Below are 461,373 nucleotides of genomic sequence, written 5' to 3'. Positions count from 1 at the left end.
CCACATACCAGTAATATATGGTAGCGATATGTTGCGCGAGCTCGCCCATTGTCCATGAAATGGTAGAAGGTTTGTAATTAATATCTCTTTCCGGTACAGCTTGTAATAGTTTTCTAGTACTGTTTACTTCGTATTCAAATTCAGCAATTAGGGATTCTAGTATCATAATCGGTTGTTTTCACAAACTTAACTAAATTGCATTTTTTTTACAAGTCTTATTCTGGATGACAAGGCACTTTAAAGTTAGAGAGGCGCGTGAAGGAGACGTCGCTCAATTGGCAGAGGGTTTTTACGCATTTGAGGTTCGGTCCGTTTTTATTGAACCCTTTGACGGATCTGATCTCATAGAAAGTACGCTTGCTGTTCCGTACGAAAAAATATATGATTTTGATGCAACCTCTTTAAAAGAGCATATCGGTAATGCCGAGGCTGCCTTATTTGTTGTTGATGATCTCGATTTTAGACCAAGAGGCTACATTGCTGTTTCCCACTTTTGGAATGGCTATGCTTCCATCGATGATCTCGCGGTTGATCAGGGTCTGCGTCGTTTAGGCGCGGCAAAATTGTTGATGAATGCCGCGGCTAATTGGGCACAACAAGAAGGGTTGGCAGGACTACGTTTGGAGACGCAAAATAATAATGTTGCCGCTTGTAAATTCTACAAGCAGTACGGGTTTATCCTCGGAGGCTATGATCAGTACCTGTATAGCGGTATCCAAACAGAAAAGGCAGAAACTGCACTCTTTTGGTATCTCCGTTTTCTATGAGGGCTAAGCCATTAACGCCATAAAAGACAGAATCCTAATTCGGTTCACGACAAGAAAGATTGTTTACCCCCTTAAAACTGGTTGAACACCGTATCAGCTCGATACTTGAGCCGTCCAGACAAGTAAATTGAGCCGTAAGAGAAAGCAATCTCGGCGCAAAAAAACGGACCTTTATACCGTTAATCATAAAATAGCAGCAATGGCAACAATAACAAAGATAACCTTAGGTAAAAATGGACCACTTGTGTCCAAGCTCGGACTAGGATGTATGCGCATGTCGCCCGTTTGGGGAGGACAGGTGAACGATGAAAAGGAAAGCATCGCTACCATTCAAATGGCCTTAGACAATGGTATTAATTTTTTGAACACAGGCGACTTTTACGGTAGTGGTCACAACGAATTATTAGTAGGTAAAGCCATTAAGAATAGACGCGATGAGGCTTTCATAAGCGTCAAGTTTGGTGCGATCTTTTATGGAGGCCAATGGATTGGGCTCGACTTACGCCCCATAGCCATCAAAAATTTCATAAATTATTCTTTAGTTAGGTTGGGAATAGATACCATCGATCTTTATCAACCCTGTAGAATGGATAACAGTGTTCCGGTAGAAGATATTATAGGAACTATTGCAGACCTGATTAAAGAAGGAAAGGTACGTCACCTCGGTGTCTCAGAAATAACGGCCGAACAACTACGAAAAGCGAATAGTGTTTACCCGGTGTCGGCATTGGAAATAGGTTATTCATTGGCTGACCGTCAAATCGAGCATGATCTGCTTCCCACTGCTAAAGAGCTAGGTATAGGTGTAGTAGCCTTTGCCAATACGGCCGAAGGTTTACTCACCGGTGAAATGAAAGCGCCGCTTCCGGCCGATAGCTACCAAAATCACTTCGCGCGTTTTCAAGGAGAGAATCTGATTAGGAATCTGGAAAAAGTGGAATTTTTAAAGCAAATGGCGAAAGAAAAAGAATGCACGCCAACGCAGCTAGCCATTGCTTGGGTAAATAAACAAGGTGATCATGTAATGCCATTGGTAAGCATGAGCAGGAGATCCCGGCTACCGGAGAATATGCAAGCGATGGAAATAAACTTCACGGCAGAGGAGATGAACGCCCTCAATACACATTTTTCACCCAATGCAATACTCGGTGGTACTTATTTACAGCGCTAATCGGACTACGCATAAATTCTGTCTGTTTTATATCTTTACATCATGACGAGTCCAACCGAAATAGTCCCTGGAGTAATTTTTTTTTCCTATCTTTCAAGTAAGAGGAAGGAAAAAGGAGCATTCTTGGGGCACAACATCTTGGTGTTGCTAGTTTCAGGCTATTTCACGTTGGAAACTGCGGATCAAAAAATTTCAATGAGTCGCGGCCAGATGTTATTAATGCGAAAAAATCAGCTGGGAGAGATTACTAAAACGCCCTTGGAGAATGAGGACTATCAGACGATTGTTATAAGCCTGCAAGAAGATTTGTTACGGCAGATTGCGCTTGAAGAGCAAATTGAGATAGGACAAAAATATGCCGGACCTTCCAATATTCTCATCCCTGAAAACGATTTTTTAGCGGCCTTTTTTCAATCCATTATTCCCTATATTCGTCATCCTGAGGAAAAAATAATCAATACGTTAGGCTTGTTAAAAGTAAAAGAGGTCGTATATCTGTTGCTTAATACCATGCCTCAGCTCAAAGAATTTTTGTTCGATTTTTCTGAGCCCTATAAGATCGATTTGGAAAAATTTATGTTGAATAATTTTCATTATAACATTCCTATTGAAAAATTTGCCGGGCTTACAGGAAGAAGCCTGGCTAGTTTCAAGCGTGATTTCCATAAGATATTCGGCATGGCACCTCGCCATTGGCTGCAAGAAAGAAGACTGGCCGAAGCCCGACATCTTATAGAAAGAAAGAACAAGAAGCCCTCTGCCATCTACCTTGATCTCGGATTTGAAAGTCTTTCACATTTTTCACACGCTTTTAAGAAGAAATTCGGCAAAGCACCCACTGAGTGGGTGCTCTAAAAGTTTTCGAGAGTTCGACTATTTTGTGCCTTTTTCCAGTAGCGCAGCTGCACACCAAAGGTAAGGTGCTTGCCCATGAAGATCTCCAGCATTTCGCGGACGGTCGTGATAATACTGTTTGTCATTCTTTTTGCCGGTACCGATGCAAACCTCGGTTACATTATTACGCTGGTCAATGTAAGGAACCATCGCCAGCCACGCTTTGCGTGCAGCCGGAGCGTAGGATGCCGCATCCAACCACCCTTCCTTCACACCAACAATAAAAGCGTAAGCGAACATCCCTGTTCCTGAGGTTTCCGGCCAGAAATCAGGTTCATCAATAAGCTGGTTCCACATACCACTTTCCCCCTGATAATTTTTCAAACTCTTCATCATTGTCAAATAACCTTCCATAATACGTGATCGATCTGGATGGTCTAAAGGTAATAACCTTAACAGATTTGGCATTCCTACTGCCATCCATCCGGCGCCTCTCGCCCAATAATAGGGGACGTCAGGAGCGTGGTAGAAAAGGCCATTGGGACGCTGTAACTCATTTAAGTAAAGTACCATTTCCTTTGCCGCTCGATCCAGGTATTTACGATCACCCGTCACTTTATATGCTTCACTTTGTACAACCGTAATCATATACATATCGTCAATCCAAAGACGTGTCTGCCAGGAGTACCCCTTATCTGCCCAGGCTTTTTCCTCTGCTTTAGCATTTGTTGGCACATTCCATTGCGAATCAGCATAGGCCAGTCCTAAAGTTTTATAGCGCTCTTCTTTTGTTATCTGATAAAGCTTGAGTGCGAGACTTCCAAACATATTATAATCCACATGGTTCATGGGAGGCAATAATACCCTTTCTGTTGTAAAAAAAGGTTCAAATTTTTCCTGCAGGAGTTTAATAAGCTTCTGGTCATTAGTTTTTACAGCATAGTCCAAAGCGCCATTCCAGGTGCATACCTCTGCATAATGGATAAACCGTCCGGCATATAGCTCATGCCTCCCATCTATAAAATGATAAGCCAATCGTTTACCAACTTCCGTCGGCGTTGATCCTTTCGGAAAGTTGGTCAACACATTTTGCGCCAATAAGATTTGAAACGAACATACTGTTAGTAATAACAAAAATGGTTTTTTTAAATACTTCATTGAATGGTTTTTTAATTATGAGAAAATTTAAGTTTTTTTGAAAGCATGATTAATCGTTTTGCTATCTGAGATCCTTTTCAAGTATAGGACCGGATCGGTTTATGGTATCAGCTTCGTTCCGTTCACCTGGCTTCTCTCTTTTCTTCCACGCTCCCGGAAGTCGATTTCCTTCCACATCGTCCCGATCCGGTGTAGGGTTTTGAGGCTTCGAATCACCGGTCTCTACGATCCATTCATCAAGAACCTTTCGCAGATAAGCTAGTATCTTCTGATTACTGCCCACCTCTGCCACATTGGTAAACTGAAAGGTATCTCCGGATAGGTTATAGAGTTCTTCTGGCTTTCGCGGCTTCAGGAAAACATCTTCCTGCGCTGCGTTGGTCAAGCCTCTCTCATAAGCTTCCCAAAGTTCTTTGCCTGCCGGGAACATCTTCGTTGATTCACCGGCAAGGTTCTGCCTTTCAGGGAAGCCATTTCGGATATATACCCAATCCTTATAGCGAACCATGCGTTCGTAACCTTGAAACACGTGCCAGTTATGTTCAGCAAAAACAAAATCACGTATCATCTGTTCGCGGCCTTGTAGCACCCCGAAAAAGCTTTTTCCCTGTATTCGCTTATCTGTTGTAGCGATTCCTGCTATGTCCAGCATGGTAGGGGCGATATCAATGGCGCTAAATAAGGAGCTATTCTCGGCGATATTTATGCCAGGGCCGATCATAATAAAAGGGCTTTTTATACCGCTATCATATAATCTCACTTTGTTGCGCGGAAAAGGGCTCCCGTTATCACTCATAAAAATGATATAGGTGTTTTCAAGAATGCCTTGATGTTTAAGTTCTTCCACCACCTTTCCAACATAGTAGTCGAGACGGGAAATCTCATGGTAATAGGCCGCCAAATCTTTGCGCGTTTCAGGACCGTCGTATAACATGGGCGGCACCTTTAACTTTTCCGGATCGTGTGTTATACCCCGTTCATCGAACTGCCAGTCGCGGTGCGCATCGTGCGAAGCAAACCACATAAAAAAGGGTTTGTTCTCAGGTCGGTTTTGAAGGATAGACACCCAGTCTTCCTCCGCACCGGGGCCCTTACCTGACGAAATCATATCAAATGCTTTTTTTACAGCGGGGCCCATATGGTTTTTGCCCGAAAGTGCTGTATAATATCCTGCTTTTCTGAGTATCTCCGGAAACATGATTTGCCTTGCCGGGAGCGGATCATGTAGTTCCGGCGCCCCCGTGTTATGTGGGTACCGGCCGGTAATGATGCTGCTTCTACTGGGGCTACAACTGCTGGTTGTAAGATACATGTTCTTAAATACTAACCCGGCAGAACCTAAGGCGTCAATATTAGGCGTTCTTACATCCTTGTTGCCATAGCAGCCAATATCGCCCCAACCAATATCATCGGCAATGATGAGGACGATATTAGGCTGACTGGCAGTCTCACGCTGGGCAAATAATAATTGAAAAGAAAATATTGCCAACATGAAAAGAAATCGTTTCTTGCACATCATATTTTTGATTTTTATTGATTTATTAATCCATTACATAATTCAATAGACCTATGTAATGCTTAATTCGTAGTATCTTCATCAGCTACGGCATCCTGCCAGTTAGTCCACATTTCAACTCCTGCGTCATAGCCGCTGTAACCGGGATTTTGATGTAATTTGGCATACAGGTTAGAATTAATTGCATCCTGAGGAATGGGCCAATAAATATTATGAGGCGCTATGGTATAGCTTCTATTCCTAACAGTTACCTTGTTTTTGTTATAATAATCGTTGTAATGTTGAATACGCTGGTACCAATAATTGTTGTCTGATAAGTTATTTAGTTGATACGTATTACCCCATTCGTCTGCTTTATTGCTCAATGCCAAACTATAGGATATGCGGCTTAATTCCATGTGTCTCCATTCTTCCATATATAGTTCACGAGCGCGCTCATTAACGATATCACCAATGGTAACGCTTGCATAGAACTGGCTACAATGTGCTCTTTTTCTTACGGTATTGACATCTGCTGTCGCCATTCCAATATTTCCTTTATAAAATTGTGCCTCTGCCCTTAGTAGATAGGTTTCTGCCAAACGGTAGCAGTACCAGTCGGCAGCTCCACCATCATTTCTGTTCGAAGTAGGCGTTGCTAGGAATACAGGGTCATCGATGTATATCTTATAGTGAGGCCAATTAAACCAGCTGCGGATTGTATCGGTGCATAAGAGCGTGGTACCTTCGTACAGGCGCAAGTTTTGTCCATAATAGGCATCTGTAGGATCATTATATTTAAGCATCTCCATGCGGGCCCAGTTGCCGACGGTGCTGTTGTGCCGCAAATCAGTCGTATCTTCAATTCCGTTAACAGACCAAAGACCGTATTGAGCAAAATGAGTAGGTCTTATCAATCCGATCCCTCTGCCTACCGAACCATTAATGTCATATTCAGCTCTATATTTAGAATCGGTTTTGGCGGCAGCCAACAGAACCTTTCCACTGGGTGATTTCAATGCCGCCTGGTTCCACATAGGACCCCAGTTGCGCATCGATTTATACCGAATGGTAGCATCTGTGCCCTCGCGATTAGGCATTACCAGGATCGCTTCTTTATTTGCTACGATAGCTTTATTTATAGGGCGATGCAAGTCCCATATCACATTGCGGGTAACAGGCCATGCAATAGGAGAGGGATTATCAAATGTACCAAAGTTTTCCGTCATCAATGCATATCCCGAACGATCAATCAGTATATTGGCCTGTTCAATTGCCTTATCCCACTGGCCCGTGGCTAGGTAGCATTTGATTAAAAGCTGACGGCAAGCGGCCTTATTGATCATGCCAACATAGGCCATTTGCGATTGTTCCGGCACCCATTCCACCGCTTTCTCCATATCCGCGGTAATCATTTCCAAAATAGCTGCGCGACTGGAAGTTTTATAGTTTTGTTTGGGTGCTGTTAATATTTTCGTCACCAGTGGTACATCTCCAAATTGGAAACAAAGTGCCAAATACCGAAAAGACCGATGAAAGTAGGCTCTACCTAGGTATTCGCGCTTGGTAGCGTCATCCAAATCCGGCACATTATCAATGAAACTCGTAATTGTATTGGCATATTTGATACCCATATAGGTCTGATCCCAGAAAAAAGAAATCGTGTTTATTTGATTGTCGTGCATTCCGTCCGTCGGCGTAAGGCGCGTTGCCACATCAGCAAAAATGTTACCGTCGTCTGTTTTACCGGAAACCGCTACGTCCGACAGCATATACTCGGTACTAATCGGGACAGATACATCCCTTGTTTCCAAATGGCTCCAATAGGTACGCAAATGCCTGTCTGCCATCGCCACGGTCGCGTCTAAACCAGAACGTGTTGAAAAGGTAAGTTCAGGTTCGTAAAACGAAAGTGGATCTGGCTTTAAATAATCCTTTGTGCAGCTGGCCAATAAAGTAACTGATAATATACTGATAACCGATATATAATAAGTCTTCGTTTTCATAATTAATGTTTTTAAAAAGTTAGGTTTACCCCCAAAGTGAATATTCTTGGTGCCATCGCCCCAGTTTCGATATCCCAATACCGCCAATTCTTATCTTTGTACCATACGGCCGCATTCCGAACCGAACCAAAAACTCTTATATTTTCGATGTGGTAGCGCGAGATTAATTTACTAGGTAATGCATAGCCCAAACTTATATTGTCCAACCTGATGAAAGATCGGTCGAATACTCTTTGGGGAGCGTTAAGACCCGCAGGTCCTTTCGATTCTAATCGCGCCCAAAAATCACTTGGGTTTTCCGGTGTCCAATAAGGTTTCTCATAAGTATTTGCCAAGCCCTGGCTAATCGTTGAGGTTCCGTTGTCCTGATTCAGATAAGCCCCGTTCGTGCTCTTATGCCCCCAGTATGAATAGATATTAAAAGAAAAGTTAAAATTTTTATAAGTGAAATTGTTCCGTAGCGACCACATAATAGGCGCCTGCGTTTGCCCCAAAAACTCTTTATCATTATCGTTGTAGACAGGACGCATGCTCCCGTCTGCATTTTGGATATCATCGGCGGTGTAGTTATTGGCTACTTTAGGATCGCCGGGACGTTGTCCGTACCGGGCGGCTTCGTCTATTTCATCAACCTGCCAAATTCCCGTTACTTTATAATTCCAGATAGCGCTGATAGGCTGGCCAATAAACCATCCATTTCCAATGTCGTCTACTTCTTTGCTGGCCACCACATTACCATTCGCATCCAGCACATCCTGATATTGGTAATACAGGTGCTTAATGGTGTTTTTATATTTTGAAAAACCAAAAGAAGTGCTCCAACTAAAGTCCTTTTTCATGATGTTCTGTGTATTGATGGCTATTTCGAATCCATTGTTTTGCACTTCACCCAAATTGGTAGTAATGCTGGTAAAACCCGAAAAATTCGGTAAAGACTGGTTCATGATCATGTCGGTAGTGGACATTTGAAAATAATCCAAGGTCGTTGCTATACGATTATCCAGAAAGCCGAAGTCCAAACCGATATTGAACGAAGCGGTTTTCTCCCACTGCAGATCCTTGTTGGCTAAGCGGTCTATCCGTAAGTACTGATACTGTATATAGTCGCCATTTGCGTTGATATAGCCCTGCGTGCCCACACCATTGGCTAAGTTGGCCAATGCAATATAAGGGTTTGCAAGCGAACGATTGCCATTTTGTCCGTAAGACAGGCGCAGTTTCCCATTACTCATGGCATTCCAATTAAAGAAATTTTCTTTGGTAAACGTCCAGGCTAATCCGGCAGACAAAAAAGTAGCCCGTGGATTGGAGGTACCAAATGCCGAGTAGCCATCCCTGCGTACCGAACCCGTAAACATATACTTATCGTCATACGAATAGAAAAGGCGGGCCAACATACCGTCTGCCGTTTGCCGACTGTCTTCGGTATCAAATTCACTTCGCAACCTGTCTCCACCACTCGTTTCATGAAAGCCCAACGCATCGGTAGGTGTTATATTCCGGGCCCTGATAACATCCCACCAGTATCGCCGCTCTTCCGCTTCCTGCACCAGGGTTATATTTACTCGGTGCTTTTCGGCAAAGGTTTGCTCCCAGTTAATCGTGTTATTGATCGACCAGTCAAAGCGTTTACTGTTTTCGCGATCTACCCCCGCATTATTAGAAAGCGGGTTCCAATCCGGGTGTGTTGATGAAGCAAAATAGCGTTTGTAGAACCACTGATACCTGGGCGAACCATTAAATGAATAGGTAATGTTAAAAGGCAGTTTTATTTTAGCTGTGAAAATGGAATTTAACACGGTATAGCCACTTTCCAGATCTTGGAATTGTCTGTCAAAATCATAATTATAGCCTCTAATAAGCCCCGTAAGACCGGAACCCTGCGGGTGTACTTCGAGGTTCCCGTTCTCATCTCGATAAGACCCAAAAGGGCTATTTAACGTGATAGCTCTACCCCAATCCGTGGCGATGTTTCCGTCCGTACGATCCTGAAAATTTATATTCGCACCAATATTTAACCAGTCTGTCACCTTACCATCTACTTTGAGGTTCGACCGTACAGCCCGGTAATTGTCGCCTACGATAACACCCTGATTAGACAAATATCCGGCGGACATATAATAATTTATCTTATCGCTGGCACCGGAAATACTCACATTATGATCTTGATTAAAACCGTTACGGAAACTATGATCGTACCAATCGAAGGTCTTTCCGGCAAGATAATTCGTTAATACATTATGATCGAGACCGATCCGTCTGGCAAATATTTCTTCATTGGAAGCATCGGCTCCGTTAACGGAATAAGCTAGCCAATCGGCCTCCGTTATTCCATATTTAGCCAGCATTTCGGGGGTCAGTTTTTCATAATAACCAGGCTTACCTTTAGCAGATAGAGCGTCGGTACTACCGGACATATAAGGCTCGTAATTACCTGTAGTCGGATTGATGTCATACGTACCGGCGATGTACCAGTCTTGCCTGTATTGTAAATACCCCTCGGGGCCCCAAACCGGTCGGTTGGCACCCATCGTTGAAAGTCCTAGGTTTGAGGTAAAATTAATTTTGGGCTTTCCCTGCTTTCCTTTTTTTGTGGTAATGATGAGTACCCCGTTAGCAGACTGCGCACCATAGACAGCCGCTGCCGATGCATCTTTCAATACATCGATCTGTTCAATATCGTCCGGATTAATTTCGGATAGCTCGCCATAGAAAATCACCCCATCCAAAATCAACAAAGGAGAGTTATGGTTCGCTTCCGTATATACTGAACGCTGGCCACGTATGTTGATACTACCACCGTTTTTTGCTGATGCATCCAGTCCAATCGTTAAACCGGGTGTACCCCTTAAAATATCTTGAACGGTACGCGGATTTTCATCGGCAATTTCATCCGGTTTCAGCTGTGTAATCGCCCCGGTTAGGTCACTCTTTCTGGCAGTACCGTATCCCACCACCACTACTTCATCGAGGTCACTCAATGTTTCCTTCAAGGTAACATTTATCGTTGTGTTGCTATTAAATGGCACTTCTACCGGGGCATAACCCATTAGGCTGAAAACGAAGATACCGTTGGCTAGGGAAGTTTTGATTTCAAAAACACCATTTTCATTGGTTTTTGTACCTGCGGTTGTGCCTTTAATGCTCACGGTTGCCCCCGGTAATGGGGTGTTGTGTTCATCGGTCACCCGTCCGGAAAAACTCCGTAGCTGTAAGGGGCTTATCTGTGTTGCAGTCACCTGAGGTGTTTTCCTGATGGTAATAATCCCATCTTCCAATGACCAGGCAAATCCATTTTCATCTAATATAACACGCATCGCGTCAACAAAATCCACCTGATTCAATTGAGCGGTAATGCGTCGATCCGCTATATTATCTCCACGAAACAAAAATGAATACCCATGTTGTTTTTGAATTTCAAGTAATACCTCGCGAAGCGTTTTATTACGGGCATTTAGCGTAACAGTTTGTGCCTTGGTTTCGGCCATAACTTGTATGGTAAAGGCGACCGTTAAGAGAAGCGCTAATTTCATAGTAAGTAATAATCGGTATCTATAGGGGCAATAAAACACCCTTATACGTGATGTAAAAATCATATATTTGTTTAGTTTGGCTTTTAAAAATTGGTTTTTCGGCAGCTTCAGGAAGAATGTGCCGAATATCAAAATCCAGACAGAATGAGCGGGTGATGTCGTTACCATCATCCGCTTTTTTGCGGATATGTTTGATCAGTTTGGTTTTATGTTTCTATCATGGTTACTCCTCTTTTTTGGGTTTTCTATCTAATGAATTGGTTAATTTTATCGTTGTTCTCCGAAAACAATCAGTTGTTTTCTTTGCCCTTTTTGGACGACCTTAAATTTCAACTCGCTCTTTTCAAGCGCTTTTAAAACAGCACTTAATGGTTTGTTGCGGTCGATATAAGCAAATAGGTTGGCCTCTGGTCGCGTTCCTTCATAAATTACATCCAAGTCGTACCATCGTGCCAACTGCGTAATGGCTACGGCTGTGGGCGTTCTATTAAAATAGAAAAAGCCATCCTTCCAGGCAGTATACGCTGCAATATCTACCTTGGATTTTGTGATTCGCCCGTTACTCAGCCTTCCCTGTTCACCGGGTATCAATATTACCGTTTTATCCAGGGAAGCAGTGCCTTCGGATTTTGCGGACCAGGACAAGCGTATCTTACCATCCACCAAGGTGGTCTTGGTTTCATTTTCATCTGGATAGGCAGTGATATTAAATTCTGTACCTAAAACTTCAATCTCTTGGTTTTTGCTAAGCACCTTGAAGGGTCTTTGACGGTCATTTTTGATGTCAAAATAAGCCTCACCACTGATCTCCACAATACGCTCTTTGCCAATAAAATTACTTGGATACTTAATAGTAGAAGCAGCATTGAGCCAGACTTTAGAACCGTCGGGTAAGGTCATCCGATAGGTTCCGCCTCTTGGTGTAGAAAGTTCCAGTGTAGAAATCGTTTGCACTGTTCTACCTACGTCGGGTAGCACTGCGAGCGATGAACCATCTTCATAGGTGATTTGGCCATTTTCAATAATAATTCCCGATTGCCCGGTGCTCAAATCTATTTTCCGACCGTCTGTTAAGGTAAGGAATGCATTATTGCCGCCGGTTGATATATCTTCAGCTGCGATTTCGTGCACTTGGTGTACCTCTTGATTATAGGTATACCAGATGCCAGCAAATGAGATAATCAATATGGCCGCTGCATAGGGAAGTATGCGCCTTATTCGCTGACGGAAATGCAGGTTCCTGATGGACGCCTCCTGCTGCGCAATGGCAGCTTCCAAACGAGCATCGTCTGCTACCGATCGCCTGGGAATCGCATACCAATCCCGAACATGAGTTTCGAGGCTTTCCTCGTCAATCACTTTGTTTAAGAGTTCCCAATTGGCAGGATCTGCAGCAGCCCAAGCCATGAGTTCAGCATGCTCAGCCTGCGTGAGAATGCCTTTTAGGTGCTTGTAAAGTAATTGACTGATCCGTTCCATTTTTTCTGTCTATTTGTTGGTTAGGGGTACAGATAATATAGATACGGATGCAGAGGATAAACCTTACCAAAAAAAATTCATTTTTTTATTAGGTCGTTGATAATGCATAGGGAAGATGCGATCATCCAAACCAAATAATAACGTTGATGATTATGGTAGCTTGGCGAGCCACAAGAGAAATAAAAGATTTCCCTTCAATAATTTGCGGAGGGTACTTACTGCCTTTGATTTCTGGGTGAATATCGATGACTCCGTCATGCCTGTTTCGCTTACAATTTCATCGGTAGTCTTGCCTTCAAGGAAACTCTTTCGGAAGACGTTTTGCTGACTAGGAGGTAGTTTGTCCACCGCTTCCTCAATTTGTTGCAATAGTTCAGCGTATAAGATACGATTATAAACTTCGGGAGCTTGTATTGCAAGGTCATCTATATTTTCCGGTAAGTACTGCATAGGGCGTGTGCGGCTGCTGCGCAAATTATCAATACAAGCATTGCGTGTAGCGATGTAGAGAAAAGCTTTAATTTGCTGCTCCGTACGAATCTGCTGGCGGTTATTCCACAGCTTGAGCATGCTATCGCTTGCAATCTCTTCCGCCAATGCGTGGTTATGCACATACGAAAAGGCAAAATGCTGTAGCGGACGCGAGTAATAACGGTAAACTCCGTCAAACGTTTTCCGTTCTCCAGCATTAAACGCATTGATATCCACTACAAAAGAGGGCATAGGTCAAATTGATTCTGATAGCTAAATCTCAAATGTCGAAAAAAAAAGTGAAACCGAAAAATTTGACAAAAGCAGCTCCTTTTAGTTCTAAATCGATTTATTAATTCCGCCGTAATCGGCTTACGCAGAAATATTCTAGTCGATTTAACACTTGTCTATTTAGGGTCTAAGTGACGTTTATCAAGTAAATTTTGTGTCAAATGTCCTTGTCATGACTTGTAAAAGTATCTGACCTTTGATTCATAAAAAGTAAAATATGAAATTAAAGGATAAAGTAACTGTAGTTACCGGAGGTAACAGCGGTATAGGTTTCGGAATTGCAGAGGCGTTGAAAAACGAAGGTGCTGTGGGCGTTATCACCGGGAGGAACCGAGAAACGCTCGACCAATCTGTTAAACACTTAGGGAACAGTTTTATCGGACTCCAAGGTGATGTGACGAAGTTGGATGATTTGGAACGTATATTTAAGACTACATTCGATCATTTCGGCAAAATTGAGGTGCTTGTCGTCAATGCAGGGGGCGTTGCTGACGGTGCCAAAATGGGTGCTATTACCGAAGTTGAAGAAAAGGATTACGACCATTATATGGATCTGAACTTAAAAAGTCTCTACTTTACCGTTCAAAGAGCACTTCCTTTTATGAAAGATGGCGCTTCAATCGTGCTTATCGGCTCAAGTGCTGCACACCGTGCGGCCCCTGGAATGGCGATATACAGCGCCGCTAAAGCAGCTGTTATATCCCTAGCCAAAGGGATATCGTTGGACTTAATAGCGAGAAAAATTAGAGTAAACGTACTTTCTCCGGGAACAATCGATACCCCCGTATTTAGTAAACTGGTATCGCAGGAAGAGGTTGATCATGTTAAACGACTTTGGGTAAATCTTATACCTGCCGGGAGGATTGGTCAGCCCTCGGATATCGGAAAAGCTGCGGTATTTCTAGCATCTGATGATTCATCCTTCATCCTTGGTTCTGAGATTTTGGCGGATGGAGGCATGACAAATATCAGCTTGATGAAATAACCAACCAACAAACGTGCGCGTATAATCTCTCCGGATTTTAATATGCGTACGTTTGTGTCAATATATATAATGTAAAAAAAATAAGGCATTTCATAATATCGTTCAGGCCTTGATTTTTTTATCTGATTTTAAATAGCTTTGTAAAAAGCTGTTAAAAATGTTAGAATCTTTAGCTGCCTATCTGGCTGAAAGGGGTGACCTAAATAATGAAGAAATAAAGCGAGTTGAGGGCGTTGTGGTCCCGAAAAAACTTCGCAAGCGTCAATACTTATTACAAGAGGGAGATATCAGCTTTTATAATTCCTTTATTGCCAAGGGATGTCTAAGGCTTTATCAAGTAGGGAGGGACGGTTCCGAGCATATTTTAAGATTCGCGATCGAAAACTGGTGGATCAGCGATTATGAAAGCTATAATTCAGGCCTTCCTTCCAAGTATAATATTGAAGCGCTTGAGGACAGTCTATTGTTAATGATTCACAGAGATAAGTTTGAAGAGCTCGTCGAAACAATCCCTGCTTTTAAAAAACTGAGAGAAACACTTGATGCCAAAAATTTTGAAGTAAACCAAAAAAGAATCCTTAGCAATATTAGCGAAACTGCTGAAGAAAAATACGATAACTTCATCCAATCTTGCCCGCAGATTTATAGTCGAGTCCCTTTGCACATGATCGCGTCTTTTCTGGGCGTTTCGCGAGAAACACTTAGCCGCGTGCGACAGCAATATGCCAAAAACTCCACCAATAAATAATTAGATGATAGCCTGCTATTCATTCTTTAAGCGTGGAAAAATGAATAGCAAGCTATTATTCTATATGAGCAAACTATGCATCTGGAATTTCAGGTTCAACTAACTTAATCAACTTATCTAAAGATTCCTGCCAGCCCAAATAGCACATTTCTGCCGGTATTACAGCAGGTATTCCTTCCTGTAATACTTTTAATTCCGTACCTACGGACGTTTTGTTAAGCCACACGGAGGTTGTCATGACGCCCGGCAAATTGGGATCGTCAAATTTATCAGAATACTTTAAAAACTCATTGGTTTTCAATTCTAAATACTCTCCGCCAAAAGAGTGACTATTGCCCGTGCTAAAATTTTGAAACGACATTTTAAAGGAACCGCCTACGCGGACGTCCATATCATGTACGGTACAAAGAAAACCATAGGGGGGTAACCAAGAAGCGATTGCCAAAGCTTCTGTGAAAGCGCGATAAATTTTTTCCGGGGATGCTTTAATAACTCGGTGCAATGATACCTTATTTTCTGACATAACCTTATTTTTTACGTTATTCCTACTCGTTTGGCTTTTCGGATCGCCCGTTTTTTAGGTGGTTGCTGCTCCACCTTGGCGTAACTAATTGATCAATTTTGCCTTTAACAAATGTCATAACAAAATTCCATCTTAAAGAGGGGGTGATGCGACAGTTTAGTGGGCGGTTTATGCCGTTAGGGTAAGGATTGCCAAATGATGGATTACTATAATTGATCGATGGCTGCTTGGACACAAGTTAGCTTCCGAATGCACATAAAGCTATCGGCTTTTAATATCGAGACGATTATTGCGGATATCATCATTTAGTAAAACACGCTGCTTTAGTACAAAGTCGTTAAAGTTGCGAGCGGCTTTATGCCTCTTGTATGGAACGTAATAAGGACCTATAGACGAATAAATGCTTAGCGAATTCGCTAAACGTATATTATTTTGCTTTTGAAAAAGCCATTTTTATAGCCAAACCGGTAAGTACACTCGCCATAAACCACTTTTGAATTTTCAACCAAGTAGGTTTTCCGGAAAAAAAAGCGGCTACCTTTGCAGCGGATAGAACAATAATAAAATTAATACCAAAACTTACTATAATCTGTGTAAATCCTAGCTGCAGGCTTTGTGCGAGGACAGAGCCGTATACAGGTTTTATAAACTGTGGAAAAAACGATAAATAGAATACTGCCACTTTAGGATTAAGTACATTCGTTAGAAAGCCAACCGCAAATAATTTCCCGGGTTTATCTAAAGGGAGGTGCGAACTTGTTTCAAATATATTCTTGCTATTTGGCTTAATCGCTTGAAACGCTAGATATAAAAGATATATAACGCCTAATGTCTTTAAGATTGTATAAGCAAACGGCACGGCAAAAAGGATTGCTGTCAGCCCATATGAAACCATTATAATGTGAAACAGAAAACCGCAAATTACACCTACAAGAGATATTAATCCAGCTTTTCGTCCTTGTGTTAGCGTTCTTGAAATTAAGTAAATCATGTTTGGCCCTGGACTAACGACCAATATGAGCGCGGCTAATGCAAAAAATAAAATTTCGTTAAAAGGTATCATCACATTTTAGGTTAAAGATCTATATTTTTTGCTTTTAAAAAAAGAAAAAATTGCTGAGAAGCTGTTTATCCCGTACAAAGTAATCTCGTTTTCCGATAAAAATTTGCATTTAAAAGTATTCGCTCTATATTTGCGCATATTTTTAATCAGTCTAAATAATATATTATTTCAACTGATTTATCTTGCCAAATTGATATGAAGAAAACTTTATTCGTTTTAGTCGGCCTGTTCATTACTGCGACCACTCTTTGCGCTCAGCAAACATTTTCTGTTGAAGGATCGGTATTTTCACCAGATAATCTCCCTATTCCAGGTGCTTCTATTACTATTTTGGAAGGCAAAACAGTCAAGGGAAAAACACCCTCCAATAGCGAGGGTACATTTGTATTCAATGCCGTTAAAACCGGACATTATAGAATAGAGATCTCTGCATTAGGTTTACAAAAAACCACATTGGATATTAAAGTTGAGCATCAAAATTTGGTTTTGCAACCAACTATTTTGCAATCTAATGAAATAGCAATTGATGAAGTTGCTGTATACGGGAAATACTATCAAAATTATAAGTTAGATAGCCTATCGGGTTCTTTACGATTAAAGACTTCTATTTTAGAATTACCACAAAATATCCAGGTTATTTCATCCGATATTATGGCTGATCAGCAGGTATTTGATATCGTAGATGGCATCACCCGCAATATTAGTGGTGCAACACGTCAGGGACATTGGGATAATCAATACGCGAATATACGTATGAGAGGGTCAAAGATCCCAGCCTTTCGAAATGGAATGAACATTGAAGCATCTTGGGGGCCTACGGCAGAAGACGCATCCATGATAGAGCGCATAGAGTTTGTCAAAGGACCGGCAGGTTTTATGCTCGCTAGCGGCGAACCCGGTGGGTTTTATAATGTGGTAACCAAAAAACCTTCGGGCCGGCAAAAAGGGTCAGCAACGTTTAGCATGGGAAGTTTTAGCACCTATCGCGGTGCCTTGGATTTTGATGGCAAGTTAAGCCAAAACGGAAAATTACTCTATAGGTTAAATGTAGCCGCTCAACAAAAAGATTACTTTACAAAATACAATTATAATAATAGAGTTGTGGTAGCCCCTGTCTTAACCTACAAAGTAGACACCGCTACTTCCATCACCATTGAATATACTTATCAAGGATCAAAATATCTGACGAACGGAAACTATACTTTTTCTCCTAAGCAATTTGCAGACCCTGACATCGATAACGACTTTTTTTATGGCGACCCTTCCTTTGAACCAGGCAAATTAAGAGACCATAGCGCCTATCTCTATTTAGATCATAGTTTAAACTCCAAATGGAAGCTGCATGCACAATTAGCATATTTCAATTTTAATATGACTGCTAACAGCACTTGGCTAACTTATATGAAAGAAAATGGAGATATGCCTCGTAACTGGAGTATCGCTGATGAAACGGGAGAAAACAGATTTGCACAATTTTCTTTTAATGGGGAAGAAAGAACGGGAGGCATCAGGCATCGGATATTAGTCGGAGGTGATTTTGGCAACAAAAAATTCTGGGGTGATTTCAGAGAAATCTTAAAATCGCTACCCATAGAACTCAATGTGTACAACCCCCAGTATGGCATTTTGGGATCGGCATTTCCGGTGATCGACCGATCACAAAGTACCAAAGTGAGAGCCGGTGGTAGCAATTATGTTTCATCGGTTTCGTATATGTCCTTCTATGCACATGACGAATTGGCTTTCTTAGAAGATCAGCTTCGTCTTTCGCTAGGCTTAAGATTTACGAACGCCGAAACGGTTGGCAGAACAGGAGCGGCGGATATTAAGGACAACGTCTTGAGTCCACGGGTGGGGTTAAGTTATTCCATCGATAGAGCAACAAGCGTTTATTCTTTATTTGATCAATCTTTTGTTCCCGTTTCGGGAACAGATTGGGAAGGTAATGCCTTCAAACCGATTCGTGGTAACAACATCGAATTAGGGCTAAAAAGAGAATGGTTTGGCGGTAGATGGATTTCTACCCTCAGTGCATATACCATTAAAAGACAAAACCAACTTGTCACCGACTACGACCATCCTATGCCCGGTGGTAGCGCGCAATTCTTCCAAAAACAAGAAGGAGAAGCAAAAACACAAGGAATAGAGATGGATATTTCCGGCGAAGTGGTCCGTGGTTTAAATGTTAATGTGAATTATGCATTGACAGATTCAAAGATCACTAAATCAACCGACGAATCCGTCATCGGAAATATAACACCTAATACTGCTAAACATACAGCAAATGCGTGGCTCAGCTACCGTATACAAAAAGGCGTGCTAAAAGGATTTGGTTTAATGGGAAGTGTACAGACTATGTATGACCGCGCAATTGGAACTACAAAGGAAGCTAACTTCAAAAATTATGTGAGAACGGACGGAGGATTATCCTATCAAAAGAAAAGATATATGATCTCTTTCCTCATCAATAATTTATTGGACAACAGATCTTTGTTAACAGCAGGGTCCTTTAACAAAGCAAATGCAGAGGCTCAGGCTCAAGGAGGTGTAGATTATTACTCTTATATCGTGGAAGCGAGACGAAATATGCGTTTAGGAATTATGTATAAATTTTAAAAACCTTGGCACCGAAGGAGGCACCGCAATTTGCGGCGCCTCCTTCGGTGCCAAGTGCTTACTCACTCCTTAAACTTTTCGCTAACATAAATACCTTACCGGCTTACTGTAACGAATCCCTCGTTTTGAAATAAATAAGCAGTTATGAGACAAATCAGCTAAATCTTGAAACGACTTTGCTAAATCGGGTTAGCATTATGTAGTAATTTTACAGGCATCATACAATTAAAACGCTCAATACCCGATAATCGAGATGAACAAATTAAAAAAATTGAAGGCTTGGAGCTTATTGGCTTGTTTAATTACCATAGGCCTTACCATAGGCCAGGTCCAGGCACAACATAGAAAAGCCCCTGCTTATCCGCTGATTACGCACAATCCTAATTTTAGTATCTGGTCAACTACCGATCAGTTGAACGCATCTACCACCAAGCATTGGACAGATGCTGATCATTCGCTTTTAGGATTGATCGACGTGGACGGCAATATTTATCGTTTTATGGGGAAAGAAGAACCCAATTATAAAACGGTACTCAATACCTCTGACGAAGAAGCCTATACCGTGCAGTATACAGAAAAGGAGCCGACAGGAGCGTGGACAACTTCCGACTATGCTGCAAGCGACTGGAATTCGGGCGCTGCTCCTATTGGTGATGACGAAAAAAGTGTAAAAACCCTATGGAAATCTCGCGATATCTGGGTTAGACGTACGTTCAATGTAAGCAAGCCCGAAACTATTGACGAGCTCTTATTGAAATTGAACCACGATGACAATATTGAGGTATATCTGAACGGTAAAAAGGTATATGAAAAAACCGGATGGACCAATAACTTCCACTATTTACCGATCAGTAAAGCCGATCTAAAAACCGGAGAAAACCTCCTAGCTATCCACTTGACAAATACTGCAGGCGGTCGATTCTTAGATTTCGGACTAGTAGATAAGCGGAAGGAAACCACTAAGATTCAAACGGCCATACAAAAAGATGTGGAAGTTACCGCAACGCAAACCATATATACGTTTGAAGCAGGGAAGGTAAATCTGAACCTGACCTTTACCTCACCACTACTCATGAATGACCTGAGTTTGTTATCGCGCCCTGTATCTTACATCACTTATGGTGTAAGCGCCAACGATGGGAAAAAACACGCGGTAAGGCTTTTTCTTGGTGCATCGTCCAATATTGCGGTATATCGATCGTCGCAGGAAGTAGTTGCTGAAAAGTATACAGCTGATCAATTATCAGTGCTCAAGACAGGGACCGTTGAGCAAGCCGTTCTGCAAAAAGCGGCGGACGATATGCGTATTGATTGGGGATATTTCTACGTTGCGACGCCGAAAGCGAAAGGCGTAGCGCAATTTATAACGCCTGCGACAGCTGCCGTAGATGCCTTCAAAAAAGGTTCTGTAGGGTCTACCGCGTCAAAAGGGAAATTGCTATCACTAAATACAGTAATATCTTTTGGTACGGTAGGTAAAGCGGAAGTACAGCGATTTATAGAAGTAGGCTATGATGAGATTTATGCTATTCAGTATTTTCAAAATAACCTTCGGCCATGGTGGAACAACAGCGGGAAAGAAAGCATCGAAAAGCAGTTGAATAATGCGGCGAACGATTACCAATCTGTGATGAAAAAATGTGCGGCATTTGACCAACAGGTTTATGCCGACGCGCTGAAGGCGGGAGGTAAAGATTATGCGCATCTTTGTGTGCTTGCCTACCGTCAAAGTATTGCCGCACATACACTGGTCAAGAGCCCTCAGGGCGAGCTATTATGGCTGTCTAAAGAGAACAACAGCGGCGGTTTCATTAACACCGTCGATGTGACCTATCCCTCAGCACCGCTATATTTGATTTATAATCCCGAGTTATTACAAGGAATGTTAAGTGGTATTTTTTATTTCAGCGAAAGTGGTAAATATCCGCATCCCTGGGCCGCGCATGATTTAGGGACCTATCCATTGGCCAACGGCCAAACTTATGGAGAACCCATGCCGGTAGAAGAGTCGGGAAACATGATTATTTTAACAGCGGCAATTACCAAAGTGCAAAACAATGGCAATTACGCCAAGAAGCATTGGAAAAGCCTTACGACCTGGGTTGATTACCTGGTAAAAGAAGGCCTCGATCCTAAAACCCAGTTATGTACCGATGATTTTGCCGGTCATTTAGCACGTAATGCTAATTTGTCGGTCAAAGCCATAGTGGGTATTGCCTGCTACGCACAAATAGCAGAAGCATTGGGTGAAACAGCAACCGCTAAAAAATATCGAGCCATTGCGGAATCTATGGTGCCTAAATGGATTGAGATGGCTGATGCCGGCGATCATTACGCACTGACTTTCGACAATAAAGCTACGTGGAGCCAGAAATATAACTTGGTTTGGGATAAGGTGTTAGATTTGAACCTATTTCCGCAGAAAGTATACGATACTGAAATCAGATATTACCTCACCAAGCAAAACAAATTCGGTATACCCTTAGACAGTAGAAAGGCCTATACTAAAAACGACTGGATTTTATGGACTGCAACCTTTGCGCCTACTCGGGAAGCATTTGAAGCGCTAGTAAAACCCGTTTACACCCATGCAATCGAGACCGAATCGCGTGTTCCATTGAACGATTTTTATGATACAAATACCGGTATCCGCGAAAATTTCAAAGCCCGGAGTGTGGTAGGCGGTTTTTATATGAAACTTCTAGCCGATAAATTGAGAGTAGATTCGTCTCTACAAGGGGCAGAGAAACGATAATACAAAAGGGTGAAAGTACGCTAAAGGCCATTTCTTTCGAAAGAAATGGCCTTTTTTTTAAGCAATGAAATCTTTAGAATCATTATTTACAGCACATCTAAAGTGGCTGTAAATGAGATAAATTGATGAAATTTTGAAGCAAATTAAGAAACATATTAATTAATTACGCTTGTAGATTTGAGTCAATTATTTAATAACCACATAAAAACCATATTATGATGAAGTCTTACTTGTCAAAAGTGGCATTGCTGATTTTTGTATTCGCTTCCTGTGGAAAATCAGATATGTTAAAAGAGCGTCCGAATGTTATTGCTAACGGAATAACTGCTCAGGAATCGGCGCTAAACCAAGCTGCAACGATACGATACTTACCCGCCCAGAATGGTCCGGATGAAACAGGCGCTTTACAGGCGCTGATCGATCAATCTGTCGCCGGAGATATCATTATTATTCGTGCGGGAAACCATTATTTCAGCGGCACCGTGCATATTAATAAGAGCGGGTTAACCATTCGCGGAGAACATAATGGAACCGATCCTACAAATTATATGCGTAAGGCGGCTACGGCGTCAGGGCAGGGCGTTTCGGTACTTGATGTAGATGTTAATATTGTCAATACGGTTATCGATTGGATTTATGTCGATGGTGGTATGCTTCCCGAGCCTAACATACGCGTTTTCGGAAATGACACGAAAATTTATAACAGTCACTTCCGCAACAGCGGGCATTCAGGTATTTTGATCCACAATGCCAATCGAATCTGGATCGAAGGGGTGAAAACTTACTATAACTATGTAGTAGGCATTTCCCAGTGGGGCAGTTCAGATAACCGTATTAAAAATTGTCAAACTTACGAAAATGGGGGAGAGGGTATCACGATCGATGGCGGATCTCATAATTGTTTTGTGGAAAATGTTTGGATTTACAAAAACAATACGCATAAACGGGGTGTCGGAGCTATCGGTATTGATGCAGCTAACGGTGCTAATATTTTCAACTGTACAATCGACCAAACCAATGGACACGCAGTACGGTTTCAGAATAACTTAAATCAACCGGACGACGGCTGTCAAGTATATAATAATATCATTACTAACAACCAAGGTTGCGCCATTAGTATGCGCCATCCACAACTGGTTACCAATTTTGGGCAATGGGGAAATACCATGACTAATAATACGGGCGGATCTATTTGTAGTGAACCCTGAAGCTTAAAAACTATAATCAAACCCGAGTGCAATATAGCGGGGTAGCAGGCGGTATTCGATTAAAGAACGATAGGTGTCCGTAACGGTTGCACTTCGAAAGTGCCGGTTATTGAGCAGATTCTTGGCGTTTATACTAAATCTGGCTTTGATTTTTTTTGCATCATAAGCAAAGGAAAAATCAGAAAAGTAGTAGGTGCCAGGGACTTCCGAAAGAAAACTGCCAAAGCGATAAGCTTCGTTTTTTAAACTAGCTTGGATGTTTTCGGAAACTTTGAAAAAGGCGTTCAGGAAGCTGTATGTATTTACGAGCCGGTTTGTGCTTTCGCTACTGAATGAAGATAGCTGCATGCGGCTTCCTGTATGAATGTTCAACCAATATTTCCAGACACTTCGGTACGACAAGCCGTATTCGTGTGAGCCAGAGCGTATTTTGCGGTTCCCTATTCCGGATATGCTTGTCTCATAAGCAGCGAAATTTGCCCCTATATCCAATCGCAAATTCCCATTCAGCGGTTTTACGTAATAGTTAAACTGTGCCTTATAAAAGGTCGTTTTTTTATTTTTCAACACGAGCTGCTCATTTAGATTGAAATTGGTGTTCAGCACACTCCGAGTACTGATATAATCAAATAGTATGTTGTATCCCATGGATAAATTCGCAAAAAACTTATCCAACATATTTCCGTGTGTATATGTCAGTACAGTACCCGAATTATTTAATTTCACTATGTCATTCAATCCTTTCATAAAATTCCGAATACCGGTGGTATAATAATTAGGAACTACCTCCATTAAGTCAGCACTACTTTGTTGAAACGACAACGTTGCCTCCAGCTTCCCTTTGCGGTGTGGTGTCCATTTTGCCAGCACACGTGGCGAAAAGAATAGATTGTTTCTGCTTTGTACGCTTCCATACGAGCGCAGCCGCGTATGGATAAAAGCGGTATGTAATTGTGGAGTCCATTCCCATTTTCTCCGTTTGATCGTATATTTGGTCATAATATGCGCGTTATTGCTGCCGAAATCCAGCCGATTAGAGAATCCTGACGGCCGTATATCGGTTCCATCAGTTCCATGCAATACTAAATCCGTCGCCAGCTCTTGCATTTTGTACTCATTGGAAAAGGCTAGCTCCATAAAGTCACTGTTTTTTTGTTTTCGCACGTAATGCGAAGTAATTCCGAGGTACTGCAGGTTATTTTCGGCACGCTGATATACATCCGAAATACTTCCAACCTGAAACAAATCTTCATAATAATATTGATCAATGCGGTAATCCAATGGCGACTGCTGCGCAATCAAACGTGCCGAACTTACAATGGCTTCCCGGTCAGAAAGCTTATAACTATAGGTAAAGTTATGATTGGTCAGATAACCCTGCATTTCGGTCGTCTCCACTGTATTGTTTCCGTTGAACAAGAGGTCGCCCGTATCGTGTCTGCTGAGCGATCCTAAATTTCCGGTATAGGTAAGACTCGATTGTCGATTGATATCATACTGCAACTCTACCTTCGTAAAGTACGTGTTGATACGCTTGTTAAGTTCGTAGTCCTCCGTATTGGTAAATTGGATGCTCTTAATATTGTAATCCTGCACCGTATTTCGATAGAATGATTTCTTCGTTGGATTCACAAAACCCAACCACTTAATCTTGAGTTTTTTTGTCGGATTAAGAATCGTATTGAACGACAGTAATTGGTCACGGTTGAAATTCGTTCGCCTATAGTCAAAATCGGGTAAATCTGGCATAAAGTCAATTAAAGTAGGTGTTTTTGCGCCTATGCCCACCTGCCCGGGTTCATCAGTTTGAGCTGAGTACAGACGATGGTTGATGCTGCTTACCGCGTCAACACCATTATTGTTAGCCGTGCCTAAAAGATAATATTTGTTTTTTTTTTCAATCCTCATCAAGTTCAGACTTGCTTGGTAAAGCAAGGGTTCGGTCATGGTGCCCATAGCAGATACCGATCCCAACCACTGGTGTTTGCTGTCTTCTTTCAATTGTAGATTCAAAGCAACTTTATCCGAGTTTTCAATTCCTTTTAGGTGCTTATTGTTTGAATAACGCTGTAATACCTGTATCCTGTCTATCGGTTGAACAGACATGTTTTGGGTGAGAAGTCGGTAACCCTTTTCAAAAAAGTCATCACCTTCTATCATCACTTTTTCCACTTCTTTCTGCCCGATTTTGATACTTCCGTCGGTCCCAACATTCAAGCCCGGTATTTTCTTTAATAAGTCTTCTACTGTGCGCTCGTCTCCCTGTAAAAAAGATTGAGCCTTAAGTTCGATCGTATCTCTCCCAAGGCGATAAGGACGCTTTGCGTTTATCACTACTTCCTGCAGTTGTTCCAAACCACCTGCTATAAGTCCAACATCTACTATCGTATCTTTTTGGCCAAGCTCGATTTCTTTGGCAAGCGACTCATAGCTCAACGCTTTAAAATGTAAGGCCAGTTTGCCGGCATGGTTCGTTGTTAATCGATATTTTCCTTCTCCGTCCGTAAATGTATAAACTAGAAAACGGGAAGCTTCACCTTGCCGAAGATCAACTCGTACACCGCCGATCGGTACTCCAGCAGAAGTTACTCGTCCGCTGATTGACACCTGCGCCCAAGCTGAAAAATAAGCTGGCCCGAGACAAAAAAGCAAAAACCAACTTAAGCAAAGGTGGTTAATCATACATAGCTTCTTGTTCTCACTTATCGACTTGTTCCCATTCATAAACCTGTTCCACCGTACCGCGCACTTTTTGCCTTTCAGTTGTTACGCCTCCCACGGCAGGCATTTTACTTTCCATAATACGCATCTGCTCTTCTGCCCACGCCTCATCTTTCTTAACATATTCCTCCAGCGATAATTTGGGTAAAGACAAGATATAATTTTCATTCACCGGGATGTGCTCTTTGTAAGGATAGGAGACTTCTTTAAGTGTCCAATAGTTCGGGCTAGCGCTTTCGTTATATAGGAGTACAATCAATCCCGGAAGTCCCCCAAATTTGTATGGACCTGCAGATACCGGAATGTCGTTGGTATAGTAGGCTATTAACGTAGTTCCGCGATAAGTCGCCGTTGCTTTATGGCAAATATATTTACCCAAGGTATCCGTATCGGTATAGTTGGTATTCCATATGAGTTCTGGAAAGTTATCGGTTACCAAATAATTCGTTTCCTTGAGCGAACGGGTTTCAATCAGTTCTTTTTCATTATTCTTCTGAACGACAATACGTCTATAGTTAATACCTGTATTGAGCACCATTGAAAAGCTGGAAGACACTTCATTATCTATATTTCCACCCTTCTCTGTATGAGCGTTTACTGGAACCGAATCAAGGATCGCGGTTTTTACACCCCCCTCAAAATAGACATGCTCATGAAAAGTAGCTACGGCAGAAGGAATATATTCGTACACAGCGTGTAAGTTCTGTGCTTGTGCTTCCCATGTGCAACGCAGCAATAGGCAAAATAATAAAAACTGTTTCATCATTATAAAAGCGATAAAAGTGAACCATTCGGTTCACTTTTTATGTAAATAGTAATCTATGGGAACAATAATCTTAGAAGGCGCCTTTGGTGATGGAAAAACCTTGCGCTCTATGCCCATTGTCTATAAATTGAAAGAACTCGGCACAGCTTCCAAATACATCGCCCGATCCGCCTACATTGGTAGAATAGGTAACACTATTGTAGCGGATACCTCCACCGTTATAATAGTTAACTGTGTAATGACAGGCTTGGAGACGCTTGTAACCTTTTTTAATTGCTTTGATCTCACGGCTAACTTCAATAAAGCCCTCACCTGTAATGGCTTTGTGCATTGTTGTCCGCTTAGCGGTGTTGTTTTCCATTGCCTTTGCACCTGAATGAGCAAAAGCAGCCGTAGACATGGCCGCTACAGCAACCAAACTCATTAATAATTTTTTCATTGCTTTGATTTTTTTGTTAAACAATTGCATACAACAAGTGCATGCTTTAATAATAAACATAAAAATAAAAGCCTGTGTACTTAAAGGGCTAAAGCATTTATGATTTGCAGTCTATATTTACAATTCGCATAATGTCATTTTTATAAGTGCCACGAGAAAAATAAGACAAGATGGTAATTAAGAAGCTCGTCATCGAAATTATCCATAAACGACAGGAATACGTAAGCTGATCAGCGTGCCCCCTCCTTCGATGGAAGTGGTGGTAATGTTTGCTTTTTTGCCGAGTAGGTGGATGCGTTCCCGGTTGATGGTTCCGGATAGCGAACGATGTGTCCCATCAGTAGGTGAGGCTTCAATTTTGCCGCTGTCCGTAATCGTTACCTGTAAAACATCCCCTTCCAATTGAAAGCGAACAGCAATAGTTCCCGCTCCCTTGATGAGGTCAATGCCATGTAGGATGGCGTTTTCCACGTAAGGTTGGATCAGCATGGGCGGCAGCATGACAGCACTTAAATCCTCATCCTGTAGTTGTTCGATATGGTATATAAACGCATGATCAAAGCGCATCTGCTGCAGACTAAGATAGTTCTCCAGCGTTTCGATTTCCTCACTCAATGGAACTAAAGCCTCTCGGCTTAGTGCTAAACTACTACGCAGCAAACGGCCAAAGCGGTTGAGGTATTTAATGGCATTATCTTTCTGATCGAAACGAATAAAACTCTGTACGGCGGATAAGGTGTTGAAAATAAAATGAGGCTCCATCTGTGTACGCAATAATTGTTGCTGCAATAGCACCTTTTCTTTTTCCTGGCGGGTTCGCCGTTGGCGAAAACTGTAATATAAGAATAAGACTGTCGCACTCAGCGATACAACACCCAAAATAGAAACGGCAAGCCACAAGCGGTTTTGCTGCAATTGCAGTTGATTGATCTTCATACTTTCATTCAACGTACGGATGGAACGATCTTTAGCCTGCAATTGGTAAAGTGTATTCATTTCGGCAATAGCCTGTATGTTTTCTCTTTGATAAATGCTCCTTTCTAATGCCGATGTTTTGAGTAATAAATCAATGGCCGCATCTTTTTTCCCTTGAAGCTTGTATAAAGCTGCTAGATCTTTTTGATAGAGAACTTCATTCTGTGTAGAAATTACTCCCTTATGCTTTTCATTCAACTGCTTAGCCTTGGTCAAAAATTCATTCGTGCGTGAAGGCTTCTCCAACAGGATATAAGTAGCCGCTACATTGCAGTAATCAACAAACAGATTATTGATATCCGTTGCATTTGCTAATCCGGCATGATAATCGGATTCATCTAAATCACTTTTCATTAACTGATAGTGCAACAAAGAATCTGTTTCTGCGCTCTGTTCAAAATAATTGACTTTCGATTCGTAGAGAAAACCAATATTGTACCTGTCCGGATACAACCGATGAAGCGCCTCCAATTTTTGAAGATAGGAAGCAATACTATCAGCTGGTTCTTTCTGATCGTTCAGCACATTTATCATCTGTACTAATACCCGTTGATGATTGATGTGCCCTTTCGGTAATGAATCACAAAGGGGTATTGCAGCGCGATTCATTTTCTCCGCCAAATCTAATTGGAAAGCCATCTGGTTGCTCTGTGCAGCGGAAAGCAGTATGGCGGATTTTGCTTCGGGTGAAAGATTTACGGTACTGTCGGAGATTACGATGGCAGCGGCTTTATTGTAGTAATAACTCTCTTCATGCGTTCTGGATTCCAGTCCACGGATATTGCCGATGCCATTATAAACAAGTGCTTTTTCTTTGAGATTTCCGGTGGTCGGTTCAATTAATTCCAATGCCCGCTCTATATATATTTTGGCAGAATCCTGCCCTTGCATCCCATATAACCGAGCCAACTGATAATAAACCTTCGTAGCAAGCAGGGTATCTCGCTGTACGATTGGATTTTTAAGTAATCTAGTCCATACGCCCTTTAACGAATCACTATCTTGGTTATTAACTTTTATAGCAGCAATTTGCGTTATCCGTTCAGTAAGTGCGTTCTGGTTGTTGGGTAGCATTGATGTCTGCTCACGGCAGCCAAGGCATAGCAACATCGTTATAAAACACCCCGTGTATTGTAAAAATAAGTTCATTTTGTAGGAAAAAGTTGATCTAGAATAGCATTTTTCCGGCGCAATGAGATGGGAATTTCTTCCTTGTTTTTAAGTACAATATAATCTGAACGGTTTACATCGGAAACATACCTACGGTTGACCAGATAAGATTGGTGCGTACGTAAGAAATGCGGAGAGGGTAATAATCCTTCGTAAAACTTAAGCGGTTTTGATATCAGTTCTTTTGTTCCATTGTTCAGAAAGAAAAAAGTATACGGACCATCGCCTTTGCAGTATACAATATCCTGAACAGGCACGATACGGATATTATTAACGGAATTCAGTGCAATACTCTCGGGTAAATTATTTTCGGTCATTGATGCCTGAGCCAGCGACAATTGTTGCATCCATTGCGGGTTGTTTTCACATCGGCGACGATAGCGCTCCAAAGCTTCTTTCAATTCGGTATGATCAACAGGTTTCAATAGATAATCCAATGCCCCGTATTTAATCGCTTTGATGGCAAAATGGTTATAGGCTGTAATAAAAATAATGTTTTGTGGAATGAGATTTAGTTTTTGCAACAGGTCAAAAGCCGTTCCATCGCGAAGCTGAATATCCATCAATATCAGGTCAGGACGTTCTCTTTCTATTACTTTGACGGCAGCAGGCACGTTGTCGCTCCACCCAACAAGTTTAGTGTCGGTCTCCTGCTGTATTAGGTGGCTAATTTCTCTGCGTACTGCAGGTTCGTCTTCTATAATCACAACAGATATCATCATCATTTTTGTGTCTGGTAAAAATAATAATTGTAAGTGAAGGAAATTTACCTTTTCGTAAAAAAAGCTAGTCAGAAGCAATCCTTGTTTAGCGGTTCTAGGTTTAATGTATTAAGCCAGCACATTTTCTTTTTGACTATTGAATGCCTTGTTTTCGTTTTCTGGATGCATACCTGATAATATCCTGTGATCATTTGCTAAAATAGGCGTAACGAAACAGTGCGAACCTTCATAATTTTACGAAAAACTATCAAACTATAAATTATCTATTTTCAATATATTGGTCTTTAAATCTTTTTGTAGGGATTTAGACGGATGCATTCCAATATAGTACTAGAAAAACGCTACTTCTGAAAGTGGAATTTTGTAAGAGCAAAAAAGATTTTAAACAATTTATGGCAACGAAAATGTACAAAGTAATCTTGCGTGTTATCCTATTTTTGATTGTTTTAGCCGAAGGCGTTAACATCGCTCGAGCACAAAATGGAGACCAAATACTCGACGGTATCGGTGAAACCGGAATGATTGCGCGTTACGTATTTGATGGAGATACCAAAGACTGGTCTAGAAATAATTTGCACGGGAAATTTCAAGGCCCTGAAATCAAGTTTACTAATGATGAGCGGTTCGGGAAGGTTTTGTCGCTCTCCGGAGCAGCTAATGATTTTGTGATGCTCCAAGGAGATGCTTTAACAGATTTAGAGTCGCTCAGTATATCGGGATGGATATACTTGCGTTCAGATAAACGGGGTCAACATTTTTTTGATTTCGGACAAGATGCCACCAGGCATTTTTTTGTAGCTCCCGTAGGGACAAATACCCAAGAAGGTTGCCAGGCATTGATAACAACAAAAGGTGATCATCAGAAGGGTGCGGTTTCTCCAGCTATACCATTGAATAAATGGGTACACCTTGCTATCGTGATCGATATTCCTTCAAAAGCAATGATAACCTATGTTGATAGCCGACCAGTAGGAGAAACAAAAGATATACCGTCGGAGTTAACAGCGGTCTTCGGTGAACAGGGGGCAAAAAGGCAACTATATATCGGTAAATCGCTATTGCCTGAGAACCCCTCGTTGAATGCCCTGATACATGATTTTCGTATTTATCGCGTTCCCCTAACGAGAAGACAAGTTACTGGCATTTACTACAATGCCCTGAGAGGTGGTCAGGAAGCTGCGGTTAATGTCGGGAAGCCAGAAGATAATCTTCACCAGTTTTCTCCAAGCGAGTCGAAGCTTTATAATGCCTACTTAATAAAGGTACCCGATGTAGAAGTGAAAACAAGCATAGGAAATTTGCCGCGTTTACCAAGTCATATAGAGGGAACTTATCGGCAAGGGATAAATGGGCCAAAAGTGCGGGTTCTTTGGCCTGCTCCAACCGACAATACTGCCGTTCTTCAAGCGGGACGTTATACCATTACCGGGCGCGTTCCAGGTACAGATCTACAACCCAAGGCTTTCGTCACCGTAATAGATGCTAAATCGGGCGCTACCCCTAGTTCAAAACTCGCAACCTTTAATTTGGACCAGGTTTCTTTGGAGGCCGACGCGCGTGGCCACAAAACTAAATTTATTGAAAATCGGGATAAGTTTATCAATACATTAGCTGCAACCGATCCTAATTCTTTTCTTTATATGTTTCGCCATGCTTTTGGTCAGAAGCAGCCGGAAGGAGCGCGACCTTTAGGTGTGTGGGACAGCCAGGAAACGAAATTACGGGGGCATGCAACGGGTCATTACCTTACCGCAATTGCACAAGCCTATGCCGGCACCGGATATGATAAAGCACTTCAGGCCAAATTTGCGGAGAAAATGGAATATATGGTTAATACCCTTTATGAACTATCGCAATTATCCGGAAAGCCTAAAGAAGCTGGCGGTATCCATGTATCTGATCCGACGGCTGTGCCTTATGGCCCCGGGAAAACGGAGTATGACTCAGATTTTAGTGATGAGGGTATCCGTACCGATTACTGGAACTGGGGGGAGGGCTTCATCAGCGCCTATCCACCGGATCAATTTATCATGTTAGAACGTGGTGCTAAGTATGGCGGACAGAAGAATCAGGTTTGGGCACCTTATTATACGCTACATAAAATCTTAGCAGGGCTAATGGATGTATATGAAGTGAGTGGTAATAAAAAAGCGCTTGAAATAGCAACCGGTATGGGTGATTGGGTGTATGCGCGTTTGAGCAAATTGCCTACCGAGACACTTATAAAAATGTGGAATACCTATATTGCGGGTGAATTCGGTGGTATGAATGAGGTGATGGCCCGTCTGTATCGGATCACGAATAAACCGAATTACCTTAAAACTGCACAGTTGTTCGATAACATCAAAATGTTCTACGGTGATGCTAGCCATTCGCATGGTTTAGCTAAAAACGTAGATACTTTCCGTGGTTTACATGCCAATCAGCATATACCTCAAATTGTGGGTAGCATCGAAATGTACCGTGTTTCCAACAATCCGGTATATTACAGTATCGCCGACAACTTTTGGTACAAAGTTGTGAACGATTATATGTATAGCATTGGAGGCGTTGCCGGAGCACGTAATCCGGCCAATGCAGAATGTTTTATCAGTCAGCCCGCGACGTTATATGAAAACGGCTTTTCTGCAGGGGGTCAAAACGAAACCTGTGCCACCTACAATATGCTTAAATTGACCAGCGATTTGTTCTTATTCGATCAAAGGCCTGAACTAATGGACTATTACGAACGCGGCCTCTATAATCATATTTTGGCGTCAGTAGCCGAAGACAGTCCGGCAAACACTTATCATGTACCGCTCAGGCCCGGTTCTATTAAGCAATTTGGTAATCCGCATATGACAGGCTTTACCTGTTGCAACGGTACCGCTATAGAAAGTAGTACCAAACTACAAAACTCTATTTATTTTAAAAGTAAGGACAACGATGCACTTTATGTCAATCTATTTATACCTTCTACCTTGGAATGGGCGGAACGTAAGATAACCGTGCAACAAACAACGGATTTTCCTAATGAAGATCACACCCGTTTAACGATTAAAGGAGGTGGAAAGTTTGATATGCATGTCCGCGTGCCGGGTTGGGCTACCAAAGGTTTTTTTGTAAGGGTGAATGGTAAAGATCAAAAACTAGAGGCAAAGCCGGGTTCTTATCTAAAAATAAGTCGCAATTGGAAAGATGGCGATGTTGTTGATTTACAAATGCCCTTTCAGTTTCACCTCGATCCCGTTATGGATCAGCAGAATATAGCCAGTCTATTTTATGGTCCTATTTTACTAGCAGCCCAAGAACCTGAAGCAAGGAAAGACTGGCGTACAGTAAGCCTGGATGCTGAAGATATAAGCAAATCTATTAAAGGCGATCCAAAACAGTTAGAGTTCACCATTGACGACGTAATTTTTAAACCATTTTATAATACATACGGGCGTCACTCCGTATACTTGGACGTCCGATTAAAATAGGATTCGCCATTCTGAGAGCACATTTTGTGCTCTCAGAATGGCGAATCTGTTAAAAAGTACTTAGTTGCCGAAATCGGTCGAAAGACCCAAACTCTCATATGTAGTCATTTCGTTTTCGATCGTTGCCATTTTATCCCTGGCCATTTTATACGAGTCGCTACCCAAGAATAGATGCAAGGGTTTTGTTTCCATTTCCGCGACTTCGATAAACACCGCGGCAGCCTTTTCCGGATCGCCTGGCTGATTGCCTATTACCTGTTCTTCGTGTATAACCTCTAAATCCCGAGCTTCTTTATATTCCGCAATCGGATTTTGGGCGAGACGCATAGAACCTTTTAACAAGAAATTCGTTTTGAAATAACCGGGATACACTACCACTGCTGATACCCCTAACGATTTGGCCTCCGCCGATAAGGCCTCGGTAAAGCCGGCAACCGCAAATTTTGTCGCATTATAAATGCCCCAACCGGGAAAAGTTCCTAGAAAACCTGCAATAGAAGAAATGTTGAAGATCGTACCCGCATGCTGTTTACGGAAGTAAGGCATCACATGGCGGATGACATTTAGCGAACCAAATACATTTATGTCAAAGTTTTGACGAGCTTCTTTGTCGCTCAATTCTTCGAGTGTTCCTATCTGACCGTACCCTGCATTATTTACTACGACATCTATCATTCCGAACGTATCAACGATCCTGTTTATCGATTTGGCGACACTTTGTTCATCCACCACGTCCATTTGGAGTGGAAGGAATTCAGAGCCTGAGTGGCTTACTTCCGAACGTAACGCATTTATATCTCTTGAAGTAGCCGCTACTTTATAACCGGCGTCCAGTAATTTTTTTACCAATGTTAATCCTAAACCTTTTGAAGCTCCGGTTACTAACCATACTTTTTTTGTTTCCATAATATTTGTTTTAATGTTATGGTACAAAGTAAGTTATAGTAACGCGGTTAGGGTTTGTTCAAAACATACCGATATTTACGAGTTTCAAATATTTGGTTGCAATAAGCCGCTTTTTCTATAGATAGAAGGAGAAACACGTTCTTTTTTCTGAAAAAACGAAGAAAAAGAAGCAGGACCGGAAAAACCCAGCGCATAGCCAATGGTACTTATCGTCCAATCCGTTTGAAAAAGTAAAGATTTAGCTTCGTAAATTAAGCGTTCTTGAATGTGCTCACGGAGTGTTTTTCCTGTCCGCTCTTTAACTACCCTATTTAAATAATTGGGATGCACGTTCAACTGGTCTGCAAACTCGCTTGCGGTTTTAATTTGAAGAACCGAATTCGGATCCCGGACTTGAAAAGAAGACTCCAATAAGTTCAAAAAACTATAGAGATAATTATATCCTTCAGAAACATTCACATTAGGAAGAACCTTTTCCACTCTTTGCGCTTCCAACAATAGCATTTGTAAATGTAATAGGATCGCTTGCTTTTTATCTTCATTATCCCCTTCATTTTCCTGTAGCATTAACTCGAAATAGTGATTTATTTTTGAAGATTGGCTTTCATTTAATTGTATCACCGCTTTGTTTGCCTTAAAATAAGGGAACTGTTTAAATAATTGAAGAACATGGCCGGCATCAAGTTCAAAGTATTTTGGATTAATCAAACAAAAATGTCCACCTGTCTCTTTGGAAGTAGTTTGCCAGGACATGATTTCGTCCGGATGTAGAAAACCGATATCGCCGGCCGACATATGATATTGATGCAATCCCACTGTAAGAATCCCCGTGCCCGACGTCATGTGAAAAATTTTATAGAATTGTCGCCGGTTAGGGGAGATATAATCATTTACCGGATAATCGTCTCGATTTTTTATGACGAAGTGATCTCCGTCAATAGGATAATGCTGGACATTTAAAAAAGGCACCTGATAGCTGTTTTGAGCGAATGCCGATAATTCTAAACGAGGTATTTCTGATTTTTCCATAGTGAAAATTACAAAAATGAGATTTACATCTATCCGTTTAACCCTTTTTACATTTAATCAGAAAAAACGGATAGTTTTCCGTAACTTTTGTAACCTCGAATAAGCCGAAGTTGCCAAATTCTGCTTCAATTGATTCGGAGTCATAAAAAAACAGATTAACACCACCAAACATTTCATAACGATCTTTACCAATCCGTTTGCCTTGTCCGTAAGTGGGTGCTTCTTTTGAAATGGCGGAAAAAACCATATAGCCACCCTCCGCGAGCTGGTTGTAGCAGTCGCGAATCAGTTTCTCTCGTTCATCACTGCTCAATAAATGGATTAAAGCATAACAGAATATCCCGTCAAATTGTGCATTATCAAAAGGCATATCGGTAACCGAGCCATGATAAATGGTCATATCTTTTCCATAGTGCTTTCTAGCTATTTCTATGGCCGTTTTAGATATTTCAATGCCGGTTACCCGCATTCCGTTTTCCACAAACAATTGCGCATTTCGGCCATATCCGATTCCGGGGATAAGGATGTTGCTGATTGAATTCTTCAGAAAGAAATCTTTTGTTAAAATTGCAGAATTAGCAGGTTCAAAACCCCACATTTCCTGTTTTTCGATAAAGCTTTTTTCCCAGAACTCGGGTCCTTCGTTCTCTATTGACATAACATGTGTATTGTCATGCCAAGTTACCTATTTGATAGGACATTATAAACAACGAATTATCTCGAAGACCAAGTTCCGTACCTATCACATTTTCTAATGTAGGAGCGGTGGATAGGCCGCCCCGCATCTTAACCTATGCTCGTTATAGCATTTCGGCCAGTTGAATATTGTTTCCGCAAGTGTCATCCAATACAGCTATCATGGTTGGTCCAACTTCTTTAGGTTCCATAATAAATTGGACACCGAGCGCTTTCAACCTTTCATATTCTTTCTTTAGATCATCTACCATAAAGGATGTCCACGGAATACCCGCCTCTTTTAATGCCTTCTGATATTCTCTTGCTGGCGTAAATGCCATAGGTTCGAGGAGGAGTTCCACCCCGTTCTGTTCATTTGGCGAAACTAAGGTCAGCCATCTATATTCACCGACGGGTACATCCGTTTTTTTGATAAACCCTAATTTTTCTGTGTAGAACTGAAATGCTTTTTCCTGATCTTGTACAGGTACGCTTGTTACATATATTTTAATCATTGCCGAAGTGTTTTGTTAGTACAAAGATCAGCAGTTTTCGTTCAATATATTTATTCCCGATTGCTAATATTCAGGTCTTGATAGGCTTTGGGAGAATAGCCCGTGCCTCTCTTGAAGACCTTCGAGAAGGTGGGTAAACTTTCATATCCCACATTGAAACAAACTGAGGTGACGGAATGGCCTTTCTTGAGTAGCTCTTTAGCTCTTGCGATGCGTAAATCTCTGAGGTATTGTCGGGGGGTCAATCCATAAACTTGTTGAAATACCCTGATATAGTGAAAACGAGACATAAACGCGGCGGATGCGATCTTGTCTAATTCAATTTTGTCGCCATAATGACGCTCCATGAAGGCTTTAGATTGCCTTACGTATGCATAATAATGTTGTGGCAGGCCATGCTCTCTGCTTATTCGTTCTACTTCTTGTTCGTAAAAAGTCTTCTTAGGTGTATTCATCCTTAACTATTTCTTAAACGATGGTCTATTGAAGCGTATCATATAATACGAATATCAGATACAAGCCTAATAATCACAAGCCATGGTTGAAAAATGTAAATTTTTTACACCATCCATTTTAATGAAGTAAAAAAATCCAACCAATATCATACTTAATTGTTTCAGTGTAAGATAGTTGTTTGTTGGGAAGGCAACCGGCTATTGACTGCATCGGCCCCCTTAAACAAACGACGGAATAAATGGTTAACAAAAAAAAACAATTATGAAAACCGCTAAGTACATTGTGCTTAAATTTATTGAAAGCCTCAATAGAGAAGATTTTGATGCCGCTCATGAATTGTTGGCTAAAGATATGACCTTCGAAGGCGTATTAGGCAGTCGCAATGGCTCCGATAGCTATATCGACGACATGAAGAAAATGAAGCTTAAATACAATATTAAGGAGGTGATGACCAATGGAAATCATGTCGCTGTATTTTACTGTATTAACATGGGTGGAAAAGAAATCTTCAGTGCAGGATGGTACCACATAGAAAACGAATGTATCTCCAAATTTAAGGTGGTCTTTGATCCCCGACCCTTACTGGAAGCCGTTGAAGCCAAGAAATAAGCCGACAGTAATTGTCGCTGCTATTTTCAGATTGGGATATCCATGACTAATAGTAACGCTAATTACGCTGCGTTTATTGAAATGAACTAATAAAAATTCAACATTCCAGCCTATTTAATAGGCTGTTTGTACGCCGTCTTTTTGCTCCAATTCCTTCTCTTGACGCACACTTTCAGCGTGCACATCTTCGTAAAGCCGCTTTATGAAATCAGCTGATAGTCCTACCTTTTCACCTTCTGCAATGGCTTGCTGTAACACCTTCTTAAATCGGTCCGGTTGAACCACGGCTAAGTTATGCTTCATTTTGTAGGCGCCAATAATTCTAGCAGCTTGCATTCGGTCACCTAACAAGTGAATAATCTCTTTGTCTAATTCATCTATTCTTTTCCTATAAGTGGCCATCGTGTCTTGTGTAGACACAAGGTGGCTTTGAGCCTTTCCTGTCACAAAGCCTATAATACATATTCCTGTGATGGTGATGATTTTACGCATGATTTTTTAGTTTCACAACAAATCGGCGGCGGCTTTATTTCTACTCAATAATAACAACAAGCTCCGCTATTTGCTGTCTGTTCAGTTTACATTATCCAAAATTATCATTTCAACGGAAAGTATAAAAATATAATAAGCTCATAAACCCTCACTTTCAAACACGTACTGCGCACTTCCGTCCAAAAGGCGTTTGCTAAGGAACAGTCTTATCAGATCGATGAATAAAAACTGCTAAAATGAGAATTATTTCAAAAACGCTTGACGCGATATACCCCTCGCAATGTCTTATTCACCCATTTTGGCTGTGAAAAAGGACCCCTATTTTTATGCAATAAAAGTAGTTGTAGCAATTAGACGAACACTTGATGTTGCAGTGAAACACAGACACAACCCTAGTTTCTGCTAGTATGTCCGGTCATTGCGAATGTTAATAAAAATTGAAAAATGAGCTCAAAAAAGGTAGATGAATTTTTGGAAAAATTGGAACATCCGTTAAAGGAAGAAATGATGGCACTGCGTAATGCAATTATGAAAGTGTATCCTGAAATTACAGAAGACGTTAAATGGGGTGGCCCAAGCTTTTATTACAAAGGTGATATCGCCACTTTTAGTCTACGTGTGAAGGATACCCTAACGCTGGTCTTCCATCAAGCGGAAGGGTTGACCCCCGGCAGCGTGCTAGAACCGGCATCTAAAGGTAAAGCCTATGCGAAGTTCAAAAGCCTTGATGAAGTAGAAGCCAAAAGTAAAGAACTGCAAGCAGTCATAAAGCAGTGGATTCAACTCAGGGATAAATCATAAGGGCGCCGTAAACTTATACATGCTTTTAAGCAAGCAGAAGCCCGTAGACTTATGCGGCTATAGGTGCGTAGTAATAAGGTAAAATGATCTTATTACTATGTGCCAATTCGTTAACATTCAAGGTGAAATACGTTTTTTTCGTTTATATTAAAATGATTTAGTAGATTCGTAACGGCGAACCGATAAACTACTCAATCCAATTAGTGTCACCTAGCGTATGTCATCCTATAAGTTATATACGGATAACGAATTAATTCATTTGTTAGCAGCGAATGACACGGCTGCTTTTTCCGAAATTTACCTGCGCTATGGTGAGCGCTTATATAAGCAAGCTTATCATGTATTGAGGAACCGCGAAGATGCAAAAGACATCGTGCAGGATATTTTTACCTCCCTTTGGAATAAAAGAACGGGGTTACAGATTAATAACCTTGCTGCTTACCTGTACATTGCCAATCGTAATCAAACAATCAAATTGATAGCCCATAAGAAGATTACTTCTGTTTACTTCGACTGGCTTCAGGCACTGGCCAAAGAAGTGTCAGATAACGCCCATCATACGCTTCTTGAGAAACAACTTAACCAACTAGTGGAAGATGAAGTCAGCAAGCTGCCCTCCAAAATGCAAGCGGTGTTTAACCTCAGTAGAAAAGCACATCTTTCTCACAAAGAAATTGCAGCCAAATTGCATCTGTCTGAAGCAACAGTTAAAACACAAGTCAAGAATGCTTTGCGGATCTTAAGAAGCAAATTAGAAGCTTTTTTATACGCCATCCTTTTCCTTCTTTATTGGCTGTTCTGAGTTAAAATTTTTTTTTTCTACCCCCAAGCAACTCCTCGTCGTACTTTACTTTTAATGATCCTTATTATCCGAGCGTATGGAGAAAGAAAGAATTAAAGAATTACTTCATAAATATAAAAAAGGTCTTTGCACTGACGCTGAAAAAGCTTGGATAGAATCCTTGTATGAGGCCCTGGCTAACCCTCCTTCTTCGGATTTAACCGATGAAATGATACAAGCAGATTTAGCAGAGGTCTATCAGCGCATACCTGCTTTATCGAAAAATAAAAGCTTTACCCTTTGGCCCCGGATCGTTGCTGCGGCGATATTTCTACTTTTCGTTTCCATTGGCTTTTATTTTTTCAAAGAAAAAGACCCAAGCCAACCACTTGTTCAAATTGTTGATAAATCGAAGATCAATCCGAACGATTTTGCACCTGGTACCAATAAGGCCTTGTTAACATTAGCAGACGGATCACAAATAGCATTGGATAATGCGCCGGACCAGAAAATACTTGACAAAGGAGGAATAAAAATTACTAAGAATGAAGATGGTTTAATTACCTACCAAATTAATCCGGGTGTCCGAGAGTCGAAATCAAATACATTGAGTACACCAAAAGGTGGGCAATACCAGGTCATTTTATCAGATGGCACGAAGGTTTGGTTAAATGCTGCTTCGTCCCTCCGCTATCCTACCGTATTTACAGGAAATGAGCGGAAGGTTATATTAAATGGCGAGGCCTACTTCGAGGTAGCCAAAAATGAAAAACAACCATTTAAAGTGGTGACAGATCGGCAAGAACTGTTGGTATTAGGAACCCATTTCAATATCAATAGCTATGAGGACGAACCTGATGTTAAAACAACCTTGTTAGAAGGAAGTGTTAAAGTCTCGGCATTTCAAACTAAACAAACCATCCTCCTTAAACCGGGAGAACAAGCCGCCTTAAAACGAAGTGGAAAATTAAAGGTAGCTCAGATCAATGCTGAAAATGCGATTGCATGGAAGAGTGGGCTTTTTCAATTTCAAGGCTCCGGTATTCAAGAAGCGTTACGGCAAATGGCGCGATGGTATGATATAACAATTGAATTTGAAGGGGCCGTACCTGATATTCAACTTTGGGGAGAAGTGCACCGGAAAGCCAATGCGCTAGAAGCTTTGGAAATTTTAAGTTATTTCGATTTAAAATATAAAATTTTAGCAACAGGAAATACCAAGAAAATCATCGTTATCCAATAAACTTTAATCAATAAATTATGACAAAATCAAAAACGAAAATCACGTAAGTAAGCATAGCGTTAACAAAAAACCGTTTCCTAACGCCATTAGGAAACGGAATACTTAGAGTTAACTCTTTCCGGATAAATCCGGAACGCCAATTTGTTAAAACCTTTATTAACTCAAGCTTTACAAAAATAATGAAAATTAGACCTAAGACAATGGCCTGGGGTAGGCCATTATCCAAAAATTTTTTTGGAAACCCAAGTCCAGTTCAATACCAAGCCACTGATATTAAAAGGAAAATTATAATGCAATTAAATCTTACATTTTTCTTTTTGCTCATAGCCTTGATGCAGCTACACGCAGCAACATACGCGCAAAAAATCTTTGTTAATAAACAAAATGCAACCTTAGAAGAAATTTTTCGGTCCATTAAACAGCAGAGCGATTATGTGTTCGTTTATAACAGCAAAGAAATCAGCAGTTTAAAGGTGAGCGTAAACACGCAGCGTTCTACAATAGAAGAGATTATGGATCAAGTTCTTCAAAATCAGCCTTTCACCTATAAAATTAGCGGACATAACGTATTGATCAAAAAGAAGAACGATTCCTCTGAAGCTCTTCCGCCGTTGCAACAGCGCGAAGTGAAAGGAAAAATAATTGACGCGCAGGGTTTGCCCATACCAGGTGTAAGTGTCAAAATAAAAGGGATCTCGGCAGGTACCACCAGCAATGCAGAAGGTTTATATACCTTGCAAGTGCCAGGAGCAGAGGCAACCTTAGTATTTAGCATTTTAGGTTACGCACTACAGGAAATCAATGTAGGAACGAACACCTTGATCAATGTAACCCTAACCGAAGAATCCTCTGCGCTGGATGAAGTTGTGGTTATTGGCTACGGAACCCAAAGACGTGCTGACGTCACGACAGCCGTCGCTTCCGTATCAGCAGAGAATATCCAAAATCGCCCGGTTCAAAACTTTGGGGAGGCCATAGCAGGTCAAATGGCAGGCGTTCAAGTACAGCAGACTAATGGTGCCCCCGGAGGGGAAGGTTTGGCCATTCGGGTAAGGGGTACCGGCTCTATCACCCAATCAAATGATCCGCTATACGTAGTAGACGGGTATCCCATGGAAGGAAATGCATTTCGTCTTATCAACCCTTCCGATATTGAAAGCATACAAGTACTCAAAGACGCCTCATCAACCGCTATTTATGGTTCGAGAGGGGCAAATGGTGTAGTGGTGATCTCGACAAAAAAAGGCAAAAAGGGGCCCCCTGTTATCAATGTCAATTCATTTGTAGGTTTCCAACAACGCGGAACAGAAATCAAAATGATGAACCGCGATCAATATGTCGATTGGTTTGTCGATGGTCGCAATCAAGCTTGGTTGGATGCTGCAGTTATTCCAAATGATCCCAATCAGTCGCCGCACAGCATCAATGATCCTAACTCACGGCGAAGCCTTTATCCCGGAGCAACCGGTCAGTACATGATTCCCGACGGCACAGGAGGCTACCTCTATAACTTTTTAGATCCCGCATCGGTTGCTACCATGCCCGACAATAATTGGCAGGATTTATTGTATCGGAATGCCTTAACGCAGCAAAATGAACTTTCCGTCAATGGCGGCTCTGAAAATACCCAATATAACTTTTCAGGAAGTTACATGAAACAAGACGGGATTGTGATCAACACCAATTATGACCGCTTCAATTTCCGCTCGAGCGTTAATTCCAAGATCAGCAAAACCATCAATTTAGGTGCTAATCTAATGGCTTATTCCGCACGCGGTCGCGAGCAAGATCAGGGTAAGTATTCGGCCGTTATGTATGCCTTGCAACTACCACCCATTTATCCTGTACAAAATGCCGACGGTACCTACGGGTCAATGGTCCGGAATCCTGAAATTCTGGTTGGTGATGTAGCCAGTCCAATCGGTGTGGCCGAGCTAGTCAATATTAATAGACGACGTTATGGTTGGTTGGGAACAATTTCGGGCGATTGGCAGATATTTGAAGACTTGCAATACCGCTTAAGCATCAACGGTGGGATTGAGGACGATCATTTGAAGCGATTTGAACCTTCAACAGTAGATTTAGATGCCTCAAAGGCTCCTCGCCCAGCCAGAGGGGTGGATACGCGCTACACGGATTATGATTGGGTGATTGAGAATACATTGAATTACACCAAAACCTTTGCGGAGAAGCATCGTTTTTCGGCTTTAATTGGGTACACCACCCAAAAGCACACCGAAAACTACATGAACGGTGAAGCGAGAGGTTTTGCGAACGATGATATCGAAACGTTAAACGCCGGCAATATGTACGCGCTATCGAGTACTGAATCCGCTTACTCCCTGATCTCCTATTTAAGTAGAGTCAACTATTCATATGATGACCGCTATCTTTTTACAGCCACTTTCCGTAGCGATGGTTCGTCGCGCTTTGGCCAGAACCGGAAATGGGGTACCTTTCCTTCCGTTTCGATAGGATGGAGAGTTTCCGAAGAGGGCTTTATGAAAAATGTCGATCAAATCAGCGACTTGAAGATCAGAGCCGGATTTGGTATTTCCGGAAATAACCGGATAGGCGACTATGCATCCATTGGCTTATTGAATCCCGGTTATTACCCAACAGGAGGAACCTTGCAAAACACCGTGGATGTGGATGCAGAGTCGATGGCAAATGCAAATCTGGGTTGGGAAAAAACCCGACAATATAATCTCGGTTTTGAATTTGGCTTGGCCAATGATCGGGTACGAGTAGAGGGCGATTTTTACGATAGTCAGTCGCTTGATTTATTGCTGGATGTACCGGTGCCAACCATTACCGGTTATGTGTCTCAATTTCAGAATATCGGTAAAGTACAGAACCGCGGAATGGAGTTTTCGGTCACTACCAGAAACTTTATCAATACCTTCCAATGGAGTACCAATTTTAATATTTCCTTCAATAAAAACAAAGTGTTGGAAGTAGGGCCTGATCAACGACCTATCTATGGAAGTGCGCCAAATGCAAATAATGCCTTTATTACTACCATTGGTTTGCCTATTGCAAGCTTTTACGGTTATAAACAGGAAGGCGTTTTCATGTCGCAGGAAGAACTGGACCGCTACCCTCATTTAGCCGCTGATAAAATAGGTGATGGTCGTTATGCCGATATCAATGGGGACGGTAAGTTGGACCAAAACGATAAAACTATTTTAGGAAACAATATGCCTGATTTTACCGGTGGGATTACCAATAACTTCTCGTACAAGAACTTTTCCTTGAGTGTGCAGTTTACCGGGTCTTATGGTGCAGAAGTATTTAGCTTTTTCAAACGCATGGTAGGGATTTACCATGGCGACCGGAATGGTATGATCGAACAGATTAATCGCTGGCGGTCGCCGGAAGAACCGGGCGATGGCATTCACTTCCGTGCTACCCGCAACCCTACCGGTTGGCAACGGGACCCTTCGTCGGCATGGGTACAAAATGCCTCTTACCTTCGTTTACGTAACGTAAACTTCTCTTATAACTTCGGGCAGTCCGTATTGGATAAGCTAAAAATTAAAGGATTGCGCGTATATGTAACCGGTAGTAATTTATTTACTATTACCGATTATACAGGTTATGATCCGGAAACCAGCAGCGAAAGTGGTCTTCAAAAAGGAGGCGATTATTTAGGTTATCCAACAGCCAGATCTTTCATTTTCGGTGCTAATCTAACTTTTTAACTCCTAATTTATGCGATATATAACAGCTATGAAAAAGATTCTTTTATTAAGTATGACGGCTTTAATACTGTCATCTTGCAGTAAGGATTTTATTGAACTTACGCCACCTTCTAATTTAAATAGTAGTGATTTTTATAAAACCCAACAAGATATTAATCAGGCTACTTTATCTGCTTATGCCAGTCTGCGTGAACTCTATAATGGGACCTATTATCGCTTGGGCGAAATTCGTTCTGATAATACCACTTACTCTTGGTTAGCCGGTAATCCGGCAAATGAAAAGGGAATAGACGAGTTTGCCTCCCCGTTGCTGCCCGAGAATAATTTTTTGATGGATTGCTGGGATGATAGTTATCATACCATTTTGCGATGTAATCTCGTCCTAGGGCGAAGCGATGGTGCTACTTTTACCGATGAAAAGCTTCGGAACCAATATAAAGCAGAGGCTAGCTTCATACGCGCATCTACTTATTTTTGGTTAAATAGGGTATTTGGCGGTTATGCACTGAACGGGGAGCTCTTAGGTGTCATTAAAGCGGATAAAGAACTGACACCTGATGAGGCCTATCAATTGCGTCGGGTACCCTTGGAGGAAATTTATGAATTAATTATTAGCGATCTTCAATTTGCGGAAGCTAACCTTCCGGAAAATTATGGCGGAAGCGATAAAGGGCGCGTCGCCAAAGCAGCGGCTAGCGCTTTATTAGGAAAGGTTTATATGTTCATGGCAGGATATCCTTTGAATAAAGGGAATGAGTTTTATACCAAAGCCATTGAAAAATTCCGAGAAGTGATTAATAACGGACAGTATGCATTGGTGGCAAGCTATGCCGATCTATTCGATGTAAATAAGAAAAATAGTGTGGAATCGCTTTTTGAAATTCAATACATGAAAGGTTCACCGAATGGGGTTACGGGAAGTCCGTGGAATAATAATTTTGCTCCCCGTTTTTCGGATAAAGAAGTAGTGCTGGTGGGAGATAAAAGCGGTCAGAACGCCCCGACTCAGGATATGTCGAATGCTTATGAAACCGGAGACCCTCGAAAATATGTATCCATGCGCGATGGTTGGGTAAACGCCAAAACCGGTGCCTTTGAAACCGATAAATATATTCGCAAATATTACGATGTAGCGACCAGTGGTTCCGATAACGGAAATAACTGGATCGAACTTCGGCTGGCCGATATTTATTTACTCTATGCTGAAGCGCTGGTGCGCACCGGTACAGATCAAGCGACCGCCTTGGTCTATCTAAATAAAATACGGGAGCGGGCTAGAAATACACCCGGAGATCCAAATGCCCCAGCTCCTGCTAATCTGCTAAGCGATTATCAATTAGCAGACTTTGCCAATGATCAGGCTTTCCTGCTAGCGATCGAAAAGGAGCGTCGTGTAGAGCTTGCTTTTGAGAATCATCGCTGGTTCGATCTCGTTAGAACCAGTAGAGCGAAGGATGTCATGATTGCGGAACAAAAAGCCGATGGTTTTAATAATTTCACCTGGAGTGATGACGCGCTGGCCTATCCCATTCCGATGACTGTCATGCAAGCCAATCCGCAACAGATTATCCAGAATAAAGGTTATACACAATTATAAATGCTAGATCATGACAATTCAAGTAAATCTCTTTTTTTTGCTGATATTCCTTGCGCTCTTCGGGTTAAGTAATCAAGGCGCGTATGCACAGGATAATGCCTTAACACCACAAGAGAAGGTAGCAGGCTGGCAATTGCTTTTTAACGGAAAAGATTTAACCGGTTGGACTTCTACAAAAGGCACCTCACCGAATGCAAGTTGGAAAGTTGAAAACGGCCAACTTTCTTTAAAGGAAACCGGAGGGCAACGACATCTCGATATCATTAGCGCAGAAGAGTATAGCGATTTTGACCTGCGTGTCGATTTTAAGTTAACAAAAGGTGCCAACAGCGGTATTAAGTACTTCTTTACACAGTATAGCGAGGGTGGATGGCTCGGCATGGAATACCAGCTTATTGATAATGATTACCATCCGGACGCCAAGCTCGGCCGCGATGGCAATCGCCAACTGAGCGCCTTGTATGATATGCTGGCCGTTGAGAAAAAAGTACCGGTTAAGGTAGGCGAATGGAATCATGCCCGCGTAGTTTCAAAAGATAGTCAAATAGTCCATTATCTCAATGGCCAGGAAGTACTTCGCTATGATCGCAAGAGCGCGGCATTTGAGAAAGCACGACAGCTGAGCAAATTTAAAGAGGCGAAACCCGCTTTCGGTTCAGTTAGTAAAGGGCACATCTTGCTACAAGACCATGGAGACATCGTCTATTTTAAGAACGTGAAAATAAAAGCATTATAAAAATTTAAAAAAGACATCATGAATGCTAAATCAAGAAGAGATTTTATAAAAAAGTTGGGAATAGGCACAGCCGCTTTAACAGTTGGTGCCGACATAATAGACCATCACCCTGCGTTGGCCTTTAGTGCCAAAAGCTACCGCAATATTATCGGAGCTAATGAGCGTATTCAGCTTGCCACCATCGGAGTAAATAGCCGCGGAAGCAGCATGAGCGGTACTTTTGCCAAGCAAAAAAATGCAACCGTAGCCTGCATTTGTGATGTAGATGAGCGAGCCATTCCAAAAGCAATGAAACGTGTTGCAGAGGCAGGGCAAAGCAATACACCCCGCGCTGAGAAAGACTTACGGAAAGTATTGGAAGACAAAAGTATTGACGCTATCTATACGGCGACACCCGACCATTGGCATGCACCATTAACCATCATGGCTTGCCAGGCAGGCAAGCATGTATATGTTGAGAAGCCAATGGCACATAATCCGGCAGAAGGAGAGATGGCGGTAGCAGCTGCCCGAAAATATAACCGTGTTGTACAAATGGGAGCACAGCGTCGTTCGGCGCCCACACTTACCAAAGGCATTGAGCTCTTGCATCAAGGCATCATTGGCAAGGTGTATATGGCCAAAACGTGGTATACCAACACCCGCAAAGAAACTTTTCTGAAACTCGGTACCGTTCCTTCCTGGCTCGATTATGATCTGTGGCAAGGCCCAGCACCGCGGGTACCCTATAAGGACGGCTTAATCCACTACGATTGGCATTGGTTCTGGCATTGGGGAACAGGTGAAGCTTTGAACAATGGTACCCACGAGGTAGATGTTGCCCGTTGGGGTTTAGGTGTAGATTTCCCAACACGGGTAAGCTCAATCGGAGGGCGTTATCAATTTCAGGACGATTGGGAAACACCCGACACGCAGGTTGTAACCCTGGAATATCCTACTGCAACCCTCATTTGGGAAAACAGAAGCTGCAACGGACGCCAAGTAGAAGGTTTGGAACGAGGTGTTATTTTCTACGGCGACAAGGGAAGTTTGGACACCGGTGAAGATGCTTATAAGATCTATGATTTACAAGGTAAGCTCATCAAAGAAGAAAAATCGACATCGGCTAACGAAGGTTTGGCCGGTAGAAATACAGCAAGTCCAAGCTTGGGGATGGACAGCTTACATGCTGCCGATTTTCTGAATGCGATTAAAAATAATAGGCAACCAAACTGCGATATCGAACTTGGCTATAAGAGTACAGTGGCTATGTTGTTAGGGAATATATCTTGGCGAGTAGGCCGTGATTTAAGGATTGATCCTAAAAACGGGCATATTGTAGGTGACGCCGAAGCGGAAAAATTGTGGAGCCGGAGCTATGAGCCGGGATGGGAACCTAAAATTTAAAGAAAAAGGGGCTGCGGGAGAGTCTAAGATTTAGATCGATGAACGGACCTGCAGCTTCTATACCGTTGTCTATGGATTTCTAATAAATCAACACAAATGAATAGGCTAAAAATGATGGTCTTACTTTTTGTACTACTCATGTATAAAGTACAGGCACAAACGGAAAATGAGTTAACTGCCCAAGAGAAAGCAAACGGATGGCAGCTCGTTTTTGATGGAAAAAGCTTTGCAGGTTTACAAAAACTAGCTGATGGCGGTTGGGTGGTGAAAGATGGCTTATTGATGGCAACCCCCATTCCGCATGGAAAACAAATGGATATTATCACCACGGCTTCCTTTGATAATTTTGAACTGACCTTTGAATTTAGAGCGGCAAAAAACACCAATAGCGGCGTTAAATATTTAGTCACCAATACCTTTCCAGAGAAAAAGGGCACTTATTTAGGGCTGGAATATCAAATTCTGGATGATCTGCATTACCAATATCCAGAGCGAGGCGAATTGCGGTCTGTCGCCTCACTTTACGATCTCATTCCTGCCGATCCAAAAAAGGAAGTAAAAGCACTTGGCGAATGGAATACCGCCAAGATTATTGTAAACGGGCGTCATATCAGCCATTGGCTTAATGGCAAAAAAGTGGTCGCATATGATCGGAGTACACCTGCATTTGCACAACTGATTCAAGCAAGTAAATACAAAGACCTTCAAAATTTTGGAAAAGCCGAAAAAGGACATCTCCTTTTTCAGAATGAGGGCACACCAGTTGATTTCCGAAACATCAAAATCAGGCCTTTGACGAATGTAAAATAAAAATAGTTGACTTAATTAGCCATCTCATAAAAACAAGAGATGGCTTTTTTTTAACAGCCGTCCATTCTTCGTCAATTGCTATGCATTTATTTACCCTAGGTAACCATTTTTTTGAACTCATTTCATAAATTGCGCGGCAAGAAAAAGAAAGTTTTGGATAACACCTCGCCGTATGGTCATTTGGTATTGAAATAACCATTCAATTTATACATTTTTATGCACAAAATCGCTTCTGCTGCTTTTGCAGACACTAAACCCCACTACATTCTTCTTGACGGCTTAAGAGGCGTTGCGGCTCTTATGGTTATTTGGTACCACATATTCGAAGCATTTGCAACAAGTCCTGTCGACCAACACTTCAATCACGGATATTTGGCCGTTGATTTTTTCTTTATACTGTCCGGCTTCGTTATCGGCTATGCTTATGACGATCGTTGGAAAACAATGAAAACAAAAGATTTTATCAAACGTCGATTAATCCGTTTACATCCCATGGTTATTATGGGCGCTATTTTAGGCGCGATTACTTTCTATATACAAGGCAGCGTGAAATGGGATGGTTCGAAGGTATCTTTATCCATGTTAATGCTAGCTTTACTCATGAATCTCTTCTTAATCCCTGCTGCTCCAGGCTCGTGCCCCGAAGTACGTGGAAATGGAGAGATGTATCCGCTCAATGGCCCTAGTTGGTCCTTATTCTTTGAGTATATCGGCAATATCCTGTATGCATTGTTCATCCGTAGGTTATCGGCAAAAGCACTTGGGGTACTCGTCCTGTTGGCCGGAATCGGATTGGCCTCCTTTGCTATATTTAATTTTTCCGGTTATGGTCATTTAGGTGTAGGATGGACGATGGCAGGCCATAACCTGATCGGTGGATTTCTACGTTTGTTGTTTTCATTCTCCGCCGGTGTATTGATGTCGCGCAAGTTTAAACCTGTAGAAGTAAAAGGCGCATTTTGGATCTGCAGTTTGGCGATTATTATTTTACTTTCCATACCCCATATTGGGGAAGCAGAAGCTCTTTGGATGAACGGGATCTATGATGCGCTATGTACACTTGTTATTTTTCCCATATTGGTCTATTTGGGTGCCTCCGGAACTACAACCGGCAAAAGCTCTATTAAAATCTGTAAATTCTTAGGTGATATATCGTATCCACTATATATGGTACATTATCCTTTCATGTACCTGTTTTATGCATGGGTATGGCAAGAAAATCTTACCTTCACCCAAATATGGCCGATAACGTTGCTTCTCTTTTTGGGTACTATATTAGTAGCTTATCTCTTCTTAAAGCTTTATGATGAACCCTTTAGAAAATGGTTGAGCAAGAAATTGCTGATGAAAAGTTAATCGACTATTTGAGATATAAGATAACCTATCCTCATTATGACTACAAATATCCGCACTTAGCACACAAGTAAAAAATGTGCATAAACTACTTTTGTTGTGAACAAAAACGATAAACAATCATGACACAACAAAAAGATAAAGTTTGGTTCATTACCGGCACATCGCGTGGTTTTGGTCGTGTATGGGCGGAGGCCGCCTTAGCACGAGGCGATAAAGTAGCAGCAACGGCACGTAAGTTGGAAAGCATTGCCGATCTGAAAGATAAGTATGGCGAGCAAGTATTGACGGTAGCACTTGACGTAACGAAACCCGATCAGGTGAAAGAAGCAGTCACAGCCGCACATGCGCATTTTGGTAGGTTGGATATCGTGCTCAATAATGCCGGCTACTCCTTGGTAGGAACTATCGAAGAAGCAAGCCCGGCGGATATCCGAGCACTTTACGAGACCAATATTTTAGGGCCGGTTGCCGTGATACAAGCCGCCTTGCCCTTGCTTCGGGAGCAGGGGTATGGCCATATCCTCGGTACTTCCAGCAACCTTGGCCATGTTACCATGCCGGTAATAGGCTATTACTGTTCTTCTAAATGGGCATTTGAGGCTATTCATGAAAGCTTAGCGGCGGAGGTAGCCCCTTTCGGTATTCAGGTAACGATTATTGAACCCGGGGCCTATGCTACCGAATTTGGTAGTCAGGAATCCTTAAAGTTTGCGCAGGGTATGGAGGTATATACTGATTTCAAAGCTAAATTTGTAGACAGTTTAAAAACCATGGAAAGAGGCGATCCGGCAGCAACGCCACAGGCCTTGTTTAAAATGATAGACGCGGAACAGCCACCCCTGCGTTTCAACTTGGGTAGCCATAACCTATCAGGTACCCGAGCGGCTTACGCGCAACGATTGGCTATTTGGGAGGCTTGGGATGAGGTATCCCGCGCCGCTCAAGGTGAACTGAAATAAAAAACAACCATAACCGGTTATCATAACTAGCCGGTTATGACTATATTAGCTGTTGGCATGAAAAAGGAAGAAAAAAGCTTACATAAATTTGAATCGCTTTCAGATGCACATCGGGTTTTTGGTTTGCCTCAGCCCCGGCATCCGCTTATTAGCCTTATCAATGGAGCACACACTCAGATCGAACTTTTTAAAATTCCGCAACGTCACGTTTTGGGATTTTACAAAATCTCGTACAAGCCAAAGCTGAGCGGAAAGCTGAAGTATGGCCAAGGTTACTATGATTTTGATGAGGGAGGCCTGTTATTCGCTTCCCCTGGTCAGATTATAGGCGGTAATGATAATGAGGGCGCTGTATGTTCAGAATACACCCTGTTGATTCATCCCGATTTCTTTTTAGGATATCCCTTGACAAAAAAGATTAGGCAGTATGGTTTTTTCTCTTATGCCGCCAACGAAACACTCCATTTGTCAGAAGAAGAGAAATCAATCATCATGTCCATTTTCCGTAATATCGAAACAGAACTCAATAACCGGATTGACGACTTCAGTCAGGACGTAATGATCTCCCAGATCGAGTTGTTGCTTAATTATGCCAATCGCTTTTACAAGCGACAATTCATTACGCGTAAGGTCGTTAGCAATGAGCTGTTGCAGAGACTAGAAGAGTTGTTAAACCAATATTTTGATCAAGAAATGCCGTCAAGCCAGGGCACGCCAACTGTGAGCTACCTTGCTGAAAAGCTACATCTTTCGCCCAGCTATCTGAGTGATATGTTGCGTTCTCTAACAGGGCAGAACGCGCAACAGCATATTCATACAAAAGTAATTGAAAAGGCTAAAGAGAAGCTTTCTACCACCAACTTATCCGTGAGTGAAGTAGCTTATGCACTAGGTTTTGAACATTCACAGTCATTCAGCAAGCTTTTTAAAATCAAAACGAAGCTATCACCGCAAGCGTTCCGGAACTCCTTTAATTAAATATAAATTAGCTAATTCATCATTTTTAACCGCCGTTAGGGTGTTGTCGCCAATTCATTTAAATTGTCTAGCGTAAAAAAATTAAGGGTATTGCACATAATCAGTTACCTTTACATTGAATTATGGCTAACCCTTACATCTCCCTATTACGCACCGCCTGGACTTATGCCCGAGGTGAGAAGAAACGCTATGTTTTCATATATGGGCTGTTTATTCTTGCCAGTGCAGCCTTTGCCACTTATCCGCTACTGTATGGCTGGTTCATCAACGGTATACAGCAGGAAGGAGCTGCGTACCTACATTATGCTTGGCTCTATGTAGGGGCGTATATGCTTCTCAAGTTGGTGGAATGGAGTTTCCATGGACCGGCGAGAATACTTGAACAGAAGTTGGCATTCGCCCTTAGCCGAAATTTTTTGCAAGATCGTTATCATCAAACCTTACATCTTCCGGTGAAGTGGCATCAGGATAATCACTCCGGAATTACCATCAATAGAATCCGGAAAGCCTATACAGCCTTGAAATCCTTTTTTGAAAACGGATTTATGTATACCTATGCATTGATGAAGTTTGTGTTCTCTCTCATTGCTATGATTGCTTTTTCGCCGTTGTTTGGGCTGATCGGTGTAGGTATCGGCATGCTGACGGTTTACGTCATTTTCAGGTTTGATAAGCCCTATATCAAGGCACTGGACGAAACAAACGAAAAAGATCATATCGTATCCGGAACACTGTTTGACAGCCTTTCTAATATCATCACCGTGATTACTTTGCGGCTACAGAATAGAATGGAAAAGAGTTTAATGGGGAAAGTAGCTGATGTTTATCCTCCTTATAAAACGTCCGTACATGTAAATGAATTCAAATGGTTCATCGCCGATATGCTTGTAGCGCTTATTTATGTAGTTACCGTACTGGGATATATTTATCAGCACGGGCAGCCCGGTCAACTCTTTTTAATCGGTAATCTAGTTGCCCTGCTGGGATTTGTCAACCAGTTCACGAGCGTTTTTCATGACGTAGCTTGGCAATATACGCAGATCGTTCAATTTAATACCGATGTGGAAACCTCCCGTCATATTAGCGATGCTTATCAACAACAGCATCAGGCCGAGGCTACGGTAGCACTACCAAATGAATGGCAGCAGGTTGAGGTACAGGGTTTGAATTTCTCGCATACCGAAACCTATTCTTCCGGTCAAAATGCGCACAGCCTGCATGATATTCATCTTACCATTCAAAGGGGGCAGAAGATTGCGTTGATTGGAGAAAGCGGCAGTGGTAAAAGCACGCTTATGGCCATACTAAGGGGCTTATATACCTATCAGTCCGATACACGTATTAGATTAGATGGAAGTAAGCAAATTGATGCTGCTAGCTTGGCCGATGCTGTCACCCTCTTCCCGCAAGAGCCGGAAATATTTGAAAACACGATCAAGCACAATATCACCCTAGGGCTTCCCTTTTCTGATGAGGAAGTGATAGAAGTCTGTCGAATTGCTCATTTTGCAGAAGTCGTACAAACCCTTCCCAAAGGTTTGGAGTCGCACATTCAAGAAAAGGGTGTAAATCTTAGCGGAGGACAAAAACAACGACTGGCCCTTGCGCGAGGTATACTAGCGGCGCGATCAAGCAGTATTGTCTTGCTAGACGAACCCACCAGCAGCATAGACCCTAAAACAGAGGTTAAAATCTATCAACATCTTTTTGAAGAATTTAAAGAAAAAGCACTTATCTCCAGTTTGCATCGCTTATACTTACTTCCATATTTCGATTATATTTACATTCTGCAAAATGGAAGAATAGTTGATGAAGGTAATTTTGTCGATTTGAAGGCACGTAGTGTGTTATTTGAGGAGCTATGGAAACATCAACGGGAAAACAGCCCGACCGGTAATTAGGCGATTGAAATTTAATCAACATATCAGGTATTGGTAAGCTCAGACAGCGATTCACGCTAAAATACATACTGTACGCTTTCGCACAAGAAGTGTTCGCTAACGAACAGTGCGCTCCGTTACACGTCCCTCCGGTAGTTATTTAGGTCGTTTTTTCATGATGGCAATGCATTTGTGTGCTTTACCGAGTCTGGTTATGCTGTAATTATTCGCTTAGTACAGCACAACCCGTATAGAATGATCAACGGGTAAAAGCCTACTAAAATGTTAAAGAATTATTTTAAAATCGCTTGGCGTAATATAAGCAAACATCGGCCTTTTGCACTTATCAACGTCTTTGGTCTTTCACTAGGAATCTCATGTGCCTTACTTATTTTTGCTTTGGTAAATTACCATCTAAGCTTTGACACGTTCCACATCAATAAGGATCGTATTTACCGAATAACAACCGAGTGGCATGATGACCTCATCAGCCGGTCGCCGGGAGCCCCACGTCCACTGGCCAAAGCTTTTGAAAACGATTTTGATCTTGCTGAAAAAGTTGCCCGATTCGTCAGTTATGGTAATACGCTCGTTTCTTTACCGGGATCGCCCGATAATAAAAAATTTCAGGAAGAAGACGGGATCGCATATGTAGAACCTGCATTCCTTTCGATCTTTGATTATCCTTTACTCCAAGGTAACCCTAAAACCGTCCTTCAACAAGCAAACGAAGCCCTCATAACCGAGCGTATTGCAAAAAAATATTTCAGAAACGAAAATCCGATTGGGAAAGTATTAAAAATAAATAATGAAGCAGACTATGTGGTGAAAGGAATCCTTCGCAACCTCCCTGCCAATACCGATATCAAACAGGAGATTTTCCTGTCTTTCCATTCACTTAATGGTACCGACGAAGACAAAAATTGGTATGGGGTCTATCGCGGTTCAAAATGTTACGTGCTATTGAATAAGCATGTAAGCTATCAGCAAGCTGTGGCTGCTTTAACGGCCTTACCAAAAAAGTATTATGAAGGAGGGCAAGAGAAGGTCTGGAAATTTAACTTGCAACCTTTAACCGACATACACTTCAACACGGCATTTGATGGCTATATCAATCGCAGTTATTTATGGGCTTTGTCCTTTATCGGCCTTCTGTTATTGCTAACCGCTTGTATTAATTTCACTAACCTGGCAACTGCTCAAGCCATGAACCGAGCCAAGGAGGTCGGTATCCGCAAAGTATTAGGTAGTAAGCGCAAGCAGCTGTTTTGGCAATTTATCGCTGAAACTACGGTTATTACTTTATTTGCCGCGATTGTTGCTTACGGCATTGCGCTGACCACATTGCCAATTATTAACCGATTACTGCAATCAGAAATTCACGTAACGCTTTTCACCAGTTGGCAGATGCCTCTGTTTATTGGTGTCGTCATTTTATCGGTTATCTTTCTTGCAGGTTCTTATCCCGGACTGGTACTTGCGGGTTTCAAGCCCATTCGTGCCTTACAAAGCAAAATCAGTCAAAAGGAAATCGGTGGCCTGTCTCTGCGGCGTATTTTAGTAATCGGACAGTTTACAATTTCGCAGGTTCTCATTATTGGAATTATTATTATAGCAAGCCAAATGCGCTACGCGCAGGAAGCTGATCTAGGTTTCGACAAAGAGGCGATTGTGAATGTACCTATTCCACTACCGGGCGATGCAACCAAAATGAAAACGCTGAAAAATCGATTGGAGCAGATAAATGGTATTCGGCACGTTACACTTAATTTTCGTCCGCCGGCTACTTCATCGAATAGTACTACCGGTGTAAAATATGATAATCGACCGGAAACGGAGACTTGGAAAATCAATATGAAATTCGGTGATGAAAACTACCTTTCTACTTTCGATATCCCATTGGTAGCCGGCCGTAATGTGCTGCCTTCCGATACCATAAGGGAATTTTTGGTGAACGAAACCTTTGTAAAAAAGCTCAACCTGAGCAACGCGGCAGACGTTGTCGGGAAGAAGATTGCTGTAAATGGCGATGGATACAAAGGAGTTATAGTTGGTGTCATGAAGGATTTCTATAATCAATCATTCCACGCCGAAAAAGAAGCTATTTGTTTGATGACTTGGACCGCCTATTATTTCAATTGCTCGATAAAATTGGACGGAAAACAAATGTCGCAGGTGATGTCATCCGTCGAGCAGATATGGAGCGATACCTATCCCGAATATGTCTATTCCTATGATTTCTTTGATGATGCCATTGCTGAATTTTATGAAGTAGATCACATTATTCTTCGATTGGTACAAGGATTTGGATTCATTGCAATACTGATTGGTTGCCTAGGGCTTTACGGTCTGATTTCTTTCATGGCCTTACATAAAACAAAAGAAATTGGCGTAAGAAAAGTATTGGGAGCAAGTATTCCGCACATTTTATGGATCTTCGGAAAAGAATTTACCAAGCTTTTATTAATTGCATTCATTATAGCTGCTCCAATGGCCTGGTGGGGTATGGGAAGATACTTACAGGACTTTTCTTATCGAATTCCAATTAGCTGGGAAATCTTCATTAGTGCAATTGGCATAACGTTCATCGTTGCAAGCAGCACGGTAGCTTATCGATCGTATAAAGCAGCTATTGCAAAACCCATCAAGAGTTTAAGAACGGAGTGATTCAAGTATTGTTTTGCCCTTCTTTCAGTTTGTCCATTGATTGATATTAAAAACCAATTAAAAGTTACTTTATGAAACGCCTTGTATATCTTTTGACTTTAATCTATTTACTTTCTGCCACCGTTTCCTGTCAACAAAAACCGAGCGTCCCATATACCTTAGCAGTACCTAAAGGATGGACAGTTGAAACTTTCCCCATTCCAATTGATTTCGCACCGAACATTCCCTATAAAGGAACGGAAGAGGTACGCTTCACCCCTGGCTGGGGTGCTCCGGGCGCGCAACATTGGTCTTATTCATTTTTATGGTGGCTGGAGGGTAGGCCTCTCATTAATGAAGCGAGCTTACAACGTGATCTCGAAGCATACTATGGTGGTCTCGTAGGCCGTAATATTACCAAACGAAATATCCCGGCCGATAAGGTCGTACCTACTAAAGTTATGATTAAAAAAATAGAAACGGCACCTCAGGACGAAGCCACTTTTTCTGGTACCATTAATATGCTAGATTATATGCCGGTAGTACCCATCGAGCTAAACTGTGTTATCCACTTGTTCAGGTGTAAGGAAGATAATCGTACAGGCATCTATTTCGCGGTGTCGCCTAAAAAACTGAATGATCCATTATGGCAAGAATTTGAAAAGTTGCTGACAGTAAATTGCCGCCAATAGCTACTCCAGAAGATTATATCGTTTTTAGTTACGGCACTTGTGCTGATAGAGAGCCTTTTTATAATAAATAAGACCCGCCAGCTGTTCAACTGAAGCTTGGCAGGTACAACAAGACAAGTATAGTAACATGCTAGATAACAGCAAAAGATGCTGTAATTTGTGTGTTTAACTATGATGCAAAGCTATATGCTTCCCATTCCCTATCCTTACGGGAAACCGGAAAAAATCCTATATTTCGAGCGGGATGAGATCCATTGCGATGATGCCCAATTTTAAAGACTACTCGGCAGTGGCAATTGCGGCATCGAATATGTCTCGCGGAGGTTTTTTGCAAATAAAAATAAGCACTATTTGGATAGCCCAATCAGTGCGTCAACATACTGCTGAAGCGACGTTTCTCCACGTATTGGCGATTTGGGTTTTTCAAAATCTTGTTTTAAGGTTAATCTGATCATGTTAACCATTGACTCAGCCGATTCTTCAGAAAATCCGGCTTTCATTAAAAAGTCTAGCCATTCATCCGGTTTAATTTCAACTGTTTGTACAGGTGTATCCAATGCCTCAGCAAATGCACATGATACATCCTTGGGTGAGTAATCTTGCGGCCCTTCTACGTAGTGCGGGCCAGCCGTGTCAACTTCATTTGTTAAGAACCTTGCCGCGAGTCTTGCTATATCGACAGGAGCTACCATCGGAATCCGAAAATCTGGTGGAAAAAGGGAGTAAATCTTCCCTTCAGTCTTGGCCGTTTCGATGGCCATATTCCAGTTGCTCATGTAATAAGCTCCACGGATAATGATGGTGGCAGGCCGTAACCGGGCCAAAGATTGTTCCATATGGTGAAGAACCCCCAAATCCCCAATGTTGTTACCTACTTGTGCCCCATAAGTTGATTCTGCCACTACCTTTTCCAGATTTGAATTTTCAATGGCCTTAATAATCGAATCCACTGTTTTAAATTCCTGCTCCGATGCATTTTTTGAGATATCGCCCGGTGGGTTTAGTAAGAACAACCGCTGTCCTTTATTAAAAATCTGTGTCAATTTTTCCGTATCGCGTACATCAACAACTGCTGGTCTTGCTCCTAGGTGTTCAATTTGCTGAATGCGGTCCTTATTGTGTGTAATGCCGATCACTTTTTTTTCTTTTTGCGCTAACAATTTCGTCAATTCCGAACCGATATTGCCTGTTGCCCCTAATACGATATACATACATATTAATTTTTGATCTCTATGAAGAATACAACAAGCTGCTTATTACATTGTTTATCGACAATCTCGCCAACAGAAACCTGCAATCAAATGACAACATCACAATAAGCTACCGGTATTGTTGGGTTTTTGTTGAACTGCTAATAGAAAAGCAGCTGCACTACCCACCCATACCGAATAATCGAGTGGTGCTTTTATTCCCAAAGAAACCGTCATTGAAAGAGCAAATACCAACAGTAGAGTTCCGGTAGCAATAGCGGTCCATTTTAATTTAAAGCCCAAAATCAGCAATAGCGACAACACAATTTCCAAAAAAGTGGCTGCATAAGCGGAAAATCTGCTTAAAGTTGGAGGAAGAAAAAATGTGAGCGTTGCCGTATATTCTTCAAAACGCTGCCAGTTTCCCCAGGCTGAATTATCTCCCCAAAAACCTAGTCTGTCTGCAACTGCTGAGAGCATCGTCATAGCAAGAGCAAACCTTAAAAACAGTTGCGGAAATTGTACTAATTTCATGGCCATAGCTAAATTTTTAAATTAACAGTACAAAATTACTAACAGAAAAGCACATGAAACTTAAGTTGGTTTAAGAAATGCTTACCACCATACTTAAGGTTTTATTCCGTTATACTAGAAATATGATGTTAGTGCATCCACTTTAAAAACAGAAGCTTGTAAAAATTCTCATTGGTAATAACAAGGAGATGATAATTATAGGCAAAACGATAGCGGATATAAAAATACCTGACAGCCTAATTGCAAGGCAGGCTCAAACACAGCGTTTGTATAATGCTAGAAGTTAATTGGCGAGAACAATTGCAATATGAAAACCGTTATTTCTAAATAATTGCGTTAGTTCCTTTAGATGGAATGTGCAATATTTTTTAGCAAATTTAAACGGAATGTCCAGACAAATCTTCAATAGAACCATAAAAGTTGATGGAATTGATCTTTTCTACCGGGAGGCCGGCGATAAAAAAAATCCATCGCTACTGCTCTTACATGGATTCCCGACTTCATCGATAGCTTTCAAAAATTTAATGATTGCGATGTCTGATCAGTATCATCTTGTCGCTCCGGATTATCCCGGATTTGGCTTCAGTGAATTTCCCGTACCGGATACTTTTGACTATACGTTCGGGAATCTATCTGTTTTGATAAACAAACTGACTGAGGCGATAGATTTAAACAAATACTTTATTTATCTCCATGACTATGGTGCACCGATTGGACTTCAACTATGCATCAATCACCCGGAGAAGATTGCAGGTATTATTGTTCAGAGCGGTAATGCGCACCGAGAAGGCATGGGACCTGAATGGGACGAGTATATCGACTACTGGTACAACCCAACGGCTGAAAAGAAAAAAAAGCTCATTAAGTTTTTAAGCGTAGAAGGTATAAAAAACCAATACTTCGGTGGGCTTCCCAAAGAAGCATTATCGAGGGTCAGTCCGGAATTTTGGATGCTTGACTGGGAGTTTTTGAAGAGGCCGGGTAATATCGAAAAGCAGTTTGAGTTAAACTGTGATTTCAAAACCCACCTAGAAATGTTTCCTGTTTACCAGGCCTATTTTCGCGAACACCAGCCACCGGCTCTTGTCATTTGGGGAAAATATGAAATTTTCTTTTCAGTGGAAGAAGCCCCTTGTTACAAACGTGATCTGCCCGAAGCCCAAATCCATATTTTAGACGGTGGGCACGATGTGTTGGATACGCACTTTGATGAGGTGTTGACGCTAATAAGAAATTTTATAAACGAACAAGCGTTTTGATCGCCGAGAAGCGTATGCCGTTTATGTAAAGATAACCGCCAACCATTCAGCGCCAAGTATCACTTTTTCAAGTAATGAAGCGCCACATATCCCGATTTTAAAAATTTTTTATCAATCAGCTTCAAATTAAGGTTTTCCTGAAGACTGCCGGCAGCTAGCAATGGCCGTCCTCTCCCAACGATGATTGGATGGACAACTAAATTAAATTCATCAATAAGACCTGCACGTATTAATTCAGGGAGCAGGCTGACAGAATCAATTAAAATTTTTTTACCCGGTTGTTGTTTCAGCTTCCGGAGTTCTTCCGCAGGATTGCTACGAACAATCCGCGTATTGTTCTCGGCGCTTGCTAATGATCGGGAAATAACAACTTTGTCAATAGCAGTAAGCCTTTCTGCAAATTTATTTTCGTCTGCGGTGCCCGATTGGTTTTTGGCAACATCCGCCCAATAGGGAAACATAAGCTGATACATGACACGACCGAAAAAGAGCAGGTCTACGTCATCCATTATTGCCGTGAAATAATCATGAAGCTCTTCATCGGGATTAAAAATCGTGTGATCACAATATCCATCGATGCTTATATTCATACTAAATGTTACGGTTCTCATGCCAATTTTTTTGATGTTAAAAGATAAATCAAAAATAAGAGACTAGCTGAAATATGAGAAGGGTTATCCGCGACAAAAAAAGGGTCAATGGGTCAAATCAGTACTCGTTCCGGGATGTCGCTTCTTTCGTCAGACTGACTGCAGAAAACAAGATTCAGAACCACATTCTTGTCATAATTGTTTTTGTTTTCAAATTGAAAACTTGTTACCTTGTAGATATGAATATAATCGTATGACGACTGGCATTATATATCTTGCAAGGAATAACAGTATCAACACTTAACGTAATACAAATACTTTCATATGACGCCACAAGAAGTCCTCAGGCAACATATCCATAAAACTGTTCAGTTGAGCGATGAACAGTTTGACTATTTCTTTTCCCTCTTTAAGCCAATTTCTTTCAAAAAAGGGCAACAACTTATTCATGTGGGAGACGAGGTTGATTGCGAGTATTTCGTGTTAAGTGGCTGCTTGAAGACGTTTTTCGTAAATGACGAACAAAAAATGCACATTTTGCAATTTGCCATGCGAACTTGGTGGGCATCCGATTATAAAGCTTTGTACAATAATGAAAGAGCTACTGTAAACGTTGACTGCGTTGCGGATGCAGAAACGCTTTGTCTCCACAGTGAAGAGAGGGAAAAGGCTTGTAAAGAAATTCGCGAAATTGAAACTTTTCTAAGATGGCGTTCCAATAAAGGTTATATCAGTTTGCAAAAAAGAATTTTATCGCTATTAAATAACGATGCCCGTAGTCGGTACGAGGAACTAATGCACCAATATCCTGAATTGTACAATCTTGTTCCGAAACATTTGATCGCAGCATATTTGGGAGTTTCAAGAGAAACGCTCAGCAGACTTTACCATAGTAAATGATGTGACCTAGCTCACTAAAAATAGCGGCTTTCTAAAATGTGATCTATATCACCTAATGATGCTGTTTTTTATCCGCTACTTTGTACTATCATTTTATGACAATAAAAATTAAAAGAAATGGATAAAGTAATTTTTAAAGTACTAATTGTACTTACCTCTCACGATCAACTGGGAGATACCGGTGAAAAAACAGGTTTTTGGGTGGAAGAGTTTGCCGCTCCTTATTACGTTTTGGCCGATGCAGGCGTAGAGGTCACGATCGCATCACCCGAAGGCGGACAACCTCCGATAGATCCTAAAAGTGCACTTCCTGATTTCCAAACGGAAGCCACTAAACGTTTTGATGCAGACAAGGCCCTGCAGGAAAAATTGGCACATAGCATTCCATTAAGTGATGTGAATGAAAAAGATTACGATGCGGTATTCTATCCGGGAGGCCACGGACCGCTTTGGGATTTAACCAACGATGCGCGTTCCATTAAACTGATCGAAGCGTTTTGGAAAGAAGGTAAGCCGGTTGCTGCCGTTTGTCATGCGCCTGGCGTATTACGGTTTGTGAAAGATGCAGAGGGAAATCCCCTGGTAAAAGGAAAAAAAGTTACCGGTTTTTCCAACACTGAAGAAGAAGCGGTTCAATTAACAGATGTTGTTCCTTATTTGGTGGAAGATGAGTTAAAAAAACTTGGTGGAAACTATAGTAAAACGGAGGACTGGAAGAGCTACTCTGTGCAGGATGGGAATCTAATTACCGGACAAAACCCGGCGTCTTCAGAAGAAGCAGCTAAAAAGCTGCTTGATTTACTAAGAAAAAGCTAGCGGATTAATCCCATAACTTTAAGGGTCAGGAGGAAAGTTCTGACCCCTAAAAGCCATCACATGGCTACTAATGGATTTTACCTCCTTTAATAGCATTTTCTTATCCTATGTTATTTTGTGCTTTCGTTAATGTCCTTAACTTTACGTCTCACTAGTTGTAATGTCATATGCTTGATATCATTATAGAATCCAGACAGGCCGAAATTGCTCCCGGTTTTGCCGTTAAACGTATTCTTCCCTATCAACTTCGCAGAATGGTTGGGCCGTTTATTTTTATGGATCATGGCGGACCGGTAAATATTCCGGCAGCGACGGTCAATAAACTGGATGTGTTGCCGCATCCGCATATTGGTCTATCTACGGTAAGTTATTTGTTCAGCGGCAATGTAACCCACCGAGATAGTCTTGGCGTAGAACAAGTGATAAAACCGGGCGAAGTAAATTGGATGACTGCCGGAAAAGGCATTGCCCATAGCGAACGTTTCGAAGATCCCGCAATGCTGAACGGAGGCGAACTGGAAATGATACAGACATGGGTAGCACTTCCCGAGAAGGATGAAGAAAGCAATCCTACCTTTGACAACTATAAGCCCGAACAATTGCCCGTATTTACTGATACAGGTATTTGGATGCGTTTGATTGCAGGCGATGCATACGGATTGAAAAGTAATGTCAAAACGCACTCACCCTTGTTCTATGTGCACGTTATACTGGATCAGGGCGTCCGTTTTGGCCTGCCTACCGGGCATAGCGAAAGAGGCGCTTACATTGTTAGGGGCAGTGTCGAAGTAAATGGAGTAATCTATACCGCCGGAAAACTCATGGTATTTACTAAGGGTGTTGATCCGGTGATTATTGCCAAAGAACATACTACGTTGATGATGCTTGGCGGTGAACACTTAGGTGATCGGTATATCTGGTGGAATTTTGTTTCCAGTAGAAAAGAAAGGATTGAACAGGCCAAAGAAGACTGGAAACAAGGGCGTATCGATTTGCCACCCATGGATAATGAAGAGTATGTGCCCCTACCTGAAAGTAAAGGTAAACCCGCAGGAGGCCCTCCACCCAATGCACTTTCCTAATTCTGATGATTATTAATAGTTGAAAGGAGGTTAAAATTCACATTTTATTGCAAATTTAATTGTTCCAGCAATTTCTCAGCTGTGGCCTGAATTGCGGGCACGGCAACTGAGTTTCCGAATTGCCTATAAGCCTGCACATCGGATACGCAGATTCTGTACGTGTCCGGAAAACCCTGCAAACGAGCCCACTCGCGAGGAGTCATTTTCCGGATTCCCTCTCGGTTCACTTCTCCTTTTATTTTTGTAACCGGTGTGAAATTCGTTAGTCTATTATCGATTATTAAATTTCGTTCCCTTCCCATGCCTCCACAAACAACCGCATTGGCAATGCCATCATTTGGTATGATTTCAAATCCGAAGCCATTACCCTTACTTTCATGCCTGGCTTTATGTTCTTTTAACGTCTTTAAGTATTGCGTTGACAAGTAATATTTCACGGAGACTTCCTCTTCTTCAAAAATATCCTCGATGGCTACCGGTTCATCCAAGGGTTCAGGATATTCAAAGCGATCTATCCCCAAATCTTTGCGGTAACCCACAATAAAAATGCGTTCCCTGTTCTGTGGCACTCCGAAATTTTTGGCATTGACGATCTCCGGATCCGGAACAAAATAGTTTAGGTCATTCCGCAACACGTTCAATATCGTAGTTAAAGTGCGCCCCTTATCGTGATTTCTAAGCCCTTTTACATTTTCCAAAAAGAAGGCCTTCGGCTGATGTCGCTTGATAATCTCCGCAACATCAAAAAAAAGCGTTCCACGAGTATCTTCAAAACCACCTCTTTTTCCGGCAATGGAGAAAGCCTGGCAAGGAAATCCTGCACATAAAACATCAAATTGCTTTGGAATAAAGGCTTTTGTTGATTCTTTGGTGATATCTCCAAAAGGCACTTCCGCAAAGTTAGCTTCATAGGTTCTTTTGGCGCTCTCGTTCCACTCGCTGGTGAACACGCATTTTCCTCCGAGATTTTGACAAGCCAATCGAAATCCTCCAATCCCCGCAAAAAGATCTATAAATGTGAATTTTGGCCTGTCAGGAGAGGGGAAAGGAATATCCCACTTGATCGACTTAAGGTGCTGCATGGATATATCTCCGAATTCGGGGACATTCCGTTGAAGTTCTTCGTAAAAACTGTGCGCATATTGCTCATATGTCGCGCTCGATTCTAGATCCTGATTTTGCAAATAGTGGGTTAGGGTGGCAACATTGTCTGCGGAGCCATTTAATCTGTTAACACGCAAATGTTTCCTTATATCAGAATAGCGTAGTTTCATAAAATTTACGTGAGCACAAGTTTACAAATTTCTTTGTTGAAAGACCTCTCCTTGTGGAAAAGATATGTAAGAGAATGTATCGTGCGGCAATGATTCCGAATGTAACAAACTATCGATAAGCGTATTTGAAACGCTGTTCGTACATGGACGGTTACATCAAGTGGATAAGTAAAGAAGATTTTTCTTCAATCTCAGCTTTTATTCTCGCAACACTTTGTTCGATGGATAGATCTGTTGTATCAATGACATTTGATTCATAGTGCTCTAAGTTGTTAAATTGCTCCCACATCTTTTCCACCAACTCCGTGTTCGTCTCCTCGTCTAATTTGGAACGATTGATTGCCCGTTTCATCGTTTCTTCTTTTGTCGCTCTTAGAATAATGTAATGTACTTCATAATTATCCTGTACCGCTTGTAACCACGGGCCTAAGAACCACGGGCCAACAATCCCATCAATAACTACATCAAATCCACCACGTGCAAAACGTTTTGCAGCTTCCAAAAAGGCTTCAATAACAATTAAGTTCTGTTCCTGTGATTCCGGTAGAAATGGCGGTATTGCCCCCTTGCAGATATAGTGATAGAAGTCATCGGTATGCAGGTGTACCGACTTTGATAAAGTAGATGCCTTAGCCACTATGGATGCCGTTGTACTTTTACCTGTTCCCGGCGAACCGGTAATTATGATCATTCTACCTTGTTTCATCGCTATTCTCCCGAATTAAAATGTAAGCTTCTTTCTGCGATCAAATATATTGATATCTTGATGATTTTACCTATTTACAAGCTCCCTTCTCCGGCTAGAAATCTTTCATCAAACCTTATACAAGGTCTGGCTTTCACCGTTGCCTTTCAGTCAACTGACCGTTCTTTGGATTGGTACCCCTACACCCTTGTCGTCAACGTTAGTTAATTGATTAATCCCTCAAAAATGTCGGCCAATTCGTTTGGAGCGGTAATCATCGCGTCATGGCCGGTGCGAAGTTCAATATGTTGCCAACTCAGGTTTTTGTCTGCCTGAACCTTATCACTCATTTCTTTCATTATAGGCAGTTGTGGGCGGGTACATGCGATATAGACTAGCGGTAGGCCATTCCCATATTTATGCTTTAGTTTCAGTGGTTGAGCAAACGTATTAAAAGGTTGAGGCGTCAATCTTTTCTTAACCGAAGTAGCCACAACAGCATCGGTAACACCAAATAAGGCCACATCAAAAGGTTCGAAGTTCTCCTTCCTCTTGATGTTTTTTAATTGTAGTTGCTGCACACCGTCGGGCTGTAGAGAAATAGCGCTTTGTCCATTTTCAACAATCATCGCATCAAGAAAAATCAATTTCGATAATCGTTCCGGAATACGGTCGGCAACGCCCGCAATAACAGCACCGGCATAACTATGTCCAACCAGGTAAACATCGTGCAAATCTTCCATTTCTATCAGATGGACAATATCGTCAATATGCGTATCCAGGTTTACCTTTTCGCTAACCAAATGTTTACGTTCACCAAGTCCGGTAAGTGTTGGTGTAAAAACTTCGTAGCCCTTGTCGATAAGGTTTTGCTTTACGTCCGACCAACACCATCCGCCATGCCAAGCGCCATGAACGAGTACAAATACCGGGTTATTTTTGGGAGCTTTTGCCGTCGCAAAGATATGGACGCTTACCAATAATAGTAGTAATACTACGCTTTTAAACTGTTTCATTCTAAAATATTTTGTTTCTTAACTGCCTTATGAAACCTCCTTTTTTTTTACCTTTTGTGTTAGCGGTACTACCGCGGAGGTTTCATTTTTAATAAATTTGTATGATTAAACGAAGACTACAAAAGTATGGTGAGGTGTTAGGCAACACAATAACTCATCCCAAAGTGAGTAAAAATTATCAAGATTACACTATGGCAACCCCCCGGAAAGAACTATCGACCAACAGCGAAAATCGGCAGACATTAGCAGAAGCCTGCGACGTAAATGACGTACTGGCCAGTATTTCACTGCGATGGAAAATGCAATTATTATATTGTATCAATGAAGGTATCGCTCAGTTCACCGCGTTGAAAAAAAACTTCCCCACGCTTTCCGATCAGATCTTAGGCAAAAGGCTTAAAGAATTAAAAGAAGAATCACTCATCACTGCTAGCGATATTCCGGATACCACACCGCCACAGATTCGCTACACAACGACTGAAAAGGGGAGAGAACTCTTAGCCATCATTTTGGATTTACATCATTGGGGATTGAAATGGAAAACCGTGGGCAATAATTATTGTACAGCTAATGGCTAACAATTTGTCGTTGCCAACACAAAGATAACTTCGAGAAAATCAATAAACTGCGTGGCATTAGGTTTATGAAATAAAAAAAGCTTCAACTAAACGATGCATTTGATTGTTCCAGTAGAAAACAACTAGATATAGTAGATGTCAAGAACATCAAGAATGCAAGGGATAGGAACAACATAGAAGAATATGAGTAAGTTTAGTGAAAAGTTTGAAGCGGCGGCAAATAAAATTACCCAGTGGACGGGATCTTCCTGGGCATTCGGGATCGCTTTAGGATTTATTGTTGGGTGGGCTGCGTCGGGTCCTGTTTTTGGATTTTCAGATACCTGGCAGTTAGTCATAAACACCAGCACCACCATCATTACTTTTTTAATGGTTTTTCTTATACAGAAAACCCAGAATAAAGATTCAAAAGCTACTCAATTAAAACTGAACGAGCTGGTAGCGGCTAGTCGCAAAGCAAGTAACCGGCTTGTAGATATTGAGGATCTGAGCGAGGAAGAACTTGATACATTGCATAAGTATTACCAGATCATTTCCGATAGAGCCGAAAATGAAAAAGATATCCATAAGTCCCATTCAATCGAATCTGCGCAACGGCTGCACCAGTATAAGATGACAAAAAAGAATACAGAACCCGAAAACGGTGAATAAAAAATTGCAACAGATATCGCTGCTTTATTTTCCACTCCGGCTTTACTCGTAATGTGATTGAACCTGACCGTTTAGCCTATACGATCTTCAATTAGCTTTCCAATGGTGTCTTGATTCAGCATAGTTTCTGTAGTCGTCGCGCCTTCTGAAGTTTTCATGAACCAATTACCGTCAGTATCTTTGTTTATTACATATGACCTATCGCCAATGTCTTCCGTTAAGATGAACGTATTCTCTTCGCCGGACGGCTTAACATTAAAGTCGCCTAAACCCGGTATTGTTAAAGTGAATGTTTTCATAATCGATGTTTTCTGAATAAACAATTCAGATAACCGCTTGTGTGGTAAAGGGCAATAAAATGTATGGAATAAATATACGCTATAAGGCAACTGAAATTTCATTTCATTCGTGTTGGATGTAAAGTTGCGGTGGTGAGAAACTCAAGGTGGTCAAACTGGTAGTCAAATTAATGTATTAGCCGATAGACAAAGAGAAGTTAGCTTAATAAAGTTAAAAAGATCAAAATTACTATTTCTAAAAATTCTAGAAGGCATATAGCAGTTGCTGTTTAAAAGATGAACCCGAACTGAAAAGCGGCAGTCACGGAGGCGGTATGTTCATTGCCGAAACGGATCGGGACCGGAACTGCCAGAAATAGATTTCCCGAATGCCCCTTGGTGATGACCTTGCTCAGAACCGGTGTGAAGCCGAACCTGCCCGAAGTTTCAAAGGCGGCCCTTCCGATAAAGGTAAAGCCCTTGCCCAGCGGAAAAAGCGCGCCGGGATGAAACAGGAAATTACTCATCCTGCTCTTTCCGTGCTGTACGCTGATATAAGGCACCATCTCCAAGGAAAAGCCTAGATGCCCATCCCTGCGGATGTTTATGCCGGTTGGCATGCCTACTACATATCGATCTTTAAAATTTGGTGTGAAATCGCCCGATGCATAAGTGACAATCGGATGCACAACGCCGACATAGGCAGTCACCTTTACCCGTGCATCAATCTCCTGTGATGCTGCGCCGACTGAATATGCCAGAAGCAGTGTAACCGATACAGTGGTCTTATAGAAGAGGGTATAAGATTTTTCTTTTAGGTACTTCATCGATCTTGCTAACATTTATGCAAGAATAATGAACAGGGCCATCGAAAAATAGAACATTATCTACCCTTTTGTATATCCTTTACCTTTGATTATTTTTTTTCGATACACCGAGGGATTGGAGCCCATGTGTTTATTAAAAATCCGGGTAAAATGGCTCTGGTCCGAAAAGCCGGTCAAGTAAGCAATCTCCGTAAGATTAAGTGACGGATCGGCCATCAATTCGATTGCTTTCTCGATACGCTTTTTACGGATATATTCACCGAAATTAACGTTATCAAAATATTTTGAAAACTCTCTGGAGAGGTAAGTAGGGCTGAGCTCAAGTTCATCGGAAAGCTGATGAAGGGTCAGGTTCATGTTGGTGTCCACCTGATCCTGGATCAGCTCCCTGAGAGTAACCACCCATTCCGGCATCTGCTCCTTGCGTCGTTGTTTCAGGTACCGTTGGTAGATTTGCAGAAGTAGTTGTTCCACCGGACTATCACCTCCATGCCGTTGCCTGAAAAGATGCTGTGCCCAGCTGTAAAGACCGTCGTAGATAATCATTCCCAGCTCTAACAGTTCACGGTCGTCCTTTATATTATAAACCAATCCGGCAAAAATCGCTTCCAGGCCTGCAGCCTGTGGCGCAAAATCATGCCGGTCAGTATCTGCACCACGGACTATTTTGGCGATCCTGTCGAGCGCAGGATTTTTCAGCTCATATTTTTTGATGAAATAATCGAAAGTGCATTTATCCTCATAATGGCTATATTCAACACCAGGTATATCAAAGGGTGTGGCACCTATCTGTTCCGCCACCCGGATCACATCTTCGGCCGGGACAAAAACAATCTCCGCACCGGGGTCGATAAACCGCTTTATCAGCCAGGGGCAGGCTATTCTATCGATCTTGGGCCGTTCTCTTGTAATCCATTTCATTGAATGATTTGTAGGCTAAGTATGGCTAATATCCATAAAATTCGTTACACTAACAATTTCGATCCGAAAGCCGTTGAAAAGTTTGCAATCAATTAATAACCATTAAATAGATGACAATAATAAAAAAATTACCTTTTTAATTTCAGATAGGGTTGCTTAGGTTATTACTTAACTTTACTTTTGCTGCGTGAAAAGGTTTTTTCTCTATATAATGCTTATACTATTGATAAGCGAGGCAACCTCACTCTATCAACTGGCAAAGCTGCCAAGTTTATACAGGCATTTTATAGAACATAAAACGCTTTCACCAACGGTTAGTTTTACCGAGTACCTTTCAATGCACTATTGGGGGCAAGACCTTAACGACGATGATGACGAAAAGGATATGCAACTGCCGTTTAAAAAGTTCGATATCCATACTCCCGTTTTCCTTTTCGTAGCATTCGATAAATCATTTGCTATCAAGCCCGAATACTGGCCGATTAATCTCGACTTTGCACGGGATCGGCTTGTTGTATACTTCAGCCCAGAACAGAACTCGCTCTTTCGCCCTCCCAGAGTGTAAATACATTTAATCATGACATGCAGGGAATGTTCCCTGCAAAAGCGCTGTCCGCCGTAAGGGGGCCGGTATGTGTTTTCATGTATTTACTTCAAATTCCATGTTAAATAAAATCATTCAGTTTTCAGTTAAAAATAAACTGGCAATTGGTATATTCATGTTGCTGTGGGTAGTTTATGGCGGCTACCAGATCACCCAACTACCCATCGATGCCGTTCCGGATATAACCAACAACCAGGTCCAGATTATTACCACAGCCCCGTCCCTTGGTGCAGAGGACGTAGAACGATTAATTACATTTCCGATAGAACTAGCAATCAGTAACGTTCCGGGCATACAGGAGAGCAGGAGTATGTCCCGATTCGGACTTTCCCTTATCACGATTGTGTTTGACGAAGGTACCGATGTTTACTGGGCGCGCCAGCAGGTTACTGAAAGGCTTTCGCAGGTAGAAATCAACGAAAATGCCAATGTTCCGTCCCTTGCGCCGGTAACTACCGGTTTGGGCGAAATATATCAGTATGTGTTAAAACCCAAAAAAGGGTATGAAGATAAATTCACCTTGGCTGACCTCCGCTCTACACAGGATTGGCTCGTAAGAAGGCAGCTATTGGGTACACCCGGCGTAGCTGATGTCTCTACCTTCGGAGGTGAACTTAAGCAATATGAAGTTTCGGTAAACCCGGCAAGGCTCAAGGCACTCAACCTAACTATAAGCGATATCTTTACCGCTCTGAGCAGAAATAACCAAAATACCGGGGGTGCCTATATTGAAAAGGGCCCCTCCGTTCTATATATTCGAAGCATTGGCCTTACCAAATCAATTGAAGACATCAATAAAATCGTAGTAAAGAGTAATGGCGGGCAGCCCATACTCATCAGCCATGTAGCCGAAGTCCGTTTGGGTTCAGCTATACGTTATGGAGCATTAACCATGGCTGGTTTAGGGGAAGTAACCGGCGGCATTGTGATGATGCTCAAAGGCGGAAACTCTTCCGAAATTATCAACAACGTTAAGCAACGGATCGCTGAGATACAGAAGACCCTTCCTGAGGGATTAGCGATCGAACCTTTCCTTGACCGCACCAAGATGGTTAACAACGCTATCGGCACCGTAGAGCACAACTTGCTTGAGGGTGCATTGATCGTCGTGCTCGTGCTGGTACTCTTTTTAGGGAATCTACGGGCGGGATTAATTGTAGCTTCTGTTATTCCCTTATCCATGCTCTTTGCCATAACCATGATGAATACCTTCGGTGTAAGTGGCAATTTGATGAGCTTGGGGGCCTTGGATTTTGGACTCATTGTAGACGGTGCCGTCATTATCGTTGAGGCAATTCTGCACCATCTTCATTTTTCTAAAAAATATAACGATGTCACTAGTATTTCGCAGGAGGAGATGAACTGCGAAGTAACCAAGTCCGCATCACGCATGATGAATGCGGCCGTCTTCGGTCAGATCATTATCCTGATTGTATATTTACCAATTCTTTCCCTTACGGGGATAGAGGGAAAAATGTTCAAGCCAATGGCTCAGACCGTGGCATTTGCCATTCTGGGAGCCTTTATCCTTTCGCTCACCTACGTGCCGATGGTAAGTTCGCTGTTCATCAGTAAAAAGATAACGCATAAGCCGAATCTGTCCGACCGTATCATGACACGGATAGAAAATGGGTACCGGCAAATGTTGGAGAAGGCTTTATCGATCCGTCGGTCGCTGGTCATGTTCGCGTTTATATTGTTCGGTGTGTCTGTGTTTATGTTCATGCGCATGGGCGGCGAGTTTATACCCCAACTTGAAGAGGGCGATTTTGCCGTCGAAACCAGATTATTGGTGGGCACCAACCTTAGTACCACCATTAATGCCATTGACCGTATCGCCGAAACGTTGCAAGCGCAATATCCCGAAGTTGAGAAAGTGGTGTCGAGAATCGGCAGCGCCGAAATCCCGACCGATCCTATGCCTATTGAGGGGGGAGACATGATTGTTGTGCTGAAGCCGAAATCAGAATGGACCAGCGCGGAAACTTTTCCGGAGCTTGCCGGTAAAATGGCTGCGACTGCACAGGAAGTTATGCCTGGTGTAACCACCGGCTTCCAGTATCCCGTTCAGATGCGGTTCAATGAGCTCATGACCGGCGCAAAACAAGACGTTGTTTGTAAAATCTTCGGTGAGGACCTCGAGAAACTAGCGATCTATGCCGATCAGCTGGGCGCCATTGCAAGAACGGTGGATGGAACAGCCGATCTTTATGTTGAAAAAGTGACCGGTATGCCTCAGATCGTCATTGATTTCAACCGTAGTGAGATCGCTAAATACGGCATGGATATCGAAAGCCTAAACCGTACCATCAACGCAGCCTTTGCCGGTGCCGAGGCTGGAAAGGTTTACGAAGGTGAAAAAAGCTTTGATCTGGTGGTAAGAGTTAGCAGCGAGGGGAGAAAAAGCATAGAAGATGTCCGTAACCTGCCCGTATCTACCCCTATGGGGGTTCAGGTACCGCTCTATCAGGTGGCCGATATACAGGAGATCGAAGGGCCAAATCAGATACAACGCGAAAATGCGCGCAGGCGGATTATTGTGGGCTTCAATGTACGGGGACGTGACGTACAAACCATTGTTGAAGAACTCCAGCAGAAGATTGGCGCTAAAATGAAGTTAGATGCAGGTTATAGTATAACCTACGGGGGGGCTTTTGAAAATTTGCAACAGGCTAAGAGCAGGTTGAGCATCGCTGTCCCGGTTGCGCTTTTACTCATTTTTGTAATGCTATATTTTGCGTTTTCGTCCTTTAAAGAGGGCGCACTGATCTATACTGCCATACCATTGTCAGCCATCGGCGGAGTATTTGCCCTAACCTTAAGAGGCATGCCCTTCAGCATTTCTGCCGGTGTCGGATTTATTGCCCTCTTCGGCGTAGCGGTGCTGAATGGGATCGTGCTGATTTCCGAATTTAACCGAATAAAAAAAGAAGGCGTAATAAGCGATCCGAAGCAGCTCGTGATGACCGGAACCCGTAACAGGTTACGTCCGGTACTGATGACAGCGGCGGTAGCTTCGCTCGGTTTTCTACCCATGGCACTCAGCAATGGCGCCGGGGCGGAAGTACAGCGGCCTTTGGCCACGGTGGTGATCGGAGGGCTTATAACAGCCACCCTGTTAACATTATTTGTCCTGCCTTCACTGTACCTGCTCTTTAACAGAACCGCTAAGCTCAACATGAATAAAAGTTTAAGTGCGATCATTGTATTTATGTTCCTTGCTTATCCGGCTACCGCACAGGAGCAGCCGGTAAAAATAAGCCTTGACAGCGCGTTGAAGATGGCAATACGGAATAATAGGCAATTGCAGAGTACACGCATGGAACAACAAGCCGTTGAAGAACTGCAGCACAGCGGGTTCGATCTGCCTAAGACGCAATTGTCCGGCGATTACGGGAAATTTAACAGCATATACAATGACAATAGGATCGGCGTGAGCCAATCTTTCAACTTTCCCACCGTATATACTAATCAGAAAAAGATGCTGCAGGCAAACTTCGAAGCCTCACGTGCACAGACTAGGTTGAGCGAGCAGGAGCTTAAAGCCAGTGTCAGGTTTGCATTTTTCGATTACGCTGTAATGAATAAGCGGAAACAGCTGCTGCTCTATGCAGATAGTATCTACCGATTATTCGAGGCCAAATCACTGAAGCGTTTTGAGAGCGGCGAGGCCAATATCCTGGAAAAAACGGCATCGCAATCCCACAGGCAGCAAATTACCAATCAGCTGAATATGCTTGAAAAAGACCTTGCTATTGTGAACAAACAGTTTAATCTGTATTTACAGGATAGTATGATGTACGTTCCCGATCTCGCGCAGTCGAAAGTTGCTGTTGCTCAATCATTAATAGATGATTCCGTTGTGACCGGTGAGCTTCCGGCGGCCGCGCTGGCCAGACATGCGGAAGAAGCTGCCCGCAGCCGGTGGCGGGTAGAGCGTGCCCGCCTTCTTCCAGATCTCACAATAGGTTACAACAACCAGAGTCTGCAAGGAGTTCAGAATGTGAACGGGCAGGATGTTCTTTTCAGCGGTAGGGATCGCTTCAATTATTTCAGCGCGGGAGTAAGCATTCCATTGTTCTTCAAAGCGCAATCGTCTAAAGTAGCGGCAGCGAAGCTGCAATGGCAGAGTCAAATAAAAAAAGCTGATCAAGTTCAATTACAATTACATGCTGAAATTACGAACGCCCGCGCTCAGGTGCAGAAATTTGAGGAGAGTCTCGCATATTACGAAAATCAAGGACTTAACAATGCAGATTTGATCATTGCTACGGCAGACCAACAGTTTCAGGGTGGAGAAATCGATTATCTACAGTGGGTTATCTTGGTAGATCAGGCCATCACCATCAGAAACGAATACATCAATATGCTCGGCAGTTATAACCAGGCCGTTATCCAATTACAAAAATTAAACGATCAATAATTTAAAATGAAAGCATTTATATACAGTTGCATCTGCCTTTGGTTTCTGGCGGCATGCAGCAATCAAAATAAGCAAGAGACGGAATCGACTAGCCAAAAAGACAGTACGATCAGTCCTATTACTGAAACTGTACGACTCACTTCGCAGCAGCTAAAAAGCGTCGGCATCGAAGTCGGCAACCCTGAGTCGGGCAGCGTAAGTGGCAAGCTTACACTGCAAGGAGCAGTAGAGGTGCCGCCCCAGAATATTATTAGCCTGAGCTTTCCTATGGGAGGGTATCTGAAATCCACAGCGATGTTACCCGGAACACATGTGAGCAAGGGACAAGTGTTGGCCATCATGGAAGATATGCAGTTTATTCAATTACAGCAAGATTACCTAACGGCGAAGACCGACTTTGAGTTGGCAGAAAAGGAGTTTATTCGTCAACGTGAACTTAATAGCAGTAAAGCAAGCAGCGATAAAGTCTTCCAGCAGGCAAATGCCCAAATGGAGCGCCAAAGAATTTTAATGAATGCGTTGGGTGAAAAACTAAAGCTGATCGGTATCAATATCAATAACCTGAACGCATCCAATATATCTAAAAGTGTAGCGGTATTATCGCCCATCAATGGTTTTGTGTCCAAAGTAAACGTAACGGTCGGCAAATATACTGCTCCAACCGATGTACTATTTGAGCTGGTAGATCCGCGTGATATCCATTTGGTATTAAACGTATTTGAGAAAGATTTGGCGAGCGTGGCTGTTGGCGAGCAAGTAGCCGCCTATTCCAATAGTGAACCGGATCGAAGATTTGATGCCGAAGTCATCCTGATCAATAAAACACTTGATGCCAATCGCATGGCAGAGGTACACTGCCATTTCAAAAAATATGACACCTCGCTTGTGCCCGGCATGTTCATGAATGCCGAAGTTTCAATCAAGGATATGCCGGCACTTACCGTACCGGAGGATGCGGTTGTCAGGTGGGAGAACAAACATTATGTATTTGTGGCCCAAAACACCGGAGAATTCCGGATGGTGGAGGTAAAGCCAGGAATGCTGAATGATAAACACCGGCAAATAGAGAGTAATGAGATTACGTCGGCATCTAAGGTGGTGCTCAAAAACGCATATACATTACTTATGAAAATCAAGAATACAGAAGAAGAAGAAGGTTGATATTCACAGGTATTGCCGTGTTTAAGCGGCTGGGAATTAGCGAGAAACCGGTTTTAATCCGATAAGGTGGTACTGAGCTTGCAGTTCAACTCATCTCCGCGAAAAAGGCTAAAAAATTAATAAATTAGATGACTGATAATCATGGATATTTTTACAGAAAATTTTTTATACCCCGAGGAGAACAAGCCATTGTTGCAGCATTTCTCCTCCTATTTTGATGCGGTCTATATCGGTTTAATACCTTTCTTTAAGCTGAATAATGCGGAGGTGTCCAGCCGTAGTAAAGCATCTAAAAAGGTTCTTTCTTTAGAAGAAGCACAACAGCAAAATCCAATTCTAAATCGCCTTCGTCCAAGCAAAACACGCGTCATTTATGCCAATGACGAAAGTTATCCATCCGACAAAGAAATATGCCATGGAGGCAAGCCCGTGACATGGAAACAAATCTTGAATAAAACAAGCCTAGCTGACTATAAAGAGCTTAATCGAGCATTGATGACTTCGGTTGGTGCCTTGAGGCAAGAGTTTCAAACACCAAAGGCACTTCAAATACTGAAAGACTATACTGAAGGTGAAGGGATCTTTCATCCTACCGAAGGGGCGTTTGATGTATTTACGAAGCAGCAAATTTATAAGCTTTTAAAAAAGTATGATTGCTCCCAAATTGTGGTGACAGACGAATTTTATGATGAAACCAAAGAGCTGGACATAGTTGCTTTGGATGAAACATCCTTTATCAATCAAATCGGGTTTAAACACTATTATCTTTATCCGCAAAACAAAACGATTCTATTCACCATCAGTTGGGATTATTTTTTCTTTTTTATAGCGATCGATAGCTGCAAGATAAATCCAAATGAAATTGAAGCCAACTTTGAAGGATTTTGGGCAGCGGCAGAAGATTCGCATTTATGGTACCGGAAGTAATGTGTTATTCATGCATTCAGCGGTTTAGTGTAATAAACCGCTGAATGCATGACCGATTCTACTCCTCAACTGAAAGATAAATATCAATCTCAGCACTTTACCAGTATGGCTTCTTTCACCATAGACCTCGAAATCAAAACAGAATTTCCGATTAAGATCTAACTTCCAATCTTTTTCTAAACATGCTAATACGGTATATTTCCTTTCATTAATCTAAGTATTACCTGTTGAATCTGTGGAAACAATAAGAGGATCACAATAATGCATACTACACCCAGCAGCATCAAATCATAATAATCCCGGGTAGCACGAGCCAATATTTGTTGTCCTACAAATTGATTAAAATATCCGCCCGAAACGCCTTTTGCGATATACCCGTCATTCCCCGCATTCATATATTGGTTTTGAATATCCAGTAAAGTAACAGGTAATTGAGGATTCGTTTCAGTCAATGTTTCCCGAATCTTTTCCCTAACGGCCGATTTGGCAAACAATTGAAGTTCATTATTGAGCGCCAAGCTCATTGTAAACCCGGTGAATCTCGCCAATATTCCTACAAGTGATGCATTGATCGCAATCTTTGGCGGTGCTGTAGATGCAGTAAATGAAACAATTGGGACAAATAAAACGCCTGTGGCTACACCATAAATAAACATAGGCAGCATTAAATCCATTGTTTCACCCTGTACAGAAACAAAAAGAAGCATATACGCATAATACAAGGCCATAAAACCAAAACCTACGATGATGATTCTTATCAGGTTAAACCCCATTAGTATAAACCGGGAGGTGATAAACATACTCAGTACAGTTCCTGAAATGACGGCTATCCAAATAGGGATCGTATTGAGCGGATCATTGCCTAAAATAACTTCAAGATAACCATAAGCAAGCCCGGTACTTCCTTTGAAAATATAAAACGCAAAAAGCAACAGTAACCCAATTACAAAATTCTTGGCCTTAAAAATTTGCAGGTCGATCAATGGACGTTTAAGCTTTGATTCTCTGACGATAAACAGCGTAAGAATGGCTAAATTACCCAGACTAAGCAGAACAATTAAGCAGCTATCATACCAGCCCAATTGCCGACCGTAAACAAGGATATAGCCAAGTATTAAAATAAACGAAACATAAAATAGATAACCGACCCAATCCACCTGATAAAGTGGTATCTTTTTGGTAAACCGCGCTTTGCTATCCATGGTCAACAATACAAGCAGCGTGAGTACGATGAGTATGATAATGAGACCATAAAATAGCCAGTTGAAATTATAAAAATGAAGCACTATACTGGAATAGATGGAATAAAACGGGATAGCGATCTGTATACTTCCGTAGAGCAGACTATAGGCAATTACCCGTGCACGTGTCGACTGCAATCTTGGAAAGGTGAGCTGTAGGACGATTCCGGACATCAATGCGCAGGTAATACCTTGTACAAACTGACAGATCACAAACAGTGTCCAGTCTTTGGAATGAAAACAGATGACGGAACAGAGGGCATTGATAGCAAGCGCTATTAACAAGTATTTCCTCGGCGCAAAATACTTCACAATGCGAAAATCCAACGCCAAAAAGGCTACGGTTGAACCATAGAGAAGCACCATGGCATATTGGACATCTGTAGCTTGTACACCATAAAAACCCATTGCCGAAACGGGACTGCTATAGTAGGCGAAACTGAACAGGCAGGTCATTAAAATGGCAAATATTACGGATCTTGCCATCCATTCAGAAACCCAAGGTTTGAAAATCGGAATTTTATGTGCTTGCATACTTAATCTTTTAAAACGTAAACATTGGCATTCATTCCGGCAGAGAGTTTTGCTAATTTTTCAGCTGTATCGGTAAGTTTGATACGTACCGGGATGCGTTGAATGATTTTGACAAAATTGCCGGTGGCATTGTCCGGTGGCAGTAATGAATAACGCGAACCAGTGGTAGGCGAAAGTGATTCGATAAGACCACTGAACTTATCATTCGGAAAAGCATCCACTTCTACCGTTACGGTTTGTCCCACCTTGAAGCTGCCCACTTGCGTTTCCTTGAAATTAGCGATCACCCATTTTTCTTCTGCGCCGTTGACCAAGAATGCCAGTGTTTGACCAGGTTGTATCAGTTGCCCTTCCTGAATGGTCTTTTTACCGATTTGTCCGTCAAAAGGGGCCGTGATTACCGTATATCTAATGTCCAGTTCCTGTCTTTCAAGTAGCGCTTCCTTGATTTTTATCTCTGCCTCTATCGCTTTACGCTGCGCGCCGAGATCGTCTAACTTGGATTCGGCTACCTGCAAGGACGCCTTTGTCTGCTTATAATCAGCTTGTGTGATCGCCAAAGAGGCGCTGACATTATCGAATTTTTGTTGTGTGGTAGATTCATCCGCCAGTAGATTTTTATAACGGTCAAATTCTCTTTGCTGCTGGTTCAGCCTCGCTTTTGCTCCTGCCAATTGTGCCCTTATAACCTCAATGCTTTTGATTTGTGTTTCTTCATTCGCCGTCAAAATAGGTAATTTGGCATGCGAACTCATTAGTTCGGCCAATGCGGCATCTCTTTTTAGGCCATATTCATCAAGTTCAATAACCACAAGTGTATCTCCTTTTTGAACCTGCTGATTGTCTTTATAATAAATCTTGCTGATATAGCCACCTACTTTTGCATTAATGGGTGACAGATACGCATCCACCTGTGCATCATTCGTCTGTTCGTAGCGGTATCCCTTAAAGAAATAGACGGCTCCCCAAATGACGATCGCGATGAATAAGACGATGCCAAACCATTTCGTTAGGTGGACGATCAGTTTATCGGTTTTATTTTTGTTCATGATATTTATATTAAAGAATCCCTACGATTGCCTGTAGTCGGATGCGGCTAAGTTTTACGTTTGTTTGTGCGGTTGTTAAACTAAATTTTGCTTCCAGTAAGGTGTTTTCAGCCTCTAAAAGATCGGTCAGGAGTGATTCCTGATGGAGATAACTGTTCCGTATGACCCGAACCGTTTCGGTTGTTTCGATGATGTTTTTCGCTGCGGTTTCTACGCTCTCCAAAGCCTGTTGCCGTTGCAGATAAGCTTCTTTTACTTGAAGGGAAATTTCATCTTTTTTAATCTTGGCTTTTTCTTTTGCCTTATTATTTACAATCCCGGCACGAGCAACGGAATGTTTGCTTTTATATAAATTATCGATGGAAAATTGCACTTTGATCCCTGTTTGGCCAAATCCCCATAGATCATTCGAGTAAGGGTAAAAAGAAATCTGCGGATAGGTATAATTGTAATAAGAATACAAGGAAACTTTTGGCAAGAGGGTAGCTTTTACCTGTTTGATATTTAACTCGCTCTGGTTGATGTCGCTTTTGACAATTCGGTAGTCCGGCGATTGGTTGAGTGCAATGTCAATATAAGCCCCGAAACCGAAATCTGTGATGCTATCCATTTCAGCATTGTTTTGATAGGAGATTTGCAATTCCTCTTCGTTATCACGTCCCATAAAAATGTTCAGACGTTGTTTTGCGATATCGATCTTCTTTTCAATATCCGATAGATTTAATTCAAGTTGCGACAATTTTACCGAGGTTCTCAGCACATCACTCTTTAGCACAATGCCGTTTTTGTGCAAGCTTTCGATCAGTGATAATTGTTTTTGCTCCGCAATAATTTCAGCAGCCATAAAATCCCGAAAGTGTAACAATTTATACAGATCGAAATAGGCCACGGCAACATTGTATTTTACGTTGTACTTTTGCAAGTCAACTTCATATTGCCGACGCGCCTCTTCTTCTTGCTTTATCTTGATATTTCTTCTGTCTTTACCACCATTAAAGATGTTAACGTTCAAATTATAACCCACTCCGTAGCCATAGCCTTTTACAGGCACATCCCTCGGGGAGGAGAAAAATCCACCATCATAAATAAGGAATTTGGAATTGAGTTTTACATCTCCCCCTACCGAAAGCTCCGGTAGCAGGTGGTCTTTGGCCTCAAGTTCTTCCAATTTGCTTTGCTGAAGATTTAAGGCTGATAGTTTAAGTTGTCGGTTATTTGTTTCAGAAAGCTTCCATATTTCTTCCAAACTCATTACTTGAGTAGTTACTGCATCTTGGGCACGGAGCGATGATGCCGACAGCCCTAGTACGACTCCCAGTATCGCGATCGACCTATATGTTTTCATGAATTTTATTTTTGTAACTGTTTTTATGTTCTCTTTTCTTTACGAGCCAATGCTTTACCATTTTTCTTATTTCATCATAGATAATGGTTAAATCGATCATAGGCACAAAAGGATAAGAATAAGCCAGCCAGTAGCGATAAAGCGCGTCCATTTCTTCTGCCGAATGAGATTCTATATTATCAGCGATTTTATCTTGTGCCGCAAGCTCAATGTTTTGATCAGGACTTTTGATTTTTTGTTTCATAATGATGCTGCTTTATTTACTAGGCAAAACTATTCATGCCGGCAAAGTATCGTTTTATATAATTAGCCTAATATTTGTTATATTTGGCCATATGGAGGTTCTGAACCAACTGATAAATGCTGTTGACCAAAATCCTGAGTCTATTCTGGTGATGCGACAGCAAACCGAACAGCGTTTGCCTTCACATCAACATGATAAGGCTCAGTTGTTATTGGTTTATGGGGGAATTGCTTACTTGCAAACAAACGAAAGGGACTTCTATATTCCGTCCAATCATTACATCTGGATACCGAAAAATTATCCCCACAACCTGATGTTTAATACACAGGATCTATATATTATCAATATCTATTTTCCTGATGGAAGATCCAGTGGTTTTTACGATGAGTTGGGCATCTATCCGGTGAGTAAGCTACTATCAGAAATGCTTGCTTTCAGCGAAACATGGCAGGGCGATTATTATCAAGGTTCTTGGGAGTTTGAATTTATGACAACATTAAAGAAGCTGCTGTCCAAAGAGAATCTTAAAAAATTTTCAATTCAGCTTCCCACTACTGACGATCAGCGGCTCAATGCAATTATTGATAATTTGAGAAATCGGTTAAATGAAAACCTTAGTTTAGAAGAGACGGCAAAGCTATCGGGGATGAGCGTGAGAAGTTTGACAAGATTATTTCAGACAAAACTCCGCACTACCTTTGTTCAGCATGTGAAAATGTTGCGGATTATTCGAGCTATGGAATTGATCAAAGACTCCGACCTGAATATGACGGAGATTGCTTATGAAGTTGGGTATTCAAATATAGCCGCATTCAGCAATAATTTTCGGCAATTGACCAATATGAGGCCTACCCAATTTAAAGCGCAACGTATATTTCAAAAGAGTGCTTTAATACCATTCCAAAAAGATTGAGGATGAGTTACAGCAAAGTATATTATTTTCAATACTCCTGGCGCAAGTTCCAAGGCTGGAATAAATAAAATAACAAGTAAATAAGAAATCGCTTTTTGATTCTCAGAACGCATGGGTTTTATGTTTGATACAGTTTTCCAGACCGGCGTTAGTTGATTTTTATAATAAAACAATAAAAGGCCGATATAACACAAATAGCCAGTTAATCGGAAGGCAAATGCAAGTTTGAGACCGTAAGGCATAATCGTCAGATCAATAATCAAAATGTTCAGAACAATAGGGGCGAGCATCAGTGCCCCTATGATCATCGTTCTGTTATACAATAACATCAGAGAGGCTATAATTTGAGAGACGCCTATAAATATTTTGAAAGGCTGATGATCAAACAAGTACCAGGCAATTTTAAACAGGCTCAGATCCTTGATAGGTGTAGCCAGTTCTTTTTCGGTCAAATTACCGAACTGTCCGCCAGACAATTTTCCCGTTCCGTATGAAATAAAAATAAGCGCTAGTAAAATACGGATTGATAAGATAATGAGATCCGATATTCGTCTTTTTTGAATCATAAGTATTAGGGTTATAAGTCATTTTGGAGTATTTCCTTAAAGATGCAATTTTTAGTCAAATTTCATAATTGGAGTACTAAATTTCTTGTTTTATGATGTTCGAGGCCTACTCCTTTTATTTAAATAAATTTAAGGATTAACACTTCAAAAATTCACTATTCAGCTTTCCAAAAGATGTCCTGCCATTTTTGGATAGACATCTTTTTAAGTTCATCATCCGGAAATTCAGCTTCTATCATAGCGAACCAGTCATTGCTTTCCTGCATCAGCATCAGTATCGTGGTATTCTTGCCAGCGAACTGATAAAGCCGACGATTTTTACCTCCCTTTTCTTCCTGTTTGATGAGCATCAATCGGCTATCCGGATTATAATTCTTAAGGTTTTTCTCAATGCCATCAGCTACGCCGTTCATGTTCATTAATTTACTGCTCGTTTGGGTAATGATGATTTCGAAGGGGTTGGAGTTGTCTTTGGTGTCTACGGCATCGTAATAAGTTATTAAAAAACCTTCCTCATCTTCTTTCCTGATATGGAACTGATAGACGTCTGAAAGGGTGGTGTCTAACTGAAGAGATTGGGTATAAGCACTAGAAAGATTGATAAACATTAGCGAAAGCAAGATGATAAATTTATAAAAGGACATTTCAGTTCCCATAGTTATTTTCAATAATCTCCATTGCTATTCTCCCGGATTTTGAAGAATGATGGCGCTTGAAGTACAAAAATAGTTTCATCAGCACAAAGATCATATAGCAGATTTCAGGGATATCGCCTCTTTATGGTGTATCCAGCCAATGAAGGATGTTTAAAAGAAACCGAGCGTTCTGCATTGCATCAGGGTGATTCATACCTCGTTTTTCACTTTTGATCCCTCTTAAGATTGCGTAAAACGGACCGGCATCGGCAATTAGACATACCCGCCCACGCCCACATTGTAGAATAGCACTGTTTACTAAACCTTTACCTGATATTTTGGACCCATCAGACGCAAGCGATACTTCGTAGTCTTCGCCCAACGACGAAACAATAATGGCGTCCGGTGGCGGAACAAATCCCGTTCCTACCCAAAAGCGGATGCTGTCTATTGCAAAACCGGCTGCATCGGTGACCGGATTGCCCGTGAGATTGCCTCTGTTACGAGAGAAGATTTCAGGCTGGCCATCCTTACGCTGTGCAAAACCATTGATGAGGGCAAAGCCAAAGCGGGCAGCCAGCTTACCGGCGGACCCGGCAGCAGGCATCTGGTCGGTGATAAGGAAAAGCGAGCCGCCGCGCTGCACCCAATCGTATAAAGTTTCCACTTCTTCGTCGGTATAAGCGCTACCTGTCTGGGCACCCCAATTGTCCAGGTCGTGCAATGCATTGACAGTCACAAACACACGGGCATCCGTCAAGGTTTCTGCAGTAATGGCTTGTCGGTTGGTCTCCAATTGGTAACCATCCGCTTCCAGTACCTTGGCAAATGCAGCATACTGCCCCTTCAGCGTGAAAGGGTTATTGTGCCCCTCATCATAGCGAACAAGGGGGCCTTTCCCATTTTTATATCGAGCGTGCTCCGTTTCAAACCGAAAATTCGGGTCAGCAACACTTTGGGCAAACAGGTAGGTAACTGGCATGAGCAGCCAAATCAAGAGCATCGATTTAAACATCCGCTTATTCATGATCTATCCTTTCCCAACGATCTGATTCAAAACAGATAAGTTCTTTAACAGTACCATTTGCGAGGATGAATGTCAGTGGAAAGGACAGCTCCTCATTAAGGAAATCCGTAGGGGAGAAAGCTTCAAACACGATGGTTTTGTTATCCCATAGTTGCTCTACAGCAAGTTTATTGCCCTGCCTTGTTACATTGATTTCCATATTGTTGTCAGTCTGAAGTCGATATCGCCCCAAGAGCGGCATAAGTTGGTCCGCGGTAAGCGAAACATATTGCGTAGGGTTGAAGAAAACTTTTTCCAGCATTACCCGGTTAAGAATCTTGGCCTTATCAATTTTTCCGTCAGTGCCTCCGATAAATGCAACTTGGTACGCTTCATCACGTGACTGGAAGGTGAGTGATCCCGTACGCTGTAAGGGATAAGTCCGTCCATCCCATGCCTGCTGCGCTATAAATTGGCCGTCCTGATCAAAAAACCGGATATACGCAACTCGGTTTGGAAAGCGGAAATAACCGGATAAGTCATCTAAGGATACGCTATCGGTTTGAAGTGGCCTTATTTCATGGAATACATTTCCTTTTTGCGGATTCACGGTGTAGCTGCTAAGCATAACTAACCCCACGGCTACAAGTGTGCAGGCCTTTAGCGATCGATACTTTACTGTTTTTACATTCATATCATTTTTTTGTTTTAATGATGCAATAATCAGTATAAGATTGGTAAAGGTCGTTCGGCTGGATACAGATGAACAAATTCACGGTGATAACTAGGAAGCGTTTGATTTAAACTTTTGTCAATAAAAAATTCAGGCTTACACCACTTTATTTATGCTCTTTTGCTTCCTGAATTGCAAAACAGAACCGATCACAAACAGCACAAAAAGGATGAGCAGGGTTCTTCCGATTAATGGGTCTTGCGGTCCATTGGCCAACGGATGACCTATCGGGATACGGTTAAAAGTTTCATTAACCGTTGGAATCAGGGACAGGAAAAAGCTGAACGTAAGAAAAAAATTCTCAATAAAACGCGATCGATTGTTTCCCGATCTTTTTGCGTAAAGATAGTACGCCACCGAAATCAATATAACAATTAACAGTGCAAGAATATGCCCCGGATTGACGCCTTTAACACTGGATAGTCCTAAAGCTGTTAACGATGTAACTAAGGTGAAATAAAAATAGATCTTGCCACTCAATTGGCTGAGATCTATTTTACCTCTTCTTATTAAAGATACAATGGCGGCAATAATAGCTGCTACACCTATAACCGTATGAAAAATACCTAAATGTGATAGTCCCATGAGTTTAATTTTAAAATTTAACAATTATTAATAGTGCAAAATTAAACCGTCCGAAACCGGATGAATTTGTAGATTAGGCCAATTATTTGACAATTTGGTTCAAAAATCGAGGTAAGCTTCGTTTGCCACGCATTTTGCGCAAAGGCATTGATAGAAAACCGCATAATAAAAAATGCTGAAATGGGATGTTAAGGCCCATACCCTTTCTCAGCCTTCTTTTATTTTTAGGCGGAAATTTGAGGGGGAAACGTTATATCTGTCGTGAAAACTTTTCGTGAAATTTGCCAAGTCATTGAATCCACAATCAAACGCAATGTCTGTAATCCGTTCATTAGAAACCGAAAGCAATTCGGCAGCCCTTTCCAATCGTTTCGTTCGGATATAATTGGCAGGCGAATCGTCGTATAATTTTTTAAATTCCCTTTTAAACGAAGAAACGCTCAAATTGGCTTTTTGCGCCAGATCCTCTACACCGACTTGTTCAAATAGATTGGCTTCTATAATCTGCTTGAAGGTATAGGTTGCAGGCGAGAAAAGTTGCGATAGGATGACTTGTATCGTTTCCGCATCTTGCGTTTGCGATAATAAAAGTATGATTTCCTTTAGCTTCAAAACCAAAATTTCATCATTGACCAACGATGGATTTTCAAAATAAAAGAGCAATCCTTCAATATATTTATGAATCAAAAAGTCGTTGTTGATTGCCTTTCTGGACTGATTAGTTACCCGATTAGCTGGCTTAAAGATTAGTGGGATTTCTTTATCGTAAACTTTTTTCAGTATATCCGGATGGAAAGTGACAATAACGATCTCACCTTCGCTATCCGAACCGGTATCATGTATCTGTTTGCCCGAGTTGATGCAGTTAAGCAACAAGGAGTGATGGGTAGGTATCTTCAACTGATCGTCTGCTGATTGGTATTCCATCTCACCTTTCAGCATATATAAGAAGCAAGCCTGCTCGGCCACGGGGAAGGCAAACTCAAAAGGTGGTTTTAAGTCCACTTTTTGGATAAATGTCTTCCCGAATAAGTCGAATTTTTTGTAATCAGTAACCACTCTTAGATAATCCTTTAAATATCAGGTAACTTAACTAATATGACTTCGATAGCCTATGAGATTAAACAAAGCATGCCCATTCAACACCAAATCAAAGATAGATAAAAATGTTGAACGGGACATTGCTTGCTAGTATGTAAAAACCTATTGGTTTTACCCGATTACTATGAAACCAGTAGTGCTTCTGAAGTTATAGGTACTATCAAAACTTTTGAAATTAAGCAGTTTTGTTCCGCTTCTGGTATCCCGTGCGATTCAGACCAAAATCGCACATTATGGGATGCGTAAGCGCTCAAAAAAATTCCATAGCAAATCGTTTGCATCTATCGCAGCGGATGGCGGTGCAGCACCGGGCCGTACCTGCTCGCCTCCCGGCCATGAGTGGCCGCCGTCCGCGGTGACATAGTGCATGATAAGCGGCGAGCCGGTTTCATCCACCCACTGCATCTGTGTGTATCGGTCGTTATCAACAACCACCTGGGCGTTCGGCAGGCAACCGTTCCGTTTCGCCCATACGTTCAGTACCGAATCAACCGGTGCGAAATGGTACCCCAGCGAGTTTGTGCCGCCTTCATAGGGGACAATCTCATCCAGCACGGAGTGCAGGTGGATGATAGGCAGCGGACGCGATTGTTCGGCCGGAGGGTCGAACACCATCGTGCAGCTCACGGGCGCTATGGCGGCAATCTTTTCAGGAATCTCCGCAGCCAGCCGGTAGGCGAGCATTCCGCCGTTGGACATGCCGGTCACATAGATGCGTTTGGCATCGATGCGGTATGTCTCGATCAATCTGTCGATGAGCTCGCTGATGAACTCCACGTCGTCCACATGCTCGCGCATCGCAAAATCGCAGCACGATCCGGCATTCCACGTACGTATGCCGAGACGGCCATCGCTCCTGACGCCGTTGGGATAAACGGCTACGAATCCCGCTTCGTCGGCTTTCTCAGAGAGATGGTAGTGACGGTCAAACTGTACTGCACTGCCTCCCGTGCCATGCAGCCCGATGACCAGTGGAAACAGGGTATCGCCTTCTTCATATTGGGGCGGCAGGTGCACATTGAACGTGCGTGCACGGCCGCCTACTGTCAGGGTATCCCAGTCGACAAGGCGCTCCCAATCCATCCAATCTCCCCATGGGTAACGGGGAGCTGGATCGGGCGCTTCGTCAGCACATCCACCAAACAAAAAAAATGGCAGCACTATCAGTAGCGCTAAACGGATATATCTCTTCGCGTTCATGATTTTTTGCGACTTTTTAATTCACTCCTCATCTCTTTCTGCATCGCCTTGTAGCGTTTGTACTGATTCCCGTCGAGCACCTGCTTCATTTGCTCATCGCGCGTTTCGCTAAGCGTTCGATACATTTTGAACTTCGACAATTTGGAACCGTTCGATGCCTTGAGCCCGGCCAGTCCTTCGAAGTATGTGGCATTGATTGATTTCACTTGCTCCTGCTGTTGGTCCGATAGATTCAATTCGGCCCGGTATTGCTCCATCTTAGCCAACAGTTCTTCCTTCTGCTCATTGGTGAGCTTCGATTGTGCGAATGCACCGGTGGTAAGGCCACTGACGACCAATATTAACACCCATTTTAAGACGTTCTTTTTCATATGATATTACTATTTATTGATGCAAAGCTCGAAGGAATCGAAACATGTTTAATATAAAATGATGATGAAACGGACAGATTGCCCAATGAGAGGGAACTGTGTCCGTAGCAAATCACCGGCCGCTTCTATCCTGTAAGATGACTCTTGCATGCTATGATTAAGGTTTGTAAATGACAGTCTTCCTTCGGACGACCGTTGTTGACGACAGCGGCTGAACAGGGAAGGGAGCTACTATTACCGGCTTTGGCGTTATAATCACCGGAGCCGGCGCTACCACTACCGGCCTTGGGGTTACGATCACACGGGGCAACGGCCTTACCACGGTCATTCTTGCCGGCGGAAGCGGAGCTACAACCACCCGGCGCACCGGCCGTCTTACTACAACAACCTGTGCATTTACTTCGGAGACGATGGTACCCAGTACCAGTGTCAAGGGGATAATTAGTTTCTTCATGATATTCATATTTCTGTTATGGTTGTTTCGACATTGCGGACCCGAGGAAGTAGACCACTTTGGTATGAAACGGCCACATATCGAGATGAACAGGTCATTACCGAACATAGGATTAGCCTCACAGCTTTCCGTTCATCGGCCTTTTTGTCCGTTTGATTATCACGGGTAAACCTTCCTGTCTGCCAAAACAGTACCTTTGTACCATGAAGCGACTATACCCCCTCACCGGGTCTATTATTTCTTTGTTTATTGCACTCCTAGGCTACGTGCTGCGCAGCTACCGGGAAGAAACAGCTTCCTCATTGCTCACTTTTGCCGGTTCTTTTGTTAACGTATTCCTGAGTTGGCTAGTGATACAAAGTGTCATACAGCTAGATAAGCCACGGTGGCACGGGTGGAAAGCCGCTATTGCCATTGCAGCATGCATGTGTATTTCGTTAGTTGTTTTTTATAGCATTCAGGATATCGGTGAAATCCGCGGACGGGTAGCAGCACTACCACGAGGCATGCGCGTCGTATATTTTTTACTCCTGATGCGGGGGATGGTATTAGGCGGGTTCCTGTATTATATCGTCTACTTGTTACGAATGGCGGAAGTGACCCAACGGTCTAGGTTAGAAAACGAACGGCTGAAAAAAGAAAACCTGCAGGCGCGGCTCAGTCTCTTGCAGGAACAGGTGAGTCCACATTTCCTGTTCAACTCGTTGGGCACACTTCAAAGTATGATCAATGAACGCGCACCGCGCCAATTTATCCAACGCCTCGCTGACGTATACCGCTACCTGCTGAATAACCGCATGGCCGATCTTGTATACCTCCGTGCAGAGCTTGATTTCGCCCGGTCCTACCTATATATCCTTCAGGAACGGTTTGAGCACGCTTTGTTCGTAGATATCGACATCACTGAGCAATTCCTCGACATGAAACTACCGCCCATGACCTTGCAAGTGCTCATCGAAAACGCTGTCAAGCACAATGTCGCCGATGTCGAAGTACCCCTGCACCTGCAAATCAACGCCACGGATACCAACCGGCTTACCGTCAGCAACTCCCTGCAACCGAAACCTACACAGGGAGACAGCCTGGGCACCGGATTGGACAACATCCGCGAGCGCTACCGCCTGCTAGCTGGTCAAGAAATCGAGGTGTTGAAAACCGCTCACGCATTCACCGTATCCGTTCCTCTGTTAAATGACCCGCTATGAACATCCTGATCATCGAAGACGAAACTAAAACGGCCAAGGCCTTGAAAGCAATGATAGAGCGACTCGGTGACGATTTGCATGTCACAGGCATCGTCCCATCCGTAAAAGCTGCTATCCAATGGCTGGGTAATCAGTCCACACCGGAACTCATCCTTTCGGATATCCAACTTTCCGATGGATTGAGCTTCGAGATCTTCCGCACCGTCCAGCCTCCCTGTCCGGTTATTTTCTGTACCGCCTACGATCAATACGCCATACAGGCCTTCGAGGCCAATGGTATCGACTATTTGCTAAAGCCCATCGATGAAGATAAACTAGCCAGGGGCCTACGCAAATATGAGCAGATGCGGCAGTTGATGGGGGGCCGAGTGCAGACTATCCCGCCCGGATTGGAAACCCTCCTTAAACAACTGGTGCATCCTGCCTACAAGTCTAGTCTACTGGTCTTCAAAAACGAGAAAATCATTCCCATATCCACCAAAGACATCGCATTTGTCTACTCGGTTGGAGGCATTGTACATGCCTATACCCAAAGAGGCGAAACGTACCTGATCCAAGAAGTGTTGGACGAGCTGGAGTCTATACTGGACCCGTCTCTGTTTTTTCGTGCCAATCGGCAATTTATCATCAACCGTGCCGCCGTCCAGATGGCCGAGCACTTCTTTAATCGAAGGCTCATCGTCAAGTTGAGTGTCGAAACTCCTGAACGGATAGTTGTAAGCAAGGTAAAAGCCTCAGATCTACTCGCTTGGCTGGCCTCGTAGTTAAATTGCAGTATCCAAGCAGACCTAGTCATTATTGACAAGGTAAAATTGCATTACAAAAAAGAGATGCATTTTGCGAAACAACCCAATTATTTGGTGATTCGGTTCAAAGCACAAAGCATTATTGTTGAGTGATCCGGTTAAGGATCTGAAGTAATTCAGTTGGTTTGGAGAATTATGAAATCAACCGATGTCCTTCAATCAGAGGGACACCGGGGGATCAGGGCGGCATAAAGCCTGAGGAGGGTAAGACGTTTAAGCTAAAAGCTCCCTAAGACCATAGGCTTCCATGGTCTTATTAAATTCGATCTGCGTGCCTTCATTGATGGCACTGATGAACTGTCCTGTGGTTGGGTCGACCACTGTCCTTACCGGTCGTTCACCTTTCGGCATGCCGATCAGTTTAACTACGGCGTCGGCGATGTACTGCGGATCCGGCTTATGCGTCTCAAAAAGCTGGCCGATAGCTGCGAAGATCTTTCCTGGATATTCTTCAAGCGCTCTATACCCTTCGGCGACAGCGGTATCGGCACCTGTCTGCACTTTTGAACCCATTTCAGTGGGAAAGCCACCCGGTTCAAGAATGACCGCATCAACGCCTAACGGCCTGAGCTCATAATAAAGACCCTCGCACAGCCCTTCCAGACCGAACTTCGAGGCGCAGTACATGGTGAAGAACGGGAAGCTGACCCGGCCAAAACCGCTAGTCACGTTGATGATCAGACCCTCTGAACGCTCACGCATTCCGGGCAGAGCGAGCTTCATCAGTCGCCATGGACCGATAACGTTAATGTCCAGCATACGCTGTAGATCGGCAGCTGTGGAGGTTTCACCCACGCCGAACATGCTTGCACCTGCATTGTTCACCAGAACATCAACCTTTCCTTCTATGGCAATGATGCTGTCGAAAGCTTTTTTGACACTCGCTTCATCGGTTACCTCTAGGTCTACCACGGTAATGTTCTCCACCTGGGACAGGGCCTGTGCCTGTGCTGCATTTTTGCTTGCTGTATCTCTCATGGTGGCATAGACCTTATGCCCCAGAGCTGCGACACTTTGAGCGGTCAGCCAGCCGAACCCGCTGTTGGTCCCTGTGATCAGTACGACTTTTTTACTCATTTTTATTAACGCTTAGATATCGATACAAATATTGGGATCTGGCGTTCAAAACTGTTTATCATATGGTAAAAAATGAGCTAACGCAGATTTTTTCTGATCCTGCTAAGCGATTGCTGCGTGACGCCGACATAAGAAGCAACGTAGGCCAGCGGTATGCGGGTGACCAGAGCGGGAAAGCTTTCCAGGAATGACAGATAACGCTCCGTAGCGTCGTTGGAGACCATCGGACTGCGTCTCGACAACGATTCGTTCAGGCATTTTTTGACCATTTTGGTCTCTATGTTGCTCCAGGTTATGATCGTCGCCAGCAGATAATCCCAGTCCTCCTTCGTGAACACGAGCAGTTTGCAATCGGTGACGGTCTGTATATATTCAGCCGAAATGATCTGCGCCTCGAACCTCGGAAAATCGGTAATGAACTGGCCCTCGCCGACAAAATAGTGGGTGACCTCCTGACCTTTGTTATCGTAGTAGCAGAACCGCAGAACGCCTTCCAAAATGTAGCCAATCTGCTTCGGCACTTTACCGGCTTCGGAAAAGTAGGTCTCTTTGGGAAATTCGACGAGTTTGGCTTTGCTTGTGACCATTTCCGCCTGCTGTTCATTCAGGGTATCGAATTGCTGTAAATAATCAAGGAGTTCTTTCATGTACTAAAGATCATAATAATTTCACAGGAAGTATTTACCATATGGTAAAAAAATGACGACGCTAAGGGGCTCAGGCGAGTATTACCTTGCCTGGCCAGCCGGATAATCCGTCGTTCATTCTGCAGGAACTGGAACCTTCACTGGCAGAACCATTCAGACACCCAATAGGGATACACAAAACAGCGATCTGGTTATTCCGTTCCAAATACGACGCATTTAAATTTGCGTGGTACGGGGCAGAATATACCAGACATTATTATTAAACATCAAAATTAAATAAGATCATGAAAAACACGCCTGCTAAGGAAAAACCGGGAAACAGAAAAGAATTTATCAAAGTGGCGCCAAATGTGCGTCTCCACGTGACAGACCTCGGCGAAGGGAAACCGCTGGTGTTGATATGCCGTCACGCAGTCGCCCATCACCCTAAAAGACCCGCAGCATTGACCAGAACCAAAAACGGAGCATAGCGGTTTGATGAGCGCAGCCCGGCTGACAGAATCGGTGAAACGTCGACATAAATCTACGACTTTTAAAGGCCTATGTCATCTTTTCACGCTAGCCGAAACAAGTAGATTTGTGGCAACGACCGGAAAAGCGACATACGTGAAAACGAACAAATTTACTGTCCGGCAGCGGACCATCGCCCGTAGTTCACTGACTGGCCATTACAGGCCGGAAACACCCAGGTCTATGCAATCTATGAGAATAGCTATTGATAAATAACCATATATACTATCAGATCATGTCAAACATTCAAAAAAAGGGCCTTGACGCCCTGTTACGGCCGGAAGACAGTATCCTTGTACTGATCGATCACCAGCCTTTCCAGTTCACCAACCTGAACAGCCACGACCCTGCGGTCATCATCAACAATGTGACCGGTCTTTCCAAAGCGGCTAAAGTGTTCAAGGTACCTACCATCCTGACCACCGTGATCGAGGAGCGCGGCGGACTGATCATCAAACAGCTGCAGGAGCTTTTTCCTGATCAGAAACCGATCAACCGGACCTTCATCAATACCTGGCAGGATCCCGCTGTTACCGATATCGTTGCCGCAAGCGGCCGTAAACAGCTGATCATCGCAGGTCTTTGGACGGAGGTCTGCGTGGCGATGCCGGCGATCCAGGCGGTGGCCGAAGGCTATGATGTTTTCGTCGTTACCGATGCCTGCGGCGCTGTTTCAAAGGAAGCGCATGATATGGCGATACGCCGTATGGTGCAGCATGGCATCACGCCAATTAACTGGATGGCGGTCGCTTCAGAATGGCAACGTGACTGGGCACGTACAGAGACCGCAGGACAACTGGCCAGTGTGCTGTTCGAGAATGGCGGTGCCAGCGGAGTGGCATTAGCGTGGGAGCTGCAGTTACTGGCTACACTGGTGCCGGCAGAGAAATAGCCGCCGTGCAGCGGCATGCCGGACCGAACGGCATGCCGCTTGCTTCTAATTCGTTTAACCTTCAACACTTACTGATCATGCGCTATGAACTATCCCGGATCATGGAAGAAAACCTCGATCAGGTCTGGAACGAAAAGGACCCGGCAGCCAGATTGAAAGCCATTGAAAAGATATACAGCGAGTCAGCGATACTACATCACGTAGAGGACCAGGTGACCGGCTTTGACGCCATCAATGAAAGCGTTTCCACAACACAAAAGGTACTGCCTTCCAATTTCGTGTTCACTAAACAGAGCCCCGTTATCATCAATAACGGGATCGGCAGGCTGGTTTGGGGCGTGGGCCCGGCGGGGCAGCAGCCCGTCGCCACGGGGATGGACATTGTTCAATTCCATGATGGCAAGATCGTGGCACTGTTCAATTCCATGATAGCAAGATCGCGGCACTTTACGTGTTGCTGGACAGCGGTCCGAAATAAAATAGCATTGGACAGCCATCGCAGACAGTAACATTAATCAATAGAACGGAGAACCTTATCTCGTCCGCCACGGCGAGAAGCAACAGTTGTATTTTAAGGAAGATCAGATCAGAATCTGGGATAACCATGTTTGACCTTATCGAAGGCCATATCGTCTACATCAAAGTCCTTTCATCCAGGTGATTTCTTGAAGTAGTTAAATGGACAGGAATTTTCAGATCGCCAATTTTGTGTCAGACCCGGCGTCGATCGGAAGATATGGAGGATCGATCGTCTATGGCGCTCAAAGCTACCGGAGCATCGCGCCCGCAGCCTTGCCGGTCATACCGGAATGGTCGCCCTTCATCAATGATATCATCGATGCACACCGGGACGGTTTTTTTATGAGTTATCAGGCACAATTCAAGTTTTAAGAAATATGAAAAATATGAAGAACGATCTGGCCGGGCCGGCTTTCTTTAACAATGCAAACAGCGGAAAAACCGCAGCGATCACAGAACTGAACAAATATTTATTAACCATTTAATTATTCATACCATGAGCAGTATTACACCCATCCGCGATCCGAAGAACGATCATCTGATTACACCTGAAAATTCAGCATTGATCCTGATCGACTACCAGCCCCTTCAGGTCAATTCCGTAAGGTCGATGGACCATGAACAATTGGTCAAAAACATCGTCACCGTGACGAAACTTGCAAAAGGATTCAATCTGCCGATTATCCTGACCACAGTTAATGTGGAAAGCGGCATTAACAAACCGACGGTGAAGCACCTTAAAGAGATCTTACCCGACGTGCAGGAGATCGACCGCACGACGGTCAATTCCTGGGAGGACAAGGAATTTCAGGAAGCTGTAAAATCCCTCGGCAAAAAGAAGCTCGTCATTTGCGCATTATGGACGGAGGTTTGTCTGTGCTTTCCGGCGCTGGATCTTCTTAAAGAAGGTTATGAGGTGTATACCATTGTCGATGCGATAGGCGGAACCTCGACTATTGCGCACGAGGTTGCCCTGCGCCGGATGGAGCAGGCGGGCGTTCAATTATCTTCCGTTACCCAGTTTGGCTGTGAACTGCAAAGAGACTGGAACCGCCTAGAGACCAAGCAGGTATTTTTCGATAATTTAATGGAGAACGGCTCCTTTTTTGTGGAAACACTTCGCTGGTAGAACCTGCGACCAAAACCTTTCAGACCAGGTCCGCGGGCCTGGTCTGCTTTTGATATACACGTCTGATCAGACGACAAATGATAGGGGGGTCTAAATGAAAATCATCAGTACCATATCCGACAAACATCGTCTGCTGTCCTTACCTGATCCGCTTCACCCTTTGATCAGCGTCGTTCGGATAGCGGATGTCCGTGCGGCGGCCGATTCAGTCTTGGAACGTTTTTCCTTGAATTTTTACTGCATCGCTTTGAAAAGGAATGTTAAAAGTAAAATGCAGTATGGTCAGCAGCAATACGATCACGATAAAGGGATACTGACCTTCCTGGCGCCCAAAAAAATCCTTTCGCTGGACGGTCCGCCGGTTTACGAGGTTGGTGAAGATGTCGGTTACGCGCTATTTTTTCACCAGGATTTCCTATATAGCTTCCCGTTGGCTACCAAGATCAAAAACTACGGATTCTTCTCCTACGTATCCAGTGAAGCGCTTCACCTTTCGGAAAAGGAAGAGAAGTACATCGCAGAGATTTTTTTAAAGATCGAAGAGGAGTATCAGCATCTGGATGAACACTCACAGGAGGTCATCATCGCACAAATAGAATTGCTGCTGAGTTACAGCAACCGGTTTTATGAGCGACAGTTCGTCACACGTAAAACGGTCAATCATGCCGTGATCACTAAGTTAGACCTAATCATGAATAATTACTTCGACAAAAAGCTCGCCTTAAAATCCGGTATACCCACAGTCGAGTATATAGCTGCCTGCCTTAACCTTTCGCCGCATTATTTCAGCGATCTGCTCCGGTCGATAACCGGTCAGGGGGCACAGTATCATATTCAGGAGAAGCTGATTGACAGAGCCAAAGAGTATCTGTCCGTCACGGATCTGACGGTCTCGGAGATCGCTTACCAGCTAGGGTTCAAACACCCGCAGTCGCTCAATAAGTTATTCAAGAGGAAAACCAGCACATCACCATTAGAATTCCGAAGGAACTTAAATTTAACACCGAATTTGTTTTTGCACGGGCAAACGTGAAGGACCTTGATCAGCTACCTGTCCTGGAAGAGCGACCGGCCATATTAACTGCCTCTATCCTGCAACGGCAGTGTTTCCCGAAAAAAAAGCCGGTCAATTTCATTTTTTACCATATGGTAAGCAGATTAAAATAATAGTTTACAAGATTTGTAAGGCCATTCCCAATTTCTGAACAATGGGTAAAAATTGTAAGACTTAACATATTCAATCCGATCGCGATGTTCGAAAATATACTTCTTAATGTCAGCAGGTACATCACATTGACGGATGATGAAAAAGAAACCTTCACCAGCTTATTAGAGCGAAAAATGGTTCCGCGCAAGACCGTTCTGTTGCGAGCCGGCGATATATGTCAATTCGAGGGTTACATCGTTAAAGGATGTGCAAGAATCTACCACGTAGATTTTAATGGCTGTGAAATCATTCTCTCTTTTGCGGTTGAGGATTGGTGGATAAGTGACATCGCTTCGTTTCATGAGCGAAAGCCGTCAACGTTTTTCATCGAAGCGCTTGAAAAGACAGAGCTTCTGATGCTTAGTCGCCGGAGCAAGGAAAGGCTCCTTCATGAGATACCGAAATTTGAGCATGTTTTCCGAATGCTTGTTCAGCGAAATCTATGTACGATCCAGAACAGGCTGGTAAGTGCAATCGGTAAGTCAGCGATGGAACGATATGTTGAATTCGTTACCCTGCATCCAACTGTTCCGTCGCGAGTTCCGCAATATCACATTGCATCCTACATAGGTGTCTCGCCTGAGTTTATCAGTATCATCAGAAGACGGCTGGCATCTAAAACAGACCCGACCCCTTAAGCCGGATACTGTTGTATCATCCTTAGCTATGAACGTTCTTTCCGGATTTTTAAAGGACTTGCCCATTGATCAATTATTAACATACAGTAATGACACGCATTCAACTAAGCTATTTGTCGATCATACTATCGATAACATATTTCGGGACACGGGCGAGCGCGCAGGTCTTTGAAAAAACACCCGTGCTGCATGGCGACTCGGTCGTTTTTCCCATCACGCTTATAAACGGCTACCCGTTCATCTCAGGAGCGGTAAACGGTGTAAGTGGCAAGTTTATGTTCGATACAGGCTACAGAACGTCCATATCGTTAAATGATAACCTTATCGATCTCCCCAACAAAAAAACGAAGAGCACCGGTATCACCGGCAGCGGGCATGATTTCAAGATCAATACGAACGACACCGTTAGGGAAATCAGATTCACGAACGGTGTTATCTATCGAAATCTTGAGAATATCAGCAGCGGAAACTATGATTTCCTACAGAACTATATCACACCTGATTGCCTGGGCTACATAGGCCATGATTTCTTTACCGGCTATCTGTTTAAGCTAGACTATATCCACAGAAAGGTCACCTTCTATAAAAGCTCTGCTGAACGTAACCAACGCAAGGATTTTCTGAAGGAAGAACAAGTATTGGCTGTTATCAATTTTGAGAACAGAAAGTTGCCGAATCACCCGATGGTCAGACTATCGATAGACGGGATCAGCGTTTTAGGGGCATTTGACACAGGCCAGAACGGCTTGTTGCAATTGGATGAACCATCCGGTAAGATATTGAAAGGCCGCGGTTCCGTTCAAATTTCCGGTACTGACAGTGGCGGCGATACATTATTGACCATAAAGAATCTGATCATCGACGGAAAATATAAATTCACATTAAAAGGTGTAGAACTCTCTTCTCTGAAAGGCACGCAGGTTATCAGAAGAGAGCTGGCAATAACCGAACCGAACCTGATGAATTTAGGGTATCGCTTCTTATCGCAATTTAAAACAGTATGGGATTACGCCAATTCCAAGATTTACTTACTGGAATACTGAAATAGACCAGTCGACCTATCGTAAGTAGTTGAGAAAAGATAGAGCACAAATTGGAATATTAAAGAACGGAATTGATACGACAGTTTTCAATTAAACGATTGCCTGAAGGCTAATGGCGAAAGCTTTGTTTTTATTTTAAACAATTTGCTGAACGATTGCGAATGTTCAAACCCTAATTCATAAGCAATTTCTGAAACCGATAAATTGGTTGTACATAACTTTTCTTTGGCTTTTTCTATGATAAAGTTCTGAATATATTGTTGCGTGTTCAACCCTGAAAGTGAACGCAACATATCGCTTAGATAACGTTGTGATAATTTTAATTGTGTACTGATATATTTAACAGATGGTAATCCATTTTTCAAACTGTTTTCTTTTTCAAAATAGCTGTTTAACAGTTTATCCAAAGAAGTTATGATATCATGATTGATTGCTTTTCTTGTGATAAATTGCCTAGCGTAAAACCGATGGCTATAATTCAATAACAGATCTATTTGCGATACCAACACATCTTGGCTAAAATGATCAATATTGTTGTCTAATTCATTGGCTATTGCAGCAAATAAATTGGCTATAATTTCTTTCTCTTTTGCCGACAAACACAGGGCTTCTGAAACATCGTAAGAAAAAAAACCGTATTGATTTATGGTGCTTCCCAATGGATAATGCCGTAAAAGGTCAGGATGAAAATACAAAGCAAAACCGTGGTAACTTTCTTTATCTTCCGGCGAATAAACTATTTGTTTGGGTTTCAAAAATGCCAATCCGCCTTCTTCAAAATCGTAATACCCTTGTCCGTATTTTGTTTGTCCCTTGAATGCGTGCTTAAAAGAGATTTTATAAAAATCAAGAACTAATTTTTGCCCTTTAGGAAGCATTTCAACCGAAACTTTATCGTAGTCAACCAAGGTGATCAACGGATGCAATGGTACAGGAAGCCCCAATGCCCGCGTTAATTGCGAGATGCTCTTCATATGATTTATGTTAGATTGCCCTTGCATTTTGTAGCTCTAATATAATCAATTTTGACGTGCCGGACGAATGACAATGTCGCCAACTTCAACATCTTTAGGCTGACTAATGGCGTAGATTACGGCATCAGCGATAGCTTCGGGACTTATCGCCAGTTCTTCAACAGTTTTAGAAATCGCTGTTTTCATTTCTGCCGTTTTTACGCTTTTTGCCGCGAAATCTGTTTTTATATATCCGGGCGATATTCCTGTAATTCGGATGCTTCCGTCCGACTCTTGCCGAAACGCTTCTGCGATAGTGCGGACCGCGTTTTTTGTTCCTGCATATACGCCTTGCATGGGCACTATATTTATACCCGAAGTCGAAATGATATTGACGATATGCCCCGATTGCTGTCTCTTAAAAACGGGAATTGCCGCTGCCATTCCGTATAAAACACCTTTTATGTTACTATCAATCATATTATCCCAACCGTCAGTGTCTAATTCGTCTATGCGACTGAGACGGGCCACACCCGCATTGTTCACTATAACATCCAATTTGCCATATCGTGTAACGGCTACATTTACCAACTGAACCAAATCTGCTTTATTACGTACATCTGTTTTTGTACATACAGCTTCACCTCCGTTCCTTTTAATTTTTTCAACAACCTTTTCCAAAGGCTCGGTATTCCTTGCACCTAAGACAACCTTTACACCATGCTCTGCCAATTTTATTGCTATGGCTTTACCAATTCCTACGCTTGCACCTGTAATGGCAACTACTTTGTCTTTAATATTTTGCATATTCGTTCTGATTTAATTCAGCTGTAAAATTCTTAATTGTCATCGCACGAAATGTAGCCCAATTGGTATTTGTTGTAGTTGAAAAGCGATAATTTCAAACAATCTCCGATTCCTTACCACATTTAAAATAATCAACTACAGAATATTCACGTTAAGAGAGAGGATTCGTATTTCAGGACGGAAAAATGGGTGGACAGTCAGGTGTTTTCCCTGCAGGTGCTTTGGTAACATTGTTGACCGAACAGTAGCACTAAAAGTTTAACTTTGTAGGATATTAATCCATTAAAAAGAATTGATGATTACCATAAACCCCAAATATGCTTTTCCTGTTGAGGATGTACTGTTTACGTTTGCACTGGCATCTGAAGCAGCCGATGTGTTTACGGATTACAAGCACCTAATATGCGGAATTGGCAAAGTAAATGCGGCTTATAACCTGATGAAAGCCATACAGCAGGAAAAACCGAAATTGATTGTCAATTTAGGTTCTGCCGGAAGCAACCATTACAAAAAAGGCGACATCGTCTGCTGCACCAAATTCATACAACGGGATATGGACGTTAGAGGATTGGGATATGAGCAGTACGAAACGCCCTTGTCGGGATTGCCTCCAATCCTTGAATATGGTTTGCAGATGGACGGACTACCCGAAGCCGTTTGCGGAACGGGAGATAATTTTGAAATGGCACATTCCACTACTATTTACAATGTGGTGGATATGGAAGCCTACGCGTTGGCTCTTGTGGCAATGAAAGAAAATGTCCCTTTCCTCAGCCTCAAATACATATCGGACGGAGCAGACGGCAATGCGGCAGAAGACTGGACAGTACAGGTACACAAAGCCGCACTGGCATTTGGCAAAATACTAAAGCTGGGCAAACAGGATTTCCGGTAACATATAATGAGCAATATGGAAGAATTACATAAAAAACAGCATTGGGAAACGATTTATGAAACCAAAAGCCCCGAACAGGTAAGCTGGACACAGGAAGTACCGAAAACTTCACTGGATTTTATTCGTTCGTTCGGCGTAGATAAAACGGCTCGCATTATTGATATTGGCGGTGGCGACAGCAAATTGGTGGATCACCTGCTGAACAACGGTTATGAAAATATAACCGTTTTAGATATTTCAGCCAAAGCATTGGACAGAGCCAAAGCCCGCTTAGGCAACAAAGCCGAAAAAGTAAATTGGGTAATCAGCGACATTACCGAGTTTGAGCCCGAAATGGCTTTTGATATTTGGCACGACAGGGCAACATTTCATTTTCTGACAACCAAAGAACAGGTAGCAAAGTACCTCGATATTGCAAGGCAGAGCGTAAACGGTTATATGACCATTGGTACGTTTTCAACAAACGGACCAACAAAGTGTAGTGGACTGGATATACAGCAGTACGACGAGCAAACTTTGACAGCAGAACTCGAAAATGGTTTTGATAAATTAAAGTGCATTACGGAAGACCATACTACGCCATTCAATACCAAGCAGAATTTTTTGTTCTGCAGCTTTAAACGACAAGTGAATTAAATCAGAACTATTCGATGTACTATCTTGCAAAAGTTCGATCTGCTCATCTACAGTTTTAACCATCATAACGATACACACCGTTTAATGTGCCGAACCAAATACTTCCATCGTTCGCTTCCAGAATGCCAAAAATCATCCCGTCATTTGCTCTTATTATTTCGGGTAAGGTTGTATGGTCAGCTAATGACTCTACATTATAACGGGAAAGCGTCCAACCTTTTTGATTGTTAATACTTTGTAAGCCGGGTTTGGAACTTTGCGCTTTATCGCTTGCTGAACTCGTCCATATATTGCCTTTTCTATCTTCATACACATAGCCAACAAATTGCTTTGCGAAGTTGATAAATGTACTGCCGTTATAACGCCAAAGGCCATCCATTCCACCTAGCCAAATATTGCCCTTTTTATCTTCAATAATCGAACGGACATTTTTAAAAGGTTTGCCCCTGTGGGTCAAAACAGTAAATGTTTTTCCATCATAAATGAAGGTATTGCCTCTCGTAGCAAACCAGAACCTTCCCGCTTTGTCTTCAATAATCGAGCTAACTTCATTTTGGCGGCGTTCAAAAACCGTAACATTTTTTCCGGTTCCGTCTTCACGCATAACATCTCCGATTATCCTGTAATTTCGAAATGATTTTCCGTCATAACGGCTTGCTCCTCCATTAACACCAAACCAGATGTTACCTTTTTTATCTTCGTAGATAGTTCCAACTTCATTATTAAGAAGTCCATCCTTGGTTGTAAAATTATGAAAGGATTTTCCATCATATCGATAAACACCCGATCCAACAGAACCGAACCACAGGGTGCCTTTGTTATCTTCTAAAACAGAAAAGAAACGTGCCGAACTTACTTTACTGGTGATATTAGTAAACGATTTTCCGTCATATCGAAAAATACCATCAAATGCAGCAATCCAAATGTTTCCCTTTCTATCTTGTATGATATTACGCGTGATGTGGTTGGGGCCGCGGGAAGTGATAACATTTTCGGCCTCCAATCTGGAATTACCCGCTGGCTGCTCAATTCGGTTTTGTCCCGTACAGGAAGTGTAAAGAACAAACATTAAAAATGGTGCATATACCTGTATGTGTTTCATCATTTTATTTAATATCATATCCTACCTAATTGATTTACCGAAAATACCCTGACAGCTTTCACCCAAAGGAATCAATATTGTAAATAAAAATGTAAACTCTGTAAATTAAAACAAAGAAAAGTGGACAAGTTTTCTGCGCCATAAAGCAATAAACTTTAACTTTGTGACGAACCACCAAAATTCAATAATGACCAAAACCGAACTAATAAAAAAGCTAACTGATATCGAATGGGAAGACTTTGAAGTCAAAGAATCAAAAAGTGAATTACCTAAAAATATATGGGAAACCGTCAGTGCGTTTTCTAACACGGCCGGCGGGTGGATTGTTTTGGGCGTAAAGCAAAAAGGGAAGACCTATGAGATTGTTGGCGTTGGCAGTCCCGATAAGATAGAACAGGATTTCACCAACACCCTTCGCGGAGAAAAGTTTAATGCCAAGCTATTACCTCTTTGCAAAAAGTATCAGTTCGATGAAAAAGTGGTTTTAGCATTTTTTATTCCCGTTTCCAGCAAAAAACCAATTTATTATAATAACCCTGCCAACACATTTTTACGGACAGCCAGTGGTGATCAACGTGCGAGTAAAGAAGAGATAGATGCGATGTATCGCGATCAAGCTTTCGGAACCAGATCATCTGAAAGCGCAAAGGAATTTACTCTCGCTGATTTAGATATGACATCGGTTAAAGAGTTCAGGTCCTACTTAAGTAGAATTGACCCCACCCATCCATATAATAAATTGAGTGATGATATTTTCCTGCAGAAAGTGAGGATTACAGATAACGGAAATCTTACCTATTCGGGATTATTCTTTTTAGGGAGTAATGATGCTATACAAAAAGCCGTTCCAGATTTTCGGATCGATTACTTGGAAATTCCCGGTACCAGTTATAGTGATTCATCGGTGCGATATTCCTATAGATTAGATGAGCAAGAGAACTTGTGGCAATATTTTTTTGTTATTATGCGGCGTTTGCACAACGCTATTGATCTGCCATTTCAGATGGATAGTGAAGGGTTTGGTAGAGAAGATCAGCCACAGTTAAGTGCCTTAAGAGAGGCGTTGGTTAATATGCTGATGCACGCCGATTATTTCAGTCCGATGAAATCCAGAATTAGGGTTTTCAAGAACCGTATAGAATTTCTTAACGCAGGGGCATTACCTCAAGACTTGGAGATGATCCGTAGTGGAGATATGTCATTGCCAAGAAACCCTATTTTGGCGAAACTGTTTCGAGTAGTCAATCTAGCTGAGAATGCCGGATACGGATTTGATAAAATGGAAGAAGGCTGGAAACATTATACCGATACCGCTCCAATTTTTGAACAAGGTACCAATTTTACAAAAGTGGAATTTTGGTTGTCTGCAAAAGAGATTCAAGGTGGTCAGAAAGGTGGTCAGAAAGGTGGTCAGAAAGGTGGTCAGAAAGGTGGTCAAACAGAACCATTAACAAGTAGGCAAGAAGAGGTCTTTTCGATGCTTAAAAAACGCAATACTATTGGAAGGAAAGAGATTGCAGAACAACTTCATATCAATGAATCGGCTGTACAGAAGCTTTTAGATGCTCTTAAAGATAAGGGGTATATTCAAAGGGAAGGGATGAAAGGCGGCTATTGGAAGATATTGAAGGAATAGAAGACAAATACCCGTCAACATCATTGTCCTCTTTCATCGTGCATTAATATCAGTGTCGTGTTATCCTGCGCTATTAAGCGTAAACTACGGTCCTTCGTCCGCTCAATTTTATAGGTAACGGTTTTGGTTATATTCTCCATCTGAGATGTTGGTTTAAGCGTAACAGTAAGCTCCGTATCCTTTCCTATGAGATACTTTGTTGGGATGGTTACGCGGCTATATCCAATAAAGTCAATAACGAAATAAAAATTTTGCGGATTTTCATAAACAATGGCATACGCGAAACCTTGTTTGTCTGCCATCATCAATGATAGTGGTTTTAATTCTGCGTTATATAACCCAATGTTCGCCTGAATGGGGTTCTTGGTTTCATCAGTAACCGTAACGGAAATTTGAGCTACTTTCTGGACCTTACGTTCCTTGCTGCTTGAGACGTAGGTGGATGTATCATATCGCTCGATACCATCATAAGTCAATACAAGTTGTCGTTTTAGTTTCTTGAATGTTCCCCAGCCAATTGTTTTCACAACGTCTCCCGCCTTTAAAGTGTCAACAAAAAGATTCTTATCGAAGTTCAATACGTATGAACAGTTTTTGTCACTTTTACTGGCTCGATAAGTTCCGGAGAATTCTTGCGCATACACGTTACCGCTTAAAAAGGCGCTCAATAGTATATATTTAATCAAGTTTTTAGCGATCTCCATTTTAGCTTCCAATTGTTTTGTTTGATACCGTTTGATCTTTTCCGATCGAAAAGAATGCTTTTCTTCCATCTATCCGATACGAAACAACTCCAAATAGTCGGAACCTCCTAATATCCTACAAAATAAGCGTCTCCCTCTTGGCTTTCTCCTTTAATTATGTACAAATCAAACGCCTTTATCTTTTGTCCTTCTACCCACATATACATTAAGTTATCTGTTCTAAACGCTACAGCGTATATATGATGCCTAACGCTTTTGTCAAACGGAACCCGGTGCAGTAAGTCAAGCTCATTATAAGGAATAATTTGTGTGCTGTCAGCGTCATACAATTTACTGTATTTTTTATTAATCAATTTGAGATGCTTTTTAAATAACCGCTTTCTCTCTTTCTGTGATTTTTCAGTATTTACACTATCGCGAAATAATCGGAAAGACATGTACTTATCCGCAATTTCATTTGCTTTATATGACTTGTTCACGAGCACTTCTTGTAAAAACGACCTAATGGTTGCTTTCTCTACCGTCTCTTGTCCGAAAGTTACATTGCACGACAGCGCAATAATCATAAAGAGAAGTAAAGGCTTCACTATTTTCATGTATTCATGGTTTATTATAAAAGATAAAGATCATTTGCCGCTTTTAAAAAATCAACTCAAAAATAAGAATCAACGTGTTGTTAATGAAGTGTTAAAGGCTTTGTTTTATTTCGGGTAAAATGGCGGAATGTATATTTTTATAAAAGAAGACCTAAATCAAATATGAAAAGGTTGAAGCTTTTGATCAGTATTTTATTTGTGGTTTTAACCCTGTATGGCAATAAGGGGATATCAGCAAACCCTTCAAACATAAATCCTATAAGCGATTCAATAGGTAATACAAAAGTAAATCATATCCCCGTCTTTGATCCGGATGCGGTAAAGGGAGTGGGTAACACTTCCGATTTTCTAGATTCGGTTACCTTTGTCATGCTTGAGACCACTCCGGAATCGAAGTTTTCCGAGATAACTCAACTCGAAATCACACCTAAATACTATATCATTTGGGATAAAGCAAATAATACTATATTGTATTTTGACAAAGGAGGACATTATTTGAAAAAAATAGCGAATACCGATCCAGACTTAGCTGTCCCTTTCAAAAAGATTGATCATTTTTCGATAAATACCAAAAGAAATGAACTGATTTTTAACGACGCCCATTCTTCTTATATGTATGTCTACACGCTGGATGGCACATATAAAAAGCATGTAAAAAAGCCTGCCTACCTCGGCATGAGTTATTATCAGCTGCACAATATAAGGCTGTATTTCCTGGGCTACAATGGAAATGGGTTCAGTGCGGCTGGGGTACCTGCAATGAATCTATTTGTGTTCAATGGAGATAAGAAGCCAAACACCTTTTTCCCCTTTGACAGCACCTTGGTGGATTATACCGATGTATATACCATTTCAACTAATTTCTATAACAATCAGGATGGTACAGTGAATTTTATAAAAGCATATGATTACAATGTGTATTCGATAGATACAACAGGCAAACTTAGTAAGACCTATCGGATCGATCTGCTGCCTGGTAAGGCTATTCCGGCAGATTTCATGTCGAACGTTGCTTATCGCGGAAAAAGGATGGCCTATACAAACACAAATAGTAAAGTGATATATTCAGTTGCCGATTTCTTTAAATCGGGGAAAACGGTTGTTTTTCGATTGATAAGCCATTTAGACAGACCATTGTTTGTTTACTATGGCACCTCGAAAAGGCTATTCTCTTTGTCGGATTACACTTCAGATAATGCTACTCACCTGCTCCCGGTTATCGAACAGGGAATCCATGCTGTTGATTCAGAGGGTCGATTTATATCTTCCATAAACGCTAAAACCCTATTTCAAATAAAGTCATATATGGATAATGAACCAAGTTGGTATCAATCCCTTCCTAGTTCTTTAAAGGCGTTTTACAACATCAATGATCATTCACAAAATCCGGTGTTGACACTACTTTCCATGCAAGAAAAAAACAATTGGAAAATCAATAGCTCGCTTTGACCTTGTTTTCCGGATCATAAGTCACTGTTAGAAAAGAAACTAATTAATCGCCAATACAATTATCTATGCAAGTATTTCCGTTAGCAAAATATCTACTCCTTATCGTTAGTTTGCTGAGTAGTTTATATTCACAGGCACAGCAGCATACGTTGCTAGATCGTATTATACGGCAAACCCAAGAAGGCTCGGTATATCGCAAACGACTATTATGGGATACCCTGAAACCTCAGATATATGCTGCCTATAATACGGCCGGAACGGATACATTAGTTGCGTTACGCGCTGCAGTAGGTTTAATGCTCGATAAACTTGATGATAATCATTCCTTTATACTTTATAAAGGAAAGTATATTGGACGGACGGGACGACGCAACACAATGGATCAGCTTAACCAGCAAACCAAAAACGCACTGAAAAAGCAGCTGGGCAGCCCGGTGCATACAGCAAAACTAGCCAACGGTATCGCATATATTAGTGTCCCCGGTATGCCTGCCGGTGCGAAGGACGGTCCCGACAAAGCGCACATCTTAGGGCAAAAGCTGCGCGATTCGCTTTGTTCCTTGGATCTCTCGTATTTAAAGGGTATCATTGTTGATTTACGTCTTAATACCGGCGGAAATATGTACCCGATGATAGGTGGCTTGGGGCCCCTATTAGGGGATGGAAATGCAGGATCCTTTATACGTGATGGGAAAATTTTAAGTACCTGGAGTATTAAGCGGAGTAACGTTTACTTAGGACGGAGAGCTTTCACTACGATAAATAACAATTGCAAGTCAAATAGGAAGTTGAAGATCGCTGTTTTGATAGGACCCGTTACAAGCAGCGCCGGTGAAGCAACCGCTATTTCATTCATCGGAAAGAAGAATGTAAAGTCGTTTGGAGAGCCAACTTCCGGCTTGATTACCGCCAATCAAATGATGGCCTTAGCGGCAGATGTTTATTACTACCTATCTGTTTCAACCGAGGCCGATCGGAATGGAAAAGAATATACAAAACCAATTCAGCCCGACGAGCTTATTATGGATGGTGACAATTTTGAAAATTTACATGCAGATCAAAAAGTTATTGCAGCATTAAAGTGGCTGGAAAATTAACGAAGAAATATGTTATTCATGCATTCAGCTGTTTAGCGTAAACAGCCTTAATTCCATGACCGATTCTACTCCTTTACTGAAAGATAAATATCAATCTCAGCATTTTCCCAGTTATGGCTTCTTTCATCGTAAACCTCAAAATCAAAGCCGAATTTCCGGTTGATATCTGAATTCCAAATCTTTTTCCAAGCCTCGGTAATGCAGCCTGTCATTTGGCCTTTGGCCATTTCCTTGTGATAGGTCTGTTCTGGAATGATCAATTCATCCAGATTTTCCGGAACTTGAGTGTCATTTGCTACTTTGCAGCCTATAAAATAGGAAAACAGTCCTTTTTCATCACTTTCATAGTCAAAGTAAACTGCATAAACAGCATCTGAAACTTTGCCAGGAATCTGATCTGCAATTTTTTTAACTTCAAATTTCTGCCATAGCTCGCCGCAATCTTTTCCCGATTGTTCGTTTTCATTTTTAGTCTTTCCTGGTAATCGGAGCCCTACGAGTTTAAATGATTTCATTTAATAATTCTTTGTGATTCGATAGACAAATATAATCAATGCTACTTTTATGGGCCCCATTCCCCCCCTCCATTTGTGGAAAAGCGTCGTTTAGTTTTTTATCAATTCATTTCGGTTACCGTATATCACAAAAGCTACGAAATCGGGAATCCGATCGAAGTACAGGTATGGCCAGATAAAATCGAAATATTAAGTTTTCCGGGGCCAATTCCACCCGTGGATGTTCAAATACTAAATCACCAAAGGCGGATAGTTGCCCGGGATTACCGAAATCGCCGTATCGGTGATTTTTTAAAAGAATTGGACCTTACTGAAGGACGAGGTACGGGTTTTCCGACCATATACCGCACTATGAATAAAAATGGTTCTCCTGATCCTATTTTTGAAACCGACGGCCAGAGCACCCATTTCCTGACTATTCTACCAGCTCGTCAAGAAAAAAATGACCAAGCTAGTAACCAAGCTGGTGTCGGAGTTAAAGATTTGGTATTTAAAGAATTAGGTGATGTTGTAGCTTTTTTCAAATTACCGAGTAACCAAGCTAGTAACCAAGCTAGTAACCAAGTTCAAGAGATAATCAATAGAACGGTACATGATAAAGTTGTCCCTATTTTAGGAACTGCTATGCAGTGGATTTCTAGCAGAGATTTGCTTACTCAAATAGGTCTTAGTGTACAATCCAAGAATAAAAACCGTTACCTAACTCCACTGCTTAAAATAGGCTGGCTTCAACTGGAATATCCTGAAAATCAAGCCCACCCTAATCAGCGGTATAAGATTACTGACGCTGGAAATAGGTATTTGGAGTTTGTGAAGTCGATAGGTTAGCTAATAAAGCCAACAATGAGGTATAAAGTTCGCTGATCTATATATTTTGATGGCCGAAAAGAAACCGAAACGGAATTTCTGCTGCTGTGACTTTAATAACTTCGGATTGATGAGCAATCGAAATATGAAAGATATCCGGTTCGCTCAAAATATCAGACTGATTAGGATATAAGAGAAGTACGCTGTTAAAGTCTACCTACGGTTTTAATAGCTTTGATTCCTTTTAGAAAAAGAAAGTACTGGCTTAAGTTTAGGCAAATACTACCTCTATCTATCGGCTGTATAAGCGCTTTGCTGATTATCATCAGTTTTTTCTCAAATAAACTTGGACAACCGAGACGTGCGAAAGTGGTTCATAAAGTTGTTCTGTTAACTATCTTTTGAGCTCACGGTTTGTGATCTCCATCCACATTAATTTTCTTGAATTGCCCCGGCGGCCTGAACTCCCAGTGATTGTGTTTATCGGCAACGATATAAACATGTTCATATGATGAAATTACATTTAATGGATGTGCACGATCGAAATAGAAACTTTTGACATCAGCCTCGTTAAAATAGTGATTAAAGTAATATACCTTATTGCGATCTCTCGCAAAAAAGAAATATTCAGGACCATCTATCACGTTGAACGTTTTGCTGTATTTGTTGTCGTGAAAGGTTATTCGCGACAAATTTATGTCGCAAAAATTGATTTTGCGACATAAAACAATTATTATTGTCGTAAAACTGTGGCGAATACTTGATGAATGCAACGGAACAATTAGACATAATCGTACAATCATTAGATGAAAATGGGCTATCCATCGATCAATTAATGGACAGGCTCCCTTTTCAAATTGAAAGGCGGACATTGCAACGACGATTAAAAAAGTTAGCGGACGATCATTTGATAATGATCACTGGGGGCTCGAGATCAACCAAGTATTTTCCCACCATTACCGAGGTACAAATACACAATGAAGACCGTTCCTCAAAACCAAAAGATGATATTCCGTTATCTATTGAAGGAAAAGATGTTTTAGCCCTAGTTACACGATCTGAGACAAAAAGAAAGCCAGTTGGGTATCAAACGGAATTTTTAGCCAACTACCGTCCTAATTTGGATAGTTACCTGACAAATGCAGAAAAAGAACATTTGGCACTGATCGGAAAAACACAGGGAGCTGCACAAGCAGCGGGAACTTATGCAAAGCAGATACTTGGTAGACTATTAATCGATCTATCGTGGAATTCCAGTCGTTTAGAGGGCAATACCTATTCTCTGCTGGATACCGAGATATTGATCCATGGTGGCAGACCTGCCGAGAATAAGTCTGCTAAAGAAACCCAAATGATATTGAATCACAAAGATGCGATTGAGTTTTTAGTTGAGGGAGCAGATGATGTGAGTTTCAATCGCTATACCATTTTAAATCTTCATGCTCTGCTCTCCAACAACCTGCTGTCCAATCCCGCGGCTTCAGGTAGATTAAGGGAGTTTGGTGTTGGTATAACAAATTCGGTGTTTACCCCCTTGGAAATACCCCAACTCATTTCTGAATTTTTTGATTTAATTTTAGAAAAAGCAAGGCAGATAAAAAATCCGTTTGAACAGTCATTATTTGTCTTAATACATTTGCCTTACCTTCAACCGTTTGATGACGTAAATAAGCGGGTTTCGCGTTTAGCTGCAAACATCCCATTAAACAGCAACAACCTTGCGCCACTATCCTTTGTCGATGTACCGGAAGAATATTATGTTCGAGGAATGCTAGGCATCTATGAATTGAATAGAATTGAATTATTCAAAGATGTTTTCATTTGGGCGTATGAGCGATCCGCAATGCGCTATGCTGCCATTAAACAGTCGCTTGGAGAACCTGACCCATTTCGCTTAAAATATCGAGAAGAGATGAGAGTTATTATCTCCAACATCGTTCGTAATGGAATAGGAAAAGAAGGGGCAGCGCTTTTCGTAAAAAAGGAGGCGGAAAAAATCCCAGAAAATGATCGCAACAAATTCATCGAAGCAATTGAAACGGAGATTTTAGCTTTGCATGAAGGTAATTTTGCACGTTTTCGGATATCGCCTTCAGAATTTAAATATTGGAAAAGTAATTGGAATTGATACTTAATCACCCTCGTAAGGATTAGGCGAGCACAAGAGCACTCGACAACCAAGTTTAAAATTCCGAAAAGAAAAGGATTTTCTAGAAGCAGGGGACATTGGAAAATCAACAATTTTAAACAATCTCCGATCCCTTTACCTATTTAAAATAATCAACCACGGGATATTCACGATAGGAGCGACGATCCGTATTTGTCCAGAATACCGATTTTTTTCCAAAAGCCTTTAGTAGTAATTCCTTAACCTTAATGGCTTGTTTACGTCCATCTTTTCCGGGACATGCTTTTTCCAGCACTTCGGGGGCGTAATACCGTAAGCGTTTGGTGCCATTTTTTGTTAACAGATCGAAGAAATAGGTGTGTAAATCATGCTGGCCTAATCGCTCTTCTGTTACCGTATTTCCCTTTTCGTCTGTTGTTACCTTCTTTATAGGTGGGCAGCCAGAACCATAGGAATTATCATCAGCCATTTTCCACGGATTAAGCTCCATTAACTGTCTCCAGATCTTTAGTCCATCCTTAACGGGTATTTCATGTACGGAAAAAAAAGGCCCGAATTTAGAGACGTTTTGGGGAAATTGTTTCTCACGGATAAAGTCACCAAGCGAATCAGGTAGGGCTTCATATCTAGGAAGATCATTGTGATCGTAATGATAAGTGAAAAAGCTTACCGTATCCCCCTTTTTGCTTACAATAAATACATTTTTTGGCTCTGCTGAAAAGGGAACGGATCCGCTGAAGATCAAGGTGCTATCCGCGTAACGAGTAAATACTTCTTCAAACTCATCTACGCGATGTTTAGTGGCCAACGTTGTTAATGGTAACGAAAGGGTTAATATCAGTATATGTAAAATTTGCATGGTTTTTTAACTAATGATGAATTACTAAACATTTTTCCATAATGTCAAGTGCTGCGAGAAGCGGGAAAATAAAACGGCCACCTAATTACATAAGGGCGTTCCGCTGTTTGGTTTGTCCTTACCTCCCATATAGTTTGACGATTTTTCTTCCATGCCCCGTCTGAAATGGTATATTTTAAGAATGGCGGAAATAGGAATATAAGTATTCGGGTCTAATTCTCGGTTACCCATAACAGGTGTGTGAATTGTCAGGAACGCTGGATATCGTGATCAAAAAATTCAGATTGGCTATTTTCATTGATGGCGAGTTCTGGCACGGTTACAACAGGGAGAAAAATAAACATCCGACGAAAAGCAATAAAGCTCTCTGAATAACCAAGATAGATCACAATATGTAGCTAAACCATATTAAAAAAGAACGACTACATGCCATGGGTTACACGGAATGAAGGAGTTGAAAAAGAACTTATCGAAGTTGGTCAATCAGGTAATGTTGTATGCAAAGAAGCAAAAAGAAACCGAATACCTTTTACAATTGATTCCCCTTTTAAGTGAACCTTACTTGAAGATTAATCTTATAATACAGTTTATTTTGCTCCTCATAAAGCCAACCATAGTAATATTTCTTTCCATTGCTTTTTGGAAATCCGGGATTTAATTCATCTTCTCCGGTAGAGGCCTGTTCAAACATTGTGTTGTTAAGAAGATAATTACTAAAAAGATTGAAGTCGTAAACATGGAAACAAACTATGTCGCCATCATTTTTTGCAATTATGACACCGCCAAATGAATCATATTCGCCTATCCAGGGAGTTTCTGCCGTCATACCCATAGCAGATTCGATTAAGAATCGTTTTATTTTACTTTCGTAAAATTTTTGGCCTGAGGTTTCACCTCCATAAAATTCCATGGGATCGTTGGCCTCTAAGAGTTCTGTGACTTTTTTTATCGATGGTTCCCTAAAAAACCATCGATAGTACAAGGCCCAAGCCATTACTTCTGGAAGATCTCCATCAACTATTTTTAGATTTTTCCAAAGTTTACGGGACTGAATATCTTTGAATTTTAAACGACATCCCATTCTATGGAGCTCATTAAGCCGATAAGTCAACCTAGATGTTTTGTTTGGTGATTTATAGGTGTTTTTGTTAAAATCAGTAAGGTCGCAATTTGATCTGTTTTCAACCTCATATATGAAATTATTACCTAATCCTGTATTGAACAACGTGGAATCATTTCCGAGCAGAGATTTTATACTAAATCCAAGGTCAGTTTCTTTAGCAAGACGGTGATCATAAATTCTTAATTTTATATCAGCTTTGGTGGATGAATCTGCTTTAAGTTTGGTGATCAGAAGATCTCTTTCTAATGATTCACCGATTGGATTTATAGGAAAGGTTTTCCCTTTTCCAGTTTTTATGCCTTTTAATATCTCTTTCGAAATAGTTGTAAACTCGTCTATTGATATAGTGGCAACATGCTCGGTGGCTGAATTGATTACTTTATAAATCGTAATGTCATCGGCCCTACGGAAATCGAGGCGATAATTCCGTTCGTCTTTATACGCAGTGACTATTTCATAGACATTGTCAGGATCTTTGTTAAGGGAAAAATCGGATTGAAAAAGCTTTCCATCAGCAATAACCTTTATCAATACATACAATTCGCTCCATTCTCCTTTATTTCCAACTAATGGCATAAGTACACTTTTAATTAGGTTGTTGCAGATTCAACTTTGCTAACAATTTTTCGGCCGTAGCTTGAATAGCTGGTACGGCAACCGAGTTTCCGAATTGTTTATAGGCTTGGACGTCCGATACACAAATCCTGTACGTGTCTGGAAAACCTTGCAGACGGGCCCACTCACGGGGAGTCATTTTCCTTATTCCTTCACGGTTTACTTCCCCTTTTATTTTGGTAACAGGGGTAAAGTTGCTAAGCCGTTCATCAATTATCAGATTTCGCTCTCTGCCCATACCGCCACATACAACGGCATTAGCAATACTATCATTTGGTATTATCTCAAATCCGAATCCATTGCCTTTGCTTTCGTGTCTCGCTTTATGCTCTTTTAAGGTTTTTAGGTATTGAGTTGATAAGTAGTATTTTACTGAGACCTCCTCCTTTTCAAGGATGTCTTCTATAGCGACCGGTTGATCCAACGGTTCAGGATATTCAAACTGATCAATTCCCAAATCTTTATGATAGCCAATAATGAAAATACGTTCTCTATTCTGAGGCACTCCGAAATCTTTTGCGTTGATAATCTGTGGATCTGGTACAAAATAGTTTAGATCGTCTCTCAATACGTTTAATATCGTATTTAACGTTCTTCCTTTGTCATGGTTTCTAAGTCCCTTTACATTTTCCAAGAAAAAGGCTTTAGGCTGATGACGCCTAATAATTTCAGCGACATCAAAAAAAAGTGTTCCACGTGTATCTTCAAATCCACCTCTTTTTCCGGCAATGGAAAATGCCTGACAAGGGAACCCGGCACAAAGAACATCGAAACGTTTTGGGATGAAGCCTTTGGTTGACTCTTTCGTGATATCACCAAAAGGCACTTCTCCAAAATTAAATTCATAAGTCCTTTTTGCGCTTTCGTCCCACTCGCTAGTAAAGACGCATTTACCCCCCAGATTTTGAAATGCCAACCGAAACCCACCAATACCTGCGAAGAGGTCTATAAAGGTAAATTTCGGTTTGTCAGGGGCAGGGAAAGGTATGTCCCATTTTATCGGAACTAATTTCTTTAACGGTACAGCTTGGATCTTTTCGTTTCCCTGTTGGATTTCCTGATAGTATGAAATGGCCCGTTCCGCATAATCGATTGTATCTTCCAACGCGAAGTTCTGCAAATAATGGGTTAGGATAGCTACATTTTCCGCAGATCCGTTCATCTTTTCGATATTAAGATGTTTCCTAAAGTCCGAATAATTGACTTTCATAAGTATTTCGATGATAACCGTTCAAATAGGTGAAAATATTAAAAGTACAAATATGCTAAAAAAATTAGTTTATTTGAAAAGAAAACGCTTTTCCTCAGGATAAAAGTAAAAAGATTCTCTCTGTGATAGGATCTTTGTGGAAACATTGGAACAATGTTGAAAAAATAGTTGGAAAATCAATATTCCGTGCAAAGAGCAGGCTTAATCAATTTACCCCGGGATATCAGGCACGTTTGGATCAAAATGGAACAATAGTTTATGCGTAAGCAGATTGTCTGTTTCCACGAGCCTACTTTTTATCAACGACTTGGTGCGTCTATGGTGATCCCCCCGATCTCTTTAATTTGCCTTACCGCATCTTACATTAAGTCTTGTTGACCAAATGACACATTGAAGTAGTTCACCGTATACCACGCGTTTGCAATCATGCTAGCCAAGAGCTGGTGCTTGTTCAACTCGGCAGTAGGTTTTTACAATAGAAGGGGCTAGAAAATTGAGACATAACAACTTTAAGTATATTTTCTGTTTATACTTGGTCGCCATAACTTTAATAGTCTTTATCAAATGGCGGTTCGAACCAAAGAACAACATCTGGTGTATATTTTAGAGAGAATGTGACTTCTACGTTCCTTTCAAAAATATTTTTACCTTCTTTTGTATAGCATTAAGTTTTGCCTTATACCGTTTTGCTGACGGGTTCTTAGCTTTTAATTGTTTCAACGTATTTTTGGTTACGAATATGGTGTCATATCTTATTTGATTCCGCCAAGGTAAACTTGCTCCTCTTTCCTTCTTAAATCCATTTGTTGCAACATTGGTTAGGGTGCCGCTGTCAATTAGAAGAATTTCTTTTATTTCTTTATTGTTGAAAACCGAGTTGAAATCTGTAAAAGCAGTTCCTTGCCTAATTTTTAAAGAGTCTAATGCGTTTTTATCCTTGTAGCCAATAAAATCTTTATCTACGATCCAAAAATAAGGGGCGCATGAGGCAACGGTTATGCTCGCGAATAGCGCTAATAGTAACCTGCACGAGCCAGCATGTTTGAATTTTTTATTTTTCATTCTTCTTGTAAAGTATCCTAAAATACAAATTATGGCATATTATCTCTCCCTTTTTCCATATAAACTGAAAAGAGACTAATGGGGGTGGCCATCATTTTGCTGGCATCAGCAAAATGAAGCACCCTGCATTACATGATAAAGTTTTCCTGGCAAACCAAATAACATCCGAAGCTGAATATTAAACCAAGCCAAAAGAAACGGCAAAGCGGATCAGTTCGGCCAAGCTCTTTATGTTCAGTTTGCGAATAATGTTCTTCCGGTGGTTGTTTACCGTGTGGATAGATATGAAAAGCAAATCCGAGATATAGTAACTGCTTTTTCCCTCCGCAATGAGGGCGATGATCTCCTTCTCGCGTTTACTTAGGGCATTGAACAGGTGAAAATGCTTCATGCAATAAGTACTCTGATCTGCCAAATAGTGGCAGCGGTTAGAAGCCTGTATCAAGCCGTCTGCAGGTAAAGACAAATGGAGCAACAGCCCTGCTTCTGCATTGAGGGTGCGTGTTGTGGTAAGATACCATTCATAGCGGCCTTTTGTTCCTGTTTTTACCCGTTGGTAAAAAGAAAATAAGCTTTTCGGATCTCCGAGTTGCAGGTAATTTACCAGCTGTTTGCGTAAAATCGAAATCTCTTCGTGCGGAAAAAATTGCTTAAAATATTCCGGCCCCATCAGTTTAAGCTCTTCCGATGAGTGGCGCAGCCTGTCGGCTCCGTATCGGTTCATATAAATATTTGTTAGGCTCTTGATGTTCTGTAACATTACACTGCCCGGCAAGTAATCACCAACCTCTTCCAACTTCAGTTTTCCTGCTTGCACTTCATTTACTAGCGCATACAACGGGGCTTGTATATGTTGCCCAATGTAGCGTGCGGGGATAGACTTTAGCGTGGCCATAGTGCGCGGTTTTAGATTGTTAACTTGTTGATTGTTAGCTATAAATATAAGTGTATAAATAAAAAGAAACAATACACAATTTTATAAAAATATAGCTTTTATTAGCATCTATGCGTTGGGGGTAACAATATTTGTACTTTACAAATGAACGAAGTGATAAACAATAAATGGCTACCAATAGCTATTTGAGAACATTAAATAAAGCAGGAGCTTTAATCAAGATTCAACCACTTATAAGTAAATACAACTAATCAGTATCAAAAGCAAAAACAACCGTCAAAAATGAATTTAGACGATTATCTCAACGAAAACCTCGGCGCAACGAACACTCCATCCAATTTATGGAGTACCCCTAAATTCAATGCAGTTACCGATATATTCGGAGGTATCGAAAATGTAGGCCCTATCATGGCAACTACCACTTGGCAAACCTTATTAGAATCACCCGATCTTAATCGCCGGCTTTATCCCAACGCCCTGAAACATGCTTCCTATCAGCCAGCGCTAAATCACCAACTGGAAAAATACTTGCTTTGTTTAGGTAATGGACAATATTGCCTTCTGGTGTTCGACCCTACAATGACTACGGATGACCCTATATACATTGATGCCTCTAAAGGCAATACCAAACAATCTATCCGATCAGGCTATGGTATCTGGAAATCAAAAATCGCGAGTACCGTAAATCATATGTATCTCCGCAATATGAATAACTTATATGGTTTCGGTAATCACAATCAGTCACTGGATAAATTCTCATATCCGTTTCAATCCATTTATAACCAAAACACGCTTGATTTGCTGGAATCCGATCTATTTGAATACAGCATCGATCAGATCGAATGGCCAATCATCGTATGCAAGCCACCCGAAAGGATTCTTTCCTGTTATCATCCGGATGAATCGCATGGTGTTGCGGTAAACAGCGATGGTTCATACAATTCATTGGCAGGCATTTACACACAGGATGTAAGTGGCGATTACGGTGCAACCGTTTGCTTGCATTGCTTCCCCAATTCGTATGTCGAAATAGGGAAAACCCAAGTTATCATACACGGCTTGCAAGGCATTGTGAAATCGGTCAACAATATTACAGACAGTTGTTTTGTGAAATTAGATTTAAATGAAAGCCAGATCACCCAGTACAAACCTTACAAGGGTCCCTTATTGGGTGTAACACCGCGCGAATTCGAAAGTTGCTTCTTTTATAACCGAGATGGCAAAAAGATAAAAAGCGAAGTGATCGGCTGGTCGCCAGACATCTTGAATTATGAACCCTACAATCAAGTCAAGGTACTTACCTCCCCACATACAAATCCAGGGGATTCAGGGACCGCGCTGATCGATAATAACGGAAACGTTTTAGGTTTCGCTTTTTATCGTACTGGCCTAGATGCTCTTAAACAGTTTTCTGCATGGATTTGGGCTGCGTCCGTATTCAAATCGCACAATTTAATCTCTTAATAACAAATATATGGGATGGTTTAATGACATATTCAGCAAAGACGCCGAAAACTGGCTCTTCAGAAAACTAGCTGCTACGCAAACACCTGAAATGCGGCAGCATACCATTATAGAAGCAGACGGAGGGTACCTCAGTATACGATTGAAATCCATGCGCATTGTGAAGACCAGAAGCGGCTTCAATAAATTTTACCCTACCGTTCACAGTCACCTTGAACTGAGTTATATTGGCAGCGGCACTGCTAAATTTAATGTCGTCACAACACCGACCAATTTGGTAGAGCTAGACGGAAAAAATGTCGATAAGGTTATCAACGTAAATCGTACCTTGCTAGATTCGGTACCCTACCGTGGCGGGAATGTGAAGCTGGAAATAGGTCTGTTCTCAATACAGGAAGATAATCTGGCATCGCCATTCATTACGTTGCTTACCAAGATGTCAAAGCTAGGAGGGGTTTCATTTATAAGTGCAGCTTTACCCTATGTAGAACCCTTGGAAGAAGGGATTAAACTGTTAACCGGGAGCGATGTGAAACAAAAATTAGAAATAGGAGTCTGTACGGAACTTAACGAGATCAGCACGGGCTTATTTGTAGTAATGCGAGCTAACGATAATGATGTCGACGTATCCAAGCTAAGTATCAAGGGTGATGAGTTTGCACTTATAGACCGTTCTGGAAAACCCGTAAAAGACTATCCTTATATGGTTTTTGAAATCGCTGCGAGCGATAAACGGGCCGATTTCTTTAAAATACCTGATATAGCCAGCGCTTACAATGATTTACGAAAAGCTGTGCAAACGAACGACTTTGAAAAAGTAAAAGAAGCAAAGAACTTCTTCCGGGTTATTTTATTAACAAGCCCTGATCTCTTGACTAAAGACGCCCAAAACATCTTTAACCAGGTTGATAAAGAAGTCAACGAAATTATGAATACCACGCAAGTTAACCTCGCGCCAAGAGAATTAATGCCACTAGATCACGTGAAGTTATAGTGGTAAGTGTTGCATTGAATTTTCCGCTGCAGATGATCAATCAAGAATAAAGCGAAACAATTATTGAGTTCGAGTTAGCTGCTGAAATAGCGAAGCGAAAACGTTCTGTCAGATTTTGAAGATCTTAGAAAATAGAGGATATGACAAGCGCCTTAGTATAGTCGCTTTTACGGGTAGGTGAAATATAGATTGTTATTTAATAATAGCGCTCATTTGTGCCTTTAATAAAATTGATAATGAAAGTGATTTTTATAACCTGTGTTGTCTTCTTGATGGCAGCAGCCTTTCAAACTAGGCCGAGAATATGCTCTGCCCGTGTGACGCCGATTGCAGAAAGATATCAATTATTTGGCAGTTCAGGCAACGCTATAATAGACCAAGTCACAAATCAAGAGCTATTGTTGTTACAAAGCAGCTTTTTGGTATACCCAATCTTCTATTTTTATGACGATAGTGAGGGTCGGAATGCAAAGGCTACGGATGAAGTTACCAATCAACGAGGACCAGACGGAACCGTAATTTTTGGGCGTAGGTTGTTTAATAGGGAATTTGTTCGGAGTTCTGGAGGTACAACTATTCCAATTATTATTGCACATGAGTATGCTCACATAGTTGATTTTAAGTATGGTGTGCTAGAACATGCATCGCAAAAAAAGAAGGAAATTTTCTCAGATGTGTTTGCCGGTATGTATATGTATGTTCGAGGGATGAAAGGCTGGGCTACCGATTTGTCCGCAGTTCAACAGTGCTTTGAAGAGATGGGAGATACCGACTTTGGGAACGAAGAACACCATGGCACACCTGAAGAACGAACGCGGGCGGTTTTTTATGGTTATAACTTGATGTTACAAAATCACAGCCAAGGTGTATTTGTTGATTTAAATATGGCGATAAAATTTGCGAGCAGTTATGTAGAACAACTTGATGAAGACGATGATTTAACAAGGTATGAATAAACCTCGGTAAAATTATGCAAAAAAATATCTTTAAGGCCACTATTATAATTAACGCTCTACTTTCAAGTAAAAGTTTTGCTAAAAATGAAGATTCGTCTGTTGTCAAGTCTGTTTCAGAAGGAGGTCGAGGAAAGGTCTCGGTACGTTATAGGGAACCGCTTGAGTCGTCTGCCACTTCAGCTGCAGATTATATTCTTTCGCACAAAGAAGTATACTTAGCTCTCGCGGTATTGTTGAGTTTAATAATCTTAGTTCTTCTTGAAGTCAAAATAATTAAAGAGCGTAACATTGGAGAAGAGGCTACAATCAGATTGCTAATCGTCACATTGGTAATCGTTGGCTCTTTATTCGTGATTATGGCTGGTTATACGGACACTCAAATAGCACCAATATTTGCATTATTTGGAACTATTTGCGGCTATTTATTTGGTAAGCGAGATGGTACTAAAAATGACAATCAATCTTCATAATAATGAAAAAAGCAATTTTTACAGCACTAAGCCTGTTTCTTCCTTTATTATCACTATGTCAATACATTGAAGATATTGAAGAGCAAGAGCCCGGCAGGGTTTTGAATGCTTTGCCCTCTGGCACAATACAAATTACAAATTTAGCGACTGATGTTTGCTATATTAAGTTATCAACTGATGAAAATGAGTGGAAGAATAAGAGCATTAGACCAAGACGTGGAATTTTGGCTACTATAAGAATAAGTGAACCTTACTTATACGTTGATTTATGTGAAAAGGAGAACGGGCAACTACTTTGCGATAGATATAGACTTAAGCCAAAAAGGAGGTATTTCGTTGAGTACTCTGACAATGAAGGGAGAGTCGTTTTGAGAAAAAGCAGATAGCCATACTTCCCAATTGCAAAGGTTTTATGCCAGCCCGTTTGCCATGTATCGGTTCATATATAAGTTTGTCCAGCTCTTGATATTTTGTAACATCAATTTGCCTGGCAAATAGTAGCCAGCCCCTTCCAACTTTATTTTCTCAGTTGCGGCTGGCTAAAAAGCGTGGATAACGAAGCTTGTTTATGTTGTCCTATTATCTATTCTATGATTGTACCTATTTAAGGCTTTTCTAGTTTTATTAACTACCAGTAAACGAAGCTCAGTCCTGATTCGGCGATCGGCAACATTTAGCAATATAGCTACCGATAGCTATTCTTTTTTTACATATGGAATTTAACTTTGTATATATTAAGGTTATGTTATTATAAAAAATATTAACGGTCATTATTGTGTTTGTTGGAATTCTCTGTTTCCATTTTTTACTTATCAATTGCAAAATAACTTTATACACATAAATTAACAACTAAAGGTTCCAATTATGCAAAAGAAAGAATGTACACAAGACAGAAGCGGCGATCGTCACGCGGACAAATGTAATGTCACTAGCAATGCTGTAGGCGATATATGGGCTGGAGGGGCTTCCAATGCCCGCAAAATTTATCTAAATAAACCTGCGGGTGACAACGGAGAGGAACGTATTAAGATTTGGCAATCGGATACAATTGTCATCGACCGTATTGTCGAGCCAGGTTTTAATGAACATTTACTGAAATCTGAATCAGGTCGAAGTGTGAAAATTGAAGTTACAACCACTAAAGTCGGTTCAAACGGAACTAGTTCATACTACATACATTTAGAATGGTTTAGTTAGTTCTTTTTTCATTTACATTCCAGTACAGGTTCGGTAAAAAAAAGCGAACGTTTACTGGCGGAAATTAACTATGTTGCTTGAACCAGAAGAGGCGATCGTTTGCATTAACAATGAAAATTGTGTAAATCGTTAGAGTAGAGCTGTTGGTCTCATTTTGGGAGCAAAGAAAAAACTAATAGTGCAAAATCTTGCGGTCTTTAGTACCCAGTGCTGAGATCAAGAACAAAATTCCCATTAAACCCAAGACTTTTTGCACTTCTGATGTGTGTTTTAATCTCCGTTTTATTTTGGTGCAAAAACCTTCGTATGATAAGCTTGATATCTGCTCCTTGTCTATATCTAATGCACGAAAATAATTTTCAATTGGTGTTAATGAGTTTATTTTCATCCTTTTTATTCAGGGATGCCACTTGTAATGATGGATTGCCGTTATCGGTATTCTTGCTTGTCAGTGTAAATTTTGTTTTATTTGTCTTATTATATTGGTTAAAACTTAGGCAGATTAGAACACCGCATCAGGATTGCTTTTCCAGTTGCCATTGATATCCATATAGAAGGTATGATGAACACCGTTGTCTGAATGTACATAACAACCCGGATAAAAAAAGCGAAGTGCGAACACCAAACAAGGGGCGTAAGATCACGAAGCAAGAAAGAACCAAGCGATCTTCCTACGAAGCCTTAACTGTGTATTTCAACCAGGCCGTAGCCGATCATATCACCTTGAGCACTGACGAAATAGAAGCCATCATTGGCCGCGCATTACCACCCTGGGCTTTTGATCATGCCGCTACTTTCTGGGCAAACTCAGGGCAACAGTATCACTCCCATAAGAAAGCCTGGTTACGAAACGGATATCTTGTTAGTCAATCAAGAATAGATGCGAAGAATAAAATAGGGGAGGTTGTTTTCAGTAAGAAAAGTCTTAAATATAATCAACAATAAACTAAAATATGGACTATAAAGCATTTACACATCAAATTTCAAAAGTAACTCATGCGGTAAGTATTATTGGTGAAGCAAGTTATACGGCACAGATACATGAATAAGCAACAATCACTGGAAAGGTTCTTAAAAGAAGCGCAATTTCCTAAGCCTGTTCGACGGAAGCGAACATTTTTCGATATTTCCGGAACTTCTCATTACGAACTTGCCATATCTAACTGGTATGCCTATTTTTTCGATCAAGAAGAAGATCATGGTTTAGGTAACCTCTTTATAGAATGTTTGTTTGAGTTGGTTAAGCGTAAAACCGGTAAAGAGATTTCATTGCGTTTTTTTAAGGTTGAAAAGGAGGTGACTACAAAAGGAGGAAAACGCATTGATATTTTAGTCTCCGGCATCGAACAGGATGAACGAAAATACATCATTATAGAAAACAAGATTAATCACTGGCTAAATAATGATTTGGATGCCTACTGGCAGCACTGTGTTGGGGCAGAGGATTCAAAAGTAGGCGTGGTTCTTAGTTTAAACCGCGAAACCATTCCGTTAACTGTTCAACATAAATTCGTCAACGTTCAACACGGTGAGATCATTAACTTGGTAAAGGAAAAGCTGTCTACATATAAGCAGGAGGCCTCCTATTATCTTAACGAATTTATTACCACAATCGAAAACCTATACACAGATTTAACAATGAATGAAGAAGTAAAATTCTATTATCAAAACCTCGAAAACTGCAATCGTATATACGATATCGTGGATCTGGCCTATAAGTATGTAATAGATCAATTAGCAGCTGCGTCAGAAATCTTAGGATTACAAGCGAGCGGAAAAAGTGATTACCACCGATATATCTATGATCCAAGACACGAAGGTATTAGTTATACCATCCATTTTGACAAGCTTTTTGAGCAGAAAAAGGAAATAACAATAAACATTGAGCTTTATGGCAACGCTTTATTGATTGAAGATATGATTGATGAGCGAGTAGGAAGTGATGCGGTTGTTTCAGGTGGGTTAGCATATAAGACTAATAGAGCAAATGGTTGGCTTTACTACGCAAGTAAAACCTATGAAGTGAAGGAAGACGATCTGGAAGAGTTGGCAAACTTCGTCGCTGAGAAAATGCGAGATGATTTTGAAGTGATCTATGATAAGATTGAGGAGGGAATTTCTAACCGATAGAGCAGTATAATTGTAGCATTATTTTTTACCTGGATATTACTGTGTATGTTATTATTCTCGGAATGGATCGGTTTTTTAATTAAGGAGTACGATTTACCGAGACATCTTTGAACAAATTTTTGGTACATCTGGAATTAATGCTTCTTATTCATAGCCATCTTGTCTAATTTTGCTCCTATGAGCTTTTTGAGTAAACTTAAACCAGATTGGAGGGATGTTTCATCAGGATTAATTGTAAGCTTATTAGGTATACTTTTGACTTCTATCTACACCTTTTTCATAAGCGAATTCGCAGGAGTAAATTTTAGGAGTAGGATAAGTACGATCTGGAATTACAAGACTGGCTTCTGGATACTTCTGATTGCTCTATTAATAATTTTAGTAGTAACGTGTAAGAAAAGATTAAAGAACCGTAGCACGTTCACCTACCAGAAAGACATACTCAATGTAGACAGAAACTTTTTCAACAGACTACGATATGAATATATAACGCAACAAATAGCGATGGTTCTATATTCGTTGCTCTCATAAGAGATGTGAGGAAATTCTGATATTTGCAATTCTCCAGCAATCGAATTTATCCATTCCAAAACTTTGATTAGTTGGTCATTTGATTTGGCTTTCCATATTTTGTCTTCTTGCTTATAGGTCTTTAAAAATTTTCTCTTTGATTAGTATTCCCGTCTAAGTAAGCATTTCTCAACTGGCACAATAAACACCAAACCATAGCTTGATTTCTTGGCGAGAATGTTTTCGATAGTAAGTCGTCCCATTCTGATGCCTCTGCTAAAACTCCTAATGGGTCATCTCCTCTTCCGGTCTGAAATAGTGACCTCGCCAAGTTTTCATATTTTAATGCTTCCATAATTTAGATTCTTATCTATATACACCTTCAAATTTGTTTTAAATATAGGCAAAAACCCTTATATTAGCCAATAATTGTCAAGTCAAATTTCAAACAATAAAATCATGATTGGAGAAAAGATCCGGGAACTACGTGAAGCGAACAATATCTTGATCCGACAGCTTGCTGCTCAGCTGGATATCGATACAGCTTTGTTGAGCAAGATGGAACGGGGCGACCGCTTTTTTAGGAAAGAGGACCTCACAAAAATTGCGAACATCTTCCGGGTTTCGGAGCGGGAGCTGTTGATCTTGTGGCTGGCGGATCGGATTCTTAAAACGGTGGAAGCAGAATACCATCAAAAAGAAGCATTGGAACTAGCGTTAAAGACGATTAAATAACCTAAATAGAATAGCGAAATGAGTGTAGACAAATTGGATATGCAATCACCGGATTTGGTGAACCAAAACATAGAAAAGCTAGCTGAATTGTTTCCGAACTGTGTGACGGAGAGTGATGCAGGTAAGGCTATAGACTTTGATTTACTAAGACAAGAGTTAAGTCATGCCGTAGTCGAAGGAAACAAAGAGCGCTACCGACTGGAATGGCCAGGCAAGAAAGAGGCCATTGTGACCGCAAACTTGCCCACAACCAAGACACTTCGCCCTGTTCATGAAGATTCCGTGGATTTTGACAATACGGAAAATATCTACATTGAGGGAGATAATCTGGAAGTGCTTAAGCTATTACAGGAAAGCTACCTCGGTAAGATCAAAATGATTTACATAGACCCTCCGTATAATACCGGAAAGGATTTTGTGTATAAAGACACCTTTGCGAAAGATACGCAGGAAGAGCTCCTGGAAAGTGGACAAAAGGATGAGTACAATCAGCGCTTGGTCGTTAATCCGGAAACAGCGGGTCGGTACCATTCTGACTGGCTAAGTATGATGTACCCGAGACTGAAATTGGCTCGAAATCTTTTGAAAGAGGATGGAGTGATTTTTATTTCGATTGATGATAATGAGGTACATAACCTAAGGAAGGTCTGTGATGAGATTTTTGGGGAGAGAAACTTTGTAGCCGATGCGATATGGAGGTCAAAAGATAATAGTAATAATGATGCAAAAAAGTTTTCAATTGATCACAATCATACTTTAGTATATGCTAGAAATGAGGAATGGCAGCCTGCGAAAGTAAAAGATGAAAATAAGCAAAAACATTTTAAAAACCCAGATAACGACCCTAATGGGCCTTATTTTGACGGCAACCCTCTAAACTCTCCTAATTATAGAGAAAATTTGGTCTATGACTTGATTTCACCAAATGGGACAATTATAAATGCCCCAAAAAATGGATGGAGGTGGTCCGAGAAAGTTATGAAAGAGAAAATTCAATCAGGAGAGATTCGTTTCACCGAAGGTCAAAAAAACATCAGGAGAAGAACATATTTGAAAGATATGGGAGGTCTACCTCCATCCACTTTGATGATCGATCTTGAAAAGACGGGCCATAATCGACAAGCTAAGTATGAACTATTAAAACTTTTACCCGAAGACGTGTTCGACACACCTAAACCAATTAAGTTAGTTAGCTATTTAACAACAATAGCCAATTGTGATGAAGATGATATCCTACTTGACTTCTTCTCCGGATCAGCAGCTTCTGCACATGCCATTATGCATTTAAATGCAAAAAAAGGAGCGGGAAAACTCAAATACATCATGGTTCAGCTTCCGGAAATCACTTATGAAGGTGTAAAAGAAGAATATGTAAATAGTTCAGGCAATAAAAAATGGCGATACGTTATTGACAGACAAACAGGGTTACCTAAACTTGAAAACCATAGTGAAGCTTCAAAAGCAGGCTATATGACAATTGCTCAGATAGGCAAAGAACGTATCCGTCGTGCAGCGAAGAAAATCAAGGAAGAAACTGGGGCAGATATCGATTACGGTTTCCGAGTATACCGTTTGGACGACAGCAATATGCAGGACGTGTACTATAAACCCCAGGAATATACTCAAGCGAATCTGGATCTGTTTGCAGACAATGTCAAATCCGACCGAACAGCAGATGACCTTTTAGCACAGGTCATGCTCGACTGGGGACTTCCATTAAGTTTGAAGATCGAACGATTGGAAATTGCGGGCAAAGAGGTTTTCCGCGTTGCTGAAAATTCACTGTACGCGTGTTTCGATAAAGGCCTTGATGAGATATTTGCCAAAGAAATCGCTAAAGATAAACCTTTACGTGTGGTCTTGAGAGATAATGGATTTAAGGATGACACGGCGAAGGTCAACGTTAAGCAATTGCTGAAACAATTGAGTCCAGAAACTGAAATGAAGGTGATATAATAAATAAAAAATGTTGATAAACTTGTTCACTAATAAAAAGTTCCTTACCTTTGCAGTAATAATACCCGCCACGCTTCCCGTAAGATTAGCGCACCTGGGCGGGTTTTCGCTTTTTATAACGTCTTTTTTAACCTAACCGCCCTCAATTCATGAATTATACTAAACCAGCTGTTTCTGTTGCAGATCAAATCATTACATTAAAGAATAGAGGATTAGTCATTTCAGATGAAGCCAAAGCGGCTTCTTATCTATCGAATATTAGCTATTACAGACTTCGAGCATATACTTTTCCATTTCAGGATAATACCGATCCGAACCATCCTTTTATCGAAAAAGTTTGTTTTGAAGATATTATCAATCTGTATGTTTTTGATCGGCAGTTTAGACTTTTTGTTTTAGATGCCATCGAGAAAATTGAAATCTCCATGCGTACACAAATTATTTATCAGTGGGCCATGAGCCATGGAAGTCATTGGCATTTGGATGGTTCTCTTTTTAGATACTCTGTGCAGTTTGCCAAGGATTTTACTCGATTGCAGCAAGAGGTAGATCGTAGTGTTGAGACTTTTATTGAACACTATAAAAATAAATATTCCAACCCACCGGAGCCGCCATGTTGGATGAGTTTAGAAGTAAGCAGCTTTGGATTATTGTCCTTAATGTTTCGAAATTTGAAGTTCGGCAGCGAAAAGAAGGCTATCACTAAATATTATGGTTTGCCGGATGTAGCCATTTTGGAAAGTTGGATGCACTCTTTCAGTAATATACGCAATATTTGTGCACACCACGGTCGGTTATGGAACCGACGATTGACAGCACATATCAAATTACCAAATCGCCCATTAAATCCATTTATAAACAATCAGCATGTTTTACCCTATAAAATTTATGCTACTTTATGCTGCATGAAGTATATATTGGATATCATTAGTCCAAGTAATACGTTTAAGGAAAAACTCAAAAGTCTAATGGCCACTTGTCCATTGGCACAGGAAAAGGAAATGGGCTTTCCTAAAGATTGGAAAAATGAAAACTTTTGGCAGTAATGAAATTACAATTTAAAGAACAGGATTTTCAGATTCAGGCGGTCAAAGCGGTGGTCGATTGTTTTCAAGGGCAACCGTTGAAAACAAATCGATTCACCCTAGAGCGGAGTCGCGAACTTATCCGAAAAGCAAAGCAGGCTGCCAGTGGTGCTATACAAACCTCGGCTTTTGATCATGAGGTACTCGAAGACATTGGTTATCGAAATAGTGGCATTCAGCTAGTAGACAGCCAGATTCTCGAAAATATACAAGAGGTTCAGCGGGAACAGGGATTGAGCGAAAGTCAAACCGTAAAGCGTCCAAAAGGTGTTAAATTAGGCTATAACCTGACTATCGAAATGGAAACAGGTACGGGTAAGACTTATACGTATATCCGTACCATGTATGAGCTACATAAACATTACGGTTGGAGTAAGTTTATTGTAATTGTACCTAGCATTGCTATACGTGAAGGCGTTTACAAATCATTTCAAGTGACACAAGACCACTTCCAGGAACTGTACGGACATAAAATCAATCCGTTTATCTATAATTCTGGTAGACCACAAGATATAGAAAGTTTTGCATCCGATAATCGCATATCGGTTATGATTATCAATACACAGGCCTTTTCTTCTCCACAGTACGATGCTCATGGCAATCTAAAAGAAAATGTTGGTAATAGAATTTATAGAGAGTTAGATCAATTCGGCACTAGGCGGCCCATAGAAATTCTTGCGCAAACCAATCCGATCTTGATCATCGACGAGCCTCAATCAGTAGATGGTGAGAAAACACTGAAAAGTATGCAGGATTTTAATCCGTTGTTTACCTTGCGCTATTCGGCTACGCACAAAGTTGAATACAATAAGGTATTTCGTCTGGATGCCTTGGATGCTTACCATCAAAAACTGGTCAAAAAAATCCAGGTGAAAGGAATTAACCTCAAAGGATCGACCGGAACGACGGGCTACCTCTATCTCGAGCAAATTAGCCTGAGTACATCGAAGCCTCCGTTTGCAGTGGTAGAGTTTGAAAAGCGTGTCGGCGAAGGTGTCAAGAAAGTACGGCAAAAATTGGCTGAGGGGGCCAACCTTTATGAGCTCTCTGGCAACCTTCCTGTATATAAGAACCACACGATTACAGAGATAAATGGCTACCTCAATAAAATAGTCGTTAACGGCGAGGACATTTATCCGGGAGATATCGTGAACGACAAAGACGAATTGGCCTTTCGTCGGGTGCAGATCCGCGAAACAATCCTTTCTCACCTCCAGAAAGAAAAGCAACTATTCGACAAGGGAATTAAAGTATTGAGCTTATTCTTTATCGATTCGGTAGAAAAATATCGCGTATACGATGAATCTGGTGAAAAAGCACTCGGTGAGTACGCGAAGCTATTCGAAGAAGAGTACAATAAAGTCCGTAATGATTTTTTAGATTTATTTCAGCAGGATTATAACGACTACCTAAAAGATACCGATCCGAGTCAGGTACACAAAGGCTATATGCCCACCAGCTATTTTGATTATCTACAGCGTGATGATGCAGGGAAGATACATGAGGGCTATTTTTCGATAGACAAAAAAGGGAAATCAGTAGACCCTTCGTTGAAACGAGGCAAGGAAGATTCTGACGACATTTCAGCTTACGATCTGATCATGAAGGACAAAGAACGTTTACTGAGTTTTGAGGAACCTACACGTTTTATCTTTTCGCACTCCGCATTGAAGGAAGGTTGGGACAATCCCAATGTATTCCAGATATGCGCGCTGAAGAGTGCAGAAACTGGAAGTCAAACCAGACGTAGACAAGAAGTCGGGCGTGGTATGCGTTTGTGTGTGGATAAACGTGGAGTTCGCCAAGACTTTGAACTCATTGGTGAGCAGGTACATGAGGTCAACAAACTGACCGTCATTGCTTCGGAAAGCTATGAAGCCTTTGCTAAAGGATTACAAACGGAGATAGCAGCCACGCTGGCTGATCGGCCACAAAAAGCTGAAATAGCATATTTCGTTGGTAAACTGGTATCCAATGAACAAGGTGAATCCCGGCGATTGACAGAAGATGACGGTAAAAAGCTCAATAAGCTACTTTATAAGCACGATGTGATTGATGAGGATGATAAGATTACAGCTGAAGGACGGGAACTGATTGAACAGCATAAGGTACCGTTGCCAGAGCAACTGGAGTCTTATCGAGCATCGATTACCCAATTGCTCCAGTCTATCTATACCGGAGAACCGTTCAAACCTGAAGACGAACGACAAACGATCGTATTGCAGACCAACCCGAATTTCAAGAAGAAGGAGTTTCAAGCACTTTGGGATAAAATTAATCTCAAAACTGTCTATGAAGTTCGCTTCGATACGGAGAAATTAGTTTACGAAAGTAAAACGCTGATCAATGCCAACCTGCACATCAGTACCCGCATGTACGAAGTGAAAACCGGAGAATTGGAAGATGGCACAAAAGAACAAATGCAGCAAGGGGCATTAATCCGTGAATCACAGCGGCAATATATGAAGCTGGATAATGACCTTTACACGAACACACTGTATGATATCGTTGGCGAGATCGAGCAAAAAACAAATCTAACCCGGCGGACCATCGTGGATATCCTAAAATCTATCCACGAGGAAAAGTTTCTGATGTTACGCCGAAACCCGGAAGAATTCATTGCGAAATGCAGTAAATTGATCAATGAGGCAAAAGCCAAACTCATTATTAATAATATTGTGTACCACAAACTGGAAGATAGGCACGATGCCAAGACGGTATTTACCAATGATAAATCTGCATTGCGTAATTCGGAGTTGCTTAAAAAACACATCTATGATTACCTAACTTCCGATTCTAAGATAGAAGCTGATTTTGCAGAGGCCTTGGAGAATAGTGTAGAAGTAGTAGTATACGCTAAATTGCCGAAGAGTTTTTATATCTCGACGCCAATAGCCAATTATAGTCCGGACTGGGCTATCGTGTTTGACAAAGACAAAGTACGCCATATCTATTTTGTCGCCGAAACAAAAGGATCTGATTCGGAGATGGATCTCCGTGAAATCGAAAAACTAAAAATCCACTGTGCACAGGAACACTTCAAAGAGATCAGTGGCGGTGTGGTGAAATTCGATACGGTTAGTAATTATGGTAAATTGTTGGATATTGTTCAGGTAATGTAGGCTATGCAACTCATCGATAACATCAATAAACGCCTTGGCGATGATCTAAGGCAACATATTCAACGAGGAAGCAAGTTGAGCATAGCCGCCTCTTCTTTTTCGATTTATGCCTTTGAAGCGCTGCGCAAGGAATTAGGTCAAATCGATGAGCTTCGCTTTATATTTAGTTCGCCGACGTTTGTAGAGGAAAACCTGAAGAAGGAGGTTCCAAAGTTCTTTATCCCTCACCTATACAAGGAGGCTGATTTATGTGGTGGTGAGTTTGAACTGCGATTAAAAAATCAGTTGAATCAACGTGCTATTGCGCGAGAGTGTTCAAAATGGGTAAAAGACAAAGTTCGTTTTAAATCGAATCGGCATTTTCATCAACCCTTACATGGAATGATACATGTAAAGAACAGTGCAGATGATTCCGTCAATTATGCGCATATTGGAAGCTTTACGACCGCCGATTTAGGCTTTACACACAAGAAAGGATTCCCTACACTGATTCAAAAAACCAACTATCCAGATAGCGAGGCTTATCTGGAATGGTTTGATCAGGTGTGGAAAAATGAAGACGACCTCAAGGAAGTAACCGAGCAGGTGCAAAGCTATTTTGAAACTGCTTACAAAGAAAATAGCCCGGAGTTTATCTACTTTATTACGCTATACAATATTTTCAATGATTTTCTCGAAGACCTTTCCTTAGATACTTTGCCGAACGACCAAATTGGCTTCAAAGATACCTTGGTCTGGAGCAAGCTCTACAATTTTCAACGTGATGCCGTCATAGGTGCTATTAACAAGCTTGAAAAATATAGCGGCTGCATTTTAGCGGATAGTGTGGGCTTGGGTAAAACCTTCTCTGCTTTAGGGGTGATCAAATACTACGAGATGAGGAATAAGGATGTTCTGGTATTGTGTCCGAAAAAATTAGAAGCAAACTGGAACGCTTACCGTCATAATGACAAGAACAATTTTTTGGCAGCGGACCGCTTTCGGTATGATGTATTATTTCATACAGATCTCAGTCGCGACCGAGGTATGAGCAACGGTCGAAGTTTGGAAAATGTCAATTGGGGGAATTATGGTCTCGTGGTCATTGACGAATCTCATAATTTCAGAAATAACAATCCATATTCAGATCGGGAAAACAGGTATCAGAAGCTATTGCGTAAAGTGATCAAGGAAGGTATCGAAACAAAAGTCTTGATGTTGTCTGCGACGCCAGTCAACAACCGCTTTGCGGATTTACGGAATCAATTGGCATTGGCCTATGAGGGGGAAGCCGCCATTATAGACCAAAAGCTGGATACCAAAAGCTCCATAGAGCAGGTTTTCAGAAAAGCACAACAAGCTTTCAATACCTGGAGTAAATACGATACGGGATATCGGACTACCGAACGCTTATTGGAGATGCTTGACTTTGATTTTTTCGAGATATTAGATTCGTTAACCATCGCACGATCAAGAAAGCATATCACCACGTACTACGATACCAGTGCTATTGGTAAGTTCCCGAAGCGGAATGAACCGCTCTCTATCCAAAGCCCGTTAACGGAGGATGGGCATGTCACCTACGTGCAAATAGCAGAAGGTCTTACCTTATTAAATCTTTCGGTCTATACGCCATTAAATTACATCCTTGACAGCAAATTAGAACATTATCGATCGCTGTACGAGAAAGATGTACGAGCCGGAGCGGGCAGGCTATCACAAATCGACCGTGACAATAGTCTCCGTATACTCATGCGTATTAATCTTTTGAAGCGCTTGGAAAGTTCCGTGGACTCTTTTCGTATAACGCTAGAAGGTATTATCGGCTTAATTGAGAAAACACTACAGACCATTAGAGATGGGGTAAAATCAGATTACGAAGGTATACAGGCACGAATTGAAGACGAAAATTTTGACTGGGAGTCCGACTGGGGCGATGAGGAAAACTTTATCGGTAAAAAGATCAAAGTACATGTCGCAGACATGGATGTTTACCGTTGGCAAGAGGATTTGCAGGACGATCTAAAATTACTGCGTGGCATCTGGGATAGCATTGAGCACGTTCGTGGAAATAACGATTATAAGCTTCGTCAGCTCCATGAATTGTTGGAAGGAAAGATAAAACATCCTTTTAATGGTCAGAACAAGAAAGCGATTGTCTTTACCGCTTTTGCAGATACTGCAAACTATCTGTACGCGCATATTCACAGTCACTTTAAGAATAAGTATGGTATCAACACAGCGCTTATTACCGGATCCAGAAAAATAAGTTCAGCGAAAAATATACCTTCGGATTTGAACCCATTACTTACTTGTTTTTCTCCGCTGTCAAAAGGAAAATCTCAGCTATATCCGCAGATAAATGAGGAGATTGATATTCTGATTGCAACAGATTGTATTTCGGAAGGACAAAATCTTCAGGATTGTGATTACTTGGTCAATTATGACATTCACTGGAATCCGGTGCGTATCATTCAGCGATTTGGTCGTATCGATCGTATAGGATCTAAGAATGATACGATAACGCTCGTCAATTTTTGGCCAGATGTGACGCTGGATGCTTACATCAATCTGAAGCAGAAAGTAGAGAGCCGTATGTTGATTTCGAATATGGCCAGTACGGGAGATGACAATATCTTGAATGCTAGAGAGCAAGATCTGGAGTACAGAAAGATACAGCTCCAAAAGCTGAAGGATGAAGTGATTGATCTGGAAGATCTTCGAGAGGGCGTGGACATTACAGATCTTGGATTAAATGATTTTCGAGTCGATCTTTCCAATTATTTTAAACTGTATGGAACATTGGATCATATTCCTGAAGGACTACATGCTGTTGTTCCTGCTGATGATATATTGCCTGCAGGTACTATATTTGTCCTGAAAAATATAAATTCGTTCCTCAACATCAATAAAACTAATCGTTTACATCCATACTATCTGGTATATATCAGTTCGAGTGGACTTCTTCACCTGAAACACGTAGAATCTAAAAAGATACTCGATGCCATGCGCAAGCTATGCAAAGGTAAAACGGAACCGCTAACCGATCTTTGTAAAGCATTGAGTAAAGAGACAGATGAATACCACCGCATGGATAACTATTCCCGGCTATTAAAGGATAGTATCAGCTCCATTATCCAAACAGAAGAGGAAAAAGAAATACATAGTCTGTTCCGATCAGGTGGCACCACTGCTTTAACGGATAAAATTAAGGGATTGGAAGATTTTCAATTAATCACTTTTCTAATCGTGCGCTAATGGTTGATCTTTTTAATTTACCGATCAGTACAGTGTATGGTCAAACTATCCCAAAAAAGATGTTTGACGCTCATCTATCCAACAAACAAAAAAAGATTCTCACTGATAAAATCAGTAAAATGACTTGGACGCATAAATTGGCGCCGGCAACAATAAACCTGTCCGGAAAGTATTTTGCGGAAATCCAGATCATCCATATTGAACTAAAACGGGACGACCGAATATCAGAATTGCTCGCTATTATCGGTAAAAGCGTCCCCTACGGCGTCATATTTGTCATGCAATTTGGTGACCGATTTTATATATCTGCCTCCGCTAAACATCCTCATCCGACACTTGCTGATACCTCTGTTATAGATTGGGAATTTGCTTCAGACTGGTTCACGGCAGCAGATAACACATTCCAGCTGAATTTGAGGGAAAGCCTAGATGCTGTTTTTTTTGATTTTTGTAAACAGCTATCTGGTTTTAAACCGAAAGAAGTGGATTCTATGGCTGAACTTATCGAAAAGAGTGCGAAACTTTTTCAACTTCAAAAAGACATCAACAAACTACGGTCGGCCATATCAACCTGCAAGCAGTTTAATAAGAAGGTAGAATTGAACTTGCGATTAAAAAAGATCGAAAAGTGTATTGAGAACTTACTTAACTCGTGATAAGATGAGTCTGGTCACGAAGTTTCATATTTTATCAGTGTACAGTATCAATTCAATATGTATATTTACAGTTGAAATAATTCTAAAGTGATCACTTTAATGAGTAAAGTTAACCAGGACGTAAAAGGCAACCCAGATCTATTCAAAGAGCTTCTGAGCGATAAAAAATATGTTTTAACTAATACCATCCAACTACACCATAAAATCAATAATGCAGTTTGGTTGATAGGGAAGAGTAAAGTTCAACACAAAAATATCGGTGATGAAATTTCATTGATAATTGAACAAAGCAAAAGAGAATCGAAATATGGTATAAAATTACGATGTACATCTTTTACTCAAGAACCATTTTTTAGATTCGATTCAGATGGACCTGCTCATCGAAATAGCTTTCCTGACATACCATTAGAAAAACAATCAGTGTCAACACCGCATTTTAATACATTTAATGATAAAGGGATGCCTTTCGCGTATAAAAATGAGACTCTAAAAAAGGAGGAGGAGGCAAAAGAAATTGTAGAGGATATAAATTTTGGTGTGTCTCTTTTTTGCATGGAAACTAATACAAGCCTGAGTGATGGTAATTTTCCAAATATCGTAGAAAAAGTTCCTGAGATAAAGTTTGAAGATACAAAACTAATTAACTTCGATCAGATAAATTTCGAGTAAAATGGATAACGCGCAAATTATAGAGCAAATTAAATCATCATTTTGTAATTTAACTAGTTTCAAAGTAAGACAAAATGCTCTAGAAATTATTACTGCTTACTCTACTATAAACAACAAATTTGTGTCTGTGTTCGTAACTTACACAAATCAAAAAATTGTGATTACAGATAGTGGATGGATAGATCAAAACTATTATGAAACACCTGTAAATGACGAGTCTGAAGATATAATTGGAAGAATAATAGGTTTGTTTAAAGCATCTTACAGTGTTAAATCGACACTAGATAAATCAGGGAGGGAATTCTATTATAAAACGTGTGAAAATATTGAACAAATTCCTAGTTGTGTTTTCGATTTGGCAAACTTTATAGTTGGTGTTGTAAATGGGTTTTGCATGCGATACAAAGATGAGAAGGAAGAAAGGGAAAGGGAGACGTTCAAAACGGATGCAAATGACTTTTTAAAATTGAACTATGACAACATGGTCAAATTACGCGCACCACTCGATGACTTTAAAGGCATAAAATTTAATGCTATAATAAACAAAGGACCCAATTTGTTTATTATAACTTATGTTACCGGGTCCTCGTCAACGTACTTTGAAAACGATTTGCGCAAAGCAATTGTGAATTTTGAAATTGCCCAAAAATCAAAATATAAAGATCTCATAAAAGAAAAAATTACAATCATTAATGACTTATCAGAAGGATATTCTATGAAAAGATCTGCAAACATTTTTGAATTGTTAAAAGAGAAAACAACCCGTAAACCTATAAAATGGACTGAAAAAGAACGAATATTAGAAATCATATAAAATCAGCGCTATTTAGCTGGAAGTGTTATTTTCGTTGTTCGACGATACAAATATGAAGAGCGCTTTTAGTGTTTCTTTGGTAGGGAGCTCGATTATTTTCTAATTGATGCCATGGATAATGGAGTGCCGGGTTTTTAAAGCTATCCCTTGATAGAGAGTGGTATGCCGTTCAGAGTCAGCTAGGTCTTCCACTGCTAAATTTTTCAGCATATCGTATTTTATTATGAGTTGCTTCATCTTAGAAAAACACAGGCCATTATAAAACAATAGAAACAGTTCTGCCGATGACAATTGAGATTGCAAGGTGCCTGTATAGAATTTATATTTCTGTTCAATGTTATCTTTATCAGTTTGTGCTAGCGCGACATCCTGTTCGAAATGATTGTCGACATGTTTTAGAATATAGTAAATATTTCTAAAGTAGTGCCCAAGGTAAGGGTGATAAGTGTCAAAAAACTTCTTATATTTACTCTTAATTCTCTCGATTGGTTGGTTAATCGTGTGATTTGTTGACGGGTTAGGAAGGACGTGTTCTAATACGTTGTCCTGCCGAATACTAATTGGGGGCATTATCTGACCTTCTGGTTGGTATAGTCTATAGAAGTCCCATTTTGCAAATTCAAAAAACTCGATGCCAGATATCGTTCTATACGGTTCAACCTCTTCTTCAGTCCACCATGTTAATCGTTCTTTTGTGTTGAACAGAATAGACTGTTTAAGACTGGTATGAGAAGATATCAACTGAAAGAATGTCGTTTGAAATTGCTGATCTTTTTGAGCTATTTCATTTTTCTCTAGGTATTTAGTTTGAGTCCTCGAAAAAGTTCTTTGATCAATAAATGTATTATAAAGTAGGATTACACTTACACCAGTTATTGTTGTACCCACCACACCGCCAATAAAGTCGCCAACTTGCCCAGTAGTGTCCATTTTTAGTTCGCCCTCGCCGGTGTAAATTGTATAGACTTCACCGATAATGATAAAAAAGGCGATAACAACAGCTAAGCTTAAAGCAGTAGCAATTACTGTCCAAGGAGAATCAAATTCTTTATGCTTTTTCAAACAAAATCGGTAAATTGAAAAGAATAGGAGTAATATGAAGAGGAGAAACAATTTAATAAACATATTCACCTTCCTTTCTAAGCTTTTTCTTTTTCAACCTATGATTCTCAGAGAACTTATCAATATTTCTAACTTGTTTAAGCACTTTTGTCTCTACTCCGTACAAATCCGCTAAATCCCTGTCCAGCATCACTTTTTGATCGCGGATATAATAGATCTGATTCATCACTACTTCTTCAGGGATGATTAAGCTTTCTTTTGATGATTGGGTTTTGGTCATAGATTAGGTTTTGTTGTTTAGCTATAACGTTTCATTAATCGGAGATCGAAAATTGTGACTGTAAAACTTCTATATTTCCAGGTATCACAATCTGTGATGCCATTTTTATGTATAATCATTAAATTCCTCCCTGCCAATTCGATACCAATTGCACTTAATTCCATTTAGAAAGAACACCTCTTCGTGAGTCATACCTATTTTGGTTAATATTTTATTTGATCCTGTATTGTTGCAATCTGCGATCGCAAATATCTCTGGTAAATTGAGTTTGTCAAAACCGTATGAGAGTGTTGCTTTTGCGGCTTCTGTTGCATAACCCCGTCCCCAGAATTTTTTTATTAGCCTATAACCTAGATCATAGTAATCAATATGATTATTGATCGTCTCTTTAATCAGCTTTAAACCTGCCCATCCTATAAATTGATTTGAGCTTCGCTCCACTACTGCCCAACGGCCAATCTTATTTTCGATATACTGCTGCCGTATGAAATCAATGTTTTTCCTTGCTTCCTCTTTGTTCTTTACAGGATTGTTTCCTAAGTATTTATGTACCTCATGATCGGAATCCAGTTCGAACATTCCATCAACATCTTCTGGGACGATTTCTCTTAGTATCAGCCTGTCTGTTTCTAAATAGGTTTTCATGCTAATAAGACAACATTGGTCCCTGAAAATTACCCATAAACCTCCCCAAAAAACGCATCTACCTTATGTTGGTCCTCTGGGAAGTTGTAAACCTCTACGATTTTACCATTGTCTATTTTCCATAGGAGGCATGACATATTGTCTAAATTGGTGCTGCCTTCTAAATTGCTCCAGTTGCGGTGGCAGTCGATCACATACTGATCGCTTACGCCCATTACAATAGGAGAGGCCTGGAATGCGGCTTTGCTTAGCTGTCCAAGGTATTCTACTACGGCTGGTATACCGACTTTGGTTCCTGCTAGCGGATGCTTGCCGGGAATATGCCATTTGATGTCTTCTGCTAGTACATTACTTAACCGCTCAGTTTCATTGTTTGCATAGATCCGGAAGAATTCGTGTATCAGTGCTACGTTCGGATGATTCGTATTCATATATTAGGTTTATGTGTTAGGCTGTTTTTATTAATCGTTCTGTGTGCCTTTGTTTACCTGTGTGGAGAATAGAAAGATTCCTATTTCTTTGCCGCACCATTATTTTTATTAGTCTTATTCGCTAAAAGATACCCAATACATCCAAACAGCGGCACGGAGAGAATAATAATAAGCCAGACAATGCGTTGTGTGGTTGTAATGTGCGGATTAGTTATGCACTGGTATAGGGCATAAATGCCGATCGCCATCACTGGAGCTACAAACAAGAGCATTACCATTTCTGAAGAGCCGATGTTTAGGAAACAAAGTGTCATATCTCTTTAGTTACGGATTTATATACATTATTTTTCCGGTCAGCTTTCCTTTTAATTAGAATGCCTTCTTCCTTTTTACACCAGTTCAAAAGAACACCGGAAATTTCAGCGCTGAGAGTTTTGGAATCTTGAACTTCCCCTTTTTCAAGTAATCTGTCCTTTACTTCTTTCACTCCTTTTTCATCTATAAAGAATTTTTCTTTAACTAATAAAACTCGCAGTTTTCTCGTCAAAAACACGCGATCCTGTTTTTCTTTCGACAAACTGTTCTTTGCGCCAAGTTCTATCTCGATTTCAAAAAGAGATCGTAATTCATACTCTAATGTCTTCGCGTATTCGATGTAATAGTCAATATTAGTTGTCTTGCCCTTTTCAATGCTCAAACAAGTATTCACTGGGATACCGCTCATTTCTTCCATATCACTGAGAGAATACCCTAAGTCCAATCGCTTTGTTTTCAGTTTATTACCTAAAATTTGCCGATATATAGGTGATCTTATGATCTCATTCCTTGTTACTTTTTTATCTTCTGACCCCACTTTTGATTAAAATCTTACATTATTTGATTTATAATTTGCATCAAAAAGAATCTTTACCTATCTTTGCTTAAAGATTAGAAGTAACGATGCTCTTTTTGAGCGTTAAACGTAAATACAATTGAAGGCTTTGCCTTCAAACGAGTCTCCAATCTTTTCGATTTGACACCCCGAAAAGGAGACGACAAGCTGTTATCGCCTGCAAATTTCTATATTTGCAGGAATGGCCTTGTCGTGAAACTGCTATCGGGGTGTCAACGAAGAGACGTAGTGGATCGGCAAGGCCATTCTTGGTTTCTATCCATGACTCGTTGCAACCTGAAAATTATGAAGACGAGCTATTCACACAGCCAACAAAACCAACCAACTAAAAATCCCGCAAGCTATTCTTGCCAAGCACCTCGCGCGCTTGCAAAGTCACTTCAAAATCCAATAATTCTAATTATTACTGCCCCGACCTAAGCGCGTAAACTCCTTTCTTATTTTCGACTTGATGGACTATTTATATAGCCCAAAAGGGTGGATTATATCTGAAATTTTTTAACAAAAACACCTAAATCTAATTTAAAAAATGACGGTTTACGTTCATAAGGGCTGCCTATGTCTCAAAGATAGGCTTTATAGGCATACGTGCCAAATGATTTTGCTCACATTTGCACGTTTTATTAAAAATTCAACGGTTTTTAAATTATGTAGAAATTGTTTGATTAAAACAGAGCCTATTGAAAATTCCAAATCTGATCGGCGACTTGCAGAAAAAGAGCCGCAGATTACAAGAAAACTACCTCAACTGGTAGGAAAATGGGTGCGACCTGCATCTGTTACAGCGCCAAATGCAGTAAAAATGACCCGAACGGTAGGAAAACTGGCGCGAACGACGTTTTTGGGCAGGCGCTCGCTAAGGCGTTTGTTAGTGATGAATATTACTTGTACCTTTTTTCCGCAAAAAGGTACCCAAAAACTCCTGGCTGCAAAATTTCTGTGTAAGTTACTGCAGCTACTTAGCTTGTGCTATCCGAAATTTTGGAGGTCAGTTATTAGCTGTCTAGCAGATATTCCTTCGAGACCTTTCCGTAGCATCTTCGGGAAAAGCTTCAATTTGACGCTGGGACAAACTGCAATATTCAGGGACGAACAACCTATTTGTAGTACTGTTTTGGGACGAACAACTGTTAACAGGGACAAACAACAAGGTGATAGCTCTGTAATAGAAAGTTTTAACTACCCAAATAACAAAGGACGAACCCTAGGGTTTTTCTCACGAAGGGAGTTAATTTTCCTGCGAACCTTTGGAAAGCCAGTCTTCCTAAAACCGGGACGAAATACAATATGTAGGGACAAACAACCTATTTGCAGTACTGTTCTGGGACGAACAACCGTTAACAGGGACGAACTACGTTTTTGGGCTAGCGCATCAAATGATAAGCGACTTGCAGAAAAAGCGCCGCGGAATGCAAGAAAACTACCGCAACTGGTAGGAAAAGGGGGGCGACCTGCATCCGACGAAAGGCGAGATGCAGCGAATGCTATGCCAAAAGCAGTCAATAGGGGGCGAAATGCAGGCACGGAGGGGCAAAATACAATTTGGCGGGGTCAAAATGCATCTTTATGCTTTTCGCTTTCAACCACTTTGTTCTGTGCTTTTCAGTATTTGTTGGGACGAACTGCAATATTAAGGGACGAACGACGCGATTTGGCTGGCGCGCGAGAGCAGTCCCTAATGATGAATGATGAATTATTAGTGATGAATATTACTTGTACCTTTCCCCGCGAAAGGTACCCAAAGCTCCTGGCTGCAAAATTTCTGTGTAAGTTACTGCGACTACTTAGCCTGAGCTATCCGACCATTCCGGTTTATCGGAATAGCTTTATCTCCATTGAAAATAAACACAACGATAAAAACTTTTGGAGGCCAGTTATTAGCCGTCGAACAGTTTTTCCCTTGAGACCTTGCCATGAAGGGTTCGGCAAAGCGAGGTGGTATGTGACGTACGTTACGCGAAATGCAGGTAAATTATGGCGAAATACAAAGAAGTTTAGGCGAAATGCACTTGCTCAATGGCGAGATGCAACGAAAGGTGTGCCAAATTCAGTCAATAGAGGGCGAAATACAATTTGGCGGGGGCGAAATGCATTTAACGGTGAGCGAAATGCAAAAAAAATATGGCGAAATGCAAAGAAATTTAGGCGAAATGCATCTGCTTTAACGCGAGGTGCTATACCTTCGAGAGATAGGTTTTTTGGCTTGTTGTGTAAGTGGGCCTTGCGCACCCTTAAACCCTACACCATATACCTTACAGCCTTAAACGTCTTGTTCTGTGTTTGTTTGGCACACGCCCGGCAGTCCTCCTCCCCGGAGGCTGCCCACGGCGTGGCTTTGCAAAGTGATTACTTTGTAACGGGAAGGGTTATGGCTATAGGTACAGATGAGACACTTACGGGTGCAACCGTGCGAATTAAAGGGAGCACTATTTCTGTACGCACTGATGCAAATGGTTTATTTAGAATAAGTGCTAAAGAGGGGATGGGTGTACTTGTCATTAGCTTTCTCGGTTATAAAACACAAGAGGTGGACTTTCAAAGGGGCGAAGCGGAAGGCTTGACGATCCATTTGGAACCTAACGATAATCAGCTGGATGAGGTAGAGGTGAGCACGGGCTATCAGACCTTGCCCAAGGAACGGGCTACGGGCAGTTTTGTACAGGTCGATAAGGAACTGTTTAATCGGAGTGTAAGTACCGATGTTATCAGCCGATTGAAAGGTGTAACGCCATCATTGACCTTTGATGAAAGGGCAGGAGGAGAACCTAAGCTTAGTATACGGGGCAGGAGCACTATTTTCGCAAATGATCAGCCTTTAATCGTCGTGGATAATTTTCCTTACGAGGGTGATATCAATAACCTTAATCCAAATGATATTGAAAGCATCAGTATCCTGCGAGATGCAGCGGCTGCCTCTATATGGGGTGTCCGTGCAGGGAATGGTGTCATTGTAGTTACAACCAAACGAGGCAGAGAAAATCAACCCATTTCAATTGAATTTAATGCAAATACGACCTTAAGCGAGCAGCCCGATTTACACTATGAAAGGAGGTTGGGTGCAGCAGATTTCATCGGGATGGAGCGCTTTCTGTACGATAAAGGTTTTTTCAACAATGTTTTTAATAATAATATAAATCCATCTGCGCTAAGTCCCGTTGTCGAGTTGCTGAAGGCCAGCGATATGGGTTTGATCTCCGATGATGCTTTAAGAACGCAACTTAGCAGATTTGAACAATATGATGTGCTCAACGATCTCGGCGATTATTTTTATAGGCGCCAATTAAATCAACAATATGCGCTCAGCATTTCGGGCGGAGGTAACAAACATGATTTCCGTGTATCGGCCGGTTACGATCACAATGCCTTAACCTTGGAGGGTAATAATCGGCAACGCTATAATATCGGAGCACAGCATAACATTACGCCTTTCAAGAATTTCAGTATTACTACATCGCTGAATTATTCCGTACAACATCGCGAAAGCGATGATACCTACCAAGACATTCGCATCGGTTCTCGTACCATATATCCTTATGCTAGGCTTACAGATCATGAAGGCAATGCACTTGCTATACCCCGTCTTTATAGGGAGTCTTTTATAGAAAGTGAAAAGGAAAAGGGAGTTGATTGGAGTTTTTTTCCGCTAAATGAGATGGGCTATAGGGATAATCGCTCGAAACTTGCTAATGTACGATTCAACACTGGCCTTCACTATCAACTGATTGCCAGGCTAAATATAAGTTTAAAATATCAGCTAGAACAGCAAACCGATAATCTTCATGTTTTATGGAATGAAGAATCATATGCCATGCGCAGCCTCTACAATCAATATATTTTTAAAGATGTTAATGGAAATATAGAGAGTTATATTCCAAAAGGTGGGCTGTTGATAAAAGGCCAAAATTCCTTAAATGCGCAGAATATAAGAGGGCAGATTGCTTTTGAAAAGCTGATGGGAAACCACAATATCAACTTGCTTGCAGGTGCTGAAATTCGAGAGAATAAGCGGCAGGGGAACAACGTAAGGTATTATGGATATGATGTGCTGACTGGTACTTCGCTTCCCGTAAATCTCAATACACTGTACCCGCAGTATCCTTCGGGCGGTAATCGGGTAATACCTTCCGGAAATACCTACTTTGAAACAACTGATCGATTTAGATCATTTTTCTTCAACGGTGCTTATAGCTACAAGGAACGCTATACATTGTCATTAAGCGGAAGAGTGGATCAGTCAAATCTATTTGGGGTAAGAACCAATCAAAAGCGGGTTCCATTATGGTCTGTAGGTGGTAAATGGAATTTGCTGGAAGAGGAATTTTTTAATGTAAACGCTTTTTCAAAATTGAACCTGAGAACTACCTATGGCGTTAGTGGTAACCTTGATAATTCACTTACGGCTTTTACGACGGCTAGTTTGGCAACTGATAATTATACCGGACAACAGGCTGCTACGATAACAAATCCGGCCAATCCGTCACTCCGATGGGAGAAAATAAGCACCTTAAATTTCGCCGTGGATTATGGTCTGTTGAAAGATCGGATAAATGGTAGTGTAGAATATTATAAGAGACGCGGAACGGATCTGATCGGGAATGGCCCATTGGACCCCACCAATGGATGGGTAAATTATAGAGGCAATGTGGCCGACATGGTAGGTGAGGGCTGGGACATCGAGATAAATGCGCTTTTGATTAAGAAATCGTGGCAATGGAGCAGTGCGTTGATCTTCAGTTATGTGAAAGATAAGGTGACAAAGTATAACCTGAATCCCACTAGAAGTTATTTTTTTATCGATGCAAGTTTAACGGGTAATCCTTTCCAAATAAACCCTATTGTAGGAAAGCCGGTTTACGGTGTTTACAGTTATGCCTGGGCGGGCCTTGATCCGGAAACCGGTGCTCCAAGGGGATATCTGAACGGTGAGGTGTCGCAAAACTACAGTGCCATGTTAACTGCTGCCGATGAGCAAAGTCTTATTTACAATGGTCGCGCACAACCGGCATATTTTGGTGCATTCCGTAATACCTTTTCGTATAAAAGTTGGAATTTATCAGCAAACATCATGTACAAGCTGGGTTATGTCTTCAGACGGCAGTCCATCAACTATAACATGGCTTTCCAATCTTATGTGACGCATGTAGATTATACCAAAAGATGGCAGCGTCCGGGAGATGAGTTTTACACTGATGTTCCTGCTATGATTTATCCGGCCAATACCTTACGGGATAATTTCTACGCCAATTCGGAGGTTTTGATAGAGAAAGGTGATCATATACGGTTACAGGATATTCAGCTCAGTTATGATCTGAACACGAAACTGAAGGGAATCAGAAAGCTTCAACTTTACCTATATGCCAATAACCTGGGGATTATTTGGCGGGCGAATAAACAGGGGCTCGATCCGGATATTAGTGCAGTACCGCTCAGCGGTACGCCACTTATCTATCCAAACCCGCGGAGTTATTCCTTGGGATGCAAAATCATTTTTTAACAGATCAGATTATGAAAAAAAATACTATAACACACGGCTTTGCACTATTGCTGATTGCCCTGATAGGACTATCTGCTTGTTCGAAAGATTGGTTGGAGGTGAAACGCGAGTTAAGCATCGTTGTACCCACCACCTTAAAGGACATGCGGTGGCTCTTAAATAATAATAGTGTGTTCGGTGTGGATCATATCGGTGCCATGATAGGAAGTGAAGATACTTATTACTTAACGCAACAGGATTATAATAATGCTGCCCTTGTTGTAAGGGATGTCTATACTTGGGAACGAGATGTTTTTAGGGGCATAGTTGACCCAGAGGAATGGAACGGGTCTTATAAACAGATTTTCTATGCCAACACCATTTTAGAAGGCCTGGAACGTATAGCCGTGAATGAGCGAAACGAGATGGAATGGCGCGATATCAAAGGCAGTGCGTTGTTTTTTCGTGCAAAAGCCTTTTTTAATTTGGCGCAGCTATTTGCTGTACCGTATGCTGAATTGAATGATGAAACGCCCGGGATTCCTTTAAAGTTTTCATCGAACGTTGATGATGTAACAATAAGGGCATCCCTTGTGCAGACCTACGAGCAGATTATTTCAGATTTTAAACAAAGTGCTTCTCTTTTAAAGGGGCAGCCGATAAGGAAGACGGACGCTTCTAAAGCTGCGGCATATGGTTTGTTGGCACGGTGTTACGCAGCGATGGATAATTATACAAATGCACTGTTATATGCTGATTCCTGTCTGGCTTATAATACCACGCAAATGGTATATGAAAGGCTTGATGTTACACAACGCTATCCATTTGCAGCCATGAACGATGAAGTGATCTTTCAGTCAAAGGCTTCTCCACAATATGTTGGAAATACGGCCTTGCGAATTGATACTTTGCTTTATGGTCAATATGATGATGAAGATCGTCGTAAAGAACTGTTTTTCCAGCGAAATAATGATGGATCACTGGGTTTCAGGGGAAGTTATTATGGTGATTTTAATCTGTTTTCGGGCATCGCAGTAGATGAAATGCTTCTTACTAAAGCAGAATGTTTGGTTCGAACAGATCGGATAGAAGAGGCCCAAGCTGTTTTAAACACATTTCTGGAAAATAAATATCGGAACGGAACATTCGTGCCCATCGTGATGAATGATAGGGATTCTGCTTTACTGTTTGTACTAGCTGAACGGCAAAAACAGTTGTTGTTACGGGGGCTCAGGTGGCAGGATTTACGGAGGCTGAATAAAGATGTGAAAACCCAATCTACCCTCAGAAGAGTGGTCGGCGATCAGCAATACACACTACCCCCTAATGATGCCCGATACACTTTTCCCATTCCCACTAAAATAATTGAATTAACAGGTATTGAACAAAATAAACGATAATATGAATTTGCCGAATAGGGTAATACGATTGATAACTTGTGTTTTAATCTTAGAGACGAGTGTTTCAATAGGACAGGAATTTACGCCGATAGCGGAAACCAAAACCAACGATACGTTTTTTAGTGAGGGCGATACACTGTCAAGAGAACTTAGGGAAGAACTTAAGCCCTACCTTGGAAAACCGATTATATTGGATTTTTGGGCAACTTATTGCGGTGCTTGCATAAATGCCTTTCCGCACTTAGATGAACTCCAAAAGCAGTTTAACGATAGAGCCCAAATAATACTGGTTACTAACCAAAGCAGAGAAACTATCGAAAACTTTGCGAAACGAAATAAAAAGTATCGAACTCTGTCACTGCCGACTGTGGTATCACAAAAGTTATGGAACAGCTTTTCTTTTCGAACCATTCCTTTACATGTATGGATAACAGCAGATGGAAGGGTTGAGCATGTCACTGGCGGCTGGAATCTGAATGCCGAGCGACTAGAGGATTTCATAAATGGAAAAAAATTAAATCTAACAACACTTGTGCAAAACCGCGACTTTGATAAGACAGCGGACTTGTGGCTCGAAGGCAATGGTCGACAAAATAAATACATGCAATATTATTCTTTCTTTATGGGATACGTGCCGGACGCGGGAGGTAGAACAAGCGTGGTAAAAGATAAAAACACTGGCATTTTACAGAAGATTAAAATTTGGAATGGCACCCTCATTAATATGTTTGCAATTGCTTATGGGGAAACGACCATCAATAATCCATTTAAACGTTATAACCGGGTAATCATAGAAGCTCAAAATAAGAATCGGTTTATGATGCCTTCTGATAAGACTGAATACGATCAATGGCTTTCCAATAATGCCTTTTGTTATGAGCTATACGTGCCAAAAGAAAAGTCCGCTGAAATTTTCGATTTTATGCGAATGGATCTTGAACGCTATTTTGATCTAACGGCATCAATAGAACAGCGGGAGGAACCTTGTTTTGTCTTAATGAATTTATTAAATAATATGGAAAAGATACGTACAAAAGGAGGGAAGCCCAGTGCCTATTTCAGAAAAGAGAATACTATAAATATACAGAATAGGTTAATGTATGTGTTTATGGAAGAATTACAAGATGAACTCGCCACATTTTCATCGTTGCCCTTAATAAACGAAACGGGATTTGATGGCCTGTTAGATATTGACTTTACCCGGCGTCCGAAAGATCTAAAGACGATAAATAAGGAGTTGGAAAAATATGGACTACAGCTGAAAGAGACGGTAAGAAAGATAGAAATGCTGGTGATCAGAGACAAAGATAAAAATCCATCCGAAGTGTGAAAACACGACGGATGGATAAATGGAAGAGACCTCTATTGGTTACGTTGTCCTTGCATTTCTGCGCCTGTTGGGCTAGAGAAGTCCGGTTGCCCAGATGCATCTGTGTGATACTCTAACGCACAGATTTCTTCCGGATTGAGCTGACAGTCCGGGTTGGACGTCGTATCATTACTTCCGTCTTGGTAAACCCAAATGGTCTCCTGTTGTACAGCTTTCGAGGCAGCTGTTGCGCCTAAGGTGAGTAAGAAAGCAGCTACTGCCGTCTTACTCCATCTGCTATTACGCATAATTTAGTATTTAGTAAAGGCCTTAATGGATGACGGGCTTAAGGCTTATCCCGAGTTGTTGCAACAAATATTTTTCTACGTATACGGTTACGTTTTCCTCGTGCCTGTGTGCCTGCTTTTTGCGGTTTACGGACAGTTCGATTTAGGTAGAAATAGATCGCCGAAAGAACCAAAAGAAAGATGTTGATATATAATTGTTGATGCCACGTGAACCGATCTGATAAACCTATACAGGAGCAGGGCACAAAGGGGGCGATGGTTAAAACCGCAATGATATAAATTGTAAAGGCAGCTATTACCAAAGTCGGGAATACCATGTCGGAAGGGTTGATAAGGAGTAGCATTATAGATAATATTAATAAGACTACTACGCTCTTTGATATGGCAATATCCATTCCCGGAAACATAAATGGAGAAAGCCCCAGTTGGGTTACAAATTTAGAATGGTCCCATATCTTATCTATTGCAGCGTAAACGAATACGATTACAAATACGATGCAAATGGATTTTTTTACTACTTCTTTCATTTTTTATTTCTCCTTTCTTTTTAACCAGCGGGCTGCCGATCCCCGCACTAACCTTACTGATCGGCAGCCGGCCGGTAATGGAACTGATGCCTACGGTCTGGCTCCGCTACTCCTCGTTTCCATCAAAAGCAAATTTAGTAAGGCGCGAAAGCGAAAAACTGTGCTGCTGGAACAGAAATAATTCAAAAAAAATTGTAGGGAATACATGACTGGATTGCAAAATGCTATGCCTTCAACCTTTAAGATGTCTTTTCAAACCCTGGTAATACCACCTATGGTTAATATCGAGCAAGTCACAGCATTCATCAACCTTCAAAATCGTTGCCCAACTATTTAGATCTTCTAAAGCCTTATACATCCGTTCAGCAGGAGGAAGCTTTAAGATTTTTACAAGGGCTTGAAAGTGTTTTAACTTTTGTTCTTTCATCACGTGAAGAAACTCGGCAAACGCTGGGTATCTATGCTGCGCCATGCGCAGTGCCGAGTATGGAAATTCTAATAGCTCACTGGACTGCAGAAATTTAAGCTGTAGGCCATGGGGCTGATAGCTAAAGGCATGTTTGCTTCCGGTGAAATATTGGTTCTTGACGCTTAACCACTGTAAAAATTCACCGCCTTCGCTGTCAATTTTGAAAGCGGCTAATGAGCCATCTAACATGAAACACCAATTGGTTTTGTATTCACCGGCAAGTAAGTAATAATCATGCCTGCCATAACTTCGTAACCGACAATTGGCGATTATAAATTGCTTCTCTTGTTCAGCTAGCATGCAATACTGTTCTGCATAAGTAAAAAATCTTTCCATAATAAAGTGCTTGGTTCCTGCGCGAGTTAGCTATTTGCTTGGTGGGATACAAATCGATGGGACGAACACCCCTGTTTACGTGACAAAGGCAGGGTTTTTCGAAACAAAACCTGTTTTTCTCAGAAATGCTCGTTTTGTCTCGTTTTTACTCGACTTAGTCACATGGTTTTGTGATACAAATGCCCATTTGAGAGTATTGCATCGTGATGATCACGTTTCCCCTTGGCCAAGGGTACAGGCGTAGGCCCGGCCTGCATAAACCGGGCGATTGATTAACCATTAAAAATTAAATTCATGGAAACGATGCAATTAAATCAAGAACGCAAATTGTGGAATCGCGACACGCACGCTAAACGAGGCGTCGCGCATTTATTGGGATTTATAGACAAGGATGAACCGGATGGTGATCGTAAATGTGATTTTGTAATCCTGTAGTCATGCAGAGCGGGGTGCCTCCCCGCTCTTCCATACCTAAATTAATTATCTACAACGAATGAATACTATATGTAATGAAAAGCTATTCACAATTACCCTATCTCGACGCGTTTGCTAAATTACGCGAGGAGGTTGGAAAACTCGATATCTTTGGCCGTAAGGACGTGTTGCGGCGTTTTATCAGCTTCAGTACTAATCTACAGTTTTTTTTACCAGCTATACCTTACGAAAGCCATGAGCAGTTGTTTAAAAAACTCTGTCTTCAGCAACACCTAAGCCATTTAGACCAAAATCATCCGCAGGCCTTACGGTATGTGGCTCCCGGCACCTTGGATGTATTACATGCTGAAGTGTTAAAGCCAACAGCAGGAATTATCTGTACCTATCATACGGGTTCTTACCGCTTGATCAATAAAATGTTGATGCAACAGGGCGTGCCTTTTTCTTTGCTGGTTGCGGGTGACGTGCTGGCGGAAGAGCAGGCAGACTATCTCCGTATTTTCCGGGAAACTGCAGCTGAACAAAACGGGGGTTGTTTTCACTTAATTAACGCGCAGCATCCGAAAGCTTTATTGCAATTATTAGGAGATTTAAAAAGGGGGCGAAAATTGGTGGTTTACCTGGATGGAAATTCGGGTACAGGCAACACCTTAACGGTTAAGAATGCTTGTGCCGTTCATTTTTTCGACAAATGCTTGCGCGTGCGGAAAGGAGTGGCTACGCTTGCATACTTAGCCAAATGTCCGATTTTTCCGTTGATCTGTAAACGTACCAACAATGCACAAATTGATTTTGATGTCCATCCGACGATTCATCCGCAGCTTGCTGCTAGCCGTGCGGAATTTGAGCAACAAACGGTACAGCGATTATATAAGTATTTGCAGGTGTACACGCGGGTAAGCCCGGGCGACTGGGAGGGCTGGTTGCATATACATCGCTACCTTGTTGAAGGTAATTCGATCGGTCGAGGGAACGACATAAGCCATCTTAAAATCTGGTAAATGCGTTTTTTTTCTTGCCTGCTCCACCTAGAATGGGTAAATTCAGCTTTTCTCAATTCAAAAACCTAGGCGTATGATGCTAAGATTACTAGACCAAACGGGCTATAAACGCTTTTTGCTTTATTTTATTCCCATTTTTTTGTATTGCTTTGCCTCTTACTGGCTGAATCGATTGATGATGCCCACCATCACCTTATGGTCGGTTTTGGGCTTTGAAATTGTTTTTATTGCCATTTGCGCGGGCTTCGCTTTTATTGTTAATCTGGCGCTGTCGCCCCGATGGTGGTACGTAGGGTGCTTGCTTTTGGTTTTATTCTCTTTTGTGGCCAGTGTTATGGCGTACCACTACATCTATGGCGTGATGCCTTTTTTGGGCATGTCGATTACCAAAGCAGAGGTGGACTTTAACCAGCGGGAGTTTGTACAGAATTGTATTCTAGGTTTGTTCAGAGCTTTTACCTATGGTGTACTTTATGTGGTGCTGCGAAGATTGAAGGAGGAATCAAAACAACGAATTGAAGAGCTTAAACAACGCTTGGAGGCAGAGCAGCTAGCGCGGAGATTGGAACAGGAACGGAATGATCACCTAATGAGTTTGCTTACTGCTGAAATGTACCCGCATTTTATTAAGAATGCACTGAATATGCTGGCGGGTATGGCACTCAGACATCATGATGACCGCATGCTTGAATCGGTGCTTGATCTCGAATCGCTATTGGATTACTCCAATGAGCGGATCAGGGATCTTAATCAATTGGTGAATGTAAACAAGGAGCTAAAGCGAGTACAGCGATTGATACGCTTGATTCGCCGACAGCTTGGTAAGGATGCGGCAGTGCTTTATGTTCGCAAAGGGATGGAGATGGCTTATCTGATTCCGCCCTTTGTGTTAATTACCATCGTGGAGAATGCCATGAAGTATGGGGAGATTTCGGAAACTAGTCCCTTGCGGATTAACGTAGCCTATTTGGAAGGCTCTTTTTTGTTTACTTGCTATAACCGGAAAAAGAAGGGAAGCCGAACGGTGTCCTCCTCCAAGATAGGGTTAAACAATATTACGCGTAGGCTGAATATGCTTTTGCGGGATCGCTTTGAACTGCACATACAGGACGAAGCCGACGACTATACTGTTTCACTCAAGTTGACCTAAATGACAGGCTTAAGGAAGATCCGTGTAGTGCTTGTTGACGATGCGCCGCAGGCGATTAACATGCTGCTCTTTTATCTGAAAAGGTTTGAGAATTTAGAGGTGGTGGAGACGTTCACCAGCGCGTTGGCTGCTTTGGAATGGCTGTTGGAGCATCAGGTTGACTTAATCTTCGCGGATATTGATATGCCGGAGCTTACCGGGATCGATTTAATGAAGGGGCTAATAAATCCGCCACGGGTGATTTACTGCACATCGCATCGAGAATTTGCTGTTGAAAGTTTTGAGACGCATCCGATAGATTATCTGATGAAACCCATTGCTTATGATCGTTTGCAGCAGGCCGTTACGTGGGCTATGGAATCGATTTTAGGGTTGAAGTTGGAACAGGTACAGGTGAAGGAGCCGTATCTCTTTGTGAAGGAGGTTGAATCAATGGCGGCAGTGCGTATAGACATCGATGATATTGTATACGTGCAGGCGGAAAAGAATATATGCCTTTTCAAGTTGTTGAATAGGGAAGTGAGAACCCGCAAAACGTTGAAGGAAATACGTGAACGCCTGGGAGATGAAAACTTTATGATGGCCGAGCGCTCTTTTCTGATTAATAAGCAACTGATTGTGAGAATTCAGGATAGCAAGATCATACTTCGTGGTTTGCAACATGGGATTCCAATCGGCCCGGATTATGCACCTGCAATCCGCGAGTTTGTGGACGCACGGCTTTGGTAAGCGGGCTAGCTGCTTAGGTTGAGTAAATAGAGAATCCGATGTTGTTGTAGGTATGCGTAAAACTCCTCACGATCGGCTTCGTCAAAAGAAGAAATGCGCAGCATACCTTGCGTGCCTAAAGTTAGGAGGTCTTTCAATGTCGAGATGTGTTGTTGCCGGCATTTCTGTAGAAATGGCTCGCTAAAACGGTGTTCTTCAAGTGGCTGTGAGATGAAATCTTCGGTTGATAATATCTTAGGCATGGTTAAAAAAATAGCGCGGGTTAAGCTTCATCTGGTATTCCCCGGCTTCTCACGGCCGACTGTACAAGAATCAGCTGGCCCCCACGCATACCGCGGGCGACCAGCATATTTGTCTTGTACAGTTTCAATAGTGTGAGAATTTGGGAAACCAAACCAAATAGCTGTCGCTAAATATTATATGTTAAAAAATCGTTCTATATCATTCTTTTTCTATTAATTTCCTTGTTTCAAAGGTAGCTATATTTCGTCTCGGAGGCAAGGGACTTTTTCAAACCTTTATTGTTACAACCTATTATGATTGCTAAAAAACTGGACTTACTGATTGACATATTAAGCCAACTGTTATCATTGGCGCAAAAGCTGGTGTCTTATGATAACGGCGGCCACAATGGAAAAATTCCAGACTCCATGCTCATGACGAAACAGGAGGTACTTGCTTATCTTAATATCAGTGATAGTACCTATAAAAGGCGCGTGAGGGAAGGCTTGTTAAAACCTATGCGTTTGGGTGGTGGGGATGTGTTCTATAAAGAGGATTTACAACAAGCACTCTGGGAGAGTAAAAGAAAGGGCAAGATTTAATCTTGCCCTTTCTTTTAAACGTGGCTGTTCCTATAATTGGCAGAAACTGCCATCAATATAATTTAGCGTTGCTTAAGGAGTTGCCACATAAGCAACGGGGCCGTTCCCGGTAAAGATCAAGCTTTTTAGATGTGTGACCTTTACTTACAGGCACTGACCGAAATCTGTTGGCATATAAGCCAAATAAGCGCACCGTTGTTGTCTTTATTTTCCATCGTACCTGCAAAGGTAATAACCCACTTCTTCCATTTGGCCATGCTAGTGTCGTTTTTCGTCCCTTTTTTCTTTGATGACTTTAGTATTGCCTTAGTTTTTGATTACCCTTCGCTTACCTTTTGTTTACCTTATAGTTACCCAAACTATACCCTTCCTTTACCTTGCGCTTACCCTTTGTTTACCCGGGAGGTAGCGTGGGGGGCTGCTTAAGGATAAGAGATGGTAACTAATCACTTTAACCGGCATAAAAGAACAATAGATCTGGGTCAAATAGGGTCAATGGAAATCAATGAGGGGCAAGATGGTTCAAAAATCGTTGCATTGCTCAGTGTGCTTTTATGTTTGAACCGTGGATGAAAAAATACCGGTATTGAAGCTCATCCTTAACAGAATGTTTCATTTTAATTTTTTCAATCATGGGAAGATATGTTAAAGGCGCCAATGGCGCATTCTCCGGAAAGGTAGGAAGTGTGGTAGGAAGCAGCTGGCGTAGCATCAATTACTTGCGTAGTTTGCCTAAGATCACTAAAAAGGGTGCTTCCGAAGCGCAAATTGCGCATCGCACGAAGTTTGCTATCAGCTCGCAATACCTGCGGCCTCTGAAGGACATCTTGAATATTGGTTTCAGCGATCAGCAACAGGCGAAAAGTTCGGGCTATAACATGGCAGTGCGTGCTTTCTTCAACAACGTTATTATAGGGGAGTACCCCGATTACGAGGTTGATTTTTCGAAGATGGAATTGAGTCGCGGTTCCATCAATCCGCTTCCAGGGTTAGGTTATGTAGAGGCTAATCCGGGTGAACTTTCCTTCACGTGGCAAACGGATACGAATAAGTATAATGCCTTTGCTGATGATGCGGTTTTGCTGGTGATTTACAATCAATCAAAACGGATGTACATGATCTATGATGAAGCGTCCAGAGCGGATGGCACTTTCAGTGTAGCGATTTCCATCAACTATTCGGGTGATGTGCTGCACGCTTGGGGCTTTGCTTTGCATCGCGATGGTAAGCTGGCTTCGACTAGTCAATACCTCGGAACGCTAACCGTTTCCTAGGGTGAAAATCGGGTAGGGCGGCTATTGCCGCCTTGCTTTTAACCCAATAACGAGTAACGAACAACCAATAACGAACAACGAGTAACGATTATGGAAAATTTTATCATCATTTATAGAAAATATCTTTTAACAACTCTTTTAATAGCCAGTATCTTGGCTTACATCGCTTATCAACCACTCATTCGTTTAGTGGATGTTACCGCAGCGCCTATTGACTATGGGGTGTTAAGTGCGATTTTAGTAGCTGCGGTAGCTGTATTAAGTTTTGTGCAGCTCTGCTTATGGGTGCTTCACAGGCATTGGCCTTTTTTAGGTGAATATGCCGCCGAGCATTTTGAACGCAACTTTAAATCGTTGCTCTCTTGGCAGAAGGTTGGTGTTTACTTGGGTTTCTTTTTGGCTTTGCTGTATGCTTTTGTAATAGCATTGGGAACGGTGCTGTAAAGTGAGTGTTGAATGAGGAGTGATGAATGATGAGTGTTGAGTGATGAGTGGCTTCCGATTGCTTCGTCCGTAAGCCTAGTCCTTATTTACTTTTTTTTCATTTGTGTTAATTCTTAAAGGTATTCAAGCTTTCTCTTTGCAAGAGAAGGTTCCATCAGCTGAAAAAAGTAACAAAAAAAGCCGCGGCTGTAAATTTTCCTTCGAACGTTGGTGCTATTACTTAGCCTGTGATAACCGGAATATTTAAGGCCGATATAAGCTTATTATGGGTTCTTTGCTCAGATTGTATACTTCGGAATGGTAGTATAACGGGGTTTGTGAGCGTACGGCAAACACGACCTCATGAGATGAAGCTTTAATTTCGTCTACTTTTTTTCATTTGTGTTAATTCTTAAAGGTCAAGCTTTCTCTTTGCAAGAGAAGGTTCCTTCAGCTGAAAAAGTAGCAAGACTTAGCGAAGCGACTTCATGAGCACCACTAATAACAAACAATAGCGAATAAACGCCTAGGCCATTTAGTATTTATCAACGTTGGTGCAACGGGGCTCTGGCGGGTAGGGCAGGACGGCCTCACGGAGTGAGCGTTAAGAAGATTTAGGATAGCCTAGGCTAAAAAATCATGTGAAGAAGCGAAGCATTGGCATGTGGTGTGGCGCGGCTCCACAGGATTGAGGGTGAGACCTAAATCTTTAGCGAAATACGTGCAGCCTTGATGTTTATTCACTTGGGTTTATTTTCTCAAAGGCGTTCATGAGCTCGAAGCCTCGTTTCTCGGTTTGCCCCTTTTGCATCTAAGGTAAAAGGGGAATAAGTTTTTATCAAGAAAAAGTTGAAAACAATTTTAACGTTTTAAAAATGAAAAAGAAAGTAAACCCTTTAATAATTATACTAAGTGTTTTAATTATAAAAACAATGATCTTTCTTTTAGTTCCGACTAGGAAAGATTCTTATAAGAATTCATCTACTTCGATTTCGTACAAGAAAAAGGAGGTGTTTTTGGGAAAAAGTTCATTTCGTCCAACAGATTCGTTGGTTTTGGAAAAGAATCGTATAGAAACTACTCGTTTAAGGGTCAAGAAAGTTTACGATAGCCAACTCGGGGTACGGGAGGCTACGGGGCGTAACGATGGGCCGCAGGTAGAAGCTTACTTAGCTTATACGGGCCTTGGCAAAGCCTATGCCTGGTGTGCGGCTTTTGTCTGTTGGGTGCTGGGGCAAGCGGAGGTGGATAACCCTAAAACTGCTTGGGCCGCCAGCCTCTTCCCTCATGATAAATTGGTGTTGCCACGAGAGAAGGTGCCCACAAGGGGATCACAAACAACTAACGACGAACAACCCATAACGAAAACAGCCTGTGTGTTTGGCCTCTACTACCCCTCGCTCAAACGCATTGCGCATTGTGGTTTTATTGATGAATGGGGCGAAAAGGAAGTGATTACAGTCGAAGGGAATACCAATGATACGGGTAGCAGGGAAGGTGATGGCGTATATCGGAAAAGAAGACCGATCAAAAGCCTCTATGCGGTGGCTGATTGGATAGGGAAGGAGGCGAAATGAAAATATACCTAATGATCGGTGCAGGACTGTTGTTGTCTTGCACCGCCTCTAAACTCAAAACAAAGTATTCAACAAAAGAGAGGGTCTCAATTGCAAATGATTCATCCCTGAGCGAAAGTAGTTGGCGTGGTTATATAGCCGAAGATCAGTCGGAATATGATGCTTTATGGTGGTTAAAGGGGAATGCGCGTTGGCATCCGGATAGTGGTTTGACCGCGGACGAGCTTTGGTTCCGCTACCGTGGTCGTGATGAACGCAAACTGCGTTTGTTGGATAGCCAAGGACGGCTATTGGAGGGAAAGAAAGTGATGCAGCAAGAAGTATCTTCGCAGTTTCATGAAAAACAGAAAGAAAAATCAGGCTTGTTTCGCTTACCTTGGTGGGTTTATGTGATTTTGTTAGTAGGTGTCTACTTCTTTATGCAGGTAAAAGGGAAGAAGAGGTAGTGTCGATTATTAAGTTAAATTTTGTCTACTTTCTTTCCCCGCGAAAGAAAGATAGCAAAGAAAGCTCTGGCTGGCTTACTCCCTTGCAATTCGTTGCCGCTTGTCCGTTCGCAAAAGGAGACACGCCCGGCAATGGCTATCCCTTCGTTCGTCTTTTGCTTTATGACGTTAGCTTCGCGTGAAAATATGTTTAGGGACAAGTCAGGCTGCCGATTGCTGCGTCCGTAAGCCTAGGCCCTTATTTACTTTTTTTTCATTTGTGTTAATTCTTAAAGGTATTCAAGCTTTCTCTTTGCAAGAGAAGGTTCCATCAGCTGAAAAAAGTAACAAAAAAAGCCGCGGCTGTAAATCTTCCTTCGAACGTTGGTGCTATTACTTAGCCTGTGGTGCCCGGAACATTTAAGGCCGATATAAGCTTCTTATGGGTTCTTTGCTCAGATTTTGTACTTCGGAATGGTAGTATAACGGGGTTTGTGGGCGTATGGCAAATACGATCTCATGAGATGAAGCTTTAATTTCGTTTACTTTTTTTCATTTTTCCTGTAATAGCTCTAAATCTTTGGTTGATCGCTTTTTGAGTAGTTTTAGGTCTTTTAGAAATTTGGTTGAGGTAACGATTTTAAACATTAGGTTAAATCATATGCTATCAAATAATTCATCTACATTATTGAATTTTTTTCCTTTGCCTGCTTTTAATTCGTTCATCGCAGCAACAGTTTCAGCATTGGGTTCCTTGCTTACCTTTTTTACTTTGACGATCACCCCAAGTTCTTTTAAATATGCTTTTACTAAAGCTGTTTTGTTGTCAGGGACTTTTATTTCAAGCGTTTCCATACATACAAAAATACGAGAATAGCTCTTTTTTTGCAAATGCAACGAGCTGAATTCTAAAGATTAAAACAAACACGACCTCATGAGATGAAGCTTTAATTTCGTCTACTTTCTTTCCCCGCGAAAGAAAGATAGCAAAGAAAGCTCTGGCTGGCTTACTCCCTTGCAATTCGTGGCCGCTTGTCCGTTCGCAAAAGGAGACACGCCCGGCAATGGCTATCCCTTCGTTTGTCTTTTGCTTTATGACGTTAGCTTCGCGTGAAAATATGTTTAGGGACAAGCCAGGCTGCCGATTGCTTCGTCCGCAAGCCTAGGCCATTTAGTATTTATCAACGTCGGTGCAAACGGGGCTCTGACGGGTGGGGCAAGATGACCTCATAAGATGAAGCTTTAATTTCGTCTACTTTCTTTCCCCGCGAAAGAAAGATAGCAAAGAAAGCTCTGGCTGGCTCACTCCCTTGCAATTCGTTGCCGCTTGTCCGTTCGCAAAAGGAGACACGCCCGGCAATGGATATCCCTTCGTTCGTCTTTTGCTTTATGACGTTAGCTTCGCGTGAAAATATGTTTGGGGACAAGCTAGGCTGCCGATTGCTGCGTCCGCAAGCCTAGGCCATTTGGTATTTATCAACGTTGGTGCAAACAAGGGACAAGCAGCCTTGATGTTTATTCACTAAATGTCTGTTGTAATCGCGTATTTGATATGTTTGGAAATCCCCTCTATAATCGTATCCCAATCTTGAACATGCAATTCATGCCCGGTGCCCTCAAGTGTAATAAGCTTTGAATTGCCGATTTTATTCAGCAGTATCTTCGTGTTGTTAAAATGCCAAATTAAATCATCTGTGCCATGGATTACTAAGGTTGGCTGTTGTATTTCATCTAATCTGTTATAGTATTGTTCTCCACCGCCCAAGGTAGCATGGTTAAACATACTGATGTAGTTTTTCGCACGCGCATATTCCGATCGGATCAGGTTTTCTGCCTTGGCCTTGTCGAATGGTTTTCTACCGGTCATAAGTTTTGCCCCCTCGAGCATGTAGTGGACTACATTTTCTTCTTGGCTCCAGTTTACATCTGCCGCTTTTGCATGAAAATCTAAGATTCGCTTATCCATTTCCGGAATGTCTGGGTCCATTATACCCCACGGCCCTGTGGCTATCAACGTGAGGGATGCTACCCTGTCTGAATGTCGTATCGCTGCAATTTGTGAGATTAAACCGCCTAGAGATATACCAACAAAATGTGCTTTGCCGACTTTATATCCATCCAGAATAGCAATAGCGTCTTCTTCAAGGTCAATGATATTGTAGGTAGCTGATCCCGGTTCATAGTTCGTTGACCTACCAACATCCCTGTTATCATAACGAATAACATGGAAACCCTTATCTGCTAATATCCTACAGAACTCCTCGTCCCAATATAGCATAGATACGGTTGCTCCTGCCAACAATAAAATTGTCGGATTTTCAGGAACTCCGAAACGTTCCGTACAGATTTCAATTTCTCCTCTGGTAATTATTTTTTCTTTCATATCCGATTTGCAATTAATAGTAGATGCAAGTATTGAAACGATACATCCAGTCTTTCTTTATGACGCAAAATTACCGTTGTGTACCGCGATATAATTGTACGAATTCGACTTTTTTTTAGCTTCTTTATTTAAAATGACGAATTCGTACAATTTTAAGAGAACATCGCTTCATACTTTTGCTCATGTTGCAGATAACCCGAGATAGGCAAATCGAGTTATGGGCTTAAATTGTAATTGCCTGCTTAATTGTCGAGATGCTTTTTTGGACGATTATGTTGGAAACAAGCTGCTCAGTTACTATCTTTAAATGGAATCGGTACGGTAATCGTATGCACATAGTTGTTCAGGAAAATGCATTATAGAAGAATATATCCATCCGCAGACCTCAGAAATCTCGTTTGTTTCTTTTGGGAATTCGAAGGGATGTATACCGGGGGTGAGTCTTATCAGCATGGATTGACAGCGTCGATCAACCCAAAACTCGCATTCCAGTATAGCGGCTTGATGCATATTGAGCAAGATAATGTTCGATTACCTCTGTTTAAAAGTGGTTTTCAGTGTCAAACACGTGCTCATTTATAAATTTCAGCTACCGGTAAAGTGGGGGTGTTTGGGACATACTTCCAACCTTTTGCAATTCCTCTCTTATTTGGTATTCCCGCCCATGTGTTAACGAATTTCAATATTGAAATATCAGATTTGTTGGGTAGTGAGGGAACCGCATTGGAGGATAGAATAATGGCTTGCAGGAACACTGAGGAACGGGTTGGCACGATGACTTCTTTTTTAGCTAAAAAGCTAAAAGATGATGTGAAGTTTAATAAAGACATGATAGCCACAGTTAATTTCATAACTCACCACAATGGCAATGTGGATATGCTTGGATTGGCGAACCAAAATTTTCTATCTCAACGGCAATTTGAGCGTAAGTTTAAGTCGTTAATTGGCTTTAGTCCCAAAATGTTCAGTAGAATCGTCCGGTTCGAAGCGTGCTTATCCAACACTGTGTCCAAAAGTCAGTCACTCGTCCAACTTTCATTGGACTCAGGCTACTATGACCAACCGCACATGATTCGGGACTTCAAAGAGTTTTCGGGTAAACATCCCCGACGCTACCTTATTGAAAATCATTCTTCGGTCTTTGAATAAAAGAGCATATGTATTGCTATAAATGATGCTTTTTACAAAAAAGTAAGTAATCATATTGGCGGTTTGCGTTAAATATTGATCGGCGCCTATCATTTCAAGTATTTACAAGAGCCTCTGCTGTCTCCAGTTCTAATCCGGCAATGAGAGGTCGGGAGATGGCCGCCACAGTTTGGACAAACGTCGTATAAAATATTTGAGACGCAGTCTATGCAAATCAAATGTCAGTAGAAAGGAAATACCAAGGATACAAGCGGTAGGAAGGCGATGGTGGTATGTCGGAAAAAAGACCGATCAAAAGCCTCTATGCGGTGGCCGACTGGCAGGGAAGTAGGGGAAGTGAGGCAATAGGGATGGCATAACCAGAACCTTGGTTAGTTATCAGGTTTGTAAATAGGGTATTTCGATCGAAATCGAGATACCCTTGCGTTAATTGGTGCTTTTTTTGGCGTAGGTGTTTAGCATGATAGGCAATAATGCCGCCTACCGTTTGATATTGTCTTCTAATAAGGTTAAAGGGTTATTTCATGCTACGGGCTGCATCTTCTATGAGCTGGCTGACTTCTGCCGGACGTGAGGTGTAAATGGCATGGCTTCCGCCGTCGATTTCGATGGTTTTGATCGCCCGAGCGCGTTGGGCATAAAATCGCTCAAGATCGGGATTGATAATGCGGTCGGCGGTAGCTACCATATAATAAACGGGTTTGTGTTTCCAGGCCGGACTTGTAATGGTTGCCTGTAAGCAGGCTTCTGCGGTGGGAACTTGTGAGGCGGCCATAAAAGCTGCTTTTGCTGGCGGTAAATCGGCCGCAAAATCGGCCGGAAATTTTGCCTGATCAATATAATCATAACCGTCTTCGCCTTTGATTAATGAGGTGTATGCAGATGGATATTTTTTGATAAGGGCGGCACGTGGCTCGTTTGCGTCAGGTGCATGGGCTGCGATATAAACCAGGGCGCTTACCTTCGGGTCATTTCCGGCCTCTGAAATGACCACCCCACCGTAACTATGGCCTACTAATACCACGGGGCCGTCTTGTTGATCGATGATGTTGCGTACGGCGGCTACATCAGCACTTAAACTTTCTAATTTGTGTTGTACGATGCTGACATGATAGCCCTTCTCTACCAGACGTTGATATACACCCTCCCATCCGGAACCGTCGAGAAAGGCGCCGTGCACTAATACAATGTTTTTGATCTTTCCACTTGGTTGGTTAGCAACTTGGGCTTGTGAGCCGAAACTCAGCATGAGGGCCAGAATGCCTAAGATGATTTTGCCCGGCAATGTTTGTGTTTTCATTTTCCTATATTTTATGTTTATTAACCTTGGCAAAGGTAGGAGGGCCTGTTGCAGGAAGGAAACAGGTGGCTGCGAATGGGGCTTTTTTTTGCTTAAAGGGGATTTTTAAAGCGCGAAGGGGAATGCGAATTGGCGTTTAACGGTCTAGCCAACGCTTAAAGTCAGCAATTTTGTGTTTGCTAATGATAATTGCTTCGGGTGCCACAGGAGTGGTTTGTATGCGTAGCTGATTGCGGCCATACATCAGAATGGAATCAATGGCGCGGATATTCAGGATGAATTGCCGGTTGGCGCGATAGAAGCTGTCGGCGTCTAACTGGCTCATCAACTCGTCTAAACTATTGTTAATGGGATATGCCTCGGAATGAAAGGTGGTGACGGACACCGTGCCTTCGGCAAGGTAAATAAAGGCGACATCCTGCACGGCGATGGAGATAATCTGATCTTTATGATAGGTCATGAGCCGTTTTCGAGATTCGGCATGCTGAGCCTCATTTAGTGTCACTGTTGTTGCCGTGGTTTCTTGTTTTTCTTTGGATGCGAGTAAATGCTTGTTTAATGCTGAGACTTCAATGACTTCTGCGTTCAAGCCGTCTAGTTTCCGCTGTAATCGGGTTTCGTATTTTTGGTAAATGAGTCGGATAAGGATGAAACAGCCAATGGATATGCCTAATACCAGGCTTACTGCAGCGAGTATGCATTGACGATATAGGGTAGCGATTTCGTTTTGCCACACAGCTGTATTGGCATGGCTAGCCAACATCCAATTGGTGTTTGTTACGGGGTAGACACTCACAACTTCGGATATCCGTTGCTTTGCTTGAGGAAATTGCCGGATGCCGGATGCGCTTTGCCCGCGTTTTAATACTTCGTGAAAGTCTTCGGCCTGTGTTGAATTTACTAGCCGGGAATTGCCCGGGTTAATCTTAAGGCCAATCATTGCGGGATTGGGATGGCATAACTCAATACCGGAGGTATTGTACATGCAAACAAATTCGCTCTGCTCATCCATATTGGTTATACTTTCCTGCAGCCGACGGATAACTTCTTCGGGCGATGTGCCGCCTTTTAGTTGGAAGGCTAGCAGCGAGGCGATTTCGCGCAGTTCTCTTCTGCCTGATTCTGCCTTACTGGTTAATAGGGCTTCTTTGGCCTGTTCGTAGAAGTAACGAAAGGACATCCAGGCTACCAGCGTGGCAATAGCGAAAAGAGCTGCCAAAGTACGAAAGGGTAGAGTTGATTGCTGCATACCCAAAGGTACGTACTCCGATTGAATCTTCGATGCGCAATTTTGGAGCGACGGCTTAAACGGGCAAAAATAAATTCTGCCCCTGTCTTTTAAATCAGCTCAGGCCTGTTAACGGCTGAACCTGTCGGAAATGAAACACATGAATACTTTGGTACGGTTACGTACGTATTGATCGGCTCCTGATAATCAGGCCTTCGTGGATGGATAACCTTTACAGGTGCCCGCTGAAATTTGCTGACAAAGAAACCAAATAAGTGCTGAGTTGTTGTCTTTATTTTTCATCGTGGCTGCAAAGATACTATGCTATTTCTTTGATTTGGCCATAATAATGTCGTATTTTGTTTACTATTTATCAACGTTGGTGCAAACGGGGCTCTGGTGGGTGGGGCAAGGTGGCTTTATATGATGAGACGTTAATAAATAAGTTGAGAAGATGTGAAAATGTTCCGTATGTTGTTGTTTAAATAAATCAGAATGAGTACCTGTACGGACCAATTCTAATAGACTAATTCTAAAGATTAAGTTTGTAACTACTTTAATCGAGATACCCTTTGGGATAGGTCTTTTGACCAAATTGCTTGTCAATCCGTGCCATCAGTTCCCGACGTTCGTCTGTAAGTTCCGGAATGGGGGCAAATTCACCGCTACCTACCGGAACACCGACTAGTTCGAAAACTTTTTCCAAACCGGCGGGCATGACGGTACAAAGTAGCTTGGCCACAGTGCTGGAGGTATTCGTAAAACAATGAATAGCTCCTCCAAATGGGATGGTTATAAAGCCTCCGGCACCCACTATGGATTTCTCCTGTTCCGTCTGAAATTCAACTTCTCCTTCCAATACATAAAAGGTTTCGTGTGTATCGGGATGCGAATGGGGCGGAGGTCCGCCTCCGGGTGGGACAATCATCTCAATGACTGCATATTTATTGTCCGTTTTATCTCCGGGTACAATGATGCGGTAATTACCACCTGCTACTCCTAAGATTTGTCCCTTGTCTTTTTCGATAATTTCGATCCCTGATTTCATATAGTGCTAATTTAAATGCTCATGCCACTATCAGCCTAAACGCTTATACCCGACTTTTCTGCAAGATACTAACCTGTTACTGTCCCGAAGAATTTATTTCCCGTAATTTTCCTGCAGGGTTCTTTTTTTCGTAACTTAACTTTTTAAAAAGATACAAAAAGAAACCGAAATTAGGGGTAAATGTTTTAGGGTGGATTGATTGAAAATGGACCGGCTATAAACTCGGAACCGTAATGGAAAAATTTGTAACTTCCGTGCAGTTGACATCAACATAAAGGAAGTGATATGAAAAGACAGAACCATAATCCGTTCCTTCTTGCCCTGAAAGCCCGCAACCTATCGGTTGAAATTCATCATCATGCCGCGTATCAAATCGTTTTATCGGATGATACGCCGTTTAATTCAACGATCGGCGGAGTACATTATGAACAAATTCGCGGTTTTTTGATAAAACCTCATGTTTCGCATCTCTGCGTTGCAGAAAAGGGAACATTGAGTGTATTAAATATTGAGGCCTACTCAAACATTGGTTTAGAACTGGCACGTAGGTTGAAGGAAGGCAAGGATTATATTGTTTTCGACTCACTAGCGGAAACAAATCTGTTCTTTCAAACACCTAAAGAAGGTTTGGACGTTAATAAAGTGGTAGATGCCTTGCTCGCTACCTTACCTAATGCCAAATATGATGAAAGGGTCATAAAAATCATAGAATATATCAAGGTTAATTATTTTGAGCAGAACATAACACCACAGATATTTTCCGATATGGTCTTCCTTTCCCCCTCGCGTTTGGCATCGTTATTCAAAGCACAAACCGGTAGCAGCTTATCCAAATATTTGTTATGGACACGGCTACGCGAAGCGATTTATCTTATTCTTTCTGATAAAGCAAGAAGTCTTACGGATATTGCATATGACACCGGCTTTTATGACCTCCCACAATTTAATAAGTATATGTACGAAATGTTCGGAATGCCACCTAAAGCGCTGAAGCATAATAGCGATCTGATTGCAATTTTCTGATTTTACTGCATCGCTCTTTGTCTCCCTTCCTGCGCTGCTTCCTACCGTTAAAAACATTATCGCCTTGGTCAAAACAGTGATCTGATACAAGTTTGGCGATGCACTTGTTCGCAACTTTGTGATATCATTTTTAAACAATAAAAATAATATCATGAAAGCAATCGTGTATAAAAAATTCGGAACTACAGACGTTCTGCAAACTGTTGAACGACCCAGACCTACTATTAATGCGGATCAGGTATTGGTGAAAGTGAAAGCTTTTTCTATCAATCCTATGGATTGGAAAATTAGAAAAGGAGAGATGACTTTGATGTCCGGCTCGAAATTTCCAAAGTACGCAGGTGCTGATTTTGCCGGTATTGTTGAAGAGATTGGATCTTCTGTTGTCGGCATAAAAAAAGGGGATGAAGTTTTTGGGGTGGTTAAAAACATGATGAAAGAAGGTGTGTCAGTTGAATACGTTGCCGTTACCTCTTCGTTAGTCTGGAAAAAGCCTGCTGATATTGACTTTCAGCAAGCGGCTTCTATTCCCGTGGTTGGGACTGCCGCTGCTACCGCAATTGAAAAAATGGGTAACATCCATGCTCAGACAACGATTTTGGTAAACGGCGCTACCGGTGGCTTCGGCATGTTTTTACTTCAATTATTAAAACAACACAGTGCCAACGTAACAGCCGTTACCGGCACACAAGGTGTAGCGTTCGCAAAAAGCTGGGGAGCGAATTCGGTGATAGATTACACGAAGGAAGATATCTTTTCTCATAAAGCAGCTTTTGACATCGTTATTGATTTATCAGGCAAAATGGGATACAAAAAGGCCAAAGAAATAATGAAAGCTAAAGCCCTTTTTCTTAACCCTACACCAAAGGCAATTGAAATTCCGGCCTCGATTTTCAAAAACCTGTTTACGACCAAAAAGCATCTGGTAATACTCTCAAGGCCGTCCACAAAATACACGGGTGTGCTGCTAAATGCATTACGGAACGGGCTTAAGATTGAGGTCAGTAAAGTGTTTCCATTTGCCCATTATAAAGAGGCTTATCAGTACGCTGAACAAGGCGGTTATATTGGAAAGGTTGCCATAGAAATAGACTAAAAAGCGGCAATCTATAACGGATAGCGATAAATCTATTTGTCAACGGAAAACAGCGATCTGATACATCTGTGCACTTGTATCGTTAATACGTCATTCCAAGTTGCCAAAGCGGAATGGTGTTTAAAAATCCGGATTCGATATCGTCTTTTACAACATAACCGTTTTTAACACCTTGTAGCTGTTTTTGACTTTTTGTTTTTCCTCCGATTTCGAAGACCATATCACCGATCTGAAAGTCACCCACGGTTGAAGCTATGACTTCATGTTTGACCCGTAGTTGATTAAAAAAAAACGTTTCCCGAATATTCCCAATGTTCGGGGAGCTTTCAGCTAAACTATAAATGAGATTGGTATTATCCAGGTATATTTTATCAACCTTACCTAAGCCTCTTATCCCCCCGGTGTCGTCCCGCAATTGGGCAATCATTCCTGCTTCTTCTATATATAGGCAATAATCAGCGATATTGTTTCTGCTTGCAGAGAGCATAGTTGCAATGTTGGAAAAATTGGGTTTGAAAGGAACGCTCTTGGCGATGATGGCTAAAAGCTGTTTCATTTTCCGTCCGGTTGCCACGTTCATATCAGCAAACAAAGGAATATCAGATTCTAACGTTTGATTGATTATCTGTTGCAACCGTATGTCAAAATCGCCTTCTAATGCAAATGGGTAATATCCTCTTCTTAAGTACTGAGCAAAGAATTTGAGCGGATGCTTCAAGTTCGGTATTTTTACCTGATGCGCCAGAATATCATCCAAAGAGTATACATCCGAGGATATTTGATGAAAGAGTTGTAAATATTCCCTAAATGATAGCCCCTGCATATGGTGCATAACAGCTCTACGACTTAAATCGGAAGCACCCTTGTTAATGTCCAATACGGAAGATCCGGTGAAGATAACTTGCAATTCGGCATAATAGTCATAAATTAACTTGAGCTCTTTTGACCAGTTTTTATATTTATGAATTTCGTCTATAAAAAGGTGTTTTCCTCCCTGTTTGATGAAGACGTCGGCTAAGTCTATTAACTTGTGATCGGCAAAATAAAAGTCCTCAGCGGTAACATAAAGTGCTTCTGCCGGATTCAAATTTTTCTTGATGTATTGTAGGATGAGCGTAGTCTTACCGACGCCTCGCGGTCCGGTAAGGCCGATCATTCGGCTTTCCCAATTTATTTCTGCATAGGTATAGCGAAGAAAGCTTGTATCAATAGCCTGTAAAAGCTTATGAAAATATTCCAATAATTTCTCCATAGCAGTTAATTTTCACAAAGATAGCTATTTTGCACTGTAATAGTGCAAATTTCAGTAAAAAATGCACTGTGAGAGTGCAAAATAGCACGCTTATGGATTTTTATCCTGCCGGTTGAATGGGTTTAGGGATTTCCCGTACTTCTACCGTTCCGCCATATAACAAAACCGGGACGGATTTGGCGAGCTCCAGGGCTTGCTCTATACTTGCAGCACGTAGTACAACCTGGCTTACAACACGAAGATTGCCGGAAAGCACGCTTTCTTTTTTTACGGTTTCCCCTCCGGTACCTGATACAGTGTAGCTTTCTCCGGGAAAAGCAAAGCTGAGCACATATATGCCTGCTGCTTTCCATTGCTCAATCAAATTGTTCCATTGCACACCTGCCGATTTAACCTGCGCTTCACTATAGGTTTCGGGTACACGTACTAATAAACTGAATTGTTTCATTTCCTGGTGTTTTGCGGTTAACGTCAATGCTTGGGCTGACTGATTGAAGGTTCTGTAACTTATCAATGCCAGGCCTGCAAAGACGGCTAATAGACCTAGTTTCATATACTTTTTTTATGCAAAGATGGCGCGTTGGAAAAAGCAATCCTTGTAAAAAATCATTGATTACCAAAAAGAAGGTGATTTGAAAAAATCAGTGGGTGTTTGCCCGGTAAATAGCTTGAAATCCCGGTTGAAATGGGGTTGATCGTAATAACCGTTTTCAAAGACCAGGTCAAGAAGCGATGCCGGATTAGGTTGATGAACAATAGCGTTCATTTTTATAATCTGCGAAAATTGTTTAGGAGAAGCTCCTGTTACTTTTCTAAACCGCTTTTCGAAGGCGTCTTGGCTGATGCATAAAGCCGCAGCAAGCTCCTTTATTCGGATATTTCCCCTTGTTGAATGGATTTTATGGATCGCTTCTGTTACCAATAGATCGGGAGTACGGTTAATCAGTATGGAGATTAAAAATTCCTCCATGCAGGCGATTCTCAATTGGTTGTTGCTCATTTCGGCTAGGCGCTCTTCCACAAGTGCTAGCGTGGCGGGTGGTATATAATGGTCTAAGGGAACGGTCTGCTCAAATAAGTTGTAAAGCGGTTGTCTGAAAAAGGCAGACAGGCCCTGTTCACTGAATGAGACAATAAGGGTGCCTGAGTTTTTCTTATAATGGATAAACCGAACGGACTTTCGCAATCCTGACAAGGCGATGTTTGGTAAATCGACGGAGCGGTCGTTGTTTATATACGATATTTGGCCGCTAAGACGAAAAGCTAAAGCAAATGAGGCATTAGGTACCACTTGGTTGGTTGTATCATACTGGCTTTCAATGATTTTATAATCTTTGATAAATGGCGTTAATTGAGCCGTAGGTATGTACGTTGTAATTTTCATTATAGGGGTAGCCTGCGTCCGTTTTCGTATTCTATGATAAATATAGTGAATAGAAAGGGAATTTACTCATTTCGTAAACTCCTCACCGGATTGGCGGTTGCTGCTTTAATGGCTTGAAAGCCAACAGTGAGCAGGGTGATCACCAGCGCCAGTACAGCCGCTACGAGAAAAACAAGCCAGCTGATGTGAACACGGTAATCATAATTGTTAAGCCACTGGCTAAGGTAATACCACGCGACGGGCACGGCGATGATGCAGGAAGTGCTTACCAACAGGATGAACTCTTTGGAAAGCAATTGCAGTAAGTTAGCGACGCTGGCGCCTAATACTTTGCGGATGCCGATTTCTTTCGTCCGTTGCTCGGCCACAAAACTGGCCATGCCGAAAAGTCCCAGACAGGAGATGAAGATGGCCAGTACGGCAAAGTAAGAAGAAAGCTTCCCGATGCGTTCTTCTACCTTGAATTTGTCTCCGAATGCTTCGTCCACAAAGGAGTAATTAAAGGGTACGTCTTCCACGTATTTTTTCCAAACACCTTCAATGGCGCTAATGGATCGTCCCGCGTTCTGTTTGGGGTTTAGTTTCAGTACGATATTCACCATAGCATCATACGAATCGAGATGATAGAGCGTGGGGCGTACCGGAAAGAAAGGTGATTCCTGCAGGATATCGTTCACGACACCTATAATGGTGAAACGCTCACCGCCTTGTCGGATTGTTTTCCCGACAGGATCTTTAAATCCCATAAACCTGGCGGCGGATTCATTGATGATAAAAGCCATGGAATCGGTAGCGAATGCTTTTGAAAAATCTCTCCCCGCCTTTATTTGCCATTGCACGGTTTTACCAAAATCAACGGATACCGAGTTGTTCGGAAAGTCGGTCGCCAAATCGGGGTCTTTGCCTTCCCAATCAAAACCGCCGTTGCTATTCCATACCCCGGTAAGGAGCTGACAACCGGCCATTTCTTCAATGGCACCGGCGTTTTTCAGGTCTGTTCTGAAGGCTTCAAAATGTTGTCTCAGTTCACCTTCGAGGGGCAGGTTTATCAATCCCTTTTTGGTATAACCGACCGGTCGGCTTTTGGCATGCTGAATTTGCTGATAGACGATAATGGTACCGATGATCAGCATAATGGAAACCGTAAACTGTACAACCACGAGTACTTGGCGCGGCACCGAAGCAAATCGGCCAACTTTGAATGTCCCTTTCAGTACTTTCAAGGGTTGGAACGATGATAAATAGAACGCCGGATAGCTACCGGCCAATAAGCCGGTGATGACTATAAAGGCCAGGCTGGTGCACCAGAATAGGGGGTTGAGCCAAGGGATTTCGATTTTTTTGTCGGCCACCTCATTAAAAGAAGGTAGGAATAAGATGACTAATAGCAAGGAGAGTACAAAAGCGATCAGCACGGTGATATACGATTCTGCAAAGAACCTGCCGATAAGTTGCAGGCGATGCGAGCCGACGGTTTTACGGATGCCCACTTCCTTGGCGCGCTTTTCACTTCGTGCGGTCGTCAGGTTCATGAAATTAATGCAGGCCAATAGCAACACAAAGCCGCCGATGAGGCTAAACAATCGTACGTACTGGATACTCCCCCCGGTATTGATACCATTGCGGAATTCATTATACAAATTCCATTTACGCATGGGGTGCAAGAAAACCACCCAGTTAGTTTTCGCTTCGTCTTTCCCTACCTTATCTGACTTTACATGTTTGATTTTACGGGAAATATTCTCCATATCGCCCTGTTCGGTAAGCTGCACAAAGGTTTGGCTGAAGTTGCTGCCCCATGGTTTTTCCATTTTGTTGACCCAGGGGTTTTGAATGATCCATAAAGACCAGGGCAGGATAACTTTTACCTTATTGAAAGAGCTGTTGTTGGGTAGGTCTTCATAAACACCGGTTACCTTCACCTCTTGGCTGCGGTCTACCCTCAAGGTTTTTCCCATGGGATCTTCCTCGCCAAATAGGGCTTGGGCCGCAGAGGCGGATAGTAAAATGGAATGCGGATCATGTAAGCCGGCACGTGTTCCCTTCAGCATTTGCAAACTGAGCATTTCAGGGGCGTCTTCTTCGAAATAGATGCCTTCTTGGCTGATATGTTTGTCGCCCACAGAGAGCAAAGGGTTGTAATACCAGGATGCCTGTACCACATATTTGAAATCATTTCCGTATTTAGCCCGTAATTCCGGGCCCATCAATGCAGGGTTGGCGCTCTGTGTACCTATTTTACCGTTAAAATTGGCATGTTGCATCACTTGTGCGATGCGATCATAGTTTTTGTGGTAGCTATTGTACGTGAGTTCGTCATATACCCATAAACCGATCAGCATGACGACGGCCATCCCCACGGCAAGTCCCCCGATATTGATAGCGCTATACCCTTTGCTTTTAACCAGGTTGCGCCAGGTGGTTTTCAAATAGTTTTTGATCATAGCGTTTATATTCCGCGACCGATTTCCGGTGTTTAGCAGAAGGCTATCATCAACTAAGCCAAAAATGTAAATGACTGATTTTGTGTTGTATAAGCTATTGATTGGTGGTGTAACTGTTCGATATTGAACACTCGCTGTTCATTTGTGGACGGATAGGTTTGATTGCATGATCTCATTCGATATCGGCAAACCGAGAACGGCCTCTTTATAAAAGGGTACATTGCACTATGATAGTGCAAAATGTTATAAAAAATGCACTGTCATAGTGCAAAATGAAGATAAAATTAATTTATAGAAAACTTAGCTACGGGCGAAAAGGCGAGCGAAATGATTATCAAGATGCTTTCGCATGGCATTCCGGAATACCTCGGGATTACCAACTTTTAAAATGTCAACCAAACCCCGATGCGAAATGAATGTTTTCGATTGAGAGGCTTTGGTTAATAAGCCGCTCGTATGTACATATTGAAACACCGGTAAAAGCATATGCTGGAAATCTTTCAGCATTTGATTGCCTGATATTTCATAGAGCTTCCCGTGAAAAGCGATTTCATCTATAATATTAAATAGGGTCGCGTCCGGATTCAAGGGCTCATTGGCAACAATTTTGTCCAATTCTTCCAGGTCGGTATCCGTAATACGTTCAAATAGTAAGTCCGCCATACCAACCTCCAGCACCAAGCGCATTTCAAATAAATCCCGTAAGGTTTTCTCAGCTAATATGCTCGGATGGAGCGATTTTTTTAAAGGTGAGAGCAAGTCCGGATTGGTGAGCACAGCACCACGATGCTTTTTCGAATCGATCAGTCCTACCATGCGTAGCCGCAACATCGCTTCGCGGATAACCGTGCGGCTCACGCCCAAAATTTCAGCGAGCTCCACTTCTTTTGGAAGCGCATCCCCAACTTTCAAGCCCTTATTAATAAATAAGTCGATAATCTTCATTTCTACTCGATCGACCAGACTGGAAGTGTCTAATGTGCCAAATTGCTCTGAGATTGTGCTTTTACTGCTCATAGGGTGTTATGCTAAACTTGCAACAAAGATAATGAATTGCAATCGTTATTATGTTATACATATACTTGTTTTTTTCTTGCATATTATTTTTTAATCTCTATATTTGTGCATTATGTAATACTTAATACTTTTATACCTGAACTAGTAATTATGAGAGTAAACTTAAAAATCCACCTTGTAGCGATACTATGTACGCTGATAGTGGGCTATGAGCAAGCGTATGCACAGACGAAACGGATTGTCGGTCAGGTTGTTGATGCAACAACGAACGAAGTCTTGCCGGGCGTTACCATTACGCGCAAATCAACGGGAACAGCGGTACAGAGCGATCTGGAGGGGAAGTTTAGTTTAGATGCGGAACCGCAGGATGTGCTGATGGTAACCTATACGGGCTACACGCCAAAGGAAATTATTGTGGGGAAAGAAACCCGGCTCCGCATTAGCCTTGAAGTGAATGTGCAAACAATGGATGAAGTGGTGGTGGTAGGTTATGGAACACAGAGCCGATCGAACATCACCGGTTCCATTGCTAAATTGGATAAAAAAGTACTTGAAAATGTACCGCGCGCAAACGTAGCTTCGGCCTTGCAGGGTGCTGTGCCGGGTTTACAAGTAGTTAATAAAACCGGGCAACCGGGTGCTGCTCCGATGTTGCGTCTACGAGGTGGCGCCTCCATCAATAATCCGGGAGGGCCCTTGGTTGTGGTTGATGGGGTTATACGCGATTTAAATGATATTGCTTCAGAGAATATCGAGTCGATGGAGTTATTGAAAGATGCTTCGGCCACCGCGATTTATGGCGCCAGGGCAAATAATGGGGTTTTATTGGTGACTACGAAAACGGGTAAGGCCGGTACGGCGCAGATCACGTATAAGTTTACCGGTGGATTTAATCAACGGAGAAACGGTTATCGATATATGAATGCCGGTGACTATATCTACTACACGCGTTTGGGTTATTTGAATGCGAACAGAACGGAGGCACAAGTGAATAGCTCCCGTGGGCTTGGACTGCTGACTGATCCGGCTAATTTAGCGACTTTTGATATTCGGCGGTATACACCGGAGCTTAACTATCTTGTAAACGAGGGCTGGGCTGTGCTGGATGACCCATACGGCGGCCAAATTATTTATAAAGATCACGGTGGTGAGGTGGAGGATATTTTATTCAGAAACACCACAACGCAGGATCATTATGTCAATGTTACGGGCGGGAATGACCGGGGTAAGTATTTTGCCTCCTTTGATGCCTATAATGAAAAAGGGGTGATTGTGGGTTCGGATTATAAACGCTACTCGGCAGACGTAAATGGCTCGTACAAAATAAAACCTAATTTGGAGGTGTCTACGGGTGTTACGCTATCTACTTCCTCTCAGTATGGTGTTGCGGGGTCAGAAGTAAATGCGCTATATCGGACGCTGGCCATTTGGCCAACGTTCAATCCCTGGCTCGATGAAGCGAAGACTTTACCGAACCCCGGGAATGGGGTTAATGACGGGAACCCCTTGTATTGGTTATCACGTATCTCCCGAAAAAATGAAACCAATCGCGTCATTGTAAATGGCTCGTTGAAATGGGACATTCTTCCCGGCTTCTATTTTAAAGCTACTGCCAATGCTTATATGCTCGAGCAGTTTAATGAGTCCTTTCAGAAGTCTACACAAACCTATGCTAACATCTTTTCGGATCCACCATCTATCGGTAGTACTTCCAGAGATGCTTACCGAAACTTGAATCGGGATTTTCAGACGCAGTTCAATGGCCTGTTCAATTATACCAAAACCTTTAACGATAAGCATAATTTCAATGCCATGGTTGGGGCGGAATACTACAATGTAAAAACGGATTACATGCAGGTGTACGGAAAAAATGCACCAACCGATGATATACCTACGGTAAATGCCTCGACGGTTTTTGTACCGGGAGATAACACCAGCACGCAGTCGGAATACCGCATTATATCTTCTTTGGGCCGCCTGGCCTATGACTTTGACGGTAAGTATTTAATTAATGCGGTCTATCGCTTGGATGCGGCGTCCAGCTTAGCGGCCGGAAATCGTACCGGATTCTTTCCGGGGATTTCAGCGGGTTGGAATATGCATCAGGAACACTTTTTTGCAGCATCGGCCCTATCGAAATATATCTCGACCTTCAAACCTAGGGTGAGTTATGGTGAGAACGGGAATATTTCGGGGCTGGGCAGGTACGAAGTGCAGGGAACCTATGGCCTGCAGACCAACTATAACGGTGTGGCGGGTTACTTAAACACCGAACCGGTTAATAGCAACTTGGCCTGGGAGAAGAGTAAAACGACAGGGCTAGGATTGGATCTGGGGCTATTCGATAATAGAATAACGCTGTTGTTCGATTATTACGATCGCCGGACGAGTAACTTGTTGACCGATTTGTCTCTTCCAAGTTATATCGGGTTTTCTTCGATTACCACCAACCTGGGTACCTTACAAAATAAAGGATATGAGTTTGCTTTGAATGCGCAGCTACTGCGTAAGCCGGAAGGTATTAACCTGAATGTGGGTATCAATGCGGCTTTTGTTAAGAACAAAATTTTAGAATTACCCTATAATGGCAACGAGCATAATCGCCAGGGCGGCTTACAGGTCTATGATCCGAAATCAGGTCAGGTCGTTTGGGTCGGTGGTTATCAGGAGGGGCAATCGATGGGCGACATTTATGCCTATAAACAGGTTTCTATTTTTAAGGATGAACAAGAGGTGCAACAGTTGGCCGGTAATCGAACCGATGCTATTGCCGGGATTACCGGACCTAATTTGCCGGCCGGGCCGAATGGACGCATCACACCGGGCGACGTAAACTGGCTGGATGTAGATGGCAATAATATCATCGATTCGCGCGATCAGGTCTATATCGGTAATATTAATCCGAAATGGACGGGGGGATTTACAACCAATTTAAGCTATAAAGCCCTGAGCTTATTTACGAACTGGGAGTTTGCGTTGGGACATACCATCTATAACGATTTGGTAGCGCGGACCTTGGGAAATTATCAGGGAACTTTCAATTACATCGAGCTGCAGAAACAGGCTTGGTCTCCAACAAATACGGTAACGGATATTCCAAAAGTATATTTTGCCGATCAGGTGGCGGGTTCGAAACAGAATTATACGCGCGGAAATAACGCAAACCCGGTGTTGAACAGTAATAATTCCAGGTTCTATGAAAAAGGGGATTACCTGGCTTTGCGTGAAATCACCTTGTCGTACGATCTGCCCAAAAGCCTATTATCAAAAACGCATTTGCTTTCGCAGGCTAGAGCATATGTAAGTGCTAACAATTTGTTTTACATCACCGGGTTTTCGGGCCCGACGCCTGAGCCGCCGGTGAACGCGAGTAACCTCGCGACGGGAATATACAGTGGTACGTATCCAACGCCACGCTCTTTTGTCATAGGTGTTCAGGTTTCATTTTAAGGCGATAAATCGGTGAGATCATCCTTTATCAAATGAACGAATGTAAAAAATAGTATAGCAACTTCATTGCCATTGAAAAAAAATTATTTAAATGAAAACTACAATGATCATATCGCTTATAGCGATCAGCATAGGTGCCACGGGCCTTACTTCGTGCAATAAAAAGCTGGATTTGGTACCGGTGAGTACCATCAGCGATGCCAGCTATTGGAAAACGCCGGATCAATTTGACGCCTTTGTTACAGGTTTGCATACCCGTTTCCGAGACCATGCGCAAGGTTTTATGTATCTGGGCGAACTGAGAGGCGATATTTTTGGAAATGATGCCGGTACCTCAGCCTCCTTTACCGGTGAAGCCTCGCAGGGCCTGGAACGGATGTGGTTACATAACCTTGACCTGGATAACCCCGGTGTAAGTAATTATGGAGATTTCTATAGTAACATCAATCAATTGAATTTATTGATCAGCAAATTGAATAGCACAAATGTTGTAACCGAAGCAACCAAGCAATATTATTTGGGCATTGCCCATGGTATGCGGGCCTTTTACTATTTTCAATTGTATCGTTCTTGGGGGAAGGCTATTCTGCAAACGGAGGCAATAGCGGATATTGATGTTGCTAATTTAGCAAAGGAAGCGAGCCCCGCTAATGAAGTATTGGACTTGGTGAAGCAGGATATTGAGACGTCGATAAGCCATTTTGGCTCGGATTATAGTATCCGAAGCAACAAAGCGTTCTGGTCAAAGTCTGCTTCGCTGATGCTGAAAGCGGAAGTTTTTTTATGGACCGCACACCGCGAGGGAGGGGCAGCAGACGCGGAGGTCGCTAAACAAGCGCTGCTTGAGGTACAAAGCAACTTGTCTTTGAACCTACTAACAAGCTATAGGGAAGTATTTGATGCCGCCAACAAAGGAAATGCGGAAATGATCTTTGTAATCAGGCATCAACTGAATGAAGCTACATTAGGGTTTATCGGCAATTTTGTTCCGCAAACGGGTTTGATTGCGAATTTCTATGATTCGCTTGAAAACAGGCAATTCAGTGTAACGGCCGATAATTATGGCGGTATACTGCGCGCCCCCACTAAAATACAGACCTATAGAAAATTTGAGGAGGACGATACGCGAAAAAATACCAGTATCCAGGCGGCCTATGAAAAGGATAACGAGGGAAAATACCGTATGGCGGGTTGTTTCCTGAGAAAATTTCAGGGCGAACAGAATGCAGGAATGAGGGCCTATACCAATGATTATCCGATTTATCGATACGCTGATTTACTTCTGTTGCTGGCGGAAGCAAAAGCGATCTTGGGCGAGAATCCGGCCGACGAAATAAATCAGGTCCGTCAAAGAGCCTATGGAAGTAATTATCAAGCTGCCGTACACGGCTATCCCAATCAACTTGTGGACACTAATCCTGCGGAGGCCATCTTGCAAGAACGCTTTTTTGAGTTTGTGGGAGAGGGGAAGCGCTGGTATGATTTGCGTCGTTTTGGTGATGCTTTTGTTTATAAGTACACCGGGCTTCCTGCTTCCGATGCGTATAAGTTATACTGGCCGATTGATCGGAATACCTTAACAAATAACCGATCGCTCGCGCAGACTGATGGCTATTCGCAATTTTAGATTGAGTGTACGAAATTAAATGATAACAAACATGAATAAACACTTAGCGGGTTTAATTGCTGCTCCTTTTACACCGATGCATGCCTCGGGAGCACTTAATTTAACGGGTATTGCCGATTATTATCGATTTTTGAAAGCCAATGGCGTTGCCGGTGCTTTTATTTGCGGTTCTACAGGGGAAGGGGCCTCGATGACCTTTGCCGAAAAGGTTGCTGTTATGGAGGCTTGGGCGGTGACCACCGCGGAAGACAATGACTTTAACGTAATGGCATTGCTAGGGGGTACCTGCCTGAGCGACTGCAAGGAATTGGCAAAGGAGGCTTATCGGCTCGGGCTCTATGGGGTTTCTTTCACGGCACCGTATTATTTTAAGCCGCCGCATGTAGCGGCGCTTGCGGATTGCTGTGCAGCGGTGGCTGCTGCGGTTCCGGACATGCCTTTCTATTATTATCATATTCCGGTGCTGACCGGCGTTGGTTTTCAAATGGCCGATCTTTTAGCGGCCGTTGATGGCAACATACCCAATTTTGCGGGCATTAAATACACGCATGAAGATTTCATGGATTTTTTAACCTGCTTACATTTTGCAGCGGGTAAATATGATATGCTCTGGGGGCGTGATGAAAATATGTTATCGGCTTTAGTGCTCGGGGCGAAGGGTGCGGTGGGTAGCACCTTCAATTATGCCGCTCCGCTTTACCACAAGCTTATCGCTGCTTTTGAATCGGCTAAGCTTGGGGACGCACAAAAGTTGCAGCAACAGTCGATCGATATGATTAGATTGCTCGGTAAGTATGGGGGCATCGCAACAGGCAAGGCCTACATGAAATTGGTGGGCATCGATTGCGGTGGTTTTCGTTTGCCGGTACAGAATATGGGTGAAGAGGAAACCGAGCGCTTTAGAAAAGATGTTCTGGCCCTGGGTTTTGACCAATTCCGGTCGGTTTTGCCTTGAGCACCAATTTTTTGTAATGAACACAGGTTTTTATCGTATTATTTCTCTTATATTCATGACAATAGCCATATCGGTGAAGGGCCGGCATGAACAAAGGCAGCTTGATTGGTCGGTAGCCTTTTCAATACCTGGCGCAGCTAAGGGGACGGTACATCCAGGTTTGGCCGGCCCCATTGTGGGGGTGTGCGATTCGTTGCTTTTAATTGGAGGAGGTGCAAATTTTCCGGACAAACTGCCTTGGGAGGGGGGTGTAAAGGCCTATCACCGGCAGGTTTATGTTTATAAAAAGACAAAGAACGCGGAAGAGTTGATGGATCAGGTTGAACTGCCGGTTGATCTCGCTTATGGTGCGAGTTGGAGCACGGCGGATGGGATGGTAATTGCCGGAGGAGAAAATCGGGAAGGATTGAGCGATCAAACGCTCTTGCTGCAATACCGGAAGAAGGGCAAACACCTTCAAGTAAAAAACCTGCTACCGCTGCCGTTTCGGTTAAGCAATGCAGCGATGACGTCTGTGGGCGATATCCTTTATTTGGCCGGTGGCGAGCTGGAGAAGGGCGTTTCTGATCAGTTGCTTGCCTTGGATATGCGGCAACCGGAGAAAGGATGGATAAGGCAAGTGAATCTGCCCTACCCTGTTTCCCACGCTTATTTGTTTAGTCTGGGTGATGCTATCTATTTAATTGGGGGCAGAAAAAGGAATGAAGGGACACTGAGTGATTTTTATCAGGGTGTTTGGCAATATCAAATCAAATCAAAAAAATGGATTGCTAAAGCGTCTTTACCAGAAGCTTTATCGGCAGGTACAGGGCTCGCAATGGGCGAAGATGAAATTTGGATATTCAGCGGCGATCAGGGCGCTACGTTTAAAAAGGTGGAAAGATTGCTGAGCGAAATTGCAGTGGAAGAAGATAGTGAAAAGAAGCGGGCATTGATCGACGAAAAGAATAACATACAGATCGCACATCCGGGTTTCGGGCGGAAAGTTTGGGCATACAATAGCTTAACTGATACTTGGCGGGTTAAAGAGGATCTTCCGATAAATGCACCGGTTACAACCACCGCAGTATGGTGGGGAGGGCAGGTATATATACCGAGCGGGGAGGTGAAAGCCGGCATTCGAACGCCGCTGGTGTTAAAGGGAAAGTTAAAATGATAAACGATCAATGGATAGACAAAACCAATGATAAACACCGCGCAATGAACCGAAAAAAATATTATCCTTGGTTAGTAGTAGCCTTGCTGTGGGTAGTGGCTTTATTGAATTACCTCGATCGGCAAATGCTGGCCACGATGAAACCCGCCATGCAGGTTGACATCACGGAACTGAAACTGGCTACGAATTTTGGCCATCTCATGGCGGTCTTTTTATGGATTTATGGTATGATGAGTCCCCTTGCGGGTATGATAGCCGACAAAACGAATCGTAAATGGTTGATCGTTGGTAGCTTGTTTGTTTGGTCGGGTGTCACATTTGGTATGGGCTATGCAAGCACTTATCATCAGCTTTATGTTTTAAGGGCTATTATGGGGGTTAGTGAAGCTTTGTATATTCCTGCCGGTCTTTCGCTTATCGCCGATTATCATCAAAAGCGGACCCGCTCTTTGGCCGTAGGCTTACATATGACAGGGCTTTATTTCGGGCAGGCACTGGGAGGTTTCGGGGCTACAATTGCCAGCAATACCTCCTGGCAGGCTACTTTTCATACCTTTGGTTACATCGGTATGGCTTATGCGCTGGTGCTGGTATGGCTATTGAAAGAATATAGACCCACGGCAACGACGCCACCTAGCGTTACAAGAACACCTTTCAGTGGGCTGTCGGTTTTGTTGCGGAACGGCTCCTTCTGGATGATCTTACTGTATTTTGCCATTCCCAGTTTGCCGGGTTGGGCTACGAAGAATTGGCTTCCTACCTTGTTTTCGAATAATCTGAATATCCCAATGGCAGCGGCCGGGCCTTTATCGACGATTACAATTGCCGGGTCGTCTTTTGTGGGGGTCATTTTTGGTGGGATGCTATCGGATGCCTGGGTGAATAAGCATATAAAAGGACGGATTTATTGCAGTGCGATCGGACTGGGTTTAACGGTACCTGCGCTGCTACTTTTGGGCTTCGGAAACAGCTTGCTGTTTGTGCTATTGGCAGCGCTGGGTTTTGGCCTGGGCTTCGGTATGTTCGATGCAAACAATATGCCGATCCTTTGTCAGTTCGTCGACACCAAACATCGGGCAACGGCTTACGGCTTAATGAATATGGTGGGGGTATTTTCCGGGGCGTTTATTACGGATCTTCTGGGAAGATTTGTTGATTCAGGCCATCTGGGGCGTGCTTTCGCAGTGCTGGCTTTTATTGTTTTAGCTGTTGTACTCCTGCAATTATCACTACTAAAACCGACCACAAATGATTTTCAAGAAGAATAAGATAAAGCAAGGTGTTTGCTTTTTTATGATCTGCTGCTTGTATGTGTTTAAAAGCGGCGCTACCGAGGTGATGAAGGTAGCTTGTATGGGTAATTCGGTTACTTATGGATATGGTTTGCAGGACCCTTCTGTACAATCGTATCCGGCACAATTACAGCAGTTACTGGGATCGAAATATCAGGTCGGTAATTTTGGCCATAGTGGGGCAACCTTATTAAAAAACGGACATAATCCTTATTTCAAGACGCAGGAATTTTTGGATGCATTGGCTTTTAAGCCGGATGTCGCCATCGTCCATCTCGGCTTGAATGATACGGATCCGCGTAATTGGCCCCATTACCGGGATCAGTTTGAGCGGGATTATCATTGGCTGCTTGATACCTTACAGGAGGTAAATCCAAAGGTAAAGCTTTATGTGTGCGTGTTAACGCCCATTTTTAGCGGTCATCCCCGCTTTAAATCGGGTACTTTTGAGTGGTATAAGCAAATTCAGAAACTGCTGCCCCTTATTGCCAAAACACATCAGGCTCAATTGATCAACCTAAAGGAACCTTTGCATAGCCGACCCGATTTGTTTCCGGATAACCTGCATCCGAATGAAGAGGGTGCTGAAATTATTGCCAAAACGGTCTTTAAAAAAATAACGGGAAATTACGGTGGTTTACAACTGCCAAGGGTATTTGCCGATCATATGGTGCTGCAGCGCGAAAGGCCTATTCATATTTATGGAATAGCGAATGCCGGGCAGCGCGTGGAAGTCCGTTTGGGCGAGGAGCAAGGCATGGCAGAAGCCGACGAGAACGGGTGTTGGACCGTATCATTGCGCGCAAGGGAAGCGGGAGGGCCTTATCAGCTGCTTGTGCGGAGTGAAAATCGAAATATCGTGCTAAGGGACATTTTAGTGGGTGATGTATGGTTGTGTAGCGGGCAATCGAATATGGCTTTTCCGCTGCGGGCTGCCCAAGGGGGAGCGATGCTTGCACAGCAGGCAGACAGCAGCATGAATTTACGCTTGTATCAGCTTCAAGGGGCCACGCCCACGAGTGATAAGGCCTGGTCTAAAGAAGATCTCAGGAAGACGAACGCATTGCAGTATTTTAACGGCATATGGAAGCGGGTGAACGCGGTAGATGCCGCGAGCTTCTCGGCCATTGGCTATGTCTTCGGTAACAGATTGCAACAGGAAACGGGCGTACCGATTGGCTTGATACAGCTTGCGGTAGGTGGCTCGGGGATCGAGTCGTGGATAGATCGCTGCAGCCTGGAGAATGATCCGCTGCTGGTGGATATGCTCAATAACTGGCGGAAATCTGATTTTATTATGGACTGGAATCGCGGGAGGGCTGATGTGAATTTAAAGTTTGCAACAAATCCCGGGCAAAGGCACCCTTACGAACCGGCCTATAATTTTGAAGCAGGTGTGGCGCTATTAAAGGATTTTACGATCAAAGGGGTTATTTGGTACCAGGGTGAAAGCAATGTGCATAATCCGGAGCTTTATACGAAACTTTTCAAGACCTTCATTCAGGGTTGGCGTCGGCTTTTTAATCAGGATAGCCTGCCTTTTTATTATGTGCAACTTACTAGTATAGGTCGGCCGGCATGGCCATATTTTAGGGATGTACAAAGGCGTCTTCAGCAGGAGATTCCGAATACGTGGATGGCTATCAGTGCTGATGTTGGTGATTCATTGAATGTACATCCGACCAACAAGATTCCGGTTGGCGAACGTTTGGCCAATTTGGCATTGGCGCATAGTTATGGTCGGGATATCTTGGCGGATGCACCTGAAGTAAAGGAAATGAACCGAGGAGGAGCGGTTTTGAATCTATATTTTACCACCGACTTGAAAACGGCTGACGGTAAGCCGGTAAAGGGCTTTGAATGGATTGACACGAAAGGAAATGTGCTACCCACAGCGGTGGAGATACAGCATAATATAATACGGATCGAAGTACCTAAAGGTGTTTTTCCAAAGGCACTCCGTTATGCCTGGCAGCCTTTCACACGCGCGAATCTGGTTAGCGAGCAGGGGGTGCCGGTATCGACATTTAGCATGGATATAACTGAATAACATGATGTACACGATAGAAGAGCTAAAGGCATTGAAACAGTTTTATAAGAACCAACTGTTGCATGATACCGTTCCATTTTGGTTTCCGCGGTCTTATGATGAAGAAAATGGTGGTTTTCTGTTGATGCGCGATCAGGACGGTAGTTTAATTGATGATGACAAGGCGGTTTGGATTCAGGGACGGGCTACGTGGTTACTGGCGACACTTTACAATACAATAGAAAAGCGAGAAGAATGGTTGAAAGGCGCAAAGCTTGGATATGACTTCTTGATGAAGCATTGCTTTGATCAGGATGGACGGATGTTCTTCCATGTGACCCGATCGGGCGAACCGATTCGGAAACGCCGTTATTTTTTCTCGGAAACTTTTGCGGTGATTGCTTTAGCCGCTTACGCCAAAGCAAGCGGGAGTAAGGAGGCTGCTGATTACGCCCGCACGCTGTTCGGTAGCTGTTTGCGCTATGCTTCCGGTGAGCTTCAATTGCCGGCCAAGTTTATGAATACGCGACCTTCGAAGGGTATCGGCGTACCGATGATTATGATGAATACGGCGCAGCAGTTACGGGGAATTATCGGTGATGAACGTTGCGACCAAGCGATCAGTAATTGGATCAGTGAAATTGAATCGGATTTTGTGAAAGATGATATCCGATGTGTGATGGAGCAGGTGACACCTGATGGTCGTATCATTGATCATATAGATGGCCGGACCTTAAATCCGGGGCACGCAATTGAAGGAGCCTGGTTTATATTGCATGAGGCGAAACACCGGAATAATGATCCGGCATTGATTCAGCTGGGATGTAGGATGCTTGATTATATGTGGGAAAGGGGATGGGATAAAGAACAGGGTGGTATTTTATATTTCAGCGATGTATATGGTAAACCGGTACAGGAGTATTGGCAGGATATGAAATTCTGGTGGCCACAAAATGAGGCCATCATTGCTACTTTGCTTGCTTACTTGATGACGGGGAACGAAAAGTATGCGCAATGGCACCGCATGATCCATGAATATGCGTATGGACATTTTCATGATCGGGTGCATGGCGAATGGTTTGGTTATCTTCATCGGGATGGCCGCCTTGCGCAGACGGCCAAAGGAAATTTGTTTAAGGGGCCCTTTCATCTACCTCGGCAAGAGTGGTACTGCTATTTACTGCTGGATGAATATTTACGTAAAACAAGATAAAATAAGAGAATATGATCAAGAAATCGATGGTGGTAGCCTGGTGTATGCTGTTATTGCAGCAGATGAGCTTTGCAAAGGAAAAGATTGAGGGATTGCGGGAAGATACTACTGCTGAAAAGGCAGTTTTTGTTTCTGGAAGGGAAGGATATCAAAGCTATCGGATTCCCGCCATTATTAAACTTAAAAATGGCGATTTACTCGCGTTTTGCGAGGGTAGGGTGGCTCATGCGGGTGACTTTGGGGATATCGACATTGTGATGAAACGGAGTGCCGATAACGGAAAAACCTGGAACACCTTGCAAAAGGTGGTCGATTACGGCGATTTACAAGCGGGCAATCCGGCGCCAGTAGTGGATTTAACGGATCCTGCTTATCCGCAAGGCCGTATTTTTTTGTTTTATAATACGGGTAATAATCATGAGGGTGAGGTGCGCCGGGGAAAAGGGGTACGTGAGGTATGGTATGTTACTTCCACGGATCACGGACAAACATGGTCTGAACCTGTGAATATTACACTGCAGACGCATCGACCCAATCAACCCGCTTTTAATCCTGCTTACCGTTTTAAGGAGGATTGGCGCAGTTATGCGAATACGCCCGGACATGCGGTGCAGCTCGAGGCCGGGAAGTTTAAGGGAAGGATCTTTATTGCGGCCAACCATTCTGCCGGCATGCCACAAGATGCGTTCAAAGACTACCGGGCACATGGTTATTATACGGATGATCATGGGAAGACGTTTAAACTGGGCGAGAGCGTTTCGTTTGAAGGGGGGAATGAGTCGATGGCGGCTGAGTTGACTGGAGGCAGGCTCTTGATGAACACCCGTAACCAGCAGGGACAGGTGCGAAATAGAATCGTGAGTATCAGTAAGGATGGGGGGGCGACTTGGGACACTACCTTTTATGATAAGCAATTGCCGGATCCGGTTAATCAGGGAAGTGTGCTTTCCTTTTTAGATAAGAGAAATCGGATACTGGCTTTCTGTAATGCGGCAGCTACGCAGAACCGCGACAGCCTGACCTTACGTTTGAGCAAAGATGATGGTCAACATTGGTTTTATAATAAGCGGGTTGCCACGGCCCCTCTTGCTTATAAAGGTGGTTATGCAGCTTATTCTGATCTTGTTCGACTTGGGAAGAGAACCGTTGGTATATTATACGAGAAAGACAACTATAAGTCGATTGTTTTTATTCCGGTTAAATGGAAATAAAGCGGCGCCAAATGAAGATGAACCGATTTAAAAAGTTAAGAGTACAGCTTTCCGATATCTCTCCAGCTTAACACCTTATATTTTGTGCGCTCTTGGTTTTCATTACCACCATAAATTAAGGTTTTATTCACGGGTTGTGGACTTGCTAGCTCAGCGAAATAGTCCATATTGGCGAAAAGCTTTGGTGTAACGGTTTGTGTGGCTTTTACTTCGAAGATCTCAAAACCATTGGCTTTTTTAAGAAGGAAATCAATTTCGTGTTGATTGCTGTCTTGCCAAAAATAGGATTCCTGATGAAGATATTGATGTGCATTCTGCTTGATGAACTCCGCAATAACCATATTTTCAAAGATGTTACCTTTTAAGCGGTTCTCGAGCACTTCTTCTTGATGGCGAATACCCAATAGATGACATAATAAACCGCTGTCATAAAAATATAGCTTGGGACTTTTGATTAGCCGTTTGTTAAAATTTTCGTGATAAGGATTGAGTAAGAAGATGATATAGCTGCTTTCCAGAATAGAAAGCCAAGCTTTAGCTGTGGGTTGGCTAATGTCGCAAGCGTTAGCCAATGCGCTGATATTAAGTAATTGGCCGGCGCGGCTGGCGCAAAGACCAAGAAAAGTGCGGAAGGTTTTTAAATCACGAATATTGATTAAGGTTGTTACATCCTTTTCAATATAGGTTTGGATGTAATTTGCATAAAATATATTCGGGTCGATTTCACGATCGAATATTGCCGGGTAAAAACCCTTGAAACAGGCATCGGTATAGGTCTTGGACAATAACCGTGCGTTTTCCATTTCCTGTATATCAAAAGGTAATAATTTGAACAGCGCTACCCTTCCGGATAGGGTTTGCGTAATACTGTTCAGCAGGTGAAAATTTTGGGAGCCTGATAGGATAAATTGCCCCATTTTACCGGTTTCATCCACCTTTGATTGGATGTAAGAAAAAAGTTCAGGTGTTCGTTGTGCTTCATCTAAAATAACTTTCCCGTCATATTGTTGCAAAAAGCCGTTGGGATCTTCATTTGCAAAAGAACGGATGTCAGGATTTTCTAACGTTATATATTTATAATCTTTGAATAGATGCTTCAATAAAGTTGTTTTTCCTGATTGCCTAGGACCGGTAATTGCTAATACTGGGAACTTTTCCTTTTGGGCCATCAGGATACTTGAAACAGAGCGGTTTATGAATTTTTCCATCTTCTTATTTTTTCAAAAATACGTAGTAATTTTGAAAATACATAAGATTAATTTTGAATTTACATGAACTAAACTTTGAAATTACATAGAATAAATTTTGAATTTGCATAGAAATCAACTATTGTAGTTCTTGCAAAAGTGAAATGTGAAAAATATACTTGCATATAAATCGTCTACTCATTTCGTAAGCTCCTCACCGGATTGGCGGTTGCTGCTTTAATTGCTTGGAAACCCACTGTGAAAAGCGTGATAATGAGTGCCAGTACGGCAGCGGCGATAAACACGAGCCAGCTGATCTCTACCCGATAGTCATAATTGCTAAGCCATTGGCCAAGATAGTACCAAGCCACGGGCACCGCGATGATGCAGGAAATGGTAACCAACAGTACAAACTCTTTTGAAAGCAGGCGCAGTAAATTTGCGACGCTGGCACCTAATACTTTTCGGATGCCGATCTCTTTGGTCCGTTGCTCTGCCACAAAGCTGGCCATGCCGAACAGTCCGAGGCAGGAAATGAAGATGGCAAGTACAGCGAAATAAGAAGATAACTTGCCGATGCGTTCTTCTGTTTTGAATTTGTCGCCAAAAGCTTCATCGACAAATGAATACTCAAAGGGAACATCATCCACGTATTTCTTCCAAATATTTTCAATGGTGCTGATGGATTGACTGGGGTTCTGTTTTGGATTTAACCTTAAGACAATGTTTACCATTGCGTCGTACGTGTCGAGGTGATAAAAGGTTGGCCGCACGGGGAAGAAAGGCGATTCTTGCAAGATGTCCTCAACTACGCCTATAACGGTAAAGCGATCGTCGCCCCGCCGAATCGTTTTTCCTACGGGATCTTCAAGGCCCATAAATCGGGCGGCCGATTCGTTGATGATAAAGGCCGATGAATCGGTAGCCATATCTCGTGAAAAATCCCTCCCCGCTTTTATCTTCCATTGTATGGTTTTGCCAAAGTCGTATGATACGGAGTTATTCGGGAAGTCGGTAGCTAGATCGGGGTCTTTGCCTTCCCACTCAAAGCCGCCATTGCTGTTCCATACACCCGTAACAGGAACGGCTCCGGCCATCTCTTCAATGGCACCGGAATTCTTTAATTCGGTCCGGAATGCCTCGAAATGTTTCCGCAGCTCGTTTTGGAAGGGCAAGTTTACTAAGCCGTTTTTGGTGTAACCAACGGGCCGGGCTTTGGCATGCTGAATTTGTTGGTAGACGATTATGGTGCCAATAATGAGCATGACGGATACCGTGAATTGGATAACGACCAACACCCTGCGGGGAACCGATGCAAAACGGCCGACTTTGAAGGTTCCTTTCAACACTTTCAGCGGCTGGAAGGAGGATAGGTAGAAAGCCGGATAGCTGCCGGCCAGTAGGCCGGTAATAAAAACAAAAACCAAGCTTGCCGTCCAGAATATGGGATTGAGCCAGGGGAGGCCGATTTTCTTGCCCGCGACTTCATTGAAGGCCGGTAAAAATAACACGACCAACAGCAGCGATAAAACAAAAGCAATCAGCACGGTGATATACGACTCGGCGAAGAACCTTCCAATGAGCTGCCAACGATGGGAACCAACAGTTTTGCGGATGCCTACTTCCTTCGCCTGTTTTTCGCTCCGCGCAGTAGCGAGGTTCATAAAATTAATGCAAGCTAATATCAATACAAAGCCGCCAATAAGGCCAAACAGTCGTACATAACGGATACCTCCACCGGTATTTACTCCGTTACGGAACTCATTATATAAATTCCATTTGGACATAGGCTGCAGGAAAACTACCCACTCGGCTTTTTGATCCTCGTCCCTTACATTATCCATTTTCACGTTTTTGATTTTCGAAGAGATGCTTTCCATATCTCCTTTCTCGGTAATCTGCACGAAAGTTTGACTGAAGTTGCTGCTCCAGGGCTGTTCCATTTGGCTGGCCCAGGGGTTTTGGATCAGCCATAAAGACCAGGGTAGGATAACTTTCACATTGGCAAAGGAGCTGTTGCTGGGGAGATCGTCGTATACGCCGGTTACTTTTACTTGTTGGCTGCGATCTAAGGTTATCGTTTTACCCATAGGCTCTTCATCGCCAAATAGGGCTTCTGCAGCCGAGGCTGAGAGCAGAATGGAATGCGGATCGTGCAGGCCCGCCCGGCTTCCTTTCAGCATGTGGAGGCTCAGCATGTCGGGGGCATCTTTTTCGAAGTAGATACCTTCTTGGTTGATACGCTTATCACCGATGGAGAGCAGCGGATTGAAATTCCAGGACGCCTGTACTACATATTTAAAATCACTTCCGTATTTAGCCCGTAATTCCAGGCCCATCAAAGCAGGATTGGCAGTTTGGGTACCTATTTTGCCGTTAAAGTTGGCGTGCTGCATCACCTGCGCGATGCGATCATAATTCTTATGATAGGTATTGAATGTCAGTTCATCATATACCCATAACCCAATCAACATCACGACGGCCATACCCACTGCGAGGCCACCGATGTTAATGGCGCTGTATCCTTTGCTTTTTGCTAAGTTGCGCCAAGCGGTTTTGAGATAATTTTTGATCATCGCGTTTATATTTTGAAACAGCGTATTGGTTTTTTGCCAGTATGCTGCTCAAAATACATCAGCAACTACGCCAAAAGTATAACTTATTGATTATGTTGTTGTTAATTGAAAGTATGCTTGAGTAAGTGTTCGATTTTGAACAGGTGCTGTTCGTATCCGGACGAATCGCTAATGTTGTTAGGTTAGTTGAAAGTATTTGATGAAAATAACGATTATTTTGAGCCCAATATGGATAGAAGCCTATAGGAGGGCGGATAGTGGCGGATTTTTTGTTTCGGTATAAAGATTAAAAGGATTTTTTATACTTTTAAAACAAACAAAATTATGAAAAAGGCCATTTATATGTTCGCCGCATGGGTGGTGCTAAGTAGTATGCAGATGCAAGCACAAGAGCGAACGAGCAAAATTCCAAAACTCATCTTCGATACGGATATGGGGCCGGATTACGATGATGTGGGCGCTATTGCAATCTTACATCATTTGGCGGCGAAGGGCGAGTGCGAAATATTGGCGACCGTTGCCAGTGATAGCCATGCATCGATAGCACCGACTATTGAATTGTTTAATCGGTATTTTAAAAGGCCGAATATCCCGGTTGGGACGGCCATTGCAGGTGCACCGGCAATTGAAGCGGGTAATCACTGGAACGATTCGCTGATCAAGCGCTTTGATCCTTCTTTGCAAGGAAAGCGTTATCCTTCGGCTATTGAAGTATACAGGAAAGTATTGGCCGGTCAGCAGGATCATAGTGTAACGATTGTTACCGTCGGCTTTCTGTCGAACCTGAAAGCGCTGTTGCAATCGAAACCTGATCAGTTTTCGCCACTTAACGGCGCGGAGCTGGTGAAACAAAAGGTAAAAAAGCTGGTTGCCATGGCCGGTGGCTTCCCGCAGGGTGCTGAGTTTAATGTAATGAAAGATGCATCAGCTTCTTATGAGGTTTTTAGACACTGGCCAAGTCCGATATTGTTCAGCGGCTTTGAAATCGGTAAAGAGCTCTTTACCGGCGGTCGTGTAGCGCAGGAAAGCACCGAGGAGAATCCGGTGGCCTGGGCCTATGCTTATAATCTCCGGACCTACACCAAGGAAGGCGAAAAAAGCAGACCCTCTTGGGATCAAACAGCGGTGTTGTGTGCGATACGGAATCCGGAAGACTACTTCTATGTAAATGGTCCGGGGCAGTTTGTGGTTGACGAAAAAGGTAATAATGTTTGGAACCCCAACGGAAAGGCCGAGCATTATTTCCTTTCGCATAAATATCCCTATAATGAAATGGCGAAAAAGATTGAAGATTTGATGATGCCGTAGCTAATAAGGCGCGTAGATACCGGTAACCACAGATAACAGTTTACCTTCTTCAAAATAGAGATGAACACGCTTTTGTTTGCCGTCGGCTTCGCTATGGGCAAAATACCATTGGGGTGATCGAGCCATAGCCGGGTCAAAATCTTTGTTGGTATTTTTGGAGAATAGGGAAATGCGCTGGAATTTACGCGCGTACTGGTTGATACTGCTAAGTGCTAATAATTGCGGATAGACGCGGCTAACTTCCATACCCACGTTAACACGCATGGGCGAAAAATTGTTGTTGGGCCAGCTGTTAAGCTGCTTGCCATCATTAGTATAAATGGACTTGATGCGGTCGTCTTCAAAATAAAGCTGAACGCCGGTGCCGGTGCCCTTTTCTTCATCAAAGAGTAAGGCATTGTATAAGCCGATTTTTCCGGCTATGTCTTCCATTTTATGATAGATGTTGGATACTACTTGCACGTTGGGGGTATGGCTTTGCAAGCGTTGCTGTACGACCTGATAGGCCTCGGTAGCATTGGCGCCAATGGTAAAGCCTTCTACGAGGCCGCTGCTAATGCTGTCTTTAGCGATTTCTCTCCATTGTTGGGGCTCTACAATGATGGGGTTTTCAGTTTCTTCTTTCTCGCAACCGATAACGAATAAGATACCGAGAAACAGGGCGCAGGCTAGGTGTATTTTTTTCATGACCTTGATTTAGGGGTTTATAAAGAAAACGGGAAGAAGATGGAAAGCGCTACAAGTAAGCCGGCGCGAATTGACCTAGGATATCAAACGGAAAGTAATTGAATACTTTCCGGAAGCGTAGGTAGATGGAGTAAAAAGGGTTTATGAAGACTACAACCTTGCCATGGCACTTATTTCAATGTGTGCGTTTCTGGCAAGTTCTTGTACGGCTATACAAGTCCGCACCGGGTAGGGTGCTTTGAAATGAGCAGTATATAGCCGATTGAAGGTGTTGAAGTGAGTCATGCTGCTCAAATAAACCGTTACGCTGAAAATCTTTTCTTTACTGCTGTTGGCCGTGCTTAGCACCTGATCTAAATTGCCAAATAGCTGGAGCACTTCTTGTTCGAATGTTGGCGGGATGCGGCCTGCCGCGTCTAAGCCTAATAGGCCGGATGTATAGACGACTCCTTGCTGCACCACGTAATCGCTATAGGGCTTTAGCACTTCGTCTGTTTTTGTTTGTGCACTTAGTTGCAAGCATATGACGCTGTAACATAGCGCTAAACAGGTTGTTAAGATGTTAGTTTTCATGGAGATAAATCATTTTATTGTTTTTTACAAACCGTACTCGCTTATCAGGAAGGCCATCACGGTCATGGCCACCGCTCCTAAGGTCACTTCCCTGTAATTGAGCTTATCAAGGGTGTCTAATTCGCTATGGTGAATGTCAAACAGCCGATGCGATTCACAATCTAAACTCAGTAATACCCTGGATAAATCTTTCATGGCGACAATGTCTACGCCTCTATGCTTCGGAAGGATACGTCCCATGCCATATTGGGATAAAAGCGAACTATAAGCCGTGATCTGATCCACGGCTTGTGGGTCGCCATCAATACGAAATCCAACCGGTTGAAAGCCGCCGGCGTCAGACTCGATGGATGCAAGGTGTTTCTCCTCATTTTCTCTTGCCGCAGACGCATATTTACTGCCGCCATGGGCACCGGATTCCTCGTTCATATAGAAGATAAAGCGAATGCTTCGTTTGGGTTTGGACGCTAAGGTTTTAAATAAGCGCAGCGCCTCGATGGTCTGTACAATACCCGTGGCATCGTCGCTGGCACCTTCGCCTACATCCCACGAATCAATATGTGCACCGATGGTGATGAATTCATCCGGGAATTCGGCCCCGGTTATTTCGGCAATGACATTGTTCGAAACAATCTCGGGCAAGGTGCTGCAGTGCATCTCTAAAGAGAATCGGAGCGCGGGACGGTCTTTAAGCTTTTGGCTCAGTAGGTCGGCGCTGCGTGTGCCGAGTGCGGCAGCCGGGATTTTGCTGATTCCATTCGCATACTGCATGGCGCCGGTATGTGGATAATCATCCTTGGCAAGTGTTAGTGAACGCACTAAGGCGCCTACAGCCCCTTTTTTGGCAGCTTCAATGGCGCCTATGGAGCGCTGATCAACAGCTTCTAGGTAGGCTTCAAATGGATCTATTTTAGTGGGATCCATAGCGCGGTTGTAGAAAACAAATTTGCCTTTTACTTTATCGGCCGGTAAGGCCGACAATTCCGCCCATGATTTTACCTCCACAACTTCGGCACGCAAGGTGCCCTTGGTGGCCACCGATCCACCAAGGGCGAGTACCTGCATTTGTTGCAAGCTATGACCGGCCGTTTGGATGAAAGCCTTCTCTTTTGGGCCTCTTTTCCATACCGGAATGTTAACGGCTTGTAAATAGACGCTGTCGGGCCTTAATGCTTCCAGCTGCATCTTGATCCAGTGCACGGCTGCTTCTGCCTGTGGTGAGCCGGAAATCCGGTGGCCGATCTGTTTGGTTAAATCGTGCAGATGGGCCGGTATAGGCGCATTTGTTAGCGACTCATTGAAAAAATGTGCAATCGTTGCTTTTTTGTCTTCGTGCGTCGTTTGGGCTGAAAGATTCCTGAAAAGAAGAAAAACAGCGGCAACGCAAATCCAATACTTCATGTGTCTCATTTTTTTGTTTTACTGTCCCTTGCCTGTTGGGTCGATTGTATAGTTGATGGGATACCAGCGATAACCATTTCCTTCCTTTTTGATATGGCCAATACCTGGATAGGAGAGGTGATCTGCCGCAATCCAGTATTTATGTTGAGCGGCATCGGCGAAAGCCTTTTTACGTGTCATTGCAGCCTGCTCTGGATTGATGTCGTAAACAATTCTTACTTCAGGATTGGGGAATTGTACGGCGGCAGAATGCAATAGATCACCCCAGAACATGATTTTTTCATTTTTGCTGATTAGCTGATAAAAGGTATGCCCTGGCGTATGTCCTTGAGCAGCTACAGGCGTCAGACCTGGAAATAATTCTTTCCCAAACGCAAAGGTTTTGACCTTTCCCGCGTTCAAATAGGGCAGGATTCTTTCCCGCGCTTGCTCGAAATATACTTTCTTATCGGCCGGAGCGTTTTTATAACTTTCCTCGCCTAACCAAAAGTCCAGTTCGGGTTTGCTGACATATACCGTAGCATTGGGGAAAACCATTTTGTCGCCATCCATCAGTCCACCGGTATGATCGGTATGAATATGCGTCACCAGAATCACATCAATTTGCTTCGGATCATAACCTGCTTTCAAAAGGTTGCGGGGTAGAAAGCCTAAAGACGGTCCGTATAAATCTGCCGTTCCGGCATCTACCATCATCAGTTTGTTATCTAATTTAAATAAATAGGCGTTTACAGACGCTTCGTTTTCGTCGGTTTGAAAGTTCTCAGCAGTAAGGTGGTCAATTTCTTCATCGGTAGTGTTTATCAACAGGTCTTTAAGAACTTGATTGACACTGCCATCTGAGAGTGCGGTGATTTTAACGTCGCCCAATACCATTTCGTAGCTACTGGGCTGCTTTAAGTAAGGGGATCTTTGTTGTGCGGGCAGCTCGGCATGAATGCCTACAAAGAGGCTGAATAAGGTGCCGAATAGGAGTTTTGAACGTTTAATCTTCATTGTTAATGCTGTTTAAATTAAAAAGTTGAATTCTGCGCGCAAGAATTAGAATGCAAATCTAGGGTCGTAGGATCTGATAAACAAGTACGTACTTGATTGTAGCATAGGTACAAAAAAGTACCTATGGCTATAAAATAACAAATTGTTTTACCTTTGTATATAAATACCAGCAGGCTATGTACGAACGTAAGATTCCAAAAAATATAGATTGTGGCGTGGCAGCAACCATGGATATTATAGGTGGGAAGTGGAAGCCCTGCCTTATTTTTAACATCATGAACGGAAACAGGCGGCCCAGCCAATTGCAACGACTCAATCCGCTGGCCACCAGAAAAGTGCTCAACCAGCAATTAAAAGAGCTGGAAGAGCGTGGTGTTATCAGACGGGTAGTATATCCTGAATTGCCGCCGAAGGTGGAATATTTTCTAACGGATTTTGGAGAATCATTGATTCCGGTAATAAAGGTGATAGACCAATGGGGCACTGAATTATTACAAAACCAACCGGTTGAAGCACTTTGATGCTTTTTCTAGTTACCTGTGCCCGCTAAAGAAAGCTAACATTTTTTCCAATGCATGCTCGGAATGCATCGTCTCACCATTTTCGAGCGACTCCCGAGCGGCTTTTGAGGCTCGTTTGCGCATATTCGCTTCGTAAAACGAGAGGGCTGCTTGCAGGGTGCTGAATTTGCCGGATGTTAAGCATTCGCTCAGCTCCAGGGCATCACGCATGGCCATGTTAACCCCTTCACCGGCAAATGGCGGCATCACGTGTGCGGCATCGCCCAGCATGGTAAGGTTGGTTTTGGTTTCCCAGTGCTGGTTTAAAGGCATGCAATAGATAGGCCGCGGAATGAAAGGGGGCACAACATTTTCGAAGAGTTCATTCCAAATAGCACTCCATCCGGGATATTCCTTTTTAAACCAATCCAGCATCCGGCTCGTATCGTTATAATCCAAACCACAATTTTGCGGCCATAGCTCATCGGCTTTGAAGCTGGCGTAAAAACCCAGGTCGCCATTGCCTTTTTGACCGCCCAATATACACTTACCGTTGCCGAAAGCCATTACTTTGCCGCCATTGAATAAGGCTGCCATAGCAGGTGTTGTTTCTTTTGCCTTGTGTATATTGCCTTCTAGCATGACAATGCCTGAATAGAAAGGTTTGATCTCGGTGATGTAAGGGCGAATTTTTGAATTGGCGCCGTCGGCAGCAATCACAATATCGGCATAAACGGAGATCCCATTTTTGAAATGTAGCCGCCAGCCTTCGCCTTCCGTCTCCATGGAAATAAAATGGCTATTCCACACAACCGTTTCGGGTTTTAACGATGTGAGCAATAGATTTCTTAGCGGGCCGCGGTCTATCTCCGGACGGAAATAATCCGCACCGAAATTCTCTTCGGGTTTGGCGTCGTGATCGCTAAAGAGGATTTCGGCATGGGCATTGGTGATGACCTTTTTATCTGCCCCGCGAAGGAAATTCTTTTTAAACGCATCCAATAACTCTGCTTTACGCAAAGCCGCCAATCCGGCGTCTTCATGCAAGTCGAGCGGTGCGCCCTGTACGCGGGCATTTTTGTCGAAATCTCTTTCATATACGTTTACATTGGCGCCTTTTAGCTGTAGTAGCCGAGCTAAAGTGAGCCCGCCGGGGCCACCGCCAACAATAGCAATTTGCTTGTTATTCAGTTCCATACCATTGTATTTAATGGCACAAAATTATTGCTGTTTTAAAACGGATAATAGTACAAATCGGTCGTTTTGGTTTTTGGACAGTTCTTTGGGAACTACGCCGGCGAATTTTTTAATCTCTTTGATAAAATGGTTTTGGTCTGTAAAGTTGAGCTCGGGAAATAGCTTGCCCTGTGCAATATGTGCTAGGGAGGTCCTGAAACGAAGGATGTTGCAATAGGCTTTTAGCGGAAGGCCGAATTGATGTTGGAAATACCGATTGATTTGCCGACTGCTCCAGCCTACGTTCTCTGAAAGTTCTTTAACGCTCATTTCTCCCTTGGTGGCGTAGATTAGCTCGAAGAGCTTTTGTTTTCTTGCGTCAATTTTCTCGGGAAGAAATGCTCGAAGGGTTTGAGATGCTTTTTTATAAAAGGTGTCAAAATCTTTGAAGTCACCTGCATTAAAATGCCAAAAATCAGGGGGTAGATCTTGGGCACTGTTCAAAAAATCGGCGATGGGCTTCTGTAAGATATATTCAACGGCTAAGGGTTTAAAGCTGATAACGAACGTGCGCATTTGGGGCGGAACGCTTCTTTGTTCAGGAAAGGTTTCCAAACCCATCAACATTACCCGAAAAGGGGCGGATGCCGTTTGTGTGAAAAATAAATCGACCCGTCCGTCGGGTAATACAACCACTTCTTTTGGCTGCCGGGCCGGATTATGAAAGAAGCCAATACTTTCTACGAAATCGGCAAGGGCCTCTTCCGGATCCACAAATTTGTAATGAAAGTGCTGATCCACTGTTCCGTTTTGATTGCTAGTGCTCCACGCCGGTAGAATTTGCAATATAACGTGGCAGGTACGCCTATGTTTAAAAAATAGAAAGAAGCTGGTTTAAACAGCTTCTTTGCTATACTATTTTATTTTTATCGGAACCTTTACTTTCTCCCATATCAGGGCGATTCCGTCACTGTTGACTTCATACGTCAGGGCCTCCGTCATGGTATTGCTTACCGGTTTAACATTAATGGTTAATACATCATTGGCACGATCTAAGTTGGCCTCGCCACCCTTTTTGGTGCCGGGTTGCCCAGTCTGTGAGTTGAAAATGATCGTCCATGATGATTTGCCCGGGATGGCAAATAAGCTGTAGCTTCCGGCGGGTAGTTTTTTGCCTTCTACTTTTAGGTCCTTATCGGTTGTAAAAACCGTAGCGGCATTAGCCCCTGCTCGCCAGATTTTGTCATAGGGCACCAGTTCTCCCCATATGGTTCTCCCCTTAACACTTGGGCTGCTGTACTGTATGGATACGGTTGCACCGCCGATTTTACCTTCCGCGCTTTTTTTAGGACTTTGAGCGCAGGCAATTAAGCTGACATTAGTCAGAATGAAAAGGATAGCGAATATTCGCTGAACACCTGAATGGATACTAGATTTCATGAAAATATTTTTTATGTATGATACTAATATAGGATTAATTTTTATTTAAGCTAATGGTGGTGTCTAATCATTATATAAAGGGCTTGCTAGGATGAGCTTTGTCCAAATGTTAGCAGATTATTATCGGGATCCAGCAATGAAAATTCTTTCTGTCCCCAGGGCTTGGTTTGCAAGGGTGCTAGGGGATGTATACTTACTTTATTGGCCAGAAGAGATTCATATAATTCTTCAATATTGTCTGTTCGGATATAAATCTGTCCGTAATTCGTTTTAGGATCCAGTTCTTCAAACAAAAAGAAATGAATTTGTATATGATCCTTCTCAATCATTAAATAATCAGGATAGTCGGCACTGCCGAATTCCTCGAAACCGAGTTCCTTAAGGTAATAATCTTTTGTCGCGGCTTTGTTCCGCATCGGCAACTTGGGGTTTATATCCGTTAGCATAATGGTAGTTTTTTGCGTCCGTTGATACATCGGGTTTATACCTGCAAGATACGATAACTTGCCTCGATAAACAAAGTAAAAGCGTACAACTTAAAGCTTATAACTTATAACCTATCTCAGATACTATTCACTCCTCAAGCTTTTTACCGGATTGGCAACGGCCGCTTTGATTGCCTGAAAGCTGATGGTTACAAGGGCTATAACTACGGCCGTCAATCCGCCAATGGCAAACAGCCACCAACTAACATGGATTCGATAGGCATAATCCTGCAGCCATTGGTGCATATAGTACCAGGCGATAGGAGTGGCTATAGCAAAGGCGATAGCAATCAGTACGATAAATTCCTTTGAAAACAAATAAACAATGTTACCTGTACTGGCTCCCAGTACTTTACGGATACCTACTTCCTTGATTCGCTGCACGGCCATAAAGGAGGCTAAACCATATAGGCCTAAACAGCTCAGGAAGATGGCAATAGCGGCAAAAATTTTATATAGGACAGCTAATTGATTTTCCTGTTTGTAAAAGTCTCCAATTTTTTCGTCGAGAAACTTATATTCATAAACGTAATCCGGAAATGCCTGCTCCCATATTTTTTTGATCGCTTGCATGGTGGATGAAATATTGGAAGTTGTTAGCTTTATTCCTGCCTGACGGTACATGGTGCTGTTTGTTGCCATAAGTAAAGGCGCAAGATGGTGGTGAAAAGACCGATCGTTAAAATCTTTCACTACACCAACAACAGGGCATTTTATGACGTCGCCAAACATGCTTATTTCTTTACCCAATATTTCTTCGGGACTTTTTAATCCCAAACTTTTTACCAGCGCTTCGTTCACCAGGAATTCCCTTGTCATGCCGGAGGCTTGCAAGTTTCTTCCCGCTATCAGCTGTAATTGATAAGCGGGCACATATTCATTATCGACGAACTTGGTTATGGCCTGGAAGCCTGCCTCTTTGATTGCATGGTCAAATTTTAGTTCGGTCCATAAATCATTATCATTTTCAGCCGGTGTATGGGAGCTGAAACTTACCGCCTGCACACCATTTACAGACAATAATTGCTGCCTTAAATAATCCGTTAATTTGGTGCCGGTGCTATCGGGGCGGAACGGAATGTTTACAATAGCTTCTTTATCGAAACCCAAAGGCTGATTCATGAAAAAATTCATCTGCTTCACAATGACCAATGTGCCGATGATCAGTGCCTGTGCAATGATAAATTGAAACACAACGAGCGCTCGTCTCAGTGAAATGCCCTTTGTGGTACTTGCCGTAAGTTTGCTCTTTAAGGCATTAACCGGATTAAAGCGGGACAATACCAGCGAAGGATAAAATCCTGCCAGCGCAGTTACCACTAGGGTTACCGTTAGGAGAAATAAGATAACAGAAGGGCTGCCGAGTATATTAAATGGCAGGGAAAGTTCAAGCAATTGGTTGATAGATGACAGGGCCAGTACGCTGATAAGGCTTGCAAGTACGACAGCGAAGCTAACGATCAAAAAGGTTTCAACGATGAATTGGATTTGCAACTGCGATTTACTGCTACCTAAAACCTTTCTTACGCCGACTTCTTTGGCACGGTTTACCGCTTGGGCAGTAGAAAGATTGATAAAATTGACGCAGGCAATTAACAGAATAAATGCAGAGATTAACCACAATACATTGATCAGTTCGCGACTGATGGTTTTGTTGCTGTAATTGCCTGTTTGTGTATCATAATGCACGGCATCCAATGGTTGTATAAGGTAGCTGTCCTTATGATCGGGCGCTTGCACCTTTTGCGCGTAATCACTTAATTGCTGATTAAAATTGTCGACGGCTATATGAGGAGGCAATAGAACGTAGCAACCAAATTCAGGTGCTGTGGCCTTCCAATCAGGAATCTGCAATCCGTATTGTTCATCGCCGGTAAAATCCGTTCCGAAGGCAATGACGAGCTTTAGCTGGAAATCTGTATTAGCGGGTATATTGGCGAGGATGCCGGAAACTTTCAGTGCGACCGGTGGGGATTGAAACAAGCCTGCGCCGACGCGATACGATACGATTATTTTGAGACTTTTGCCGATGGCTGTCTTCCAATCGCCGAAGTATTTTTCTGCAATCTCTTTGGTAAGTAATACATGGTTCGGATCTTTCAGGGACGCATAAGAACCGGCAAGTAGCGGAAAATCAAAGATGTTGAAGAACGAGGGGGTTGTATAAAACACACCACTCTGCTCTTTAAAACTCTTCACCGGATTTCCGTTTACGTCTAATACCTGTAACTGATCATTATGGCTTGCATAGATCGGTGCCACCTGTTCTAATTCGGGGAAGGTTGTCCGTAATCCTTTGGGCAGCGGGAAGGGAACGCCTTTTCCATACGATACACTGGCTGCATCTGTTTGGGGATATTCAGTTAATACACGATAGATACGATCTTTTTTGGTATGAAAATTATCGAAGCTCGTCTGAAATTGTATAATGATAAAAATCAGCATGCAAACGGCAATACCCACAGCCAAGCCAATAATATTGATGGCTGCGTAGCCCTTATTGCGAAGGAGGTTGCGACCGGCTATCTTAAAATAATTCTTAAACATATTAATACAATTTAAACAAGTGATTTCCACACTTCAATCTTTGTTCCAAACAGTTATATTGTTTATTATTAGTGTATTATAGCGATTTTGAGATGCGGTAATTGTAACGATAGCGAACAGGAAAGTGTTCGTTATTGTTACAACTTGCGTTGATCATAAAAACAGCTTCTGTGCGTCATGAAGGTTAAACTCCTACATAAAAATGTGCTGTACAACAAAAAGTCGTACGTGTTTTTGTAAAGCAGCAAGAGGTAACACATCGCAGGTTGATAAAAGAAAACTATAATTTAAAAAAGATACGTTTCTGATAAAGCCAATAGCATAAATACCATTCGCAAAACAGGGTAGCAATAGCAACAAGGATAGCCGTTGGATCAGCCGGTAAACCGAGGAGGTGAAGCCCTCCGCCGACAAATAGATGCACGATGCCATTGAACCATTGCTTGCCAACGGTTTCAAAAAATAGATAGATGAAAATGGGGTTCATACCAACCACCACAAAAATCCAGGCACCTGATTGGTATCCTTTAACATCAATCAACCACCGGAAGAAGGCAAGTATGGCCAATATATAACCACCGGAAACGAATACAAAACCGGGCGTGCTGATGCGTTTGATGATAGGGCTGAGCAACGTCCAATCTAGCATATAACCTATGAGCAGACAGCTTAGGGAAGCAAGGATTAATTGCTTGCTTTTTGCCACATCGTTGGAGACGCTTGATAGGACTTTTCCTGCAAGGACACCCCAAATGGTATGGGCGGCGGTTGGGATGAAGTTGATGGTTACCCAACCACCATCATTATCTTTGCCCATTACGAGCATATCGATGTAAGTGCCGAAGTTTTTCCCCAATACGAAAGGCTGATCATATCCTGGTATGGTGGTAAAACGATAAAGGATATCGGTAAGCAGCAGCAAAAAAAGACTGAATAGCAATTGCTGAAGAAAGGACCAACGGATGATCAGATAAGCGATGATGGTTGTAAAAGCCAATTGGGTTAGTACGTTCCAGAGTTCCCAAACGAGTTTGCCACTGTACACGCAATGCAAGGCAACGCCACAAAGGAAAAGCTTTGCCGAACGCCAAGCAACGCTTTTAAAGTGCGCCGACCAACTGACACCAGCGGCTTGTTTACGTTGAAAGGACAGATACAGTGAGGTACCGGCAATGAACATAAAGGCGGGCTGCACCAGATCCCAAAAATAGAGCCCATGCCACTCGTGATGAAAAAAATGATGTATGATACCCTGTGGCCATCCGCTTGAATAGGTTGAGGATAAGGCCGTATAGAGCTCGCAACTTTCCGCGGCCAATAAGATCATAATGAGCCCGCGCATGACATCGAGCGATAGAATCCGTGTTTGAACTTTTTTTTCTTCCATCTGATTTTGGCTTCTTTTCTGCAAAACATGAAGATTGCGAGTACCTGATATACTACCTTGTTACAGTAGCGTTTGTAATTGGCTTTTGGTATTAATACTTACAATGCTAAAAAAAGTATTTAATGTAAACAACTATTTTGGGAACGCAACCGTTTGTCTAATTTGAATGATTAGGGGATTGCACAAAAGGCCTGCTTTATATAAGTTTGTATCAGTTATGGAGAAGCCGGTAAATGCAGATGAGTTTGTAGAACGATTTATGGTGGGTAACATGGATCACCTGCGTTACCAGCATTCGCCGGTAAAGGTGTTCCGCCTCAGCGAAATTGCGCCGTATATCAAGATCCCGGTACCACCCATCCTTTTTGGTTATAATTTGCTGGTGCATATCACCGCGGGTTCTTTTGCACATCAGGTTGGATCTAAGGTATATACAGTGAAAGCCCCGGCGATCCTTATCAGTACTTATGGCAACATCGCCGCTATCAAATCAGTCGATCCATCGGCAAAGGGCCATTGTGTCTTGATAAACGATAGTGCGATGACCTCCATCTTTCGGGAACAGGAGATTCTGAACATCTTTACCATTTCACCGCTTGTGAATTTAACGGATGAGGAAAGTACGAGGCTCCATCAACTTTTCCAACTGCTTTACGAAGAGCTACATACGCGTGAACCTTATAAAGAGCTGGCCGAAAGCTTGTTGAAATCCCTGCTGCTGAAAACTATTAAACTTTCCGCATCAAACCATAGCCTCAGCCGAATCCAAGAGATTGCTACGCTGTTTAAGCAACTGGTGCATAAGCATTGCCGGAAACAGAAACAGATTGGTTTTTATACCGACAAGCTTGCTATATCGGCCAACTATTTAAATCGATGTGTCTCCATGGTGTACAATAAGTCATCGAAACAGCTTATTCTGGAAGTGTTGGTAATGCACGCACAGCTTTTGTTACTGGAATCGAGCAAAAGCGTGTCGGATATCTGTTATGAACTGGATTTTCAGGATCCGTCTTACTTCTCGCGGGTGTTCAAAAAATTGGTAGGTATGTCACCTACCGAATACCGCCAGTCCATAAAAAAATAATATGCACGATTTGTCCTAATCCTTGCACGGAATCAAACAGGCTTTTGGGTTTCTGATCGGTAGCTTTGTGTGAGTTCATTGTAATAAAACATATACCTATGATCAATACCGCAGAGATTACCCGTGAAGTGCAAAATTTTAACATCTTTATAAATTCGTTCAGGAAGCGTTTAGCCAGCTTGTTTAACACTGAACATGACTATAATGCCCTCAGTTTGAAAAGGGGACTGCCACCTGGTTTTTTAAGTGAAATTATGGATATGCAACCGCTTGCCGTGGCTATTCCCGAAAACTATGGTGGCCGTGGCATGAAGGTGAAGGAGTGTTTGAGCGTATTGTCTGCAGCGTCTTATGAGTCCTTATCGCTCTCGCTTATTTTTGGGATTAATATTGCCCTGTTTTTGGAGCCTTTTGCAAAATATGGCCATGTGGCTGCACAGGAACGGGTTTTTAGGCGATTTTTGGAAAACAAGGCGATGGGAGGTTTGATGATTACGGAACCGGATTATGGTAGTGATGCACTTAATATGCAAACTTTTTATCAGGAAGAAGCAAACGGTTATCGAATTAAGGGCGAAAAACATTGGCAGGGTTTAACGGGCGCAGCTGACTTTTGGTTGGTAGCGGCACGGAAAAAAAATGAACAGGGCGAGTTGGTTCGGGATATCGACTTTTTCTTCACCGATAATGCGCTTGCTGAACAGCAGATCGACGTGAAAGAGCGTTATAACAGCTTAGGCCTATATGCTATTCCTTATGGCTTGAACCTTATTGATGTGGAAGTGCCGGCTACGCAGCGTCTGCTTCCGGAAAGTACAGGGCTTAAGTTGATGCTGGATACCTTGCATCGCAGTCGATTGCAGTTTCCGGGCATGGGTATGGGCTTTATTAAACGATTGCTGGATGAATCGTTGCTGCACTGCAAAACGAGGGTAGTTGCAGGCCAGCGTTTGTACGAATTGGATGCGGTGCAATTTCAGCTATCGCGTATTCAGGCCGCCTACACGATCTGTTCGGCCATGTGCTCATACAGTTCTAAAGTTAGCTCGATTGAACAGGATGTTTCGGGCAACGGCGTGGATGCGAACAGTGTGAAGGCATTGGTGACCGACTTAATGCAGGAGTCGGCACAGATAGCACTGCAACTGGCCGGGGCCAATGGTTACCGCTTGGATCATATAGCGGGTAGAGCAGTAGTGGATAGCCGACCTTTCCAGATTTTTGAAGGTTCGAATGAAATGCTCTATACACAAGTGGCTGAATCGGTTGCCAAACTGATGCGGAAAAATAAAGAGTCGAATCTGCTACGCTATTTGAAGGGCTATGAACTGACGGCACAGGCTGCCCCTTATTTTGCCGGATGTTTAGATTTTAGCTTTCCCGAGCAACCTAAAAAGCGAGATTTGGTAACGCTTGGCCGGATCATTGCGCGGGTAATCTGTTTCCAGATGGTGGTGGTGTTGCAGGATGCCGGATTTAACCGTGAATTGGTAGATATTACGCAAAAGCATATGGGGATGGATTTGAATATGTTGATCGGACAACTGACCGCTAATAATGATGCCGTACCGGTGATTGATTATGAAGAGGATGCGGCTTGGGCCGATTTCGTTTAAGGCTGGTCCGGTTCGAAATCAAGGCAGAGAGAATTCATGCAATATCGTCATTTTCATCTTCGTCATTTTTTTTAAGTACAGGTGCCTCTGGAAAATCAAGCGGCACTTGCATCGTTTTTGCCATGAAGTTGCTCATATAACTTTCTCCTATGGTTTCTAGGACATCTAATAGATGCTCTTTCGTATAGCCCGCATCGAAGAAGGCATTTAGTTCATTGGTGATATTTTTACCTTTGCGTACTGCCATACTTTTTACCAAACGGGCGAGCGTAGCAAGTTTGGTGTCGAAATTTGCTTTTCCGTCACGTAATTGCATAATTTCCTCCTCACTAAATCCATTCAGTTTGGCAATCATGGTATGGGCGCTGAGGCAATAAAGCGAATTGTTCAGCTGGGCCATGACGAGGCTAATGGCTTCACGTTCTTTTAAAGAAAGACTGGTTTTCCGACCATGAAAGCGATAGAAGTTTCGAAAGGCATGATTCGAATGCATCATGGATAGATAGAGGTTTGGCACGTGCCCGAGTTTTTCATCAAAATATCGAATATAATTTCTATTTTCCTCACTGATCGCCTGTATGAGGGGCATCTCAATAGTTATCATAGCTTGGCTCTTTTAATCACGCTCTTCGGTTGTTCTGAATTCGGAAATATTATGCCCGGTATGTTGTTTGAAATATTTGCTAAAATGGGCGGGGCTTTCGAAACCGAGCTCATAGGCAATTTCTTTGGCCGACCGATCGGTATAATGGAGGTAGCGTTTGGCTTCCAGGATGATTCTGTTACGTATAAGAACTGAGGGGGCCGACTGTTTTAACAAGGCAAATACATTACTTAAGGTTTTGGGTGATTTATTCAGCAGGGCAGCATAAAACTTTACCTCGTGTTCGGTTTTGAAATTTGCTTCCAAGAGAAGGGAAAATTTCCGCACGATATCCATCTTTTCGTCCGGATTCAGCTGATAGCTTTCATGCTGTTGCTTGGCAATACGGGTCACCTTAATGATGACGCGTTTGAGCAGCGTCCGTAGCATTTCGCCCTGAAAATTATCCCGGACCTTTAATTCACGGGAAAAGACATCCGCTAGATGCTCCATTTCGCTCACCTCTTCCGGCTCCAATCGAATAAACATGGGATGCTGAATGCCGTAGAAGAGAAAGCCGACGCAACCTACTTCTGCGTCATGATCTACGATGCAATAAAACTCGCGATTGAATTGCCAAGCAACTAGATTTTCCGGATGTTCAAACCGAAAGTGTTGATTGGCTACCAAGGGTAGGATACAGGTTTGGGGCATAATGTATTCAATTTCATCGATGATAACGCGCTGGGATTCTCCGCGATTATAAACGAATGTATTGATAGGGACGGGGTTCCCTTCCCGTATACCCTTCCCTGCGAGCAGTCGGTTGTTGCTATGCATGACAAACCGACCCAATGTTCTGTTTTCGATGTATTCACTGATCATTGTCTACCGCTCAATTTTTATCAAATCTATGGATTATCATGCCAAAATTTCTTTCCTAGCTTTTTGTTTTTGCTTGTTTTCCGAAGTCAACGAGTTTATCACCGGTAACAAAGCCCACTTGCCGCATAAGCAACTTACCTTCGGGGCTGAAGAAGAGCAAAGTAGGATAGGCGCTTACCTGCCACTTTTCGGCTAATTTCGGTCCTTCTCCTTTTTCCATGTCAATACGGTAGTTAATGTAATTGGTATTGTAATAACTTGCCGCATGGGCCTCTTTGAAGGTTTTTGATTTCAACAGTTTACAAGGTGCGCACCATGAGGTATAAGCGTCAACGAAGATATATTGACCACTCTTTTTGGCTCTTGCCATTACATCTTTCCATTTACCTCCTGTAAACCGGATTTCGCTTTCCGTTGTCATCGCTTTTTCTTTCATTTGAGCATCGAGCTTGGCTGGCAATAGCAAGCAAAAAGGGATGATCAGGATGCTGCTTAAACAGATTTTTATGTTCTTCATGTTATAGTTCTTTATAGAGGGTTTGTGTTACAGCTTTTAATAGTTCTGTACTGAGCCTTTGCTTGAAATCGGGATTAATGTACTCATAGTGTATTTTGCCACTTTTATCGAGGATAAAGACGGAAGGTACGGGTAATAGGAGCTCTTGATCCATACCACCGGTGGTTTTGGGCAACATTTCCCAATACGCTTTCGGAGCCTTAAAAGCTAATCCGAATTGCTTGGATGCATTTAAATCGGCATCGGAAAGTAGGGTATAACCCAGAAGCTTTTCTGTTGCAGAGGCCTGTAATCCTTCCGGGCTGTCCGTGCTAATTGCAATTAACTGATAACCCATTTTTTCCAACTCGGGCATTAATTCTTGCAACGCGGCGAGTTGTTTGCTGCAGTACGGGCACCAGCCACCTCGATAGAAAACAAGTATGGTGGGTTTAGTCGCTACCGCCTGATGGAGTTCGAAGTCTTTACCGGAAACATCTTTCAGTGTGATCATCGGGATTGTTTCGCCTGTCAGTAACGGACTGATATCTTCGGGTGACTCAGGAGCCTTATACATCAAATCGCTCCCCTCCTTTTTCATCATTTTCTCATCGCCCTGCATCGAATTTTGACCGAAGGTATGCGTTGCTATGATTGCACTCATCATCGACAAAAGAGTCACTTTATAGATCAAACGGAAAGACTTTCCTGTTGTATTCTTCTTTTTCATTTGTAAGTTAAATAGCGTTCTACTTTATTTATACGAGTTCTTTGGCCAAGGGAAAGTCGACAGGCACCTCGGTTACGGCATGTAGTAAATTGCTGATTGTTCTATCACCAATTAACATAATTAAATCAACGAGGTTTTCTTTGGTATAACCTGCTTCAAAAAAGGCGGTCAACAGCTTACGGTCAATCTGCCCCTTTTTTTCAGTGATCTCTTTGGCGAGCTTTACCAGGGCATCTAATTTCGGATCGGAAGGAATAGTTCCACCCCTAATGGCCAGGGCCGCATTTTCTCCAATGCCTGTTGACCGTGCAATGAGGGTGTGGGCGCTGAGGCAGTAAATGCAATTATTCACCTGACTTACTACCAGATTGACAGCCTCTACTTCTTGAGGGCTAAGAGAGGTGGAACTATCTTCCAAGGTGAGATAAGCTTCTAATGCGTGTTCAGAATAAGCCATTACATTGTAGAGATTGGGGATTTTACCGAAGGATTTTTCCATCTTCTCGAAGAGCTTTTTATTTTTTTCGGAGACTTCTTCTTTTGTTAAAATATGGAATGCATTTTTCATTTTTATTATTTTTAATGATGGGCGAGATGCATTGCTACAAGTTCGCCCATCGCACTAAGCATTGATTTATTGGAGCGTTACTTTGATAATATGATTGATTGCGGGTAATGTGGTAAATGCATTGGGATTGGGCACTTCTTGAATAGGCTCGCTTTCTTCCAGCGGGGTACCTGCCAAATTAAACTGCGTGATACCGGCTCCGGGGAATTGATTGACGGCCGTCCCGTTATCGAATAAGCCTATTGTGGTAGAGATATCTCCTTTTTGAGTAGCATCTACACCATTATCTTTACTGGCGAAGAACCAATCGTTTGATAGTCCGTACATCGTGGCAATTGCCAGCCGATCTCCTTCGGCGATACTCAATTGTTGCGAGACACTGCTTCCTACCTGTTCTCCTACTTTTGGTAACAACACCGTTGAATTGGCAGCCGGTAAAACGTAAACGGCTTTTACACCCTCAACTGTTTTGAGATGATCGGCCAATATGCTGGCATCTCCTTGTTGGGCAAGCTCTTTTAAACCTTGTCCGCGATCGTTTTCGCCGACTTTGTAAATGGGATTGTCTATATCCTTGTATACGACGACCAATATTGGCGATAAGGGGGTGAAAATGCCGGTTTGACTTTGGATATATTCGCCGAGCACGCTGTTGTCGCCCATCTCTGCAATGTTTGTTAAACCATTCGCGCTTGGTTTACCGGATTCATACAAGGGTGTCGGACTTAAAAGATCGCCTCCGGCAATGTAGGAAATTGCCCATACACCTGGACTGAAGGGGGTTGGGTTGTTGGTGTTTCCGGAGGTATTGTTGATGGTGAGCGTAAAGGTTGAATTACCTTCATAATGCAGACTGACATTCATCAGAGCCGAGGCGGCAGCATAAGTGTTACCCTGTGCATCGGTGCCCGCAACTTCGGTGATATTTTGAGTAGCTGTTTCTGCGGTACCGGGATGACTTACGGAAGCACCGGGTACCTGATTGATACGGGTACCGTTATCCCATAGCTTGATCTGGTCAGATACATCGCCTTCAATCGGGGTGCCGTCTTCTTTGTAAAGGGTAATGCCCGGATTTTCGGGTGCAAAGAATAAATCATTGGACCAGCCATACATGGTGGCAAAGGTGAGCGCTTGCCCTTTTGCTGCTGAGAATTGGAAGGATAGGGATTCTCCCGGCATAATCACCGGCGCAGAACCTTCATTTTGAAATGTTCCAGATTCAACCAAGGGGCGAGAATCTAATACGTTTTCTACCGTGATGGTAGAGGGTACTCCCATTTGTGACCCCTTGTCGTCATCTTTGTCGCAAGCCGCAAACAGGATCGGCAAAGCTACTAGTGATAACCATACTAATTTTTTGTGTTCCATAATCAATGTCTTTAATGTTAACAAAACAAAGGTAGATTGGAGCAAGGCCCTGAGTGATACCTGTATTTCCCGTAGATATGTCGGTATTTCCCGAATGCTGTGGTTCACTGGAGGAAATTGTTAAGTATAAGCTGCTTAATTATCCCTTCAAAAAACGATAACCATTTTGCTTTCCTTATCGATGGTAGTGATTGCCGGTATGATTGGCATGAACATCAGAATCTTGTTAAGGCTTGGTTTAGTGAAGAATAGTTTTGGCAATGGGCTTCTCTTTTGAGCGCGAGTTCCATTCACCAATCACTTTCCTATTTGTGAGCTGCCCCACATACGCAAGGGGTTATCTGCCGTGATCATTAATCGATCAGCCTCTGCTTTTGGGGATTTATTGTCTGCAATTACCTGAAGAACTCGCTGATTATGTTGCATTCTCGCATTCGTACTTTCAGAAGAACAGTTGTACAGTACGATGGCGTAGATGAATATGAAACCTAATGCAAGTTTACGAGCGATTTTCATAGTTGCTTGTTAATTTCTTACCTACGCGGAGTCGGTTTTGGTTTGTCATGTGATCGAAGTTTTGTGTTAGAGCGTGGGTTTAAGCTGCTCAACCTCATGACAAAATTTGGTGTTTTTTGACAACCGACAGAAGAAAATCAACAAGACCGGGCTTTTTTTGCTACCGTTTACCGTTATTTTTCAATGCTTCATCTATTGAAAAAACTGCAGTAAGCATTGAAAATGATTGGAAATCAGGCATCAACTTGATACTTTTGGGGCCATGATAAAGGTGTTTAGCAAAGACGTGCCTGTTAATCAACTTCAGTTAGTGATTTGGCTTTTTATAACCGCTATTACAAGTTTTTCCTATTTCATGTATGCCGAACCGATAAGGTCTCTCGTTTTTGGCTTTATGAATATATTTTCTTATTTCATTATCGTCAATGTAAATGTATACTACCTCATTCCACGTTTCTATAAGCGTAATCGTAAGCTGCTTTATCTTACATCGGTTTTACTACTGCTTTTGACTGTTTGTTGGGCCCGTGTTGCGTTCAGGTCTTATTTTTATGCTAGGTTTTATCCACAAGAGCAAGACACAAGCACGAGCATGGAAGTTTTCGTCGCTTTATTAATCCCTTCTATATTGGTTTATATAATAAGCTGCATACTTCGGGTGGCATTGGACTATTTTGTTTTGCATCGTGAGCAGGAACGATTGAAACAGCACTCAGCTGAAATGGAGTTAAAGCTGCTTAAAGCGCAAGTGCAACCTCATTTTCTATTTAATACGTTGAATAATATTTATTACGTAGCCCAACAGCAGTCGCCGGAAACAGCAGCACTATTAAGTAAGCTCTCTAATATCATGCGCTACTTTGTAGATACAGGGCAACAACAATTTATTCAGCTAAACGAGGAGTTGAACTTTATTTATGATTATATTGATCTGGAGAAAATGCGTATGCGCTACCCGCTACAGACAACAATCAGGGAAAAAGGGATAATCAATGGTATACAAGTACCTCCAATGCTGATTATTCCACTCGTTGAAAATGTATTTAAGCATGGTATCGATAAGCGTAGTAAGACCAATGAACAAACAATGGGGGTAGGTCTGCAAAATCTTCGTTCGCGATTGCAGTTGCTTTACAAAGACCAATTTCGATTGGATATTGTTGAAAAGGATAATTATTACTTTGCCACATTAAATATACCGCTATACACATGATCAATTGCTTAATTGTGGACGACGAACCCAATGCTGTGAGTTTATTGGAAGACTATATCCTGAAAGTGGATTTTCTGAACTTAAGACAGAAATGCTACGATGCTTTTGAAGTAGTGACTTTTCTCAGAAATAATAAAGTCGACTTAATTTTTTTGGACATCAATATGCCTAATATATCCGGGTTGGAGCTGGCTTCTATGCTGCCGAAAGACCAGTGTATTATTTTTACGACAGCCTATTCGTCACACGCCATGGAAGGTTATGAATACAATGCCATTGATTACCTGTTAAAGCCTATAACTTTTAAGCGATTTATGCAAGCGATTCGTAAAACGGAAGGATATTTCGCTCTCCGGCGCCCGGCCGAACTTAAGGAGCTCACGTTGTCAGATGATACGATCTTCATAAAATCCGGAAAGCAGATAATGAAAATGAGATCCAGGGATATACTTTATTGCAAAGCAAACAAGGAGTACGTCAATATCGTATGCATCAACGAAAGCGTCCTTATTTATAGGCGCATGAAACAACTGGAAGAGCAGTTACCGCCAAACTTCATACGTATACATAATTCCTATATCATTAACTTGGATCACTTGGAGAAGATTGTGGATAATCAAGTCTTGATCCGACAAACAAAGTTGCCGATTAGTACGGGGTATAGAGAACAACTGCTCGCTTTGATCTCAAAAAAATTGTTTTAGATGCAGCGAATTTCTTGGGAGCTAAAAGGAACGGTTTTAAAATATTGCTGTTTAATCATTTCTCCTTTTAACGGACAAATGACTAACTTCGATATCGCATTATGAGAAAAAACTTCGAGTCTAAATCGCTGTTAGAGCTATATCAATACCTTCATCTGCCGGTTGACTTGCTTGATGTTACAGAAGGCTTTACCATTTTTAATCTAAAGGATGTTGGCTTTACGCTACCCTATCAGTCAGCCTCCTATCGTCCCAACTTTTTCTCTTTCTTATTTGTAAAAGAAGGTTCCGGGAAATATACGATCGATGAGCTTACTTTTGAAGTAAAGCCGCATTCGGTCTATTTTACCAATCCGAGTAACTACCGCACGTTTAGTTGGACTCATATTGAGGATATCTGTCTAATCACCTTTGATGAGGCATTTCTTAAAAACTATATCAGTAAAGAAATTTATGATAACTTCCCTTTTCTATTAACGGAAACCGTTAAGCCTCAAGTGGTATCAGACGCTTTTTTTCAGTCGGTGGAAGGCATTTATAAGCAAATTCAACAGGAATACTTGGGTAAGGCAGAGGCGAAATACCCTATCATCGGGCATTTGCTTGCTATCCTTTTGTATAGGATAAAGGAACATATTTGGCAAGATTATAATCCGATTTACGAAGGTAACCGGAGTTCGCAGATTGTTATTTCTTTCAAAAGGTTATTGGAAAAACATTACCGCGATCTAAATAACGGCAATGTAGAGGTCGTATTTAAGGTACAGGACTACGCCGACGCGCAACATTTACATCCCAACTATTTAAGCAATGTAATAAAATCCAAAACCGGCAAACCCATCGTAACCTGGATTGCTGAAAAGACCTTGGTTGAAGCGAAAACACTCTTGCAGCGTTCTACCATATCGATCAAAGAGATTACGTATAAGTTAGGTTTCTCTGAAACCGCTCATTTCAGTAACTTCTTTAAAAAACATACCGGTACCTCGCCGGTGCAGTATCGGAAGGCGCATCTTCTTTAAAATTTGCAACACTTGCTGTAATATACGTAAAGCCACCGGTTATTGCGCATACTAACTTTGTTCTATCAAAATTTAAAAGATAGACAAATGAATAATCTAGCAGAAAAAGTAATCCTAGTGACCGGTGCTTCTAAAGGTATCGGTGCTGAAGTAGCCAAAAAACTGGCAGCAGCTCATGCAAAAGTTGTGGTAAACTATGCCGGCAGTAAAAGCGATGCCGACGCGGTTGTATCTTTCATAAAAGAGCAAGGAGGTGAGGCGATCGCCGTACAGGCTGATGTGAGTAAAGTCGCCGATGTAAAGTCGTTGTTCGATCAATCTATTGCTCATTTTGGTCGGATTGACGTATTGGTCAATAATGCGGGTATTATGATCAATAAACTTATTAAAGACACAACCGACGAGGATTTTGACCGGATCTTCGATATTAATGTGAAGGGCGTTTTTAATACGTTGCGTGAAGCCGCGACTCGCTTGGCGGATAATGGAAGTATTATCAATTTTTCTACCAGTGTAAACCGTTTGATGTTGCCTACTTATGGTACTTATGTTGCTACCAAATCTGCCGTTGAACAATTGACGCGTGTATTTGCCAGGGAAATAGGCAGTAGAGGTATTAACGTCAACTCCCTCTCACCGGGCCCTACTGCTACCGCTTTATTCCTCGAAGGCAAATCGCAGGAAACGATTGATCGTTTAGCCGCTTTGAATCCCTTCAATCGGATTGCAAATACGGATGATATTGCGGAGGTGGTGGTGTTTCTGGCCAGTGATGAAGCAAAATGGATCAATGCACAGAATATCGGCGCCAATGGAGGAATGGCTTAATTAATTTTCAGGTGGTATAAAATTAAGATAAAAGAAATGAACAGTTTACATCATAAAACAGCCCTCATAACGGGTTCTGCAAGAGGCCTTGGTAAAGCAATTGCTGAGCGCTATGCCGCTTTGGGTGCTAATATCGTTATTAATTATTCGAGGGATATATCCTCGGCTGACGAGGTGGTTTCGAACATTAAGGCAATGGGAGCGAACGTAATAGCTATACGGGCAGATGTTAGTAAAGTAGCGGATATTGAACGCCTATTCAAGGAGGCAAAGGCCGCGTTTGGGAAGATTGATATTGTAGTGGCCAATGCCGGTATCGAAATGGTAGAAACACCGGTTACAGCTTTCACGGAAGAGCAGTTTGACAGGCTATTTGCCATCAATACCAAAGGGGCTTATTTTACAATGCAACAAGCCGCCAAAACGGTAGAAGATAATGGGCGTATTATTTACATTGCCTCAAGTACAACGGCCTTTCCCGTAGCCGGAATGGCGGTGTATGGTGGAAGCAAAATTACACCACGCTATCTGGTGGATGTGCTATCGAAAGAAATTGGACACCGAGGCGTAACGGTCAATTCCATCATACCCTTTGCTGTTGATCATTCCGGAATTTTTGCCGAAGAAGGCAGTTATCCCGAACTCCGAAAATCACTCATCGATAGCTGTCCGATGAGACGACTGGCCGAGGTGGAAGATGTAGCGAATATTGCCGAGTTTTTTGCCAGCGGTTTGTCGTCATTTGTTAACGGGCAGCACTTGTTGGTTAATGGTGGAGCTACCCAATAGCTTACTTGTTTTTGGTTCCCAACTTGACTTTCAAATTAAACGGTAGCTGGTATTGATAATCGTCGTTATATCGCCTACCGTTTTTCCTGCGTCGGTTTTTGCAAGTGCACGTAGTTTGAAATAGGCGCTGCTTCGGGCCTCCAGTCGAACTTCTAAAGATACGATATCACCCGCCAAGGCTAAGTTGTCAGCTAGTAACGTACATTCGTCTGCAATAAGTCCATTTTGCATACTGCGGGTTGCATGTTGAACAAAGGCGATACATAGATCGTGAAGGGCGCCCATAAGCACCGCCACCGGTAAGGCCGGATAATTGGGGAAATGGCCACTGCAATCTTGTTCTTTTATTTCACCCAAAGAGGCTGTGGCACCGGTATCGTACAATTTTAAATCATATAGTGTGTTTTTACGCGAATAGGGACTTGTTAAGGCGGGTAAATAATCTCGATAAGCATGGGCGAATAGCCTATTGAACATCGCTTGGGGGATTACATGAAAGCTGACATCGATACCGCAGATCAGCTTGTTCTCTGCGTCAATGAGACAAGCTTTGGCCTTAGCAAGTCGCTTATCGAATGATACACACTCAGCCAAAACGGTGAGGGGTTTGCCGATCGCAAACTTTTCGTTTGAAACTCGTTTGTAGGTTCCTTTATGGGCTAAGTAGTAGTGCTTTGACTGATTAGGGTTGACGGTAGCGCAAGCAACTGAACCGAGAATGGCAAGATGTCGACAGGCTTCGGCCATTGTAATGGGTGATTGCTCAAATCCAAGGGGTGATTCGGCAATTACTTTTGCGGCTACGATATTGTCTTTTAACACATGAACATCTTGAAGCGCGTAATAAGGTGTATGCACGTCAATAAGTTGAAATAACTCCTCCCGCGATCGGGGCCCGAGATTGTTTTGGCTAAGGGAAGGGTCCAGGATTTTGGAATGGATAAGGGCTAATGATTCGGGTGTAATCGTTGCGAGAGCTTCCATATAATGTGTTTTAGTAATGAGCAATTAATAGATTCAGTGTTATTGTAATAAAGAAAGTAACTATTTAGGCTTTTACAAAAAAGATTACACGGAATGCTTGTTTGCTTACACTAAAGCGTTGCGTGAGGAAACTGAGGTTAAAAAGGTGTAAAGTTTAAATGAAGTCGTGTTAATTCGGCTTGCTTAGCTGAGCTCGGAATTCATGAAGCATTATTGGCGAAGCAGGGGATTTATCAAAGCATGTGGGATATATAGCAAAAATCAACTAGATAGAAGCTTCGGTAATTTGTTTTTTTTCTTTTTAGGCCTGAGCCAGATTATAAAACCCGTGATAGGAAGAGAAGCACAGATTAAACAGATGCAAAAGCCCAATATTTTACCGGGAAAACCTGCAAAAGAACCGACATGGAGGTCGAAGTTTAGTGCACGGACTTTTTCTGCGAGCTGAAGATCTGCCGTGCCGTAGCTTGAAAGGAGATGTCCGGTAGTTGTGTTATAAAATAGCCAGTTAAAATGGTAAGTCCGACCCGGTTGAAGCCGAACCTGAAAATCATAGGGTGCTCCTGGCTGACGACTAAATCGTGTGGATATCATATCAGCCTTAGGATATTTGTTCAGCACATCGGACAGGGCACGATCGAGAGCAATAGTCGTCCCTGATGTCTGTATTGGACTTGGTCGACGCTCTGTTTTTTGCTTCCCTCCGCTGAAGATGGCGTAAATGGAGGCATCCATCCATTTAAAGGAATACACGGTACCGGTAAGGGCAATGATGAGCGCGGGAACCAAAACATAGAAGCCAAGTGTATTATGTAGATCGTAATTGATACGCTTGAATTTTGCCTTCCATTTAATGGTAAAGGCTTGTTTCAAAGCCTTCTTTTTGCCTTTTTTGGGCCACCAAAGGACCAGCCCGCTCAGTAGCAGAACAATAAAAATGAGCACGCAGATTCCTACAAGGGGCTGACCGATGCGATGCCCAAGTAACATGTCGGTATGCAGACTAAGCACAAGCTGAAAAAACTCATTGCGCGTGTCTTCAACCTGAATAACCGAGCCGGTATAAGGATTCATATATACACGGTAATAATATTCATAATAATTCCAGTGACCGATGGCGTCGGGATTTGTTTTGATTGCACGGAAAATCCAACTGCGGTCGGCCGAAGGATAAATATCGCAACGACTAATGTCGATTTCTTTACCAAGGGCTTTGCGGGCATTGGCCATCAGGACGGAGAGTGGCTGAGTTGTTTGATGAGTCGTTTGTACGAAAAGACGATCGCGATAGAAAACGGCCTTCAACTCATCTACAAAGACATAAATACATCCCGTTAAGCTGATAATAATAACAACTAAACCGGTGATAATGCCTAGCCAACGATGTACCCAGCTTATTCCTTTTTTGATCATATAGCAAGGCTTATAGGTAAGGAGCAAACGAATAGCTTTAAGGGCACTTCACATGCCTCTGTGTGTTCCCTGGAAAGTAGCGATATCGTGCTGGCGATAGACATAATTGTGCAAAATTAGATTTATTTAGAATAACTCAAAATAAAACAACCTGCTAATGTGTTCGTTGTGGCAGTCATCGCTCAATTTGCATGAGGAAGAAGGTTGCACTTAAGTGTATCGTGCCAATAAAACCATGAAGGAATTTTTGCGAAAAACGTAAATTTGGATTTTTCAGCATATATGATGACAAACGAATTTACTTTACGAGCGGCAACAAAAGAAGATAAAGACAGAATTTGGGAGATCTTACAACAAGCCATTGAATTAAGGAAACAGCAGGGAAGTGAGCAATGGCAAGATGGCTATCCGAATCCGGAGGCGGTAAAACAGGATATTGATAAGGGATACGGCTATGTGCTTATATCGAAAAACGATATTCTGGCTTATATGGCCGTTATTTTTGATGGTGAACCGGCTTACGAAGCGCTTGAGGGAGAATGGCTAAGCAATGAAAAATATGTAGTGGTTCATCGGGTAGCAGTAGCACAGGATATTAAAACCAAAGGAGCGGCGACGCATCTAATGAAGGAACTGGAAAAATTGGCTATGAAGCGGGATGTTTATAGTGTGAAAGTGGATACCAATTTTGATAACAAAGCGATGCTACGTATACTGGAAAAGTTGAACTACCAATATTGTGGAAAGGTTTATTTTCGCGGCGGCGCACGGATGGCTTTTGAGAAGCTGTTAGATAAAGACTAATGCTGAGGAAACGATATTCCGTTTCCTCAGCATATGAATCTATTTTTTCATCAGATCCAAATAATATCGCTTAATAGCATAAGGTATATTGACAACTTCTTCGATACCTGCATCAAACGGAATACTTTGCCCGTTAGCAAAACGAACGACTTTTGCTGCCGGATCAAATATGGCCGGTTGCACTTTACCACTTCCGTCGTAATCACCGGGAATAGGTAGATCACCCGTCTTACCCAGCTTAATGGCTTTCTCAGCGCCGTATACGAGCCATTCGCCGGTGCTCGGTCGCCATACTGCTATATCTGCTTTCCCGTCGCCATTGTAATCTGCCGGTAGGGGTATGTCGCCCGTTTCGCCAAAAGGTACATTCCCAACCGTGGCAATATACCAGGTTTTGTTGCTGGGACGCCAAATGGCCATTTCCGCCGCACCATCTCCATCATAATCGGCCGGTACGGGCACAGAGGCTTTCCATCCATGCTTAACGGGGTCTTTTCCTGCCGCTAGCCATTCGGCTGTTTCCGGATTCCAAACGGCTAGATCAGTAATGCCATCGCCATCATAATCTGCAGGAACGGGAATGTCTCCCGGTTTTCCTAGTGGAACAGCTCGCCAATCGGCCACATAAAATGATGCGCCGGCAGCATTATAGACCGCTGGGTTGGTCTTGCCATAACCCGTATAAGGTGCCGGAACAGGAATATCACCTTTGCGACCTAATGAGCTTTTGATACTTTTAGCATCGTACCAATTTCCGTCTTTGAAACGATATAGATCGGCCTTGCCGTCTAAGTCAAAGTCATAGATCCTGCTGGCCGAAGCTTCGCGGAAAAGCGGTAAGGTAAAGAAACTGTCTTCGTCTTTTTCTTCTAGCTGATGATAGGGGGATAGCGTACGGACTCGTAATTGATCTTTTTCAAGATCAAAGGTCAATAAACGCATGAGTCCATTGCCGCCCATGGGTCGACTTTGATAGTCGGATAACATGGTTTTGATGGTATGGCCGGCATAAGTATCCTGGCGATAGCCCTCGCCATTGTCGCCTACGTGACCGCAAAGCATCAGGAATACATTGGACTGGGTTTTTACGCGATCGTACAGACGTTGCCCTTGCTTGCCAAAGGACGCCTGCCCCGCCATATTGCTACCCGCTACGGGATTATAGCCAAGAATGTAGTGGCTGACGATAATGGCTTTTCGGTCTTTATACTGCTTCAATAAATTTACCGCCCAATCGTTCATGGCCTCTTGCTGCTCGTCGAAAGCATCAAATTCGAGGTAAATAATGATGAGATCTATCCCACCTGCTGAAATAAGGTCGTAATGACTATCGTTGTCTTTGCCAAAATAACCGCCATAATAGTTGCGACCTTTAAAGTGGTCAATACCAAAATATTGGTTATAATATTTCGTGGTACCGCTTACAGCAAATTGACTGGGGTATTGGTCGTGATTCCCTACAGCTAACCCATAGGGTAACCCATTCGGAAGTCCCGGTAGGGGTTTTTCCAATGGGTACATCGCCTTTGCAGCATTAGCCCATTGCTCGGGCTTACTGTCGCCCTTGTCGGTAATATCGCCTAAATGCGCTACGTAAACGATATTTTCTGCTTCCCGATTGGCCAGTATCCATTCGATCTGTGTTTCGAAGAGCTTGTTGGTGCCACCTTGGCTCTCCTCGGTGTTATACTGCGTATCCGGTATCACGGCAATAGAGAACGTATTTTTGGCTTTCGGCGGGGTATTGCCTTTTTGTGCCTGTGTACTGAAAGGCAGTAACAGGGCGATCAAGAAACTGAGTCTTAAAAATTTATTATACATACTTTTTCGTTAATAGCCGGGGTTCTGGATTAATTCGGGATTGACACCTACTTCCGCAAACGGAAGCGGATATAAAAGCTTGTTCTCATCTACCTGATAGGAGGATGGTACTAAATAGCTATGTGTTTTCTTAAGTTCGGCCCCATAGGCATTCATGGTTTCGATCGCCTTGCCCGAACGGAGTAGATCAAACCAACGATGGTTTTCAAAGGCGAGTTCCACGCGTCGCTCATGTAGAATGAGCTTACGGGCATCTTCCTGCGAAGTGGCTGTTAAAGGTGCTGCTTGCGGGATTGCCCGGCTCCGTACACGATTGACATGTACCATGGCTTCTTGGGTTTTGCCTTGCTCGTTCTGTACTTCTGCTAATAGCAATAAAGCATCGGCAAAACGATATACCGGCCAGTTATCATTGGTATTGTTCTTATCGGTATGTGGATTGAGGTACTTTTTGATGAAAGGAACCCCTACCTTTCCTGCTGGAGCCTGATAGTTTACAATACTTTTTTGAGCGGTTAGGGTAAAGTAATAACTGCCATCGTACGTACCTTCAGCAACGCCAATGGAAGCTTCTAAGCGTGTGTCACCCGTTTCATACGCCCGAATGATATCTTGGGTCGGGGTGTTCCAACCGCCGCCGCCATCTGTGGCGGTATTTTGGGTGGCTACGCCGTAGGTAATAATAGCGGTATTATAACATTTAGGTAAGAAGATATAAATGAAGTTGCTTTGCATGCCGGTTTCCAGCCCTTGCATGAACTGTACTTCGAAGATGGATTCGCGACTGTTTTTATTGGCTGTGGAGAAGACATCCGCATAGTTTGGCAGTAGGCTATACCCCATCGCTTCTAGGCTCAAGAGCAAGTTTTCTGCTTGTGCGTATTCTTTTCGGGTGGCATAAATATCCGCCAGTAGCATCGTAGCCGAGCCTTTGCTAGCATACCCCGATTGTGGAAACTTACTTGGCACCGGTAACAGTGCAATAGCCTCCGAGGCATCATTGATAATCTGGGTATAAACTTCTTCTATCGAGGCACGGGGAAGGAAGGCATCCGCTTCATTATTTACTTCTTTTAAGTACAGTGGGACACCACCGAAATAGCGGACAAGCTTGAAATAATAGAAGGCACGAAGAAATAGGGCTTGCCCTTTAAAGTTATTTTTTGCTTCGTCGTTGAAACTGGCCTGATCAATTCTCGCTAACACGACGTTGGCGCGGGAGATGCCTTTGTAACTGTCGTAATAAATCTGATTGGAATAGTTATTACTGGCATCGTTGGTGAAATCGGCAATATCGGCTTTCATTTCAACAGCGGTACCTTGGATAGCAGGGTTATGTTCGTAATGGGTGTTATCAGAACGCATCTCGGCCGTATAATAATCCGGGCCTACCGTACGTAAGGGATTGTAGGCAGCATTGATCGCCTGTGTAAAGTCGGCCTCGGTTTTAAAGAAATTGGTTTCGGAAACCTGATCTTCGGGCGACAGCTCCAAGACATTTTTGCATCCCTGTACGAGGAAAACAAGCAGAACCGATAAGATGGAAATATATTTTTTCATGTTTTGTCTATTTTTTATATGCACGTTATTGGAAAAGGACATTTAAACCAAATGAGATGGTGCGTGGTACCGGATAGGCATTTTCGTCGATCCCGATGCTGGCGCCGTCTAGCCCGTCTAAGCTGATTTCGGGATTCATGCCGGAATAACTCGTCAGTATAAAGACATTTTGGATAGAGGTGTAGAAACGGATTTGCTTAATGGGGCCGAGACCTTTAACGGGATGTCGGTAGCCCAGTGTGATGTTCTTCATTGCCAGATAAGAGCCATCTTCTACCCATTGCGAATTGACTTGCCGTCCGATACCGGTTGAACCGGTTTTAGTACGCGGAAATTGGCCGGAGCCGGGCTCTTCAGGTGAACGCCAGCGGTCGGCCGCCTCGGCTAAGAGGTTACGCGCGCCGTCCATATTGGTTAAATAGGCCCATTTGGCTGGTAGAATAATGTCACCGCCAATAGCTCCCGCCATGGAAATACCTAAATCGAATCGTCTGTAGGTGAAGTTGTTGGTAAACCCGAAGAGGAAGTCAGGGTTCGGATCACCAATAAAAGTACGGTCGTTCTCGTTGATAATACCATCACCGTTCATATCGCGCATTTTAATGGTACCGACGTCCGAATTCGTTTCTTTGGCTGAGTTGGCTAAATCTTCTGCATCTTTATAAAGGCCTTCGAAGATGTATCCGAAGAACATGCCCAGTGGATACCCTTCCTGATTGCGGTAGTAATCAGCACTGGTGGTGTTGTTCCTGCGGAAATAGCCAGGGCTCACCAGTGATTCAATGCGGTTTCTGTTTAAGGATAGATTGAACGCCGTATTCCAGCTGAGTTCGCCAAAGTCGAACTGACCTCCCAAGCTGAATTCGTGTCCCCAGAATTTGATTTCGCCTACATTGGAAGTGATGCTGCTAAAACCGGATGCTTGTGGAATAGGGCGCGCTTGTATCAAGCCGTCCGACAGCTTGTGGTAGTAATCATAGGTAAAGAAAAGTTTATCGCCAAAAAAGGAGGCATCTAAACCGATATCGAATTGCTTACTGCGTTCCCATGCCAAGTTGGTATTGCCTAAGGTGGTAATAGTAGTGCCGGGCGCTAAACTTCCGTTAGCTACATAGTTGGCAGTGCCTAACTGCGCAATATGGGTATAGTTACCTATATTGTTATTTCCGGTGATACCGTAGCTGCTGCGGATTTTGAGCAGGCTTAATGTTTGACTCCAGCGCTGCATAAAGGATTCATCGCTCAAGATCCAACCCAACGAAAAGGAAGGAAAGGAACCGTATTTTTGATCACGGCCGAAGCGACTGGAACCATCACGGCGCATGGAGGCGCTGATGAGATAACGATTTTTGAAGCTATAATTGATTCGACCCAGATAGGAAATCAAACCATAAGCCGTGGCATTACTGGAGCCGCCGGTGATGTTGGCAGCTACGTTAAGATAAGGGACTTCATCGCTGGCGTAGTTGCGTCCGGTAACGGTATTGCTTTCCTGATCGAAAGATTGATAGGAATAACCTGCCAAGACGTCGATGGAATGTGCCTTCCAATGTTTAGTATAATTTAGATTGGCTTCTGCCGTATAGCTATAGTTTGTTACGGAACTACTGGTGCCTGTAGAGATGTCATCACCGTTAATAAGGGCAGGCGAAAAGAATTGCCGTGATTCATCACCTTTATCGATACCGAACAAACCTTTCAGGCTGAGGCCGTCCCATATTTGATAGTTAAGATGAGCATTACCTAAAATACGGGTGGTTTTATAGTCGTCTTTCACCATTAGATAGCGAGCCAGTGGATTGATGTAGTTAACCATACCGGGAGAGCTGGCGTATTTAACGAGGTTACCGTTTTCATCATAGGGATTGATTAAGGGGCTCGCCTCGGAAGTTTTTTGGACAATGCCTTGAATACCGTCGTCTAAGCGGTTGTTGTGATCTAAACGATAGCTCGGAGCGAGGTTAAAACCAACCTTTAGCTTGTCGTCAAAGAGATTATAATCTTGATTGATACGAAGGGAGTAAAGTTGGGTACCGCTATTGATAACAACTCCTTGTTGATTCTGGTAGCCTGCCACAACCGACGATGCGGAGTGTTTACCTGCGCTGGTGAAACTTATATCGTATTGCTGAATGGGGGAGGTACGGGTTAACAAATCAAACCAATCGGTACCTTCACCATATTGCTCGGGATTTTGATAAACCTCCGGGATGGTGCCTTTATAGCCTTCATAGCGAATCATGTCCTGATAGCGTTCGTTCATGAACGTCGCATACTGGCGGGCATTCATCATGACGGGTACACCGCGACTTGGAATGGTTTGGATACCATAGTTACTGTTTAGTTCCACTTTGGTTTGATCGCCGGGTTTCGCATGTTTGGTGGTGATAAGGATCACACCGTTTGAGGCCCTTGACCCATACAAAGCGGTAGCTGATGCGTCTTTCAATACGGTGAAAGATTCGATTTCTGCGGGATTGATGTTATTGATGCTGCCAGTGATTGGCATACCGTCGATAACAAAAAGGGGGGAATTGCCGGAGGAGAGGGACGCTGCGTTACGAATACGCCAGGACATCCCCCTGCCAGGTTGTCCTGATGTTTGATAAATTTGGACACCGGCCAGTTTACCCTGTAGTTGTTGTGCAAATTGGTTGACAGGCATATCCTGTAAATTTTCGGCACTGATTTCTTCCAGTGCACCCGTGATTTCGCGTCTACGTTGGGTACCGTAGCTCACAACCACTTCTTGCAGTTGCCCCGTTCCGCGTAAGCTCACCTGTAGCGATGTTTCTTTATTCTCCAGAACGTTGACACCTTTTTGCTCGTATGTTTCATAACCAATATAGCTCACACGGAGTGTATAGGTACCGGGGTAGGCCTGAAGGGCAAAGCTGCCATCTTCTTTGGTCATAGTGCCGTTATTGGTTCCTAATAAACTGACGCTCGCACCGATAAGTGGATTGCCTTCCGTGTCTTTGATAAAGCCGGCGAGCCTTCCGGGTTGTTGTTTGCGGTTGATGTAAATATTTCCTTTGTTTACTTCGGGAACTAAGGCGGCAGTTTCGGCCAAATACTGCAGAAGCACGTCTAATGTAGTACGCTTTTGAGGTAGTTCTACTACGATCTGCCCATTAATCTGGCTTGGGCTATAGATCAGGTTGAAGTCTGATTGCGCCTGAATGGTTTGCAGCACCTCTTCTAAGGCGATGTTCTTCGACTTAAATTGAATGACTGTGCTGCTGGTTTGCTGTGCCTCGCTTTTATGTGCTAACAGGGTGCCGGCCATGGATAGCAAGGTGAGGAGGGTGATGCATGATAACTTCATAAATGCAATGAAATAAGTGACCAGTATTCGTTTTTTTGGCATATCTTTATTTGTTTTTGATTTGTTTGTGGAAGAACGATTGAAAACAGATGGAACCGGAACTGCTGTCAACAGTTTCGGTTTATTGTTTAACGGGTTTTAGTTGTGTATATGAACCTCCTTTTTCTTGATGGTATATTGAAATGGATTGATTTTTTGTAAGGCTTTTAGCACGGCCTCCAGCGTTGGATCTTCAAATCGGGCAGTGAAGGTTTCATGTTGCCCCCTGCGTAGGTTTAAATGAATGCTTACGCCATACCATGTTTGTAGCTGAGCAACAACTTCTTTCCAAGAGGCGCTTTGAAATACCAGCTCATTATAAATCCAAGCGTGCTCGCTTCCGGGTTGGATGGCCTTGATTTGGTGCCTGCCATTGATATAATCGTAGGTGAACTGCTGCCCGGCGGTAAGCACAGTATGCTGTATTTTACCTTGGTTATGGCTAACGCTCACCTTGCCGGTATTGATACTTAAGCTGTATTGATTGCGATGATTCTGTACTTGTAAATTAAAGGAAGTACCAAGTACGCGCGTTTGCAGCTTAGTTGTGTATACGATAAAGGGTTTATGCTGATTGGGATATACTTCAAAAAAAGCTTCTCCCTGGTCAAGATAAATAGCGCGATTGGGACCGGCAAAGTGTTGATCATACCGTATCGCGGTATTGCCGTTTAACCAGATTGTGCTACTGTCCGGTAGTCGCAATTTAGCCCGCTGCCCTGGTTCAGTGTGAAAGGTAAAAAGTTTAGGTACAGGCTGTTTACCTTCGCTGCCGCTTTGGCTCCTTTTACTAAAAAGAATAAATACACCGATCAGCAATGCGATAGAAGCTGCGATACTACTTGTGAACCATAGCCTGTGAGTATCATTCCGGTTTCGATGCTTTAGGGGTAAATGTTCTTGAATACGTGATAGTATCGCTTCTTCTAATTCCTGAACCTTTCCGGTAGCTAAGGGCTGTTCGAATCGCTGATCAGCTTCGAACCAGCGATCGATCAGTTCTCTTTCTTCTTGGCTACAAGTGCCCCTGAGATACTTCTCTAATAAATTACGTATCTTATCTTGATCCATGTTGGTGCGTTTATTCTATAGGAGTAAAAATGCCGACATGGGTACCAATGGGATTAGGTTATCAAATTGTTAATAAATTATGTGGTTTATGTTGTGGGCTAAAAAAAGAATATAACGGAGAGCATGTGATCTTTAATAGCCAGTCGTATTTTACGCTTCGCGTGTCCTAATTGATTTTTGACAGTTTGCTCGGCCAATCCGAGTTCTTGTGCAATCTCTTCAGTGCTCAGATTGTCTTCTTGATGTAAGCGGTAGATATGCTGTTGCTTGGTAGGGAGTGCATCCACTTCTTTTTTCAGTTGTGCCTCCAATTCTTCTGCAAATAATTGCTGGTCATCGGCATGGGTTAAGGTATCGATAAGTTGACGGTAATCGAATCGATGCGCTTCGTCCTTTAGCGAGCGCTGCATACGTCTGACCAACTCATATTTGGTCATGCTATATAGATAAGCTTCTACCGAACCTTGAATATGAATGTTTTCCTTCTTTTGCCATAATTGGATGTAAATATCTTGTACAATGTCCTTTGCTTCTTCCTCATCTTGCGTTTTACGGAATGCCAATTGATAAAGCTTTTGCCAAGTATACCTATACAATGATGTGAAAGCGACAGAATCACCGGCTTTGCTGTGTTCGAAGAGTTCGTCTAAGATAGAACCAGACATAAGGTTAGACACGTTCGGCCTCAAAGCTAGTTTGCTAAATTTAACTTCTTGTTAAGCAGTTGTTATTTTGGTGTTATGCTTTACTGTTTGTGCCTCGATATCCGCGAAGGATTTATTTTATATATCCTATCCCGTTTGTAAAGCTGATTTGAAGGGTATCCATAATACGTGCGATATAAACTTATCGGTTAGATAAAAAAGAATAAAGGATGAGAAATAAGGTTTGTTCCACGATAGATTTGCGTAATATAGCGTAAGATTTTTTCAATTGATTTTTAACCGTATGAATGGAAAGATTATAACGATCTGCAATTTCTTCATTACTCAGACCCTCATCGCGTTTTAAGATAAAAATCTGTTGACATTTTTCGGGCATTTGTGCTACGGCTTCATCTACCAAGCTAAAAATATCCCCCTTTTCTTCTGATTCAATTTCTCCACCAATCGACCAATCACGATCCTTTGCATAATATTCTTCACGGGCAGCTCTGGCCGTTAATTCTTTTAATAAATTGATCGCTTTATTTTTTCCCAAGGTGTACATCCAGGCCCCTATCGAGTCAATTTTGCCTAAATGCTCTCGACCTTCCCAGATCTTCACAAACACGTCTTGCGTAATTTCTTCTGCAAGTTCCCTGGAATTTACCAAACGAAGAATAAATTGGAACACCCGTTCTTCGTAACGCATCATCAAGCTTTCCAATGCATAGGCATTACCTTGCTTGATCTCCAACAGCAATGCTTTTTCTTGCTGTCGAGACATGACCGGTTGATTCATAAGATACCTCTTTCAGATTACAGCGGCAAAAGTAATAATGCTATATTATCTTAATGTTACGTTCAGTGATTGTATAAAAGGAACCTTTTTTTAAATCAATTTGTTGTCACTCTGGCTTAATCCAAATTTTTTCGTTCTTTATGTTTCATTAATTTTTTCTCACTTTACCTTTGATGCAAAGTGAGGCAAACATCAAGGCTGCACATCCTTTCGCTAAAGATTTAGGCCACAAGCGCAATCCTGTGGAGCCGCTCCGCCACGCTTGTCAACCCTTCGCTTCTTCACATGATTTTTTCCCAGGGTTATCCTAAATCTTCTTAACGCTCATGCTGTGAGGCCGTTTTCCCTTCACACAGGGCTATAGTACCAGGCTAAAGAATAATACGTTCGGTTAAAAGTAAAAGCCCTCCGTTCCGCTAAATGTCGCCTCCAAAATTTACATTTCGTATTGGGAGGCACTACCGTTCCTGTAAATTTTGCCTGCCTGCGGTAGGCAGGAAGCGACGAGTTTATTCACATATTGTTTATTTCATTAGGCGTTCATGAGCTCGCCTTGCTCGGTTTTGCGTCACTTTTTGCGGAAACCACGAAGTAGCATGAGTGCCTTTTAAAACAAACAATAACGAATAAAAGTGACTAAAGAAAAGGTTCCTTTAATATAAACACCCAGACTGTTATATGAAAAGTGAAGCTGAGTTTACAGATACTTAGTTTACTTTTTCTTAACAAATCTTTAAACGAAGCTTAATCTCCGAGCGTAGCTCTTTTCAATAGGTCGTTCTGTCATCTTATTAGATGAATGAGACGTTATTACAAACCCTATTTAAAAAGTATAGAAGTCAAACCCTAAGTGAAGAGGAAAGGGAACTTTTTTTCAGCTTGCTGGGGAATCCCGAATATAAAGAACGAGTAGAGGAATTAATACGCGAACTATGGAAGGACACGGAGCACTTTGCAAATGCCCCGCTAACATCGGCGGGGAAGAAGCGGATAGCCTCGGTAATGGCACGCATCGAAAGCCCTGAAAGAAGAGTAAAGAGGAGATTCCCAGCCTTCTGGGCAGCGGCAGCCAGTATTGCCTTGGGGTTTGGGTTGGCAATACTTTATTACGCCCAACAGGTAAAAACACCAGGTCCGGAAGCACCTCATGTGACGGAAATAAAAACCGACTATGGCGAGAAAAAGAAAATCACCTTACCAGACGGAAGCTTAATTTACCTGAATGCGGGAAGTGTATTGCGCTATGCCAATACTTATAATAAACAGAATCGGGAAATTGAATTGATCGGCGAAGCCTTTTTTGAGGTGGCACCGGATAAAGCACGGCCATTTGTTGTACGTAGTCAAGAGCTGCGGACTTACGTTTTAGGAACGTCGTTCAACGTGCGGGCTTTTGGTGACGACGATTATCTTTTTGTGGCGCTGATAACGGGATCGGTACGTGTTGACCATGACTCATCGTCCTCTGTATTAAAACCAGGCGAAAAAATCAACTATAATAAATTAACCAAGGAAAGTAGCGTGTTGCCCATCAATGATAAGGATTATTGGGGGCTTTGGCGTAAGGAGGTCTTGGCTTTTAACGGGCAACGTTTTGCCGAAGTAGCGTCCTTAATGGAAAAATGGTATGGTGTAAAAATCCATGTTAATAACCGGTCTTTGTTAAATCGGCGTTTCACCGGTGAATTTAAAGATTTACCCATTAACAAAGTGCTGGATATGCTAAGTAAGAGCAGCTCTTTCTCTTATAGAATTGAAAAGAATCAGGTCTATATTAAATAAGTTAAAATTTGCAAAATCAAAATCAGGGATGAACAATCGAATACCTAACTATCTAAACTTTATGCTGAAAGCGTTCAGCACTGGTTGCTTTGCTCTGTCGGTGGTGCTGTGGAGTTATAGCCTTGTTTGCGCCAATACGGTGAAGGCTCAAGAGCTATCGAAGACACTGGTGAAGCTCCATTTACGTAACAAGTCGCTCAAAGAAGTCTTGCAACAGTTGGAACGGGAAAGTGATTTCCGATTTGTGTACAGCGATGGGGCGATTCCGAAAAACAAGTCGCTTTCGCTCGAAATGGAAGGCACAATGGCCGAAGCGCTAAATAAGATTTCGGCGCAAACGCATACGCGTTATGAGCAACAGGGAAACAACCTGGTAGTAACCTATAATCCTCCTAGGCAGATGATGCCACTTTCCGGAAAGATTGTGGACGACCAAGGAATGGCCTTGCCCGGTGCAAGTTTACGTATCCGTGAACTGAACAGGAGCACGGCGGCTAACGAAGAAGGGAACTACCTGATTTCTGTTCCGGCAGGCACTTATACCTTGGAGGTATCCTATGTGTCTTTTGAAACACAGGTGCGAAATGGGGTAGTGGTGGAGGAAGGTAAACCTACGACTGCCGACTTTCAGTTGAAAGCGAAAGGCGGCGAGTTAAATGAGGTAGTGGTTGTAGGATATGGCACGCAAAAGAAAGTAAACTTGACCGGTGCGGTAGATCAGGTGGGCAGTGAAGTATTTGAAGGGCGCGTGGCCGCTAATGCAACGCAAATGCTGGCCGGTGCTGTACCGAACTTAAACATCAATTTACAGGACGGGAAACCGACTCGTTCGCCGAGCTATAATGTGCGAGGTACCACCTCTATTGGTCAGGGTGGAAGCGCCTTGATATTGATTGATGGTGTTGAAGGTGATCCTTCGACCTTGAACCCGAATGATATTGAGTCGGTATCGGTACTGAAAGACGCTTCCTCAGCAGCGGTATACGGTTCGCGCGGTACCTTCGGTGTCGTGTTGATTACAACCAAAAAAGCAGCTTTAGGAAAGACCTCTTTTACTTACAGCGGGAACACGTCCATGCAACAACTAGCGACGCAACCGGATTTTGTGACCGATGGCTACACCTACGCTTCGCACTTTTTTGAAGCTTATAATGCATGGAACAACTATTCGTCGGTGCCGAGTAAGTTAAATAAGACACAAATCTTTACGCTCGATTGGCTGGAAGAGTTTAAAAGGAGGAAAGAGCAGGGCATTACCGAAGAGATAACCGTAAATGATAATGGTGAATATGTATATTATGGTAATGCGGATTACTTTGGCACCTTGTTGAAAGATAGAACGTGGGCGCAGGACCATAATCTATCTGTATCGGGTACAACGGAAAAATCAGATTTTTATTTATCGGGGCGTCTGTATGACTATAACGGTATTTATCGCTATAATACAGATGATTACAATAGCTATAACCTACGCGCAAAGGGCGGCTTACAGGTAACTGATTGGCTACGGATCAGTAATAATATGGATTTTAATTTATCTAAATATCATGATCCGCAAACGGCCGGTGAAGGAGGGAATATATGGCGCAATATTGACGATGAAGGGCACCCCACGTCGCCCATCTTCAATCCTGACGGTACTTTATCCTATTCTGCGGCTTACACGGTGGGCGACTTTATCTATGGCAAGAACGGTGTGGATAGCAAAAACGATAATTTACGGAATACGACTTCTTTTGAAACGAAGTTCTTTAATAACAGTTTCCATATCCGTGGGGATCTTACTTTCCGTAATCGCGATTTTACGTCTACGCGGATTAGGGTGCCCGTACCTTATAGCGTGAAGGAAGGAGAAACTCTGCTGTTACGTACTTCTTTCAACGATAACATTTATCAGCTTACCGAGAAGTGGCGCTACTTGTTTACGAATCTATACGCGGATTATGAAAAAACTTGGGGCGATCATTATTTTAAAGGTTTGGTAGGTTATAACTATGAGCAGCGGGTCTACGATGCCAATTATATTACCAAGAATGGTTTGTTAACAGAAAATACCGAAAATATTAACTTGGCTTTAGGCGAATCCGTAACAGCTACAGCGGGGTATAATAAGTATCGGATTGCGGGTGTCTTTTTCCGTGCGAATTATATTTTTAAGGATAAATACCTCTTTGAAGTGAACGGTCGTTACGATGGGTCTTCGAAGTTTCCGACCGATGAGCAATGGGCCTTCTTCCCTTCGGCTTCGGTTGGCTGGCGCCTTTCGCAGGAGTCTTTCTGGAATGTTAATCCGAAGGCCATTTCGGATGTGAAGTTACGGGCATCCTACGGTTCTCTTGGAAATGGAAACATCGATCCTTATACCTTCTTAAATACGTATAACATTACAACACAGGGTATTATTTTGAATGGGGCTAAAAATCCTGTAACCTCAAGGCCAACCATACGGCCTGATAACTTGACCTGGGAGACGGCTCGTACAGCTAACTTTGGTTTGGATTTGGTAGCACTAAATAGCAAGCTGACTTTTACCGGTGATATTTATACGCGCAAAACCTTGAATATGTATACGGTTGGTCCTACTTTACCGGATATTTTCGGAGCAGAATCACCAAAGGGTAACTACGCCGACTTAACCACGAATGGATATGAGATATCGATCGGTTATAATGACCAATTTAATATAGCCAACAAACCGTTCCGCTTCAGTGTAAAAGCCGGTTTGGCGGATTACCGTTCGACGATCGACAGGTATAATAATACCACGGGAGCTATTACCGACTATTATGCCGGGCAACGTGTAGGGGATGTTTGGGGCTATGTAACCCAAGGTCTCTTCCAATCGCAGGAAGAAATTGACGCAGCACCTAAACAAACTTTGATTAAATCTTCAAACTCGGGTGTGGTATATCCGGGAGATGTACGCTTTGCGGATTTAGATGGTAATGGCGTTATTGATTATGGTTCGAATACACTGAGCGATCATGGCGACAAGACTATTATTGGTAATACTGAACCGCGTTATATCTATAACTTCAACCTGAATTTAAATTATAGTAACTTTTATGTATCGGCGTTCTTTCAGGGTGTAGGTAAACAGGATTGGTATCCAAGTAACGAGTCGATTTTCTGGGGGCAGTTCAACCGGCCTTATAATAACTTGCCAACGTGGCACCTGAACAATTACTGGACGGAGGATAATCGGGACGCTTACTTACCCCGTTACGCCGGTTATAATACTTCCATACAAAATACGGCGCAAACTCGTTACCTGCAAAGCGTTGCTTATCTACGCTTGCGTAACCTGCAGGTAGGATACAATTTGCCTAAAGCCTTTGTACAAAAAGCCGGTCTGCAAGCGGTACGGGTAGGTTTATCCGGTGAGAATCTTTTTACTTGGTCGCCTTTATACAAGCACACCAAGGATATCGATGTAGCGAATATTGGTAAGTCTGATGAAGATGTCAGCAACTCCAATTCCGGAGATGGCTTTAATTATCCAACGATGCGCAGTGTAAGTTTTAATCTGTTAATCAACTTTTAAGATAAACAATCATGTTGAAAGAAATATATAGCGATAGCGGGTCGCAAAACAAGAAATCGAAACGCAATTGTACATTTAAAGTGATGAAAAGAAAGTGGATTCTATTGGCCATGGCAGCATTGGCGTTTTCATCTTGCGAATTGAATGAAACGCCTAAGGCTACCGCAACGGAAGAAGATGTTTTTGGGAGCGAAAATGGCTTAGCGGCTTATAGCCGCTCTTTCTATGGCATGCTGCCTGATGCAAGCAATGCTTATAATAGGGATGCAATGGCGGATTATGGCGCAGTAAATAACCTCAACAGCTTTATCCGCGAAGGCGGTTACTCTCCGGAGACAAGTGATGGTTGGAGCTGGGGTGATCTTAGGAATATCAATTATTTCATCGAACATTGCACTGATCCCAATGTGAGTGAAGCTGTACGCAATAATTACATAGGAATTGCCCGTTTCTTCCGTGCCTATTTTTATCTTGATAAGGTTATGCGATTTGGAGATGTGCCTTGGGTAGATCATGCTTTGGGTATTGACGAAACGGACATTTTATATGGGACAAGGGATTCGCGCGCCGTGGTAATGGAGCATGTGATGGAAGATTTGGATTTTGCTTCGCAAAATATTTCATCTACCAGCTCGGACGGATCACTGATAACGAAATGGACCGCTTTAGGCCTGAAAACAAGGGCAGCGCTATTTGAAGCTTCCTATCGGAAATATCACCCGGAGTTGAATTTCCAGGAAAGTGCCAATACTTTTTATCAATATGTAGTAGATGCCGCTACGGAATTAATGGAGAATGGCCCTTATTCTTTGTACACAGGTGCCGGTGTGGAAGGTTCGCAGCGGGCATTATTTATCAGTGACGCACCGCTTACGCAGGAAGTAATGTGGGCGGTAACAATGAGCGAGGATCTGGCGGTAATGAGCAGCGCCAACTGGTGGTGGACATCAGCAACCTACGGTCCGCGTTATAGCTTAGTACGTCCTTTTATTAATACCATTTTGAATCTTGATGGAACGCCTTATACCAGCCGGACAGATTTTCAAACGGAGGAATTTTATGACGAGTGCCAGAATCGTGACTACCGTTTAGCGCAGCTGATCCGCACCCCTGGATATTCTCGTAAGGGAGTGGCAGCACCGCCTAATTTTAGCAGCCATACCTATACAGGTTATCAGCCCATCAAATATATCTTGGACGACCCTCACTATGATAATGGAGCGTACAATACGAACGCGATCCCTTTAATGCGCTATGCGGAAATACTGCTGAATTTTGCGGAGGCGAAGGCTGAGCTAGGTACGTTAACGGATGCAGACTGGGCAAAATCGATCGGAGCATTGCGCGCACGCGCGGGTATTACCGGTGGTTTGACCACCTTGCCAACAACGGTGGACACTTATTTACAGCAAACCTTTTTTCCGGACATAAGTAACCCGATTATCTTGGAAGTTCGTCGCGAGCGACAAGTGGAATTGGCGCTGGAAGGTTTTCGTTTTAACGATTTGAAACGTTGGAAGCATGGCGAGCTCATGGCTAATTTGCAATGGTCGGGAATTTATGTGCCGGCACTGAATGTACTGATGGATCTTGACCATAATGGTAGCTATGATGTGGTATTCTATGATGGCAATACCGAAGGCCCAACAATCGCGGTACCGAGTGGTTGTGCGAAGGTAGCAATTGGCGGGAAAAGTACAAATTACCAGACATTAACGGCAAATAGGCATTTGGAATGGTTTAAAGCACAGCCTAGAAAATGGTATGAGGATGGCCGGCAGTACCTGTATCCTATTCCATCGACGGCCATTGTTAAAAATAACAACTTAAGCCAAAACCCGGGATGGTAAAGTTTTTTTAATTTTAAATAAATAAAATGATCCTTAAAAGAGTTAAGATGAAAAGAAAGATAATAGGCGTATTGTGTCTCCTTATTATAGGTATATCAACATTACAGGCGCAACAATTAAGAGTGGCTACCTTTAATGTACGCTACGCTAATCCGGGTGATACCGGTAACTTATGGGAGGACAGAGCGCCTGTAGTGGCTGCTTTGATCGACTTTCATGATTTTGACATCTTTGGTACCCAAGAAGCACTGAAGAGGCAATTGGACGATATCAGTGCCGCTTTGCCTGAATACCAACGGTATGGTCTAGGCAGAGATGACGGACAGGAAGGGGGCGAGCATTCGGCTATCTATTTTAAAAAAGATCGATTCTTTTTATTAAAGAAAGGCGATTTCTGGTTGTCAGAAACACCGGATAAGCCGAGCTTTGGTTGGGATGCAAAATCGCATAAGCGCATATGCTCGTGGGTGCAGCTGCGCGATAAGAAAAGCAAGCGGGAGTTTTTTGTGTTTAATGCGCATTACGATCATCAAGGTGTACAGGCCCGTAAGGAAAGCAGTAAGTTGATCTTAAATAAGATCAAGGAAATTGCCCAAGGCGCTCCGACAATCTTTACGGGAGATATGAACGGCTCTGAAGAAACGGAATGGTATCAAGCTTTAGCACAGTCGGCTTTGCTGAAGGATACGCAAAAGCTGGTAGCGAAACCGTATAAGCCCAATGCTTCGTTCAATGGTTTTGGCAACGAAAAGTCTCTACAGGCAACGGCAATCATTGATCATATTTTTGTTACCAAAGATTTTAAGGCCCTTAAATGGGGTGTGCTGACGGATACTTACCACGGTAAGTTTCCGTCAGACCACTTTCCGGTGATGGTGGATCTGGAAATCAAATAATGTTTGTAATATTCCGAAAAAACCCTCCGCAATGGAGGGTTTTTTTTCAAATTGAATCTCCTGTTATATGCGTTCCTTACCACGGCTATATTCGTGGTTATCAGTAAAAAGCAATTTCGCTGAATGATATGCCAAAATATCTGAATAGCTTTTCCTTGAAATAGCTTACCTATGCATCTTAACCAAGATGAAGCCACTATGCCTCAGGAGCCTAAAATTAGGTATTTGCAAAGCAAGCCTCATTATGATCTACTGGATGGTTTACGGGGAACGGCGGCTATTACAATTGTCGTTTTTCATTTTCTGGAATTTGTATACCCTGACTATAGTCAAAATTTTTTAGGACACGGCTTTTTAGCAGTTGATTTTTTCTTCTGCTTATCGGGTTTTGTCATTGGTTATGCTTATGATGAACGAATAACTAAAATTGGTCCCTGGCAATTTTTTAAGGCAAGGCTTATTCGTTTGCATCCGCTCGTTTTATTGGGGTCTGTATTGGGATTACTTGGCGTTTGGATTGACCCTTTTTCCGACATAGGTTATGATGCAGGGCAGCTCTCGCTCATTTTTATTTTTTCGGTGTTGTTGGTTCCTTATCCCGTTATGCCCGATCGCGGTTATGGTCTGTTTGGACTGAATACACCTTCGTGGTCGTTATTTTTTGAGTATGTAGCGAATATTGTTTACGCTCTTTGGCTCTATAAAATAAGTCGCCAAACCTTATTCCTGCTCTGGTTAGCGGCAATGATTTGGCTTGGTTGGGTGAGTTATGAAGCAGGTACTTTGATCGGTGGTTGGGATGGAAAAAGCGCTTGGGATGGTGCTGCGCGTATTGCCTATTCTTTTTTAGCTGGTCTGCTTGTATATCGTTCGAACTGGTTGGTTAAAAATAAAATGGGCTTTGTTGGGCTTTCCATTTTGCTATTGCTTGCTTTTATAGTTCCATATTTTAAATGGAACTGGTTGGTAGAAGTCGGTATTGTTGTGTTTTATTTCCCTTTGCTACTAACCTTGGGCGTGGGAACAAAGCTTTCGGAAGGCATGAGGTCACTTTGTGTATTTTTCGGCAAAATATCTTATCCTTTATATATGACTCATATTCCCATGATATGGATATTCGGCAATTATTACAATAGTCATCAGGTAGACACGCTTCGGCTGACTTTCATTATAATTCTTGGAACTGCCTTTTCTTTAGGTTTAGCCTATGTTATTATGAGATTGTTTGATACACCCGTTAGGAAATGGTTGCAGTTGAAACAACGACGTGCAGTAATGAGCTCCTCGAACATAGATAAGAAGTAGACCGGCGAATATGCTGTAAGGCGGTTAATCATCTCATTAATATTAAGCGTATGTCTTCGTTTTTAAGATTGCATTTGCGGCATTAAACATGACGGTTACTATTCCGGAATTCCCCGAAATCAGGGATTTACGCAATAGTTTATGCTGCTTACTTTTGATTCATGAATAAACGCTATTTGTTGCTTCTATATTTCATGGTTCATCTGTCAGTTTTTGGGCAGACACCTGCAGTAGTGGATGCTATTGATTTTTCGTCGTATGAAACCTTTCCGGAAGTACAGTTGGATGGCAAGAGATATCTGTATTTACCGGAGGCGAACTTGCTAATTGATAAAGTAGAAAACAGCACCGGAAATATGTTAAGTGTGATAAAGGATGGCATGTACGGCGCTGTGGATAAAAATGGGAAAATCCTTGCGGCTATCGAATACGACGGTATTGAGTTGAAAGACGAGTATAAAGGACAATGGTATGAAGGAATAAGTTACGATTATGAGTTTATTATAACCGAAAAAGAGGGCAAATATGGCGTTATAAATGTCAAGGGTCGTGAGATTAGCCCACCTCAATATGACGGGATAGAGATTATTAATAAGGATTTAATAGGAGTTAAACAACACGGCAAATGGGGGTGGACTGCTGCAGAGGATGGTCATGTCATCCAACAGCCTATTTATGACGAAGTGCGTAAATGCTACTTGAATGATAAGTGTGTGGCGATTTATCTAGGAGATAAGCAAGGAATGGCAAAGGCGGATGGAACCGTTATTATTCCACCTAAATACGTTTTTCTTTCGAATCTTTATACACATTCGGCATCCTACATTGCTTGTTCTGAAAACGGATTATATGGTGTTTTGGATCAAGGGGGAAAGGCGCTTACGTCTACTCAATTTGAGGCGGTATCCTCTTTAGGTGACATTGATTTAATAAAGGTGAAACAAGGAGGTAAATTTGGGGCTATTAACACGCAAGGCAATTGGATTATTCCTGCTGAATACGACCAAATCGACGACTTTGTTAAGCGTTTGGCGATTGTTGCAAAGGATGGGAAACAAGCGGTTGTGGATAGCAGCGGAAAATTGCTCGTCCCTTTTGGCTATGATGAGATTGAATTTCAGGATGCGGAAGGACAACCCGTATTTCCTGCTGCAGCGGCGGTAATGGCGCCCATATCTTATGGGGCTGAGTTGTCGGAGGTAGCTTTAAAGGAGCAAGCAAAAAGGAAAGCAATAGCTGCATTACCCTATACCATTTATGTACAACGGGGCGATCAAAGTAATCGGCTCGACTGGTCCGGTAAACCTATATTTCCGCCCAATCAATTGTTGACGACTGATCCCTTTATCCAAGGAGGAAAATCTTACTATCGCGTTTTCACAAAAGATTTATATGGTGTATATGATGCAGAGGGGGAAGAGATTTTACCGACGAAGTATCACTTACCGCAGGATCAATATGCAATGACGACGGACTATAACCTAGGCGGAATCGATTTGTCCGATTCATCGTTCGTCCCTATATATGATGGTGAAAAGCTGGGCCTATTTAATTTAGTGCAAAAGTCCTTTATAGTTCCTGTGGCTGATCAAAAAATCAGCTGGATTAGCCGACATTATTTGGTTGTGACCCGTAAACTACAGGATAGGGACTACGCCTATGAGGCAGCGCTTTACAACAGCGAGGGGCAATGTGTCAGGGGTTTTGATGCCAATGTTTACGATTATCATCCTGTTAGTGAAAATTTCTTCCTGCTGGAGCGGGAAGACCAAAGTTTACAACTGATAAATGGCGATGGAAAGGTCGTCTATGAAAATCCAAGTTGGAAGGGCAGTTTGCGAAAGCAGGGCTTCGGCTTACCTATTAATGAAAATCAGGATGCAGTTCCGTTTGAAAGCGGCCTGCTAAAAATAAGCGGTGATCAGCACAACCTTTTCATCGATTTGCAGGCTAGAGAAAGGCGCTTTGCAGGATACACGGCGGTGGGAAATTTTTATAAGGGGCTAGCCTTCGTCGTGAAAAAAGCGGAGGATGGAAAGGATCGCTACGGGGTAATCAATAAAGATGGGAAAGAGCTAATTCCGGCAAAACTGGAACAAATCAATACCGTATACGACCACCCCAATTTATTGCTGGTACGCCAAGATAATCAATACGGGCTGTGGAGTCGAGAAGGGAAATTCTTATTAAACCTAGAATACGATGATATAGAAATCAATAGTTCGCAACGCTATGTGCGAATTGTGAAAAACGGTAAAATTGGTTTGGCAACTAAAGACGGGGAAATAGTGCTTGCCCCAAAATATGATGAGTTATTTGTTAACTATGAGGGTGATGAGCACACTTGGCCCGTCTTGGTAAAAGAGAGGGAGTGGTATCACATCGTAGCCAAGGACGGAACGATTTATCCAATAAAGACGCAGAAAAAAGGAGCTTATTAATATGGGAAGATACTTTTATATCGTTGTTTGGCTTTTGCTTCCCATACTTGGCGCAGGGCAAGGGAAGGAAAATGACAGTCAAGGATCGATAGCTGGCCAAGTTGAACAGCTGACCAGTTTGGCTTCTTTTTATCATGGTTATGCACGCGTTAAGAAAGGAGAAAAAGAATACTATATAAACAAACAGGGCGGGAAGGCTTTTGATACAGTAGTTCCGAACGCAAATGTCATGTTAGGGAATAAAGACGATATCGCCGCCTATGATGAGTCTGTTAAAAGTGAACTACTACCAACTAAGGTAATCCCCTTTATAAAGGACGGGAAATGGGGAGTGATGAACCCACGGGGTGAAGTTTTATTGAAGGCAGCGTATGACAGTGTGGGAGTTGATAATCCCTATTACTGGAAATTGAAGAAGGCTAACGAAATTTCCTTCTACCTTAAAGGGGGAAAGATGTTGCCGTTTTTTGAGGATGCCGGCTATTTAGATGGTAATTACTTTGATGTAAAACAACAAGGAAAGTGGGGTATTTACAGCTTCAAAGAGCAAAAGTTGGTAATACCGGCCATCTTTGATGCCTTTGATTACTGCGGTGGTTGTGGAAGAAAACCTTCTTATGTATATGCAAGTCATAATGGTAAGTGGGGTATTCTGGATTGGAACGGAAAAGAACTACTTCCCTTTGTTTATGAACATGGTCACTATGGCATGCGGAGCGATAATTGGGTAGAATCTTTTACGAAGAATGGGAAGCGCTTAATTGTACATATTCCCACTAGAAAAGAATTCCTGGCAGATGAACAGGACGATTATCCTAAAATCGTTGCAGGTCTTTTGCTGGTTAAAGAAATTATAAACGTAGCGCATCGGCAAACTGTTAAAACAGGAAATAATGGTTCTATGGCGCGATATGGTATTGGTATCTACGGGCAGGATGGAGAAATGGTTTCACCGCCACAGTATGAATGGATCGACGAACCGAATGCTAATTCTTACCTAGGGTATTATGGACCTTATCTTCTCGCAAAAGCCGATGGTAAGATGGGTGTTGTTAACCACTCGGGGAAATGGGTACTGCCGGCTCAATATGATGATGTAAAGGTTTATGATGATTATTTTGTAGCTAGAAAGGATAACCTGGCCATCTTATTTGACAAGAATCAAAAAGAACTATTGCAGGTCAATAATGCAGAAATTACGCATGCCAACGAGTATTTCTACTCCAATGGTAGTGATGGTTTAGCCGTTTTTAAAGTTAAGCAGCGTGCTTACTACGGTCTTTATTTCGTGGACAACGTAAGGTATTACCCGCCGGAGTTTTATGACGTGGATATCAAAGCTAAATTTGATGGTGAAAATCGAAACTTGATTGTGGGGGAAAAGCAAGGGCTTTTTACGGTATTCGATGCTCATGGAAATTTGTTGATACCGGGACAGTATAATGGCTTCTCTTTTTTGGAAAGCTTACCGGATTCGTTAGCGGAAATTGTGCGGGGTAAGAAAGTGGGCCTATATAACGTGAAATCACAAAAGGAAGTTATACCGCCTGTTTACGACCATTTTGAGCTGATGGGACCGCAGCACGAATTGATAATGACAACGAAAGGGGACTATGATAAACCTGCCTATGAATTTTGGAACCTACAGGGACAAAAAATTATTGGTAAAACCTTCACCGACAAGGACACCATAAACACCCAATATTGTCTGTTAAAAAACGACCAAAACGGTTATTCACTGTTTAATGTAGAAACGAAGCAAGTTCGATTTTTAGATTACGCTTATGTTTGGAAGGTGGGCTCGTCGCGTCTGCTCTTTGTATCAGATGATGGGAGAAAGGGGAAGCTTTTTGATATTTTGGAGGATAGAGAGCTTGGGACCGTTTATGATGCCAGTCAGTTTAACTTTGAATTGAATGGCGAACGGAATACCACCTATGTTACGCTGTTTCCTTTCAAAAATGGTTTTGCAAAGATCGTAAAACATGGAGAATATGGTTTTATAGATGAAAAAGGAAAGGAGCTTCTACCTCCAAAATATGCCAAGGTATCGGATTTCAACGGAGCAGGGCTTGCCGTTGTAGTTGATGCCCGGAAGCTCCAAGAAATGGGTTATAACAACCGGCTGTGGCCCGTAAATATCATCGATAAGAGCGGGCGAACTTTACTTTCTGAAGGTTATGTAGCGCCTGATCTACAATTTTCGGATTTTTCTGAACTGTTTCTGAACGATAAAATATTGCTTTTTAAAATGCTTTCACATACGAGCGAATTGCGCGTTGGCCTAGCCGATAGTAAGGGGCAAGTGCTATTGGAGCCGATTTACAATGACATCATTCCGACGAAGAATAATCGCCTACTTTTACTAAAGAAAGGAGCTAAATTCGGATTGGCCACCTTTGAAGGAAAGATTATAGTTCCGGTGCAGTATGCAAACATGGGCTTGGGAAATGGTGCTTTTTATACGAGTTCGGACAGCGTCGATATGTTTCCGGTACCGGTCTTCAACGACGATAAATGGTTCTATATTGATGAGACAGGCAAAAAACTACCCCTTGAAGCAGCTAATTTAGATGATTTACTGTATTAAACTATATTGTACACTTATATAAATATTCCGACGGCAAACTGATCATCGTTATGGTTTCTGTTAACGGATTTGCCCCCTGAATTGTATGAGTATACCCCCCTTGTTTGCAGAGTGCACTCCGTAGGTTTGTGTGATAAAACCAATTTTTAGTATAAACACAAATATGAACCAAAATGAATGTACCTATTTTATTTAAAAAGCTAGGATGGATGATTCCAGTGGGATCGCTGTTCTTTGCCTGTTCAAAGCAGGAGCTGGGTGAAGTAAAAACAAGTTCAGGTGTTGATGGCAAATTAAGCAACACGGAGAATGTAGTGTTACAGCAAAGTCCCGTGGTCTTGGTTGACGCTTCTTCATTTAACAATTACACAACCTTTGAGCAAAAATGGAATTATCTTTATCCCTGGGGCAGTGATCATAATGGGACGGCACGCATGTACGGAAGTTCTACCGATCATAATCACATTTATTTAACAGGAACGGACTTAAATATTTTGGCTACCCGAATAAACTGGAATGAAGGAAATAGTCCGCATGATCCGTATCTACCCATTCGCTACCATTCGGGTGCTATTCATTTAAAGGAGAAGATAACTTTTACCGACGCGCTTCCCTATTGGGAAATCCGAGGTGATTTTCAAGTGCCAACGGTTCGTGGTTCTTGGCCGGCCTTCTGGTTAACAGGTGCCGATAGCTGGCCTCCGGAAAGCGATATAATGGAGTTTAAGGGCGATAGCCGAAATTGGCAGAATACCGCTACGGGGCCTAGTTGGCAAAATGTTACTTGGCAAAATAAGATTACCCCGGTAACCAACGCCGGTAATTGGCATAATTATATGCTACGCGTACGTCGCGTGTCGGCGACACATGTCGATTTAGATTACTATATAGACAATCAACTCATGGCCACACACCGCGCCGATTTTATGAATAAGCCTTTTTGGTTGATTATTAATATGCAAATGGAAGGATCAAGCGGAGAACCCGGGCCGCAAGAAGCTTTAATGAAAGCAAGAAATATTTATGTAGCAGGGTCCACTACGGCTTTTTAATTTAATTAATAACATAGAAATCCATGCATAAATAAAGTCACCTATTTTATATTGTACTAAGTATTGAGACACTTAATATGCCGACAGGCTGTAATAAGAAGCGTAAATTGGATTCGCTGGATATAGGAACTTCGGGTGTATCAATCTTTATAAATGTATGTTGTGTTTGGTTATAATGATCGAATGTGTAACCGAATTGGTTGCACATTTCAGTTTGATCCTAATGACACCTTTGGCTGAGAGAGATACAATTAAATAGAGACGCTGTTTTACAGCAGAACCCAGGTTATAATTAATGTTAAGAGAGGTCTGCTTCATAGAGAGTCTCTATAGTTAATAAAGATCGGGTTGTTTGTTGTTCACATCGAGGAGCTCCTTAGGGAGCTTCTTTTTCCTGAATAAGGTTTGCTAACCATCGAGTGGATTACTATCTTAACGCAAATAAAATATTAAATGAAAAAGCATTTTATTCTTTTAGGAGTCATACTTTCATCGTTACTATATACTGTGTTAAATGCGCAGGAGCTGCCAGATAAAGTGGAAGTAATTAATATCATTCGCCAGGTAAATGATTATTGGCAAAGTAAACACCCCGCCAATGTACGGGCTTTTTGGGATAATGCCGCTTATCATACGGGTAATATGGAAGCCTATCAGGTTACACAGGAGGAACGCTATCGTAAATACTCGGAAGATTGGGCCATACACAACGAGTGGCAAGGCGCAAAATCCACCGATAAAGCGACTTGGAAGTATTCCTATGGAGAAACGGACGAATATGTGTTGTTTGGTGATTGGCAGATCTGTTTCCAAACGTATATTGATTTGTATAAATTGAATCCGGACGAAAGGAAAATCGCTCGTGCAAAAGAGGTTATGCAATATCAAATGAGCACCGGTAAAAACGATTATTGGTGGTGGGTTGATGGTCTTTATATGGTAATGCCTGTAATGACAAAGCTATATACCGTCACAAAAGATCAGCAATACTTGAACAAGTTGTATGCGTATTTCAGTTTTGCAAAAAACCTAATGTATGATGAAGACGCCAAGCTGTTTTATCGCGATGCTAAATACATTTATCCAAAGCATAAGACCAGCAATGGGAAAAAGGATTTTTGGGCACGGGGAGATGGTTGGCTTTTTGCAGGTTTAGCAAAGGTACTAACCGATCTACCGAAGGATGATGCCCATCGAAAGGAATATGAACAACTTTTTAAGGAGATGGCGAAGGCTGTTCGGAAGGCCCGGCAACCCGAAGGATACTGGACGCGAAGTTTGCTGGATTCACAACATGCTCCTGGTTATGAAACAAGTGGCACGGCCTTTTTTACTTATGGATACTTATGGGGGATTAATAATGGTTTGTTGAGTGAAAAGCAATATCTGCCCACCGTTAAAAAAGCATGGACTTATCTGAGCGAGGTAGCACTACAGCCTGATGGTAAAGTAGGTTATGTTCAGCCCATTGGCGAAAAAGCAATCCCTGGTCAGGTTGTCGATATCAAATCGGAAGCAAATTTCGGTGTTGGAGCGTTTCTGTTGGCTTCGGCCGAGCTTTTCCGCTATTTGGAGCGAACTAAGTGATAGCTTGTGAAGATATAAAGGTTGTAATAAATGTCTTATTTACATTTTTTGAAAACGTTGGCATTGTTGAAAAAAAGATATATTTTTGAATGGTAACCATAACGCAACCATTTATGAACAACGCAAGAAGAAACTTTATTAAAAAATCAACGGCGCTTGCCGCAGCAACAGGCTTATCAGCTGCTTTCCCTAATCTCTACAGCATTGCTGCAGGACATGCTCAGCAAAAAATCAGAATAGGGGCTATTGGGATTAACGGAATGGGCTGGGCGGATTTGAATGCGATTTTAAAACATCCGGATGTAGTATGTACGGCACTCTGTGATGTTGACAAAAATGTATTGGATAAACGAACGAAGGAACTTGCCGATCGTGGTATAAAAACGAAAGGATATAATAATTATCGAGACCTACTGGCCAGCAAGGATGTGGATGCGGTCGTAATCGGCACACCGGATCATTGGCATTGCTTGCAGATGATTGAAGCTTGTCAAGCTGGGAAGGATGTTTATGTAGAAAAACCCTTAGGCAACTCGATTACGGAATGTAAAGCCATGGTGGCTGCTGCAAAGAAATACGACCGAGTGGTGCAGGTAGGACAGTGGCAACGTAGCCAGCAGCACTTTAAAGATGCAATGGCCTTTGTTCATTCGGGAAAACTGGGTAAGATACGTTTGGTAAAAGCCTGGGCTTACCAAGGATGGATGAAAAGTATTCCGATTAAACCGGACGCCCCTGTACCGGCCGGTGTGGATTATGACCTCTGGCTGGGTCCGGCAAAAAAACGTCCTTTCAATCCTAATCGCTTCCATTTTGAGTTTAGGTGGTTCTGGGATTATGCAGGGGGATTGATGACTGATTGGGGTGTTCATATGCTTGATTATGCACTCATCGGTATGAAGGCAACTACGCCAAAATCCATTATGGCTGCAGGTGGAAAGTTCGCCTATCCGGAGGATGCCGCCGAAACACCGGATACACTGACAACGGTCTTTGAATTTGATGACTTTAACATCCAATGGGAGCATGCCAATGGCATCGATGGAGGTCCTTATGGTCGAAACCACGGGGTTGCCTTTATCGGAAATAAAGGAACATTGGTGGTGAATCGTGACGGTTGGGAGGTAATACCCGAAGGTGATCGGATGGAAGCGGTGCCATTGCAGAAGAAAGTGGATAATGGGTTGGATCTGCACGCCGTTAATTTTATCGAAGCGGTGAAAAGCCGTGATAAGGCTTCACTCAATACGCCGATTGAAGCGGGAGCTCACATTGCGATATTTTCCCAAATGGGTAATATTGCCTACCGTACAGGGAAAAAGATTTATTGGGACGAAGAAAAAGGTTCTTTTAATGATACAGATGCCGATAAGCTAATCACAGCGTCTTATAATAACGGTTATACAATACCTCAAGTCTAACAATTTAGTTGTTCATGTTATCAACCAACTCATTCCGTACACTGATTATTATTTCACTAATCCTTTTAGCACCTGCTGGCAGGCAGCTGCTTTTTGCTCAACAGGGGCCAAAGGCGATAGCTGAAAAAGATTATGTCGCCTATCTTTTCACTTACTTTACCGGAAACCGTATGGAGGAAGAGGCTGTGCGATTTGCTGTTAGCTTGGACGGCTACCATTATAAGGCGCTTAATAATGACTTACCAATACTGGATTCCAAAAAGATCAGCTCAACCGGTGGAGTGCGCGATCCTCACATCCTTCGTGGAGAGGATGGGAAAACCTTTTATATGGTACTGACAGATATGGTCTCAGCAAAAGGATGGGACTCCAATCGGGCGATGGTGTTGCTGAAGTCTACTGACTTGATCAATTGGACTTCGCACGTTGTCAATATACAGCAAAGATATGCTAATCAGGATAAGTTGTTGCGCGTATGGGCTCCGCAAACAATTTACGACCCACAGGCCGCGAAGTATATGGTATATTGGTCAATGAAATATGGTGATGAACCGGACAAGATTTATTATGCCTACGCCAATCCGGATTTCTCGGATCTGGAAGGCGAGCCGAAACAATTGTTTTTTCCTTCGAATGGGAAATCGTGTATAGATGGAGATATTGTACGGAAGGATAATACCTATTACTTATTTTATAAGACGGAAGGACATGGTAATGGCATCAAAGTAGCGAAAGCTGCTTCGCTTACGGATGGTAACTGGGAAGAATCGGTAGATTATAAACAACAAACTACAGATGCGGTGGAAGGCTCCTGCGTATTTAAGTTAATCGGAACGGATACTTATGTATTGATGTATGACGTATATGGAAAGGGCAGGTATCAATTTACAAAGAGCACCGATCTGGAACATTTCTCAGTTATTGATAATGAAGTGTCAATGAATTTCCACCCGCGGCATGGAACGGTGATGCCAATAACGAGAACAGAGTTGAAACGTCTCACAAATAAATGGGGAAATCCTGGTATCGACCTTGAATCGCTTCGTCAAAACCCGGTGTTGGAGGGTTATTATGCCGATCCGGAAATACTATACGCTCAGAAAACGAAAAAGTATTATTTGTACCCTACTAGTGACGGATTTGATCATTGGGGCGGTTATTCCTTTAAAACATTCTCGTCCGACAACTTGGTCGATTGGAAGGACGAAGGGGTTATCCTCGACTTAAAAAAGAACGTGCCTTGGGCCGGCCGCAACGCTTGGGCCCCGGCTATTGAAGAAAAGAAGATAGATGGTAAATACAAGTATTTTTATTATTACTCCGGCGCACAAAAAATCGGTGTCGCGGTAGCTAATGAACCGACAGGTCCCTTTAGGGACATTGGAAAACCTTTAATTGCTTCTAAACCAAAGGGAATAAACCGTGGACAAGAGATTGATCCCGATGTGTTTACAGATCCAAAATCGGGTAAGAGCTATTTATATTGGGGCAATGGATATATGGCTGTAGCAGAGTTGAATAAAGATATGGTTTCGATTAAGGAAAGTACGGTAAAGGTCATAACACCCGACAAAACTTTCCGTGAAGGAACGTATGTCTTTTATAGGAAGGGACTTTATTATTTTCTTTGGTCGGAAGATGATACGAGAAGCGAAAATTATCGCGTACGATACGGTACCGCAAAATCACCACTCGGACCCATAGAAATTCCGGAAAACAATTTAGTACTGGCAAAGGATCCATCGCAGGGCATCTATGGCACTGGACACAATTCCGTATTGCAGATTCCGGGTAAAGATGAGTGGTATATGGTTTATCATCGCTTTAGCAGGCCCGATGGGATCAAAATGGGAGAAGCAGCCGGTTACCATCGAGAAGTATGTATTGATAAAATGTCTTTTGACAGTGAGGGGCGGATTTTACCGGTTAAGCCAAGTCTTCATGGGATAGAAGGGGTGAAATGAATCAACTAGTTAATGTGAAATAATGGTAATGATACCTTTTCGTCCTGTTTGCCTATCGATTTGGCATGCGTGCTTACTGCTTTCGGTCCGACAAGTTAAACAGCGATCCTTTCCATCCTTGATATTATTGAGCATGCGTTTCTTATGGATACATGCTTTTCAACTTATACTACTAAGTATACTAGGCAGTGTCTTTACAAATACTAATGTGCAGGCACAAGTAAAGCCATTTACTACAATCTATCCCGTGGCAAAGGCGTGGTCAAAAAACTCAATTAATGCGATTATTTTTAGGAAGAATTCATTGGTGACCTATAAAAAGCATCAATATATCGCCTTCTATGATGAAGAAGGACAAGTGGTGTTGGGCAAAAGGAGGCTTGGTTCTGAAAATTGGTCACTAATAACCACTAGCTATTCCGGGAATGTAAAGGATGCTCACAACGTGATCAGTATAATGGTAGATGGTACGGGTTATTTGCATGTTTCTTGGGATCATCATAATAATCCGTTAAACTATTGTCGCAGCACAAAGCCGGAGTCGTTAAAATTAGGACCAAAAATGGAGATGACAGGCAGTCAGGAAAGTCGCGTTGCCTATCCTGAATTTTACAAACTGGCCAATGGCAATTTGCTTTTTACTTATAGAAACGGGGAATCCGGCAAAGGAAATCTGATTGTGAACCTTTACGATTGTAAACAACAGAAATGGACAACGCTACATGATAATTTGATTAATGGTGAAGGACAACGAAACGCTTATATCCAGACTACAGTGGATAAGGAAGGCGTCATTCATTTATCCTGGGTTTGGAGGAGTAGTGCGGACGTGTCAACCAATCACAATATGTGTTATGCACGTTCGAGAGATGGTGGACACACCTGGGAAAAAAGCAATGGTGAGCGTTACACACTCCCAATAACAGCGGGTAATGCAGAAGTGGCGGCGCGTATTCCACCTAATAGCGAGTTGATTAATCAGACATCCATGACCACGGACGATATAGGAAATCCGGTAATTGCCACCTACTGGAAAGAGTCGGCTCAAGATGTGCCGCAATATCACCTGATTTATTTGCAAAACGATTCATGGAACGTGAAGATATTGCCCTTTAGGAAGACGAATTTTACTTTGAGTGGTGTTGGAACTAAACGTATCCCTGTTTCGCGACCGCAAATTTTGGCGAGCCGATATGGTGGTAGATCGGTATTTTATATGATTTTTAGGGATGAAGAACGGAAAGGAAAAGTGTCACTTCTCAAAGTAACGAACGATCAGAATAACCACTGGGAGATTATCGATCTATTTAACGAGGATATGGGGGCGTGGGAACCAACACTTGATACAGAACTTTGGAAAAAGAAGAAAATCGTCAATCTCTATTTGCAAAAAGTTGAACAAGCAGATCTGGAGGGCCAGACGGATTTTCCTCCACAGATGGTTAACGTACTGGAATGGAAACCTTAAATTTTGTCTATGTTACTTTATAATAATTTGTTCAGGATTATAACTTTATCACTGATTCTGTTCAATGGCTTGCATGTGCTTGCAGGGAATAGAGAAGAAGAGATTTATATATTTGCCTATTTCAAGGGCAATGGAGAAGATGGACTTCATTTAGCTTATAGCAAGGATGGCTATAACTGGGATGCTTTAAAGAATGATGAGTCTTTTTTACAACCAAAATTAAGCAAGGACAAGCTGATGCGTGATCCTTGTATTATTCGAGGTGGTGATGGACTGTTTCATATGGTTTGGACAGTCAGTTGGACAGACAAAGGAATCGGCTATGCTTCTTCGAAAGATCTGATCAATTGGTCAGAGCAGCAATATATACCGGTTATGCGGAGGGAAGAAGGGGCGAGGAATTGTTGGGCGCCAGAAATAACTTACGATCCCAACTCGAAAAACTACATGATCTATTGGGCAACAACTATTCCGGGAAAATTTCCCGAAACGCAAATCGAGGCAGAAAATGCCTATAATCATAGAATGTATTGTATATACACGAAAGACTTTAAAACATACAGTGATACACGCTTACTATATGATCCCGGTTTTAATGTGATCGATGCAACGATCGCTAAAATAAACGATAAATGGATCATGTTCTTGAAAGATGAGACGAAAGAACCTGTCGAAAAGAATATAAAGATAGCCTATGCTGATCAGCTGCAAGGCCCCTATTCAAAAGCAAGTAAGCCCATCACAGGGAATTATTGGGCGGAAGGCCCGACACTTACAAAAGTAGGCGCTACTTGGCTGTTGTATTTCGATAAGTATACCGAACATCGCTATGGAGCCATCGCATCTACCGATCTGGAAAATTGGAAAGACGTGTCTGACAGGATTAATATGCCAAATGGAATCCGGCATGGTACAATTTTTAAAATCACACAAAAAGAACTACAGAAATTATTGATTGCTAAATAAAAACGCTTAATTAACAGCTATCTGCAGACAGCCATATTAAGTTTGCTTTTTTCTTACTCCCAACTCCCCATTAACTACTCCCTGCTCCCTATTAACTACTCCCTGCTCCCTATTAACTATTCCCAACTCCCCATTAACTACTCCCTGCTCCCTATTCCCTGCTCCCTATTCCCTGCTCTAAAAACCTCTTCGCTTTTCATTTGTTATTCTTATAAAAAAAACGTAACTTTAATATTACATTAAAGCTAACTTAATATAAACACTTAAAACTGAATGCTATGCTTACCCATCACGTCTCCCACAAGGGTGAAAGGCATCACCCACTTTGGTTGGAAATAACCAGAATTGTACTTTCATTGGTTATTCTTTGGAAGGGAATTGAATTCATTGCTAATATACATGTGTTTACGGATATCATGATGAATAGTTCGGTACCTGTTGCTATTCTGATGAGTGTGCTCGTACATACAATCATCGTAGCCCATATTTTTGGTGCGATAGCATTGTTTACAGGGAGTTATGTTCGTATTGCTTGTATTCTTCAGATGCCCGTTATTCTGATGGCCTTACTGTTCAGAGATCTGGCGAAGGATGTGCTTAATCCCTATGCTGCCGTTTGGGTAAGTATTGCTATCCTGTGCGCGCTTGTATTAGTGTTATGGAGAGATAAGCATGATTTTATAGATAGAGATCGTTTGCGAAATAAAGTTTAGCCAAAATATTTTCGAGAAAGTTAAACCATGGGTATTATCTTTGAGGTAGATAATACTCATGGTTAAAAAGTATTTATTCACATATCTGTTTCTTATATCTGTTTGGCAATCTTTTGCTCAGCAGCCTGCAGATTTTACCACCTTTATCAATTCCCCTCATCGATGGGTGGATTCTACTTTTAATAGTTTAAACCAGAACGAAAAGATTGCACAGCTCTTTATGGTAAGAGCGCATACTAACTTAGGACAAAGGTATATAGATTCTGTAGCGAAAATAATTGCTAGTGAGAAATTAGGCGGTGTAGTGTTCTTTCAAGGTGGCCCCCTTGGACATGCAAAGGCTATTAATACGTATCAATCCATCTCAAAAGTTCCACTGCTGATAGCCCTCGATGGTGAGTGGGGGTTGGGAATGCGTCTGGCAGATTCCACCATTTCTTATCCTTATCAAATGACCTTAGGAGCTATTAGAAATGAGAAGCTTCTCTATAATATGGGACGTGAAATTGCAAAAGACTTCAGACGACTTGGCTTGAATGTAAACTTTGCACCGGTAGTTGATATAAACAATAACCCGAGAAATCCTGTCATTAATTTCCGCTCTTTTGGAGAAAATAAAGGTAATGTAACGCGGAAAGCAAGCGCATACATGCGGGGAATGATGGATGAACATATATTGACTACCTTAAAGCATTTTCCCGGGCATGGGGATACCGATGTCGACTCACACAAAGATCTTCCTCAATTGGCATTCAGTAGAGGTCGGCTGGATTCGCTGGAGTTGTTTCCATTTAAGCAATTGATACGTGAAGGAGCCTCGGGTGTGATGGTTGCCCATATGAATATCCCCGCCCTAGATAAAACGCCTAATTTGCCGTCATCACTGTCGCCTGCTGTAATTGACGGATTACTCAAGAAGGAACTTGGCTTTAAGGGTTTGGTATTTACGGATGCCATGGATATGAATGGCGTGGTTAAATATTTTAAAAATGGAGAAGCAGATGTACGTGCCGTTATTGCCGGGAATGATATATTGGAATTATCTCAAAATAGCAAAAGAGCCATTGCTATGATCGCTAAAGCCATTAAAGATAAACGGATTAGCCAAGCAAGCTTAGATGCAAAAGTAAAAAGAATTTTGGCGGCTAAACTCTGGCTCGGACTGGATAAAAGGGAACCGGTAATGCTGGATGGCTTGTATCGCGAACTAAACCGGTCAGCGTCAAAAAAGCTGAATCAGGAACTGGCTGACGCAGCCGTCACATTACTGAAAGGCGATAGCCTTATACGGAACATTGATTATGGCAAACGTACCGCTATCATTAGCATAGGAGCTCGAGAATTGACTACTTTTCAAAAAGAATTGGAAGGTAAATTTGATAATGCGCTGAAATTTGTCATCTCACCCGACGCGAAACCTAATGATATCGCAAAAGTGTCTGTCGAACTGTTGCGATATAATCAGGTGATCGTCGCCTTGCATGATACGCGCCGATCGCCGCAAAGTAAAATTAACTTCAGTGGCACAGTCCGTTTGTTTATTAATGAATTAGCTAACATGAATAGCATCTTTTGTGTCTTCACCAATCCCTATGCATTAGCGGGCATGCCGGGTATTGAGGCTTGTAAAAGTTTGGTTCTAGGTTACCAAAATAGTGATGAACTGCAACGGGCAGGAGCAAAAGTCATATTGAAAAGCTTAAGGCCGACTGGTAGATTGCCCGTAACTGTCAGTACTTTTTTCAAATACGGAGATGGATTGTAATTTTTAAAATGCGTTTTTTTGCGGTTTTCATTTTGCTTAAAAGCATTATAGGGCGATATTCTGCTTTTATTATCTTTTTTTATTGAAATTTTTGCATAAAACGGCAATTATAACTAAGTTTGATTTCATTGTTTCATTATGTTAAGAAAAGCCAGCCTAATACTCCTCATCGTTTTGACCGCATCGCAGATAGTTTCTGCTCAATCGTCTTCAAACTTTATAGATTTCATTAATCAAGAACATACATGGGTGGACTCAGTTTTTAACAGGTTGAGCAAAAAAGATCGTATTGCGCAAATGTTCATGGTGCGTGCGCATACAAATTTAGGTAATGCGTATAGCGATTCAGTAGCCAAAGTGATAAAAAAGCAAAAGTTAGGAGGAGTGGTGCTTTTTCAGGGCGGCCCTGTTAGGCATGCTAACCTTATAAATAGGTATCAAAAACTTGCAAAAGTTCCGTTGTTAATGGCGCTGGATGGAGAATGGGGATTGGGCATGCGCTTGATGGATTCGACCATCTCCTTTCCTTATCAGATGGCTTTGGGAGCCGTACAGGACGAACGATTAATCTATCAGATGGGGCAGGAGATTGCCAAAAATTTTAAACGAATTGGCTTAAATGTAAATTTCGCTCCCGATGTGGATGTAAACAATAATCCGAATAATCCGGTAATCAACTACCGGTCTTTCGGCGAGAATAAAATGAATGTGGTGCGAAAAGGGGGTGCCTATATGAAGGGGATGATGGATGGCGGTTTAATGACTACTTTAAAGCATTTTCCAGGCCATGGTGATACTGATGTGGATTCTCATTATGACTTGCCTAGTTTGAATTTTACGATAACTCGCCTGGATTCACTGGAAATGTACCCTTTTAAAGAATTGATCAAACAGGGGGCCCCTGGGGTAATGGTGGCCCATATGAATATCCCCGCCTTGGATACAACCGCGCATCTGCCTTCGTCACTTTCAAAAAATGTAATTACCGGTATGCTGAAAGAGCGTATGGGCTTCAAAGGACTCACTTTTACCGATGCGATGGATATGAAAGGCGTTGTAAAGTACTTCCCGGATGGTGAGGCTGATGTAAGGGCGATTATTGCCGGAAATGACGTGCTTGAATTGTCAGAAAACAGTAAACGAGCAATCAAAAAAGTAAGAAAAGCGATCCGTAAAAAGAGATTATCTTGGGATGATATCAACGCGCGTGTAAAAAAAATACTAGCAGCTAAATACTGGATGGGTCTGAATCAACGGCAAGCGGTCATCACAGAACATTTATACCAGGATCTTAATAATGATTCTGCCAAGCAGTTAAATCAACAATTAGCGGATGCTGCTATTACACTGTTGAAAGGGGATACACTCATTAAGCAGTTAGATCTTGCAGAAAAGACGGCGCTGGTTAGTATTGGCGTCGATAGTTTAACTACATTTCAGCAAATACTTGGTGGACATTTTGATAATAGCTTAAATTTCATCTTATCTGCTAAGGCTACTGGCGCAGAAGTGTCAAAGGTAGCTAATGAGCTGAAGAACTATAAACAGGTGATTGTAGCACTTCATGACACACGTTTGCGTCCGCAAAGTAAATTAAACTATAGCCAAGAGCTTAACATGTTAATTAGCGAACTTGCTAGTCATAATGTGCTATTTAACGTCTTTGCAAACCCCTATACTATTGCTTCCTTCCCCGGCTTGGAGCACGCCGGTGGTTTGGTGGTAGCCTATCAAAATGACGGAACCTTTCAAAAAGCAGCGGCAAAGTTATTAAGCGGGCAATTAAAAGCCACCGGTAAATTACCGATAACCATTAACAGCTTTTTCAAATATGGAGATGGCTTATAGCTTTATGCTAGGGAAACCATTTGCTTTGCTGCTCGTTCCATCGGTTTCCTCCGAAGCCGTTTTTCCCAATACACTGGCTATATACAAAGCTAAAGCTAGTACGCACGGTTAAAAGTAAAAGCCCTTCATTTTTAATAGCAGTTGCTCCGCGTCTTATTTTCAAAGTTCACAAAATATAAAGAATTTCTTATCTTGCTTTACATTAATCAAGAAAGATAAGAATGAACCAAGATGAACCTATCATACGCATTGAAAATCTTCATAAAAGTTATGATGATAAACAGGTTTTGAAAGGGATTGATCTTGAAATATATCCCGGTGAAGTGATTGGCTATATCGGCCCAAATGGTGCCGGTAAATCAACAACCGTTAAGATCCTTACCGGATTAATAAGTGATTTCGAGGGTCATATCACTGTTGATGGCATCAACTTAAAAGAGAATGCACTTCCAATTAAATCCATTATAGGATATGTTCCGGAGAATGCTGAGCTATACGATGTGTTAACCCCTTTGGAATATCTGGATTTCGTGGGTAAGCTATATGACATGGAAACTTCGCTCATTGCAGCCAGAGCAACTAAGTTGCTTACTGCTTTTGGCCTGAGTGAATCACTTAATAAGCGAATGGATACCTTTTCGAAAGGTATGAGGCAAAAAGTGTTATTGACTTCCGGAATTATTCATAATCCAAAAATTCTCATTTTAGATGAGCCTTTGTCTGGCTTAGATGCAAATGCAGTAATTGTTGTTAAAGAGCTGATCTCTCTATTGGCAAAGGAAGGCAAAACGATATTTTATTGTTCGCATATGATGGACATTGTTGAAAAGGTTTCAGACCGTATTCTATTGATTAATCAAGGCAGTATTGTGGCAAATGGTACTTTCGAGCAATTGAAAGCTGAGCATGGCGATTCCCTCGAACATATTTTTGCTAAGCTCACCGGCCATGCGGAAACTTCAGGAAGTGCTTCTAGTATCATGTCTGCCTTCGAATAGCGAGAATGATCGCAAAATATTATATCCATGAATAATTTCATTGTCCAACTGGCTTTACTTTTTAGTCCTCTATATCGTAAAATCGGGGTAAATACCGCTCAGATGGAGGTTATATTACGTGTCAAATTACTGATGGATGACCGAAGACCGCTAACGGCATTTGGAAACAGATCGAAAAAGGAAAACAACTACAGCTCCTGGCTTAATTTTTTACTGCTAGCAGTGATGGGTTGCGTATTGCTGCTTTTCCTTTTTTCCGTCAACCAACCTTATCTGTCTTTTACGATCTACTTCGGTGTGTTTATGGCAATGTTATGCCTCAGCTTGATCGCTGACTTTTCCGTCATCCTGTTAGACAGTAGAGATAATTTTATCATATTGCCACGTCCCGTTGATGATCGAACGTTTGCCTTAACACGCATCCTGCACATCGGAATCAGTATAGCTAAACAAGCGGTTGGTTTGGCGCTCCCGGGACTTATTTTTACAATAATTAGTCGAGGAGGATTTGCCGGTGTTATTTTTATTTTTCAAGCGGCAATAGCAACCGTACTTTGTGTATTACTGGTAAACTTGTTTTACCTGATTGCCATGAAATTCGTCTCGGTGCAGCGCTTTAAAGACATTGTAGCGTATTTACAAATTGTATTTTCGGTGCTGATCTTTATGTTGTACTACACGATGCCAAATGTGCTGGAAAGTGCCATGGTTCAGCAGCTTGACTTTGCAGCGGTGCCCTGGTTATGGCTTACACCAAGTGCTTGGATCAGCGGACTACAAGAACTCGGAAGGGGAGATACGTCATTACTTACCATTGCACTGTCCCTAGCGGCTTTCTTATCGCCGTTGGTGGCTTTGTGGATAATGAGCAAAAACTTCTCTACCGGATTGAACGCTACGTTGAGCGCTTTGCAGACAAGCGACGACTCGGTTAAGGTCGAAACAGCTGCCACCCGTAGGCAAACGCTTAGCGATAAATTAGCGAATATATTAACCGGTAGCCCATTGGAAAATGCCGGTTTTAGATTAGTTTGGAATGTAACGGGACGCACACGTGAATTTAAAACTAAAGTGTACCCTTCGTTGGCTTATGTCCCGGTGTATTTTTTTTTCATGTTTTTTGTACGTAACCGAGGAAACGCAGAAGGAACGTGGACAGAAAAATGGAAGAATATCCTCGCGCAACATACTTATCTCTTCATTTTTTACTTTTCTTTATTTACTTTATTAACCGTATTCCAATTTATCACACAAAGCGAAAAATATAAAGCTGCCTGGATTTATTTTGTGGCTCCTATTCAACAACCGGGCCTTTTGATGTCCGGTGTATTGAAAGCTGCGTTTGTTAAATTTTATATGCCTTTTATGATTGTTTTTTCCGTGCTGGGACTAGCCTTTATTGGTCTGCCGGTAATAAATGACCTCCTTTTATCTACGGCTGTAGGCGGAGTAGCGGCCATTTTAATTTGTCTGTTTACCGTAACAGGCTATCCTTTTAGTCAACCGATAAAAAAGACAGAAGGGCGCTTTATTGCCAATCTGCTTTTGATAGGATTAATCAGCGCGATCGGCTTTGGGCATTATTTAGCTGTTAATTATGAGTGGTTGGTGTGGGCACTTGCTAGCCTTGCCGTCGGTACATTCTTTCTGCTATTACATTTTTTTAAAAAAGAGTCTTGGGAAAAAGCGGAATTTCGGGAATAAGATCTGCCGGCTGTGACCATCTTTTTACTTCAAAAATAGGACTTTCTTCGTATCGCGAAGCAACCACAATTTTTACGCCATTGGCATGGGTTGAGAAAAGCTCGGTAACTAAATTCGGACAATTATTATCTTTGGATAAATGAGATAAAAAAAGATGACTCAAATTGTCCGTTCTGTGGTTTAGAAAGAGCTCTAAAGCTTGCTTATTGGACAAATGACCATACCCCCCGCGAATTCTGTTTTTCAAAAAATACGGATAACGCCCGCGATCTAATAGATCGTCGTCGTAATTGGCTTCTAAAAAAACCGCATGACACTGGCTGAAATGATGCTGTACACGTTCGCACACCCTTCCTATATCCGTAAAAACGCCGATCCGAATGCTTCCTCCTTCTACCACAAAGCTATAAGGGTCAGCCGCATCATGATACTTGGCAAAGGGAGTGATTTGAAAATCGCCAATTTGAATAGGATCGGATGCATGAAATAGGTGGAGCAGCTCGGGAGCAATAAAAAAGCCGGTTGCTGTTAATGTCCGCTGATTGATATAGACTGGTATGCGGTATTTTAAACTTAACCTGCACAAGCCCTTTATATGATCACTATGTTCATGGGATATAAAAATCGCTTTGATAGATGGAATGGATAAACCTAAACGGGTCATTCGTCGCTCAATCTCGCGGCATGAAATGCCGGCGTCTATTAGAACAGCTTCTCTTCCATTGCCAACATAGTAACAATTGCCATTACTTCCGGAATTGATCGAGGTAACATAAAGCGACATGTGTGCAAACTTAATAATTTTCGTTGGGATTACTGCCCGTGCTTTGCGTTATGGAATTTCTTTTTAAGCGATATTACGATGTTAGTATTAAAGAAAGGTTTCCTTGAGTTACTCTTTTTAATATATGTTCTTTTTCTTGGCAAAAAGAACGAAACCGAGAAGTTTGCCTTCGAGCTCCTATGAACGCTTTTGAAAATAAATGCAAGTGAATAAAGTCAAGGTTATCCACCTTGCTAATGGGCGCAGTAAGTGGGATGTATAAAATAAACTTTCTTTTAAAACCACGATTCATTTCAATTTAAAAGGAAAATAGGAATATATGAAAGTCCCAAACAAAAAGGGACACACAGCTGTATCTAGGTTGAAGGTTTAATTATGGAATATATTGATTACTATAAAATATTGGGCGTTGATAAGAATGCATCTCAAGATGATATTAAAAAAGCATACCGTAAACTTGCCAGAAAGTTGCACCCCGACTTAAATCCGGATGATAAAGAAGCGCATAAACGATTTCAGGAATTAAATGAGGCCAATGAGGTACTAAGTGATCCTGACAAGCGGAAGAAGTACGATCAATATGGGAAAGATTGGAAGCAAGCGGAAGCTTATGAGCAGGCGAGACAGTCACAACCTGGAGGCGATTACTATGCACGTGGAAATCCTTTTGGCAATCAAAATCCATTCGAAAGCGGTTTTGACGGATCGGAAGGCGATTTTTCTTCAGGCGGTTTTTCAGATTTTTTCGCCTCCATGTTCGGTGGAGGAAGAAGGAGCCGAAGCCAATTTAAAGGGCAGGATTACCGCGCGGAATTACATCTCAGCTTGAGGGATGCTGCAGAAACGCATAAACGAACCTTAACAATAAATGGGAAGAAGCTGCGCATCACCATCCCTGCGGGTGTGGAAAATGGACAGGAAATTCGTTTGAAGGGTCAGGGTGGACCCGGTGTAAACAACGGGCCGGCGGGCGATCTCTACATCACTTTCGTTATTGGAAATGACCCAGTGTTTAAGCGATTAAAGGACGATCTGTATTTGACGCAGGAAATTGATTTATACACAGCCGTTTTGGGAGGAGAGGTTATGGTCGATACACTGGGATCAAAAGTTAAATTAAAAGTTAAACCGGAAACCCAGAATGGTACCAAAGTGCGTCTAAAGGGGAAGGGCTTTCCCGTATATAAAAAAGAAGGTCAATTTGGCGATCTAATTATAACCTATCAAGTCAACATACCAACCGGATTGAGTGAAGAACAAAAAACGCTATTTCAGCAGCTAGCCAATTTAACGACTAAATAATTAGACAAATGGGAACCACATTCATTTTGGTCAAGGAATATTGTGCACAGAGCACGGTGGACGAAGGTTTTATTCGTTCGCTTTATGAAGAAGGGTTAATAAAGCTCACTTTGCAAGCAGATGAATGGTATATTCATGAAGAAGACCTTGAGGCGTTGGAACGATTTAGGCAATGGCATTACGATTTACACATTAATGTCGAAGGTATTGACGCCATGCGCCATTTAATTGGAAAGATTAGAAGTATGCAAACAGAAATTAAGCTGTTAAAAAGCAGGTTACGCTTACACGAAGAGGGATGGTAAGTTGGGCGGAGGCTTATAACGCCCCGCCCCATTTTTTTATTATTGAACCATAGAACGCAGCATCCAAGCCATTGATTCGTGCTGCTCCATCAAGCCTGTCAGGAAATCTGCCGTTCCGGCATCTTTATGCTTATCTTGAATAGGATCAATCGATGTGCGAATCTCTCGTATGATGGTTTCATGGTCTTCTAAAAGCGCTTCAATCATTACTTCAGCAGATGATCCATCATCTGTATGCTCCAAAAGATTGGTTTCATTAAGGAATTGTTGTAAGGTTCCCAATGAATAATGACCCAATTTACGGATACGCTCTGCCACTTCATCCATCATTTCCGCAAGTTCTTTATATTGCGATTCAAAGAATAAGTGGAGGTCGTGGAAGTGGATGCCCTTTACATTCCAGTGGAATTTTCGAGTCTTGGTATACAATACAAATTCATCAGCTAATAAATGATTCAATTTGTTTGCTACCGCTTGGCGATTATCTTCAGAGATGCCAATGTCAATTTTAGCAGTTTTTACGAGTGCCATGATAAAAGTTTATTAGAGTTCATTAAGATATTTATAGTTCATTTTGTTAGGGATTCATATGATCCCTGATTTTCTTGAGCTGCATAGAAAAAATGATATTTACCACGCCGGCAACGATAAAAGCAAAGGCCGTCCACCCAACAATAGTCGCAATACCGATCACTGGATTGAAAATCATACTTAGGCCGAATAATACCGTTAAGATACCTCCGGCCAAGATCCATCCCCAGCCCTTTACGTCTAAGTTCTTCAGTTGAAAGGCGTAGCTGCAAAGTGAAGCTCCTAATAAGAGTATATAAAAACCCACTATGAAAGGTAGAACGCTCATCGATAAACTCGGATATAATAATAAAACGAAGCCCAGTACAACGTCCAGAATGCCTGCAGACAGTGTCCAACCCCAATGATGCAAACGGTGTCGATTCCCGAATGTAAAGGAAAGCTCCATAATACCATTAACAAAAATAAGACCACCAAAGAAAACCGATAAGCCTAAATAGCTCGCCAGCGGATTCGATATTGTATAAAAACCGGCAATCAATAACAAGATGCCAATAACAGTGAAAAGCCACCAATTTTTGACCTCACGTTTAATCTCCTGTATAAATGCTGTCATATGAATAAAATTAATCAAGAACCCGAGCTTTATCAAAGCTACTTCGTTTAGATAAGATATGAGTTGATAACAATCATACTAAATTAGGTGTTTGATCATCTTTTACTTTATTTCAATGGAATGACAATTAATGGTCAATTTCGTAGAACTCCAAAGGCAAGTCGTCGGGATCCGCAAAAAAAGTAAAGCGTTTTCCGGTTAGTTCATCTACCCGAATCGGTTCGGTTTGTACCTGATGCATCGTTAGATGATCGATTGCCTTCTCTAGATTGTCAACAGCAAAGGCTAAATGTCTTAAACCGCAAGCTTCAGGCTTGCTCACCCGTCTCGGAGGCTCAGGAAAGGAAAATAATTCAATGACGTATTGACCATTTAAGGCCAAGTCTAGTTTGTAAGATTCCCGTTCATCTCGATAAGTTTCGTTAAGGACCTCAAACCCAAGTACGGTAGTATAAAATTGCTTGGATCGTTGATAATCGGAACAGATAATAGCCACATGATGAAGCGCTTGTATTATTGGATTTCCCATGCCAATGTTTTTGAACGAAGGTATAACTTATAATGTAAAAAAGGTAACATTCTTATGAGAGAAGGCCAAAACAAATTTTTTTTAATTAAAAAGGGTATTTTAGTGAAAAACTTGGCGAACGCTTGGTTTTTATCGTCAACAACAAAAAAATCCGCAAAATGGATTCTCTTTTTTGACAACTTGAACTTTTTATTCTTTAATTAGATGTGCATTATGCGAAAAATCTTACCCTTTTGCCTCTTTTTATTTAGCTTTTACTTCCTGAAAAGCCAGGAAACTTTTCCTGTTAACGGCTCGCACGATAAGCGACCGAAAAAGTACGCGTTTATAAATGCTCATATTATCACAAAAGCTGGGCAGAGTCTGAAAAATGCGACGCTACTGGTGAACGATCGACTGATCGAATCCGTAGGAGCGGGACAGGAAGTGCCCGCAGGTTACATAACGATTGATTTGCAAGGCAAGTTTATCTATCCATCTCTGATTGATCCTTTTACTACCTACGGCGTACCTGAAAACAAGGAATCACGCGCTTTTGGGAGGGCTGCCCAGGTACTCACTTCTACAAAGAACGGCCCATACGCCTGGAACGAGGCAATACGGCCGGAGACTCGGGCGATCGATGTTTTTGCACAGGATGAAAAGAAAGCAGAACAACTTAAGAAAATTGGCTTCGGAGCGGTACACACGATAGTAAAAGACGGAATTGCGCGGGGAAGTAGTGCATTGATTGCACTGAACACCAATAAAGATAATGAGCTTGTCATCATTCCCGACGCCGCTGCTCAGTATTCTTTCGATAAAGGCTCTGCAAAAACGTCTTACCCTTCTTCTTTAATGGGAAGCATTGCCCTTTTGCGTCAAACATATTACGATGCGAAATGGTATCAGCAACAGAAGAAAGAATACAACATTTCCTTAGAAGCGTTTAATAAGTGGCAGTCGCTACCACAATTTTTTGAAGTGAACGATGTATTGGATGTTTTAAGGGCTGATAAAATAGCCAAAGAATTTGGGAAATCCTATATTATCAAAACGGGAGGAAATGACTATCAACGTATTCAAGAAGTGAAGGCTACAGGGGCAAGTCTTATCGTTCCGCTTAACTTTCCGAAAACATATGATGTAGCAGACCCCTACGAGGCTAATAAATTGTCGCTTGCGCAGTTGAAGCACTGGGAGCTTGCTCCAGGCAATCCCGCCGCTTTGGAAAAGGCATCCATTCCTTTTGCCTTAACAGCTAGCGATTTAGATAACGTCCGGGACTTTTGGCCCAATTTACGCAAAGCCATTAAATATGGATTAAGTGAAGATGCCGCTCTACGTGCATTGACGGAGACTCCTGCTAGATTGTTGGGAGCGGGTGATCGCTTAGGAACCTTGGAGAAAGGAAAACTGGCTAGTTTTATTATTACTTCGGATAGTTTGTTCAAAGAAGGGAATATCATCTATGAAAATTGGATTGAAGGAGAAAAATTTATCGCTAACCATAGCAGTAATAAAGATCTGAGAGGAGAGTACGCAAGCAATGTGGATGATTTCGGTGCAATAAAACTGCTGATAGGCGGGAAGCAGGGAAAGTATGAAGCTTACATTAGCAAGCCGAACGATACGACAAAAATCAAAGCGAATTTGGTAGTAGATGGTGATTTGTTAAGTCTGAGCTTTAATCCGAAAGGGGTAAAGAAAAGCTACCGGATTAGCGCCTATATTGCAACAGTAAAACCACTTCAATTAAAAGGTGAAATTAATCGTGAGGATGGTGGTACTATTCCTTGGTCAGCTTCTTATACGGGGGCCTACACGGAAAAGACCGAAACGAAGCGAGCGGACAAGCCCCTTGAATTAGGCAAGGTAATTTATCCTTTTGCAGCCTATGGTCATGAGCAACCTCTTGCTGCTGCCGATGTATTGTTAAAAAATGCGACCGTATGGACTAATGAAAAAGAAGGCATATTGGAAGGAGCAGATGTATTAATTGCCGGTGGAAAAATCAAAGCGGTCGGTAAAAATCTCAATGCCTCCGGCGCAACGCTCATTGATGCTACCGGCAAGCACATTACGGCAGGTATCATAGACGAGCATTCACATATCGCTATTTCTAGAGGCATAAACGAGGGAACGCAATCAGTTACTGCTGAAGTGCGTATTGGTGATATTATAAATTCGGAAGATGTTAATATCTATCGACAATTGGCAGGCGGGGTAACGTCCTCGCATATATTGCACGGCTCAGCTAACGCAATTGGCGGGCAATCTCAATTAATTAAGTTGCGTTGGGGTAAATCACCTGAGGAGCTTAAATTCGAAGGGAGCGATGGCTTCATAAAATTTGCCCTTGGCGAAAACGTAAAACAAAGCAATTGGGGAGATATTGCACGGGTGCGTTTCCCGCAAACACGAATGGGTGTGGAGCAGGTGTATGTAGATGCTTTTACAAGAGCGAAGGAATATAAGGCAAAAATAGCGATGAAAGGCAGCAATGCGCGTCGTGATCTCGAATTGGATGCTTTGGTGGAGATATTAGACAATAAGCGTTTTATCACCTGCCATTCCTATGTGCAGTCTGAAATCAATATGCTCATGCATTTGGCTGATAGCCTTGGTTTCAAGGTAAATACCTTTACGCATATCTTAGAAGGCTATAAGTTAGCGGATCGTATGGCCGCAAGAAGTATTGCAGGAGCTACTTTTGCAGACTGGTGGGCCTATAAAATGGAGGTACAGGAGGCAATACCCTATAATGCTTATTTAATGGAAAAGCAGGGTGTGGTAACGGCCATTAATTCGGATGACGCTGAGATGGCTCGTCGCTTAAATCAGGAAGCTGCAAAAGTAATCAAGTATGGTGGCTTGACAGAAGAAGAGGCATGGAAATTAGTAACCCTCAATCCAGCAAAAATGCTGCACATTGATAATAAGGTGGGTAGTTTGAAAGCCGGCAAAGATGCAGATGTGGTGATATGGAGTGGTAATCCTTTAAGTATTTATGCCCGTGCCGAGAAGACCTTTGTAGATGGTGTAAAATATTGGGATGTAGAGGAAGATGAGAAGATTCGAGATTTTCAACAAAAAGAGAAAGCTAGATTGATTGCTAAATCGTTGGAAGAAAAGGATAAAGGGAATGCAACACAAAAAGCAGTCGAAAAGCCAACCATTATTTATCATTGCGAAACGCTTTCAGGAGATATTAACGAGGATGTCAACCATAACTAATACAATGACGATGCAGTTCACTTTTAAATACATATACAGCCTAAGTTTATTCCTGCTGGCCGGAGTTTGGGCTCAGGCGCAGCCAACCGTTTATCCGGCAAAGGCGCAAACTTCAGCCATTAGCATAAAAGGAGCCACTATTCACATAGGCAATGGACAGGTAATAACAAACGGTACCTTAGTCTTTGATAAGGGAAAAATCACTTATGTGGGCGATGGGTCCGGAGCACCTAATGCCACGGAGACCATTGATGCCCATGGAAAACATCTTTATCCTGGATTTATTGCGCCTGTTACCAATTTGGGCTTAGTGGAAATCGAAGCGGTGAGAGCGACAGTTGATAATACAGAAGTAGGGGGAAATAACGCGCACGTGCGTGCGCTGATTGCCTATAACACCGATTCTAAGGTGATTAATACCTTGCGCACTAACGGTATATTATTGGCGCAAGTGACGCCCGAAGGAGGATTGGTTACTGGTCAGTCGTCCATAGTGCAACTCGATGCATGGAATTGGGAAGACGCTGCTTATAAAAAGGACGATGCGATCCATATTAATTGGCCCAGTATTCGCTATGCACGTTTTGGTGCAACCAATGAAGAGGAGCAAAAGGAACGGATCCGAAAGGAACGCACTACCTTGGCGGATTTATTAACCGATGCAAGCGCTTATTGCGCCGTAGATAAACCAGACGTGTTCAATGGGCGGTTAGAAGCTTTTCGAAAGGTCTTTGACGGTTCAAGAAAGCTCATGGTTCATGTTGATAAAAAGAACGATATCATTGCAGCGGTACAATTTTTCAAAGATTATGGATTGAAGCCGGTATTAGTAGGAGGAGCGGAAGCTCATCTTGTCAGTGCTTTTTTGAAAGAAAATGATATTGCGATCATCATACATCAGGCGCATTCGCTTCCTGCGAATGAAGATGATGATGTTAATTTACCCTATAAGCAAGCGAAACTCTTATCAGATGCAGGACTTCTGGTCGCTTACGGGATGGATGGTTTTTGGCAACAACGTAACTTGCCTTTTATGGCCGGTACCGCGGCTGCATTTGGTTTGGATAAAGAAAAAGCACTGGCTACTATTACCTTAAACACCGCGAAAATTTTGGGAATTGATCAAACAACGGGTAGTTTAGAACTTGGGAAGGATGCGAATCTATTTCTCTCCGTAGGAGACGCTCTTGATATGAAAGGAAATCAGTTGGAAAAGGCGTTCATTGGGGGAAGAGATATTAATTTAGATAATTTGCATAAACAATTGTTTGAGCGATTTGAGTATAAATACGGACAAAAGTAAAACGAAAAGAGGGAGTTTCAAGCTCCCTCTTTTCGTTTTACTTAACCGGTTTTTCAAAGCCTTCTTTAGTCGCTTTTTCAGACATTACTTTAATGCGTTTTTCTGTATCTGGATGGGAAGACATCAAGCGCTGCATGGTGGACGCTTTTTCAGTGCCTTCACTTTGTTTAGCCAGACTCTCAAAAGCGGTGGCCATATACCACGGGTTGACCTTTTGCGCTTTTAGTAGTTCATAACCGTAGATATCCGCGGCACTTTCTTGCGAACGGGAGAAAGACGAATTAGCAACAGCAGTACCCAATTCTCCTAACTTAGAGTCACTAAGTGCTCCGGCTGTGCCTCCCTGTGATCCCACACCGTCTTTTAAGGCAGAGCTTAATAGAGCAGTACGGAAAGCATCTTTCGAGTCTTTGTTTTTTACGTGACCAATTTCATGGCCGATAACGCCTAATACTTCGTTATCATCCATCACTTCCATTAGACCTGCACATACGCGTACACTGCCATCGGCACAGGCAAATGCGTTGATGTCACGAACTAAATATACTTTGAAGTTCAGGCTTAAATCATCGTGGTTAGTTAAATCTTTCGTTAGTTTGGCTAGGCGTTGGGCTAATTCATGATCCTCCGGTGCAACGGGGTTATTTTCGTCCATCCAAACCATGTACTCCTTTGCATAACCTATTACCTCATCGTCTGATAAGGTAATTGCCTTTGCTGCTGTAGTCGCTGCCTTGATACTTTTTGTATTTAATTTAAATTGTGCCTGAGCATGAATGCACATGATTGTTAGTGCAGAAAGAATAGCAAGTTTAATTGTTTTCATATGGGTGTTTTATAGTAATTACCGATGTCGAGACAAACATACCATAAAACCTTTCATAGCTCCAAAATAAGGTGAGAAGATCCCTGAAATCAGCTATATAAATACGGTCATAAAGCAACTATCTGTTTTCATTGAAGCTTTATGGAAGTTAAATCGTATCTTTGCAACAATGCATATCCTAGAACGGATAATGGTTTTTATTACAACTAATACACTGATATATTGTCATTTAAAGAACTGAAGCTTATTGATCCTTTATTGAAGGCAATCCATAAGGAGGGGTACGAAACCCCCACACCCATACAGTCCCAAGCGATTCCCGTTGTACTTTCAGGAAGAGATTTACTCGGTTGCGCCCAAACAGGTACGGGCAAATCTGCGGCTTTTATTCTGCCTATTTTGCAGCAACTGAACAGCCTGCCTAATAAAGAGAAAGCAGTGAAAGCTTTGGTGTTGGCCCCCACGCGGGAATTGGCTATCCAAATTAACGAGAGTATCGCTACGTATGGCCAACTGCTACCCTTAAAACATCAAGTCGTTTATGGAGGGGTTAATATTAATACGCAGATTTCAGGATTAAAAAAAGGAATCGATATATTGGTAGCGACTCCCGGACGTCTTTTGGATTTGGTTGGACAGCGGGTGCTTACCCTTCGGGCTGTTTCTCACTTCGTGCTAGACGAGGCGGATCGAATGTTGGATATGGGATTCATTCATGATATTAAAAAAGTTGTTGCTCTTTTGCCAATAAAGCGACAGACGCTTTTCTTTTCAGCAACCATGCCGCCCGAAATTACGAAACTCGCGAATACGCTTTTAAAGAACCCGGTACGTGTAGAGGTAACACCGGTTTCTTCAACAGCCGAAAAAGTGACTCAAGTAGTATACGCTGTTGATAAGGCAAATAAGCCGAAGTTGCTTTTACACCTTTTAAAGAGTGAAGTGCGTGATCATGTGCTGGTGTTTACGCGGACGAAGCATGGTGCAGACCGTTTGGTAAAGTTCTTGGCGAAACAAGGTGTTCAAGCAGCAGCTATTCATGGAAATAAATCGCAGAATGCCCGACAAAATGCACTTCAAGCTTTTAAGAGCGGCCAGCTAAAAGTACTTATTGCGACGGATATCGCAGCTCGTGGAATCGATGTTGAAGAACTTAAATTTGTGATCAACTTTGATCTCCCAAACGAGCCTGAAACTTACGTGCATCGTATTGGCCGTACCGGTAGGGCGGGTGCGAGCGGTAAAGCTCTTTCATTTTGCGATCTGGAGGAACGGCCCTATTTGCAAAGTATAAACAATTTAACAAATCAGGCCATTCCCGTGATCAATGAGCATCCTTTTCCTGCGACTGATAAGTTTGTGGCTGTACCTCTCCCGAAACGACCGTTACAGAACAAATCAGAAAAAGCGTCAACAAATAAAAATCGGAAAAAACGCCGATTCAGACCTGCCAGCGCACAAAAAGGGAATAGAATAGGCTAATTTTTTGTTAAGATTTTATAAATAAATATTTTATTAAGAAAATCTTTGATTAATATCCTTACCTTTGCTCTAATTATTAATAAATTCAATACAATACAATGCAAGAAGGAGTAGTAAAATTCTTTAATGAAACGAAAGGTTTCGGTTTCATCGTTCCAAATGCTGGTGGAGGCGATATCTTCGTTCATTCATCTGGCCTTATCGATTCTATCCGTGAAAACGACCACGTATCTTACGAGGTTGAACAGGGAAAGAAAGGCTTAAATGCGGTAAATGTTAAAGTTATCTAGGATAGTAATAATATAAATCGTATGAAGGCTGTCCGAAGAGGACGGCCTTTCTTGTTTTTAATGTAGAGAATAGAAAGCATTAAATTTTTTCAGCATACTTTTTCATCAGAGAATTTTAGCTAAGTTTGTGCCTTATGAACGAAGAGAAATCATTGAATTTCCTGGAGGAAATTATTGAGGAAGATATAAAAAATGGGAAAAATGACGGTAGGGTGCTGACGCGATTCCCGCCGGAACCAAACGGTTATTTACATATCGGTCACGCGAAGTCGATTTGTTTAAATTTTGGTTTGGCACAAAAATATAATGGTAAAACTAATCTGCGTTTTGATGATACCAATCCGGTTACGGAAGACATTGAATACGTGGAAAGTATTAAAAATGATATCAAATGGCTTGGTTTCCAATGGGCCGAGGAGCTGTATACATCGGACTATTTCGATACGCTATACGGATATGCCGTGAGCTTGATAGAAAAGGGTTTAGCCTATGTCGACGATAGTACACCGGAAGAGATCGCTGCAAGTAAAGGGACACCTACCGAACCAGGTAAGCCGACTCCCTATAGAGACCGGACGGTGGAGGAAAACCTTCGTTTATTCGCAGAAATGAAGGATGGAAAATATCCCGATGGAAGTAAAGTGTTGAGGGCGAAAATCGACCTGGCCAATCCAAACATGCATATGCGCGATCCTTTACTCTATCGTATAAAACACGCGCATCACCACCGTACGGGGGATGCTTGGTGTATTTACCCGATGTATGATTTCGCGCATGGACAAAGTGATTCGATTGAGCGGATCACACATTCTGTTTGTACGCTGGAATTTATACCACATCGGGCTTTATATGATTGGTTAATCGAGCATATTGGTATCTTCCCATCTAAACAATATGAGTTTGCACGATTGAATATGACTTATACCGTCATGAGCAAACGCCGATTACTGCAACTGGTAAACGAAAAGCATGTGGAAGGATGGGATGATCCTCGAATGCCTACCATCAGCGGATTAAGAAGACGAGGATATACGCCTGCAAGTATCCGTAATTTTTGCGAGCGAATTGGGGTGGCAAAGCGGGAAAACGTAATTGACGTAAGCCTGTTGGAATTTTGCATCCGCGAAGATTTAAACAAAACGGCTTGGCGTAGAATGGCGGTGCTGGATCCGGTAAAACTGATTATAACAAACTATCCGGAGGAAAAAGAAGAACTGTTACATGGAGAAAACAATCCGGAGGTGGAAGGTGGTGAGGGGGAAAGAGTGATTCCTTTTAGTCGTGAACTATGGATTGAACGCGAGGATTTTATGGAAAATGCACCTAAGAAATTCTTCCGTTTAGGCCCTGGATTAAGTGTTCGTTTAAAGCATGCTTATATCGTTACATGTGATAGTTTCGTAAAAGATGGAGACGGTAATGTCACAGAAATCCATTGTAGCTATATTCCAAACTCAAAAAGTGGAGAGGACACAAGTGGCCTAAAAGTGAAAGGAACAATTCACTGGGTAAGTGTACCACATGCGAAAACAGCGGAGGTAAGACTTTACGATCGTTTATTTAAGGCTGAAAACCCCTTAGCCACAACCGGTGATTTTAAAGAATCTATTAATCCGGATAGTCTTGAGATTTTAGAAAAGGTCTATATTGAACCTGATTTATTAAATGCCGTACCGGGGAAAGGGTATCAATTTATTCGTAAGGGTTATTTTACGCTCGATACACGGTCGACACCTGATCGATTGGTGTTTAATCGCACTGTTGGCTTACGCGACACATGGGCGAAAGAATCACAGAAAGAAGCTTAAGTAATTAATTGGATCCTTATAAAAAAGGAGCCATCTGGTAAGAGATGACTCCTTTTTTATAAGGTTGTTTTCTTGATATAAAGATTGTAAAGCACGCTAAGTGCAAAAGGAGTCCACTCTTCAGTGGTTTCCTCAGGTATAAAATGTCTCTTAAAAGCTAAGATTGCGGCTGAAGCATTTCGGGTATCATAGCCTAGAATACGCAAACCATCTAGCGGGTTGAAAGTGGTGGGGGGTGCTTGCAGTACGTCGTCATACCACAAACCAAACCCTTTTTCTGCTAAGCGTTTCCATGGAAAATTGATGCCGGGATCTACTTTGCGTCCCGGAGCGATATCACCATGGCCAATGAAGTTTTCTGAAGGAATCTTATAATTAGCTTTGAGGGTATCCAGTAATACGAGCAAATTGTTTATCTGTGGCTCAGTGTAAGGTTCAACACCGTTGTTGTCCATTTCGACACCTATAGATGCGGAATTCATATCCGTAACGGATCCCCACCTTCCATTACCCGCATGCCAAGCTCGTAAGTAATCGTTGAGCAATTGATAAACTTTACCTTCTTTATCAATGATATAATGAGCACTTACTTGTGTACGTTCTAGCGTAAACGTCCGTAAGGTTTGCTGAATACTGTCTTGAGCTGTATGATGTAAAATAACAAAATTGGGTTTGCGCATATTGAAATTAACGGTGCCTACCCACTCAAAATCTTTTCGCTGGCCTTCTACTCCCGGAGACGGCAATCCGGCAGAAGCCATGTGCTGCGGAGTCGGCAAAGGTTGCTTAATTACTTCAGCCAATTGTTCTACCTGCTTTTCATATATTTTATTAGTCTCTGCAAATTTCTTTTTTGAAGCGCAGGCGCTTAGAAAAAATAGCATTAAGACCATGTATCCGTATGAGCAAATATGTTTCAGCATAGGTTATCTCGGAAATTTATAATTCAAACCAATACCTATACTTTGAGAGCGTTGCAGTTCCTCTATTTGATTAGGATCATACAATAAGGTCGCATTGAACAACAGGCTTATTACCCTCGAGACGCGTACCCCTAAGATGGCGTCTAGGCGATGCCTTGAAGTGCTAAGCTCTTCAAAATTAGCTAAAAATTCGTAGGTGGTTTTTAAATGCAACCATTTTGTTAAATCTCGATCAGTACCAGCTAATAGTTGAAAGCTCACATCATTCTTGAATTTTCCAGGGATTTCTACACCGAAACGAGTAGTATCTTCTTCCCTTACCGATTGAACTCGGTCATCTAAAATAAAGGTCATACGGGTCGCTGGACCAAAACGGATAGAACTAAACTGATCCGGTTTATATTCAAGACCGACTGCGGGTGTAAGATAACCTGGAGCCATGAAATTGGATATCTTTCTGGATTTGGTGTCTACACCATCAATGTTCGTATACTGCCAACCTGCATCAAATTGTGTTTCAAAGGTCAAGGCTGCAAATAATGCCCATTTCTGAGAAAATTTAATGGAGTACTTGTTATCCCACCAGATGCGGTCTTGATTCTTACGCGCAAGTTGATTTTCATTCTTAATCTTTCCATACCTTAAGTCTAATTCAGATACAAAGTTTTTACCTTCTTTGGTGTAATCCCATTTCGTATTAAAAAGGGCACCTAAAGAGATAGAGTTTACACCACCACTGTTCCAGCTATCACTAAAGGAAGCTTGGTTCGCGTTTATGGCGAAATTTGTCCAATTCCGCCAATAGTTAACCTTTAAATCTAAACTAGGGTTCTGTACTTCTACATCATGAATGCCCATTTGGGGAGTTCTAACGGGTAGGCTGTTTTTTGGCGGGGCCTGGCGAAGATCATTGAGATCATAATTTTGCGCGTTAGCGAAGAAAAATGCGCCCGTGAGAATAAATGCAACAAGTAAATGTCGTACGTTCATCAGAATAGTTTTATTGTTAACGCTGGTTTGCCTTTGCCGAATACTTACGCTCAGCTGACTCCAATCCAAACCACAAACTTAGATAAAATGATCTTATATGCCAAGCACATAATTACCGAAACTGTACGATGAGGCTCTCTTCGGTCGTATAATTTCCGACCCAAACTAATGCCCGTATCGTCGGAAGCATTTTATCTGCTTTTCTTAAGCAATAATAATGCCTCTAATTGGAATCCAATCGTTCGATCTTTACCTCTTCTTTGTTAGGCTGCACTCTGGGTAATGGCTGTAGTCGATATGCACTGGGGTTTTTACGGTACATATTATAGGAGCTCTGTATATACTTGCCCAGCTCATAATCATTGGCTTGCATAATAAAGTGGTATGATGGCCGATATTGATGCATAAAGTCTTCTAAAGCTACGCCTGTTAGATTAGTCAAGCGCTTTACCATGGCTTGCGTAAATCGGGCGTCGATCATATTGTTTTCGTATTCACGTTGGATAAGCTCCTGTAAAAAACGTGCATTTTTGCCCTGTCGACTCAATAAAGAGTACAGCGCATCAATACTTAAGCCTGCTCCGGTAGGTCCGGTCGATAATAAACTGCCCGGATTTCCCTTTCGATAAGCCGAACTGTATTCCCGTTTACGATCTTCAAGTATTTCCGCAGGTGAACGCTTCGCAATAATACTTACTTCATCTAGCCAGATAGTCGATCGTTGTAAGTTAAAAACAATGACGGGATCTTTCTTTACGATTAACGTATCGGCATGGTAGCCTTTAACAATGGCAATCAGGGTGTCGCCCGGACTCGCTTTAATTGCAAATTCTCCGCGCTTATCATTATACTTCATCTCGTCGTTCGCTGTATTGTAGATATAGACGCGTGCAATCCGTTGTTTGGTATAACTGTCAAATACAATACCTTCCCGCTCTTGTGCCGAAGCAAAGAAGATGGAAGCTAATAGTAAAACGATTATGGTTGCAAGAATTTTCAAGTTAACAAAGATAGGGAATGGCCTATGTCATTGAAAAACATTTTGCACTTTTTAACACGACTAACAGGAATTTGTTGATTTTATTTCGAAACGAGGAGCAATTGTCCAACAACGAGATCATCGCTATCCAAGCTGTTAAGATTTTTTAGTTCGTCGGTGGTAAGCCCGTAACGTTTACTGATACTGTAAATTGTATCGCCTTGTCGCACCTCATGTATTTTCATTTCTACCGGTGGTTTGGCTTCGGCTTTTTCAGGTTCTTTCGGACTGTTATCAGCAATTTCAACTAATACCCGTTCTTCCCTGTTTATTTTCTCCGGTGCTTTTTCTCCACGATCGTATTCATATAATCCATAACGTTCAATCAAATCGATCAATAATTCTGCATAGCGAGGATTGGTGGCATAACCGGCCTTTTTCAGCCCTTTAGCCCACCCGGTATAGTCGTCTTTGTCAAGCTCAAATAAAGGAGCGTAGCGTTTTCGTAAGAGGAATTCAGAATGATCTCGAAAAGAGTCTTCCGGTGAACGATACACGCGGAAACAGTCATTGATAGCGTCATCATCCTTAAAAAACGATTCACCTTTCCAATCGGGGGTACATTTGATACCAAAGTGATTGTTGGCTTCTCTAGCCAATGTACTATTTCCGTTAGCCGACTCTAAAAGGCCTTGTGCCAACGTGATGCTGGCGGGTATCCCGTAAGTGTTCATCTCTTGAATAGCAATCGTTTTATAACGACTGATATAATCTTGTGCAGAAGCGCTTATCGCGGCAGGCTTGTTACTCGGCCGATGCGGATGATTATGCCGCCGTCCCTCGTTGTTGCTTCCGTACGATCCCTGTTGTCGAGTTTTGGAACTCTGTAGCACTTTTTGCTTAGGTAGGCAAGATGTTAGGCTCAAGGAAATACAAAAAAAAAGAATGAGGTATACGAACGATGGTAAAGCGATATGCTGCAGCTGCTTGTTCATTTTGCGATCTACGTTAAATTTTTAAATGTTGACCAATTCTTAGCCGGTCACTCCGAAGTTGATTTTTGGTTTTAATACGGCTAACGGAGGTTTTGTATCGTTTGGCAATTGCTCCCAACGTATCGCCTTTTTTTACCGTATAGCGTAGATTGATTTCGGAAGCAGTGGATTTCTCTTCGAAAGGGGCATCCTGCGGTTCTATATAATCCGCTGGTCTATTGTCAAATAAAAAAAGTTGATGTTTCTTTATAATGGCAACAATGTGGGCTGCCCAGGCCTTGCTACCTGCGTAACCACCGCGCATGATGCCATAGGCCCAAGAATGATAATCATACGCACTGTATCGATCAAAAAGCGACCGAAATTGCTTACGGGTTTTGAGGTAATTAATGAAATCATCGTAAGAAGCCTTAACGCTATCATAGCCCTTGTAAGACGATCGGATTTTTTTGCTGTTATTGGCACCACGAATGCCGAAATGATTATTGAGATGGATTGCAACCTTACTACTACCATTCGCGCTTTCATGCATAGCTACCGCTAGAATAATACTGGCCGGAACACCGAATTTCTCCATCGCGTCGATGGCCCACTCTTTGTGAGCCTCTATATAGGCATGCGCGCCCCCTTGCGCATAGCTGGTTTGCGACAAGAAAAAAAGGAAAAACAAGAATATGGGAAACCGAAGGGTTTTCATTTACTATAATTTTCTGATAAGGAATATACCATCACGGATTGGTAAAATCAATTTCTGTACCCGTTTGTCTTGTGCGATGGTTTTGTTGAGTTCAATGATTTGCTCGGTTTGTTTATCCGGTGATGCGTCTGTAATTTTTCCCTTCCAAAGTACATTGTCGATCATAATCAGCCCGCCTGTTCTCACTTTGTCAAGCACGAGTTCAAAATAATTAAGGTTATTCTTTTTATCAGCATCGATGAAGACTAGGTCGAAGGTTTCCTCAAGTGTCGGTATAATCTGCAGGGCTTCGCCAATATGGTAACGTATTTTGGCACCGTAAGGTGAAGCATCGAAATACCCCTGAACTCGTTCAGCCAACTCTTCGTTGATATCAATGGTATGCAAGATCCCATCAGAAACAAGCCCCTCTGCTAAACAAAGACTTGCATAACCTGTGAAGGTGCCAATCTCTAAAATTCTTTTCGGAGCTAAGAGGTGACTTATTAAACTCAAAAAACGCCCCTGGAAATGTCCGGAAAGCATATGAGGCTGAGTTTCCTTTAAATAGGTCTCCCGATTAATTGCTTTCAAAAGGGGAGGCTCATCATCACAGGTACTCGTTAAATAGGCATTGAGCAAGTTATCCATTATCTCCATGAAGCAAACTTATATAAAATGCTCGGTATTTTCGAATACCACAATATAAATTATAGCTATACAAAGATCCTTTCGAGAAGCGCTTTTAATCTGCTATTGTGCTAGTATTAAGAGAACGTTTTTTTGAAAACATAATAATGGTCTGTTATTAAGACTGAATCGTCTTAAGATAATCTTGCAAGATAATGACAGCAGAAACGGCATCCACTAAGCCTTTTTCTTGTCTTTTTGATCGTCTTAGTCCGCTTTGTGCAATACTGGCCGAGGCCATTTTTGAGGTGAATCGCTCGTCCATGGTAACGATTGGCATTTGAGGAAAGGACTTTTTCAGTAAATTAATAAAACCTTTTACATGTACGGCCGATTGAGAATCAGATCCATCCAGTTGCTTGGGCATACCTACGACAAAAGATTCCACCTGTTCCTGGGATACATATTTTTTCAGGTATTCAATAACATCTTTTGGATGAATGGTGGTTAAAGCGGTCGCGATAATTTGTAAAGGATCTGTCACTGCGACACCTATTCGCTTTGTGCCATAATCAAAAGCCATTATCCGCATAAATTCTTATTTTTGAACATCTGTTCGCAAAGATACGGAAAGCTAATCTATTTTAGGCTTAAGAAGGCCAAGAGCGAGTAGTACAAGCCCATAAAGGAAAATATGCAGTTTAAAGATATAATAGGACAGGAAAAAGTAAAAGCGCACTTGATCAATACGGTAAAGGAAAATAGAGTAAGCCACGCGCAACTTTTTCTTGGTCCCGAAGGAAGCGGAAGTTTACCACTTGCTGTCGCCTACGCGCAATACATTAATTGTGAAAACAAGCAAGAGAACGATAGCTGCGGTAGTTGCAGTTCGTGTAGAAAATATGCGAAGATTATTCATCCCGATCTGCACTTTTCCTACCCCTTTTTTGCGTCGCATAAAGAGGACACGGCCAGTACTTTCATTGATCAATGGCGAAACAGTTTCCTGAGAAATCCCTACCTCAATCTGGAAACCTGGCGAAGTAGCCTGGATGCAGGAAATAAACAGGCGAATATCAACATTGCTGAATGCCATCACATTATCCAAAAATTAAGTCTCAAAGCTTTTGAAGCTCCCTATAAGGTGCTTATTATGTGGTTGCCCGAATTTTTGGATAAAGAAGGGAATACCTTACTTAAGTTGATTGAGGAGCCGCCTGAAAAAACGCTATTCTTGCTGGTAACGCAAAATCAGGATCAATTACTGAACACCATTATATCCCGAACTCAATTAGTAAAAGTAAATGCACTTGATAAAGTTAGTCTGGCGGAGTTTTTGGTTCGTGAAAAGGGTGTGTCACATGAGAAGGCTTTGCAGCTGGCTTATATTAGCGAGGGTAATGTGCAGCAAGCGCTGTCCCTTTTGTCCGATGATCCGGGTGGGGGATATTTTCAGCTTTTTGTACAATGGTTGCGCTTCTGTTTTGGCGCACGTGTACTCGATCTTTTGCAACTGGTTGAAGAAGATTTGTCCAAGCTTGGACGTGAAAATCAAAAAAGTTTCTTACTTTACGCTATTCAAATGATGCGTGATGTAGTGTTATTTAAAGAGGGTGCAAAAACGCTCGTACACCTACCGGAGGCGGAAATGTCTTTTGTTGAAAAGTTTAGCCCGCTTTATGAAACGGCTAAATTGGAAGCTTGTGTCAGCATATTTGAAAAAACAAGTTATTACGTAGAACGCAATGCAAACCCTAAAATCTTATTTTTAGATGTATCTTTGCAATTAGTTTTATTATTTAAACACTAAACGCTCCCGTGATAAACGGGACTCAATATATAGAAATATGGGATGTGATAATTGTTCATCCGGAGGAGGTTGTGCCCCTGCAGGTTGCCAGAGCAACGGTTCATGCATGACGAATGGATGCAATAAATTGGATGTGTACGATTGGCTAAGCCATATGGATATGCCAACAAATTATATACCGTTTAACATTGTAGAAGTAAGATTTAAAGGATCTCGAAAAGACTTTTATATCAATCAGGATAATCTTTATCTGGAAATGGGCGAACCTGTTGCAGTAGAAACGGCAACAGGCGGTTACGATATTGGCTTTGTCTCACTCACCGGTGAACTGGTTCGCTTGCAACTTAAAAAGAACAAGGTTGACCCTAATAGCGTTGAACGCAAGATATTTCGTAAGGCAACCAGTAATGATATGGATAAATATCAGGCGGCTAAAGACTTAGAATGGGAAACTATGCATCGTGCGCGAAAATTGGCTCTTGATTTAGGGTTGTCCATGAAGTTAAGTGATGTAGACTATCAAGGAGATAAGACAAAAGCTACTTTTTACTATACAGCTGAGGGCCGGGTCGACTTTAGAGAACTCATTAAAAAGATGGCGGAAGCTTTTCGTATTCGTATTGAGATGCGCCAAATTGGTATGCGGCAAGAAGCAAGTCGTTTGGGAGGCATCGGGTCTTGCGGAAGAGAACTTTGCTGTTCCACTTGGTTGACCGATTTTAAAACGGTCTCCACCGCTGCTGCACGATATCAGAATTTATCGCTGAATACGCTGAAATTAGCCGGCCAGTGCGGAAAGCTCAAATGTTGTCTCAACTATGAATTGGATACCTATATGGACGCCTTAAAAGATATTCCTAACGATATTGACCGCTTGGAAACAAAAAGAGGTACCGCACGTTTGCAGAAAACGGATATCTTTAGGAGACTAATGTGGTTTTCCTTTCCGGAAGATGAAAACTGGATTCCCCTCGAAATAGACCAGGTGCGTATCATAGCTGAAGGAAATAAAGAGGGCATCAAACCAGATGATCTGGTGGAGATTAAGGAAGAGGTAGCCATTGTTAAACCGGTAACTTACGACTATGAAAATGTAGTAGGACAGGATAGCTTAACTCGTTTAGATGACAAAAGCAAAAAGAAGAAACGTCCGTCCAAGAAAAGAAATAAAAACAAACAACCAGCCTCCGATAGACAGACAGATGCCGGACAGACACTAAATTCCGGACAGAAACTGCAACAGAAAACAGCCACTTCTCCAAAAAAAGAAGGCAAGGTTTCAGCGGATCATGCGGGAGGGGATAAGGGAGCGGTTAAGGACGCGGCAAACGCGCAAAAAACAAAAAACAGTCGCAGACGATACAGAGGTAAACGAACAAATAAGGAGGGAGGGGCATCAAATGGTGAAAAACCCTAAAATTCGTAACCTTATTTGCTTGGTGGCTATGATGAGCTGTATGCTTTCGTGTAATCATGGCGCATTGGTCGACGAGTTTAGACCCGTACCCAACCAGGCATGGAATTATGCCTTTACACCAGAGTTTAAAGTTGAAGTAAAAAATAATACGATACCCTATCGATTGAAAGTGAATGTACGCTTGACGTCGGAGTACCGATACGCAAATCTATTTGTTTTGGTACATCAAAGAAGTGCAAAACATAAACCGAGCAGCAAACGGATCGAGCTGCAGGTGGCCGATAAAGACGGCCGTTGGCTGGGCAAAGGTATCGGAAGCTTGTATAGTTATCAGATTGCTTACAATACCAACTATCATTTTCCCGATACAGGGACTTACTATTTTAAAATTGAGCAAAACATGCGAGATAGTCCTTTAAAAGGAGTTAGCGACGTGGGAATTTGTGTGCTTCCCGAAAGTGTTGCAAAATAATCGGCATGATTTATGTCTTAATAAAGACAAAAAGCCAGAATTTGTCTATGCACAAAACTTTACCTCAACAGCTTTTCTATATCTTATTTTTTGTATTACTGGCAGCTTGCAGACAATCGGGCTCGCCTATCGGAGATCTGTTATTTAAGCAAACCAAAAATAAAGTTTATAAAGAAGTAAACACCGATTCGTTACATACTTACTTTAAAAACTATTTGGAGACAAACACAAATCTATTTAAGAATCCAAAGTATTTAACCCGCTTTTATACAAACGCAAATTTTGAGCCGGTACTAATTACCAAGTTTTACGCGGATTCTTCACTTTTTCGTTTGATAGATTTTCTAAAGCGTGTCGAAGAACATGGCCTTTCAACCCGATCGTATAAAGCAGATACCCTATACGATGCACTTGTTCAGCTGTCGGGTCGAAAGGATATGAAGGTCGATGAGGCCTATGCATGTATTGTTCGTGCGGAGCTGCTCGCGGCGGAGGCGCTTACTCGATATGCTTTTGCATTGGAATATGGGATGACGAATCCAAGGAAAGTATTACCTCGTTATTATATTCCTGTAAGCAGACCCGATAGCGTGTCCTTTGACCGGGTTCTGAGCGTTGAAAATTTAAAGCATTACCTAGATAGTATACAGCCTAAAAGTGGTGCTTACAGAGCGATGCAAAAAGCTTTGATTAATGAGAACCATGGAGCAAAAAAGATAGCGTTGATCGCAAATATGGAACGTTTGCGATGGAAGTACAAAATGGACAGCACCCATTTGATATATGTGAATATTCCAGCTTATCAATTATATATTATCCGTGACCGAAGCACAAAGGGTCAAATGAAGGTGGTTGTAGGAAAGGCAGACGGGCACGAAACCCCGATGCTGGCAAGTAAAATTCATAGTGTACAAGTGAATCCGATTTGGAATATACCAACAAGTATTGCAAAGAAGGAGATATTAGTACAGGCGAAGGCCGACAAATATTATCTGGCCAATCATGGAATGGATGTGTATAGAAGGGGCGTAAAAATCGCAAATCCGGATACGATCGACTGGAGCGTATATAATGAAGAAAACCTGCCTTATAGCTTTAAGCAACAACCTGGGAACACTAATTCACTCGGACTTATTAAGTTTCTGTTTAAAAATGGAAGCAGCGTCTATCTGCACGATACACCGGCAAAGGCAGTGTTCAGTAGATCAATGCGTGCTGCCAGTCATGGATGCGTAAGGGTAGAAAAGCCGCTGGATCTGGCACGTGCTTTATTTGGCGAAGGCGAAAAATACGACCTCATCAAGGAAGAGATGTCTAGTGAGGAACCTGTAGCCAAAACAATTGGACTTAAGCCACAAGTTCCCGTGGTATTAGACTATGTTACTTGTAAAATGGATAGTTCTTCCACTTTAAAGTTTTATCCGGACGTATATAAACTAGACTCCCTATTGTACCGATCGCTAAAGTAGGTTGCCTGCTTCGGCTAACGACATTGAATCGGGTATTTCTGATTTGGATTCATCCATGTTGGCCGCCATTAAGCTTTGTGTTGCCGTCTGCTCATTTAGATAGGCGGACTGGTATTTTGCTGATTTACCGTATATATAAAGAACCGATTTGTTTTTGATCAGATCAATGATTTTATCTTTTAAAGGTTCGGATACGGCTGGACAGCCTTGGCTTACTCCCATTCGGTCTTGGCCTTTCAATATATTGGCTCCTACATACCAAGCGCCATGGAGCACAATGCCCCGCGCTCGCGCGTTTGTATTAAATCCACGATCTAAGCCGTCCAATTTTAACGACCGACCATGCTTTCCTTGATACGTTTCTCCCGTTAAATAAAATCCTAAACTACTCTGATTCGAATTTGGTCGATCGGAAAACAACCTAGCCTCTTGAATACCGCTCCCGCGGCCATGCGCGACAAAGGTATTTAACAATAGACTATCCCGCTCCAAGTCAATAATCCACAAACGAGGCTTACTACTGTGTATGCTGAGATCTGCGATGGTCAAAATGGGTGAATCGGTCTTTCCTTGTTCTCTTAAATTCAAATAGCCAATATATGCTTGCCTGAATACGACGCTATCTAATGTAGGTGCAAGCTTTTGCACATGCTCGTAAACAGATTCAAACGTGTTAGATAAGAGCGAACCGCGATTGGTCTTCTTTTTTTTGTTAAAAACCTTATGGTTTATAGGTCTGGGTGAATGGATGGATCGCCAACTGGTATTAATAACGATTGCTAAAAATAAAAAAATAATACTGGGCACTAAAATGCTCTTTCTCAACTTCATATACTCTCCACTTTTCTCTTTTCCATTTAGAGTCAAAGACGTTTTTTTGAAAACGACAATTGCCCCGAATTTATTGTGTGACAAAAATACAATAAATATCTTAAAACTCATTCATTGTAAGAAATATTTTAACTATTCTGACAATTTAATAACAGGATACTAAGAAAAATGTCAAAACAGAAGTTTTATATATAAAACGAAGCGAGAAGGCTTTATATTTATCAGAATTTAAAAACATTCGCTCGTTTGATTGTTAGGAACTAAACTGAAATTCATATGACATATCAATATTTGTTAACGACGATTGAGGGAGAGATTTTGAAAATAACCATCAATCGTGAACAGAAGCTTAATGCATTGAATAGAGATACGCTGCGAGAATTAAACCAGGCAATTACAACAGGTTTGCAGGATAAAAACGTAACCGGTATAGTTATTACCGGGGCCGGAGAAAAAGCTTTTGTGGCAGGGGCCGATATCAGCGAATTTGCCGGCTTTGACGAATCGCAGGGTCGAGATCTGGCAACTAAGGGGCAATTGGAGGTTTTTAACTTAATTCATCATGCAGAAAAGCCCATTGTAGCGGCTATCAATGGGTTCGCATTGGGTGGTGGGCTTGAGATTGCAATGGCCTGCCATATACGCATTGCTAGTCATACCGCACGTTTGGGCTTGCCTGAGGTTTCTCTTGGGCTAATCCCGGGATATGGGGGAACGCAGCGTTTAACCCAGTTAGTAGGCAGGGGAAATGCGATGGAGCTGATACTAACCGGAAATATGATTAATGCTGAAAAGGCTTTGCAGATTGGTTTAGTTAACCATGTGGTACCGGCTGACGAAGTAATTAGCAAGTCGGAAGAGATCATTAATGACATAGCAAAGCGATCACCACGTGCCGTAGCCGCAGCCATTCGAGCAATTAATGCCTCCCTAGTAGCTGGCGAGCAAGGGTTTAATGTTGAAATTAATGAATTTGCTAAATGCTTCGCAACCGCTGACTTTCAGGAGGGCGTAGCTGCATTTCTTGAAAGACGACAACCCCAATTTCCTAAAGAATAATGAGATATCAAGTATTTGCATAACTGCTTTTACTTTTTATAACCATAAATGAGCTCACCTGATTACCCAGGTCAGTTTTTACCATCCCTACGGGAGGCAAGTTTTTTAATTTTTAATTTTTAATTTTGAATTTAAAAAAAGCATGTCTTTAGCTTTGTTCGATCAGAAACAGCGGAATAATATCACTTTAGTGATTATCGTTGTGCTAGGTGCATTTATTCTATATTCTTTACGAGGCATTTTCGGTGCCTTGCTGGCAACTATGATTATGTACACCATCTTCAGATCGCTAAATCTGTACTTAACAGAGCAACTGAAATGGCGGAAATCAATTTCAGCGGTATTGATCATCATTGCTTCTTTTTTTATTATTGTATTCCCTTTTTATGGCCTCATTAACATGATTGCCAAACGAGTAATAGAGCTCACCAAACATCCTGATAAAATCCAACGGGTAATCGACGAGATTAACCGCTTTTTAGGAGATAAGTTACAACAGCCGGATTTGATAACGAATAACCTGCAACGAGGGGTGGCTTATGCGGGAAATCTGATGACTTCTATTTTAAGTGGTGCCGCCAATATTTTGCTCGACATCTCGGTCATGTATTTTCTACTATATTTTCTGTTTGTAGGCTGTAGGGAGTTTGAGAAAGGTGTATTGCGTTATTCCCCATTCTCGGATGAGAACGCAATACGCTTCGGTGTGGAATTAAGAAATATTACCTATTCGAATGTGCTAGGTCAAGGTCTGATTGCCGTAATACAGGGAGGTGCCGTCGCCTTTGGATATTGGATGTTTGATTTCGCTGATCCTCTATTTTGGGGAGTGATTTGCGTTATCCTGTCTTTTATTCCAGTGGTAGGTGCTCCCATGGTTTTTATTCCTGCTTGTATCATAAAATTTATAGACGGCGATACATTCAATGCAATCGCCATGCTGCTATGGGGCATCCTTTTAGTGTCGAATATCGATAATGTACTTCGCTTGGTAATTGCAAAGCGTGTGGGCGATATCCATCCCATTATTACCATTGTAGGGGTTATTATAGGAATTCCCATGTTCGGCATTATGGGGCTTGTTTTCGGGCCATTGCTGCTTTCTTATTTCTTGATCACTGTGAAAATTTATGAAACAAACAAGTTGGCTGAAATGCGCTTAAGGAAAAAAAATAATGACAATTAGTATTGTTGGCAAACTGTTTGCTTGTTATTTTGTATATATATAAGGTCGCTTCAGGTAGCCTTTAAAAACTATTAGTTGATAATTAACATTAATTTTTTAAAAGTCATGAATGATAATGGTAAAATAGTAGCTGCTTTGCTAGCAGGCTTGGCTGCGGGTGCAGCGTTAGGAATCTTATTCGCACCTGAAAAAGGCTCTGATACTAGAGATAAACTAAGCGACTCCTTAAAAGATTTGGGCGACGCAATTAAAGAGCGCACAGCAGAACAGGTGGAGCAGTTTAATGATTTGAAAGAACGTTTAGTGTCTACAATCAAGTCAAAAGTGAATAAAGGCGAGGCGAGCGTGGAAGAAGCATTGGAAGAACATGCGTGAATATAAATGAAATCCATTATAGATGTTGATAGCATCTATAATGGAAAAATATTATCTATGGAAGAAAAAGATACATTTTCAATTAAAGGTGTTGTCCAGAAGCTAAAAGAATATGTAGAAAACTATACTGACTTAGCTTATCTAAAATTTGTTGGACGCATTTCCAAAATACTTCCCGGAATTGCTGTTAGTGGTATAAGCCTCTTATTTGCTTTTTTTGTGGTATTCTATCTAAGTATGGCGCTCGCTTTTTTTATTGGGGAGCTTTTAGATAGCTACGCATTGGGCTTTGCCGTCACCGGATTGGTGTTCATCTTACTCATATTGCTTGTAGCAGCATTTAGACAAACGATCAAAAAGATGATCGCCAATGTTTTTATAAAAATTTTTATTAGTCTACGTAAAGACGATGACGATGAAGAACAAAATAACTAATATAGAAGAGCTACAAGCTGAAATTGCACGATTGAAGACAGTAAAGATGGAACAGGAAGCCTATTTGGAGCATCAGTTTGGGATCCTGAAGAATAAAATCAATAAGCCCGTTCATTTTTTTCAAAACATGTTTGCCTTTCTTCCCAATACGGCGAGCTTGTTTAGCAACATTGGTACAAAAGGGGGAGCTTTTCAAGGCGATTGGCTGACAAAGAGCTTGCGGGTAGGGTTACCTTTCCTTGTTAATCGCGTCTTTTTTAGAAAAGCAGGTTATGTCAAACGTATTTTAATGGGGTTGCTCTCAAGCCAAGCTGCTGGGTTCTTTAATAAAGAACGCCTCGCTCAAGGGGTCGATGCCATTACGTCGTGGATAAGAAAGTCTACAAAGAAAAGCCATACTGCAAAATCCGGAAAAAATAGGCGAAGTGATTATAACTTCGGTATCCCGCCCGATAGTGAAACGTATTAGCTAACTGCCGAAGCAGTAACTTGGAAAGTGCTGATGCTAACAACTTAATAACATATTTCCCATAAAAAAAGCCATGATATTTATACCATGGCTTTTTTTTATGGGAATGATTTATATTACATCATGCCGCCCATGCCACCACCCATTGGAGGAGCACCGGCACCAGCTTTCTCATCTTCTGGCTCATCTGCTAATACACATTCGGTCGTTAAGAGCATCGAAGCGATTGAAGCTGCGTTTTCCAAGGCAACACGTGAAACCTTCGTAGGATCAATTACACCTGCGCTAATTAGATTTTCATATCTGTCAAAGCGAGCGTTGTAACCGAAATCACCGCTACCTTCTTTTACTTTCTGTACAACAATAGAACCTTCTACGCCAGCATTGTTACAGATTGTACGCAACGGCTCTTCGATAGCACGTTTAATAATGTTGATACCTGTGGTCTCATCTTCACTTTCTCCCTTAAGATTTTCAAGAGACTCAATAGCGCGGATAAAGGCTACACCGCCACCTGCAACAATACCTTCTTCAACAGCTGCGCGTGTTGCGTGAAGAGCATCATCTACACGGTCTTTCTTCTCTTTCATTTCTACTTCTGTAGCAGCACCAACATAAAGTACAGCCACACCGCCTGCTAATTTCGCTAAACGCTCTTGCAGTTTTTCACGGTCATAGTCAGATGTAGTCGTCTCGATTTGCGCTTTGATTTGGTTAACGCGACCTTTAATGGTTTCTACCTCACCTGAACCGTTGATAATAGTAGTGTTGTCTTTGTCAACAACAACTTTTTCAGCTTGTCCTAAGTAAGAAAGGTCTGCATTTTCTAGTTTGTAACCTCTTTCTTCCGAGATTACGGTACCACCTGTTAAGATCGCGATGTCCTCAAGCATAGCCTTACGACGGTCGCCAAAGCCAGGAGCTTTAACGGCAGCAACTTTCAATGAACCACGAATTTTATTAACTACCAATGTAGCTAATGCTTCGCCATCCAAATCTTCAGCGATAATCAATAGCGGCTTGCCTGTCTGTACTTGCTTTTCCAGAATCGGAAGCAACTCTTTCATATTGCTGATTTTTTTGTCATAAATCAATATGTAAGGATTCTCAAGCTCGGCCTCCATCTTTTCCGTGTTGGTAGCAAAATAAGGCGACAAATAACCGCGGTCAAATTGCATACCCTCTACGGTTTTTACTTCTGTCTCAGTACCTTTCGCTTCTTCTACAGTAATAACACCGTCTTTTCCAACTTTTTCCATCGCTTCTGCAATCAATTCACCAATGACTTCGTCATTGTTTGCAGAGATAGTAGCAACTTGTTTAATTTTACTATTGTCTTCTCCTACTGTTTGCGATTGTGCTTTTAAATTTTCAACAATAGTAGCAACAGCCTTGTCGATACCGCGTTTCAAATCCATTGGATTAGCACCGGCTGCAACGTTCTTAATACCTGCAGTCACAATGGCTTGTGCTAAAACTGTAGCCGTTGTTGTTCCGTCCCCTGCTTGGTCAGCGGTTTTAGAAGCTACTTCTTTCACCATCTGTGCACCCATGTTCTCTAGCGCATCTTTTAAATCGATTTCTTTCGCTACAGTAACACCATCTTTAGTAATGGCAGGCGAACCAAATTTTTTCTCAATAATTACATTGCGTCCTTTTGGACCTAATGTTACTTTGACAGCATTTGCTAAGATGTCAACACCTTTTTTTAAGGCATCACGCGCTTCTACGTTATATTTTACCTGTTTTGACATAGTTTTTAAAGTTTAAAATTGCGTACATCGATCTTCTCTAGTTAATTATACGCGCTTTTAATGGTTAATGTTCGTTTTAATCTATTCTAAAAAGCTATACTGACTAGATTATAGCATAGATGTCGGATTCGCGCATAATTAAATACTCTTTTCCTTCGTAGGTTATTTCTGTTCCGGCATACTTACCGTACAGCACTTGGTCGCCCACTTTAACAGTAATAGGCTCATCTTTTTTTCCCTCGCCAACAGCAACAACGGTTCCGCGTTGCGGTTTTTCCTTGGCGGTGTCAGGAATGTAGATACCTGATGCAGTTTTCTCTTCAGCAGCAGCAGCTTCTACTACTACTCTGTCTCCAATCGGTTTGATACTTAATGCCATAATTGTACTAGATATTATTGTTTTTAATATTAGATTAACGTTTCCGGGAAATTTTAAGTCATGAACTGTGCCAAAATCAAAAAGACGATTTTTGTTGTCATTTTTTCATTTCGAAGGCTCGTGATAATAGAAATTTATTTTCAACTTGTCAGCTTGGCTGAATATTTGGCAGAAAAAAGGGCAGTGCAGAATGTGCAATGCCCTTTTGTTTTTTTACGGGTTTTAATATAATTACTTGGTAGTGTCGACAGACGCTGGTTTCTGCCCTTGCGGAGTAGCCGGAGTCGTCGCCGGTTTCTGTAAAGGAGCAGTCGGTGTAGCCGTCGGTGTAATTTGTTTTTGCAGTTCTAATCCGGGATTAGAGCCAGTACCCGCGCCCGGGTTCGTAATATTCAACAATAGCGAAAATACCATAATCGCAATTACCAAAACCCATGTCCCTTTTTCCAAAATATCTCCTGTGCGTTGCACGCCCATGAGGTTGTTGGACCCGGCAAAACCTGAGGCTAAGCCACCTCCTTTCGGATTCTGGATTAAAACAATAAATACCAAAAGCACACAGGCTAAAATGGTTAATACGATAAGTAATGTATACATTTCTTTATGTGGTTAATTAATTCTACTTTCTAACGCTTTAATACGGTCGGCAAAATAAGCACTTTTTTTGGGATATTTCAAACTTAATTTCATGTAAGTATCGATTGCCTTATGATAAAGCCCCTGCTCTTCATAGATTTGAGCCAAGGTCTCCGAAACAAAGTTAGATTGATCTTCGGCACTTTGCCTAGCCTTATTCTCGAGTGTGATCTGACTGGCTTGGGGAGGTCGAATCTGCGGTTCTTCTTTAATAAAGCGTTCGATAATCTCATCGGTTTTTTTCGGAACCTTAAAAGTGATGGTTCTGCTTTCCTTAATACTTAGCTTTTCTTCAGGCTCCTGCAAATGAAAGATGTTTTCTCGGATCTGCTGATCTAACACCAAATCACTAATATCGTTTTGTAATTTTTTTAACGAAGGCTTTCGGTTTGTGGCATAAGGTTGATAAGTGTCCGCATAAGCTAAACGAGTTTTGTGAAGCCACCATACAAACGTGTACGGCATTAAATCGTCGTCATATTTCGAAACATCTTCTCTAGAGGCTTCTGTTTCTTCAGGAGAAGGGGGGGCTACACCTGTTGGTACTCTTTGGTCTTCTTCTGTATATATAACCTCAGGCTCGTCCGCAGATTCAGTGGTTTCATCAATTACATCTTCTTCTACAATGGCTGCTTCGGAAATAAACGCACTTTCCACGGCATGTTCCTTAAGGCGGTCTTGCCCCAAAACCTGATCGAGTTTTGCGACAGCATCGTCCTGACTTAACGTAAGGTCATTTAAAGGAGAATTGTAAATAAAGTTATAGAGCTGTTCCGGATCGCTTGCAAATAGCGCTGCCTTCTTAAAGATAGCTTGTTGATCACCCTTGTCCTGTGAACAGCGTTTAGCTTCTAAAAACCATAAGATATGACTGTAAGGATAGGCTTGCAGAAGTAATGCCAAATCTTCTTGCTTCATCTGGGTAGAATCTGCCAGTAATCCATTAAATTTATGTCTTAATGATTGTTGCTCCACTGTCGACGATTTTACGCTTACCAATTGGCAAAAGCGCGGTTAAAAATATCTTCGGTTAACTGTCTATTGATTGCTTCAATAAGCGTTTGCTCCTGCGCCTGCACTGTACCGGTGAAATCCTGATAGCGTGTAAAGCTCTGTTCAAAGCTGTTGTCCGGCTTGATGTTATCAACGTATTTTACACTCACCGTAATCGATAAACGATTGGCCTGCGCGCGATCTTGACCCCCAACCGCTGCCGAAGTAATGGCATAGCCGGTAATGCGTCCCTCAAAAATGGCATCGCCCTCGGAGGTCACTTGGCTTAATCGCGATTGGTTGCGAATACGCTCTTTTAATGCCTCGGTGAATTGCTGACTTAAATAAGGCACCACAATGGGAGCAGAATTTTCGAAAAATTGCACATTAAAGGTTTTCATTCCTTCGGGAATGGATGCCCCGTTAAGTTTATATACTCCACATGACTGGAGAAGCACTAAAAACGGGACCAATAAAAATGATAATCTAACAGCTCTAAGCATCTTTTTACTTTCTGGCAATCGGGAACTCTTAACTTAAATTCAAATCTTTGATTTTACGATACAGCGTACGCTCTGAAATTCCAAGTTCTTGAGCCGCTAATTTTCGCTTACCTTTATATTTTTTTAAAGCCCTTTTAATTAAATCGGATTCCTTTTCTACTAACGATAACGATTCTTCTATTTCTTCTGCATGGGGAGCGATTTCAAAATTCTCTTTATTTGCAGGGGGTTGATGGATCGTTAATGGTGAGAAGGTTTCATTGCTTGATGATGTATTTGGCTGCACTTCCCGATATAATTGGTTTAAGTACGGAGAATTGTCGGAAATAGTATTGGAATTGATGCCATTTTTTAATAGCTCAACAACTAATTTTTTTAATTCCACCATATCTTTCTTCATGTCAAACAAAACCTTATACAGCAAGTCTCTCTCTGAAAAATCTTCGTTGGCTTTGTTCTCTAACCGCATAGGTAAGGTGCTTGTCCGCTCGTTGGGTAAATAGCTTTGTAATATCTGTGCAGTAATCACTCGCTCCTTTTCAAGTACGGCGATCTGCTCCGCAATATTTTTTAATTGCCTTACATTACCCGGCCAATTGTAATTGCTTAACAATTGTTGGGCATCATCGGTAAGCTGAATACTCGGACTTCTATATTTGTCCGTAAAATCCGCAACAAACTTGCGAAAAAGTAAATGAATATCTTCCCTTCTGTCTCGTAACGGCGGGATCCGTAACGGAACAGTATTTAAGCGATAGTATAAGTCCTCTCTGAATTTGTTGGCCTTTACCGCATCATAAACATCTACATTGGTTGCGGCAATCACTCGCACATTGGTTTTCTGTACCTTCGACGAGCCTACCCGCAAGTACTCACCGGATTCAAGCACGCGTAATAAACGCGCTTGCGTACTTAAAGGGAGCTCGGCCACTTCATCTAAAAAGATGGTTCCACCGTTGACTACCTCAAAATAACCTTTCCTTGCTTCGTGAGCACCTGTGAAGGAACCCTTTTCATGTCCAAATAGTTCGGAATCAATCGTTCCTTCGGGGATAGCACCGCAGTTTACAGCAATAAAAGCACCGTGTTTTCGGCTACTTAATTGATGGATAATATGCGAAAATACTTCTTTACCACTGCCACTTTCCCCGGTGATTAAAATAGAGATGTCGGTTGGAGCCACCTGTCTAGCAACATCAATGGCTCTATTTAATAAAGGCGAATTGCCGATAATACCAAATCTATTCTTAATATCTTGTATATCCATTTGTTCTACTAATATTTTACGCCACACAGAATTGAATTGCCAATCCTACTGGATACATATAGATGCGTTATCAAACAATCTTACCGATTAAGGTTGCTGATGTGCATGTCTCTGCCATTACATTGACATAGTCGCCAACTTTATATCGGGCATCAACGGGAAAAACAACCATGGCATTTTGATCATTACGACCGCAATAGTCCTTGTCAGATCTTTTTGAAAAACCTTCTATCAAAACTTTGTGTATCTTTCCGACCTGTTGCTGTAACCTGAAAAGACTGTGTGCCCGTTGTTTCTCTACTACTTCTGTTAATCTTCTCTTCTTTATCTCTTCCGGAATGTCATCAGCGTAACGCTTGGCAGCCAGTGTTCCGGGACGTTCCGAATAGGCAAACATATAAGCATAATCGTATTGCACATAGTCCATCATGGAAAGTGTATCCTGATGTTCTTCTTCCGTTTCGCTGCAAAAACCGGTAATCACATCTGTCGATATCGCACAGTCAGGGATAATTCGTTTTATGGTGTCAATACGTTCTATGTACCATGCGCGATCATAAGTGCGGTTCATTAGTTCCAGTATCCGGCTATTGCCTGATTGAACGGGTAGATGTATATAGTTACAAATGTTCTCATGCCTAGCGATGCTATATAGCACTTCATCGGTAATATCTTTGGGATGCGAGGTGGAAAATCGTACGCGGAGTAAGGGGTCAACAGCTGCCACCATTTCCAGTAATTTTGCAAAAGTAATCGCCGTATGATTTGCAGCAGCATCGTCTTCTTGAGGCGACCATTTATAGGAGTCCACATTCTGTCCTAACAAAGTAACTTCCCGATAACCGGCTTTAAATAAGTCTCGCGCTTCCTTAACAATAGAATAGGGGTCACGGCTGCGTTCTCTCCCACGGGTAAAAGGTACTACACAGAAGGAACACATATTGTCGCAACCGCGCATGATCGATATAAACGCAGTAACGCCATTGGTATTTAATCGTACCGGATTGATATCAGCATAGGTTTCTTCGCGCGAGAGTAACACATTAACAGCCCGGCTACCATCATCTACTTTTTCGATTAAATTGGGTAAATCCCGATAGGCGTCCGGTCCAACAACTACATCAACTAGCTTTTCCTCCTCTAAGAATTTTGATTTTAAACGCTCGGCCATACATCCCAGTACACCTACAATCATTCCCGGCTTTTTTAGTTTAGCGGATTCAAATTCTTTTAGGCGGTTGCGCACGCGTTGTTCTGCGTTTTCGCGAATGGAACATGTATTGATAAAAACTACATCCGCTTCTTTATAATCGGGAGTAGTGCTGAAACCTTTATCCAGTAGTATAGAAGCAACGATTTCACTATCAGCAAAGTTCATTTGACAACCATAACTTTCAATATAAAGTTTGCGTCCATTTTGCTCTTTATTATCAGATAACATTACTGCTTCGCCTTGCCGCGATTCGTCGTGTTCTTTTAAACTCATTTCTGTCTCTATCATGGCCATGATTTAAGGCTACAAAACTACGAAATAATTTTGGTTTTAATGACACTTTGTCAGCTATTGTTGGAAAGGTGGTTATTCATAGCATTAACAGCGCCGCGGTATAGACGAATACTAAAATACGATCATCAGGCTACTTCTTGCTTGAATGAAGTGACATTACCAACCTTTGCGAACAATCTGTATAAATCGGTGTTAATCGAAAAGAAGATATTTAACTTAGATGTGTTTTTATTTTACTAGTAATATTAAACCTATTCGTCAAGGTAGCATTTATTTGCAATTAGGACGTGTTAATCATACTATATGCCAGAACCAATAAAAGGAAAAAGAAGGGGTACGAAAGGGTGGTTATGGGTAGGATTCGCCCTCCTTGTTTTTTTAATAAGCGCTTTAATTGCAGAGCAAATTATTGAAGATAAGCTGCCTAAACGTTTACAATCAGCCATAAGCAAAGAAAGTGAAGGGCTATATCAAATCCATTTCGGATATACTAAGGTAAACTTATGGAGAGGCCAGTTTATAGCTAAGAATATTCACTTAATACCGGATACGGCCAGGAATGGGAGATTGAAAAAAGGAGGACAGACAACTTTGTTTGAGCTAAAAGCAAAGTACATAAATGTTGCCGGATTTAAGCTATTGAAGCTCCTTTGGCATAAAGAGATCAATGCCTCCGATGTAATTGTAAGTCAGCCAATCATTATACAATACAAGATCTCATCTAAAACGGAAAAAAATGGAAAAAATATAAGACAGCAATTGCGGGCTATAAAAAATAAAATCGTTATAAAGAAAATTACCCTGTCAGGAATTCAATACCGCACCATCGATATGCAGTCGAAGAAGGAAACTTGGCTAAAAAATATTAATTTTCATGCAAGTAATATTAAACTAGGCCAGTGGGCTAAACAGCAGGATTCGACAAGGCTTGGACTTGTGGAGAGCTTTCGTTTTTATGGCAAGAAAGTAATCTACTTATCGAACGATGAGCTATATAAATTGCAACTAGCCCGTTTAGATATTTCTACTGAAAAAAATACGCTTGGTATTGATTCGTTTTCAGTTGTTCCTAAATACACGGAGAAGCAATGGTCAAAGACGCTAAAATATAAAAGAGATCGTTATGACATGTTTTTTCCGAAGATTGAGGCTAGTGGGCTAGATCTGAAACGGTGGCTGGACGAAGGATGTTTAAAAATGGATAGCCTTGTTGTTAATCAGGCAATTATCCGTGTGTATGCCGACAAAGGGATGCGGGAAAAAAAGACGACGGCGTCAAATAATTTTCCATCCCTTGCTTTTCAACGTTTAAAAGTACCGATTACAATTAACAATATCTATATCAAAAACACGGATGTTTATTACAAGGAACTAAACCCGAAATCCGGTAGAGCAGGATTGGTGTTCTTTAACAACTTAAATGCTCATTTGCAACATGTTAGCAACGATAGTCTGCAGCTTAAACAAAATCCCTGGATTAAAGGATCTTTCTCAACATTCTTTTTAGGAAAACCAAAACTCACATTGAATATAGATTTTAATATGCTTGATACACTTGGCGCATTTCACTATAAAGGGGTTTTGGACGGAGCACCGGCAAGCTTTTATAACCAATTGCTCGAGCCTATTACTTTAGCGAGAGCTGAAAAGGGTTATGTGAATTCCGTTCGATTCAATATAACGGCAAATCGTTATGGCGCTAATGTCGAAACGGAAATGTTATATAATGATTTGAAAGTCGCCGTACTGGATGCAAGTAGTGGCAAACTGGAGAAAAAAGGCTTTCTCTCCTTGTTTATAAACTGGTTAGCGATAGAAGCGAACAATCCTTCAAAGGATGGGAAGCCGCCTCGTATTGCGCGGCACTATTATAAACACCCGCAGGAAAAGACTTTTTTTAATTTAATGTGGAAAGCGCTCTATTCCGGATTAAAAGTTAATTTAGGCTTGCCGGAGATATGATAAGTGAGCGCAAACTTTTTGCCTATATTTAGGTTATGGATTGCATATTATACATTCGAAAGAAATAAATCTATGAAACCCGTTTGGAAGTGGGTGATCGGCATTTTGTTAACGCTGATACTCGTTGTTATCGCTGGTCTATGGTATCTGGGAAATCACTGGCGACCTATTTTAAATGAAAAGATACACGAGATCGTTTTGAGCTCGAGCGACAGCTTATACCAGGTCTCTTATGATGATCTTGACTTCAACATGGTAACAGGAAATGCTTATCTGTATAATTTTAAGCTCACGCCCGATACTAATGTATACAATGAATTGAAAGCGCAGCGAAAAGCCCCGGATAATATATACGATATTTCCGTAGCCCGGTTAGCTATTCGTGATTTTCACCCCAAACGAATTTACACAGAAAGGAAGCTCAATATTGATGAAATTATGATTGAAAACCCGGATATTAAGGTGGTCAATCAAACGCAGGCGTACAATGATAAGGTTCAGCCGAAGGATCAGCGTACCCTATATCAAAAGATTTCAAAAATACTAAATGAGTTAACCGTTGAACATATCGCGTTCGAAAACGTAAATATTGCCTATACCAATCGAAACGAAAAGAAGGAGAAGACGACGCGTTTGAAAAATGTAAATATCGACATCACCGATCTGCGCGTAGATTCCACCTCTCAGGAAGATAGCTTGCGCTTTTATAATGCTCGCTCGGTAGATTTTAAAATGAATGACTACCGCATTGCCACCGGTGATAGTTTATATTATATCGACTTAAAGGGAATTCAATTTACTTCCACTAATCGAACGATGGTATTAAGCGGTTTGCAAATGATGCCCCGTTATAGTAAAGTGGATTTCCATAAAAAAACGAAAATAGCGAAAGAGCGTTTTGAATTGCGATTTGATACCATCAGTATCAAGCACATTGACCTATTTAAATTTTTAAAACAACAGAGATTATATGCAGGCGAAGTTGTACTTGGAAAATCAAAAGTTGAAATCTACCAAAATACAGCCTATCCGAAGAAGAAAGCAAAAGAAAAAATCGGAAAATTCCCGCACCAGGAGTTAAGAAAACTGGCTTTTCCGATTAAAATAGACACACTCACGCTAAAAGAAGCGCTGGTTACTTATCAAGAATATAATCTGAAAAGCGGGCAAATTGGAACAGTAAGTTTTCACAATACACATGGCACTTTTTATAATATAACGAACGATTCGCTGGCGCTGATCCATAATCCCTATATGACCGCTGATATTCACTCGAAATTCATGAACAACGGTAAACTCCATATTAATTTCGGGTTTAATATGCTTGATAAGCTCGGGGCTTTTACTTATAAAGGTTCATTAACAGCAATGAATGCCAAAGCATTAAATCCGTTAACAAAACCGCTGGCAATGGTAGAGGTATCGTCGGGATATTTTGATCGACTCCATTTTAATGTAAAAGCGAATGAGTACAAAGCAGTGGGACGAGTCGACTTCTTTTATAGAAACTTGGCGGTACAGATAATAACCAAAGAGAGCGATGGGTCAAAATCTAAAAATGGAATGGTGTCAATCCTAACAAATAAATTTCTGATCAATGATAGTAATCCCGACGCGAACGAGAAATTCCACCCCGGGCCTATTAATTATAGGCGACCTTTAACCGCTTCCTTCTTTAATTTCCTATGGAAGAGCCTCTTTGAAGGGGTCAAGGCTAGCGTCGGAATTGATAAGAAGCGGGAGGCTAAATTAACAGCTACGGCAGAAGAGGCTGATAAGGCAGTTGGAAAGCTCAAAAAGTTCTTTAAAGGAATATTCCATAAAAAGGAAAAAAAAGAACAACAAGACAGTCTTAAACGTCAATGATTAGTCATCGGCTATCAGCTGATTCCGATAGCCGATGGTTAGCTTTATCCTACAATGAAGTTCCAACCGAAAGGATCTTCAACTTTACCGTAACGTAACTGGTTAAGATAGTCCAATACCTTGTTCGAAAACTCACGGGTGGCGGGGTCGCTGAGCTTATAAATCTTACCTTCATATCCTATCTCCGAGATTGGTGTCAAAGTAGCAGCAGTACCGGCAGCAAAAGCTTCACTTACCTTGCCTGTCTCTATGCCTTCGATTAATTCTTGGACACTTACATCCCGTGTTTCGGTTTTGATTCCCCAGCTCTTAGCTAGATCCATAATGCTGTGACGGGTAACGCCTTGTAAAACAGTTTCAGACCCTGGGGTTATAAGCGTATCTCCCAACATAAATACTAAATTGGCAGTGCCTGCTTCCTCAATGTATTTATGCTCCTTGGCATCTGTCCAAATTAGTTGATCGAAGCCCTCGTCCTGTGCTAACCGAGTAGGATAGAGCGAAAGGGCGTAGTTGCCGGCATTTTTGGAGAAGCCAACACCTCCCGCTGCAGCTCGGGTAAAATAGGTTTCTACTTTTACACGTAATGGCTTATTGTAGTAGGCGCCAACCGGCCCCGTAATAATCACAAATTTATAGGACTTTGAGGGATGAACACCTAAAGCCGGTTCTGTACCGAACATAAACGGGCGAATATAAAGGGACGCACCGGTAGTTGGTGGCACAAAACTGCGATCAATATCAATCAATTTCTTTAGCCCGTCCATAAAGATCTCTCGAGGGACTTCAGGCATTTCCAACCGGACGGCAGACTTATTAAAGCGGTCAAAATTTCTGTCCGGACGAAAAATGCTAACACGACCGTCTTCAAATTTATACGCCTTAATGCCTTCAAAAATAGCCTGCCCGTAGTGAAGGGCTGAAGTGGCAGGGCTCAGACTAAGGTTAGCATAAGGGACAATCTTGACCTCTTTCCATTCACCATCATCGTAATCCGCCACTAACATATGGTCAGATAAAATTTGTCCAAACTTTAGGTTGTTAAAATCAACCTTTGCTAATTGTGAGTCTTTCGTTAACTCAACTTTAATTTCATAAGAATGTGCCACGGTAAAAATATATAAGTTGTATGCCGTGCAATTTAGGAAAAAAAAGGAAAAGAAGGCAAATACTTGTAGCATGTTGTGGGGCGATCGCGTTAAAAAAGACCGTTTATTCTTTCAGAAGGGTTTTGCAAAGGCATCTCTGTAACATGTTAGCTAAAATTTAGCGATTAAAACATTCCCTCTTCCGTTCCCTAATTTTAATGTTACTTTTGTAAAGAAGGGGGTGCCTTTTGTTTTAGGTTACAAGCAATGGAAATACTTTGTTAAACACAGTTTACTTACTGTTTATTTTGGTGGTAAGTTATACGGTATAAAAAGAAATGTATGAAACAACTAATAATTGGTGTATTAACAGCCCTGCCTTTTTGGGCCAATGCACAGCAAGATTATGTGATTAAAGGAAATATAGGAAATGTAAATGCTCCGGCGAAGGCTTATATTTCTTATCGCCTAAACGGAGCTAATCAGCTTGACTCCACAAGTGTCATAAATGGCGCATTTTCGTTTAAAGGTGCAGTAGAAGAGCCGCTTAACGCTGTTTTAGTATTAGCCCATAAGGGGGAACCTGTAATGCAACTGGAAGCACCCGATATGATTCCTGTCTTTTTGGAAAAAGGAACGATTACGGTGCAATCGGCTGATTCATTAAGTAAAGCTACATTAGGCGGAACTCCATTAAATGTAGATCAATCCACCTTAAACAAGGCAATGGATGTGCTTAAGGCTGATCAGGCAAACATCATGAATGTATATTATGGAGCATCGGATGAAGAAAGAAACTCCGAAGAGTTTCAGAAGAAGTTTCAAGCACTTTATGAAGGTTTACAACAGAAGCAAATACAAATTGTAAGTGATTTCATTAAGAGCAAACCAAATTCATTAGTTAGTATGTATACCTTGCGATCTACGCTGGATCCCGGGAGAGATTATGAACAGGCACAACAACTATATAGTAGCCTGTCAAAAGACATACAAACAAGCAAGATAGGCGCAGAATACGGACAATCATTGAATGCAGCAAAAGGTACCAGTATCGGTGCGCAAGCCCCTGAATTTACCATGAATGATACAACAGGCAAACCAGTGGCCCTTTCCTCTTTCAAAGGTAAATATGTTTTGATTGATTTTTGGGCGAGCTGGTGCGGCCCGTGCAGGCAGGAAAATCCAAATGTAGTAGCGGCCTTTAATAAATATAAAGATAGAAATTTTACTATTTTGGGCGTTTCTCTGGACAGACCAAATGGAAAGGATGCTTGGTTAAAAGCTATTTCCGATGACGGATTGGCATGGACACAGGTTTCCGACCTGCAGTTTTGGAATAATGCAGCGGCTCAACTCTATGGCGTACGAGGCATACCTGCCAATTTTTTGATTGACCCACAGGGAAAAATTGTCGGAAAAAATCTACGAGGAGAAGAACTGCATGCCAAATTAGCTGAAATACTTCAATAGGAAAGAGTTTCGCTTTGAGAAAGCCATAGGAATGTTATGTTAAAGGAACGCTTTTGTTTTTCTTTTTTCCGCAAAAAAGAAAAACAAAAGCGTTCCTTTTCAAAGACAAGGCGCTAATATAAAATCCGAAGCTTAATAGTTGTAGTAATCTGCCTAAGCTCTTTTAAAAGCGTATCATCATAGCCTTTACTAATATCCGTTATTACATAACCGATATTTCCTTTTGTCATTAAGAATTGTGCAACGATATTAATATGGTGCTGAGCAAACACATTGTTTATTTGCGCCATAATTCCCGGGACGTTTTTGTGAATATGGATAAGACGATGTGCTTGATGAATGCGTGGCAATTGCATGTTTGGAAAATTACGGCTCATGGCTGTATCTCCCTTATTAATGAAGTCGGCCATTCTTTTAGGAATAAACTCGCCACTTCTTTTTTTATCCTTCTTGTCGTCAAAAAGAACGATTCCCATTTCATTACATAGCTCCCGATTAATGTGACCTTTACTGTTTCCGAGATAGCCAATGGTTTTCAGTTTCTCTGCCTGCGAAAGTTGCTCATCGGTGATATCTATACCGTTCGCCAAAAGAAGCATTCCGACATCTTTTACATATTTCTCTTCTAATGTTTCTTTATGGCGGATAGAAAAACCATCTCTCCTAAGCAGATGGATAGCAATTTCCGGAACGTCGCCAACAATAAGACAAAGAATGCGATTTTTTGGATATGAAATAGCTCTGGGTAAATGATTGACGTATAAAAATTCGTCCAAGCTAGGTGTGATATGGTCTGCTTTTTCTGATACCGATTTGCGTTCAATGTTTTCTGTGAAGGCATAGAACTTTTCAATCAGACCCGATTCTTTTAATTGGAAGTCCGAATAACCATCACCAATACCATAAATAGTGCCGTCAAGATTCATTGTCTTGAGCAATTTTACCTTACCTCCCTCATCTGATAAGGGATTGCTCTCATCGTAACCGACGATATTTCCATCCTCATCAAAAATGAATGTATTGGCATAAATATTTTCTGTTTTTATACCGTACGGAGTTACTACGGGGGTTATAAATTCTTTAAATCCGCCGGAAACAATCAATACATCTTCACTATGCTCACGGAGAAACACACGATTTCGAGAGAAAGATGAAGACACTTTCTTTTTGAGGGTACTGATCAATTTCTCCAGATGCGATTTGTTAGCCTGGAGAAGCTTCACTCGGCCCGCAAGGCTCTCTCGGAAAGAAATGTTGCCCTCCATTGCCGCGTTGGTTAAGCGTTCAATTTCCGTGTAGATCAATTCTCTGGCCGGATGATGTTCAAGGGAAATCCGGGCCAATTCATCAAGTGCTTCAACTTGTGTAAATGTACTGTCGAAATCAATGATGTAATAATGTTTCATGTCCGTAATGGGATTAATCTTTAAAGATAGGCGAGAGAAGAACTTCCGCCTATCTAAATATGTTCACAAATTTCTTTTAACGTTTCGCTAATAGGCTTAAATGAAAAGCCTATCTTCTCTTTAAATTTTGCATTGGAATAGGCTTGCTTTTCACGGGCCGCATGCGCAGTGTCGTGCGTTAATCCCGGTTGTCGGCCGGTAAACCATGATAAAACCTTCGCCGCCCTCCATGCTAATCCCAACATGCCCCTGGTTGCTAATTTATTGGGTGCAGGTTTACCAAGGTAATTCGCGCAAATGCGGAAGAGCTCTTGGTACGTCATATTTTCATTGTTAATAATAAAACGCTCTGCTTGGATATCCTTACTGTTCATTAAAATGATCGCGGCTCTGGCAACGTCTTCCACATCCACCAGACCTACACTGCCTTCCGGGTAATACCGCAGGCCATCTTTCAAAAGCTTAAAAATTGCACCGGTGTTTTCCTGGCCGCTTTGACAACCAATAATCAGCGAAGGGTTCATGATGACGGCATCCAAACCCTCTACCGTGCCTCGCCAAACTTCCATTTCTGCTTCATATTTTGAAATGGCATAACCATTCTGTGAACCGTCAAATTCCCAAATGTCATTTTCGTCGGAGAGCAGCTGTGGTGGCTTCGGCTTACCAATAGCAGCTACCGAGCTAACGTGTAATAGACGGGCACCGTATTGTATACACAGGTTGACAATGTGGGCCGTGCTGCTGCTATTGACTGCAACGATTTTCTTTTTGTCTTTTGGATCGAAAGAAATCATTGCTGCACAATGATAGACCTCCTTAACTCCGTCAAAGGCGTCTTCCAGTTCAAAATAATTGCTAATATCGGCTTCCAGCCACTGCAGGTTTGGATGTGTAAGAAGATCATTAGGAATGACTGAAGTTTGACGTTTGATCGCCCGAATCGTATTTCCTTCGGCGAGTAATCGTCTAAGAAGCGTTGAACCTAAAAATCCTGTTCCACCAGTAACTAATATCACCGTCTTATTTCCTATAGATTGATCATTAATACTTTCAAAAGTAAGTTAATAAATGGATATTTGCACAATCTTAAAGTAAATTGCATTAGCTAATCCTTTTTTCATGTCATTGATCGATTTTTTTTCTCCTATTGATGTTCAGCAATTAACCCCTCCGCATGGCTTCTTGACCAGTCAGCTTGGAGCGCATATAAAGGCTTTTGAAACGAAATTCCCGGATCAAGAAGAGGAGGCTTTTGATTTAGCCATCATTGGTGTAGCGGAAGATCGCCGAGCAATCGCTAATCAAGGGTGTGCACTTGCTCCTGATCATGTGCGTGAAAAATTGTATAGCTTGCACCGCGGTGATTACCTCTTGCGAATTGCTGATTTTGGAAACATACAAGCAGGTGAGCGGATAAGCGATACGTATGCTGCCCTGAAAATAGTGGTAGAAGAGTTAATAAAAAAGAACATTATTCCGATTATTATCGGAGGAGGGCAGGATCTGACCTACGCACAATTCCAAGGTTATGAAAAACTCGAGCAAAAAGTGGACCTGGTGGTGATTGATTCACATTTCGACTTAGACGAATCTATTGAAAATGAAAGTGAAACAACGTCACAAACCTACCTAACCAAAATATTACTACACCAGCCGAACTATCTTTTTAATTATAGTAACATAGGGTATCAAACCTACTTCGTAAGTCAAGATAGTCTGAAAGTGATGGATAAGCTCTATTTTGATTCCTATCGTCTTGGCTTGTTTACCGGAAAAACGGATCAGGCAGAACCTGTTATCAGAAATGCCGACTTATTAAGCTTCGATATCAGTGCTGTTCGTTCTTCTGATGCTGCAGCCAATGCAAATGCAACACCAAACGGTTTCTATGGTGAAGAAGCCTGTCAGCTATGTCGCTACGCTGGGATGAGTGATAAGTTAAGTTCTATCGGCTTTTACGAGTTTAATCCTGCATACGATCAAAATGGACAAACTGCCATGTTATTAGCCCAAATGATCTGGTATTTTATTGACGGCTTCTATAACAGAAAGAAAGATTTTCCACTACAACCAAAATCATCTTATGTTACTTATCGTGCTTCATTAAACGATGATAGCTATGAATTGGTTTTCATAAAAAGTAAAAAAACAGATCGTTGGTGGATGCAGGTGCCTTACCCTAATACAAAGTCAGTAAACGAGCGTTTTCATTTAGTGCCTTGCCGATATGAAGATTATCTATTAGCCATAGAAGGCGAAATGCCCGACCTTTGGTGGCGGACATTTCAGAAACTATCTTGATTACCACTAAAAGCCTATTTCATGTAACCATACCAAGGCATGGTCAAACCATTTGTCAGTGGTTGTTTTATTGTGTAAACCAAAGCCATGTCCTCCATGAGGATAAGTGATTAGCTTGGAAGGGACCTGCTGTTTTTGTAATGCTTCGTAAAAGCGTTTGCTATTGGCAATCGGAACAGCGGTATCATCTTCTGCATGGACCAAAAGGGTAGGTGGCGTATCTGAAGTAACTTGTGTTTCATTGGAAAAATAGTTTACCATCTCCTTGTTCGGCATTTTTCCTAGCAAATTATTACGCGAGCCGCCGTGTGTAATGCCGGAGTCCATACTAATAACGGGGTAGATCAGTAACATAAAATCGGGGCGAAGACTGGTTTTCTTTGGATTATCAATTTTAACATCTTGATAATGTACACCTGCCGAAGAGGCCAAATGCCCCCCCGCAGAAAAACCGATAATACCGATTTTTTGTGGATTGATACCATACGTTTCAGCCTGCTCCCTAACAAGTTTGAATGCTTGTTGGACATCCTGTAGGGGGCCAATGCTCTTATCCTGCATCAAAGCTTCGTTGGGCAACCTATATTTTAGAACAAAAGCAGCAATACCGTTCTCTGCAAATTTTTTGCCTATTTGATCCCCTTCATGTCCCATGGCCAAAATGCCATAACCGCCGCCTGGACAAATAATAATGGCAGACCCCTTACTTTTGCGCTTATTTGGTGCATAATACTTTATCGCCGGGATACTGACTGACGATATTCGCTCGATGCCATCCTTTCCTATCTCACTTACTTCTGTTACCGCCGTTTTATCCGGTCGTTCATTGGGAATCTTGCCGTTTGGGTAAATGGGTTGGAAATCACCCGTCTGTGCGCTTACTAAATGACATGTCATGCACGAAAGGATCAACATTTTGATTTTTAAGTTCATAAAAGTTTATAAAGCTAGTTTAAGAATCATGTATTCTGTTTGTTGAAGTGTAGAAATGATACGATCATTTTAGATGCTAAATATAGCTAAATATCACGATTGATACCGAACAACCTAGTTTGACCCAAAATAATTACTCCATACCGAGTGCCCTAACTAAAATATTTCTTCTTGCAATGTGATCAAAAGAAAGTGTTTGAAATTCTTCTTCGATGAAATCATAAAGCGCAATAACTTTAGCCCATAGGTTCTTTCTCGTTTCTTCATCATCATTAAGGCCTGCAAGCTCATCTAAGAAGGCCGCTAGCATATTCAATTCTTCTGCCTTATAAGCTTGTTCTCGGATTTGATCCATAAACACATCAGTGGATATGGCAACCAATGCTTTTTGGGAAGTACCATAATAGTGTTCTAAAGTATAAATTACCTCTTCCAGTGCTTTTGGTTCATGGTCTTCTATGATCAGCCTTTTCACCTTTGCCAGTGTATGGCTTAGTTGCTGCATTTGTGCGGTTAAAGAATCTCGTTTTAACATTTTTAAGCTATCAGTTTTCTGTTACTAGCAGTATTTCTTTGAGTTGGGCGTTATCAGTTATGGTTATGCTCGTTGTTTGTTGTTCCGATAACGCTTCTAAAGACAATGCGACTACTACTACTACTACTACTACTACTACTCAACCACTTAACTACTCAACTACCTACCAACTTCCACTGGAGCCTCCGCCACCAAAGCTTCCTCCTCCAAAGCCGCCGAAGCCTCCACCTCCACCACCAAAGCCTCCGCCACCGCCGCCACCGAATCCTCCACCCCGGTTTCCTCCGCGTCCCATGCCGCTTAACATGGTAAGCCAGAATAGATCAGATGCACCACGGCCACCGATGACTTGCCCACCGCCCCCTTTGCCCCCACCTCTGCTGGCAAGTAAACTAATGATAACAGCAATTATAATCACAGTTAGGATGAGTCCACCGCTTCCACCTCCTCCTCTGTTCTTACGTGGTTCAGCTTTAAACTCTCCTTTCGTGTAAGAGATGAGCGCATCTGTAGCCCGATTAATTCCTGTAAAATAGTCGCCCTGCCTAAATGCAGGTGTAATAATATTTCGAATAATTTGAAAAGCGATGGCATCGGGTACGGCACCCTCTACACCATAACCGGTTTGGATAGTTACTTTTCTGTCTTCCTTGGCAACAAGCAACAAAATCCCATTATCTTTACCTTTTGTTCCAATACCCCATTGCTGGGCTAGTCGTACTCCATAGTCGGCTATGTCGTAATCACCTACCGAACGCATAATCACAACGGCTATTTGCGTTGAAGAGGTGTCAGCAAAAGCAACTAGCTTACTTTCAAGCTGCTGCCGCTGAGCATCCGTTAGCGTACCGGTAAAGTCGGTCACCAATGTTCTGGACGGGGGAGGGAAATCCTGAGCTTTTACTAAAGTTGATAAAAAGAATATAAAAGAAAAGAACAAGGTCTGGTAAGCTCTCATGTTTGCTTTATTTTGGACGATTCATAAACACAATATCATTAGGCAGTTCGTTTACATCGTCATGTTCACGTGGAAATAGAACTTTAAGTTTGCTTCCGGCAGATTCAATGCCCGCTATTATACCTTCTACTAAATTGCCAGTCTTGAAATAGGCCAGCATTTTATCCTTTGTAGTGTCCCAAAAGTCAGGTTCAACTTTATTGTTGATACCGGCATCGCCTATAATGGCAAATTTATGATCGTCAACAGAAAGGTAAATGAGTACACCATTGCGCAGGTTGGTTTTGTGCATACCAAGTTGGTTAAAACACGCTGCTGCACGAGAAAGTACTTCCTGATCGCATCTTTTCTCCACACAAATGCGGATTTCTCCGGAGGTATTTGCCTCCGCTAAACCAATCGCATGTGCAATGTGTTCTTGTTCTTCACTATTGAAAATATTCATCTCTTTCCGAAGGTTAAAGTGTGAAAGGCTTGCCCTCAGGCGAGCCTTCCGTGTGGTACATTATCGTTTAAAATTTCACTTCAGGCGCTTTGTCCGCACCGGCTTGAGAGGTGAAATAGCCCTTTGCTTTGAAGCCAAAGATACCAGCCATCAAATTATTCGGGAAAGAGCGGATTGTCGAGTTGTATTGTTGTGTCGCTTCATTAAAGCCACGACGCGCAACGGCAATCCTGTTTTCTGTTCCTTCTAGTTGAGCCTGTAAACCCTGAAAACTTTCAGTGGCTTTTAGCTCAGGATAGTTTTCCGCTACAGCCATTAAACGACTTAATGATCCTGTAAGAGCGCCCTGGGCGTCTTCGAATTTTTTTATGGCTTCCGGTGTTAGGTTCGATGGATCGATATTAATGGATGTCGCTTTCGCACGCGCTTCCACTACACTTGTTAATGTTTGCTGTTCGAAATTGGCAGCACCTTTTACGGTATTCACCAAATTCGGAATCAGGTCGGCGCGACGTTGATAGGCATTCTCCACCTCAGCCCATTTGGATTGAACATTCTCATCCAATTTAACCATACTATTGTAGCCACATGAGCTCAGCGATAAGGTGGCAATCAAGCCAACTAAACCAAAAATAAATCTTTTAATCATTGTCTTTTCTTTTAATGTTGATCATTTTTACCTGCTTAACAAACTTATGTAAAATGCTTGTTATTCACGAATACAAATACAAATTAGCCGTCTACAAGTAACCTCCGTTGATATTATCTCCGGAACTTATTCTGCTATAGCAAATGTTCTGCCATTTATTATAAACAACTGGTTTTGTCAGTCCGGCTTTCTCAGGTTAATACGTATTATTTTCATGATGGAATGATTTTAAAAGAACGTTTATTTTAACTTCTTTCTTTCTTTTCATTAAGTTTTCGTTTTTTTAAGGCATTCAAGCTTTACTTAACGGGAAGGTTTCTTGACCTTTTTTATTTAACTTTTGGTTTGATCCAAAAGTTACAAAAGATCAAGGCGTGTGTAGGCTACCTTGCACCTGATGGCAAAGCATCAACGGCGCATATTGGAGCCGTTTCACTTCCTCAATCCGCTTGGATACTGCACAATGAACAGAGGTGCAAATGCTTTGCTGCCCGTTGCGTCGGTATCCTCCAAGGCCGCTTCTCCCGCGCACAAGGCTATAGTACTGGGCTAAAGCTAATAAGTCGGGTTAAAAGTAGAAGCCTTCCGTTCTGCTAAAATATCACCTAGGAAGTTTGCGGCTTGCAAGTTGATGCACTACCGTTGTAGCAAACTTCCAAGCGATGAGATTATTCGCGTTTTGTCTATTTTTGGTGCTCATGAGCTCCCTACGGTCGGTTTTTGTTCTTTTTTGCGGAAACCACGAAGTAGCATGAGTGCTTTTTAAAACAAACAATAACGAATAAAAAGAAAAACAAAAACGTTCTTTTAATTTAAACAACAACCTCTTTACATTAAAAGTCAAATCTCGGAGGATTTATCTTGAGATAAATGACTGACAACAAAATTTTTTACCTTTGTATATCCTGGATAACAACCGGGCAATATAGTATGCAAAAAGAAATCGAATTAGCGGTGAATCCCGAAAATATTTCGGACGATCACTTCATCCTCCGACAGGCGGCCGCACAACTTAAGGTAACACCGAAACGTATCCAATCGCTTCAAATCAGAAAAAGATCAATTGATGCCCGCGGACGAAAAGTAGTTTACCGATTACGCCTTGTTGTCTATATCGATGAAGCAGTAACCTTAACCGTTCCGAAAATTAATTATCACGACGTTTCAAAAAGCCAACCCGTTATTATTATAGGTGCTGGACCGGCAGGGTTATTTGCAGCCCTGCAATGTTTGGAGCTAGGTTTCAAACCAGTTGTCTTGGAACGGGGCAAAGCCGTGAAAGACAGGCGTCGTGATTTAGCGGCGATTAACAAAGCAGGTTTAGTTAACGTGGAATCGAACTACTGTTTTGGTGAAGGGGGGGCGGGTACTTATTCCGATGGAAAGTTGTATACACGTTCTAATAAAAGGGGTGATGTGCAAAAGGTTCTGCAAATCCTCGTCGATCACGGTGCTACGCCGGACATCCTTGTGGACGCTCGACCGCATATCGGAACGAACAAACTACCACATATTATAGAAGCTATTCGCGAAAAGATCATTTTATTTGGAGGAGAAATACGTTTCGACTCCAAGGTAGTCGATATGGTCGTTAAGAATAAGAAATTACAAGGCGTTGTTTTACACAATGGGGAAGAGGTAGTTGGTAATCATGTCATTTTAGCTACAGGGCATTCGGCGAGAGATATTTTCTATCTTTTTGAACGGAAGAAATGGTTGGTTGAGGCAAAACCATTTGCTCTGGGCGTGCGCATTGAACATCCCCAGGAAATTGTCGATCAAGCCCAATATCATTGTTCGATACGGAGTGAGCACCTGCCACCGGCCTACTACAGCCTGGTTGAGCAAATTGACAATCGAGGCGTGTTTTCCTTCTGCATGTGTCCTGGCGGCATCATTGCACCTTGTGCTACCGGTGAGCGCGAGATTGTAGTGAACGGATGGTCGCCATCTAAACGAAATAATCCCTACGCGAATTCAGGAACAGTTGTTCAGGTGAACTTGGAAGACGTTGCAGGGGCGCACACAAATCCTTTTGCTTTACTCGCATTTCAGCAACAAGTCGAGCGAAAAGCATATGACCTGGGTGGTGGACAACTGGTGGCGCCCGCACAACGAATGATAGACTTTGTAGAAGGAAAATTGTCAGCCGATTTACCTATAAATTCTTATAAGCCTGGATTGAAATCCGTTCAATTAGAAGAGTTGCTTCCGAACTTTATATATAAGGCACTAAAAGGCGCCTTGCCACTTTTTGGAAAAAAAATGCAAGGCTATTATACAAATGAGGCCGTGTTGGTTGGTGTCGAATCCAGAACTTCTTCTCCGATACGCATTCCTAGAGATAAAGATACTTTACAACACCCCGAGATCGAAGGTTTATACCCCTGTGGCGAAGGAGCAGGTTATGCGGGCGGAATTGTTTCGGCGGCTATCGATGGCATGAATTGTGTTAGTAGAATAGGAGATAGGGAATAAGGTGTGAAGTGAAAGGTGTGGGGTGTAGCGTTAAAGGAGTGAGGCCCATGGCGTGCGGCCTAATGCTTGCTTATAGCAAGGTGGTAAAGCCTAAAGCAATACCAATAACGAACAACCAATAACCAATAACTAATAACCAACGACGAATAACAAATAAATAGACAAAGAATATGAAAACCCTTATATTAGGAGCTACCACTAACCCGGCGCGATATGCTTATTTAGCCGCGAATCGCTTGGTGGCAGCTGGCCATGAAATTGTTAATGTGGGAATCAAAAAGGGCGCAGTAGCAGGAGTAGATATTGTCCCGCCCAGAGAGCCTTTACACGATATTCATACCGTCACCCTTTATATTGGGCCGAAACTGCAAGGACAATATTATGATTATCTTATGAAAACTAAGCCTAAACGTATTATATTTAACCCAGGTACAGAAAACGATGAGCTTGCTGCATTGGCGAAAACCAATGGAATTGAACCTGTTTATGCCTGCACGCTCGTTTTATTAAGTACTGGCCAATATTAACTAAATGTAGACTCCATGTTTGGGTTTTATGAGAGAACATAAACCGGATAAGTCCGAAATTAGCATTGTTGATATAGCAGAGGCCTTGAACGTTTCGGCTGCAACCGTTTCGAGAGCATTAAATGATAATCCTCGAATAAGTGAAGCAACACGGAAACGGGTGAAGGATAAGGCAGAGGAATTAGGCTACCGGCACAATAGCATGGCCTCGTCGTTAAGAAATAAGCGCTCTAATATCATTGGAATGATTGTGCCCAGAATCTCCATGTACTTCCATGCGATTTTTATTACCGCTTTACAGAATAGGTTGCAGGAAGAGGGATATAGCTTAATGGTTTGCCAGTCGAATGATTCCGAATCGATCGAACAGAAGCTGGCCGCAACCTTATACTCTTCACGAGTAGACGCCTTGGTCGTTTCGTTAGCGTTGTACACAGAGGATTATAAGCACTTCGATGGTTTCACTAAACAGGGCATCCCCTTAATTTTTTACGATCGGGTTCCAACAAAAACCTATGCAGCGCATATTATCAAAGGCGACGATTATCGTGGTGGTTTGTTGGCCGGCAATCATCTGATAGAAACCGGCTGTTCAAAAATTGCTTATATCTCGGGGCCATTGTCATGTAGTATCTATAAGGAACGAACGGAAGGTTTTCAACATGCTTTAGACAAAGCGAAAATAAAACTTGAAAGGAAATGGTGTTTCTATCAAGAACTTACGGCGGAAAATGCGTGGAATAGCCTAAGGCAGATATTTGTCGGTAAGGAGCGACCTGACGGCATTTTTGCATCAAACGACACAACCGCTTTAGCGGCTGTCGAGTTTGCTCGGGAACAAGGGATAAAAATTCCTGATGAACTGAAGATTGTCGGTTATTCAAACGATCCGAGAGCGTCTATTATTTCGCCACCGATAACAACAATCGACCAGCATCCTGTTGAAATGGCAAATCGGGTTGCCCAAAAATTGCTGAACTTGTTAAAGGATAAATCCCTAAGGGCTATAAATGATACGCGAGAAATCGTTCCCGTAACATTGGTGAGGCGAATGACAACGTGAAATTTATGCAAACGATTGTGTAATGTAATCGATTGCAATTACTACTTATTTCTACTATTTTGGCCGTCATAATCCAAACACTTAACCAATATAACGATGGCCAAAATAATCAAGCCGGTTTTTATACTTATAAGCATCATGCTATCAGGTATACAGTCTTTCGCGCAAACTAAAAGCATGAAAGAACTGATTCAAGCAAACTTTGATTTTGCAAGAGCGCAATATAAAGTGCTTGCCAATAATATACCATCTGAAAAGTTGCCTCAAAATTGGGATCCGAAAACAGGCAAAATCGACGCGCGCGACATTCAATGGTGGTGCAGCGGCTTTTATCCGGGATCATTATGGTTGATTTATGAGCAAACAAAAGATGAAACTATCCATCAAGAGGCTTTGCGAACACTAAAATTGATTGAACCGAATAAAACTTTTACCGGCAACCATGATCTGGGGTTCATGATGTTTTGTAGCTTCGGAAATGCCTATCGTATCACGCGTGACAATGCCTATAAGGATATTCTGTTTCAATCGGCTGCCTCTTTAGCAACGCGTTATAGACCCGAAATTCAAGCGATTCAATCATGGAATAAAAATAAGTTCTGGGACTGTCCCGTGATCATTGATAACATGATGAACCTCGAAATGCTGAACTGGGTGAGCGATCATGGAGGCGATAAGCGATATAAAGAAATCGCGATCACACATGCGAACACAACGCTTAAGAATCATTTCCGTCCCGATTTCAGTTCCTTTCATGTAATTGATTATAACCCAAACAATGGAACGGTACGCAGAAAAGCTACCTGGCAAGGTGCTGCTAATAGTTCTGCTTGGGCAAGGGGGCAAGGCTGGGCGCTTTATGGGTATACACTCATGTACAGAGATACGAAAAATGAAGCCTATTTGAAACAAGCAGAAGGCATTGCCGCCTTTATCTTGAATCATCCCAATCTTCCGGAAGACAAAATCCCCTACTGGGACTTCGATGCGCCTTTCATGCCTTATGCTGAACGAGATGCCTCTGCCGGTGCACTTATAGCTTCCGCATTGTTGGAACTCGGGCAATATGTAGAGGGGGATAAAAAACGCTTGTATTTGAAAAGTGCAGAGCAGATGTTGCGTTCTTTAGCAAGTGATACTTACCGATCTAAATTTGGCGAAAATGGTGGTTTTCTTCTGCAGCATAGCACGGGCGCCTTTCCGTTAAATTCTGAGATCGATAGACCAATTATTTATGCAGATTATTATTTTTTGGAAGCGCTTAAACGTTATAAAGATTGGTATTTATAGAGCATGCCAAATTCAGGTGAGTTATTAGGAGATGGTGTAAGTTAAAATTAATAAGAATGAAACGATTTTTCAGTATGATACTCGTCTTGCTTGGCCTTTATTACTCGGTGATTGCGCAAGAGGTATCGAGAAAAGAAGTCGAGAAAATTAGCTGGTTTAAAGAAGCAAGGTTCGGTATGTTTGTCCATTGGGGGCTTTACAGCATATTGGGTGGTACCTACAATGGAAGAACAATGCCGGATACAGCACTTGCAAACGGAAAAAGCTGGTATGCCGAATGGATACAGCAACGTTTAGAGATTCCCAATAACGAATACCAAGCCTTAGTCGAAAAATTTAACCCAAGTCGTTTCAATGCAGATGAATGGATTAAGGAAGCGAAGAACGCAGGGATGAAGTATTTTGTGATAACTGCCAAGCACCATGATGGGTTTGCATTATGGGACTCAAATGTCTCAAATTACGATATAGCGGCTACACCGCTCAGGGGCCGGGATATTTTAGGAGAGCTTGTAGATGCCTGTAAAAAATACGGTTTGAAATATGGCTTTTACTATTCGCATTGGCAGGATTGGGAACATCCCAATGGCGCTATTCCTTACTGGAAACCCGCAAGAAAAAGCCGTGATTTCGAAAAATATTGGAAAGAGAAGAGCCTGCCGCAAGTTCAGGAATTAATCGAACGCTATGACCCTGATTTATTGTGGTTTGATACTTGGGACGAGGAGGCGAAGGAATTGATTACACCTGCCCGAAGAGATGAGCTGATTCATTTAGTTCGAAAATTAAGCAGTAAATGTTTGATCAATGGACGTATAGCGATGCATGACCCCGGAAACGAGATTGATTTTTTGGAGATGATGGATAATGCCTATCCCAAACAATTGCTCGATAAACCGTGGCAAACGCCTGCAACCATGAATCATACCTGGGCATGGCATAGTAAGGATTTTAACTGGAAATCATCCGGACAAATGTTACGTTACTTGGTAAGTAATGCAAGTAAGGGAGGAAATTATTTACTTAATATTGGCCCTAAACCGGACGGTACGCTTCCGCTTCCGGCCATTAGACGGTTACGGGAAATGGGGGCATGGATGCTTACTCACGGTGAAGCAGTATATGCCACGCAACCGCTTCGTGACGTACCAACAAACAAGGGAGTCGTTCTTACTCAAAAGAGAATAGAAGGTGGCCAAATTATCTATGCGCATATACTGGATGAACTTCCTGATAACACCTTAAAGCTTGCTATAGCTAAAGATAAGGTTCAGAACTGTCAATTGGTAGAAACGGGAGAGATGAGAAATGTAAAGAGTGACGGAAACAAGGGAGTTACGATTTCATTACCTGAAAAAGATCCATATGATAATGCCATACGTGTGTTAAAACTGTACGTGAAAGAATAAAACATCAAACGGATTACTCCAATCAACTAGACTACTGCATATATGCTAAGCTACATGACCATATTAACCAATGTAAACGTTTGCGCCTTTCCTGACTTTCTTGTATATTAGCCCACTAAAACGCCAATTAGTTAGTAAAAAAATAAAAACTGAAATAATGAGCACTACGTATGAAACCCGTTATGCTTCGAGTCCAACCGAAACGAAAGGCATGGACACGGAGGCCTTGAGAAGTAATTTCTTAATTGAAAGATTATTTGAAGAAAACAAAATCACGTTGGTATATACCCATTACGACCGATATATTGCTGGCGGTGTCATGCCTATTGCACAGGAGGTAGTTTTAGAAACCATCGATCCATTGAAAGCACCTTACTTTTTGGAACGGAGAGAACTTGGATTAATTAATATAGGTGGTGCCGGTATTGTTAAAGTAGATGGTGAATCATTTGATATTGGCTTCAAGGAGGCATTGTATATTGGAAAAGGAAAGAAGGAGGTGATTTTTGCTAGTAAAGACCAAAATAACCCAGCTAAATTCTACATAAACTCGGCTCCGGCACATCATGCCTATCCTACCAAGAAAGTGACGAAGGCGGATGCCGAAATAGTCGAATTGGGAAGTTTGGAAACAGCGAACCATCGAGTTATAAATAAATTATTGGTGTCAAGTGTGGTGGAGACATGTCAACTTCAAATGGGAATGACCGAGCTTAAAACCGGTAGTGTTTGGAATACAATGCCTGCACATACGCACGATAGACGTATGGAAGTGTATTGTTATTTCGAGGTCCCACAAGGTCAGGCGGTTTGCCATTTTATGGGACAACCGCAAGAAACCAGACATATATGGATGCAGAATGAACAGGCCGTCATATCACCACCTTGGTCGGTACATGCCGGAGCAGCTACATCTAATTACACCTTTATATGGGGAATGGCGGGCGAAAATATGGATTATGGAGATATGGATGGATGTGCCATTACAGAACTTAGGTAGTACATGCAGGTTATCCAATTAAAGATGGACAAGAAAAATAAATGGCTGGCGTTTGTTATAATGATGGTCGGCCTACTTTCCTGTAATAATAAAGATAAAGTAGGAAAACAGCTGGTAATAGCTAACACTTTAGCAGTTGATCGTGAGGAATTGGCCAGCATCCCTTACCGGGAATTTTTAAGGGTATACAATACCCATTCTGCACCTAAATGCTTCAAACTGGTTGATGATAAAGGTAAGGAATATGCTTATCAGTTGGAGAAAAAGGGCAGCGATAGTATTGTAAATGTGTTGATCTGGATAGCGATCCCTGCAAACAGTGAAGTCAGACTCCATGCCGTGTCGGGGGAGCCCACCGCGATCACGGCAAAGACATTTGCCCGCTACGTACCGGAACGATATGATGATTTTGCGTGGGAAAATGACAGAATTGCTTTCCGGATGTATGGTAAAGCCTTAGAAGGAAGGCCGGATGATGCACAGGGGCTTGATATTTGGGCGAAGCGAACGGAAAAATTAGTTGTCGATGAGTGGTATAAAACCGGCGACTACCATAAAGATCATGGCGATGGATTGGATTATTATTCCGTTGGTATGACCTTAGGTGCCGGTGATATAGCTCCCTATGCAGCCGATAAAATAATTTATTCAAAGCATTACCGTAAGCATGAAGTGCTGGACAACGGCCCGTTGCGCACTACCTTTCGGCTAAGTTATGAACCTTGGCAAGTGAACGATCGTGTCGTGTCTCTTACTAAAACAATTACCTTAGATGCTGGTTCACAATTGAATAGAGTGGAGCTACTTTATCATTTCGAGGGACGTGGGAAGCTTCCGCTAGTGGCAGGTATAGTGCTTCGTCAGGAAGAAGGGGGGAAGATTATAAAAAACCTGAGCAAAGGTATCGCAGCCTATTGGGAACCTCCTCATGGCGAAGATGGAACCTTGGGCATAGCGGTGCTCGGGCAAACGGATCTACCTGAAATCACCGAAAATGAAGGTCAATTGCTGGCACATTTTAGTGCGATTGCCGACCAACCTTTGGTTTATTACAACGGCGGCGCTTGGGATAAGGCAGGAAAGATTCACAATGCGAATGAATGGGAACAATATTTAACATCCTATAAAGAAAAAGTAAATAATCCGTTAAGCATTTCAATAAAATAAAAATATGTCTATACTCAATAAATTTGATCTTAAAGGGAAACTTGCCTTGGTTTCAGGCTGCAAAAGGGGGATCGGTAAGGCAATGGCTATAGCATTGGCGGAAGCCGGTGCAGACATTATCGGTGTATCGGCGACCCTTGAATTATCCGACAGTACGGTCGCAAAAGAGGTGACAGCCCTGGGTCGTAAATTTTATGCCTATCAGTGTGATTTTTCAAATCGGAATGCCATTTATCAATTCATAGCGAAGGTTAAAGCTGATCACGAAAGTATTGACATCCTTGTGAACAATGCAGGTAATATCCTTAGAAAACCGGCCGCAGAGCATCCCGATGAATACTGGGACGAAATTATAGCCATTAATCAAACTGCCCAGTTTATTATTACACGTGAATTCGGAAAGGATATGGTCCAAAGAGGAAGCGGGAAAATTATATTTACAGCCTCGCTTCTGACTTTTCAGGGAGGAATTAACGTGCCCGGTTACGCAGCGTCAAAAGGTGCTGTCGGACAATTGACCAAAGCTTTTGCTAATGAATGGGCCGGTAGTGGCGTCAATGTCAACGCGATAGCACCCGGTTATATCGCAACGGATAATACATCAGCACTTCGGGCTGATGAAGAAAGAAGCCAATCTATTCTGGCGCGGATCCCCGCAGGAAGGTGGGGTGACCCCGATGATTTTAAGGGACCGACTGTATTTCTGGCCTCTAAAGCGGCCGACTATGTTCATGGTACGATTTTGACGGTAGATGGTGGTTGGATGGGGCGGTAAAAGAATTTTTTTATACATCTCCGCTTGATTATTGGCAAGGTGCTTCGGTTTATCTATTCCCTTGCAACACCTGGTAAGAGGTCCATCAGTGAATCTATCTGCTCTTTTCTTTCAAAGATAAAAGAGCAAATATTTGATAAGAAATTGATTAATAAAATCTTTTTTTATGATTGCAACGAAGATTAATCAACCATACAACAAAAAGCATAAGACGACGTTATAATAAAAGTGTAACCCATCATAGGGTTGCACTTTTTTATATCCGGGATTTCGGTACAGAGTTCAAGCATGATAAGAAAATTAATCAAAAGAAACCTTTTACAACTACTGCTATTTCTTCTTGCGATCGGCGGCTGCTCTACCGGCAAGCAAGTCGCGACAAAGGGGAATAAATCACTCACGGAAACAATTGAACAACGCTTCAAACATGCAAGTACACAGTACAAGCTACTCATGGAAGAGTTGCAGGAAGATAAATTGCCAAAAACTTACGTTAAGGCAAATAATTTCCTCGAAACGAGCGGTTCAGATTGGTGGACAAGTGGTTTTTATCCCGGAACATTGTGGGCCCTTTTTGAAGAAACTAATGATAGTGTCTTACTCAAAGAAGCGCGGCGAACGTTAAAGCTCTTAGCTAAACAGCAGACAAATGATAAATTGGCTGACCTCGGGGCCATCATGTACAATAGTTTCGGTACAGCGATGAAAATAGATCCACAGGTATCTTATCAAAAAACACTTGTAGCCAGTGCCAAAACGCTGATGAAAAGATATAACGCTAAAGTGAAAGCCATTCGTTCTTGGGATACCAGACAAAATGATAAAGAATTTGTTGTTGTCATCGATCATCTCATGAATCTGGAACTGCTGTTCTGGGCTACGCATGCTACCGGTGATTCCGCTTATTATAAAGTTGCATGCAACGAGGCCGAGACGATTTGGAAAAATCATATACGGCCCGATTACAGCACCTGTCAGATTGTGACTTTTGACACCAAAACCGGGAAGGTTAAACATAAACGCAATGCGCAGGGCTACAACGACGAGTCTTGCTGGGCAAGGGGGCAGGCTTGGGCATTATATGGTTTTACCGTACTCTATAGGGAAACAAGCAATCCAACCTATTTGAACTATGCCGAACATATTGCAGAGTACATCCTGAATGAGCCAAACTTACCAAAAGATAAAGTGCCATATTGGGATTTTAATGCCCCGGATATTCCTAATACTTATAGAGATGCCTCTGCCGCAGCAATTATGTCGGCCGCTTTTTTGGAGTTAAGTGGCTATAGTACCAACAACGGTAAAACATACTTCAAAGCCGGTGAAGCAATGCTCGAAACCTTGGCATCTCCCGAATATACTGCGCTTTTGGGAGCTAATGGCGGTTTTATCTTAATGCATGGCGCAGGCTATATTCCCGTTATGGCTGAAGTGGATGTGCCATTGCCTTATGCTGATTATTATTATATACAGGCACTGAAGCGTTATAAAATGTTGACAATGAATAGTTCAAATCTCAACGCAAGCTTTAGATATCCCTAATTCGTAAGCGATGATACTCGTCTGTTAGTCAAATCAACTATAATTGCTGTCGAAATGACATTTTCTTAAAAAAAATATATAATATTTTGCAGCTTTATTTTTTTGCTAAAACGCTTTAATTATATTTGCCTCACGTTCCATTAAAAATTATAAACACGTTAATGAGTAATAAAATTGTAGTAGGTTGTGACATCGGAGGATCACATATCTCAACAGCATTGGTCAACCTGGAAAGCAAATCACTAGTCAATGATAGCTTCGAACGGCGCTCAGTAAATTCACACGATACAGTTTCCGAAATTATTAGTGCTTGGACTGATTGTATTAAAGCCTCATTGCAAAAAGGTGGTTTTGAGAAGCTTGCAGTGGGGATTGCCATTCCCGGTCCCTTTGATTATGATCAGGGCGTTAGCTTAATGAGGGGACAGAATAAGTATGAAGCCCTATACCAAGTCAATGTGCGAAATTTATTGGCCAACCAATTAGGGATCGATCCTTTGCAAATAAAGTTTATAAATGATGCTGCTAGTTTTCTACAGGGTGAGATGTTTGCCGGTGCCGGAGCTGCCTTCAAAAAAGCTGTAGGCTTAACATTAGGTACGGGGCTGGGGAGTGCTTTGTTTTTGAATGGACATGCAGAGGATGGTGATCTTTGGTGTGCTCCTTTTCGAGAAGGGATTGCGGAGGACTACCTCGCCGGGCGATGGCTAAAGGATACGTATTGCCAGCGGAGTGGGCAGCATATAGAAAGTGTGAAGGCTTTGTGCGAGCTCGTTCCCACCGATGATGTTGCTAGGGGCGTTTTTCGTGAGTTCGGCGAAACATTAGGCGTGTTCATTGCCGACTATCTACTCATTAAATCGCCGGAAGGTTTAGTCTTAGGCGGCAATATTAGCAAGGCACATGGCCTTTTTTTGGAACATACCCACAAATTATTGAGTAATAGAGGTTTTACTTTTCCAATCGAAATAGCAGCCCTCGGAGAGATGGCGGCGATTTACGGCGCAGCCGATATGCTAAAATAATAGCTTCAGTTCGGTTAAGGCGCTGATACTACGTTTAACATCAATGGGTTCTTCAAGCCCGTTCGGATTAAAGTAAATGGCATCTAGCCCGAAGGCCTGTGCCCCTCGGATATCGGCCTCAATGCTGTCGCCTATCATAACACTCTCTTCCTTTGATGCCTTGGCGGCAGTTAAGGAGTAATGGTATATGTCGGGATGTGGTTTATGTACGCCCACGTCTTCAGAGATGATTATTTGCGAAAAGTACTTTTTGATGTCTGTTTTTATAACCTTTATTTCTGCAGCATCTTTAAAGCCATTTGAAATTAAATGTAAAACGTATTTCTCTTTTAAGTAGCTCAGTGTTTCATGCACTCCCGGAAATAAGTTCGTTTTATGCGGACATAAACGAAGATAGTCAGTCTCAAAGGAGCTCGGAAAAAGTGTAGGCGATAAACCCAATTCTTGAAAAGTGTCCGCAAATCTCGCCCTTCGTAATTCTGTTTTATCAATCTTTCCATTATGGTATAGAGCCCACACCCTTTGATTATTACGGGTATAAGTTTCTATAAATAGATCTGCTGATGAAATCCCGAGGTCAACAAACTTATAAGAAATAAAAAGTTCGTTTAGTGTTTCCTCTGCATTTTTGTCGAAATCCCATAAAGTATGGTCCAAATCAAAAAAAAGATGCCTCTTACCTGTGTACATACTACAAAGATAGCTATACTAGTCATAAGTTGTTATAACCATTATCACATTGGCTAATTATTTCAGCTTTTAGCCATCAGCAGTCAGCTATCAGCTTTCGGTCGCGCTGGTCTCTCAACTCATGTCGGCTAATCATCACATTGGCTAATTATTTCAGCTTTTAGCCGTCAGCAGTCAGCTATCAGCTTTCGGTCACGCTGGCCTCTCATAATCATGTCGGCTATCATGACATTGGCTAATTATTTCAGCTTTTAGCCATCAGCAGTCAGCTATCGGCTTTCGGCCACGGTGGCCTCTCTACTCATGTCGGCTAATCATCACATTGGCTAATTATTTCAGCTTTTAGCCGTCAGCTATCAGCTTTCGGTCACGCTGTCCTCTCTAATCATGTCAGCTATCATGACATTGGCTAATTATTTCAGCTTTTAGCCATCAGCAGTCAGCTATCAGCTTTCGGTCGCGCTGGCCTCTCTACTCATGTCGGCTAATCATCACATTGGCTAATTATTTCAGCTTTTAGCCATCAGCAGTCAGCTATCGGCTTTCGGCCACGCTGGCCTCTCTAATCATGTCGGCTATCATCACATTGGCTAATTATTTCAGCTTTTAGCCATCAGCAGTCAGCTATCAGCTTTCGGTCACGCTGCTTCTCATAATCATGTCGGCTAATCATCACATTGGCTAATCAACTACTTAACTACTTAACGATTCAACTACTTAACTATTTACCTTTTCTCCCCATAAGCTAAATCACCGGCATCCCCAAGCCCGGGGACAATGTAAGCCTTGCTGGTCATTTCGCTATCTACTACACCAATCCAAAGATGGGCTTTGGGCAAATAGGCCTTAATATGCTCAACGCCCTCTTCACTCGCAATTGCGGCAACAATATGCAATTCTTTGATGTCATAAGTTGCTAGCAGCTCTTGACAGCTTAATACCATGCTGCTACCCGTAGCAATCATTGGATCGATCACAATAACTGTCCGACCTTTCAAATCAGGAGAGGTTAAATACTTACGCTCGATTTCGAAGGCACCGCTTTTTTTTGTTTTTCTGTATGCGCCAATAAATCCACAATCTGCACGATCGAAAAAATTTAAAAGGCCTTCATGCAAAGGAAGCCCGGCACGGACAATCGTAATCAGTACAGGTTGCGCTACCAATAAGGACGTTTCAGCGGTACCTAGCGGCGTTTCTACCTCGGCTGCCCTGAACGCTAATTTTTTGCTTATTTCATAAGCAAAGATTTCGCCCAAACGCTCCATGTTGCGACGAAAGCGCATTCGGTCCTGTTGGATAGTGAGATCACGCATTTCAGCAATGAAATGATTCGCAATGCTGTTTTCTTTACTTAGAATAAAGGCCATGTGTTCAGACAATTTGGTGTTGGTTTGTACGCACTTAGTAATTAACAATCAAACAGCTTTTTCGTATCTTTGTTTACCATAACGATAACAGAATTCGTTAGCGGTCCAAATAAGTATCATTTACGCCTTTAATAACGTAAATTGAATAAGCAACGGAACATTAATAAAAAGCATTGGAGCATTACAGACGCAAAAAGTTTTGTATAAGCGTAATCTCCACGGCCATTAAATAAATCACTCAATGAAGCCGAGATATAAATAATATTGACACACAAGGTAATTATTAGTGACTCGAGCTCTCATTGGCAATTAAAGAAAATAATAGATGAAATTTACAATATCCTCTGAATACGTTCCTACAGGTGATCAGCCCGAGGCCATTCGACAATTGGTTGAAGGAGTAGAAGCCGGGGAACATTATCAAACACTATTAGGCGTCACCGGTTCGGGTAAAACTTTTACCATTGCCAATGTGATTGCGCAAACACAACGGCCAACCCTTATATTAAGCCATAATAAAACTTTGGCAGCGCAGCTTTATGGCGAAATGAAGCAGTTCTTTCCCGAAAATGCGGTAAACTATTTCGTTTCTTACTACGATTATTATCAGCCAGAAGCCTATATTGCTCACTCCAATACCTATATAGAAAAAGATTTACAGATTAACGATGAGATTGAAAAATTACGTTTACGCACAACATCAGCCTTGATGTCAGGACGAAGAGACATCGTTGTCGTTTCGTCAATCTCTTGTATCTACGGTATGGGAAACCCTGAAGATTTTTCACGTTCCGTATTTCGCTTCGGCGTTGGTACCACCATCAGCCGAAATGCCTTTTTACATCGTTTGGTGGAGATTCTATACGCAAGAACAACCGCTGATTTTAAACGGGGAACTTTTAGAGTGAAGGGTGATACAGTGGATGTTTTTCCGGCTTATATGGATGACGCCTATCGAATTACTTTCTTCGGAGATGAAATTGAAGAACTGAGCGTCATTGATCCTGTATCGGGAAAAACGTTAGATAAGATGGAGACGTTAGCGCTATTTCCTGCTAACCTTTTTGTGACGCCTAAAGAAAAATTTACACAATCCCTATGGGCTATACAAGATGAACTAGTACAACGAAAGGAACAACTCGTGAAGGATGGGCGGATGCTCGAAGCAAAACGTTTGGAAGAGCGTGTAAATTATGATTTGGAGATGATGCGCGAGTTAGGTTATTGTAGCGGTATCGAAAATTATTCACGCTTTTTTGATGGCAGACAACCTGGTATGCGCCCCTTCTGCCTGTTAGATTACTTTCCCGACGATTATTTAATGGTAATTGATGAAAGTCATGTGACGGTCCCCCAAATACGGGCTATGTACGGTGGCGACCGCTCTCGAAAGATATCACTTGTAGAATACGGTTTTCGCTTACCGGCGGCGCTCGATAACCGACCGCTGAATTTTCAGGAATTCGAATCAATGGCGCCGCAAACCATTTATGTGAGCGCTACGCCCGGTGATTATGAACTGCAAAAAACGGAAGGGGTAGTGGTAGAGCAAGTGATTAGGCCGACAGGTTTGTTGGATCCAACCATTGAAATTCGACCGGTAGTTAATCAGGTTGATGATTTACTCGATGAGGTAGATAAGGTAACCAAAGAAGGAGGAAGGGTTTTGGTAACTACACTCACAAAAAGAATGTCGGAGGAGCTTACAAAATATATGAGCCGATTAGGAATAAAAGTACGTTATATTCACTCCGAAATAAAAACGTTGGAACGGGTGGAGATCCTTCGTGGACTTCGTTTGGGTGAATTTGACGTGTTAGTGGGAATAAACTTGCTGCGTGAAGGACTGGATTTGCCCGAAGTAACTTTAGTGGCAATTTTAGACGCCGATAAAGAAGGTTTCTTACGTTCACAAACATCGCTAATACAAACGATTGGCCGAGCGGCGAGAAACGACCGGGGGCGTGTCATTATGTATGCCGATAGTATTACTGATAGTATGCGGGCAACGATCGATGAAACCAATAGAAGAAGAGAGAAGCAAATTAAATATAATGAGGAGCATGGTATTGTGCCTCGTACGGTCGGCAAGTCAAGAGAAGCCATTATGGAACAGACATCGGTTGCCGATTTTAAAGGAGGAGCGGCGAAGGCCTATGTCGATCCGGATCCTGCCAGCAGTGTAGCGGCTGACCCGGTGGTGCAATATATGAGTAAAGCACAACTGCAGAAGGCAATCGATACTGCAAAAAGAGACATGGAACGGGCAGCGAAGGATATGGATTTTTTACAGGCAGCCAAACTTCGCGATGAAATGTTTGCCCTTGAAAAAACAATGAAGGAGAAGTTTTAGCGAGGTGTAAGGCATTAGGTGTTAGGTATAAGGTAAGGGCATGAGGTGCAGGGCAGTATCAACCCTAACCCCTACACCCTAAACCTTCCACCTTTAAAGCGTGTATTTAAAAGTAAGCCCAAATCTACCAGCCTCAAATTCCGAATCGGGCGAAACTATCCAATAGGGACGCCAGTCGAAACCAACACTTAAAGGAGCCTGTGGAACCTTAAATTCAAGACCTGCCTGTGGGCGGAAGGCAAATCCGGTATCGCCATCGCCAAATAACACCTGCGGACCAATACCTACGTTCCACATAAGCCCCCCGGCATTAGGAACTTGTTTGTTATAAGAGTATTCTACGCCTAGAATAGTTATATCGTTACCAAATAATACCATAGCTTGTCCGGCATTGTTTTCCGTGAAGAAATGTTTTACATGAGGACCGACATAAGTGCCACCGTTTCCTAGATCTAAAAACAAACCAAAACCGGTGTTGTAGGGAGCTCCACTTTGGGCTGAAGCCGTTTTTATGGTCAGAGCCCCGAGTAACATTAAAAAGATTGAAAGGAAAAGAAATTGTTTCATCATTAAGTTAGAATTATTTTTTTGAAAAACCATTGGCTCAAAATTGAAGCTTTATTTTCTTTTATGCTATCCTATACATTCGGGATTTTATTCTAATGGTTTTCAGGTATATTCTTGTTTTCTTTACAATTATGCTTGAGAGAATCGATAAATTTGTTTGTTAGTCGCCCATTGCTTATGCATTACTTTTTAGTTTTTTATCTATCGTTCTTCTCCTGCTATTCGCTATTTGCGCAACAAAGGTTAGCGTTTAATGAAGATAGTTTGAAGAATGTACTAAAAAGTGATGCGAGCGAGCGAAAGAAGATAAGTGCACTTCAGGATTTATCCGATCACTGGCTTTACATCGATTCAGCAAAATCGATGGGTTTTGCGCAAGATGCCTTCAAGAGAAGTGTTCGATTGAAAGAACCTTTAACGCTTGCCATTGCACATTATTATGTAGCAGGGGTTTACATGGAGCATTATAATCTGTCTGAAGCGCGACGAGCATTTGAAAAAGCCAAAGCTTTACTGGAAACAGATACATCCCACAACGCACAGCGTTATCTTGCACGGGTATGGCATAATATAGGTGCTATAAGTCAACGCGAAGACGATACAGAGACTTTTTTGAGATTGCTGATCGAAAAAGCCTGTCCGATTCTCGAAAGAATAGGTGATTCATTGCTCTTGGCAAACAATTATTACGATATCGGTAATGTTTTTGCCGACATTAAGCAATATGACAAGGCATATTCCTATTTTCAACGTGCAGCGCTTATTTTCGCTGATCATCATGAATATGCGGATGCTGTTAACAGTCATTTAGGTATCGTGAAGGCCTTGCTTTATCAAGAAGACTTTTCACCCGCCAATCGGGAGCGAATGCAAGCACATCTCAATTTTGCTTATAAGCAATTAAAGGATTATCCGCAAGCCTATCCCTGGACGAACTACTATGTCCTCGCAGGAATGTACCAACAATATGTTGAAAAGAATTTCGATCGCGCGCTGAAAAACTTTAACGAAGGAATCACTTTCGCTAACCAGCGCCAGGAAGCATACAATCGCATCGAGCTCCTTAACCGTAAGTATTATTTATATTTCGAGAATCAGCAGTACGATAAGGCAAAGGAAATGGCTTATCGCGTCTACAACGAAAACAAAGCCTTCCCTTTATCTCGAAATAAACTGATTAGCTTGAGGAACCTTGTAAATGTAGAAGAGGCAGTCGGCAATAAAGCTAAAGCTTTTGCGCTTTTGAAAGAGTATCTTGCGCTGGCCGACACAGTGAACGAAAAGCAGACTAACGTAAAGATAAACCTAATAGAAAAGAAATATGAAGATGCAAAAAAAGAAAAGGAGATCGTATCACTAAAGGCCGAAAATGAGCTTAATTCAGCGGCCTTGAAATACAATAAAACGATGCTGGTCTTTATCTGTATTGTGTTGGGGTGCCTATTGATATTGCTTGGGCTTGGATACTTACTCTATCGAAACAAACAACGGTTAGCAAAGCAGCAGTGCGATTTGCACGAAGAACAGCTTCAGCGTATGCAGAAAGAGCAACAAATACGATTTTTTAATGCTATGTTGCAAGGACAGGAGCAAGAAAGAAAGCGTCTGGCAAGTGATTTACACGATGGTTTAGGCGGATTACTGTCAAATGTAAAATTGCTTTTATCTAAAAATCCCTGTGTAAGTCCCGAGCCGCAAGCACAAGAGCAACACAGGATTATTCTTAATAAACTCGATGTAGCTGTAAACGAGTTGAGAAGAATCGCTAGGAATATGATGCCGGAAACTTTATTGCGTTTTGGCTTAGTAACCGCACTTCGCGATTTTTGTGAAGATCTTGAGCGATCCGGGATAAGCATATCTTTACAGACCTATGGTTTTAGTTTAGAGGATGATAAAGATCGGCAAATTATGGTTTATCGTATTTTGCAGGAATTGATCAATAATGCCGTGCGACACGCTGGAGCAAACACCATTCTGGTGCAGTGTATTCAAAACGACGGAAAGGTTTTTATTACCGTAGAAGATGATGGCTGTGGCTTTGATACCGACGACCAACAAGGAAAAGGAGTGGGGTTGCATAACGTGAAGAACAGGGTAGCTTATTTGAATGGCCAATTGGATATTCAGTCTGAAAAAAATGTGGGAACAACAATTAATATAGAATTCAATGTCAATAAAGCATATATCCCTACTTATCGTTGACGATCATCCTGTGGTGCTGGAAGGTATGAAGGCCTTATTGTCTGATAACGAATCGGTAACGGTCAAAGCTTGCTGTCATGATGGCGAAAGTGCTTTACGGTTTTTAGCAGAAAACAATATCGATGTAATTTTACTCGATATTAATTTGCCGGATATCAGTGGTATTGATCTGTGTAAACAGATTAAGCAGCTCCATCCACATATTCATATTATCGGCATAAGCAATTATAATGAGCGAAGCATGATTACCAAGATGCTGCAGAATGGAGCTAATGGTTATGTGTTAAAAAATGCAAGCGCGGAAGAAATTATCAATGCGATCCAATCTGTTGTAAACAAAAAGCTCTATTTCAGCCCGGAAGTGCAGCAATCTTTGTTCGAAGCAGCTTTGCATGATCCCATGAATTTACCGAAACTTACCAGGCGCGAACAGGAGGTGCTTCGGTGTATTGCGGAGGGAAAAACAACGGTGGAAATTGGCGAAACACTGTTTATTAGCCCGCATACGGTAGAGACCCATCGAAGAAATCTGATGCAGAAATTTGAAGTTTCAAATGCGGCAGCCCTCATCCGCGTAGCCACGCAATATCAGCTGATCTAGCTTCATATAGTTCAGTAGTAGAATAGTAAGTGGTTAAGTAGTTCCAAATTCTGCAACCTAACGACTTCTTCTACTCAACTATTTTCCTATTTAACTATCCAACGGCTCTACTCGAAAGCTATCAGCTACCTTGGAAACCTTGCCAAAGGGGGCTCCCGTCGAGTGGTAAAACATACAGGTCCATCCTTCTTCTGCTGCTTTGTTTCCGTATTCTTCCCGAAGTTGCATAGCTTTCTTACCGTCAAAATCATATTTAGCAACAAACTTTCGGAGAAGCTGCTCCGGTTCGGGAAGCTCGTCTCCTCCAAAAAAATAATGTGAATTGTTCTCGCTGATATGAAATACTTGATGGAACTCTGTATGGCCACCACTGTGTTCGTAAGTAATGGTGTCGTTAATACGCCCATTTCCTTCCACTAGCTCTAGATTTCCGCTACGTTGCAGCACATCAAAAATTGGGGTTTTGTAAGAACCCGACTTTCCGCTATAACCAGTTTCCCACTCTCCACGTGAAACAATATACTCCGCTTCGGGAAAAGCCAGTTGTAACTTGCCTTGGTGCTCGAAAACCATACCACCGGCATGGTCTTGATGTAGGTGCGACATCAAAACAAAACTTACGTCACGAGGATCAAATCCTGCCTTCTTGATATTATTATGTAGTGTCAGATTGCCAAGATCATCCTTATACCCTAATCCTGTGTCCAGTAAAATCAGATCCTTAGCGGTTTGGATGAGGAAGGGATGAATATGAATAAACAAAGAGCCTTTTCGATCTTTCGGATCATCTTTTAAGGGATCGAAAGGGATAAATTTTTTGCTGCTATCAACAGAATAGGAACCTTCATAAAGTGAGAATGCTTGCATGCGAATAAGTTATAAGTAATAAGTTATAAGTGATAAGTAAACTGCCGTGAATGATTGGACCACGTATAATGTATAACCTAAAACTTACAACTAAAAAAGCGTATATTTACCCATTGATTAGCGCAAACTTAGACAAAATGCTTTTTTTTCACAAGTGTTCGTTGCGTGTTCGAGCCTCTGTCATACAGGAATGCAGATGCATGCAGCCCACATCGTGTACAAAGTATTCGTCACTCTCTTATTAGCCTTTGAGAGATACAGTTTAATAGGTAAAAGTATATGCAAAAAAGGTGGGTTGAAAGAAATACAGTTGATACAGATGTCGTTACTTCCTTATCAAAGGCTCTTAATATACATAAGGTCTTAGCAAGATTGTTGGTACAGCGAGGCGTATTCGACTTTGAGCAGGCACGGAAATTCTTTAGGCCTTCACTCGACGATCTCCATAGCCCCTTTTTGATGAAAGATATGGACCTTGCTATTCGCCGTATTGAACAGGCTATCGGCATGAAGGAAAATATCTTGGTCTACGGTGATTACGATGTGGACGGAACAACTGCAGTTTCAGTACTTTACAGCTTTTTGAAACGGTTTTATAACCATATAGGATATTATATCCCTGATCGGTATAAAGAAGGTTACGGTATTTCCTTCCAAGGTATCGATTATGCAGCAGAAAACAACTATTCGCTAATTATTGCGTTGGACTGTGGTATTAAATCAGTCGACAAGATTGAGTATGCAGCACAGAAGGGCATCGATTTTATCATTGGTGATCACCATACGCCGGGGGACGAATTGCCCAAGGCAACGGCGGTTTTGGATCCAAAGCGAAAAGATTGTAACTATCCATATAAGGAGCTATCAGGTTGCGGTATCGCTTTCAAAATTATTCATGCTTTTGCAAAGACAAATCAGTTAGAGGAAGCAGAAGTTTTTCAATATCTCGACCTTGTTGCGGTGAGTATAGCTTCAGATATCGTACCGATAACTGGAGAGAATCGGGTGCTGGCATACTACGGATTAAAGAAATTGAACAATAATCCAAGCTTTGGACTAAGGGCTTTGGTTGACCTTTCCACGAAGGCCGGTGAAATGAATTTAACAGACGTTATTTTTCAAATTGGCCCACGGATCAACGCCGCAGGTAGAATCGACCATGCAAAAGATGCGGTAAAATTATTGATTTCAAAAAGTTTAGAGGAAGCAAAAAACTGTTGCGGGCTAATTGACGTACAGAATATGCAACGGAAGGATTTTGATGCGCGGATTACAGCAGAAGCGCTCGAAATTATCCAAAAAAGTGAAACGCTTATTAAACGTAAAACAACCGTCGTCTACCAGGAAGATTGGCATAAAGGCGTTATTGGTATCGTTGCTTCACGTTTAACAGAAAAGTATTACCGTCCGACAATTGTACTTACGAAATCAAACGGTCATGTAGCCGGATCTGCTCGATCTGTGGCGGGCTTCGATTTATATGAGGCGCTATCTGAATGTAGTGACCTATTAGAGCAGTTTGGGGGACATAAATATGCTGCGGGGCTAACAATGAAAGCAGAAAATGTGCCTGCATTGCAATCGAAATTTGAAGCGGTAGTGGCACAAAGTATCGCTCCCGAATTGTTGGAACCTGAAATTTCAATTGATGCAAAAATCCATCTAGCGGATATTACACCAAAATTCTTTCGTGTTTTAAAACAATTTGCACCGTTCGGACCCGAGAACAACGCACCTGTTTTTATTGCCAAAAATGTGTATTCTGTAGGCGAGGCGCAGTTGGTAGGAGCGAACCACCTAAAGATGTATATTACACAGGAAGGAGCTCCGGCCTTTGATTGTATTGGATTTGGCTTAGGGGAATATATAACACATATTAATAAAGGAATACCTTTTACCGCATGTTTCTCTATTGAAGAGAACGTATGGCGAGATAAAAAAAATATTCAATTAAATTTAAAGGGAATTAGGTTGATGTAAGCTTTAAGCTTGCAGCTGATGACTAAAAGCTTAAAGCTAGTATGATATTAAAGGCAGAACATCTGGTAAAGAAATATAAACAGCGTACGGTTGTAAACGATGTGTCTTTTCATGTCGAGCAAGGAGAGATTGTTGGATTATTAGGACCTAACGGTGCCGGTAAAACAACGTCTTTTTATATGATCGTCGGATTGATCAAGCCGAATGAAGGTAATGTTTATCTGGAAGATGATAATATTACAGAAGATCCCATGTATCGCAGAGCTCAAAAAGGAATTGGATATTTGGCGCAAGAGGCTTCGGTTTTTAGAAAACTATCTGTTGAGGATAACATTATGGCGGTGTTGGAAATCCATCACCAGGATAAGACGGTTAGAAAAGAAAAGCTGGAAGAGCTTATCAATGAGTTCAGTTTACATAAAGTCAGGAAAAACAGAGGCGATTTGCTGTCAGGAGGAGAGCGCCGGCGCACGGAAATTGCTCGTGCTCTAGCGGCAAGCCCTCATTTTATTCTGTTAGATGAACCCTTTGCGGGAGTCGATCCTATTGCGGTCGAGGAAATCCAGACCATTGTGCATAAGCTTAAACATCGAAATATTGGGATTCTGATAACCGATCATAATGTACAGGAAACCTTGTCCATTACAGACCGAGCTTATTTGCTTACTGAGGGAAAAATCATGTTGACGGGCACTCCTGAAGAGATAGCGGTCAATGAAATGGCGAGAACCTATTATCTGGGGCGTCATTTTGAGTTGAGAAGGAAGAAACTGGGATAGTTAGTTGAGCCGGTAAATAGTTAAGTAGTTGAATCGTTAAGTAGTTGATGAGCCAATGTGATGATAGCCGACATGATTAGAGAGGCCAGCACGACTGAAAGCTGATAGCTGACTGCTGATGGCTAAGAGCTGAAATAATTAGCCAATGTGATGATAGCCGACATGATTAGAAAGGCCAGCACGACTGAAAGCTGATAGCTGACTGCTGATGGCTAAAAGCTGAAATAATTAGCCAATGTGATGATGAGCCGACATGATTAGAACGGCCAGGCCGCCCGAAAGCTGATAGCTGACTGCTGATGGCTGAAAGAGGATATAAGACATAGGACGCAGGATAGGAAATCCTGATACGTACCTGCCTGCCGGCAGGTGTCCTGGTACCAAATCCTGTGCTAACAACTAATAACCAACAACGAGTAACTAACAACAAATAACCAATAAATTTGCTACTTTAGTAGCTAAAACCAAGTATCCTAGTATAACAAAATGGCAATTGTCAATTCAATTATTAATTGGATAATGAAAAAGCGAATCCACCAAATTGAACTTTTCATGAAATATCCTCATGAAGTTCAGGAAGAGTGGTTTCAAAGCCTTATTACCACTGCGCAGGCAACCGAGTGGGGGAAGAAGTTCGACTATAAATCGATTTGTAATCTTGAAACTTTTAAAGAACGTGTGCCTATACAAGACTATAATAGCCTGAAACCATATATTGACAGAATGATTGCAGGTGAGCAAAATTTGTTGTGGCCATCGGATATAAAATGGTTTGCAAAATCTTCAGGTACAACCTCTGATAGGAGTAAGTTTATACCGGTGAGTGAGGAGGCTTTAGAGGATTGCCATTTTCAGGGGGGGAAAGATCTGCTTTCTATTTATTGCCATAATCGGCCCGATGCTAAAGTTTTTACAGGAAAGGGGGTTGTGCTGGGAGGAAGTCATAAAATAAATCAACTTGGCAATGGAGATTCCAGTTCCGGTGATTTGTCGGCCATTCTGATCCGAAACCTGCCTTTTTGGGCCGAAATGTATAGAACACCGGATTTGGAGACAACTCTTAATCCCAATTTTGAGGAGAAAATCGAACGGGTCGCCAATCTGGTAATTCATGAAAATGTAACCAATTTATCCGGGGTACCCACGTGGAACGTAGTATTGGCAAAAAGGGTGCTTGAATTAACAGGGAAAGATAATCTATTGGAGATATGGCCTAATTTGGAACTGTATCTGCACGGTGGAGTGAGCTTTAAGCCCTATAAAGAGCAGTTTAAGAGACTTATCCCTTCTGATAATATGTACTATTTGGAAAACTATAATGCCTCAGAAGGTTATTTCGGAATTCAAGATCAGTCAGACTCGGATGATTTACTGCTTATGCTCGATTATGGGGTTTACTATGAATTTTTGCCTGTTGAAAATTTGTATGACGAACACCCGTTAACGCTTACGCTCGATCAGGTTGAGCTTGGTAAAAATTATGCTTTGATCATTTCGACGAATGCCGGTCTATGGCGGTATATGATCGGAGACACGATTAAGTTTACTACTTTACACCCTTACCGTATACAGATTACCGGCCGAACCAAGCAATATATTAATACTTTTGGTGAAGAGTTGATCGTTGATAATGCCGATAATGGTTTGAGAGAAGCCTGTAAAATCACCAATGCGATTGTACGCGATTACACAGCAGGGCCTGTTTATTTCCATAATAACGAGGCTGGCGCACACGAATGGATTATAGAATTTGAAAAAGAGCCGGACGACTTTACGGAATTCAAAAACGTGTTGGATGAAAAACTGCGAGAAGTGAATTCAGACTATGATGCGAAACGGTTTAAAAACATGGCACTGAAGGCGCCGATTATACATATGGCTCCGTCAGGTACCTTTTACCGATGGATGAAAAACCGAGATAAATTGGGAGGACAAAATAAGGTGCCACGATTGGCAAATGACCGAAATTATCTCGACAGCATTTTGCCGTTGTTAAATAGTTAGGTAGTTAACTATTCGTAAGTGCTTGCTTTTTTCGGCACTCATGAGCTCCCTACGGTCGGTTAGCCGATAAGTTAATTAGCTAATGAGTTAATTAGCCGATAAGCCAATGTGATGATGCGATGATGAACCTAGGCCTTTCATAGCCAATGGATATCTGCCCGCAACTAACTACCAACACTAACAACTAATAACCAACAACCAACAACTAATAACTCGCAATGTAACAATCATCAAATCCGCTGCTTAGCCTTAATTTCCAAATACTTATTGATTGTGTTGACAGTCAAATGTTCAGGTGGCGTCAAGACAGACTGTATTCCATGCCTGGCAAGCTCTCGAACAAGTAGTTTTTTTTCGTAGACAAATTTCTCTGCGATTGTTTTCAAATAGATACCTTCGATGCTTTCCGCTTTTTCTTGACTTAAGTTTTTCACCTCGATGTTCTCAAAAAAGATTACTACCAATAAGTGGTATTTTGCAATTTTCTTCAAATAAGGTAATTGTCGATTTAAGGCAGATACACTTTCAAAATTCGTAAATAAGATAATCAAGCTTCTTTGCCGTAGCGTATGCCTTACAGTCGAGTATAAAATCTCCAAATTACTCTCTAAATAACGTGTCTTCTCTTTGTACAAGGCCTCCATAATATAATTAAGTTGTGTAGAACGCCTATCAGCAGGAAGAACAGTCCCAATTTGCTCGGCAAATGTGATAAGTCCGGCTTTATCTTCCTTTTTGAGCGCAATGTTAGCCAATACCAAACTTGCATTAATGGCGTAATCTAATAAACTTAAGCCATGAAAGGGCATCTTCATTGCCCTTGATTTGTCGATTATACAATAGATATGTTGCGATCGCTCGTCAATGTACGAATTGACCATTAAACTGCCTTGACGAGCAGAAGCTTTCCAATTTAGCGTCCGATAATCATCACCCTGAACATAAGCCTTTATTTGTTCAAATTCCATGCTATGGCCTAAACGACGGATCTTCTTCAAGCCGTAATCCGTTAACCGATTAGAAATGGCTAACATCTCGTATTTACGCATTTGAAGAAAAGAAGGGTATACGGGTACATTAGCCTCTGCATCTTCATTAAATCTACGTTGTATAAAACCGATGGGTGATTGTACAAAAGTTCGTAGTTTTCCGAAAGAGTAAAGGCCTCGTTTTACAGGGCGTAGTTGGTATGAAAAAGTACTCCGTTCCTTAACTTCCAGAGCTCGCTCGAACCAAATATCGCGCTTTTGGAATTGATAAGGTATTTCATCGATAATGCCTATTTTTACAGTAAAAGGATAACGATTGTTGCTTGTAATAAAAATTTCGTTATCATCACTGTTGCTTAGGCGGGCAGGAGCAATACGCGTACTGACTACCCCTCCATTTTTTACAGCGTATAGTAATGCGATATCTGCTAATAAAATCAGCGTCGTTGTAAGAGCAGCTATATAAGGTAAAAATCCCAGCCAAGGGAAAAAATAAGCTAATAAAAATAAGAATGCCGTTATTCCCCAAGCGATAAAAAATCGCTTACTCAGAAATAGATCCAAATAAAATAATCGAACGATATTACGCATCGTAGAATCTTTAATAAACGCTTTTTGTTAAGTCCCGCTCTTTACCCTTATCTCCACCCTATCCCTAATCCCTATCCCCTATAAGCTTCACCTCGGAATCTCGATATTCTTAATGAGCTGATGGATAACTTCATCAGGCGTAATGCCTTCCATTTCTCGATCAGGCGTTAAAACAATACGATGGCGCAATACGGCGGGTGTAACGCCTATGATGTCGTCCGGCGTGACAAAGTCACGACTATTCATGGCAGCAATAGCCTTTGCCCCATTCATGATGGCTAATGATGCTCGGGGCGACGCTCCCAGGAATAAAGACTTGTGGTTTCTTGTTTGATAGACGATCTTCGCTACAAACTCGATTAATTTATCTTCCACATGTAATTTCCTTACCGTATTCCGTAGGGATTTAATTTGTCCACTCGAGAGGACCGGTTGTATATGCTTGATTGTTTCAAGAGGATCCGCTTGATGGTGTCGGATCAAAAGCTCTGTTTCTTCCACCAGGGAGGGATAGCCCACCTCGATCTTAAACAAAAATCGGTCGAGTTGCGCTTCCGGTAAACGGTAAGTTCCTTCCTGTTCTATTGGATTTTGGGTCGCCAGCACTATAAATGGCTCTTCCATTGGGTGTGTGATACCATCTAGGGTCATTTGACGTTCTTCCATTACTTCGAATAAGGCAGATTGTGTCTTTGCGGGAGCTCGATTGATCTCATCAGCTAGAATGATGTTTCCGAATATAGGCCCTTTTTTAAATTCAAAATCAACACTTTTTGGATTGAAAATGGATGTACCCAGAACATCTGAAGGCATGAGGTCTGGCGTAAATTGAATGCGACTAAACTGTGCGTCAATACATTTTGCAATTAATTTAGCGGTCAACGTCTTAGCAATGCCCGGCACCCCCTCTATCAGTACATGGCCATCAGCTAAAATTCCGGCAATTAAGAGTTCAACCAGGTTTTGCTGCCCAACAACAACCCTACCGATCGAGTCTTTAATTTGTTGAACCGCTTGCTGTAATTCACCTAAATCGGCACGTTGTTCGAAAAATTCTTGTTCCATAGTATCTTCGATTGATTGTAAAACCGTTCCACGTAATTATTAAAATCTGTCAATTCTTGATCACTTAATTGTTTCCCCAAGTGAACAGCTTCCATATATTCAAATATCTTTTGAACGACATCCGCTGTGACACCCGAGCGTTCGGCAAGTAACGCTAAAAACTCATCGTTTAAATCGCTTGTTTTAATTCGATAGTGAGCGCGAATAAAATGAAGAAGATACTGAGCCTTTTTCTGTGCGATATCGCTATTGTCACGCTGTCGAAAATAAACGCTACTTACCACTTTTATAAATTCTACGCTGGTGTTTGCCATTGGATCTTCTATTGGAATGATCCGTTGTCGCCGTTTAATTTCGAACAGAACAAATAGTATTAGGCATGCAAGCATAATGTAATAAGACCACTTAAGTGAGGCATTGCTAAAAATAAATCGCAAGAGCGATCGCTCACCTGCCATACCAAGTAATTGATATTCATCATAAATGAGGGGCCGATTTGGATTTAAGTACGAAAGTGTTTTGGAGGCATAGGCAGCCCCTTCTTCAGTTAACAATGCGTAGTTGGTGAAAAAATCGGGAGAAGCCAACAAGTATAAGTCACCATTGCCGATATGATAACGCAAAAAATTTGCTTCACCTTTATTATTCGTACCTAATATAGTAGCTTTCAGTGTGTCTATTTTACTAAAGTATTGGGAAGCTATGCCTCTGTTGAACCGATAATAACGACCTGGAGCCAAGTGTTTATTCAGAAAATGAAATTGTAAGCTGTCTTTTGCAAAAAGAACATCTCGTGTACGAATTTGTAAATGAAGTGAATCTAAAAGAATTTGATTGAAATCACTCGCCGCGAGAAAAACATCGTTGCCTTTCTCGATATGTGTATAAAGCTTTTGATAATCATCGTTGCCCAAGGAAATCTTGGAGGAAATAATAAGTAAATTGGCACCTTTAGCCTTTGGAAGTGTTTCTTCGAGCGGTTGTCGACTATTATATACACCCCTTTTAAAAAGCTTCGGAAGTTCGCGATAGCATATGTAAGTTCCGAAAGGTATTTTGTCGCTTCGCTGATAAGTGGGCGACCAATTAACAGCCACTGGACGGTTATATTCAATAAATAAATATATACCCAACAATAAAAAACCTAGCAGAAGATACAACTTAAGATCTTTCATATGTTACTGTATCTAAATCCGATCCTTTAATTTCGCGAAACTTCTTCTAAAGTCGAAAAAATCGTTTTCTCTTACCGGAAAGGCGCCATACCATACTTTTTCAAACAGACCTGTCAAATTTCTAAAATCGTTGCTGAATGGTCTGTTTCCTAACTCCTGCACATAGATTTGATTCGTTTTTCCCGGTTGCCAATCGATTAATGCCCGATCTGTCAGTTCTTTTAGCAATTGAAGATATGATAAACGGACCGCCTGTCGGAAATTTTTGTTTGTAATAGCGGTCTGGAGCTCCATTTCAAAATCGATTTGATGTATGTCCTCTTCTTCCGCAATGGAACTTGCACCACTAACCCGATTTCTTCTTCCGAATATGTACAGTATATCCATACCGGCAATTTTATAGACAAGGAATAAGAGCGCGGCACTCCCTAGTATAATAAATAGCCATTTAAAAGTTGACCCGGATTGTCCGTTCGAAAAAATGCGGGCTAGCTGATTGTAAAGCCACTGTTTAAAATGTTGCCACCATCCAACAGGAACCTGTTCTTCCTCATACTTGAAGGCTGCGTCCTCTTTATAACTTGCTAACTTGGCAGCATCAAATGAGCGTAAAATTATTTTCCCGGTATCAATATTTATCTGTTTCTGTTTGTCTTGTCCTTTTGATAAAGCAGCGTCTATGCTTACGGCCTGGAGGGGGCGTATAAAAGATAACAAACACAATAGGAAGAGACAGATACGGTGCATCGATTAATAATTAATATTCTTCTTTTGGCCAATCGTTGGACGCCTTCACTCCGCCGGACCCAAAGCCTTCTATTCGTTCCATAAGGCCTAATCCGTCTTTCTCTTCTGTAAGACTAAAATACCACAGCGCACTCACAATTGCAGGTAAGATATAAAATAGCTGTGCTAAACCCGTTAAAATAGACCCAAAGATACTACCAGCGAGAACCAAGGTGGGAGAATCTTCAACAAATACGGCGCCGATACTTAGAAATGCTGATGGAAGACTCAGTATTCCCATGCTAAAATAGGCAATGATAGATGCTAGAAATATCAATGCGAAGGTTTTCCACCAGTGGTCTTTTATCAATTGTATGCTGCGCGATAATGCTTCAAATAAGCCTTTGTCTTCCATAATCATAATGGGCAAGGTTAAGCTAATAATGGGAATCAGGTAAAAACCGGGAACTAAACAAAAGAGGAAACCAATAAAGATGAATATACTTAAAAGAATGGTCGCTATGAAAAAGGATATAATATGGCTTTTAAATAAGTCCCAAACGGCTTGCATGGATGGAATTGTATGGTGGTGTTCTTTATAGAGTTTCATATAGCAATAGGTAACTAGATAAATTACGCTAACAGATAAGATACTGAATAAAAGTAACAGAAAGTAGGCTAAACCAAATGTGTATCCCGTCATATTTTCGGCTAATACGGTTGAGGTTGATGCTTTTGCCAAGCCAACCAATCGGATAGTTTTCATTTGTTGTGCAACGCTACTGGCTATTGTGGCGATAATAAAAAAGCCACTTATATATAAAAGGGGTTTAAAAAGATTTTTGAAATGTTGTTTGATAAAGCTGAAGCTATCATTCATCGTCTCACTGAAATCTCTTACCTTTCTTAATTCAATCGGTTCTTCAGAGGAATAATTCATAACTAAATAAGTTTGGAAAGCTTACGGGGATAAATCACCACGTACCATACGATAAAAAGAAAAGATGCTATCAATATAGCGCTGCTTAACCAGAAGGGCATAGCTGTATGTCTTGTTACAAAAGACTCCAATAAAGCAGCGATAATGAATATGGGGATCAATCCGACAATGATTTTTAGACCATCCTTCGCTCCCCGTTTAAGCGAAGTGAGTCTACTGTAAGTTTTGGGAAACAGCAGACTGTTTCCCAATATCAAGCCCGCGGCTCCTGCCAACACAATCGCCGATATTTCCAATGTGCCGTGTATCCAGATAACTAATACCGATTCAAAACCTAAACCTTTTGTAAAAAAATAATATTGAAAAGATCCCAACATAATGCCATTATACATAAGCAGTACGACCGTGCCAACAGCGCATAAAATACCCAAGAGGAATGCCATACACGACACTCGAATATTGTTCAGCGCAATCATCAAAAACATAAGCAACGGATTCGATTGTTTATATACGCCAAAAGGATCTCCTTTTTCTATATTAGTATTTGTCATATTTACATAGTCGTCACCTAAAACAAGCCGAACAAATGTTTCATCATTCGCGGCAGAGAATGCACCGATAAAGGTGAATAATAAGAAAAATACAGCAGAATAGGCCAACTGATTTCGATACTGAAAAAAGATAATCGGAAGCTCCGTTTTCCAAAAGCTCAGAAAACGACTTGCCTTTTCTTTTTTATTAATATAGAGCGACTGGTGTAGACGAGCTGCCAAGCCATTAAGATAGGCGGTGGTTTTCGATTTTGGGTAAAAGGTTTTGGCATAGGCGAGATCGTCCGTGATTTCGATAAAACGCGCTGCTAACTCATCCGGATGGGTTGTCTTTATTTTTTCATAACTTTCCCATTTTGCATTATTTTGTTTGACGAACAGTGCTTCCCGCATATGGTATTAATAATTTGAGTATAAGTCCTGAATCGAAATAAAGATAATAAAAATCAAACGCTTCCATATCCATGGATTTCACTAAATTCGTTTTGATGAATCATGTAAAGGTAATTACTTCGCAAAATATATCGATCGATTATGATGTCGCCGGCGTGGGCGAGCGGATCGCTGCACGTATAATCGATCTGCTCCTCTTTTTTCTTATTTATCTCTTATTTATATTGATCGTTTCAGGCTTAGGACTGGCTTTTGATAATACCGGTAATCTGATACTTTTGGCTTTATATGGTTCGCTGTTTGTGTTTTATGATTTGCTGTGTGAAATTTTTTTTAATGGGCAGAGTGTTGGCAAGCGCATACTGAAAATTAAAGTTGTCAGCCTAGACGGTTATCAACCTAGTGTAGGTCAATACTTTTTGAGGTGGTTATTCCGGTTTGTAGATTTTACACTAACAATGCAAGTAGGGGCATTGATCTGCGTGGCACTATCCGAAAACAAGCAACGAATAGGCGATATTGTGGCGGGCACAACTTTAATTAAAACCGTTCCCCGAACGCAGTTAGAAGCAATTGCCTTTCATCCTCCAACCGAAGAACTATATAAGCCCTTGTTTCCGGAGGTGACAAGTCTTAACGATCAGGACATAACACTCATTCATGATGTGTTGGCCAATTTCAGTAAGTCAGGCAATAATATGCTCGTATATAAAATGGCTATGAAAGCAAAAGATGTGTTACAAGTGAACATTCCTAACGAGATGAATGAATGGGAGTTTTTGAAACAAATTGTTCGCGACTATTCGTATCTGACATCAAATACGAAATAAAAGGCTCCATTAGCTGCGCTTAAAACATCTTGTTAAGATAGGACGTGATGATTAGAAAGCCCACTAAGCAAGATAATACGGTAGCAAGTTTTTCATTTTTCTTAAAATAACGGTTTTTTAGCAGGAAAAATAAACCTAATAATAAAAGTGGAATGGTTGGTGGATATTGTACTATACTGGCTTGCCATCGCCCCTGAAGTAATAACAATAATGCTCTTTGAAAACCGCAGCCGGGGCAATCTATGCCGGTTAACCATTTAAAAGGGCAAGGTAGAAGATGATGTTGTAGCCAGTCTATTCCGGACCAGCTACTGAAAATCAAAAACAGCAAATAGTTCATACCATATTAAGCTGTTGGGTCTCTAGGTGCATTCGGATCATCAAATGGATTCTTATAATTCTTAAACTGATCAAACGAGTTGCCACCTCTCGCTTCAGCAGCTGATGGTCCCAAATAGCGATCGCTCCCGAAGCCAATCATGGGAAAAATGATAAAAGAGAAGAAAAACGCCAGTACCGTGTATATTGAATCTTTTCCGAAGCTCTTCATCAACAGATTCAGCACCCAAATGATTACTACAAAGTTTACACAGGGAATCAGAAAGAAAAATATCCACCAAATAGGTTTTCCAACAATCTCAAGAATAACAATGAGATTGTAAACAGGAATTATTGCTGCCCAGCCTGGTTTGCCAGCCTTTTCGAACATTTTCCACAAACCGGCGATCGCTAAAATACTAAGAGCAAGCGAAACAAGTGTTGTGCCAATGCCCATGGCGGCAAATAAACCGGAGCTCATTGAATCGTTGTAATCGTAGTTGTTCATATGATTCTTATTTAAGTGAAAAACAGGGGTGTTGTTTTTATAAGACTTTTAACTTTTTTAGGTAAATAACTGCATTGAAAATTAGTTTATTATCAATTTTTTCGGCTTATAATAAACAAATATAAAATATGGAACTGATAAAACGTACAAAAATGTTTTCCGATGGTTAAAATTTTTAAAATGATGTCAATATCGGGTAAATGAGCCGATAAGGAAATCACAATTATTAGGCTTAACTTCGTATGCGTTATTTTATGAATAAAGAACAGATTTCCATTTTTGATATTTTCAAAATCGGTGTCGGGCCTTCTAGCTCGCATACCCTTGGGCCATGGCGTGCAGCACAACGATTTATCCAAAAGCTTGATCAAGAAAAGAGGCTTGCTGATACAGAAGCAGTTAAAATCTTACTCTACGGATCCTTGGCCAAGACAGGTAAGGGGCATGGAACCGATATAGCAATCCTTTTAGGGTTGAGTGGTGGTGACCCCGTGACTTTCGAGGTTAGTCGGATTCAACCAACAGTTGACCAGATTAAGGGTGATTGCCAATTGTGGCTTGCGGGGCAGTATGTAATTCCCTTTAATTATGGAGGGGACTTGCTTTTCCTGATGACGGAAAGTTTGCCCTATCACCCAAATGCGGTTACCTTTCAAGCTTTTTTCAGAGATGGAACGGCGTTATCTGAAACTTACTTCTCTATTGGTGGAGGTTTTGTAGTCCAGGAAAATCAACGGGCAGGTGATACAGAAGAGGTGGATTTACCCTTCCCCGTTCAAAATGCGAAGGATTTATTGATGTGGTGTATGCGTACCGGCCTTAAAGTTTCAGAGGTGGTGCTCGAAAATGAGCATGCGTGGCGAAGTGAAGAAGAAACTAATAAGGGGATCTTAAAGATTTTTCATACGATTCGTGATTGTATTTATCGAGGCTGTCACACTACGGGTACCTTGCCGGGAGGCTTAAATGTGGAAAGAAGAGCCGCTAAATTAAATAAAAAATTGTTGAACGGCCGTCATTATGCCGATTTCGAAACCTGGATGTACGCTATCCGTGAAGGAGGGAGTGGTTTCCAATATACGTTAGATTGGGTAAGTTGTTTTGCCTTGGCCGTGAACGAGGAGAATGCTTCATTCGGACGGGTCGTTACCGCTCCGACAAACGGTGCTGCCGGTGTAATCCCAGCCGTCCTTCAATACTTTTTAATATTCTGCAATGGCTACAATGAAGAAAAAATCATTCAATTTATAGCGACGGCATCGGAGATAGGAAGTATCTTCAAGAAAGGATCGACGATATCGGCTGCAATGGGTGGATGCCAGGCTGAGATTGGTGTGTCTTCGGCGATGGCAGCGGCGGCATTAACCGAGTGTTTGGGCGGATCCCAGCGCCAAGTACTGATGGCAGCTGAAATTGCCATGGAACATCACCTTGGACTAACATGCGATCCCATCGGCGGATTAGTACAGGTACCCTGTATCGAAAGAAATACCATGGGAGCTATTAAGGCCATTACAGCATCGCAACTCGCTTTACAATCCAATCCCGAAAAGGCAAAAGTAAGTTTAGATGCCGTAGTGCACACCATGTGGGAAACAGCCTTGGATATGAATGTTAAGTATAAAGAAACTTCTGATGGTGGTTTAGCAACCAACATTCCGTTGAGTTTGCCCGAATGTTAACGGGTTGTCCGTCGCTAATCGTTCGGGATTAAGTTGAATTTCATTCGCGTTTCCTTTACCATTAATAGGGTGTTAACAAAGGGTTAGTAAGGGGTTTATAAAGGGTTAATAAGGGTATCACCCTTATTAACCCTTTATAAATTCTTCTTTAAAACTTTATAAATTCTTTTTTTATGATATATTTGAGTGGAAGCAGCAGTAAACCAGCTTCGACTAGCAGATATATAAACCAAAGGCTTTTAACATGGCAATTGCAAAGAATGGTCTTCATGGCCCTATTAATGGAAGGACGGGGGATTTAACGACGTATGAATTAAATGGTCAACTGATTGTTCGTACGATTGGGCGCCGTACCAAACCTTTCTCTCCCAAGGAATTATTGAATCAGGCTAAAATGAAAGCTGTATCTAAATTTTTGACACCGATAAAGCCTTTTGTCCTATTCGGTTTTAGGAATGCAGTTCCGCCTGGGAGTAGGGTGGGACCTTTTCAGATGGTACAGTCATACACCCGTAAATACGCCGTAGAGATCGACGAAAATGGTGAACCCTATATCAACCCGGAAAAGGTTTTGATAAGTAAAGGCCCAATAATTCCGCCGCATAACTGCTCCGTTGAACGAAATGGGACTCGTATTACGTTGTCATGGGAATCATTAGGTGGATGGAAAGGGGATCGTTTAGTGGTTTTGCTATATGATGGCGACTTATTTCGTCATTTTAGAGAAATCGGCGCAGAAAGGGTCGCACAGACGGACAGCTGGGAGAATAGCACCTTAGCCTTTGCTGAGAAGCCAATACATGTATATGCCTCCTTCCGGGATACCTATCATGATACGCTTTCCGATAGTGTGTACTGTGGAGTGATTTAGAACGCAGTCAATGCAGCGCTTATTAAATTCATTTTGAACAAATCAGCAAAATGTTTTTTTAAGTGTTCTTTTACTTCTTCCATGTCTACTTCCCGTCCTAGTTCACCTTGTAAAGAAGCTACGGCTTTATCGTCTATACCACAGGGCACAATATGGTTGAAATAATTTAGGTCCGTGTTGACGTTAAATGCAAAACCATGCATGGTAACCCACCTACTGGCTCGAACACCGATAGCGCAAATTTTCCGGGCTTTTTCATTGTCCGGATCCAACCATACGCCGGTATAACCCGGGTACCTGCCAGCCTCAATCTCATAATCGGCTAATGTACGAATCACGGCCTCTTCAATCGTACGCATGTATAGATGGATGTCAGTAAAAAAATTATCAAGATCCAATATAGGATAACCAACTAGTTGGCCAGGGCCATGATAAGTAATATCTCCTCCACGGTTTATCTTGTAATAGGTTGCTTGCTTATCGTGTAGCCCCTGTTCATCTAATAATAAGTTTTCGGGCTTACCGCTCTTACCCAGTGTATAAACATGCGGATGTTCTACGAAAATTAAATAGTTGTCTGTAGGATGATTGGTGCCATTAACCCGGTTGCCCGTTTTCTGTTGAACTACCTGCGCGAAAATAAGTTCTTGCCGATCCCACGCTTCTTGATAGTCAACCCTGCCCCAGTCTTGGAAATAAACGTTTTTATTCATGTGTAATCCTAATAAGGAATGCAAAGTTACGGAAATAGGAAGAAAAGCACCTATCCCATCACATATCCTAACATAAACTCCCGAAAACGCTCGTAGTAAACGGTATAGATCGCATGTTGATGCGGGCCTTGAAGATGGGCAACAATACTGCTCCCCTGTTCTTGATACGTAAAGGGTTCGATATAAATATTGTCTTTAAAAGAAACTCCTTTTTTTCCTTGTAACTTATAGACCGCTTCTTTAGCTGTCCAGCAAGTTAAAAGCTGTTCTACATAGCGGTGTTCAGGCTGAAGCTGTGCCAGCTCTTCGGGTTTCATGAATTTACTGGCAATGACTTCTATTTTAGGTTTGACCAACTCCATGTCGATTCCTACCTCGTATCGTGTACTAAGCATGCAAGCAGCATAATCAAAGGAATGACTGAGTGATATTTTATGCGGAAAATTAACTAAATAAGGTTTGCCATTCTCGTCAGAAGGGCAATCAATATAACCCGGGGTATCTAACATGGTGCGGAGCAAAACACGTGTTCCCAACCAATTTAATGTCCTTTTACCCTTGTTAAGTCGCTCCAAAAAAGCCTTTTCACTTCTGTTTAGCTGTAATTTAGCCAATAGCTCTTCAGCTGTTTCTTCAATTTTCCAAATGGCAAAACGTGTGTGCGGATTAACTTCCTTAAGATATACTAAACCCATGAATAAAAGTAGTAAATTTTTATCAATAGCCATCAGCTTTCAGCGATCGGCTTTCGGCTGTTTGGTTAGTTGTTTGTTATTAGTTATTGGTTATTAGTTATTGGTTAGCGAGCGCACATTCATTGGCTATGAAAAGCTGTAGGCGTTAAGCAATAAGCAGATGGCATTAGGCCGTAAGCTTTAAAGTACCTCCCTATCGGAAGACAGCCCAAACCATTATCACATCGGCTAATTATCGCATCGGCTCATCATCACATTGGCTAATTGGCTCATCGGCTAATTATTTCAGCTATCAGCTTCGGACGCGCTGGCCGTTCTAATCATGTCGGCTATCATCACATTGGTTCATCAACTACTTAACTACTTAACGATTCAACTACTTAACTATTTCCCTACTCAACAACTCAACTCATTCACAAATTGATTAATTATTCCTTATGTTTGTATCCTGCACTAAAAACACTATGATACTTTCAGACAAAAGGATTTTAGAGGAAATCGATAAAGGCTCTATTATTATTGAACCATTTAAGCGTGAATGTTTGGGGACGAACTCATATGACGTTCATTTAGGGAAATACTTGGCTACTTATAAAGATCGGGTATTAGATGCTAAGGTTCATAATGAAATTGTTCACTTTGAAATTCCGAAAGCTGGTTATGTGCTTGAACCAAACACCTTGTATTTGGGAGTGACATTAGAATATACAGAAACCCATAACCATGTACCTTTCCTGGAAGGTAAAAGCAGCACAGGACGTTTAGGTATTGATATTCATGCCACTGCCGGAAAGGGAGATGTCGGATTTTGTAATACCTGGACACTTGAAATATCCGTGGCTCAACCGGTACGTGTATATGCTGGCATGCCCATTGGGCAGTTGATTTATTTTACAGTAGAGGGAGATATCCACACCATGTACAACACAAAAGGGAATGCGAAATACAATAGAAAGACAACGCGACCCGTTGAATCCATGATGTGGAAAAATGAATTTTAGTTTCCACCAAATTCCATCAGATAAGATTTTAGAAATTCATCCAATTCACCGTCTAATACCGCTTGGGTATTGGATGTTTCGTGACCTGTCCTTAAATCTTTTACCAGCTTATAAGGATGTAAAACATAATTACGTATTTGCGAACCCCATTCTATTTTTTTCTTGCTGCCTTCAATAGCCGCTGTCGTTTCCATACGCTTACGCATCTCAATTTCATAAAGCTGCGATTTTAAGAGACGCATAGCGTTATCCTTATTTTGGAGTTGTGAACGCGACTCCTGGTTCTTGATAACAATTCCTGAGGGCTTGTGGTGCAGCCTAACGGCTGTTTCTACCTTATTGACGTTCTGTCCACCAGCGCCTCCTGAACGGAACGTGTCCCATTCAATATCCGAATCTTTTACCTCAATCTCAATTGTATCGTCCACCAGTGGATAGACGTATACGGAGGCGAACGAAGTATGCCGTTTCGCATTGGAGTCGAACGGAGAAATTCGCACTAAGCGATGCACGCCGTTTTCTCCCTTTAAATATCCATAAGCGAAATTGCCGTCAAATTGAAGTGTCACTGATTTTACACCTGCAACATCGCCTTCGAGGAAGTCTTGCTCCGTTACCTTATAGCCATTCTTTTCTCCCCACATAATATACATACGCATCAACATAGCCGCCCAATCACAACTCTCAGTGCCTCCAGCGCCGGCAGTAATTTGTAAAATAGCCGTTAACTGATCTTCTTCGGCACTAAGCATATTTTTAAATTCGAGCTCTTCAACCCGTTTCAGCGCTTCTTGAAAAAGTTCATCGGCTTCCTCCTCACTGGCGTCGCCACTCTGATAAAAGTCGAACATGACAGAAGCATCGTCAATGGCTTGCAGTAGCTCGTCAAAGCTATCTGTCCAAACTTTTTTGCTCTTGATCGACTGCAATACTTTTTCCGCTTCTTTTGGATGATCCCAAAAGTCTGGTTTTAGGGTTATTTCTTGCTCTTGGTTTATTTCTTTTTGTTTTGCATCAATGTCAAAGATGCCTCCTCAGGGAAGCTGCTCTATCCCTTAATTCTTGAATGTTTTCTTTCGTCATAGAACAAAGGTAGGATTTTAAGTTATAAGTTTTAAGTAATAAGCTTTAGGCTGTAGGCATTGGGCAATAAGCTTTAAAGTACTTCCCTATCGGAAGGCAGGCAAGTCCCAAAACATTATCACATTGGCTAATCATCACATTGGCTCATCGGCTAATTATTTCAGCTATCAGCAGTCGGCCTTCAGTCGCACGAATCCTTCTCACTATTCCCTACTTAACTACTCAACTACTCAACTACTTAACTACTCAACTACTTAACCATTTCCCTACTCAACAATTTAACAATACAACTGCTCAACTAAACGGCTATTTTACAGTAATTTCCTAAGTGCTTCGGCTTTCGAATGAATGGGGGCTTCTTGAGGGATTTTATCCAGCCAATTACGAGCACTTTCTTTATAATCGTCCTCTTCTTCTAGATAGGATAAGGCGATATAGTAAGCCGCGTCATACATTTGCGGTGCGTTTTCGGTGTAAATCTTCAGTAAATCTCGACGGGCAGATCCGAGGTATTTTAAATTTAAGAAAGTAAGGCCTCTATAATACCGAATATACAAATCATTGGGTTGTTCCGTTAATGCCCCGTTTAAAAGAGGCAAGGCTTCTTCGTATTTGCCTGCATTAAAAAGCTCGATAATATCGGCATATTTATTACCAACAGGTAAGCCCTCTGCGTTAACGGTGCCCATTTGAACAGATGATGCATCAATCTCTCGATATATTTTCCACGGTGACCATAAAAGGATTGTTACGAAAATGACGCCAATAGCTGTTAATGCCATCCATTTAAGTCTGTTCATATCTTGGTATCGTTTGTTTTTGGCCTTGCCGAAGGATAGTTCTTCAATAGGGGTATGATAAAGACATTCCGAGATGCTTTGATTTACGTACATGTAAAAATGAAGTTCCTGAGCCAAGTCTTCGTTTTCGTCAAGCTCGGCCTCGAAATGATGACGCTCCTTATCTGTCATACTTCCAGATAGATAACGCTCAATATTGTCATAATTTACATCAGTCATCTCGATACGTTTTTAAGATGGTTGATACCTTAATCCGCTTTAATGAATTAATATTTTTTGGCTAAAAGCTGCCTATGTTAATCCTTTATAAATTAACTGACTAATATAGGATTTGTTTGGATAAAGATATCGAAAATTTTTACATATTGTATAACAAAATGTGTTAAAAGTCAGGAAACTTTTTTGAAAATAGCGGCTACGCTGTTTAGGAATTTAGCTTTAAAAAAAGAGGTTTCCTTAATCAACTTTTTTCATCACTTGTTCGTTTTCAATAGCATTCAAGCTACTTCGTGGTTTGCGGAAGAAAGTGACTAAAGAAGATGGTCTTCTAATATTCCGTATGTAAAAGTGAAATCTTGATGTTAAAATCGGAGATTTTAAGTAGCTATTCTGTCTTAGGAAAGTAAATCTAGGCTGCGCCATCAAATGCTTTTCGCTTTTCTGCGACTAAAATTGTAGTTTCGTGAAAATTTTGATTTGCTTATGTTACCAACTGTAAATTTTACCGAAACCGATGCTTACAACTACTTGAGCAACCATTATATCAACATCGCGCCGAAACATTTACGTGATCTGTTCGCCTACGATCCGGATAGATTCGAAAAGTTCTCATTACTATTTGAAGACATTTTATTTGATTATTCAAAAAATAGGATAGATGAACAGACCGTTGCTCTTTTAGTGCAGCTTGCTCGCGAATGCCACCTGGAAGAGGCCATTGACGCCATGTTCAAAGGACTGCCGATTAATAAAACAGAAAACAGAGCGGTATTACATACGGCATTGCGAAATATAAGCAACACACCCGTACTTGTTGATGGCCAAGATGTGATGCCTTCAGTCAATGAAGTACTGGCACATATGAAAGAATTTAGTGAAGCAGTGATTGACGGTTCTTGGAAAGGATACAGTGGTAAAGCAATAACGGATATTGTTAATATAGGAATCGGCGGTTCAGACTTAGGTCCGGTTATGGTAACGGAAGCATTGAAACCATATAAAAATCATTTAACCTTACATTTTGTATCAAATGTTGATGGAACGCATATCGCTGAGACGTTACGAAAGGTGAATGCAGAAACCACGCTCTTTTTGATTGCTTCCAAAACCTTTACCACGCAAGAAACGATGGCCAACGCTCACAGTGCGCGTGACTGGTTTTTAACCCAAGGAGGCGCCGAAAAGGATATCGCTAAGCATTTCGTCGCGTTGAGCACCAATGCTAAAGCGGTGCAAGACTTCGGTATAGATACGAAGAATATGTTTGAATTCTGGGACTGGGTTGGTGGTCGCTATTCTTTATGGAGCGCCATTGGCTTGTCGATCGTGTTGAGCATTGGTTTTGATAATTTCAAAGAACTTTTAGCGGGAGCCCACGCGGCTGATAATCACTTCAAAAATACTCCCTTAGAGGAAAATATTCCAGTTATTATGGGGGTGTTGGGTATTTGGTATAATAATTTCTTTGATTCGGAAACGCATGCGATTCTACCTTATGATCAATACCTACATCGTTTTGCGGCATACTTTCAGCAAGGCGATATGGAAAGTAATGGTAAGTATGTGGATAGAAATGGAGTGCCGGTTGAATATCAGACAGGGCCCGTTATCTGGGGCGAACCCGGAACAAATGGCCAACACGCCTTTTATCAATTGATTCACCAAGGCACGAAGATGATCCCTTGCGATTTTATTGCACCTGCTCAAACACACAATCCAATTGGGGAACACCATACGCTCCTGTTATCTAATTTCTTTGCCCAAACAGAAGCGTTAATGAATGGTAAAATGGAAGAGGAAGTGGAAGCTGAGTTGAAAAAAGCAGGGAAATCTGACGAGGAAGTAGCGGCTATTACGCCATTCAAAGTTTTTGAGGGAAACCGGCCAAGCAATTCTTTTCTTTTGAAAAAAATAACGCCCCGGAGTTTGGGAAGCTTGATTGCGTTTTATGAGCATAAAATATTTACACAAGGTATTATCTGGAATATTTTTAGTTTCGATCAATGGGGAGTTGAACTGGGTAAGCAGCTCGCTGGAAAGATATTGCCTGAGCTCAGAAACGAGGGAGACATTACCTCACATGATAGCTCCACCAACGGCTTAATCAACCAATATAAAGCTTGGCGCTAAAACAAACATTTTGGATGGCTTGGTGTTCCTTTAACATGAATAAAACGTCATCCAAAATGAATCGATATACTTATTGTCTTTTTTTTTCTTTTTTGGTTTTGATCAATGCCTGCAAAGGAAATGGGCAAAACCAAGAAGAGACGCCGGAAGCCCCAACGGATTCGGTAGGTGAGTACGGACTAAACATTACCTTAGCTGAGCCATTGGCAACGCCATCCAGTACTAAAAACTCAAAGGTAATCGGATGGCCAACAGGGAAAACACCGATTGTGGCCGCGGGCTACAAGGTTGTCAAATTTGCCGATGGTTTGCAAAATCCCCGTTGGATCTATGTCGCCCCGAATGGAGACATTTTCGTGGCCGAATCGCAGACACAAGGAGCAGGTGCGAATAGAATTACTATGTTCAAGGATACCAACGGAGATGGCGTAGCCGATAGCAAATCCCCTTTCTTGGAAGGGCTTAATAAACCCTTTGGCATGTTGATCATGGATAACAGTTTCTATGTCGCTAATACCGATGGTATTTTAAAGTATCCGTATAAGATAGGAGAAGCTAAAGTTAGTGGAAAGGGCGAGAAAATTTTGTCGTTGCCCGCAGGCGGATACAACAATCATTGGACTCGAAATTTATTGATGAAACCGGATAGCTCAAAAATATATATTAGCGTCGGGTCGGGAAGTAACGTTGGTGAACATGGGATGGAGAATGAAAGACGGAGAGCAAACATTTTGGAGATTAACCCCGATGGAAGTGGAGAACGCATTTTTGCAGCAGGACTTCGAAATCCGGTCGGCATGGCATGGGAGCCTCATACCGGTAAATTATGGACCGCAGTGAATGAGCGTGATGAGTTGGGAGACCAAATCGTTCCCGATTATATAACATCTGTGGAAGAAAATGGCTTCTATGGCTGGCCATATGCTTATTGGGGCAAAAACCCAGACCCTCGGTTGAAGGGAAAAAGAGAGGATTTGGTGGCTGAATCCATCGTTCCCGATTTTGCAGTGGGGTCACATACGGCTTCACTAGGCTTAGCTTTCGGAGCTTCAGGTAAGTTCGCAGGTGGCGCTTATGTAGGGCAACACGGATCTTGGAATCGCTCGCAATTGGTCGGATACAAAGTGCTCTTTATTCCTTTTGAAAATGGAACGCCTATAGGTGAATATAAAGATTTTTTGACGGGCTTTATAGCAAATGACGCGGAGGCTGAAGTATACGGCCGACCGGTAGGCATCGCATTTGCCAAACAAGGATATATGCTGGTCGCCGATGACGCAGGAAATACCATTTGGGCCGTGCTTCCACAATAGTTAAGTAGGGAAATGGTTAAGTAGTTGAGTAGGGAAATGGTTAAGTAGTTGAGTAGGGAAATAGTTAAGTAGTTGAGTAGTTAAGTTATTGAGTAGGGAATAGTGAGAAGGATTCGTGCGACTGAAGGCCGACTGCTGATAGCTGAAATAATTAGCCGATGAGCCAATTAGCCGATGTGATAATTAGCCGATGTGATAATGGTTTGGGACCTGCCTGCCTTCCGATAGGGAGGTACTTTAAAGCTTACTGCCTAATGCCATCTGCTTATTGCTTAACTACAGCCTAAGCCTTTCCTAGCCAATGAATGTGCGCTCGCCAACCAATAACCAATAACTAATAACCAATAACCAACACCCAATAACCAATAACTAATAACCAATAACCAATAACCAATAACCAATAACCAATAACTAATAACCAATAACTAATAACCAATAACTAATAACCAACAGCGGACAATTAACAAACGGCTGAATGCCAATCTCCGAAAGCTGATTACTATTAACAAAAAATCACTAACTTTGACAATTGTATTGATGTCAATATGACGCAACATGGGATTTGGCGCATTTGTTGACACCAATAGCATATATTTTAGATTATTATTGAACATGTTAGGATTCTTAAGTAAAATTTTTGGCAGTAAATCTGATCGTGATATAAAACATATTCGTCCGTTAGTAGATAAAATCAAGGAAGAATTTGCCAAACTGGAGGGATTAAGTCATGATGAACTTCGTGCAAAGACGCTTGATTTTAAGCGACGGATTTCCGACTATTTAGCGGATATTGATGGTGAAATCAACCAGTTGAAAACAGATGCTGAGGAACCACAGGTAGAAATGGCAGAAAAAAATGCCATTTATGACAAAGTAGATAAACTGATTAAAGATCGCGATAAAAAATTAGAGGAAGTATTAATGGAAATACTTCCGGAGGCATTCGCTGTTGTGAAAGAAACGGCACGCCGATTTACTGAAAACACGACGTTAGAAGTGACAGCTAGTGAGTTCGATCGTGATCTGGCAGCGAAAAAGCCAAATGTCGAAATCAAGGGTGATAAAGCTATTTGGCATAACACATGGATTGCTGCCGGGAATCAGGTTACCTGGAATATGGTGCATTATGATGTACAGTTAATCGGTGGTATTGTTCTGCACGAAGGTAAAATTGCTGAAATGGCAACGGGTGAAGGTAAAACATTGGTAGGTACTTTACCCGCTTATTTAAACGCTTTATCCGGACAAGGTGTTCATATCGTGACGGTGAACGATTATTTGGCACGACGTGACTCCGAATGGAATGGGCCTTTATTTGAATTCCATGGTCTTCGCGTAGATTGTATCGACAAACATCAGCCAAACTCTGCGGCTCGCCGCAACGCTTATGCCGCTGATATTGTTTTCGGTACAAACAATGAATTTGGTTTCGATTATCTACGAGATAATATGGCGCAAGCACCGGAAGGCTTGGTGCAACGTAAATTACATTTTGCTATGGTGGATGAGGTTGACTCTGTACTCATTGATGATGCACGTACACCTTTAATTATATCCGGCCCAATTCCCCGTGGCGATGAACATGAATTCTATGATTTGAAACCGCGAATCGAGCGTCTGGTAAATGCACAAAAAGCGTATATCAATACGGTGTTGAACGAAGCGAAGAAAGGAATTTCAAGTGGTAATACCGATGTAGAAGGTGCTGGTATGGCCTTATTACGTGCACATAGAGGCTTACCTAAGAATAAGGCGCTCATTAAATTTCTGAGCGAAGGGAGTAATCGCCAGGTGCTTACGAAAACAGAGAACTATTACCTGCAGGAACAAAGCAAAAATATGCCAAAAGTGGATGCCGAATTGTTCTTTGTAATAGATGAGAAAAATAATCAAGTAGAGTTGACAGAAAAAGGAATTGAGCTAATCACAAGCTCAGGCGAAGATCCTCACTTTTTTGTCATGCCTGATGTAGGGACTGAAATTGCTGAGATTGAAAAGTTAGCGATCTCTGCCGAAGAAAAGGCGCAGAAGAAAGATGAACTGATGCGTGATTTTTCTATTAAATCTGAACGTATTCACTCCGTTAACCAGCTATTAAAAGCTTATACCTTGTTTGAAAAGGATGTAGAATATATCATAGATGAGGGTAAGGTTAAGATTGTCGATGAGCAGACGGGGCGTATCATGGAAGGTCGCCGTTACTCGGATGGGTTACATCAAGCAATTGAGGCGAAAGAAAATGTAAAGGTAGAAGATGCTACACAAACCTACGCGACGATAACTTTACAGAATTATTTTAGAATGTACCACAAGCTAGCAGGTATGACGGGTACGGCGGTGACGGAGGCGGGTGAGCTGTGGCAAATCTATAAGTTGGATGTGGTAGAAATACCAACCAATATCCCAATACAACGTGATGATCGGGAGGACTTGGTTTATCGTACGGCTCGTGAAAAATATAATGCAGTTGCTGAGGAAATCCAAAAGTTAACCGAGGCTGGTCGCCCGGTATTGGTAGGTACGACCTCGGTGGAAATATCAGAATTGTTGAGCCGTATGTTGAAGTTACGCGGTATCAAACACAATGTATTGAATGCTAAACTTCACCAAAGGGAAGCCGACATAGTGGCGGAAGCAGGGCAGGCGGGTACCGTGACCATCGCGACGAACATGGCGGGTCGTGGTACCGACATCAAGTTAGGACCTGGTGTTAAAGAGGCTGGTGGTTTAGCTATTGTTGGTACAGAACGACATGAATCTCGCCGCGTTGACCGTCAGTTGCGCGGTCGTGCCGGTCGCCAAGGTGACCCCGGTTCTTCGCAGTTTTTCGTTTCCTTGGAAGACAATTTAATGCGCTTATTCGGTTCCGAACGTATTTCCAACATCATGGTACGTATGGGCATTGAAGAAGGAGAGGTTATTCAGCATTCGATGATCACCAAATCGATCGAACGAGCACAGAAGAAAGTGGAAGAGAACAACTTCGGTATCCGTAAGCGTTTGCTGGAATACGATGATGTGATGAACTCACAGCGTACCGTGATCTATGCGAAACGTAGAAATGCACTATTTGGGGAACGTTTGGATGTTGATCTGAATAATACCATTTATGATGTGGTTGAAGACTTGGTTACTGAATATAAGGAAACGGGAACCTATGAGGATTTTCAATTGGAATTTATCCGTGTTTTTTCCGTTGATCCTGAGTTGAATCAAGATGCTTTTTTAAGTGGCAACATTGCCGGCTTAACAGATACCTTATTTAGCCGGGTAATCGATTTCTACCACCGCAAAGCGGAGCATATTGCAAATCAGACCTTACCGGTTTTGAAAGACGTGTATGCAACACGTGGTGAACAGATTGAAAATATTGTCGTGCCATTTACTGATGGTCTTCGTGGATTGCAGGTCGCAGCTAACCTAAAGAAAGCGGTTGAAACAAATGGAAAGGAAGTATTTAAGGCCTTCGAAAAAGGGGTTGTTTTATCCTTAATAGATGAGGCTTGGAAAGAGCATTTGCGTGAGATGGACGATTTGAAACAATCGGTGCAAAATGCAGTTTACGAACAAAAGGATCCTATCATTATTTATAAAATGGAAGCCTTTAACCTTTTCAAGGAGATGTTGGTAACCATGAATAAAGATATTGTGGCTTTCTTGTTTAAAGGAGAAATTCCGCATCAGCAGCCACAAGAAGTGCGGGAAGCACGCCGGCCTGTTCAGGAACCCAAAATGCAAGTATCTAAGCCGGAATTGGCCGCAGCAACGTCAGGAGGTGGTCTGCCCGTGGAGGATACCAGGGAAGTGCAAAAGACGCAACCTGTCAGAAATGATAATAAAATAGGAAGAAATGATCCTTGCCCTTGTGGTAGTGGGAAAAAATATAAAAATTGTCACGGTATAGGACAAGTTTAGTTCTTAGCTGTTCGTTCTTAGTTGTTGTCATTTACTCATTTACTAAGAACAATAACAAACAACGAATAACCGTTTGAATATGTTAATAACATCTTGCCTTAAACAAATTTTTATCGCTCTAGGTCTATTGCTTTTCTGTTTTATAGGAAAGGCAATTGCTCAGGATGAGAAGGGGATAGTAGAAGAACATAAAAGTATCTTAATTGAACGTCTACAGAAAGAGCGTATGTTACTGGGTAGTAACACGGTTTTGTCTCCAGCAGATGAATCCAGCAAACCCGGTGTGCCGCTGAAGACCGGTAGAAAAGTTACGGCACGCGGTTATCGGGTACAGATTTACTCTGGAAGCAATCGTAACGAAGCTTACAGCGCGCAGGCAAGGTTTAAGCAAATTTATAAAGATCTTAATACCTATGTCGGCTATCAGCAGCCTAACTATCGGGTGAAGGTAGGTGATTTTACGAGTCGGAGCCAGGCACAAGCACTTATGAATCAGCTTAAGCGGGATTTCAGTTCTGTCTTTATATTTACCGAAACGATTAACATAGAAAACTAACATGTTAAAAGAATCTATCCAAGCATTAGCTCAAACCATTTTCTCTGAGATAGTAGATACGCGCCGTCATCTTCACGCCAACCCGGAATTGTCTTTTCAAGAATACAATACCTCGGTATTTGTCAAAGAGAAATTGGATGCTTTGGGTATCGCTTGGGAAGAAATGGCGAATACTGGAATCGTTGCCCTCATTAAGGGAGAACAAGTCGGGGATGGGGTGATAGCTTTAAGGGCGGATATGGATGCTTTACCAATTAAAGAAGTAGAAGGAAGAACTTATGGATCTAAAAATATAGGTGTTATGCATGCTTGTGGTCATGATGTGCATACTTCTTCCTTATTGGGAACAGCTAAAATACTAGCTTCCTTGAAAAATCAATTTGCAGGAACTGTTAAGTTAATCTTTCAACCTGGAGAAGAAAAGCTTCCTGGAGGGGCAAGTATTATGATAAAAGAGGGAGCGCTTGAAAACCCCAAACCACAAGCTATTATCGGTCAACATGTCATGCCGCTGATCGATGCAGGTAAAGTTGGATTTAGGGCGGGGAAGTACATGGCATCTACTGATGAACTCTATGTAACGGTGAAAGGAAAGGGGGGCCACGGGGCACAACCACAACAAAATATAGACCCTATTGTTATTACCGCACATATTATTACGGCTTTGCAGCAGATCGTAAGTCGTGTAGCCGACCCCAAGATGCCTACCGTCTTGTCGTTCGGTAAAATTAATGCGGAAGGCGCTACGAATGTAATTCCGAATGAGGTTAAGCTGGAGGGAACATTTCGCACATTTGATGAAGAATGGCGCAAAGAGGCGCATAAAAAAATGAAAAAAATGGCCGAAGGCATCGCAGAAAGCATGGGCGGATCCTGTGATTTTGAAGTACGCCACGGTTACCCCTATCTTGTGAATAATGAAGCGCTAACCAAGGAAGCTCGTGGCTATGCCGTTGAATACCTTGGACAGGAAAATGTACTGGATCTAGATCTTTGGATGGCGGGAGAAGATTTCGCTTTCTATTCGCAGGTAACGGATGCTTGTTTTTATCGCTTAGGTACGCGTAATGAAGAAAAAGGAATCACGGCATCGGTACACACCCCTGATTTTGATGTCGATGAAAAAGCATTATCCATAAGTACGGGCTTAATGGCCTATATTGCTCTCAAACGTCTAGGAAACTAGCTGAAAAATCGTATCTTTGCTAATAAGCCCTTTGGCTTATGAATCTATTGGCTCTAACAGATATCTTCTGTTTTTCCGAGCTTTAACATCGTGTTTTTATTTTAACTTATCCGGCCTACGGGTTTGGATGATATTTAAAACCTATTCCACAATGGACAATTTAGAAAGCAGCTTAGAGAAATCCTCCAATTTTATTAGTGAATTCACCTATCACAAACTCATTGATCTCGGCATAAACAAAGAAGTGGCTACTTATGTGAATGTCTTTGTTCTGCTCGCAATTTTGGTATTTCTAGTTTATGCCGTACAACATGTTGTGAGAAAAGCACTGAAAATCGCTTTTACTAAAATTTACAATAGTACGCAACTTCGGTTTTTCGATTATCTGTTAAAAAACCGCTTTCCTCATTTTCTTGCACTGATAGCACCATTCAGCCTGGTGAAAAATTCGATACCGGTTGTATTTAATGACTTCCCGCATTTAATAAATCCCTTGGACATCGCCATGGAAGTTTACATGGTTTTTATGATCATATCCATTGTGATGGCCATTATAAGGTCGGGTGCCGACGTATTACGAGAAAAACCCGAATTTTCAGCTAAACCAATGGAGAGTTATCTACAGGTTATTCGGATGGTTTTCTTTCTATTTGGTGCCGTAGCTATTTTTTCCAGTATAACCGGTCAATCCCCGACGGCTTTCTTTGCCGCTATGGGCGCTGCTTCGGCGATTCTATTACTCATGTTTAAAGATACCATCATGGGGTTTGTGGCCAGCATTCAGGTAACAACCAATGATATGGTTCGTATCGGCGACTGGATCACCATGCCTAAATACGGCGCAGATGGCGACGTGGAAGAAATTAACCTAACAACCGTAAAAGTGCGTAATTTCGATAAAACGATTACCACTATTCCTACCTATACCCTTATATCCGATTCATTTCAGAATTGGCGCGGAATGCAAGAATCCGGTGGGCGTCGCATTAAAAGGGCAATCATTATTAAACAGGGCAGCATTCGCTTTGTGGGTGACGAAGAGCTTCCTCGTTTCCAAAAAATACAAGGAATTCGTGATTATATTGACGAGCGCGGAGAAGTGATTAAAAAGCACAACGAAAAAATAGGAGCAGACAGGACCGTTGCATTGAATGGGCGAAACTTTACGAACTTCGGACTTTACAGAAAATATATTGATTGGTATCTGAATAATCATCCAGGGCTTCATAAGGGCATGACGTTGATGGTTAGGCAATTGGCGCCAACTGAAAATGGCTTGCCTTTGGAGTTATATGCTTTTACCAATACAACCAAGTGGGCCGAATATGAATATATAATGGCTGATATTTTTGATCATTTAATAGCAGCAGTACCATATTTCGGATTGCAAATTTTCGAGCGAACTTCCGGGAACGATGCCTTCGGAATCAAATTTGCCAATGGACCAGAAGTAAAGAATGAAAAGCTAGGTATTAAGTAGTGATGAGTGAGGAGTGATGAATGAGGAGTAGCAGTAGCGAAAGCGGAAACAAGTGATAAGCGAATAGGCTTTTTTACTGTCCCTCCATGAGGCAGGCCATCCCTCCGGGAGGCTTTTGAATTATTGATGCTTTGTTAGTTCTTTAAGGTATCAATGAGCCCTTCGGGGTTATTGATGCTTTGTTAGTTTTTTTAAGGTATCAATGAACCCTTCGGGGTTATTGATGCTTTGTTAGTTTTCTAAGGTGTCAATGAGCCCTTCGGGGTTATTGATGCTTTGTTAGTTCTTTAAGGTATCAATGAGCCCTTCGGGCTTGTTACTTATCCTGATACCTACCTGCCTGCCGGCAGGCAGGTGTCCTGATACTAAAACCTGTTTTCACAAAAGCATCCCATAACCAGCAACTAACAACGAACAACGAACAACGAATAACTAACAACCACTAACCAATAACGAAAATTACTATCTTTACCAAGAATGATTAAGCAGGAAACAATCGGGAAAATTTTGGATGCCGCTCGTATCGAAGAAGTGGTGGGTGACTTTGTGGACTTAAAGAAACGGGGAACGAGCTTAATTGGTGTTTGCCCATTCCATAATGAAAAGACACCTTCTTTTCATGTTTCTGTAAGCAAGGGTATTTATAAGTGTTTTGGTTGTGGCGCTGGAGGGGATTCAGTACGCTTTGTTATGGAGCTTGAGAAATATTCCTACCCGGAAGCGTTACGCTACTTGGCGCAGAAATATAATATAGAAGTTGAGGAGGTTGAACTATCTCCGGAGCAGGCGGCGGCAAGCGACAAGCGCGAAAGCCTATTGATCATTACCAATTGGGCGGCTAAATTTTTCCGTGAAAGCCTCTGGGATACAGAGGACGGTCAGGCTATCGGTCTGAGTTATTTTCGCGAACGGGGTTATCGGGATGATATCATTAAAAAGTTCGAACTGGGTTATTCCCCCGAAGCATGGGCAGCTTTATATGAAGAAGCCGTAAAGGGTGGCTTCAGCGAAGAATTCTTGGACGAAACAGGCTTGATAATTCGTAGAGATGACGGGAAACGTTATGATCGGTTCCGAGGGCGGGTGATGTTTCCTATACATAACCTGACAGGACGTGTCTTGGGTTTTGGAGGAAGAACGCTCAAAACAGATAAGAAGACGCCGAAATATGTTAACTCACCTGAGAGCTTAATTTATCATAAATCCGATGTTCTTTACGGTTTATACTTTGCCAAGAAGGCAATAACGGACCAGGATAATTGTTTTCTCGTGGAAGGTTATGCGGATGTGATTTCCATGCACCAGGCGGGCGTCGAAAACGTGGTTGCCTCCTCAGGAACTTCATTGACCACTGGTCAAATCCGACTGATTTCAAGATTTACGCGAAATGTAACCATTTTATACGATGGCGATGCTGCGGGTATCAAAGCATCGTTAAGGGGAATGGATATGTTGTTAGAAGAAGGGATGAACGTTAAAGTGCTCCTTTTTCCCGACGGAGACGATCCGGATTCTTTTGCCATGAAACATGGCGCAATGCAATTCAAACAATATATAGCGGAAAACAGTAAGGATTTTATTTTTTACAAGACCGACATTCTACTCAAAGATGCCGGGAATGACCCCGTAAAACGTGCGGGTGTTATTCATGATGTGGTAGACAGTATCGCGCTTATTCCCGATGATATTAAGGCTTCTGTATTTATACGAGAATGTAGCCGATTGTTGGATATTGAAGAACGTTTGTTGATCGCAGAATTAAACAAACAAAAGCTGCAAGCAATCAAGAAAAATCAAAAGTCTTCGGATTCATCTGCTGCTGCAAACGCTCCCTTTGGTGGAGATGAGCCACCTCCTGACCTGTTTATGGACCCGCGGGATATGGCGGAAACACGCTCGCAGGAGGAACTGCAGCCCGCACTATCGCAATCTATCGCTTTACAGGAGCGTGAGATTATCCGCTTGCTCATTAATTATGGACAAATACCCGCGAAATGGGAACAGGACTACCCCATTGCCTTCGTGTTATTTGCAGGTTTGCAAGACATTGAGTTTGCAGATCCTTTGTGTCAAAAGATCATAACCATTTACTTGGAATTTATTGAACGCGAGGAATTACCGGACGAACGCTATTTTATTAGTCATGCAGATCGCGAAATTGCAGATTTGGCTATTTCCCTGCTTTCATCGCCGTATAGCCTAAGCCCTAATTGGAACGATGAGAAACGAAAGATTTATGTATCTCAAGAAACAGATAATTTAAAAAATGCAGTATTGGGAGCGCTTTATCGTATAAAGAAACGGAAGGTAGAACAAAATATGCAGGAAGTTAGAGAGGCCTTGAAAATAGAGCATAATGAAGCGAATTTGGAAATCCTTATCGACAAATATCAAAAGCTAAAGATGATGGAAAAGGAGTTGACAGGTTACTTGGGAACTGTGATTGTTAAATAATTCAATGAATGGCTACGCATCAGATAACCGGTTCGGATGGAGAACGGGCCGCACTGCAGTATTTATTGCATCAGGGCTATTATTTGGTGAAGCAGAATTGGCGCTATAAGCATCTAGAGGTCGACTTGATCATGAAAGATGGGACTCAATTGGTCTTTGTTGAAGTAAAAACCCGGTCTAGTAGCGGTTTTGGACTTCCTTACGAAGCCGTTAATTGGCAAAAACAACGTAAGCTATCACAAGCGGCAACCATTTATATTCGTCAACATCACTATGCGGGTGAGATCCGTTTCGATATCGTTTCTATTTTTGCAAATAAAGATAAAAAATATAATATCCGACATATCAAAGACGCCTTTTGGCCTAGGTATTCTTAGTTATTGGTTATTGGTTATTTGTTATTCGTTATTAGTTATTGGTTATTTGTTATTAGTTATTGGTTAGTTGTTATTAGTTATTAGTTATTGGTGTCTGGTTATGACGTACTTTTGTGAGGACAGGTTTAGTATCAGGACACCTGCCTGCCGGCAGGCAGGTAAGTATCAGGTATCAAGACGTAGGTATCAGGATAAGTAGAAAAGAGATTCATCACTCATGATTCCTGCCTACCGGCAGGCAGGCAACACTCATCACTACTTAACGTCTCAACTACTCAACAATTAACTATACCTAAAATATTACTATTCTCTAAGTTTGTATCATAGGAATAAATTATGTCATATACACTACATCTTCTATATTTGTGTATGAACAAATTTTTGCTTCTGGCATTGACTGCCTTATGTAGTGTGGCGGCTTGTGATCGAGAAAAATCGAATAATTCATCCAATAAATCGTTGAGCTTTAGCGCTGTTGAACCAGGATCTTTGATCAACAAAGGCGACAGTGTTTCTCTGCAACTCAGTTTACCGGCAGACCTTTCTTTTGATTCAATTGCTTATTCATTAAATGATAAGCCTTATGTAACGGTAAAAGACAGTGGCGCCGTTTGGTTAAAGACAGATAGTTTGGGTATGGGAAGTCAGCTTATCACTGCTAATGTCTTTAAGGCAGGGCAGTCAGAAAGCGCTAGTACGAATATTGTTGTTGTAGCATCCAAACTTCCTGAACAATACAGTTTTACGGTGGTTAATACGTATCCGCACGATGCTCACGCTTATACGCAGGGTCTAGAATATCATGATGGCTTTCTGTATGAAAGCACTGGACAGCGCGGACAATCAACCCTGCGGAAAGTGGAGTTAAAAACCGGTAAGGTTGTAAAGAAAATCGATCTCCCCTCCAAATATTTTGGAGAAGGAATGACCTTTGTCGGTGATAAAATTGTTCAGTTAACCTGGGAAGAAGGCGTTGGATTTGTGTATGATAGAAACTCTTTCGAAAAGGTGGGAGAATTTCCTTACCAAGCAAGCAAAGAGGGTTGGGGATTATGCTTTGACGGACAGCGTCTGATCAAATCAGATGGTAGCAACCGTCTTTATTTCCTAAATAAAGATAATTTTAAAGAGGAAGGCTTTATCGAAGTATATAACCACAAAGGTCCTGTTGATAAGTTGAACGAATTGGAGTACATTGATGGAAAAATCTATGCCAACGTTTATTACTCTGATGTCGTCGTGGTAATCGATCCACATTCAGGACAAGTGGAGGCTGAGATTAATCTTATTGGCTTGTTGCCTCAGAAAGATGTGACCGAAGATACCAATGTACTCAATGGGATCGCTTATGATCAGCAGGGTAAACATCTCTACGTAACAGGCAAAAACTGGGATAAACTATTTGAAATTAAGTTATTGGGACGATGAGAAGTAATAGAGTATATGCGCATTGAGTGAGGAGTAATGAGTGCCTTGTCCTGAGTTCAACGCTTATTGTCCATAGTTACAGTCGAAAGCCGACATCCGATCCGATAGCTGAAAGCTAATACCTAAACCTTATACCTACAGCTTGGTCGGTACCGACCGACAGCTGATATCAAAACACGCAATCGGTTGCGTTTGCAAAGGATTTGCATTTCATCTAAAAAGTTTCTACACTTGATCGATACAATCAATCTTTCTGATAAGAATCGCTAGTTCAATTATATTAACCAATACTAAGCAGGGTATTTACTAGATATTGATTATCTAATACATAGGTGCTTTATGATGAATGAACCCAATTACATGGACCAACCGAATCGTTTGTCAGTTGAAGACTTATTCAAAAAGTATTATCTGCGTTTGTTTGAATTCGCGTATAAGCTTTCGGGCAATGAGGAGGAAGCGGAAGATTTGGTGCAGGACGCTTTCGTTGTCTTCTGTGAACAGACAAATGGTACGCTTTGGAGCGAACATGCCATTAAATCATATTTGTATACAACCATTAAACATGATGCGTTCAATCGATTTAGACACCATAAGGTGGTCGAAAAATATCAAAAACAGCATCCGGACCAATTATTAGAAGATTTTCAGATCGATAACTTTTTAATTCATGCAGAAGTTCTCGGGGAATTAATGGCCGCCTTAGATAAGCTTCCGGGAGGCTGTGCCATGATATGCAGGATGGGATACTTGGAAGGACTAAAGAACCCGCAAATTGCTGAGCTTTTAGGTATAAGTATCCATACTGTAAAAAGTCAAAAACAGCGAGCCCTTCATCTACTCAAAGAGCAATTGAAGCCCGAGCTTTTTACGGTGCTTCTTGTCACCTTGTTAAAATAAGCTTGCAGTACCACGAGTATTCAATCGCATATACTTCGTAATAGCGCTTAGATTAAAAGAAGGATTATTTTAGTCATATTTTTATTCTCTTTAATTTCATCCTATTGTTTTCTTTTTAATGGTTGATGAGAGCTCGAGTAAATAATAATTGCCCTGTGTGTCCATTATTATTTACATCTCGGTTTCATCTCACTTTACCTTCGATGCAAAGTGAGGCAAACATCAAGGCTGTCCAGTTCTCGCTAAAAATTCGGTTCCTATCCCTCTGTTCTGCGGAGCCGCCCCTATTCACAATTCCTTCCCTTCGCTTTTTCGCATAGCACTTTAGCCCGCCCTGCTAACCGAATTTTCTTTACGCTCACCCTGGAAGGCCGTTTTACCCTGCGCCATCACCCAGACGCATAGCCGTTCCGAAGGACGTCAATGGCCTAGTCTGTGGAGGCAGCAACCGGCAGTCAAAGATGCCCCTTCACCATTATTATGCGAAGCAGACGGTAATCAGTGAATCGACGAACGAAGGACATGCCATTGCGTAAGAGGGTGGCTCCGATTCACGGATGGGCATCTTGACCACGGGTTGCAACGGAATAGACAAGCCGAAGCACCTTGCCCCACTTGGGTGCGTCCAAGTGGGATGTATAAAATAAACCTTTGATTTTATTAGGCAGTTGGTTTTTCTGAGCAACCTGTATTTTCTTCATAATTTTTTTCATTTTCTTCCATACTTTTTTTATCCGAAGGTGCTTTAGCAGTATATAACGAAGAGGTATGTACGACGACCCACTGGAAAAGGCTCGATTGATAGTCGGGTACATTCAAGGTACACTTTCTGAGCAGGAGGAGTCTCAATTTTTAGATTTACTGGAGCGAGACAAAAACCTGCAAGATCTGTTGGAAATGTATAAGGACACACCAACGATAGCAAGTCGTATAAAGACTTTAAAAGAAAGGGATACTGAAAAGGCTTGGAATCGCTTTAAAGAAAAAGCAAATAAGGGATCCAGGCGCCGAATAAATTCCTTTTGGATAAGTATCGCTGCGGGCATCGCTTTATTCTTAACCTTTACGCTCAAGCACTTTAATCACCGAGACAATAAGGTAATTCCTGACAGTTCCCATCGCTATGCGAATGATGTGTTACCTGGTGAAAGTAAGGCGAAATTAGTGCTTTCCGACGGTAGTGCCATTCACCTTGGTAGCAAATCGGTGGCGCTTAATGAACATGATGGGACGAATATGCAGGGAACTAAAGAAGAACTGATCTATCGAGGAGAAAAGGCAAGCGCGGCCCGGTTAATCTATAATACACTTTTTGTTCCTCCCGGGGGTAACTACCGTCTTACCTTAGCTGACGGAACAAAGGTTTGGCTTAATGCCGCATCAAAACTTGTTTTTCCGGTCAGTTTTGCTAATAATGAAAGGCTAGTTACCTTGGAAGGTGAGGCCTATTTTGAAGTGGCAAGGGACAAAAAGCGCCCTTTTAAAGTCACAATGAATGATACAAAAATTACTGTTTTAGGGACAAGCTTTAACGCACGATCCTATGAAAAGGAAAGCATGACAACCCTCGTTAGTGGCGCGGTAAAAGTTCATTACGGCAGCAGCCTATATGATCTAAAACCGGGGCAATGTGCCGTCGCTGATGGTAATGATCTTAACATAGGAACTGCTGATATTGAAAAAGCTCTTGCGTGGAAAGAAGGACACTTTTTATTCAATGAAGATGCCATCAAACCTATTTTAGAGGAAGTTGCTCGCTGGTATGATCTCGAACTATCATACAAAGGAAAACTTCCCGATATCCATATTGGTGGCAGTATCAGTCGAAAAGAGAGGTTAAGCGAAGTACTCGAAATGCTGAAAGAAGTAAGCGGATTGAATTTTAATGTGAACGGACGAAAGCTCCAAATTATAGCAAATCCTAGTTGAAATGAACTTGAAATCAAAACCAACCTAATAGTTAGTAAAAACGTCAAACGAATACCGGGAGTGGGCCAACACTCCCGGTAAAAGTTAAGGCACTCGTATTATGATTGAAGGATATAATAACCAAACCCTAACTATACGAAAGTATGAAATATCCAGGTAGTATAAGCACTACAAATGTGAATAAATTAGACCGAATATTCCATATGGACGTAGCAGCAAAACAGATATGAATCGTTTATCTCGAGAGAAAGCGTCGGGAAGGAAGACGCTTTACTTACAAATTGTAAGGATTATGAAATTAACATGGCTGATGGTCTTTGTCTTTTCGTGGGGTGTCTATGCAGCAGGGAAGGCGCAACAGGTCAGCATATCGCTAGAGAATGCGCCACTGAAAGAGGTATTGCAAGCACTGAAAAGACAGACACACTATCGTTTCCTTTACAACGAGGAACAGCTGAAGGCGGCAGGTACTGTTTCCTTAAAGCTACATAACGTGCCGGTGGAGGAAGTTTTGCAAAAGGCTTTAAATAGCAAAAAATTGCAATATAAGAGACATAACACCACCATCACGATTGCTCCTGTTTCAGCTCTAAGCTCAAGCCGCGAAATGATGCAGCAACAGGACCTGGATATACGCGGTACGGTCCGAGATTCGGTAGCGGCATTGACGGGTGTTTCGGTATTTGTGAAGGGCAGGGCATCTAACGGTACCACGACTAATGCGAATGGGCAGTATCAGTTAAAAGTGCCTGAGGGTGCTACCCTAGTCTTCCGATTTATCGGTTATGCCGAAAAGGAGGTTCCCGTAACAAACGCCGGAACTATTGATGTTGTTTTGAGCAATATCGAATCGCGACTAGATGAAGTGGTAGTTGTTGGTTATGGTACACAAAAGAAAGGAGATTTGACGGGCTCAATCGCTTCGCTAAGTGCCGATGACTTAACAAAAGGAGGCGCGATCAGTAATGTCGCGCAGGCTATTCAGGGACGTGCATCCGGTGTAGTAGTCACACAAAACTCAAAAGCCCCAGGTGGAAGTATGTCTATTCGCATACGTGGCTCCAACTCAGTAAGTAGCAGTAATGAACCGCTTTATGTCATTGACGGTTTCCCCAGCAATAATAGGGTCAACATTAATCCAGACGACATTGCGTCTATGGAAATTTTAAAAGATGCATCCGCTACGGCTATTTATGGCTCACGGGGTGCTAACGGTGTGGTGATGATTACCACAAAACGGGGTAAAGCCGGGCAAAGCAATGTCGCTTACAACGGATATATCGGAACGCAAAAGGCAATCAATCCTTATCATTTGCTGGACGGTAAATCCTATATGTTGCTTGCTAATGAGTTGTATAAAGAAATCAACGGACAGGAAGGAATTGAGAATGGTGTTTATACGCAATCGCAATTGAATTCAACCATCAACACAGATTGGGTGAAAGAAGCTACTCGAACCGCTACCGTACAAAATCATAATCTACAATTTACAGGTGGGAGTGAGAAGACGAAGGTATTAAGCAGTGTGGGTTACTTCGATCAAAAGGGGATTCTAAAAACTACCGACTTCAAACGTGTATCCGGAAGAGTCAACATCGATCAAACTATTAATGATTATGTACGTGCAGGTGCTTCCATCTTTGGTCAAAGAGAAAATTCCAACTACCAAATATATGATGGAAATATCTTGAATTCCAATGTGCTCTACAGTGTGCTGACTTATGATCCCACCGTTCCGGTATATGATGCGAATGGTGCCTTTGGCCGTCCTCCCGGAGGAAGAGGAGACAACCCACTTGCAAATTTAATGGCTCGTCAGAACGATGTACAAAAGGATAAGCTTAATGGGAACGTTTATTTGGAGATAAAACCATTTGAAGGCCTAACTGCACGGTTTGACGCGGGCACCGAAATTCTGCATGATCAATTGGGTACTTACTTGTCGCAAGACTCTTATCAAGGTAGTATCGATAAGGGAGTAGCCTCCCAGTCGGATTATAACCTGACCCACAATTTAGCGGACATGTTTATTACCTACGATAAAGGTTTCGGCAAGCATCACCTAAATCTAATGGGCGGTTACTCTTATGAAAAATTTACAAATAGTAATAAGGGAATCAATGTGTATGGATTCTCAACAGACTTGTATGGTTATAACAACCTGGGTGCGGCATCTACCATCTCGGGTGTCAATTCTTATAAATCGGAAAATATGCTGATTTCATTTTTCGGTCGGGCAAATTATTCTTTTGATGATAAATACCTGTTTACTTTCACCGTAAGGCACGATGGTTCTTCGCGCTTTGGCTCCGACAACAAATGGGGCACCTTTCCTTCCGGATCTTTCGCCTGGAAGTTGATCAACGAATCTTTTATGCGAAACCAACAATTGTTCTCCGATCTTAAGTTGCGTCTGGGTTATGGTAAAACCGGGAATGAACGGATTGGGAATTATGCTTCTTACGGATTAATGAGCAATGCCAATTATACCTTTGATGGAATCAATAATACCAGTGGTACCTATTTAAATAGCTCATCACCTGCTAATACAAGACTTAAATGGGAGACGACCAGCCAGTACGATGCCGGAATAGACTTCGCTTTGTTGAATGATCGTATTGCCGTTACCATGGACGCTTACTATAAAAAGACAAGCGACCTCTTGATTAAATTGAATTTACCTCTGTACTCCGGATATTCCTCTGGTCAAAGTAATGTTGGTTCTGTTTCCAATAAGGGATTTGAGTTCGCTATCGCTACAAAAAATTTAACCGGAGCTTTCACCTGGGACACGAAATTGAATTTTGCCATGAACCGCAATAAAGTGCTTGATCTTGGTGGCGATAACGATATCTTTATTACTTCTTCCAAGCCAATGGGAACCGTTTCTGAAGAGGCTTATGCCATTATTCGCGAAGGAGAGCCGCTCGGTTCGCTTTTTGGATACAAATATATTGGCGTTATTCAGCAGGGAGAAGCCTACGCGGCACAACCTAATTCGAAAGCCGGCGATCCGAAATTTGCCGATGTCAATGGAGATGGTATTATTACCGCTGCGGATAGAACAATCATCGGATCTGCTTATCCAAAGCTTACCTATGGAATCACCAATACCTTCGCTTACAAAAATTTCGACTTATCTGTTTTCATTTATGGGAATTTGGGTAACGACCTGCTAAATATGACGCGCATGAATTTGGAATGGAATCGTTCTACAGATGCATTGAATCGCTGGACACCCGAAAATACCAACACCGACTTGCCTCGAAATGGATTCTATTATACAGAATATGGGGGGTATGTGAATGATCATTTTGTGGAAGACGCCTCCTTTTTGCGGTTAAAAAATTTAACATTAGGCTACACAGTACCCCTAAAAACCAAAGCGATGCAATCATTACGCATATATGTAATGGCTGAAAATCTGTTTACAATCAGTGGTTATTCAGGCTGGGATCCAGAGGTCGACACGAAAGGCTATGAAAATGATGCGCTGATTAAATATAGTTCCAATGCGCAAACGGCTAACGCGGGTGCTGGTTTGGACTTTAACTCTTATCCTAGCATGCGTGCCTTTACTTTTGGTGTTAATGTTAACTTTTAAAGAAAAAAAAATGAACTTCATAAAATTAAGCCACCGTTTTTTATGCCTCGCAACAATATGGGCTACGATTAGTGCTTGTACAAAATTGGAACCTGAGCTATACAGCGATTTGACTACCGAAAATGCGTATTCCTCGGAGAGTGATATAAACGCGGCATTAACTGGTACTTATGCGAGTCTAGGGCCTTACCCGGGTGATGCCTATCTTTACTACGCGGGCTATTTGGTGATGATTACCGATTACGCAACCGATATGGGTTTCTCTACTGCGGCTGGTAATCCGACCCATTTGAGCAATTTTTCTTACGACGAAAACAATCGCTATTTTAAGAATAACTGGCAAAATATGTATCAGGTTATAGCGAATGCCAATCTGTTGATTGATAATATTACCGCTGTATCAGGGATGAGCGATGAAAATAAAAACCTTGTGATAGGACAAGCTCGTTTTCTAAGGGCATTGGCCTATAATGACCTAACGGATGCTTGGGGGCCGGTACCTTTGATCACTTCCACAAAAAATCCAGCGGAAAGTTATAATACACCTTTATCTGCCGTTGAACAGGTAGATTCTTTAATTCATGCGGACTGCCTTTTCGCAGCGGAGGTGCTCCCGGAAAGCTGGACGAGTGAGCTAGGCTTAGCACGCGCAACTAAAGGTGCAGCGCTAACACTTTTAGGTAAAAACTATATGCGCGCCCATAACTATGAGCAGGCAAAAGTATACATCGATCAAGTGCTTTCGCTACGTGATAAGGGCGTTTATACCTTAAATCCCGATTTTAAAAACGAATGGTCCGAATCAAACAAAATGGATAAAGGTATGATATTCGGTATTTTACATGAATCATCACTCAATGGTGGTGAAATTGCCAACCATTTCGGTCCTACTGATCACCAAGAGGTGACTGACCGTTGGCAGTATTACGGGGTTTCTTTACAATTCTGGCGTAAGTTTGATGACCGCGACCCACGAAAGCAGTTCTTCTACTATAATTATGAAGGAAAAGCGGCAAGAGACGGGTCTACTACACACGGGTTTTACTATACGATTCCAAACCCTGGACAAACCACCGCGCCCAATGATACCACAAAATTATTGCAGAACGTAGCGACTAAGAAGTACTCTTATGAAATGGTGAACAGTTCGTACTTGGACGGACGAACCATCCAGGTATTTCGTATAGCCGATGTAATCTTGTGCAAAGCTGAAATCGAGAATGCATTATCAGGCCCATCAGCGGGTCTACCCTACATCAATGAAATCAGAAAAAGAGCAGGGGCTCCACTTTTAGGCGAAAGTGCCGATTTTCCAGCTCCTGCAACGAAGGAGGAGTTTGTTAACGCACTGGTTGACGAGCGTGGTTTCGAGCTCGTTTTTGAGTACAAGCGTAAAGCAGATTTGGTGCGATTAGGTAAATATGAAGAAGTATGCAATGCTTATCTAAAAGCCCGTGGCATGACGCCGAAGGTTACCGAAAAGCTTCGCTATTTTCCATATCCCTTAGATGAAGCGAACCTGCATCCTGAAATGGCAGCAGCCAACGCCCAACGTTTACCCTAGCACTTTTTTAGTATGCGTATACTCAAAATTGTTATCGGAGCCCTTGTAATAGCCGTCTTGTATGCCTGCTACTATTTTTATAGTCAATATGTTCAGCTAGTTAACATTCAGTTGTCTTCGCCGGATAACTCTGCCATCAAGGAGGATATTCATGTAAAATTGAATAGACCAGCGGCGGCCTATGTAGAATATTGGAGCGCGAATGGCGAGCACTATTATACCCCCGTAAAAGGCGAGAAAAAAGACCATATCTTCAATCTCTTGATGTTGGATGCCGATACCGACTATCACTACCGTATTGTGCTCGATCGGTTGATTCCGGTAAAATCGAAAGTCATGCGTTTTAAAACGCGAAAGCAATCGCCTTGGATGGTGCATGACTGGATTAAAGAGGAACATCCCCATGATCCTCGGGCAATGGGCGATGGGTTAACGATGCTTTGCTATCGGGAGTTTCCGGGATACATTGCCATGGTTGATGGAAAGGGAGCAATCAAGTGGTACTGGCAAGACGAAAAGATGGGGGTACGGATCGCTTCGCTTACTCCCCGTGGTACTATATTGGCGCTCTTAGCGCCGGTAGGGAAGGACGAATTCTATAAGCCGGAACCTAACAAAGCTTTTGTAAAAAGTGGTATGGGATACAGCTTACGGACTGGTAAAATGGGTTATATGGGCGGAACGGAGCTCGCTGAAATTGATCTCACCGGGCGGGTGCGTTGGCGATTGAATGTAGATAAGCTTGGATTAATTGTGCACCACGATTTACGTATGGATAAGGCCAATCACATTGTGGCGGTTGTTCGGGATTATATCTTGCCGGAAAAACAGACGGGAAAACCTATCGATACCTTATGGGGTGATGGTATCGTCGTAATGGATACGACCGGGAAGGTATTAAAAAAATGGTCGACATGGGATCACTGGGATTTGGCAAAAGATAGGCGGTTAGACAGCTTAAAACATGATCGATTTCATATTAATACCATCTCTTTCGACAAAGACAGTAATTACCTGGTGTCGTCTCCTATCGAGAATCAAGTATGGAAAATCAACGCTCAAACAGGAAAAACCATGTGGCGATTGGGACAGGGCGGAGACTTTCAATTAGATGCTTCCGACTTTTTCTATTTTCAACACGCGCCGCATATCAATAAAGACGGTGATTTAATGCTTTTCGATAACGGCGATTTTTCTCCTCGGGACTCTTCTACCGCAAATAAGAAATCCAGAGCTTTATCTTTTTCCCTGGATGAGAAAAGGAAAACAGCATCAAAAAAATTGGATGTTCCGCTGCCTGGCAAGCAATATACAGCAAGAATGGGAAGTGCTTATTTACTGCCTAACGGGAACGTGCTGCAAACCAGTTCAAAGACAGGGAGCGTTTTAATATCCGATAAACAAGGGAACGTGCTATGGGAGTTGAATACCTATTTTATACCTTATCGCGCGGAGTATGTGCCGGCCAAATTTTGGCAGGATTATGTAAAAATGAAGCCGGATTAAAAAAGCCTAAAATGGATACTAAAACAATGCGACTGACAATTACTGTTTGCTTATTAATCAGCAGTTTAATAGCTTGGGGCCAGCATCCCTATCCACCGGAGAAAGCTAAATGGAACGCAGATTCATTGGGTAATCAACGAGCGGTACTGCGGGTTGACGGAGGGGATAAACTCGTGAAAGCCTCCATAGCATGGAGAAACCGACAGGTGAAGGCAAATCAAGGCCTGATAATCGTTGATAGCACAAACAACCAACTGGTGAAACCTATAGTTTATGGCCCGATGTCTGAGGAGGGAGGCGACTTTGCTTTTGAAGCGACATCAGGTTCGGGGATTTACTATGTCTATTATTTACCTTATCAACTAGGTGGTAGAAGCCGATATTATCCCGACGCGATATATCTCAGCCAGCCTCCTGACGATCAGGCATGGGCAAAGATCAAAACCAATAATGAAGCGAAATTTCTTCGATTCGAATCAGTAGATGAATTTAATCGGAACGATCCCATGGAACTCATCGCTACGAAAGCGGAAATCCAAGCTTACTTGAAAAAATACACAAATGAAAACTATTTTATCTTTCCCGAACTGTACACGCATCCGATTAAGATGCGATCACATGTGCCGAAGAAGTGGATGGAGACGAACCCGGTGGCGGCTCTAAAGGGCGAAACGGAGCGAGGATGCTATTACGCTTTTCAGCTAGGTATATGGTCGGCAAAAACCGATTTGAAAAACGTGACGGTCCGGTTTTCATCCTTAGAAAGCGAAATGGGAACAACATTGCCGGCAGAAGCATTTGATTGCATCAATACAGAAGGAACGAGTTATAAAGGGAAGCCCTTCTCTGCTACAGTTAACGTTCCCTTGTCAAAAGTTCAGGCGCTCTGGTGTGGGGTTCACATTCCTGAAGATATTAAACCCGGGACTTATCAAGGCTTTGTATACGTTCGTCCTGCCAACGCACCGGAGAAAAGGGTAGCCCTCAGCCTTAAGGTTGGGCCGACCGTGGCTCGTAACAAAGGGATAGATGAACCCTGGAAAATGACACGACTGCCTTGGCTGAACTCCACTTTAGCACAGGAAAACACGGTGATAAAGCCCTATATCCCCCTTGTGGTATCGGGTGACACTGCTATCTCCCTTTTAGGAAGGAAGCTTATTCTCGATCGAACCGGGTTCCCGAAACAATTGATAAGCTATTTTACACCGGAGATGACGAGTGTCGGTAAAACCTCGACAAGCTTGTTAACCGAGCCCATTCATTTTCATGTGAAACGTAAGGTAGACGGCAAAGATATAGCATTCAAGACTCAGGGACTTTCTTTTAAAGAAAAGCAGGCTGGAATTGTAAGCTGGGAAAGCCATCACGTTTCGAACGAACTGCGAATGGAGGTACAAGGTTCCTTAGAGTTTGATGGTTTTGTCAGTTATACAGTCGGGCTTATTGCAAGGAAAAATATAACCTTGCAGGACATTGCAATGCACATACCTTATAAACCGGAAATGGCTTCCTATATGATGGGACTTGGGATGAAAGGCGGATATAGACCGGAACAGGTTGTTTGGAAGTGGGATGTCACTAAAAAGAACCAAGATGGCGCCTGGATTGGTAATGTAAACGCGGGGATGCAGTTTTCGCTACGGGATGAGAACTATACAAGGCCGCTGAATACAAATTTTTATTTGCAAAAGCCTCTATTACTCCCAAAGTCGTGGGGTAATAACGACAAGGGAGGTATTGATATAAGTATGAAGGGACCTTCCGCGTTAGTGAATAACTATAGCGGAAAGCGAACTATGCGTGCCGGCGATACGCTTTACTATAATTTTACCTTATTACTTACACCTTTTCATCCACTCAATACGGAGGCGCAATGGAATGAACGTTATTTCCATGCTTATAAACCGGTTGATACGGTGAAGCAAAGTGGGGCGAATGTGATCAATATTCATCATGGCAATGCCTTGAACCCCTACATTAACTATCCCTTTATTGCCACGAAAGCAATGAAGGCTTATATTGATTCGGCTCATCGCGTAGGACTTAAAGTGAAAATTTACAATACGGTGCGAGAAGTGTCCAATCGGATGTATGAGCTCTACCCCTTCCGTAGTTTGGGACACGAAGTGTTTTCTCCTGGCCCGGGGAAAGGCTACTCCTGGCTACAAGAGCATTTACATGACGATTATATTGCGGCTTGGTTTGTACCTTTTTATAAAGATGCGGCTATTATTAATAGTGGTATGAATCGCTGGCATAACTATTATGTGGAGGGGATGAATTGGTTGGTTGATCGGATCGGTATAGATGGTATTTACTTGGATGATGTGGCTTTCGATCGCGTAACCATGAAGCGCATTAAGCGGGTTATGACTAAAAATGGCCATCCCGGTTTAATTGATCTGCATTCAGCGAATCAGTATAACGAGCGTGATGGCTTTAACAATAGTGCGAATCTCTATCTTGAACATTTTCCCTATATCAATAGGCTTTGGTTCGGCGAGTATTTTGATTATGAAAATAACAAGCCGGATTTTTTTCTAACAGAAGTGAGTGGCATTCCTTTCGGGTTAATGGGGGAGATGTTGCAAGATGGGGGCAATCCCTGGCGCGGTATGATTTATGGCATGACTAATCGGTTACCCTATCAAAAAAGTGGCCCGCAGGCACTTTGGAAAGCTTGGGATGATTTTGGAATTAAGGGGTCTCGAATGATTGGTTACTGGGTTGAAACTAATCCGGTAAAAACGAGTAGTCCGCAAGTTTTAGCTACCGTTTACAAAAAGGAGAAAAAGGCAATGATTGCCTTAGCCAGTTGGGAAAATAAAAACGTTCTGGTTGACTTGGTGATTAATTGGGAAAGTTTAGGAATTGATCCTGCCAAGGCATTAATTCGGGCACCTCAGATTGATGGTTTTCAACCGATGCGAATTTTCAAGATAGGCGACAAAATCCCGGTCAATCAGAATCAAGGTTGGCTGTTGATCATCGAATAATGAATCTATTATTGACGAACTCATGAAGCGTATCTATATCGTATTATTCGGTTTGCTTCCATTGCTAACAAGAGCACAAGGAGAAGCAAGCATAAGAGAACTCAAAAAGATTTACATAACCTACCCTTTTTCGGACCCTGACCCTATTCCTTCTGAAAAGATCTATCCATATTTCCGATTTGACGGTTTTACTGATCAAGCTGTATCCAAAGAATGGAAGGTGGTAGAGCTGGAAAATGAGTTTCTGAAAATACAGATTATGCCAGAGATAGGAGGAAAAATTTGGACTGCCTATGATAAAAAGAACAAGCGGGATTTCCTGTATAATAATGGCGTTGTAAAATTTCGGGACATTGCCATGCGTGGCCCTTGGACAAGCGGGGGAATTGAAGCCAATTACGGAATTATCGGACATACACCCAACACCTCTACCCCCGTAGACTACCTTACGCGGGAGAATAAAGACGGTAGTGTCAGCTGCTTCATCAGCACCTTGGATTTGTTAACGAGAACGAGATGGACTATTGAAATAAAATTGGAAAAGGACAAGGCTTATTTCTCCACGCGATCTTTTTGGACAAATTCAACACCGCTGGAGCAAGCTTATTACACGTGGATGAATTTGGGGATACCGGCGGGTACGGACCTACAGTTTCTCTACCCGGGATCACACTATATTGGGCACGATGGGGAAAGTCATCCTTGGCCTATTGATACAGCCGGTAGGGACCTGTCATTTTACAAAGAAAACGATTTCGGGGGTTCTAAGTCGTATCACGTGTTAGGCGTCCATAGCAATTATTTTAGTGCCTACTGGAAAAATAGCGATTATGGCATGATTCATTATGCTAATCGAGAAGAAAAATTAGGAAAGAAAATTTTTCTGTGGGCGCAATCGGGGGAGGGTAAAATGTGGGAGCAGCTATTAACAGACAAGAGTGGGCAATATGTTGAGATTCAAAGTGGACGTCTCTTCAATCAAAATATGTTTAAAAGTAGCTTTACACCTTTTAAACAATTAGGATTTGCTCCTTATCAGGCTGACCAGTGGCTAGAATACTGGTACCCTTATCAAGGAATAGGAAAACCGTCCACCAGTCGTCCTTTAGCTACGCTGAATATAAGTAGTAAAAATAATAGTATACGACTGCGGCTGCTGGCAAATAGTCCAATTCGTGATAGTTTGATTGTATACAATGAAGCGGATGAAACGATCACTTCTTGCTTTGTTGAGCTGAACACCGGAGAAACGCTCGAGCGGGATATCCCCTGTCCCTCTTTAACCTCTGTCGCGAAAGTAAAGTTGCAAGGAGAAATATTTGATTTGGCGGAGCAGGAAAAGCAAAATGTACTCAACAGACCATCGAGAAAACCGGTTGCGTTGGATAGCAGTTCAGCTTATGGATTATACTTGCAGGGAAGGGACTTAATGCGTTTTAGAAGCTATCGTGAGGCTTTCCCAAAGATTAGGGAATCTTTAATGCGTGAACCCTTCTTGTTACCCGCGTTGGTTGAAATGGCAAAGTTAAAAATTTTCCATCTAGAGTATGACTCCGCCTATATATACGCACAGAAGGCATTAAGTGTGGATACTTATCATGGAGAAGCCAATTATTATTATGGCTTAGCCGCAGCGCATTTGGACAAAGTGTACGATGCGCTAGATGCTTTCGAAGTGGCCTCGCTTGATCCAGCATGGAAAAATGCAGCTTATACGCAGCTCAGTGCGCTATATATAAGAAGGAAAGAATTTTCAAAATCCTTGGAATACGCGGGAAAAGCATTGAAGTGCAATCAAGATAATGTGTTTGCGCTTCAACTGCAATATATAGGCGCAAGATTATGCCAACGAAAGGCATTGTGCGATACGGTAAAGCGACGGTTAGCTGACTTAGATCCCCTCAATCACTTTTTGCGTTTCGAACAATATTTTGCCGAAAGGTCAGATACCACTCGCGAGGCTTTTGTGTCTTTAATACGTAATGAACTGCCCGTAGAGACTTATTTGGAGCTCGCTATATGGTATGCTAATCTCCAATTAAAAGAAGAGGCATGCGAAGTGCTGGAGTTAGCTCCGAAAAATGCGGAAATATTATACTGGCTGGCCTGGTTGAATAGGAACAATCCTACAGAAAGTGAGGCCTGGTTGAAGCAAGTAGGTCAAGCTGATTTAATGCGTAACTTTCCCTTTAGGGAAGAAAGTGCAGCTATATTTGATTGGGTAATAAAAGAACATCCTTCTTGGCAAGGGTTCTATTTGATGGCTTTGCTCCAACAATTTAGAAATAATCCTTCGGTAGCGCGGCGTTTAGTCCAGGAGGTAAATGAGCCGGTTGATTTTGCGCCCTTTTATGTTTTAAAGGCGCTGCTTTCCGACTCCACGCAGTCTAGTGATGTCTTGGTTAACATAAGAAAAGCAATTGAAATTGACAAAAACGAATGGCGTTATGGACAATTAATGGCAAAGTATTTACTGGCGGATCGACAGTATATCGCCTCGGAAAAAGTGTTGCGAAACTATTATGAAAAAAATCCCGAAAACTATGTCATAGGTTTAGATTATGTACGTGCGCTTTTATTGAACAAAAGACTGAAAGAGGCCGAAAAAGTCTTGCAAGAAATTCGCATTTTGCCTTTTGAAGGAGCTACCGATGGGCGGAAGTTATATGAGCAAACTAAACTATTACTGGCATTAGAAGCATTCAATAATAGGAAATTTGATCTAACACTGAAAAAGGTACAGGAGGCTAAGTTATGGCCTGTTAATTTAGGTGCCGGTGAACCTTACTTAGAGGAGAAAGACGAACGTATCGCGGATTGGATCGCTGTAGAGGTTTACAGGAAAAAGCAAAAACCAGATTCCTGTAGACGTATCTTGGAAAAGATGGCGGCGAGCAAGGGTGTGCTGTCATATCCCGTCTCATTGTTACAGGTTGCTGCCCTTGTAAAATTGGGAAGAAAAACAGAAGCGGCTCGGTTGATGCAGTTGTGGACCACAAAAAGAAAGCGTGAAAAGCTGGAAGCAATTGATGAAAAATTAGTGAAAAATGCGTTAGGAGGAGAAGCTAATGTGTTATTGCTTATCAACCTCATCTTCAATAAAAGCGATGAACGACTGTTTTAAAGGTGATTGATTGGTTCAACTTGTTACATAAGTTAACATGTTTATTCTACGCAATCGATTGCGTTTATTTGGTATTTTGAAAAGCGCTAATCGAATTTTAATATTGTCTATATTATCGTACTAACCAATAAATATCATATAAACTGAAAGGGAGATAACCTGTTCCTTTGAAGCAATGTTTTTAATATGGAAGTGAGAAAATTCTTATTAAGTTGATAGGAACTTAAACCAGATTAAACATACCCGTGTTAGGTTTGCCAACTAATTTGATACAATGGATACTCGAATAATAGCGATACGCGCAGGGAATCAAAAAGCTTTTCGGTTGTTTTATGACGACTTAAAGCATCCTATATATAATTACGCTTTCCGTTTCTTTCGATCTGCTATACTTGCTGAAGAAATCGTGCAAGAAGTATTCATGCAAATATGGAAACACCGGGCCACACTCGATCCAACACAAAGTGCAAAAGCGTATACCTATCGCATTGCGAGAAACTTGATCTATAATAAATTGAAGGAAATCGTACGCCATGAAGAGTACATCAACCATGTTTTTTATAGTCATGCAGCAAGTCACGAGGCGGTAGAAGACTCTTTGGACTATAAGGAGCTTCAACAACTATATGAGGAAGCGATTAGTAAATTACCGCCGCAGCGCCAACTAATTTTTCGAATGAGTCGTATTGAATTTCTTTCTCACGAAGAAATAGCGGATCAACTGGCTATATCTAAAAATACGGTAAAAGATCAGATCGTGAAAGCGCTTAAGTTTATTAAACAATATATGCTAGCCCATACGGAGTTCACAATGGGGCTTATTGGTGCCTTGTTTCTGATGAATACATGATTTCTAAAATAAACTAAAAAATTTTCACCTTGAATCGTCCTTCTCCTTCACTTCTTTGTATGAGATGATAAAAGAAGTATATGAGCAATCAGCAGGTCAAGAGTCTCTATTTAAAATTTATGAAAGGCGAGTGTACACCCGCTGAGATAGAGTTGTTGATAGAACTTTTGCAATCGGTTGATGATGTGGAAGGTTTGCCAAGCTTAGAAGAGGTGGAACAGACGCTACCACAACAGGAATCATTAGCAGATGCGTCCAGTGATCGTATTTTTAATGCGGTCCTCTTCCAGAACAGTCTAGTTACTGATGTTGAAAGAACAAAAAAGCGTCAAACGAATTGGTTGATCGCTGCAGCTATCATTTCGCTCCTTATTTTAGCCAATTTTGTATTCTACCTTTCAAAACCTAGTAAAATCATATACCAAACAGATTTTGCAAAAAAAGAGAAGTACCAATTACCGGATGGTACCAAACTATTGCTCAACGCTAATACAACTATTGAAATTAATGAGACCTTTTTGACCGATAAGGAACGTGAGGTGTGGATCTCGGGCGAAGCTTATTTTGACGTTGCTCAAAATAAAAATAAGCCCTTTGTTGTGCATACAAATACCGGGATGGATGTTTATGTATTGGGAACAACTTTCAATTTAAAGGCAAGATCAACCGAAACACATCTCGTACTCAATAGGGGGAGTGTAAAGGTATTTCCGGAGGCACAGCAGGATAAAGCTCAACTATTAGTGCCAGGTGAGATCGCGCATTTTCATGCAGAGGAAGCAAGAGTGGTCAAAAGTGTCACGGATACGATGTATTTTTCTGCCTGGCAATATAATCTTCAATCTTTCAAGAATGAGCAGTTGAGAAATGTCGCTGCCAGTATGCAGGATATTTATGGTTACCGTATTGATTTTACCGAAGAGACCTTAAAAAACATGCATTTTACGGGGGCCTTACCTACCAACGATATTAATAAGGCAATAAAGACGTTGGCAGCTGCACTTGATTGTACAATCAATAAAGAAAACGACAAAATAATAATATCAACCAAAAGATTAATTAACTAAAACGGAGAGGTATGAAACAATTTTTACTAGGCATAAAAATGCCTACAGTGCTCCTTATTGCCCTGATTTTTGGAAAATTATCCATGGCAAATACTGAAGAGCAACGGATTCCCTTTCGGGATTTATTAAGCTCTTTAGAGCAAAAATTTAATGTACGGTTCAATTACAGCGCCGATTTAATAGGTCCGACGATGGTTGAACGCCCGGATATGAGTAAAGTAAAGAAAGCCAATCTAATTACATTTCTAGAGAATCTGGCGGCAGGTAAAGTCAATATTGAAAAAATTGACGAAATGTTATATGTGGTAAAGCCGGTAAAAATTGAAAATAAAGAGAACACTGAACATACAGTGATCAGCAATCATCATATGAAAACAGTTCAAGAAGAGGTTGCCGGCACGGTAAAGGATGCGACGGACGATTCCTTGCTTCCAGGGGTTAGTGTGCTTGTGAAAGGGATGGACAGGGGGACGATAACGGATGCTTCCGGAAGGTTTGTATTGAGGGATGTTCCGGATGATGCTATTATTGTCTTTTCTTATATGGGCTATCAAACCATAGAAGAACCAATTGGAAAGCGACAGCTCATCCATGTTAGTTTACGTCGAAGTGAAAGTCAACTAGAAGAGGTGGTGGTAACAGCATTAGGAATAAAAAGAGAAGAGAAGTCGTTGGGTTATGCGGTACAGAAAGTATCAGGTGAGGAGCTACAAACTGTGAAGGGCGTCGATGTAGGAACTTCTTTAAGTGGCAAGGTTTCAGGGCTAGTAGTAAAAAATTCAACCGAATTCAATGCACGTCCAACGATTGAGCTCCGTGGCGAAACGCCAATTATCGTAATTGATGGGGTGCCTTATGGGAATATGACCTTACGCGATATCCCCACCGATGATATTGCCGATATGAATATCTTAAAAGGAGCAACAGCCTCTGCTTTATATGGTTCCAGGGGAGGAAGCGGTGCGATTATTATTACTACCAAAAAAGGTAAGGCTAAAGGATTCTCCATCGATGTAAACAGCAATACGATGACTCAAATGGGATTTCTGGCCATTCCGAAAGTGCAAACTTCTTACGGTCATGGTATCAACGGTGCTATTGCGGACGACTATGTGTGGGGACCGAAGTTGGATATAGGGCAAACTGCTGAACAATGGAATCCATTGACGAAACAATACGAGGATATGCCTTTAGTATCCAGCGGAAAAGATAATCTAAAAAACTTTCTGGAAAGAGGTATTATCACTAATAATAACGTAAGTATTACGCAAACCGGAGAGCATGGTTTTTTCAGAACCAGTTTGAATCATATTCTCAATAAAGGACAATACCCTAACACCAAGTTGAATATTATCAACTTTACAAACAGCGGTGAAATGAAGTTGGGAGATAAAGTTACCATCGGTGCACAAACGGGTTATACGCGGCAAAACGCCCCACAAATATGGGGTACGGGTTATGGCAACCAGGGCTATCTCTATCAGATCCTGATGTGGACCGGCCCCGACTATGAAATCCGTCAATATCGAGATTATTGGATTACCCCTCATCAGCAACAGAACTGGCTTTACGATGCCTGGTATGATAATCCTTATCTCATTGCTTATGAAAAGTTAAACGGTATCACACAGAATAAACTGTATGCCAGTTTTAATGCCAATTATCAGGTCAACAAAAATCTGAACATTTTATTTCGTACCGGTTATGATTTCTATAGCAATCAAGAGACAATCCGGAATCCGATTGGTATCAATTCAACAAGAAGTAATTTTTATGTCGGAAGTAGTTACATCTCATTCAATTCACTTGGGACTTATGGTATCAACAAAGATTGGGGCTTTAGCACCAATAACGATTTTATCGTAACGTATAATAACAGTTGGGGTAAATTTGGCTTGAATGCGCTTGGGGGTGGGACAATCTATTACTATAATGACCGTAGTTTAGATGCAGCCACACAGAACGGGTTAAGCGTCCCTGGATGGTATTCGCTGGCCGCATCTGTGGATAAAGCGCTGGTGGCCGAGACTGAATATCGAAGACAAATCAACAGTGTCTTTGGTAAGGCCAGCTTCTCTTGGGATGATGCCGTTTTTATTGACGTAACCGGACGTAATGACTGGAGTTCCACGCAATCAAAAAATCAGCGATCCTATTTCTATCCGTCCATAGCAGCAAGCTTTATTCTTTCTGAATACCTGAAATTGCCACAGGCATTTGATATGATTAAATTAAGAGGATCTTGGGCAGTGGATAAGTCGCCATTAGATGTTTATGCGAATAACCGTACATATACGGTTACACCAGGCGCTTGGGACAACCAAAACACGGCCGGCTATCCAAGTAATTTATTGGGAAAAAGCTTGCTGGCAAATGCGCATCGAACGTATGAATTTGGGGGAAACATTGCGTTGCTTCAGAAGAGAATCGGATTAGATATTACTTATTTTAATAAATATTACTATAACCAACAGGAGGAAGTTACCATTTCTTCTGCTTCGGGGTTTACCAAAACACTGATCAATACCGATGAAACGTATGAGCGAAGGGGCCTCGAAATTACTTTGAGCGGAACACCGATTAGAAATAGCAATTTTGAATGGAATACCGCAATCAACTGGTCAAATAACCACCAATACTATGTGAACCTAGATCCGGTTTATTCCTCCGATGATTTGTGGACCAAAAAAGGCGCAAGAAAAGATGTTTATCTTAAAAACAAATGGGAACGCGACCCGGAAGGAAATATTATCCACGTAAATGGTATTCCGAAAAAAAGTGATTATCAGAGCAAAATGGGGTATGGCGATCCGGATTTCATGTTCGGCTTTATCAATAATTTCCGCTTGGGAAATTTTAATCTAGGTATTACCATCGATGGACGTATTGGTGGCCTTATGTATAACTATATCTGGGATAAAATGTTTGATACAGGAGCGAACCCTGAGACAGATAACCAGTATCGCTACGATGCGGTCGTGAATGGTTTATCAAATTACGTGGGGCAGGGGGTGAAAGTAGTTTCAGGCGAGGCTACCTACGATAAGTATGGACGAATTACCAGCGATACCCGCGTCTATACTGCAAATGATGTACAGGTGAATTATCAGGACTATGCACAGTCGTTAAGTGGAGGCGATAAAGAACATGGTGTACAAAATCAGTCTTTTGTAAAACTCCGCGAAATATCGTTAGGATACAACTTCCCTGCTAAACTTTTAGCTAAGACTCGTATTAAGAGTGCTTCGGTCTCATTGACCGGTCAAAATGTGCTGTTATTCACTAAGTTTAAATTTTCAGACCCTGACGTCTTTACAGAGAATCTAAATTCTCCCTCACAACGAATGTTGGGCTTGAATATACGTCTTGGTTTTTAATATATACTCGTTGTACCATAAAAGTAGATTGCAATGAAAACAACTATGATAAAATATATGAGTTTGGTAGGAATATTGGCTACCTTCTTATTTTCCTGCTCCAAGTTTGAAGAAATTAATACCAATCCAAACGCTACTGATCAAGTAACGGCCGGTATGCTAGCCAGCAATATGATCCTCGATATTACCCGATCGGATATCAGTACACAAAAATCTTTTATGCAGCCGTTTATATTGGCTAAGTATGTGACTTGGCAAGAAGGGCAGGAGTCTTTTCAATATAACCGAATTACCCGGGGAAGCTTTGGCCGACTCAGCCTATTGCGCAATATTGAACCCATGATCGCTTATGCTCAAACTCCGGAACTGAAAAATTCATATACCGCCCTCGGACATTTTATCCGAGCTTGGCAGTCCTTTATTTTAACCATGCAAATGGGCGATATACCCTTTTCTGAGGCGACTAAAGGCGAAACGGAAGGAATTATAAAACCGAAATATGATACGCAAAAAGAAGTGTTTCTAGGTATTCTTAATGAGTTGGATGAAGCACATAAGCTTTTTGGACAGGGGGTCGACTTTGAAGGAGATCCGATCTACCAAGGGAGTAAGGATCAATGGCAGCGTCTGGTTAATAGCTTTGAATTATACGTACTGCTAAACTTATATAAGAAAACGGATGACCCCGACTTGTCGGTAATTTCACGTTTTCAGGATATTGTCAATTCCAGGCCACTGATGCGCAATTATAATGATAACTTCGCTTTAACTTATTTGGATAAGGATGGTCAAAAATATCCTTGGGTGAATATCAATAGCTCCAATCCGTTTACAATATACCCCATGCTTACGGCTAATTTATTGGAACCATTGAAAGCGATGCAGGATAGGCGCTTGTTTTACTATGCAAAGCCATCATCGGTTAAGCTTGCTGCAGGACTTGAGGTCTCGGATTGGGATGCATACCCCTCTGTTGAAGCATCTGCTTCTTTCAATAGCTTACAAGGAATACGGGCTTCCAAGGATTTTACCGATTTGAATGATCGATACGCCGATCTATTTAATGCGGAACCCGTAGGACAGTTTACTTATTGGGATTTACAATTTATTCTCGCTGAAGCAAGTTTACGGGGTTGGGTCAGTAACTCGGCTGTGAATTATTATAATGAGGGTATTACAGCCTCCATGCAATTCTTGGCTAGTCACACGCCCGACAATGAGAAGTACCACCATAATATGCAGATTACAGACGGCTATATTCAGACCTACCTAAATGCTAACCCGTTAAAGGGAGCAATGGAGCAGCAGCTGGAACAAATCATCACCCAAAAATATGTAGCAGGCTTTCTTCAAGATTGTGATTATTTTGCCTGGTTCGAAAATCGCAGAACAGGGTACCCTACTTTTATTTTGAACCCCGCAACTAATCTAAATGATCCGACTACTTCCTTTCCCAAAAGATGGCTATATCCTGCTGACGAACTAAATTACAACGGAGAAAATGTTGCTGCCGCCATTCAAAGGCAATTTGGAGGCAATGATAACGTCAATCAAGAAATGTGGGTGCTGAAATAAATATGGAACGGTGTAAAAAGGACCAGCTCCAATACATATCTTATAGAGCGCATTATTATATTGTTACGTGCTGATTTTGATGTTTTTATCCTATATTTAACCATCCGGTATTTAGACGGGTTTCGTATAGGGCCACCAAAATCAGGATCGTGGATGGAATGAAATTGTAATAAAGAAGGCCGTCTAAAAAGTTTTTTAGCGCAAATGGTGATGCAATTATTAAGGAATACTTTTTAGACGGTCCTAAACCAATAATAACTGAAGGAATAAGCCGTGGGGTCGCATTTTTTACATTGAAGCCAAAATTGGATGACTAATACATTAAAAAAAACACTTACACCTTTCTCTCTATGGGCTTTGGGAGTTGGCTATGTTATTTCAGGTATGTATTTCGGCTGGAATTTAGGTTTGGAAAAAGGCGGCACCCTAGGAATGGCCCTGGCCACGCTGATCGTGATGTTGATGTATATCGCTTTTACTTTTAGTTATAGCGAACTTGCCTGTGCCATTCCAAAAGCCGGTGGCGTTTTTGATTATGCAGGAGCTGCGTTGGGAAAGGATATTGCTTTTCTTGCCGGTATCGCACAAACGGTTGAATTTGTGTTTGCACCGCCAGCCATTGCCTTTGCTATCGGTGCCTATTTTAATGCCTTCTTTCCGGAAGCTCCTATTCTACAAACAGCTATTATTGCCTACGTACTTTTTACTACACTAAATATCATAGGGATTAAAGCCGCTGCCACTTTTGAATTAGTCATTACTATTCTTGCTGTCAGTGAGTTATTGATCTTCGTTGGAATTGCTGCACCTCATTTCAATGCAGCCGGTTTTGTACAAAATCCCTTACCGCATAACTGGTCGGGCGCCTTTGCTGCCATCCCTTTTGCTATCTGGTTTTTTCTCGGTATCGAGGGAATTGCAAATGTAGCCGAAGAAACTAAAAATCCGCAACGGGATATTAAAAAGGGTTTCGGTTGGGCAATCTTGACGCTTGTGATGCTTTGTGTGCTCGTATTCGTTTCCTCTGTAGGCGTGGCAGGTTGGGAAGCTATTGTTTTTAGGAATGGTGTAAATGGGGAAACTTCTGATTCGCCATTGCCTCTTGCGCTATCGCACATTACAGGAGATAACCATATTTTATATCATTTACTGATAACGGTAGGCCTATTCGGATTGGTAGCCTCTTTTCACGGATTAATCTTGGCCGCAGGGCGATCGACCTATGAAATGGGAAAAGCAAACAATTTTCCTCCTTTTCTTGGTAAAATTTCAAGCAAATACCGAACACCAAGCTATGCATTGATCTTAAACATGATACTGGGAATATTGGCGCTCCTTTCCGGAAAAACAGCAGAAATCATTACCCTCTCCGTTTTTGGGGCATTAACCCTATATGTTGTGTCAATGATAGCGCTTATCAAGTTAAGGCGTGTTCAACCCGAATTGTACCGCCCCTTTAGAGTCCCCTTGTATCCGATTTTTCCCCTCATGGTTTTAGTCATTGGTGGTATTTCCTTGCTTGCCATGTTTGTGTACAATGTGAAAATAGGATTGGTGTACTTGCTCATTATGTTATTATCTTATGCACTATTTAAAGTATTCAAAAAATGACGACACAAGAAATAGAAGAATATGTTAAACAGCATCCCGGCGGTCGGGTCAAAATTGCCGCATCGGATATCGATGGTATTCTCCGAGGGAAGTACATTTCAGTAGATAAATTTCTTGCGGTCTTAAAGGGTGAGCTTGGTTTTTGTGATGTAGTATTTGGTTGGGATGCGCATGATGTCGCTTATGATAACAGTAAATTTACCGGTTGGCATTCGGGGTATCCTGATATGCCGTTAAAGATCGATTTGAATACTTTTAGAAAGGTGCCATGGGAAGCGAATGTGCCCTTTTTCCTGGGCGACTTTTTTGACGAGCGGGGAACGGGGGCGGTCGTTTGCCCGCGGCAATTGCTGAAGCGGATTATTAATGAATGCATGCAATTGGGATACAAGCCTTTTTTTTCGCAGGAGTTCGAATGGTTTAATTTTGAAGAGACACCGCGAAGTTTAGAGCAGAAAGCCTTTCAAAACCCAATACCGCTAACACCGGGAATGTTCGGCTATTCTATTTTAAGAAGCTCGTTAAAAAATGATTTTTTTCATGATCTTTTTGAATCGCTAACTAAGTTTGGTGTACCCTTGGAAGGCTTGCATACGGAGACAGGTCCAGGAGTTTATGAGGCAGCAATCACCTATGCAAATGCGTTGGAAGCGGCTGATCGAGCTATATTGTTCAAAACGGCAGTAAAAGAAATTGCTTATCGACATGGTATCATTGCTTCTTTTATGGCTAAATGGAAAGCGGATTTGCCTGGCTGTAGTGGCCATGTACATCAAAGTCTGTGGGATGAAGATGGACAGGAAAATTTGTTTTACGACAAAACAGAAGTAAACAAAATGAGCGAATTGATGAAGCAATATGTTGCGGGACAATTGTTCTGTCTGCCCCATATGCTGCCATTGTTAGCGCCGACCATTAATAGTTATAAACGCTTGGTAGAAGGTGCTTGGGCGCCTACAACGCTAACTTGGGGGTTGGATAATAGGACAGTAGCACTCCGAATCCTAGCGTCAGGGAAGAAAGCAACGCGAATTGAAACGCGGGTTGTCGGTTCTGATACCAATCCTTATTTGGCTATTGCAGCTTGCCTGGCGGCAGGCTTATATGGAATAAAACATCAACTGCAGCTTAACCAGGCTGCTACGCTTGGAAACGGTTATCAGGATCATTCAAATGGAAATTTGCCGACGAATCTATGGGAAGCAACCGCTCAGATGAAACAATCGCCGATTGCACACGAGCTTTTTGGATCGGATTTCGTGGAGCATTTTTGCTGTACACGTGAATGGGAATGGCAACAGTTTGCCAAAGCAGTAACCGATTGGGAATTAAAAAGATATTTTGAGATTATTTAAGAAAATTAAAAATTAAAAAGCGGTAAAGTTAAACGATGAAAGCTAATAGGTATAAGGTAAAGGAAGAGAGATCCTCACAACTCATATGAATAACTAACAACTAATAACCAGCAACAAACAACGAAAATGATTTACCAATTCAACATTCCCACAACGATCCGTTTTGGCTGTGGGGCTATAAAGGAATTACCGGCTTACTTAATCGAGCAGGGCTTGAAAAGGCCTTTACTCGTGACCGACCCGACCATTGCCCAGCTGGATTTTTTTGCTGAGATCGTGAGGGACCTTAACTTAAAAGGAATTCACCTGGAAGTATTCTCCGATATTCATAAAAACCCGGTGAAATCGGATGTATATAAAGGGACTGATATTTGGGATCAAACCGATCGTGACAGTATTGTTGGTATTGGTGGTGGCGCTGCTTTGGACATCGCTCGCGCAATCGTACTGCGTGTCAATCACCGAGACGATTTGTTTAAATACGATGACTTGGTTGGAGGCGACGTGTATGTGACCAACAGCGTTCCTCACTTTATTACGGTTCCGACCACCGCAGGTACCGGTAGTGAGGTGGGAAGGAGCGCCATTATTGCTGATGACGAGACGCATCAAAAAAAAATCCTGTTCTCGCCTAAATTGATGGCCAAAATCGTTTTTGCAGATCCCTTGTTAACCATGGGTTTGCCACCTCATATTACGGCTGCAACGGGTATGGATGCCCTTACTCATAACATGGAAGCTTTCTTGGCCAAAAATCCGAATCCAATCTGTGATGGTATTGCACTTGAAGGGATGCATTTAATTGCTAAATCACTTGAACAGGCTGTGTTGAGGCCAAATGAACAGGTGCGGAGTAATATGTTAGTAGCGTCCATGATGGGGGCAATTGCTTTTCAAAAGGGTTTAGGCGTGGTGCATTCATTAGCACATCCCTTATCTTCGTTATTGGATACGCACCATGGATTGGCTAATGCTGTCAATATTCCTTACGGAATGGCTTTCAACATAGCCGGCAATGAGGATAAGTTTAAACGTATTGCCCAAGCTTTACAGCTTCGCGAAGAAGCAGGAGAAGGGGTAATAAAGTACCTCTTTGAATTAAATGAGCACATCGGGATTCCGAAAAAATTACGGGATATAGGTGTAAAAGAAGAACATATAGAAATACTGGCTGATTTGGCAATAGCAGATTTTGCACACCCGAATAACCCAAAGCCCGTAAGTAGAGAAGATTTTAAACGATTATATCAGCAAGCATTTTAATTTGGTTGAGTAGTTATTGTTAAGTAGTTAAGATGTTGAGTAGGGAAATAGCGCTAGACAAAAGACACCTGCCTGCCGGCAGGCAGGTAGGCATCAAGACATAAGACAATAAAGCTGTCTCGGCATTTGTTGGCCTGCCGGTAAGTTAGTGTCTTGATACCAAAATGGGTGCTAGCCTAAAGCTTATAGCTTAATAATTAGTCAATTGGTCGATAATTCGTCATAACTACTTAACCATTCAACGACTAAACTATTTAACTACTATTGGAAAGCACTACTTAACCCAAAGCTAACAACGAACAGCAAAGCGATGCAAAACAAAAAAATCATAGGAATGACGGATGGCAGAATGTACGATCTCTATGCCAATTGGATAAAGGGGGCCGATGCTAGTATAGAGATTATTCGTCTGGGATATAGTTTGGATAATCTAAAGGAGGTTGAAGTCTGTCAGGCGATAGTTTTCACGGGAGGAGAGGATGTACATCCTAAATACTACAACAAATTAGAATATCTTTCCTATTGTGTGCCCGTTGATTTCGATGAAAAGCGTGATGCTTTTGAATGGCAATTGCTGCGATTGGCTGAGAAACGTGAACTTCCAATTTTAGGGATATGCCGTGGCTTGCAACTAATTAATGTGTATTATGGAGGGACGCTGATTCCGGATCTAGCTTCTTGGGGAAAATTTGGTCATGCTAAATTACCCAACGGCTCACTTCCCAACCATTCGATCAATGTGGATCCCTACACCTTGCTATTTAAAATAACAGGGGCTCGCGAGGGTGTAGTTAACAGCTTGCATCATCAAAGTGCAGATAGGATAGGTAAAGGCCTGGTAGCTTCCGCTGTTACCCGAGACGGTGTGGTAGAGGCGCTGGAACGAACAGATGCTAAAGGGAAGCCCTTCTTACTGCTGGTACAATGGCATCCCGAACGAATGGAAGATGCTTCAAATCCCTTTGTGGAAAATATCAGGGAATCTTTTTTGGTAGAAGTTAAGTAGTTAATAGTTAGTAGTTAATAGTGAGTAGTGTCTAGGGGTTTCATAGGACGTAAGAGATGCTCACTGAAGTGAGTTGCAGGTGATGAATTTAGAGTTGTGAGTTGCTGGTTGCTGGTTGTGAATTACCCGTTGCGAGTTTTTTTCGTCATGTCGAGTGGTGTGATTGGGATAATAGGAGGCGAGTCGAGACATCAGTATGAAATTTTTTTGTGAGGGGTTAGTGTAGTAGCAGTTACGGTTACACTAACGAAAGCCGACTGCTGATATCTGAAAGCTGGATAAGTTGTGAGAAAGGCTTGTGCGACTGAAAACTGACCGCTGATTGTAGATAGCTAAAGTGTGTGATGAATCGCTTTTTTACTTTTTACTTTTGAATTTTTTACTTAACAAAATGAATATCATTAATCCAGCAACTGAGGAGGTAATTGCTACTGTACAGGTAGATTCTCCTACTACGTTAGAAGAGAAATATAGGCGGCTACTTGCAGCTCAACAGATTTGGGCCCAGCTGCCATTAGGAGAGCGGATAAATACGCTTATCCGGTTCGCGGCACTTTTGGAGGCTGAGTCGGCCTCTCTTGCTGAAATATTAACAGCTGAAACCGGTAAACCGTTGCAACAAGCAAAAAATGAGATTAAAGGTGCGATAAGCCGAATTAATTGGTTAACTGCAAATGCAGAACGCTATCTGAGCGATGAGCTCATGCAGGAAAATGGGACGGTGCGCGAATGCATATCCTATGAGCCTCTAGGTGTTATCGGAAATATTTCCGCTTGGAACTATCCGTATTTGGTAGGGGTAAATGTGTTTGTGCCCGCCCTGATAGCCGGTAATGGGGTATTATACAAACCGTCTGAATATGCGACGCTGACGGGACTAGAAATCGATAGGCTGTTAAAAAAAGCAGGCGTACCGGATCACGTCTTTCAATTGGCGATTGGTGATGGACCAGTGGGAAAAATGATGCTAGATATGGAGCTCGCCGGTTATTTCTTTACGGGCTCATATCATACCGGTAAGTATATCTACGAACAGGTATCTCAAAAGATGGTGCCTTGTCAGCTCGAATTGGGCGGAAAAGATCCGCTTTACATCGCCAATGATATCAGCAACATAAAAGCAGTAGCAGAAGCAACAGCGGATGGTGCCTTTTATAATAATGGACAGAGTTGTTGTTCGGTCGAACGAATTTATGTCCATCAAGACATTTATGATGAATACCTCGATTATTTCGTACAGCAGGTAAAGGCATGGACAGTGGGTAATCCATTAGATGATGATGTTTACTTCGGCCCGTTAACGAGAAAGCTACAAATTAACATATTGGAAGCGCAAGTTAACGATGCATTAGCAAAAGGCGCGAAATTGCTTTGTGGGGGTAAAGCCATTGATGGGAAAGGGTTTTACTTTGAGCCAACAATATTGGTTGATGTGACACATGACATGCTTATCATGAAAGAAGAGAGTTTTGGTCCTATCATAGGAATCATGAGCGTAAGATCGGATGAGGAAGCCTTATCGCTGATGCAGGATACTGATTATGGATTAACAGCAGGTATATATACCGATTCAGAAGCGCGCGCCGTTTCTTTACTGAAAAAAATTGATGCCGGCTCTGCCTATTGGAATTGTTGCGATCGCGTAAGTGCAGCAGTTCCTTGGAGTGGTAGAAAGCATTCTGGTATTGGTTCGACACTTTCGCATCAGGGGCTACGGGCCTTTACCAAGCCCAAAGCCTGGCATTTGGTAGGTAGTAAATAGGGAGTTGGGAAATAGTTAAGTAGTGATGAGTGTTGAGTTATGAACTATGAGTGATGAATTACGTTGCCAGACTTAAGTCAAATATCGAACACCTAATGTTGATAGCTAATAGCTGAAATGAGTGATAAATCGCTTTTTATTTTTTACTTTTTACTTATCCTGATACCTATGTCTTGCTACTTACATCTTGATACCAAATTCTGTGCTCGCAACTCACAACTGGCAACTCATAACTCAAAAGGCTGTCTTAATACTTGATGCTTATAGCTAATAAAATGGAAAATAGAAGAGACTTTATAAAGAAAGCCGCATTTTTAGCGGGAAGTACAGGTCTGTGGAATGCATTGCCAAAGTCATTACAAAGAGCTTTGGATATTAATCCTGCACCAGGTAGTACTTTTTATGATGCTGAGCACATCGTCTTGCTCATGCAGGAAAACCGATCATTTGACCATTGTTTCGGAACATTAAAAGGCGTACGTGGGTTTAACGATCCCCGAGCGATCAGATTGCCGAATAAAAACCTAGTTTGGTTGCAGTCGGACCCGGCAGGGCATACCTATGCGCCATTTCGGCTCAATATGAAGGAAACAAAATCCACCTGGATGGGAGGCCTTCCGCATTCATGGGAAAATCAAGTGGATGCTCGGAACAATGGTAAGTATGATGGATGGTTGAAGGCAAAGCAATCGGGAAATAAAGCATACAAGAATATGCCTCTTACCCTGGGTTATTTTAACCGCGAAGATATCCCGTTCTATTATGCCTTTGCAGATGCCTTCACTTTTTGTGATCAACATTTTTGTTCGTCCCTGACGGGTACAACAACGAATCGCCTTTTCTTCTGGAGTGGAACGCTGAAAGGGGCGGCAGGCGAGCAGGCGAATGTGAGAAACTCAGACGTCTATTATAATAAGGAAGTGAGTTGGAAGACTTTTCCTGAACGATTGGAGGAACATGGCGTAAGCTGGCGGGTATATCAGAATGAATTGAGTATACAGACTGAGTTGGAAGGCGACAGGGAATATTGGTTGTCCAATTTTACCGATAACAATTTGGAGTGGTTTAAACAATATCACGTACGTTTCAGCACCGGTCATCATCGATTCCTGACAAAACGGTCGGAGCAATTGCCGGCAGAGATTACGGAGTTGGAGGTACAGATCAAGAAAACGAAACCGAATCAAGTACAAAGCCTCAAAAAGAAATTGAACCAAAAAAGAGAACAGCTGTCCAAATATAAAGAGGAGTTGGCCAAGTATAACCCCGAGAATTTTGCAAAGCTCAGCAGCTTTGAACAACAGTTACACCAAAGGGCCTTTACCACCAATATCAACGATCCAAACTATTACAATATTGAGGAAGTTTCCTATATTGATGGGGGTGAGGAAAAGAAAATGCAAGTGCCGAAAGGGGATATCCTACATCAATTTAGAGCGGATGTAAATTCCGGGAAGCTCCCAACCGTATCGTGGTTGGTGGCACCCCAGGCATTTTCGGACCACCCCAGTTCACCTTGGTTTGGTGCATGGTATGTGTCCGAAGTGTTGGATATCCTCACCAGAAATCCCGAAGTCTGGAAGAAAACGATCTTTATGCTTACCTATGACGAAAACGATGGATATTTTGATCATGTGCCGCCGTTTGTCGCTCCTAACCCTAATGATATCGACAGTGGTGCGGTTTCAGAAGGCTTGGATACGCGTGATGAATATGTGAGTATGGAAGAGGAACGCAAACGAGATGGAATGGATAAAGATGACCTTCGGGAAAGTCCCGTTGGTTTGGGATATCGCGTACCATTGATCATTGCATCTCCGTGGACACGTGGGGGCTGGGTTAACTCCGAACTTTGTGATATTACCTCTACGATTCGTTTCATGGAAAAGTTCTTGGAGAAGAAAATAGGAAAGCCAATTAGGGAGACGAATATTAGCAGTTGGCGGCGCGCTATTACAGGCGATCTGACCTCCGCATTCCGCCCTTACAACGGGGAGACGCTATCCTTACCTGGTGCTGTGAAACGCAATGAATTTGTACAATCGATCTATAAAGCAAAAGTGAAGGACTTGCCAAAGGGCTTTAAGGAACTGAAGCAAGATGAGATTGCGTTCATTAATAAACATCCTTTTAATTCGCCTTTATTACCCCAACAAGAGAAAGGTATAAAAAACTCGAATGCTTTACCCTATGAGCTTTATGTTGAAGAGAGGCTGGTAGATTCAAAGGCTGTTGAACTTACTTTTCTTGCAGCGGATGAGATTTTCGGTGAAGGGGCCGCTGGTGTAGCTTTTAATGTTTATGCTCCCGACAAATACCTGAAAGAGAGCGCTAGGAGCCAACCAATATGGGAAGCAGTAAAAACATGGGCCTTCGCTGTGAAAGCGGGGGGTAGACTAAGCTACCAATGGCCGTTCGACCGTTTTGAAAATAAGCAGTATCATTTACAGATTTATGGGCCTAACGGCTTTTTTCGCGAGCTGAAAGGCACCGAAATGGATGATGTGATTTCGGTACAATGCCTATATGAAAGACAAAAAGATGCGAAACAGCTGACTGGCAATATCGAACTGCAATTAATGGGGACCCAAGGAGGGTTGGAAGTGGAACTGAAGGATTGGTCGTACGGTAAAGGCCTAATTCGAAAAAAAATAAAAAATAACGAAATTGTCAAGATCGTTATGGATACCTCAAAAAGCTACGGTTGGTACGACTTTTCTTTGTTTATTAAGGGTCGGCCAACATTTGAGCGACGCTATGCGGGCAGGGTGGAAACGGGCGCCGACTCAAAAAGCGATCCATTTATGGGAAGAATGGTGGAATAGTTGAGTAGTTAAGTTGTTGAGTAGTTAAGTTGTTGAGTAGGAAAGTAGTTAAGTAGTGATGAGTGTTGAGTTATGAACTATGAGTGATGAATTACGTTGCCAGACTTAAGTCAAATATCGAACACCTAATGTTGATAGCTAATAGCTGAAATGAGTGATGAATAGGGCGTCTTGCTACCTGATACTTACCTGCCTACCGGCAGGCAGGTGTCTTAATACCTAAGCAAAGCGGACTGACCATGACAGTTGTTTGGAAAAGAATGCGTTATTTTGTTTTGATTTTATGGAGGGGTGATAAAACCTAGTAAAGATAGCTTAATAAATAGTAAAGATCGCAAAATGAAGCTATATTGAAAGTTCTTTACTTTGTATTTCTATCCTTTTTAACTAAACAAAATAACACATGGAGGTTGCCTTATTTGTACCATGTTATGTAGACCAATTTTATCCGGGAGCAGCACGAGCGACACTTGAACTCTTAGAAAAGCTAGGGGTGAAGGTTTCTTATCCTGAGGGACAAACCTGTTGTGGACAGCCAATGGCCAATTCAGGCTATGAGCACCTTACCGGAGGATGTAATGAGAATTTTATCAAACGTTTTCAGGGATATGATTATATAGTTTCACCTTCAGGAAGCTGTGTCTTGCACATAAAAGATCACCTGCACTCGGATCAGTCTCCTACAATAAGCAACGAGGTTCGCGAACGTGTCTATGAATTAACCGAGTTCCTTACTGATATTTTAAAAGTAACAGCGCTGGACGCCCGTTTTCCGCACCGTGTAGGCGTGCATCAAAGTTGTCACGGGCAACGGGGCTTGATGCTTTCGCAGATGAGCGAACTAACTGCCGAGCCCTTTTCAAAACCCGGTAAACTGCTTAGTATGGTAAAAGATATCGAGCTAATTGAACTGGATCGGAAGGACGAGTGTTGCGGTTTCGGTGGAACTTTCTGTGTAGCAGAAGAAGCCGTATCGGTAAAAATGGGTAAAGATCGCGTAGCCGATCATTTGCGGCACGGAGCTGAGTTTATAACAGGAGCGGATATGTCCTGCCTTATGCATATGGAAGGTATTCTTCGAAGACATAAAAGTGCTACCAAAGTGATACATATTGCCGAGATATTGAATAGTCAGTAGGTAATGATAGCGAGTTTAAAACCGAAGGAGTTTTACCTGCCTGCGGTAGGCAGGAGTAATAAGTTATACGTTGTAAATAACATAAAGCTTATAGCGTAGCGCAATCATATGGAAACACAACAAAAGAAACACGCCGCATTAGCGGATATCTTTAATAAAGATGAAGCTCGAGTCGATTGGCACGATCAAACGCTTTGGTTCGTTCGGTCAAAACGTGATCGATTAACGCACGATATCCCGGAATGGGAGGAGTTACGGAACACCGCTTCTCAAATTAAAAACCATGTGCTATCCCGTTTGCAGGATTATTTGCTAGCGTTTGAAAAAAACGCGCAGGCAAATGGCGTGCAGGTTCATTGGGCGGCAGATGCGCGTGAACATAATCAAATTGTTTGCGAGTTGTTGAAGAAGCATGGCATCGATCGGATGGTAAAAAGTAAGTCTATGCTGACGGAAGAATGCCATTTGAACGATTACTTGGCAGACAATGGGATTGAAGTAATTGATTCAGACTTAGGTGAGCGGATTGTTCAGCTTGCTAAAGAAATGCCCAGCCATATCGTACTACCTTGCATTCATAAGAAAAAAGAAGAAATCGGCGATATTTTCCACGAGCATCTTGGAACTGCAGCAGGTGTATCAGATCCGCAGATTTTGACGGAGACGGCTCGACAGCATTTAAGGGACGTTTTTGTTACACGCAAGGCGGCATTGACGGGAGTGAATTTTGCGATTGCAGAGACAGGAGAAATGGTGGTATGTACCAATGAAGGTAATGCAGATATGGGCGCTCATCTTGCTGATATACACATTGCCAGTATGGGCATAGAAAAGTTGATTCCAAAGCGGGCTCATTTGGGCGTGTTCCTCCGTTTGTTGACAAGAAGTGCAACAGGGCAACCTATTACCACCTATTCAAGCCATTTCAGAAAGCCAAGGAAGGGACAGGAAATGCATGTTATTTTAGTGGACAATGGGAGAAGCCGGCAACTCGGCAGACCTGATTTTAAAAACTCGCTGAAATGCATTCGATGCGGCGCCTGTATGAATACTTGTCCGGTATATAGACGCAGCGGGGGCCATAGCTACCATCACGCTATATCAGGCCCTATAGGCTCCATCTTGGCTCCTAACTTGGATATGGAAAAATTTGCAGACCTTCCCTTTGCGTCAACGCTTTGCGGTTCATGCAGCAATGTTTGCCCTGTAAAAATAGATATCCATAACCAGTTGTACAAGTGGCGACAAGAATTGGTAAAAGCGGGATATACCGATAAGAAAAAAACAATGGCCATGAAACTGATGGCAACCACTTTGGCGTCGCCCACTAAATTTAGGTTAGCAGGAAAAATGGGGCGTTTTACGCTTAAGTACGCGCCATTTACGGTAAATAACAGTCTTAACCCATGGTATAAAGGACGTGAGATGCCGGTGCCTCCTAAGCAATCTTTTAGTGAATGGTATAAAGAGCGAAATAGATGAGTTTTATGTTATAAGTTATAGGTAATACGTTTTTTTAAACACGATTGAGAAAAAACGGTGAACTTAAAACCTATTACTTAAAACTTACAACCTTACGAAATGACAAGTAAAGACAAAATATTACAAGCCATTAAGGCAGCGCAGTTGGATGAAGTAGCATTACCCGCTCCGGTTGAAAACCCAACGGTATACGACGATCCGGTACAGAAATTTTCGGATGTTGCAAAAGCTGTCGGAACCAGTGTCCTGGAGGCGACGAACCTGGAAGCGGTAAAAGATCATCTTTTGCAGACCTATATTCCCGAAGTGCAGGCAAGGTGGTCTATTGAGAAATCTTTACGGATTGTGTCAACCTTGCCTGAAATGGAAAACCTGGCCGAACAGATTGTTGACGCCGATCTCAATCCGCATAGCTTGGAAGATGTTGATATAGCTATTATGGCTGCGCAGTTGGGTGTCGCCGAAAATAGCGCACTATGGGTTCCGGAAACACTTATACGTGTACTGCCTTTTATTTGTCAACATTTGGTGCTGCTTGTCGCGAAAAACCAGATCGTAAATAATATGCACCAGGCTTATGAGAAGATGGGGCTAGGCGTCGATCCCTTCGGAGCTTTTATCGCGGGACCCTCAAAAACGGCGGATATTGAACAGTCTTTAGTACTGGGAGCCCATGGCCCGCGAAGCTTAGCGATTTATTTGTTGAGCAGTTAAGCTGTTGATTAGTTAAGTTGTTGAGTAGTTGAGTAGGGAAATAGTTATGTGGTGATGAGTGTTGCCTGCCTGCCGGTAGGCAGGAATTATGAGTGATGAATCTCTTTTCTACTTATCCTGATACCTACGTCTTGATACCTGATACTTACTTACCTGCCTGCCGACAGGCAGGTGTCCTAATACTTGATACTAACTTGTTCTCACAAAAGTGCCCCATAACCAGAAACCAATAACGAACAACCAATAACCAATAACGAACAACCAATAACCAATAACGAATAACCGATAACCAATATCCACGATAGCTAATATAGCAGAACATAATGCTAATAATCCTGAATGTTTAACTTTGGATAGCATTTATGTTTGTAAGTATGTACAGCAGAAAAAGCCTTTTAACCATTATTGCAACATGTCTGTTTGGAGTAAACAGCATCGCTCAGGATTTCGATGATGCGCCGAAACCCTATGGTGCATTACCCACTAAACGCCAGCTCGCATGGCATGAAACGGAGATGTATTGTCTCATCCATTTTACGCCAACCACCTTTCAAGATAAAGAGTGGGGTTACGGAGATGCTGATCCGGCTATTTTTAATCCAAAAAAATTCAGTGCTGAGCAAATTGTTGCGGCCGCAAAGGCAGGTGGATTTAAGGGCATAATCTCTGTCGCTAAGCACCACGATGGCTTTGCCTTATGGCCCACGAAAACAGCGGCATATAATATTAGCGAGAGCCCTTGGCGAGCGGGTAAAGGTGATATGGTGAAAGAGTTTCAACTAGCAGCTCAAAAACTGGGGATGAAGTTTGGTGTTTATTGTTCGCCCTGGGATCGAAACAACCCTGCTTATGGCACGCCCGAATATGTTAGTATTTATCGAAACCAGCTGAAAGAGCTCTATAGCAATTATGGTGAACTTTTTATGAGTTGGCATGATGGCGCCAATGGGGGAGATGGTTATTACGGCGGCAAAAAAGAAAAGCGAAAAGTTGACCAATCGACTTACTACGATTGGATGAACACGTGGAAAATAACGCGAGCAATGCAACCCAACGCAAATATTTTTAGCGATATCGGTCTGGATGTACGCTGGGTAGGGAATGAAAAGGGAGTTGCTTCGGAAACTAGCTGGTCGACCATAACGCTTGTAGGTAAAGAAGGTAAGGCACCGATGCCAGGTTACATGGATGACAGCAATTTGGGAACGGGAACAAGAAATGGTGAAAGCTGGATACCTACGGAGTGCGATGTGCCTTTGCGACCGGGCTGGTTTTATCACGCTTCACAAGACGATCAGGTGAAGACTCCTGCCATGTTGTTCGACTTATACTGTAAAAGTGTTGGAAGAGGTGGCGCTTTTGACTTGGGGCTTTCGCCGAACACGGATGGTCTCTTGCATGAAAACGATGTGAAGGTATTAAAAGAATTTGGTGCATTATTAAAGAAAGTTTTTGATAAAAATTTAATCAAAGGGGCTCGCTTGAAGGCTTCTAATGTACGGAATGCGAATGATCAACACTATGGGCCGCAGCGCCTAACGGATGAAGATCGATATAGCTATTGGGCTACGGATGATGACGTTCACCAAGCTGATCTCGAAATCGAACTGCTAAAACCGCAAACATTTAATATCATTCGATTACGCGAAAACATAAAATTAGGCCAACGAATTGATAGCGTTTTGGTGGATAAATGGAAAGATGGCGCTTGGGTGCGTGCGGCTAACGCAACAAGCATAGGAGCTAATCGTATTATTCGCATGCCCGAATCGATTTCAACAAGTAAATTGCGACTAAAAGTATATGCTCCCGTTAGTATTGCTTTGAGTGATGTCGGACTCTTCGCCGAACCAAGAGCGCTTAAAGGACCGGAGCATGGTGAACGTAAGGGCTTGGAAAAGGCCAACTGGGCAAGCGAATCGAGTGCAGCTGAAAAAGCCTTTGACAATGATGATCAAACTTTTTTCCTGACGGATAAGAATGCAATCGTAATTGACTTAGGCTCCAAACAGAATATATCTGCATTTGGTTACCTGCCACGGCAAGATGGGAAATCCATCGGTACAGTTGAAAAATATGAATACTATGTTAGTGATAATGGAAAAGATTGGAGATTGGCTGTGACCGGTGAGTTTTCTAATGTCAAAGCAAACCCCATTTTACAATATACCGCTTTGGTGGAAAAAGTGACTGGCCGATATGTCAAATTGCTTGCTAAACAGTCTGTATTCGACAATGATAAACCGGCATTCAGTATTGCGGAGCTAGAGGTGTATGGTAGGGAAAGTAAAAAGTAAAAAGTAAAAATTCAAAAATAAAAAGTAAAAACCCCGGAGGGCTCATTGATGCCTTAGAAAGACAAACAAGATATCAATAATTCAAAAGTTAAAAGTCAAAATAATAAAACCCTACCTCCCTTAGCGATGGCCCGCCTTCCGTAGGAATGGTAAATAGTCAAAAACCAGAAAAGTCTTTAACTGTAAGACCAAAGGGTTCCTTTTTATTTCAGCGCTTTTCCGGTCAGACCAGTAAGGACTTACATAAGAGCGTCTCTGCGAGCTGAAGCTAGGGCTGAGTCTTGAGCGAAGCAGTCACATAAATAAATTAAAAATTTACCTCTCTAGAGGATGCGTGACATCTCTCGGGATGGTAAAAAGCCAGACGATCAACAACAAAAAACTAATAACTAATAACCAACAACAAATAAATATGCTAAAACAATTTATTACACTGCTGATCACTTTTTTTTGTTTGAGCAGTGTCTTTTCTCAGGAGCGAAATTACGCGCTTATCCCAAAGCCTCAGTCTATTCAATCTGGAGTGGGTGTCTTTAAACTGGATAACCAAACGACATTAGTAGCAAAGGATGAAGCGACTCGGAAAACCTTTAACCTGTTCAACGAAATGCTATCGAACCGCTACCAGCTACGTCTGCCAGTCGTTTCAGAGCCTAGTGGCAAATATATTTTGATAGAGAACAGTCAGACGGAAGCGGAAGCTTATCAGTTGAATGTTACTGAAAATTCAATAAAGATCAAAGGCGATAACAGCGGTATGTTTTATGGGCTTCAAACCATTTTACAGTTAATTGAACAACATAATGGTGGTTTACAGATTCCGGCGGTAACGATTTCAGATAAGCCTGAATTTGGTTATAGAGGGGTAATGATTGATGTCGCCCGACATTTCTTCTCATTGGACGAAATGAAGAAAATCGTCGATTTAATGGCTTATTTTAAATTTAATAGATTACACTGGCATTTGACGGACGATCAGGGGTGGCGTTTAGAGATCAAAAAATATCCGAAGCTGACCCAAATTTCAGCGTGGCGCGATTCCAGCATCATTGGTCAGTATGGTGATTTCAAGCCCTTTATTTATGATGGTATAAAACATGGCGGATATTACACGCAGGAAGAGGCACGGAATTTGGTTGAGTACGCTGCTGATCGTAAAATCACGGTGATTCCGGAAATAGAGCTGCCAGGGCACAGTACGGCCGTCCTGGCGGCTTACCCTGAATTTGGTTGCAAGGATACGACTTATCAAGTGCCAGGCTTTTGGGGAGTACATCCTAATATTTTCTGCCCAAAAGAAGAAACATTCAAATTTTTGGAAGATGTGTTCACTGAAGTAATGGATATTTTCCCTAGTCAATACATCCATGTTGGAGGCGATGAAGTGCCAAAAGAACATTGGGAGCAATCTGCCTTTGCACAAAAGCTAATCAAGAAAAATAAGTTGAAAGATGAACACGGCTTACAAAGTTACTTTATTACCCGGATCGAGAAATTTTTGAATCAACACAATAGACGTTTAGTAGGCTGGGATGAGATATTAGAGGGAGGACTAGCGCCGAATGCAACGGTTATGAGCTGGCGAGGTGAAGAGGGTGGAATTGCCGCCGCTAAAATGAACCATGATGTCATTATGACGCCGAATAGCCATCTCTATATAGACCATTATCAGGCGAAGGACATTAGCACAGAGCCTTTAGCTATCGGAGGTTTTTTGCCCTTGGAACGCGTGTATAGCTACCATCCTCGCCCTGAATCCTTGAACGCCCAAGAGCAAAAGCATATTTTAGGCGTACAAGCTAATCTTTGGACAGAGTATATTGGTACCAATAATAAGCTGGAATATATGCTCTTTCCGCGTGCGTTAGCGCTAGCTGAAATTGCATGGACAGCGAAGGAAAAGCAAAACTTTGACGATTTTTCTACTAACAGATTACCGATTCGTTTACAGGAATTAGAGAAATTAAAGGTTTTTTTCCGTATTCCGGAAGCCAAGATAAGCTTTGGTACGAATTCGGCAACAGGAAGGAAAACAGCGGAGATTATTCCTTTTATTGCAAATAGCACTATTTATTACACGTTTGATAACCATAAAGCCGATCAAACCGGAAATATCTATAGCGGACCTATCGATTTGCCTAAGACCGGTAAAAAGGAAAAACCGGTTAACTTGAACTATATAATTGTAACACCTACTGGCAGAGTAAGTAATATGTTCAGTGTCCCTTATAGCGAATAAATTATTTAATTTTTAGCTGAAGCCACATTCTGCAATGCGAATGTGGCTTTTGTTTTATAAGGTTCCCATACTGCTTCACAAATTTAAAGTATAGCGCTATTTTTGTAAATACTTCAATGTGAATAAGTTCGTTTGGAATCTTCAACATAGATTAGTAAGTTTGGTTATCCGTTATATGCTATTTCCAAAAAGCAAAGGAAACGATTGTTGAACCAATTATACCGAAACGCTATGTTAAGAGAAATCGATTTAATTCGCATATTGATGTCCTATCACCCCGAATGGGAAAAGAATCCGGAAGCATTTTTGGAACTCACCATTCTAATTTCTTCCATTGACTGCCGATGCCTGGAGTCGGGAGAGGTGGATTTTGAGCAGATTATGGGCCCCAAATTGGATAACGTAGCAAAAGTTTTGATGTCAATTACCAATGTACAGCTGTCTCCTTATAAAGACTTTGCTGATTTAAAGAAGAATGGACATCCTACCACCTTTTTAAGTGAATGCCTGGTAGAGGTGTTGGAGAAAGTACATGGCGAGGTTCCGGCAACCGTAGGTCCTGACGCAAGAAATGAAGGGGAGGTCTTTTGCCTCGAGGATCATTTTCATGATAGAGAGTCCGAAAAATTATTTTTGAAGCTCTGGCCTTATATCTCGCCAATTGAAGACTAAGGAGATGTGAAAAAAAGCGAACTGCTAAAAAGGTCGTATCAAATTTTTACTTCGAGGGCGGTCTCTTTTTTTATTTCCTTTAGTACGAAGCTGCTATTTACATTTGCGACGTTTGGAATGCCGGATAGATGTTTCATTACGAATAAATGGTAGTCCTCTACATCTTTTACGGCAATTTTTAGCAAATAATCGTGATTGCCGGCAATGCACATGATTTCCAAAACCTCGCTGAATTGATTAACCGCCTCTTCGAAATTCTTAAGGGTTTCCAGCGATTGCTGTTTAAGGGTCACCGTACAGATGACTAAAAGATGTTTCCCTAATTTTTCTCGATTGACAAGCACCACATAACGCTCAATGTAACCGTCTTTTCGCAAGCGCTTTATGCGCTCAAAAGTGGGAGAAACACTTAAACCGATCTCCGCCGCAATTTCTTTGACACCTAAAGATGCATCCCGTTGTAAAATGTTCAAAATACGAGCATCCATCTTATCTATTCTATCAGTCATAGCTTTTTACTGATTTCAATGCTGCAAAGTTAGATAAAAAGTATTTAATTCTGATGATCGATTTATTTTCCGTTTTATTTTCTGATATGAAAATAAAGTTAGATTATAATTTTTTATAGTGATAGTTTTGCAAAATATTAAAACAACATGGGTTTGCAAGCTATCGATCAAGAAAGACTGACAAATTATATGCAAAGGGCAGAAGAGCGCGCAGCATATTTTCTGGGATATCCCATTGCCCGCGATTTTGATTATTCAGACTTATATCCCTTACTGAAACTTCCTTTAAATAATATAGGCGATCCATTGGTAGAATCTACCTATGATCTTAATTCACGTTCGTTGGAACAGGAAGTGTTAGCTTTCTTTGCTGATCTGTTCAGAGCACCCGCCGACAACTGGTGGGGCTATGTAACAAATGGCGGTTCTGAAGGGAATTTATATGGGTTGTATGTGGCGCGCGAACTTTATCCAAATGGAATCGTTTATTATTCGGAAGCGACCCATTATAGCGTTCAAAAAAATATTCAGCTCCTTAATTTGCGAAGTATTGTCATCCGAACCGATGAGCGGGGAGAGATGGATTATAGCGATTTGGCGCAAATGCTACACATGCATCGAGATCAGCCTGCTATTATTTTTGCCAATATCGGTACAACGATGACAGAGGCCAAAGATGACCTAGTGGAAATAAAAAGTCGACTACGAATGGCGGCAATTAAAAATTATTATATCCATTGCGATGCCGCTTTAGCCGGGGTATACAGTGCGTTATTAAATTTAAAGCCGGGTTTTGACTTCGGTTATGGAGCCGATAGTTTGGCCATCAGTGGGCATAAGTTTATTGGCTCCCCCATTCCTTGTGGACTAGTATTGGTAAAAAGGAATTATAAAGAACGGATTGGAAAGGCCATACCTTATATTGGAACGGTGGATACAACCATCACGGGGAGCAGAAATGGTCATAGTCCCGTCTTTTTATGGTATGCTATAAAGAAACTGGGACGCGAGGGACTTCAACGAAGGGCAGCGGAAAGTCTTACGATGGCAACCTATCTGGAAAGCCAACTATTGGACCGGGGAATCCAAGCTTGGCGAAACCCTTCGGCTATTACAGTCGTTTTTCCGGAACCTTCGAAACACCTGCGTCAAAAATGGCAATTAGCAACTGAAAATGGGTGCAGCCATGTTGTCTGCATGCCGGGCGTGGAAAAAACGCAATTAGACGAATTTTTAAAGGATATGCAGGAAGACGCTCGAGTTAGTAGGGAAATGGTTGAGTCGTTAAGTAGTTAAGTGTTTGAGACGTTGAGTAGGGGATTAGTTTGGTAGTTAAGTAGTATTGCCCTTAGGAGCGTTTCTGCTCACAACTGACAACAAATCACCAATAACTAATAACTAATAACTAACAACGAATAACTAACAACCAACAACCAATAACGAATTGAGAAGATATGTGTTTGGTAAGGTCGCCTACAATTTTCTGAGGCGGCCTTTTTTATTGATACCTATTGGGAGCATCGGGGTGCTCTTTTAAGTAACGACGGGCGGCTGCATCATAATTCGATAGCCATTCCTTTAAGGACATCTTCTCTGCTAAATTTCCATAGGGTACTTGATAAACATCGCCGCTTCCCGTTGCGTAAAACAATAGATCTGGATTGTCTACCCTGTGATAAGAGCCATTGGCGTCGTAGCGGAAAGCATTGATCACATAATAAGGGAAGCTTTTGCTCGGTTTTTCCACAATCTCAAAATGAAGATTTTTTTCCTTTTCCGTTAAGCGGTTGTAATAATTTGCAAAATAAGCTTTGCTGATGAGGGCTTGACTATCTAATTTCTTTATTAATTTAGCTTCAAATGGATTGTAGCTAAATTGATAGGGCAGATAAACACGATCTATCGCTTGGTCTTGTTCAGATGATTTTTCGGGCAGGGCCTGTAAGATTCGACCTTTTTTGTCTATATAAAAGGTGCTGGCATTCGACATGTCTAAGCGAGGGTGCTCGGTATCTTGGCTATAGTCAATAGTGCAACCGTTGCAAGCTCGAGCGATACCGTATTCGAAAGGGCTAACCCAATCCCATTGCGCCTTAATTATTTTTTCGCCATAGCGGTTGACAAAACCTATTTTGTTATTTTCGACGTAGCGAGAAAGCCCCTCCTCTAGATAATCAGGGCCGTTGTCGAATAGGTAAGGAGCGTATAGTACTTTTCCATTTCTATCATAAGCCAAACCATAAGGCTTCGGATCTTTCAAGTGATGGGAACGTTTTGGAACCAGCATGATAATGCTATCCTGAATAGGCAAGCTAAAATCATCATATGCAATGGGAAGAAAGTAATGCATGGCGGGAATGATGATGTTGCCTTGACTATCCTTAACGCCTAGTAAGCTATCAGGTGAGAGAAAGTAGAATATTTTTCTTTGCTCTTGCGCCGAACTCACGCTGCACAGCATGGTGCAAATGAGAACGAGTATACTCGTGTATTTCATAAGAGTGAAGCTAAGCATTTAAATAAATTCAGGCTAATTTTTAGTTTCAAATTTACCTTTTTCGAATTAAAATACCGGTTTTCAGGGGCTGATTTAATCCTTTTTCCAAAAGAGAAAGTAAAATCGAGTTTAACAAAAAAATGTAACAATTAAGTGGCGATTAAACTATAAAAGCAAGATTCTGTCTTACTTTATACTAAAACAAACAGAACATTAATTTTTCTGGATAGAGCCTCGGGTAGGCAATGAAGGGCATGTCTAAATGAGTCGGCAAATCCGACGATTTATGACATCCCTTTTTATCCAAACCAATTTATGATAAATGCGTCAGATACATTTAAGAGTCGTTATTTGCCTTATTTTTTGCTTTTCATTCTTTTCCGGCTTTTCCCAACATAAGATTATCGGTACTGTCGTAGATAGTGCTGATGGTATCGGGCTGCAGGGCGCCCGTATCAGTTTGTTGAACACCGGAGACTCCATAATCAAGCAAGCAGTTGCGCAAGTGAACGGTCGTTTTGTAATAGATCAACTGCCGAGCGCTGACTATACTCTTTTATTAACCTATATCGGCTATAAACAAAGCAAGCGAAGGATAAAAATAGCGGATCGAGACTTGGAATTAAAGTTTCCATTGACAACTAGTTTTACGATGCTTGATGCGGTTAATATTACGGTCGCTCCTCCACCTGTGTTGGTAAAGGGGGATACCACCGAATTTAGTGCCGCCGCTTATAAAACGGAAGCTTACGCTGACGCCGATGCACTAGTTGCCCAGATCCCGGGTGTAGAAATTGACGCGGATGGAAAAATTAAAGCACAAGGTGAAGATGTACAGAAAATAATTGTAGATGGAAAAGAATTTTTCAGCTCCGATCCGGCCGTAGCTTTAAAAACGCTTCCTGCTGATGTAATTGATAAAATACAATTGATTGATGAAAAGAGCGAACAATCAAAGCTAACCGGCTTCGACGATGGGAACAGACGTAAAATCATTAATATTGTCACGAAACCGGAGAAACGGCGTGGCTATTTCGGGCGTATGGCGGGAGCTATCGGTAACCAGGAGCGCTATAATACAGGCGGTTTTCTAAACGCTTTTAAGGGCGACCGCCGAATTAGTGGAAATATTCTTTCCAACAATATCAATCAGGGAAGTTTTTCGAGCAATGAGCTTGTTGGAGCGAGCAGTAGGGGAGGTCGGGGAGGCGACGGTGGTAGCGGTGGAGGGATTGGCCCCAATCATCGAATTGCTTTAAATTACAATAATACGTGGTGGAAGGAGGTGGAGTTTAATGCAGATTATCATTTTAATACGTCCGATAAAGATTTAATTCGAACAGCGAATCGGGAGGTACTTATGGCAGATGAGGCCAACCAGTTTAATATATCTTCGCAACAAACCAATCGAACTAATCAAGGGCATGCCGCTAGCATACGAGTAGTATACAAGCGTGATTCAACGCAACGTTTAACCGTTAATCCACGTATCAATTTCAATAGTGGGAAAACAACGAATACCAACCATACGCGTACACAGGACATTTTACAACAGTTGATCAATACGTCCGATAGGGAAAACAGAGGAAATAACCATGCGTTTACCTTGGGAGGTAGTATTGACTATGGTTTGCGCTTAAGTAGTGAAGGCCGATCGGTTTCTGCGCATCTGGAGAATAACTACAACCGAAACACGAACGAAGCCTTTGCCCTTTCTTATAATACGTTCTATGATAGCGGTACGATGAGCCGATCCGATACAGTCAATAATCGAAATGATAGTCGTTCTAACAGCACGCTTTGGAATGCGCGACTTACTTATACGGAGCCTTTCGGAGCGCATGCCCGACTGATGGGAAATGCGAGTTACCGTAGTAATAATAGCTATTCCGATCGAAGAATGTATGACTTTTTATTGGAAACGGGTCAGTACAGTGAGTTGAATCGGGAACTCTCTAATGAATTCAGGAACGATTATAAATTTTACGGGGCAGGGCTCAACTACCAATATTCTTCGGAAAGTTTTCTAGTTGATTTGGGGATCGACTATCAACAGGCGAAAATGGCAAATGACCGGATTTTTCCGGAGGTAACGAGCGCGTCTCATCAATTCGTTAACTATTTGCCGAATGCAAACCTCATGTATCGATTTTCACGTGATCGACGTGTACGCTTCAACTACAATACATCCACGAATCCGCCAAATGTTTTGCAATTGCAAGATGTAGTGAATAACCAGAACCCTTTGAATATTACAGGGGGCAATCCCAACCTAAAGCAAGAGTTCAGACATGCCTTCTCCTTGCACTATAATAGTGTTAATAGAGAGTCGGGAGCTAACTTTTCAGTTGGTGTGAATGGTGAACTTACCAATAATCGCATTGTCAATTCGACGATTATAGCAGCGATAGATACCTTTATATTGGACAATGTGTTGTTGGGCAAGGGGGCGCAATTTACCCGTCCGGTTAATGTAAATGGGTATTATAGTGTGCGTGCCAATAGCTCTTTTGGTATTCCTATTGAAGCCTTGAAAATTAACTTGAATGCTAATACGACCGTGCATCATAATCGGGATGTAGGTATATTGAATGAACTGGTCACACATACGAATACCTTTGGTATTAATCAACGTATCGGTATTAACAGTAATATTAGCCGTAAGATTATTTTTAGTCTTTCTTATAGCGGGAATTATAATATGGTTCGGAATAACAGTAACCGCGATCTAAGCAATAATTCATACAATCAGCAGATACGAAATGATATTACTTATATTTTCTGGAAGGGATTGCGCGTAGCTTCCAGTTTAAACTATCGCTACAATACCGGCCTTGCTGCCGGCTATGACCAAAGTTTTCTTCTATGGAATGCCTCCATCGGTAAAAAGTTATTTAAAAAGGAACAAGCAGAGATAACGCTTACTGCCTTTGACCTGCTTAACAGTAATACGCAGATTACCCGAAATATTACGGAACGCTATATTGAGGATTCTCAGTCGAATATATTGCAACAATATTTCCTATTAAGCTTCACTTACAACTTACGCCAATTTGGTGGAGGTGGCGGTGGACGTGGCATGCGACTTACGCGGTAATGGTTGGTTTGCTAGTAGGTAAAAAATAGTTAAATTGTTGCTTGTTTAAGTAATAAGCTACTTAACAACTCGATTATTCAACAGCTCAACTATAAACGAATATGACAAACCGATTTTTAACCTGGCTTGCGTTTTTAGCCCTAACATTTCCAAGTTATGCGCAGCAACGATGCCCGATTATCCCTGCACCACTAAAGGCAGATCTTGAAGCAGGTATATTTAGCTTGGATGTGAATACGCCGCTATGGGTGGAGGACCCTGCATTAGAGAAGGTGGCTTCTTATCTGCAACATGAGTTGCTACGTCTGAAGTTTTTACCCTTGGCCCGGAGCAGCAAAAAAATGTCGTGCACTGCCGGCATTCATTTAAGATTAGCAGAAAAGAAAAATATGGCAGAGGAGGCTTATCGTTTGAGGATAACAGAACGGAACATTGTTGTTGAGGCTAACTCGGTGGCCGGAGCCTTTAATGGCGCATCCAGCTTGGTTCAATTAATTAGTGGCATTGATATTAGCAATAACAAGTTGTCAATCCCCGCTTGGCAAATTGAGGATGAACCTGCATATCCCTGGCGTGGATTGATGTTGGATGAATCACGTTTCTTTATCGGAAAGGAAAAGGTAATGGATTTAATCGATTGGATGGCCTTTTATAAATTAAATAAGCTGCATTGGCATCTGACGGATGAACCTGCTTGGCGACTGGAAATCAAAAAATATCCCAAACTGGCGCTGATCGGAGGGATTGGTGATCACAATAATCCGCTGAAACCGGCGGCTTATTATACGCAGAGAGAGATTGCCGAAGTGATTGACTATGCCGCTAAGCGGAATATTTCAATTATTCCTGAAATTGATATGCCAGGCCATGCTACAGCCGCTAATCGAGCTTATCCATACTATAGTGGGGGTGGAAGTCAACAGCACCCTGATTTTACCTTTGATCCGGGAAAGGAAGAGACCTACACTTTTTTGTCAAATATTTTAAGGGAAACCAATGCCGTGTTTTCTTCCGGCATGTTACACCTTGGTGGTGATGAGGTGAGCTTTGGATCGGACAAGTGGATGGAAAATGAGGGGATAAAAAAGGTAATGAAGAAACATCATTTACAGGGATTGAAGGATGTGGAGCGTTACTTTATGGAGCGGATGGCCGATTCCGTATACCAACTGGATGCGAAGCTGCTGGTATGGGATGAAATGGCGGACATTAATTTGCCAAAGGATAGCACTATTATATGTTGGTGGCGCCATGATAAGCCGGAACAATTGCAAAAGTCACTCGATAAGGGTTATCAAACAATTCTCTGCCCACGGTTGCCCTATTATTTTGACTTTGTCCAAGACAGCAGCCATCGTGCCGGCAGGAAATGGGGAGAATTATACAGTCCCCTCGAAAACGTCTATAAGTTTTCCGTGGACAGCTTGGTTCGAAATACAGAACAAAGGAAACTGGTTCTGGGTATACAGGCGAACCTCTGGACGGAAACGGTTACCAATTTAAACCGCGTTGATTATTTGCTGTTTCCACGACTGGCGGGTCTGGCAGAAGCAGCTTGGAGCCATAAGAGCGTGAAAGACTATGCATCTTTTAAGGAACGCTTAAAACAACACTTGCTGCTATATAGGAAGCAGAATCTTTATTTCTACAATCCCTTCCAGCCAAATGATATTCCCGAACCCGTTTACTTTAAAAAAGATCGGAAGGATTTAAATGCAGAGGAGAATTAATAATTAGTGAAAAATAGTTGAATAGTAATAATAGTTAAGTAGTTGTTTGTTCAATGACTTAACTACTTAACAATTCAACTACTCAACAAAGTAACAAATGAAAAAACTAACCTATCTAACCTTATTCCTTTGCCTTGGGCTATACCAGCCCTTAATGGCCCAATTTCCAGGTGCGGTTGAAAAAAGATCGTCGATAACGCTAGAACACGGTGCCCATCGTTTGGGGAAGCGGACGGATGCACAGATGGAAACTTGGAGAAATTATGGTTTAGGCCAATTTATTCACTGGGGCCTTTATGCCATTCCGGGAGGGCATTGGAATGGGAAATATTACGCAGGTGCTGCCGAGTGGATACGCTCTTGGAAAGATATGCCCAAAGATGCCTATGATAATCTCTATAAAGAGTTTAACCCCCAAAATTTCAATGCAAAAGCTTGGGCTAAACAGGCTAAAGATATGGGAGCACGTTATGTGATTATTACTACCAAGCATCACGACGGATTCTGTATATGGCCAAGTCAATATACCGATTATACGATCGCTAACTCACCTTACAAAAAAGATGCGCTGAAGGAAATTGTGGAGGCTTATGAGTCTATAGGAATCGACGTATACCTCTATTTCTCCATTATAGACTGGAATCATAAAGGATACCGTTCTGCCATTCCTGAAACAGGGGAAGAAAAGCGGGCATACGAGGACTTTAAAAAATTTACCGCCAATCAGCTCAAAGAATTACTACGCAATTATCCTAGTACGAAAGGCTTATGGTTTGATGGAACGTGGGATAAGGCTTGGATAGAACAAACGGCTTTTGCCGATAGCCTGGAAGCTGAACTAAGGGAAATGCGCCCTGGCTTGATCATTGGGAGCCGTTTTCGAGCAGATGAATTTGGTCGGAGGCATTTCGATAGTAACGGCGATTTGATGGGTGATTACGAACAAGGGTGGGAACGCAAATTGCCGAATACCATCGAAGATGTACATGGCAATGATTGGGATTGTGTCATGACGATACCGGAGAATCAATGGGGTTATCATTCGGAATGGCGTGGTCACGTAAAGACTAGCGTAGAGCTTATTGAAATGATGGCCAAGTCGGTGGCTTTAGACGGAAACTTTGTACTTAACTTCGGACCGGATGGACAAGGAGCGATCCGTCCTGAAGAAACCAAATTAGCGAAGGAAATTGGCGAGTGGATGAAAGTGAATCATGAAGCTATCTACGATTGCGGCTACGCTGGCTTGGAGAAGCAAGATTGGGGATATATCACTAAACATAGAAAAACAGGCAAGTATTATCTGATTGTTTTCAATATACCGGTATCCGGTGCCTTGCGAATCAAGTTGGCTCCGGGCTCAGATATAGCGAGCCTCTATGACCTGGCTGAACCGAACAGGAACTATTCTCCCGAAGAAATTCACCGAAGTAAAGCGGATGGTAACGAGTTTTTTATTCACCTGAAACACAAGCCTAGTCAACCGATGGTGATTGTATTAGAAAGCACAGATAAAGAGCAGGCAAGTTCTGTATTATATGAAAAAGCAAAAACATAGTTGCTATCATGTGCGGTTTCCAAATAGGTAGAACTTCAACTCGTTACAATTTCTTGTCATAGGTTAATTTTTTTGAACAATGGGATGTCGACCTTTGTATCATAAGATAATAGAAAGGACAAAGACATGGACAATCAAATAAGAGGCATACACCATATCACAGCAATTGCAGGTGATGCTAAAAAGAATTATGATTTTTACACACGTGTGCTAGGTTTGCGATTAGTGAAAAAAACGGTGAATTTCGACGATCCGGAGACCTATCATTTTTACTATGGCGATGAAGTTGGTACACCCGGTACTATTTTGACTTTTTTCCCTTGGGGCGGGATTTCAGCAGGTAGACGAGGAACACGCCAGGTTACCGAAATCGGCTATTCCGTGCCTGCGGAAAGCTTGGATTTTTGGATGAAGCGATTCGAAGCTAATAATGTAACTTATAATAAAGTGGCAGAAAAATTTGGTGAGCAGTATCTCACTTTTTTAGATCCCGATGGACTTAAATTTGAGCTAACGGTTCCAAAGAATGAAGATACGCGCAAACCATGGACAACCAGTGAAGTAGGCGAATTAGTAGCTACAAGGGGATTCCATCATATCACTATTACCACCAATAAGGCAGAAGCAACAGCAAGGGTGTTGACTGACATTTTGGGTTATCGCTTGACAGAGCAGCACGTTAACCGTTTTCGCTTTATTACCGATCATGCAGCACAGGCCAATTTAGTTGATTTGGTTGAAGCGCCGGGTGAAAGTGCCGGCCATGTAGCAGGCGGCTCGGTACATCATGTTGCGTTCAGGGTAGAAAATGAAGAGGTGTTAATGTATTATCGCCAAAAAGTGTTGGAAGCTGGTTTACAGATTACGGAAAAGATAGATAGAAACTATTTCTATTCACTTTACTTCCGGGAGCCAGGGGGAGTACTTTTCGAAATTGCAACGGACAATCCGGGTTTTGCAACGGATGAAACGGTGGAAGATCTAGGTAAAGGATTAAAACTGCCGCCGCAATACGAAGCTTATCGGGAACAATTGGAAAAAGTGCTTCCTTCTTTGGGATAAGCGGAGAAAGGCGTTGGGTTTAGGGTATAAGGTGTACGCTTTAAGCTCCTGCAACCGCCGCTGCCCGTGCTACGGCTAAAAATTCATAACTCATCGTTCAACACTCATCATTTAATAACATGTACACACACGATAAACAATTTATAAAAGCGGGAAAACCGTTCAATGAAACGGATAAGGCTATCCTTATGATTCACGGACGCGGAGGGAGTGCGGCCGATATTATATCACTTCAGCGTTTTTTGAAGATTGATGATATGGCTATCTTCGCACCGCAAGCTACTAACAATAGCTGGTATCCTTACAGTTTCATGGCACCTGAGCAGGATAATCAGCCTGCACTTGATTCGGCAATAGCCATTATTGGAGAGGTTGTAGAAGAACTCAAAGTGAATGGTGTTTTAGAAGAGCAGATCTATTTTCTGGGTTTCTCGCAAGGTGCCTGTCTAACGCTTGAGTATACGGCAAGGAATGCAAAGAAATATGGTGGTATTATTGCTTTTACAGGTGGATTGATTGGACAACAATTAATTAATCAGCGTTATCAAGGCAATTTTCAAGGTACACCTATTCTATTAACTAGTAGTGATCCGGATGTGCATGTGCCCGTTGCACGTGTGACAGATACAGCGAAGGTCTTGGAAGATCTTGGTGGACATGTTACCTTGCAATTCTTTAAAAACAAAGCACATAGCATCTCGAGGGAAGAGCTGGACTTAGCTAATAAGCTTCTCTAAACTCCCTTTCTCCATTGGGTACAAATAAGCGGGAAATGAGGGGTTATCTATTTCAAGATAGCTCCCTCATTTACTTGTTGTTATTCTTTAGCCGCTATATCGTTACTTTTTGCTAGCAATTTAGCACTTTCTGCCAATCGTATAAATTCCGCACGATAACCCGTTGAATCCGCCCCTCTAGCTGATTTCGCACGATTAATAAGCGCATCGTAATTAGCCTGCTGTTTGAAATCGGAATTCCGCAACAGCATGGCAAATTCAGCAATAGCACTTGCGAAGCGAAAATCATCGCTGGTTTCGGCTAGCTGCATCGGCTTATCCAAAACACTAACTTGTTTCATTTTGCTTTTATCTTCTTTTGGTTCCTTGTACCTAAATTTAACCGTAAGCAGTTCATCGGAAGCTTTTGCGACAAATACACTTTTCTCCGGTTGATATTTTAAGGGATCTACACTGCCTATATAAGGCTCTTTAATGCCTTTGGGAACAATTTCATAAAAGGCAGTAACGATATGTCCGGTTCCCATATCACCGCCGAGCTTTTGATCATTGTTGAAATCTTCTTGGTTCAGCAAACGATTCTCGTAGCCCAATAAGCGATAAGCTTCTACCTTAGCGGGATTGAATTCAACTTGCATTTTAACATCCTTGGCTACCGTAAAAAAGGTGGCGCCGAACTCGCTTATCATTGCCTTTTTTGCTTCCATCAAATTATCTATATAGGCATAGTTCCCATGTCCTTTATTCGCCAAAAGTTCCATCTTGCTGTCTTTCAAATTGACCATCCCAAAGCCAAGTACCGATAAGCTGACACCGCTTTGTCGTTCTTTTTCAATCAATGTTTCCATATCCTCGTTACTGGAAGGGCCTACGTTAAAGTCGCCATCCGAAGCCAGGATAATACGATTATTACCGTCTTTTTTAAAATGTTCTCTCGCCAAGTCGTAGGCCATTTTTAAACCGGCACCACCGGCAGTAGAACCACCGGCATCAAGTTCGTCGATGGCATTTTTTATACGCATCTTTTCGTTAGCCCAAACAGGCGCAAGTTTGATTCGCGCGGTGCCGGCATAGGTCACAATGGCCACTCGGTCTTCTTTGCGCAATTGATCGACTAACATCTTTAATGACGATTTTACTAGGGGTAATCGATTGGGACCGTCCATTGATCCCGACACATCGATTAAGAAAACGAGGTTTGCAGGTGGAAGTTTCGCGGCATCAATGGCTTTTGCCTTCAAGGCAATACGCAACAGACGATGGTGAGGATTCCAAGGGGCTTGCGATAGTTCCGTGTGGATCGCCACGGGCTCATTATTTTGAGGGGCCGGTAAATTATATTGAAAATAGTTGATCATCTCTTCCAAACGTATGGCATCTTTTGGTGGTAATTGACCGTTATTGATAAAGCGGCGAATATTGCTATAGGACGCACCATCAACATCAACCGCAAAAGTTGATAAGGGCTCTTTTTTTGGACTGACAAACCCGTTTTCTTTAATTTTTTGATAATCTTCCGTCGATGGAAGATGCTGCATATAGAAAGGTGACGATGGGGGACGCACGTGTAAGCCAGGGCTATAGGCCATCAATGTTTGTGCGCCGCGTTTTTTGACATGCGCATGCTCCACTACGGTGATCTCTTGTAATGCGACAGAAGGTATTAATGTCACGTCCAGCTGCTTCCCTGCCCCAATCGCGACACGTTTACTTTCGAAACCGAGTTTGGAAAAAATAAGAAACTTTGCTCGGGGAGTCAATTTAATAGTATATCGACCCTTTGCGTCTGTGAGCGTACCGATAGTTGTACCTTCTATAAGAACCGAAACACCCGCTATACCTAGTTGATCTGCCTGATTGTAAACGATGCCATTAACGGTCAGTTCCGAGCTTGGCTTGAAGGAAAGCAGGCTAAAGAGGAGTAGAATTACTGATATTCTTGTATTCATAATCGTAAATTTTGCCCAAGGATGCAGTGCTATCTATAATTCCATAATTTTTTTTATAATAACTATTTACAGGGCGTTAGGCTATAAGCAGTAAGCTATAGGCAGTAGGCTTTAAGCACGACTTAACGATCAACCTAAGCTAGCTAATTGGCTCATTATCACATTGGCTAATTAACCTCTCAACTGTTTAACTACTTAACTAATCAAAAAAAAGCATTATTTTACGCTCGGCATGAATTGGTTCCAACGCTCAAAAAAAACGAATGAGACACTAGACGATGCGTCATTGTTAAAACGTTATCTCCATACACGAGATTTAACGGTTTTAGGTGAGCTATATGAGCGGCATACGGAAATGGTATATTACGTTTGCTTTCGTTATTTGGAGGATGGAGAGCGAGCAAAAGATGCGGTCATGCAGCTGTTTGAAGAGCTGATCGTAAAGGTAGAAAAGCAAGAAATTAAGAAATTTGTCACCTGGCTTTATGTGTTGACTAGAAATTTCTGTTTGATGCAGCTACGGTCGGAGAAAAAGATGCAATGGGTTTCCATGGAAGAATTTGTGGAATTTCCTATGGATGTGCATCCTGAAGACCGGGAAGAAAAAGAGATTGCTTTGGTAGCTTTGGAAAAATGTTTAGAAACGCTACCGGAAAAACAAAAGAAGAGCATAGACCTCTTTTTTCTGAATGAGAAATGCTATAAAGAAATTGTGGATATAACAGGGTATTCGCTCAATGAGGTAAAAAGCTACATTCAAAATGGCAAGAGGAATTTAAAGAATTGTATGGATAATCACCGTGAAAGAGCATAAATCTGACATAGCGTTAATTAAGAGCTATCTAAAAGGAGAGCTGAGCCGCGAAGAAATGTATCAACTGGAGCGGCGGGCACACAACGATCCTTTGTTGATGGATCTATTGCAGGGAATGGAGAAAGGGGATGAGCAGATGCACGTGGGGAACTTAGCGGATATTAAGGGACGTATGCGGGAGCGGCTTAATACGCCTGCTATTCATCGAAAAAAGCAGTCTCTTTGGTGGATGGCCGCTTCTCTTGTGGGAGTTCTCTTCTTTATGGGATATTGGATCTTAAAGAAAGAATTCATTCAACAACCCACTTTGGTGCAAGAACAAAACCAGGCAAGGGATTCGCAAACTAGCGTTAAAAGAGATTCTATGCCTTTGATTGCGATGAAACCTGTTAAAGAACCTAAAACCACTGCCAAGGCCCCGGTACCGACGCGTTCATCAGCGGCACGTCGTAAACCGGTATCTTCTTTGAACCAAGTAGAAGAACCATCACATCAGAAGGCTACAGTAGTAGACTCTCTTGTGGAAACACATGCTGAAACTGCCTTAGCGACTTTAGCGCCCAAACAAGTGGTCGAACCTACACCTATTCGAGGACGTGTCGTGGACGAACATACGGAAGAACCTTTAGCAGGCGTGACCGTGAAAGCAGCCAAACTTACAAGTGTCGTTACAGATTCGAACGGTCAATTCACCCTTTTAAATCCGCAAAGAGCCGAAACATTAAAGGTGTCCTATTTGGGATATGAAAATCGAAATGTCGCCGTAAAAGATCAGGATAGTGTAATGATTGCCATGCAGCCGGTAAATGCGACCCTGAATGAGGAAGTGGTTTCGGCTTATAACCGACAAGGGACAAAAAAGAGCGTGTCATCGAAATTAGCGAGCCGCACTCTTGATGTTCATATCACTAAGGATTCAACCATCAGCATACCTTCCGCGAGATTAGTCACCGAGCCCCTCATTGGTTGGAAGGCCTATGAGAAGTATTTGGAGGAATCGACAGGAGCCATTAAAGACCGAGCGGGCCGAGTCAAAATCGCTTTTTGGCTAGATAAAGATGGTAAACCGGAAAATATACGGGTTATTAAAAGTCTGGATCCCAAACATGATAAACGAGCTGTGGAGATCGTACGAAATGGCCCGCTTTGGAAGAAGATGGATGTCAACCGGGAAATAAGTATTGATATCGATTTTAAGGTAGTTAAGTAGTTAAGCCGTAAAACCGTAAAGTAGGTGGGTAGTGATAAAACTGTAGCAGCTACAGTAACACCAACCAACAGAGGGGCAGACAAGCTCAATCTTACCCTAAAGCTAATTGTTAAGTTGTAAAATAAGAACAGGGAATTGACCCCCTTCTTCCTATTTCTTTTCTACCCGAATATATGACGTTGACTTACCTAATCTTCCATTCACATCAAGTCCTTCTATTTCGATACGATAAATTCCCGGTTCGTCTGCCGTATAGAAAGAGATGGAGGCGGGATGCTCCTTTTGAACGACTATTCCGGGTTGCCAGTAGACGGTGGTACGTCGATCGGAACCCGTAGTATCTGCAGCTGCTTCGTAATCCGGTGATTCAAAATTACGGATTTCATAGAAGCCTTGCGGACTAAAGGTTGTCAAGCCGGGGGCATAGAGTTCGGGACCGAAACGTCTAGGCTGATCGCCTCTTCTTGTAGTGATCACCAGCACACCATTGCTTCCCCACATACCGTAAATGGCTGTATTACCTACTGTTCGTAATACTTCAACGGAGGCCACGTCAAAAGGGTTAATAATATTGAGCGCGGAAGCGTCCATGTACATGCCATCCAAAATGATTTGCATTGGCCGGTTCATGGAACGGGTACTATATGGGATACCATTAACAAAACGTACGCCTACAAGCCGTCCTTGTAGACAAATATCGAGTGTCGGACAGCCGTTAAAATATAGCTCATCACCACTGATAACTTGGTCGGCATTCCCCGGACCATTCAAATTAGATGAATGTTTGGCCGGGTTCTCTTTTTTCGCGTTGACTTCCACTTCCTCCAAAACAATGCTTTTCCCGGAAAAACCATATTGTTGTACTTCATCAAGCGATTTTTCGCTATTTTGATTTGAAGCCCCTTCCTTCGCAGTTACTTTCACTTCTCCCTCACGATCTTCTTGGGATATGGCCTGACTGGGGACTTCATCCAATTTTACTTTTACATTTTTTTTGCCTTTTGCATCTCTTGCCTGAACGAGGAAATCGGTTTGATCATAAAACAATAGTTTGTCGAAATTAAAACGGCCAGCGCTGTCTGTCACCGTATCTAAAACAGTCGCAGTTGGTTTAAAGGACGCAATGGTCACTTTTGCATTGGCGACCGGCTCGTCTTGCTTATTGGTTACAATACCGCTGATCCTTAATTCTTTTTCAGGTGTATAGGCAATCTCGGGGAACTTGCCCTCTTTTACATTTTTCCAAAAGCTACGATTAATAGACTGAGTGAGCATCAGCACATCTATTTGCTGCTGAGTCTGCTTGTTTTGATGAACAATGTTGATCGGAGGTTGATCAAAGGTGTTGTAAGTATTAGCTTGAAGCCATAAGGTCGAAAATATATTCTTGTCTGCTTTAGGAATTTGGGGTATTTTGTCGATATTCACCACTGAAGCGGAAAAAGCACCTATATCGGTTGTATCAGGCATAAGCCCTTTTATTTCAAGGGTAATCTTTTCGCGAGTACCATAGCTTGTTTGATTTGGTCTTGCTTGTAGTATAAGGGTATCGCGGGGGTTCAAAATGAAGATTTTGCGGGAGCCGATCAGATCCATTTGCTCATCTAACAAAGCTACCTCAAGTATGCCTGAGGGTAAATCTTTTTTAGGGATATTAAATGTAATCGCTGGTTTGCTCATCGACTGTTTCGCTGCGTAGAATACCATACCCTGGCTTTGAATGATGCATGCGATTTGCTGATTTTTTATATGACTTTGCGAGGCCGTCAATTGAGCAACGATCCCCTGCTCCATTAAATTGTTGACGGCCAAATGAAATCCTTCTGTTTGCACGTCTGGCAAAGGCATACGGATGGTATCACCGTCAGCAAAATATACCAGTACGGAATAGGCTTTGTCGCTTTCCGGGATAAAGTCGAAACTACCTAAACCGGCAGCGTCACTTTTAAATTTTGTGATTACTTGCCCGTTGCTTTCTAATTGCCCCTGCACTTCTTGTTTTTCATCTATAAAATTTCGGATTACTTGGACACCAACCCGGTTTTGGATACCTGCTAGCAGCGTTCCTGCTTCTGCTTGTAGGTGTATCGAACGTTTATCGGGACGGATAATTACCGGAATATTTTTTACAATCGTCCCTTGATTACCGTGGTCGATATGAAGAATTAATAAATCCGGTTGGTCTTTTTTTCGACTTTCATAAGGAAACTGAAAACGCAATCGGCCAAGCTCATCTGTTGCCACTTGCTGTTTAGCAATTGTTTTGCCGTTATTCTTTAGCTCGAAGGCTACTTGCCTATTTAGAATCATCCGGCCTTTAAAGTCCAGCAGCTGGACAGTACCATAAACCTGTTTGTCTTTTTCCGTTGTGTTCTTGTAAATAAAGTTGCTTCTGCTAATAATGCCGCCGGAGTTTTTGTTGTTTACGGTAATTGCTTGGTGAAAAAACAAGCCTTCATCGAAGTTCCGCATCCAATTGGTATAAGCACGGATATGGTATTGGCCTTCTACAAGTGTTTCCGGCAATTTAAAGTCGCCCATTGACAAGCCGGAAATCACCGGTAATCGCCTGGATTGTACTACTTCCTGTTGATCATTCAATAGCTCAACATACATGATTTTGCTAATGGCCGAGAGTAAATTGAATTGACTTACCGTTACATAGGCCTTAAACCAGATATCATCACCGGCTTCATAATATGCCCGATCTGTCTGTAGATAAACCCGTTCTTGTGGATGTTTCTGTTGAAAAGTTTCCAGGTGTTTTAAAGTCCGCTGCAAAGCATCTGTAGTATCATGCTTTTGTGCATATCCGGTTAGGGAGATGAAAACCATTATAAGCAGAAAATAGGAAGGCCGTTTCATGGAATCTTATTTGGTAAGTATATCAACAAGTAAATATAGCGGAAGGTTTTGAGAACAGGAATTTTCAGTCTACCAAATGTTTGAACGCGAAATACCAAACAGAACTGATATCTTGCTATCAACAGATGTGTTGGTGAAATAAAAATAATACCTTCGTGTATTGACAAACAATAAGCTATGACAAATTCAATTAAATGGGGAATGATTGGCGCGGGAGACGTTACCGAGGTGAAAAGTGGTCCCGCTTTTAAGAAAGTGCCACACTCCGATTTGGTGGCCGTCATGCGCCGTGATGCAGTTAAAGTGCAAGATTACGCCCGTCGCCACGGTATTCGTAAATGGTATACAGATGCGAAGCAATTGATCGATGATGAAGAAGTAAATGCTGTTTATATTGCCACGCCTCCAGATACCCACCTTCAATATTGCATGATGGCCCTACAAGCCGGAAAGGCAGTTTATGTCGAGAAACCTGTTACTTTAAATGTAGAAGAGGCGATGCGCTTAGCTAATTATGTGCAAAAGGTGGGAGGATGTTTATCTGTGGCGCATTATCGAAGAGAACAACCTTATTTTAAAAAAATTGTACAAATAATTGACGACGGACTTATCGGTGAACCGCTAGTGATATCATTACAGTTGCTGAAAAAGTCGTTGACCGAAGAGATGCTGCAAGATCCTAAAATAGCGTGGCGTTTAGATCCGGCCAAATCCGGCGGCGGCCTATTCCATGATTTGGCACCGCACCAACTGGACATCATCTATCGACTTTTTGGCCCTATTCAAAAAAGCGAAGGACTGGCTTTAAACCTAGGTAAGCGATATCCTGCCGACGATGTGGTAACCGGGCGGATTCTTTTTGAAAATGACGTACTTTTTAATGGTTTATGGGCTTTCAATGTAACAGAAGAGGTAGATCGATGTGAGATTTTCGGTAGCAAAGGTAAGCTGACTCTTTCTTTTTTTACGCCACATACAATTGAGTTAATGAATGGGGAGGGAGTGCAAGTCTTTCATTTCGAAGCGTTAAAGCATGTACAACAGCCAATGATCGAAGCAGTAGTTGGTTACCTACGCGGTGAACGTGGTAATCCCTGTAGCATAGATGATGCTTTAGAGGTTGCTACTATTATGCAGAACTTCACCAACAAATAAATTTATTAATGACTGCCGGATATAATAGGATTGCTTAAAAAGGAAGGATTATTTTAACTTCTTTCTTTCTCCGCGAAATAAAGAAGCAAAGAAAGCTCGTCGCTTGGAACTTTGCTACAACGGTAGTGCATCAACGTGCAAACCGCAAATTTCCTAGGCGACATTTTAGCAGAACGTAGGGTTTTTGCGGACAGCCAATAGGGCCCAGAGTGTCGGACAAAACGGCCTTGGAGGATACAGAGGCAACGAGCAGTAAAGCATTTGTGTGTCTGTTCATGTTGCAGTACCCGAGCGGATTGAAGAAGTGAAATGGCTCCAATACGCGCCAGTAATGCTTTGCCATCAGTTGCAAGGTAGCCTACACGGGCCTTGATTTATTCACTTTTGTTTGTTTTCAGATGAGTTCATGAGCTCAGCGCTCCGCTCTTCGGTTTGCTCAACTTTTATCAAGAACCTTCCCATTGGGAAAGCTTGAATGCCTTTAAAAAACTAACGAATGATGAAAAAAGTTGATTAAGAAAAACCTTCTTTTTATATAAACACCTTCATTTGTATGTTAAAGGCGAACCGACCAACGGGAGTTCATTCCTATTTTACGGAAAGCCGATGGTCATATTTATTTTTCAGGTACCGGTATCGAAAGGTGAAAATAGCTGAATAAATTGCCGATATAACTGTTTGCTTTGCCGGCAGATTATGCTATCTATGTAGTTAAACTAAATGTATGATACCGTTAAGATATAAATCAGTGCTAATCTTATTTTTCAGTATTTTATTGTCAATAAAATTGGCGTTCTCTCAGCAAAAAGCGCTTCAACTATGGTATGACAGGCCTGCTACCGACTGGATGCGGGAGGCGCTTCCAATCGGAAATGGGTATATAGGCGCTATGTTTTTCGGAGGAATTGGTGAAGAGCAGATCCAATTCTCCGAGGGGTCACTTTGGTCCGGTGGTCCAGGTGCTAATCCAAATTATAACTTCGGAAACCGACCCAATGCCTGGAAATACCTTGGAGAGGTGAGAGCGCTGATTAAGCAGGGAAAATTAAAGGAGGCAAACGAACTCGTAGAGAAACAGATGACAGGCATGGCACCGGTTAAACTGGCTGGCGACAGTACAGATTGGGGCGATTATGGTGCCCAGCAAACAATGGGTGATTTATTTATTAAGGTAGGGCATGGATCGATCCCTGTACAGGATTACCGACGCACGTTGGATATACAAAGAGCAATCGGAAAGGTGTCCTACAGTGTGGCGGGAAATAAGTACCAACGTAGTTTTTTTGGCAGTTATCCCCAAGGCGTAATGATTTATAAGTTCACCTCCGATAAATCGGAGAGCTACACACTTCATTTTAGCACACCCCAATATAAAGAGAAGGAAAGTTTTGAAGGACTACGTTACTCCTGTGTAGGCTATGTGCCCAACAATAAGTTAGCTTTCGAAACGGCTTATCAACTGGTTACAGATGGTAGAGTAAAATACACTAACGGAACAGTATCCGTAGAGGAGGCGAAATCACTGCTTATTATTCATACGGCTGCAACTGCTTATAAGATGCAGTATCCGCATTATAACGGTAACGACTTTCGAGCCATTATCAAAAAGCGTTTAGATGCGGCCAAAGGAAAGAGTTATAAGCAACTCTTTCAGATACATCAAGAAGACTATCAGCCACTTTTTGATCGGGTATCCTTTCAATTACAGGGGAAATCAGCCGATCATTTACCGACTGATAAGCGACAGCAAGCCTTTTTCGAAGGTGCCGAAGATGTGGGTTTGGAGCAACTTTATTTTCAATATGGCCGGTATCTGATGATTGCTGCATCAAGGCCGGGAACCATGCCAATGCATTTGCAAGGGAAGTGGAACAACAGTGTAAATCCTCCTTGGGCAGCCGATTATCACACCAATATTAATGAACAGATGTTATATTGGCCGGCAGAGGTAACCAACCTTAGCGAATGCCACGAGCCTTTGATTGATTATATCGAAAGCTTGGTAGAACCGGGAAAAAAAAGTGCTCATGATTTCTTCCATACGAGGGGGTGGATCGTCAATACGATGAACAACGCTTTTGGTTATACCGCTGTAAATTGGGGGCTGCCTTGGGGTTTTTATCCCGCAGGTGCTGCATGGTTGACGCAGCATGTATGGGAGCATTACGCCTATACGCAGGATAAGGCATACTTGCGCAATCGAGCCTACCCTATAATGAAAGAGGCTGCTCGTTTCTGGATTGATTATCTGACACCCGATGAGAACGGGCACTTGGTGTCCTCGCCGTCTTATTCGCCTGAGCATGGTGGTATTTCAGGAGGAGCTTCCATGGACCATCAAATAGCGTGGGATATATTGAACAATTCACTTGAAGCTGCCATGGTGTTGGATGATAAAGCTTTTGCTGACACGGTACAACGTGTGCGGGATCGCATTTTACCTCCGCAAATAGGACGATGGGGCCAGCTGCAGGAGTGGAAAGAGGATGTGGATGATCCCAATAATAAACACCGGCATGTATCTCATCTTTTTGCATTGCACCCGGGACGTCAAATATCCCCTCTTAAAACACCTGAACTGGCAGAAGCGGCTAAAGTAAGTCTGGAAGCACGGGGTGATGAAGCAACCGGCTGGTCTTTAGGCTGGAAAGTGAATTTTTGGGCAAGACTTAAAAATGGTGATCGTGCTTTGAAACTGTATAAAATGGTTATTAAGCCCGCGGGTGCAACAAAGTCAAGTTCAGGCGCTATTAATTACGAGGGGGAGGGTTCAGGCTCTTATGCCAACTTATTGGATGCGCATCCACCCTTTCAGCTAGACGGAAATATGGGCGCTACGGCCGGTGTTGCGGAGATGCTATTGCAGTCACAAACAGGCGAAATCGAACTGTTACCTGCATTGCCAAAGAACTGGCCTACAGGGCGGATCAGCGGTTTGTGCGCGCGCGGCGGTTTTACCGTTAATTTAAATTGGGAAGCTGGACAATTAAAATCGGCAGAAATCATTGCAGACAAAAGTGGGCAAAAAACCTTAACATATAAAGGCAAAACAAAGGCTATCGATTTTGTTTCAGGGAAGAAATACCAGCTATCATTTCACGACTTTTGATAAATTGATAAAAAAAAGAAGCCCGAGCGTACTGTTCGGGCTTTTACTAACAGATTTTAATCTTTTTTCTTTATGGGTTTTGCACTAAAATCCCACCTGACGCCGTAATCTGCGATTCCGGAATATATTCGACAATGTCGTTAGATGTCGGTGCGACGATGGATTTAGGAGAGGCTCCTGAAAGATGTGTTCCTGGGTATTGACGGTTCAGAACAAGTCCATTTCGGAAAGTATCGAACTTGTTATGCCCTTCCCAAGCCAACTCCAATTGCCTCTCCTCCATCACGATATCAAAAACTGATTTGCCATCTAGATTAGTAAGGTTATACAAACCTGCTGCTGGAATGCCCGCGCGAGTTCGGATAATATTAACGTCGTCAAGTGCGGCTTGATTATTGCCTAATTTAGCGTTTGCTTCCGCACGGATTAAATAAATTTCTGCCAAGCGCGAGATTACGGGCGACCAAAGATGTCCTTGGCCTTCTTGCCCTGAACATTTCAAAATATAGTATTTTGGATATCCATTGCGCATTTCCATTTCCGAATCAATCAGTACCTTCTTTTCTTTACCTGCTACATTGATCCAATAATCGTAACTTCCGATGTTATTGCTTCGTTTGATGAGCGATTTGGTGGTTCCATCTTCGCTGTATTGATAGTCGTCACCTACTTTGGTAACTACTTTATGAGCGTAAGTATAATTGTCGGTTACATAGAGTGCCCAAAGGTTAGTAGAACCCGTCGTCTTCGGTGCTATAAACTTATTTCTTTGGTCTGACGGATATTTTCGAACCAGTTCGAGGTAAGGCCTTGAGGCATACATCTCTCCCCAGCCGGCGCCATCTATAGTCGCATACAAAGAACCTACAGTATACCAACCGTTATCAGGATAGTCAGTATCCTTCACAAAACGGATAGCAAAAATTGTTTCGCTATTTGATTCGGGCGTTATTGTCGTATAATTTGCTAGTTGAGATGTACCTAAAAGTGAGAATCGACCAGAGCTTAATACTTTATTCGCGTACGTAATGGCGTCTTGATTTTTTCCCTCATAAAGATAAATACGAGCTAAGAGCGCCTGTACTGCTTCGCGAGAGGCATAGATGTTTTCTTTACTTTGGGTAAAGAGGCTTTCTGCTTTTAATAGATCATTTTCGATTTGTGTGTAAACGTCACCTACAGTTGCTCTTGGAGGATTATCCATAGGATCGCTCGAAAGCTTCAATGGTACCGCTAAATTATCTAATCCTTGATTATAAGGCCGGCCAAATATATTGGTGAGATAAAAGTACAACATAGAGCGTATGTACAGGTTCTCAGCCAATAATTGCTGATCCTCGGGATTTGTGCTGTCCTGCAATTTTTCTATTACGATATTCGTTCCTACGATTATTTTGTACGATTGTTCCCATACATTGTTGACTCTTGAATTGGTAACCAATCGATTGTAATTATACGAATAGAATAAATTATCTGTTGTTGTTCCACTCAAAGCTACGTTGGTTCCAGGATATTCGGTAACACGATGCCAGTTTTCAACCCAGCCTTTAAGGCGACTGTAATTACCTAAAGTAACCGATCCTAAACTTCCTTCCAGGTTATCAAGCTCATCGGACGTGATGGCGTCATAAGGTTTTTTGTCTAAACTGCAGGCACTATTGAATGCAATGCAAGCAAGGAATATATATTTAAAGTATGTTTTCATGATCCACTACATTTAAAATGAAATATTGATACCTAAGGTAAAGCGCCTTGGGGCAGGATAAGTGCTGGTGGCGTCGCCTGCAACATTACCATTATCGGCTTGTCTTACACCTGTATAGAGAGCGGCTTCGGGATCTACACCCGAAAATTTCGTCAAGGTCCAGAGGTTGTCAGCGCTGATATAAGCGTCCAATGCTTTCAGTTTTAGCTTTTGGATAAATTTACTCGGTACGCGATATCCCAGAGTGATGTTCCGCATACGTAGAAAAGATGCGTCTTCTAGGTATCTTGAGGAGGTCTTATTGGAGTTCGTGCCACCATTATAAACCAAACGAGGATGGGTGGCATTTGGATTGTCCGGTGTCCATCTAGACCAACCATCTTGCAGAATCATTTGATTATAATAAGGGTAGGCACCGTCACTATCGAATAATTCACGTCCGCTAAAATAAGCATACGCTCCTTTATTGAATGCAAAACTGGCATTCAGGAAAAAATTTTTATACTGCATGGAGGAAGAGAACCCACCTGTAAAATCCGGAGTTGCAGTTCCAACAAACTGTAAAGTGGCTGCATTGTAGCTATTGGTGGTGGAAACAGCTCCTGTCGTGGGATCAATAACTTCCCAAAGGGGATCGCCATTTGCCGGATCTACTCCAATCCATTTACGCATATACCACGAATCAATATCTCTACCCTCTGCATAACGCTTGTTGCCGGCGGCTTGTTCTTTATGGTCCGCTAGCTCGACAATTTTATTTACATTTTTTGCAATATTGAAATCAATACGCCATTGAAAAGGATTCTCAGCATTGAAGATATTAGCACCGATACTGAATTCAATACCACGGTTACGGACGGCTCCAATATTGTCATAATATCCACTATAACCAGAAGTAACCGGTAATTGTACATAGTGTAGTAAGCCATCGGTGTTCTTATTATACAGGTCTAAAGTAAAGTCGAGTCGGTTGAGAAGGCCGAACTCAAATCCCAGATTGGCATCTTTAGAAGTTTCCCATGTAAGTCGTGGATTGCTCAATTGGTCCGGGTATGAGGCGGGCAGGCCATTATACTGTGCATCGAGCTTAAATAGATCATAGGAGCCATAATAGGTATTAGGAACGTTTCCTACTTTCCCATAGGACGCCCGCACACGTAAGTAATTTACAGTTTCAGTTTTAAAGAAAGCTTCCTCATGTACGTTCCAAGCAGCACTAAAAGCGTAGAAACTACCATACTGTCGTTCGCTACCGAAGCGCGAGGATCCGTCGTAGCGATAAGAAGCTTGAAGGTTGTAGCGGTCATCATAGCTATATGTTGCATTAATGATTCCGGATTGGGCCGAGTAGTCGTTTTTAGTTCCGCTGTAAGACCCAATGCTGGCAGCATTATCTAAAATTTCTGAGCCGGCAACGATACCATTTCCCGTTGCGGACTGGTCTTTATATTGATAATCCATGTATTCATAGGCAATAAAGCCACCAAAAGTATGCAAGCCAAAACTTTGATTGTATTTAAGCATTTGGTTCGTAAAGCGCACGATTCGCCGCGCAGAATTGTTGGTAATTCGACCTTCAGTGGATTGACCGGCTATGGATTTAGGATCCACATAAGACATACCGGTTGAGTTATAGTAAGCTACATTGTTCGTGGAAACATAGGAGAAATGATCTGAAAACTTATAATCAAAATCACCATTGAATTGGAAATCAAAGATGTCGGACTTTCCATAGTTATATTGCAAGTCATATAAGTAATTGCTCAGATCCCTTCCATACCATAGGGACGCCTCCTGTGCATTAACCAGTTTGCCGGAATAATCATAAGGATTGTCCCAAGGCATATTTAAGTACATTTGGTATAAATCATGCTGTCGGTCGTCGCTAGAAGTAAAGGTAGCGTTGATTTTCGGACGAATCGTTAATTTGTCGCTAATTTCATAATCCAAGTTCAGACGCCCGGCCCAACGCTCAAATTTATACCCTTTTACAGACCCTTCTTCAGCATAGTAATTTCCACCGGCATATAAGGTTGCCTTGTCTGACTTTCCTAAATACGTTATACTTAAATCATTAAGCTGACCAGCCTGCGAACCGTTTTTTACCCAATCATAGTCGGTGTTCAAGACATCGTCTGTAATGCCTGTATCTTCATTGAAAAGTTGAAACTGATCATACAATTGCCGACTATTCATCAGTTTGAATTTTCCTTGATTGAGATAGGTTAACCCGGTTTTCAAATTCGCTGTTAATTGTGAGGTACCGACTTCCTTAGCTCGTTTGGTGGTGACAACAATAACACCATTGCTACCGCGCGAACCGTATTGAGTTGTAGCAGCAGCATCTTTCAATACAGACATCGTTTCAATATCATTTGGATTGAGGTTAGGTGTGCCGTGGATAATAACCCCGTCGACAACCCAAAGCGGATCGACGCTGGATAGTATCGAACTTCTTCCGCGGATACGGATATTGGGATTATCACCGGGTCGCCCTGTGGCTGCAACAACATCCACGCCGGCAACTTTACCTTGGAGGAGGTTACTTACGCTGGGAGAGGACGCATCCTTCAGTTTTTCGGGAGCCACTGTTGCTACTGCGGCAGTGATGTTCCCTTTTTTCTGTGTAGAGTAACCGGTGACAACAATTTCATCTAATTGAGCCATGTCCTCCTGCATCGTTACGTTCATTGATCGGTCAACGACTACCTCTTTGGTTAGGTAACCGATGAAGGAAAAGCGTAAGGAGGCCTTGCCGGAGCTAACAGTTAGGCTAAATTGTCCGACTTCATTACTCTGCGTAGAAATTTTTTCATTGCCCACTTCCGAAATGGTGACACCCGGCAGGGGGATGCCTTGCTGATCTTGCACTGTTCCTACGACTTTCATTGTCTGTGCCCTAGAGGCATGAACTAGAAATACAAGGAATGTGCAGAATAAAATAAATTTACTCTTCATGGTTTTTAGTTTAGTTTTGATAAATCGGCCGCCGCAGGGGCATCTGTTATCGTAGTCCTTCTCTATTAATTAGTTGATCAAACTATACACCACTCAGAATACAACCGATAATGAGCGTATAGGCTAACAATGATAATCGTAAAAAAATAGCATTCAAAGCGACCGGAAAACACAATCGATTGCGTAAAAAAGCACAATCGATTGCGTAATTTGATGTTTCTCTAAAATTTTAGTACAACGTTTGAAATGCAGTTTTATCGCGGTTTTTGAACGAAATCTAAAACTTGTTTCGCCCTGTTGTGCAACATCTTGCTCTTGACGTCTCTAATTTTATCCCATCCATTGCAACGGATTATTGATAACCAATTGGGTTTAACCACCCCATAAAAACAAGGAGACCAAATTATGATGAAAACTTTTCCACAAAGGATTCTACATGTACTTTTTTACCATTTTAAATCGATAAGCCTGTTATTGGCTTGGCTTTTATTCTCTGTGGTATCCGCTGAAGCCCAACAAGGGATAACCGTAAAGGGTGTGGTCATCTCACAGACAGATCAGGCTCCCCTGTCTGGCGTAGCCGTCAAAGAAAAGGGAACAACCAATGGAATCAGTACGGACGACAAAGGGCAATTTGTGCTATCAAATGTTAAGCCCAATGCAACACTTACCTTTTCTTTTGTAGGCTACGTAACGCAAGAGCGGGTAGCACAGGCTCAAGAAGCAATTCGGGTGGAACTCGTAGCTGATATGGCTAATTTAGATGAAGTGGTCGTGGTGGGGTATGGAACTGTGCGTAAAAGAGATTTAACAGGTGCAGTTTCTCAGGTAAACACACAGAAGTTGGAAAACGAAGTGCCTGCGCAGTTGACAGATGTATTAAGAGGGAATGCTGCGGGAGTAAATGTGGGCTTCAGCGCCCGCGCCAAGGGAGGAGGTAGCTTACAAATTCGGGGTAGAACATCGCTAAATGCCGGGACATCACCGCTGATTGTAATGGATGGAGCCATTTATTATGGCGCATGGGAAGATATAAATCCTAACGACATTGAAACTGTGGATGTTTTAAAGGATGCGAGCTCTGCGGCTGTATTCGGAGCAAAATCTGCAACGGGGGTTATCATCGTCACTACTAAAAAAGGTAAAGAGGGAAAGCCGCTCATTAACATAAGCTCAAATGTCGGACTTGCTACGATGGCCGTTAACCAAAAAGTGTTCGATGCGTCTAGTTTCACGACATGGCGTTCTGATTACTTCAGAACGAGTAATCCGAAGGCCGAACCTTACCGATATAACGACCCGCGAACATTGCCCAGCGATATCAGCGTTGAAGAGTGGATGGGGTATGACGGAGCCAGTGGTGATCCTGTTCGCACTTGGTTGCGGCGCCTTAACATGCAGCCTGTCGAAATTGATAATTATATAGCGGGTAAAAGTGTAGATTGGTATGATCTCGCTTTTCAGAATGGACTACGCCAAGATCACAATATTAGTTTTTCAGGTAAGAATAAAGATATCTCTTATTATGTTGGAGCAGGATATTTAAATAATGAGGGGATCATTGTGAACGATCAGTATAAGACGATACGAACACGAGTCAATATTGAAGCGAATGTAACCAAGTTTCTGACGGTTGGTATGAATACGCAGTTTACTACTAAGAATGAAAGTGCAATCCCATACAATTGGGGCGCCATTACAAGCTTATCACCTTGGGGTAGCCGTTATGATGAGAACGGTAATCTGATGTGGCGGCCAAACAATGAAGCAAGCGGAGGTGTCAACTTGGGTTACGATGCTTTCTTTACCGACCGTTTATACCGAACAAATAGTTTGAATAGCACTATTTTTGGTCGTGTTAAACTCCCTTTTGGCATTACTTATCAATTGAATTTTACACCTCGTTTGGAGTTATTGGACCAATATAATGCACAAAGTGCAAAGCACGAAGAATGGGCGGGGTTTGGTGGTAGGGCGTCCAGAAGGCAACGGGAGACTTATTATTGGCAGGTGGATAATTTGTTAAAATGGGACCGAACTTTTAACGACATACACCGCTTCGATGTGACATTCTTAGTCAATGCGGAAAAGTTCCAACGCTGGGATAATACCATGACCAACGAAAATTTCGATCCTACGGATGAATTGGGATATCATGGTATTGGATCGGGAATAAAACCGATCATCAGTAGTAACGACCAATATAGTACCGGTGATGCCTTGATGGCCCGCTTGGTATATTCGTTGAAAGACAAATATATGTTCACCGGTACCTTTCGGCGCGATGGTTATTCTGCTTTCGGACAGCGCAATCCACGGGCCAATTTCGGCTCAGTGGCCGTAGGTTGGGTGTTCTCGGAGGAGGCGTTTTTTAAAAGTAAGTGGTTTAATTACGGGAAATTACGCTTCTCATGGGGTAGTAATGGTAATCGTGATCTGGGAGAAGACGGCTTATATAATGCGATCGCTGATTTAACCACTGGAAAGTACTTATATGTTTTGCCTGATGGAACAGTTATTCAGGCAAGTCAGCTTTGGGTGAATAGGATGCAAAATAAAAATTTGCGATGGGAACGGAATACGTCCTATAACGTGGGGCTTGATTTTGCTTTGTTTAATAATGTATTGGACGGTACGATTGAAGCTTATCAAATGAATTCAACGGATTTATTGGTTAGAAGAACCTTGCCTAATGTTTCCGGTTTCGACTGGGTGATGGATAATCTAGGAGAAGTGCAGAATCGTGGTTTCGAAATTACCCTCAACTCGAATAATATGCAGAGAGACAACTTTACATGGCGTACTACATTCAATTTCCAATTAAATAGAAATAAAATTTTACACATCTATCGCAACTTCGATAGCAATGGTAAGGAGGTAGATGATATCGCCAATAAATGGTTTATTGGGCATGCTATTGATGCCATTTGGGATTGGAAAGCGCTTGGGGTTTACCAGCTAGGACAAGAGGAGCTTGCAGCGAGGTATTCTTTGGTACCCGGAGACTACCGCCTAGAAGATGTGGATGACGATGGACGATTTACGAATGCAGATCGACAGTTTTTGGGGTATACCGAACCCCGATTTAGATGGTCACTTCGAAATGAATTTCAGATTTATAAGAATTTCTCTTTCTCCTTCATGATGTATTCGCTGTGGGGGCACAAAACTTCTTTTAATTGGTTGAAGAATAGAAATGGCTTTCCAGATCGGATGAACTCCTATGATTATCCTTACTGGACGCCTGAAAATCAATCAACGGAATGGGCCCGTATCGGTTCTAACGAAGGCAGCGCAACGGGTTTCAATGTCTATCGCGATCGGTCTTTCATCCGCTTGGATAATGTGTCGCTAGCCTATAACGTGCCCAGTGCCTGGACTGAGAAATACAAGATACGAAACTTAAGGCTTTATCTAAATGTGCGTAATGCTGCTCTATATACCAAAGAATGGCAATTCTGGGATCCGGAGTGGGATCCAAACGATGGTGCAGGGCCAACTCCACGTACCTTCACTTTTGGACTCGATGTAACGTTATAAAATTGCCTTTGATCAATCAAGAGATTAGAAGAGTTGGAGATTTAACAAAACTAGATGAAATGAAAAATCGTATTAAACCTTTATATATTGTTGTTAGCCTATTTGCCTGCATGCTACCGCAAGCATGTAAGAAAGAGTTTTTAGAGCCTAGGCCACTGTCATTCTTTACACCGGAAGAAACCTTTAAATCAGCGCAAGGTTTGTGGGCAACCTTAGTTTCTTGCGAGCGAAATATGCGTATTGAGTTTTTTGGCGATGCGCCTCCAATCGTTACCGAAGGTATCTTTTCGGAAATAGCAGTAGAGGGTACAACCGATAAGCCGGGCCCGGCGCAAAATCTCGATTTGGCTATTACGCCGGATGCTGAGTTGAACCATACCGACTATAATAAAATCGGTTGGTACTGGAATGAAGGATATCGTGGTATTCGCTATGCCAATACGGCCATTGTGAATATTGATAAACCGACGGACTACGCCTCGGAAGCGGAACGCAACCATCTCTTAGGGGCTGCTTATTTTCATCGAGCCGCTCGATATTATCGATTAACGCAACAATTTGGGGATGTTCCTTTGATTCTTAATGTATTGGATGAACCTAAATTGGATTTCTACAGTACCAAACGAGAAGTCATTCTTCACAAAATGAAGCAAGATCTTGAATTTGCACAAGAATGGGTGCCTGATGACGTGAACAAAGGACAAGTTACCAAGGGAGCGGTGAGTCATTTATTAACGAAAGTAAACTTGGCTTTAGGCTTATTTGATGATGCCATTGCTTCAGCCAGTCGCGTTATTGATGGCGGTCGGTATCGGCTTATGACCGATCGCTTCGGTACCGACGCCGGTGATCCTACCAAAAATGTGATATGGGATTTACATCGACCTGAGAATAAATCGTTAGCTTCTAATACCGAAGCGCTTATGCTTGTTATTGACCGTCTGAATATCGACGGAAATTTTGATGGGGGTAGTCAAACCATGCGAAACACGGTTCCTTTTTGGGCCAATTCAGGAATTGTTACGCCAAGTGGCCGTGGTGGTACTTCGGATACAAAGGGGATCGAAATTGACCAGGTAACAGCCTATGGAAGAGGAATCGGCCGTTTACGTCCAACTTATTATAGTCAAAAGGGGCTTTGGACAGACGCGAACGATCTTCGACATGCACCCGGTAATTGGATGGATATGGAAGACCTCGTTTACAATCACCCCAATTTGAAACGAGATAATGACCCTTATTATGGGAAGCATCTTCAGCTGCGTAACGAAGCCGGGAAGTTATTGTCGAGCGACACGATTCGCCAATGGTTTGGATGGCCCCATTACAAACTGTACATAGAAGATCCGAATCGCGTACAACCTGCCGGCGGAAATACGGATTGGTATGTCTTTCGGTTAGCAGAGACTTATCTGCTACGTGCGGAAGCCTATTTTTGGAAAGGTGATTTGGCAAGTGCCGCTAACGATATTAACAAAGTACGTATACGGGCGCAAGCCGCTCCCATTTCGGTAGCAGACGTCAATATAGGAACCATCTTGGACGAACGTGCACGCGAATTGTATTATGAAGAACCGCGGAAGACAGAATTGACACGCATTGCTTATATCTTTGCGATGACCGGAAAAGTGGCAGAGAATGGGAAGTCATATACCTTGCAGGCTTTTTCAACAGACAATTACTTTTATGATCGTATTTTGGCCAAGAGCGATTTTTATAATAAGGGCGTAACTACCAATTTGGGGATTACTTATAAAATTAGTCCGTATCACGTATTATGGCCTATTCCGATTAGCGCTATTAACGCCAATCCAATGGGGCATATCAATCAAAATCAAGGTTATGCGGGCTCGGAAAGCAATATTCCACCTTTGGAGGAAATCCCGGCTGAAGGAAATAATTAGTGGATGTCATATAGTTGATTTTATGAAGAAAGACCTATATTTAAAGAGAAAACTAACCAAGCAGTGATGAAAAATTATCTTTTATTGACGTATTTATTATGCTGTTTTACTTACGGTTTCGCACAGCAGGCCGTTAGGAAAGATGGTGTGCTGAAGTTAATGGATGCAAAGGGACACTATTTACTGGGCTATCAGTATGAAATCTTAAGCCCTCCCCCCGGAGTTGACGCGGCGTTCAAGCGAGCTGGTTTTATCCATCCTCTTAATACTTTGTCCGGAAAAACATTGACACGCATTCAGCCATCCGATCATTACCATCATTTTGGATTATGGAATCCTTGGACACGAATTGCTTATAAAGGCAAGGTGTACGATTTATGGAATATTGGAGATAAACAGGGGACCATCAGATCTCAAGGGGTGGAGGAAATAAAAAGTAAAGGGAAGACGATTGGGTTCAAAGCCAAACACGCGCATATTATATTCCCACAGTCAGAAAAAGAAGTGCAGATTTTGGACGAAAGCTGGGAGGCGCACATTTCACCTATTGATGATAAAAGGTATAGCTGCGATTTGACGTCAACACTCCAAGTCGTTGGACAAGACACCGTCGTGTTAAAGGCATATCGTTATGCTGGCCTTGGCTTTCGCGCAAGTGAGCAGTGGACTAATAAGAACAGTAAAATCATTACTTCAGAGGGAAACGACCGTAAAACAGCCGATGGCTCTTTAGCACGTTGGGTAATCGCTGAAGGAGATCTTGATGGATCATCTGCAGGGCTCCTTTTCTTGTCTTCTCCTGAGAATTATAATCATCCGGAGCCCATTCGTGTATGGCCGGAACAAGAGAATAAAGGGAGAGGGGATGTGTTTGTAAATTTTTCACCAACTAAAAATAAAGATTGGGTGCTAGTTCCCGGGAAGAAATACATACTCCGTTATCGAATGATTGTATTTGATGGTGAAATGGAACCGACAGAAGCGGAGAAATTTTGGAAAAAATTTACGGGGCAGTAGAAAATAGTTAATTGGAGTTAGTAGGGAGTAGGGAATAGTTAATGAGCCGATGAGTTAATTAGCCGATGAGCCAATGTGATAATGAGAGGCTAGCGCGACTGAAAGCTCGTTAATTATTCGTAAGTGTTTGCTTTTTCGGTACTCATGGGGCTCCCTACGGTCGGTTAGCCGATGAGTTAATGAGCAGATGTGATAATGAGCCAATTAGCTGGTTTAGGTTGATCGTTAAGTCGTGCTTAAAGCTTATTGCTTATAGCCTACAGCTTTAAAAGCTGAAGCTACTTAGAGTTCTTTAAAATAATGGAGTTTACAAGGGAGTGAGATAAGCTTTGGCTTGCGGGACTGATGCGGATTTTTGATCATATCAAGAAGTAGCGAACCTGCTTTGACGCCAATCTGGAAAGGTTGTTCTTTTAAGGAGGCAAGCGGTGGTCTTTCGAAATGGCTAAAAAGAGGCAATGCACCATAGCCGATCAGTTCTGTTATAAGATATCGATTGGGGAATTCTGTACGTAGGCAGGTCATAATATCGAGCATCAGGTAGTCTTTAAACAATAGCATCGCTGTTGGTGGATCCGTTAGTCGCATAAGCTTTCGTAAGACCTTATAGTTATCGGTTGTTGTTAGATCGCTTTCGCATATCAATTCTTGATCAGGAGATAGACCATTTTTAAGTAATCCGTCACGATAGCCGAGGTATCGATCCCGACTGGTTGTCCAATGTGATGGTCCGTTAATAATGGCAATACGCTGATGGCCTCTCGATACAAAAAGGTCTACGGCGTCTTTAGCGGCGTGGTATACATCGCTACTTACACAGCTATAGGTTTCATTGACAGGTTTTCGTGCAAAAAACATGACGGGTATCCCCGCACGTTCCAGTTTTCGCAAATGATCGAGGTTGCTTGTCTCTTTCGACATGGCAATTAACAATCCATCAATGCGGTTGCCCTGCATCACTGACACGAGTTCTTTTTCGCGCTGGAGGCTTTCCTGATTTTGGCCTATCAGTACAGTGTAGTGCGCTTTGGATGCAACTTCCTCAAAGCCATTTACGGCATGTATGTAGAAATGATCGAGCAATGTGGGAACGATAATGCCCAAAGTAAATGTTTTTTGCTGCTTAAATTGAATGGCTGTAATGTTTGGCGTATAATCAAGCTGCTTTGCCATGGCCAACACACGCTCTTTGGTAATGGCTCCTATATTTGGATGATTATGCAGGGCCTTTGATACCGTCGATATGGATACCTTAAGTGCTTTAGCGATATCTTTAATCGTAGCAGGTTTATTAGGCATGACTAGAAATTTAAAGTTGACGCAAAGAAATATATATGTTTTGGAAACGCTTAATTTCGGTAATCTCTTTTTTACGACATCGTTATCGTTAATTTTTAATGACATCCGTGGTGTAAAACCGTTCGGCTATACTTAATATTGTGGATCATGGAGGATGTTCATGGCTATCTTCGTCTAGCCTCGTGTTAAGCCAAACATAGACTATCAAAAATGAAACCAATGTAAATTGTACTATATTTATGAAAAGGCTAATAAGTATTCATTTGTTCCTCTTCTTGTGTTTACCAACATTCTTGAAAGCGATGCAGACCATCGTTTGGAAGGATGTAAAAGTGCTGGTTTATACCAAAAACGGTAAGGGCTTTGTTCACGACAATATCGAAAACTCCAAAAAAGCCCTACAGGAGATAGCAGCCTCTACAGGCTTCAAGGTTGATTTTAGCGAGAATCCGGCAGATTTTACGGATGAGAGATTAAAACAGTATGATGTATTAATCTTCTCTAACACAAATAATGACGTTTTCGATAACGACAAGCAACGGCTTGCCTTGATGCGCTACATTCAGGCGGGTGGTGCTTTTGTCGGCATTCATTCTGCATCTGGAACCGAGCGTAACTGGCCCTGGTTTAAACGCTTGCTAGGTGGGACTTTCGACTGGCACGAACCCGGACAAGCCTTTGATGTACTGCTTATCCAGCAGGATCACCCTTCTGTATCGCATTTGCCTGTTAGATGGAAGCGAGCAAAAGATGAATGTTATTATTTAAAGGAAATGGAGGTGAATCTGCAAGTGATTGCGGTTAATGACCTCAACACAATAGATAAAGTGCGCGAACGAAGACCTATCACCTTCGGTAATAAGTTTCCATCCGTTTGGTGTCATGAATTTGACGGTGGACGGGCTTGGTATACGTCATTAGGACATCAGAAGGAAGATTATGATGATGCTGCCTTTCGGAAGCATATTTTGGGAGGCATCCAATGGGCTATAGGCGAACAAAGGGAGCGAGACTACAGTAAAGCTAAGGCTCAACGTGTTGAAAGAGCGATTAACCAGCTTGCTAAGTGATGGAAAGATGAAAAAGCCAATCGAATTATAGAACTAAATATGATAAGATATGAACAAAAACCAATTAAACCGTCGTTCATTCATTAAAAAATCGGCGAAAGGTTCTGCTGTATTACTTGCAGCAACGGCGTTTCCAACAATTGTACCAGCTTCTGTTTTTGGAAAAAATGCGCCTAGTAATCGCATTCATATAGGCCAAATAGGCTTTGGTAGAATAGGTATGACGCATGATCTGCCGGAAGTAATGAAACATGATTATGTACATGTAGTGGCTGTTGCTGATTTTGATAGCAATCGACTGAAGCAAGGTAAAGCCTGGATAGAAAAGAAGCATACGGACAAATTTGGAAAATCTATTGATGTAAAGACCTATGATGATTACAAAGACTTAATTGCTGCAAAGGATATAGATGCTGTTGTCATTAGTACTCCCGATCACTGGCATGCACAACCGGCTATGGAAGCCGCGCTGGCAGGTAAACATATTTATTTACAGAAGCCAACGGCTTTAACCATTGCCGAAGGTAGAACCATGGCCGATGCGGTGAAAAAATCAGGGGTAGTCTTTCAACTTGGAACGCAACAACGGTCCATGAACCCTTGGCCTCAATTTAAACGGACCTGCGAATTAGTTAGAAATGGCCGTATCGGTGAACTTAAGCGAATCCAAATCGGATTGCCCATCGATCCTGCCGGAGGCAACACAGCGCAAATGCCGGTTCCCCCAAATTTAGATTATGACAAGTGGTTGGGATCGACTCCTTATGTATATTATACCAAAGATCGCGTCCATTCTCAAACGGAAATTGACGGCGAACGGCCGGGCTGGTTGCGCTGCGAGCAGTTCTGTGCCGGCATGATTACCGGTTGGGGCGTTCATCACTTCGATATAGCACATTGGGGCATGGACCAGGAACTCGGAGGTCCACTTGAAGTTGAGGGAAAGGCGGAGTTTCCGACAAGTGGTCTGTGGGACGTACATGGTAAATATGAGATTCATGCGCTTTATCCCAATAAGGTGCAAGTGGAAGTGCGTGATACTTTTCCGAATGGGGTTCGTTTCGAAGGGACGGATGGGTGGATTTTCGTTTCCCGTGGAAACGTTGGTGTTACCGCCACCGATCCTACCGCTTCCGCCAGCGGTGAAGAAAATAAAGCTTTCTACGCAAGTGACAAAAAAATATTAACTTCGAAAATAGGACCTAATGAGATACATCTTTATGAAAGTCCTGAACAACATACCAATTGGCTCGAATGCATTAAAAATGGTAAAGAGACAATTAGCCCGGTAGAGGTGGCGCAACGTGTTGGCTCGGCTTGTATCGTGGCACACACAGCCATGAAACTGGGCAAGAAGTTAACCTGGGATAATAAAACAGAACGTTTTATTGGTGACGAAAAGGCGAATGCAACCTTCGCTAGACCGCAGCGTTTTCCTTATGGAACTAATTATGTGAAAGGGTGAATAAATTCAGAAGTAAAAATTCAAAATTAAAAATTCAAAAGCCTGCCTCCCGGAGGGATGGTAAAAATGCCGAAGGGCTCATTGATACCTTAAAAAACTAACAAAGCATCAATAACCCCGAAGGGCTCATTGATACCTTAAAAAACTAACAAAGCATCAATAACCCCGAAGGGCTCATTGATACCTTAAAAAACTAACAAAGCATCAATAACCCCGAAGGGCTCATTGATACCTTAAAAAACTAACAAAGCATCAATAATTCAAAAGCAAAAAGCGCGACGCTTTAAAAGGAAAAACAAATACTTGCTAAAATAGGAAATTCAAATGTTTAAAAACAAATTTATGAAGGCTGCGGGACTGCTGCTACTGGGTGGAGCAATGGTTGCCTGTAATAACCAGTCGAGTAAAGAAAAACAAGAGAGCGATGCGAATGCCATCCGCTTAATTACACTGGATCCCGGACATTTCCATGCCGCCCTGGTGCAAAAGTCTATGTATCCGAATGTTGACAGTGTGGTGCATGTATACGCACCGGAAGATGGTAAAGATCTAAAAGCGCACTTAGCTCTAATTGAGAGTTATAATACGCGAATGGAAGATCCAACTCATTGGAAAGAGGAAGTTTATACCGGTACGGACTATCTTCAAAAAATGATAGCAGATAAAAAAGGTAATGTAGTAGTGCTCGCCGGAAATAACCAAAAGAAAATAGATTACATTACCCAATCTATTGACGCCGGATTGAACGTGCTGGCCGATAAACCGATGGCCATCGATGTAGCAGGTTTTGAGAAACTGGAAAAAGCTTTTGCCTCAGCTAAAGAGAAGAAGGTCTTGCTTTATGATATTATGACCGAACGCTTTGAGATTACAGCTACCCTGCAAAAAGAGTTCTCTCAAATTTCAGCGCTATTTGGCGAATTGCAAAGGGGTACGCTTGACGAACCGGCCATAACCAAAGAAAGTGTGCATCATTTTTTCAAGAATGTATCGGGTAAGCCCCTCATCCGCCCTACATGGTTCTTTGATGTGAATCAACAGGGAGAGGGTATTGTGGACGTGACTACGCATTTGGTCGATTTAGTTCAATGGGAAGGATTTCCGGAACAGGTAATTGATTATAAAAAAGATATTAAGCTGTTAAATGCTAAACGTTGGCCAACCTGGTTAGGTGCCGCACAATTCAAGAAAGCAACGCAAGAAGAGTTTCCCGATATGCTGAAAGGTAACATGAATGAGAAAGGCGAGTTGGGGGTTTTTGCTAACGGCGAAATTAACTATACGATTAAGAATGTGCATGCAAAAGTGGTGGTGAAATGGAATTTTGAAGCTCCTGAAGGTACCGGCGATACCCACTATTCTATTATGCGTGGATCAAAAGCGAACTTGATCATTAAGCAAGGTAAGGAAGAAAATTATAAGCCCGTTCTCTATCTGGAAGCAGTAGGGGAAGAGCAAGCGGACTTCGAGAAAATTGTACAGGAAGCGGTTGCGCAAATTGCTAAGCAATACACCGGTGTAGCTGCTGAAAAATTGAAAGCAGGTTATTATAAGATTAATATACCGGAAGTGTTAAAGACTAATCACGAGGAGCATTTTGGGCAAGTGACCAGTAACTACCTAAGTTATTTGAAAGAAGGTAAACTGCCCGACTGGGAAGTGCCTAATATGATCGCCAAATATTATGTAACCACAAAGGCCTTGGAATTGGCCAAGAAGAAATAAATCTAGATAATGAACCCGAGAAGAAATTTTTTAAAGAAAAGTATAATAGGAGCAGTAAGTGCAACACTTGTAGACGGCGTATATAATAGTGTCGAAGCTAAACCACTTGGAGGAGCGCATGCGAAAGACGAACCTTTCAAACTTGGAATTGCAGGTTATAGTTTCGTTAATTTTAACTTAGATCAATCGCTGGAGATGATGAAGAAAGTAGATGTACACTATTTGTGCATCAAGGATTTTCATTTACCATATAATAGTACAGCCGAGCAAATAGCGACTTTTCATGCGAAACTGAAAAGCTTTGATGTTACCGGTTACGCGGTAGGACCTATTTATATGAAAACCAGAGAAGAGATTGATAAAGGTTTTGATTATGCTAAACGGGTTGGTGTAAACTTAATTATCGGTATCCCTAATCATGAAGATCTGGCGTATGTCGCCGAAAAAACAAAGGAATATGACATTCGCTATGCCATTCACAATCATGGACCGGAAGATAAGCTTTACCCAAATGCATCGGTAATTTATGATTTGATAAAGAATTTGGATCCACGATTGGGCATCTGCTTTGATATGGGACACAACAAACGGGACGGTCGCGATTCGGTAGCGGACCTGCAAAAATACAGCAAGCGCATTTTTGATATGCATTTAAAAAATGTCACCGCAGCAACAAAGGACGGTAAAACCTGCGAGCTGGGGCGTGGGGTGATTGATATCCCCGCTTATGTGAAAATGTTACGAAAAGTAAACTACACAGGCTCTTGTAGCTTGGAGTATGAAAAAGATATGAAAGATCCATTAGCTGGTATAGCCGAATCCGTTGGTTATTTCCGGGGTGCCTGTGATGGAACACGTTAAGGTGAGCTCGTAGTTAAGTAGGAGAGTCGTTAAGTAGTTAAGTAGTTGAGTCGTTAAGTAGGGTTTTATTAGTGTTGAATTATGAATGATGAGCGATGAATGGCTTTAATTAGTTTGTAGTTAAGTAGGAGAGTAGTTAAGTAGTAGCAGCAGCACAAGCCTATAGCCGACCGCTTACAGCTTACTGCCTACAGCAAAACTAAGCTTTCTCCAAAAAAGCCTTTTGATAAGCCAAAGGGCTTTTTTCTGTTATCTGTTTAAAGTATTTGTGAAAACTTGCGAAGTTGTTGAATCCACTTTCGTAACATAATTGTTTGACACTCATTTTATTCTCAATCAGTAATTTACAGGCATGGCCAACGCGGATTTCCAAGAGAAAGCGAGAATAGGTTTTACCTGTTTTTGCTTTAAAATACCTACAAAAAGAGTTAGAACTAATGCCGGCGATAGCTGATATATCTTCTAAGCTAATCTTTTGACGAAAGTTAGCTAAGGTGTAGTCAAATATGCTGTTGATTCTTTTTTTCTCTTCATCTTGCAAGTTTGGATGAAAGCCAATGGATGAAATCAACCGATAAGAGGAATCGGAAGCAATTGCATGTAGGGCCTCCATTAATAAAATAATCCGTCGGGTTCCTTCCGAATGAAGCATTTGTTCTAACAAGGTACTTACTTTCTGTTTAGCTTGCCCTGTTACCTGAATGCCCCTTCGTGCCTTTTCGAGCAACTGCTTAATGGCTATGTTTTCGGGAAGTTCCAAAAAGTCGCGACCCCAGAAGTGTTCATTGAAATGAGCGACTCGAACATCGGCCCGATCCTCATTTTGCTCATCAAAATAGTGATCGTCAAATCGCCAATAGTGGGGTAGCTGAGATCCAACCAAAACGATATCCCCTGAATGAAAGTGATTGATTTGATCTCCAATAAACTGTGTTCCTTTTCCTCGGTAAAAATGAATGAGTTCTACCTCCGCATGATAATGCCATCTATTATTAATATAGGGAACAAAGTCCTGGCGGACGCTGAAAGATTGCGTAGGTGCCGTACTTAGCTTGAGTAATTGAGGTTTCATTATTTTACATATTAGGTGATTAACGTCAACTGCTTAATGCGAAACAATATCCAATCTATTCAGTTGTATGGTCAGCTAATCAGGCAAATATAAAACAAATATGCTAAAATAGCTTAATGATTGGCTAAAATGAGCAAGGGATTTAAAAAGTGAAATTCCTTAATTTGTAGTTGGCTTTACCAATAAGGATAAATTATTTTGATTAAAACTGAACCTAATATTATTTTATGTCGAAAAAAGGTGTGCTGATACCCATCATTTTAGTTACTTCATTGTTCTTTCTATGGGCCCTGCTTCATAACTTAAATCCCATATTAATTCCACACTTGAGAAAGGCCTTTGCCTTAGACGATCTACAGTCTTCATTGATCGACACATCTGCTTACATAAGCTATTTCGTAGTAGCTATTCCGGCGGGTTTATATATGCAACGGTTCGGTTATAAAAAGGGAGTTTTACTTGGATTGATTCTTTACGCGATAGGAGCACTCCTGGTTATTCCTGCGGCCTCTGAAAGGAACTATATCTTTTTTCTGTCGGCTATTTTCGTCATTGCAGCAGGGGCAACCTTTCTGGAAACGGTGGCTAACCCGTATATAGCCGTACTAGGTGATAAGGAAACCGCCACACAACGGCTAAATTTTGCTCAATCGTTTAATGGTTTGGGCGCCGTGGTAGCACCTATTTTAGGTGGTAGATTCATTCTTTCAGGGATCGAACATAGTCCCGAAAAATTAGCCGCTATGAGCCCCGAGTCGTTGAATTCGTATTTACAGTCGGAAGCCGATACGGTGAAAGTACCCTATCTTGTTATCGCCGGTATTGTAGTCGCCCTTTTACTCTTATTCGTTGTCACCAAGCTTCCGGAAAGTCAAGAGGAGGAATCGGATGGTACGCACACTGTTGGGACGAATTTTTCATTGAAGATATTTAAGCATAAGCATTTTTTATGGGCAGTTGTCAGCCAATTTTTCTACGTGGGTGCACAAGTGGGCGTCGGTAGTTTTTTTATACGCTATGCTAATCATGTGACCGATATGGGAGAAAAAAATGCGGCCTATTTGTTTGGATCAGTAGCGATGGTTGGTTTCATGTTAGGTCGCTTCAGCGGCACTTTCTTAATGCGTTATATTAAACCGGCTAGTTTATTGGCGGCTTATGGTTTGTTATGCACTTTGCTATTGTTGGTGGCCGTGTTTAGTTCAGGCACCGTGGCTTTGTATGCACTTGTTGCCGTTCCTTTTTTTATGTCCATTATGTATCCAACCATCTTTTCACTCGGTATACAAAATCTTACAAGTGAAGAAACAAAGATTGCTTCTTCCTTTTTGGTGATGTCAATCATTGGTGGGGCTGTTGTTCCTTTGTTGATGGGGCTCGTCTCCGTTGCGGCAAACAGTATACAAATTGCTTATCTGGTTCCGTTAATATGTTTTTTGGTTGTCTTTTACTATGGATGGAAAGGGTATAGGATCTAGGTAGTTCAATAGCAGTTAAATGGTTGAGTAGGGAAGTAGTTAAATAGTGATGAGTGATGAGTGAGGAATGATGAGCGTTGAATGAGTGAATGGGCCTTTTTACCATCCCTCCGGGAGGCAGGCTTTTGAATTTTTACTTTTGAATTTTGACTTTGCAAAATGAAAACATACGCATTGGCACTTGATCTCAAAGAAGATGATCATCTAATAAAAGAATATGAGCAGCATCATCGGGCTATTTGGCCTGAGATCAGGGAGTCGATTTTAACAGCGGGAGTCATCGATATGCGCATATACCGATTGGCTAACCGTTTGTTTATGATCATGGAGGTTACGGATGATTTTAGCTTTGATAAAAAAGCGGAGATGGACGCAAACAATCCGAAAGTACAGGAATGGGAAGCTTTAATGTGGAAATACCAACAACCGTTGCCACAAGCAAAAGAAGGTGAAAAGTGGTTGTTGATGGAGGAAATTTTTAAATTATAAGGCTTTATGCTATAGGCATATTGGCAAAAATAAATCGAAACAAAAAGCTGATCGCCCAAGGCTGACAGCTGATCACTGGAAATGACAACAATACGAAAATATTTGCAAATACATCCATCGGATAATGTACTGGTGGCGTTGCAGGACCTGCCTGCCGGTGAATCAATTCACTTTAATGGTGATAGTTTCGTGCTACCTGGCGCGGTAGCTGCAAAGCATAAATTCACGATAGAGGAGATGGCACCGGAGCAGGAAATACATATGTACGGCGTTCTGGTAGGAAAAACGAATAGAGCAATCGGCAAAGGAGAGGCAATTACCACCGAAAACATTTATCACGCAGCAAACGATTTTAAACTAGGGAAACGAAAACTAGACTGGCATAAACCGGATGTTTCCCGCTTTTCAAACCGTAGCTTTCTTGGCTATCATCGTAGCAACGGAACAGTTGGAACAGGAAATTATTGGTTGGTTATCCCCTTAGTTTTCTGTGAAAATCGGAACGTATTGGTAATGAAGGAAGCTTTTGAGGAAAAGCTTGGCTTTAAAAAAGCCAAAAGTTATGAACCGGAAGTAGAGCAATTGATCTCGCTCTATAAGACCGGTGCCTCCATCGAGCAGTTATTGTCGGTGGATCTGCGGGATGTAAAGGAATCGCACCGGCATCACAAGCTTTTTCCGAATGTAGATGGCATTAAATTTTTAAATCATGATATGGGTTGTGGTGGAACGCGCATGGATTCAGATGCTTTGTGCGGTCTGCTAGCAGGTTATATAACGCATCCTAATGTAGCAGGTGCCACCGTCCTAAGCTTAGGCTGCCAACATGCGCAGGCGAGTATTTTGAGAGCCGAGATTGCAAAACGTGATCCACATTTTGATAGACCCTTATATGTTTTTGAGCAACAGAAAATCGGATCTGAAAGTGTGCTGCTTCAGGAGGCCTTGAAGCATACTTTCACGGGTCTGATTCAAGCTAATCAACAAGAAAGAAGGCCGGCAGGTTTAGATAAGCTGTGTATCGGTTTAGAGTGCGGTGGATCCGACGGGTTTTCCGGTATTTCAGCGAATCCTGCGCTTGGTTATCTATCCGATATGCTGGTAACCTTAGGCGGATCTGTTATACTTTCCGAATTTCCGGAGCTTTGCGGAGTAGAGCAGGAGCTTAGCGATCGCTGTAAAGACGAGGAAACAGCCCTTCGGTTCATGGAATTGATGAAAACTTACAATGCGAAGGCAGAGCAAGATGGCAGTGGTTTTTATGCCAATCCTTCACCTGGAAATATTCGTGATGGTCTGATAACCGATGCGATTAAATCCGCAGGCGCAGCAAAAAAAGGAGGAACTTCGCCGGTGCAAGCGGTGATCGATTATCCGGAATTAGCCAACACACCTGGATTGAACCTTTTGTGTACGCCGGGAAACGACGTAGAGAGTACCACGGCCGAGGTGGCAGCAGGGGCGAATGTTGTACTGTTCACGACGGGTTTAGGTACACCTACGGGCAATCCAATTGCGCCCGTCGTTAAGTTGTCGACCAATACAAAGACCTTCGAAAAGATGCCAGACATTATCGATATTAACTGCGGCACGATCATCGAAGGTACAGAAACCATCGAGCAGGCTGCCGAACGAATTTTGGATTTTGTAATAGAGGTGGCCAGTGGGAAACAAGTGCCTAAAGCGGTGAAATTAGGGCAAGACGATTTTATCCCTTGGAGACGGGGGGTGTCTTTATAAGGTGTAAGGTGAGAGGTATAAAGGGGCTGAAAGCTGAATGCTGAAGGCCGATAGCTAAAAATAAAATATGATGTTTGATTTAACTGGAAAAAAAGCGATTATTACAGGAGGGGGAAGTGGTATCGGAAGAGCAATCAGCTTGTTGTTTGGAAAGCAGGGGGCTGAAGTGCATATATTAGAACTTAATGAGTCAGCGGCTTCGGCTGTTAGAGACGAGATTAAGGAAGCCGGTGGGAAGGCTTTCTCTCACGCTGTGAATGTGAGCGATCAAAGCGAAATGCTAGCGGTTGTGCAGGGAATCGGAGCGGTGGATATTTTGGTGAATAATGCCGGTATTGCTCATGTCGGCAATTTAGAAAACTGTAAAGTGGAAGATTTCGAACGTGTTTACAGTGTGAATGTCAAAGGAGCTTATAATGCTTTGTTTAGTGTTATCCCCTTGATGAAAGAGCGAAAAAAGGGTGCCATTCTGAATTTGGCATCAATTGCCTCACAGGTTGGTATTACTGATCGATTTGCCTATTCCATGAGCAAAGGTGCTATTGCTGCGATGACATTGTCGGTTGCTCGTGATTATATTGATTATGGGATACGCTGTAATAGTATTTCGCCGGCAAGAGTACATACACCTTTTGTGGACGGCTTTATTGCTAAAAATTATCCGGGCAAAGAAGAAGAAATGTTTGCTAAATTAGCCGCTAGCCAGCCCATTGGACGGATGGCTAAACCGGAGGAAATAGCCTCGTTAGCACTTTATCTATGTTCTGACGAAGCTGATTTCATTACGGGCAATGACTATCCAATTGATGGAGGCTTTATTAAGTTGAATAATTAACAGCTTTCTGCTTTCAGAAGTCAGCTTTCGGCCAATTGAAAACGAATTAAAGCTGAAGGCCGATGCCTGATAGCTAAAAGCTAAAAGCTAATAATAATATGAAACTAATCCGTTACGGTGAGCCTAGCCGTGAAAAAATAGGTGTACAGATAGAAGAAAAAAATTACGATGTATCCGCTTTCGGCGGTGATTTTAACGAGCAGTTCTTCCAAGAAAATGGATTGGCTCGCTTAGAAGAGTTTATAAAGGCAAATAAGGAAACCTTAGTGGAGGTCCCCGAAGGAACGCGACTGGGCAGCCCGATTGCCAGGCCATCAAAAATTGTCTGTATTGGTTTGAACTATCGCGATCATGCAGAAGAAACCAATGCGAAGATTCCTGCCGAACCCATCATATTTATGAAATCGACCACTTCAATGGTTGGACCAAATGATGCGATCGTTATACCGAAAGGTTCTACTAAAACGGACTGGGAGGTCGAATTTGGTATTGTCATTGGAAAGAAAGCGAGTTACGTAGAAGAGACAGCAGCCATGGATTATGTTGCTGGTTATGTATTACATAATGATGTCTCTGAAAGAGAATATCAATTAGAGCGCGGCGGAACATGGGATAAGGGAAAAGGATGCGATACCTTTGCTCCTATAGGTCCTTTTTTGGCGACCCAAGATGAGATAAGCGATATAAATAATGTCCGTTTATGGCTCAGTGTTAATGGTAAAGTTGTTCAAGATGGCAATACTAAGAATCTAATTTTTAAAGTACCATTCATTGTTTCGTATATTAGCCAGTTTATGACCTTATTGCCTGGAGATGTTATCTCTACAGGAACACCGGCAGGAGTGGGTCTCGGATTTAATCCACCCGTATACTTAAAGCCTGGGGATATAGTGGAGTTGGGAGCTGAAGGTCTAGGCACCTCTAAACAAGTAGTAAAAGCTTATGAAGCGCATTGATTCGCATCAACATTTTTGGAATTATAATGCTGTGAAAGATGCTTGGATAACAGACGACATGGCCGCTATCCAGCATGACTTTTTACCTACGGATTTGGAGGGCCTTTTGCAAGCCAATGAAGTCGATGCTTGCGTAGCTGTACAAGCTGATCAGTCTGAACAGGAGACTAACTTTTTGCTGAATCTGGCAAAACAATTCTCGTTCATTAAAGGCGTAGTGGGCTGGGTCGATTTGAAAACTGCACATATCGAAGAGCGTTTGGCTCATTATAGTCTGTTTCCCAAATTGAAAGGATTCAGGCATATTTTGCAAGGAGAGCCCGACCCTCACTTTATGTTGAGTCCATCCTTTATCCGAGGTGTGGCAGCATTGCACAAATTTGGATTTAGTTATGATATATTGGTTAAACCTAAGCAATTACCTGCTGTCATTAAGTTCCTTACGCATTTCGATAGTGAACAACGCTTTGTAATCGATCACTTAGCTAAGCCTTACATCGCTGCTAAAAAGACAGAACCTTGGGCAACCGAGATGGCCCTATTAGCGCGTCATAACAACTTATATTGCAAGCTGTCGGGCATGGTGACCGAAGCGAATTGGAAGCACTGGAAGATGGATGATTTTTCATTTTATATCAATCATCTCTTGGATACGTTTGGCCCTTCCAGACTTATGTTCGGTTCCGATTGGCCGGTTTGCCTGGTGGCGGCCCAATATGAACAGGTTGTAAGTTTGTTAGATAAGCATCTCGGATCGCTAACATTAGCGGAGCAAGAAGCGATATGGTATAAAAACGCAGAGGAATTTTACAGACTTTAATTAGCTGTCGGCTATCGGATATCAGCCATCAGCTAATTTCGCTGAGCAGAAAGCTGAAAACCGAAAGCTGATAGCTCAAAGCTACAACAAATGGATTTAAAACTTAAAGATAAAATCATCATTGTAACAGGGGGAGCGAAAGGTATTGGCCGAAGTATAGCGGTGACCTTAGCAAAGGAAGGGGCTGTACCGGTTATTATTGGTAGAAAAAAGCCCGACAATGATACCGTTGTGGATGAAATTATTGCGCAGGGTGGACGGGCTTTCGGTGTGGAAGCCGAATTAACCCAAGCAGAGGCCTGTAAGAATGCTGTGGAGCAGACCTTAAGGAAGTTCGGTAGAATTGATGGGCTGGTAAACAATGCCGGACTGAACGATGGAGTCAGTTTAGAGAGTGGAAATTACGAGTTGTTTTTGAAAGGACTTCATAATAGTTTAGTACATTATTATCTTATGGCGCATTATGCGCTACCTTCACTCAAAGAGCATAAAGGGGTGATTCTGAACATTAGCTCAAAAACGGCCGAAACCGGACAGGGAGGAACATCCGCCTATGCAGCTTCCAATGGAGCAAGGAATGCACTGACGCGGGAATGGGCTGTCGAACTATTGCCTTATCATATTCGAGTCAACGCCATCGTCGTAGCAGAATGTGCCACACCTCAATATGATAGCTGGATACAAACCTTAGACAATCCAGAGGAAACGCTTAGACAAATAACAAGCAGAATCCCACTGGAAAATCGAATGACTACGTCTGAAGAAATTGCAGCCATGGCCGTGTTTTTATTATCGCCCCAGTCTTCCCATACAACGGGGCAATTAATCCATGTAGACGGCGGTTATGTGCATCTCGATCGCGCCGTAGGCGCCGGAATTTAAAGATCGCTTTTACTGAAATAGGAAATGAGGAAATTGGTAATTGGGGAGTGGTTAACCGCTCCCTTTACTATTTTATTACTTCTCTGCTATTTATTCTATTTGAGACAAATAGACGAATCATTGATACAATTTGTAGAACAATAAATTTGCTTGCTTAACCGATTAAGCTTAATATTGTATCATTATAAGCCAAATATTTTTCTTCTTACTAATCTCCTTGATACGGTCACAGAAGCAGTTTGCTTAAACGTTTAAAGAGAGACTTGCTAATAAAATTACGATAAACAGAATTAGAAACGGGGATATTTAAAACACATTTGTTTAATCGATTAAGCTAATGAAAAACTTATGAAACAATCATTCAATTCAGGTTAAGCTCCTATCGAAAGTTTGAGCTTGCGCCCGATAGGAGCGAATAACGAACCAATTAGAAAACTTAACTCATTATGCTAATGAATTTTTTACAACGACTCGCAGCATGGCGCTGTAGAGGAGAGACTCTTTTGCCTATACCTTTTATACGAGCGTTATGTGTAGGCACATTGCTCATTTACCTGATCGGTGCACAAACTTTCGAAGCGCATGCCCGTCAGCAAACCCGAAAAATCATTGGTCGTGTACTAGATGAAGCGGGGGAACGGTTGGCCGGTGTTAGTGTGTCCGTAAAGGGCATCGCCGCCAGCACGCAAACCGATTCCTTGGGACGTTTTGAAATGGATGTGCCCATTAACACAACGCATTTGCTATTTACATATGTCGGAAAAGAGGTTTTAGAATTAACGTTGACGAGTGTTCGTGAGTATACGGTTACCTTAAGCGATGATGCGCAAGCACTCGAAGAGGTGGTTGTTTCAACTGGTTACATGACCCAAAAGAAAGCGGATTTAACAGGAGCTGTCAGCTTGATAAAAAGAGCAGATTTTACGAAAACACCCAGCGCCAATGTGATGCGATCCCTCCAAGGTAAAATTCCGGGCGTCCGGATCACAACCGATGGTAACCCGGCCGAAAACGTAGGTATCCAGGTTCGCGGAGTTACTTCCTTCAATTCTGCGCCGGCGTTGATCGTACTTGATGGACAACCGGTAAATATCAATCTTCGGGATATCAATCCTAATGATATTGAATCGATTCAGATCTTGAAAGACGCGTCATCCGCTTCTATTTATGGTGCGCGTGCAGCTGGGGGTGTTATTCTGGTAAACACAAGGAAAGGACAAAAAGGAGGTACACAGATCACCTATGAAGGTTATGTCGGAACATCTAAGATTACCGGTGTACCAAAAATGCTCGATGCCGTTGGTTATGGGCGTGGCCTATGGCAAGCTACTGTTAATGATGGGGATGATCCGTCTACTGCGATACGGATTTATGATTACGATTGGAACTATGATAACAATGGTGTCCCGGTACTAAACAGTGTAACACCAATTCCGTGGTTAAATGCGGCTCAAACAATGCCTTCATCAAACACAAATTGGTTTAAGGAAGGGACGAGGGAGGGGATTCAAACCAATCACCAGTTGACAATAACGGGGGGAGGTGAAAAATCGACTAGCCTCTTTTCTTTGAATTATTATAACAACGAAGGTACACAGCTTACTTCATATTTTAAACGTTTGGCAGGACGCTTTAATAACGAATACCAATTACTCAACGGACGAGTGACGATCGGCGAAAATTTAACGCTTACCCATCTGCGTTTTCGGGATGTCAGCCGAACTTACGAATTTTTAGTTATGCCTCCGAACATTCCGGTGTACGATAACAACGGAGCTTGGGGTGGTGTAGCTATGCCGTTAGGCATGGATGACTTTAATAACCCAATCCGTGACCTAATGCTTAATAAAGATAACATTGGAAATTTTATGAAGGTTTTGGGAACTGCCTATGCTAATGTGAAAATATTAGATAACCTGAACTTTAAAACACAATATGGTGTCGATTACAGTATGTGGTATGATCGAAATATCCAGCGGAAGTGGGAAGAGGCAGGGGGCAAAAGCAGCAGTTTAAATGGGGTTAGACAAAACAACTGGCACGATATCGGTCAAACCTGGACCAATACCTTAGTCTATAACTTGGAGTTGAATAACAATCGCTTCGATATCTTAGGAGGTATTGAAACCTATAAATTTACCAATGAAAGTGTAAATGTATATCGCGAAGGGATTCTGCTGGAAGACCGAGCTTATGCCTATCTATCTACTGCTACGGGAGAAAGAAGGGACCTCGCGGGAGGGGGAAACGAACGGCGTATTTTGTCCTTCTTTGGAAAAATCAACTATGCTTATAAATCCAAATATCTGCTGTCGGCCACTTTTAGACGTGATGGCGCCTCCGTTTTTGGAGAGAATAATCGATATGGTAACTTCCCGGCTTTTTCAGCGGGATGGAGATTAAAAGATGAAGCATTTTTGAAACAAGCTGATTTTTTATCAGATTTGAAACTCCGCGCCAGCTGGGGTAAAAATGGTAACTCACAACCTGTTTTAACGGGGAGATTCACCGATATTTATGTTCCGGATGTGAATGGCACCTCCTATGCAATAGGCGGGAATCCCTCAGGTAATATTCCATCTGGTTACAGAAGGAGTAGTTTGGGGAATCCTGACCTCAAATGGGAAACAACAACGCAGACCAATATAGGGGTCGACTATGCGTTTCTTGATAATCGCTTATCGGGGTCCTTTGATTGGTTTACCAAAAAGACCACGGATATGCTTTTTGAACCGCCTTACATTGCAGCCTTGGGAGAAGGAGGTTACCGGTGGGTGAATGGAGCCAATATGACCAACAAAGGTTTCGAATTTTTGCTCAGCTGGGGGGAATCAAGAAATGACTTTTCATACACGATCACAGGGAATTTTTCGGCCTATAAAAATGAAGTGCACGATGTACCAGCAAATGTTCGCTTTGCTTATGGTGGAAATGGCTTAACGGATGATATTATTGGTCGGCCGTTAAACTCGTTATACGGATTGGTAGCCGATGGTATTTTCAAAACCCAGGAAGAAGTTGATAATGCGCCACAACAGCAAGGAAAAGGGGTCGGTAGGATTCGCTATAAGGATCTCGATGGTGACGGCGTGATTAACGAAATTTATGATCGTACATGGATTGCGATTACCGATCCTGATTTAATGGCAGGCTTAAATTTCGAGGCGCGTTACAAAAATTTCGATATAACCTTTTTCCTTCAAGGCGTATTTGGGAATGATGTTCGTAATACGTGGAAAGAACTAAGCGATTTCTGGAATATCGGAGTTCAGAATGACCGGAATCATCCCAGTCGCATACTAGACGCGTGGACACCTCATAACCCGGACTCAGACATCCCTGCTTTATCTAGGCGTGATGCAAATGGAGAAAAAAGGTTATCAACCTACTTTATTGAAAACGGATCTTATATCAAGTTGCGAACATTAGATATCGGCTATACATTCCCTCAAAAGTGGATGGATTCTTGGCACTTAAGCAGACTTCGACTTTACGTATCAGGTCAAAACTTGTTTACGCTGAAGAAAACTTGGGGAGATGACCGGTTTACAGGGGGAGATCCCGAAAATCCGGGTTTTGGTTACCCAATGCCAAGAACATTATTTGTAGGAGTTAATGTGACATTCTAATCTTATTATGATGAAAACAGTTCAATTGTATATAACCCTGACTTTACTGATCTTATCAGCGGGGTGTCAGAAATTTTTAGAGGTCGACACCAAGGGTGTTTTATCGCAAAGTCAAGCAGAAGACCCTGCTCAAATAGAAAGTTTTGTAGTGGCCGCCTATTCACACATGTCTTCGTTGGGATTTGCAGACACACACAATCCCTGGATTCAATCTGTTCGTTCAGATGACGCTTATAAGGGAGGTGGTGGTTTGAGTGATCAAACACCGTGGTACGAAATGGAAACCTTTACCGGTGTAACACCAAACGTCGGCAATAACGACGGTCCTTGGTACCGCGGTTATGTTGGGATTAGCCGAGCAAACATTGCTTTGCGTTTACTGAATGCGGTAGATGCGTCCACGTTTCCAAATAAGGATCAGCGAATCGCAGAAATGAAATTTCTACGCGGATGGATCTACCTTGGTATGAAACTAAGATGGAAATATGTGCCCATAATTGACGAGAACACACCTTCTGACGCAGTAGTGGTAGAAGGTATTTCGAATCGACCGGATGGCATGGCGAATGATTTGCCTTTATGGGATTGGATTATTCAAAATTTCGAAGATGCGGCAGCTATTTTGCCTGAGACCCAAGCTGAAAAAGGTCGACCAACAAAATATGCGGCACACGCGCTAGCTGCAAAGGCCTTGCTTTTTAGAGCATACGAACAAAACGATCGGCATCAAGTGATTAACATTAACAAGGAAACGCTGCAGAGAGCATTGGACCACTTAGATGCAATTATGGCCGTAGACGGGGCTGTTTATGATTTACAAGCGGACTTTGGAGATAATTTTATGATTGAATTCGATAACGCTACCAAGGAGGCGCTTTGGGAGATACAATATTCCATTGATGACGGCACAACGGATGGTCATATCAATCGAGGTAATGAGCTCAATGCTCCCTGGTGGGCGCCATACTTTACCTGCTGCGACTTCAATAAAGTTTCACATACAATGATCAATGCTTTTAAAACAGACGAAACGGGTTTGCCTGATTTCCAGAACTACAACAATACGGAAATGAAAGGCAATACCTATGTTGAATTTTTTAAAAGTCATGAATTTGATCCACGATTAAGTCATACAGCTGCTATACCAGGCTATCCCTGGAAATACGATAATAATTTATTGTATCAAGAATCAGGGTCACGCGCTCCTTTCCAATATGGCTACTTCAACTCCATGAAAGAACAGGTTCATCCCGATTGCGACTGTATTTTTCGGCCATTTTATGTAATGAATTCGATGAATGAAAAAGTTATCCGCTACTCCGAAGTTTTACTGTGGAAGGCCGAGGTACTTATCCAGCTCGATCGCTTTAATGAAGCATTGCCATTGATTAATCGTATACGCCAACGAGCCGCGAACAGTACACAGCGCTTGCATAAACCGGATGGTTCTTTGTGGATGGATTATAAAGTGGAAACGTATAAACCTGGGGTAAACGTGACCTGGACAAAAGAGTTCGCTTGGCAGGCTTTGATGTGGGAAAACAGATTGGAATTTTCCATGGAGGGGCGACGCTTTTTTGATTTGATGCGATGGGGACAGTTAGAACCTGTTATGAATGCTTTTATTAATAAAGAGAAAACGCGATTTGATTGGTATAATCAAGGGCGCTTTACCGCAGGTAGAGATGAATTTTTGCCGATCCCCCAAGCGCAGATGAATTGGTCTAAAGGTAGTTATAAACAAAATCCCGGCTATTAAACTATCATATTATGAAAATAGTACTTATATATATATTCTCGCTGTCCGCGCTCTTTTTTACCGGTTGTAACGATCGCGATATGCTGGAAAGAAAAGATGGAGTAAGTTTACCTGCCGTTGAGGGATTAACTATGCAGCGAGTAGATGATAAGCATGTTCGCTTAACATGGAATATTCCAGACAATATTCCAAACGAGATAGAACTACCGGTCAACGTTTTTGTTGAAGTTAAGGAAATCGTTAACGTGACTAAAACGCTTCCTGTTTTCAATACGACATTGTCAAACGCACCTTCAGAATTCATTTATGAAATTCCCGATATTGCTAAAACTTACCATATAACCATTAAGCTAAACGGTTCGACAAAAGTAAAAGATGTAAACTATTCAAGTAATATCTATTCTTTAGGCCAAACGGCGGTTATTGCCGAAGGTCAGTGAGACGGATTGTTGAAGAAATGATAAAAAATAAATGGCTTTTATTTGTTTGTTTAAACGATTAAGCTTACTATTGTAAAACCAAAATGAAGATAACCGGCAATCGGTTTCCAATTATTAAACTAATGCTTTTATGAACCTTAAGAAAAATATGATGAAAAAATTTCTGGCAGCGCTAATCGGTCTTTTCATTTATTCATTTACGTACGCACAGCAACAGGGCGCATTCAATGGTCTCGACATGAACATGGGCACGCTGTCCAAGTTATCGGATGCCAAAACCCGTTCAATTAGTCCCGAAAATTTTTCCGGTGCTAAAGGAAAGGGCGGTATGGCAGATCCGGTTAAGCAGGCAGGTCAGCGAAATGTAGCGAATTCCGCCTCTCAGGCACGTGACTTAGGTCTTGGTTGGAAAGTGAATCCTTATATTACTATCAATGGAGGCGAGACCTTCACGATTGCTGAAATGGAAGGCCCAGGGGCGGTGCAGCATATCTGGATGACACCTACAGGCAATTGGAGTTACTCTATTATCCGTTTCTATTGGGATGATGAAACGGAGCCTTCTATTGAAGCTCCGGTTGGTGCTTTTTTCGGAATGGCTTGGAACGAATTCGCTCCGTTGAGCTCTATGGCAGTCACGGTGAATCCGGGTAGTGCCTTTAATTGTTATTGGAAGATGCCGTTCCGAAAAAAATGTAGAATTACGGTTGAAAATATTAACAGCGAACCCATGAACCTGTATTATCAGGTAGATTATACGTTAACAGATGTAGGGGAAGAGGAGGCTTATTTACATGCACAATACCGCCGTTCAAATCCAAATTCAACTTCGCTTCACACCATTTTAGATGGCGTCAAAGGAAAAGGTCATTATGTAGGTACCTACATGGGCGTAGGCGTAAACAATAACGGCTGGTGGGGTGAAGGCGAGATTAAGTTCTTTATGGATGGCGATAAAGACTTCGCTACTATTGTAGGTACGGGTACCGAGGATTACTTCTGCGGTTCTTACAATTTTGAAAATAAGAAAACACATCAATATCAGGAATACTGCACGCCCTTCGCCGGTTTGCATCAGGTGATCCGTCCAGACGGTGTCTATCAAGCGCAACAACGCTTTGGCATGTATCGCTGGCACATTATGGACCCAATCCGCTTCGATAGTGATCTGAAGGTGACGATTCAAGACTTAGGATGGCGTTCCGAGGGACGATATTTACCGCAAAAATCGGATATTATTACCGTTGCTTTCTGGTATCAACGCGAGCCCCATGCTCGTTTTCCGAAATTACCGGCGAAAAACGATTTGGAAGTTAACTAAGATGAAAAGAATGAAGCAGCGTATTATTGTCTCAAGCATACTGGCTCTTTTTAGTGTTGCTTGCAGTCAATCGTCAAAAAAATCAGATAAACAAGCAACGATAGCCTCTAAAGAAATGACCACCTATAAACCCGGCTCGTTCGGTTATGATATTGCCTTTTTATCTAAACGGGATAGTGTTATTGTGCTTAAAGATGTGCACGGAGATGCGCAGGTGGTAGTCTCGCCCAAATATCAAGCAAAGGTATTTACCAGTACGGCAGATGGAGAAAGGGGTAGAAGTTTTGGCTGGATCAACTACGCTGCTTTTGATAAGAAAGATGAGCACATGAATGCTTACGGAGGCGAAGATAGGTTATGGTTAGGGCCGGAAGGCGGGAAGTTCTCTTTGTTCTTTGAACCGAAAAGCACAATGGAGTTTGCTAATTGGCATACTCCGTCGGCAGTAGATACAGAGCCTTGGGAAGTCAGCGCTTCCAATGATAGAGAGGTAACGCTTCATAAGCAGACTGCGATTACGAATTATGCCGGTACTGAGCTACAAATCCAACTTTCGAGAAACATCGAAATTCTTGAAAAAAAGGATATCGAGCAAGTACTGGGACTTTCTTGGAGTGAAAGCATAAAAACAGTAGGTTTTCGAACAACTAATAAAATCCTTAATCAAGGTGACAAAGCTTGGGATAAGCAAAGTGGCGCACCTTGTCTATGGAGCTTAGATATGTTCACTCCGACGCCTAAAACCGTCATTATAATTCCGTTTGAGAAGGAAGTTAAGGGTAAAATTGCTACTACGGATTATTTCGGAGAGATATCAAAGGACAGACTGATCGCAAAGGATAGCGTGCTGTTGTTTAAGGCTGATGGAAAATCGCGAGGGAAGCTCGGCATACCTCCTCAACGCGTTAAGCCAATTGCAGGCAGCTATGCTGCGGACACGAAAGTGTTAACCATCACTTATTTCGATATTCACCCGAAAGCAACTTATCTCAACCAAGAGTGGACACCGGATAAGGACCCCTTTACCGGCGATGCAATGAATGCTTATAATGATGGTCCGTTAGCAGACGGCAGTCAGATGGGGCCTTTTTATGAAATTGAAAGCGTATCACCGGCTGCTTTTTTAAAGCCTAAAGAAGAATTGACACATCACCATTATGTCTTTCATTTTACCGGCGAGGAAGAGGACTTAGACACCATTGCGCAAAAGGTGCTCGGAATATCGTTGAAGGAAGCGAAAATTGAGTAGGAAATCGTAAAATGGTTGAGTAGGAAAATAGTTAAGTAGTGGATGCCTGTCTGCCGGTAGATTGGAATGAGGAGTCATGAGTGAGTTGTGGCAGTGGCAACTGGATTATAAGAGTGGCAGTAGCACGTACTGACAGGGTTTTGAATTTTGACTTTTGACTTTTGAATTTAACACGATTAATAAATGAACAACTATCCCAAAATAGGAATTAGGCCCATTATCGACGGCCGCTTAGGAGGTATCCGCGAATCATTGGAAGAAACGACTATGAATATGGCGCAGGATGTGGCTGCTTTATTTCAGTCAGAGTTGCGTTACCCTGACGGAAGTCCGGTGCAATGTGTGATTGCCGATACTTGTATCGGCGGCGTAAGGGAGGCCGCCGATTGTGCACAAAAGTTCGAAGCCGAAAATGTCGGTGTTTCTTTGTCTGTAACACCTTGCTGGTGTTATGGTTCAGAAACAATGGATATGAATCCCTTGTTGCCGAAAGCAATTTGGGGTTTCAATGGGACAGAACGCCCTGGTGCGGTGTATTTGGCAGCTACCCTTGCGGCCCACAACCAAAAGGGACTTCCAGCTTTTGGTATCTATGGCGAGGATGTACAAGATATGGGAGATCGCTTTATTCCGGATGATGTAAAAGAAAAACTGTTGAGCTTTGCACGCGCGGGTTTAGCAGTAGCCATCATGCGCGGAAAATCGTATTTAGCCATTGGTTCGGTTTCTATGGGCATAGTGGGATCAATCGTTGATGCTGACTTTTTTCAGAATTATTTAGGCATGCGTAATGAATACGTTGATTCGTCAGAAGTGCTACGCAGAATTCAACTGAATTTGTTTGATCAGGATGAATATGAACGGGCGCTAGCTTGGACAAAAAAATACTGTAAAGAAGGTGAGGATTTTAATCAATCTCATAAAGTAAAATCGCGCGCCGAAAAAGATAACGATTGGGAATTTGTAGTGAAAATGACCCTTATTATCCGCGACCTCATGATCGGGAACAAAAAGTTAAAGGATATGGGCTATGCTGAAGAAGCACACGGGCATCATGCCTTGGTATCGGGCTTCCAAGGGCAACGCCAATGGACCGATTTCCTGCCGAACGGCGATTTTTCAGAAGCATTGCTGAATTCTTCCTTCGATTGGAATGGCAAACGTGCCCCCTTTATAGTAGCTACCGAAAACGATTCGTTGAACGGGGTGTCCATGCTGTTTAATTACTTATTGACGAATAAAGCGCAGATTTTTGCCGATGTCCGAACCTTTTGGAGCCCGGATGCGGTTGAGCGTGTTTCGGGTTGGCGGCCTACAGGTGTTGCTCAACATGGCTTTATCCATTTAATTAACTCCGGAGCCGCTACGCTGGATGGCACCGGTAAACAGAAATACGAAGGAGAGCCTGTGATGAAACCACATTGGGAAATTAGCGATGAAGAAGTGGAAGCTTGCTTAGCAGCGACCACTTGGCATCCGGCAAATCTCGATTATTTTAGAGGAGGCGGCTATTCGTCCAAATTTTTGACAGAGGGCGGTATGCCGGTTACGATGTGTCGTTTAAATCTGGTGAAAGGTGTAGGACCGGTATTGCAACTGGCCGAAGGGTGGACTGTCGAGCTTCCGGAAAATGTGAATAGGTTACTGG

The 461,373-nt window shown here is 42.0% G+C and carries 382 protein-coding genes and 1 pseudogene (2 of these 383 only partly in view); 224 read left to right on the top strand and 159 right to left on the bottom strand.

Annotated features, from left to right (window positions below):
• Positions 1–166, bottom strand: the 5' portion of a protein-coding gene (locus ACH11B_RS04990) for a DinB family protein (RefSeq protein WP_013664248.1). The gene continues 338 nt to the left of window position 1, outside the view; only the first 166 of its 504 coding nucleotides appear in the window; it begins with the start codon at positions 164–166; its stop codon lies off the left edge, out of view.
• Between the two features lie 58 nt (positions 167–224).
• Here ACH11B_RS04990 and ACH11B_RS04985 point away from each other — a divergent pair, with 58 nt between their 5' ends.
• The 3 genes from ACH11B_RS04985 to ACH11B_RS04975 all read left to right on the top strand — a co-directional run bounded on the left by ACH11B_RS04985 (position 225) and on the right by ACH11B_RS04975 (position 2,793).
• Positions 225–767: a GNAT family N-acetyltransferase gene (locus tag ACH11B_RS04985; protein ID WP_377611950.1), complete on the top strand. Its 543-nt coding sequence runs from the start codon at positions 225–227 to the stop codon at positions 765–767.
• 199 nt (positions 768–966) lie between these two features.
• Positions 967–1,938, top strand: coding sequence for an aldo/keto reductase (locus ACH11B_RS04980; RefSeq protein WP_130854878.1), 972 nt, complete (start codon positions 967–969; stop codon positions 1,936–1,938).
• 42 nt (positions 1,939–1,980) lie between these two features.
• Positions 1,981–2,793 (top strand): AraC family transcriptional regulator, encoded by an 813-nt coding sequence (locus ACH11B_RS04975; protein ID WP_130854879.1) that lies wholly within the window; start codon positions 1,981–1,983, stop codon positions 2,791–2,793.
• An 18-nt stretch (positions 2,794–2,811) separates the two neighbouring features.
• On the opposite strand, the gene ACH11B_RS04970 is transcribed toward ACH11B_RS04975, so the two are convergent.
• The 6 genes from ACH11B_RS04970 to ACH11B_RS04945 all read right to left on the bottom strand — a co-directional run bounded on the left by ACH11B_RS04970 (position 2,812) and on the right by ACH11B_RS04945 (position 13,166).
• Entirely contained in the window at positions 2,812–3,930 is a 1,119-nt protein-coding gene (locus tag ACH11B_RS04970; RefSeq protein WP_013664244.1) for a glycoside hydrolase family 88 protein, read from the bottom strand.
• Between the two features lie 61 nt (positions 3,931–3,991).
• Positions 3,992–5,449 (bottom strand): sulfatase, encoded by a 1,458-nt coding sequence (locus ACH11B_RS04965; protein WP_377611948.1) that lies wholly within the window; start codon positions 5,447–5,449, stop codon positions 3,992–3,994.
• Between the two features lie 59 nt (positions 5,450–5,508).
• Complete coding sequence (locus tag ACH11B_RS04960) at positions 5,509–7,431, bottom strand: RagB/SusD family nutrient uptake outer membrane protein (RefSeq protein WP_377476614.1); 1,923 nt, start codon at positions 7,429–7,431, stop codon at positions 5,509–5,511.
• An 11-nt stretch (positions 7,432–7,442) separates the two neighbouring features.
• Positions 7,443–10,964: a SusC/RagA family TonB-linked outer membrane protein gene (locus ACH11B_RS04955; RefSeq protein WP_377611946.1), complete on the bottom strand. Its 3,522-nt coding sequence runs from the start codon at positions 10,962–10,964 to the stop codon at positions 7,443–7,445.
• A 267-nt stretch (positions 10,965–11,231) separates the two neighbouring features.
• Positions 11,232–12,443: a FecR family protein gene (locus ACH11B_RS04950; RefSeq protein ID WP_377611944.1), complete on the bottom strand. Its 1,212-nt coding sequence runs from the start codon at positions 12,441–12,443 to the stop codon at positions 11,232–11,234.
• 150 nt (positions 12,444–12,593) lie between these two features.
• Entirely contained in the window at positions 12,594–13,166 is a 573-nt protein-coding gene (locus ACH11B_RS04945; RefSeq protein WP_013664239.1) for an RNA polymerase sigma factor, read from the bottom strand.
• Positions 13,167–13,422: 256 nt separating this feature from the next.
• Between ACH11B_RS04945 and ACH11B_RS04940 the strand changes: the two genes are divergently transcribed.
• Together ACH11B_RS04940 and ACH11B_RS04935 are read left to right on the top strand one after the other, a co-directional pair.
• Positions 13,423–14,190 carry an SDR family NAD(P)-dependent oxidoreductase gene (locus tag ACH11B_RS04940; RefSeq protein WP_149105088.1) on the top strand — a complete coding sequence of 256 codons (768 nt, stop codon included), beginning with the start codon at positions 13,423–13,425 and terminating at the stop codon, positions 14,188–14,190.
• Between the two features lie 157 nt (positions 14,191–14,347).
• The gene (locus ACH11B_RS04935; protein ID WP_377611942.1) at positions 14,348–14,938 is read left to right on the top strand and encodes a Crp/Fnr family transcriptional regulator; all 591 of its coding nucleotides are present in this window, start codon (positions 14,348–14,350) and stop codon (positions 14,936–14,938) included.
• 73 nt (positions 14,939–15,011) lie between these two features.
• Here ACH11B_RS04935 and ACH11B_RS04930 read toward each other — a convergent pair whose 3' ends face one another.
• Both ACH11B_RS04930 and ACH11B_RS04925 read right to left on the bottom strand, forming a co-directional pair.
• Positions 15,012–15,461 carry an SRPBCC family protein gene (locus ACH11B_RS04930; protein ID WP_013664236.1) on the bottom strand — a complete coding sequence of 150 codons (450 nt, stop codon included), beginning with the start codon at positions 15,459–15,461 and terminating at the stop codon, positions 15,012–15,014.
• Positions 15,462–15,888: 427 nt separating this feature from the next.
• Positions 15,889–16,524 carry a LysE family translocator gene (locus ACH11B_RS04925; protein ID WP_130854887.1) on the bottom strand — a complete coding sequence of 212 codons (636 nt, stop codon included), beginning with the start codon at positions 16,522–16,524 and terminating at the stop codon, positions 15,889–15,891.
• 195 nt (positions 16,525–16,719) lie between these two features.
• Here ACH11B_RS04925 and ACH11B_RS04920 point away from each other — a divergent pair, with 195 nt between their 5' ends.
• From ACH11B_RS04920 to ACH11B_RS04910, 3 genes are all read left to right on the top strand, one after another.
• The gene (locus ACH11B_RS04920) at positions 16,720–19,140 is read left to right on the top strand and encodes a TonB-dependent siderophore receptor (protein ID WP_377611940.1); all 2,421 of its coding nucleotides are present in this window, start codon (positions 16,720–16,722) and stop codon (positions 19,138–19,140) included.
• 253 nt (positions 19,141–19,393) lie between these two features.
• Positions 19,394–21,895 carry a glutaminase domain-containing protein gene (locus tag ACH11B_RS04915; RefSeq protein ID WP_377611938.1) on the top strand — a complete coding sequence of 834 codons (2,502 nt, stop codon included), beginning with the start codon at positions 19,394–19,396 and terminating at the stop codon, positions 21,893–21,895.
• A gap of 215 nt (positions 21,896–22,110) precedes the next feature.
• Positions 22,111–23,103: a right-handed parallel beta-helix repeat-containing protein gene (locus ACH11B_RS04910; protein ID WP_289554324.1), complete on the top strand. Its 993-nt coding sequence runs from the start codon at positions 22,111–22,113 to the stop codon at positions 23,101–23,103.
• 3 nt (positions 23,104–23,106) lie between these two features.
• On the opposite strand, the gene ACH11B_RS04905 is transcribed toward ACH11B_RS04910, so the two are convergent.
• From ACH11B_RS04905 to ACH11B_RS04885, 5 genes are all read right to left on the bottom strand, one after another.
• A complete protein-coding gene (locus ACH11B_RS04905; protein ID WP_377611936.1) occupies positions 23,107–25,785 on the bottom strand; it encodes a carboxypeptidase regulatory-like domain-containing protein in 2,679 nt (892 codons plus the stop codon).
• A gap of 16 nt (positions 25,786–25,801) precedes the next feature.
• Complete coding sequence (locus tag ACH11B_RS04900; RefSeq protein ID WP_289554321.1) at positions 25,802–26,590, bottom strand: GLPGLI family protein; 789 nt, start codon at positions 26,588–26,590, stop codon at positions 25,802–25,804.
• Between the two features lie 70 nt (positions 26,591–26,660).
• On the bottom strand, positions 26,661–27,029 hold the full coding sequence (locus tag ACH11B_RS04895; protein WP_289554320.1) for a hypothetical protein: 369 nt from the start codon (positions 27,027–27,029) through the stop codon (positions 26,661–26,663).
• A 198-nt stretch (positions 27,030–27,227) separates the two neighbouring features.
• Positions 27,228–29,153 carry a sensor histidine kinase gene (locus ACH11B_RS04890; RefSeq protein ID WP_289554319.1) on the bottom strand — a complete coding sequence of 642 codons (1,926 nt, stop codon included), beginning with the start codon at positions 29,151–29,153 and terminating at the stop codon, positions 27,228–27,230.
• Positions 29,150–29,899, bottom strand: a complete 750-nt coding sequence (locus ACH11B_RS04885) for a LytTR family DNA-binding domain-containing protein (protein ID WP_289554318.1) — start codon at positions 29,897–29,899, stop codon at positions 29,150–29,152. Before ACH11B_RS04885 ends, ACH11B_RS04890 begins: the two co-directional genes overlap by 4 nt.
• Positions 29,900–30,288: 389 nt before the next feature.
• On the opposite strand from ACH11B_RS04885, the gene ACH11B_RS04880 reads away from it, so the two are divergent.
• On the top strand, positions 30,289–33,357 hold the full coding sequence (locus ACH11B_RS04880; RefSeq protein WP_149105084.1) for a beta-L-arabinofuranosidase domain-containing protein: 3,069 nt from the start codon (positions 30,289–30,291) through the stop codon (positions 33,355–33,357).
• A 60-nt stretch (positions 33,358–33,417) separates the two neighbouring features.
• Here ACH11B_RS04880 and ACH11B_RS04875 read toward each other — a convergent pair whose 3' ends face one another.
• From ACH11B_RS04875 to ACH11B_RS04855, 5 genes are all read right to left on the bottom strand, one after another.
• On the bottom strand, positions 33,418–34,263 hold the full coding sequence (locus ACH11B_RS04875; RefSeq protein ID WP_130854891.1) for an SDR family oxidoreductase: 846 nt from the start codon (positions 34,261–34,263) through the stop codon (positions 33,418–33,420).
• An 84-nt stretch (positions 34,264–34,347) separates the two neighbouring features.
• Positions 34,348–35,292, bottom strand: a complete 945-nt coding sequence (locus tag ACH11B_RS04870; protein WP_377611933.1) for a helix-turn-helix domain-containing protein — start codon at positions 35,290–35,292, stop codon at positions 34,348–34,350.
• Positions 35,293–35,329: 37 nt separating this feature from the next.
• On the bottom strand, positions 35,330–35,950 hold the full coding sequence (locus ACH11B_RS04865; protein ID WP_013664220.1) for a bifunctional 2-polyprenyl-6-hydroxyphenol methylase/3-demethylubiquinol 3-O-methyltransferase UbiG: 621 nt from the start codon (positions 35,948–35,950) through the stop codon (positions 35,330–35,332).
• A gap of 142 nt (positions 35,951–36,092) precedes the next feature.
• On the bottom strand, positions 36,093–36,482 hold the full coding sequence (locus tag ACH11B_RS04860; RefSeq protein WP_013664219.1) for a VOC family protein: 390 nt from the start codon (positions 36,480–36,482) through the stop codon (positions 36,093–36,095).
• A 50-nt stretch (positions 36,483–36,532) separates the two neighbouring features.
• On the bottom strand, positions 36,533–36,937 hold the full coding sequence (locus ACH11B_RS04855; RefSeq protein WP_013664218.1) for a helix-turn-helix domain-containing protein: 405 nt from the start codon (positions 36,935–36,937) through the stop codon (positions 36,533–36,535).
• Between the two features lie 262 nt (positions 36,938–37,199).
• Between ACH11B_RS04855 and ACH11B_RS04850 the strand changes: the two genes are divergently transcribed.
• Positions 37,200–37,547, top strand: coding sequence for a nuclear transport factor 2 family protein (locus tag ACH11B_RS04850; protein ID WP_377611931.1), 348 nt, complete (start codon positions 37,200–37,202; stop codon positions 37,545–37,547).
• A 114-nt stretch (positions 37,548–37,661) separates the two neighbouring features.
• Here the strand turns inward: ACH11B_RS04850 and ACH11B_RS04845 are convergent, their stop codons facing one another.
• The gene (locus tag ACH11B_RS04845) at positions 37,662–38,039 is read right to left on the bottom strand and encodes a chorismate mutase (protein WP_149105081.1); all 378 of its coding nucleotides are present in this window, start codon (positions 38,037–38,039) and stop codon (positions 37,662–37,664) included.
• Between the two features lie 444 nt (positions 38,040–38,483).
• Between ACH11B_RS04845 and ACH11B_RS04840 the strand changes: the two genes are divergently transcribed.
• From ACH11B_RS04840 to ACH11B_RS04775, 14 genes are all read left to right on the top strand, one after another.
• On the top strand, positions 38,484–38,840 hold the full coding sequence (locus ACH11B_RS04840; protein ID WP_377611928.1) for a DUF1801 domain-containing protein: 357 nt from the start codon (positions 38,484–38,486) through the stop codon (positions 38,838–38,840).
• A gap of 217 nt (positions 38,841–39,057) precedes the next feature.
• On the top strand, positions 39,058–39,642 hold the full coding sequence (locus ACH11B_RS04835; protein ID WP_130854896.1) for an RNA polymerase sigma factor: 585 nt from the start codon (positions 39,058–39,060) through the stop codon (positions 39,640–39,642).
• Positions 39,643–39,718: 76 nt separating this feature from the next.
• A complete protein-coding gene (locus tag ACH11B_RS04830) occupies positions 39,719–40,864 on the top strand; it encodes a FecR family protein (protein WP_130854897.1) in 1,146 nt (381 codons plus the stop codon).
• 290 nt (positions 40,865–41,154) lie between these two features.
• Complete coding sequence (locus tag ACH11B_RS04825) at positions 41,155–44,568, top strand: TonB-dependent receptor (protein ID WP_377611926.1); 3,414 nt, start codon at positions 41,155–41,157, stop codon at positions 44,566–44,568.
• A 28-nt stretch (positions 44,569–44,596) separates the two neighbouring features.
• A complete protein-coding gene (locus ACH11B_RS04820) occupies positions 44,597–46,165 on the top strand; it encodes a RagB/SusD family nutrient uptake outer membrane protein (protein ID WP_149105078.1) in 1,569 nt (522 codons plus the stop codon).
• A gap of 10 nt (positions 46,166–46,175) precedes the next feature.
• Positions 46,176–46,901: a DUF1080 domain-containing protein gene (locus tag ACH11B_RS04815; RefSeq protein WP_377611923.1), complete on the top strand. Its 726-nt coding sequence runs from the start codon at positions 46,176–46,178 to the stop codon at positions 46,899–46,901.
• Positions 46,902–46,919: 18 nt separating this feature from the next.
• A complete protein-coding gene (locus ACH11B_RS04810) occupies positions 46,920–48,287 on the top strand; it encodes a Gfo/Idh/MocA family protein (RefSeq protein WP_377611921.1) in 1,368 nt (455 codons plus the stop codon).
• A 96-nt stretch (positions 48,288–48,383) separates the two neighbouring features.
• Entirely contained in the window at positions 48,384–49,097 is a 714-nt protein-coding gene (locus tag ACH11B_RS04805; protein ID WP_377611919.1) for a DUF1080 domain-containing protein, read from the top strand.
• A 216-nt stretch (positions 49,098–49,313) separates the two neighbouring features.
• The gene (locus ACH11B_RS04800) at positions 49,314–50,453 is read left to right on the top strand and encodes an acyltransferase family protein (protein ID WP_377611917.1); all 1,140 of its coding nucleotides are present in this window, start codon (positions 49,314–49,316) and stop codon (positions 50,451–50,453) included.
• 119 nt (positions 50,454–50,572) lie between these two features.
• Positions 50,573–51,412, top strand: a complete 840-nt coding sequence (locus ACH11B_RS04795; RefSeq protein WP_377611915.1) for an SDR family NAD(P)-dependent oxidoreductase — start codon at positions 50,573–50,575, stop codon at positions 51,410–51,412.
• 36 nt (positions 51,413–51,448) lie between these two features.
• Positions 51,449–52,390 (top strand): helix-turn-helix domain-containing protein, encoded by a 942-nt coding sequence (locus tag ACH11B_RS04790; protein WP_377611913.1) that lies wholly within the window; start codon positions 51,449–51,451, stop codon positions 52,388–52,390.
• 122 nt (positions 52,391–52,512) lie between these two features.
• Positions 52,513–54,291, top strand: coding sequence for an ABC transporter ATP-binding protein (locus ACH11B_RS04785; RefSeq protein WP_377611911.1), 1,779 nt, complete (start codon positions 52,513–52,515; stop codon positions 54,289–54,291).
• Positions 54,292–54,552: 261 nt separating this feature from the next.
• Positions 54,553–56,937, top strand: coding sequence for an ABC transporter permease (locus ACH11B_RS04780; RefSeq protein WP_377611909.1), 2,385 nt, complete (start codon positions 54,553–54,555; stop codon positions 56,935–56,937).
• Positions 56,938–57,008: 71 nt separating this feature from the next.
• Positions 57,009–57,608: a hypothetical protein gene (locus ACH11B_RS04775; protein ID WP_377611907.1), complete on the top strand. Its 600-nt coding sequence runs from the start codon at positions 57,009–57,011 to the stop codon at positions 57,606–57,608.
• A 347-nt stretch (positions 57,609–57,955) separates the two neighbouring features.
• On the opposite strand, the gene ACH11B_RS04770 is transcribed toward ACH11B_RS04775, so the two are convergent.
• Both ACH11B_RS04770 and ACH11B_RS04765 read right to left on the bottom strand, forming a co-directional pair.
• Entirely contained in the window at positions 57,956–58,819 is an 864-nt protein-coding gene (locus ACH11B_RS04770) for an NAD(P)H-binding protein (RefSeq protein ID WP_377611905.1), read from the bottom strand.
• A 99-nt stretch (positions 58,820–58,918) separates the two neighbouring features.
• Positions 58,919–59,338 (bottom strand): DoxX family membrane protein, encoded by a 420-nt coding sequence (locus ACH11B_RS04765; RefSeq protein ID WP_404274009.1) that lies wholly within the window; start codon positions 59,336–59,338, stop codon positions 58,919–58,921.
• Between the two features lie 380 nt (positions 59,339–59,718).
• On the opposite strand from ACH11B_RS04765, the gene ACH11B_RS04760 reads away from it, so the two are divergent.
• Positions 59,719–60,591, top strand: coding sequence for an alpha/beta fold hydrolase (locus ACH11B_RS04760; RefSeq protein WP_377611901.1), 873 nt, complete (start codon positions 59,719–59,721; stop codon positions 60,589–60,591).
• Positions 60,592–60,650: 59 nt separating this feature from the next.
• Here ACH11B_RS04760 and ACH11B_RS04755 read toward each other — a convergent pair whose 3' ends face one another.
• Positions 60,651–61,202, bottom strand: a complete 552-nt coding sequence (locus ACH11B_RS04755) for a dihydrofolate reductase family protein (RefSeq protein ID WP_013664207.1) — start codon at positions 61,200–61,202, stop codon at positions 60,651–60,653.
• A gap of 303 nt (positions 61,203–61,505) precedes the next feature.
• On the opposite strand from ACH11B_RS04755, the gene ACH11B_RS04750 reads away from it, so the two are divergent.
• From ACH11B_RS04750 to ACH11B_RS04740, 3 genes are all read left to right on the top strand, one after another.
• The gene (locus ACH11B_RS04750) at positions 61,506–62,081 is read left to right on the top strand and encodes a Crp/Fnr family transcriptional regulator (RefSeq protein ID WP_013664206.1); all 576 of its coding nucleotides are present in this window, start codon (positions 61,506–61,508) and stop codon (positions 62,079–62,081) included.
• A gap of 117 nt (positions 62,082–62,198) precedes the next feature.
• Positions 62,199–62,897, top strand: a complete 699-nt coding sequence (locus tag ACH11B_RS04745; RefSeq protein ID WP_013664205.1) for a type 1 glutamine amidotransferase domain-containing protein — start codon at positions 62,199–62,201, stop codon at positions 62,895–62,897.
• A 167-nt stretch (positions 62,898–63,064) separates the two neighbouring features.
• Positions 63,065–63,979, top strand: coding sequence for a pirin family protein (locus tag ACH11B_RS04740; protein ID WP_013664204.1), 915 nt, complete (start codon positions 63,065–63,067; stop codon positions 63,977–63,979).
• A 44-nt stretch (positions 63,980–64,023) separates the two neighbouring features.
• Here the strand turns inward: ACH11B_RS04740 and ACH11B_RS04735 are convergent, their stop codons facing one another.
• The 3 genes from ACH11B_RS04735 to ACH11B_RS04725 all read right to left on the bottom strand — a co-directional run bounded on the left by ACH11B_RS04735 (position 64,024) and on the right by ACH11B_RS04725 (position 66,954).
• Entirely contained in the window at positions 64,024–65,253 is a 1,230-nt protein-coding gene (locus ACH11B_RS04735) for a DNA cytosine methyltransferase (protein ID WP_013664203.1), read from the bottom strand.
• Between the two features lie 151 nt (positions 65,254–65,404).
• Entirely contained in the window at positions 65,405–65,959 is a 555-nt protein-coding gene (locus ACH11B_RS04730; RefSeq protein WP_377611898.1) for an AAA family ATPase, read from the bottom strand.
• Positions 65,960–66,162: 203 nt separating this feature from the next.
• Entirely contained in the window at positions 66,163–66,954 is a 792-nt protein-coding gene (locus ACH11B_RS04725; protein WP_377611896.1) for an alpha/beta fold hydrolase, read from the bottom strand.
• A gap of 101 nt (positions 66,955–67,055) precedes the next feature.
• On the opposite strand from ACH11B_RS04725, the gene ACH11B_RS04720 reads away from it, so the two are divergent.
• Together ACH11B_RS04720 and ACH11B_RS04715 are read left to right on the top strand one after the other, a co-directional pair.
• Positions 67,056–67,532 carry a winged helix-turn-helix transcriptional regulator gene (locus tag ACH11B_RS04720; protein WP_377611893.1) on the top strand — a complete coding sequence of 159 codons (477 nt, stop codon included), beginning with the start codon at positions 67,056–67,058 and terminating at the stop codon, positions 67,530–67,532.
• 183 nt (positions 67,533–67,715) lie between these two features.
• Positions 67,716–68,183 carry a low affinity iron permease family protein gene (locus ACH11B_RS04715; RefSeq protein WP_013664199.1) on the top strand — a complete coding sequence of 156 codons (468 nt, stop codon included), beginning with the start codon at positions 67,716–67,718 and terminating at the stop codon, positions 68,181–68,183.
• Between the two features lie 71 nt (positions 68,184–68,254).
• Here ACH11B_RS04715 and ACH11B_RS04710 read toward each other — a convergent pair whose 3' ends face one another.
• The 3 genes from ACH11B_RS04710 to ACH11B_RS04700 all read right to left on the bottom strand — a co-directional run bounded on the left by ACH11B_RS04710 (position 68,255) and on the right by ACH11B_RS04700 (position 70,209).
• On the bottom strand, positions 68,255–68,482 hold the full coding sequence (locus tag ACH11B_RS04710; protein WP_013664198.1) for a hypothetical protein: 228 nt from the start codon (positions 68,480–68,482) through the stop codon (positions 68,255–68,257).
• Between the two features lie 269 nt (positions 68,483–68,751).
• A complete protein-coding gene (locus ACH11B_RS04705; RefSeq protein ID WP_377611890.1) occupies positions 68,752–69,288 on the bottom strand; it encodes a hypothetical protein in 537 nt (178 codons plus the stop codon).
• A gap of 60 nt (positions 69,289–69,348) precedes the next feature.
• Positions 69,349–70,209, bottom strand: a complete 861-nt coding sequence (locus ACH11B_RS04700; RefSeq protein WP_377476586.1) for a chromate resistance protein ChrB domain-containing protein — start codon at positions 70,207–70,209, stop codon at positions 69,349–69,351.
• A gap of 211 nt (positions 70,210–70,420) precedes the next feature.
• Between ACH11B_RS04700 and ACH11B_RS04695 the strand changes: the two genes are divergently transcribed.
• The 4 genes from ACH11B_RS04695 (at position 70,421) to ACH11B_RS04680 (ending at position 77,324) form a co-directional block, all read left to right on the top strand.
• Entirely contained in the window at positions 70,421–70,774 is a 354-nt protein-coding gene (locus tag ACH11B_RS04695) for a hypothetical protein (RefSeq protein WP_013664197.1), read from the top strand.
• 97 nt (positions 70,775–70,871) lie between these two features.
• Positions 70,872–75,236, top strand: a complete 4,365-nt coding sequence (locus ACH11B_RS04690) for a CusA/CzcA family heavy metal efflux RND transporter (protein WP_377611888.1) — start codon at positions 70,872–70,874, stop codon at positions 75,234–75,236.
• Between the two features lie 6 nt (positions 75,237–75,242).
• Positions 75,243–76,397, top strand: coding sequence for an efflux RND transporter periplasmic adaptor subunit (locus ACH11B_RS04685; RefSeq protein ID WP_377476581.1), 1,155 nt, complete (start codon positions 75,243–75,245; stop codon positions 76,395–76,397).
• Positions 76,398–76,538: 141 nt separating this feature from the next.
• Positions 76,539–77,324, top strand: coding sequence for a DUF2711 family protein (locus ACH11B_RS04680; protein ID WP_149105061.1), 786 nt, complete (start codon positions 76,539–76,541; stop codon positions 77,322–77,324).
• A gap of 185 nt (positions 77,325–77,509) precedes the next feature.
• On the opposite strand, the gene ACH11B_RS04675 is transcribed toward ACH11B_RS04680, so the two are convergent.
• From ACH11B_RS04675 to ACH11B_RS04660, 4 genes are read right to left on the bottom strand one after another with little or no spacing between them, the layout of a single operon-like run.
• A complete protein-coding gene (locus tag ACH11B_RS04675; RefSeq protein ID WP_377611886.1) occupies positions 77,510–79,099 on the bottom strand; it encodes an MFS transporter in 1,590 nt (529 codons plus the stop codon).
• A 2-nt stretch (positions 79,100–79,101) separates the two neighbouring features.
• Positions 79,102–80,148 (bottom strand): HlyD family secretion protein, encoded by a 1,047-nt coding sequence (locus tag ACH11B_RS04670; RefSeq protein WP_377611884.1) that lies wholly within the window; start codon positions 80,146–80,148, stop codon positions 79,102–79,104.
• 10 nt (positions 80,149–80,158) lie between these two features.
• Positions 80,159–81,493 carry a TolC family protein gene (locus ACH11B_RS04665; RefSeq protein WP_377611882.1) on the bottom strand — a complete coding sequence of 445 codons (1,335 nt, stop codon included), beginning with the start codon at positions 81,491–81,493 and terminating at the stop codon, positions 80,159–80,161.
• Positions 81,480–81,737: a hypothetical protein gene (locus ACH11B_RS04660; protein ID WP_013664189.1), complete on the bottom strand. Its 258-nt coding sequence runs from the start codon at positions 81,735–81,737 to the stop codon at positions 81,480–81,482. Before ACH11B_RS04660 ends, ACH11B_RS04665 begins: the two co-directional genes overlap by 14 nt.
• Positions 81,738–81,828: 91 nt before the next feature.
• Between ACH11B_RS04660 and ACH11B_RS04655 the strand changes: the two genes are divergently transcribed.
• On the top strand, positions 81,829–82,650 hold the full coding sequence (locus tag ACH11B_RS04655) for an AraC family transcriptional regulator (protein ID WP_049795133.1): 822 nt from the start codon (positions 81,829–81,831) through the stop codon (positions 82,648–82,650).
• Here ACH11B_RS04655 and ACH11B_RS04650 read toward each other — a convergent pair.
• The 9 genes from ACH11B_RS04650 to ACH11B_RS04610 form a co-directional block, all read right to left on the bottom strand.
• Positions 82,614–83,216, bottom strand: a complete 603-nt coding sequence (locus ACH11B_RS04650; protein ID WP_130854921.1) for a DoxX family membrane protein — start codon at positions 83,214–83,216, stop codon at positions 82,614–82,616. The two genes, ACH11B_RS04655 and ACH11B_RS04650, sit on opposite strands and share 37 nt — an antisense overlap.
• A 155-nt stretch (positions 83,217–83,371) precedes the next feature.
• Positions 83,372–83,872: a hypothetical protein gene (locus tag ACH11B_RS04645; protein WP_377611879.1), complete on the bottom strand. Its 501-nt coding sequence runs from the start codon at positions 83,870–83,872 to the stop codon at positions 83,372–83,374.
• Between the two features lie 121 nt (positions 83,873–83,993).
• Positions 83,994–84,878 (bottom strand): DUF4350 domain-containing protein, encoded by an 885-nt coding sequence (locus ACH11B_RS04640; RefSeq protein ID WP_149105054.1) that lies wholly within the window; start codon positions 84,876–84,878, stop codon positions 83,994–83,996.
• Complete coding sequence (locus ACH11B_RS04635) at positions 84,871–85,551, bottom strand: hypothetical protein (RefSeq protein ID WP_377611877.1); 681 nt, start codon at positions 85,549–85,551, stop codon at positions 84,871–84,873. The genes ACH11B_RS04640 and ACH11B_RS04635 overlap by 8 nt, the downstream gene beginning before the upstream one ends.
• A gap of 135 nt (positions 85,552–85,686) precedes the next feature.
• Positions 85,687–86,175 (bottom strand): hypothetical protein, encoded by a 489-nt coding sequence (locus ACH11B_RS04630; protein ID WP_377611875.1) that lies wholly within the window; start codon positions 86,173–86,175, stop codon positions 85,687–85,689.
• 207 nt (positions 86,176–86,382) lie between these two features.
• A complete protein-coding gene (locus ACH11B_RS04625) occupies positions 86,383–87,180 on the bottom strand; it encodes an AraC family transcriptional regulator (RefSeq protein ID WP_207303716.1) in 798 nt (265 codons plus the stop codon).
• Positions 87,181–87,507: 327 nt separating this feature from the next.
• Positions 87,508–88,476 carry an alpha/beta hydrolase family esterase gene (locus tag ACH11B_RS04620; protein ID WP_377611873.1) on the bottom strand — a complete coding sequence of 323 codons (969 nt, stop codon included), beginning with the start codon at positions 88,474–88,476 and terminating at the stop codon, positions 87,508–87,510.
• Positions 88,473–88,847, bottom strand: coding sequence for a hypothetical protein (locus ACH11B_RS04615; protein WP_130854929.1), 375 nt, complete (start codon positions 88,845–88,847; stop codon positions 88,473–88,475). Before ACH11B_RS04615 ends, ACH11B_RS04620 begins: the two co-directional genes overlap by 4 nt.
• 157 nt (positions 88,848–89,004) lie before the next feature.
• The gene (locus ACH11B_RS04610; protein WP_130854930.1) at positions 89,005–89,310 is read right to left on the bottom strand and encodes a hypothetical protein; all 306 of its coding nucleotides are present in this window, start codon (positions 89,308–89,310) and stop codon (positions 89,005–89,007) included.
• Between the two features lie 194 nt (positions 89,311–89,504).
• On the opposite strand from ACH11B_RS04610, the gene ACH11B_RS04605 reads away from it, so the two are divergent.
• Both ACH11B_RS04605 and ACH11B_RS04600 read left to right on the top strand, forming a co-directional pair.
• Positions 89,505–90,506, top strand: coding sequence for a sensor histidine kinase (locus ACH11B_RS04605; protein ID WP_377611871.1), 1,002 nt, complete (start codon positions 89,505–89,507; stop codon positions 90,504–90,506).
• The gene (locus tag ACH11B_RS04600; RefSeq protein WP_130854931.1) at positions 90,503–91,270 is read left to right on the top strand and encodes a LytTR family DNA-binding domain-containing protein; all 768 of its coding nucleotides are present in this window, start codon (positions 90,503–90,505) and stop codon (positions 91,268–91,270) included. Before ACH11B_RS04605 ends, ACH11B_RS04600 begins: the two co-directional genes overlap by 4 nt.
• 255 nt (positions 91,271–91,525) lie before the next feature.
• On the opposite strand, the gene ACH11B_RS04595 is transcribed toward ACH11B_RS04600, so the two are convergent.
• Both ACH11B_RS04595 and ACH11B_RS04590 read right to left on the bottom strand, forming a co-directional pair.
• The gene (locus ACH11B_RS04595) at positions 91,526–92,389 is read right to left on the bottom strand and encodes an SDR family oxidoreductase (protein ID WP_377476569.1); all 864 of its coding nucleotides are present in this window, start codon (positions 92,387–92,389) and stop codon (positions 91,526–91,528) included.
• 77 nt (positions 92,390–92,466) lie between these two features.
• Complete coding sequence (locus ACH11B_RS04590; protein WP_130854933.1) at positions 92,467–93,036, bottom strand: Crp/Fnr family transcriptional regulator; 570 nt, start codon at positions 93,034–93,036, stop codon at positions 92,467–92,469.
• A 284-nt stretch (positions 93,037–93,320) separates the two neighbouring features.
• Between ACH11B_RS04590 and ACH11B_RS04585 the strand changes: the two genes are divergently transcribed.
• From ACH11B_RS04585 to ACH11B_RS04550, 8 genes are all read left to right on the top strand, one after another.
• Complete coding sequence (locus tag ACH11B_RS04585) at positions 93,321–93,506, top strand: hypothetical protein (protein ID WP_377611869.1); 186 nt, start codon at positions 93,321–93,323, stop codon at positions 93,504–93,506.
• Between the two features lie 275 nt (positions 93,507–93,781).
• Entirely contained in the window at positions 93,782–94,438 is a 657-nt protein-coding gene (locus ACH11B_RS04580; protein WP_377611867.1) for a hydrolase, read from the top strand.
• A complete protein-coding gene (locus ACH11B_RS04575; protein WP_377612022.1) occupies positions 94,393–94,947 on the top strand; it encodes a nuclear transport factor 2 family protein in 555 nt (184 codons plus the stop codon). Before ACH11B_RS04580 ends, ACH11B_RS04575 begins: the two co-directional genes overlap by 46 nt.
• Positions 94,948–95,116: 169 nt before the next feature.
• Complete coding sequence (locus ACH11B_RS04570; RefSeq protein ID WP_404274008.1) at positions 95,117–95,329, top strand: hypothetical protein; 213 nt, start codon at positions 95,117–95,119, stop codon at positions 95,327–95,329.
• Between the two features lie 124 nt (positions 95,330–95,453).
• The gene (locus tag ACH11B_RS04565) at positions 95,454–96,086 is read left to right on the top strand and encodes a hydrolase (RefSeq protein ID WP_130854937.1); all 633 of its coding nucleotides are present in this window, start codon (positions 95,454–95,456) and stop codon (positions 96,084–96,086) included.
• 94 nt (positions 96,087–96,180) lie between these two features.
• Positions 96,181–97,119 (top strand): AraC family transcriptional regulator, encoded by a 939-nt coding sequence (locus tag ACH11B_RS04560; RefSeq protein WP_149105046.1) that lies wholly within the window; start codon positions 96,181–96,183, stop codon positions 97,117–97,119.
• Between the two features lie 218 nt (positions 97,120–97,337).
• Positions 97,338–97,931 carry a Crp/Fnr family transcriptional regulator gene (locus ACH11B_RS04555; RefSeq protein WP_130854939.1) on the top strand — a complete coding sequence of 198 codons (594 nt, stop codon included), beginning with the start codon at positions 97,338–97,340 and terminating at the stop codon, positions 97,929–97,931.
• An 89-nt stretch (positions 97,932–98,020) separates the two neighbouring features.
• Entirely contained in the window at positions 98,021–98,974 is a 954-nt protein-coding gene (locus tag ACH11B_RS04550; protein WP_377611864.1) for a hypothetical protein, read from the top strand.
• Between the two features lie 86 nt (positions 98,975–99,060).
• Here ACH11B_RS04550 and ACH11B_RS04545 read toward each other — a convergent pair whose 3' ends face one another.
• Positions 99,061–99,948, bottom strand: a complete 888-nt coding sequence (locus ACH11B_RS04545) for a helix-turn-helix domain-containing protein (protein WP_377611862.1) — start codon at positions 99,946–99,948, stop codon at positions 99,061–99,063.
• Positions 99,949–99,993: 45 nt separating this feature from the next.
• A complete protein-coding gene (locus ACH11B_RS04540; RefSeq protein ID WP_377611860.1) occupies positions 99,994–100,734 on the bottom strand; it encodes an SDR family oxidoreductase in 741 nt (246 codons plus the stop codon).
• Between the two features lie 295 nt (positions 100,735–101,029).
• On the opposite strand from ACH11B_RS04540, the gene ACH11B_RS04535 reads away from it, so the two are divergent.
• Entirely contained in the window at positions 101,030–101,629 is a 600-nt protein-coding gene (locus ACH11B_RS04535) for a nucleosidase (RefSeq protein WP_377611858.1), read from the top strand.
• A 15-nt stretch (positions 101,630–101,644) separates the two neighbouring features.
• A complete protein-coding gene (locus ACH11B_RS04530; protein WP_377611856.1) occupies positions 101,645–102,265 on the top strand; it encodes a class I SAM-dependent methyltransferase in 621 nt (206 codons plus the stop codon).
• A gap of 55 nt (positions 102,266–102,320) precedes the next feature.
• Here the strand turns inward: ACH11B_RS04530 and ACH11B_RS04525 are convergent, their stop codons facing one another.
• Positions 102,321–103,370: a two-component regulator propeller domain-containing protein gene (locus tag ACH11B_RS04525; protein ID WP_377611854.1), complete on the bottom strand. Its 1,050-nt coding sequence runs from the start codon at positions 103,368–103,370 to the stop codon at positions 102,321–102,323.
• A 184-nt stretch (positions 103,371–103,554) separates the two neighbouring features.
• Between ACH11B_RS04525 and ACH11B_RS04520 the strand changes: the two genes are divergently transcribed.
• On the top strand, positions 103,555–105,003 hold the full coding sequence (locus ACH11B_RS04520; protein ID WP_377611852.1) for an RNA-binding domain-containing protein: 1,449 nt from the start codon (positions 103,555–103,557) through the stop codon (positions 105,001–105,003).
• A gap of 20 nt (positions 105,004–105,023) precedes the next feature.
• Here ACH11B_RS04520 and ACH11B_RS04515 read toward each other — a convergent pair whose 3' ends face one another.
• Entirely contained in the window at positions 105,024–105,776 is a 753-nt protein-coding gene (locus tag ACH11B_RS04515) for a carboxypeptidase-like regulatory domain-containing protein (protein WP_377611851.1), read from the bottom strand.
• Positions 105,777–105,814: 38 nt separating this feature from the next.
• Positions 105,815–106,303 (bottom strand): hypothetical protein, encoded by a 489-nt coding sequence (locus tag ACH11B_RS04510; protein ID WP_377611849.1) that lies wholly within the window; start codon positions 106,301–106,303, stop codon positions 105,815–105,817.
• 162 nt (positions 106,304–106,465) lie between these two features.
• On the opposite strand from ACH11B_RS04510, the gene ACH11B_RS04505 reads away from it, so the two are divergent.
• Positions 106,466–107,752 carry a 6-bladed beta-propeller gene (locus tag ACH11B_RS04505; protein ID WP_377611847.1) on the top strand — a complete coding sequence of 429 codons (1,287 nt, stop codon included), beginning with the start codon at positions 106,466–106,468 and terminating at the stop codon, positions 107,750–107,752.
• Between the two features lie 65 nt (positions 107,753–107,817).
• On the top strand, positions 107,818–108,849 hold the full coding sequence (locus tag ACH11B_RS04500) for a S41 family peptidase (protein ID WP_377611845.1): 1,032 nt from the start codon (positions 107,818–107,820) through the stop codon (positions 108,847–108,849).
• 65 nt (positions 108,850–108,914) lie between these two features.
• Here the strand turns inward: ACH11B_RS04500 and ACH11B_RS04495 are convergent, their stop codons facing one another.
• Entirely contained in the window at positions 108,915–109,364 is a 450-nt protein-coding gene (locus tag ACH11B_RS04495) for a GyrI-like domain-containing protein (protein ID WP_377611843.1), read from the bottom strand.
• A 75-nt stretch (positions 109,365–109,439) separates the two neighbouring features.
• On the opposite strand from ACH11B_RS04495, the gene ACH11B_RS04490 reads away from it, so the two are divergent.
• Positions 109,440–110,192: an ATP-binding protein gene (locus ACH11B_RS04490; protein ID WP_377611841.1), complete on the top strand. Its 753-nt coding sequence runs from the start codon at positions 109,440–109,442 to the stop codon at positions 110,190–110,192.
• Between the two features lie 386 nt (positions 110,193–110,578).
• Here the strand turns inward: ACH11B_RS04490 and ACH11B_RS04485 are convergent, their stop codons facing one another.
• On the bottom strand, positions 110,579–110,863 hold the full coding sequence (locus ACH11B_RS04485; protein ID WP_130854959.1) for a hypothetical protein: 285 nt from the start codon (positions 110,861–110,863) through the stop codon (positions 110,579–110,581).
• Between the two features lie 71 nt (positions 110,864–110,934).
• Here ACH11B_RS04485 and ACH11B_RS04480 point away from each other — a divergent pair, with 71 nt between their 5' ends.
• On the top strand, positions 110,935–112,299 hold the full coding sequence (locus ACH11B_RS04480) for a Fic family protein (RefSeq protein ID WP_130854960.1): 1,365 nt from the start codon (positions 110,935–110,937) through the stop codon (positions 112,297–112,299).
• 139 nt (positions 112,300–112,438) lie between these two features.
• On the opposite strand, the gene ACH11B_RS04475 is transcribed toward ACH11B_RS04480, so the two are convergent.
• On the bottom strand, positions 112,439–113,158 hold the full coding sequence (locus ACH11B_RS04475) for a hypothetical protein (RefSeq protein WP_377611839.1): 720 nt from the start codon (positions 113,156–113,158) through the stop codon (positions 112,439–112,441).
• A gap of 81 nt (positions 113,159–113,239) precedes the next feature.
• A complete protein-coding gene (locus ACH11B_RS04470) occupies positions 113,240–113,389 on the bottom strand; it encodes a hypothetical protein (RefSeq protein ID WP_377611837.1) in 150 nt (49 codons plus the stop codon).
• Between the two features lie 5 nt (positions 113,390–113,394).
• On the opposite strand from ACH11B_RS04470, the gene ACH11B_RS04465 reads away from it, so the two are divergent.
• Positions 113,395–113,529, top strand: a complete 135-nt coding sequence (locus ACH11B_RS04465; RefSeq protein ID WP_130854962.1) for a hypothetical protein — start codon at positions 113,395–113,397, stop codon at positions 113,527–113,529.
• 176 nt (positions 113,530–113,705) lie between these two features.
• On the opposite strand, the gene ACH11B_RS04460 is transcribed toward ACH11B_RS04465, so the two are convergent.
• The 4 genes from ACH11B_RS04460 to ACH11B_RS04445 all read right to left on the bottom strand — a co-directional run bounded on the left by ACH11B_RS04460 (position 113,706) and on the right by ACH11B_RS04445 (position 118,063).
• Positions 113,706–114,857 (bottom strand): HpaII family restriction endonuclease, encoded by a 1,152-nt coding sequence (locus tag ACH11B_RS04460; protein WP_377611835.1) that lies wholly within the window; start codon positions 114,855–114,857, stop codon positions 113,706–113,708.
• A 10-nt stretch (positions 114,858–114,867) separates the two neighbouring features.
• On the bottom strand, positions 114,868–116,106 hold the full coding sequence (locus tag ACH11B_RS04455) for a DNA cytosine methyltransferase (RefSeq protein WP_130854964.1): 1,239 nt from the start codon (positions 116,104–116,106) through the stop codon (positions 114,868–114,870).
• A gap of 621 nt (positions 116,107–116,727) precedes the next feature.
• Positions 116,728–117,168 carry a hypothetical protein gene (locus ACH11B_RS04450; RefSeq protein ID WP_377611833.1) on the bottom strand — a complete coding sequence of 147 codons (441 nt, stop codon included), beginning with the start codon at positions 117,166–117,168 and terminating at the stop codon, positions 116,728–116,730.
• A gap of 178 nt (positions 117,169–117,346) precedes the next feature.
• Entirely contained in the window at positions 117,347–118,063 is a 717-nt protein-coding gene (locus ACH11B_RS04445; protein ID WP_130854966.1) for a response regulator transcription factor, read from the bottom strand.
• 282 nt (positions 118,064–118,345) lie between these two features.
• Here ACH11B_RS04445 and ACH11B_RS04440 point away from each other — a divergent pair, with 282 nt between their 5' ends.
• From ACH11B_RS04440 to ACH11B_RS04405, 8 genes are all read left to right on the top strand, one after another.
• A complete protein-coding gene (locus tag ACH11B_RS04440; RefSeq protein ID WP_130854967.1) occupies positions 118,346–119,527 on the top strand; it encodes a hypothetical protein in 1,182 nt (393 codons plus the stop codon).
• Between the two features lie 10 nt (positions 119,528–119,537).
• Positions 119,538–120,521: a hypothetical protein gene (locus tag ACH11B_RS04435; RefSeq protein ID WP_377611831.1), complete on the top strand. Its 984-nt coding sequence runs from the start codon at positions 119,538–119,540 to the stop codon at positions 120,519–120,521.
• A gap of 236 nt (positions 120,522–120,757) precedes the next feature.
• Positions 120,758–121,477 (top strand): hypothetical protein, encoded by a 720-nt coding sequence (locus ACH11B_RS04430; RefSeq protein WP_377611829.1) that lies wholly within the window; start codon positions 120,758–120,760, stop codon positions 121,475–121,477.
• A gap of 14 nt (positions 121,478–121,491) precedes the next feature.
• Positions 121,492–121,947, top strand: coding sequence for a hypothetical protein (locus ACH11B_RS04425; protein ID WP_377611827.1), 456 nt, complete (start codon positions 121,492–121,494; stop codon positions 121,945–121,947).
• Positions 121,948–121,949: 2 nt separating this feature from the next.
• Positions 121,950–122,333 (top strand): hypothetical protein, encoded by a 384-nt coding sequence (locus ACH11B_RS04420; RefSeq protein WP_377611825.1) that lies wholly within the window; start codon positions 121,950–121,952, stop codon positions 122,331–122,333.
• Positions 122,334–122,811: 478 nt separating this feature from the next.
• The gene (locus tag ACH11B_RS04415; protein ID WP_377611823.1) at positions 122,812–123,144 is read left to right on the top strand and encodes a hypothetical protein; all 333 of its coding nucleotides are present in this window, start codon (positions 122,812–122,814) and stop codon (positions 123,142–123,144) included.
• Positions 123,145–123,756: 612 nt separating this feature from the next.
• Positions 123,757–124,089, top strand: coding sequence for a hypothetical protein (locus tag ACH11B_RS04410; RefSeq protein WP_377611821.1), 333 nt, complete (start codon positions 123,757–123,759; stop codon positions 124,087–124,089).
• Positions 124,090–124,185: 96 nt separating this feature from the next.
• Positions 124,186–125,274 (top strand): PD-(D/E)XK nuclease family protein, encoded by a 1,089-nt coding sequence (locus tag ACH11B_RS04405; protein ID WP_377611819.1) that lies wholly within the window; start codon positions 124,186–124,188, stop codon positions 125,272–125,274.
• Between the two features lie 652 nt (positions 125,275–125,926).
• Here ACH11B_RS04405 and ACH11B_RS04400 read toward each other — a convergent pair.
• A complete protein-coding gene (locus ACH11B_RS04400; protein WP_377611817.1) occupies positions 125,927–126,139 on the bottom strand; it encodes a hypothetical protein in 213 nt (70 codons plus the stop codon).
• A 104-nt stretch (positions 126,140–126,243) separates the two neighbouring features.
• On the opposite strand from ACH11B_RS04400, the gene ACH11B_RS04395 reads away from it, so the two are divergent.
• The 8 genes from ACH11B_RS04395 to ACH11B_RS04360 all read left to right on the top strand — a co-directional run bounded on the left by ACH11B_RS04395 (position 126,244) and on the right by ACH11B_RS04360 (position 138,058).
• Entirely contained in the window at positions 126,244–126,519 is a 276-nt protein-coding gene (locus ACH11B_RS04395; RefSeq protein WP_377611816.1) for a helix-turn-helix domain-containing protein, read from the top strand.
• A gap of 18 nt (positions 126,520–126,537) precedes the next feature.
• Positions 126,538–128,475 (top strand): site-specific DNA-methyltransferase, encoded by a 1,938-nt coding sequence (locus ACH11B_RS04390; RefSeq protein WP_377611814.1) that lies wholly within the window; start codon positions 126,538–126,540, stop codon positions 128,473–128,475.
• Between the two features lie 149 nt (positions 128,476–128,624).
• Positions 128,625–129,521: an Abi family protein gene (locus tag ACH11B_RS04385; RefSeq protein WP_377611812.1), complete on the top strand. Its 897-nt coding sequence runs from the start codon at positions 128,625–128,627 to the stop codon at positions 129,519–129,521.
• Positions 129,521–132,682: a type III restriction-modification system endonuclease gene (locus ACH11B_RS04380; protein WP_377611810.1), complete on the top strand. Its 3,162-nt coding sequence runs from the start codon at positions 129,521–129,523 to the stop codon at positions 132,680–132,682. The genes ACH11B_RS04385 and ACH11B_RS04380 overlap by 1 nt, the downstream gene beginning before the upstream one ends.
• Before the next feature lie 3 nt (positions 132,683–132,685).
• Positions 132,686–135,919 (top strand): helicase-related protein, encoded by a 3,234-nt coding sequence (locus ACH11B_RS04375; protein WP_377611808.1) that lies wholly within the window; start codon positions 132,686–132,688, stop codon positions 135,917–135,919.
• Positions 135,919–136,575 (top strand): DUF4391 domain-containing protein, encoded by a 657-nt coding sequence (locus ACH11B_RS04370; RefSeq protein ID WP_377611806.1) that lies wholly within the window; start codon positions 135,919–135,921, stop codon positions 136,573–136,575. The genes ACH11B_RS04375 and ACH11B_RS04370 overlap by 1 nt, the downstream gene beginning before the upstream one ends.
• Before the next feature lie 99 nt (positions 136,576–136,674).
• The gene (locus ACH11B_RS04365; protein WP_377611804.1) at positions 136,675–137,244 is read left to right on the top strand and encodes a hypothetical protein; all 570 of its coding nucleotides are present in this window, start codon (positions 136,675–136,677) and stop codon (positions 137,242–137,244) included.
• A gap of 1 nt (position 137,245) precedes the next feature.
• Complete coding sequence (locus tag ACH11B_RS04360) at positions 137,246–138,058, top strand: hypothetical protein (RefSeq protein WP_377611802.1); 813 nt, start codon at positions 137,246–137,248, stop codon at positions 138,056–138,058.
• A 99-nt stretch (positions 138,059–138,157) separates the two neighbouring features.
• Here ACH11B_RS04360 and ACH11B_RS04355 read toward each other — a convergent pair whose 3' ends face one another.
• The 6 genes from ACH11B_RS04355 to ACH11B_RS04330 form a co-directional block, all read right to left on the bottom strand.
• On the bottom strand, positions 138,158–139,120 hold the full coding sequence (locus ACH11B_RS04355) for a putative phage abortive infection protein (RefSeq protein WP_377611800.1): 963 nt from the start codon (positions 139,118–139,120) through the stop codon (positions 138,158–138,160).
• A gap of 52 nt (positions 139,121–139,172) precedes the next feature.
• Positions 139,173–139,400, bottom strand: coding sequence for an ORF6N domain-containing protein (locus ACH11B_RS04350; RefSeq protein WP_377611798.1), 228 nt, complete (start codon positions 139,398–139,400; stop codon positions 139,173–139,175).
• A gap of 105 nt (positions 139,401–139,505) precedes the next feature.
• The gene (locus tag ACH11B_RS04345; RefSeq protein ID WP_377611796.1) at positions 139,506–140,045 is read right to left on the bottom strand and encodes a GNAT family N-acetyltransferase; all 540 of its coding nucleotides are present in this window, start codon (positions 140,043–140,045) and stop codon (positions 139,506–139,508) included.
• 29 nt (positions 140,046–140,074) lie between these two features.
• On the bottom strand, positions 140,075–140,476 hold the full coding sequence (locus tag ACH11B_RS04340; RefSeq protein WP_377611794.1) for a nuclear transport factor 2 family protein: 402 nt from the start codon (positions 140,474–140,476) through the stop codon (positions 140,075–140,077).
• A gap of 80 nt (positions 140,477–140,556) precedes the next feature.
• Complete coding sequence (locus ACH11B_RS04335; protein ID WP_377476993.1) at positions 140,557–140,724, bottom strand: PLDc N-terminal domain-containing protein; 168 nt, start codon at positions 140,722–140,724, stop codon at positions 140,557–140,559.
• Positions 140,725–140,786: 62 nt separating this feature from the next.
• The gene (locus tag ACH11B_RS04330) at positions 140,787–141,329 is read right to left on the bottom strand and encodes a helix-turn-helix domain-containing protein (protein ID WP_377611792.1); all 543 of its coding nucleotides are present in this window, start codon (positions 141,327–141,329) and stop codon (positions 140,787–140,789) included.
• A gap of 700 nt (positions 141,330–142,029) precedes the next feature.
• Here ACH11B_RS04330 and ACH11B_RS04325 point away from each other — a divergent pair.
• From ACH11B_RS04325 to ACH11B_RS04315, 3 genes are read left to right on the top strand one after another with little or no spacing between them, the layout of a single operon-like run.
• The gene (locus tag ACH11B_RS04325; protein WP_377611790.1) at positions 142,030–146,862 is read left to right on the top strand and encodes a SusC/RagA family TonB-linked outer membrane protein; all 4,833 of its coding nucleotides are present in this window, start codon (positions 142,030–142,032) and stop codon (positions 146,860–146,862) included.
• Positions 146,863–146,873: 11 nt separating this feature from the next.
• Positions 146,874–148,241, top strand: coding sequence for a RagB/SusD family nutrient uptake outer membrane protein (locus tag ACH11B_RS04320; RefSeq protein ID WP_377611788.1), 1,368 nt, complete (start codon positions 146,874–146,876; stop codon positions 148,239–148,241).
• Between the two features lies 1 nt (position 148,242).
• A complete protein-coding gene (locus ACH11B_RS04315; RefSeq protein WP_377611786.1) occupies positions 148,243–149,571 on the top strand; it encodes a TlpA family protein disulfide reductase in 1,329 nt (442 codons plus the stop codon).
• A 32-nt stretch (positions 149,572–149,603) separates the two neighbouring features.
• On the opposite strand, the gene ACH11B_RS04310 is transcribed toward ACH11B_RS04315, so the two are convergent.
• A complete protein-coding gene (locus ACH11B_RS04310) occupies positions 149,604–149,858 on the bottom strand; it encodes a hypothetical protein (protein WP_377611784.1) in 255 nt (84 codons plus the stop codon).
• Positions 149,859–149,896: 38 nt separating this feature from the next.
• Positions 149,897–150,385: a MauE/DoxX family redox-associated membrane protein gene (locus tag ACH11B_RS04305; protein WP_377611782.1), complete on the bottom strand. Its 489-nt coding sequence runs from the start codon at positions 150,383–150,385 to the stop codon at positions 149,897–149,899.
• Here ACH11B_RS04305 and ACH11B_RS04300 point away from each other — a divergent pair.
• Positions 150,360–150,566 carry a hypothetical protein gene (locus tag ACH11B_RS04300; protein WP_377611780.1) on the top strand — a complete coding sequence of 69 codons (207 nt, stop codon included), beginning with the start codon at positions 150,360–150,362 and terminating at the stop codon, positions 150,564–150,566. The genes ACH11B_RS04305 and ACH11B_RS04300 overlap by 26 nt on opposite strands.
• A 51-nt stretch (positions 150,567–150,617) precedes the next feature.
• On the opposite strand, the gene ACH11B_RS04295 is transcribed toward ACH11B_RS04300, so the two are convergent.
• Positions 150,618–151,190: a Crp/Fnr family transcriptional regulator gene (locus ACH11B_RS04295; RefSeq protein WP_377611778.1), complete on the bottom strand. Its 573-nt coding sequence runs from the start codon at positions 151,188–151,190 to the stop codon at positions 150,618–150,620.
• Between the two features lie 294 nt (positions 151,191–151,484).
• On the opposite strand from ACH11B_RS04295, the gene ACH11B_RS04290 reads away from it, so the two are divergent.
• From ACH11B_RS04290 to ACH11B_RS04275, 4 genes are all read left to right on the top strand, one after another.
• Complete coding sequence (locus ACH11B_RS04290; RefSeq protein WP_377611776.1) at positions 151,485–151,625, top strand: hypothetical protein; 141 nt, start codon at positions 151,485–151,487, stop codon at positions 151,623–151,625.
• 74 nt (positions 151,626–151,699) lie between these two features.
• Entirely contained in the window at positions 151,700–152,626 is a 927-nt protein-coding gene (locus ACH11B_RS04285; protein ID WP_377611774.1) for a hypothetical protein, read from the top strand.
• A 73-nt stretch (positions 152,627–152,699) separates the two neighbouring features.
• Positions 152,700–153,776 (top strand): histidine kinase, encoded by a 1,077-nt coding sequence (locus ACH11B_RS04280; protein ID WP_377611772.1) that lies wholly within the window; start codon positions 152,700–152,702, stop codon positions 153,774–153,776.
• Positions 153,777–154,505 carry a LytR/AlgR family response regulator transcription factor gene (locus ACH11B_RS04275; RefSeq protein ID WP_377611770.1) on the top strand — a complete coding sequence of 243 codons (729 nt, stop codon included), beginning with the start codon at positions 153,777–153,779 and terminating at the stop codon, positions 154,503–154,505. It begins immediately after the preceding gene.
• 5 nt (positions 154,506–154,510) lie between these two features.
• Here ACH11B_RS04275 and ACH11B_RS04270 read toward each other — a convergent pair whose 3' ends face one another.
• Positions 154,511–154,747: a hypothetical protein gene (locus ACH11B_RS04270; protein ID WP_377611768.1), complete on the bottom strand. Its 237-nt coding sequence runs from the start codon at positions 154,745–154,747 to the stop codon at positions 154,511–154,513.
• 294 nt (positions 154,748–155,041) lie between these two features.
• On the opposite strand from ACH11B_RS04270, the gene ACH11B_RS04265 reads away from it, so the two are divergent.
• The 5 genes from ACH11B_RS04265 (at position 155,042) to ACH11B_RS04245 (ending at position 159,049) form a co-directional block, all read left to right on the top strand.
• Complete coding sequence (locus ACH11B_RS04265; protein WP_377611766.1) at positions 155,042–155,329, top strand: helix-turn-helix transcriptional regulator; 288 nt, start codon at positions 155,042–155,044, stop codon at positions 155,327–155,329.
• Positions 155,330–155,961: 632 nt separating this feature from the next.
• A complete protein-coding gene (locus ACH11B_RS04260) occupies positions 155,962–156,603 on the top strand; it encodes a DUF6266 family protein (protein WP_377611764.1) in 642 nt (213 codons plus the stop codon).
• Between the two features lie 90 nt (positions 156,604–156,693).
• Complete coding sequence (locus ACH11B_RS04255; RefSeq protein ID WP_377611762.1) at positions 156,694–157,047, top strand: hypothetical protein; 354 nt, start codon at positions 156,694–156,696, stop codon at positions 157,045–157,047.
• A gap of 854 nt (positions 157,048–157,901) precedes the next feature.
• Complete coding sequence (locus tag ACH11B_RS04250) at positions 157,902–158,603, top strand: peptidoglycan-binding protein (protein WP_377611760.1); 702 nt, start codon at positions 157,902–157,904, stop codon at positions 158,601–158,603.
• Complete coding sequence (locus ACH11B_RS04245) at positions 158,600–159,049, top strand: hypothetical protein (protein WP_377611758.1); 450 nt, start codon at positions 158,600–158,602, stop codon at positions 159,047–159,049. Before ACH11B_RS04250 ends, ACH11B_RS04245 begins: the two co-directional genes overlap by 4 nt.
• A 636-nt stretch (positions 159,050–159,685) precedes the next feature.
• On the opposite strand, the gene ACH11B_RS04240 is transcribed toward ACH11B_RS04245, so the two are convergent.
• Together ACH11B_RS04240 and estT are read right to left on the bottom strand one after the other, a co-directional pair.
• Entirely contained in the window at positions 159,686–159,883 is a 198-nt protein-coding gene (locus tag ACH11B_RS04240) for a hypothetical protein (RefSeq protein ID WP_130855013.1), read from the bottom strand.
• Between the two features lie 667 nt (positions 159,884–160,550).
• Positions 160,551–161,411: a macrolide hydrolase EstT gene (gene estT, locus ACH11B_RS04235; RefSeq protein WP_377611756.1), complete on the bottom strand. Its 861-nt coding sequence runs from the start codon at positions 161,409–161,411 to the stop codon at positions 160,551–160,553.
• A gap of 351 nt (positions 161,412–161,762) precedes the next feature.
• Here estT and ACH11B_RS04230 point away from each other — a divergent pair, with 351 nt between their 5' ends.
• Positions 161,763–161,993 (top strand): hypothetical protein, encoded by a 231-nt coding sequence (locus tag ACH11B_RS04230; protein ID WP_377611754.1) that lies wholly within the window; start codon positions 161,763–161,765, stop codon positions 161,991–161,993.
• 84 nt (positions 161,994–162,077) lie between these two features.
• Positions 162,078–162,560: a helix-turn-helix domain-containing protein gene (locus tag ACH11B_RS04225; RefSeq protein ID WP_377611752.1), complete on the top strand. Its 483-nt coding sequence runs from the start codon at positions 162,078–162,080 to the stop codon at positions 162,558–162,560.
• 89 nt (positions 162,561–162,649) lie between these two features.
• On the opposite strand, the gene ACH11B_RS04220 is transcribed toward ACH11B_RS04225, so the two are convergent.
• From ACH11B_RS04220 to ACH11B_RS04205, 4 genes are all read right to left on the bottom strand, one after another.
• Complete coding sequence (locus ACH11B_RS04220) at positions 162,650–162,778, bottom strand: DUF1272 domain-containing protein (protein ID WP_377611750.1); 129 nt, start codon at positions 162,776–162,778, stop codon at positions 162,650–162,652.
• A gap of 299 nt (positions 162,779–163,077) precedes the next feature.
• Entirely contained in the window at positions 163,078–163,860 is a 783-nt protein-coding gene (locus ACH11B_RS04215) for an alpha/beta fold hydrolase (protein WP_377611748.1), read from the bottom strand.
• 136 nt (positions 163,861–163,996) lie between these two features.
• On the bottom strand, positions 163,997–165,109 hold the full coding sequence (locus ACH11B_RS04210) for a LytR/AlgR family response regulator transcription factor (RefSeq protein WP_377611746.1): 1,113 nt from the start codon (positions 165,107–165,109) through the stop codon (positions 163,997–163,999).
• A gap of 535 nt (positions 165,110–165,644) precedes the next feature.
• Positions 165,645–166,136, bottom strand: a complete 492-nt coding sequence (locus tag ACH11B_RS04205; protein WP_377611744.1) for a cupin domain-containing protein — start codon at positions 166,134–166,136, stop codon at positions 165,645–165,647.
• 285 nt (positions 166,137–166,421) lie between these two features.
• On the opposite strand from ACH11B_RS04205, the gene ACH11B_RS04200 reads away from it, so the two are divergent.
• Together ACH11B_RS04200 and ACH11B_RS04195 are read left to right on the top strand one after the other, a co-directional pair.
• Positions 166,422–167,159 carry a helix-turn-helix domain-containing protein gene (locus ACH11B_RS04200; protein ID WP_377611742.1) on the top strand — a complete coding sequence of 246 codons (738 nt, stop codon included), beginning with the start codon at positions 166,422–166,424 and terminating at the stop codon, positions 167,157–167,159.
• Positions 167,160–167,310: 151 nt separating this feature from the next.
• Positions 167,311–168,255 (top strand): NADP-dependent oxidoreductase, encoded by a 945-nt coding sequence (locus ACH11B_RS04195; RefSeq protein WP_377611740.1) that lies wholly within the window; start codon positions 167,311–167,313, stop codon positions 168,253–168,255.
• An 82-nt stretch (positions 168,256–168,337) separates the two neighbouring features.
• Here the strand turns inward: ACH11B_RS04195 and ACH11B_RS04190 are convergent, their stop codons facing one another.
• The 5 genes from ACH11B_RS04190 to ACH11B_RS04170 form a co-directional block, all read right to left on the bottom strand.
• Positions 168,338–169,507, bottom strand: coding sequence for an ATP-binding protein (locus ACH11B_RS04190; RefSeq protein WP_377611738.1), 1,170 nt, complete (start codon positions 169,505–169,507; stop codon positions 168,338–168,340).
• 100 nt (positions 169,508–169,607) lie between these two features.
• Positions 169,608–170,060, bottom strand: coding sequence for a YciI family protein (locus tag ACH11B_RS04185; protein WP_130855035.1), 453 nt, complete (start codon positions 170,058–170,060; stop codon positions 169,608–169,610).
• Between the two features lie 60 nt (positions 170,061–170,120).
• Positions 170,121–170,891 carry a helix-turn-helix domain-containing protein gene (locus tag ACH11B_RS04180; RefSeq protein ID WP_130855036.1) on the bottom strand — a complete coding sequence of 257 codons (771 nt, stop codon included), beginning with the start codon at positions 170,889–170,891 and terminating at the stop codon, positions 170,121–170,123.
• 62 nt (positions 170,892–170,953) lie between these two features.
• Complete coding sequence (locus ACH11B_RS04175; protein WP_377611736.1) at positions 170,954–173,335, bottom strand: ABC transporter permease; 2,382 nt, start codon at positions 173,333–173,335, stop codon at positions 170,954–170,956.
• A 300-nt stretch (positions 173,336–173,635) separates the two neighbouring features.
• Positions 173,636–174,352 (bottom strand): FadR/GntR family transcriptional regulator, encoded by a 717-nt coding sequence (locus ACH11B_RS04170; protein ID WP_130855037.1) that lies wholly within the window; start codon positions 174,350–174,352, stop codon positions 173,636–173,638.
• A gap of 150 nt (positions 174,353–174,502) precedes the next feature.
• Between ACH11B_RS04170 and ACH11B_RS04165 the strand changes: the two genes are divergently transcribed.
• The 8 genes from ACH11B_RS04165 to ACH11B_RS04130 all read left to right on the top strand — a co-directional run bounded on the left by ACH11B_RS04165 (position 174,503) and on the right by ACH11B_RS04130 (position 187,285).
• On the top strand, positions 174,503–177,802 hold the full coding sequence (locus ACH11B_RS04165; RefSeq protein WP_377611733.1) for a SusC/RagA family TonB-linked outer membrane protein: 3,300 nt from the start codon (positions 174,503–174,505) through the stop codon (positions 177,800–177,802).
• 91 nt (positions 177,803–177,893) lie between these two features.
• Positions 177,894–179,429 carry a SusD family outer membrane lipoprotein NanU gene (nanU, locus tag ACH11B_RS04160; RefSeq protein WP_207303722.1) on the top strand — a complete coding sequence of 512 codons (1,536 nt, stop codon included), beginning with the start codon at positions 177,894–177,896 and terminating at the stop codon, positions 179,427–179,429.
• 31 nt (positions 179,430–179,460) lie between these two features.
• Positions 179,461–180,384, top strand: coding sequence for a dihydrodipicolinate synthase family protein (locus ACH11B_RS04155; RefSeq protein WP_130855039.1), 924 nt, complete (start codon positions 179,461–179,463; stop codon positions 180,382–180,384).
• 55 nt (positions 180,385–180,439) lie between these two features.
• Positions 180,440–181,540 carry a hypothetical protein gene (locus ACH11B_RS04150; RefSeq protein WP_165446923.1) on the top strand — a complete coding sequence of 367 codons (1,101 nt, stop codon included), beginning with the start codon at positions 180,440–180,442 and terminating at the stop codon, positions 181,538–181,540.
• A gap of 44 nt (positions 181,541–181,584) precedes the next feature.
• Positions 181,585–182,808: an MFS transporter gene (locus ACH11B_RS04145; protein ID WP_130855041.1), complete on the top strand. Its 1,224-nt coding sequence runs from the start codon at positions 181,585–181,587 to the stop codon at positions 182,806–182,808.
• Positions 182,789–184,882: a GDSL-type esterase/lipase family protein gene (locus tag ACH11B_RS04140; RefSeq protein ID WP_377611728.1), complete on the top strand. Its 2,094-nt coding sequence runs from the start codon at positions 182,789–182,791 to the stop codon at positions 184,880–184,882. Before ACH11B_RS04145 ends, ACH11B_RS04140 begins: the two co-directional genes overlap by 20 nt.
• Position 184,883: 1 nt before the next feature.
• Positions 184,884–186,074: an AGE family epimerase/isomerase gene (locus ACH11B_RS04135; protein WP_377611726.1), complete on the top strand. Its 1,191-nt coding sequence runs from the start codon at positions 184,884–184,886 to the stop codon at positions 186,072–186,074.
• Between the two features lie 11 nt (positions 186,075–186,085).
• Positions 186,086–187,285 (top strand): exo-alpha-sialidase, encoded by a 1,200-nt coding sequence (locus ACH11B_RS04130; protein ID WP_130855044.1) that lies wholly within the window; start codon positions 186,086–186,088, stop codon positions 187,283–187,285.
• Between the two features lie 35 nt (positions 187,286–187,320).
• Here the strand turns inward: ACH11B_RS04130 and ACH11B_RS04125 are convergent, their stop codons facing one another.
• Both ACH11B_RS04125 and ACH11B_RS04120 read right to left on the bottom strand, forming a co-directional pair.
• On the bottom strand, positions 187,321–188,493 hold the full coding sequence (locus ACH11B_RS04125; RefSeq protein WP_377611724.1) for an ATP-binding protein: 1,173 nt from the start codon (positions 188,491–188,493) through the stop codon (positions 187,321–187,323).
• A 173-nt stretch (positions 188,494–188,666) separates the two neighbouring features.
• Positions 188,667–191,048, bottom strand: a complete 2,382-nt coding sequence (locus tag ACH11B_RS04120) for an ABC transporter permease (RefSeq protein ID WP_377611722.1) — start codon at positions 191,046–191,048, stop codon at positions 188,667–188,669.
• A gap of 324 nt (positions 191,049–191,372) precedes the next feature.
• Between ACH11B_RS04120 and ACH11B_RS04115 the strand changes: the two genes are divergently transcribed.
• Positions 191,373–192,356 (top strand): nucleoside hydrolase, encoded by a 984-nt coding sequence (locus ACH11B_RS04115; protein WP_377611720.1) that lies wholly within the window; start codon positions 191,373–191,375, stop codon positions 192,354–192,356.
• Here ACH11B_RS04115 and ACH11B_RS04110 read toward each other — a convergent pair whose 3' ends face one another.
• The 4 genes from ACH11B_RS04110 to ACH11B_RS04095 form a co-directional block, all read right to left on the bottom strand.
• Positions 192,357–193,043 carry a hypothetical protein gene (locus ACH11B_RS04110; protein ID WP_130855048.1) on the bottom strand — a complete coding sequence of 229 codons (687 nt, stop codon included), beginning with the start codon at positions 193,041–193,043 and terminating at the stop codon, positions 192,357–192,359. It abuts the gene before it with no gap.
• 150 nt (positions 193,044–193,193) lie between these two features.
• On the bottom strand, positions 193,194–193,616 hold the full coding sequence (locus ACH11B_RS04105; RefSeq protein ID WP_289554389.1) for a RidA family protein: 423 nt from the start codon (positions 193,614–193,616) through the stop codon (positions 193,194–193,196).
• A 24-nt stretch (positions 193,617–193,640) separates the two neighbouring features.
• A complete protein-coding gene (locus tag ACH11B_RS04100) occupies positions 193,641–195,017 on the bottom strand; it encodes a M20/M25/M40 family metallo-hydrolase (protein ID WP_289554388.1) in 1,377 nt (458 codons plus the stop codon).
• An 18-nt stretch (positions 195,018–195,035) separates the two neighbouring features.
• A complete protein-coding gene (locus ACH11B_RS04095; protein WP_289554387.1) occupies positions 195,036–196,013 on the bottom strand; it encodes an MBL fold metallo-hydrolase in 978 nt (325 codons plus the stop codon).
• Between the two features lie 176 nt (positions 196,014–196,189).
• On the opposite strand from ACH11B_RS04095, the gene ACH11B_RS04090 reads away from it, so the two are divergent.
• Positions 196,190–196,534: a helix-turn-helix domain-containing protein gene (locus ACH11B_RS04090; protein WP_013664135.1), complete on the top strand. Its 345-nt coding sequence runs from the start codon at positions 196,190–196,192 to the stop codon at positions 196,532–196,534.
• Positions 196,535–196,546: 12 nt separating this feature from the next.
• Here ACH11B_RS04090 and ACH11B_RS04085 read toward each other — a convergent pair whose 3' ends face one another.
• The 6 genes from ACH11B_RS04085 to ACH11B_RS04060 form a co-directional block, all read right to left on the bottom strand.
• Positions 196,547–197,710 (bottom strand): FAD-dependent oxidoreductase, encoded by a 1,164-nt coding sequence (locus ACH11B_RS04085; protein ID WP_377611718.1) that lies wholly within the window; start codon positions 197,708–197,710, stop codon positions 196,547–196,549.
• 24 nt (positions 197,711–197,734) lie between these two features.
• Positions 197,735–198,490: an AraC family transcriptional regulator gene (locus ACH11B_RS04080; RefSeq protein ID WP_130855053.1), complete on the bottom strand. Its 756-nt coding sequence runs from the start codon at positions 198,488–198,490 to the stop codon at positions 197,735–197,737.
• 114 nt (positions 198,491–198,604) lie between these two features.
• Entirely contained in the window at positions 198,605–199,129 is a 525-nt protein-coding gene (locus tag ACH11B_RS04075) for a DUF2911 domain-containing protein (RefSeq protein ID WP_377611716.1), read from the bottom strand.
• A gap of 86 nt (positions 199,130–199,215) precedes the next feature.
• Positions 199,216–199,575 (bottom strand): VOC family protein, encoded by a 360-nt coding sequence (locus tag ACH11B_RS04070; RefSeq protein ID WP_149104994.1) that lies wholly within the window; start codon positions 199,573–199,575, stop codon positions 199,216–199,218.
• 123 nt (positions 199,576–199,698) lie between these two features.
• The gene (locus ACH11B_RS04065; RefSeq protein ID WP_377611714.1) at positions 199,699–202,161 is read right to left on the bottom strand and encodes an ABC transporter permease; all 2,463 of its coding nucleotides are present in this window, start codon (positions 202,159–202,161) and stop codon (positions 199,699–199,701) included.
• A gap of 280 nt (positions 202,162–202,441) precedes the next feature.
• A complete protein-coding gene (locus tag ACH11B_RS04060; protein WP_377611711.1) occupies positions 202,442–203,548 on the bottom strand; it encodes an acyltransferase family protein in 1,107 nt (368 codons plus the stop codon).
• Positions 203,549–203,765: 217 nt separating this feature from the next.
• Here ACH11B_RS04060 and ACH11B_RS04055 point away from each other — a divergent pair, with 217 nt between their 5' ends.
• Positions 203,766–204,635: a helix-turn-helix domain-containing protein gene (locus tag ACH11B_RS04055; protein ID WP_377611709.1), complete on the top strand. Its 870-nt coding sequence runs from the start codon at positions 203,766–203,768 to the stop codon at positions 204,633–204,635.
• Positions 204,636–204,733: 98 nt separating this feature from the next.
• Entirely contained in the window at positions 204,734–206,251 is a 1,518-nt protein-coding gene (locus ACH11B_RS04050) for an acyl-CoA dehydrogenase family protein (protein WP_149104991.1), read from the top strand.
• 34 nt (positions 206,252–206,285) lie between these two features.
• On the opposite strand, the gene ACH11B_RS04045 is transcribed toward ACH11B_RS04050, so the two are convergent.
• The 7 genes from ACH11B_RS04045 to ACH11B_RS04015 form a co-directional block, all read right to left on the bottom strand.
• Entirely contained in the window at positions 206,286–206,855 is a 570-nt protein-coding gene (locus tag ACH11B_RS04045) for a carboxymuconolactone decarboxylase family protein (RefSeq protein WP_130855061.1), read from the bottom strand.
• Positions 206,856–206,867: 12 nt separating this feature from the next.
• A complete protein-coding gene (locus ACH11B_RS04040; RefSeq protein ID WP_130855062.1) occupies positions 206,868–207,719 on the bottom strand; it encodes an AraC family transcriptional regulator in 852 nt (283 codons plus the stop codon).
• A gap of 55 nt (positions 207,720–207,774) precedes the next feature.
• Positions 207,775–208,236, bottom strand: a complete 462-nt coding sequence (locus ACH11B_RS04035; RefSeq protein WP_289554380.1) for a thioredoxin family protein — start codon at positions 208,234–208,236, stop codon at positions 207,775–207,777.
• Position 208,237: 1 nt separating this feature from the next.
• The gene (locus ACH11B_RS04030; RefSeq protein ID WP_377611706.1) at positions 208,238–208,945 is read right to left on the bottom strand and encodes a peroxiredoxin-like family protein; all 708 of its coding nucleotides are present in this window, start codon (positions 208,943–208,945) and stop codon (positions 208,238–208,240) included.
• Positions 208,946–208,973: 28 nt separating this feature from the next.
• Positions 208,974–209,513 (bottom strand): carboxymuconolactone decarboxylase family protein, encoded by a 540-nt coding sequence (locus ACH11B_RS04025; RefSeq protein ID WP_377611704.1) that lies wholly within the window; start codon positions 209,511–209,513, stop codon positions 208,974–208,976.
• Positions 209,514–209,579: 66 nt separating this feature from the next.
• Positions 209,580–210,884 carry a spondin domain-containing protein gene (locus tag ACH11B_RS04020; RefSeq protein WP_377611702.1) on the bottom strand — a complete coding sequence of 435 codons (1,305 nt, stop codon included), beginning with the start codon at positions 210,882–210,884 and terminating at the stop codon, positions 209,580–209,582.
• 297 nt (positions 210,885–211,181) lie between these two features.
• Positions 211,182–211,400 carry a hypothetical protein gene (locus ACH11B_RS04015; RefSeq protein WP_130855067.1) on the bottom strand — a complete coding sequence of 73 codons (219 nt, stop codon included), beginning with the start codon at positions 211,398–211,400 and terminating at the stop codon, positions 211,182–211,184.
• A gap of 262 nt (positions 211,401–211,662) precedes the next feature.
• Between ACH11B_RS04015 and ACH11B_RS04010 the strand changes: the two genes are divergently transcribed.
• From ACH11B_RS04010 to ACH11B_RS03990, 5 genes are all read left to right on the top strand, one after another.
• A complete protein-coding gene (locus ACH11B_RS04010; protein ID WP_377611700.1) occupies positions 211,663–212,613 on the top strand; it encodes a sensor histidine kinase in 951 nt (316 codons plus the stop codon).
• Positions 212,610–213,317, top strand: a complete 708-nt coding sequence (locus tag ACH11B_RS04005; RefSeq protein ID WP_377611698.1) for a LytR/AlgR family response regulator transcription factor — start codon at positions 212,610–212,612, stop codon at positions 213,315–213,317. The genes ACH11B_RS04010 and ACH11B_RS04005 overlap by 4 nt, the downstream gene beginning before the upstream one ends.
• Before the next feature lie 101 nt (positions 213,318–213,418).
• A complete protein-coding gene (locus ACH11B_RS04000) occupies positions 213,419–214,339 on the top strand; it encodes a helix-turn-helix domain-containing protein (RefSeq protein WP_377611696.1) in 921 nt (306 codons plus the stop codon).
• A gap of 87 nt (positions 214,340–214,426) precedes the next feature.
• Complete coding sequence (locus ACH11B_RS03995) at positions 214,427–215,167, top strand: SDR family oxidoreductase (RefSeq protein ID WP_130855071.1); 741 nt, start codon at positions 214,427–214,429, stop codon at positions 215,165–215,167.
• A gap of 36 nt (positions 215,168–215,203) precedes the next feature.
• Positions 215,204–215,956, top strand: a complete 753-nt coding sequence (locus ACH11B_RS03990) for an SDR family oxidoreductase (protein WP_377611694.1) — start codon at positions 215,204–215,206, stop codon at positions 215,954–215,956.
• 30 nt (positions 215,957–215,986) lie between these two features.
• Here the strand turns inward: ACH11B_RS03990 and ACH11B_RS03985 are convergent, their stop codons facing one another.
• Both ACH11B_RS03985 and ACH11B_RS03980 read right to left on the bottom strand, forming a co-directional pair.
• Positions 215,987–216,940 (bottom strand): hypothetical protein, encoded by a 954-nt coding sequence (locus ACH11B_RS03985; RefSeq protein ID WP_377611692.1) that lies wholly within the window; start codon positions 216,938–216,940, stop codon positions 215,987–215,989.
• A 261-nt stretch (positions 216,941–217,201) separates the two neighbouring features.
• Positions 217,202–218,353, bottom strand: coding sequence for a PepSY-associated TM helix domain-containing protein (locus tag ACH11B_RS03980; protein WP_377611690.1), 1,152 nt, complete (start codon positions 218,351–218,353; stop codon positions 217,202–217,204).
• 282 nt (positions 218,354–218,635) lie between these two features.
• Here ACH11B_RS03980 and ACH11B_RS03975 point away from each other — a divergent pair, with 282 nt between their 5' ends.
• Positions 218,636–219,157 (top strand): GNAT family N-acetyltransferase, encoded by a 522-nt coding sequence (locus ACH11B_RS03975; RefSeq protein WP_377611688.1) that lies wholly within the window; start codon positions 218,636–218,638, stop codon positions 219,155–219,157.
• Positions 219,158–219,196: 39 nt separating this feature from the next.
• Here the strand turns inward: ACH11B_RS03975 and ACH11B_RS03970 are convergent, their stop codons facing one another.
• The 6 genes from ACH11B_RS03970 to ACH11B_RS03945 all read right to left on the bottom strand — a co-directional run bounded on the left by ACH11B_RS03970 (position 219,197) and on the right by ACH11B_RS03945 (position 228,419).
• Positions 219,197–220,978 carry a metallophosphoesterase gene (locus ACH11B_RS03970; RefSeq protein WP_377611686.1) on the bottom strand — a complete coding sequence of 594 codons (1,782 nt, stop codon included), beginning with the start codon at positions 220,976–220,978 and terminating at the stop codon, positions 219,197–219,199.
• Between the two features lie 9 nt (positions 220,979–220,987).
• Positions 220,988–222,538 carry a RagB/SusD family nutrient uptake outer membrane protein gene (locus ACH11B_RS03965; protein ID WP_013664113.1) on the bottom strand — a complete coding sequence of 517 codons (1,551 nt, stop codon included), beginning with the start codon at positions 222,536–222,538 and terminating at the stop codon, positions 220,988–220,990.
• A 25-nt stretch (positions 222,539–222,563) separates the two neighbouring features.
• On the bottom strand, positions 222,564–225,908 hold the full coding sequence (locus ACH11B_RS03960; RefSeq protein WP_377611684.1) for a SusC/RagA family TonB-linked outer membrane protein: 3,345 nt from the start codon (positions 225,906–225,908) through the stop codon (positions 222,564–222,566).
• A gap of 96 nt (positions 225,909–226,004) precedes the next feature.
• Positions 226,005–226,976 (bottom strand): FecR family protein, encoded by a 972-nt coding sequence (locus ACH11B_RS03955; protein ID WP_130855086.1) that lies wholly within the window; start codon positions 226,974–226,976, stop codon positions 226,005–226,007.
• A 98-nt stretch (positions 226,977–227,074) separates the two neighbouring features.
• Positions 227,075–227,641, bottom strand: a complete 567-nt coding sequence (locus tag ACH11B_RS03950; RefSeq protein WP_377611682.1) for an RNA polymerase sigma factor — start codon at positions 227,639–227,641, stop codon at positions 227,075–227,077.
• A 181-nt stretch (positions 227,642–227,822) separates the two neighbouring features.
• Positions 227,823–228,419 carry an RNA polymerase sigma-70 factor gene (locus ACH11B_RS03945; protein WP_013664109.1) on the bottom strand — a complete coding sequence of 199 codons (597 nt, stop codon included), beginning with the start codon at positions 228,417–228,419 and terminating at the stop codon, positions 227,823–227,825.
• Between the two features lie 795 nt (positions 228,420–229,214).
• On the opposite strand from ACH11B_RS03945, the gene ACH11B_RS03940 reads away from it, so the two are divergent.
• From ACH11B_RS03940 to ACH11B_RS03855, 18 genes are all read left to right on the top strand, one after another.
• Positions 229,215–230,201, top strand: a complete 987-nt coding sequence (locus ACH11B_RS03940) for a FecR family protein (protein WP_377611680.1) — start codon at positions 229,215–229,217, stop codon at positions 230,199–230,201.
• A 28-nt stretch (positions 230,202–230,229) separates the two neighbouring features.
• The gene (locus ACH11B_RS03935; protein ID WP_377611678.1) at positions 230,230–233,745 is read left to right on the top strand and encodes a SusC/RagA family TonB-linked outer membrane protein; all 3,516 of its coding nucleotides are present in this window, start codon (positions 230,230–230,232) and stop codon (positions 233,743–233,745) included.
• 11 nt (positions 233,746–233,756) lie between these two features.
• Positions 233,757–235,595 carry a RagB/SusD family nutrient uptake outer membrane protein gene (locus tag ACH11B_RS03930; RefSeq protein WP_207303723.1) on the top strand — a complete coding sequence of 613 codons (1,839 nt, stop codon included), beginning with the start codon at positions 233,757–233,759 and terminating at the stop codon, positions 235,593–235,595.
• A gap of 47 nt (positions 235,596–235,642) precedes the next feature.
• Positions 235,643–236,491: an endonuclease/exonuclease/phosphatase family protein gene (locus tag ACH11B_RS03925; protein WP_130855090.1), complete on the top strand. Its 849-nt coding sequence runs from the start codon at positions 235,643–235,645 to the stop codon at positions 236,489–236,491.
• A gap of 171 nt (positions 236,492–236,662) precedes the next feature.
• Positions 236,663–237,796 carry an acyltransferase gene (locus ACH11B_RS03920; RefSeq protein ID WP_130855091.1) on the top strand — a complete coding sequence of 378 codons (1,134 nt, stop codon included), beginning with the start codon at positions 236,663–236,665 and terminating at the stop codon, positions 237,794–237,796.
• A 161-nt stretch (positions 237,797–237,957) separates the two neighbouring features.
• Positions 237,958–240,237, top strand: coding sequence for a WG repeat-containing protein (locus ACH11B_RS03915; RefSeq protein ID WP_130855092.1), 2,280 nt, complete (start codon positions 237,958–237,960; stop codon positions 240,235–240,237).
• 1 nt (position 240,238) lies between these two features.
• Complete coding sequence (locus tag ACH11B_RS03910) at positions 240,239–242,827, top strand: WG repeat-containing protein (RefSeq protein WP_130855093.1); 2,589 nt, start codon at positions 240,239–240,241, stop codon at positions 242,825–242,827.
• A gap of 173 nt (positions 242,828–243,000) precedes the next feature.
• Positions 243,001–243,879: a family 16 glycosylhydrolase gene (locus ACH11B_RS03905; protein ID WP_130855094.1), complete on the top strand. Its 879-nt coding sequence runs from the start codon at positions 243,001–243,003 to the stop codon at positions 243,877–243,879.
• A 453-nt stretch (positions 243,880–244,332) separates the two neighbouring features.
• Positions 244,333–245,466 (top strand): glycoside hydrolase family 88 protein, encoded by a 1,134-nt coding sequence (locus ACH11B_RS03900; protein ID WP_130855095.1) that lies wholly within the window; start codon positions 244,333–244,335, stop codon positions 245,464–245,466.
• Positions 245,467–245,579: 113 nt separating this feature from the next.
• The gene (locus tag ACH11B_RS03895) at positions 245,580–246,887 is read left to right on the top strand and encodes a Gfo/Idh/MocA family protein (RefSeq protein ID WP_130855096.1); all 1,308 of its coding nucleotides are present in this window, start codon (positions 245,580–245,582) and stop codon (positions 246,885–246,887) included.
• Positions 246,888–246,901: 14 nt separating this feature from the next.
• Entirely contained in the window at positions 246,902–248,851 is a 1,950-nt protein-coding gene (locus tag ACH11B_RS03890; protein WP_130855097.1) for a family 43 glycosylhydrolase, read from the top strand.
• 133 nt (positions 248,852–248,984) lie between these two features.
• Entirely contained in the window at positions 248,985–250,319 is a 1,335-nt protein-coding gene (locus tag ACH11B_RS03885) for a BNR repeat-containing protein (protein ID WP_242627132.1), read from the top strand.
• A 9-nt stretch (positions 250,320–250,328) separates the two neighbouring features.
• Positions 250,329–251,285, top strand: a complete 957-nt coding sequence (locus ACH11B_RS03880; RefSeq protein WP_130855098.1) for a glycoside hydrolase family 43 protein — start codon at positions 250,329–250,331, stop codon at positions 251,283–251,285.
• Positions 251,286–251,563: 278 nt separating this feature from the next.
• On the top strand, positions 251,564–251,998 hold the full coding sequence (locus tag ACH11B_RS03875) for a hypothetical protein (RefSeq protein ID WP_013664096.1): 435 nt from the start codon (positions 251,564–251,566) through the stop codon (positions 251,996–251,998).
• 58 nt (positions 251,999–252,056) lie between these two features.
• Positions 252,057–253,763 (top strand): glycoside hydrolase family 3 protein, encoded by a 1,707-nt coding sequence (locus ACH11B_RS03870; RefSeq protein ID WP_130855100.1) that lies wholly within the window; start codon positions 252,057–252,059, stop codon positions 253,761–253,763.
• Between the two features lie 138 nt (positions 253,764–253,901).
• Positions 253,902–255,611, top strand: coding sequence for a glycoside hydrolase family 3 protein (locus ACH11B_RS03865; protein WP_130855101.1), 1,710 nt, complete (start codon positions 253,902–253,904; stop codon positions 255,609–255,611).
• 221 nt (positions 255,612–255,832) lie between these two features.
• Positions 255,833–256,609, top strand: coding sequence for an ABC transporter ATP-binding protein (locus ACH11B_RS03860; protein WP_013664092.1), 777 nt, complete (start codon positions 255,833–255,835; stop codon positions 256,607–256,609).
• A gap of 27 nt (positions 256,610–256,636) precedes the next feature.
• Positions 256,637–258,313: a hypothetical protein gene (locus ACH11B_RS03855; protein ID WP_130855102.1), complete on the top strand. Its 1,677-nt coding sequence runs from the start codon at positions 256,637–256,639 to the stop codon at positions 258,311–258,313.
• Here ACH11B_RS03855 and ACH11B_RS03850 read toward each other — a convergent pair.
• Positions 258,273–259,097, bottom strand: coding sequence for an MBL fold metallo-hydrolase (locus ACH11B_RS03850; protein WP_130855103.1), 825 nt, complete (start codon positions 259,095–259,097; stop codon positions 258,273–258,275). The two genes, ACH11B_RS03855 and ACH11B_RS03850, sit on opposite strands and share 41 nt — an antisense overlap.
• Positions 259,098–259,472: 375 nt before the next feature.
• Here ACH11B_RS03850 and ACH11B_RS03845 point away from each other — a divergent pair, with 375 nt between their 5' ends.
• A complete protein-coding gene (locus ACH11B_RS03845; RefSeq protein WP_130855104.1) occupies positions 259,473–260,399 on the top strand; it encodes a DnaJ C-terminal domain-containing protein in 927 nt (308 codons plus the stop codon).
• 8 nt (positions 260,400–260,407) lie between these two features.
• Entirely contained in the window at positions 260,408–260,704 is a 297-nt protein-coding gene (locus tag ACH11B_RS03840) for a chaperone modulator CbpM (RefSeq protein ID WP_013664087.1), read from the top strand.
• A 39-nt stretch (positions 260,705–260,743) separates the two neighbouring features.
• Here ACH11B_RS03840 and ACH11B_RS03835 read toward each other — a convergent pair whose 3' ends face one another.
• From ACH11B_RS03835 to ACH11B_RS03825, 3 genes are all read right to left on the bottom strand, one after another.
• The gene (locus ACH11B_RS03835; protein WP_013664086.1) at positions 260,744–261,235 is read right to left on the bottom strand and encodes a Dps family protein; all 492 of its coding nucleotides are present in this window, start codon (positions 261,233–261,235) and stop codon (positions 260,744–260,746) included.
• A 46-nt stretch (positions 261,236–261,281) separates the two neighbouring features.
• Positions 261,282–261,851 carry an HdeD family acid-resistance protein gene (locus tag ACH11B_RS03830; RefSeq protein WP_130855105.1) on the bottom strand — a complete coding sequence of 190 codons (570 nt, stop codon included), beginning with the start codon at positions 261,849–261,851 and terminating at the stop codon, positions 261,282–261,284.
• A 127-nt stretch (positions 261,852–261,978) separates the two neighbouring features.
• On the bottom strand, positions 261,979–262,380 hold the full coding sequence (locus ACH11B_RS03825; protein ID WP_130855106.1) for a VOC family protein: 402 nt from the start codon (positions 262,378–262,380) through the stop codon (positions 261,979–261,981).
• 213 nt (positions 262,381–262,593) lie between these two features.
• On the opposite strand from ACH11B_RS03825, the gene ACH11B_RS03820 reads away from it, so the two are divergent.
• Complete coding sequence (locus tag ACH11B_RS03820) at positions 262,594–265,596, top strand: amidohydrolase family protein (RefSeq protein WP_130855107.1); 3,003 nt, start codon at positions 262,594–262,596, stop codon at positions 265,594–265,596.
• Positions 265,580–266,899 carry an amidohydrolase family protein gene (locus ACH11B_RS03815; RefSeq protein ID WP_289554368.1) on the top strand — a complete coding sequence of 440 codons (1,320 nt, stop codon included), beginning with the start codon at positions 265,580–265,582 and terminating at the stop codon, positions 266,897–266,899. The genes ACH11B_RS03820 and ACH11B_RS03815 overlap by 17 nt, the downstream gene beginning before the upstream one ends.
• A 37-nt stretch (positions 266,900–266,936) precedes the next feature.
• On the opposite strand, the gene ACH11B_RS03810 is transcribed toward ACH11B_RS03815, so the two are convergent.
• A complete protein-coding gene (locus ACH11B_RS03810) occupies positions 266,937–267,725 on the bottom strand; it encodes a M48 family metallopeptidase (RefSeq protein WP_130855108.1) in 789 nt (262 codons plus the stop codon).
• A 222-nt stretch (positions 267,726–267,947) separates the two neighbouring features.
• Here ACH11B_RS03810 and ACH11B_RS03805 point away from each other — a divergent pair, with 222 nt between their 5' ends.
• The 3 genes from ACH11B_RS03805 to ACH11B_RS03795 all read left to right on the top strand — a co-directional run bounded on the left by ACH11B_RS03805 (position 267,948) and on the right by ACH11B_RS03795 (position 271,305).
• Complete coding sequence (locus ACH11B_RS03805) at positions 267,948–269,207, top strand: DEAD/DEAH box helicase (RefSeq protein ID WP_130855109.1); 1,260 nt, start codon at positions 267,948–267,950, stop codon at positions 269,205–269,207.
• Positions 269,208–269,305: 98 nt separating this feature from the next.
• Positions 269,306–269,497 carry a cold-shock protein gene (locus ACH11B_RS03800; protein WP_013664078.1) on the top strand — a complete coding sequence of 64 codons (192 nt, stop codon included), beginning with the start codon at positions 269,306–269,308 and terminating at the stop codon, positions 269,495–269,497.
• A 134-nt stretch (positions 269,498–269,631) separates the two neighbouring features.
• The gene (locus ACH11B_RS03795) at positions 269,632–271,305 is read left to right on the top strand and encodes a glutamine--tRNA ligase/YqeY domain fusion protein (protein WP_130855110.1); all 1,674 of its coding nucleotides are present in this window, start codon (positions 269,632–269,634) and stop codon (positions 271,303–271,305) included.
• Positions 271,306–271,361: 56 nt separating this feature from the next.
• Here the strand turns inward: ACH11B_RS03795 and ACH11B_RS03790 are convergent, their stop codons facing one another.
• The 7 genes from ACH11B_RS03790 to ruvX form a co-directional block, all read right to left on the bottom strand.
• The gene (locus ACH11B_RS03790) at positions 271,362–272,228 is read right to left on the bottom strand and encodes an N-acetylmuramoyl-L-alanine amidase (protein WP_130855111.1); all 867 of its coding nucleotides are present in this window, start codon (positions 272,226–272,228) and stop codon (positions 271,362–271,364) included.
• Positions 272,229–272,231: 3 nt separating this feature from the next.
• A complete protein-coding gene (locus tag ACH11B_RS03785) occupies positions 272,232–273,218 on the bottom strand; it encodes a DUF3078 domain-containing protein (protein ID WP_130855112.1) in 987 nt (328 codons plus the stop codon).
• Positions 273,219–273,441: 223 nt separating this feature from the next.
• Positions 273,442–274,218 (bottom strand): hypothetical protein, encoded by a 777-nt coding sequence (locus ACH11B_RS03780; protein WP_013664074.1) that lies wholly within the window; start codon positions 274,216–274,218, stop codon positions 273,442–273,444.
• A gap of 80 nt (positions 274,219–274,298) precedes the next feature.
• A complete protein-coding gene (locus tag ACH11B_RS03775; protein ID WP_130855113.1) occupies positions 274,299–275,192 on the bottom strand; it encodes a glucosaminidase domain-containing protein in 894 nt (297 codons plus the stop codon).
• A gap of 13 nt (positions 275,193–275,205) precedes the next feature.
• Positions 275,206–275,889, bottom strand: a complete 684-nt coding sequence (locus tag ACH11B_RS03770) for a glucosaminidase domain-containing protein (protein ID WP_130855114.1) — start codon at positions 275,887–275,889, stop codon at positions 275,206–275,208.
• A 3-nt stretch (positions 275,890–275,892) separates the two neighbouring features.
• On the bottom strand, positions 275,893–276,528 hold the full coding sequence (locus tag ACH11B_RS03765) for an O-methyltransferase (RefSeq protein ID WP_130855115.1): 636 nt from the start codon (positions 276,526–276,528) through the stop codon (positions 275,893–275,895).
• Between the two features lie 148 nt (positions 276,529–276,676).
• Positions 276,677–277,090 (bottom strand): Holliday junction resolvase RuvX, encoded by a 414-nt coding sequence (gene ruvX / locus ACH11B_RS03760; protein WP_130855116.1) that lies wholly within the window; start codon positions 277,088–277,090, stop codon positions 276,677–276,679.
• Positions 277,091–277,192: 102 nt separating this feature from the next.
• On the opposite strand from ruvX, the gene ACH11B_RS03755 reads away from it, so the two are divergent.
• The 4 genes from ACH11B_RS03755 to ACH11B_RS03740 are packed head-to-tail and all read left to right on the top strand — an operon-like array spanning position 277,193 to position 281,666.
• Positions 277,193–278,308 (top strand): ATP-binding protein, encoded by a 1,116-nt coding sequence (locus ACH11B_RS03755; RefSeq protein WP_130855117.1) that lies wholly within the window; start codon positions 277,193–277,195, stop codon positions 278,306–278,308.
• A gap of 37 nt (positions 278,309–278,345) precedes the next feature.
• Positions 278,346–279,725 (top strand): regulatory iron-sulfur-containing complex subunit RicT, encoded by a 1,380-nt coding sequence (locus ACH11B_RS03750; RefSeq protein WP_130855118.1) that lies wholly within the window; start codon positions 278,346–278,348, stop codon positions 279,723–279,725.
• Positions 279,709–280,197 carry a gliding motility lipoprotein GldH gene (locus ACH11B_RS03745; protein WP_130855119.1) on the top strand — a complete coding sequence of 163 codons (489 nt, stop codon included), beginning with the start codon at positions 279,709–279,711 and terminating at the stop codon, positions 280,195–280,197. Before ACH11B_RS03750 ends, ACH11B_RS03745 begins: the two co-directional genes overlap by 17 nt.
• A 47-nt stretch (positions 280,198–280,244) precedes the next feature.
• Positions 280,245–281,666, top strand: coding sequence for a L,D-transpeptidase family protein (locus tag ACH11B_RS03740; protein ID WP_041387925.1), 1,422 nt, complete (start codon positions 280,245–280,247; stop codon positions 281,664–281,666).
• Here the strand turns inward: ACH11B_RS03740 and ACH11B_RS03735 are convergent.
• On the bottom strand, positions 281,658–282,497 hold the full coding sequence (locus ACH11B_RS03735) for a murein L,D-transpeptidase catalytic domain family protein (RefSeq protein ID WP_049794946.1): 840 nt from the start codon (positions 282,495–282,497) through the stop codon (positions 281,658–281,660). The genes ACH11B_RS03740 and ACH11B_RS03735 overlap by 9 nt on opposite strands.
• 276 nt (positions 282,498–282,773) lie before the next feature.
• On the opposite strand from ACH11B_RS03735, the gene ACH11B_RS03730 reads away from it, so the two are divergent.
• The 5 genes from ACH11B_RS03730 (at position 282,774) to ACH11B_RS03710 (ending at position 286,021) form a co-directional block, all read left to right on the top strand.
• Positions 282,774–283,556: an enoyl-CoA hydratase/isomerase family protein gene (locus tag ACH11B_RS03730; protein WP_130855120.1), complete on the top strand. Its 783-nt coding sequence runs from the start codon at positions 282,774–282,776 to the stop codon at positions 283,554–283,556.
• A gap of 142 nt (positions 283,557–283,698) precedes the next feature.
• Entirely contained in the window at positions 283,699–284,742 is a 1,044-nt protein-coding gene (locus ACH11B_RS03725; protein ID WP_013664062.1) for an AI-2E family transporter, read from the top strand.
• Between the two features lie 105 nt (positions 284,743–284,847).
• Positions 284,848–285,117, top strand: a complete 270-nt coding sequence (locus tag ACH11B_RS03720; protein ID WP_013664061.1) for a YtxH domain-containing protein — start codon at positions 284,848–284,850, stop codon at positions 285,115–285,117.
• 6 nt (positions 285,118–285,123) lie between these two features.
• Positions 285,124–285,552 (top strand): phage holin family protein, encoded by a 429-nt coding sequence (locus ACH11B_RS03715; RefSeq protein ID WP_013664060.1) that lies wholly within the window; start codon positions 285,124–285,126, stop codon positions 285,550–285,552.
• Entirely contained in the window at positions 285,533–286,021 is a 489-nt protein-coding gene (locus ACH11B_RS03710) for a hypothetical protein (RefSeq protein WP_013664059.1), read from the top strand. Before ACH11B_RS03715 ends, ACH11B_RS03710 begins: the two co-directional genes overlap by 20 nt.
• Positions 286,022–286,137: 116 nt before the next feature.
• On the opposite strand, the gene groL is transcribed toward ACH11B_RS03710, so the two are convergent.
• From groL to miaB, 7 genes are all read right to left on the bottom strand, one after another.
• Positions 286,138–287,775 carry a chaperonin GroEL gene (groL, locus tag ACH11B_RS03705; RefSeq protein ID WP_013664058.1) on the bottom strand — a complete coding sequence of 546 codons (1,638 nt, stop codon included), beginning with the start codon at positions 287,773–287,775 and terminating at the stop codon, positions 286,138–286,140.
• A 103-nt stretch (positions 287,776–287,878) separates the two neighbouring features.
• Positions 287,879–288,154: a co-chaperone GroES gene (groES, locus tag ACH11B_RS03700; protein ID WP_013664057.1), complete on the bottom strand. Its 276-nt coding sequence runs from the start codon at positions 288,152–288,154 to the stop codon at positions 287,879–287,881.
• Positions 288,155–288,385: 231 nt separating this feature from the next.
• Positions 288,386–288,751: a preprotein translocase subunit SecG gene (gene secG, locus ACH11B_RS03695; RefSeq protein ID WP_013664056.1), complete on the bottom strand. Its 366-nt coding sequence runs from the start codon at positions 288,749–288,751 to the stop codon at positions 288,386–288,388.
• 12 nt (positions 288,752–288,763) lie between these two features.
• On the bottom strand, positions 288,764–289,765 hold the full coding sequence (locus ACH11B_RS03690; RefSeq protein WP_130855121.1) for a hypothetical protein: 1,002 nt from the start codon (positions 289,763–289,765) through the stop codon (positions 288,764–288,766).
• 17 nt (positions 289,766–289,782) lie between these two features.
• Positions 289,783–290,286, bottom strand: a complete 504-nt coding sequence (locus ACH11B_RS03685; protein WP_013664054.1) for an LptE family protein — start codon at positions 290,284–290,286, stop codon at positions 289,783–289,785.
• Positions 290,287–290,314: 28 nt separating this feature from the next.
• Positions 290,315–291,553: a sigma-54-dependent Fis family transcriptional regulator gene (locus tag ACH11B_RS03680; protein WP_013664053.1), complete on the bottom strand. Its 1,239-nt coding sequence runs from the start codon at positions 291,551–291,553 to the stop codon at positions 290,315–290,317.
• Between the two features lie 70 nt (positions 291,554–291,623).
• Positions 291,624–293,054 (bottom strand): tRNA (N6-isopentenyl adenosine(37)-C2)-methylthiotransferase MiaB, encoded by a 1,431-nt coding sequence (gene miaB, locus ACH11B_RS03675; protein WP_130855122.1) that lies wholly within the window; start codon positions 293,052–293,054, stop codon positions 291,624–291,626.
• A 309-nt stretch (positions 293,055–293,363) separates the two neighbouring features.
• Here miaB and ACH11B_RS03670 point away from each other — a divergent pair, with 309 nt between their 5' ends.
• Positions 293,364–295,022, top strand: a complete 1,659-nt coding sequence (locus ACH11B_RS03670; protein ID WP_130855123.1) for a hypothetical protein — start codon at positions 293,364–293,366, stop codon at positions 295,020–295,022.
• Positions 295,023–295,094: 72 nt separating this feature from the next.
• A complete protein-coding gene (locus ACH11B_RS03665; protein WP_130855124.1) occupies positions 295,095–296,888 on the top strand; it encodes a hypothetical protein in 1,794 nt (597 codons plus the stop codon).
• A 44-nt stretch (positions 296,889–296,932) separates the two neighbouring features.
• On the opposite strand, the gene ACH11B_RS03660 is transcribed toward ACH11B_RS03665, so the two are convergent.
• Positions 296,933–297,997: a branched-chain amino acid aminotransferase gene (locus ACH11B_RS03660; protein WP_041387921.1), complete on the bottom strand. Its 1,065-nt coding sequence runs from the start codon at positions 297,995–297,997 to the stop codon at positions 296,933–296,935.
• Positions 297,998–298,318: 321 nt separating this feature from the next.
• Here ACH11B_RS03660 and ACH11B_RS03655 point away from each other — a divergent pair, with 321 nt between their 5' ends.
• Positions 298,319–299,446 carry a TlpA disulfide reductase family protein gene (locus tag ACH11B_RS03655; protein ID WP_013664047.1) on the top strand — a complete coding sequence of 376 codons (1,128 nt, stop codon included), beginning with the start codon at positions 298,319–298,321 and terminating at the stop codon, positions 299,444–299,446.
• 113 nt (positions 299,447–299,559) lie between these two features.
• On the opposite strand, the gene ACH11B_RS03650 is transcribed toward ACH11B_RS03655, so the two are convergent.
• Together ACH11B_RS03650 and ACH11B_RS03645 are read right to left on the bottom strand one after the other, a co-directional pair.
• Positions 299,560–300,852: an HAD-IB family phosphatase gene (locus ACH11B_RS03650; protein ID WP_013664046.1), complete on the bottom strand. Its 1,293-nt coding sequence runs from the start codon at positions 300,850–300,852 to the stop codon at positions 299,560–299,562.
• Between the two features lie 53 nt (positions 300,853–300,905).
• Positions 300,906–301,871 carry an NAD-dependent epimerase/dehydratase family protein gene (locus ACH11B_RS03645; RefSeq protein ID WP_130855126.1) on the bottom strand — a complete coding sequence of 322 codons (966 nt, stop codon included), beginning with the start codon at positions 301,869–301,871 and terminating at the stop codon, positions 300,906–300,908.
• A gap of 103 nt (positions 301,872–301,974) precedes the next feature.
• On the opposite strand from ACH11B_RS03645, the gene ACH11B_RS03640 reads away from it, so the two are divergent.
• Positions 301,975–303,156, top strand: coding sequence for a formimidoylglutamase (locus tag ACH11B_RS03640; protein WP_130855127.1), 1,182 nt, complete (start codon positions 301,975–301,977; stop codon positions 303,154–303,156).
• 6 nt (positions 303,157–303,162) lie between these two features.
• Here the strand turns inward: ACH11B_RS03640 and ACH11B_RS03635 are convergent, their stop codons facing one another.
• The 5 genes from ACH11B_RS03635 to ACH11B_RS03615 form a co-directional block, all read right to left on the bottom strand.
• Positions 303,163–304,089, bottom strand: a complete 927-nt coding sequence (locus tag ACH11B_RS03635) for an alpha/beta hydrolase (RefSeq protein WP_242627136.1) — start codon at positions 304,087–304,089, stop codon at positions 303,163–303,165.
• A 133-nt stretch (positions 304,090–304,222) separates the two neighbouring features.
• Positions 304,223–304,624 carry a hypothetical protein gene (locus ACH11B_RS03630; protein ID WP_013664042.1) on the bottom strand — a complete coding sequence of 134 codons (402 nt, stop codon included), beginning with the start codon at positions 304,622–304,624 and terminating at the stop codon, positions 304,223–304,225.
• Between the two features lie 163 nt (positions 304,625–304,787).
• Complete coding sequence (locus ACH11B_RS03625; protein WP_149104983.1) at positions 304,788–305,582, bottom strand: YgcG family protein; 795 nt, start codon at positions 305,580–305,582, stop codon at positions 304,788–304,790.
• A 7-nt stretch (positions 305,583–305,589) separates the two neighbouring features.
• Positions 305,590–306,027: a TPM domain-containing protein gene (locus tag ACH11B_RS03620; protein ID WP_013664040.1), complete on the bottom strand. Its 438-nt coding sequence runs from the start codon at positions 306,025–306,027 to the stop codon at positions 305,590–305,592.
• Positions 306,028–306,094: 67 nt separating this feature from the next.
• Positions 306,095–306,676 carry a LemA family protein gene (locus ACH11B_RS03615; protein WP_013664039.1) on the bottom strand — a complete coding sequence of 194 codons (582 nt, stop codon included), beginning with the start codon at positions 306,674–306,676 and terminating at the stop codon, positions 306,095–306,097.
• Between the two features lie 930 nt (positions 306,677–307,606).
• Here ACH11B_RS03615 and ACH11B_RS03610 point away from each other — a divergent pair.
• The 10 genes from ACH11B_RS03610 (at position 307,607) to ACH11B_RS03565 (ending at position 318,955) form a co-directional block, all read left to right on the top strand.
• Complete coding sequence (locus tag ACH11B_RS03610) at positions 307,607–309,154, top strand: NAD(P)/FAD-dependent oxidoreductase (protein ID WP_130858151.1); 1,548 nt, start codon at positions 307,607–307,609, stop codon at positions 309,152–309,154.
• A 170-nt stretch (positions 309,155–309,324) separates the two neighbouring features.
• Entirely contained in the window at positions 309,325–309,681 is a 357-nt protein-coding gene (locus ACH11B_RS03605) for a CoA-binding protein (RefSeq protein ID WP_377611673.1), read from the top strand.
• 28 nt (positions 309,682–309,709) lie between these two features.
• Complete coding sequence (locus tag ACH11B_RS03600; RefSeq protein ID WP_130858142.1) at positions 309,710–310,744, top strand: LacI family DNA-binding transcriptional regulator; 1,035 nt, start codon at positions 309,710–309,712, stop codon at positions 310,742–310,744.
• Between the two features lie 96 nt (positions 310,745–310,840).
• The gene (locus ACH11B_RS03595) at positions 310,841–312,034 is read left to right on the top strand and encodes a glycoside hydrolase family 88 protein (protein WP_130858141.1); all 1,194 of its coding nucleotides are present in this window, start codon (positions 310,841–310,843) and stop codon (positions 312,032–312,034) included.
• Between the two features lie 56 nt (positions 312,035–312,090).
• Positions 312,091–313,443 carry an alpha-L-fucosidase gene (locus tag ACH11B_RS03590; protein ID WP_289554366.1) on the top strand — a complete coding sequence of 451 codons (1,353 nt, stop codon included), beginning with the start codon at positions 312,091–312,093 and terminating at the stop codon, positions 313,441–313,443.
• 157 nt (positions 313,444–313,600) lie between these two features.
• Positions 313,601–314,443: a 5-dehydro-4-deoxy-D-glucuronate isomerase gene (gene kduI / locus ACH11B_RS03585; RefSeq protein WP_013664033.1), complete on the top strand. Its 843-nt coding sequence runs from the start codon at positions 313,601–313,603 to the stop codon at positions 314,441–314,443.
• 24 nt (positions 314,444–314,467) lie between these two features.
• Complete coding sequence (locus ACH11B_RS03580; protein WP_289554365.1) at positions 314,468–315,610, top strand: DUF4861 family protein; 1,143 nt, start codon at positions 314,468–314,470, stop codon at positions 315,608–315,610.
• Between the two features lie 10 nt (positions 315,611–315,620).
• Positions 315,621–316,385 (top strand): SDR family oxidoreductase, encoded by a 765-nt coding sequence (locus ACH11B_RS03575; protein ID WP_198140348.1) that lies wholly within the window; start codon positions 315,621–315,623, stop codon positions 316,383–316,385.
• 288 nt (positions 316,386–316,673) lie between these two features.
• Positions 316,674–317,930, top strand: a complete 1,257-nt coding sequence (locus ACH11B_RS03570) for a glycoside hydrolase family 88 protein (protein WP_289554364.1) — start codon at positions 316,674–316,676, stop codon at positions 317,928–317,930.
• 161 nt (positions 317,931–318,091) lie between these two features.
• On the top strand, positions 318,092–318,955 hold the full coding sequence (locus ACH11B_RS03565) for an ROK family protein (protein WP_013664029.1): 864 nt from the start codon (positions 318,092–318,094) through the stop codon (positions 318,953–318,955).
• Here ACH11B_RS03565 and ACH11B_RS03560 read toward each other — a convergent pair.
• Positions 318,947–319,645 (bottom strand): YjjG family noncanonical pyrimidine nucleotidase, encoded by a 699-nt coding sequence (locus tag ACH11B_RS03560; protein WP_130858136.1) that lies wholly within the window; start codon positions 319,643–319,645, stop codon positions 318,947–318,949. The two genes, ACH11B_RS03565 and ACH11B_RS03560, sit on opposite strands and share 9 nt — an antisense overlap.
• 725 nt (positions 319,646–320,370) lie before the next feature.
• Positions 320,371–321,015, bottom strand: coding sequence for a uracil phosphoribosyltransferase (gene upp / locus ACH11B_RS03555; RefSeq protein WP_013664027.1), 645 nt, complete (start codon positions 321,013–321,015; stop codon positions 320,371–320,373).
• A gap of 325 nt (positions 321,016–321,340) precedes the next feature.
• On the opposite strand from upp, the gene uvrB reads away from it, so the two are divergent.
• Entirely contained in the window at positions 321,341–323,368 is a 2,028-nt protein-coding gene (uvrB, locus tag ACH11B_RS03550) for an excinuclease ABC subunit UvrB (RefSeq protein ID WP_013664026.1), read from the top strand.
• Positions 323,369–323,461: 93 nt separating this feature from the next.
• Here uvrB and ACH11B_RS03545 read toward each other — a convergent pair whose 3' ends face one another.
• Complete coding sequence (locus ACH11B_RS03545; RefSeq protein ID WP_013664025.1) at positions 323,462–323,938, bottom strand: hypothetical protein; 477 nt, start codon at positions 323,936–323,938, stop codon at positions 323,462–323,464.
• A gap of 261 nt (positions 323,939–324,199) precedes the next feature.
• Between ACH11B_RS03545 and ACH11B_RS03540 the strand changes: the two genes are divergently transcribed.
• Together ACH11B_RS03540 and ACH11B_RS03535 are read left to right on the top strand one after the other, a co-directional pair.
• Entirely contained in the window at positions 324,200–326,140 is a 1,941-nt protein-coding gene (locus tag ACH11B_RS03540) for a sensor histidine kinase (protein WP_289554362.1), read from the top strand.
• On the top strand, positions 326,106–326,741 hold the full coding sequence (locus ACH11B_RS03535; RefSeq protein ID WP_013664023.1) for a response regulator transcription factor: 636 nt from the start codon (positions 326,106–326,108) through the stop codon (positions 326,739–326,741). The genes ACH11B_RS03540 and ACH11B_RS03535 overlap by 35 nt, the downstream gene beginning before the upstream one ends.
• Positions 326,742–326,831: 90 nt before the next feature.
• On the opposite strand, the gene ACH11B_RS03530 is transcribed toward ACH11B_RS03535, so the two are convergent.
• The gene (locus ACH11B_RS03530; protein ID WP_289554361.1) at positions 326,832–327,608 is read right to left on the bottom strand and encodes an MBL fold metallo-hydrolase; all 777 of its coding nucleotides are present in this window, start codon (positions 327,606–327,608) and stop codon (positions 326,832–326,834) included.
• Positions 327,609–327,887: 279 nt separating this feature from the next.
• Between ACH11B_RS03530 and recJ the strand changes: the two genes are divergently transcribed.
• The 3 genes from recJ to ACH11B_RS03515 all read left to right on the top strand — a co-directional run bounded on the left by recJ (position 327,888) and on the right by ACH11B_RS03515 (position 332,371).
• Complete coding sequence (gene recJ / locus ACH11B_RS03525) at positions 327,888–329,588, top strand: single-stranded-DNA-specific exonuclease RecJ (RefSeq protein ID WP_377611666.1); 1,701 nt, start codon at positions 327,888–327,890, stop codon at positions 329,586–329,588.
• A 41-nt stretch (positions 329,589–329,629) separates the two neighbouring features.
• Positions 329,630–330,367: an LPS export ABC transporter ATP-binding protein gene (lptB, locus tag ACH11B_RS03520; protein ID WP_013664020.1), complete on the top strand. Its 738-nt coding sequence runs from the start codon at positions 329,630–329,632 to the stop codon at positions 330,365–330,367.
• A gap of 486 nt (positions 330,368–330,853) precedes the next feature.
• On the top strand, positions 330,854–332,371 hold the full coding sequence (locus ACH11B_RS03515) for a GH3 auxin-responsive promoter family protein (protein WP_013664019.1): 1,518 nt from the start codon (positions 330,854–330,856) through the stop codon (positions 332,369–332,371).
• Between the two features lie 230 nt (positions 332,372–332,601).
• Here the strand turns inward: ACH11B_RS03515 and ACH11B_RS03510 are convergent, their stop codons facing one another.
• The 6 genes from ACH11B_RS03510 to ACH11B_RS03485 all read right to left on the bottom strand — a co-directional run bounded on the left by ACH11B_RS03510 (position 332,602) and on the right by ACH11B_RS03485 (position 338,801).
• A complete protein-coding gene (locus ACH11B_RS03510) occupies positions 332,602–333,951 on the bottom strand; it encodes a DUF58 domain-containing protein (RefSeq protein ID WP_013664018.1) in 1,350 nt (449 codons plus the stop codon).
• A gap of 87 nt (positions 333,952–334,038) precedes the next feature.
• Positions 334,039–335,016, bottom strand: coding sequence for a MoxR family ATPase (locus ACH11B_RS03505; protein WP_013664017.1), 978 nt, complete (start codon positions 335,014–335,016; stop codon positions 334,039–334,041).
• On the bottom strand, positions 334,980–336,191 hold the full coding sequence (locus ACH11B_RS03500; RefSeq protein WP_013664016.1) for a DUF4350 domain-containing protein: 1,212 nt from the start codon (positions 336,189–336,191) through the stop codon (positions 334,980–334,982). The genes ACH11B_RS03505 and ACH11B_RS03500 overlap by 37 nt, the downstream gene beginning before the upstream one ends.
• Before the next feature lie 12 nt (positions 336,192–336,203).
• On the bottom strand, positions 336,204–336,938 hold the full coding sequence (locus ACH11B_RS03495) for a DUF4129 domain-containing protein (RefSeq protein WP_013664015.1): 735 nt from the start codon (positions 336,936–336,938) through the stop codon (positions 336,204–336,206).
• Between the two features lie 10 nt (positions 336,939–336,948).
• Positions 336,949–337,857: a glycerophosphoryl diester phosphodiesterase gene (locus ACH11B_RS03490; protein ID WP_013664014.1), complete on the bottom strand. Its 909-nt coding sequence runs from the start codon at positions 337,855–337,857 to the stop codon at positions 336,949–336,951.
• A gap of 2 nt (positions 337,858–337,859) precedes the next feature.
• Positions 337,860–338,801 carry a stage II sporulation protein M gene (locus tag ACH11B_RS03485; protein WP_013664013.1) on the bottom strand — a complete coding sequence of 314 codons (942 nt, stop codon included), beginning with the start codon at positions 338,799–338,801 and terminating at the stop codon, positions 337,860–337,862.
• Positions 338,802–338,896: 95 nt separating this feature from the next.
• Between ACH11B_RS03485 and ACH11B_RS03480 the strand changes: the two genes are divergently transcribed.
• Positions 338,897–339,631, top strand: a complete 735-nt coding sequence (locus ACH11B_RS03480; protein ID WP_130858131.1) for an RDD family protein — start codon at positions 338,897–338,899, stop codon at positions 339,629–339,631.
• Positions 339,632–339,650: 19 nt separating this feature from the next.
• On the opposite strand, the gene ACH11B_RS03475 is transcribed toward ACH11B_RS03480, so the two are convergent.
• Positions 339,651–339,971: a DUF2752 domain-containing protein gene (locus tag ACH11B_RS03475; RefSeq protein ID WP_013664011.1), complete on the bottom strand. Its 321-nt coding sequence runs from the start codon at positions 339,969–339,971 to the stop codon at positions 339,651–339,653.
• Between the two features lie 6 nt (positions 339,972–339,977).
• Positions 339,978–340,457, bottom strand: a complete 480-nt coding sequence (locus ACH11B_RS03470; protein WP_013664010.1) for a DUF5684 domain-containing protein — start codon at positions 340,455–340,457, stop codon at positions 339,978–339,980.
• 254 nt (positions 340,458–340,711) lie between these two features.
• Here ACH11B_RS03470 and ACH11B_RS03465 point away from each other — a divergent pair, with 254 nt between their 5' ends.
• Together ACH11B_RS03465 and ACH11B_RS03460 are read left to right on the top strand one after the other, a co-directional pair.
• Positions 340,712–342,139, top strand: coding sequence for an L-serine ammonia-lyase (locus ACH11B_RS03465; RefSeq protein WP_377611664.1), 1,428 nt, complete (start codon positions 340,712–340,714; stop codon positions 342,137–342,139).
• A gap of 244 nt (positions 342,140–342,383) precedes the next feature.
• Complete coding sequence (locus ACH11B_RS03460; protein ID WP_013664008.1) at positions 342,384–343,010, top strand: hypothetical protein; 627 nt, start codon at positions 342,384–342,386, stop codon at positions 343,008–343,010.
• Here the strand turns inward: ACH11B_RS03460 and lipB are convergent.
• Together lipB and ACH11B_RS03450 are read right to left on the bottom strand one after the other, a co-directional pair.
• On the bottom strand, positions 343,007–343,723 hold the full coding sequence (lipB, locus tag ACH11B_RS03455; protein ID WP_130858130.1) for a lipoyl(octanoyl) transferase LipB: 717 nt from the start codon (positions 343,721–343,723) through the stop codon (positions 343,007–343,009). The genes ACH11B_RS03460 and lipB overlap by 4 nt on opposite strands.
• A gap of 50 nt (positions 343,724–343,773) precedes the next feature.
• Positions 343,774–344,418 carry a 4'-phosphopantetheinyl transferase superfamily protein gene (locus ACH11B_RS03450; RefSeq protein WP_242627386.1) on the bottom strand — a complete coding sequence of 215 codons (645 nt, stop codon included), beginning with the start codon at positions 344,416–344,418 and terminating at the stop codon, positions 343,774–343,776.
• Positions 344,419–344,882: 464 nt separating this feature from the next.
• Between ACH11B_RS03450 and dcd the strand changes: the two genes are divergently transcribed.
• A complete protein-coding gene (gene dcd / locus ACH11B_RS03445; protein WP_013663986.1) occupies positions 344,883–345,419 on the top strand; it encodes a dCTP deaminase in 537 nt (178 codons plus the stop codon).
• Here the strand turns inward: dcd and prfB are convergent.
• A protein-coding gene (prfB, locus tag ACH11B_RS03440; protein ID WP_377611662.1) for a peptide chain release factor 2 occupies positions 345,416–346,502 on the bottom strand; the annotation gives its coding sequence in 2 pieces (ribosomal slippage) (positions 345,416–346,441 and positions 346,443–346,502; 1,086 coding nt in all). The two genes, dcd and prfB, sit on opposite strands and share 4 nt — an antisense overlap.
• 311 nt (positions 346,503–346,813) lie before the next feature.
• Positions 346,814–347,521 (bottom strand): tol-pal system YbgF family protein, encoded by a 708-nt coding sequence (locus ACH11B_RS03435; RefSeq protein ID WP_013663984.1) that lies wholly within the window; start codon positions 347,519–347,521, stop codon positions 346,814–346,816.
• A gap of 483 nt (positions 347,522–348,004) precedes the next feature.
• On the opposite strand from ACH11B_RS03435, the gene pgi reads away from it, so the two are divergent.
• From pgi to ACH11B_RS03385, 10 genes are all read left to right on the top strand, one after another.
• On the top strand, positions 348,005–349,651 hold the full coding sequence (gene pgi, locus ACH11B_RS03430) for a glucose-6-phosphate isomerase (protein ID WP_130858128.1): 1,647 nt from the start codon (positions 348,005–348,007) through the stop codon (positions 349,649–349,651).
• Between the two features lie 56 nt (positions 349,652–349,707).
• Positions 349,708–350,964, top strand: coding sequence for a sorbosone dehydrogenase family protein (locus ACH11B_RS03425; RefSeq protein ID WP_130858127.1), 1,257 nt, complete (start codon positions 349,708–349,710; stop codon positions 350,962–350,964).
• Between the two features lie 612 nt (positions 350,965–351,576).
• The gene (secA, locus tag ACH11B_RS03420; RefSeq protein ID WP_130858150.1) at positions 351,577–354,879 is read left to right on the top strand and encodes a preprotein translocase subunit SecA; all 3,303 of its coding nucleotides are present in this window, start codon (positions 351,577–351,579) and stop codon (positions 354,877–354,879) included.
• Positions 354,880–354,958: 79 nt separating this feature from the next.
• Positions 354,959–355,435, top strand: a complete 477-nt coding sequence (locus ACH11B_RS03415) for an SPOR domain-containing protein (protein ID WP_013663980.1) — start codon at positions 354,959–354,961, stop codon at positions 355,433–355,435.
• Position 355,436: 1 nt separating this feature from the next.
• Entirely contained in the window at positions 355,437–356,621 is a 1,185-nt protein-coding gene (locus ACH11B_RS03410) for a M20 family metallopeptidase (protein WP_130858126.1), read from the top strand.
• Positions 356,622–356,772: 151 nt separating this feature from the next.
• The gene (locus ACH11B_RS03405; RefSeq protein WP_049795130.1) at positions 356,773–358,101 is read left to right on the top strand and encodes a mechanosensitive ion channel family protein; all 1,329 of its coding nucleotides are present in this window, start codon (positions 356,773–356,775) and stop codon (positions 358,099–358,101) included.
• 477 nt (positions 358,102–358,578) lie between these two features.
• Entirely contained in the window at positions 358,579–360,555 is a 1,977-nt protein-coding gene (dnaG, locus tag ACH11B_RS03400; RefSeq protein WP_130858125.1) for a DNA primase, read from the top strand.
• 8 nt (positions 360,556–360,563) lie between these two features.
• Entirely contained in the window at positions 360,564–360,932 is a 369-nt protein-coding gene (locus tag ACH11B_RS03395) for a YraN family protein (RefSeq protein ID WP_013663976.1), read from the top strand.
• A gap of 369 nt (positions 360,933–361,301) precedes the next feature.
• On the top strand, positions 361,302–362,360 hold the full coding sequence (locus ACH11B_RS03390) for a glutaminyl-peptide cyclotransferase (protein WP_157622175.1): 1,059 nt from the start codon (positions 361,302–361,304) through the stop codon (positions 362,358–362,360).
• 339 nt (positions 362,361–362,699) lie between these two features.
• Positions 362,700–363,260 carry an RNA polymerase sigma-70 factor gene (locus ACH11B_RS03385; protein ID WP_130858124.1) on the top strand — a complete coding sequence of 187 codons (561 nt, stop codon included), beginning with the start codon at positions 362,700–362,702 and terminating at the stop codon, positions 363,258–363,260.
• A gap of 551 nt (positions 363,261–363,811) precedes the next feature.
• Here ACH11B_RS03385 and ACH11B_RS03380 read toward each other — a convergent pair.
• Positions 363,812–363,961 carry a hypothetical protein gene (locus ACH11B_RS03380; RefSeq protein WP_377611658.1) on the bottom strand — a complete coding sequence of 50 codons (150 nt, stop codon included), beginning with the start codon at positions 363,959–363,961 and terminating at the stop codon, positions 363,812–363,814.
• 67 nt (positions 363,962–364,028) lie between these two features.
• On the opposite strand from ACH11B_RS03380, the gene ACH11B_RS03375 reads away from it, so the two are divergent.
• The 22 genes and pseudogenes from ACH11B_RS03375 (at position 364,029) to ACH11B_RS03270 (ending at position 403,219) form a co-directional block, all read left to right on the top strand.
• Positions 364,029–365,189 carry a FecR family protein gene (locus ACH11B_RS03375; protein WP_377611656.1) on the top strand — a complete coding sequence of 387 codons (1,161 nt, stop codon included), beginning with the start codon at positions 364,029–364,031 and terminating at the stop codon, positions 365,187–365,189.
• Between the two features lie 292 nt (positions 365,190–365,481).
• Positions 365,482–368,793 (top strand): SusC/RagA family TonB-linked outer membrane protein, encoded by a 3,312-nt coding sequence (locus ACH11B_RS03370; protein ID WP_377611654.1) that lies wholly within the window; start codon positions 365,482–365,484, stop codon positions 368,791–368,793.
• Between the two features lie 10 nt (positions 368,794–368,803).
• The gene (locus tag ACH11B_RS03365; RefSeq protein WP_289554358.1) at positions 368,804–370,357 is read left to right on the top strand and encodes a RagB/SusD family nutrient uptake outer membrane protein; all 1,554 of its coding nucleotides are present in this window, start codon (positions 368,804–368,806) and stop codon (positions 370,355–370,357) included.
• A 12-nt stretch (positions 370,358–370,369) separates the two neighbouring features.
• Positions 370,370–371,863, top strand: coding sequence for an aryl-sulfate sulfotransferase (locus tag ACH11B_RS03360; protein ID WP_289554357.1), 1,494 nt, complete (start codon positions 370,370–370,372; stop codon positions 371,861–371,863).
• 11 nt (positions 371,864–371,874) lie between these two features.
• Entirely contained in the window at positions 371,875–374,862 is a 2,988-nt protein-coding gene (locus ACH11B_RS03355) for a glycoside hydrolase domain-containing protein (RefSeq protein WP_377611651.1), read from the top strand.
• Positions 374,863–374,884: 22 nt separating this feature from the next.
• Positions 374,885–377,986, top strand: coding sequence for a DUF5107 domain-containing protein (locus tag ACH11B_RS03350; RefSeq protein ID WP_289554355.1), 3,102 nt, complete (start codon positions 374,885–374,887; stop codon positions 377,984–377,986).
• 274 nt (positions 377,987–378,260) lie between these two features.
• A complete protein-coding gene (locus ACH11B_RS03345; RefSeq protein ID WP_289554354.1) occupies positions 378,261–378,836 on the top strand; it encodes an RNA polymerase sigma-70 factor in 576 nt (191 codons plus the stop codon).
• A gap of 80 nt (positions 378,837–378,916) precedes the next feature.
• Positions 378,917–379,903: a FecR family protein gene (locus tag ACH11B_RS03340; RefSeq protein WP_130858118.1), complete on the top strand. Its 987-nt coding sequence runs from the start codon at positions 378,917–378,919 to the stop codon at positions 379,901–379,903.
• 11 nt (positions 379,904–379,914) lie between these two features.
• A complete protein-coding gene (locus ACH11B_RS03335) occupies positions 379,915–383,280 on the top strand; it encodes a SusC/RagA family TonB-linked outer membrane protein (RefSeq protein WP_377611647.1) in 3,366 nt (1,121 codons plus the stop codon).
• A 33-nt stretch (positions 383,281–383,313) separates the two neighbouring features.
• Positions 383,314–384,855 (top strand): SusD/RagB family nutrient-binding outer membrane lipoprotein, encoded by a 1,542-nt coding sequence (locus tag ACH11B_RS03330; protein ID WP_130858116.1) that lies wholly within the window; start codon positions 383,314–383,316, stop codon positions 384,853–384,855.
• 309 nt (positions 384,856–385,164) lie between these two features.
• Complete coding sequence (gene eat / locus ACH11B_RS03325; protein ID WP_013663974.1) at positions 385,165–386,466, top strand: ethanolamine permease; 1,302 nt, start codon at positions 385,165–385,167, stop codon at positions 386,464–386,466.
• Positions 386,463–387,821 carry a glutamine synthetase family protein gene (locus tag ACH11B_RS03320; protein ID WP_289554350.1) on the top strand — a complete coding sequence of 453 codons (1,359 nt, stop codon included), beginning with the start codon at positions 386,463–386,465 and terminating at the stop codon, positions 387,819–387,821. Before eat ends, ACH11B_RS03320 begins: the two co-directional genes overlap by 4 nt.
• Positions 387,822–387,947: 126 nt before the next feature.
• Complete coding sequence (locus ACH11B_RS03315) at positions 387,948–389,084, top strand: iron-containing alcohol dehydrogenase (RefSeq protein WP_377611645.1); 1,137 nt, start codon at positions 387,948–387,950, stop codon at positions 389,082–389,084.
• A gap of 304 nt (positions 389,085–389,388) precedes the next feature.
• Positions 389,389–390,090 (top strand): annotated as a pseudogene (locus tag ACH11B_RS03310) (gamma-glutamyl-gamma-aminobutyrate hydrolase family protein); the annotation flags it as partial.
• Between the two features lie 391 nt (positions 390,091–390,481).
• Positions 390,482–391,852 carry an aldehyde dehydrogenase family protein gene (locus tag ACH11B_RS03305; protein WP_149104981.1) on the top strand — a complete coding sequence of 457 codons (1,371 nt, stop codon included), beginning with the start codon at positions 390,482–390,484 and terminating at the stop codon, positions 391,850–391,852.
• Positions 391,853–392,127: 275 nt separating this feature from the next.
• On the top strand, positions 392,128–394,677 hold the full coding sequence (locus ACH11B_RS03300; RefSeq protein ID WP_377611642.1) for a phosphocholine-specific phospholipase C: 2,550 nt from the start codon (positions 392,128–392,130) through the stop codon (positions 394,675–394,677).
• A 403-nt stretch (positions 394,678–395,080) separates the two neighbouring features.
• The gene (locus ACH11B_RS03295) at positions 395,081–395,815 is read left to right on the top strand and encodes a (Fe-S)-binding protein (protein ID WP_130858110.1); all 735 of its coding nucleotides are present in this window, start codon (positions 395,081–395,083) and stop codon (positions 395,813–395,815) included.
• 108 nt (positions 395,816–395,923) lie between these two features.
• On the top strand, positions 395,924–397,297 hold the full coding sequence (locus ACH11B_RS03290; RefSeq protein WP_013663966.1) for a lactate utilization protein B: 1,374 nt from the start codon (positions 395,924–395,926) through the stop codon (positions 397,295–397,297).
• A 99-nt stretch (positions 397,298–397,396) separates the two neighbouring features.
• The gene (locus ACH11B_RS03285; protein WP_013663965.1) at positions 397,397–398,011 is read left to right on the top strand and encodes an LUD domain-containing protein; all 615 of its coding nucleotides are present in this window, start codon (positions 397,397–397,399) and stop codon (positions 398,009–398,011) included.
• Positions 398,012–398,385: 374 nt separating this feature from the next.
• Complete coding sequence (locus ACH11B_RS03280; RefSeq protein WP_242627385.1) at positions 398,386–400,308, top strand: alpha-L-fucosidase; 1,923 nt, start codon at positions 398,386–398,388, stop codon at positions 400,306–400,308.
• A 412-nt stretch (positions 400,309–400,720) separates the two neighbouring features.
• Positions 400,721–402,547: a beta-N-acetylhexosaminidase gene (locus ACH11B_RS03275; RefSeq protein WP_377611640.1), complete on the top strand. Its 1,827-nt coding sequence runs from the start codon at positions 400,721–400,723 to the stop codon at positions 402,545–402,547.
• 231 nt (positions 402,548–402,778) lie between these two features.
• Positions 402,779–403,219: a hypothetical protein gene (locus tag ACH11B_RS03270; RefSeq protein WP_013663958.1), complete on the top strand. Its 441-nt coding sequence runs from the start codon at positions 402,779–402,781 to the stop codon at positions 403,217–403,219.
• Between the two features lie 38 nt (positions 403,220–403,257).
• Here the strand turns inward: ACH11B_RS03270 and ACH11B_RS03265 are convergent, their stop codons facing one another.
• Entirely contained in the window at positions 403,258–403,728 is a 471-nt protein-coding gene (locus ACH11B_RS03265; RefSeq protein WP_013663957.1) for an Lrp/AsnC family transcriptional regulator, read from the bottom strand.
• A 147-nt stretch (positions 403,729–403,875) separates the two neighbouring features.
• Here ACH11B_RS03265 and ACH11B_RS03260 point away from each other — a divergent pair, with 147 nt between their 5' ends.
• Positions 403,876–405,024 carry a histidine decarboxylase gene (locus tag ACH11B_RS03260; protein WP_377611638.1) on the top strand — a complete coding sequence of 383 codons (1,149 nt, stop codon included), beginning with the start codon at positions 403,876–403,878 and terminating at the stop codon, positions 405,022–405,024.
• Positions 405,025–405,226: 202 nt separating this feature from the next.
• Here the strand turns inward: ACH11B_RS03260 and ACH11B_RS03255 are convergent, their stop codons facing one another.
• Positions 405,227–406,225 carry a WG repeat-containing protein gene (locus ACH11B_RS03255; protein WP_377611636.1) on the bottom strand — a complete coding sequence of 333 codons (999 nt, stop codon included), beginning with the start codon at positions 406,223–406,225 and terminating at the stop codon, positions 405,227–405,229.
• A gap of 322 nt (positions 406,226–406,547) precedes the next feature.
• Between ACH11B_RS03255 and ACH11B_RS03250 the strand changes: the two genes are divergently transcribed.
• From ACH11B_RS03250 to ACH11B_RS03230, 5 genes are all read left to right on the top strand, one after another.
• A complete protein-coding gene (locus tag ACH11B_RS03250) occupies positions 406,548–409,322 on the top strand; it encodes a TonB-dependent receptor (protein ID WP_377611634.1) in 2,775 nt (924 codons plus the stop codon).
• A gap of 101 nt (positions 409,323–409,423) precedes the next feature.
• Positions 409,424–411,052 (top strand): beta-N-acetylhexosaminidase, encoded by a 1,629-nt coding sequence (locus tag ACH11B_RS03245; protein ID WP_130858102.1) that lies wholly within the window; start codon positions 409,424–409,426, stop codon positions 411,050–411,052.
• A 97-nt stretch (positions 411,053–411,149) separates the two neighbouring features.
• Positions 411,150–412,610, top strand: a complete 1,461-nt coding sequence (locus tag ACH11B_RS03240) for an alpha-L-fucosidase (protein WP_130858101.1) — start codon at positions 411,150–411,152, stop codon at positions 412,608–412,610.
• A gap of 126 nt (positions 412,611–412,736) precedes the next feature.
• Positions 412,737–413,672, top strand: a complete 936-nt coding sequence (locus ACH11B_RS03235) for a ring-cleaving dioxygenase (protein WP_149104979.1) — start codon at positions 412,737–412,739, stop codon at positions 413,670–413,672.
• 119 nt (positions 413,673–413,791) lie between these two features.
• Entirely contained in the window at positions 413,792–414,409 is a 618-nt protein-coding gene (locus ACH11B_RS03230; protein ID WP_013663951.1) for an alpha/beta hydrolase, read from the top strand.
• A gap of 80 nt (positions 414,410–414,489) precedes the next feature.
• Here ACH11B_RS03230 and ACH11B_RS03225 read toward each other — a convergent pair whose 3' ends face one another.
• A complete protein-coding gene (locus ACH11B_RS03225; RefSeq protein ID WP_130858099.1) occupies positions 414,490–416,358 on the bottom strand; it encodes a von Willebrand factor type A domain-containing protein in 1,869 nt (622 codons plus the stop codon).
• A 232-nt stretch (positions 416,359–416,590) separates the two neighbouring features.
• Between ACH11B_RS03225 and ACH11B_RS03220 the strand changes: the two genes are divergently transcribed.
• Together ACH11B_RS03220 and ACH11B_RS03215 are read left to right on the top strand one after the other, a co-directional pair.
• Positions 416,591–417,172: an RNA polymerase sigma factor gene (locus ACH11B_RS03220; protein WP_013663948.1), complete on the top strand. Its 582-nt coding sequence runs from the start codon at positions 416,591–416,593 to the stop codon at positions 417,170–417,172.
• Entirely contained in the window at positions 417,159–418,382 is a 1,224-nt protein-coding gene (locus ACH11B_RS03215; RefSeq protein ID WP_130858098.1) for an energy transducer TonB, read from the top strand. Before ACH11B_RS03220 ends, ACH11B_RS03215 begins: the two co-directional genes overlap by 14 nt.
• Before the next feature lie 150 nt (positions 418,383–418,532).
• Here ACH11B_RS03215 and ACH11B_RS03210 read toward each other — a convergent pair whose 3' ends face one another.
• Positions 418,533–421,247 (bottom strand): MG2 domain-containing protein, encoded by a 2,715-nt coding sequence (locus ACH11B_RS03210; protein WP_130858097.1) that lies wholly within the window; start codon positions 421,245–421,247, stop codon positions 418,533–418,535.
• A gap of 177 nt (positions 421,248–421,424) precedes the next feature.
• On the opposite strand from ACH11B_RS03210, the gene ACH11B_RS03205 reads away from it, so the two are divergent.
• Positions 421,425–422,402 carry a Gfo/Idh/MocA family protein gene (locus ACH11B_RS03205; protein ID WP_130858096.1) on the top strand — a complete coding sequence of 326 codons (978 nt, stop codon included), beginning with the start codon at positions 421,425–421,427 and terminating at the stop codon, positions 422,400–422,402.
• 724 nt (positions 422,403–423,126) lie between these two features.
• Positions 423,127–425,511, top strand: coding sequence for a glycosyl hydrolase family 95 catalytic domain-containing protein (locus ACH11B_RS03200; RefSeq protein WP_377611632.1), 2,385 nt, complete (start codon positions 423,127–423,129; stop codon positions 425,509–425,511).
• 70 nt (positions 425,512–425,581) lie between these two features.
• Here ACH11B_RS03200 and ACH11B_RS03195 read toward each other — a convergent pair whose 3' ends face one another.
• Positions 425,582–427,216 (bottom strand): RagB/SusD family nutrient uptake outer membrane protein, encoded by a 1,635-nt coding sequence (locus tag ACH11B_RS03195; protein ID WP_013663943.1) that lies wholly within the window; start codon positions 427,214–427,216, stop codon positions 425,582–425,584.
• Positions 427,217–427,228: 12 nt separating this feature from the next.
• Positions 427,229–430,174, bottom strand: coding sequence for a SusC/RagA family TonB-linked outer membrane protein (locus ACH11B_RS03190; RefSeq protein ID WP_149104978.1), 2,946 nt, complete (start codon positions 430,172–430,174; stop codon positions 427,229–427,231).
• A gap of 405 nt (positions 430,175–430,579) precedes the next feature.
• Here ACH11B_RS03190 and ACH11B_RS03185 point away from each other — a divergent pair, with 405 nt between their 5' ends.
• The 3 genes from ACH11B_RS03185 (at position 430,580) to ACH11B_RS03175 (ending at position 436,635) form a co-directional block, all read left to right on the top strand.
• Positions 430,580–433,714, top strand: a complete 3,135-nt coding sequence (locus ACH11B_RS03185; protein WP_130858093.1) for a SusC/RagA family TonB-linked outer membrane protein — start codon at positions 430,580–430,582, stop codon at positions 433,712–433,714.
• Between the two features lie 59 nt (positions 433,715–433,773).
• Complete coding sequence (locus tag ACH11B_RS03180) at positions 433,774–435,618, top strand: RagB/SusD family nutrient uptake outer membrane protein (RefSeq protein WP_013663940.1); 1,845 nt, start codon at positions 433,774–433,776, stop codon at positions 435,616–435,618.
• Between the two features lie 66 nt (positions 435,619–435,684).
• Positions 435,685–436,635 (top strand): PmoA family protein, encoded by a 951-nt coding sequence (locus tag ACH11B_RS03175; protein ID WP_130858092.1) that lies wholly within the window; start codon positions 435,685–435,687, stop codon positions 436,633–436,635.
• Positions 436,636–436,917: 282 nt separating this feature from the next.
• On the opposite strand, the gene ACH11B_RS03170 is transcribed toward ACH11B_RS03175, so the two are convergent.
• On the bottom strand, positions 436,918–437,934 hold the full coding sequence (locus ACH11B_RS03170; RefSeq protein WP_013663938.1) for a LacI family DNA-binding transcriptional regulator: 1,017 nt from the start codon (positions 437,932–437,934) through the stop codon (positions 436,918–436,920).
• 239 nt (positions 437,935–438,173) lie between these two features.
• Here ACH11B_RS03170 and ACH11B_RS03165 point away from each other — a divergent pair, with 239 nt between their 5' ends.
• From ACH11B_RS03165 to ACH11B_RS03150, 4 genes are all read left to right on the top strand, one after another.
• On the top strand, positions 438,174–439,004 hold the full coding sequence (locus tag ACH11B_RS03165) for a ThuA domain-containing protein (RefSeq protein WP_041387056.1): 831 nt from the start codon (positions 438,174–438,176) through the stop codon (positions 439,002–439,004).
• A 49-nt stretch (positions 439,005–439,053) separates the two neighbouring features.
• On the top strand, positions 439,054–440,469 hold the full coding sequence (locus tag ACH11B_RS03160) for a Gfo/Idh/MocA family protein (RefSeq protein WP_130858091.1): 1,416 nt from the start codon (positions 439,054–439,056) through the stop codon (positions 440,467–440,469).
• 342 nt (positions 440,470–440,811) lie between these two features.
• A complete protein-coding gene (locus tag ACH11B_RS03155) occupies positions 440,812–442,194 on the top strand; it encodes a putative oxidoreductase C-terminal domain-containing protein (RefSeq protein ID WP_130858090.1) in 1,383 nt (460 codons plus the stop codon).
• Between the two features lie 9 nt (positions 442,195–442,203).
• Complete coding sequence (locus tag ACH11B_RS03150; protein ID WP_130858089.1) at positions 442,204–443,055, top strand: sugar phosphate isomerase/epimerase; 852 nt, start codon at positions 442,204–442,206, stop codon at positions 443,053–443,055.
• Between the two features lie 199 nt (positions 443,056–443,254).
• Here ACH11B_RS03150 and ACH11B_RS03145 read toward each other — a convergent pair whose 3' ends face one another.
• On the bottom strand, positions 443,255–444,127 hold the full coding sequence (locus ACH11B_RS03145; protein WP_130858088.1) for an AraC family transcriptional regulator: 873 nt from the start codon (positions 444,125–444,127) through the stop codon (positions 443,255–443,257).
• A gap of 227 nt (positions 444,128–444,354) precedes the next feature.
• On the opposite strand from ACH11B_RS03145, the gene fucP reads away from it, so the two are divergent.
• The 13 genes from fucP to ACH11B_RS03080 all read left to right on the top strand — a co-directional run.
• The gene (gene fucP, locus ACH11B_RS03140) at positions 444,355–445,605 is read left to right on the top strand and encodes an L-fucose:H+ symporter permease (protein ID WP_130858087.1); all 1,251 of its coding nucleotides are present in this window, start codon (positions 444,355–444,357) and stop codon (positions 445,603–445,605) included.
• Positions 445,606–445,764: 159 nt separating this feature from the next.
• Entirely contained in the window at positions 445,765–446,094 is a 330-nt protein-coding gene (locus ACH11B_RS03135; protein WP_130858086.1) for an L-rhamnose mutarotase, read from the top strand.
• A gap of 81 nt (positions 446,095–446,175) precedes the next feature.
• A complete protein-coding gene (locus ACH11B_RS03130) occupies positions 446,176–447,834 on the top strand; it encodes a UxaA family hydrolase (RefSeq protein ID WP_130858085.1) in 1,659 nt (552 codons plus the stop codon).
• Positions 447,835–447,904: 70 nt separating this feature from the next.
• Entirely contained in the window at positions 447,905–448,669 is a 765-nt protein-coding gene (locus ACH11B_RS03125) for an SDR family NAD(P)-dependent oxidoreductase (protein WP_130858146.1), read from the top strand.
• A gap of 98 nt (positions 448,670–448,767) precedes the next feature.
• Positions 448,768–449,625 (top strand): fumarylacetoacetate hydrolase family protein, encoded by an 858-nt coding sequence (locus tag ACH11B_RS03120; RefSeq protein WP_130858084.1) that lies wholly within the window; start codon positions 448,768–448,770, stop codon positions 449,623–449,625.
• Positions 449,612–450,445: an amidohydrolase gene (locus tag ACH11B_RS03115; protein WP_130858083.1), complete on the top strand. Its 834-nt coding sequence runs from the start codon at positions 449,612–449,614 to the stop codon at positions 450,443–450,445. The genes ACH11B_RS03120 and ACH11B_RS03115 overlap by 14 nt, the downstream gene beginning before the upstream one ends.
• 90 nt (positions 450,446–450,535) lie before the next feature.
• On the top strand, positions 450,536–451,327 hold the full coding sequence (locus ACH11B_RS03110) for an SDR family oxidoreductase (RefSeq protein ID WP_130858082.1): 792 nt from the start codon (positions 450,536–450,538) through the stop codon (positions 451,325–451,327).
• Positions 451,328–451,779: 452 nt separating this feature from the next.
• A complete protein-coding gene (locus tag ACH11B_RS03105) occupies positions 451,780–454,956 on the top strand; it encodes a TonB-dependent receptor (RefSeq protein WP_130858081.1) in 3,177 nt (1,058 codons plus the stop codon).
• Between the two features lie 7 nt (positions 454,957–454,963).
• Entirely contained in the window at positions 454,964–456,715 is a 1,752-nt protein-coding gene (locus ACH11B_RS03100) for a RagB/SusD family nutrient uptake outer membrane protein (RefSeq protein ID WP_130858080.1), read from the top strand.
• A gap of 11 nt (positions 456,716–456,726) precedes the next feature.
• Complete coding sequence (locus ACH11B_RS03095) at positions 456,727–457,155, top strand: DUF4945 domain-containing protein (RefSeq protein WP_130858079.1); 429 nt, start codon at positions 456,727–456,729, stop codon at positions 457,153–457,155.
• 130 nt (positions 457,156–457,285) lie between these two features.
• Positions 457,286–458,476 (top strand): glycoside hydrolase family 172 protein, encoded by a 1,191-nt coding sequence (locus ACH11B_RS03090; RefSeq protein WP_013663922.1) that lies wholly within the window; start codon positions 457,286–457,288, stop codon positions 458,474–458,476.
• A 10-nt stretch (positions 458,477–458,486) separates the two neighbouring features.
• Entirely contained in the window at positions 458,487–459,725 is a 1,239-nt protein-coding gene (locus ACH11B_RS03085; RefSeq protein ID WP_130858078.1) for a DUF6786 family protein, read from the top strand.
• A gap of 183 nt (positions 459,726–459,908) precedes the next feature.
• On the top strand, positions 459,909–461,373 hold the 5' portion of the coding sequence (locus tag ACH11B_RS03080; RefSeq protein WP_130858077.1) for an L-fucose isomerase. Its footprint extends 299 nt past the window's final position; the window shows 1,465 of its 1,764 coding nt (coding positions 1–1,465); it begins with the start codon at positions 459,909–459,911; its stop codon lies beyond the right edge, outside the window.

The organism is Olivibacter sp. EAT-5 (assembly GCF_044784325.1).
Taxonomy (GTDB): domain Bacteria; phylum Bacteroidota; class Bacteroidia; order Sphingobacteriales; family Sphingobacteriaceae; genus Olivibacter; species Olivibacter oleidegradans.
Note: the sequence above shows the minus strand (reverse complement) of the source record. Positions and strands in the feature narration are given on the sequence as shown.

Bases quoted from the DNA above. Each gene is read 5' to 3' on its own strand.
- ACH11B_RS04075 (WP_377611716.1), bottom strand. From the start codon at position 199,129: ATGAAATCTAGTATCCATTCAGGTGTTCAGCGAATATTCGCTATCCTT.
- ACH11B_RS04935 (WP_377611942.1), top strand. From the start codon at position 14,348: ATGTTAGAATCTTTAGCTGCCTATCTGGCTGAAAGGGGTGACCTAAAT.
- ACH11B_RS03240 (WP_130858101.1), top strand. From the start codon at position 411,150: ATGAAAAAACTAACCTATCTAACCTTATTCCTTTGCCTTGGGCTATAC.
- ACH11B_RS03270 (WP_013663958.1), top strand. From the start codon at position 402,779: ATGTTAAGAGAAATCGATTTAATTCGCATATTGATGTCCTATCACCCC.
- ACH11B_RS04420 (WP_377611825.1), top strand. From the start codon at position 121,950: ATGAAAAAAGCAATTTTTACAGCACTAAGCCTGTTTCTTCCTTTATTA.
- ACH11B_RS04730 (WP_377611898.1), bottom strand. From the start codon at position 65,959: ATGAAACAAGGTAGAATGATCATAATTACCGGTTCGCCGGGAACAGGT.
- ACH11B_RS03890 (WP_130855097.1), top strand. From the start codon at position 246,902: ATGTTATCAACCAACTCATTCCGTACACTGATTATTATTTCACTAATC.
- ACH11B_RS03810 (WP_130855108.1), bottom strand. From the start codon at position 267,725: ATGAAAACAATTAAACTTGCTATTCTTTCTGCACTAACAATCATGTGC.
- ACH11B_RS04055 (WP_377611709.1), top strand. From the start codon at position 203,766: ATGGAGAAGCCGGTAAATGCAGATGAGTTTGTAGAACGATTTATGGTG.
- ACH11B_RS04875 (WP_130854891.1), bottom strand. From the start codon at position 34,263: ATGGAAACAAAAAAAGTATGGTTAGTAACCGGAGCTTCAAAAGGTTTA.
- uvrB (WP_013664026.1), top strand. From the start codon at position 321,341: ATGAAATTTACAATATCCTCTGAATACGTTCCTACAGGTGATCAGCCC.
- ACH11B_RS03590 (WP_289554366.1), top strand. From the start codon at position 312,091: ATGAAACGATTTTTCAGTATGATACTCGTCTTGCTTGGCCTTTATTAC.
- ACH11B_RS04565 (WP_130854937.1), top strand. From the start codon at position 95,454: ATGAGCAGTATTACACCCATCCGCGATCCGAAGAACGATCATCTGATT.
- ACH11B_RS04735 (WP_013664203.1), bottom strand. From the start codon at position 65,253: ATGAAACTACGCTATTCTGATATAAGGAAACATTTGCGTGTTAACAGA.
- ACH11B_RS04800 (WP_377611917.1), top strand. From the start codon at position 49,314: ATGCACAAAATCGCTTCTGCTGCTTTTGCAGACACTAAACCCCACTAC.
- ACH11B_RS03710 (WP_013664059.1), top strand. From the start codon at position 285,533: ATGAAGAACAAAATAACTAATATAGAAGAGCTACAAGCTGAAATTGCA.
- ACH11B_RS03085 (WP_130858078.1), top strand. From the start codon at position 458,487: ATGAAGCAGCGTATTATTGTCTCAAGCATACTGGCTCTTTTTAGTGTT.
- ACH11B_RS04005 (WP_377611698.1), top strand. From the start codon at position 212,610: ATGATCAATTGCTTAATTGTGGACGACGAACCCAATGCTGTGAGTTTA.
- ACH11B_RS03535 (WP_013664023.1), top strand. From the start codon at position 326,106: ATGTCAATAAAGCATATATCCCTACTTATCGTTGACGATCATCCTGTG.
- lptB (WP_013664020.1), top strand. From the start codon at position 329,630: ATGATATTAAAGGCAGAACATCTGGTAAAGAAATATAAACAGCGTACG.
- ACH11B_RS04215 (WP_377611748.1), bottom strand. From the start codon at position 163,860: ATGAAAACACAAACATTGCCGGGCAAAATCATCTTAGGCATTCTGGCC.
- ACH11B_RS03665 (WP_130855124.1), top strand. From the start codon at position 295,095: ATGAAACCCGTTTGGAAGTGGGTGATCGGCATTTTGTTAACGCTGATA.
- ACH11B_RS04290 (WP_377611776.1), top strand. From the start codon at position 151,485: ATGGAAACGATGCAATTAAATCAAGAACGCAAATTGTGGAATCGCGAC.
- ACH11B_RS03905 (WP_130855094.1), top strand. From the start codon at position 243,001: ATGAATGTACCTATTTTATTTAAAAAGCTAGGATGGATGATTCCAGTG.
- ACH11B_RS03715 (WP_013664060.1), top strand. From the start codon at position 285,124: ATGAAATCCATTATAGATGTTGATAGCATCTATAATGGAAAAATATTA.
- ACH11B_RS04100 (WP_289554388.1), bottom strand. From the start codon at position 195,017: ATGAAGTATTGGATTTGCGTTGCCGCTGTTTTTCTTCTTTTCAGGAAT.
- ACH11B_RS04540 (WP_377611860.1), bottom strand. From the start codon at position 100,734: ATGCAAAATATTAAAGACAAAGTAGTTGCCATTACAGGTGCAAGCGTA.
- ACH11B_RS03160 (WP_130858091.1), top strand. From the start codon at position 439,054: ATGAACAAAAACCAATTAAACCGTCGTTCATTCATTAAAAAATCGGCG.
- ACH11B_RS03770 (WP_130855114.1), bottom strand. From the start codon at position 275,889: ATGAAAACCCTTCGGTTTCCCATATTCTTGTTTTTCCTTTTTTTCTTG.
- ACH11B_RS03450 (WP_242627386.1), bottom strand. From the start codon at position 344,418: ATGGGTTTAGTATATCTTAAGGAAGTTAATCCGCACACACGTTTTGCC.
- ACH11B_RS03435 (WP_013663984.1), bottom strand. From the start codon at position 347,521: ATGACTGATGTAAATTATGACAATATTGAGCGTTATCTATCTGGAAGT.
- ACH11B_RS03365 (WP_289554358.1), top strand. From the start codon at position 368,804: ATGAACTTCATAAAATTAAGCCACCGTTTTTTATGCCTCGCAACAATA.
- ACH11B_RS04820 (WP_149105078.1), top strand. From the start codon at position 44,597: ATGAAAAAGATTCTTTTATTAAGTATGACGGCTTTAATACTGTCATCT.
- ACH11B_RS03105 (WP_130858081.1), top strand. From the start codon at position 451,780: ATGAATTTTTTACAACGACTCGCAGCATGGCGCTGTAGAGGAGAGACT.
- ACH11B_RS03510 (WP_013664018.1), bottom strand. From the start codon at position 333,951: ATGCGTAATATCGTTCGATTATTTTATTTGGATCTATTTCTGAGTAAG.
- ACH11B_RS04350 (WP_377611798.1), bottom strand. From the start codon at position 139,400: ATGACCAAAACCCAATCATCAAAAGAAAGCTTAATCATCCCTGAAGAA.
- ACH11B_RS04205 (WP_377611744.1), bottom strand. From the start codon at position 166,136: ATGAAATCAGGGATCGAAATTATCGAAAAAGACAAGGGACAAATCTTA.
- ACH11B_RS03220 (WP_013663948.1), top strand. From the start codon at position 416,591: ATGAATTGGTTCCAACGCTCAAAAAAAACGAATGAGACACTAGACGAT.
- ACH11B_RS04230 (WP_377611754.1), top strand. From the start codon at position 161,763: ATGCATTATAGAAGAATATATCCATCCGCAGACCTCAGAAATCTCGTT.
- ACH11B_RS04960 (WP_377476614.1), bottom strand. From the start codon at position 7,431: ATGAAAACGAAGACTTATTATATATCGGTTATCAGTATATTATCAGTT.
- ACH11B_RS04505 (WP_377611847.1), top strand. From the start codon at position 106,466: ATGAAAAGGTTGAAGCTTTTGATCAGTATTTTATTTGTGGTTTTAACC.
- ACH11B_RS03940 (WP_377611680.1), top strand. From the start codon at position 229,215: ATGAATGAGACGTTATTACAAACCCTATTTAAAAAGTATAGAAGTCAA.
- pgi (WP_130858128.1), top strand. From the start codon at position 348,005: ATGTTACCAACTGTAAATTTTACCGAAACCGATGCTTACAACTACTTG.
- ACH11B_RS04805 (WP_377611919.1), top strand. From the start codon at position 48,384: ATGAATAGGCTAAAAATGATGGTCTTACTTTTTGTACTACTCATGTAT.
- ACH11B_RS04170 (WP_130855037.1), bottom strand. From the start codon at position 174,352: ATGAGCAGTAAAAGCACAATCTCAGAGCAATTTGGCACATTAGACACT.
- ACH11B_RS04275 (WP_377611770.1), top strand. From the start codon at position 153,777: ATGACAGGCTTAAGGAAGATCCGTGTAGTGCTTGTTGACGATGCGCCG.
- ACH11B_RS03960 (WP_377611684.1), bottom strand. From the start codon at position 225,908: ATGCCAAAAAAACGAATACTGGTCACTTATTTCATTGCATTTATGAAG.
- ACH11B_RS04240 (WP_130855013.1), bottom strand. From the start codon at position 159,883: ATGGAAACGCTTGAAATAAAAGTCCCTGACAACAAAACAGCTTTAGTA.
- ACH11B_RS03355 (WP_377611651.1), top strand. From the start codon at position 371,875: ATGGATACTAAAACAATGCGACTGACAATTACTGTTTGCTTATTAATC.
- ACH11B_RS04395 (WP_377611816.1), top strand. From the start codon at position 126,244: ATGATTGGAGAAAAGATCCGGGAACTACGTGAAGCGAACAATATCTTG.
- ACH11B_RS04580 (WP_377611867.1), top strand. From the start codon at position 93,782: ATGTCAAACATTCAAAAAAAGGGCCTTGACGCCCTGTTACGGCCGGAA.
- ACH11B_RS04985 (WP_377611950.1), top strand. From the start codon at position 225: ATGACAAGGCACTTTAAAGTTAGAGAGGCGCGTGAAGGAGACGTCGCT.
- ACH11B_RS03100 (WP_130858080.1), top strand. From the start codon at position 454,964: ATGATGAAAACAGTTCAATTGTATATAACCCTGACTTTACTGATCTTA.
- ACH11B_RS04180 (WP_130855036.1), bottom strand. From the start codon at position 170,891: ATGAAAATTACAACGTACATACCTACGGCTCAATTAACGCCATTTATC.
- ACH11B_RS03995 (WP_130855071.1), top strand. From the start codon at position 214,427: ATGAATAATCTAGCAGAAAAAGTAATCCTAGTGACCGGTGCTTCTAAA.
- ACH11B_RS03095 (WP_130858079.1), top strand. From the start codon at position 456,727: ATGAAAATAGTACTTATATATATATTCTCGCTGTCCGCGCTCTTTTTT.
- ACH11B_RS03825 (WP_130855106.1), bottom strand. From the start codon at position 262,380: ATGGGAAATCCAATAATACAAGCGCTTCATCATGTGGCTATTATCTGT.
- fucP (WP_130858087.1), top strand. From the start codon at position 444,355: ATGTCGAAAAAAGGTGTGCTGATACCCATCATTTTAGTTACTTCATTG.
- ACH11B_RS03370 (WP_377611654.1), top strand. From the start codon at position 365,482: ATGAAATTAACATGGCTGATGGTCTTTGTCTTTTCGTGGGGTGTCTAT.
- ACH11B_RS04025 (WP_377611704.1), bottom strand. From the start codon at position 209,513: ATGAAAAATGCATTCCATATTTTAACAAAAGAAGAAGTCTCCGAAAAA.
- eat (WP_013663974.1), top strand. From the start codon at position 385,165: ATGACTAATACATTAAAAAAAACACTTACACCTTTCTCTCTATGGGCT.
- ACH11B_RS04610 (WP_130854930.1), bottom strand. From the start codon at position 89,310: ATGAATATCATGAAGAAACTAATTATCCCCTTGACACTGGTACTGGGT.
- ACH11B_RS03635 (WP_242627136.1), bottom strand. From the start codon at position 304,089: ATGAACTTAAAAATCAAAATGTTGATCCTTTCGTGCATGACATGTCAT.
- ACH11B_RS03670 (WP_130855123.1), top strand. From the start codon at position 293,364: ATGCCAGAACCAATAAAAGGAAAAAGAAGGGGTACGAAAGGGTGGTTA.
- ACH11B_RS04360 (WP_377611802.1), top strand. From the start codon at position 137,246: ATGGATAACGCGCAAATTATAGAGCAAATTAAATCATCATTTTGTAAT.
- ACH11B_RS03120 (WP_130858084.1), top strand. From the start codon at position 448,768: ATGAAACTAATCCGTTACGGTGAGCCTAGCCGTGAAAAAATAGGTGTA.
- ACH11B_RS03155 (WP_130858090.1), top strand. From the start codon at position 440,812: ATGAAGGCTGCGGGACTGCTGCTACTGGGTGGAGCAATGGTTGCCTGT.
- ACH11B_RS03630 (WP_013664042.1), bottom strand. From the start codon at position 304,624: ATGTTAAAACGAGATTCTTTAACCGCACAAATGCAGCAACTAAGCCAT.
- ACH11B_RS03125 (WP_130858146.1), top strand. From the start codon at position 447,905: ATGTTTGATTTAACTGGAAAAAAAGCGATTATTACAGGAGGGGGAAGT.
- ACH11B_RS03740 (WP_041387925.1), top strand. From the start codon at position 280,245: ATGCACAAAACTTTACCTCAACAGCTTTTCTATATCTTATTTTTTGTA.
- miaB (WP_130855122.1), bottom strand. From the start codon at position 293,054: ATGATAGAGACAGAAATGAGTTTAAAAGAACACGACGAATCGCGGCAA.
- ACH11B_RS04765 (WP_404274009.1), bottom strand. From the start codon at position 59,338: ATGGCCATGAAATTAGTACAATTTCCGCAACTGTTTTTAAGGTTTGCT.
- ACH11B_RS04315 (WP_377611786.1), top strand. From the start codon at position 148,243: ATGAATTTGCCGAATAGGGTAATACGATTGATAACTTGTGTTTTAATC.
- ACH11B_RS03830 (WP_130855105.1), bottom strand. From the start codon at position 261,851: ATGACAGCATTTATACAGGAGATTAAACGTGAGGTCAAAAATTGGTGG.
- ACH11B_RS03920 (WP_130855091.1), top strand. From the start codon at position 236,663: ATGCATCTTAACCAAGATGAAGCCACTATGCCTCAGGAGCCTAAAATT.
- ACH11B_RS04370 (WP_377611806.1), top strand. From the start codon at position 135,919: ATGGTTGATCTTTTTAATTTACCGATCAGTACAGTGTATGGTCAAACT.
- ACH11B_RS04795 (WP_377611915.1), top strand. From the start codon at position 50,573: ATGACACAACAAAAAGATAAAGTTTGGTTCATTACCGGCACATCGCGT.
- ACH11B_RS04155 (WP_130855039.1), top strand. From the start codon at position 179,461: ATGAATAAACACTTAGCGGGTTTAATTGCTGCTCCTTTTACACCGATG.
- ACH11B_RS03910 (WP_130855093.1), top strand. From the start codon at position 240,239: ATGGGAAGATACTTTTATATCGTTGTTTGGCTTTTGCTTCCCATACTT.
- ACH11B_RS03895 (WP_130855096.1), top strand. From the start codon at position 245,580: ATGAACAACGCAAGAAGAAACTTTATTAAAAAATCAACGGCGCTTGCC.
- ACH11B_RS03285 (WP_013663965.1), top strand. From the start codon at position 397,397: ATGACAAGTAAAGACAAAATATTACAAGCCATTAAGGCAGCGCAGTTG.
- ACH11B_RS04810 (WP_377611921.1), top strand. From the start codon at position 46,920: ATGAATGCTAAATCAAGAAGAGATTTTATAAAAAAGTTGGGAATAGGC.
- ACH11B_RS04190 (WP_377611738.1), bottom strand. From the start codon at position 169,507: ATGGAGAAATTATTGGAATATTTTCATAAGCTTTTACAGGCTATTGAT.
- ACH11B_RS03985 (WP_377611692.1), bottom strand. From the start codon at position 216,940: ATGGAAGCTCTCGCAACGATTACACCCGAATCATTAGCCCTTATCCAT.
- ACH11B_RS03755 (WP_130855117.1), top strand. From the start codon at position 277,193: ATGCAGTTTAAAGATATAATAGGACAGGAAAAAGTAAAAGCGCACTTG.
- ACH11B_RS03300 (WP_377611642.1), top strand. From the start codon at position 392,128: ATGGAAAATAGAAGAGACTTTATAAAGAAAGCCGCATTTTTAGCGGGA.
- recJ (WP_377611666.1), top strand. From the start codon at position 327,888: ATGCAAAAAAGGTGGGTTGAAAGAAATACAGTTGATACAGATGTCGTT.
- ACH11B_RS03090 (WP_013663922.1), top strand. From the start codon at position 457,286: ATGAACCTTAAGAAAAATATGATGAAAAAATTTCTGGCAGCGCTAATC.
- upp (WP_013664027.1), bottom strand. From the start codon at position 321,015: ATGGCCTTTATTCTAAGTAAAGAAAACAGCATTGCGAATCATTTCATT.
- ACH11B_RS03480 (WP_130858131.1), top strand. From the start codon at position 338,897: ATGAATCATGTAAAGGTAATTACTTCGCAAAATATATCGATCGATTAT.
- ACH11B_RS03855 (WP_130855102.1), top strand. From the start codon at position 256,637: ATGAATAATTTCATTGTCCAACTGGCTTTACTTTTTAGTCCTCTATAT.
- ACH11B_RS04115 (WP_377611720.1), top strand. From the start codon at position 191,373: ATGAAAAAGGCCATTTATATGTTCGCCGCATGGGTGGTGCTAAGTAGT.
- ACH11B_RS03465 (WP_377611664.1), top strand. From the start codon at position 340,712: ATGAATAAAGAACAGATTTCCATTTTTGATATTTTCAAAATCGGTGTC.
- ACH11B_RS03255 (WP_377611636.1), bottom strand. From the start codon at position 406,225: ATGAAATACACGAGTATACTCGTTCTCATTTGCACCATGCTGTGCAGC.
- ACH11B_RS03545 (WP_013664025.1), bottom strand. From the start codon at position 323,938: ATGATGAAACAATTTCTTTTCCTTTCAATCTTTTTAATGTTACTCGGG.
- ACH11B_RS04675 (WP_377611886.1), bottom strand. From the start codon at position 79,099: ATGCAAGCACATAAAATTCCGATTTTCAAACCTTGGGTTTCTGAATGG.
- ACH11B_RS03580 (WP_289554365.1), top strand. From the start codon at position 314,468: ATGGACAAGAAAAATAAATGGCTGGCGTTTGTTATAATGATGGTCGGC.
- ACH11B_RS03110 (WP_130858082.1), top strand. From the start codon at position 450,536: ATGGATTTAAAACTTAAAGATAAAATCATCATTGTAACAGGGGGAGCG.
- ACH11B_RS04745 (WP_013664205.1), top strand. From the start codon at position 62,199: ATGGATAAAGTAATTTTTAAAGTACTAATTGTACTTACCTCTCACGAT.
- ACH11B_RS03850 (WP_130855103.1), bottom strand. From the start codon at position 259,097: ATGTCGCTTTATGTTACCTCGATCAATTCCGGAAGTAATGGCAATTGT.
- ACH11B_RS04415 (WP_377611823.1), top strand. From the start codon at position 122,812: ATGCAAAAGAAAGAATGTACACAAGACAGAAGCGGCGATCGTCACGCG.
- ACH11B_RS03990 (WP_377611694.1), top strand. From the start codon at position 215,204: ATGAACAGTTTACATCATAAAACAGCCCTCATAACGGGTTCTGCAAGA.
- ACH11B_RS04705 (WP_377611890.1), bottom strand. From the start codon at position 69,288: ATGAAGTACCTAAAAGAAAAATCTTATACCCTCTTCTATAAGACCACT.
- ACH11B_RS03880 (WP_130855098.1), top strand. From the start codon at position 250,329: ATGTTACTTTATAATAATTTGTTCAGGATTATAACTTTATCACTGATT.
- ACH11B_RS04440 (WP_130854967.1), top strand. From the start codon at position 118,346: ATGAATTTAGACGATTATCTCAACGAAAACCTCGGCGCAACGAACACT.
- ACH11B_RS04460 (WP_377611835.1), bottom strand. From the start codon at position 114,857: ATGCCATTAGTTGGAAATAAAGGAGAATGGAGCGAATTGTATGTATTG.
- secA (WP_130858150.1), top strand. From the start codon at position 351,577: ATGTTAGGATTCTTAAGTAAAATTTTTGGCAGTAAATCTGATCGTGAT.
- ACH11B_RS03900 (WP_130855095.1), top strand. From the start codon at position 244,333: ATGAAAAAGCATTTTATTCTTTTAGGAGTCATACTTTCATCGTTACTA.
- ACH11B_RS03425 (WP_130858127.1), top strand. From the start codon at position 349,708: ATGAATCGATATACTTATTGTCTTTTTTTTTCTTTTTTGGTTTTGATC.
- ACH11B_RS03820 (WP_130855107.1), top strand. From the start codon at position 262,594: ATGCGAAAAATCTTACCCTTTTGCCTCTTTTTATTTAGCTTTTACTTC.
- ACH11B_RS04280 (WP_377611772.1), top strand. From the start codon at position 152,700: ATGATGCTAAGATTACTAGACCAAACGGGCTATAAACGCTTTTTGCTT.
- ACH11B_RS03175 (WP_130858092.1), top strand. From the start codon at position 435,685: ATGAAAAATTATCTTTTATTGACGTATTTATTATGCTGTTTTACTTAC.
- ACH11B_RS03680 (WP_013664053.1), bottom strand. From the start codon at position 291,553: ATGGATATACAAGATATTAAGAATAGATTTGGTATTATCGGCAATTCG.
- ACH11B_RS03305 (WP_149104981.1), top strand. From the start codon at position 390,482: ATGAATATCATTAATCCAGCAACTGAGGAGGTAATTGCTACTGTACAG.
- ACH11B_RS04855 (WP_013664218.1), bottom strand. From the start codon at position 36,937: ATGAATACACCTAAGAAGACTTTTTACGAACAAGAAGTAGAACGAATA.
- ACH11B_RS04770 (WP_377611905.1), bottom strand. From the start codon at position 58,819: ATGTATATCGTATTAGGGGCAACAGGCAATATCGGTTCGGAATTGACG.
- ACH11B_RS04260 (WP_377611764.1), top strand. From the start codon at position 155,962: ATGGGAAGATATGTTAAAGGCGCCAATGGCGCATTCTCCGGAAAGGTA.
- ACH11B_RS03190 (WP_149104978.1), bottom strand. From the start codon at position 430,174: ATGAAGAGTAAATTTATTTTATTCTGCACATTCCTTGTATTTCTAGTT.
- ACH11B_RS04865 (WP_013664220.1), bottom strand. From the start codon at position 35,950: ATGTCAATAGAGAACGAAGGACCCGAGTTCTGGGAAAAAAGCTTTATC.
- ACH11B_RS04310 (WP_377611784.1), bottom strand. From the start codon at position 149,858: ATGCGTAATAGCAGATGGAGTAAGACGGCAGTAGCTGCTTTCTTACTC.
- ACH11B_RS04145 (WP_130855041.1), top strand. From the start codon at position 181,585: ATGAACCGAAAAAAATATTATCCTTGGTTAGTAGTAGCCTTGCTGTGG.
- ACH11B_RS03260 (WP_377611638.1), top strand. From the start codon at position 403,876: ATGGGTTTGCAAGCTATCGATCAAGAAAGACTGACAAATTATATGCAA.
- ACH11B_RS03390 (WP_157622175.1), top strand. From the start codon at position 361,302: ATGAACAAATTTTTGCTTCTGGCATTGACTGCCTTATGTAGTGTGGCG.
- ACH11B_RS04615 (WP_130854929.1), bottom strand. From the start codon at position 88,847: ATGAAAAAGAACGTCTTAAAATGGGTGTTAATATTGGTCGTCAGTGGC.
- ACH11B_RS04670 (WP_377611884.1), bottom strand. From the start codon at position 80,148: ATGAACAAAAATAAAACCGATAAACTGATCGTCCACCTAACGAAATGG.
- ACH11B_RS03745 (WP_130855119.1), top strand. From the start codon at position 279,709: ATGGTGAAAAACCCTAAAATTCGTAACCTTATTTGCTTGGTGGCTATG.
- ACH11B_RS04050 (WP_149104991.1), top strand. From the start codon at position 204,734: ATGATCAATACCGCAGAGATTACCCGTGAAGTGCAAAATTTTAACATC.
- ACH11B_RS03265 (WP_013663957.1), bottom strand. From the start codon at position 403,728: ATGACTGATAGAATAGATAAGATGGATGCTCGTATTTTGAACATTTTA.
- ACH11B_RS04125 (WP_377611724.1), bottom strand. From the start codon at position 188,493: ATGGAAAAATTCATAAACCGCTCTGTTTCAAGTATCCTGATGGCCCAA.
- ACH11B_RS04450 (WP_377611833.1), bottom strand. From the start codon at position 117,168: ATGAAAAATAAAAAATTCAAACATGCTGGCTCGTGCAGGTTACTATTA.
- ACH11B_RS04925 (WP_130854887.1), bottom strand. From the start codon at position 16,524: ATGATACCTTTTAACGAAATTTTATTTTTTGCATTAGCCGCGCTCATA.
- ACH11B_RS04430 (WP_377611829.1), top strand. From the start codon at position 120,758: ATGAAAGTGATTTTTATAACCTGTGTTGTCTTCTTGATGGCAGCAGCC.
- ACH11B_RS03530 (WP_289554361.1), bottom strand. From the start codon at position 327,608: ATGCAAGCATTCTCACTTTATGAAGGTTCCTATTCTGTTGATAGCAGC.
- ACH11B_RS03735 (WP_049794946.1), bottom strand. From the start codon at position 282,497: ATGAAGTTGAGAAAGAGCATTTTAGTGCCCAGTATTATTTTTTTATTT.
- ruvX (WP_130855116.1), bottom strand. From the start codon at position 277,090: ATGCGGATAATGGCTTTTGATTATGGCACAAAGCGAATAGGTGTCGCA.
- ACH11B_RS04455 (WP_130854964.1), bottom strand. From the start codon at position 116,106: ATGAAAGTCAATTATTCGGACTTTAGGAAACATCTTAATATCGAAAAG.
- ACH11B_RS04045 (WP_130855061.1), bottom strand. From the start codon at position 206,855: ATGATAACTATTGAGATGCCCCTCATACAGGCGATCAGTGAGGAAAAT.
- ACH11B_RS04720 (WP_377611893.1), top strand. From the start codon at position 67,056: ATGATTAAACGAAGACTACAAAAGTATGGTGAGGTGTTAGGCAACACA.
- ACH11B_RS03335 (WP_377611647.1), top strand. From the start codon at position 379,915: ATGAAACAATTTTTACTAGGCATAAAAATGCCTACAGTGCTCCTTATT.
- ACH11B_RS03515 (WP_013664019.1), top strand. From the start codon at position 330,854: ATGGCAATTGTCAATTCAATTATTAATTGGATAATGAAAAAGCGAATC.
- ACH11B_RS03115 (WP_130858083.1), top strand. From the start codon at position 449,612: ATGAAGCGCATTGATTCGCATCAACATTTTTGGAATTATAATGCTGTG.
- ACH11B_RS04065 (WP_377611714.1), bottom strand. From the start codon at position 202,161: ATGTTTAAGAATTATTTTAAGATAGCCGGTCGCAACCTCCTTCGCAAT.
- ACH11B_RS04605 (WP_377611871.1), top strand. From the start codon at position 89,505: ATGAAGCGACTATACCCCCTCACCGGGTCTATTATTTCTTTGTTTATT.
- ACH11B_RS04480 (WP_130854960.1), top strand. From the start codon at position 110,935: ATGAATGCAACGGAACAATTAGACATAATCGTACAATCATTAGATGAA.
- ACH11B_RS04475 (WP_377611839.1), bottom strand. From the start codon at position 113,158: ATGCAAATTTTACATATACTGATATTAACCCTTTCGTTACCATTAACA.
- ACH11B_RS04375 (WP_377611808.1), top strand. From the start codon at position 132,686: ATGCAACTCATCGATAACATCAATAAACGCCTTGGCGATGATCTAAGG.
- ACH11B_RS03185 (WP_130858093.1), top strand. From the start codon at position 430,580: ATGATGAAAACTTTTCCACAAAGGATTCTACATGTACTTTTTTACCAT.
- ACH11B_RS03500 (WP_013664016.1), bottom strand. From the start codon at position 336,191: ATGAAAGATCTTAAGTTGTATCTTCTGCTAGGTTTTTTATTGTTGGGT.
- ACH11B_RS03475 (WP_013664011.1), bottom strand. From the start codon at position 339,971: ATGAACTATTTGCTGTTTTTGATTTTCAGTAGCTGGTCCGGAATAGAC.
- ACH11B_RS04840 (WP_377611928.1), top strand. From the start codon at position 38,484: ATGAGCTCAAAAAAGGTAGATGAATTTTTGGAAAAATTGGAACATCCG.
- ACH11B_RS04975 (WP_130854879.1), top strand. From the start codon at position 1,981: ATGACGAGTCCAACCGAAATAGTCCCTGGAGTAATTTTTTTTTCCTAT.
- ACH11B_RS04560 (WP_149105046.1), top strand. From the start codon at position 96,181: ATGAAAATCATCAGTACCATATCCGACAAACATCGTCTGCTGTCCTTA.
- ACH11B_RS03945 (WP_013664109.1), bottom strand. From the start codon at position 228,419: ATGAATCAACCGGTCATGTCTCGACAGCAAGAAAAAGCATTGCTGTTG.
- ACH11B_RS04760 (WP_377611901.1), top strand. From the start codon at position 59,719: ATGTCCAGACAAATCTTCAATAGAACCATAAAAGTTGATGGAATTGAT.
- secG (WP_013664056.1), bottom strand. From the start codon at position 288,751: ATGTATACATTACTTATCGTATTAACCATTTTAGCCTGTGTGCTTTTG.
- ACH11B_RS04320 (WP_377611788.1), top strand. From the start codon at position 146,874: ATGAAAAAAAATACTATAACACACGGCTTTGCACTATTGCTGATTGCC.
- ACH11B_RS04835 (WP_130854896.1), top strand. From the start codon at position 39,058: ATGTCATCCTATAAGTTATATACGGATAACGAATTAATTCATTTGTTA.
- ACH11B_RS04340 (WP_377611794.1), bottom strand. From the start codon at position 140,476: ATGAATACGAATCATCCGAACGTAGCACTGATACACGAATTCTTCCGG.
- ACH11B_RS04825 (WP_377611926.1), top strand. From the start codon at position 41,155: ATGCAATTAAATCTTACATTTTTCTTTTTGCTCATAGCCTTGATGCAG.
- ACH11B_RS04950 (WP_377611944.1), bottom strand. From the start codon at position 12,443: ATGGAACGGATCAGTCAATTACTTTACAAGCACCTAAAAGGCATTCTC.
- ACH11B_RS03795 (WP_130855110.1), top strand. From the start codon at position 269,632: ATGAACGAAGAGAAATCATTGAATTTCCTGGAGGAAATTATTGAGGAA.
- ACH11B_RS03980 (WP_377611690.1), bottom strand. From the start codon at position 218,353: ATGATCAAAAAAGGAATAAGCTGGGTACATCGTTGGCTAGGCATTATC.
- ACH11B_RS04365 (WP_377611804.1), top strand. From the start codon at position 136,675: ATGAGTAAAGTTAACCAGGACGTAAAAGGCAACCCAGATCTATTCAAA.
- ACH11B_RS04070 (WP_149104994.1), bottom strand. From the start codon at position 199,575: ATGCTAACGGATATAAACCCCAAGTTGCCGATGCGGAACAAAGCCGCG.
- estT (WP_377611756.1), bottom strand. From the start codon at position 161,411: ATGAAAGAAAAAATAATTACCAGAGGAGAAATTGAAATCTGTACGGAA.
- ACH11B_RS04030 (WP_377611706.1), bottom strand. From the start codon at position 208,945: ATGAAAAAGAAGAATACAACAGGAAAGTCTTTCCGTTTGATCTATAAA.
- ACH11B_RS04380 (WP_377611810.1), top strand. From the start codon at position 129,521: ATGAAATTACAATTTAAAGAACAGGATTTTCAGATTCAGGCGGTCAAA.
- ACH11B_RS04880 (WP_149105084.1), top strand. From the start codon at position 30,289: ATGGCAACGAAAATGTACAAAGTAATCTTGCGTGTTATCCTATTTTTG.
- ACH11B_RS04790 (WP_377611913.1), top strand. From the start codon at position 51,449: ATGACTATATTAGCTGTTGGCATGAAAAAGGAAGAAAAAAGCTTACAT.
- ACH11B_RS03225 (WP_130858099.1), bottom strand. From the start codon at position 416,358: ATGAATACAAGAATATCAGTAATTCTACTCCTCTTTAGCCTGCTTTCC.
- ACH11B_RS03970 (WP_377611686.1), bottom strand. From the start codon at position 220,978: ATGTATAATAAATTTTTAAGACTCAGTTTCTTGATCGCCCTGTTACTG.
- ACH11B_RS04105 (WP_289554389.1), bottom strand. From the start codon at position 193,616: ATGAAAACTAACATCTTAACAACCTGTTTAGCGCTATGTTACAGCGTC.
- ACH11B_RS04500 (WP_377611845.1), top strand. From the start codon at position 107,818: ATGCAAGTATTTCCGTTAGCAAAATATCTACTCCTTATCGTTAGTTTG.
- ACH11B_RS03350 (WP_289554355.1), top strand. From the start codon at position 374,885: ATGAAGCGTATCTATATCGTATTATTCGGTTTGCTTCCATTGCTAACA.
- ACH11B_RS04140 (WP_377611728.1), top strand. From the start codon at position 182,789: ATGATTTTCAAGAAGAATAAGATAAAGCAAGGTGTTTGCTTTTTTATG.
- ACH11B_RS04780 (WP_377611909.1), top strand. From the start codon at position 54,553: ATGTTAAAGAATTATTTTAAAATCGCTTGGCGTAATATAAGCAAACAT.
- ACH11B_RS04915 (WP_377611938.1), top strand. From the start codon at position 19,394: ATGAACAAATTAAAAAAATTGAAGGCTTGGAGCTTATTGGCTTGTTTA.
- ACH11B_RS03250 (WP_377611634.1), top strand. From the start codon at position 406,548: ATGCGTCAGATACATTTAAGAGTCGTTATTTGCCTTATTTTTTGCTTT.
- ACH11B_RS03375 (WP_377611656.1), top strand. From the start codon at position 364,029: ATGTACGACGACCCACTGGAAAAGGCTCGATTGATAGTCGGGTACATT.
- ACH11B_RS04200 (WP_377611742.1), top strand. From the start codon at position 166,422: ATGAAAAGACAGAACCATAATCCGTTCCTTCTTGCCCTGAAAGCCCGC.
- ACH11B_RS04270 (WP_377611768.1), bottom strand. From the start codon at position 154,747: ATGCCTAAGATATTATCAACCGAAGATTTCATCTCACAGCCACTTGAA.
- ACH11B_RS03685 (WP_013664054.1), bottom strand. From the start codon at position 290,286: ATGCTTAGAGCTGTTAGATTATCATTTTTATTGGTCCCGTTTTTAGTG.
- ACH11B_RS04740 (WP_013664204.1), top strand. From the start codon at position 63,065: ATGCTTGATATCATTATAGAATCCAGACAGGCCGAAATTGCTCCCGGT.
- ACH11B_RS04680 (WP_149105061.1), top strand. From the start codon at position 76,539: ATGGATATTTTTACAGAAAATTTTTTATACCCCGAGGAGAACAAGCCA.
- dnaG (WP_130858125.1), top strand. From the start codon at position 358,579: ATGATTAAGCAGGAAACAATCGGGAAAATTTTGGATGCCGCTCGTATC.
- ACH11B_RS04695 (WP_013664197.1), top strand. From the start codon at position 70,421: ATGCTTATACTATTGATAAGCGAGGCAACCTCACTCTATCAACTGGCA.
- ACH11B_RS04545 (WP_377611862.1), bottom strand. From the start codon at position 99,948: ATGAAGAGCATCTCGCAATTAACGCGGGCATTGGGGCTTCCTGTACCA.
- ACH11B_RS03460 (WP_013664008.1), top strand. From the start codon at position 342,384: ATGGCAATTGCAAAGAATGGTCTTCATGGCCCTATTAATGGAAGGACG.
- groES (WP_013664057.1), bottom strand. From the start codon at position 288,154: ATGGCATTAAGTATCAAACCGATTGGAGACAGAGTAGTAGTAGAAGCT.
- ACH11B_RS04300 (WP_377611780.1), top strand. From the start codon at position 150,360: ATGGATTTTTTTACTACTTCTTTCATTTTTTATTTCTCCTTTCTTTTT.
- ACH11B_RS04655 (WP_049795133.1), top strand. From the start codon at position 81,829: ATGGAGGTTCTGAACCAACTGATAAATGCTGTTGACCAAAATCCTGAG.
- ACH11B_RS04595 (WP_377476569.1), bottom strand. From the start codon at position 92,389: ATGAGTAAAAAAGTCGTACTGATCACAGGGACCAACAGCGGGTTCGGC.
- ACH11B_RS03950 (WP_377611682.1), bottom strand. From the start codon at position 227,641: ATGTCTGGTTCTATCTTAGACGAACTCTTCGAACACAGCAAAGCCGGT.
- ACH11B_RS03785 (WP_130855112.1), bottom strand. From the start codon at position 273,218: ATGAACGTACGACATTTACTTGTTGCATTTATTCTCACGGGCGCATTT.
- ACH11B_RS04930 (WP_013664236.1), bottom strand. From the start codon at position 15,461: ATGTCAGAAAATAAGGTATCATTGCACCGAGTTATTAAAGCATCCCCG.
- ACH11B_RS04910 (WP_289554324.1), top strand. From the start codon at position 22,111: ATGATGAAGTCTTACTTGTCAAAAGTGGCATTGCTGATTTTTGTATTC.
- ACH11B_RS04905 (WP_377611936.1), bottom strand. From the start codon at position 25,785: ATGATTAACCACCTTTGCTTAAGTTGGTTTTTGCTTTTTTGTCTCGGG.
- ACH11B_RS03380 (WP_377611658.1), bottom strand. From the start codon at position 363,961: ATGAAGAAAATACAGGTTGCTCAGAAAAACCAACTGCCTAATAAAATC.
- ACH11B_RS03495 (WP_013664015.1), bottom strand. From the start codon at position 336,938: ATGCACCGTATCTGTCTCTTCCTATTGTGTTTGTTATCTTTTATACGC.
- ACH11B_RS04110 (WP_130855048.1), bottom strand. From the start codon at position 193,043: ATGAAAAAAATACACCTAGCCTGCGCCCTGTTTCTCGGTATCTTATTC.
- ACH11B_RS03790 (WP_130855111.1), bottom strand. From the start codon at position 272,228: ATGCTGAAACATATTTGCTCATACGGATACATGGTCTTAATGCTATTT.
- ACH11B_RS04945 (WP_013664239.1), bottom strand. From the start codon at position 13,166: ATGCCCTCTTTTGTAGTGGATATCAATGCGTTTAATGCTGGAGAACGG.
- ACH11B_RS04495 (WP_377611843.1), bottom strand. From the start codon at position 109,364: ATGAAATCATTTAAACTCGTAGGGCTCCGATTACCAGGAAAGACTAAA.
- ACH11B_RS04980 (WP_130854878.1), top strand. From the start codon at position 967: ATGGCAACAATAACAAAGATAACCTTAGGTAAAAATGGACCACTTGTG.
- ACH11B_RS04635 (WP_377611877.1), bottom strand. From the start codon at position 85,551: ATGAATGTAAAAACAGTAAAGTATCGATCGCTAAAGGCCTGCACACTT.
- lipB (WP_130858130.1), bottom strand. From the start codon at position 343,723: ATGAATAAAAACGTTTATTTCCAAGACTGGGGCAGGGTTGACTATCAA.
- ACH11B_RS04555 (WP_130854939.1), top strand. From the start codon at position 97,338: ATGTTCGAAAATATACTTCTTAATGTCAGCAGGTACATCACATTGACG.
- ACH11B_RS04725 (WP_377611896.1), bottom strand. From the start codon at position 66,954: ATGAAACAGTTTAAAAGCGTAGTATTACTACTATTATTGGTAAGCGTC.
- ACH11B_RS03180 (WP_013663940.1), top strand. From the start codon at position 433,774: ATGAAAAATCGTATTAAACCTTTATATATTGTTGTTAGCCTATTTGCC.
- ACH11B_RS04830 (WP_130854897.1), top strand. From the start codon at position 39,719: ATGGAGAAAGAAAGAATTAAAGAATTACTTCATAAATATAAAAAAGGT.
- ACH11B_RS03565 (WP_013664029.1), top strand. From the start codon at position 318,092: ATGAGTAATAAAATTGTAGTAGGTTGTGACATCGGAGGATCACATATC.
- ACH11B_RS03725 (WP_013664062.1), top strand. From the start codon at position 283,699: ATGTCTTTAGCTTTGTTCGATCAGAAACAGCGGAATAATATCACTTTA.
- ACH11B_RS03290 (WP_013663966.1), top strand. From the start codon at position 395,924: ATGGAAACACAACAAAAGAAACACGCCGCATTAGCGGATATCTTTAAT.
- ACH11B_RS04405 (WP_377611819.1), top strand. From the start codon at position 124,186: ATGAATAAGCAACAATCACTGGAAAGGTTCTTAAAAGAAGCGCAATTT.
- ACH11B_RS03415 (WP_013663980.1), top strand. From the start codon at position 354,959: ATGTTAATAACATCTTGCCTTAAACAAATTTTTATCGCTCTAGGTCTA.
- ACH11B_RS04965 (WP_377611948.1), bottom strand. From the start codon at position 5,449: ATGATGTGCAAGAAACGATTTCTTTTCATGTTGGCAATATTTTCTTTT.
- ACH11B_RS03340 (WP_130858118.1), top strand. From the start codon at position 378,917: ATGAGCAATCAGCAGGTCAAGAGTCTCTATTTAAAATTTATGAAAGGC.
- ACH11B_RS04305 (WP_377611782.1), bottom strand. From the start codon at position 150,385: ATGAAAGAAGTAGTAAAAAAATCCATTTGCATCGTATTTGTAATCGTA.
- ACH11B_RS03720 (WP_013664061.1), top strand. From the start codon at position 284,848: ATGAATGATAATGGTAAAATAGTAGCTGCTTTGCTAGCAGGCTTGGCT.
- ACH11B_RS04690 (WP_377611888.1), top strand. From the start codon at position 70,872: ATGTTAAATAAAATCATTCAGTTTTCAGTTAAAAATAAACTGGCAATT.
- ACH11B_RS04400 (WP_377611817.1), bottom strand. From the start codon at position 126,139: ATGGAAGCATTAAAATATGAAAACTTGGCGAGGTCACTATTTCAGACC.
- ACH11B_RS04535 (WP_377611858.1), top strand. From the start codon at position 101,030: ATGATTACCATAAACCCCAAATATGCTTTTCCTGTTGAGGATGTACTG.
- ACH11B_RS03360 (WP_289554357.1), top strand. From the start codon at position 370,370: ATGCGTATACTCAAAATTGTTATCGGAGCCCTTGTAATAGCCGTCTTG.
- ACH11B_RS03275 (WP_377611640.1), top strand. From the start codon at position 400,721: ATGCTAAAACAATTTATTACACTGCTGATCACTTTTTTTTGTTTGAGC.
- ACH11B_RS03205 (WP_130858096.1), top strand. From the start codon at position 421,425: ATGACAAATTCAATTAAATGGGGAATGATTGGCGCGGGAGACGTTACC.
- ACH11B_RS04130 (WP_130855044.1), top strand. From the start codon at position 186,086: ATGATCAAGAAATCGATGGTGGTAGCCTGGTGTATGCTGTTATTGCAG.
- ACH11B_RS03405 (WP_049795130.1), top strand. From the start codon at position 356,773: ATGGACAATTTAGAAAGCAGCTTAGAGAAATCCTCCAATTTTATTAGT.
- ACH11B_RS03595 (WP_130858141.1), top strand. From the start codon at position 310,841: ATGGCCAAAATAATCAAGCCGGTTTTTATACTTATAAGCATCATGCTA.
- ACH11B_RS04385 (WP_377611812.1), top strand. From the start codon at position 128,625: ATGAATTATACTAAACCAGCTGTTTCTGTTGCAGATCAAATCATTACA.
- ACH11B_RS03800 (WP_013664078.1), top strand. From the start codon at position 269,306: ATGCAAGAAGGAGTAGTAAAATTCTTTAATGAAACGAAAGGTTTCGGT.
- ACH11B_RS03130 (WP_130858085.1), top strand. From the start codon at position 446,176: ATGACAACAATACGAAAATATTTGCAAATACATCCATCGGATAATGTA.
- ACH11B_RS03875 (WP_013664096.1), top strand. From the start codon at position 251,564: ATGCTTACCCATCACGTCTCCCACAAGGGTGAAAGGCATCACCCACTT.
- ACH11B_RS03870 (WP_130855100.1), top strand. From the start codon at position 252,057: ATGGTTAAAAAGTATTTATTCACATATCTGTTTCTTATATCTGTTTGG.
- ACH11B_RS03410 (WP_130858126.1), top strand. From the start codon at position 355,437: ATGTTAAAAGAATCTATCCAAGCATTAGCTCAAACCATTTTCTCTGAG.
- ACH11B_RS03885 (WP_242627132.1), top strand. From the start codon at position 248,985: ATGCGTTTCTTATGGATACATGCTTTTCAACTTATACTACTAAGTATA.
- ACH11B_RS03615 (WP_013664039.1), bottom strand. From the start codon at position 306,676: ATGATTAAAAGATTTATTTTTGGTTTAGTTGGCTTGATTGCCACCTTA.
- ACH11B_RS03915 (WP_130855092.1), top strand. From the start codon at position 237,958: ATGAATAAACGCTATTTGTTGCTTCTATATTTCATGGTTCATCTGTCA.
- ACH11B_RS04665 (WP_377611882.1), bottom strand. From the start codon at position 81,493: ATGAAAACATATAGGTCGATCGCGATACTGGGAGTCGTACTAGGGCTG.
- ACH11B_RS03650 (WP_013664046.1), bottom strand. From the start codon at position 300,852: ATGAAACATTATTACATCATTGATTTCGACAGTACATTTACACAAGTT.
- ACH11B_RS04210 (WP_377611746.1), bottom strand. From the start codon at position 165,109: ATGCAGCAATCAACTCTACCCTTTCGTACTTTGGCAGCTCTTTTCGCT.
- ACH11B_RS04000 (WP_377611696.1), top strand. From the start codon at position 213,419: ATGAGAAAAAACTTCGAGTCTAAATCGCTGTTAGAGCTATATCAATAC.
- ACH11B_RS03845 (WP_130855104.1), top strand. From the start codon at position 259,473: ATGGAATATATTGATTACTATAAAATATTGGGCGTTGATAAGAATGCA.
- ACH11B_RS04860 (WP_013664219.1), bottom strand. From the start codon at position 36,482: ATGATTAAAATATATGTAACAAGCGTACCTGTACAAGATCAGGAAAAA.
- ACH11B_RS03505 (WP_013664017.1), bottom strand. From the start codon at position 335,016: ATGGAACAAGAATTTTTCGAACAACGTGCCGATTTAGGTGAATTACAG.
- ACH11B_RS04970 (WP_013664244.1), bottom strand. From the start codon at position 3,930: ATGAAGTATTTAAAAAAACCATTTTTGTTATTACTAACAGTATGTTCG.
- ACH11B_RS04095 (WP_289554387.1), bottom strand. From the start codon at position 196,013: ATGAAGATTAAACGTTCAAAACTCCTATTCGGCACCTTATTCAGCCTC.
- nanU (WP_207303722.1), top strand. From the start codon at position 177,894: ATGAAAACTACAATGATCATATCGCTTATAGCGATCAGCATAGGTGCC.
- ACH11B_RS04775 (WP_377611907.1), top strand. From the start codon at position 57,009: ATGAAACGCCTTGTATATCTTTTGACTTTAATCTATTTACTTTCTGCC.
- ACH11B_RS04085 (WP_377611718.1), bottom strand. From the start codon at position 197,710: ATGGAACTGAATAACAAGCAAATTGCTATTGTTGGCGGTGGCCCCGGC.
- ACH11B_RS03145 (WP_130858088.1), bottom strand. From the start codon at position 444,127: ATGAAACCTCAATTACTCAAGCTAAGTACGGCACCTACGCAATCTTTC.
- ACH11B_RS04020 (WP_377611702.1), bottom strand. From the start codon at position 210,884: ATGGAACACAAAAAATTAGTATGGTTATCACTAGTAGCTTTGCCGATC.
- ACH11B_RS04530 (WP_377611856.1), top strand. From the start codon at position 101,645: ATGGAAGAATTACATAAAAAACAGCATTGGGAAACGATTTATGAAACC.
- ACH11B_RS04815 (WP_377611923.1), top strand. From the start codon at position 46,176: ATGACAATTCAAGTAAATCTCTTTTTTTTGCTGATATTCCTTGCGCTC.
- ACH11B_RS04710 (WP_013664198.1), bottom strand. From the start codon at position 68,482: ATGAAAACATTCACTTTAACAATACCGGGTTTAGGCGACTTTAATGTT.
- ACH11B_RS04090 (WP_013664135.1), top strand. From the start codon at position 196,190: ATGTACGAACGTAAGATTCCAAAAAATATAGATTGTGGCGTGGCAGCA.
- ACH11B_RS04010 (WP_377611700.1), top strand. From the start codon at position 211,663: ATGATAAAGGTGTTTAGCAAAGACGTGCCTGTTAATCAACTTCAGTTA.
- ACH11B_RS04175 (WP_377611736.1), bottom strand. From the start codon at position 173,335: ATGATCAAAAACTATTTGAAAACCACCTGGCGCAACCTGGTTAAAAGC.
- ACH11B_RS03625 (WP_149104983.1), bottom strand. From the start codon at position 305,582: ATGAGAGCTTACCAGACCTTGTTCTTTTCTTTTATATTCTTTTTATCA.
- ACH11B_RS03210 (WP_130858097.1), bottom strand. From the start codon at position 421,247: ATGAAACGGCCTTCCTATTTTCTGCTTATAATGGTTTTCATCTCCCTA.
- ACH11B_RS04470 (WP_377611837.1), bottom strand. From the start codon at position 113,389: ATGGGTAACCGAGAATTAGACCCGAATACTTATATTCCTATTTCCGCC.
- ACH11B_RS04245 (WP_377611758.1), top strand. From the start codon at position 158,600: ATGAAAATATACCTAATGATCGGTGCAGGACTGTTGTTGTCTTGCACC.
- ACH11B_RS04035 (WP_289554380.1), bottom strand. From the start codon at position 208,236: ATGAAGAACATAAAAATCTGTTTAAGCAGCATCCTGATCATCCCTTTT.
- ACH11B_RS03560 (WP_130858136.1), bottom strand. From the start codon at position 319,645: ATGTACACAGGTAAGAGGCATCTTTTTTTTGATTTGGACCATACTTTA.
- ACH11B_RS04135 (WP_377611726.1), top strand. From the start codon at position 184,884: ATGATGTACACGATAGAAGAGCTAAAGGCATTGAAACAGTTTTATAAG.
- ACH11B_RS03835 (WP_013664086.1), bottom strand. From the start codon at position 261,235: ATGGCACTCGTAAAAACTGCTAAAATTGACATTGGCATCTCTGAAGAT.
- ACH11B_RS04550 (WP_377611864.1), top strand. From the start codon at position 98,021: ATGACACGCATTCAACTAAGCTATTTGTCGATCATACTATCGATAACA.
- ACH11B_RS03605 (WP_377611673.1), top strand. From the start codon at position 309,325: ATGAAAACCCTTATATTAGGAGCTACCACTAACCCGGCGCGATATGCT.
- ACH11B_RS03570 (WP_289554364.1), top strand. From the start codon at position 316,674: ATGATAAGAAAATTAATCAAAAGAAACCTTTTACAACTACTGCTATTT.
- ACH11B_RS04785 (WP_377611911.1), top strand. From the start codon at position 52,513: ATGGCTAACCCTTACATCTCCCTATTACGCACCGCCTGGACTTATGCC.
- ACH11B_RS04850 (WP_377611931.1), top strand. From the start codon at position 37,200: ATGAAAACCGCTAAGTACATTGTGCTTAAATTTATTGAAAGCCTCAAT.
- ACH11B_RS04250 (WP_377611760.1), top strand. From the start codon at position 157,902: ATGAAAAAGAAAGTAAACCCTTTAATAATTATACTAAGTGTTTTAATT.
- ACH11B_RS03775 (WP_130855113.1), bottom strand. From the start codon at position 275,192: ATGAACAAGCAGCTGCAGCATATCGCTTTACCATCGTTCGTATACCTC.
- ACH11B_RS04255 (WP_377611762.1), top strand. From the start codon at position 156,694: ATGGAAAATTTTATCATCATTTATAGAAAATATCTTTTAACAACTCTT.
- ACH11B_RS03385 (WP_130858124.1), top strand. From the start codon at position 362,700: ATGATGAATGAACCCAATTACATGGACCAACCGAATCGTTTGTCAGTT.
- ACH11B_RS03600 (WP_130858142.1), top strand. From the start codon at position 309,710: ATGAGAGAACATAAACCGGATAAGTCCGAAATTAGCATTGTTGATATA.
- ACH11B_RS03470 (WP_013664010.1), bottom strand. From the start codon at position 340,457: ATGAACAACTACGATTACAACGATTCAATGAGCTCCGGTTTATTTGCC.
- ACH11B_RS04150 (WP_165446923.1), top strand. From the start codon at position 180,440: ATGACAATAGCCATATCGGTGAAGGGCCGGCATGAACAAAGGCAGCTT.
- ACH11B_RS03485 (WP_013664013.1), bottom strand. From the start codon at position 338,801: ATGCGGGAAGCACTGTTCGTCAAACAAAATAATGCAAAATGGGAAAGT.
- ACH11B_RS04650 (WP_130854921.1), bottom strand. From the start codon at position 83,216: ATGATTCAAAAAAGACGAATATCGGATCTCATTATCTTATCAATCCGT.
- ACH11B_RS03815 (WP_289554368.1), top strand. From the start codon at position 265,580: ATGTCAACCATAACTAATACAATGACGATGCAGTTCACTTTTAAATAC.
- ACH11B_RS04645 (WP_377611879.1), bottom strand. From the start codon at position 83,872: ATGGGAACTGAAATGTCCTTTTATAAATTTATCATCTTGCTTTCGCTA.
- ACH11B_RS03165 (WP_041387056.1), top strand. From the start codon at position 438,174: ATGAAAAGGCTAATAAGTATTCATTTGTTCCTCTTCTTGTGTTTACCA.
- ACH11B_RS03865 (WP_130855101.1), top strand. From the start codon at position 253,902: ATGTTAAGAAAAGCCAGCCTAATACTCCTCATCGTTTTGACCGCATCG.
- ACH11B_RS04515 (WP_377611851.1), bottom strand. From the start codon at position 105,776: ATGGAAGAAAAGCATTCTTTTCGATCGGAAAAGATCAAACGGTATCAA.
- ACH11B_RS03395 (WP_013663976.1), top strand. From the start codon at position 360,564: ATGGCTACGCATCAGATAACCGGTTCGGATGGAGAACGGGCCGCACTG.
- ACH11B_RS04845 (WP_149105081.1), bottom strand. From the start codon at position 38,039: ATGCGTAAAATCATCACCATCACAGGAATATGTATTATAGGCTTTGTG.
- ACH11B_RS04885 (WP_289554318.1), bottom strand. From the start codon at position 29,899: ATGATGATGATATCTGTTGTGATTATAGAAGACGAACCTGCAGTACGC.
- ACH11B_RS04750 (WP_013664206.1), top strand. From the start codon at position 61,506: ATGACGCCACAAGAAGTCCTCAGGCAACATATCCATAAAACTGTTCAG.
- ACH11B_RS03135 (WP_130858086.1), top strand. From the start codon at position 445,765: ATGAAAACATACGCATTGGCACTTGATCTCAAAGAAGATGATCATCTA.
- ACH11B_RS03640 (WP_130855127.1), top strand. From the start codon at position 301,975: ATGTCATTGATCGATTTTTTTTCTCCTATTGATGTTCAGCAATTAACC.
- ACH11B_RS03170 (WP_013663938.1), bottom strand. From the start codon at position 437,934: ATGCCTAATAAACCTGCTACGATTAAAGATATCGCTAAAGCACTTAAG.
- dcd (WP_013663986.1), top strand. From the start codon at position 344,883: ATGATACTTTCAGACAAAAGGATTTTAGAGGAAATCGATAAAGGCTCT.
- ACH11B_RS04525 (WP_377611854.1), bottom strand. From the start codon at position 103,370: ATGATGAAACACATACAGGTATATGCACCATTTTTAATGTTTGTTCTT.
- ACH11B_RS04715 (WP_013664199.1), top strand. From the start codon at position 67,716: ATGAGTAAGTTTAGTGAAAAGTTTGAAGCGGCGGCAAATAAAATTACC.
- kduI (WP_013664033.1), top strand. From the start codon at position 313,601: ATGAGCACTACGTATGAAACCCGTTATGCTTCGAGTCCAACCGAAACG.
- ACH11B_RS03195 (WP_013663943.1), bottom strand. From the start codon at position 427,216: ATGAAAACATACTTTAAATATATATTCCTTGCTTGCATTGCATTCAAT.
- ACH11B_RS03150 (WP_130858089.1), top strand. From the start codon at position 442,204: ATGAACCCGAGAAGAAATTTTTTAAAGAAAAGTATAATAGGAGCAGTA.
- ACH11B_RS04445 (WP_130854966.1), bottom strand. From the start codon at position 118,063: ATGGCCACGCTAAAGTCTATCCCCGCACGCTACATTGGGCAACATATA.
- ACH11B_RS04295 (WP_377611778.1), bottom strand. From the start codon at position 151,190: ATGGAAAGATTTTTTACTTATGCAGAACAGTATTGCATGCTAGCTGAA.
- ACH11B_RS04015 (WP_130855067.1), bottom strand. From the start codon at position 211,400: ATGAAAATCGCTCGTAAACTTGCATTAGGTTTCATATTCATCTACGCC.
- ACH11B_RS03280 (WP_242627385.1), top strand. From the start codon at position 398,386: ATGTACAGCAGAAAAAGCCTTTTAACCATTATTGCAACATGTCTGTTT.
- ACH11B_RS04870 (WP_377611933.1), bottom strand. From the start codon at position 35,292: ATGGAAAAATCAGAAATACCTCGTTTAGAATTATCGGCATTCGCTCAA.
- ACH11B_RS04895 (WP_289554320.1), bottom strand. From the start codon at position 27,029: ATGAAAAAATTATTAATGAGTTTGGTTGCTGTAGCGGCCATGTCTACG.
- ACH11B_RS04640 (WP_149105054.1), bottom strand. From the start codon at position 84,878: ATGAATAAGCGGATGTTTAAATCGATGCTCTTGATTTGGCTGCTCATG.
- ACH11B_RS04700 (WP_377476586.1), bottom strand. From the start codon at position 70,209: ATGAAATGGATTACAAGAGAACGGCCCAAGATCGATAGAATAGCCTGC.
- ACH11B_RS03490 (WP_013664014.1), bottom strand. From the start codon at position 337,857: ATGAATTATTCCTCTGAAGAACCGATTGAATTAAGAAAGGTAAGAGAT.
- ACH11B_RS04510 (WP_377611849.1), bottom strand. From the start codon at position 106,303: ATGAAAATAGTGAAGCCTTTACTTCTCTTTATGATTATTGCGCTGTCG.
- ACH11B_RS04630 (WP_377611875.1), bottom strand. From the start codon at position 86,175: ATGGGACTATCACATTTAGGTATTTTTCATACGGTTATAGGTGTAGCA.
- ACH11B_RS04435 (WP_377611831.1), top strand. From the start codon at position 119,538: ATGGGATGGTTTAATGACATATTCAGCAAAGACGCCGAAAACTGGCTC.
- ACH11B_RS04920 (WP_377611940.1), top strand. From the start codon at position 16,720: ATGAAGAAAACTTTATTCGTTTTAGTCGGCCTGTTCATTACTGCGACC.
- ACH11B_RS03245 (WP_130858102.1), top strand. From the start codon at position 409,424: ATGACAAACCGATTTTTAACCTGGCTTGCGTTTTTAGCCCTAACATTT.
- ACH11B_RS04060 (WP_377611711.1), bottom strand. From the start codon at position 203,548: ATGGAAGAAAAAAAAGTTCAAACACGGATTCTATCGCTCGATGTCATG.
- ACH11B_RS03935 (WP_377611678.1), top strand. From the start codon at position 230,230: ATGAACAATCGAATACCTAACTATCTAAACTTTATGCTGAAAGCGTTC.
- ACH11B_RS04600 (WP_130854931.1), top strand. From the start codon at position 90,503: ATGAACATCCTGATCATCGAAGACGAAACTAAAACGGCCAAGGCCTTG.
- ACH11B_RS03620 (WP_013664040.1), bottom strand. From the start codon at position 306,027: ATGAATATTTTCAATAGTGAAGAACAAGAACACATTGCACATGCGATT.
- ACH11B_RS04940 (WP_149105088.1), top strand. From the start codon at position 13,423: ATGAAATTAAAGGATAAAGTAACTGTAGTTACCGGAGGTAACAGCGGT.
- ACH11B_RS03840 (WP_013664087.1), top strand. From the start codon at position 260,408: ATGGGAACCACATTCATTTTGGTCAAGGAATATTGTGCACAGAGCACG.
- ACH11B_RS03930 (WP_207303723.1), top strand. From the start codon at position 233,757: ATGTTGAAAGAAATATATAGCGATAGCGGGTCGCAAAACAAGAAATCG.
- ACH11B_RS03965 (WP_013664113.1), bottom strand. From the start codon at position 222,538: ATGAAAAAATATATTTCCATCTTATCGGTTCTGCTTGTTTTCCTCGTA.
- ACH11B_RS03610 (WP_130858151.1), top strand. From the start codon at position 307,607: ATGCAAAAAGAAATCGAATTAGCGGTGAATCCCGAAAATATTTCGGAC.
- ACH11B_RS04345 (WP_377611796.1), bottom strand. From the start codon at position 140,045: ATGAAAACCTATTTAGAAACAGACAGGCTGATACTAAGAGAAATCGTC.
- ACH11B_RS04585 (WP_377611869.1), top strand. From the start codon at position 93,321: ATGAAAAACACGCCTGCTAAGGAAAAACCGGGAAACAGAAAAGAATTT.
- ACH11B_RS04120 (WP_377611722.1), bottom strand. From the start codon at position 191,048: ATGATCAAAAATTATCTCAAAACCGCTTGGCGCAACTTAGCAAAAAGC.
- ACH11B_RS04285 (WP_377611774.1), top strand. From the start codon at position 151,700: ATGAAAAGCTATTCACAATTACCCTATCTCGACGCGTTTGCTAAATTA.
- ACH11B_RS04165 (WP_377611733.1), top strand. From the start codon at position 174,503: ATGAGAGTAAACTTAAAAATCCACCTTGTAGCGATACTATGTACGCTG.
- ACH11B_RS04620 (WP_377611873.1), bottom strand. From the start codon at position 88,476: ATGAACGCGAAGAGATATATCCGTTTAGCGCTACTGATAGTGCTGCCA.
- ACH11B_RS04755 (WP_013664207.1), bottom strand. From the start codon at position 61,202: ATGAGAACCGTAACATTTAGTATGAATATAAGCATCGATGGATATTGT.
- ACH11B_RS03315 (WP_377611645.1), top strand. From the start codon at position 387,948: ATGATTTACCAATTCAACATTCCCACAACGATCCGTTTTGGCTGTGGG.
- ACH11B_RS04570 (WP_404274008.1), top strand. From the start codon at position 95,117: ATGGACAGGAATTTTCAGATCGCCAATTTTGTGTCAGACCCGGCGTCG.
- ACH11B_RS03655 (WP_013664047.1), top strand. From the start codon at position 298,319: ATGAAACAACTAATAATTGGTGTATTAACAGCCCTGCCTTTTTGGGCC.
- ACH11B_RS03345 (WP_289554354.1), top strand. From the start codon at position 378,261: ATGGATACTCGAATAATAGCGATACGCGCAGGGAATCAAAAAGCTTTT.
- ACH11B_RS04265 (WP_377611766.1), top strand. From the start codon at position 155,042: ATGATTGCTAAAAAACTGGACTTACTGATTGACATATTAAGCCAACTG.
- ACH11B_RS03975 (WP_377611688.1), top strand. From the start codon at position 218,636: ATGATGACAAACGAATTTACTTTACGAGCGGCAACAAAAGAAGATAAA.
- ACH11B_RS04390 (WP_377611814.1), top strand. From the start codon at position 126,538: ATGAGTGTAGACAAATTGGATATGCAATCACCGGATTTGGTGAACCAA.
- ACH11B_RS04040 (WP_130855062.1), bottom strand. From the start codon at position 207,719: ATGATCAGTGAATACATCGAAAACAGAACATTGGGTCGGTTTGTCATG.
- ACH11B_RS04900 (WP_289554321.1), bottom strand. From the start codon at position 26,590: ATGATGAAACAGTTTTTATTATTTTGCCTATTGCTGCGTTGCACATGG.
- ACH11B_RS03730 (WP_130855120.1), top strand. From the start codon at position 282,774: ATGACATATCAATATTTGTTAACGACGATTGAGGGAGAGATTTTGAAA.
- ACH11B_RS03320 (WP_289554350.1), top strand. From the start codon at position 386,463: ATGACGACACAAGAAATAGAAGAATATGTTAAACAGCATCCCGGCGGT.
- ACH11B_RS04660 (WP_013664189.1), bottom strand. From the start codon at position 81,737: ATGAAACAAAAAATCAAAAGTCCTGATCAAAACATTGAGCTTGCGGCA.
- ACH11B_RS04685 (WP_377476581.1), top strand. From the start codon at position 75,243: ATGAAAGCATTTATATACAGTTGCATCTGCCTTTGGTTTCTGGCGGCA.
- ACH11B_RS03235 (WP_149104979.1), top strand. From the start codon at position 412,737: ATGGACAATCAAATAAGAGGCATACACCATATCACAGCAATTGCAGGT.
- ACH11B_RS03750 (WP_130855118.1), top strand. From the start codon at position 278,346: ATGGGATGTGATAATTGTTCATCCGGAGGAGGTTGTGCCCCTGCAGGT.
- ACH11B_RS03925 (WP_130855090.1), top strand. From the start codon at position 235,643: ATGAAAAGAAAGATAATAGGCGTATTGTGTCTCCTTATTATAGGTATA.
- ACH11B_RS04335 (WP_377476993.1), bottom strand. From the start codon at position 140,724: ATGGCGATCGGCATTTATGCCCTATACCAGTGCATAACTAATCCGCAC.
- ACH11B_RS04590 (WP_130854933.1), bottom strand. From the start codon at position 93,036: ATGAAAGAACTCCTTGATTATTTACAGCAATTCGATACCCTGAATGAA.
- ACH11B_RS03860 (WP_013664092.1), top strand. From the start codon at position 255,833: ATGAACCAAGATGAACCTATCATACGCATTGAAAATCTTCATAAAAGT.
- ACH11B_RS04195 (WP_377611740.1), top strand. From the start codon at position 167,311: ATGAAAGCAATCGTGTATAAAAAATTCGGAACTACAGACGTTCTGCAA.
- ACH11B_RS03955 (WP_130855086.1), bottom strand. From the start codon at position 226,976: ATGGATCAAGATAAGATACGTAATTTATTAGAGAAGTATCTCAGGGGC.
- ACH11B_RS04890 (WP_289554319.1), bottom strand. From the start codon at position 29,153: ATGAACTTATTTTTACAATACACGGGGTGTTTTATAACGATGTTGCTA.
- ACH11B_RS03765 (WP_130855115.1), bottom strand. From the start codon at position 276,528: ATGGAGATAATGGATAACTTGCTCAATGCCTATTTAACGAGTACCTGT.
- groL (WP_013664058.1), bottom strand. From the start codon at position 287,775: ATGTCAAAACAGGTAAAATATAACGTAGAAGCGCGTGATGCCTTAAAA.
- ACH11B_RS03230 (WP_013663951.1), top strand. From the start codon at position 413,792: ATGTACACACACGATAAACAATTTATAAAAGCGGGAAAACCGTTCAAT.
- ACH11B_RS04520 (WP_377611852.1), top strand. From the start codon at position 103,555: ATGACCAAAACCGAACTAATAAAAAAGCTAACTGATATCGAATGGGAA.
- ACH11B_RS04185 (WP_130855035.1), bottom strand. From the start codon at position 170,060: ATGAAACTAGGTCTATTAGCCGTCTTTGCAGGCCTGGCATTGATAAGT.
- ACH11B_RS03330 (WP_130858116.1), top strand. From the start codon at position 383,314: ATGAAAACAACTATGATAAAATATATGAGTTTGGTAGGAATATTGGCT.
- ACH11B_RS04955 (WP_377611946.1), bottom strand. From the start codon at position 10,964: ATGAAATTAGCGCTTCTCTTAACGGTCGCCTTTACCATACAAGTTATG.
- ACH11B_RS04425 (WP_377611827.1), top strand. From the start codon at position 121,492: ATGCAAAAAAATATCTTTAAGGCCACTATTATAATTAACGCTCTACTT.
- ACH11B_RS03295 (WP_130858110.1), top strand. From the start codon at position 395,081: ATGGAGGTTGCCTTATTTGTACCATGTTATGTAGACCAATTTTATCCG.
- ACH11B_RS03200 (WP_377611632.1), top strand. From the start codon at position 423,127: ATGATACCGTTAAGATATAAATCAGTGCTAATCTTATTTTTCAGTATT.